At 33.6% G+C, this 461,373-nt stretch carries 396 protein-coding genes and 4 tRNA genes (2 of these 400 only partly in view); 181 read left to right on the top strand and 219 right to left on the bottom strand.

What is annotated here, in order from left to right; translation table 11 throughout:
• From LPB248_RS13505 to LPB248_RS13490, 4 genes are all read left to right on the top strand, one after another.
• Nucleotides 1–147: the 3' portion of a TlpA family protein disulfide reductase gene (locus LPB248_RS13505; RefSeq protein WP_177211906.1), read on the top strand. Its footprint begins 375 nt before the window's first position; the window shows 147 of its 522 coding nt (coding positions 376–522); its start codon lies off the left edge, out of view; its stop codon occupies nucleotides 145–147.
• Complete coding sequence (locus LPB248_RS13500; RefSeq protein WP_177211905.1) at nucleotides 148–2,310, top strand: peptidase domain-containing ABC transporter; 2,163 nt, start codon at nucleotides 148–150, stop codon at nucleotides 2,308–2,310. It abuts the gene before it with no gap.
• Nucleotides 2,311–2,677: 367 nt separating this feature from the next.
• Entirely contained in the window at nucleotides 2,678–2,911 is a 234-nt protein-coding gene (locus LPB248_RS13495) for a DUF2007 domain-containing protein (protein WP_177211904.1), read from the top strand.
• A 65-nt stretch (nucleotides 2,912–2,976) separates the two neighbouring features.
• Nucleotides 2,977–3,204, top strand: a complete 228-nt coding sequence (locus LPB248_RS13490) for a DUF5808 domain-containing protein (RefSeq protein WP_177211903.1) — start codon at nucleotides 2,977–2,979, stop codon at nucleotides 3,202–3,204.
• A gap of 1 nt (nucleotide 3,205) precedes the next feature.
• On the opposite strand, the gene LPB248_RS13485 is transcribed toward LPB248_RS13490, so the two are convergent.
• Nucleotides 3,206–5,461 carry a TonB-dependent receptor domain-containing protein gene (locus LPB248_RS13485; RefSeq protein ID WP_177211902.1) on the bottom strand — a complete coding sequence of 752 codons (2,256 nt, stop codon included), beginning with the start codon at nucleotides 5,459–5,461 and terminating at the stop codon, nucleotides 3,206–3,208.
• 115 nt (nucleotides 5,462–5,576) lie between these two features.
• On the bottom strand, nucleotides 5,577–6,635 hold the full coding sequence (locus LPB248_RS13480) for a helix-turn-helix domain-containing protein (RefSeq protein WP_177211901.1): 1,059 nt from the start codon (nucleotides 6,633–6,635) through the stop codon (nucleotides 5,577–5,579).
• A 92-nt stretch (nucleotides 6,636–6,727) separates the two neighbouring features.
• Here LPB248_RS13480 and LPB248_RS13475 point away from each other — a divergent pair, with 92 nt between their 5' ends.
• The 4 genes from LPB248_RS13475 to LPB248_RS13460 all read left to right on the top strand — a co-directional run bounded on the left by LPB248_RS13475 (nucleotide 6,728) and on the right by LPB248_RS13460 (nucleotide 12,649).
• Nucleotides 6,728–6,955: a hypothetical protein gene (locus tag LPB248_RS13475; protein ID WP_177211900.1), complete on the top strand. Its 228-nt coding sequence runs from the start codon at nucleotides 6,728–6,730 to the stop codon at nucleotides 6,953–6,955.
• A 90-nt stretch (nucleotides 6,956–7,045) separates the two neighbouring features.
• Nucleotides 7,046–10,480: a hypothetical protein gene (locus LPB248_RS13470; protein WP_177211899.1), complete on the top strand. Its 3,435-nt coding sequence runs from the start codon at nucleotides 7,046–7,048 to the stop codon at nucleotides 10,478–10,480.
• A 63-nt stretch (nucleotides 10,481–10,543) separates the two neighbouring features.
• On the top strand, nucleotides 10,544–11,119 hold the full coding sequence (locus tag LPB248_RS13465) for a hypothetical protein (protein WP_177211898.1): 576 nt from the start codon (nucleotides 10,544–10,546) through the stop codon (nucleotides 11,117–11,119).
• Nucleotides 11,120–11,569: 450 nt separating this feature from the next.
• Nucleotides 11,570–12,649, top strand: a complete 1,080-nt coding sequence (locus LPB248_RS13460; RefSeq protein WP_177211897.1) for a glycosyltransferase — start codon at nucleotides 11,570–11,572, stop codon at nucleotides 12,647–12,649.
• Nucleotides 12,650–12,793: 144 nt separating this feature from the next.
• On the opposite strand, the gene LPB248_RS13455 is transcribed toward LPB248_RS13460, so the two are convergent.
• The 3 genes from LPB248_RS13455 to LPB248_RS13445 all read right to left on the bottom strand — a co-directional run bounded on the left by LPB248_RS13455 (nucleotide 12,794) and on the right by LPB248_RS13445 (nucleotide 16,205).
• Nucleotides 12,794–14,104 (bottom strand): porin, encoded by a 1,311-nt coding sequence (locus LPB248_RS13455; protein WP_177211896.1) that lies wholly within the window; start codon nucleotides 14,102–14,104, stop codon nucleotides 12,794–12,796.
• A gap of 163 nt (nucleotides 14,105–14,267) precedes the next feature.
• Nucleotides 14,268–15,353: a sensor histidine kinase gene (locus LPB248_RS13450; RefSeq protein WP_177211895.1), complete on the bottom strand. Its 1,086-nt coding sequence runs from the start codon at nucleotides 15,351–15,353 to the stop codon at nucleotides 14,268–14,270.
• A 168-nt stretch (nucleotides 15,354–15,521) separates the two neighbouring features.
• Entirely contained in the window at nucleotides 15,522–16,205 is a 684-nt protein-coding gene (locus tag LPB248_RS13445) for a response regulator transcription factor (RefSeq protein WP_008465097.1), read from the bottom strand.
• A gap of 244 nt (nucleotides 16,206–16,449) precedes the next feature.
• Here LPB248_RS13445 and LPB248_RS13440 point away from each other — a divergent pair, with 244 nt between their 5' ends.
• The 4 genes from LPB248_RS13440 to LPB248_RS13425 all read left to right on the top strand — a co-directional run bounded on the left by LPB248_RS13440 (nucleotide 16,450) and on the right by LPB248_RS13425 (nucleotide 22,309).
• On the top strand, nucleotides 16,450–19,224 hold the full coding sequence (locus tag LPB248_RS13440; protein ID WP_177211894.1) for a TonB-dependent receptor: 2,775 nt from the start codon (nucleotides 16,450–16,452) through the stop codon (nucleotides 19,222–19,224).
• Between the two features lie 204 nt (nucleotides 19,225–19,428).
• Nucleotides 19,429–20,559: a hypothetical protein gene (locus LPB248_RS13435; protein ID WP_177211893.1), complete on the top strand. Its 1,131-nt coding sequence runs from the start codon at nucleotides 19,429–19,431 to the stop codon at nucleotides 20,557–20,559.
• A 207-nt stretch (nucleotides 20,560–20,766) separates the two neighbouring features.
• On the top strand, nucleotides 20,767–21,105 hold the full coding sequence (locus tag LPB248_RS13430) for a T9SS type A sorting domain-containing protein (RefSeq protein WP_095928275.1): 339 nt from the start codon (nucleotides 20,767–20,769) through the stop codon (nucleotides 21,103–21,105).
• Nucleotides 21,106–21,328: 223 nt separating this feature from the next.
• Nucleotides 21,329–22,309, top strand: coding sequence for an acyl transferase (locus LPB248_RS13425; protein WP_177211892.1), 981 nt, complete (start codon nucleotides 21,329–21,331; stop codon nucleotides 22,307–22,309).
• Nucleotides 22,310–22,513: 204 nt separating this feature from the next.
• Here LPB248_RS13425 and tyrS read toward each other — a convergent pair whose 3' ends face one another.
• The gene (gene tyrS / locus LPB248_RS13420; protein ID WP_177211891.1) at nucleotides 22,514–23,809 is read right to left on the bottom strand and encodes a tyrosine--tRNA ligase; all 1,296 of its coding nucleotides are present in this window, start codon (nucleotides 23,807–23,809) and stop codon (nucleotides 22,514–22,516) included.
• Between the two features lie 247 nt (nucleotides 23,810–24,056).
• On the opposite strand from tyrS, the gene LPB248_RS13415 reads away from it, so the two are divergent.
• A complete protein-coding gene (locus LPB248_RS13415) occupies nucleotides 24,057–25,292 on the top strand; it encodes an outer membrane beta-barrel protein (RefSeq protein WP_177211890.1) in 1,236 nt (411 codons plus the stop codon).
• Between the two features lie 283 nt (nucleotides 25,293–25,575).
• On the top strand, nucleotides 25,576–26,577 hold the full coding sequence (locus tag LPB248_RS13410) for an NAD-dependent epimerase/dehydratase family protein (protein ID WP_177211889.1): 1,002 nt from the start codon (nucleotides 25,576–25,578) through the stop codon (nucleotides 26,575–26,577).
• Here the strand turns inward: LPB248_RS13410 and LPB248_RS13405 are convergent.
• From LPB248_RS13405 to LPB248_RS13395, 3 genes are read right to left on the bottom strand one after another with little or no spacing between them, the layout of a single operon-like run.
• Nucleotides 26,572–27,060, bottom strand: a complete 489-nt coding sequence (locus tag LPB248_RS13405; RefSeq protein WP_177211888.1) for a DUF4296 domain-containing protein — start codon at nucleotides 27,058–27,060, stop codon at nucleotides 26,572–26,574. The genes LPB248_RS13410 and LPB248_RS13405 overlap by 6 nt on opposite strands.
• Before the next feature lie 9 nt (nucleotides 27,061–27,069).
• Entirely contained in the window at nucleotides 27,070–28,410 is a 1,341-nt protein-coding gene (locus LPB248_RS13400; protein ID WP_177211887.1) for a dihydroorotase, read from the bottom strand.
• A 10-nt stretch (nucleotides 28,411–28,420) separates the two neighbouring features.
• Nucleotides 28,421–29,146, bottom strand: coding sequence for a polyprenol monophosphomannose synthase (locus LPB248_RS13395; RefSeq protein WP_177211886.1), 726 nt, complete (start codon nucleotides 29,144–29,146; stop codon nucleotides 28,421–28,423).
• A 107-nt stretch (nucleotides 29,147–29,253) separates the two neighbouring features.
• Between LPB248_RS13395 and LPB248_RS13390 the strand changes: the two genes are divergently transcribed.
• From LPB248_RS13390 to LPB248_RS13380, 3 genes are all read left to right on the top strand, one after another.
• A complete protein-coding gene (locus LPB248_RS13390) occupies nucleotides 29,254–29,922 on the top strand; it encodes a DUF4271 domain-containing protein (RefSeq protein ID WP_177211885.1) in 669 nt (222 codons plus the stop codon).
• Nucleotides 29,923–29,936: 14 nt separating this feature from the next.
• Nucleotides 29,937–30,686, top strand: coding sequence for a uroporphyrinogen-III synthase (locus LPB248_RS13385; protein ID WP_110347507.1), 750 nt, complete (start codon nucleotides 29,937–29,939; stop codon nucleotides 30,684–30,686).
• Nucleotides 30,687–30,928: 242 nt separating this feature from the next.
• Nucleotides 30,929–31,399: an Lrp/AsnC family transcriptional regulator gene (locus LPB248_RS13380; RefSeq protein WP_095928286.1), complete on the top strand. Its 471-nt coding sequence runs from the start codon at nucleotides 30,929–30,931 to the stop codon at nucleotides 31,397–31,399.
• A 196-nt stretch (nucleotides 31,400–31,595) separates the two neighbouring features.
• On the opposite strand, the gene LPB248_RS13375 is transcribed toward LPB248_RS13380, so the two are convergent.
• The 3 genes from LPB248_RS13375 to LPB248_RS13365 all read right to left on the bottom strand — a co-directional run bounded on the left by LPB248_RS13375 (nucleotide 31,596) and on the right by LPB248_RS13365 (nucleotide 35,016).
• On the bottom strand, nucleotides 31,596–32,282 hold the full coding sequence (locus tag LPB248_RS13375; RefSeq protein WP_095928287.1) for a zinc metallopeptidase: 687 nt from the start codon (nucleotides 32,280–32,282) through the stop codon (nucleotides 31,596–31,598).
• Between the two features lie 102 nt (nucleotides 32,283–32,384).
• The gene (locus LPB248_RS13370; protein ID WP_239452955.1) at nucleotides 32,385–33,014 is read right to left on the bottom strand and encodes a response regulator; all 630 of its coding nucleotides are present in this window, start codon (nucleotides 33,012–33,014) and stop codon (nucleotides 32,385–32,387) included.
• The gene (locus LPB248_RS13365; RefSeq protein WP_177211884.1) at nucleotides 33,004–35,016 is read right to left on the bottom strand and encodes a sensor histidine kinase; all 2,013 of its coding nucleotides are present in this window, start codon (nucleotides 35,014–35,016) and stop codon (nucleotides 33,004–33,006) included. The genes LPB248_RS13370 and LPB248_RS13365 overlap by 11 nt, the downstream gene beginning before the upstream one ends.
• 166 nt (nucleotides 35,017–35,182) lie before the next feature.
• Between LPB248_RS13365 and LPB248_RS13360 the strand changes: the two genes are divergently transcribed.
• Nucleotides 35,183–35,581, top strand: a complete 399-nt coding sequence (locus tag LPB248_RS13360; protein ID WP_177211883.1) for an MmpS family transport accessory protein — start codon at nucleotides 35,183–35,185, stop codon at nucleotides 35,579–35,581.
• 72 nt (nucleotides 35,582–35,653) lie between these two features.
• Here LPB248_RS13360 and LPB248_RS13355 read toward each other — a convergent pair whose 3' ends face one another.
• The 4 genes from LPB248_RS13355 to leuS form a co-directional block, all read right to left on the bottom strand.
• Nucleotides 35,654–36,250 carry a hypothetical protein gene (locus tag LPB248_RS13355; RefSeq protein WP_177211882.1) on the bottom strand — a complete coding sequence of 199 codons (597 nt, stop codon included), beginning with the start codon at nucleotides 36,248–36,250 and terminating at the stop codon, nucleotides 35,654–35,656.
• A complete protein-coding gene (locus LPB248_RS13350) occupies nucleotides 36,237–36,710 on the bottom strand; it encodes an RNA polymerase sigma factor (RefSeq protein ID WP_177211881.1) in 474 nt (157 codons plus the stop codon). Before LPB248_RS13350 ends, LPB248_RS13355 begins: the two co-directional genes overlap by 14 nt.
• Nucleotide 36,711: 1 nt before the next feature.
• Nucleotides 36,712–37,560 carry an alpha/beta fold hydrolase gene (locus LPB248_RS13345; RefSeq protein WP_177211880.1) on the bottom strand — a complete coding sequence of 283 codons (849 nt, stop codon included), beginning with the start codon at nucleotides 37,558–37,560 and terminating at the stop codon, nucleotides 36,712–36,714.
• Nucleotides 37,561–37,883: 323 nt separating this feature from the next.
• Complete coding sequence (leuS, locus tag LPB248_RS13340) at nucleotides 37,884–40,748, bottom strand: leucine--tRNA ligase (protein WP_177211879.1); 2,865 nt, start codon at nucleotides 40,746–40,748, stop codon at nucleotides 37,884–37,886.
• 250 nt (nucleotides 40,749–40,998) lie between these two features.
• Here leuS and LPB248_RS13335 point away from each other — a divergent pair, with 250 nt between their 5' ends.
• The 8 genes from LPB248_RS13335 to LPB248_RS13300 all read left to right on the top strand — a co-directional run bounded on the left by LPB248_RS13335 (nucleotide 40,999) and on the right by LPB248_RS13300 (nucleotide 48,241).
• The gene (locus LPB248_RS13335) at nucleotides 40,999–41,346 is read left to right on the top strand and encodes a winged helix-turn-helix domain-containing protein (protein WP_177211878.1); all 348 of its coding nucleotides are present in this window, start codon (nucleotides 40,999–41,001) and stop codon (nucleotides 41,344–41,346) included.
• 82 nt (nucleotides 41,347–41,428) lie between these two features.
• Entirely contained in the window at nucleotides 41,429–43,984 is a 2,556-nt protein-coding gene (locus LPB248_RS13330) for a TonB-dependent receptor (RefSeq protein WP_177211877.1), read from the top strand.
• 12 nt (nucleotides 43,985–43,996) lie between these two features.
• Nucleotides 43,997–44,587, top strand: coding sequence for a molybdopterin-dependent oxidoreductase (locus tag LPB248_RS13325; RefSeq protein ID WP_177211876.1), 591 nt, complete (start codon nucleotides 43,997–43,999; stop codon nucleotides 44,585–44,587).
• Between the two features lie 266 nt (nucleotides 44,588–44,853).
• On the top strand, nucleotides 44,854–45,729 hold the full coding sequence (locus LPB248_RS13320; protein ID WP_177211875.1) for a cell division protein FtsX: 876 nt from the start codon (nucleotides 44,854–44,856) through the stop codon (nucleotides 45,727–45,729).
• Between the two features lie 83 nt (nucleotides 45,730–45,812).
• Complete coding sequence (locus LPB248_RS13315; RefSeq protein WP_177211874.1) at nucleotides 45,813–46,070, top strand: DUF3098 domain-containing protein; 258 nt, start codon at nucleotides 45,813–45,815, stop codon at nucleotides 46,068–46,070.
• Nucleotides 46,071–46,173: 103 nt separating this feature from the next.
• The gene (locus tag LPB248_RS13310) at nucleotides 46,174–46,971 is read left to right on the top strand and encodes an undecaprenyl-diphosphate phosphatase (protein WP_177211873.1); all 798 of its coding nucleotides are present in this window, start codon (nucleotides 46,174–46,176) and stop codon (nucleotides 46,969–46,971) included.
• A complete protein-coding gene (gene truB, locus LPB248_RS13305; protein WP_177211872.1) occupies nucleotides 46,971–47,666 on the top strand; it encodes a tRNA pseudouridine(55) synthase TruB in 696 nt (231 codons plus the stop codon). Before LPB248_RS13310 ends, truB begins: the two co-directional genes overlap by 1 nt.
• An 8-nt stretch (nucleotides 47,667–47,674) precedes the next feature.
• Nucleotides 47,675–48,241: a hypothetical protein gene (locus tag LPB248_RS13300; protein ID WP_177211871.1), complete on the top strand. Its 567-nt coding sequence runs from the start codon at nucleotides 47,675–47,677 to the stop codon at nucleotides 48,239–48,241.
• A gap of 348 nt (nucleotides 48,242–48,589) precedes the next feature.
• Here LPB248_RS13300 and LPB248_RS13295 read toward each other — a convergent pair whose 3' ends face one another.
• Complete coding sequence (locus LPB248_RS13295) at nucleotides 48,590–49,207, bottom strand: thioredoxin family protein (protein WP_177211870.1); 618 nt, start codon at nucleotides 49,205–49,207, stop codon at nucleotides 48,590–48,592.
• A gap of 194 nt (nucleotides 49,208–49,401) precedes the next feature.
• Here LPB248_RS13295 and pyrH point away from each other — a divergent pair, with 194 nt between their 5' ends.
• The 3 genes from pyrH (at nucleotide 49,402) to LPB248_RS13280 (ending at nucleotide 53,363) form a co-directional block, all read left to right on the top strand.
• Nucleotides 49,402–50,109 carry a UMP kinase gene (pyrH, locus tag LPB248_RS13290; RefSeq protein ID WP_111425130.1) on the top strand — a complete coding sequence of 236 codons (708 nt, stop codon included), beginning with the start codon at nucleotides 49,402–49,404 and terminating at the stop codon, nucleotides 50,107–50,109.
• A gap of 75 nt (nucleotides 50,110–50,184) precedes the next feature.
• Nucleotides 50,185–50,748 carry a ribosome recycling factor gene (frr, locus tag LPB248_RS13285; protein WP_111425131.1) on the top strand — a complete coding sequence of 188 codons (564 nt, stop codon included), beginning with the start codon at nucleotides 50,185–50,187 and terminating at the stop codon, nucleotides 50,746–50,748.
• 119 nt (nucleotides 50,749–50,867) lie between these two features.
• Nucleotides 50,868–53,363, top strand: coding sequence for a DUF5686 family protein (locus LPB248_RS13280; RefSeq protein WP_177211869.1), 2,496 nt, complete (start codon nucleotides 50,868–50,870; stop codon nucleotides 53,361–53,363).
• A gap of 228 nt (nucleotides 53,364–53,591) precedes the next feature.
• Here the strand turns inward: LPB248_RS13280 and LPB248_RS13275 are convergent, their stop codons facing one another.
• The 3 genes from LPB248_RS13275 to LPB248_RS13265 all read right to left on the bottom strand — a co-directional run bounded on the left by LPB248_RS13275 (nucleotide 53,592) and on the right by LPB248_RS13265 (nucleotide 57,419).
• Nucleotides 53,592–55,862, bottom strand: a complete 2,271-nt coding sequence (locus LPB248_RS13275; RefSeq protein ID WP_177211868.1) for a cation:proton antiporter — start codon at nucleotides 55,860–55,862, stop codon at nucleotides 53,592–53,594.
• A gap of 113 nt (nucleotides 55,863–55,975) precedes the next feature.
• Complete coding sequence (locus LPB248_RS13270) at nucleotides 55,976–56,695, bottom strand: LytR/AlgR family response regulator transcription factor (protein ID WP_177211867.1); 720 nt, start codon at nucleotides 56,693–56,695, stop codon at nucleotides 55,976–55,978.
• On the bottom strand, nucleotides 56,658–57,419 hold the full coding sequence (locus LPB248_RS13265) for a sensor histidine kinase (RefSeq protein ID WP_177211866.1): 762 nt from the start codon (nucleotides 57,417–57,419) through the stop codon (nucleotides 56,658–56,660). Before LPB248_RS13265 ends, LPB248_RS13270 begins: the two co-directional genes overlap by 38 nt.
• A 288-nt stretch (nucleotides 57,420–57,707) precedes the next feature.
• Between LPB248_RS13265 and LPB248_RS13260 the strand changes: the two genes are divergently transcribed.
• The 4 genes from LPB248_RS13260 to rpoN all read left to right on the top strand — a co-directional run bounded on the left by LPB248_RS13260 (nucleotide 57,708) and on the right by rpoN (nucleotide 63,779).
• Nucleotides 57,708–60,074, top strand: a complete 2,367-nt coding sequence (locus LPB248_RS13260; protein WP_177211865.1) for an efflux RND transporter permease subunit — start codon at nucleotides 57,708–57,710, stop codon at nucleotides 60,072–60,074.
• Nucleotides 60,075–60,096: 22 nt separating this feature from the next.
• Nucleotides 60,097–60,402: a hypothetical protein gene (locus tag LPB248_RS13255; protein WP_177211864.1), complete on the top strand. Its 306-nt coding sequence runs from the start codon at nucleotides 60,097–60,099 to the stop codon at nucleotides 60,400–60,402.
• Between the two features lie 333 nt (nucleotides 60,403–60,735).
• Nucleotides 60,736–62,181, top strand: a complete 1,446-nt coding sequence (gene asnS / locus LPB248_RS13250; protein ID WP_177211863.1) for an asparagine--tRNA ligase — start codon at nucleotides 60,736–60,738, stop codon at nucleotides 62,179–62,181.
• 137 nt (nucleotides 62,182–62,318) lie between these two features.
• Complete coding sequence (gene rpoN / locus LPB248_RS13245; RefSeq protein ID WP_177211862.1) at nucleotides 62,319–63,779, top strand: RNA polymerase factor sigma-54; 1,461 nt, start codon at nucleotides 62,319–62,321, stop codon at nucleotides 63,777–63,779.
• Between the two features lie 354 nt (nucleotides 63,780–64,133).
• On the opposite strand, the gene LPB248_RS13240 is transcribed toward rpoN, so the two are convergent.
• Both LPB248_RS13240 and LPB248_RS13235 read right to left on the bottom strand, forming a co-directional pair.
• Nucleotides 64,134–64,571, bottom strand: coding sequence for a hypothetical protein (locus LPB248_RS13240; RefSeq protein ID WP_177211861.1), 438 nt, complete (start codon nucleotides 64,569–64,571; stop codon nucleotides 64,134–64,136).
• Nucleotides 64,572–64,599: 28 nt separating this feature from the next.
• Nucleotides 64,600–65,190, bottom strand: a complete 591-nt coding sequence (locus tag LPB248_RS13235; RefSeq protein ID WP_177212547.1) for a thymidine kinase — start codon at nucleotides 65,188–65,190, stop codon at nucleotides 64,600–64,602.
• Between the two features lie 235 nt (nucleotides 65,191–65,425).
• Here LPB248_RS13235 and LPB248_RS13230 point away from each other — a divergent pair, with 235 nt between their 5' ends.
• From LPB248_RS13230 to LPB248_RS13190, 9 genes are all read left to right on the top strand, one after another.
• Nucleotides 65,426–66,478 carry a hypothetical protein gene (locus LPB248_RS13230; RefSeq protein WP_177211860.1) on the top strand — a complete coding sequence of 351 codons (1,053 nt, stop codon included), beginning with the start codon at nucleotides 65,426–65,428 and terminating at the stop codon, nucleotides 66,476–66,478.
• A gap of 45 nt (nucleotides 66,479–66,523) precedes the next feature.
• The gene (gene rsmI, locus LPB248_RS13225) at nucleotides 66,524–67,243 is read left to right on the top strand and encodes a 16S rRNA (cytidine(1402)-2'-O)-methyltransferase (RefSeq protein WP_177211859.1); all 720 of its coding nucleotides are present in this window, start codon (nucleotides 66,524–66,526) and stop codon (nucleotides 67,241–67,243) included.
• Between the two features lie 118 nt (nucleotides 67,244–67,361).
• Nucleotides 67,362–67,706 carry a HopJ type III effector protein gene (locus LPB248_RS13220; RefSeq protein WP_177211858.1) on the top strand — a complete coding sequence of 115 codons (345 nt, stop codon included), beginning with the start codon at nucleotides 67,362–67,364 and terminating at the stop codon, nucleotides 67,704–67,706.
• Nucleotides 67,707–67,922: 216 nt separating this feature from the next.
• Entirely contained in the window at nucleotides 67,923–69,626 is a 1,704-nt protein-coding gene (recJ, locus tag LPB248_RS13215; RefSeq protein ID WP_177211857.1) for a single-stranded-DNA-specific exonuclease RecJ, read from the top strand.
• The gene (locus tag LPB248_RS13210) at nucleotides 69,613–70,896 is read left to right on the top strand and encodes an MFS transporter (RefSeq protein WP_177211856.1); all 1,284 of its coding nucleotides are present in this window, start codon (nucleotides 69,613–69,615) and stop codon (nucleotides 70,894–70,896) included. Before recJ ends, LPB248_RS13210 begins: the two co-directional genes overlap by 14 nt.
• Entirely contained in the window at nucleotides 70,897–71,811 is a 915-nt protein-coding gene (locus LPB248_RS13205) for an alpha/beta hydrolase (protein WP_177211855.1), read from the top strand.
• Between the two features lie 160 nt (nucleotides 71,812–71,971).
• On the top strand, nucleotides 71,972–72,328 hold the full coding sequence (locus tag LPB248_RS13200; protein WP_177211854.1) for a hypothetical protein: 357 nt from the start codon (nucleotides 71,972–71,974) through the stop codon (nucleotides 72,326–72,328).
• A 96-nt stretch (nucleotides 72,329–72,424) separates the two neighbouring features.
• The gene (locus LPB248_RS13195) at nucleotides 72,425–72,781 is read left to right on the top strand and encodes a hypothetical protein (protein WP_177211853.1); all 357 of its coding nucleotides are present in this window, start codon (nucleotides 72,425–72,427) and stop codon (nucleotides 72,779–72,781) included.
• A gap of 83 nt (nucleotides 72,782–72,864) precedes the next feature.
• Nucleotides 72,865–74,076, top strand: coding sequence for a cytochrome c3 family protein (locus LPB248_RS13190; protein ID WP_177211852.1), 1,212 nt, complete (start codon nucleotides 72,865–72,867; stop codon nucleotides 74,074–74,076).
• 109 nt (nucleotides 74,077–74,185) lie between these two features.
• Here LPB248_RS13190 and LPB248_RS13185 read toward each other — a convergent pair whose 3' ends face one another.
• From LPB248_RS13185 to LPB248_RS13170, 4 genes are all read right to left on the bottom strand, one after another.
• Nucleotides 74,186–74,929: a UDP-2,3-diacylglucosamine diphosphatase gene (locus LPB248_RS13185; RefSeq protein ID WP_095928326.1), complete on the bottom strand. Its 744-nt coding sequence runs from the start codon at nucleotides 74,927–74,929 to the stop codon at nucleotides 74,186–74,188.
• A gap of 87 nt (nucleotides 74,930–75,016) precedes the next feature.
• Nucleotides 75,017–75,469: a 6-pyruvoyl trahydropterin synthase family protein gene (locus LPB248_RS13180; protein WP_111365769.1), complete on the bottom strand. Its 453-nt coding sequence runs from the start codon at nucleotides 75,467–75,469 to the stop codon at nucleotides 75,017–75,019.
• A 33-nt stretch (nucleotides 75,470–75,502) separates the two neighbouring features.
• The gene (locus LPB248_RS13175) at nucleotides 75,503–75,679 is read right to left on the bottom strand and encodes a hypothetical protein (protein WP_167511651.1); all 177 of its coding nucleotides are present in this window, start codon (nucleotides 75,677–75,679) and stop codon (nucleotides 75,503–75,505) included.
• A gap of 90 nt (nucleotides 75,680–75,769) precedes the next feature.
• Nucleotides 75,770–76,534, bottom strand: coding sequence for an enoyl-CoA hydratase/isomerase family protein (locus LPB248_RS13170; protein WP_177211851.1), 765 nt, complete (start codon nucleotides 76,532–76,534; stop codon nucleotides 75,770–75,772).
• 105 nt (nucleotides 76,535–76,639) lie between these two features.
• On the opposite strand from LPB248_RS13170, the gene LPB248_RS13165 reads away from it, so the two are divergent.
• The 3 genes from LPB248_RS13165 (at nucleotide 76,640) to LPB248_RS13155 (ending at nucleotide 77,107) form a co-directional block, all read left to right on the top strand.
• A tRNA-Phe gene (locus LPB248_RS13165) sits at nucleotides 76,640–76,712 on the top strand.
• 6 nt (nucleotides 76,713–76,718) lie between these two features.
• Nucleotides 76,719–76,792, top strand: a tRNA-Ala gene (locus tag LPB248_RS13160).
• A gap of 66 nt (nucleotides 76,793–76,858) precedes the next feature.
• Nucleotides 76,859–77,107 (top strand): GIY-YIG nuclease family protein, encoded by a 249-nt coding sequence (locus tag LPB248_RS13155; protein WP_177211850.1) that lies wholly within the window; start codon nucleotides 76,859–76,861, stop codon nucleotides 77,105–77,107.
• Between the two features lie 221 nt (nucleotides 77,108–77,328).
• On the opposite strand, the gene LPB248_RS13150 is transcribed toward LPB248_RS13155, so the two are convergent.
• On the bottom strand, nucleotides 77,329–77,550 hold the full coding sequence (locus LPB248_RS13150) for a hypothetical protein (RefSeq protein ID WP_177209581.1): 222 nt from the start codon (nucleotides 77,548–77,550) through the stop codon (nucleotides 77,329–77,331).
• A gap of 152 nt (nucleotides 77,551–77,702) precedes the next feature.
• Here LPB248_RS13150 and LPB248_RS13145 point away from each other — a divergent pair, with 152 nt between their 5' ends.
• The 5 genes from LPB248_RS13145 (at nucleotide 77,703) to LPB248_RS13125 (ending at nucleotide 80,694) form a co-directional block, all read left to right on the top strand.
• Nucleotides 77,703–78,146: a hypothetical protein gene (locus tag LPB248_RS13145; protein WP_177211849.1), complete on the top strand. Its 444-nt coding sequence runs from the start codon at nucleotides 77,703–77,705 to the stop codon at nucleotides 78,144–78,146.
• On the top strand, nucleotides 78,143–78,733 hold the full coding sequence (locus LPB248_RS13140) for a hypothetical protein (protein ID WP_177211848.1): 591 nt from the start codon (nucleotides 78,143–78,145) through the stop codon (nucleotides 78,731–78,733). The genes LPB248_RS13145 and LPB248_RS13140 overlap by 4 nt, the downstream gene beginning before the upstream one ends.
• A gap of 27 nt (nucleotides 78,734–78,760) precedes the next feature.
• Nucleotides 78,761–79,192 (top strand): YybH family protein, encoded by a 432-nt coding sequence (locus LPB248_RS13135; protein ID WP_177211847.1) that lies wholly within the window; start codon nucleotides 78,761–78,763, stop codon nucleotides 79,190–79,192.
• 362 nt (nucleotides 79,193–79,554) lie between these two features.
• Nucleotides 79,555–80,064 (top strand): rhodanese-like domain-containing protein, encoded by a 510-nt coding sequence (locus LPB248_RS13130; protein WP_255462945.1) that lies wholly within the window; start codon nucleotides 79,555–79,557, stop codon nucleotides 80,062–80,064.
• A gap of 210 nt (nucleotides 80,065–80,274) precedes the next feature.
• Entirely contained in the window at nucleotides 80,275–80,694 is a 420-nt protein-coding gene (locus LPB248_RS13125; protein ID WP_177211845.1) for an FAD-dependent monooxygenase, read from the top strand.
• A gap of 687 nt (nucleotides 80,695–81,381) precedes the next feature.
• Here the strand turns inward: LPB248_RS13125 and LPB248_RS13115 are convergent.
• From LPB248_RS13115 to LPB248_RS13105, 3 genes are read right to left on the bottom strand one after another with little or no spacing between them, the layout of a single operon-like run.
• The gene (locus tag LPB248_RS13115; protein WP_177211843.1) at nucleotides 81,382–82,353 is read right to left on the bottom strand and encodes a lipid A deacylase LpxR family protein; all 972 of its coding nucleotides are present in this window, start codon (nucleotides 82,351–82,353) and stop codon (nucleotides 81,382–81,384) included.
• Nucleotides 82,328–83,119: a monofunctional biosynthetic peptidoglycan transglycosylase gene (gene mtgA / locus LPB248_RS13110; RefSeq protein WP_177211842.1), complete on the bottom strand. Its 792-nt coding sequence runs from the start codon at nucleotides 83,117–83,119 to the stop codon at nucleotides 82,328–82,330. The genes LPB248_RS13115 and mtgA overlap by 26 nt, the downstream gene beginning before the upstream one ends.
• Nucleotides 83,119–84,231, bottom strand: a complete 1,113-nt coding sequence (locus LPB248_RS13105; protein WP_177211841.1) for an NAD(P)/FAD-dependent oxidoreductase — start codon at nucleotides 84,229–84,231, stop codon at nucleotides 83,119–83,121. The genes mtgA and LPB248_RS13105 overlap by 1 nt, the downstream gene beginning before the upstream one ends.
• 196 nt (nucleotides 84,232–84,427) lie before the next feature.
• Between LPB248_RS13105 and LPB248_RS13100 the strand changes: the two genes are divergently transcribed.
• Nucleotides 84,428–86,329: a S9 family peptidase gene (locus LPB248_RS13100; protein ID WP_177211840.1), complete on the top strand. Its 1,902-nt coding sequence runs from the start codon at nucleotides 84,428–84,430 to the stop codon at nucleotides 86,327–86,329.
• A gap of 173 nt (nucleotides 86,330–86,502) precedes the next feature.
• Nucleotides 86,503–88,944, top strand: a complete 2,442-nt coding sequence (locus tag LPB248_RS13095; RefSeq protein WP_177211839.1) for a hybrid sensor histidine kinase/response regulator — start codon at nucleotides 86,503–86,505, stop codon at nucleotides 88,942–88,944.
• A 28-nt stretch (nucleotides 88,945–88,972) separates the two neighbouring features.
• On the opposite strand, the gene LPB248_RS13090 is transcribed toward LPB248_RS13095, so the two are convergent.
• The 12 genes from LPB248_RS13090 to pdxA form a co-directional block, all read right to left on the bottom strand.
• The gene (locus LPB248_RS13090) at nucleotides 88,973–90,331 is read right to left on the bottom strand and encodes a sigma-54-dependent transcriptional regulator (protein WP_177211838.1); all 1,359 of its coding nucleotides are present in this window, start codon (nucleotides 90,329–90,331) and stop codon (nucleotides 88,973–88,975) included.
• A gap of 136 nt (nucleotides 90,332–90,467) precedes the next feature.
• Entirely contained in the window at nucleotides 90,468–90,764 is a 297-nt protein-coding gene (locus LPB248_RS13085; protein ID WP_177211837.1) for a hypothetical protein, read from the bottom strand.
• A gap of 15 nt (nucleotides 90,765–90,779) precedes the next feature.
• Nucleotides 90,780–91,073, bottom strand: a complete 294-nt coding sequence (locus tag LPB248_RS13080) for a PepSY-like domain-containing protein (RefSeq protein ID WP_177211836.1) — start codon at nucleotides 91,071–91,073, stop codon at nucleotides 90,780–90,782.
• A gap of 17 nt (nucleotides 91,074–91,090) precedes the next feature.
• Nucleotides 91,091–91,381: a hypothetical protein gene (locus tag LPB248_RS13075; RefSeq protein ID WP_129746601.1), complete on the bottom strand. Its 291-nt coding sequence runs from the start codon at nucleotides 91,379–91,381 to the stop codon at nucleotides 91,091–91,093.
• Nucleotides 91,382–91,407: 26 nt separating this feature from the next.
• Nucleotides 91,408–91,704 carry a hypothetical protein gene (locus LPB248_RS13070; RefSeq protein ID WP_111365738.1) on the bottom strand — a complete coding sequence of 99 codons (297 nt, stop codon included), beginning with the start codon at nucleotides 91,702–91,704 and terminating at the stop codon, nucleotides 91,408–91,410.
• A gap of 75 nt (nucleotides 91,705–91,779) precedes the next feature.
• On the bottom strand, nucleotides 91,780–92,076 hold the full coding sequence (locus tag LPB248_RS13065) for a hypothetical protein (RefSeq protein ID WP_177211835.1): 297 nt from the start codon (nucleotides 92,074–92,076) through the stop codon (nucleotides 91,780–91,782).
• A gap of 343 nt (nucleotides 92,077–92,419) precedes the next feature.
• On the bottom strand, nucleotides 92,420–93,766 hold the full coding sequence (accC, locus tag LPB248_RS13060) for an acetyl-CoA carboxylase biotin carboxylase subunit (protein WP_177211834.1): 1,347 nt from the start codon (nucleotides 93,764–93,766) through the stop codon (nucleotides 92,420–92,422).
• Between the two features lie 110 nt (nucleotides 93,767–93,876).
• Nucleotides 93,877–94,362, bottom strand: a complete 486-nt coding sequence (accB, locus tag LPB248_RS13055; protein WP_095928350.1) for an acetyl-CoA carboxylase biotin carboxyl carrier protein — start codon at nucleotides 94,360–94,362, stop codon at nucleotides 93,877–93,879.
• Between the two features lie 23 nt (nucleotides 94,363–94,385).
• Nucleotides 94,386–95,384 (bottom strand): beta-ketoacyl-ACP synthase III, encoded by a 999-nt coding sequence (locus LPB248_RS13050; protein WP_177211833.1) that lies wholly within the window; start codon nucleotides 95,382–95,384, stop codon nucleotides 94,386–94,388.
• 175 nt (nucleotides 95,385–95,559) lie between these two features.
• Complete coding sequence (gene rpmF / locus LPB248_RS13045; protein ID WP_008465217.1) at nucleotides 95,560–95,754, bottom strand: 50S ribosomal protein L32; 195 nt, start codon at nucleotides 95,752–95,754, stop codon at nucleotides 95,560–95,562.
• Between the two features lie 9 nt (nucleotides 95,755–95,763).
• The gene (locus LPB248_RS13040; RefSeq protein ID WP_177211832.1) at nucleotides 95,764–96,306 is read right to left on the bottom strand and encodes a YceD family protein; all 543 of its coding nucleotides are present in this window, start codon (nucleotides 96,304–96,306) and stop codon (nucleotides 95,764–95,766) included.
• Nucleotides 96,307–96,411: 105 nt separating this feature from the next.
• Complete coding sequence (gene pdxA / locus LPB248_RS13035; protein ID WP_177211831.1) at nucleotides 96,412–97,461, bottom strand: 4-hydroxythreonine-4-phosphate dehydrogenase PdxA; 1,050 nt, start codon at nucleotides 97,459–97,461, stop codon at nucleotides 96,412–96,414.
• Between the two features lie 57 nt (nucleotides 97,462–97,518).
• On the opposite strand from pdxA, the gene LPB248_RS13030 reads away from it, so the two are divergent.
• Entirely contained in the window at nucleotides 97,519–98,109 is a 591-nt protein-coding gene (locus LPB248_RS13030; RefSeq protein WP_177211830.1) for a riboflavin synthase, read from the top strand.
• 33 nt (nucleotides 98,110–98,142) lie between these two features.
• On the opposite strand, the gene LPB248_RS13025 is transcribed toward LPB248_RS13030, so the two are convergent.
• The gene (locus LPB248_RS13025; protein WP_177211829.1) at nucleotides 98,143–98,367 is read right to left on the bottom strand and encodes a hypothetical protein; all 225 of its coding nucleotides are present in this window, start codon (nucleotides 98,365–98,367) and stop codon (nucleotides 98,143–98,145) included.
• Between the two features lie 468 nt (nucleotides 98,368–98,835).
• On the opposite strand from LPB248_RS13025, the gene dcm reads away from it, so the two are divergent.
• Nucleotides 98,836–99,822, top strand: coding sequence for a DNA (cytosine-5-)-methyltransferase (gene dcm / locus LPB248_RS13020; RefSeq protein WP_177211828.1), 987 nt, complete (start codon nucleotides 98,836–98,838; stop codon nucleotides 99,820–99,822).
• On the opposite strand, the gene LPB248_RS13015 is transcribed toward dcm, so the two are convergent.
• The 3 genes from LPB248_RS13015 to LPB248_RS13005 form a co-directional block, all read right to left on the bottom strand.
• Nucleotides 99,819–100,238, bottom strand: a complete 420-nt coding sequence (locus LPB248_RS13015; RefSeq protein ID WP_177211827.1) for a very short patch repair endonuclease — start codon at nucleotides 100,236–100,238, stop codon at nucleotides 99,819–99,821. The two genes, dcm and LPB248_RS13015, sit on opposite strands and share 4 nt — an antisense overlap.
• Nucleotides 100,239–100,407: 169 nt before the next feature.
• Nucleotides 100,408–100,809, bottom strand: a complete 402-nt coding sequence (locus LPB248_RS13010; protein ID WP_111425167.1) for a helix-turn-helix domain-containing protein — start codon at nucleotides 100,807–100,809, stop codon at nucleotides 100,408–100,410.
• Nucleotides 100,810–101,036: 227 nt separating this feature from the next.
• Nucleotides 101,037–101,101, bottom strand: a tRNA-OTHER gene (locus tag LPB248_RS13005).
• A gap of 135 nt (nucleotides 101,102–101,236) precedes the next feature.
• On the opposite strand from LPB248_RS13005, the gene LPB248_RS13000 reads away from it, so the two are divergent.
• Nucleotides 101,237–102,448, top strand: a complete 1,212-nt coding sequence (locus tag LPB248_RS13000; RefSeq protein WP_177211826.1) for a tyrosine-type recombinase/integrase — start codon at nucleotides 101,237–101,239, stop codon at nucleotides 102,446–102,448.
• 154 nt (nucleotides 102,449–102,602) lie between these two features.
• On the opposite strand, the gene LPB248_RS12995 is transcribed toward LPB248_RS13000, so the two are convergent.
• From LPB248_RS12995 to LPB248_RS12910, 18 genes are all read right to left on the bottom strand, one after another.
• Nucleotides 102,603–103,898 (bottom strand): HlyD family secretion protein, encoded by a 1,296-nt coding sequence (locus tag LPB248_RS12995; RefSeq protein ID WP_177211825.1) that lies wholly within the window; start codon nucleotides 103,896–103,898, stop codon nucleotides 102,603–102,605.
• 3 nt (nucleotides 103,899–103,901) lie between these two features.
• The gene (locus LPB248_RS12990; protein ID WP_177211824.1) at nucleotides 103,902–106,094 is read right to left on the bottom strand and encodes a peptidase domain-containing ABC transporter; all 2,193 of its coding nucleotides are present in this window, start codon (nucleotides 106,092–106,094) and stop codon (nucleotides 103,902–103,904) included.
• Nucleotides 106,095–106,112: 18 nt separating this feature from the next.
• Nucleotides 106,113–107,324, bottom strand: coding sequence for a lanthionine synthetase LanC family protein (locus LPB248_RS12985; protein ID WP_177211823.1), 1,212 nt, complete (start codon nucleotides 107,322–107,324; stop codon nucleotides 106,113–106,115).
• Between the two features lie 126 nt (nucleotides 107,325–107,450).
• The gene (locus LPB248_RS12980; RefSeq protein ID WP_255463056.1) at nucleotides 107,451–107,618 is read right to left on the bottom strand and encodes a TIGR04149 family rSAM-modified RiPP; all 168 of its coding nucleotides are present in this window, start codon (nucleotides 107,616–107,618) and stop codon (nucleotides 107,451–107,453) included.
• A 64-nt stretch (nucleotides 107,619–107,682) separates the two neighbouring features.
• Nucleotides 107,683–109,863, bottom strand: coding sequence for an erythromycin esterase family protein (locus tag LPB248_RS12975; protein ID WP_177211821.1), 2,181 nt, complete (start codon nucleotides 109,861–109,863; stop codon nucleotides 107,683–107,685).
• Entirely contained in the window at nucleotides 109,864–110,781 is a 918-nt protein-coding gene (locus tag LPB248_RS12970; RefSeq protein ID WP_177211820.1) for a thiopeptide-type bacteriocin biosynthesis protein, read from the bottom strand.
• Entirely contained in the window at nucleotides 110,778–112,997 is a 2,220-nt protein-coding gene (locus LPB248_RS12965; protein WP_177211819.1) for a lantibiotic dehydratase family protein, read from the bottom strand. The genes LPB248_RS12970 and LPB248_RS12965 overlap by 4 nt, the downstream gene beginning before the upstream one ends.
• Nucleotides 112,998–113,499: 502 nt before the next feature.
• The gene (locus LPB248_RS12960; RefSeq protein WP_177211818.1) at nucleotides 113,500–114,051 is read right to left on the bottom strand and encodes a hypothetical protein; all 552 of its coding nucleotides are present in this window, start codon (nucleotides 114,049–114,051) and stop codon (nucleotides 113,500–113,502) included.
• Between the two features lie 19 nt (nucleotides 114,052–114,070).
• Nucleotides 114,071–115,096, bottom strand: a complete 1,026-nt coding sequence (locus LPB248_RS12955) for a relaxase/mobilization nuclease domain-containing protein (protein ID WP_177211817.1) — start codon at nucleotides 115,094–115,096, stop codon at nucleotides 114,071–114,073.
• Entirely contained in the window at nucleotides 115,093–115,473 is a 381-nt protein-coding gene (locus LPB248_RS12950; RefSeq protein WP_177211816.1) for a plasmid mobilization protein, read from the bottom strand. Before LPB248_RS12950 ends, LPB248_RS12955 begins: the two co-directional genes overlap by 4 nt.
• Before the next feature lie 121 nt (nucleotides 115,474–115,594).
• A complete protein-coding gene (locus LPB248_RS12945; protein ID WP_177211815.1) occupies nucleotides 115,595–116,527 on the bottom strand; it encodes a toprim domain-containing protein in 933 nt (310 codons plus the stop codon).
• Between the two features lie 267 nt (nucleotides 116,528–116,794).
• Complete coding sequence (locus LPB248_RS12940) at nucleotides 116,795–118,027, bottom strand: primase-helicase family protein (protein WP_177211814.1); 1,233 nt, start codon at nucleotides 118,025–118,027, stop codon at nucleotides 116,795–116,797.
• Between the two features lie 92 nt (nucleotides 118,028–118,119).
• Entirely contained in the window at nucleotides 118,120–118,455 is a 336-nt protein-coding gene (locus tag LPB248_RS12935) for a helix-turn-helix domain-containing protein (protein ID WP_073410405.1), read from the bottom strand.
• Between the two features lie 178 nt (nucleotides 118,456–118,633).
• Nucleotides 118,634–119,455 carry a hypothetical protein gene (locus tag LPB248_RS12930; RefSeq protein WP_177211813.1) on the bottom strand — a complete coding sequence of 274 codons (822 nt, stop codon included), beginning with the start codon at nucleotides 119,453–119,455 and terminating at the stop codon, nucleotides 118,634–118,636.
• A 127-nt stretch (nucleotides 119,456–119,582) separates the two neighbouring features.
• Nucleotides 119,583–119,656, bottom strand: a tRNA-Ile gene (locus tag LPB248_RS12925).
• Nucleotides 119,657–119,802: 146 nt separating this feature from the next.
• Complete coding sequence (gene mce / locus LPB248_RS12920; RefSeq protein WP_095928359.1) at nucleotides 119,803–120,207, bottom strand: methylmalonyl-CoA epimerase; 405 nt, start codon at nucleotides 120,205–120,207, stop codon at nucleotides 119,803–119,805.
• 10 nt (nucleotides 120,208–120,217) lie between these two features.
• Nucleotides 120,218–122,578: a hypothetical protein gene (locus tag LPB248_RS12915; RefSeq protein ID WP_177211812.1), complete on the bottom strand. Its 2,361-nt coding sequence runs from the start codon at nucleotides 122,576–122,578 to the stop codon at nucleotides 120,218–120,220.
• A complete protein-coding gene (locus LPB248_RS12910; protein ID WP_177211811.1) occupies nucleotides 122,538–123,503 on the bottom strand; it encodes a hypothetical protein in 966 nt (321 codons plus the stop codon). The genes LPB248_RS12915 and LPB248_RS12910 overlap by 41 nt, the downstream gene beginning before the upstream one ends.
• A gap of 212 nt (nucleotides 123,504–123,715) precedes the next feature.
• Between LPB248_RS12910 and LPB248_RS12905 the strand changes: the two genes are divergently transcribed.
• A complete protein-coding gene (locus tag LPB248_RS12905) occupies nucleotides 123,716–125,404 on the top strand; it encodes an Ig-like domain-containing protein (RefSeq protein ID WP_177211810.1) in 1,689 nt (562 codons plus the stop codon).
• Here the strand turns inward: LPB248_RS12905 and LPB248_RS12900 are convergent.
• The 5 genes from LPB248_RS12900 to LPB248_RS12880 form a co-directional block, all read right to left on the bottom strand.
• Nucleotides 125,401–126,168 carry a nitrilase family protein gene (locus LPB248_RS12900; protein WP_177211809.1) on the bottom strand — a complete coding sequence of 256 codons (768 nt, stop codon included), beginning with the start codon at nucleotides 126,166–126,168 and terminating at the stop codon, nucleotides 125,401–125,403. The two genes, LPB248_RS12905 and LPB248_RS12900, sit on opposite strands and share 4 nt — an antisense overlap.
• Nucleotides 126,169–126,206: 38 nt before the next feature.
• Nucleotides 126,207–126,983, bottom strand: a complete 777-nt coding sequence (locus tag LPB248_RS12895; protein ID WP_177211808.1) for a DeoR/GlpR family DNA-binding transcription regulator — start codon at nucleotides 126,981–126,983, stop codon at nucleotides 126,207–126,209.
• A gap of 272 nt (nucleotides 126,984–127,255) precedes the next feature.
• A complete protein-coding gene (locus LPB248_RS12890; protein ID WP_177211807.1) occupies nucleotides 127,256–128,002 on the bottom strand; it encodes a succinate dehydrogenase/fumarate reductase iron-sulfur subunit in 747 nt (248 codons plus the stop codon).
• Nucleotides 128,003–128,097: 95 nt separating this feature from the next.
• On the bottom strand, nucleotides 128,098–130,098 hold the full coding sequence (locus LPB248_RS12885) for a fumarate reductase/succinate dehydrogenase flavoprotein subunit (protein ID WP_177211806.1): 2,001 nt from the start codon (nucleotides 130,096–130,098) through the stop codon (nucleotides 128,098–128,100).
• A gap of 11 nt (nucleotides 130,099–130,109) precedes the next feature.
• Nucleotides 130,110–130,775 carry a succinate dehydrogenase cytochrome b subunit gene (locus tag LPB248_RS12880; protein ID WP_111425173.1) on the bottom strand — a complete coding sequence of 222 codons (666 nt, stop codon included), beginning with the start codon at nucleotides 130,773–130,775 and terminating at the stop codon, nucleotides 130,110–130,112.
• 355 nt (nucleotides 130,776–131,130) lie between these two features.
• Between LPB248_RS12880 and LPB248_RS12875 the strand changes: the two genes are divergently transcribed.
• Nucleotides 131,131–132,492 carry a hydroxymethylglutaryl-CoA synthase family protein gene (locus LPB248_RS12875; RefSeq protein ID WP_177211805.1) on the top strand — a complete coding sequence of 454 codons (1,362 nt, stop codon included), beginning with the start codon at nucleotides 131,131–131,133 and terminating at the stop codon, nucleotides 132,490–132,492.
• A gap of 538 nt (nucleotides 132,493–133,030) precedes the next feature.
• Here the strand turns inward: LPB248_RS12875 and LPB248_RS12870 are convergent.
• From LPB248_RS12870 to LPB248_RS12845, 6 genes are all read right to left on the bottom strand, one after another.
• Nucleotides 133,031–133,402 carry a hypothetical protein gene (locus LPB248_RS12870; protein ID WP_177211804.1) on the bottom strand — a complete coding sequence of 124 codons (372 nt, stop codon included), beginning with the start codon at nucleotides 133,400–133,402 and terminating at the stop codon, nucleotides 133,031–133,033.
• Between the two features lie 224 nt (nucleotides 133,403–133,626).
• Nucleotides 133,627–134,181: a hypothetical protein gene (locus LPB248_RS12865; protein WP_177211803.1), complete on the bottom strand. Its 555-nt coding sequence runs from the start codon at nucleotides 134,179–134,181 to the stop codon at nucleotides 133,627–133,629.
• Between the two features lie 101 nt (nucleotides 134,182–134,282).
• Entirely contained in the window at nucleotides 134,283–135,023 is a 741-nt protein-coding gene (locus LPB248_RS12860; RefSeq protein ID WP_177211802.1) for a LytTR family DNA-binding domain-containing protein, read from the bottom strand.
• 16 nt (nucleotides 135,024–135,039) lie between these two features.
• Nucleotides 135,040–135,489, bottom strand: coding sequence for a GNAT family N-acetyltransferase (locus tag LPB248_RS12855; RefSeq protein WP_177211801.1), 450 nt, complete (start codon nucleotides 135,487–135,489; stop codon nucleotides 135,040–135,042).
• Between the two features lie 165 nt (nucleotides 135,490–135,654).
• Nucleotides 135,655–136,092 carry a GNAT family N-acetyltransferase gene (locus LPB248_RS12850; protein WP_177211800.1) on the bottom strand — a complete coding sequence of 146 codons (438 nt, stop codon included), beginning with the start codon at nucleotides 136,090–136,092 and terminating at the stop codon, nucleotides 135,655–135,657.
• Nucleotides 136,093–136,096: 4 nt separating this feature from the next.
• Nucleotides 136,097–136,474: a nuclear transport factor 2 family protein gene (locus LPB248_RS12845; protein WP_177211799.1), complete on the bottom strand. Its 378-nt coding sequence runs from the start codon at nucleotides 136,472–136,474 to the stop codon at nucleotides 136,097–136,099.
• A gap of 169 nt (nucleotides 136,475–136,643) precedes the next feature.
• Between LPB248_RS12845 and LPB248_RS12840 the strand changes: the two genes are divergently transcribed.
• Complete coding sequence (locus LPB248_RS12840) at nucleotides 136,644–137,048, top strand: helix-turn-helix domain-containing protein (protein WP_177211798.1); 405 nt, start codon at nucleotides 136,644–136,646, stop codon at nucleotides 137,046–137,048.
• Nucleotides 137,049–137,118: 70 nt separating this feature from the next.
• Here the strand turns inward: LPB248_RS12840 and LPB248_RS12835 are convergent, their stop codons facing one another.
• Entirely contained in the window at nucleotides 137,119–138,162 is a 1,044-nt protein-coding gene (locus LPB248_RS12835) for a hypothetical protein (RefSeq protein ID WP_177211797.1), read from the bottom strand.
• A gap of 754 nt (nucleotides 138,163–138,916) precedes the next feature.
• On the opposite strand from LPB248_RS12835, the gene LPB248_RS12830 reads away from it, so the two are divergent.
• Both LPB248_RS12830 and LPB248_RS12825 read left to right on the top strand, forming a co-directional pair.
• Nucleotides 138,917–140,209: an aminopeptidase P family protein gene (locus LPB248_RS12830; protein WP_177211796.1), complete on the top strand. Its 1,293-nt coding sequence runs from the start codon at nucleotides 138,917–138,919 to the stop codon at nucleotides 140,207–140,209.
• Between the two features lie 7 nt (nucleotides 140,210–140,216).
• Nucleotides 140,217–141,116 (top strand): alpha/beta fold hydrolase, encoded by a 900-nt coding sequence (locus tag LPB248_RS12825; protein WP_255462943.1) that lies wholly within the window; start codon nucleotides 140,217–140,219, stop codon nucleotides 141,114–141,116.
• A gap of 298 nt (nucleotides 141,117–141,414) precedes the next feature.
• Here LPB248_RS12825 and LPB248_RS12820 read toward each other — a convergent pair whose 3' ends face one another.
• Both LPB248_RS12820 and LPB248_RS12815 read right to left on the bottom strand, forming a co-directional pair.
• Nucleotides 141,415–141,933, bottom strand: a complete 519-nt coding sequence (locus LPB248_RS12820) for a ferritin (protein ID WP_177211794.1) — start codon at nucleotides 141,931–141,933, stop codon at nucleotides 141,415–141,417.
• Nucleotides 141,934–142,022: 89 nt separating this feature from the next.
• The gene (locus LPB248_RS12815; protein WP_177211793.1) at nucleotides 142,023–142,379 is read right to left on the bottom strand and encodes a hypothetical protein; all 357 of its coding nucleotides are present in this window, start codon (nucleotides 142,377–142,379) and stop codon (nucleotides 142,023–142,025) included.
• A gap of 179 nt (nucleotides 142,380–142,558) precedes the next feature.
• Between LPB248_RS12815 and LPB248_RS12810 the strand changes: the two genes are divergently transcribed.
• Entirely contained in the window at nucleotides 142,559–143,362 is an 804-nt protein-coding gene (locus LPB248_RS12810) for a TIGR00266 family protein (protein ID WP_177211792.1), read from the top strand.
• A 93-nt stretch (nucleotides 143,363–143,455) separates the two neighbouring features.
• Here LPB248_RS12810 and LPB248_RS12805 read toward each other — a convergent pair whose 3' ends face one another.
• The 3 genes from LPB248_RS12805 to LPB248_RS12795 all read right to left on the bottom strand — a co-directional run bounded on the left by LPB248_RS12805 (nucleotide 143,456) and on the right by LPB248_RS12795 (nucleotide 149,998).
• Nucleotides 143,456–145,312: a RagB/SusD family nutrient uptake outer membrane protein gene (locus LPB248_RS12805; RefSeq protein ID WP_177211791.1), complete on the bottom strand. Its 1,857-nt coding sequence runs from the start codon at nucleotides 145,310–145,312 to the stop codon at nucleotides 143,456–143,458.
• A 4-nt stretch (nucleotides 145,313–145,316) separates the two neighbouring features.
• Entirely contained in the window at nucleotides 145,317–148,643 is a 3,327-nt protein-coding gene (locus LPB248_RS12800) for a TonB-dependent receptor (RefSeq protein ID WP_177211790.1), read from the bottom strand.
• 218 nt (nucleotides 148,644–148,861) lie between these two features.
• The gene (locus LPB248_RS12795) at nucleotides 148,862–149,998 is read right to left on the bottom strand and encodes a FecR family protein (protein ID WP_177211789.1); all 1,137 of its coding nucleotides are present in this window, start codon (nucleotides 149,996–149,998) and stop codon (nucleotides 148,862–148,864) included.
• A 164-nt stretch (nucleotides 149,999–150,162) separates the two neighbouring features.
• On the opposite strand from LPB248_RS12795, the gene LPB248_RS12790 reads away from it, so the two are divergent.
• Both LPB248_RS12790 and LPB248_RS12785 read left to right on the top strand, forming a co-directional pair.
• Complete coding sequence (locus LPB248_RS12790; RefSeq protein ID WP_177211788.1) at nucleotides 150,163–150,705, top strand: sigma-70 family RNA polymerase sigma factor; 543 nt, start codon at nucleotides 150,163–150,165, stop codon at nucleotides 150,703–150,705.
• A 28-nt stretch (nucleotides 150,706–150,733) separates the two neighbouring features.
• Complete coding sequence (locus tag LPB248_RS12785) at nucleotides 150,734–151,510, top strand: alpha/beta fold hydrolase (protein ID WP_177211787.1); 777 nt, start codon at nucleotides 150,734–150,736, stop codon at nucleotides 151,508–151,510.
• Nucleotides 151,511–151,593: 83 nt separating this feature from the next.
• Here the strand turns inward: LPB248_RS12785 and LPB248_RS12780 are convergent, their stop codons facing one another.
• Nucleotides 151,594–151,968, bottom strand: a complete 375-nt coding sequence (locus LPB248_RS12780; RefSeq protein WP_177211786.1) for a hypothetical protein — start codon at nucleotides 151,966–151,968, stop codon at nucleotides 151,594–151,596.
• Between the two features lie 26 nt (nucleotides 151,969–151,994).
• A complete protein-coding gene (locus LPB248_RS12775; protein WP_255462942.1) occupies nucleotides 151,995–152,330 on the bottom strand; it encodes a hypothetical protein in 336 nt (111 codons plus the stop codon).
• 272 nt (nucleotides 152,331–152,602) lie between these two features.
• Here LPB248_RS12775 and LPB248_RS12770 point away from each other — a divergent pair, with 272 nt between their 5' ends.
• Nucleotides 152,603–152,746, top strand: a complete 144-nt coding sequence (locus LPB248_RS12770) for a hypothetical protein (protein WP_177211785.1) — start codon at nucleotides 152,603–152,605, stop codon at nucleotides 152,744–152,746.
• Nucleotides 152,747–152,752: 6 nt separating this feature from the next.
• Here LPB248_RS12770 and LPB248_RS12765 read toward each other — a convergent pair whose 3' ends face one another.
• The 7 genes from LPB248_RS12765 to LPB248_RS12735 form a co-directional block, all read right to left on the bottom strand.
• Nucleotides 152,753–153,427, bottom strand: coding sequence for an ATP-binding cassette domain-containing protein (locus LPB248_RS12765; protein ID WP_177211784.1), 675 nt, complete (start codon nucleotides 153,425–153,427; stop codon nucleotides 152,753–152,755).
• A 297-nt stretch (nucleotides 153,428–153,724) separates the two neighbouring features.
• Nucleotides 153,725–156,487 (bottom strand): PD-(D/E)XK nuclease family protein, encoded by a 2,763-nt coding sequence (locus LPB248_RS12760; protein WP_177211783.1) that lies wholly within the window; start codon nucleotides 156,485–156,487, stop codon nucleotides 153,725–153,727.
• 64 nt (nucleotides 156,488–156,551) lie between these two features.
• On the bottom strand, nucleotides 156,552–158,015 hold the full coding sequence (locus LPB248_RS12755; protein WP_177211782.1) for an OmpA family protein: 1,464 nt from the start codon (nucleotides 158,013–158,015) through the stop codon (nucleotides 156,552–156,554).
• Nucleotides 158,016–158,128: 113 nt separating this feature from the next.
• Nucleotides 158,129–159,322, bottom strand: coding sequence for a glycine C-acetyltransferase (kbl, locus tag LPB248_RS12750; RefSeq protein WP_177211781.1), 1,194 nt, complete (start codon nucleotides 159,320–159,322; stop codon nucleotides 158,129–158,131).
• Between the two features lie 85 nt (nucleotides 159,323–159,407).
• The gene (locus LPB248_RS12745; protein WP_177211780.1) at nucleotides 159,408–162,566 is read right to left on the bottom strand and encodes a UvrD-helicase domain-containing protein; all 3,159 of its coding nucleotides are present in this window, start codon (nucleotides 162,564–162,566) and stop codon (nucleotides 159,408–159,410) included.
• A 142-nt stretch (nucleotides 162,567–162,708) separates the two neighbouring features.
• Nucleotides 162,709–163,305 (bottom strand): lipoprotein signal peptidase, encoded by a 597-nt coding sequence (locus LPB248_RS12740; RefSeq protein WP_177211779.1) that lies wholly within the window; start codon nucleotides 163,303–163,305, stop codon nucleotides 162,709–162,711.
• Between the two features lie 119 nt (nucleotides 163,306–163,424).
• Nucleotides 163,425–163,640, bottom strand: coding sequence for a hypothetical protein (locus tag LPB248_RS12735; protein ID WP_095928396.1), 216 nt, complete (start codon nucleotides 163,638–163,640; stop codon nucleotides 163,425–163,427).
• 180 nt (nucleotides 163,641–163,820) lie between these two features.
• On the opposite strand from LPB248_RS12735, the gene LPB248_RS12730 reads away from it, so the two are divergent.
• Together LPB248_RS12730 and LPB248_RS12725 are read left to right on the top strand one after the other, a co-directional pair.
• Nucleotides 163,821–164,177 (top strand): roadblock/LC7 domain-containing protein, encoded by a 357-nt coding sequence (locus LPB248_RS12730; RefSeq protein ID WP_091494460.1) that lies wholly within the window; start codon nucleotides 163,821–163,823, stop codon nucleotides 164,175–164,177.
• A gap of 35 nt (nucleotides 164,178–164,212) precedes the next feature.
• Nucleotides 164,213–164,593 carry a hypothetical protein gene (locus LPB248_RS12725; RefSeq protein WP_111425195.1) on the top strand — a complete coding sequence of 127 codons (381 nt, stop codon included), beginning with the start codon at nucleotides 164,213–164,215 and terminating at the stop codon, nucleotides 164,591–164,593.
• Nucleotides 164,594–164,845: 252 nt separating this feature from the next.
• On the opposite strand, the gene LPB248_RS12720 is transcribed toward LPB248_RS12725, so the two are convergent.
• From LPB248_RS12720 to gdhA, 7 genes are all read right to left on the bottom strand, one after another.
• Nucleotides 164,846–165,226 carry a TraR/DksA family transcriptional regulator gene (locus LPB248_RS12720; protein WP_012022792.1) on the bottom strand — a complete coding sequence of 127 codons (381 nt, stop codon included), beginning with the start codon at nucleotides 165,224–165,226 and terminating at the stop codon, nucleotides 164,846–164,848.
• Nucleotides 165,227–165,232: 6 nt separating this feature from the next.
• Nucleotides 165,233–168,634, bottom strand: coding sequence for an isoleucine--tRNA ligase (gene ileS / locus LPB248_RS12715; protein WP_177211778.1), 3,402 nt, complete (start codon nucleotides 168,632–168,634; stop codon nucleotides 165,233–165,235).
• Between the two features lie 203 nt (nucleotides 168,635–168,837).
• The gene (locus LPB248_RS12710) at nucleotides 168,838–170,757 is read right to left on the bottom strand and encodes a hypothetical protein (protein ID WP_177211777.1); all 1,920 of its coding nucleotides are present in this window, start codon (nucleotides 170,755–170,757) and stop codon (nucleotides 168,838–168,840) included.
• A 48-nt stretch (nucleotides 170,758–170,805) separates the two neighbouring features.
• Complete coding sequence (locus LPB248_RS12705) at nucleotides 170,806–172,704, bottom strand: PQQ-binding-like beta-propeller repeat protein (protein WP_177211776.1); 1,899 nt, start codon at nucleotides 172,702–172,704, stop codon at nucleotides 170,806–170,808.
• 119 nt (nucleotides 172,705–172,823) lie between these two features.
• Nucleotides 172,824–173,537 carry a DNA repair protein RecO gene (gene recO / locus LPB248_RS12700; protein ID WP_177211775.1) on the bottom strand — a complete coding sequence of 238 codons (714 nt, stop codon included), beginning with the start codon at nucleotides 173,535–173,537 and terminating at the stop codon, nucleotides 172,824–172,826.
• A 77-nt stretch (nucleotides 173,538–173,614) separates the two neighbouring features.
• Nucleotides 173,615–175,897, bottom strand: coding sequence for a T9SS type A sorting domain-containing protein (locus tag LPB248_RS12695; protein ID WP_177212546.1), 2,283 nt, complete (start codon nucleotides 175,895–175,897; stop codon nucleotides 173,615–173,617).
• A 128-nt stretch (nucleotides 175,898–176,025) separates the two neighbouring features.
• A complete protein-coding gene (gdhA, locus tag LPB248_RS12690; RefSeq protein WP_177211774.1) occupies nucleotides 176,026–177,369 on the bottom strand; it encodes an NADP-specific glutamate dehydrogenase in 1,344 nt (447 codons plus the stop codon).
• A gap of 326 nt (nucleotides 177,370–177,695) precedes the next feature.
• Here gdhA and LPB248_RS12685 point away from each other — a divergent pair, with 326 nt between their 5' ends.
• Nucleotides 177,696–178,487 carry a THC0290_0291 family protein gene (locus LPB248_RS12685; RefSeq protein ID WP_177211773.1) on the top strand — a complete coding sequence of 264 codons (792 nt, stop codon included), beginning with the start codon at nucleotides 177,696–177,698 and terminating at the stop codon, nucleotides 178,485–178,487.
• 83 nt (nucleotides 178,488–178,570) lie between these two features.
• Here the strand turns inward: LPB248_RS12685 and LPB248_RS12680 are convergent, their stop codons facing one another.
• Nucleotides 178,571–179,713, bottom strand: coding sequence for a cystathionine gamma-synthase (locus LPB248_RS12680; protein ID WP_177211772.1), 1,143 nt, complete (start codon nucleotides 179,711–179,713; stop codon nucleotides 178,571–178,573).
• A gap of 104 nt (nucleotides 179,714–179,817) precedes the next feature.
• Between LPB248_RS12680 and LPB248_RS12675 the strand changes: the two genes are divergently transcribed.
• Nucleotides 179,818–180,561 carry a DUF3298 and DUF4163 domain-containing protein gene (locus LPB248_RS12675; protein WP_177211771.1) on the top strand — a complete coding sequence of 248 codons (744 nt, stop codon included), beginning with the start codon at nucleotides 179,818–179,820 and terminating at the stop codon, nucleotides 180,559–180,561.
• Nucleotides 180,562–180,649: 88 nt separating this feature from the next.
• Here the strand turns inward: LPB248_RS12675 and LPB248_RS12670 are convergent, their stop codons facing one another.
• From LPB248_RS12670 to LPB248_RS12655, 4 genes are all read right to left on the bottom strand, one after another.
• A complete protein-coding gene (locus LPB248_RS12670; protein ID WP_177211770.1) occupies nucleotides 180,650–181,795 on the bottom strand; it encodes an ATP-binding protein in 1,146 nt (381 codons plus the stop codon).
• Nucleotides 181,796–181,902: 107 nt separating this feature from the next.
• Entirely contained in the window at nucleotides 181,903–182,658 is a 756-nt protein-coding gene (locus tag LPB248_RS12665; protein ID WP_177211769.1) for an SDR family NAD(P)-dependent oxidoreductase, read from the bottom strand.
• A gap of 54 nt (nucleotides 182,659–182,712) precedes the next feature.
• The gene (locus LPB248_RS12660; RefSeq protein ID WP_177211768.1) at nucleotides 182,713–183,219 is read right to left on the bottom strand and encodes a GNAT family N-acetyltransferase; all 507 of its coding nucleotides are present in this window, start codon (nucleotides 183,217–183,219) and stop codon (nucleotides 182,713–182,715) included.
• Nucleotides 183,220–183,237: 18 nt separating this feature from the next.
• The gene (locus LPB248_RS12655) at nucleotides 183,238–184,113 is read right to left on the bottom strand and encodes an aldo/keto reductase family oxidoreductase (protein WP_177211767.1); all 876 of its coding nucleotides are present in this window, start codon (nucleotides 184,111–184,113) and stop codon (nucleotides 183,238–183,240) included.
• Between the two features lie 212 nt (nucleotides 184,114–184,325).
• Here LPB248_RS12655 and LPB248_RS12650 point away from each other — a divergent pair, with 212 nt between their 5' ends.
• The 8 genes from LPB248_RS12650 to LPB248_RS12615 all read left to right on the top strand — a co-directional run bounded on the left by LPB248_RS12650 (nucleotide 184,326) and on the right by LPB248_RS12615 (nucleotide 193,498).
• On the top strand, nucleotides 184,326–185,330 hold the full coding sequence (locus LPB248_RS12650) for an AAA family ATPase (protein WP_177211766.1): 1,005 nt from the start codon (nucleotides 184,326–184,328) through the stop codon (nucleotides 185,328–185,330).
• Nucleotides 185,331–185,410: 80 nt separating this feature from the next.
• Nucleotides 185,411–186,274, top strand: coding sequence for a DUF58 domain-containing protein (locus LPB248_RS12645; RefSeq protein WP_095928411.1), 864 nt, complete (start codon nucleotides 185,411–185,413; stop codon nucleotides 186,272–186,274).
• Nucleotides 186,275–186,338: 64 nt separating this feature from the next.
• Nucleotides 186,339–187,973 (top strand): hypothetical protein, encoded by a 1,635-nt coding sequence (locus LPB248_RS12640; RefSeq protein WP_177211765.1) that lies wholly within the window; start codon nucleotides 186,339–186,341, stop codon nucleotides 187,971–187,973.
• Nucleotides 187,973–188,974 (top strand): vWA domain-containing protein, encoded by a 1,002-nt coding sequence (locus tag LPB248_RS12635; protein ID WP_177211764.1) that lies wholly within the window; start codon nucleotides 187,973–187,975, stop codon nucleotides 188,972–188,974. Before LPB248_RS12640 ends, LPB248_RS12635 begins: the two co-directional genes overlap by 1 nt.
• Before the next feature lie 51 nt (nucleotides 188,975–189,025).
• Nucleotides 189,026–190,060, top strand: a complete 1,035-nt coding sequence (locus tag LPB248_RS12630; protein ID WP_177211763.1) for a vWA domain-containing protein — start codon at nucleotides 189,026–189,028, stop codon at nucleotides 190,058–190,060.
• A gap of 39 nt (nucleotides 190,061–190,099) precedes the next feature.
• Complete coding sequence (locus LPB248_RS12625; RefSeq protein WP_177211762.1) at nucleotides 190,100–190,861, top strand: tetratricopeptide repeat protein; 762 nt, start codon at nucleotides 190,100–190,102, stop codon at nucleotides 190,859–190,861.
• Between the two features lie 87 nt (nucleotides 190,862–190,948).
• On the top strand, nucleotides 190,949–192,694 hold the full coding sequence (locus LPB248_RS12620) for a BatD family protein (RefSeq protein WP_177211761.1): 1,746 nt from the start codon (nucleotides 190,949–190,951) through the stop codon (nucleotides 192,692–192,694).
• 57 nt (nucleotides 192,695–192,751) lie between these two features.
• The gene (locus tag LPB248_RS12615) at nucleotides 192,752–193,498 is read left to right on the top strand and encodes a tetratricopeptide repeat protein (protein ID WP_177211760.1); all 747 of its coding nucleotides are present in this window, start codon (nucleotides 192,752–192,754) and stop codon (nucleotides 193,496–193,498) included.
• A gap of 81 nt (nucleotides 193,499–193,579) precedes the next feature.
• Here LPB248_RS12615 and LPB248_RS12610 read toward each other — a convergent pair whose 3' ends face one another.
• From LPB248_RS12610 to LPB248_RS12600, 3 genes are all read right to left on the bottom strand, one after another.
• The gene (locus LPB248_RS12610; protein ID WP_177211759.1) at nucleotides 193,580–195,127 is read right to left on the bottom strand and encodes a vWA domain-containing protein; all 1,548 of its coding nucleotides are present in this window, start codon (nucleotides 195,125–195,127) and stop codon (nucleotides 193,580–193,582) included.
• Between the two features lie 306 nt (nucleotides 195,128–195,433).
• Complete coding sequence (locus LPB248_RS12605; protein WP_177211758.1) at nucleotides 195,434–196,003, bottom strand: 5-formyltetrahydrofolate cyclo-ligase; 570 nt, start codon at nucleotides 196,001–196,003, stop codon at nucleotides 195,434–195,436.
• The gene (locus LPB248_RS12600) at nucleotides 195,990–196,967 is read right to left on the bottom strand and encodes a succinylglutamate desuccinylase/aspartoacylase family protein (RefSeq protein ID WP_177211757.1); all 978 of its coding nucleotides are present in this window, start codon (nucleotides 196,965–196,967) and stop codon (nucleotides 195,990–195,992) included. Before LPB248_RS12600 ends, LPB248_RS12605 begins: the two co-directional genes overlap by 14 nt.
• A 270-nt stretch (nucleotides 196,968–197,237) precedes the next feature.
• Here LPB248_RS12600 and LPB248_RS12595 point away from each other — a divergent pair, with 270 nt between their 5' ends.
• The 15 genes from LPB248_RS12595 to LPB248_RS12525 all read left to right on the top strand — a co-directional run bounded on the left by LPB248_RS12595 (nucleotide 197,238) and on the right by LPB248_RS12525 (nucleotide 215,664).
• Nucleotides 197,238–197,567 (top strand): hypothetical protein, encoded by a 330-nt coding sequence (locus LPB248_RS12595; protein ID WP_177211756.1) that lies wholly within the window; start codon nucleotides 197,238–197,240, stop codon nucleotides 197,565–197,567.
• Nucleotides 197,568–197,673: 106 nt separating this feature from the next.
• Nucleotides 197,674–199,464: an excinuclease ABC subunit UvrC gene (uvrC, locus tag LPB248_RS12590; protein WP_177211755.1), complete on the top strand. Its 1,791-nt coding sequence runs from the start codon at nucleotides 197,674–197,676 to the stop codon at nucleotides 199,462–199,464.
• A 7-nt stretch (nucleotides 199,465–199,471) separates the two neighbouring features.
• Nucleotides 199,472–201,742 carry a patatin-like phospholipase family protein gene (locus LPB248_RS12585; RefSeq protein ID WP_177211754.1) on the top strand — a complete coding sequence of 757 codons (2,271 nt, stop codon included), beginning with the start codon at nucleotides 199,472–199,474 and terminating at the stop codon, nucleotides 201,740–201,742.
• Between the two features lie 317 nt (nucleotides 201,743–202,059).
• Nucleotides 202,060–203,217, top strand: coding sequence for a homogentisate 1,2-dioxygenase (locus LPB248_RS12580; RefSeq protein WP_177211753.1), 1,158 nt, complete (start codon nucleotides 202,060–202,062; stop codon nucleotides 203,215–203,217).
• Between the two features lie 147 nt (nucleotides 203,218–203,364).
• Nucleotides 203,365–203,724 (top strand): four helix bundle protein, encoded by a 360-nt coding sequence (locus LPB248_RS12575; protein ID WP_177211752.1) that lies wholly within the window; start codon nucleotides 203,365–203,367, stop codon nucleotides 203,722–203,724.
• 88 nt (nucleotides 203,725–203,812) lie between these two features.
• Nucleotides 203,813–204,973: a 4-hydroxyphenylpyruvate dioxygenase gene (gene hppD / locus LPB248_RS12570; RefSeq protein ID WP_177211751.1), complete on the top strand. Its 1,161-nt coding sequence runs from the start codon at nucleotides 203,813–203,815 to the stop codon at nucleotides 204,971–204,973.
• 298 nt (nucleotides 204,974–205,271) lie between these two features.
• Nucleotides 205,272–206,042: a DUF3108 domain-containing protein gene (locus LPB248_RS12565; RefSeq protein ID WP_177211750.1), complete on the top strand. Its 771-nt coding sequence runs from the start codon at nucleotides 205,272–205,274 to the stop codon at nucleotides 206,040–206,042.
• Nucleotides 206,042–206,983 (top strand): tryptophan 2,3-dioxygenase family protein, encoded by a 942-nt coding sequence (locus LPB248_RS12560; protein ID WP_177211749.1) that lies wholly within the window; start codon nucleotides 206,042–206,044, stop codon nucleotides 206,981–206,983. The genes LPB248_RS12565 and LPB248_RS12560 overlap by 1 nt, the downstream gene beginning before the upstream one ends.
• A 25-nt stretch (nucleotides 206,984–207,008) precedes the next feature.
• Nucleotides 207,009–208,229: a peptidoglycan DD-metalloendopeptidase family protein gene (locus LPB248_RS12555; protein ID WP_177211748.1), complete on the top strand. Its 1,221-nt coding sequence runs from the start codon at nucleotides 207,009–207,011 to the stop codon at nucleotides 208,227–208,229.
• Nucleotides 208,230–208,265: 36 nt separating this feature from the next.
• Nucleotides 208,266–208,886 carry a hypothetical protein gene (locus LPB248_RS12550; RefSeq protein ID WP_177211747.1) on the top strand — a complete coding sequence of 207 codons (621 nt, stop codon included), beginning with the start codon at nucleotides 208,266–208,268 and terminating at the stop codon, nucleotides 208,884–208,886.
• A 57-nt stretch (nucleotides 208,887–208,943) separates the two neighbouring features.
• The gene (locus LPB248_RS12545) at nucleotides 208,944–209,696 is read left to right on the top strand and encodes a YARHG domain-containing protein (protein ID WP_177211746.1); all 753 of its coding nucleotides are present in this window, start codon (nucleotides 208,944–208,946) and stop codon (nucleotides 209,694–209,696) included.
• Between the two features lie 125 nt (nucleotides 209,697–209,821).
• Nucleotides 209,822–211,465, top strand: a complete 1,644-nt coding sequence (gene pgi / locus LPB248_RS12540) for a glucose-6-phosphate isomerase (protein WP_177211745.1) — start codon at nucleotides 209,822–209,824, stop codon at nucleotides 211,463–211,465.
• Between the two features lie 330 nt (nucleotides 211,466–211,795).
• The gene (locus tag LPB248_RS12535; RefSeq protein WP_317168834.1) at nucleotides 211,796–214,555 is read left to right on the top strand and encodes a TonB-dependent receptor; all 2,760 of its coding nucleotides are present in this window, start codon (nucleotides 211,796–211,798) and stop codon (nucleotides 214,553–214,555) included.
• A 106-nt stretch (nucleotides 214,556–214,661) separates the two neighbouring features.
• On the top strand, nucleotides 214,662–215,084 hold the full coding sequence (locus tag LPB248_RS12530; RefSeq protein ID WP_177211743.1) for a hypothetical protein: 423 nt from the start codon (nucleotides 214,662–214,664) through the stop codon (nucleotides 215,082–215,084).
• Nucleotides 215,085–215,175: 91 nt separating this feature from the next.
• Nucleotides 215,176–215,664, top strand: a complete 489-nt coding sequence (locus tag LPB248_RS12525) for a septal ring lytic transglycosylase RlpA family protein (protein WP_177211742.1) — start codon at nucleotides 215,176–215,178, stop codon at nucleotides 215,662–215,664.
• A 31-nt stretch (nucleotides 215,665–215,695) separates the two neighbouring features.
• Here LPB248_RS12525 and LPB248_RS12520 read toward each other — a convergent pair whose 3' ends face one another.
• Entirely contained in the window at nucleotides 215,696–216,151 is a 456-nt protein-coding gene (locus tag LPB248_RS12520; protein WP_177211741.1) for a DinB family protein, read from the bottom strand.
• An 80-nt stretch (nucleotides 216,152–216,231) separates the two neighbouring features.
• Here LPB248_RS12520 and LPB248_RS12515 point away from each other — a divergent pair, with 80 nt between their 5' ends.
• From LPB248_RS12515 to nadD, 4 genes are all read left to right on the top strand, one after another.
• Complete coding sequence (locus LPB248_RS12515; RefSeq protein ID WP_177211740.1) at nucleotides 216,232–216,579, top strand: arsenate reductase family protein; 348 nt, start codon at nucleotides 216,232–216,234, stop codon at nucleotides 216,577–216,579.
• A 104-nt stretch (nucleotides 216,580–216,683) separates the two neighbouring features.
• Entirely contained in the window at nucleotides 216,684–217,544 is an 861-nt protein-coding gene (locus LPB248_RS12510) for a YicC/YloC family endoribonuclease (protein ID WP_111425235.1), read from the top strand.
• Nucleotides 217,545–217,638: 94 nt separating this feature from the next.
• Nucleotides 217,639–218,211: a guanylate kinase gene (gene gmk, locus LPB248_RS12505; RefSeq protein WP_177211739.1), complete on the top strand. Its 573-nt coding sequence runs from the start codon at nucleotides 217,639–217,641 to the stop codon at nucleotides 218,209–218,211.
• A gap of 108 nt (nucleotides 218,212–218,319) precedes the next feature.
• Nucleotides 218,320–218,901 carry a nicotinate (nicotinamide) nucleotide adenylyltransferase gene (nadD, locus tag LPB248_RS12500; protein ID WP_111425237.1) on the top strand — a complete coding sequence of 194 codons (582 nt, stop codon included), beginning with the start codon at nucleotides 218,320–218,322 and terminating at the stop codon, nucleotides 218,899–218,901.
• 222 nt (nucleotides 218,902–219,123) lie between these two features.
• On the opposite strand, the gene LPB248_RS12495 is transcribed toward nadD, so the two are convergent.
• From LPB248_RS12495 to LPB248_RS12445, 11 genes are all read right to left on the bottom strand, one after another.
• Nucleotides 219,124–220,593, bottom strand: a complete 1,470-nt coding sequence (locus LPB248_RS12495) for a nicotinate phosphoribosyltransferase (RefSeq protein ID WP_177211738.1) — start codon at nucleotides 220,591–220,593, stop codon at nucleotides 219,124–219,126.
• Nucleotides 220,590–221,051, bottom strand: coding sequence for a nucleoside 2-deoxyribosyltransferase domain-containing protein (locus tag LPB248_RS12490; RefSeq protein WP_177211737.1), 462 nt, complete (start codon nucleotides 221,049–221,051; stop codon nucleotides 220,590–220,592). Before LPB248_RS12490 ends, LPB248_RS12495 begins: the two co-directional genes overlap by 4 nt.
• Nucleotides 221,052–221,053: 2 nt before the next feature.
• A complete protein-coding gene (locus LPB248_RS12485; RefSeq protein ID WP_177211736.1) occupies nucleotides 221,054–221,785 on the bottom strand; it encodes a metallophosphoesterase family protein in 732 nt (243 codons plus the stop codon).
• Nucleotides 221,786–221,788: 3 nt separating this feature from the next.
• Nucleotides 221,789–222,346: a 2OG-Fe(II) oxygenase gene (locus tag LPB248_RS12480; protein ID WP_177211735.1), complete on the bottom strand. Its 558-nt coding sequence runs from the start codon at nucleotides 222,344–222,346 to the stop codon at nucleotides 221,789–221,791.
• Between the two features lie 39 nt (nucleotides 222,347–222,385).
• Entirely contained in the window at nucleotides 222,386–223,225 is an 840-nt protein-coding gene (locus tag LPB248_RS12475; RefSeq protein WP_177211734.1) for an ADP-ribosylglycohydrolase family protein, read from the bottom strand.
• A 19-nt stretch (nucleotides 223,226–223,244) separates the two neighbouring features.
• Nucleotides 223,245–223,793, bottom strand: coding sequence for an RNA 2'-phosphotransferase (locus LPB248_RS12470; protein WP_177211733.1), 549 nt, complete (start codon nucleotides 223,791–223,793; stop codon nucleotides 223,245–223,247).
• 47 nt (nucleotides 223,794–223,840) lie between these two features.
• Nucleotides 223,841–224,368, bottom strand: a complete 528-nt coding sequence (locus LPB248_RS12465) for an NADAR family protein (protein ID WP_177211732.1) — start codon at nucleotides 224,366–224,368, stop codon at nucleotides 223,841–223,843.
• Between the two features lie 143 nt (nucleotides 224,369–224,511).
• Nucleotides 224,512–225,345 carry a ribose-phosphate diphosphokinase gene (gene prs, locus LPB248_RS12460; RefSeq protein ID WP_177211731.1) on the bottom strand — a complete coding sequence of 278 codons (834 nt, stop codon included), beginning with the start codon at nucleotides 225,343–225,345 and terminating at the stop codon, nucleotides 224,512–224,514.
• 73 nt (nucleotides 225,346–225,418) lie between these two features.
• A complete protein-coding gene (locus LPB248_RS12455; protein ID WP_177211730.1) occupies nucleotides 225,419–226,111 on the bottom strand; it encodes an NUDIX hydrolase in 693 nt (230 codons plus the stop codon).
• Nucleotides 226,112–226,218: 107 nt separating this feature from the next.
• Entirely contained in the window at nucleotides 226,219–226,575 is a 357-nt protein-coding gene (locus tag LPB248_RS12450; RefSeq protein WP_177211729.1) for a PKD domain-containing protein, read from the bottom strand.
• Nucleotides 226,576–226,642: 67 nt separating this feature from the next.
• The gene (locus tag LPB248_RS12445) at nucleotides 226,643–227,548 is read right to left on the bottom strand and encodes a LysR family transcriptional regulator (RefSeq protein WP_177211728.1); all 906 of its coding nucleotides are present in this window, start codon (nucleotides 227,546–227,548) and stop codon (nucleotides 226,643–226,645) included.
• A gap of 86 nt (nucleotides 227,549–227,634) precedes the next feature.
• Between LPB248_RS12445 and LPB248_RS12440 the strand changes: the two genes are divergently transcribed.
• The 3 genes from LPB248_RS12440 (at nucleotide 227,635) to LPB248_RS12430 (ending at nucleotide 231,047) form a co-directional block, all read left to right on the top strand.
• Nucleotides 227,635–228,396 carry a type 1 glutamine amidotransferase domain-containing protein gene (locus tag LPB248_RS12440; protein ID WP_177211727.1) on the top strand — a complete coding sequence of 254 codons (762 nt, stop codon included), beginning with the start codon at nucleotides 227,635–227,637 and terminating at the stop codon, nucleotides 228,394–228,396.
• 179 nt (nucleotides 228,397–228,575) lie between these two features.
• Nucleotides 228,576–229,733: an iron-containing alcohol dehydrogenase gene (locus tag LPB248_RS12435; protein WP_177211726.1), complete on the top strand. Its 1,158-nt coding sequence runs from the start codon at nucleotides 228,576–228,578 to the stop codon at nucleotides 229,731–229,733.
• 318 nt (nucleotides 229,734–230,051) lie between these two features.
• On the top strand, nucleotides 230,052–231,047 hold the full coding sequence (locus tag LPB248_RS12430; protein WP_177211725.1) for an NAD(P)H-dependent glycerol-3-phosphate dehydrogenase: 996 nt from the start codon (nucleotides 230,052–230,054) through the stop codon (nucleotides 231,045–231,047).
• A gap of 132 nt (nucleotides 231,048–231,179) precedes the next feature.
• Here LPB248_RS12430 and LPB248_RS12425 read toward each other — a convergent pair whose 3' ends face one another.
• From LPB248_RS12425 to LPB248_RS12410, 4 genes are all read right to left on the bottom strand, one after another.
• Nucleotides 231,180–231,587: a hypothetical protein gene (locus LPB248_RS12425; RefSeq protein ID WP_177211724.1), complete on the bottom strand. Its 408-nt coding sequence runs from the start codon at nucleotides 231,585–231,587 to the stop codon at nucleotides 231,180–231,182.
• A 162-nt stretch (nucleotides 231,588–231,749) separates the two neighbouring features.
• Complete coding sequence (pheS, locus tag LPB248_RS12420; RefSeq protein ID WP_177211723.1) at nucleotides 231,750–232,769, bottom strand: phenylalanine--tRNA ligase subunit alpha; 1,020 nt, start codon at nucleotides 232,767–232,769, stop codon at nucleotides 231,750–231,752.
• Between the two features lie 84 nt (nucleotides 232,770–232,853).
• Complete coding sequence (locus tag LPB248_RS12415; protein WP_255462941.1) at nucleotides 232,854–233,237, bottom strand: hypothetical protein; 384 nt, start codon at nucleotides 233,235–233,237, stop codon at nucleotides 232,854–232,856.
• Between the two features lie 234 nt (nucleotides 233,238–233,471).
• Nucleotides 233,472–233,828, bottom strand: a complete 357-nt coding sequence (locus tag LPB248_RS12410; protein WP_111377556.1) for a hypothetical protein — start codon at nucleotides 233,826–233,828, stop codon at nucleotides 233,472–233,474.
• 244 nt (nucleotides 233,829–234,072) lie between these two features.
• Here LPB248_RS12410 and LPB248_RS12405 point away from each other — a divergent pair, with 244 nt between their 5' ends.
• Entirely contained in the window at nucleotides 234,073–234,621 is a 549-nt protein-coding gene (locus tag LPB248_RS12405; RefSeq protein WP_177211721.1) for a CvpA family protein, read from the top strand.
• A gap of 284 nt (nucleotides 234,622–234,905) precedes the next feature.
• On the opposite strand, the gene LPB248_RS12400 is transcribed toward LPB248_RS12405, so the two are convergent.
• The 12 genes from LPB248_RS12400 to LPB248_RS12345 form a co-directional block, all read right to left on the bottom strand.
• Nucleotides 234,906–237,266 carry a glycosyl hydrolase family 95 catalytic domain-containing protein gene (locus LPB248_RS12400; RefSeq protein ID WP_255462940.1) on the bottom strand — a complete coding sequence of 787 codons (2,361 nt, stop codon included), beginning with the start codon at nucleotides 237,264–237,266 and terminating at the stop codon, nucleotides 234,906–234,908.
• 226 nt (nucleotides 237,267–237,492) lie between these two features.
• The gene (locus LPB248_RS12395) at nucleotides 237,493–239,439 is read right to left on the bottom strand and encodes a sialate O-acetylesterase (protein ID WP_177211719.1); all 1,947 of its coding nucleotides are present in this window, start codon (nucleotides 239,437–239,439) and stop codon (nucleotides 237,493–237,495) included.
• 114 nt (nucleotides 239,440–239,553) lie between these two features.
• Nucleotides 239,554–241,059 (bottom strand): cellulase family glycosylhydrolase, encoded by a 1,506-nt coding sequence (locus tag LPB248_RS12390; protein WP_177211718.1) that lies wholly within the window; start codon nucleotides 241,057–241,059, stop codon nucleotides 239,554–239,556.
• A gap of 95 nt (nucleotides 241,060–241,154) precedes the next feature.
• The gene (locus tag LPB248_RS12385) at nucleotides 241,155–243,392 is read right to left on the bottom strand and encodes a glycoside hydrolase family 3 C-terminal domain-containing protein (protein ID WP_177211717.1); all 2,238 of its coding nucleotides are present in this window, start codon (nucleotides 243,390–243,392) and stop codon (nucleotides 241,155–241,157) included.
• 98 nt (nucleotides 243,393–243,490) lie between these two features.
• Nucleotides 243,491–245,062: a GH39 family glycosyl hydrolase gene (locus tag LPB248_RS12380; protein ID WP_177211716.1), complete on the bottom strand. Its 1,572-nt coding sequence runs from the start codon at nucleotides 245,060–245,062 to the stop codon at nucleotides 243,491–243,493.
• Between the two features lie 67 nt (nucleotides 245,063–245,129).
• Nucleotides 245,130–247,136 (bottom strand): glycoside hydrolase family 97 protein, encoded by a 2,007-nt coding sequence (locus LPB248_RS12375; RefSeq protein WP_177211715.1) that lies wholly within the window; start codon nucleotides 247,134–247,136, stop codon nucleotides 245,130–245,132.
• A 75-nt stretch (nucleotides 247,137–247,211) separates the two neighbouring features.
• Nucleotides 247,212–249,611, bottom strand: coding sequence for an alpha-xylosidase (locus LPB248_RS12370; RefSeq protein WP_177211714.1), 2,400 nt, complete (start codon nucleotides 249,609–249,611; stop codon nucleotides 247,212–247,214).
• A gap of 169 nt (nucleotides 249,612–249,780) precedes the next feature.
• On the bottom strand, nucleotides 249,781–252,264 hold the full coding sequence (locus LPB248_RS12365; RefSeq protein WP_177211713.1) for a glycoside hydrolase family 2 TIM barrel-domain containing protein: 2,484 nt from the start codon (nucleotides 252,262–252,264) through the stop codon (nucleotides 249,781–249,783).
• 77 nt (nucleotides 252,265–252,341) lie between these two features.
• The gene (locus LPB248_RS12360; RefSeq protein ID WP_255462939.1) at nucleotides 252,342–253,709 is read right to left on the bottom strand and encodes a hypothetical protein; all 1,368 of its coding nucleotides are present in this window, start codon (nucleotides 253,707–253,709) and stop codon (nucleotides 252,342–252,344) included.
• A 22-nt stretch (nucleotides 253,710–253,731) separates the two neighbouring features.
• The gene (locus LPB248_RS12355) at nucleotides 253,732–255,303 is read right to left on the bottom strand and encodes a RagB/SusD family nutrient uptake outer membrane protein (protein WP_177211712.1); all 1,572 of its coding nucleotides are present in this window, start codon (nucleotides 255,301–255,303) and stop codon (nucleotides 253,732–253,734) included.
• 11 nt (nucleotides 255,304–255,314) lie between these two features.
• On the bottom strand, nucleotides 255,315–258,443 hold the full coding sequence (locus LPB248_RS12350; RefSeq protein WP_177211711.1) for a SusC/RagA family TonB-linked outer membrane protein: 3,129 nt from the start codon (nucleotides 258,441–258,443) through the stop codon (nucleotides 255,315–255,317).
• Between the two features lie 44 nt (nucleotides 258,444–258,487).
• Entirely contained in the window at nucleotides 258,488–258,655 is a 168-nt protein-coding gene (locus tag LPB248_RS12345) for a hypothetical protein (protein ID WP_177211710.1), read from the bottom strand.
• 427 nt (nucleotides 258,656–259,082) lie between these two features.
• Between LPB248_RS12345 and LPB248_RS12340 the strand changes: the two genes are divergently transcribed.
• From LPB248_RS12340 to LPB248_RS12325, 4 genes are all read left to right on the top strand, one after another.
• On the top strand, nucleotides 259,083–259,799 hold the full coding sequence (locus LPB248_RS12340; protein WP_177211709.1) for an NUDIX hydrolase: 717 nt from the start codon (nucleotides 259,083–259,085) through the stop codon (nucleotides 259,797–259,799).
• A 35-nt stretch (nucleotides 259,800–259,834) separates the two neighbouring features.
• On the top strand, nucleotides 259,835–260,536 hold the full coding sequence (locus tag LPB248_RS12335) for an NUDIX hydrolase (protein ID WP_177211708.1): 702 nt from the start codon (nucleotides 259,835–259,837) through the stop codon (nucleotides 260,534–260,536).
• A gap of 162 nt (nucleotides 260,537–260,698) precedes the next feature.
• The gene (gene lepA, locus LPB248_RS12330; RefSeq protein ID WP_177211707.1) at nucleotides 260,699–262,495 is read left to right on the top strand and encodes a translation elongation factor 4; all 1,797 of its coding nucleotides are present in this window, start codon (nucleotides 260,699–260,701) and stop codon (nucleotides 262,493–262,495) included.
• 239 nt (nucleotides 262,496–262,734) lie between these two features.
• On the top strand, nucleotides 262,735–263,352 hold the full coding sequence (locus tag LPB248_RS12325) for an outer membrane beta-barrel protein (protein WP_177211706.1): 618 nt from the start codon (nucleotides 262,735–262,737) through the stop codon (nucleotides 263,350–263,352).
• A 57-nt stretch (nucleotides 263,353–263,409) separates the two neighbouring features.
• On the opposite strand, the gene LPB248_RS12320 is transcribed toward LPB248_RS12325, so the two are convergent.
• From LPB248_RS12320 to LPB248_RS12310, 3 genes are read right to left on the bottom strand one after another with little or no spacing between them, the layout of a single operon-like run.
• On the bottom strand, nucleotides 263,410–263,607 hold the full coding sequence (locus tag LPB248_RS12320) for a hypothetical protein (RefSeq protein ID WP_177211705.1): 198 nt from the start codon (nucleotides 263,605–263,607) through the stop codon (nucleotides 263,410–263,412).
• 5 nt (nucleotides 263,608–263,612) lie between these two features.
• Nucleotides 263,613–265,004 (bottom strand): radical SAM protein, encoded by a 1,392-nt coding sequence (locus LPB248_RS12315; protein WP_177211704.1) that lies wholly within the window; start codon nucleotides 265,002–265,004, stop codon nucleotides 263,613–263,615.
• A complete protein-coding gene (locus tag LPB248_RS12310; protein ID WP_177211703.1) occupies nucleotides 264,994–265,737 on the bottom strand; it encodes a prolipoprotein diacylglyceryl transferase in 744 nt (247 codons plus the stop codon). Before LPB248_RS12310 ends, LPB248_RS12315 begins: the two co-directional genes overlap by 11 nt.
• 168 nt (nucleotides 265,738–265,905) lie before the next feature.
• Between LPB248_RS12310 and LPB248_RS12305 the strand changes: the two genes are divergently transcribed.
• Nucleotides 265,906–266,865, top strand: coding sequence for a helix-turn-helix transcriptional regulator (locus tag LPB248_RS12305; protein ID WP_177211702.1), 960 nt, complete (start codon nucleotides 265,906–265,908; stop codon nucleotides 266,863–266,865).
• A gap of 36 nt (nucleotides 266,866–266,901) precedes the next feature.
• Here LPB248_RS12305 and LPB248_RS12300 read toward each other — a convergent pair whose 3' ends face one another.
• Entirely contained in the window at nucleotides 266,902–267,399 is a 498-nt protein-coding gene (locus tag LPB248_RS12300; protein WP_177211701.1) for a DinB family protein, read from the bottom strand.
• A 47-nt stretch (nucleotides 267,400–267,446) separates the two neighbouring features.
• Nucleotides 267,447–267,926: a DinB family protein gene (locus tag LPB248_RS12295; RefSeq protein ID WP_177211700.1), complete on the bottom strand. Its 480-nt coding sequence runs from the start codon at nucleotides 267,924–267,926 to the stop codon at nucleotides 267,447–267,449.
• A gap of 241 nt (nucleotides 267,927–268,167) precedes the next feature.
• On the opposite strand from LPB248_RS12295, the gene thiL reads away from it, so the two are divergent.
• Nucleotides 268,168–269,214: a thiamine-phosphate kinase gene (gene thiL / locus LPB248_RS12290; RefSeq protein WP_177211699.1), complete on the top strand. Its 1,047-nt coding sequence runs from the start codon at nucleotides 268,168–268,170 to the stop codon at nucleotides 269,212–269,214.
• A 118-nt stretch (nucleotides 269,215–269,332) separates the two neighbouring features.
• Here thiL and LPB248_RS12285 read toward each other — a convergent pair whose 3' ends face one another.
• From LPB248_RS12285 to LPB248_RS12265, 5 genes are all read right to left on the bottom strand, one after another.
• A complete protein-coding gene (locus LPB248_RS12285; RefSeq protein ID WP_177211698.1) occupies nucleotides 269,333–270,031 on the bottom strand; it encodes a response regulator in 699 nt (232 codons plus the stop codon).
• Nucleotides 270,021–271,820 (bottom strand): ATP-binding protein, encoded by a 1,800-nt coding sequence (locus LPB248_RS12280; protein WP_255462938.1) that lies wholly within the window; start codon nucleotides 271,818–271,820, stop codon nucleotides 270,021–270,023. The genes LPB248_RS12285 and LPB248_RS12280 overlap by 11 nt, the downstream gene beginning before the upstream one ends.
• A gap of 352 nt (nucleotides 271,821–272,172) precedes the next feature.
• Nucleotides 272,173–272,424, bottom strand: coding sequence for a hypothetical protein (locus LPB248_RS12275; RefSeq protein ID WP_177211697.1), 252 nt, complete (start codon nucleotides 272,422–272,424; stop codon nucleotides 272,173–272,175).
• Nucleotides 272,425–272,599: 175 nt separating this feature from the next.
• Nucleotides 272,600–273,418 carry a LytR/AlgR family response regulator transcription factor gene (locus LPB248_RS12270; protein WP_177211696.1) on the bottom strand — a complete coding sequence of 273 codons (819 nt, stop codon included), beginning with the start codon at nucleotides 273,416–273,418 and terminating at the stop codon, nucleotides 272,600–272,602.
• 270 nt (nucleotides 273,419–273,688) lie between these two features.
• Entirely contained in the window at nucleotides 273,689–275,230 is a 1,542-nt protein-coding gene (locus LPB248_RS12265) for a glycine--tRNA ligase (protein ID WP_177211695.1), read from the bottom strand.
• A gap of 98 nt (nucleotides 275,231–275,328) precedes the next feature.
• Between LPB248_RS12265 and LPB248_RS12260 the strand changes: the two genes are divergently transcribed.
• Nucleotides 275,329–276,009, top strand: coding sequence for a ComF family protein (locus LPB248_RS12260; protein ID WP_255462937.1), 681 nt, complete (start codon nucleotides 275,329–275,331; stop codon nucleotides 276,007–276,009).
• Between the two features lie 19 nt (nucleotides 276,010–276,028).
• On the opposite strand, the gene LPB248_RS12255 is transcribed toward LPB248_RS12260, so the two are convergent.
• Complete coding sequence (locus LPB248_RS12255) at nucleotides 276,029–278,698, bottom strand: reprolysin-like metallopeptidase (RefSeq protein WP_177211694.1); 2,670 nt, start codon at nucleotides 278,696–278,698, stop codon at nucleotides 276,029–276,031.
• A 192-nt stretch (nucleotides 278,699–278,890) separates the two neighbouring features.
• Here LPB248_RS12255 and LPB248_RS12250 point away from each other — a divergent pair, with 192 nt between their 5' ends.
• From LPB248_RS12250 to LPB248_RS12240, 3 genes are all read left to right on the top strand, one after another.
• The gene (locus LPB248_RS12250; protein ID WP_177211693.1) at nucleotides 278,891–279,838 is read left to right on the top strand and encodes a bifunctional riboflavin kinase/FAD synthetase; all 948 of its coding nucleotides are present in this window, start codon (nucleotides 278,891–278,893) and stop codon (nucleotides 279,836–279,838) included.
• Between the two features lie 98 nt (nucleotides 279,839–279,936).
• A complete protein-coding gene (locus LPB248_RS12245) occupies nucleotides 279,937–280,374 on the top strand; it encodes a hypothetical protein (protein ID WP_008465451.1) in 438 nt (145 codons plus the stop codon).
• Nucleotides 280,375–280,486: 112 nt separating this feature from the next.
• Nucleotides 280,487–281,353: a cupin-like domain-containing protein gene (locus LPB248_RS12240; RefSeq protein WP_177211692.1), complete on the top strand. Its 867-nt coding sequence runs from the start codon at nucleotides 280,487–280,489 to the stop codon at nucleotides 281,351–281,353.
• Between the two features lie 54 nt (nucleotides 281,354–281,407).
• Here the strand turns inward: LPB248_RS12240 and LPB248_RS12235 are convergent, their stop codons facing one another.
• The 3 genes from LPB248_RS12235 to LPB248_RS12225 all read right to left on the bottom strand — a co-directional run bounded on the left by LPB248_RS12235 (nucleotide 281,408) and on the right by LPB248_RS12225 (nucleotide 297,476).
• On the bottom strand, nucleotides 281,408–287,098 hold the full coding sequence (locus tag LPB248_RS12235) for a T9SS sorting signal type C domain-containing protein (protein ID WP_177211691.1): 5,691 nt from the start codon (nucleotides 287,096–287,098) through the stop codon (nucleotides 281,408–281,410).
• A gap of 444 nt (nucleotides 287,099–287,542) precedes the next feature.
• The gene (locus LPB248_RS12230; protein WP_177211690.1) at nucleotides 287,543–291,385 is read right to left on the bottom strand and encodes a T9SS sorting signal type C domain-containing protein; all 3,843 of its coding nucleotides are present in this window, start codon (nucleotides 291,383–291,385) and stop codon (nucleotides 287,543–287,545) included.
• Nucleotides 291,386–291,536: 151 nt separating this feature from the next.
• Nucleotides 291,537–297,476: a GEVED domain-containing protein gene (locus LPB248_RS12225; RefSeq protein WP_177211689.1), complete on the bottom strand. Its 5,940-nt coding sequence runs from the start codon at nucleotides 297,474–297,476 to the stop codon at nucleotides 291,537–291,539.
• Nucleotides 297,477–297,860: 384 nt separating this feature from the next.
• On the opposite strand from LPB248_RS12225, the gene LPB248_RS12220 reads away from it, so the two are divergent.
• Together LPB248_RS12220 and LPB248_RS12215 are read left to right on the top strand one after the other, a co-directional pair.
• Nucleotides 297,861–298,343, top strand: coding sequence for a regulatory protein RecX (locus tag LPB248_RS12220; RefSeq protein WP_177211688.1), 483 nt, complete (start codon nucleotides 297,861–297,863; stop codon nucleotides 298,341–298,343).
• Between the two features lie 407 nt (nucleotides 298,344–298,750).
• Entirely contained in the window at nucleotides 298,751–302,902 is a 4,152-nt protein-coding gene (locus tag LPB248_RS12215) for a T9SS sorting signal type C domain-containing protein (RefSeq protein WP_177211687.1), read from the top strand.
• A gap of 48 nt (nucleotides 302,903–302,950) precedes the next feature.
• Here LPB248_RS12215 and LPB248_RS12210 read toward each other — a convergent pair whose 3' ends face one another.
• The 17 genes from LPB248_RS12210 to LPB248_RS12130 form a co-directional block, all read right to left on the bottom strand.
• Nucleotides 302,951–304,096: an aminotransferase class I/II-fold pyridoxal phosphate-dependent enzyme gene (locus tag LPB248_RS12210; RefSeq protein WP_177211686.1), complete on the bottom strand. Its 1,146-nt coding sequence runs from the start codon at nucleotides 304,094–304,096 to the stop codon at nucleotides 302,951–302,953.
• A 74-nt stretch (nucleotides 304,097–304,170) separates the two neighbouring features.
• Nucleotides 304,171–304,809 (bottom strand): NAD(P)-dependent oxidoreductase, encoded by a 639-nt coding sequence (locus LPB248_RS12205; protein ID WP_177211685.1) that lies wholly within the window; start codon nucleotides 304,807–304,809, stop codon nucleotides 304,171–304,173.
• A gap of 189 nt (nucleotides 304,810–304,998) precedes the next feature.
• A complete protein-coding gene (locus tag LPB248_RS12200; RefSeq protein WP_177211684.1) occupies nucleotides 304,999–305,280 on the bottom strand; it encodes a FoF1 ATP synthase subunit delta/epsilon in 282 nt (93 codons plus the stop codon).
• An 82-nt stretch (nucleotides 305,281–305,362) separates the two neighbouring features.
• The gene (gene atpD, locus LPB248_RS12195; protein ID WP_177211683.1) at nucleotides 305,363–306,874 is read right to left on the bottom strand and encodes a F0F1 ATP synthase subunit beta; all 1,512 of its coding nucleotides are present in this window, start codon (nucleotides 306,872–306,874) and stop codon (nucleotides 305,363–305,365) included.
• 238 nt (nucleotides 306,875–307,112) lie between these two features.
• Nucleotides 307,113–308,639, bottom strand: coding sequence for an SGNH/GDSL hydrolase family protein (locus LPB248_RS12190; RefSeq protein ID WP_177211682.1), 1,527 nt, complete (start codon nucleotides 308,637–308,639; stop codon nucleotides 307,113–307,115).
• Nucleotides 308,640–308,724: 85 nt separating this feature from the next.
• Nucleotides 308,725–311,562 carry a TonB-dependent receptor domain-containing protein gene (locus LPB248_RS12185; RefSeq protein WP_177211681.1) on the bottom strand — a complete coding sequence of 946 codons (2,838 nt, stop codon included), beginning with the start codon at nucleotides 311,560–311,562 and terminating at the stop codon, nucleotides 308,725–308,727.
• Between the two features lie 302 nt (nucleotides 311,563–311,864).
• A complete protein-coding gene (locus LPB248_RS12180; RefSeq protein ID WP_177211680.1) occupies nucleotides 311,865–312,797 on the bottom strand; it encodes a hypothetical protein in 933 nt (310 codons plus the stop codon).
• A 542-nt stretch (nucleotides 312,798–313,339) separates the two neighbouring features.
• Nucleotides 313,340–314,005: an IS1 family transposase gene (locus LPB248_RS12175; protein ID WP_255463055.1), complete on the bottom strand. Its 666-nt coding sequence runs from the start codon at nucleotides 314,003–314,005 to the stop codon at nucleotides 313,340–313,342.
• Nucleotides 314,006–314,083: 78 nt separating this feature from the next.
• Complete coding sequence (locus tag LPB248_RS12170; RefSeq protein ID WP_177209580.1) at nucleotides 314,084–314,257, bottom strand: hypothetical protein; 174 nt, start codon at nucleotides 314,255–314,257, stop codon at nucleotides 314,084–314,086.
• A gap of 436 nt (nucleotides 314,258–314,693) precedes the next feature.
• Nucleotides 314,694–315,059 carry a hypothetical protein gene (locus tag LPB248_RS12165; protein WP_177211678.1) on the bottom strand — a complete coding sequence of 122 codons (366 nt, stop codon included), beginning with the start codon at nucleotides 315,057–315,059 and terminating at the stop codon, nucleotides 314,694–314,696.
• A 621-nt stretch (nucleotides 315,060–315,680) separates the two neighbouring features.
• On the bottom strand, nucleotides 315,681–316,379 hold the full coding sequence (locus LPB248_RS12160) for a hypothetical protein (protein ID WP_177211677.1): 699 nt from the start codon (nucleotides 316,377–316,379) through the stop codon (nucleotides 315,681–315,683).
• A gap of 198 nt (nucleotides 316,380–316,577) precedes the next feature.
• Entirely contained in the window at nucleotides 316,578–316,916 is a 339-nt protein-coding gene (locus LPB248_RS17080; RefSeq protein ID WP_255462936.1) for a hypothetical protein, read from the bottom strand.
• A gap of 60 nt (nucleotides 316,917–316,976) precedes the next feature.
• Nucleotides 316,977–323,177 carry an RHS repeat-associated core domain-containing protein gene (locus LPB248_RS12150; RefSeq protein WP_177211676.1) on the bottom strand — a complete coding sequence of 2,067 codons (6,201 nt, stop codon included), beginning with the start codon at nucleotides 323,175–323,177 and terminating at the stop codon, nucleotides 316,977–316,979.
• 6 nt (nucleotides 323,178–323,183) lie between these two features.
• Nucleotides 323,184–323,630, bottom strand: a complete 447-nt coding sequence (locus tag LPB248_RS12145; protein ID WP_177211675.1) for a T9SS type A sorting domain-containing protein — start codon at nucleotides 323,628–323,630, stop codon at nucleotides 323,184–323,186.
• A 145-nt stretch (nucleotides 323,631–323,775) separates the two neighbouring features.
• Nucleotides 323,776–325,626, bottom strand: coding sequence for a glutamine--fructose-6-phosphate transaminase (isomerizing) (gene glmS, locus LPB248_RS12140; RefSeq protein WP_177211674.1), 1,851 nt, complete (start codon nucleotides 325,624–325,626; stop codon nucleotides 323,776–323,778).
• A 9-nt stretch (nucleotides 325,627–325,635) separates the two neighbouring features.
• On the bottom strand, nucleotides 325,636–327,303 hold the full coding sequence (locus LPB248_RS12135; protein ID WP_177211673.1) for a DUF4270 domain-containing protein: 1,668 nt from the start codon (nucleotides 327,301–327,303) through the stop codon (nucleotides 325,636–325,638).
• A gap of 21 nt (nucleotides 327,304–327,324) precedes the next feature.
• Nucleotides 327,325–328,131 (bottom strand): glycogen/starch synthase, encoded by an 807-nt coding sequence (locus LPB248_RS12130; RefSeq protein WP_008465476.1) that lies wholly within the window; start codon nucleotides 328,129–328,131, stop codon nucleotides 327,325–327,327.
• Nucleotides 328,132–328,208: 77 nt separating this feature from the next.
• On the opposite strand from LPB248_RS12130, the gene panC reads away from it, so the two are divergent.
• The 5 genes from panC (at nucleotide 328,209) to LPB248_RS12105 (ending at nucleotide 334,302) form a co-directional block, all read left to right on the top strand.
• A complete protein-coding gene (gene panC, locus LPB248_RS12125; protein ID WP_177211672.1) occupies nucleotides 328,209–329,087 on the top strand; it encodes a pantoate--beta-alanine ligase in 879 nt (292 codons plus the stop codon).
• Nucleotides 329,088–329,101: 14 nt separating this feature from the next.
• A complete protein-coding gene (gene panD, locus LPB248_RS12120) occupies nucleotides 329,102–329,452 on the top strand; it encodes an aspartate 1-decarboxylase (RefSeq protein WP_008465481.1) in 351 nt (116 codons plus the stop codon).
• Nucleotides 329,453–329,656: 204 nt separating this feature from the next.
• Nucleotides 329,657–330,811, top strand: a complete 1,155-nt coding sequence (locus LPB248_RS12115) for an alpha/beta hydrolase (RefSeq protein ID WP_177211671.1) — start codon at nucleotides 329,657–329,659, stop codon at nucleotides 330,809–330,811.
• Nucleotides 330,811–332,172: a DNA repair protein RadA gene (gene radA / locus LPB248_RS12110; protein WP_177211670.1), complete on the top strand. Its 1,362-nt coding sequence runs from the start codon at nucleotides 330,811–330,813 to the stop codon at nucleotides 332,170–332,172. The genes LPB248_RS12115 and radA overlap by 1 nt, the downstream gene beginning before the upstream one ends.
• 165 nt (nucleotides 332,173–332,337) lie before the next feature.
• Nucleotides 332,338–334,302: a transglycosylase domain-containing protein gene (locus LPB248_RS12105; RefSeq protein ID WP_177211669.1), complete on the top strand. Its 1,965-nt coding sequence runs from the start codon at nucleotides 332,338–332,340 to the stop codon at nucleotides 334,300–334,302.
• A gap of 116 nt (nucleotides 334,303–334,418) precedes the next feature.
• On the opposite strand, the gene LPB248_RS12100 is transcribed toward LPB248_RS12105, so the two are convergent.
• Together LPB248_RS12100 and LPB248_RS12095 are read right to left on the bottom strand one after the other, a co-directional pair.
• On the bottom strand, nucleotides 334,419–335,165 hold the full coding sequence (locus tag LPB248_RS12100; RefSeq protein ID WP_218279858.1) for a LytR/AlgR family response regulator transcription factor: 747 nt from the start codon (nucleotides 335,163–335,165) through the stop codon (nucleotides 334,419–334,421).
• The gene (locus LPB248_RS12095; RefSeq protein ID WP_177211667.1) at nucleotides 335,165–336,982 is read right to left on the bottom strand and encodes a histidine kinase; all 1,818 of its coding nucleotides are present in this window, start codon (nucleotides 336,980–336,982) and stop codon (nucleotides 335,165–335,167) included. The genes LPB248_RS12100 and LPB248_RS12095 overlap by 1 nt, the downstream gene beginning before the upstream one ends.
• Nucleotides 336,983–337,130: 148 nt before the next feature.
• Here LPB248_RS12095 and LPB248_RS17075 point away from each other — a divergent pair, with 148 nt between their 5' ends.
• The 5 genes from LPB248_RS17075 (at nucleotide 337,131) to LPB248_RS12075 (ending at nucleotide 341,684) form a co-directional block, all read left to right on the top strand.
• Nucleotides 337,131–337,442, top strand: coding sequence for a hypothetical protein (locus LPB248_RS17075; RefSeq protein WP_255462935.1), 312 nt, complete (start codon nucleotides 337,131–337,133; stop codon nucleotides 337,440–337,442).
• On the top strand, nucleotides 337,439–338,095 hold the full coding sequence (locus LPB248_RS12090; protein WP_255462934.1) for a hypothetical protein: 657 nt from the start codon (nucleotides 337,439–337,441) through the stop codon (nucleotides 338,093–338,095). Before LPB248_RS17075 ends, LPB248_RS12090 begins: the two co-directional genes overlap by 4 nt.
• Before the next feature lie 107 nt (nucleotides 338,096–338,202).
• Nucleotides 338,203–339,363, top strand: coding sequence for a vWA domain-containing protein (locus LPB248_RS12085; RefSeq protein ID WP_177211666.1), 1,161 nt, complete (start codon nucleotides 338,203–338,205; stop codon nucleotides 339,361–339,363).
• A gap of 8 nt (nucleotides 339,364–339,371) precedes the next feature.
• Nucleotides 339,372–339,995 (top strand): murein L,D-transpeptidase catalytic domain-containing protein, encoded by a 624-nt coding sequence (locus tag LPB248_RS12080; RefSeq protein WP_177211665.1) that lies wholly within the window; start codon nucleotides 339,372–339,374, stop codon nucleotides 339,993–339,995.
• A 57-nt stretch (nucleotides 339,996–340,052) separates the two neighbouring features.
• Nucleotides 340,053–341,684, top strand: a complete 1,632-nt coding sequence (locus tag LPB248_RS12075; RefSeq protein WP_177211664.1) for a DUF4139 domain-containing protein — start codon at nucleotides 340,053–340,055, stop codon at nucleotides 341,682–341,684.
• Nucleotides 341,685–341,754: 70 nt separating this feature from the next.
• Here the strand turns inward: LPB248_RS12075 and LPB248_RS12070 are convergent, their stop codons facing one another.
• The 3 genes from LPB248_RS12070 to LPB248_RS12060 form a co-directional block, all read right to left on the bottom strand.
• On the bottom strand, nucleotides 341,755–342,792 hold the full coding sequence (locus LPB248_RS12070) for an aldo/keto reductase (RefSeq protein ID WP_177211663.1): 1,038 nt from the start codon (nucleotides 342,790–342,792) through the stop codon (nucleotides 341,755–341,757).
• Nucleotides 342,793–342,985: 193 nt separating this feature from the next.
• Nucleotides 342,986–343,930, bottom strand: coding sequence for a flagellar motor protein MotB (locus LPB248_RS12065; RefSeq protein WP_177211662.1), 945 nt, complete (start codon nucleotides 343,928–343,930; stop codon nucleotides 342,986–342,988).
• Nucleotides 343,931–344,032: 102 nt separating this feature from the next.
• Complete coding sequence (locus LPB248_RS12060; protein ID WP_177211661.1) at nucleotides 344,033–344,794, bottom strand: exodeoxyribonuclease III; 762 nt, start codon at nucleotides 344,792–344,794, stop codon at nucleotides 344,033–344,035.
• 118 nt (nucleotides 344,795–344,912) lie between these two features.
• Between LPB248_RS12060 and LPB248_RS12055 the strand changes: the two genes are divergently transcribed.
• The gene (locus tag LPB248_RS12055; RefSeq protein WP_177211660.1) at nucleotides 344,913–346,715 is read left to right on the top strand and encodes a GNAT family N-acyltransferase; all 1,803 of its coding nucleotides are present in this window, start codon (nucleotides 344,913–344,915) and stop codon (nucleotides 346,713–346,715) included.
• Nucleotides 346,716–346,781: 66 nt separating this feature from the next.
• Here LPB248_RS12055 and LPB248_RS12050 read toward each other — a convergent pair whose 3' ends face one another.
• The 4 genes from LPB248_RS12050 to LPB248_RS12035 form a co-directional block, all read right to left on the bottom strand.
• A complete protein-coding gene (locus LPB248_RS12050) occupies nucleotides 346,782–347,042 on the bottom strand; it encodes a TM2 domain-containing protein (RefSeq protein WP_177211659.1) in 261 nt (86 codons plus the stop codon).
• A gap of 200 nt (nucleotides 347,043–347,242) precedes the next feature.
• On the bottom strand, nucleotides 347,243–347,521 hold the full coding sequence (locus LPB248_RS12045) for a TM2 domain-containing protein (protein ID WP_095930301.1): 279 nt from the start codon (nucleotides 347,519–347,521) through the stop codon (nucleotides 347,243–347,245).
• Nucleotides 347,522–347,536: 15 nt separating this feature from the next.
• Nucleotides 347,537–347,953 carry a DUF805 domain-containing protein gene (locus tag LPB248_RS12040; RefSeq protein WP_177211658.1) on the bottom strand — a complete coding sequence of 139 codons (417 nt, stop codon included), beginning with the start codon at nucleotides 347,951–347,953 and terminating at the stop codon, nucleotides 347,537–347,539.
• Between the two features lie 190 nt (nucleotides 347,954–348,143).
• Nucleotides 348,144–349,094, bottom strand: coding sequence for a 2-hydroxyacid dehydrogenase (locus LPB248_RS12035; protein ID WP_177211657.1), 951 nt, complete (start codon nucleotides 349,092–349,094; stop codon nucleotides 348,144–348,146).
• 212 nt (nucleotides 349,095–349,306) lie between these two features.
• Between LPB248_RS12035 and nhaA the strand changes: the two genes are divergently transcribed.
• Complete coding sequence (gene nhaA, locus LPB248_RS12030) at nucleotides 349,307–350,446, top strand: Na+/H+ antiporter NhaA (protein WP_177211656.1); 1,140 nt, start codon at nucleotides 349,307–349,309, stop codon at nucleotides 350,444–350,446.
• A gap of 78 nt (nucleotides 350,447–350,524) precedes the next feature.
• On the opposite strand, the gene proC is transcribed toward nhaA, so the two are convergent.
• From proC to LPB248_RS11980, 10 genes are all read right to left on the bottom strand, one after another.
• Entirely contained in the window at nucleotides 350,525–351,301 is a 777-nt protein-coding gene (gene proC / locus LPB248_RS12025; protein WP_111425314.1) for a pyrroline-5-carboxylate reductase, read from the bottom strand.
• 111 nt (nucleotides 351,302–351,412) lie between these two features.
• Nucleotides 351,413–352,762, bottom strand: coding sequence for a magnesium transporter (gene mgtE / locus LPB248_RS12020; RefSeq protein ID WP_095930296.1), 1,350 nt, complete (start codon nucleotides 352,760–352,762; stop codon nucleotides 351,413–351,415).
• Complete coding sequence (gene rsmA / locus LPB248_RS12015) at nucleotides 352,746–353,531, bottom strand: 16S rRNA (adenine(1518)-N(6)/adenine(1519)-N(6))-dimethyltransferase RsmA (protein WP_177211655.1); 786 nt, start codon at nucleotides 353,529–353,531, stop codon at nucleotides 352,746–352,748. The genes mgtE and rsmA overlap by 17 nt, the downstream gene beginning before the upstream one ends.
• A gap of 22 nt (nucleotides 353,532–353,553) precedes the next feature.
• Nucleotides 353,554–354,204, bottom strand: a complete 651-nt coding sequence (locus LPB248_RS12010; protein WP_177211654.1) for a hypothetical protein — start codon at nucleotides 354,202–354,204, stop codon at nucleotides 353,554–353,556.
• Nucleotides 354,205–354,383: 179 nt separating this feature from the next.
• Entirely contained in the window at nucleotides 354,384–354,695 is a 312-nt protein-coding gene (locus LPB248_RS12005) for a DUF4286 family protein (protein WP_008465514.1), read from the bottom strand.
• 76 nt (nucleotides 354,696–354,771) lie between these two features.
• Entirely contained in the window at nucleotides 354,772–356,553 is a 1,782-nt protein-coding gene (locus LPB248_RS12000; protein ID WP_177211653.1) for a tetratricopeptide repeat protein, read from the bottom strand.
• Between the two features lie 88 nt (nucleotides 356,554–356,641).
• Nucleotides 356,642–357,487, bottom strand: coding sequence for a prolipoprotein diacylglyceryl transferase (gene lgt, locus LPB248_RS11995; protein ID WP_177211652.1), 846 nt, complete (start codon nucleotides 357,485–357,487; stop codon nucleotides 356,642–356,644).
• An 84-nt stretch (nucleotides 357,488–357,571) separates the two neighbouring features.
• Nucleotides 357,572–358,843: a serine--tRNA ligase gene (gene serS, locus LPB248_RS11990; RefSeq protein ID WP_177211651.1), complete on the bottom strand. Its 1,272-nt coding sequence runs from the start codon at nucleotides 358,841–358,843 to the stop codon at nucleotides 357,572–357,574.
• Between the two features lie 159 nt (nucleotides 358,844–359,002).
• A complete protein-coding gene (locus tag LPB248_RS11985; protein ID WP_177211650.1) occupies nucleotides 359,003–359,920 on the bottom strand; it encodes a hypothetical protein in 918 nt (305 codons plus the stop codon).
• Nucleotides 359,921–359,996: 76 nt separating this feature from the next.
• The gene (locus LPB248_RS11980) at nucleotides 359,997–360,536 is read right to left on the bottom strand and encodes a hypothetical protein (RefSeq protein WP_177211649.1); all 540 of its coding nucleotides are present in this window, start codon (nucleotides 360,534–360,536) and stop codon (nucleotides 359,997–359,999) included.
• A gap of 307 nt (nucleotides 360,537–360,843) precedes the next feature.
• Between LPB248_RS11980 and LPB248_RS11975 the strand changes: the two genes are divergently transcribed.
• Nucleotides 360,844–361,293, top strand: a complete 450-nt coding sequence (locus LPB248_RS11975) for a protease complex subunit PrcB family protein (RefSeq protein WP_177211648.1) — start codon at nucleotides 360,844–360,846, stop codon at nucleotides 361,291–361,293.
• A 31-nt stretch (nucleotides 361,294–361,324) separates the two neighbouring features.
• Entirely contained in the window at nucleotides 361,325–361,585 is a 261-nt protein-coding gene (locus LPB248_RS11970; RefSeq protein ID WP_177211647.1) for a hypothetical protein, read from the top strand.
• A 19-nt stretch (nucleotides 361,586–361,604) separates the two neighbouring features.
• Here LPB248_RS11970 and LPB248_RS11965 read toward each other — a convergent pair whose 3' ends face one another.
• Entirely contained in the window at nucleotides 361,605–363,161 is a 1,557-nt protein-coding gene (locus tag LPB248_RS11965) for a patatin-like phospholipase family protein (RefSeq protein ID WP_177211646.1), read from the bottom strand.
• 22 nt (nucleotides 363,162–363,183) lie between these two features.
• Nucleotides 363,184–363,750, bottom strand: a complete 567-nt coding sequence (locus LPB248_RS11960; protein WP_177211645.1) for a hypothetical protein — start codon at nucleotides 363,748–363,750, stop codon at nucleotides 363,184–363,186.
• Between the two features lie 227 nt (nucleotides 363,751–363,977).
• On the opposite strand from LPB248_RS11960, the gene LPB248_RS11955 reads away from it, so the two are divergent.
• Nucleotides 363,978–364,880, top strand: a complete 903-nt coding sequence (locus tag LPB248_RS11955; protein ID WP_177211644.1) for a PhzF family phenazine biosynthesis protein — start codon at nucleotides 363,978–363,980, stop codon at nucleotides 364,878–364,880.
• A gap of 37 nt (nucleotides 364,881–364,917) precedes the next feature.
• Nucleotides 364,918–365,661 (top strand): hypothetical protein, encoded by a 744-nt coding sequence (locus LPB248_RS11950; protein WP_177211643.1) that lies wholly within the window; start codon nucleotides 364,918–364,920, stop codon nucleotides 365,659–365,661.
• A 53-nt stretch (nucleotides 365,662–365,714) separates the two neighbouring features.
• Here LPB248_RS11950 and LPB248_RS11945 read toward each other — a convergent pair whose 3' ends face one another.
• Together LPB248_RS11945 and LPB248_RS11940 are read right to left on the bottom strand one after the other, a co-directional pair.
• Nucleotides 365,715–365,942, bottom strand: coding sequence for a CDGSH iron-sulfur domain-containing protein (locus LPB248_RS11945; RefSeq protein ID WP_111377641.1), 228 nt, complete (start codon nucleotides 365,940–365,942; stop codon nucleotides 365,715–365,717).
• Nucleotides 365,943–366,229: 287 nt separating this feature from the next.
• Nucleotides 366,230–367,732, bottom strand: coding sequence for a family 43 glycosylhydrolase (locus LPB248_RS11940; protein WP_177211642.1), 1,503 nt, complete (start codon nucleotides 367,730–367,732; stop codon nucleotides 366,230–366,232).
• A 458-nt stretch (nucleotides 367,733–368,190) separates the two neighbouring features.
• Here LPB248_RS11940 and metG point away from each other — a divergent pair, with 458 nt between their 5' ends.
• From metG to LPB248_RS11885, 11 genes are all read left to right on the top strand, one after another.
• Nucleotides 368,191–370,326 carry a methionine--tRNA ligase gene (metG, locus tag LPB248_RS11935; protein WP_177211641.1) on the top strand — a complete coding sequence of 712 codons (2,136 nt, stop codon included), beginning with the start codon at nucleotides 368,191–368,193 and terminating at the stop codon, nucleotides 370,324–370,326.
• Nucleotides 370,327–370,691: 365 nt separating this feature from the next.
• Nucleotides 370,692–370,967, top strand: coding sequence for a hypothetical protein (locus LPB248_RS11930; RefSeq protein ID WP_177211640.1), 276 nt, complete (start codon nucleotides 370,692–370,694; stop codon nucleotides 370,965–370,967).
• Nucleotides 370,968–371,082: 115 nt separating this feature from the next.
• A complete protein-coding gene (locus LPB248_RS11925) occupies nucleotides 371,083–371,967 on the top strand; it encodes a DMT family transporter (protein ID WP_177211639.1) in 885 nt (294 codons plus the stop codon).
• Between the two features lie 279 nt (nucleotides 371,968–372,246).
• On the top strand, nucleotides 372,247–372,954 hold the full coding sequence (locus LPB248_RS11920) for an HAD family hydrolase (RefSeq protein WP_177211638.1): 708 nt from the start codon (nucleotides 372,247–372,249) through the stop codon (nucleotides 372,952–372,954).
• Complete coding sequence (locus LPB248_RS11915) at nucleotides 372,954–373,583, top strand: chloramphenicol acetyltransferase (RefSeq protein ID WP_177211637.1); 630 nt, start codon at nucleotides 372,954–372,956, stop codon at nucleotides 373,581–373,583. The genes LPB248_RS11920 and LPB248_RS11915 overlap by 1 nt, the downstream gene beginning before the upstream one ends.
• A 31-nt stretch (nucleotides 373,584–373,614) precedes the next feature.
• Complete coding sequence (locus LPB248_RS11910) at nucleotides 373,615–375,009, top strand: hypothetical protein (protein ID WP_177211636.1); 1,395 nt, start codon at nucleotides 373,615–373,617, stop codon at nucleotides 375,007–375,009.
• Nucleotides 375,010–375,175: 166 nt separating this feature from the next.
• Nucleotides 375,176–376,306, top strand: coding sequence for an OmpA family protein (locus LPB248_RS11905; RefSeq protein ID WP_177211635.1), 1,131 nt, complete (start codon nucleotides 375,176–375,178; stop codon nucleotides 376,304–376,306).
• A gap of 136 nt (nucleotides 376,307–376,442) precedes the next feature.
• Nucleotides 376,443–377,900, top strand: coding sequence for a hypothetical protein (locus tag LPB248_RS11900; protein ID WP_177211634.1), 1,458 nt, complete (start codon nucleotides 376,443–376,445; stop codon nucleotides 377,898–377,900).
• 79 nt (nucleotides 377,901–377,979) lie between these two features.
• Nucleotides 377,980–378,498, top strand: coding sequence for a ferritin (locus LPB248_RS11895; RefSeq protein ID WP_095930276.1), 519 nt, complete (start codon nucleotides 377,980–377,982; stop codon nucleotides 378,496–378,498).
• A gap of 82 nt (nucleotides 378,499–378,580) precedes the next feature.
• The gene (locus tag LPB248_RS11890; protein ID WP_177211633.1) at nucleotides 378,581–378,766 is read left to right on the top strand and encodes a hypothetical protein; all 186 of its coding nucleotides are present in this window, start codon (nucleotides 378,581–378,583) and stop codon (nucleotides 378,764–378,766) included.
• An 83-nt stretch (nucleotides 378,767–378,849) separates the two neighbouring features.
• Nucleotides 378,850–379,542 carry a DUF2461 domain-containing protein gene (locus LPB248_RS11885; RefSeq protein ID WP_177211632.1) on the top strand — a complete coding sequence of 231 codons (693 nt, stop codon included), beginning with the start codon at nucleotides 378,850–378,852 and terminating at the stop codon, nucleotides 379,540–379,542.
• A 79-nt stretch (nucleotides 379,543–379,621) separates the two neighbouring features.
• Here LPB248_RS11885 and LPB248_RS11880 read toward each other — a convergent pair whose 3' ends face one another.
• The gene (locus LPB248_RS11880; RefSeq protein WP_177211631.1) at nucleotides 379,622–379,954 is read right to left on the bottom strand and encodes a single-stranded DNA-binding protein; all 333 of its coding nucleotides are present in this window, start codon (nucleotides 379,952–379,954) and stop codon (nucleotides 379,622–379,624) included.
• A gap of 177 nt (nucleotides 379,955–380,131) precedes the next feature.
• Here LPB248_RS11880 and LPB248_RS11875 point away from each other — a divergent pair, with 177 nt between their 5' ends.
• The 13 genes from LPB248_RS11875 to LPB248_RS11815 all read left to right on the top strand — a co-directional run bounded on the left by LPB248_RS11875 (nucleotide 380,132) and on the right by LPB248_RS11815 (nucleotide 395,277).
• Complete coding sequence (locus tag LPB248_RS11875) at nucleotides 380,132–381,661, top strand: bifunctional GNAT family N-acetyltransferase/carbon-nitrogen hydrolase family protein (RefSeq protein WP_177211630.1); 1,530 nt, start codon at nucleotides 380,132–380,134, stop codon at nucleotides 381,659–381,661.
• The gene (locus LPB248_RS11870) at nucleotides 381,658–382,005 is read left to right on the top strand and encodes a hypothetical protein (RefSeq protein ID WP_008465546.1); all 348 of its coding nucleotides are present in this window, start codon (nucleotides 381,658–381,660) and stop codon (nucleotides 382,003–382,005) included. The genes LPB248_RS11875 and LPB248_RS11870 overlap by 4 nt, the downstream gene beginning before the upstream one ends.
• A gap of 15 nt (nucleotides 382,006–382,020) precedes the next feature.
• Nucleotides 382,021–384,411: a M28 family peptidase gene (locus tag LPB248_RS11865; RefSeq protein ID WP_177211629.1), complete on the top strand. Its 2,391-nt coding sequence runs from the start codon at nucleotides 382,021–382,023 to the stop codon at nucleotides 384,409–384,411.
• Between the two features lie 21 nt (nucleotides 384,412–384,432).
• On the top strand, nucleotides 384,433–384,852 hold the full coding sequence (locus LPB248_RS11860) for an SRPBCC family protein (RefSeq protein ID WP_177211628.1): 420 nt from the start codon (nucleotides 384,433–384,435) through the stop codon (nucleotides 384,850–384,852).
• An 83-nt stretch (nucleotides 384,853–384,935) separates the two neighbouring features.
• Nucleotides 384,936–385,751 (top strand): NAD(P)H-binding protein, encoded by an 816-nt coding sequence (locus LPB248_RS11855; RefSeq protein WP_177211627.1) that lies wholly within the window; start codon nucleotides 384,936–384,938, stop codon nucleotides 385,749–385,751.
• A gap of 65 nt (nucleotides 385,752–385,816) precedes the next feature.
• The gene (locus LPB248_RS11850) at nucleotides 385,817–387,682 is read left to right on the top strand and encodes a DUF2207 domain-containing protein (protein WP_177211626.1); all 1,866 of its coding nucleotides are present in this window, start codon (nucleotides 385,817–385,819) and stop codon (nucleotides 387,680–387,682) included.
• A gap of 91 nt (nucleotides 387,683–387,773) precedes the next feature.
• Entirely contained in the window at nucleotides 387,774–388,250 is a 477-nt protein-coding gene (locus tag LPB248_RS11845) for a methylated-DNA--[protein]-cysteine S-methyltransferase (protein ID WP_177211625.1), read from the top strand.
• 124 nt (nucleotides 388,251–388,374) lie between these two features.
• A complete protein-coding gene (locus LPB248_RS11840) occupies nucleotides 388,375–389,088 on the top strand; it encodes a 3'-5' exonuclease (RefSeq protein WP_177211624.1) in 714 nt (237 codons plus the stop codon).
• An 80-nt stretch (nucleotides 389,089–389,168) separates the two neighbouring features.
• A complete protein-coding gene (locus tag LPB248_RS11835) occupies nucleotides 389,169–390,242 on the top strand; it encodes a winged helix DNA-binding domain-containing protein (RefSeq protein ID WP_177211623.1) in 1,074 nt (357 codons plus the stop codon).
• Nucleotides 390,243–390,515: 273 nt separating this feature from the next.
• Nucleotides 390,516–391,955, top strand: a complete 1,440-nt coding sequence (locus LPB248_RS11830) for a nucleoside recognition domain-containing protein (protein ID WP_177211622.1) — start codon at nucleotides 390,516–390,518, stop codon at nucleotides 391,953–391,955.
• 217 nt (nucleotides 391,956–392,172) lie between these two features.
• Nucleotides 392,173–392,829 (top strand): hypothetical protein, encoded by a 657-nt coding sequence (locus tag LPB248_RS11825; RefSeq protein WP_177211621.1) that lies wholly within the window; start codon nucleotides 392,173–392,175, stop codon nucleotides 392,827–392,829.
• Between the two features lie 21 nt (nucleotides 392,830–392,850).
• Nucleotides 392,851–393,591: a hypothetical protein gene (locus LPB248_RS11820; protein ID WP_177211620.1), complete on the top strand. Its 741-nt coding sequence runs from the start codon at nucleotides 392,851–392,853 to the stop codon at nucleotides 393,589–393,591.
• 81 nt (nucleotides 393,592–393,672) lie between these two features.
• Nucleotides 393,673–395,277: a fumarate hydratase gene (locus tag LPB248_RS11815; RefSeq protein WP_177211619.1), complete on the top strand. Its 1,605-nt coding sequence runs from the start codon at nucleotides 393,673–393,675 to the stop codon at nucleotides 395,275–395,277.
• A 145-nt stretch (nucleotides 395,278–395,422) separates the two neighbouring features.
• On the opposite strand, the gene LPB248_RS11810 is transcribed toward LPB248_RS11815, so the two are convergent.
• Together LPB248_RS11810 and dinB are read right to left on the bottom strand one after the other, a co-directional pair.
• On the bottom strand, nucleotides 395,423–395,923 hold the full coding sequence (locus tag LPB248_RS11810) for a PAS domain-containing protein (RefSeq protein ID WP_177211618.1): 501 nt from the start codon (nucleotides 395,921–395,923) through the stop codon (nucleotides 395,423–395,425).
• A 103-nt stretch (nucleotides 395,924–396,026) separates the two neighbouring features.
• The gene (gene dinB, locus LPB248_RS11805) at nucleotides 396,027–397,109 is read right to left on the bottom strand and encodes a DNA polymerase IV (RefSeq protein WP_177211617.1); all 1,083 of its coding nucleotides are present in this window, start codon (nucleotides 397,107–397,109) and stop codon (nucleotides 396,027–396,029) included.
• A 139-nt stretch (nucleotides 397,110–397,248) separates the two neighbouring features.
• On the opposite strand from dinB, the gene LPB248_RS11800 reads away from it, so the two are divergent.
• Complete coding sequence (locus LPB248_RS11800; RefSeq protein ID WP_177211616.1) at nucleotides 397,249–397,983, top strand: metallophosphoesterase family protein; 735 nt, start codon at nucleotides 397,249–397,251, stop codon at nucleotides 397,981–397,983.
• Nucleotides 397,984–398,031: 48 nt separating this feature from the next.
• On the top strand, nucleotides 398,032–398,559 hold the full coding sequence (locus LPB248_RS11795; protein ID WP_177211615.1) for a DUF6646 family protein: 528 nt from the start codon (nucleotides 398,032–398,034) through the stop codon (nucleotides 398,557–398,559).
• A gap of 249 nt (nucleotides 398,560–398,808) precedes the next feature.
• On the opposite strand, the gene LPB248_RS11790 is transcribed toward LPB248_RS11795, so the two are convergent.
• The 6 genes from LPB248_RS11790 to LPB248_RS11765 all read right to left on the bottom strand — a co-directional run bounded on the left by LPB248_RS11790 (nucleotide 398,809) and on the right by LPB248_RS11765 (nucleotide 405,563).
• The gene (locus LPB248_RS11790) at nucleotides 398,809–399,465 is read right to left on the bottom strand and encodes a 3-oxoacid CoA-transferase subunit B (protein WP_177211614.1); all 657 of its coding nucleotides are present in this window, start codon (nucleotides 399,463–399,465) and stop codon (nucleotides 398,809–398,811) included.
• Between the two features lie 93 nt (nucleotides 399,466–399,558).
• Complete coding sequence (gene bla / locus LPB248_RS11785; protein WP_177211613.1) at nucleotides 399,559–400,440, bottom strand: class A beta-lactamase, subclass A2; 882 nt, start codon at nucleotides 400,438–400,440, stop codon at nucleotides 399,559–399,561.
• 72 nt (nucleotides 400,441–400,512) lie between these two features.
• Entirely contained in the window at nucleotides 400,513–401,214 is a 702-nt protein-coding gene (locus LPB248_RS11780) for a CoA transferase subunit A (protein ID WP_177211612.1), read from the bottom strand.
• Nucleotides 401,215–401,379: 165 nt separating this feature from the next.
• Complete coding sequence (locus LPB248_RS11775; RefSeq protein ID WP_177211611.1) at nucleotides 401,380–403,686, bottom strand: penicillin-binding protein 1A; 2,307 nt, start codon at nucleotides 403,684–403,686, stop codon at nucleotides 401,380–401,382.
• Nucleotides 403,687–403,696: 10 nt separating this feature from the next.
• Nucleotides 403,697–404,176, bottom strand: a complete 480-nt coding sequence (locus LPB248_RS11770) for a gliding motility lipoprotein GldH (protein WP_111377678.1) — start codon at nucleotides 404,174–404,176, stop codon at nucleotides 403,697–403,699.
• Nucleotides 404,160–405,563: a stage 0 sporulation family protein gene (locus tag LPB248_RS11765; RefSeq protein WP_177211610.1), complete on the bottom strand. Its 1,404-nt coding sequence runs from the start codon at nucleotides 405,561–405,563 to the stop codon at nucleotides 404,160–404,162. The genes LPB248_RS11770 and LPB248_RS11765 overlap by 17 nt, the downstream gene beginning before the upstream one ends.
• Before the next feature lie 350 nt (nucleotides 405,564–405,913).
• On the opposite strand from LPB248_RS11765, the gene LPB248_RS11760 reads away from it, so the two are divergent.
• The 5 genes from LPB248_RS11760 to LPB248_RS11740 all read left to right on the top strand — a co-directional run bounded on the left by LPB248_RS11760 (nucleotide 405,914) and on the right by LPB248_RS11740 (nucleotide 411,797).
• Nucleotides 405,914–407,095 carry an ankyrin repeat domain-containing protein gene (locus LPB248_RS11760; protein WP_177211609.1) on the top strand — a complete coding sequence of 394 codons (1,182 nt, stop codon included), beginning with the start codon at nucleotides 405,914–405,916 and terminating at the stop codon, nucleotides 407,093–407,095.
• 35 nt (nucleotides 407,096–407,130) lie between these two features.
• Entirely contained in the window at nucleotides 407,131–408,471 is a 1,341-nt protein-coding gene (locus LPB248_RS11755) for an ankyrin repeat domain-containing protein (protein ID WP_255462933.1), read from the top strand.
• 18 nt (nucleotides 408,472–408,489) lie between these two features.
• Nucleotides 408,490–409,032, top strand: a complete 543-nt coding sequence (locus tag LPB248_RS11750) for a hypothetical protein (protein ID WP_177211607.1) — start codon at nucleotides 408,490–408,492, stop codon at nucleotides 409,030–409,032.
• A 43-nt stretch (nucleotides 409,033–409,075) separates the two neighbouring features.
• Nucleotides 409,076–410,140, top strand: coding sequence for an ankyrin repeat domain-containing protein (locus tag LPB248_RS11745; protein WP_177211606.1), 1,065 nt, complete (start codon nucleotides 409,076–409,078; stop codon nucleotides 410,138–410,140).
• Between the two features lie 223 nt (nucleotides 410,141–410,363).
• Nucleotides 410,364–411,797, top strand: coding sequence for a hypothetical protein (locus tag LPB248_RS11740; RefSeq protein ID WP_177211605.1), 1,434 nt, complete (start codon nucleotides 410,364–410,366; stop codon nucleotides 411,795–411,797).
• Nucleotides 411,798–411,885: 88 nt separating this feature from the next.
• Here LPB248_RS11740 and LPB248_RS11735 read toward each other — a convergent pair whose 3' ends face one another.
• The 5 genes from LPB248_RS11735 to LPB248_RS11715 all read right to left on the bottom strand — a co-directional run bounded on the left by LPB248_RS11735 (nucleotide 411,886) and on the right by LPB248_RS11715 (nucleotide 417,762).
• Nucleotides 411,886–412,116 carry a ferredoxin gene (locus tag LPB248_RS11735; RefSeq protein WP_177211604.1) on the bottom strand — a complete coding sequence of 77 codons (231 nt, stop codon included), beginning with the start codon at nucleotides 412,114–412,116 and terminating at the stop codon, nucleotides 411,886–411,888.
• Entirely contained in the window at nucleotides 412,116–413,357 is a 1,242-nt protein-coding gene (locus LPB248_RS11730; protein WP_177211603.1) for a peptidase U32 family protein, read from the bottom strand. The genes LPB248_RS11735 and LPB248_RS11730 overlap by 1 nt, the downstream gene beginning before the upstream one ends.
• A gap of 184 nt (nucleotides 413,358–413,541) precedes the next feature.
• Nucleotides 413,542–414,900 carry a rhodanese-related sulfurtransferase gene (locus tag LPB248_RS11725; RefSeq protein ID WP_177211602.1) on the bottom strand — a complete coding sequence of 453 codons (1,359 nt, stop codon included), beginning with the start codon at nucleotides 414,898–414,900 and terminating at the stop codon, nucleotides 413,542–413,544.
• Nucleotides 414,901–415,059: 159 nt separating this feature from the next.
• Nucleotides 415,060–416,736 carry a SulP family inorganic anion transporter gene (locus LPB248_RS11720; RefSeq protein ID WP_177211601.1) on the bottom strand — a complete coding sequence of 559 codons (1,677 nt, stop codon included), beginning with the start codon at nucleotides 416,734–416,736 and terminating at the stop codon, nucleotides 415,060–415,062.
• Nucleotides 416,737–416,799: 63 nt separating this feature from the next.
• Entirely contained in the window at nucleotides 416,800–417,762 is a 963-nt protein-coding gene (locus tag LPB248_RS11715; protein ID WP_177211600.1) for a polyphosphate kinase 2 family protein, read from the bottom strand.
• Between the two features lie 259 nt (nucleotides 417,763–418,021).
• Here LPB248_RS11715 and LPB248_RS11710 point away from each other — a divergent pair, with 259 nt between their 5' ends.
• Genes LPB248_RS11710 through LPB248_RS11700 form a run of 3 tightly spaced genes read left to right on the top strand, consistent with a single transcriptional unit; the run spans nucleotide 418,022 to nucleotide 423,724 of the window.
• A complete protein-coding gene (locus tag LPB248_RS11710) occupies nucleotides 418,022–419,155 on the top strand; it encodes an efflux RND transporter periplasmic adaptor subunit (protein WP_177211599.1) in 1,134 nt (377 codons plus the stop codon).
• Between the two features lie 35 nt (nucleotides 419,156–419,190).
• Nucleotides 419,191–422,364, top strand: a complete 3,174-nt coding sequence (locus LPB248_RS11705) for an efflux RND transporter permease subunit (protein WP_177211598.1) — start codon at nucleotides 419,191–419,193, stop codon at nucleotides 422,362–422,364.
• Nucleotides 422,357–423,724 (top strand): efflux transporter outer membrane subunit, encoded by a 1,368-nt coding sequence (locus LPB248_RS11700; RefSeq protein ID WP_177211597.1) that lies wholly within the window; start codon nucleotides 422,357–422,359, stop codon nucleotides 423,722–423,724. The genes LPB248_RS11705 and LPB248_RS11700 overlap by 8 nt, the downstream gene beginning before the upstream one ends.
• Nucleotides 423,725–423,885: 161 nt before the next feature.
• Here the strand turns inward: LPB248_RS11700 and LPB248_RS11695 are convergent, their stop codons facing one another.
• From LPB248_RS11695 to LPB248_RS11680, 4 genes are all read right to left on the bottom strand, one after another.
• A complete protein-coding gene (locus LPB248_RS11695) occupies nucleotides 423,886–424,296 on the bottom strand; it encodes a BrxA/BrxB family bacilliredoxin (protein WP_111284876.1) in 411 nt (136 codons plus the stop codon).
• A 174-nt stretch (nucleotides 424,297–424,470) separates the two neighbouring features.
• The gene (locus tag LPB248_RS11690; protein ID WP_177211596.1) at nucleotides 424,471–425,268 is read right to left on the bottom strand and encodes a tetratricopeptide repeat protein; all 798 of its coding nucleotides are present in this window, start codon (nucleotides 425,266–425,268) and stop codon (nucleotides 424,471–424,473) included.
• Nucleotides 425,269–425,279: 11 nt separating this feature from the next.
• Complete coding sequence (locus LPB248_RS11685; protein WP_177211595.1) at nucleotides 425,280–426,464, bottom strand: lycopene cyclase family protein; 1,185 nt, start codon at nucleotides 426,462–426,464, stop codon at nucleotides 425,280–425,282.
• Nucleotides 426,465–426,572: 108 nt separating this feature from the next.
• Entirely contained in the window at nucleotides 426,573–427,634 is a 1,062-nt protein-coding gene (locus LPB248_RS11680; RefSeq protein ID WP_177211594.1) for a hypothetical protein, read from the bottom strand.
• Between the two features lie 245 nt (nucleotides 427,635–427,879).
• On the opposite strand from LPB248_RS11680, the gene LPB248_RS11675 reads away from it, so the two are divergent.
• From LPB248_RS11675 to LPB248_RS11665, 3 genes are read left to right on the top strand one after another with little or no spacing between them, the layout of a single operon-like run.
• Nucleotides 427,880–428,701, top strand: a complete 822-nt coding sequence (locus tag LPB248_RS11675; protein ID WP_177211593.1) for a DUF6492 family protein — start codon at nucleotides 427,880–427,882, stop codon at nucleotides 428,699–428,701.
• A 30-nt stretch (nucleotides 428,702–428,731) separates the two neighbouring features.
• Nucleotides 428,732–429,802 carry a glycosyltransferase family 4 protein gene (locus LPB248_RS11670; protein ID WP_177211592.1) on the top strand — a complete coding sequence of 357 codons (1,071 nt, stop codon included), beginning with the start codon at nucleotides 428,732–428,734 and terminating at the stop codon, nucleotides 429,800–429,802.
• Nucleotides 429,803–429,848: 46 nt separating this feature from the next.
• Nucleotides 429,849–430,994: a glycosyltransferase gene (locus LPB248_RS11665; RefSeq protein ID WP_177211591.1), complete on the top strand. Its 1,146-nt coding sequence runs from the start codon at nucleotides 429,849–429,851 to the stop codon at nucleotides 430,992–430,994.
• Here the strand turns inward: LPB248_RS11665 and LPB248_RS11660 are convergent.
• The 5 genes from LPB248_RS11660 to LPB248_RS11640 form a co-directional block, all read right to left on the bottom strand.
• Nucleotides 430,980–432,176, bottom strand: a complete 1,197-nt coding sequence (locus LPB248_RS11660; RefSeq protein ID WP_177211590.1) for a glycosyltransferase — start codon at nucleotides 432,174–432,176, stop codon at nucleotides 430,980–430,982. The genes LPB248_RS11665 and LPB248_RS11660 overlap by 15 nt on opposite strands.
• A 282-nt stretch (nucleotides 432,177–432,458) precedes the next feature.
• Nucleotides 432,459–432,920, bottom strand: a complete 462-nt coding sequence (locus LPB248_RS11655; protein WP_177211589.1) for a thioredoxin family protein — start codon at nucleotides 432,918–432,920, stop codon at nucleotides 432,459–432,461.
• Between the two features lie 95 nt (nucleotides 432,921–433,015).
• Entirely contained in the window at nucleotides 433,016–435,268 is a 2,253-nt protein-coding gene (locus LPB248_RS11650) for a TonB-dependent receptor (RefSeq protein ID WP_177211588.1), read from the bottom strand.
• Between the two features lie 195 nt (nucleotides 435,269–435,463).
• A complete protein-coding gene (locus LPB248_RS11645; RefSeq protein WP_177211587.1) occupies nucleotides 435,464–436,369 on the bottom strand; it encodes an NAD(P)/FAD-dependent oxidoreductase in 906 nt (301 codons plus the stop codon).
• Nucleotides 436,370–436,379: 10 nt separating this feature from the next.
• Nucleotides 436,380–436,733 (bottom strand): MerC domain-containing protein, encoded by a 354-nt coding sequence (locus LPB248_RS11640; RefSeq protein WP_177211586.1) that lies wholly within the window; start codon nucleotides 436,731–436,733, stop codon nucleotides 436,380–436,382.
• A 93-nt stretch (nucleotides 436,734–436,826) separates the two neighbouring features.
• On the opposite strand from LPB248_RS11640, the gene LPB248_RS11635 reads away from it, so the two are divergent.
• The 3 genes from LPB248_RS11635 to LPB248_RS11625 all read left to right on the top strand — a co-directional run bounded on the left by LPB248_RS11635 (nucleotide 436,827) and on the right by LPB248_RS11625 (nucleotide 439,893).
• Nucleotides 436,827–437,219 (top strand): Fur family transcriptional regulator, encoded by a 393-nt coding sequence (locus LPB248_RS11635; RefSeq protein ID WP_177211585.1) that lies wholly within the window; start codon nucleotides 436,827–436,829, stop codon nucleotides 437,217–437,219.
• 74 nt (nucleotides 437,220–437,293) lie between these two features.
• Nucleotides 437,294–439,162 (top strand): Nramp family divalent metal transporter, encoded by a 1,869-nt coding sequence (locus tag LPB248_RS11630; RefSeq protein ID WP_177211584.1) that lies wholly within the window; start codon nucleotides 437,294–437,296, stop codon nucleotides 439,160–439,162.
• A gap of 77 nt (nucleotides 439,163–439,239) precedes the next feature.
• Entirely contained in the window at nucleotides 439,240–439,893 is a 654-nt protein-coding gene (locus LPB248_RS11625) for a metal-dependent transcriptional regulator (RefSeq protein WP_177211583.1), read from the top strand.
• 156 nt (nucleotides 439,894–440,049) lie between these two features.
• Here the strand turns inward: LPB248_RS11625 and LPB248_RS11620 are convergent, their stop codons facing one another.
• The 6 genes from LPB248_RS11620 to LPB248_RS11595 all read right to left on the bottom strand — a co-directional run bounded on the left by LPB248_RS11620 (nucleotide 440,050) and on the right by LPB248_RS11595 (nucleotide 445,733).
• Nucleotides 440,050–440,448, bottom strand: coding sequence for a hypothetical protein (locus tag LPB248_RS11620; protein ID WP_177211582.1), 399 nt, complete (start codon nucleotides 440,446–440,448; stop codon nucleotides 440,050–440,052).
• 168 nt (nucleotides 440,449–440,616) lie between these two features.
• On the bottom strand, nucleotides 440,617–441,399 hold the full coding sequence (locus LPB248_RS11615; RefSeq protein WP_177211581.1) for an enoyl-CoA hydratase/isomerase family protein: 783 nt from the start codon (nucleotides 441,397–441,399) through the stop codon (nucleotides 440,617–440,619).
• 11 nt (nucleotides 441,400–441,410) lie between these two features.
• Complete coding sequence (locus tag LPB248_RS11610) at nucleotides 441,411–442,826, bottom strand: sensor histidine kinase (RefSeq protein ID WP_177212541.1); 1,416 nt, start codon at nucleotides 442,824–442,826, stop codon at nucleotides 441,411–441,413.
• Between the two features lie 142 nt (nucleotides 442,827–442,968).
• Nucleotides 442,969–443,517 (bottom strand): CopD family protein, encoded by a 549-nt coding sequence (locus LPB248_RS11605; protein ID WP_177211580.1) that lies wholly within the window; start codon nucleotides 443,515–443,517, stop codon nucleotides 442,969–442,971.
• A gap of 85 nt (nucleotides 443,518–443,602) precedes the next feature.
• Nucleotides 443,603–444,622 carry a ferrochelatase gene (hemH, locus tag LPB248_RS11600; protein ID WP_177211579.1) on the bottom strand — a complete coding sequence of 340 codons (1,020 nt, stop codon included), beginning with the start codon at nucleotides 444,620–444,622 and terminating at the stop codon, nucleotides 443,603–443,605.
• Nucleotides 444,623–444,857: 235 nt separating this feature from the next.
• Nucleotides 444,858–445,733, bottom strand: a complete 876-nt coding sequence (locus LPB248_RS11595; protein ID WP_177211578.1) for an AraC family transcriptional regulator — start codon at nucleotides 445,731–445,733, stop codon at nucleotides 444,858–444,860.
• Nucleotides 445,734–445,960: 227 nt separating this feature from the next.
• On the opposite strand from LPB248_RS11595, the gene hemA reads away from it, so the two are divergent.
• From hemA to LPB248_RS11540, 11 genes are all read left to right on the top strand, one after another.
• On the top strand, nucleotides 445,961–447,211 hold the full coding sequence (gene hemA / locus LPB248_RS11590; RefSeq protein ID WP_073410229.1) for a glutamyl-tRNA reductase: 1,251 nt from the start codon (nucleotides 445,961–445,963) through the stop codon (nucleotides 447,209–447,211).
• A gap of 104 nt (nucleotides 447,212–447,315) precedes the next feature.
• A complete protein-coding gene (gene hemC, locus LPB248_RS11585) occupies nucleotides 447,316–448,239 on the top strand; it encodes a hydroxymethylbilane synthase (protein WP_177211577.1) in 924 nt (307 codons plus the stop codon).
• Nucleotides 448,239–448,904 carry a uroporphyrinogen-III synthase gene (locus LPB248_RS11580; protein WP_177211576.1) on the top strand — a complete coding sequence of 222 codons (666 nt, stop codon included), beginning with the start codon at nucleotides 448,239–448,241 and terminating at the stop codon, nucleotides 448,902–448,904. The genes hemC and LPB248_RS11580 overlap by 1 nt, the downstream gene beginning before the upstream one ends.
• Nucleotides 448,905–448,956: 52 nt before the next feature.
• On the top strand, nucleotides 448,957–449,982 hold the full coding sequence (gene hemE / locus LPB248_RS11575; protein WP_177211575.1) for a uroporphyrinogen decarboxylase: 1,026 nt from the start codon (nucleotides 448,957–448,959) through the stop codon (nucleotides 449,980–449,982).
• An 82-nt stretch (nucleotides 449,983–450,064) separates the two neighbouring features.
• A complete protein-coding gene (locus tag LPB248_RS11570; RefSeq protein ID WP_177211574.1) occupies nucleotides 450,065–450,742 on the top strand; it encodes a hypothetical protein in 678 nt (225 codons plus the stop codon).
• A 3-nt stretch (nucleotides 450,743–450,745) separates the two neighbouring features.
• Nucleotides 450,746–451,129 (top strand): hypothetical protein, encoded by a 384-nt coding sequence (locus LPB248_RS11565; RefSeq protein WP_177211573.1) that lies wholly within the window; start codon nucleotides 450,746–450,748, stop codon nucleotides 451,127–451,129.
• A complete protein-coding gene (locus LPB248_RS11560; RefSeq protein ID WP_177211572.1) occupies nucleotides 451,126–451,671 on the top strand; it encodes a GNAT family N-acetyltransferase in 546 nt (181 codons plus the stop codon). The genes LPB248_RS11565 and LPB248_RS11560 overlap by 4 nt, the downstream gene beginning before the upstream one ends.
• Nucleotides 451,668–452,573, top strand: a complete 906-nt coding sequence (gene hemF / locus LPB248_RS11555) for an oxygen-dependent coproporphyrinogen oxidase (protein ID WP_177211571.1) — start codon at nucleotides 451,668–451,670, stop codon at nucleotides 452,571–452,573. The genes LPB248_RS11560 and hemF overlap by 4 nt, the downstream gene beginning before the upstream one ends.
• A 660-nt stretch (nucleotides 452,574–453,233) precedes the next feature.
• A complete protein-coding gene (gene tnpA / locus LPB248_RS11550; RefSeq protein WP_177211570.1) occupies nucleotides 453,234–453,692 on the top strand; it encodes an IS200/IS605 family transposase in 459 nt (152 codons plus the stop codon).
• A 90-nt stretch (nucleotides 453,693–453,782) separates the two neighbouring features.
• Nucleotides 453,783–454,718, top strand: coding sequence for a DUF4421 family protein (locus LPB248_RS11545; RefSeq protein WP_177211569.1), 936 nt, complete (start codon nucleotides 453,783–453,785; stop codon nucleotides 454,716–454,718).
• An 83-nt stretch (nucleotides 454,719–454,801) separates the two neighbouring features.
• Nucleotides 454,802–455,698, top strand: coding sequence for a fructose bisphosphate aldolase (locus LPB248_RS11540; protein ID WP_177211568.1), 897 nt, complete (start codon nucleotides 454,802–454,804; stop codon nucleotides 455,696–455,698).
• 149 nt (nucleotides 455,699–455,847) lie between these two features.
• Here LPB248_RS11540 and LPB248_RS11535 read toward each other — a convergent pair whose 3' ends face one another.
• Both LPB248_RS11535 and LPB248_RS11530 read right to left on the bottom strand, forming a co-directional pair.
• Entirely contained in the window at nucleotides 455,848–457,698 is a 1,851-nt protein-coding gene (locus tag LPB248_RS11535; RefSeq protein ID WP_177211567.1) for a hypothetical protein, read from the bottom strand.
• A 4-nt stretch (nucleotides 457,699–457,702) separates the two neighbouring features.
• Nucleotides 457,703–458,335, bottom strand: coding sequence for a hypothetical protein (locus LPB248_RS11530; RefSeq protein ID WP_177211566.1), 633 nt, complete (start codon nucleotides 458,333–458,335; stop codon nucleotides 457,703–457,705).
• A 265-nt stretch (nucleotides 458,336–458,600) separates the two neighbouring features.
• Between LPB248_RS11530 and hemB the strand changes: the two genes are divergently transcribed.
• From hemB to LPB248_RS11515, 3 genes are read left to right on the top strand one after another with little or no spacing between them, the layout of a single operon-like run.
• The gene (hemB, locus tag LPB248_RS11525; RefSeq protein WP_177211565.1) at nucleotides 458,601–459,596 is read left to right on the top strand and encodes a porphobilinogen synthase; all 996 of its coding nucleotides are present in this window, start codon (nucleotides 458,601–458,603) and stop codon (nucleotides 459,594–459,596) included.
• A gap of 1 nt (nucleotide 459,597) precedes the next feature.
• Entirely contained in the window at nucleotides 459,598–459,939 is a 342-nt protein-coding gene (locus LPB248_RS11520; protein WP_177211564.1) for a cupin domain-containing protein, read from the top strand.
• Between the two features lie 11 nt (nucleotides 459,940–459,950).
• A complete protein-coding gene (locus tag LPB248_RS11515; protein WP_177211563.1) occupies nucleotides 459,951–460,349 on the top strand; it encodes a c-type cytochrome in 399 nt (132 codons plus the stop codon).
• A gap of 266 nt (nucleotides 460,350–460,615) precedes the next feature.
• Here the strand turns inward: LPB248_RS11515 and LPB248_RS11510 are convergent, their stop codons facing one another.
• On the bottom strand, nucleotides 460,616–461,373 hold the end of the coding sequence (locus tag LPB248_RS11510) for a M13 family metallopeptidase (RefSeq protein WP_177211562.1). Its footprint extends 1,300 nt past the window's final position; 758 of the gene's 2,058 nt are visible here — the last part of the coding sequence; its start codon lies beyond the right edge, outside the window; the stop codon is at nucleotides 460,616–460,618.

Genomic DNA, 461,373 nt, shown 5'->3' with positions numbered 1-461,373 from the left:
CATGATAGTAAAGCTACTTTTGCTTCTACGTTTGATGTAAACTCGTTGCCTTGTCTTGTACTTTATGATAAAAATAAGAAGCTAATAGAAAAAATTAAAGGGCAAACGAAACCTGAAATCTTGATTAAAAAATTAAAGATAAAATAAATGTCTACTGTAGATTTAAAACAGATTACAAAAACGCATACCTTACAATTAGATCAATCTGATTGTGGTCCATCTTGTTTATTATCTATAATAAAATTATATAATGGAAATAGTTCGTTAGAAAAAATCAGAGAATTAAGTGGGACAACAAAACAAGGCACTACTATGCTTGGTTTATACCAAGCAGCAAATAAATTAGGCTTTAATGCTGAAGGATGCGAAGCTGATATTAATTCCTTAATTGAACATAATAAACCTGTTATTTTACATCTATTAATCGAAAATCAATTAGAACATTATGTGATTTGCTACAAATACTCTGAAAAAGAAGGTTTTTTAGTTGGTGATTCCTCTGTAGGAATTTATAATTTATCGATTGAACAATTGGAGAATTTTTGGAAATCTAGAACTTGCCTCATACTTGAACCTAATGATGCTTTTATAACTCATAAAAGAGAAAAAAACAACCAAAAAAAATGGTTTCTAAATCTCCTAAAAGAAGATTATAAATTAATTTGGATTTCTGTTTTACTTGGCGTTTTTGTTGCGGGTCTTGGATTAGCAATGGCTTTGTTTTCTCAAAAACTTGTAGACGATATTCTTCCATCTAATAATGTCAAAAAATTAATTTCTGGCATTATTCTTCTCGCTCTTTTACTATCTGCCCGAGTAGGGATATCTATTGTAAGACAATATTTTCTCCTGAAGCAATCAAAAGATTTTAACAATCGAATAAATAATTCTTTTTTTAAAAACCTATTACAACTTCCTAAATCTTTTTTTGATAACAGAAAAACGGGTGAACTCGTTTCAAGATTAAATGATACACAGCGTATACAAAACGTTATCAAACTTCTAACGAGTTCTTTAATAATAGATATACTTGTATCAATAATTTCATCCGTATTCTTATTCTTTTATTCTTGGGAACTAGGATTAATATGCATTTTAAGCATCCCAGTTTACTTTTTCATAATTTATCGCAACAATAAAAAAATTCTACAGTCTCAAAAAAAAGTGATGCAAAGTTCTGCGGCCAATGAGAGCAATTTTATAAATACGATTCAAGGAATCTCTACTATAAAAACAGATAACAAACAATCTATTTTTAATCAACTCAATAGACAAATTTTTGCTCATTATCAAAACCAAATATTTAACCTCGGAAAAATCAACATTTCCCTTTCTTGGCAATCTGGCTTAGCAAATGTTATGTTCATTATCGGAATTTTAATTTATAGCTCTTTGCAGGTTTTTAATAAAGAAATTAAGATTGGAGAACTGATGGCCATTTTAGGAATTTCCAGTTCATTACTTCCCTCTATTGCTAACCTTGCACTGATTTCAATTCCGATAAATGAAGCAAAAATTGCCTTTCACAGAATGTATGAATTCGCCTCAATTGAAAAAGAAAACGAAGAAGGGTTAAAAATTTATTCCATTCAGCAAATCTCAATACAAAATCTCTCTTTTAGATTTCCTGGAAGAAGTGAACTTTTTCATAGCATTAACATTGAAATCAAAAAAGGAAAATTAACTGCCATAGTTGGTGAAAGTGGAAATGGAAAAAGTACTCTCGGGCAAATATTACAGCGCTTTTATGATTATGAAAATGGAAACATTATTGTAAATGATTTATACAATTTAAGAGAAATAGAACTTGAAAATTATAGAAATCTCTTAGCAGTAATCCCCCAAGAAATTACAATATTTAACGGAACTGTTATTGATAATATTCTTTTAGGAACTGAGAGTACTCCTCAAAACATATTAAATTTTGTTCAAGAATATGGATTTGATTTTTACATTAATCAGTTACCTCAAGGTTTAATGACTATTGTAGGCGAAGAGGGAATTAATTTAAGTGGAGGACAAAAACAAATTATCGCATTAGCTAGAGCTTTGTACAAAAAGCCTCAATTTTTAATTATGGATGAAGCGACATCTGCAATGGACAGAAATACTGAGAATTTTACAATGCAGCTACTTCAAAAAGTAAAACGAAACTGTGCTGTTTTATTCATCTCACATCGCTTACATAAATTAAAAAATATTGCAGATACCATTTATATATTAGAAAATAAAACAATATCTAAATCTGGCAATCATGAGGAATTAATGAAAGATATTAACTTTTACAGCGAGTATTGGAGAGAAAAATAATTTAATCGAGCAGAAGAATTCATGACAACAAAAAAAATCACAATAATACTTTTCCTTTTTTTAATTCTAGTATTTATCGGATTAGATTTAAGCCCTATATTGAAAAAGGAAAGCATAAAAGATATTTCATTCTCAGATTTTAGAAATTCTATTGGACCAGTATTAACATTTATTGCAGTTTGCTTAAGCTATAGAACTGAAATAAAAAATAAAAGAAATACAAAGCAAAGTAATTCATAATATCGAGTAGCTTTCTCACCTATTATACCTCAACTCTTCAAATTCTGATCATATAAAAGCCTAATTTCCTTTTCTTTACAGCAATATTTCTACTTATTTAAACATCATCTCAAAAACATATACAATCATGGTCGAAATTTTTAGAGGTTCTTATATTGAATCGATGAATATTAAAAATTTATTGGAAAATAACGGTATTTCCGTTTTTATCGCTAATGAATACATGTCAAATATTCAGCCTTGGTCCGTCTCTGCTGGAGGGAATGATCCTGCCATTTTAAAAGTACTCGAAAAAGATATGGCTGATAGTAAAGTAATAATTGACCGCTATAACAAAGGCGAATATAATTTGACGGAATAATCTTTTGATGTATTGCAAACATGCACATTAGATTTCTGATTTAATATAAATTCAAATCTTAAAAAATGGAATTCAGTAAAGAGCCATCCGAGGAAGAAAAAAACAATTGGCATAACGATTCAAATAATTGGGTTTGGGGAATGTTTTACTATAACCCAAAAGACAAAAGAATGTTTCCGCCAAAGAAAATTAAGGAATTAGGCTGGACTATTAATTTTGCCAATTCCAATTCGGTTTTTCTTTGTGTTGTGCTTATTCTGGTTTTAATGATTATATCTGAAAGTGTCAAGTAATTTACCTCGCCCTGTTATTCTCCGACTGCTCCACTTCTGACTTTTTATAATTCGTCTTTTTTGAATCTCCAAAACTGTATGTTGCAATCAATTTAAAATAATTGCTGGTATAGGTTCGGTGGTAATAAATTTGCGTTTGTCCGACATTGTAATCACCAGAAACCATAAACTTATGAAAGATGTCGTTTGCCGTAAAATTAAGTTTTAACGCATCTTTAAAAAAGTTTCTCTCTATTCCTAAAGTTACGGTCGAACGGCCATTTTCACTTCCCAATCCATAACTTCTATCGCTTAAATACCAAGCCAAAAGTTGGAGTTTAAAAAGTTTAGGAATCGTAAATGTATTATTAGTATATAAATAGATCTGAGGTTCTACAGGACTAAACGCAAATGCATAATAATTGTCTACCGATTTCTGCCAGGTAATGCTCGCTGTATTAACAGAATTCCACCATTTGTAATTGAAAGATCTAGAAAGCGAAGTAAAAAAAGTATGGCCTTTATCAAGATTCAATGCTCTTAATATGTAGCTGTTTGGCGTATCTCCGCGCAAAGCCGCTGCCGAAATGGGATCAATTTTATAAGTATAGCCAACTTTAAAATCGAACTTTTTATACATAGAACCTATTTCAAAAGCATGTGTTTTTTCTGGAAGCAGATTAGGATTTCCTTCAATTGTCGTAAACGGATCCTGATAAATCACATAAGGATTTAGAGCCTGATATCTAGGTCTTGTAATTCTGGAAACATACGAGAAATGCCCTTTCCAATCTTCTGAAAGATTAAAATTTAAAAGCACGTTTGGAAAAAAATTACCGTACGATTTATCAAACTTCTGAATTCCGTTAGCATTTGTAAATAAATCGTAACTTGTTTTTTCCCCTCGTACACCAAGAGAAAAATTGACTTTTTCGTTCAATGTTCCGATATAATTAAAGTAAGCTGCTGCAATATTTTCGTTGTACTCAAAATCACTCGAAAGTTCGTTATCCAACTCAAAATTTATTTCATCATCAGAAATTAAAAAATCTGTTCCAGAGTTTATCGTTGCGTGACTAAATTTCGCTCCTATTTCTAGTTTTGTTTTTTCATCTATTTTCTTCGAATAATCGGCTTGAACTGCAATTATATTAATTCGGCTTCCCACATTATTCTTTAAATATCTCTTCGAATCTGTTTCCTCAATCTCACTATTTTCGTCAATAAAATCTCGTATGGTCTGATTGTAATTCGAAAATTGCGATCCAATAAATAGTGTCGAGCCTTTAGCCGTTGTCCAATTATAATTCAAATTGACAAACTGATTTAACAAAACATCATTTCGATCAACATCTGTGGCATAAAAACTTTTTCCTGAATTATTAGTTATCGTATTCCTGCTTTCTGTAATTCCGCCCAAATCATTCACATTGCCACTGTATGCCAATGAAATATAATTATTTGGAGAAAAACTATATTGAAGCCCGAATCCAAAATTAGAATAATTGTTAAATCTCCTTTTCCAATCCGTTGTCAATTCCGATTTCATATAATCATCAGGATTTGGGCGTGTTCGGGTTGTATACAGTAATTCGCGGTTTCTTCCTAATTGCAATCCATAATTGGTGACAAACGAGAATTTTCCTTTAGAATAACTAAAATCAAAAAGCGTGTTATAACTCGTTCCTCCAAATTTAGAAACGGTTACATGCTGATTAACAGTTCCCATTACACCGCTTTCACTTTTTTTTTTGGTTATGATATTGATGACCGCTTTTCCTTCGGCATCGTATCTCGCAGAAGGATTAGAAATGACTTCGACCTTCTGAATCTGCGAAACGGGAATAGCAGCAAAACGTTCGTAATTAATCAAAACTCCGTTGAGATAAATAATGGCTTCCCCTTTTCCAACAACACTGATTTCACCGTCGGCAACCACAACATTTGGCACTCTTCCCAACAATTCGTTTACCGAACTGCTGGTTGCCAAGACGGTTCCGTTTACATTGACATCAATATTTCCGTTGGCTCCATATTTTAATAATGAAGGTTGGCTTTTTACAACCACTTCATTTAACGCATTGTGCTCTTTCTCTTTTTCATTTTCTTTCTCTTTAATGATTAGAGTATCTTGAGCAGGCTTTAGTAACTTTCCGAAGAGTACATCATCACTATAATGACTTTTATCTGTAACTTTTTTTATGCGTTGTGCTTTTATCTCTATTGATAAAAAGACCAGAAAAAAAACATAAATGATAACCAATTTTTGAAATCTCATAAACTTTAGCAATTAGCAGTTTGACTTTTATTTAGAACAAAAGTCTTCTGAAAATCAATAAATGAGATTCCAAAAAGTGAAATCAGGAGTACGGATTTATAAATTAATACCCTGTTTAGGACTGTAAGGCCTGAAGTTGATAGTTAAGCGGCGTAGTTCCCGTATGTTTTTTGAATGCTGTGAAAAAAGTTGATTTAGAATTAAAACCAACATCATAACCAACAGATTCTAAAGTTAATTTATCTGAAGAAGTGATAATTTTACAAGCTTCGTTGATTCTAAATTCATTTACATAACTGGTAAAATTCTTTCCTAAATTATTATTCAGAAACTGTGATAATTGATGGCTTGAGATATTAATTTCTTGAGACAGATCTTGAAGTGTCAAGTTTGGATTTTTATACAAACTTTTTTCAGACATAACCTTTTCCAGTTTTTCTGACCAAAGTAATGCTTCTTCCGAATCTATTTTTTTACTCGAAATCTTTCCGTTCAATAAAAACAAGTCGTCTGTTTTCTTTCTGTACAAAAGAATTGAAATTCCTAAATATAAAATAAACGAAAAAACAACTGCACCACTTATGTAAGTTGCTGCAGATGCTCCCATAATTGCCAAGAAGTAAAATAGAAATAAGAGAAAATTACCCAAAAACAACATTCCGAACCACATTTCTGACGGAGTTGTTTTTTCTTTTCTAATCAAGATTTTTCTTAGCACTTTGCGAAGTTCGTAACCCGCAAATACAATATAAACAAACCATTGAAAATAAATGATTCTTATAAAAAAGCCTCCCCAAAGTTTCGGGTATACTTCATACGGATACAAAATGCCGACAGCAACGATTAATGTTCCCCAAAATGCTAGAATAAATTTCCATGATTTGGGCATTATCTGAACTTCATCGACTGCCGATTTAATAAAATAATACAAACAAGGTCCGATGAAAAAACAAGCTGTAAGTCCAAACTGAAGATACATTTTTGGTAGTTCGGGATGAAAATAAACAAATACAGATTTTGCAATTCGGATACTTAGCGCAAATAAAAGTGCACCCAGAAAATAATTCGTCAGGTATTTTTTCTTGGTAAAAAAGAAAAAATACACTCCGAGAATAATTCCGTTGAAAGCTCCTAAAGCACTAAAAAAGAATAGAAGTTCTTTACTAGTATCCATAATTTAAATTGATTATATCCTAAACAAAGCTAAAATATTATTTTTAAATGGAAATTAATTAACTTTATAACAGCCAAATAATTCCATGAATTATGAAAAACATAAACGATCCAAGCGAAGAAACTAAAAACCAATGGGAAAATGATCCCGATAATTGGATTTGGGGAATGTTTTATTACAATCCAAAAGACAAAAGATCTTATTTTCCAAAAAGAATAAGTGAATTTGGATGGCATGCCAATTATGCAAATCCTATTTTCATTATAATCATCGCGTTCTTTGTTTTGATAATTTTGGCTTTTATTAAAAATGGAAGATAAGATATACTATTGACCAATAAATCTAAAATAACCTACACTGCAATTCACAATTATAAATACTACTTTTGACTTTTTAGAGTTAGAGTATTTATGTTGAAAAAATTACTGTTTTTGACGGTTTTCTTCTGGTTTTCTGCGCTTCAGGCTCAGGAAACTGAATCACTGTACAAAACCAAAAAAGTAATGGTTTCAAAAGACACTATTCGCCTTGAAAAAGTTGCCATCAACTCTGGATTTTTTGAAATCTTAAATACAAAAAACCAACCAATCGATTCTACTTCTTATAAAGTCGATTTTCAAAAAGGATATTTACTCTTAAATGAAAATTTCCAATCGGTTTCAGATACGTTAATTGTCAATTATCTTAATTATCCAGATCTTTTAACTAGAGAATACAGCCTTTACAAATCGGATCAGATTGTAAGCGGCGATGTTGGATCAGACAAATTATACCGAATCGACAATAATTCAAATGCAAAAAAAGTAACTCCTTTTGACGGTCTTGAAACTTCTGGAAGTATTACGCGTGGTGTTACGGTTGGTAATAATCAGAGTACGGTTCTAAACTCCAATTTAGATTTACAAATTACAGGAAAGATTTCAGACAAAGTGAGTTTAAGGGCTTCACTTCAAGACAATAATATTCCGCTGCAAGATGGCGGCTATTCACAGAAACTTGATCAATTTGATAATATTTTTATCGAACTTTTTAGCGATGATTGGAACATTCGCGCCGGCGATGTCTTTTTAGAGAACAGGAAAACTCAATTTTTGGGCTTTAATAAAAAAGTTCAGGGACTTTCTGCCAACTTTGATTTTGATACCGAAAAAAGCAAAACCAACGTTTTTGCTTCGGTTGCTTTTGTAAAAGGCCAATATGCCAAAAGCACGTTTACAGGTCAGGAAGGAAATCAGGGTCCGTATAAACTAAAAGGGCAAAATGGCGAATTGTATGTTTTGGTAATTTCGGGTTCGGAGCGAGTTTATGTAAATGGCGTTTTATTAAAAAGAGGCGAAAACAACGATTATGTTATCGATTATAATGCAGGAGAAATTGTCTTTACGTCGCTTTTTACCATTACTTCGGAAATGCGTATTAATGTGGAATACCAATATTCTGAACGAAATTACAATCGTCTTGTAACATATGCAGGTGCAACTCACGAAAACAAAAACTGGAGCTTTGGCGGTTATTTGTATTCTGAAAATGATATGAAAAATCAGCCTTTACAGCAAAATCTTTCTCCAGAACAGGTTCAGATTTTAAGTCAAGCAGGCGATGATGTCAATTTGATGAAAGCGCCTTCTGCTTACGAAGACACTTATGCCGAGAATAAAATCTTGTATAAAAAGACACTGATTAATTCGATTGAAGTTTACGAATATTCGAATAATCCTGCCGATGTTTTGTACAATGTTCGATTTAGTCAGGTTGGTGCAAATGCAGGAAATTATATCATTCAAAACAATAATTCTGTTGAACGTATTTATCAATATGTCGAACCAGTTAACGGAATTCCACAGGGAAATTATGAACCAATTGTTCAGCTTGTTGCGCCAATGAAACTTCAAGTGGCAACGTTTTTAGGAAAATATAATCCTGATGAAAAAACATTGGTTGATTTTGAATTGGCTGTTAGTAATAATGATCAGAATTTGTTTTCTACCATTGACGATTCGAACAATGAAGGAATTGCTTTTAAAACCAATCTTAAAAAACGCCTTTTTTCTAGAAGTTGGAATTTAGATGCTTTTGCGAATTATCAATTTGTACAGCAGAATTTTAAATCGGTGGAACGTTTGTATAATATTGAGTTTAACCGTGACTGGAATTTAACGGGAACGCTTTATGGTAATCAAAGCCTTTTGGTTACGGGTTTGAATTTTGATTTATTTTCGAAAAAAGAAACCTCTAATATTGGTTTGTTAACGTATCAATTTGAAAAATTAGATTTTAGCGAAAGCTACACTGGAACAAGACATACAACAAATGCTTTATTTAAACTAAAAAATTGGACGATCGAAAACAATGGAAGCTTCTTAAATTCTGATGCTACAGCTTCGACTTCAAAATTCATTAGAAACCAAACCAGAACCAAGTATCATTTTGGGAAAAATTGGGTTGGAGGGACTATGCAATTGGAAGACAACCAGCAAAAAGACAAAGTTACCAATCAGTTTTCGGCTTTGAGCCAAAGATTTTCAGAATATGGTGTATTTACTGGGCGTGGCGACAGCACTAAGGTTTTTGTGGAAGTTGGTTTTCTGCAAAGACGCAACGATAGTTTGCAAAACGGATTATTACAGCATGTCAACAATTCGCAGACTTATTATTTAAAATCAAAACTAATTCAGAATAAAACAACCGATCTGGCAGTTTATGCGAGTTACCGAAATTTAGATTTTACCGATAAATCGAGACAGAACGAACCTTCTTTAAATTCGAGAATTCTATACAACGATCGCTTTTTTAATCAGTTCATGCAAATTGGAACGGCTTACGAAACGAGTTCGGGAACTATTGCCCAACAAGAATTTACGTATGTAGAAGTGCCAACAGGTCAAGGAGTTTACACTTGGAACGATTATAATGGAAACGGAATTCAGGAATTGGAAGAATTTGAAGTTGCCGTTTACCAAGATCAAGCACGCTATATTAGGATATTTTTGCCGAATCAGGTTTACATAAAAACCAACCAAAATAAGTTTTCGCAATCCTTAACTCTGAATCCGCTGCAATGGCAAAATGAAAAAGGTTTTAAAAAACTGCTGTCATATTTTTATAACCAGACTTCTTTTATAATGGATCGAAAGATAAAAAGTGATGGTGAAAAACTAGAACTCAATCCGTTTGATTCCTCCGAAGAAAATATTTTGGGTTTGAATTCGAGTTTCAGAAACAGTTTATTTTATAACCGAGGCAAACAAAAACATTCGGTTACGTATTCTTATCTTATAAATAAAGGAAAGAGTCTGCTCTCTGTTGGTTCACAACATGTGCAGAATTATTCGCATCAAATTCAGTACACACATTTATACCAAAATAGCTGGCTATTTAATTTCTTCACCAAAACCATAAAAACCGATTTGGTTTCAAAAGATTTTGCTGAGAAAAATTATGACATTCAAGGTTGGCAGTTGGCACCAAAAGTCAGCTATTTGTTTTCGAAAAACACCAAATTGGATTTCTTTTATGAGCTTCAAAACAAAAAAAATCAAATTGGAAATCACGAAACTTTAGACCAAAACAGAATCGGAACTTCTTTTTCTTATGCAGGCGAAAAGAAAGTTACGCTTAATGGAGAATTCTCTTTTTATGAAAATAAATTTAATGGAAATGAATTTTCATCAGTCGGTTTTCAGATGCTCGAGGGACTTCAAGCGGGATCAAATTTGGTTTGGAAACTGCTTCTGCAAAAGAACATTACGTCATTTTTGGATATTAATTTAAATTATCAAGGAAGAAAAAGCGAAACCGGAAATACGATTCATACAGGAAATGTTCAGCTTCGTGCATATTTTTAATGTAACACGAAAAAGATGACAATAAATTGCTTAATTTTAATTGAAATTTAAACTTTTAGCCTTATGAAAAAATTAGTATTGTTCTGTTTGATGGTTGCTTTCTCTTCTAATTTTTATGCTCAGGAAACAACTGCAAAAACCACGAAAAGTAAAACTGAAACTTCGGCGAAAAAAGCGAAAGCAAGTGCTGACAAAGCTTCGGCTGACGCAAAAAAAGAAGCCACAAAATCTAAAAAAGCCGCTGATGATGCAAAAACTGCTTCAACAAAAGCCAAAAAAGAATCTGCTGACGCAGCAAAAAAGACTGCCGACAAACAAGCGGCTAAAGCTAAAGCTGATGCCAAAAAAGCTACTGTAGAATCTGATAAAGCAAAAACAACGGCTGACAAAGCAAAAAGCACAGCTGACAAAACCAAAGCCGACGCTAAAAAAACAACCGCAAAAGCTGACGCTACAAAAAAAGACGCCACTGCTGCTAAAAAAACAGCTAGTAAAACTTTAAAAGAAACTAACGAAAAAGCGCCATCTGTACCAGACAAAGTAACTGGCGAATACAACGGTAAAAAAGTATACACTGGCCCAAGAGGCGGTAAATACTACATTAACAAAAATGGTAATAAAACGTATATTCAAGATTAAGGTACTGAGGGACTAAGGTTCTGAGGTGCTAAGGTTTTAATACGAGACTTTGAAGAAGCTGTCCTTTTGGACAGCTTCTTCTTTTTGTAAGCTTCGGAGAAGCAAAATATTTATAGAAATTGCAATTCTCAGAGATTTAAAAGCTCCAGCGGAGCGACATGTTTTTTATAATCGAATATATGTTGCTCCGCTGGAGCTCTTTGTCTTTTCGCAATTGGATTTCTATAAATATGTCGCCCCGCTGGGGCTTGCCGATAGAGAAATTTTATAAATATTCTTTTAACTCTAAATGACTGTATTTTTGAGATAACCTCTTTTTTTATTCAATCCAACAAGCCTTAAAACCTTAGTTCCTCAGCACCTTAGAACCTTAAATTAATAATTTAGTAATACCTTCGAAATAACACAGAAAACATATTTGTCTATCTTCGTTTTTAAAACGTGTTAAAAATGAGCATTGATTATTCTGCGAATAAAACTATTTTAGTAGCTCCATTAAATTGGGGACTTGGACATGCCACTCGATGCATTCCGATTATCAAAGCGCTTCAAGAGAATAATTATATTCCGATTATCGCCTCCGACGGCGTTGCGCTGGCTCTATTACGAAAAGAATTTCCTTATATACAAACTTTAGAATTGCCTTCTTATCATATTGAATATGCTAAGAATGGTAAAAATTTTAAATGGAAGCTGATTAAAAATCTTCCGAAAATGATTACTGCTGTTTTGGATGAGAAAAAAATGGTGAATCATTGGATTAAAAAGCATGGCATTGATGGCATAATCTCAGATAATAGATTGGGGGTTTTCAGTAAAAAAGTGCCTTCTGTTTTTATGACTCATCAATTGAATGTAATGACTGGAAATACAACTTGGTTTACCAGTAAATGTCATCAGTATTTCATAAAAAAATATAATGAATGCTGGATTCCTGATACTAATGGAAAAGTGAACTTAACGGGAGATTTGGGGCATTTAAAAAATAATGAACTGAATCTAAAATACATCGGCCCGTTGAGCCGTATGAAGAAAAAGGATACTCCAAAAATATATGACTTGATGATTATATTGTCTGGTCCTGAACCTCAGCGCACTTTCTTGGATGAAAAACTGCAGAAAGAAGCAGCAAATTATCCTGGTAAAGTAGTTTTTGTACAAGGTAAAGTAGAAAAATCGCAAGAAAAATGGCAGGCTGGAAATGTTACCTATTACAATTTTATGAACTCGAAACAGCTGGAACAGACTTTTAACGAAAGTGAGTTTGTATTGTGCCGTTCGGGTTATACTACTGTTATGGATTTGGCAAAGCTGGGCAAAAAAGCTTTTTTTATTCCGACTCCAGGACAATATGAACAGGAATATCTGGCCATAAAACTTCAAGAAGAAAATCTAGTTCCTTACGCAATGCAAAATGACTTTACGATCGAAGATTTATCAAAGGTAAAATCGTTTAAAGGATTATCCCAATTTGAAAATAATATCGACTGGGATTCGCTATTTACTGTTTTCGAAAACAAAATAGCATAATTGCACCAAACTAGTTCACTTAAAGCCTTATCACTATAATAAAAAACCTCCAGCTTTAGCTGGAGGCAATTCAAATTTTAGATAACAAAATCAGTTTTATCAGCGTTTTTACGATAGTAAATCTGTTTTTTAATCTGTATGCTTTTAGAAATTAAATTGTGCTTGCAGTCTCAACACATTTCCTTGCTGTCTGTTTATTGGTAGCGCACTATCTTCAAAAGTTCTGTCTGCTACTACATATTCTGCAGTTAACTCTAAAGCTTTAATTGGCTGCCATTCAATACCGAATTCATAATCTCTAACTACGTAGCTTCTAGCATCTTTTTCATATTTTTTTCCTCCGTCATAATATTGAAATTTGGCGAAAGGATAAATACGCTGTTTTTTAATATCCCATTTATAGTTTAATAAAACGTAACCTCCGTTCAAATCGGTTTGGTCGATTGTATTGGTAAGTGTATTGTATCGAGGTCCTGTTCCAATATTGTATTCGGTTTGAATACCAAATGGTCTAGGATATAAAACAAAAGTTGCTCCCACTCGCTGATCTTTTACATATTGAGGGTCGTTAACTGTAACTCCTGGCGAAACTTCTCCTGTAAAAGCCCATTTACCTGTATAAGCCTGAATTCCTGGTTCTATAATCTGACTTCCAATTACAAAAGGGTATGATACTCTCGTTACCACGTTTAAATCACGATTTCCATCCAATTTATTGGCAATCTGTCCATTATAAACACCAAAGGCAAAAACTCCAAAATCTCCAGAACCTTTATAGCCATCTCTAACCAACATTTCAAAACGTTGTCTAATTTCGGCTGGAGCCCAATAAAAGAATATCCCTAAATCACGCTCATTCAAAATTGAGCTGTTGATCGCGTCAGCACGGTCTAAAGATAAACGCTGCGAACTTGACTGCATATTTTCGAAGCCGTATGGAATTTTACTCTGTCCAACGCGAACACGATATTCTCTTTTTTTATCAAAGGAAAGATCAAAATATAAATCACGAATCTGCACAAAATTATTAACCCCACTAGCTGGAGAACTGGCAAAGTCTGGCTGGAAATAGAAGAATACATTCGGATGAACTTGCCCAGAAAATACTAAACGGGCACGACGAATAAAAAGCCCATTGTTTGCTTTGGCATCAGGAGCTGTAGAAGTTGTTCCCCAAGATCTGTCACATTGCTCACAAGAAACTTTGTCGTTTGTAGAGAAAAGACCATTGTATCTAATTTGTGCATAACCTCTCAAAGAGATTCTATCATACCAATGTTCTTCAACTCCTCCTCCAGATTTAGTTTCCGGAAGTTTTGCTTTGTTTATAGAATCTAAAATACGCATTACTTCGTTTTTTACATCCTGTTTGTTTAATTCTTTTTTATCTGTTTCCTGCGCATTAGCCGCACAAGTTAGCAGTAATAAAACGGCTAATAATTTTCTTTTTATCATTAGTTCTCTAATTCCCTTAATTTCAGGATGCAAAGATGGAGCACCTATGTTAAGAAATCATTAACCAGATGTTACTATAATAAAAATTTAATGTTATGGCCTAAATCCAAATGTTTATTTATTGTTAAACACCTTTGTTTTAGGGCTTTTAACAAAAGTGACGTTACGATTTTTTAACGTCAGTTTTTGCTGTTTTATTTGCTTTTTCGAGCGTAAAAGAGAATTCAGAGCCAATTCCGAACTCACTTTCTACATAAACTTTCTCTTTATGTGCTTCAATAATATGCTTTACAATTGCCAAACCTAAACCAGAACCACCTTCAGATCGTGTGCCGCTTTTATCCACTCGGTAAAAACGTTCAAAAAGTCTTGGAATATTTTGTTTTTCAACACCTTCTCCGTTATCGCTAATACGAATTAAGACTTTTTTCTTGGTTAAATTTACTACGCCGACTTCTGTCAGACCGCCTTCTTTTCCGTACTTAATCGAATTTACAATCAAGTTTTCAAGCACTTGCTGTATTCTGTCCTGATCTCCTCGAATCATTACAGACTGCACATTTTTACTTTCAAAAGCCAATTTGATTTTCTTTTTATCGGCTTTCATTTCAAGCAGTTCGAAAACATTCTGAATTAATTCAACTATGTCAAAATCAGTCATATTTAGATCTAAATCGCCCGATTCTAATTTGGTAATCATATCTAGATCTTCTACTATATAGATAAGACGCTCTACTCCTTTTTCGGCACGTTTTAAATATTTCTTTCTGATATTTTTATCGTCCATTGCGCCGTCAAGCAAAGTTGAAACGTAACCTTGAACCGTAAATAAAGGTGTTTTTAGTTCGTGCGAAACGTTTCCTAAAAACTCTCTTCTATATTGTTCACGGATTTCGAGCATTTCGATTTCTAGTTTTTTATCCGTCGCAAACTTTTTCACTTCACGCGAAAGCGTTTCCATATCGGTATTAATCGGCTGATTAATTAATGTTGTGGATTCTAGCAACGAAACCTCATCGTAAATTTTCTTCACTCTTCGGTAAATAAAGCGTTCTACACGATACTGTAAAACCAGAAAAGAGAAAATATAGATTACGATTATGAAAATTATTCCAAACGCAACTTGATGTTTTAATTGGTTTTTATAAAATAATGACATTAACATCAGTACAAATGCTGTTGTAAAAAGACTGATATACAATGCCGATTTTATGGCGAATTTGTATGTTTTTTTAAAATTAATCTTCATTGAAAAAATTGAACCATTAAGAAATTAAGAGAATTAAGTGTAACTCAAAAACCATATAAAAAACTGAAGTCAAGTAAACTTCAGTTCCTTATATGGTTTAAATGTATTGAATATTTTTAAAAGATTTTAAATGGATTTAAAAACTAAGTGCCTTAGCATCTTAAAAAATTAAACTTCAAATTTATAGCCTACACCTTTTATGGTTTTAAAAAGATCTTCGCCTATTTTTTCGCGCAGTTTTCTGATGTGAACATCGATTGTTCTTCCTCCAACCACAACTTCGTTACCCCAAACTTTATCCAAGATTTCGTCTCTTTTAAAAACTTTCCCAGGTTTTGAGGCCAACAGATAAAATAATTCGAATTCTTTTCTTGGCAAAGCAATTTCTACATTGCCTTTTATGATTTTGTATTCCTCACGATTAATCTCGATTCCGCCTACATTTAAAGTATCTGTAACAACTTCTTGTTCCTTTAACCTTCTTAACAGCGCCTTTACTTTTGATACCAATAATTTTGGTTTAATTGGTTTTGTAATATAGTCATCGGCACCTGCATCAAAACCAGCTACTTGAGAATAATCTTCGCTTCTTGCTGTAAGGAATGTTATGATAACATTATTTAATTCAGGAATTTTTCTAATATGCTCGCAAGCCTCCATTCCGTCCATTTCTGCCATCATCACGTCCATAATGATTAATTCTGGCAACTCTTTCTGTGCTTTTGCTATAGCATCTTTTCCGTTAGAAGCTGTAACAATCTGATAGCCTTCCTGAGCAAGGTTATAGCCAACGATTTCTAAGATATCTGGTTCGTCGTCAACTAATAAAATCTTAGTTTGTGTTTTTTTCATAAATAGCAAAAATTGAGATTTTTATATCGAAACTTCTTCATTAAACATTCGATATTTCTTATTTCACAGGGTAAATATACTAACAAAAGAACCTTTAAAAAATGGTGTTAACCGTAATTTAATCTCGTAACAATTTGATAATCTTAACAACACAAAAACATAACAAGTCGGTAACATGGACTTCACAGAGCGGTTCTTTCTTTGCACAAAAATAATTAAGACACAAACACAACACTGAAAAAAAATGAAATTCAATTTAAGATTTCTCTTTATTGCATTATTTATCTGTACGATTTCGATCGCGCAAAACAAAGGTACGATTTCTGGAGTTCTGACCGACAAAGATTCGAACAACGCAGCTCTACCATTTGCTAATGTTTTAGTTAAAGGTACAAATATTAGCGTAAATACCGACGTTGACGGAAAATATTCGTTAAGCGTAAATCCTGGAAATTATACTTTAATTTTTAGTTTCTTAGGATATGAATCTGTAGAAGCTCCGGTTGCCGTAAAAGCAAACGAAACTATAACAGTTAATCAAGGACTTTCTTCTGGAAGCTATACTCTTAAAGATGTAGTCGTAAAATCTTCTGCAGGAAACAAGCAAAAAGAATCTGCATTATTATTAGATCAAAAAAATGCAGTTCAATTTAAAGCTGCTATTGGTGCTGAGGAAATTGCAAGAAAAGGAGTTAATGATGTTGCCAACGCTGTTGCAAAAGTGAGCGGGGTTTCTAAACAAGACGATTCTGGAAATGTTTTCGTACGTGGATTAGGTGACCGTTATAACGTAACTACTTTAAACGGACTTCCGTTGCCATCAAACAACCCTGCTAACAAAAACATTCTTTTAGAAATTTTCTCTACAAACATTGTAGATAACATTGGAATCAGTAAAACTTTTGAAGCTCAAAATTATGCCGATTTCGGAGGAGCTAATATCGATATTAGTGCAAAGAAATTCAGCGGAAAACCTTTCATCAGCTTTTCAGTTGGTACTGGAGCAAACACAAATGTTTTAGGACAAGATCATTTTTATCTTCAAGACGGACCTACTTATACAGGATTTAAAAAAGTTGGTGTGCCAGATGCTCCATTATTGCCATACAGCTATGCAACAAGCTGGGACAGACAAGAAAGTAAAAATGTATTAAATGCTTTTTACACTTTATCTGGAGGAAAAAGATTTCAAATAAACGACGAAAGTTCTATTGGTGCTTTTGTTACAGGATCTTTCAGTGCAAAAAACAAATTCACTCAAGGTTACAGCAGAGGAGGAATTACTTCTGATGGAGATATTTATTCTGACTTTATCAGAACAGCTTACAAACATAACACTACAACAACAGTTATGGGTACAGCTGATTACAAAATCAACAAAAACCATTCGATCTTCTTTACTTCTTTATTCTTAAACTCTAGTGAGCAAGACTATAGCGAGTACGAAGGAACTAACATCAACTTTGATGGTGGTGGAGATGCTCAACAGCAAATTAGCGGTTTTATCAAACGTGGAACTTTTGAAAGAACGCAATTAGTGGTAAACCAATTAACAGGAAAAAGCAAATTCAACGATCAGTGGAATTTAAACTGGGGTGTAGGTTACAGTATGTCTGACAGTGCAATTCCAGATCGTATGCAAAACTCTTTCGTGTATGCTCCTAATGCTATCGATTATACATTTTTCACCAACTCAAACATCAACAACCACAGATTTTTTCATGACTTAAAAGAAAATGAAATTGCTGCAAATGTTGCTCTTTCTTATAACTTCAAAAAAGGAAGTGATGACACTTACAAAGGAAAAGTAACTGTTGGTTATTCTGGAAAATTCAAAAATGTAGATTACGACATGCAACAGTTTTCGTTCTTCCCGAACAGAACTACAATTTCTTTCCCAAAAGAAGATATTCACCATGTAGATAACTATTTAGATCCTGCACATTGGGGTTCATCTTACTCAAACAGAATTCACCAAACATATAATGGAAATTTAGATATTAACGCAGCATTTGCTAACGTTCAATATTCTTTAACTGAAAGATTGAGCGTAATATTAGGAGCAAGATTAGAGCAATTGAATCAGAATGTATTCTATATCACAACAACAGTTCCATCTGGAGGAAACTCTGACGATTCTAAATTCAATATTTTACCAAGCTTAATTTCAAAATATACTTTGAATGACAGACAGAATTTAAAATTCTCTGCTAGTAAAACCTATACTCTTCCTCAGTTTAAAGAAAAAGTGCCTATCATTTACGAAGATGTTGCACAAGCTTACGAAGGAAACCCAAGATTATATGCTTCAACAAATTACAATTTTGATTTAGGATGGGAATTTTTCCCAAAAGCAAGTGAGTTAATCTCTGTTACTGCATTTGGTAAAATCATTCAAAACCCAATCAACGAAATGTTCTTGAATTCTTCCTCAAATGATATTTCTTATGCAAATACAGGAGACAAAGGAACAGTAGCGGGAGTTGAAGTTGAGTATAGAAAAGATCTTTTTGAAATTGAAAAAAGAGATAACTTAAAAACAAAACTTTCTTTTGATGCAAACGGATCATATTTATATACCAAACAAGATCTAAGCAATGAAAAAGTAAACAATGAAAATGATTTTGGAGCTAACTTTACTTTTACATCAAGTAAATTAACAGGAGCTTCTAATTTCCTTGCCAATGCGAACTTATCTTTCTTAAATGAATTTTCAGAAAACACAGATATTTCGGCAACAGTTTCTTACTCATATTTTTCAGATAAATTAGCTGTAATCGGAACTTCAAGAGTTGGAAACATGGTTGATAAAGCAGTAAACAAACTAGACTTTATTGTAAATTCAAGTTTGACTAAAAACTTAAAAATTGGTCTTATTTACAACAACATTTTAAATCCAACTTTTAAACGTGTACAAGAACAAGGAGAAGTACCTGGAAAAGAGTCTGTAGGAGACATTACTGTAACTTCATACAAAGCAGGTTCAGATCTTAGACTTACTTTAAACTATACATTCTAAGAAAAAGATTTTCAATAAATTACAAAAGGCGATTGGTTATTCCAATCGCTTTTTTTTATCCAAAATTGCAATGTAAATTTTATATTAAGACACTGCATTTTTAACCCATTATACTTAATAGATTGTTAATATCGTCTTAACTCAGCAAAAACATATGTTCGTTTACTTTGCCTTGAATAAATAAAACAATAAAACACAACAAAAATGAAAAAAAGTTTATTTGCAATGGCTGCAATATTAGGACTTGCTTTGACAAGCTGTAGTTCTGATGACAATAAAAAAGACACAAACAACAGTTCTTTTGTTTTAAAGGTTGACGATTTAAAAGGAGAAATTAAAGACGGTACAGTAACTTTAGATCCTACTCAAACTTATACATTAACTGGAGGTTTAGTAGTTAAAGGTGGAGCTACTTTAGTAATTCCTGCTGGAACAGTAATTAAAAGTTCTCCTACTGCAGAAGCAACTTCTTTATATATCGCTGTAGAAAGAAACGCTAAAATCAACATCAACGGTACTGCTGCTAAACCAGTTGTTATGACTTCTGGAAAAGCATCGCCTGCTCAAAGTGACTGGGGTGGATTAATCATCGCTGGTAACGGTAAAGTAAACACTGGAGACAATGGTACTTCTGAAGTAGGTGGTTTAAGCTACGGAGGTAATGACAATGCAGATTCTTCTGGAAACATTAACTTCTTAAAAATTTCTTACACAGGTTCTAAATATACTGCTGAAAAAGAATACAATGGAATTTCTTTCTTCGGAGTAGGTTCTGGAACAGTAGTATCTGATATCTATGCTTTCGAAAGTGGTGATGACGGAATTGAGTTCTTTGGTGGAGCTGTAAACGCTTCTAACTTGACAATCATTAACTCTTATGATGATTCATTAGATTTCGCTGACGGATGGCAAGGTACTGCTACAAACGTATACATTAAAGGTGTTTCTAAAGCAGGTGTTGAAGGATCTACTAACGCTAAAGATCCAAGTGGAGCTACTCCAATGACAAATGCTAAAGTAACAAACATCTCTATCGTTAAAGGTGGTGCTACTTTCTTAGCTGACGAAAAAGCAATCAACTACAAAGAAGGTGGTGGAAAACAAACTTACACAAACCTATATGTTGCTGATGGAATGCCTGCTGCTTTAACTAAATTATCTGCTGATGCTGGTGTAACTGCAAATCTTGCTGCTGGTAACTTTACTATCACAAACTACACTTTTGGAGCTTCTGTAACTAATCTTACAGGTCCTAAATTGGCTGGAACAAGCACAGGAAACCTAGGAGCTGGTAATGGTGCTGAATTACCAACTTGGGCTAACTGGACTAAATAATAAAAGTTAGATTCTAAATAATAAAAAGCTGTCTGAATATTTCAGACAGCTTTTTTCATTTTAGCTTTTACAGTACGTATAAAACCATATTGTTTCTTAATCACTTCGAATACATAATGTTAAAAACATCCTAAAAATTTAGCATGTTTTTTTTTGGCGTCATTTTTGTAATTTTTTTTGTATATTTACAGTAATCAAATACATGCGATGGCAAAAAACTACTTTTATATTACTTTCTTATTGGCATTTTTCTTTACTGTAAGCGTCTCGGCGCAAGACAGCAAGCAATTACCAAAAACTCAAGAATCTACTTCTATCGAGGGTCTAAGCTTGTATCCTAATCCAGTGACAAATGGAAAAGTCTATATCTCATCTAAAAACGATTTAGAGAAAGAAATTATTGTGTTTGATATCTTAGGTAAAAAAGTATTGCAAGCACATTTAGTATCAAGAGAACTAAGTGTTGCAGAATTGCCACCAGGTGTTTACATCATCAAAATAAGCGAACAGAACGCATCGGCAACCCGAAAACTCATTATACGATAAAAAAGCTCCTTTGGAGCTTTTTTTAGTTTTCAGTCACAGTCGCAGTTTTCAGTTTATGTACTTTGCTGAAAACTGTGACTGAATACTGCAACTGAAAACCGAGCCTCAATACTTCTTCAATTATGCCCTTTAGTAAAAATCCTCACCGAAAACTGAGACTGAAAACTGAGACTGAAAACTGAGACTGAAAACTAAAAAAAAGTATCTTTGCAAAAAAAAAGTTTTGATTACAGCCAGCGATATCTTTACCATTTCAAGTCAGAAACAATTTGAAAAAATAGCATTAAAAGTGTTTCGTTTTCAGCATGAGAACAATAAAGTGTATCGTGAATTCTGTGATTTTTTGAATGTTAATCCACAACAGGTAAAATCACTGCAGCAAATTCCTTTTTTACCTATTCAGTTTTTCAAAAGTCATGATGTCGTTTCTAATACAGATCCTGCTCAAGTAACTTTTACCAGCAGCGGTACAACCGGAATGATTACCAGCAGACATTTAGTGACCGACGTTTCCTTATATGAGGAAAGTTACCGCAAAGGATTTTCTCAGTTTTATGGCAATATTGAAGATTACGTTGTTTTAGCCCTTTTGCCGTCTTATTTAGAACGCGAAGGCTCTTCGTTAATTTATATGGTCGAAGATTTAATAAAACTCTCTAATCAGCCTGAAAGTGGGTTTTATCTACACAATCACGACGACTTAATCAAAAAGCTTCTTGAATTAGACGAAGCAGGCCAAAATGTAATTCTAATTGGGGTTACTTATGCTTTATTAGATCTAATTGAAAAACACCAATTCAACCTTCAAAATACCATTATTATGGAAACTGGAGGAATGAAAGGAAAAAGAAAAGAAATGATTCGTGAAGAATTGCATGAAATACTCTGCAAAGGTTTTGGAGTTTCATCTATCCATTCAGAATACGGAATGACTGAACTTTTAGCGCAAGCCTATTCTTTAGGAGATGGAATTTTCGAATGTCCGTCTTGGATGAATATTTTAGTTCGCGATCCTGAAGATGCTCTCACTTACGTGAATGACGGGAAAACTGGTGGAATCAATGTCATAGATTTAGCCAATATCAATTCATGTTCTTTTATAGCTACGCAGGATTTAGGCAAAAAATATTCCAACAACTCTTTTGAGGTATTAGGGCGTTTTGATAATTCTGATATTCGTGGGTGTAATTTGATGGTTCTTTAAATTGGTTAATCGTTGATTTGGTTAATCGTTTAATCGATAATATGATTATCGATGATTTTCTGGATTAATCAAACGTTTCTACCGATGAAACATTCCTACGGAATGATTAAAAAAAAATCCCAATATTCTTTTCGAACATTGGGATTTATATATTTCATGTAAAAGATTTTGCTGAATCGATTAAACAATTAACCAATTAAACAGTTAAACAACTCTTATTACAAAATAATTTTTCTTTCCACTTTGCAACAATACAAATTGATCGTTAATTAAATCATTTGCTGTTAAAACAAAATCTTCTTTTATTTTTTCTCTGTTTACAGAAATTGAGTTTGCCGTTAAGGCTCTTCTTGCTTCTCCGTTAGATTTAAAAAAACCTGTTTTTTCGTTTAAAACCGTAACAATATCCAATCCGTTTTCTAAATCAGTTTTTGTGATTTCAGCTTGCGGAACTCCGTCAAAAACTTCTAAGAAAGTCGCTTCATCCAATTTTTTCAAATCTTCTGCAGTTGAATTTCCAAACAAAATATTTGAAGCCTGAATCGCTTTTTCTAATTCTTCACGATTATGAACAAAAACAGTAATTTCTTCAGCTAATTTCTTTTGTAAAACTCTTAAATGTGGAGCCGTTTTATGCTCTTCAATTAACGCATCGATTGTTTCTTTATCTAAGAAAGTAAAGATTTTGATGTATTTCTCAGCATCAACATCTGTTGTGTTTACCCAAAATTGGTAAAATTTATAAACAGAAGTTTTATCAGCATCTAACCAAACGTTTCCTCCTTCAGATTTACCAAATTTAGATCCATCTGCTTTTGTAATCAAAGGAGTTGTTAACGCGTAAGCTTTAGCATTTTCTCCTCCCATTCTACGCACTAATTCTGTTCCTGTGGTAATATTACCCCATTGGTCAGAACCACCCATTTGCAGAATACAGTTGTTGTTTTTATATAAATGATAGAAATCGTAACCTTGAATTAACTGATATGTAAATTCTGTAAAAGACATTCCCTCACCTTCTCCGCTAAATCTCTTTTTCACAGAATCTTTAGCCATCATATAGTTTACGGTAATTCTTTTTCCAACTTCACGTGCAAAATCGATAAAAGAGAATTCTTTCATCCAATCGTAGTTATTCACCATTACTGGTGCATTTGCTTCGGTTGAATTAAAATCTAAGAAACGAGACAAAACACTTTTGATTCCAGCTACGTTTTTAGCTAGAGCTTCTTCATCAAGTAAGTTTCTTTCATCAGATTTACCAGAAGGATCTCCAATCATTCCTGTTGCTCCACCCACTAAAGCGATTGGTCTGTGACCAAAATTCTTTAGATGAACCAATAAAATAATCTGAACCATACTTCCGATGTGCAGTGAATCTGCTGTTGGATCAAAACCGATATAGGCAGTGGTTGCTTCTTTTAGCAATTGTTCTTCCGTTCCAGGCATACTATCATGGTATAACCCGCGCCATTTTAATTCTTCAACTAGATTCTTCATTTTTTAAATAATTTGCGCAAATGTAATCAATGTCAATGGCAATCACAAAAAGCAATTTCATTATCAACAATAAAAAGCCATTTCAATATAAAATTTAATCCTTTAATCTAAAAACATGATACTGAGATTCATTCGAAAACTCACTTTTCTCGATACAAAAGTCCAAAGGATAAAAAAATCTATTTACGGAAACACGTAAAAATCTATTTTATTTTTTCTTTAGATTCGCCCACCAAAAACTACCAAAATGAAAAAAACTTTTTTACTTATTCTTTTTCTTTATTGCACCTTGAGCAATGCACAGGTTTCTTTTGAAAAAGGATACTTTATTTCCAACAATGGAATACGAACAGAATGTTTCATCCGAAACTTAGATTGGAAAAACAATCCAACCGATTTCAAATATAAGTCCCAGATTGGCGACAATGATTCCAAAACAGAAACCATTGCTAATGTTCAGGAATTTGGTATCGACAATACTGTAACTTTCAAAAGAGCCAAAGTAAAAATGGATCGTTCCAGTGACAATTTAGACAAACTATCAGAAACTGGACAACCTGTATGGGAAGAAAATACTCTCCTTCTAAGATTATTAGTTCAGGGAGAAGCAACACTGTACTCGTATACTGACGGAAATCTTATCCGATATTTTTACGAAACAAAGAGCATTCCATTAGAACAACTTACATATTTAAAATACACTTTGACAAAAGGAGATAAATCAACTGGAGAATTAAGAGAAAATGATTACTACAAACAGCAATTAAATAACAATGTAAGATCAGCCAATACAGCCGATAGTGAGATTACGAATCTAAAATATAAAAAATCTGATCTTACCAGATACTTTCTAAAATACAATAATACCGACAACAAAACAAAAAGCGGTGTACTATCTAAATCTAGTGAAGGTCATTTTCATTTAAAAATAACACCTGAGCTTAGTTTTATCTCAGGATCTATGAATGATGGAGACAGTCCGTCAATAGATGTAAATTTAGATAGCAATACTAATTTAAAAATAGGCTTGGAAGCAGAATATCTTCTTCCTTTTAATAATAACAAATGGAGCATCTTTTTAAACCCGGCTTATCAAAAATACGAAACCACTAAGCAATATAGCAGACCAGGTCTTTTTGCGGGATCTCCTTCTATAACTCGTAATATAGAGATTAAATACTCCAGTATCCAGGTTCCGATCGGATTGCGTTATTATTTTCTTATCAATAACAATTCAAAAGTTTTCATAAATGCCGCTTACTCTTTTGATATAAATGGTAAAGCAAGTTTATCTTTTGATAAAAATGCAGAACTTGAAAGTAAATCGGGATCTAATTTCGCTTTTGGAGTAGGTTACAGCTTTAAAAACAAATTCAGTGCTGAGATTAGAACAAACACCAAAAAACAGCTATTAACGGATTACAACACCATTTCTGTTGAGTATAAAGCCATTGATTTGGTATTTGCATATACTATCTTCTAATACACAAATCGAAACTTCACAAAAAGATACTAAAGCAATGGATAAACATTTGTCCGTTGCTTTAGCTTTTTAAATAATTTACGTAAATACAATCAATGGCGATAACAAAAAAATCTGCCACTAAGTGGCAAAGTTTTTTGTTTCTATAAAATTTACGCTAAGCCTTCACACAAAAAAGCAAAAACTTTGCGTCTCAGCGCCTTTGCAGCAAAAAGAAAAAAACCTTTGCAACTTTGTCCCTCTGCAACTTTGCACCTTTCCAACAAAAACTTATCTTTACAACATGATATTAGTAACTGGCGGAACAGGTTTGGTAGGCTCACATTTATTGCTTCATTTAATAGAAAATGGAGAAAATGTTCGGGCAATTTATAGAACCGAAAAGAGTATCCAGAAAACAAAGTCGGTTTTTGATTTTTATAAAAAAACAGATCTGTTTGAAAAAATCAATTGGCTTGAAGCCGACATTCTAGACATACCTTCGCTTGAAACTGCTTTTATCGAAATTAAACAAGTATATCACTGCGCAGCATTTATTTCATTTGATCCGAAAGACGAAGAAATCCTGAGAAAAACTAATATTGAAGGAACTGCAAATATGGTCAATTTTGCGATTGCCAAAGAAACAGAAAAGTTTTGCTATATCAGTTCGATTGCTGCTTTAGGAGATATCGCACCTCACGAAACACATATTACCGAAGAAACAGACTGGAATCCTGAAAAACCGCATAGCGATTACGCCATTTCTAAATATGGTGCCGAAATGGAAGTTTGGCGCGGGCATCAAGAAGGATTAAATGTTATTATTGTAAATCCAGGAGTAATTTTGGGTCCGATAAAAATGATGGATATTTTTGATGAAGGCAGCAGCGAGATTTATCGTAAAGTTTCTAAAGGACTTTCGTTCTACACGCTAGGAAGTACAGGTTTTATCACTGTTGATGATGTGGTAAAAACCAGTTACGAACTAATGAGAAGCGATATAAAAAATAAACGCTTTACACTCATCACAGACAATATTGTTTTCAAAGATCTTTTAAACACCGTTGCTGATGCTTTAAAAGCAAAAAGGCCTCATATTCATGCTACACCTTTTTTAATGAATGTATTATGGATGGCTGACGGAATATTTGCTACTTTATTTTTCAGAAAAAGAAGCATTACAAAAGCAACTGCAAAGGCTTCGTACTCAAAGAATCTGTATAGTAATGAAAAAATAAAAACCGCTCTAGGAACGGTTTTTACTGATATTCATAAATATATTTTAGAAAGCTCTAAATTATAAATCTCTTCTGTGCTTTCTTTGTGCCATTTTAATTGAATCGATGTTGACTTTCGGAATTCTTTTGTGAACTGAATCCTTCGAAACCTCTTTCATTTCTTTGGGCTTATTTTTATTTGCTTTAGCCGCTTTCTTTTCATCAATTTTAGCTAATGAATCTGCTGCTCTCTGGTTTACAGCAATTCTTTTATTTACCTCATCAAACATGTCTTTATAACGATCATAATCCGAAGCATAATACATATTGTTCTGCGCAAATTGAAGACTGTCTACTTTGTATTTTTTCAAAATAAACCTCGTTGGATCGTTATCTATTGAATCTAAAGACAATGGTTTCTGATATCTCATTGCTTCCAAAAGAGATAAATCATACATAATATCGATCATCTTATCTTTCTCTATAAGCTTTGCAGGCTGTTTTACCACCTCTTTTTTACAGCTTACAGAAAGAAACAAAACCAATAGTATTACTATAAAATTCTTCATCGTCTTTTTTTATCTGTCAAACAATAATCTTTTTCCAGCTCTTGTATCTTTTACTTTGAAATTATTATATACCAATTCTCCGTTTACAAAAGTATGCGTAATTCTAGATTTGAAAGTATAACCTTCAAACGGAGACCATCCGCATTTGTATAAAATATTTTCTGGTTTCACACTCCAAGGCAGACTTGGATTAACGATTACTAAATCGGCGTGGTAACCTTCTCTAATAAAACCTCTTTTTTCTATTTTGAAAATCTTAGCCGGATTGTGGCACATTTTCTCCACGATTTTCTCCACACTAATTTTTCCTTGATGATGCGCTTCAAACATTGCCACAACAGCGTGCTGTACCAACGGACCTCCAGAAGGAGCGTTTAAGTAAGACTGCTGTTTTTCTTCTTTTGTATGCGGAGCGTGATCTGTTGCAATTACGTCAATTCTTCCGTCATTTAAAGCTTTCCAAAGTTCAGCGCGATCTTCGGCTGTTTTAACCGCAGGATTCCATTTAATGAAATTTCCTTTTGTTTTATAATCTTCATCCGTAAACCAAAGATGATGTACACAAACCTCAGCAGTGATTTTTTTATCTTCTAAAGGAATTTTATTAGTAAACAACTCCATTTCTTTCGCAGTTGAAAGATGGAAAATATGCAATCTTGCACCAGTTCTTTTTGCTAAAGCTACCGCTTTTGACGAAGAAATATAACAAGCTTCTGCGCTTCTAATTAAATTGTGTGCCGTTACAGGAACATCATCTCCGTACTGTTCTTTAAAAGCCGCAAGATTATTTTTAATCGTAGTTTCGTCTTCGCAGTGAACCGCAATTAACATTGGAGTGCTTGAGAATATCTTTTCTAAAACCGCTTCATTATCTACCAACATATTTCCCGTAGATGAACCTAAGAAAATCTTGATTCCCGCAACATTTTTTGGATTTGTTTTTAAAACTTCTTCCAAATTATCGTTTGTTGCACCCATCATAAACGAGTAATTCGCAAATGATTTTTTTGATGCAATCTGATATTTATCTTCTAAAATTTCCTGAGTAACCGCATTCGGAACTGTATTCGGCTGTTCGATAAAAGAAGTAATTCCTCCCGCAACAGCTGCACGAGATTCCGATTCGATATCACCTTTGTGGGTTAATCCTGGCTCTCTAAAATGCACTTGATCGTCTATTGCGCCCGGCATTAAATAATTTCCTTCAGCGTCGATTACGATACAATCTGAAGTTTTTAATGAAATGCTGTCTGCAATTTCAACAATCAAATCGTTTTCAATTAAAACATCACCTTCAAAAATTGTCCCTTCGTTTACAATTTTGGCATTTTTTATTAAAATCCTGTTCATTTCGGTTGGTTTATAATGAATTGACTAATTTTCTTAATCTAAGTGAAATCACCCCAAGAATAGCTTCTTTAATAATAGCATTACTCATTTTAGAAACTCCTTTTGTTCTATCAGTAAAAATAATTGGGACTTCGGTAATTTGAAATTTAGCACAGTACGTTCTGTACTTCATTTCAATTTGAAACGCGTACCCGACAAACTTTATTTCATTTAAATTGATTTTCTCCAGAACTTCTCTTTTGTAACAAACAAAACCTGCAGTGGCGTCGTGAATTTTCATTCCAGTGATAAATTTCACATAAACAGAAGCAAAATAAGACATCAGAACTCGGCTTAATGGCCAGTTCACTACATTTACCCCTTTTACATAACGAGATCCAATTGCAAGATCTGCTCCACCAAAATGGCAGGCATCGTATAATTTTTCTAAATCATTTGGGTTATGCGAAAAATCGGCATCCATCTCAAAAATAAATTGGTAGTCACGCTCCAAAGCCCATTTAAAGCCATGAACATACGCAGTTCCCAATCCTGATTTTTTTGCTCTTTGTTCTAAAAAAAGTTTTCCTGGATATTCTTCCTGTAATGCCATCACTTTTTTTGCAGTATGATCAGGAGAATTATCATCGATAATCAGCAAATGAAAAGGTTTATGCTGCGAAAGTACAGCTCTAACTATACTTTCTATATTTTCAATTTCGTTATAAGTGGGAATTATGACAATACTATCATTCATTTTTTTCTCGGTAATTTCACCGCAAAAGTAAACTTTTTATAGCATTTGATTCATAATAAATATATAATAAAAGTATTGCATCAAAAAATTACTAATTTTGCAAGGCTATGATTGAACAATTACACCCTCGAATTCTTGAAAACAAAGACTGGGCAACACTTTTATTTGTGCTGACCTTTGCTGTTGTTGCCATGACAAAATCGGCTTACGAAACAAGATTTAGTGAATTTAGTAAACTTATTTTTTCTGATAAATACGCCAAGATTTATCGAGACAACAGCCACATGAAAAACAGCTTTACGGTTGGTTTATTTTTTGTGCAGATTGTATCGTTTGCATTTTTTATCCTGCTTACGTTGAATATTTTTGGCCACGCTTCAAAAACTGACTGGGTTTTATTTATTCAGATTGCCACTTTTCTGCTTTATTTCATTTTAGGAAAGTATTTAATCGAAAAAATTGTAGCCACTTCCTTCAATATTGACGAATTTGTAGAGCTTTTTAACTTACAAAAAGTAACGTACAGAACTTATATTGGCGTTTTAATCCTTCCAATCAATGCTGTTTTGTTCTATTACAACAATATTCCGCAAATTATACCGCTAGCAATCATAGGCATTTCGCTGTGTATTAGCGTATACTCTTACTTTATTTCAATTAAAACGTATCAAAACGTAATTATCGGCAAGTTATTTTATTTTATTTTGTATCTTTGCGCTCTTGAAATAGCCCCTTATTATTTTCTCTATTATTGGGTAACAAAAGGGAGTGCTTAGAAAATATTTATAATATGAAAGTGAAAACAATTTTGGTGTCACAGCCTGAACCTAAAGTGGAGAATTCTCCTTACTTTGAGCTCCAACAAAAACACAAAATAAAAATTGATTTCAGACCATTTATTCATGTAGAAGGGGTTAGCGCAAAAGAGATTCGATTACAAAAAATCGATCTTAATCATTACACTGCGATCATTTTAACAAGTAGAAATGCTGTAGATCATTTTTTTAGAGTGGCTGATGAAATGCGTTACAAAGTTCCTGAAGGGTTGAAGTATTTTTGTCAATCTGAGGCTGTTGCGTTTTACCTTCAAAAGTATGTTGTGTACAGAAAACGTAAGATTTACGTTGGAGCAAAAGATTTTGCAGATTTATCTCCGCTAATTAAGAAGTACAAAGACGAGAAGTTTTTACTTCCTGCATCTGACCAATTAAATGCAGATGCTCCTGTTACATTAAACGGTCTAAAAGTAGATTGGGCACAAGCAATTTTCTACAGAACTGTAATGAGTGATTTATCTGATTTAGCAGATGTTTATTATGATGTCTTAGCTTTTTTCAGTCCGACAGGAATTAAATCATTGTTTAAAAATTTCCCAGATTTTAAACAAAACAACACCAGAATCGCCGTATTCGGAAGCACAACGCAAAAAGAGGCTCTTGATCATGGTTTAAGAATTGATATTCTTGCTCCAACTCCTGAAACGCCTTCTATGACAATGGCTTTAGAGAAATACGTTGCAGAAGCAAACAAAGGGAAATAATCCTTTTTAAAATATTCAATTTTTAAAATTCCAAATTCCAAGTGAATAGCTTGAAATTTGGAATTTTTGTTTTTAGAAGTTATTCTATACATTTCCTGTGGTTGAAACTACGGGTTATGTTTTGAAATCTGGGATCTAGGATTTGAGAATTGAAAATTGGAATTTTATTTTCCCTTCATTTTAACTACATTTGATTTCTATTCAAAACCCAAATCACAAAAAATAGTTTCAAATTGTAAGTTATGAAAATCAACTCCCTCTTAATTGAAATTGACGGAATCGACAAGGAAATCCTTCGATACCTAATGGAAGATGCCCGAAAACCAATTTTGCAAATCGCTAATAAAATCGGAATTTCTGGAGCCGCAATTCACCAAAGATTAAAAAAGCTAGAGCAATCTGGCGTAATCTCCGGCTCTAAGTTTACTGTAAACCCAAAAGTTTTGGGGTATAATACAATGGCATTTGTGGGAGTTTATTTGGATAAAGCCTCTAGAAACTCTGAAGCCGTAAAAGAACTTCGCAAGATTCCAGAAGTTTTAGAATGTCATTATACAACAGGAAACTGGTCTGTTTTGATTAAAATTATCTGTCGTGACAACGAGCATTTAATGCAGCTTTTAAATAACAAAATCCAAGCAATTGAAGGAGTTTCCAGAACTGAAACTTTTATCTCGTTAGATCAGCAGATTGATAGACAGATACAGCTTTAGAATTAGAGAATGTGCCAATTTGATAATGTGCCAATTTGATAATTTGATAATTAAGTAATTCAAAATTAAAAGCTTCGACTTCGCTCAGCGCAACAACTAATTGCAAAGTTATCATAAAATAAAACCCGACAGTTTTTTTTAAAACTGTCGGGTTTGTTATAAATTATCTAATTGACTAATTATCTCAATTAACGAATTAATTCCTTCTGCTTCCAGAATAAATTGAGATATAGTATAGCAACGTTGCAATAGAACCTATTGCCGCTACCACGTAAGTTCTTGCCGCCCATTTTAAAGCATCTTTTGCTCCAGCTTGTTCTTCTTGCGTAAGCATATGTTTGTTTTCTAACCAAGCTAAAGCACGATTACTTGCATCATATTCTACCGGAAGTGTAATTACAGAGAACAAAGTTGTTGCCGCGAAAATGATAATTCCGATTAACAATAATCCAGGAAAAACTTTAATCATTAAAATTCCTGCAATTAAAATCCATTGTACATAATTTGAAGCGACGCTTACGATCGGCACAAGCTTAGAACGCATTGTAAGCCATTCGTAACCAATTGCATGCTGCACGGCGTGACCGCATTCGTGCGCCGCAACAGCTGCTGCCGCTGCATTACGATGGTTATAAACTGCTTCACTTAAATTTACTGTTTTATCTGAAGGGTTATAATGATCTGTTAACTGACCTGGCGTTGAAATCACACGAACATCTGTAATTCCGTTATCGGCAAGCATTTTTTCAGCAATTTCTCTTCCGCTCATTCCGTTTCGTAATTGCAATTTCGAATACAATTCAAATTTACTTTTCAGCTGCGAGCTAACCAGCCAGCTGAACAACATGATAGCTCCAGCAATAATTAAATATCCTGATCCCATTTTTTTGTGTTTTTAGATTGATTTTTAAATTTACAAAACAAACTGCAAATTGTGAACCACTTTAACAAAATGTCATTTTGACATCATTTTACCACTTTTGACTTAATTCAGCATGTTATTTTTGAGCAAAAAAGCAATTAATTCTGCCACATTCTTCATTTTATACTTCTGAAGAATATTTCGTCGGTGGGTTTGAACGGTTAAAAAACTTAAAAACAAATCGTCGGCTATTTCCTGAGTCGATTTTCCTTGCGATAACAATAAAGCAATATCACGCTCTCTTCGGCTTAAACCTGGAATTCTTTCCAAATCTTCCGACAAAGGCTGGCTGATTATGGTTTTTACTTCTTCGCTAAAAACAATTTCGCCATCAATAGCTTTGTAAATACATTCTTTAAACTCATCAAAAGAGGCGTTTTTAAGAATATATCCGTTTCCTCCATTCTGAATAAACTGCATAACCAAACTTCTTTCAGACTGGCTGCTCATACCTATAATTACAATTTTAGGATGCTTCTGCTTGATTGTTTTACACAGATCAACTCCATTTATAACGGGAAGAAAAATATCCATTAAAATCAAATCAACTTTATTGTCTTCGATATAATCTAAAAGCGCAATTCCCGATTCAAATTTTTCTACAATTTCTATGTTATCTAAATCCGACAGCAAACCTGAAATTCCAGAAATCACAATCGGATGATCGTCTACTATTACCGTTTTATACTTCATAATCATGATTTGGGTTATATTTTAGTTCAATATAAGTCGACGTTCCTTTATCCAAAACCGAATCAATTTCTAATTTTCCATTTAAAAAAGCCACGCGATTTTTAATGTTTCTCAAGCCCATTCCATCTCTTTTTTCTGCATGGCCCACATTAAAGCCGACTCCATTGTCTTCTACAGTAATAAAAAATACATCTTTATTCTGCGAACAAGAAACCAGAATCTGAGAAGCTTTGGCATATTTTAAAGCATTATTTAAAAGTTCTTGAATGATTCTAAAAATCATGATTTTAAAATGCTGCGGCAAGGTTGTTTTTTTAATCAAATACTGAAATTCAATTGTTGTTTCGTCTGTTGAATGTGAAGCGCACAAATCTCTAAGTGCATGCTCGAGACCTAATTTCATCAAGCTTTCGGGCATTAAATTCTGAGAAATATTACGAAGTTCTTTAATGGAATCATTCAGCATGCCATTTATATTAGACGCATTATCATTCTTCTCACGATCAGGCAGATTCAAATGCATTTTAAGACCCGAAAGCATACTTCCGAGTCCGTCGTGAAGATCTCTTGCAATCCTTTTACGCTCTATCTCTTCTCCTTCAATCAAAGCATTTGAAATCGATAATTTCTGCTGATTTTCTAATGCCTCGAGTTCCTGTTTATGATTTACTTCTTTCTGAAAACTTATTTTTTTCTGATAATTATTCCAGCTCCATAAAAACAAAACCGTCAGAAACAGAACAAATGAAAGCACAGCAAAAAGCATCATATTCAAACGATTATTATTAACCTGAAGAACTGCTTTCTCATTCTCCGACTGCAACAGACCTATTTTCTTTTCACTTTCTGCTTTTTTATATTTTGCTTCAAGCTCTACAATTTCACTTTTCAGTTTAGCATCGTTTAAACTATCATTTATAACATTGTATTTGTTCGAATAATAATATGCTTTCGGATATTCTTTTGTAGCATTATAAACTTTAGACAGCTCTTTGTAATAATTCTTTTTATCTACAATAAAAGGCGTTTTTTCGATCAGATATTCCAGATTACTTTTGGCTTTGCCATAATTTTTCAATTTAAAAAGCACTTCATATTCTGCAAATTTCAATCTGTTTACCGCAATAGCATTACTATGATTTTCTGCAGATTTAATTCCTTTTTCAAAACTCACTAATGCTTCATCATGTTTATTTTGTTTGGCATAATAAAGTCCTTCCGAATAAAAATAAGAATCATTCAAATTAGATTCTGGATATTTTTCTAAAGTCTCATAAGCTTTGTCTAGAATTTCTTTGGCGTCGTAAAAATGTTTGAGTTCAACTAAGTTTTCTGCATTAATAATATAAGTTTCCATCTTAGACTCAGCTAAAGTTGCAGATTTCTTGGTAGCGCTTTCTATATATTTCTGTGCCTGATCGAGGTATTCAGCTGCTTTTTCGCGTTCCTCATTATTCATAAAAATAATGGCAACTGCTTTATTTAAAGCGCTGATTAATTCATAATCACCACTTCTTTTAGCAATAGGAATCGCTTCATTTATCAGCAATTTCATATAAGCATTCTCATTATTTTTTCGCTGTTGCATTATACCATAATTCTGCAGTATCACAGCACGAAGTTTATAAGCTTCTTTATTGCGGTATTTTTTAAGTTTAGCATTGGCATCTAGCAAGGTTTTTTCAAAACCTTCCAAATCGCCTTTTTCTATAAAACTGTAGGCATTATAAAAAATAGAAGCATCTTTTAGAAAAGGAAATTTGGCTTTAAGTTTATTTGCCTGCTCAAGATATTCTTTAGATTTTTTAGCATCCTGCGCCATCAAAAACAATTTTGACAACCTAAAACTATTTAAGCATTTGACACTATCGAATTTTGTGTTTTTTGTGATTTTAACAATACTGTCAATGTAAACAGTATCATCATCTAATGAAAGAATTACTTGTGAATTGGAAATTGCGGTAAAAAATAAAAAAAATAATAAGGCGTAGATTTTCTTCATAAATGTGGCATTTACTCAAAGTTATTAAAGCTTAATGACTTTCGAAAAGAAAACGCTTGCTTTTACCTGATATCAGGTAATAAAAAATACATTTTATCAGGTATTGTTCCCCCGTAGTTAAGGGTCTAATTTTGTTGTAGATCTTACTATTAATTAAATATATACTATGAAATCAATTTTGAAAACCTTAGCAATTGTAATGACTCTTGCTTTTACAGCAGTTTCTTGCAGCAGTGATGATGATAATAAAGGAGGGAATAACTCAAGAGACGTTAAATACGAAATAACTGGAAACTTTTCTGGACAGATCGATGCAGTTTATATGGAATCTGGAAATGCTGCACAAAGTGTAGATATTACCAAATTACCTTGGACTAAAGAATTTACTGCCTCTGCAAATACTGTCGGTGCAGGAGTACAAGCTTCAGGTCATGGAGGTGTTGTTGATCAAACTTTAACTGTAAAAATTTACGTTGGAGGAAAAGTAGAACAGGAAACGACTGCTAAAGCAAAAGCTGATGGAACAATCGTCGCAATTCCTGGTAATTTCATCTTCCCGCAATAATTTATAGAAATTTAAAATTTTAGATTTTTGTTTTTGGTAAAAGAAAGCTTCGCAATTGCGAAGCTTCTTTTTTTATGATTCTAACTGATTGTTGACCTCTTCAAATTTTTCAATTAGATTATTAATTTTCTCTTGCTGTTTTTTGGTTTGTTTTGGATGAATGTAAAACCAGTTAAACAACATCCAAAATAATGTGATTCCATATATTAAAATTGCCATCAAAGGAGTCATTTTACTCGCATACTCATACATATAAAGACAAATTCCAACGGTTAATAGAATAAAATACAAAGTCATCAGTTTTGTCTGCATGAAGTTTTGTTTCTTTTTAATTAAAATCAGATTTTGCAAATATTCTTGATTGGTTTGATTTGCTTCTATATTTTTATAATTGCCTAATAATTTGTTGTAAACCATCAAATAAATCAACATTGCTAAAATCACCAAAACAATTCCGATTTTAGTTGAAATAAATTGTGGCTGATAATAAAACCAAATAAAGGCAATAAAAGCACAGGTTGCTAAAAGCAGAATATTGGTAAGCCATAAACAACGCAAACTTGTTTTCTTAAACTTATTTATTCGTGCCAGCAAATCGGTCATGTCTGGCTGACTTACGGATTGTTTTTTCCATAAATCTTTAAAATCTATATTATTATCGTTGTCCATTTTCTTTAAATTTTTGAGTCAGTTTTTCTTTAATTCTATGAATTTTCACTCTAACATTGGCTTCAGAAAGTCCGACGATTTTAGCAATTTCGGTTTGTTTAATATCTTCTAACTCTAACGAAATAATGATACGATCGGTTTCTGGAAGCTCAGCAATACATTTATATAAGAATTGAATCTGAGGTTCTAATGAGGTTTGTTTATCTTCTGAAAGATGAATTGGCAGTTCTGATTTTGGGAAACGCTTTTGTTTTTCTATCTGTCTCAAACAATTATTGGAAGCTATTCTAAAGATCCAAGTTCCAATAGAAGATTCATTTCTAAAAGTTTCCAACTTCTGCCAGACAATTATAAAAGTTTCTTGTGTTAAATCTTGAGCGGCGTCATAATCATTTACAAATCCCATGCAAAGCCTAAAAATTCTGTCCCAATATGTTTTGTAGATTTCTTCGAATTTCATTTTAAACTTTAATAAAATTATTTAACTGCTCCATGTACCAAGCGGTATCATCGTACATAATAAAATGCAGACCATTTGTTGCATACTGAAAATTTGCCGTTTTTAAATTTTTGTACTGATCTTCAATTGCTGGTTTTAAATTTATAAAATAAGATTCTAAAAGAATTAAAGCTGGACATTTAATTTGTGCGATTTTTTCTCTTAAATCGATATTGAAAAAATCACAATACATCTGCCCAAAAGTTGTTCTGTCTGATTTTACACTCCAATCTACCACCATATCAAGCTTAGATGCATCTGCTAAAAGTCTTGGCATGGTCTTTTTTTGCATATCATAAAACTGATCATTGCTCATTCCTGTCATTTGATTTACTGTTGAAGAGCAGTCATTATTTATTTTTGATTTAAAAGCAGGATCATTTAAAGCAGCTAAACAAGGAAGCGCATCTACCACCACAATTTTACTAATCAAATCTGGATAATCTGCCGCAATAGCAAGCGCAAGTCCACCTCCCATACTATGACCAATTAAGATTGGTTTTTCAATATTATTTTCTTTGATATAATTAGCAATTCCGTTTTTCCAGTTTTCAAACGAAGCATTTGGCTGTGCTTTTCTCCCTGCAAAACCAGCCATTGTTAGTGTATAACAGGTAAAATTATTTTCGAATGCGGCTTTGGTTTCATTCCAAACATCTCCAGAAGATGCAAAACCCGGAATAAATATAATAGATTGATCTCCATTTCCAGTTTTTAAAACTTCAAACGGAAATTGTTTTGTTTGTCCGAAAACATTTAGACATAATGCTGAGAATAAGAATGCGATAATTAAGATGATATACTTTTTCATTTTTAATAGTTTTAAGTTGCTAATTAAATCGGATCCATGCTTTTGATACGACAACTATTAAAATGTTACAACTCAGATTATTTTTTTTATGAGAAAATTACTAATTCTAATGTTTGTGGAGTTTTTAACCGCAAAGGGCGCAAAGGTTTACGCAAAGAACGCTAGGTTTTCCGCCACGAATTCACGAATTATTTTTATTCTCAAAGATTATCAAAAATAATTCGTGAATTCGTGGCGAAAAAAAAAATAAAAAAAATCCCAAACCCCAATCGTAAAATTGGAATTTGGAATTTGGAATTTTTTATATTGAAATTTTAAAATTATTACCCTACAAGGTTGATAATTTTCCCAGGAACGATAATCACTTTATTTGGTGTTCTTCCGTCTAAGTGTTTTTGTGTTCTTTCGTCTTTCATTACGATTTCCTCGATTTGCGCAGCGGTTAAATCCAAAGGCAATTCGATTGTGAAACGCATTTTTCCGTTGAAAGAAACTGGATATTCTTTATTCGTCTCCACTAAATGTTTTGCCTCAAAAGCAGGGAAAGAAACTTCTGAGATTGAAGTTGTATGTCCTAACTGTTCCCATAATTCTTCTGCAATGTGAGGCGCGTACGGTGAAACCAAAATTGCTAATGGCTCTAAGATCGCTCTTGAATGACAGTTTTGAGAAGACAATTCGTTTACACAAATCATAAACTGAGAAACTGAAGTATTGAAAGAGAAATTCTCAATGTCCTCAGCCACTTTTTTGATTGTTTTGTGCAATGATTTTAAGTTGTCTTTTGTTGGTTCGTCGTTGTTTACGATTAAGCCATTATCATCAAAATACAATCTCCATAATTTTTTCAAGAAACCAAATACACCAGAAATCCCAGCAGTATTCCAAGGTTTTGCCTGCTCTAATGGACCTAAGAACATTTCGTATAAACGCAATGTATCAGCACCGTATTCTGCGCAGATATCATCTGGAGTTACCACATTATAGTATGATTTCGACATTTTTTCAACCTCGCGTCCTACAATGTATTTTCCGTTTTCATCAAAAATAAATTCTGCTGTATTGAAATCTTCTCTCCAAGCTTTGAACTTTTCGATATTTAACTCATCAGAAGAATTTACAAAATGAACATCAACACGAATTGGCTGTACATTTTGACCTTCAATTTTATTCTTAGATACAAAAGTATTTGTTCCTTCCAATCTGTAAACATAAGCCGTCGTTCCTAAAATCATTCCCTGATTAATCAGTTTTTTGAATGGTTCTTCAGTTGGAGCAAAACCTTTGTCTTTTAAGAATTTGTTCCAGAAACGAGAATATAATAAGTGACCTGTAGCGTGTTCGCTTCCTCCAATATATAAATCTACATTTTCCCAGTAAGCCAATGCTTCTTTACTTGCAAATTCATTTTCGTTGTGCGCATCCATATAACGCATCCAGTACCATGAACTTCCCGCCCATCCTGGCATAGTGTTCAATTCTAAAGGAAAAATGGAAACATTGTCAACTAAATCTGTATTGACAACTTTATTTTGTTTTGTATCCCAAGCCCAAACTGCTGCATTTCCTAATGGTGGCAAACCGTCTTCAGTTGGTAAATATTTCTCTACTTCTGGTAAAATAATTGGCAAATGCTGTGTGTCAATCATTTTTGGCAATCCATTTACATAATAAACTGGGAAAGGTTCTCCCCAATAACGCTGACGAGAGAAAACCGCATCACGCAAACGGTAATTTGTTTTTCCTTTTCCTTGTCCGATTTCTTCTAATTTATAAATTGCTTTTGCTGTCGCGTCTTTATAATTTAATCCGTTTAAGAAATCAGAAGCTGTGATTTCAACGTTGTCTTTTGATCCGTAAGCAGCTTCAGAAATATCAACATTTGCGAAGATATTTTTGATTTCCTGCATTCCGTTCTGACCTTTAAAGAAATTAGCAAAAGCATAATCTCTTTCGTCTCCACAAGGAACCGCCATTACTGCACCAGTTCCGTAACCAGCCAAAACATAATCACCAATCCAAACCGGAATAGCTTCTTTTGTAAAAGGATGTTCAGCATAAGCTCCAGTGAAAACTCCTGAAATGGTTTTTACATCGGCCATACGCTCGCGCTCTGAACGTTTTGCTGTTTTTTCGATATACGCTTCAACCGCTTCTTTTTGTTCTGGAGTTGTAATTTTAGCTACCAAATCATGTTCTGGCGCCAAAGTCATAAAAGTAACTCCAAAAATAGTATCAGGACGAGTAGTGAAAACCTCGATTACCTCATCATGATTTTTCACATTAAAAGTTACCAAAGCCCCAACCGATTTCCCGATCCAGTTTCTTTGAGATTCTTTAATTGACTCACTCCAATCGATATCATTTAAACCTTGAAGCAAGCGTTCGGCATAAGCAGAAATTCGCATACTCCATTGTGTCATTTTTTTTCTTATAACAGGAAAGCCTCCACGTTCTGAAACTCCGTTTACAATTTCGTCATTCGCTAAAACAGTTCCTAAGCCTGGACACCAGTTTACTTCAGTTTCTGCCAAATACGTCATTCTGTATTGCAACAAGATTTTCTCTTTTTGTTCTTCAGAATAAGAATTCCATTCGTCAGCAGTAAAAATCGCAACATTATCATCGCAAACTGCTTCAACCAATGCATTTCCACTTTCTTCAAAAACAATTACAAGCTCTGAAATATCAAATGCTTTTCCTTGTTTTCTGCAATACCAAGAATTGAACAATTGGATAAAAATCCATTGTGTGTGCTTATAATAATCAGGATTTGATGTACGCACTTCACGAGCCCAATCAAATGAGAATCCGATTTTATCTAACTGTTTTCTATAACCCGCAATTTGTTTTCCTTCTTTGTCTACTCCACCGTCAATATTTACACGCGTTGTATCTTCTGGACGCTGTCCTGTCTGAATCGCATATTGTTCTGCAGGCAATCCGAAACTATCGTACCCCATTGGATGCAAAACATTGAAACCTTGATGTCTTTTGAAACGAGAATACACATCTGAAGCTATATAACCCAGCGGGTGCCCAACGTGTAATCCTGCTCCAGATGGATAAGGAAACATGTCGAGAACATAATGTTTCGGTTTTTCAGAGTTGTTCTTTGCTGCAAAAGTTTGATTTTCTGCCCAATATTTTTGCCATTTGGCTTCAATTTCGTTTGGATTGTACTTCATTTCTAAGTGACTAAGATTCTAAGTTACTAAGGTTCTAAGCTTTTCACTAAATTAATTAAGCCGCAAATTTACATTTATTGCGGATTGTAGCAAAGCTATTTCACTGACAAACAAATAAAATAACAAAATACGTATTTTTAATTACGTAAAAATACTTATGTTTACATTTTAATACTTAGAAAACAGATCACATTGACAGAATATTTTTATCAGAAAAGAATTATTTTTGAATAGTATTAAAAAAATTAAAATGGCTGACAGTAAAAAATACAGTGTCGAAGTTCGTGTTTGGATTGAAGAAGCTGAAGGCGCTTTTCTTGGAATAGGGAAAATCTGGTTATTGGAAAACATCCGAAAAACAGGCTCGATTACCAATGCCGCAAAAGAAATGAAAATGGCGTATCGTCAGGCTTGGCAATTGGTTGAAGAAATGAATCAACGCGCCGAAAGTCCGTTAGTTGAAAAACTTCTTGGAGGAAAAGGCGGCGGCGGAGCACGATTGACCGAAGCAGGAGAAAAAGCTATTGCTGTTTTTTATGAAGTTGAAAAACGTATCAAAGAGTTTGCTCAAAAAGAAACTCAAAATTTGAAGTTTTAAAAAAATAAACATTTAAACCAAAACCTTTTTTTTAACCATCAGTATTCATTTTAAAACATACTGAATTTAACAGCCAAAAACCATGAACCAAAAACTGTATTTATTCTTTGTTTTTATAAGCCTCAAAAGTTTTTCTCAAATCCAAAATTCAAAAACACGAGACAGCATTAAAAAAGAAGAACTAAATGAAATTGTGATTACAGCTTCTCGTCGTTCTGAAAAATTAATGCATTCTCCCATCAGTATCGAGCAATTAAAATCGGCGGAAGCCAAAATAATGGGGTCGCCAAGTATTTATGAAGCGCTAGAAAATGTAAAAGGCGTCCAGATTATTACACCAAGTTTAGGATTTAAAGTCATAAACACTCGTGGATTTGCCAACTCTACCAACGTACGATTTGCACAATTGGTTGATGGAATCGATAATCAGGCGCCACATTTGGGCGCTCCAATTGCAAATGCCTTAGGCGCAAATGATCTTGATATTGATAAAATTGAAATTATTCCGGGAACAGCCGCCGCTTTGTACGGAATGAATGCTATTAACGGCTTAGCCAATATTCAGACCAAAAATCCTTTTGAATATCAGGGAATCGCGATTCAACAATTGACCGGAGTAAATCATGTTGGCAATATTGATCGGTTTTCACCGAAAGTATATTCGCAGTTTAATTTGAGATTAGCTAAAGCTTTCAATGAAAAATGGGCGTTTAAAATCAATGCATCAACTACAGGCGGAACAGACTGGGTTGCGGATGACAGAACCGATTTGGCTCCAAATGCCAATGCTTCAACTGGTTTGTTTGGCGCAGATAATCCCGCTTATGACGAAGTAAACGGTTACGGGAACGAATCGGCAAATCGAAAAACATTAAACTTAAATGGCAAAAATTATGTTGTTGCTAGAACAGGTTATCGAGAAACCGACATTTCTGACTACGAAATTAAAAATTACAAAGCCGATTTTGGGTTGTATTTTCGTCCGAAAAAAGATCACGAACTTTCCCTGACTTATAAAACTGCTCTTATCAATACGATTTATCAGCGCTCGAATAGATTTCGATTAGATAACTATACTTTAAATCAATTTTCTTCAGATTATCATACTCCAATCTTTCAGGTAAAAGCTTATGCAACAACCGAAAACACTGGCGATTCATACAACATGCGTTCGTTGGCAGAAAATATGGATCGCGCTTATAAATCTGATGATAAATGGTTTGCCGATTACAGCACCGCTTATAAAAATGCTGTTGCAGGCGGAGCAAGCGTTGCCGACGCGCACAGAATTGCCAGAACACAATCTGATGCAGGAAGATTTCTGCCTGGAACTGAAGCTTACGAAGAGAAGAAAAAGGAATTAATCGACATCAACAATTGGGATATTGGTGCGGCTTTGCGAGTAAAATCGACTTTGGTTCATGGCGAAGGATTGATTAATTGGGACAAAGCTTTTGTTTCATTTTTCGAAAAAATTGATGCGAAACTTTTGAGCGGTGTCGATTACAGAAATTACATTATTGTTCCTGATGGAAATTATTTCATCAATCCAGTTCATGCTGACGAAAATCTGACGTATCAAAAAACTGGCGCTTTTACACAAGTGACAAAAGATTTTTTCTCAGACAAATTACGTTTGGGTGCAACTGTCAGAATGGATAAAGCTGATTATTTTGATGCAAAATTTACGCCTCAGTTCACAGCTGTTTATTCTCCAAAAGAAACCAGCAATTTTAGAGCTTCTTACCAAAACGGCTATCGATTCCCGAGTATTTTTGAAGGATTTTCGAATGTAAATTCAGGCGGTGTAAAACGTGTTGGCGGATTACGAATTATGTCTGATGGAATTTTTGAAAACTCCTATACAAAAGCTTCAATTGATAAATTTCAAGCGCAAGTAAATACCGATGTGAATACAAATGGATTAACTCAAGCACAGGCCATCGAAAAAAACAAAAATACGATTCAGAAAAATCCGTACACGTATTTAGAACCTGAATTTGTAAAATCTTTTGAAGTTGGTTTTAGAGGAATCACTTTAAACAAAAGTCTTTTTATCGATGCCGATTTCTATTATAACTCTTATAAAAATTTCATCGCACAAGTTGAAGCCAGTATTCCGAATACTACAGATCCAAATTTGATTCCGACTGCTTTATATTCTAAAAACACTCAAAGTCGCTACAGACTTTGGACCAATTCTAAAAGTAAAATATACAATTACGGAGGAAGCTTAGGTTTGAAATACTGTTTTGATAATACTTTTAGTGCTTTGACAAATTTAACTTATACCAAATTGGACAGAACTGATGATAAAGATGGTTTGGAAGATGGTTTCAATACTCCAGAATTTAATGTGAATGGAACTCTAATTGCTCAAAATATCTGGAAAAGTCTAGGTGCGAGTGTTACGGCACGTTATCAAAACAACTTCGATTATGTTTCTTTCTTGGTCAGCGGAACTGTTCCTGCATATTGGTCAATGGATGCGCAGGTAAATTATGCTTTCAAAAAAGGCATTTCAGCAAAATTAGGAGGAACCAATATTCTGAATAAACCTTATACTTCAATTCTCGGCGGACCATCAATTGGCGGATTGTATTATTTGTCATTAATTTGGGAAACCAGTAAAATTTAAACTATAAATTCTATGAAAACTAAAAATTACATTCTCGTTCTTTTAATTGCATTTTCATGCTCTATGTGCAATTCTTCAAAAAAAGAAGAAAAAAATTCAACTGAAAAAACTTCTGAAACTAAAAAACACGAACACGCAACTCTTTCTTCTGAAGACAGTTTAAAGCTAGCCAATCATACCATTGAAGTAAAAGGCGATGTTGAGTTTCCTCTACAATTAACTGTTGATTCATTAAAAAAAATGAAAGTTGCAACAATTGATAATTTCAAAATTTTAGGTAAAAATGGAGAAGTAAAACGAGAAGTAAAAACCTGCAGAGGCGTTTTACTGAGAGACATTTTAGAAAAGGCCAAAATCAAACAGGAAGATCATAAAGACCGAAATTTCTATATTGTAGAAAGAGCTTCAGATAATTACAAAGCAACTTATTCATGGGCAGAACTTTTCAATAACCCTACGGGAGATAATGCCTATATTCTTTTTGAAGAAAATGGAAAACCAATTAAAAATGGAGAGATGATTGCAATTTGCAAAAATGATGTTCGAACTGGACCTCGACATGTTTATTGGCTAAAAAGTATTGAAGTTTATAAGGTTAAGTAAAGGTTCTGAGGTACTAAGATGCTAAGGTTCTAAGTTTTTTTTGCCACAGATTAAAAGGATTTATACAGATTTAAAAAAATCATTTTAATCCTTTTAATCTGTGGCTATACTTTTTATTTGCGAACCTTGCGAAAAGCTTTGCGTACTTTGCGGTTAAATAAAAACTTTGATTCAAGATTTAAATCGTACTTTTAAGTATAAAAGTTTGTTATTAACTTTAAATAAAGAAATTCTTTATTATTTTTACCACATAATTTAAGCAAACTATGAGTTCTAACTTTGATAAATTTCAAAAACGCAGGTTAATTTCCTCTTATTTTTCGGTAGTTTTAAGTGTATTCTTGGTATTATTCCTTTTGGGAGTACTAGGATTATTCATTATTAATTCGAAACAGTTGGCAGATGATTTTAAAGAAAAAATCGCCATGACCGTTTTCTTCAAAAATGAAGCGAATGATAGTATTATCAAAGCATTTAACACCGAACTTAAAAGAGCGCCTTTTGCTAAATCTTTTGTTTATGTATCGAAAGAAAAAGCGGCAAAAGAACATACTGATATTATCGGAGAAGACTTTTTAACCTTTTTGGGAGAAAATCCATTATTGAATTCATACGACATTCACTTAAAAGCAGATTATGTAGAAAGAGACAGCATCGTTAAGATTGAAAGCAACTTTCGCAAAAATGCTATGATTTCAGATATTGTTTACGACAAACAATTGGTAAATCTTGTAAATGACAACATCAGAAAAGTAAGTATGTGGATTTTGATTATTAGTGGTTTCTTGACAGTAATTGCAGTTTTATTAATCAATAGTTCATTGCGTTTGTCTATACATTCAAATCGTTTTATTATCAAAACTATGCAGATGGTTGGAGCTACAAAAGCGTTTATCCGTAAGCCATTTGTAATGCGAAGTGTAAAACTTGGAATGCTTGGCGCTGGTTTAGCCATAATTGCTTTAATCGCGCTTTTATTATATGTAGACACTAATTTCCCTGGTTTAGGAATTCTAGAAGACAAAGCTTTAACTGGTTTAGTTTTAGTTGCTGTTTTCGGATTAGGGGTTCTAATTACTTGGGTAAGCACACATTTCGCAACACAGCGTTTCTTGAATTTAAGAACTGACGATCTTTACTAATTTTAGATTGCAGATTTTAGATTGCAGATTTTAGATTTAAAAAAAATGCCTTCAACTTCGATCAGGCTGACAAACATATAAAGATGAAAAACAACAATAATAAAGAAGAACAACAAATTCAAAAACAGGAATTCCTTTTTGACAGCATCAATTATAAAATTTTATTAATTGGTATTGCTGTAATTGCGCTAGGATTTATTTTAATGTCTGGCGGAGGAAGTAAAGATCCAAATGTTTTTAACGAAGACATTTTTAACTTCAGACGTATTCGTTTAGCACCGACAACTGTTTTAATCGGTTTTGGAATCACGATTTATTCTATATTCAAAAAATCAAAATAGACTTTTTTAGACAACTTAGACTTCTTAGATCTTTAGATTATTAAATTAATCTCTTTAAATCTAAGAAGTCTAAGCTGTCTAAAAATCTAATAATCTAAATTAAATGAATACACTACAAGCTATTGTTCTTGCCATTATTGAAGGAATTACAGAGTTTTTGCCTGTTTCTTCTACAGGACACATGATTATTGCTTCTTCTTTTTTTGGAATCGCGCATGACGATTTCACTAAACTTTTCACCATTGTAATTCAGCTTGGCGCAATACTTTCGGTTGTAATTTTATACTTCAAACGTTTCTTTCAAACTTTTGATTTTTACTTTAAACTTCTTGTTGCTTTTATTCCAGCGGTAGTTTTAGGCTTATTATTAAGCGATTTTATTGATGGTTTATTAGAAAACCCCGTTACCGTTGCTATTTCGCTTTTAATCGGAGGAATTATTTTATTAAAAGTAGATGAATGGTTTAACAATCCAAATACAGCTGAAACTTCTCAAGAAATCAGTTATTTACAAGCTTTCAAAATTGGATTATTTCAATGTATTGCTATGATTCCTGGAGTTTCTCGAAGCGGAGCCAGTATCGTTGGGGGAATGTCTCAAAAATTATCAAGAACTACAGCCGCAGAATTTTCATTTTTCTTAGCCGTTCCAACAATGTTGGGAGCAACTGCAAAAAAATGCTATGATTATTACAAAGATGGTTTTGAATTATCTCATGATCAAGTAAACATGTTGGTTATTGGGAATATTGTTGCTTTTGCTGTTGCATTATTGGCAATTAAAACTTTCATCGGTTTTTTGACTAAAAACGGATTCAAAGTTTTTGGTTATTACCGAATCATTGCCGGAATCATTTTATTATTGATTCACTTTTTTATTCATCCGCTTACCATCATATAATGACTACTGAAGAATATTTAGAAGGACAGGTTTTATTGATAGACAAACCTTTAAAATGGAGTTCATTTCAAGCTGTCAACAAATTAAAGTATCTTTTAATTAATAAAGTTGGACTTCCGAAAAAATTTAAAATTGGCCACGCAGGAACTTTAGATCCTTTGGCAACGGGACTTTTATTGATCTGCACTGGGAAATTCACCAAAAGAATTTCAGAACTTCAAGGTCAGGCAAAAGAATATACGGGAACTTTTTATATTGGAGCCACTACTCCATCGTATGATTTAGAAACCGAAATCGATCAGACTTTTCCAACCGAACATATTAATGAAGCTTTAATTCATGAAACGGTAAAACAATTTTTAGGCGAAATCGACCAGAAACCGCCTATTTTTTCTGCTATTAAAAAAGATGGTGTTCGTTTGTATGAACATGCTCGCGCAGGAGAATCTATTGAAATTGCTAGCAGAAAAACTACTATTCACGAATTTGAAATCACTAGAATTGCATTACCAGAAATAGATTTTAGAGTAGTTTGTTCTAAAGGAACGTACATTCGTTCTTTGGCTTACGATTTTGGGAAAGCCATGAATTCTGGTTCGCATTTAACTGTTTTACGCCGAACTAAAATTGGTGAATACGATGTAAAAAATGCGATTGATATTACTTTGTTTGAAGAAGAACTCCTGAAAAAATAAAACCTTGTATGAAGAGAATTTTACTGACTATTGCATTTATAACCTTTTTTAATTCATTTATACATAGTCAGGCAACTAAATTCACATACGCACAATTTGATTTTGCTGTTTCTATAACTGGAAATCCTAATAACACAAACGATTCATATTCAGGCTCAGAATCAACATCCTCAAATGCTTTTCTTGTCCCAAATGGTTTAGGTTCAAAACTTGGGTATGGAGTTCATTATAAAAAATGGCTAACATTCGGTATTCACAGTGGTATTGACTGGAAATGGGATGACAAACTGGTTGCTGTTCCGGTGTTTTTAAATCTTGGTTTAAGTCCAAAAGTAGGGCCAGAAACGAGAATCATGCTACAGGTTGGTTACGGAAAAGGATTTGCCATAGGACGTGGCAATTTGAACGGAGAATACAAAAAAATAAAACTCGGAATTGGCTCAGACGATTTTATTCTTTTTGCAGAAATCTGTGATTATGATTTTCCACTTCACAATGCAAAAAGCATTGGTATGATTTCTTTTGGAATAACTCTTCAGGATTTCTTTTATTACTCATCATCAGAAACAGACTAAATATTTGATGTAAAAAAAAAAGCACATTACTTATCTGAAAGTAATGTGCCAAGCTCCTAAAAATAAGTAATTTTATTCCATACTTATATCAGTTAATAGTGAGGCACATTCTTCCCTCCAAATAAAAATGTAGAAAAGAAATCATAAAATCTTTCGAATAACTTTTTCATAATAGTGTACTTTTTAATTGTTGAACATTAAATAAAACACCAATAAAAAGAGTAAATCTGAAAGCTATAATAGATGTGGGATTAGTTTTACTAAGTTACAAAATTTAAAACAGGATAAAAAGACTTTAAGACAATTTTATCAACCAATTAACCTGTTTATCAACATATTAAACAAAACCTACAAACGGTTATATTTAATATTCTCCATAATTTCGACTAATTCTTCTTGTGTTGAGATTCCTTTGTCTGCCAAATACCATAATTGCAGATCGGTTTTTATTTTTTCATCAATAGCGCCCACTTCTCTTTTATGTTTTGCCATTAATTCAGTTGCTCCTTTTGGCCTTGGTCCCCAATCGGCACGTACAATTCCGGCTTCTTTGCAAATAATAATCACTTTTGGAATTGCTCTTCCACCATTGGTAAGATAATGACGCATCAAATCATCGTTTTCATCACGAAATGCGATTCTAAGATCTATTCTTTTATTAGAAACCAAAGCCATTTTATTTAAAATTGGAAGAATTTGAGCTGCATCTCCGCACCAGCCTTCAGAAAGCACTAGCCAGATATAGTGATTGTCTAAGTTTTGAAGTTTTTCTGCAATAGCATCAGAAACTGTTATCGTTTTTTCCAGCCTATTCATTCTGGCTTCGTTCAATTTGGTGTAATTGGTCAAACTTTCAGATTGTTCGTTTCCTGTTGATTTTCCTTCAATCAATAAATCGGTTACTATTTTTCTATATTCAGCATAAGAATGACTATTGAATAATGCTTTGGCTACGACGCTTTTCATATTTGTTTCATTTTTAGGATACAATAAAAATACAAATTTTAAGAAGACGGAGAAAATGACATTTGTCACATTTCAAATTAAATAACTGCGAAGCCTTTGTATACTTAAAATTGCAACGCGAATTAATTTTTTGCAAACATTATTTTTAAAAATCAGAATATGTCTATATTTGCACAAATTAACGCAACACACACATGAAATATAAAAGAATTCTTCTTAAACTTAGCGGCGAGGCCTTAATGGGTGATTTACAATACGGTATTGACCCGAAAAGATTAGGCGAATATGCAGATGAAATCAAGCAGATTCACGACAAAGGAGTAGAAATTGCTATTGTTATTGGAGGAGGAAATATTTTTAGAGGCGTTGCCGGAGCAAGCTCAGGAATGGACAGAGTGCAAGGAGATTATATGGGAATGCTTGCAACTGTTATTAACGGAATGGCTTTGCAGGGCGCTCTTGAAGATAAAGGAATGAAAACGCGTCTACAAACGGCTTTGAAAATGGAATCTATTGCAGAACCATACATTAAAAGAAGAGCTGACCGCCACCTTGAAAAAGGTAGAATCGTAATTTTTGGTGCTGGAACTGGAAATCCATATTTTACAACCGATACAGCAGCTGTTTTAAGAGGTATTGAAATTAATGCTGATGTTATCTTAAAAGGAACTCGCGTTGATGGTGTTTATGACTCTGATCCAGAAAAAAATGCTTCTGCTGTAAAATTTGATTTTATCTCATTTGACGACGTACTTAAAAAAGGATTAAATGTAATGGACACTACCGCATTTACCTTAAGCCAAGAAAACAAATTGCCAATCGTTGTTTTTGATATGAATAAAATCGGAAACCTTTTGAAAATCTGCGAAGGCGAAAACATCGGAACTGTAGTAAATATATAGTCATCAGTAACAGTTTTACAGTCGCGCAAGACTATAACTGAAAACTGAGAATGAAAACTGAAAACTAAAGAAAAAATGACTGAAGAAATAGACTTTATTTTAGAAAGTACTGAGGAATCAATGAATGGTACTATTGCACACTTAGAGAAAGAATTTCTTAATATTCGTGCAGGAAAAGCTTCTCCAGCTATGCTTGGAGGTGTTTTTGTAGATTATTACGGATCTGCAACTCCGCTTTCTCAAGTATCTAAAATTAGTGTTCCAGATGCTAGAACAATTACATTGCAGCCATTTGAAAAAAATATGCTGCAAGCAATTGAAAAAGCAATCTTAATCGCTAACATTGGTTTTAACCCAATGAATAATGGAGATATGGTAATCATTAGCGTACCACCATTAACAGAAGAGCGTCGTCGCGATTTAGCTAAACAAGCAAAATCTGAAGCTGAAGATGCTAAAATTGGTATTCGTAATTCTCGTAAAGATGCTAATACTGATATCAAAAAATTAGAAAAAGAAGGAACTTCAGAAGACATCTGTAAATCGGCAGAAGAAGAAGTTCAGAACTTAACAAATGCTTACATTAAAAAAATTGATGAGTTATTGGCTGCAAAAGAAGCCGAAATCATGAAAGTATAAGTAAGATTTGGTTATAAAATAAAAATCCGTTTGGTTTATTGTACCAGACGGATTTTTTTATTGCTATTTTTGCATACGAAAATTAATTTCTTTTCGTTTTTGAAACTATATCATTCTGTATGAAGCTATTTTGTTTTTTGACTTTGTTTTTTACGCTTACCCTTCAGGCGCAAATTCAAATAAACGGAATCGTAACCGATTCAAACAACAAACCCCTTCCGTTTGCTACCATTACCACTTCAGAAAACAATAACACCATTACAGATGTTGACGGTAAGTTTATTTTCAAAATTAGCAACTCTGCCACATCGCTTACTGTTTCTTATATAGGTTTTAGGTCAAAAACCATTGCTTTAATCAACAGCAAAACTTTTTATTCAATCTCACTTTTACAACAAACTGACGATTTAAAAGAAGTTGTTGTTTCTAATGAAAATCCTGCTCTAACTATTATCAAAAAAGTTATTGCCAGTAAAGCAACAAACGATCCTCAGAAAAAACTCAATAATTTTGAATATAAAACCTATAACAAACTTATTGTAACCGCAAATCCAGATTCGATTGACGGCCGTATTGATACTTCGGCTGCGTATAAAGATTTAAATAAAAAAATCATCAATATCGATTCTTCCGATTATAAGTTTAAAGAAATTGTAAGCAAGCAGCATTTGTTTCAGACAGAGAAAGTTTCTCAATATCAATTCGGAAATAACAAATTGAAGGAAACTGTTCTAGGAACAAAAATAGCTGGTTTCAAACAGCCTATTTATGAAGTTCTGGCTTTCAACCTTCAATCTATTTCAATTTACGATTCGAAATACGAATTATTTGAAACTAAATACGAAAATCCGATTTCGAAAAATGCTCCTTCAAGCTACAATTACAAACTCTTAGATACTGTTAGTATTCGAGGCCGCGATACGTACATGATTTATTTCAAAAACAAATCAAAACACAGAGCTTCAGGATTAGAAGGAGTTTTATATATTGATAAAGAGAATTACGCTGTCGCGAAAGCGGTAATGCGCGTTAAAGGCGTTTTGGATATTAGTGGTATTCATGAATTTGAATATATTCCGAAAGAGAAAATCTGGTTTCAGAGCAATACCACTTTTAAAATCGTAAAAGGAAAAAATGATGACGACATTCGAATTTTAGGTGGTACGATTCAATTTGACGGAGATGTTGAAGAGAATTTAGAGCGCAGAAAAAAAGTGGCTTCCGATTTTACTTATCTGCTTTCAGAAAGTAATAGTTTTGATATTCGCGTGAATACCGACGCTCCGATAAAAAATCCTTCTCTTTACATCGAAATTAAAGACGATGCAGCCAAAAAGCCCGAAAGCTTTTGGGAAGCATACCGAAAAGAAAATCTCGACTTAAAAAGCCAGAAAACGTATTTGTTACTTGACAGTCTTTCTGTTCGAAATAGAATTGAAAAACGTTTAGGAATTGGTCGAAAAATTATTAACGGCTTCTATCCTATTGGCCCTGTCGATTTAGACCTAAAAAAAATCATAAGCTATAACAATTACGAAGGTTTTCGTCTAGGTATTGGAGGCGTTACAAATGATCGTTTGTCTAAATTCTTCCGCCTTGAAGGCTATGGAGCTTACGGAACGAAAGATGGTGTTTTTAAATATAGCGTCGGCGGGGGCGTATTGCTAGACAAACATACCAACACTTGGTTTAATGGTTATTATGCCGACGATGTTCGAGAGATAGCGAGTACTGTTTTTAGCGTTGATAAACGCATTTTTAAAATTTACGATCCGCGACCAATCAACATCAGTACTTTTTACGAATATGTGGGATGGCGTGCCAATGTTCAAACCAAATTTATTCCGAAAACCGAGGCTGTTTTAGAACTTTCGCGAAATTATATCGAGCCGAAATTTGATTATCTGTATAATCTAAACGGAAAACTGTATTCTAATTATATTATGACCACAGCAATGCTTTCTATTGTCTGGGCGCCTTTTAGTAGTTATATGCAGACTCCGACAGGAAGAAATGAAAGCGATAAAAAATTTCCGAGATTTACTTTTCAGTATACCCAATCTCTACCGAATGTTTTTGAAAATGATTTTACTTTTAGCAAAATAGATTTTAAAGCTGAATACGAAAAACAATACTTAAACCGCCAGAAAACAGGTTTGCTTTTACAAGCTGGTTTGGCAATGGGAGACGTTCCTATTACGCATTTGTACAACACTGCACCGAATAACTTAACAAAAGAAACAGTTGTTCAACGTATCACTTTTGCAGGACGAAATGCTTTTGAAACCATGTATTTTAATGAATTCTTTTCAAGCCAATATCTGATGTTTCAAATTAAACATGGTTTTGACCGACTTACACTTTTTAGAAAAGTAAGACCATCTTTAGTTTTAGTTACAAGAATGGCTTGGGGAAGCATGGAAAAACCAGAACAGCATGTTGGTCCAACTTACAAAACTCTAGACAAAGGTTATTTTGAATCAGGAATCGAATTGAACAAAATCTTTAAAGGTTTTGGTTTAGGCGGATTCTATAGATACGGTCCAAATCAGTTGTTGAGATTTGAAGATAATATTGCGGTTAAGATTTCTTATGTTCTTGATCTTGGGCTCTAATTTTTAAAGTCATTTTTTCGCCACGAATTCACAAATTTATGTACATAACCTTTGCGAAAATTTTACGACTGAATTTCACGAATTTCAGCTAGTAATTTGTGCAATTTATCGACAAGTCCAACGTAAAGAAATTCATTAAAATTCGTGAATTCGTGGCTAAAAAAAATCCCAAACCCCAATAAGTAAAATTGGAATTTGGGATTTTAAAATTTTGGAGTTTCAAAAAATTTACGGTTTCAGAATCAAAACTGATGGAGAATTATTTAGCCAAATACTTTGAGATTCTATTAGTTTTTTCCAGCTTTCCAGACTGATAATCATCAAATCTTGGCTTTCTAAAAACTCTTTTTTCAAGGTTCTGTCATTCATAATCATGATGTGATTTGGGGCAATCTGTTCAATGGAACGAATGGTTTCTTGAATTTCTCTAGTATTTTTCACTTCTCCACCAGCATCTAAAACTGTAATTTGAGAACCGTTATTATTGATTAATTTTTTAGCATATTCAATCAAAAAGGAATCTTCTTTACTAAAAACAGGCATCAAAACCTGATTCACTTCTTCTAGGTCTTTGTCAATAAAAATTCCGACCGGCATCTTAGACTTTGCAATAATATGACGTGTTCTTTCATCAAAAGGAGAATTTTCAAATAATCCTTCTTTTCCTGTAAACTTATCAATCAAACGATCTGGGTTTACGATTCGAGTAGTAAAGCCAAGTATTTTCCCAAGTAAAGTTCCGTCAAAAATAGATTGTCCTAAACCAACCAGCAATAAATCATATTCGCCTTGATTAGCCGTATCAATAATATCTGAATCAATATCATTAGAAACTTTAAACAAACTCACCACATTCTGATTCAGACGATTTGATTCTTCGATAATCGGAACCAGCATTTTGCGTTCGTGTTCTTTAACATCAAAAGAATGCACTTCGGTACTTAAAGACACATGCATCGCTGCCACAACAGAATTATCTCCTTGTTTTTTAACCAAACTATTAGCAATCTGAAGCAGTTTTTTACCTCTTTCTGGAGTAGCAAATGAAAGCAAGATTTTATATTTACTCTTAGTTCCAATTTCTTCTGGAACAGCTGTAACTTTATCTTTAAAAATAAATTCGATAAGATCTAATGCTGGACCAGTCATAAAAGTAGTCAGCAACGCCATAATTACCATCATAGTAAAAATTTCTGCAGACAACACGCCAAGGTCGTAACCGATATTTAAAACTACCAGTTCCATTAAACCTCTTGTATTCATCAAGGCACCAATTGCTAAACTGTCTTTCCAGTTTTGTCCCATGAATTTTGCCGCCAAAGCACTTCCGAAGAATTTACCAACTACAGCAACCAAAATAATTAAACCTGTAATTTTCCATAATTCAGGATCGTTCAATAATCCAATTTGCGTACGCAAACCTGTAAACACAAAAAACAAAGGCAATAAAACAATGATTGAAACATCTTCTACTTTCTCAATAAATATGTTTCTGAATTTATTGTTTTCTGGCATAATTGCTCCAGCTAAGAAAGCACCAAACAAAGCATGGATTCCGATTAATTCTGAAGCATAAGCAGAAATTAAAAGTGTAATAAAGAAAATGGCAACAACTGGTTTATTCAAACTTTCACGTGTTGCATTTAAATCTCCTACTCTTTTTAAGAACGGACGAACAATTTTTAGCATGATGATCACATACAAAATCGCCATTCCGATTACATATAATGAACTTGAAAGCGAACCTGCTTTTACAATTGCAATAACAACCGCCAAAATACACCAAGCTGTAATATCATCTGCAGCCGCACAAGTAATGGCAATGGTTCCTAATTTTGTTTTCTGCATGCCGCGTTCTTGGACAATTCTAGCCAAAACAGGAAAAGCCGTAATACTCATCGCGATACCCATAAACAATCCGAAAGATGAAAATTCGACTCCCTGAGGCGCAAAAGTTTCATATATAAAATAGGCCAATGACAATCCTAAAGCAAACGGAATAACAATACTAGCGTGACTGATAACAACAGCATCGTGTGCTTTATTTTTCAAGACTTTCAGATCCAATTCCATTCCAATAACAAACATGAAAAGAATTAAACCGATTTGGCTTAAAAACTGTAGATTACCTAAAGACTCTTTTGGAAATAAAGCTGCCGAAAACTCCGGAAAATACATTCCGACCAAAGATGGCCCTAAAACAATTCCGGCAATCATTTCGCCAATTACAGAAGGTTGTCCGATTTTTCTAAAAAACCAGCCAAACAAACGTGCTACTAAAATTATAGTAATGATTTGTGCCAATAAGATGGCCAAAGGATGCTGCAAATTATCGACCATCGAATGCAGAAAGTCTTTCCAATGGTTACTTTCAACACTTTTCTTTACAATATGACGTCCTGCTTCTAATGAGACGCCTTTTGAAATTACCCAATATATTAGGGCGGTAAAACCACCAATAATTGTTACGTAGAATAGAGAGTTCTTAATCTTATTCATAACTCGTTCTTTAAATTTATTGCAGCAAATATCAGAACTGAGTTTTAAGTGAAAAAGCAAATTTCCTGCTAATTTTCAATGTATGTAACAAGTCGGAAAAACTTTGTAATAAGTTATAATTTTACTTTTTTCAAAAAATCAGAACGATAGGTTTCGCTTAAAATTAAGGCTGTATTTTTATTGTTTTCTTCTAAATGATGAAGCACAATTTCATTATGATTGAAGAATTTGATGGCTTTTACAGCTACAATTTCTTTTTTATTAATTCGACAGAAATCGGCATCTGGCAATTCATTTAAAAGCGTATCGAATTTTACATTTTTCAAATTCAAAAAACTTCCGTCAGCAAGCAGAACCGTTTTGTCTCGGCTATCGCTCAAAGCGGTTTTTATATATTGAATTTTATTAAAATACAGCAGCGTTTTTCCTTTGTCCGTATTAAGCTGAATAAACTTCTTTGAATTATCTGATTTATCGAAACGTTCCAGCGCTTTTGAAACTGCTTTTTGAAGCCGTTCTAATTTCACAGGTTTGGTGATATAATCTACAGCATCAATATTAAAAGCATCGGCAGCATATTCTTTATACGCGGTACAAAAAATCACCAATTTATGATCTAGCAGTTCAGCCAAATGCAGACCATCCATTCCTGGCATTTCGATATCAGAAATCAAGAGATCAAAGTCCAGTTCTGGAATATCAGATAATAGTTTTTGCGGATTATTAAATGTTTTTACAATTTCCAATTCTGGAATTTGCTCGCAAAGCATTTTCAAATAAGTCAATCCTGGAATCTCATCGTCCAGAAGCAAGCATTTCAGTTTTGTATTCAAGTAAATCTATTTTTAGATGAGCAATGTAGACATCATTTTCTACAAACTTATCGAGTTTGAAATTATTCTTATAAATAATGCGAAGGCGGTGTTCGAGAGTCGCATGGCCAAAACCACTTCGTTCTTTTTTCAGTACTTTTTTATCGGAGATTTTATTGGAAACCGTCATAAAAAAAGCATTGTTTTTAAATTCAAAAACCACCGAAATAAAAGCATCTGCACTTTGAAGATCGGCGTGTTTGAAAGCATTTTCAATTAAATCAATCGAAATTAAAGGCGCCAACAAAGGCTGATCGTACAATTTATCTTCCTCATTAATGTTGGTTTTAACCTTAAGCTCAAAAAGCGGACTGATTTTAATTTTATTAATTTCGATTAAATTCAAAGCAAAATCAATTTCCTCTTTAGCCGTCACAAACTTCTTTTTGCTTTCGTATAAAATATAATCCAAGACATTGGCCAGTTTATCTAGAGCAAAATAAGTCTGATATGCATGCGACTGAATCGAATTCAGTATATTTTTAAACAAATGCGGATTCAGTTTCGATTCTAAATTTTCCAATTGCAAATCGTTCACCTTTACTTCCAATGCATAAAAACTTTTTTCGGCATCTTCTTTTGCTTTTTTGGCCTGCATTAATTGATAGACCATAAAACAAATAATGACGATCAAAAGCAATAGAATTGCCAGAAAAATAAAAGTTGTTGTATTGTTTTGCTGCATTTGCTTCTTTTTATATTTATGACAAATTCAAGACTAAAATTACTGAATCTGCTCCAATCTGTTAAGGCATTGTGGGACCTTTTTCATTAGGAAAACTATCCGATTCAAATCTTCTCCAAATAGAAATTATATGCAAATATGAGAAAACCTAATGGTTTAGAAGTAAAAACGGACAGATTATCACAATAATGGCACTTTCATTTTTGTGTTAACGTTAAGTAAAATAGAACGGAATATTTATGATTTCGAGCACTTTTCACTACATTTGCATCCATTTTTAAAGATTTTATGAAAAACACTGTCCAAGTTGGATTTTGGGAAAAACTTGCCCGAATCATACTTAAAAACCGAATTACGATTCTGGTTATACTTTCTGCTTTAACTCTTTTCTTTGGTTATCAGTGGAAGAATCTTTCTATGACTTACACCGAGGCAAACCTGCTTCCGAAAGATCATGTTGCAAATAAAGATTATCAAAAATTCTTAGACAAATTTGGCGAAGAAGGAAACTTAATTGTTATTGGTTTTAAAGATCCTAAATTCTTTACACCAAAAAATTATGCGGCCTGGACCGAATTGATGAACGGTTTGAAAAAAGCCAAAGAAGTTGATTTGGTAATTTCTTTGAATGATTTAAAGAAACTTGAAAAAGATACGGTAAACCAAAAGTTTGTTCTAGCACCGTTTATTGATGAAAGCAAAGTACTTGACGCCAATTATTTAAAAAGCGTCCAATACGATTTGTTTCACAATCTTCCTTTTTACGAAGGATTGCTGTTTAACAAAGAAAGCGGAAGCGTTCGATCTGCAATCTACATGAACAAAGCGCTGGTAAATACAGCTGAAAGAAAGACTTTCATCTTGAATGATTTGGTTCCTAAAATCGATAAATTCGAAAAAACAACCGGAATCGATCTTAAAGTTTCTGGAATGCCATACATCAGAACGATTAACGCAGACAATATGAAAGGCGAAATCGGATTATTTATTGGAGCGTCTTTATTGACCGTTTCTTTGATTTTCTTTTTCTTCTTCCGTTCATTCAGAGCTACGTTTATTTCAATCTGTATTTTAATTGTCGGAGTAACTTGGTCGTTTGGAACACTTGGTTTATTTGGTTATAAAATCACGATTTTAACAGCAATTATTCCGCCGCTGATTATCGTAATCGGAATTACAAACTGTATTTTCCTGATCAACAAATATCAGCAGGAAATCAAAATACACAACAATCAGGCAAAAGCTTTACAGCGTGTTATTTCAAAAATTGGGCATTCAACTTTTATGACCAACTTAACGGCAGCAATTGGTTTTGCAACTTTGATGATTACAGGAAACGAACTGCTTTTTGAGTTTGGATTGGTAACTTCTATCAACGTGATTTCTGTTTATACTTTGACACTTTTTATCGTGCCAATTATTTACAGTTTTATGCCATTGCCAAAAGAGAAACATTTATATCACTTAGACAAAACTTACATTTCAACACTTTTAAATACAGTTACAACTATCGTTAAAGGCAAAAAGACAATTGTTTATTGCATTTACGCTGTTCTGTTTCTTGTGAGTTTGAATGGAGTTAGACAAATGAAAGTTTCTGGAAGTTTGATTGGCGAAATGCCAAAAAGCGCTTCTTTCTTTAAGGATATTTTATTTTACGAAAAAGAGTTCAACGGTGTAATGCCACTTGAAATTATGATTGACACCAAAAAGAAAAAAGGTGTTATGAAGCCAGCGACAATTCGTAAAATGGACGAATTGCAAAATACCATTTCTGAAATTCCAGAATTGGCAAAACCAGTTTCTGTTGTAAACTTGGTTAAATATGCAAAACAGGCTTTCTACAACGGAAACCCAGAATATTATCAATTGCCAACTTCTCAGGAACAGACTTTTATTTTAGGTTATGCTAAAAATGCAACCAAAAACAGTAAAGAAAACCTAATGAAAGCGTATGTTGATTCTACTGGGCAATATGCCAGAATCACGACTTTTATGAAAGATATTGGAACAGATGAAATGGCAAAAGTAGAAGGAAAACTTCGCAAGAAAATTGACGAAATTTTCCCGAAAGACCGTTACGAAGTTACGATTACAGGAAAAGCATTGGTTTTCCAGAAAGGAACAACTTATTTGGCGCATAACTTAATTGAATCATTATTGTTTGCGATTTTAACTATTGCAATCTTGATGCTGTATTTATTCCGTTCGTTCAAAATGGTAGCAGCTTCTTTGATTACAAATATTTTACCGCTTTGCATCACTTCGGGATTAATGGGTTATTTCGGAATTCCGCTAAAACCTTCGACGATTTTGGTATTCAGTATCGCTTTCGGAATCTCGGTTGATAATGCCATTCAGTTTATGGCGAAATACAAAGATGAATTGACTCAAAATAAAGGAAAAGTAAAAAAATCTGTTTTCAGCGCTTTAAGAGAAACTGGAGTAAGTACATTCTACACTTCTATCGTTTTGATCTTAGGTTTTGCGACTTTTACGTTATCAAGCTTCAGCGGAACAATCGCTTTAGGAGGATTAATTTCTTGTACTTTGGTTTTTGCAATGTTTGCTAACTTGGTTGTTCTACCATCGCTGGTTTTAACTTTTGAGAAGAAGAAAACAAGAAAAGAGGAATTGGAGAATTTGGAGAAATAAGATTTTATTCAATACTAAAGTAATGATATATTTAGAATCTGCAAATTCATCGTCATTTGATAATTGTACAATAGAAAATTTAGATTTAGCTTTTGAAGAACTAGAACAATCAGATGAAGAGCATGGTGCTTTTTGGGTTGTAGATGAAGATGAAAATGTACTGGAAATCCATAAGAATCTTCAATTATTCATCATTTATTCAGGAGACTCTGAAAATCAAATAATTAAACAACTAAAAGACATCAATCAAGCAAGATTACTATTCGTAGAGCTTATAAATGGAAATATTGAGCAGTTAAAAGGTCAAGTAGAAAATATAAAAAAATGATCGGCATATATCTACGGATTATTTGTAAAAAAGGCCTACCGCAAACTTGTCTTTTCGACGAAGGAGAAATCTCCACAAGCAGCTCCGCATAGTAATTCCTAACTTTGTCGAGTTTCTTACGGAGATTTCTCCTTCGTCGAAATGACAAAAAGAAGAAAATTATTTCTTTTGGAACCAAATGCCCTAGCCCTGATCGAAGCGGCATCTTTTCTATTTTTCCTTTAAAAATAGAAAGATATAGCGAAGAGCGGGAAACAGCTTCAAAAATTAATTATTATCGATTATATTTGCAGTTGTTCAAAATGAATATTATTTAATATCAATTATATAAAAATGAGACACACAAAGGTTAAAGACTTATTAAACAGTACGACGACGCTACAGGAAGTGAATGCAAAAGGATGGGTGAGAACTTTTAGAAATAATCAGTTCATCGCGCTAAATGACGGTTCTACAATTAATAATATTCAATGTGTTGTTGACTTTGAAAATACACCAGAAGAGACTTTAAAAAGAATCACTACTGGAGCAGCAGTTTCTGTAATTGGAACTTTGGTTGAAAGTAAAGGTGCAGGTCAGAAATATGAAATTCAAGTAAACAAACTTGAAATCCTTGGAGATTCTGATGCTGAGAAATTCCCAATGCAGCCTAAAAAACACTCTTTAGAATTTTTACGTGAAAACGCTCACTTACGTGTACGTACAAATGCTTTTGGTGCGATTATGCGTGTGCGTTCGGTTTTATCTTATGCGGTTCACAGCTATTTCCAACAAAAAGGTTTTGTGTATGTAAACACGCCAATTATCACTGGAGCTGACGCTGAAGGTGCTGGAGAAATGTTCCAAGTTACTTCTTTACCATTGGATAATCTTCCAAAAAATGAAGAAGGAAACATTGACTTCAAAAAAGATTTCTTTGGAAAACACACGAACTTAACGGTTTCTGGACAGTTAGAAGGTGAAACTTTTGCTATGGCTTTGGGTCAGATTTATACTTTTGGGCCAACGTTTAGAGCAGAAAACTCAAACACTTCTCGTCACTTGGCAGAATTCTGGATGATTGAGCCTGAAGTTGCTTTTAACGATTTGGATGACAACATGGATTTGGCTGAAGATTTTATTCAGTACGTAATCAAATATGCGTTAGACAACTGTAAAGACGATTTAGCATTCTTAGAAGGAAGACTTTTAGAAGAAGAAAAATCAAAACCACAGGCTGAAAGAAGCGAAATGGCTTTGTTAGAGAAATTGAACTTTGTATTGGAGAACAACTTCAAACGTGTTTCTTATACAGAAGCAATTGATATTTTAAGAGATTCAACTCCAAATAAAAAGAAGAAATTCCAATATTTAATCAACGAATGGGGAGCTGATTTACAATCAGAACACGAGCGTTTCTTGGTTGAAAAACACTTTAAATGTCCAGTAATTTTATACGATTACCCAGCAAACATTAAAGCGTTTTACATGCGTTTGAATGACAACACAGAACCAGGAAGAGAAACTGTTCGTGCAATGGACATCCTTTTCCCTGGAATTGGAGAAATTGTTGGTGGTTCTGAAAGAGAAGAGCGTTACGATGTTCTGGTTGAGAAAATGGAAAAACTAGGAATTGATAAAGAAGAATTATACTGGTACTTAGACACTAGAAGATTTGGATCGGCAACTCACGCAGGTTTCGGTTTAGGATTTGAGCGTTTGGTATTGTTTGTAACTGGAATGACAAACATCAGAGACGTAATTCCTTTCCCAAGGACTCCTGGTAGTGCAGAATTTTAATCTGAGGTTCTAAGGTACTGAGGTACTAAGATTCTAAGGTTTTAAAATATAATAAAATTTGTTTCAGGTTTCAAGTTTCAAGTTGCAGCACGTTCTTCAACCTGAAATTTGAAACTTGAAACTTTTAACAAAATCAAATGCTAAAGCAATTTTTAAATTTAAAATTATCCCAAAAATTATCTCCACAGCAAATTCAGCTGATGAAGTTAATTCAATTGCCTACGCAAGCTTTTGAACAACGTTTATTAGAAGAAATGAACGAAAATCCGGCTCTTGAAGCTGGAAAAGAAGATGATTACGAAGCTGATGAATACGCTAATGAAGACTACGACGATTATGATGATGCAGAATCTGACAGAATCGAAGCAGACGACATTAATATTGACGAATATCTAAGCGACGACGATACACCTGATTACAAAACTCAGGTAAACAATTACAGCGACGACGAAGAACGCGAAACTCCTTTTGCAGCTCCGATAAGTTTCCATCAGGACTTAATCAATCAGCTGAATACTTTTATTTTGAACGATGAAGAGCGCGAAATCGCTGAATTCCTTGTTGGAAGTATCGATGATATGGGTTACATCCGAAGAAGCATTCCGGACATCGTAGACGATATGGCTTTCACTCAGGGAATTTACACTGATGAAGCAATGGTTGAAAAAATGTTGACGGTAATTCATGAATTGGAACCTTCGGGAGTCGGCGCACGTGATTTACAAGAATGTTTATTGCTTCAACTAAAACATAAAACACCAACTGAATATGTTGATTTAGCCATTGACATTATCGAAAATCAGTTTGATGCTTTTACAAAGAAACATTACGATAAGCTTTTACAGAAATACAGCGTTTCTAACGAACAGCTTAAAAAAGCAATTCATGAAATTGAAAGATTAAACCCAAAACCGGGTGGTTCTTTTGCAGGAAACAATAAAGTTACAGAAAACATTGTTCCCGATTTTGCCATCAGAATTGTTGACGGTGAACTGGAGCTAACTTTAAACGGAAGAAATGCTCCTTCCCTACACGTTTCTAAGGATTACCAGGAAATGATGCAGACGTACAAAGAATCTCGTGATAAATCGAGTGCGCAGAAAGATGCCGTTCAGTTTATCAAACAAAAACTAGATTCTGCTAAATGGTTTATTGATGCGATTAGACAACGTCAGGAAACACTTTTTGTAACGATGAATGCAATTATGCATTATCAGGAAGAATATTTCTTAGATGGCGACGAAACCAAACTAAAACCAATGATCTTAAAAGATATTGCTGATATGGTTGGTTTGGATATTTCAACGATTTCGCGTGTGGCGAATAGCAAATATGTTGAAACACCATACGGAACTAAATTGATTAAAGAATTCTTCTCTGAAGCCATGAAAAATGATCAAGGAGAAGACGTTTCGACTTTAGAAATTAAAAAGATTCTTCAAAATACGATTGAAGAAGAAGACAAGAGAAAACCACTTCCAGACGATCAATTGGCAGAAATCTTAAAAGAAAAAGGATATCCAATCGCAAGAAGAACTATTGCAAAATATCGTGAACAATTAGATATTCCGGTTGCGAGAATGAGAAAGAAGATTTAATTTTTTCTTTTTTGACCATATAAGAAATATAAGTTCATTTAAATAAACAAACCCGCTAGATTTTAAAAATCTGGCGGGTTTTATTTTTATCAATTAGCTAAAATCAATAATATTCCGTAGGAATATCTGGTTGGTAGTAGAAAAAAAATTACCGGTTATTGGATTGTGTCCTGTAGGGACACTTGTATTTATCAATGAATATTCTGAACCGCAACGAAACGTATATCTGGCGAATCAAATTAAAATTTTCTAACGACCAGACATTCCTACGGAATGAATATATGCTTTTAAAGCAAAAAACCCGACAGGTTTTAGAAACCTGTCGGGTTTAGCAACATCTAAGAAGACGCTAAACTATTTGTATTCGTCTGGCAATATTTTCACATCAAACAAAAAAACTTTCTTTTTATCACTATAGCTATAAACCAAAGTATAATCGTTTTCTCTAAAAACCTTCAATCCAGGATTTGCCTTTGCTGTGCTTAAAAGACTTTTTCTAATTTCTTCCTGAATTACATTAATCTCTGCAGTTTCTTTAGCCACTTTCATCAAGGTTAAATTATACTGAACAGTTCTTTCTTGTGGCAAAGTGACACTGTCTAAACGAATTCCTTCCTGAATATTTAACGGACAGCTTTTATTATATTTTTCAACCAATTCTGTTATTTCGGTACTAACCTCATCAGCTTTTTCCGAAAGGAAGAACTGAAAATACGCCGCAACAGCCAAAGCAATTCCAATAATAACTAATAATAAAATGTTCTGTTTTTTCGTTTTTTGTTTTTCTTGCATCGCTTTTAAAATTGAAATAAAAATAAGATTATTTTTCCTCGTTTTTCTTCATTGCATTAAAATACGCTGCACGGCTAAGTGGTTCGTATTCTTCTGTTTCCCCAAGCATCACCAATTTATCGTTATCGGTTTTTCTAAAACTATAATTTGCTAAGTTTCCAGTTCTGGTGCAAACTGCATGAACTTTAGTAACATATTCTGCTGTTGCCATCAAGCCTGGCATTGGCCCAAACGGATTTCCTTTAAAATCCATATCTAATCCTGCCACAATCACACGAATTCCCTGATTGGCCAAGTCGTTGCAAACTGTGATAATTTCATCATCAAAAAACTGAGCTTCATCAATACCAATCACATCACAGCCTTGCGCCAAAATCAGAATATTGGCAGCAGCAGGCACTGGAGTTGAGCGTATTTCGTTGGCATCGTGAGACACGACCATTTCGTCATGATAACGAGTATCAATAGCGGGTTTAAAGATTTCGACTCTTTGTTTGGCAAATTGGGCGCGTTTTAATCTTCGGATTAACTCTTCGGTTTTACCCGAAAACATTGATCCACAAATAACTTCAATCCAACCAAATTGTTCTTTGTGATTTACTGTATTTTCGAGAAACATTTTGTATTTTTCTACCTTTAAAAATGAATAGTTTTTATTACTTTGTACTGGCAATAAATTAATGTAAAAATGTACTGTTTTACATTTTTTCAAAAGTAGAAAATTTTTACCAAACCTTAGATTCGCGAAAGCGTATTAACAGAAATTAAAAATTATCTTCTGAATTTACTTGAGAATAGAGACATTCAGACATTAAATACACAAAAATACCTTATTCACTATAATTTCAACAGTTATGAAAAAAAAATTGGAAGCTGATTTAATCAGCATTGCACATCGAATTTTAAAACTTAAAAACAAATCCGATATCAATCAATTGTATCTTGAAACTCAGAAATTATATGAGAAATTAGCGGTATTAAAATTTGTCGAAGAGAATTTCGACGCAGTAAAACCAACAATTGGGCAAAATGATATTGTTTCTGAATTGGAAACGATTTTCGAAAAAGAAAATGCAATTCCAGCTATAATTGAACTTGAAGCTCCTGCTGAAGAAAAAGTTATTGCACTTGAAGAATCTTACGAACCTGAAATTTCAGAAGAAAAGTCAGCAGAAGTTGTTGAAACTGCTGAACCAATTACTGAAGTTGAAGAATCAATAATCGAAGAAACTGTTGAGCCAATCGTTGCTGAAGTTGAAGAACCAATTATTGAAGAAACTGTAGAACCAGTTGCTGAGAAAATAATTGAATCTGAAATTAAAACAGAAGAAACTAAAAATCCTGTTGAAGAACTTTCTTTTACAACTGTTAATGAATCAAAACCAATTCCAGATTTCAAACCTGCTTTCGAATTAGAAACAGAACCAATAAAAGAAGAAATCAAGGAAGAAATTAAAGAAGAGCCAAAAGCTGCGAGTTCTACACAACCAACAATTTTATTTGAAGATTTTGGAATAAATTATGCCGATGCACAATTTGTAAAAGTAGAAAGTTTTGAAGCTGTTCCTCCAGTTAAAGCTCCTTCTATTAGTGATTTTAAAGAAGAGAAAAAAGTAGAAACCGCTATTCTTGATACTCCCGTTCAGCCAAAGGCAGTAAGTTTAAATGAAAAACTGGCAAGAGGTTTTCATATCGATTTAAACGACAGAATTGCTTTCACTAAAAATCTTTTCGGAAACAGCACAGAAGATTACAGCCGTGTTTTAAACCAATTAATGACTTTTGATTCTTATAGCGAAGCAAAAGATTTTATCGAAGACATGGTAAAACCAGACTATAATAATTGGGAAGGAAAAGACGATTACGCGGAACGCTTTATGGGAATTATCGAGAAAAAATTCTCATAAAGTCATTTTCACATCTCACATTTTACATTTCACGAATAAACAACTATGTCAAAATTATATATAGTTCCAACGCCAATTGGCAATCTTGAAGACATGACTTTTAGAGCCATTCGGGTTTTGAAAGAAGTCGATTTGATTTTGGCGGAAGACACACGCACAAGCGGAAAACTCCTAAAGCATTTTGAGATTGGCACGCACATGCATAGCCATCATATGCACAACGAGCACAAAACCACCGAAAATTTAATTGCACGTTTGAAAGCAGGCGAAACTATCGCTTTGATTTCAGATGCTGGAACTCCAGCTATTTCAGATCCAGGTTTTTTATTAACTCGCGCTTGCGTAGAAAATAAAATCGAAGTAGAATGTCTTCCAGGTGCAACTGCTTTTGTTCCAGCATTGGTAAACAGCGGACTTCCAAATGATAAATTTGTTTTTGAAGGTTTTCTGCCTGATAAAAAAGGACGTCAAACCAGATTTTTGGCTTTAGCCGAAGAAACCCGAACAATGATTTTATACGTTTCTCCGCATAAACTCGTTAAGACTTTAGCAGAATTCGTGCAATATTTTGGAGAGGATAGACAAGTTTGCGTTTCAAGAGAATTATCAAAATTACATGAAGAAAATGTACGCGGAACGGCAAAAGAAGTTCTGGCGCATTTTGAAAAAACAGCACCACGTGGGGAAATCGTAGTTGTCGTTGCTGGAAAAACAATAACAAAAGAACCTAAGAAAAATAAGTTTTCTAAGGACGAAGAAGAATAAAAAAATAATATTAGTTCAATTCCATTTGTCACATCGAGCGGAGTCGAGATGCACGTTTGGTTCTCGACTCCGCTCGAACTGACAATATGAACCAAAAAATATAATTAAAGAATAAATCATGAGCATTCAAGCCTTTTTAGAAAAAGTAAAACAAACTCCAACACAAATCACATTTCCAGAAACTATTGCAGTAATTGAAGAAAATTACATCTTTACTCCGACTGCTTTTCAAAACGGAACACAACATAATGCTGCAGGCGAAAATTCAGGTTCTTGCAAATTATTTTCTTTCGCAAAACTGCAAAACTTAAGTAAAGAAGAAACATTAGCGTGTTTTGGAGCTTTTTATTTTGAAGAAGTTTTAGGAGATCCAAACGGAACAAATCATCAAAACATTAGAAATTTCATCAACTTAGGTTGGGACGGAATTCAATTTCAAGGAAATGCTTTAGAAGCGAAGTAATATTTTAGAGTGTAGATTTTAGATTTTTGAAATCTACACTCTAAAAAACTTTGTCAAAGTTTGAAACTTTGACAAAGTTAAAAAGTGAATATCTCTACTACAGATTAAAAAGCCTTTTAAATCTTTAAATCTGTGGCAAAAAAAATTACCTATCCAGATTAAACGATTTTTGGTTTTTCCAATCTAAAATCTAAGATCTAAAATCTACAATTAAAAATGCGTTGGACCTTAAAACCAAAACCTTCTGAAGAAAAAGTCAAACATTTGGCGCAAGCTTTAAATGTAGAAGATTTTGTTGCAACGCTTTTGATTCAGCGTGGTATTGAAACTTTTGAAGATGCCAAAAATTTTTTTCGTCCATCTTTAGAACATTTGCACGATCCGTATTTAATGAAAGATATGGACAAAGCTGTTGCCAGAATCGAACAAGCCATTCAAAAGAAAGAAAACATTCTAGTTTTCGGCGATTATGACGTAGACGGGACAACGGCGGTTTCTTTAGTTTCTTCTTATTTAAAATCACATTATCCTCATATTGCTACATATATTCCCGACCGTTACGACGAAGGTTATGGCATTTCGTATAAAGGAATTGATTATGCTGACGACAACGGAATTTCTTTAATTATAGCTCTCGACTGCGGTATCAAATCTATTGATCATATCGCTTACGCGAAAGCGAGAAACATCGACTTTATTGTTTGTGATCACCACCGTCCTGGAGAATTTCTTCCTGATGCGGTTGCTGTTTTAGATCCAAAAAGAGAAGACTGTTCTTATCCCTACGATGAATTGTGCGGTTGCGGAGTGGGTTTTAAACTTATTCAAGCTCTCGGTCAAAACCGAAATGAAACTATTGAAGATTTAGTTCCGTATTTGGATTTAGTGGCTACAGCAATTGCTGCCGATATAGTTCCGATAACGGGAGAAAATCGTGTTTTAGCTCACTTTGGTCTGAAAGTCATTAACAGCGAACCACGGCCAGGAATTAAAGCATTGGTTCATCAGGTAAAAAAGAAAGTTTTAGATATTACCGATGTCGTCTTTATTATTTCTCCTCGAATTAATGCCGCCGGAAGAATCAAGCACGGAAATCACGCCGTAGAATTATTGACTGAATTTAATTTTGAACAAGCACAACAATTCGCTTCAGAAATAGAACAATATAACGCCGACCGAAAAGATTTAGATAAAAAAATTACCAAAGAAGCTTTTCAGCAAATTTTACAAAACAACGAAGAAGAGCGTTTTTCTACTGTCGTTTTTCAGGAAGACTGGCACAAAGGCGTGATCGGAATCGTGGCTTCAAGATTAATAGAAACCTATTATCGTCCGACTTTGGTTTTCACTAAAAGCGGCGATAAATATGCCGCTTCTGCTCGATCTGTAAAAGGTTTTGATGTTTACAATGCACTCGATGCATGCTCAGAACATTTGGAACAATTTGGAGGACACATGTATGCAGCGGGAATGACTTTAAAAGCCGAAAATTATCAGCTTTTTAAAGATGCTTTCGAAAAACAAGTCGAAACAACCATTCTTCCAGAGATGCGAACTCCAGAAATAGAAATTGATGCCGAAATTAATTTCTCAGACATTACACCAAAACTAATTCGAATCTTAAAACAATTTGAACCTTTTGGCCCACAAAATATGACACCTGTTTTTATGACCAGAGATTTAAAAGACACTGGTTATGCCAAAACTCTTGGTGCAGAAGAAGAACATTTAAGACTTTTCGTCAAACAATATAACTCCGACGGAATTGCAGCAATTGGCTTTGGACTCGGAAAAAAATTAAACATAGCAAAAAATCAAAACCCGTTTCAGCTGGCGTATACAATTGCCGAAAATGAATGGAACGGTACAATTTCAACTCAGCTTATGCTGAAAGACATTAGAACAGATGGAAGAGATTAAATCCAATAAACCTGATCCGTATCAGGCGCTTCGTTATAGAGAATTCAACGTATTTTTATTATTGCGTTTTGCGATGGTTTTTGCCTGGTCAATGCAGTTTATTGTTATCGAATGGGAAGTTTATAGTTTAACTAAAAATCCGCTTTCGTTAGGAATTATTGGTTTAATGGAAGTTATCCCAGCTGTCGGAATGGCTTTATTTGCTGGACATATTGTCGATCAAAGAGAAAAGAAAGGATTATTGGTAAAATGTATTTTAGGATTTTCAGTAATCAGTTTTGGATTATTTTTGTTGACTTGGCCAAAAGTTGTTGGCGGCTGGTCTTCAAATGTAATCTTGTATTCAATTTACGCTTTAGTATTTTTTGGAGGATTGGTTCGTGCTTTTATGGGACCAACTATCTTCTCACTTTTATCCTTAATTATTCCTAAAAAAGTATATCCAAATGCGGCAACTTGGAGCAGTTCGGTTTGGCAGATTGGAGCCGTTATGGGACCAGCATTAGCAGGATTTTCAATCAACTGGATTGGTGTTCATTGGTCAATGTGTTTGGTTTTTGGATTCTCAATTCTTTCCTTAATTGCCTTATCGCAAATCAGTGCAAAACCAATCATCAATCCTAAGATTGGAGAATCAATAAAAGATAGTCTTACGGAAGGTTTAACTTTTGTATTTAAAAACAAAATTGTTTTAGGCGCATTATCACTTGATATGATTGCAGTACTTTTTGGAGGCGCGGTAGCTTTATTACCCGTTTTTGCTCAAGACATCTTGAAAGTAGGTTCTGAAGGTTTCGGAATTTTAAGAGCCGCTCCTGCTGTAGGCGCCTTTATTACAATGATTGTTTCGGCTTATGTGCCTTTATATAAAAATGCTGGAAAGAAACTTTTAATCGCCATCTTTGTTTTCGGATTATCCATCATTTTATTTGGACTTTCTACTTATTTCTGGCTTTCTGTTTTCGCATTATTCTTAAGTGGATTAGCTGACGGGATTTCAGTAGTTATTCGCCAAACGATTTTACAGCTTAAAACTCCAGACCACATGCGTGGACGTGTTGGTGCCGTAAATTCAATTTTTGTTGGATCTTCTAATGAATTAGGCGCTTTCGAAAGTGGTGCCACTGCCAAATTGATGGGTGCTGTAACATCGGTTGTTTTTGGAGGAAGTGTTACACTTTTAACCGTAATTTTCACTGCATTGAAATCTCCAACTTTCAGAAATTTAGATTTGAAAAAAGATATGGACGATCATCATAAATTAGAATAGATGAAGTCATTTTTTCTTTCTTTATTTCTAATATTTTCCTTTTTCGCAAAAGGGCAAAATCTCTATATCAAAACTTACGGAAATGAAAAGAACAAGCCTATAATTTTCATTCACGGAGGACCAAGTGGCAATTCAACATTATTTGAAGGAACAACAGCTCAAAAACTAGCGGATCAAGGTTTTTATGTTATCGCTTACGACCGAAGAGGCGAAGGAAGATCGACAGATCCTAATGCAAAATTTACTTACGAAGAAGCTTTTCAGGATTTGAATTCAATTTATACAAAATATCACTTAAAGAAGGCTGTTATTTTAGGTCATAGTTTTGGAGGTTTAGTTGCGACACTTTATACAAATAAATATCCGCAAAATGTAAGCGCTTTGGTTTTGGCTAGCGCTTTATTTTCTCAACAGGAAACTTACGATCACATTTTAAATACGCTGAAGAAAAAGTACAGCACCGATTCTGAACAATTAAAAAAAATCAGCATTGTTGAAAATCTAAATAAAAACTCAGCCGAATACAGAAAAGGATGTTATGAGCTTGCTGGTGAAAATGGCTATTTTAAAATGCCAAATCCAACTGCAGCATCTAAAAAATTATATGCCGATTATGAAGCTGGTGAATTTTATAAAACTAATATTCGAAATAAAAATGCTCCGCTTCTCTTCTATCAAAACGAAAAACAAAACAACATTGATAGTAGACCTTTTTTAAAGAAAATCAAAACCGCTGGAGTTTCTATTTATGGAATTTACGGAAAAGATGATGGAATTTTTTCATCGGATCAAATCAACTCTCTAAAGGCAATAACTGGAGAAAAACATTTCGCTTTTCTTGACAATTGCTCTCATTATTTATTTGTTGACCAACAGGCAGCATTTATTTCTAAGCTAAAAAATTGGCTGAAATAATCTTATAATAAGATAGAATTCCATAAAAAAACAAAATCACGAACACTTTATAAATAGCTAAAAATCAAATAGTCATATTGGTTTTTAGCTTTTTTTTATGCTTTTCTTAGTCAAGTATTAATACAAACAGTTCGTATCTTTGTGGCCTAAAAAAATTGCCATGAAAGACATCGAGCAGATATACCGAAACGATTTTGGAATTTCATTTTATTGGAAAGAAGGCAACGAAATTATATCAGATAAAATCCAGTTGCTTTTTAAGCAAATGGGATTTTATTTTTCAGTTGAGGAATTGAATGAATTTCACGATTTAATTGAAGACTGTGTAACAGACCATAATAACTACGGTACACGTGGCGTAAAACGCGCCTTCGATAAATTTTTATTGAAAACACCATATGTTGCGATAGATTTAGAAATATCACCAATGGAATTAGATTCTATAAAAGACTTGGTTGATGGTTCATTATTCCGACTTAATCTCAATGAATATATCTATGGTTCGGGTATGAACTAAAGCGAACTACAAAATATTTTTTTCAAACTTTTATGATTTTCTTATTTAGAATTAATATAAATAATATTTATATTTGTTGAAATAAAAGGATTTACGATGAGAGAAATTGAGCAGATATATCATAACAACTTTGGAATAGCTTTTTACTGGAAAGATCACAATACTACGATTTCCGACAAAGTGCAATTGGTTTTTAAAGAAACTGGCTTTTATTTTACGGTTGAGGAATTAAATCATTTTTGCGATTTAATTGAAGACAGCATGATAGAAAATGCTTGTTGCGAAGCTTGCGAAATGAAATACTCCTGCCATAAGTTTTTATTGAAAACACCTTGCAATTCTATAGATCTGGCTGTAAACATGACGGAATTAAAATCTATTAAAGATTTGGTTGAAGGTTCTTTATTTAAAATTGAACTGGATGAATATGTTTATGGAGTTGGCATGAATTAAGAAGCATTCTAAATATTTTAACAGCATTTTTTCATTATTGAAATATATTTTGATTCAATTCAAAAAAAAGTATATTTACAGCAATGAAAAAAGCTGCATTTCTACTTACCATAACCGTTCTGGCACTTCTTTTTGCCAGCTGCAATAATAAATCAGAGGAATACATTGATCCGCGTGGAACTGATTATGCGGGTTCAGAAAGTTGTATACAATGCCATAAAGTACAATCTGATATGGCATTCAAAAGTTCGCATTTTAAAGCGACCGCTCCAGCAATTTTAGGGAATGTTTCTGGCGACTTCGATTCCAAGAATCATACTTTCATTTACGATAAAGAGACCAAATTGGTAATGGAAAAACATGGAGACAGCTTGTATCAAGTTGTTTATAAAAATGGTAAAGAAACAGCCAAATACAAATTTGAAATTGTTTTTGGAACCAAACATGCTCAAACTTCAGTTTACTGGAAAGACAACAATACATACGAATTGCCAGTTTCTTTTTATCACTCCATAAACAATTGGGCAACAAGTCCCGGTTTTCCTGCCGACAAGCCTTATTTTGATCGAATGGTAGTTAAAGATTGCTATTCGTGCCACGCCTCAAATGCCAGCAGCAGAAGCGTCAATCAAAATTCTGAACAAAGAAATATGATGTCTATGGATGTTGAAGATATCATTAAAAAAGAAACAGTTGTTTACGGAATTGATTGTGAGCGCTGCCACGGTCCAGCCAAAAAACACGTTGAGTTTCATTTAAAAAATCCAAATATCAAAGTTGCCAATAGCATTACAAGTTTTAAAACTCTAAACAGACAGCAAAAATTAGATGCGTGTGCTTTATGTCACGCAGGAAATGATGGAATGAAATTAAAATCGCGTTTTGAATTTAAACCTGGAGATAATTTATCCGAATACTTTCGTGAGACTAAAAGTATTAATGATACAACAAATTTTGATGTTCATGGCAATCAGTATCGATTAATGGCGCAAAGCAAATGTTTTATGAAAAGCGATAAAATGGATTGCATCACCTGCCACAATCCGCATGAAAATGCTTCCAAAAACTTGGCTTCTTATTCTAAAATCTGTATGAGTTGTCATCAAGGCTTAAAGCACAAAGAAACTACTTTAAAAACAATGCCTGAAAAGTTATTGGCCAGCAATTGCGTAGAATGCCATATGCCGAAAAAAGCCTCTGGAGCAATTAAGTTTCAGCTTTCAAACAGCAAACAGCTTTCAGAATATATTTTGCGAACGCATAAAATCGGCATTTATCCAACGAGCGCAAAATAAAAATTTTGCTTTAAAATTTTTGACAAAGGGCTTTGAATCAAGTTCAACAATAAGATTTGACCTTTCCAACTTTCGACTTTTGCCTTTCGACTTTTAACTTTCGCCTAAACTATTTTTCGAATTTTTTAAGCTCGAATTTTTCGCCGTCAAAAACACCGTAAGTAAAATAGCCGATCCAATCGCCAAGATTTACATACTCGGAGTTTTCTCCAACAGGAATAATCATGGGCAAATGGCGGTGTCCAAAAATGAAATAATTGTAATGTTTGGTTTCTAGTTTTCGTTTGGCATATAAAACAAGCCATTCGTTTTCTTCTCCTAAAAACTTCACATCTTCATCACCAGAAATCAGTTTGTTTTTTACTGATAAATATTGAGCCAAACTTACGCCAACATCTGGATGCAACCAGCGGAAAAGCCATTTTGAAAACGGATTTGTAAATACCTTTTTCATTCTTTTATAGCCTTTATCGCCAGGACCTTTTCCGTCTCCGTGACCAATTAGGAATGTTTTTCCGTTAAAAGTAAACTCTTTGTTATCATGATAAACCGGAATATTCAATTCTGTTTCAAAATAATCATTCATCCACAAATCATGATTTCCAACAAAAAAGTAGATTGGAATTCCGCTGTCGCGAATTTCAGCCAGTTTGCCCAAAATACGAACAAAACCTTTCGGAACAACCGTTTTATATTCAAACCAAAAATCAAATAAATCTCCCAATAAAAAAATTGCTTCGGCATCTTCTTTAACCTCATCAAGCCAAGCCACGAATTTCTTTTCACGCGGTAAACTCAATTCTGGAGTTGGCGCACCAAAATGCTGATCTGAAGCAAAATATATTTTTTTCATTTAATGTGAGATGTGAATTGTGAGATGAAAGATGCGAAATGAAAAAGCATTTTACAATTTACTTTTAACTTTTCACTTTTAACTTTTTTACAAATTATCAGATGCGTACCATTCTGCAAAAGACGATTCTGTTTCCTGAAGTTTTAATGAGAAAAGAGAAATTCCTTCTGGAAGTCTTGCAACGATTCTTTCAGCAAAATCAACCACCATATTTTCGCTTGTTGGCTGATAATCTACCAAAATCACATGATGTCCGCGGTTTTTCAATTCATTTGCCAATTCGATATGCGGTGTGGTCTGATTAAAAACAGTTGCATGATCAAATTGATCGACGATTTCTTCTTTTACAATTTTCTTTAGATCAGAAAAGTCAATCACCATTCCGAACTTTACATTCGATCGGTCTGTAATTGGTGAACCAATAACCGTTACCGATAATTTATAACTGTGTCCGTGAACGTTCTTGCATTTTCCGTCGTAACCGTACAAAGCGTGACCGGTTTCGAAACTAAATTGTTTTGTAATTCTGATATTACTCATCGATTTTTAATTTTAAGCTTGCAAATTTACGAATTAATTGCCGTTTTTAGCTCTTTTTTTAGCTCTAAGATACATCCACAAAGCAATTCCGCCCAAAACTAGAAACGGAATGAAAGATCCAATGACAACGCCAATTTGATAACCGCTGTCTGGAGCATCTTTAATTTTCTCTGCAATGTCAACTTTTTGCATTAACGAAATAATAGTCATGTTCAATAATTTATATAGTGAAAATTTGATTTTAAAACTTTTTTCAAAGCTATGCTCCTATTTTTCTAAAATCAATGACTTATATCATACCTATTTTTTAAACTGCAGCAAAGCATTTTTAGTAAAATCAGACAAAACCAATTTACCCGTAATGGCAGCACGTTCAAATAAAAGTGATTCCCATATTTCAGTTCCTTCCCAAATAATCTTCTTCATTTCGTAAAGCGCTTCAGGATTATAAGAGCTCAGTTTTTGAGCAAAACTTTCAACCTTAGTATCCAGATTTTCGGCTTCACATAAAACAGAAAAAAGTCCTTTTTCAAAAGCCCAATCAGCCGATTTCCATTCGTGAGCCGCTAATGTCATTTCAGTCATTGCTGTTTTTCCTATTTTTCGAGAAACGGCTGGTTCTATTACAAAAGGACCAATTCCGATCGCTAATTCAGATAATTTAATATCGCTTTGAGAAGTTGCAAAAACATAATCGCAGGCCGAAATAATTCCGACACCACCTCCAACAGCCTTTCCTTGTACGCGTCCAATTATAATTTTGTTGCAATTTCGCATGGCATTCAGCAAATGTGCAAAACCCGAAAAAAATTCTACACCTTGTTCTTCATTTTCAACTTTTAAAAGTTCATCAAAAGAAGCTCCTGAACAAAACGTTTTTTCTCCTTCGCTTTTTAAAATAATAACCGAAACTTCTTCATTTCTGCTTAACGAATTAATTTCAGCTGTAAGTCTGTTTAACAATTCACGCGGAAAAGAATTACTTGCAGGATGACCAAATTGCACAGTCGCAATCATATTTTGAAAAGAAGTTTCTAAGCTTCCGTTTACGTTTTCTAAACTCATAAAAATTAGATTTAAGGTAAAGTTACGCTTTTGAAAAATATTTGACCAGAAAGTCTCTTAAATTTGTTTTTTGAATATTATTTGGCTTTATTTGTTAACGCATTTGGGGGATTAGCTCATTTGGCTAGAGCGTCCCGATGAAAAATCGGGAGGGTGACAGTTCGAATTCTATTTCTCAACAAACGGGGGATTAGCTCATTTGGCTAGAGTACTTGCCTGGCAGGCAAGGGGTGACCGGTTCGAATCCGGTATTCTCCACAAATAATTTAAAAATACCCAAGCAGATACTGATTCTGCTTGGGTATTTTTTTTAATACACATCTTATGTTTTATATCTACATAATATATTCGAAAACCTTAGACAAATACTATGTTGGTTCCTGCCAAAATATCGAACAGCGTTTAAAAGACCATTTAAATAGCAGAAGTAAATTCACAAAAGTTGCGAAAGATTGGGAATTAAAATATTCTGAAACATTCTTTACAAGAAGCGAAGCATATAAAAGAGAATTGCAAATAAAAAAAATGAAAAGCAGAAAATATATAGAAAACCTAATAAAAACAAAAGGCTAGAGTATCCCGATGCATCGGGAAGGCGACCGGTTCTCCCGATGAATCGGGACGGTATTCTCCACTATAAACATAAAACCCTTGTAAAAAGAATTTACAAGGGTTTTGTTTTTTCTATAATTCGCAATCTTGTCATTTCGAGGAACGAGAAATCGCACTTGGAATTTCGTCAATCTTTGTCGAGTCACTAGCGTGATTTCTCGTTCCTCGAAATGACAAAAAAACTATTTCTCATTTGCCGCATCATCTGCGTCAACATCTGTTTTTTCAGCTTTTTTAAAATCGTTGTTTAGCAATTTTTCCAATTTCTTTTTTTCTCGCTGATTTTTTCTGATTGTTAGTACAACAAGAATAATTACCAATATTGCTACAACCGCTATTATGTTCCAATTGATATCCATAATTAAAATTTTAATTAAAAGTAAGTATTTAAAAATATCTTTCATGTTATCAAACAGTTAAGTGTTTTATTTCTTAATAAATCTTATTCTGACACAACTAAACCTTTTGAAAGATATTTCTTTAAAATTGTTTCTTATTTTTGTAGACCTTAAAATATTCTAAAAAGAATACTGATAATAATTGCAAGTCTTTCAAAATGAATCAAATCTTAAAACACAAAATATTCTCGTTCATAAAGAAACCTCTTATAATTGCAATTATACTTTTCGTCTTTACTTTAGTTGAGATCTATTGGGCAATGGGCAGTTTTTCTAACAAACCATCAAGTGCCTGTTTAGATTGTTCTTTTTTTGACGATGCCTATTTAATGACTTTATTTTCTACCGTTTTCTTATCAATCGTTTTTTTGCCTTTTTCTTTAATTAAAAACAGCTATCTAAAAGTTATACTTCAATTACTACTGTTAATCTTAATATGGTTTTTCTGTAATTATATCATTTTTGTAGATCGTGAATCTGCATGGAGTACATATCTTTTTAAAGAAGAAATAATGTACACAATTACATTTTCGTTTTTCCCTATTTTGATTTTATCTATCGTTACAGTAGTTGCTTTAAACTATATCTTAAAAAAACTATGAGTCCGAGCAAAAAAACACTTTTACGTATCTATTTCATTATCTGTGCACTTTTTGTGTTGGACTGCCTTTTATATTATTTTAAAGAAATTAGTCTTCGCGGTTATTACAGCGATGTAGTTTTATCATGGCTCTGGTTGATAAGCAATTTTGTAATAATTGTTGTTTTTTGGAAAAAACTCTTTGCAAAACTTCTTTTGGCAGCCATAACAATAACATTTGCAATTAGCATAATGGCCATGATGATGCCTTTTTTCGCCTTATTGCTTTCAAGTACATCTTTAGGTTTGTACCTAAATAAAGATTTGAATAAAAATTACAGAGCACAAATTGTGGGTTACAGTGCGATGGGGCATCCATGGCTGGAAATAATTGAAAAGAAAGGAATATTAGAAAAAAAAATTTTTAAATGTACCGACTATCAACTCATGAACGACAATCTAAACATCAAAATCAGCACAGCAAAAGATATATTTTTTAAAAATGAAACCGATAGTACACTGACTTTGACTCTCTTTTATGGCGGACCAAACAAAACCATTACTTTCGATAAAAAGACCGGAAATATCACTAGAATAAAAAACAACTAATTTTATACTCACTTAAAAATTACCTATATGCGTCACTTCAAATTTCTCCTTCTTGCATCCTTACTTATGCTTTCTTTTAAAGGCATTTGTCAAGACAAAATTTCTCAACAAGTACTCGAACGTTTAAAAGCTCAACAAACCTGCTGGAACAATGGCGATTTGGAAGGTTACCTTGATTTTTATGCTCCCGTAGATTCGGTTCGTATGATTTACAGCGCTGGCGTGGTATACGGAAAAAACAATATTGCAGATTTCTTCAAAAAATATTGGCCAAAAGAAAGAATGGGAAAATTAACCATGACCGATTTTGTTGTTGAACCACTTTCTAAAAAAGATGCTTTTGTAAGCGCAAAATTTAGTGTAGATGCTCCGAATGGAAAAAACAGTTCCGGGAACTTTTCAGGAATAATGAGAAAGATAAATGGTGTTTGGTATTTGTATGTTGATCATTCAGGGTAAAATAATCATTTCATAAAAATCTTCTCGCTTCATCTCATACTAATTTAATTTAATTGACAAAACCATATTTACATACTGTTATTACAAAAAGCCAAGAAAGTTTGTAAAGAAATTAAACTTCCATTCTTATAGCTAAAAATAACTAATAGTTTACTTATTTATGTTGTTCTTTACACACATACGTCAAGGTTTTTCAAAGCTTTTTGAAAACTTTATTTCAAAATCTATATTATTAAGTTATTAATAAACAACGGCCCTAAATTATAAATATAATTATGAAAAAAACATCAATTCTAATTTTAGCACTCTTTTGTTTAACCAATTATTTGGTTCATTCACAAACTACTAAAAATTCAAAAAACATGACAGAACAAAAACAATACCCAAAAGCATTGGTTGATTATGATGATTTTAAAAACCTTGTACTTAAAGTAGAAAAAGAAAGAATGGAGCGTTTAGTTAGTCTTGACACATTTCTTAAAATGAGTAAAGAAAGTAATACTATTATCTTAGATACTCGTTCTGACTTTCGTTATAATCGTAAACACTTAAAAGGTGCGTTACATCTTGACTTTACAGACTTTACACAGGAAAACCTCTTTAAATTAATTCCAGATACCAATACTAAAATATTAATTTATTGTAACAACAATTTTAAAGGTGACCAAATAGATTTCGCATCGAAAATGGCGTTACCTGTCAACACCGTTGAAACCCAAATTTTACCTAACCAAAAACTCGTAATGCTTGCATTGAACATTCCAACATATATTAACCTTTATGGATACGGCTATAAAAACATTTATGAACTAGATGAATTAGTAAATGTAAATGATGCCAGAATAAAATTTGAAGGAACAGTAATGAAATAACCCTACTCCTTTCTTATATTTTCACAGCCTATATTTAGCTTAATTTATTACAATTAAATCTTTTACGAGCTGTTTCACTCATAAAACTACTATAACTTTATTCAGTCCTTCAAAAGTACCTGTTGATAAAATAAATTTAATTTAAAGATCATTAGAAGAATTTATAATGTAACTTATTAATAACAAAAGTTGGTTTAAAAAATACTACAAATGACAGAAACAGTTAATATAATCGGAGCAGAAATTGGTGGATTAACAACTGCCTTAATTCTAAAACAAAAGGGGCTTAATGTAAATATTTTTGAAGGTTCTAATGAAATAAAACCTGTTGGAGCCGGAATAGTTATTGCAAATAATGCTATGCAGGTTTTCAAAAAAATGGGTATCCAGGACAAAATCGAAAAAGGGGGATGCCTAATTGAAAATGAACCTTCAATCGAAAAAACATTTAAAACATACGAAGATCTTAGGCGAAAAAAAGCTCATAAAATTGTAAATACTAGCTGGAGATTTGGAAAAATGGCTCAAATGGAAAATGGATTCGGTATCTGGTTACGTAATTTAGTCTTGCAAAACGCACCGAAATCGCTCAACAAAAAGCAAATGGAAATGATTTTTAATATCAATTAAAAATCAGAAAAATAGTTTTAACCCAATAGCGCGAATTTGTAATCCGTGCCCGTAAAGCATATCGCCAAAGAGAGAAAAAGAAACTATGAGGCATATAATTTACTAATTAAGAGCAGACATGGATTACAAATCCGCACTATTGGGCTAATTTTTATACTTTCATTACATGAACAGCTATTGTCATTGGTATTCTTTTAAAAAACATCTCCAGCAATTAGAAAAAAATCAAACCTCTTCTCTAATATATTTCATGTAATACTTTAAAAAATACAAAGGGAAAAATGCACCTGCAATTGGTATATAAATACCCAAAAAAGCTTCATCAAAATTCATAGTCTGTTTTTCTATAATCATTAATAAAACAGAAGCAAGAATAGTAAATATATAGTAATTTCTTTTTTCGTTTTCTTTATCAAAATAAATGAATATCGACGAAAAGAATAAGAGGACATAAAAAAACAGATTGGCCATAAAAATCAGTATTAGTCCCCTATCGGTATATTTGTAATAAAAATAGGTTAAGAATAGCAGTAAAATAAATCCTATAGCAAAGTTTGGAATCAAAAACGATCCCCATTTATAACTGGAAAAAGCATAAAAAACAAAAAAGACGAACAAGAAAAAATAATTCCACATACCTTCTACAATTTTATTCTAAAAAACTTAATGCCTTTGTGGCAAAAAATTCTACCTCAACAAAAAACCCATTCTTATAGATCCATAAAAATATCCCGAATTAGTATCAATTCCTGGATCATTCAATTCTCTTCCGCGATAAAGGAAAGAATAAGATATGTTGAAGTTGTTACGTCGGTATTTTAAACCCGCTTCTGCGTTAAAACGAAGCGGCTCCAAATCAAAAGTAATCGGACTTGTATCGTTAAACATGCTTCCTTCAATTGTGGCATCGTAAAACTGATAGTTGACACTTGGCGCTGCGTAGAAGTAAAATTCTCTAATATTTGGCTGTGCATTTGCATTTACTGAAGCATTGTGCATATTAGAATCGTAAATTGGAAGCAATTTTTTGAAACCAAATCTTGCCATAAATCCTGTAGAAACTCCAGAAAAAATGGTTCCGAGATTGCCTTCTGACTGCCAATGAAGATCGACAAAATCATTGTGTTTTGAAGAAAACATTTTTTTTGAATAAAAAGCATGCGCCTGCAATCCTAAAGCATTATGAATCTGGTTTTCCCAGCCATATACTTTTTTGTAGCCAATCATGTTATGAAAACCTTTCTGCAATTCTTCTCCAAGCGCATTTGGCCCAAGAAAACCAATCTGAAAATCGGTTGTTAAAACCGATTCGCTCTGATAAAAAAAGCTTTTTCCTGCTTCGGCAAAAAGATAACCTGCAAAAGGTCGGTCGTTTACTGTAACTGCTTCTTTGTTTAAAAATCTGGGATTATAAAGATATTGCCCGATTCTAAATTCGGTAATCTTTTTATTGATTTTGGGATTATCATTCTTTGATAAAAAACGATAAAAAAGCTCCAGACCATTGGTATAATACATATCATATTTAGACGATGTGTACAAATCATTATCTGATATAAAACCAATTTCTGTTGTTTTTCCTTGTCCAAAAGTTAACGTTACAGTCAAAATCAGAAAAGCAAAAAGCAGTTTTTTACTTTTTCTTTTCTTCTTTCCCATCATAATTGATTTTTCCCACGTAACGCATCTCGCGTACAATTCGTTCTTTTCTTCTATTAATATAACTCGAAGAACCTGTCGCTTTAAATTTTCTCGGATTTGGTAATATTGCCGCAATTCCCGCAGCTTGCATTGGCGTTAAACTCGAAGCATCTCTACGATACCAATGTTCTGTTGCGGCATAAGCGCCGTAAACTCCGTCTCCCATTTCGATACTATTTAAGTATACTTCCATAATACGCTCTTTGCCCCAGATAATTTCAATTAAAACGGTAAAATACGCTTCAAGTCCTTTACGGAAATAGCTTTTTCCCTGCCACAAAAAGACATTTTTGGCTGTTTGCTGCGAGATCGTACTTCCGCCACGAATTCTGCGTCCGCGTTCGTTACTTTTATATGCTTTTTGAAGTGCTTTAAAATCGAAACCATTATGCGTAAGAAAAGTTCCGTCTTCGCTCGCAATAACGGCTTTTTGCAAATTCATTGAGATTTTATCAATCGGTTCCCAATCGTGGTCAAAATAAACTTCTTTTCCAGCCATTTTATTTTCGATGGCGCGAATAAGCATTAATGGCGTAAATGGCACAGGAACATATTTAAAAAATATAACCGAGCCAATAGAAATTCCAAAAAACCACAAAGCAGCTTTTATAAAAAACCATTTTACTTTTTCGCCAAAAGAACGATTCGATTTTTTTGAAGACGAAGTCTTCGGTTTTGGTTTGTTTGTAGTTGATTTTGGTGCTGGTTTTTTGGGTGCTGCCATTATATTAAATCTGCTAATTCTGTTCCTATTAAACTGCCTATTGCCACTCCCATCCCGCCTAAACGCACTCCACAAAACACGTTTTCAGACAGTTGAGTCACAACAGGACTTTTACTATTTCCGACTCCCATAATACCACTCCAACGGTGCGCAATCTGAAAATCCTGATTTGGTAAAATTACATTTTTCAGCAAATCTTCCAATTTATTTTGAACAATTTTCGTCTGTCCAAATTCGGTTGTCGTTTCGCCTTCAAAATCGAGATTTCTTCCGCCGCCTAATAAAACTCTATTGCCAATATTTCTGAAATAATAGTAACCACGGTCTAAATGAAACGTTCCTTTAATATCTAAATTGTGAATTGGTTCTGTAATTAAAACCTGAGCTCTAGCAGGTTTCACAGCTCCATTTGTCAAAGAACCCGCAAAACCATTGGTCGCGAAAAGTAGTTTTTGGGTTTTAAAACTAAAATCATTTAAAACCACTTCGACATAATTTCCAGCATCTAAATATGAAGTTACCGTTTGCTGATTTAAAATTAAAATATCTGCCGAAATTGCTTGTTTCAACAATTCCTGCATCATATTTCCAGTATCAATCTGTGCTTCAAACGGATTAAAAATTAAATAATCCTGAATATTCTGAAATCCAAAACGGTCTACTTCTTTAGAAAAAACATCGGCTTTAAAAAGCGGTTTTAAAACTTCATTGATAAACGGGATTTTAGAAATGCATTCGTTAAATCCAAATTCATCTTCTTTTAAAAACAATTCATATCCGCCATGCGGTTTAAAATCAATTGCTGTATCTCCTAATCTTTTTCGAAGTAATTGCAATCCTTTCCAACGTTTTTCGATAAGTGCCACAACATCTTCTTCTGAATGCGTTTTTAAGTCGTCCATAATTTCAGAGAGACTTCCGAAACAAGCAAAACCAGCATTTTTTGTACTGGCTCCTTGTGGCAACATTCCACGTTCGAGAACCAGAATTTTAGCTGCTGGAAATCTTTCGCGTAAGCGTAATGCAGTATGCAGGCCAACAATTCCGCTGCCCACAATGGTGTAATCTACATTCGTAAACCAGTTTTTTAGTTCCCAATAGCTTAGTTCCATCTTTTAGAGTTTTTATAAAAATAATAATTTTTTTGAACCATATAAGTAATTAAAGTTCATTTAAAATCTTTGTCAGGCTGAGCAGAGTCGAAGCCTTTTTAAGCTTAAACTTTAACAAAATTTGGGATTTGGAATTTAACTAATTGGAGTTTAAATGTTGTATTTTTAGCACCACAAAAAATAGAATAATTTGATTATGAAAAAACTAGTATTAACAACCTTAATAATGATGAGTTTAAACGCTATCGGACAGAATGTTATGTCTCCGGAATTGTTATGGAAATTAGGAAGAGTGACACCTCTTGGCATTTCTAAAGATGCGAAAAATGTCGTTTTTAAAGTTTCAACGCCTTCTGTGGCCGATAACAAGTCGACTTCTAAAATCTACACCATTCCTGTAACTGGTGGAACTGCAACCGAAATTAAAGACACAAAAGACATTTTGGCTGATAAAAACATTTCGCCTGACGGAAAATTTGTAGTTTATAATGACGAAGTAAAACTGGAAAGTGTTTTAGGTAAAGATTTTTACCCAAGCCTAACAAAATCTGATGCTCAAATTTATGATGGATTAGATTACCGTCATTGGGACACTTGGAACGAAGGAAAATTTAATCACGTTTTTTATAAAGAAAACAAAGACGGCGCAAAAGGAATCGACATCATGAAAGGTGAAACTTTCGATTCTCCGCAAAAACCTTTTGGAGGTGACGAAGATTATATCTGGTCGCCAGACAGCAAAAGCATTTTTTACGTTTGCAAGAAAAAAGCAGGAACTGCTTATGCGATTTCTACCAACACAGATATTTATGAGTACAATTTAGAAACTCAAAAAACAACTAATAAAACCGAAGGTAATTTAGGTTACGATACAGCGCCACAATTTTCTCCGACAGGAAATTTAACTTGGCTACAAATGAAACGTGACGGTTACGAGTCGGACAAAAATGATATTATTGTTGAGTTTAAAGGAATGAAACAAAACTTAACAGCAAACTGGGACGGAACTGTAGATAATTTTATCTGGAGTAAAGACGGAAGAACTGTATTTTTTGTAGCACCTATTGATGGAACAAAACAACTATTCTCAGTTAATTTTCCTGGTTTAACTAAAATTGCAATCAATGTTCGTCAATTGACAAATGGAGATTTTGATGTAAATGATTTAATTGGTTTCTCTGGAGATGATATTATTGTTACAAGAACAGACATGAATCATGCTGGTGAAATTTATTCTTTCAATTTGAAGAAAAATACTTGGAAACAATTATCAAATGTAAATACAGATACTTATAAAACTTTAGCATTAAGTAAAACTGAAAAACGTTACGTTACAACAACTGACGGTAAAAAAATGTTGGTTTGGGTAATTCTTCCTCCAAATTTTGATGCTTCTAAAAAATATCCAACTTTATTATTCTGCCAAGGTGGACCTCAAAGTGCATTGACGCAATCATATTCTTTCCGTTGGAATTTCTCTTTAATGGCTGCAAAAGGTTATGTAGTTGTGGCTCCAAACCGTCGTGGAATGCCAGGACATGGAGTTGAGTGGAATGAACAAATCAGTAAAGATTGGGGTGGACAAGTTATGGACGATTACCTTTCTGCAATTGACGATGTGGCAAAAGAAAGCTACGTTGACAAAAGCCGTTTAGGATGTGTTGGTGCTAGTTACGGTGGATATTCTGTATTTTATTTAGCTGGAATTCATAAAAACCGTTTCAAAACTTTTATCGCTCATGATGGAGTTTTCAATACCGTTTCTATGTTAGGAACTACTGAAGAGGTTTTCTTCAACAACTGGGATTTTGGCGGACCATACTGGGAAAAAGATAATGCGGTAGCGCAAAAAGCATATACAACTTTCAACCCTGCAACTTTGGTTCAAAACTGGAATAAGCCAATTTTGATTTTCCAAGGAGGAAAAGATTTCCGTGTGCCAATCGGACAAGGGCAAGAAGCTTTCCAAGCGGCTCAATTAAGAGGAATCAAAAGTAGATTTGTGTATTTCCCAGACGAAAATCACTGGGTTTTAAAACCACAAAATGCTCAGGTTTGGCAAGGTGAATTTTTCAAATGGTTAGACGAAACTTTGTAACCAATAAAAACAATATTTACAGCCGTAGATTTATATAATCTACGGCTGTTTTTGTTTACACACCTTACAATTATGTAACATATTGAGTAGATTTACTTTTCTTAAAACAGATTTTTTTAGATAAATTGCAATGTTTTAATAATTCCGAATTTCCCAAATCTTTCAGCAAACATATGGAGACCAAAAAAAGTTACACCGCAATCAAAGTTTTATTCAGCTATGTTGCATTATTGGCTTTGGTTGTAACGGTGGGATGGTTTCTCTATTCTGAAAATGTTGTTTACAACAAACTGGAAGATAAGATTGCTTTAGAAAAAACCAAAATTCTTAGAGTTAGTAAATTATATTCGAATGTATATAAAACTGAAAGTTTAGCCAGACAGACGATTCAGAATAATTCGGAGAAAGATTTCAAGAACTATTTAATCGAAACCGATTCACTTCGTAAACGAATTGATACTTTAAAACAAATTGTTACCACGGAGTATCAAAAAACACTTTTGGATAGTGTTACTTATTTCTTGGCCGAAAAGACCAAAAACATTAAGCAATTAAGAGAAATCAAGAACAAAGCAGACGACGAAACTTCTGTAAATAGTGCGATTGATGAAATCACAAAAATGGAGTTTAACCTTAGAAAATTGGAACTTCAGGATTTTACCAAGAACCCAAATCAATTAGGAAGCTATCAGCGAAGTGTTTTACAGCGTTATGTCGATTATTTAAATTCGAACATTCCAGATGATAGCACCAATACGCTGAGCAAAAAAGCTTCAGATTCTATTTTAGCCAATTCTAAAAAGCTTTTGAGTTCTGTAAAACTAAAAGCCGAAAAGAAAAAAGAATCTTTGAATTTTGAAGAAAACAAACTGCTTCAAAATGAAATTGCGATTTCGGATCAGCTTAGAAAAATACTTCGCATTATTGAGCGAGAGATCATTATCAATTCGATAAAAAATAATTCATTAAAAGAAAAATCATTAAAAAGAGTCAACGAAATTGTAACGGCTTCGGCTGTTATCGGTTTATTATTGACTGTCTTTTTTTCCATTTTAATTGTCAGCGATTATTCAAAATCTCAATTGTATAAGAAACAGCTTGAAATCGCCAATTTCAAAACCAAAAATCTCCTGAAAAGCCGTGAACAATTAATTTCGACGGTTAGTCACGATTTGAAAACTCCTTTGAGCACCATTGTTGGTTACTCTGAACTTTTAGGCAATTCAGATATTAATACTAAACAATCTTATTTCGTTAAAAACATTAAAAATTCGTCTGAGTATATTACGCAACTTGTTCAAGATTTATTAGATTTCTCTCAGATCGAAGCGGGTAAAATTTCTATAGAAAAAGTTCCATTTTCATTGCCCGAAATTATTGAAGATGTTGCCCGAAATATTCAAACGGTTTACAAACAAAAAGACATTGATCTTATTATAAATGTAGACGACCAGTTTCAGAAACGTATTGTTGGCGATCCTTTTCGCTTAAAGCAAATCCTGACTAACATTATTGGAAACGCTTATAAATTTACCGAAGAAGGCCATATTCGAATTGCCGCTTACGCGAATGACGACCAATTTTTTACAATTTCGATTCAAGATACTGGAATTGGGATTGAAAAAGCCAATCAGAAATTGGTTTTTGAAGAATTTGCGCAGGCAAATGAAGGCATTGAAAAGAAATATGGCGGAACCGGTTTGGGATTATCAATCTGTCAAAAGATTATTTCTATTCTGGGTGGAAGTTTAAATTTAGAAAGTATTTTCGGAAAAGGAAGCACCTTTATTATTCAGCTACCTTTATTGTTTGACAGCAGTCAGGAAAATATTGCTTTAAATGAAATTAGAAATAAACCGTCAAAAAATACCAAAAAACAAACTTTCACTGTTGTTGATGACGACATCAATCTGTTGAATTTAACGAGTGGAGTTTTAAAACAAGAACAGCATCAGGTATTTTCGTTTACTAATCCAGCGAAAGCTTTAGAAACGATTAAAAACACGCCATTTGATTTTGTCATTACCGATATTCAAATGCCGGAAATTGACGGATTTCAATTTTTAGAGAAACTTCGTGAACTTCCAGAAACCGTCTTTAAAAATCAGCCTGTAATTGCACTTACTGGAAGAACAGACCTTGATCTTTCTGTATATAAAAATGCTGGTTTTACTACGGTTATAAAGAAACCTTATTCTCCTAAAATTTTACTGGAAACTATTCAGCATATTTTAGATCATGAAGAAGTTCCTGTGACTGAAAACTCAGAAAACACAAATAAAAACACTTCTCAAATCTATTCTTTAGAAACATTGAGAGACTTTTTGGGACAAGATGAGTCGGCCTTAAAAGAAGTTTTAAAATCTTTTATAGATACTACTATAGAAAATATCGAGCTTTTAAAAACTGCGGTTCAAGAGCAAAATCATGATGAAATAAAATCTATTGCGCATCGAATTGCTCCAATGTTCAAACAAATTCAATCGAACGAAATTGGCGAACTTTTAAAAGATCTGGAAAAAGAAGATTTAAACACAATTGATCTAAAAGCTACATTTTCAGATTTAGAAGAAAAAATAAAAATTCTTTTTACGGAATTGAAACAAGAAATTTAAAAAAGTTGCTTTCTAAAAAGGTACTTTTTTATTCAATATTATATTGTTTCAATTTATTGTAAAGTGTTTTTCTGGTAATTTTAAGCAGTTTTGCCGCTTCAGATTTATTATTCTGTGTTTTTGATAACGCATGAATAATGGTTTCTTTTTCATTTTCAGACAATGAAAAAACTTCGTTTGAAGCAGGCTGTTTTTGAATTTGGAAAAATTCTGCCGGCAGCACATCACTTTCTATAAAATCACCACGAGTTAAAAGAGTAGCACGTTTTACACAATTTTGCAATTCACGCAAATTTCCTGGCCAGTTGTAATTCTGAAAAATGGAAACTACTTCTGGAGAAAATCCTATGACATCTTTATCTAACTGCTGATTCGCTTTTTCTAGGAAATAATCGGCAAAAACCATTAAATCTTCACCGCGATCTTTCAAAGAAGGAGACTGAATCGAAAACTCATTGATTCTATGGTATAAATCTTCTCTAAAATCGCCGTTTTTTACTGCCTCACGCAAATCTTCATTCGTTGCCGTAATAATGCGTATATCGACGTTTATTTCTTTATTGCTTCCAACAGGCTTGATTTTTCTTTCCTGAAGCGCTCTCAATAATTGAATCTGGTTTTCGTAAGAAAGATTTCCAATTTCGTCCAAAAACAACGTTCCGCCATTAGCCGCTTCAAAATATCCTTTTTTATCGTTGATTGCTCCAGTAAAAGATCCTTTTAAGTGACCGAAAAATTCACTCGCCGCTAATTCTTTCGGAATCGCACCGCAGTCTACTGCAATAAAATTGTTGTCTTTTCTTCTGCTCTGCTGATGAATGCTTTTGGCTATAATTTCTTTTCCCGTACCACTTTCACCAATAATCAAAACAGACATATCGGTTGGACTTACCAATTGAATATGATCTAAAAGTTTTTTTGAAGCAACAGAAATTCCTTTTACAAATTCGTTCTCAGCTGTTGCGGTCTTTTTAACCGTTTTTTTCTTTTTTTCTGGAGTTTCCGATTGTTCTTCGACTTCGGCTTTTGGAGCCTGCAGCGCATTGGTGATAACCAGAAGAACCTCATCTGGATTAAAGGGTTTAGAGATATAATCAGCAGCTCCATTTTTAATGGCTTTAACAGCAGTATTTACATCAGAGTATCCAGTCATTAAAATAACCGGAATATGCGGGTGAGAATTTTTAAATTCAGACATAAGTCCGATACCATCAGAATCAGGTAGGCGAAGATCTGTCAAAATCAAATCGAAAGATTCATTTTTAACTGCTTCACGTGCTTCTGCTGCAGAGAAAGCTATCGTTACATCGTACGCTTTTTTGATTAGAAATTTTTCTAATAATTTACAAAACGCAATATCATCTTCTATTACTAATATCTTCGGCATCTGCTTTTAGGGACTTTTTGCTAAAATAATATTATTAAACTTGTTATTTCATAAAATTATGTAAAATATGTAAAAAAAAAGAGATTGCACGACGCAATCTCTTTTTCACCAAAAACATAAATCTAAATTCACCTAATTATATTTTCAACCAGTTACCATTGACATCTGAGTATACAGTAGCCTTTTGGTCTCCAACTGATATTTCGAGTTTATACTCTTTTTTTTCGTTTACAAATGCTTTGTCCAGTTTTGCTCCCGGATAAGCAGTCTGCAAGGCTGTTTTCACAGCTGCAGGTACAGCATCTGCAGTAACTTCTGTGTATTCTGATTGAATAGCCACAGTTGCATTAGTATTTTGAGAAACAGGCAATACATTTGCTTGAATTGACATGGTTCCTAAAGCAACTACTGCCGATAAGATTAACTTTTTCATAATGCTGATTTTTAATTATTTCTTGATGATGTTACCAGAAGCATCCGTAAAAATGGTATACTTCTTTTCTCCACTTGAAATTTCAAGTTTATACTCGTTTTTATCGTTTTTATAAGCTTTTTCTAGCTTAGTGTTTGGAAACGATTTTTCAACTGTAGACTTCACAGCTGCCGGTATTTGGTCTGCTGCTACTTCAGTAAATGCATCTTGAAAAATTGCTGATTGAGTAATTGAGATTGCTGGAAGAACTGCAGCATTTACTGAAAGGCTTCCTAAAACAATCGCTGCTGATAAAACTAACTTTTTCATAATATTGTGGTTTTAAATTATTTTTTAAGAATGTTACCAGAAGCATCTGTATAAACGATCGATTTTTCGCCTCGAACGGTTATCTCAATTTTGTACTCCTTTTTATCATTTACCCATGCTTTTTCAAGCACTACACCAGGATAAGCTTCATCTAAGCCTTTCTTCACAGCTGCGGGAACTCCGTCTACTTCTTTATATCCATCCTGATCATTAACTGTCTGTACCATTGGGTTAGTTACAGCAGTGGTTTCTGCATGCATCGACAAACTGCCCAAGACAATTGCTGCCGATAAGATTAACTTTTTCATAGTTATAGTTTAAGGGTTAGACTTAATTATTTTTTAATCCAAGTTCCGTCTGCGTTAGCAAAAAGATTACCTGTTTTATCTCCAACAGTTACTTCAAGCTTGTATTCAGATTTTGTGTTTTTAAATGCTTTAGAAAGCACAGCATCTGGATATGCTTTTTTCAAAGCATCTGTTACAGCTGTTGGAAGCTCTTCCAATTTAATTTCTGTATAATCATCTTGGATAGAGATTGTTTTTACGATTGTATTTGAAATTGGAGAAGTTGAAGCAAATGATGTTAAACCTCCCAAAACGATTGCGGCTGATAAAAATAAATTTTTCATGATAGTTCTTTTTTAATATAGTTAATTTGATCTTCGTATTCTTGATCCGGATTTTCACAAAACCTAAGATTTAGATTATTGTTTGATCCAAGTTCCGTCTGCATTTGCGAAAAGATTTCCGACTTTGTCGCCAACCGTTACATCAAGTTTATACTGTGCTTTTTCGTTTTTATATGCTTTAGTAATTACTGCTTCTGGATATGCTTTTTTCAAAGATTCTGTAATAGCAGCAGGTAATTCTTCTAATTTGATTTCAGTGTATTCGTCTTCGATAGAAATCGTTTTTACGATTGTATTTGTTACTTGTGTAGTTGAAGCGAATGAAGTTAAACCTCCTAAAACAATTGCGGCTGATAAAAATAAATTTTTCATAACGTATATATTTAAATTAATAGTTGTTTACGCTTGAAGTAATGAAATTATTATGCCGTAAAAGAAAAGAGTCATGCCAAAGATCATAAAATCCTGTCTTTAAAGACTTTACACCAAATATACCAAAAAAAGAAATACCGTGAAAGGTGTGTAAAAGAGAAAATAAGTGTGTAATAAGTAAACACTTAAAGTGTAACCTTTAGAAAAATTTCAATAAATCAAAATCCATATCCCAAAGTTTACAGTGACGTTTTGAGCTCCTAATTTAAAATTTCGGTCTCCAATATTGGAATTAACAAAGGTTTATAAAAGAAAAAGGCTTCCAAATTTGGAAGCCTTTTAATTATTCTGGACTATTCATTTTAAATGTATCCATAAATGCAGTTGTATAATCTCCTGCAATATATTTTGGATCATCCATTAATTGTCTATGGAAAGGGATTGTAGTTTTCACACCTTCGATTACGAACTCATCCAAAGCTCTACGCATTTTGCTGATAGCCTCTTCACGAGATTGTGCAGTTGTAATTAACTTAGCAATCATAGAGTCGTAGTTTGGCGGAATGCTATATCCTGAGTAAACGTGAGTATCTAAACGAACTCCATGTCCTCCTGGCATATGAAGCGTAGTAATTTTTCCTGGTGAAGGACGAAAATCATTATAAGGATCTTCAGCATTAATACGTACTTCAATAGCGTGTAATTGTGGAAGGTAATTTTTTCCAGAAATTGGAATTCCAGCCGCAACCATAATCTGCTCACGGATCAAATCATAATCAATAACTTGTTCTGTAATTGGATGCTCCACCTGAATACGAGTATTCATTTCCATGAAGTAGAAGTTTCTGTGTTTATCAACCAAAAATTCTACAGTTCCAGCTCCTTCATATTTAATGAATTCAGCAGCTTTTACAGCAGCCTCTCCCATTTTTGCACGAAGATCATCTGTCATGAAAGGTGAAGGTGTTTCCTCAGTCAGTTTTTGGTGACGACGTTGAACAGAGCAATCTCTTTCAGAAAGGTGACATGCTTTTCCGTAAGAATCTCCAACAACTTGAATTTCGATATGGCGTGGCTCTTCAATAAGTTTTTCCATGTACATTCCGTCATTTCCAAATGCTGCAGCAGCTTCTTGACGTGCGCTTTCCCAAGCTTTTAAAAGCTCTTCTTCTTTCCAGATAGCACGCATTCCTTTTCCACCACCACCAGCAGTAGCTTTCATCATAACTGGGTAACCAATTTCTTTAGCTATTTTTTGTGCATGTTCGTAAGATTCTAACAATCCGTCTGAACCTGGTACACAAGGTACTCCTGCTGCTTTCATTGTAGCTTTTGCAGAAGCTTTATCTCCCATACGGTCGATCATTTCTGGAGCAGCACCGATAAACTTAATTCCGTGCTCTTGACAGATTTTAGAGAATTTAGCATTCTCAGATAAAAATCCATAACCTGGATGAATTGCATCTGCATTTGTAATTTCTGCAGCTGCAATAATATTTGACATTTTCAAATACGATAAGTTACTCGGAGGAGGACCTATACAAACCGCTTCGTCGGCAAATTTAACATGCAAACTTTCTGCATCGGCTGTAGAGTAAACTGCAACAGTTTTGATTCCCATTTCCTTACATGTACGAATTACACGTAGTGCAATTTCTCCTCTATTCGCAATTAATATTTTTTTAAACATCTTATTTTAATTAGATAATTAGACAATTTGATAATTAGATAATTTTAGATGTCTGATGTATTAATTCTGTCAGATCAATCTAAAATCTAAAATCTAAAATCTAAATTTATTTATGATGGATCTACTAAGAATAAAGGTTGATCAAATTCTACCGGAGACATATCATCTACAAGAATTTTTACAATTTTACCAGAAACTTCAGATTCGATTTCGTTGAATAATTTCATTGCTTCAATTACGCAAAGAACATCACCTTTAGATACAGTGCTTCCAACTTCTGTGAAAACAGGTTTGTCTGGAGATGGTTTTCTATAGAATGTTCCAATGATTGGAGATTTTATAGTAATATATTTAGAATCGTTAGCAGCTGGTGCTTCTGGAGTTACACTTACAACTGTTGGAGCTGTAACTTGTGGAACTGCCGCTTGAGGTAAAGCTGCCTGAGCAGGTAATTGCTGTACGTAAGTTGCTTCAGTTACATTTGTTTCTAAAGTTGTTCTGATCGTGATTTTTACATCATCCATTTCTAACTTCACTTCTGCAACGCCCGAATTTGCAACAAATTTGATTAGGTTTTGAATTTCTTTTAAATCCATAATGATTCGTTTTTAGTTTTAATTTATTTTTTATCGTAAGCCCATTTTAAATAGATAGATCCCCAAGTGAATCCACCACCAAAAGCGGCAAAGATAATATTATCTCCTTTTTTAAGCTTATCTTCAAAATCAGCTAATACTAATGGTAAAGTTCCAGAAGTAGTATTACCGTATCTTTCGATATTTACCAGCACTTTAGACTCGTCTAATTCTAGTCTTCCTGCAGTAGCATCGATAATACGTTTGTTAGCTTGGTGCGGCACCAACCAGTCAACATCTTGATTTGTCAAATTATTTCTTTGTAAAATCAATTCGCTGGCATCAGCCATATTAGTTACAGCATATTTGAAAACAGTTTTACCGTCTTGCATAATATTGTGCTGTCTGTTTTTAATAGTTTCTTCTGAAGGCGGAATCAAAGAACCTCCTGCTGGAATTTTAAGAAAATCACGTCCTACACCATCACTTCTTAAATACTCATCCTGCAATCCTAAACCTTCATAATTTGGTTCGAAAAGAACTGCACCAGCTCCATCTCCAAAAATAATACAAGTTGCTCTATCAGTATAATCTACAATAGATGACATTTTATCGGCACCAATTAAAAGTACTTTTTTGTAACGTCCTGACTGAACATACGCTGCAGCCGTTGACATTCCGTATAAGAAACTTGAACACGCAGCCTGCAAATCGTATGAAAATGCATTTGTTGCTCCAATTTCTGTAGCAACATAAACTCCCGTAGAAGCTACCATCATATCTGGCGTTGCAGTTGCCATTATAATCATATCAATCTCAAGCGGATCAATATTTGCTTTTGCAATCAAATCCTTTGCTGCTTGTATCGCAAGGTACGATGTACCTTTATCAGCATCTTTAAGAATTCTTCTTTCTTTAATTCCTGTTCGAGCGGTAATCCACTCATCATTGGTATCAACCATTGTTTCTAATACTTGGTTCGAAAGAACGAAGTCAGGAACATAAGCTCCAACAGCGGTAATTGCGGCTGTGATTGTATTCATTATATTCTATTATTTTCCTTTCAAATTATTGATAATTTGAAAAATTTTTAAAAGACTTGAAAATTACAAAAAAAAACGTCACGAATTTGTCTATATTTTCCTAAAAATCGAAAATTATAACCAACAAAAAAAACTCTCACTATGTGAGAGTTCTAGTATAATTTACAAAAACGTATTAAGCAACCGCTTCAGATTTATCGATAACAACTTGCCCTCTGTAGTACATTTTACCTTCATGCCAGTAAGCTCTGTGGTATAAATGCGCCTCACCTGTAATAGGACATGTAGCGATTTGAGCTACAGTAGCTTTGTAATGTGTTCTTCTCTTATCTCTTCTTGTTTTCGAGGTCTTTCTCTTAGGATGTGCCATTTTACTATATTATTTATCCGTTAATAGTTTCTTTAATTTTTCCCAACGCGGGTCAATATCTTCTTCTTTGTTACTCTCTTCCTTTTGTTCTTTTACACTTAATTCATTCAGTTTTGTCAAAGCTTCTGTTTGTAGACTTCCATCTTTAACACCTGGATGAATTCTCTTCTGCGGAACAGAAAGCGCGATCATTTCATAAATATATTGCGCAATATCTACTTCATGCTCACCATGTGGTAAAATCAACAACTCTTCATTATCATCATTAAATTCTTCTCCAAAGCGAACAATTAATTTCATTTTCCCTTTTATAGGTAAATCAAAATCTTCGCCTGTCAGATCACAAGGCACGTTTACCGTTCCTTTGTGTTTGAATTCTAACTCTAACATATTACTTTTCTTATCGAAAAGTAAATTGACTTTAATATCTGAACTTTGAAACTCATCGTACTCAAAGTTCTTAAAGAACGTGTTATTTATTTGATACTCAAAATGGTGTTTTCCTAGTTTTAATCCTATGAAAGGAATTAAAAATTCTTTTGTTTTGCTCATTTCAACATCAATTTGATCAATCCGATTCTAAAACTAGATATCCGAATTGGGGTGCAAAGATATAAAATTATTATAAAACTAATAATCTTATTCACCTTTTTTTGTTTATAACTGTTTTTCTTTTATTTTAAGAGGTTTTTGGCTAATCTCCTCATACTGATTACGCGAGCGAAAAATATCAATTGCAAGATAGACTGCTTCTTTAAATGAATTGTAATCTGCCATGTCCTTTCCTGCTATATCATAAGCTGTGCCATGGTCTGGAGAAGTTCTAACCTTGTTTAATCCCGCTGTATAATTGACTCCTTTTCCAAAAGACAAGGTCTTAAACGGAATTAATCCCTGATCATGATACATTGCCACAATAGCATCATATTTTTCATAATGACCGCTACCAAAGAAGCCGTCTGCTGGAAATGGACCAAAAGCCATTGTTCCAGAGTCAAATATTTTCTTCAATGTTGGTTTTAAAACCAAATCGTCTTCTTTTCCAATCACGCCGCCATCACCAGCATGCGGATTTAATCCTAAAACTGCAATTTTTGGCTTCACTATACTAAAATCCTGAACTAAAGACTTTCTAATAGTTTCAATTTTTTTAGTAATTAACTCTTCTGTCAAATGAGAAGCAACTTCGTTTAACGGTACATGATCTGTAATTAAACCTACTCGTAAATTATCTTGAACCATCATCATAAGTGCATCGCCTTCTAATTCTTGATTCAAATAATCGGTGTGGCCTGGAAATTTAAAATCTTCAGACTGTATGTTATATTTATTAATAGGAGCTGTAACCAGAACATCTATTTCTCCATCTTTCAAAGCTTTTGTTGCCGCTGTAAAAGATTTTATTGCGTACTCGCCTATTTTAGGATCATTTACTCCAAAATTTATATCAACCCCTTCTCTCCAAAGATTCAGAACATTCACTTTACCCGGAATAATTTGATCTAATTTATCAACTCCATGAAATTGAATTGTCGATGTAAAACTTTTTCTAACAAAAGATAGAATTTTAGCATTTGCAAAAATAACCGGCGTACACAATTCCAACATACGAGAATCTTCGAATGTTTTCAGTATAACTTCGCTTCCAATACCGTTTAAATCTCCAACTGAAATTCCAACAATTATATTTTCTGCTTTTTTATTCATGAGCTCAGTTTATTTATTACTAATTTTGATGTGCAAATTTAGTAAAATAAAACCACAATGTTCACAGGAATTATAGAAACACTCGGCAAGGTTCACGAAATCAGAAAAGATCAAAACAATCTTCACATAACAGTTGACTCATCCATAACTCATGAATTAAAAATAGATCAAAGTGTTTCGCACAATGGAATATGTCTTACGGTTGTAGCCATTAAAGACTCTCTTTACACCGTAACTGCAATTGATGAAACAATTTTAAAAACCAATATTGGCGATTGGAAAACTGGTGATATTATAAATCTTGAAAGAGGAATGAAACTTGGCGACCGCTTAGACGGTCATATTGTACAAGGACATGTTGACCAAACCGGAACCTGCATAAAAATCCAAGAAGCAAACGGAAGTTGGAATTATACTTTTGAATACGATAAAAATCAAAACAATATCACAATCGAAAAAGGTTCAATCACAGTAAATGGTGTTAGTCTTACGGTTGTTAATTCTAAGACGAATGAATTTAGCGTTTCAATTATTCCGTATACTTACGAACACACTAATTTTAAAGATTTCAAAGTTGGAACAAAAATCAACCTTGAGTTTGATGTAGTAGGAAAATATATTTCTAGACTTTATTCGATAAACAAATAACATTCTAGATTTTTCATAAAAAAAGCTTCAATATTAATTTGAAGCTTTTTTTGTTTGATTTTTATATATTACAATAACTCCTAAAGCTACACTGCCCAACAGGAGAAAACTTATATTTTGATTTATTGGAAAATCTGGAGGTTGTCCACCGCAAGGAGGTTCATCACAACCGGGATCTGGCAAATCCTGTGCCGTAACTAATGAAACATTTAACAACAATAAGGCAATTACTAAAAATGGGGCTTTTAGATTTTTCATAAATTCAAGCTCTTGCAAAAGCAAGTCTGTATAGTTATTGACAAATATTCTTCAATAGAAATTTCTTACGAATGCTTTTCTACTTCCAAAATCTGAGACAAAAGTATAAGTTTTTTACAGAAAAGCAACTTTTAAAACAAAAAAGACGAAACAAATTTTAACATTTTTTTCTCAAATCCCTGCAGATCCTTTTCTGGAAACATTCTAGAAAACAAAATCCTTTTTCTGCCATTATTTACAAGACAAACAGGCTTATAAGAATTTCCTGATTTAGAAAAAGATCATTTTTTTTATCTTAATCTACAAAAAAACTATTTTGAAAATTTACATCGAAAAAGGAGCTTGAATTCAATTCTAATTATATTCAGGAGAATGTTCTTGAATTAATATATTTGTAAAATTTAATTTCATTAATTAAGAAAATTCAAAGCTTCAAATCCAAATCCATTTCAACCTCAAAACAATCAAATGAAAAACAAATATACAGTCGGAAGTTTATATGCAGGTGTAGGCGGAATTTGTTTAGGGTTTGAAAATGCCGGATTTAAACTAGAATGGGCTAATGAATTTGACAAAAAAGCTTGCGTCACATATAGAAACAATTTTGAACACACTCTTATTGAAGGCGATGTAATGCAACTCGATGTAACAGAGCTTAACAAAATTGACATTCTTACCGCAGGATTTCCGTGCCAGCCTTTTTCTCTTGCTGGCCATAGAAAAGGCTTTAATGATAGCAGAGGAAATCATTTCTTTAAAATATTAGATTTTATTGATGAAATGAGACCGAAAGTGGTTTTTCTTGAAAATGTCAAAAACCTAAAAGGACATGACAAAGGAAACACCATGAAAGTGATTCAGCGCGAAATTAAAAAACGCAATTATACTTTTGACAGTGCAATCCTGAATACCAAAGATTTTGGAAATATTCCGCACAATCGGGAACGTATTTTTATGGTTGCGTTTGACAAAGATTTCGTCAAAAAAGGTTTTAAATTCAATTTCCCCGAAAAAGAAGAATTAACCCAAAAGGTAACCGATTTAATCATAAAAGAAAAAGTAGATAAGAAATTCTATTACACTGAAGATAAATATATGTATAACATGCTAAAAGAAGCTGTTGTAAGAGAAGACAGAATTTATCAGTTCAGGAGACAATATGTTCGAGAAAACAAAAAAGAAGTATGCCCTACACTAACTGCCAATATGGGAACCGGAGGTCATAATGTTCCGATCATTACAACAGAATTTGGTTTTAGAAAACTAACTCCAAGAGAATGTTTCCGTTTTCAAGGTTTTCCAGACAGTTATAAATTGCCAAAAATCTCCAATTCCAGTCTTTACAAGCAGGCAGGAAATTCGGTAAGCATGCCTGTTATTGAGAGACTTGCTTCAGAAATATTCAAATGCATTGAAAAAATAGAAGCCAAACAACTAAAAGCAGCAAAAGTTTAAATGCTCAAAAGCATAATTGTTCCTTCAATTCTCGCGAGACAAACTTCCAGGTTTTTCTCAATATCCTTACTCCAAAACCTAAGAACGGTCCAATTTTTATCAATTAAAAAAGAATTGACTTCTTCGTCTCGCTGTATATTTCTCTCAATTTTCGGAATCCAGTATTCCCGATTCGATTTAATTCTCAATTGCTGCGTTTCCCAATCTTTTCCATGAAAAAACTCACTGTCAACAAAAATGGCAATTTTATATTTGGCAAAAGTAAGATCAGGTCTTCCAAATATCTTTTTGTTATTTTTTCGATACCTGTAGCCCAATTTCCATAAAGCTTTCGCAAGCCTTACTTCGCCTTTTGTAGCAGTGCTTTTTATTGCCTGCATCGTTTTACTCCGCTGTTCGGGAGTTAATCTATCCATCTAAAGATTAAATTTGTTTTGGATGGATAAAGTTAAGGGATTTTAAGAAAAGTAAAGTTTAATTTTTGATGCGGAAAATTTCAATTTTCACATTTACAAAGCATCAAAAAACAAAAAAGCCTTCACATTTCTGTAAAGGCTTTGTGAATAAGAAATATTCCTAAATTATTTATTTGATTAGCTTTTCAAGCTTTTGCATCATTTCATCTTTCTCTTTTAGCATGCGCTCATACAAAGCAATTTTTTCTTCGTGAAGTTTTAAAATTTCTTGTAATGGATTAACATTATAAGTGCCACCAGAATTACCAATGAATGCTTCATTGTGAAAAGTATTAGAAATAACATTTATCGCTTGCTCCTCATCAAAATTCTGAAAAGCTTCAACAGGAATTTTTAGCACTGCTGAAATTTGTTTCAGCAAGCTTTCTTCAATTACATCTTTCTGCTCCAGCATAGAAATCTTCTTTTGATTCCATTCTTCTCCTAAATCATAAGCCAATGCTTCTTGCTTTATATTAAGCATTTCTCTGAAACGTTTTACGTTTCTTCCCTGATGTATTTTTTGTTCCATAATGAATATTAATTTTTCTAAAGCCCTAAATACAAAGCCTCGCGAATTAAAAATCTGATTTTCAAAGATAGAAAAATATCCTTTATAACATTCTTTTGTCAGATATTATCGATATTTTGAAGAAGAATCTCTTTTAAAAGAATTGGATTAGATGAACATAAATCCTTTGTCGCATAAGAAAACAAAAAAGCCTTTACATTTCTGTAAAGGCTTTTGTTCTAAAAGAGTGGTCCCACCTGGGCTCGAACCAGGGACCACCTGATTATGAGTCAGGTTTAATTAATTTCACTATAACTTATATTTCATTAGAATAGCTAATTATCAACTAATTACAAAAACAAAAACAAATAAAAAATCATTATTTCTTATTTTAATTGTACTTTTGCTCGTCAAATGTTCGTCAAAATTATAACCAATATTTTTAGTAATGGTATCATACAAATTTACACTAAAAGCTGCGCCAAATGCACAAGGCGAGTATTTTATTAATCTTGTATTAATCAAGGACAGAATAAATACTAGTTTATCAATCAAAAAAAAATGCAAGCTTGAAGATTGGTCATTTGAAACAGAACGTCTTAAAAAATCGCACAAAGAGTACAAACAAATTAATGGTCTCATTGAAAAATATTCGCATCGTATCAACAATATTATTCATGAATTTGAATTAGACGAAACTCCATTCACCATACAGGATATTATAATCAAATTCAAAAAAGATTCAGGAAAACAGCAAACCCTAAGCTATACCACTTTTCACGAAAGCTTAATCGAAGAAATTAAAAATGCAGGAAAGCTGTCAACCAGCAACATTGAAAAAGACACCCTAAGATCGATTCAGCGATTTTTCAACAGAACCGAAATTACTTTTAAAGATTTATCTGTAGATGCAATCTATAAATATCAATCCTTTTTAAACAGCAATAACAATAGCCAAAGTACAATTGGCATAAGAATTCGCACTTTACGAGCAGTTTTTAACAAAGCTATTAATCGCGAAATCATTCCATCAACAACCTATCCTTTTAATAAATTTAAAGTATCAAAAATCAAAGAGAGTGGTAAAAAAGAATATCTATCCGAAGAAGAGCTTGTATTATTAAAAAATGCAGAATTACTAAATAAAAATGACATTTTTGCAAGAGACATGTTTTTGCTAAGTTTTTACGGAAGAGGAATTAACTTCATTGATTTAATACAACTAAAAAAAACAGATCTATATAAAGAAACAATTACATATAAAAGAAGCAAAACTGAAGTAATAGTAAACTTTAAAATAAACGATTTCTGGAAACACAAACTTGCAGAGTATATTTCACCCACTGATTCACTCTATTTATTCAATATCATTCGCAATAATCAGAACTCCGAAATTTATATAAATAACAAAAAAGAAAAATATCTCAAAAATTACATAAACACCCCGCTGAAAAGAATTATTACTGATTTAGACATTAAAAAGAAAATAACCTACTACTGCGCAAGGCATTCTTTCGCAACAATCTTAAAATTTAATAATATCTCAATAGAGATTATTAAAGAAGCTTTAGGTCATAAAGATATTAAATCCACCATGTCATATTTAAATACACTTCCAAGCAACACTTTAGATAAAATGATTGACGATATTATCTTTTAAATATAACATAGTGGGTTTATTTTGCTCTCATTTATTTCTACATTTTTTTATCTAAAAAAAATTATTTCATCTCTTTTATCTGCTTTCCCTTCTTTCCAATTTCAAGAATAACTTATCGGCCTTTTGCACCTTATTTTCATTATGAATTATGCTTTTAAACTTGTTCAAAAATGCTTTTAAATTGGTACAGTACTCTTTCTATTAACCGTAGATCTTCTGTCACAATTTCTGCGCTTCCTTTCATCTCCTGTTGAAATATAATTTGTCTTTTATAAGAAGTCTCCAATCCGTTTGGTAATGCAACATCCAGCAATAAATTTCCGTCTTTATCCGGCACCAGTGAAATATTCTGAATCGTACCTCTTAAAACACCAAACTCCCTATCCGGAAAGTTAGCCAAACGAATATTTACCCTTTGACTTACTTTTATTTTTCCTGAATTTAAAGCTGGGGCTTTTACTTTACCAATAAATTCATTTTTGGCGTCCGGAATAATTGAAAAAACATTATCTCCCACATTTATGGTCTGATTTTCTGTCCAAACGTGCAAAAAAGTCACCACGCCACTTACAGAGGATTTTAATGTATAAGCCATTTCCCAATCTTTTATCACTTTTTTGAGCTGATAAAAGGATTGTGCCATGTTACGACCTAGGTGAGCCTCTTCTTTGGTGCTGTTTATGTGTGAATTCTGACTTAATTTTGTGTTATCTATTAAAGAGGACCTTAATTGGGAAATTGATGACAAAAGATTTCTATAATTCTTTTGAGCTTGCAAAAAACTTAACTTCTTAACCTCCATTTCCTGAGCTGAAATTATTCCTTTATTGAATAAAATCTCAAAACGGGCAAGTTCATTTTTTTGAAGTTCCAATTCACCTTCATTGATTGCTTTTTGCTGTTGTAAAATATTTAATCGCTCCTGTATCTGAATTTTTTCAGAAGATTGGGCGCGGCTCTCTATTTCAAAAGGATGTAAATCTTCATTTAGTTTTTGTGCCTGATAATCTTTTTGAAAAACAGCGTAGGCGCTTTCGATTTCTCCCAATTGCGCATTTTTCAATTTAGAAAACGGAAAATCGCTTTTTGGATCATTAATATTATAAGAATTCACTATTCTGTTTAACAAAAATATATCTTGATAATTGGCAGTGTTTTCTATAATTGCAAGCGTTGTATTTTTGGGTACTACAGCTTTATTCTTTACCAAAATTGCTTCTATACGTCCAGCAGATTTTGCTACGATTTTTTCTGGCGGAATATTCGTTGTAATTAAAATTTCGGTATTAACCACATCCGGATATTTTACAAACCAGGCAACAAAAAACAACATCATTATAATAACAAATATTAGAATAGTTCCCCATCGAATCATCCAATGCGGTACTTTGGCAAGGATATCCTGAACCTCTTCACTTCGTAACTCAAATGTCGTATTATCTTCAGTCATGTATTAATTCCCTAATTGCAATTGATTTTTCACTAGTTTAAAATAATTTCCTTTTTCCTCTACCAGTGTTGAATGATTTCCTATCTCAATGATTTTCCCTTTGTCCAAAACTACAATTTGATCTGCGTTCATAACCGTACTCAATCGGTGTGCTATAACGACAACTGTTTTATCTTTAAAAAAAACATCTAATTTTCTCATGATTTCTTTTTCATTATTAGCATCTAAAGCTGAAGTTGCTTCATCAAAAAACAAAATTTCCGGGTTTTTATAAACAGCTCTGGCAATCAATAATCTTTGTTTTTGACCAGTACTCATTCCGACTCCTTCGGCACCAATTTTAGTATTATATCCTAGTGGCAATCCACTAATATATTCTTTAATATTGGCAACATCCGAAGCATATACCAAGCGTTCTTTATCAACTTTGTCAACTCCGATCGCAATGTTATTTGCAATGGTGTCACTAAAAATAAAACCTTCCTGCATTACAGTGCCAATATTAGCTCGCCACGCTTTTTGAGAAATATTTTTCAATCCTACATTCCCAATATTAATTTCACCTTTATCAGGCTCATAAAACTTAAGAAGTAACTTCATCAGTGTAGTTTTACCGCTTCCGCTAACGCCCACTATCGCAGTAATCTTCCTGGCCGGAATCGTTAAACTCAAAGTATCCAGAACCGGCATGTCTGATCCAAGATATCTATAAGAAACATCCTTGATAGCCATATCATCATTATAGGGAACATCGCTGGTTTGATGAACTTCCTGTTCTGCTTCATCTTCTTTTTCATGAATCTCAGATAATCTCGCCAATGATATTTTGGCGTCCTGCAGTTCTCTGACAAACTCTATAAGTTGTGTTATCGGACCATTTAAACTCCCAACAATAGAGCTTATGGCCAGCATCATTCCTAAAGTAATTGAACCATCTATTACCAATTTTGCACACAGAAAAATGATAAATATATTTTTTAATTCATTGATGACAGACGAACCCGTAGTTTGCGTTTGTTCTAGAACTAATCCTTTTATTGAGACTCTAAAAAGCCTTGCCTGCACATACTCCCAACCCCAACGTTTCTGTTTTTCGGCATTGTGGAGTTTAATTTCCTGCATTCCATTAATGAGTTCCATCACTTTGCTTTGCTCTTGAGAAACCTCAGCAAAACGCTTATAATCTAATACTTCCCTTCTTTTTAAAAACAAAGTAATCCATCCGAAATAAAGTAGGCTTCCGGCAAAAAACACAAAGAATATCTGAAGATTATAATACACTAAAACTGCTCCCATAACAAACATATTTATTACAGAAAACAATACATTTAGAGATGATGTGGTCAGAATTTTTTCAATTCTCCGATGGTCATTAATGCGTTGCATGATATCACCAGTCATTCTTACATCAAAAAATGAAATCGGTAAATTCATTAATTTAATAAAGAAATCAGAAATAAGCGAAATATTGATCCTGGTTGAAAGATGTAATAATATCCAACTTCTAATAAGCTCCAAACCCGTTCTTCCGGCAAAAAGAAACAATTGTGCAAAAAGAATCAAATAAACAAAATGTATGTTTTGATTTTGTATGCCAACATCTACTATACTTTGAGTCAGGAATGGAAAAATAAGCTGTAATAAACTACTAGCCAAAAGCCCTACACTTAGTTGAACCAAAAATGACTTATATTGCAAGACGTATTGTGACAATAAACCAAACCCTAGTCCTTTTTTGCCCTCTTCATTAAACTCAGATTGAAAGAATTTTGGAGTTGCTTCAATCAATAATGCAATTCCTTCCTCGGTACTTTTATCAGCATTATTTCCTATCCAATATTTAATAAAATCTTCTTGATTATATTCAATTAAACCAAAAGCCGGATCAGAAATATAATAAATATTTCTTTTAATTTTATAAAGTACAACATAATGCTCTTTATTCCAATGCAGGATACATGGCAACTGAACTTCTTCCAGTGTTTCAGTATCAGTCTTAATTCCTAAACTCCTAAAACCGATATTTTCTGCGGCATCGCTCAAAAAAAGCAAGTTACTACCTTCACGAGTTGTTTCGCTATGATCTCTCAAATCCTGAATATGGATTGTCTTTCCGTAATATTTTGCTATTATCTTTAAACATGTAGGACCACAATCTTTATGGTCTGCCTGTTTAAAAAAGGGAAAATCTTTCATTTACTATTATACTATTGTCTAATACAGACATAAAAACGAACTCCAATCTGTTTCATCATATTCAATTGCCAACAATACCAAAGCTGCCCCACAAAGACCGTTTAATATTGAATTTTTACTATGTAATCTTTTATCCTCAATTTGGTTAAATGATTTTGCATAATAAATTGGCTCCTTTATTTTGATGAATTTACCTACGTTTAAAATTAGTTCGTTCTTCCAGTATTCTGTTTTAAAACATATAAAATCATCATTATGATATTTATTAATTTGATAAAATAAATATAGAATGCTACTTATACCATGACAAAATCCGATGTCGAAAAAGTCATATTCTTGAAATTGTTTCAAATTCGAACTTGAAACTTCTTTAAAAGTACTAAGTCTTATTATATTCTTTGAATATTCAATCCATTCTTTATTATTAATGACCTGACCTGCATAGCAAAAAGCAAACGAAATAGGTAAATCACCAACGCAATATGCCAGCCTACTATTAATTAGGTTTTTATGCTTATTTTTAATACTGTATCTGTCTGGAAAAAACGAGGTTCCTTTGACTTCATTTTCAGCTTTTTGGTACGTTCTTACAATTCCATTAATTAATGAATCTAAATGCTCATTGTCAAATTTAAGTTCTTTTAATTTAACTAAAAATAGAAAAACAGAACAAATACCATGTGCCAATCCTAGATCGATAAACTCAAAATCTTTTTTAAAAGTTACATTATCTATCCAATAAATTTGCCCATCTGATTCTTCTTTATTACTCCATAATGAGTTTATTAGGTCATTGATTAATATAATAACTTTTGCTTCATTAATTCTATCTTCTTCTAAAAAGTATTGTATTTTCCCAATACTTCCATAGAAAACCTCATACATATTATTGTTAATATCGTTTTGTATCGATTGAAACAAGCTATCCTCTATTCCTTCTAAAAACTCTCTTGAATCATTAATAATATTGCATTTTTTTAAATAACTAATTGTCCAAAACACGCCTTCAAATCCATCTAAAGAGCCACTTGAAAAATCATAATCTCCAAAAACAGAAATCAGCTTGTTTAATAAATATACACTCTTCCTTTTGTAAAGAATTTCACCTGTAGCATTATATCTGGTTGCAAAATAGATTAAAACACCTAAATCATCATTAATTACAGGACTTTCCATCTTTTTTGCAGCTTCAAATAAAATTTTATCAATTTTCTTTAATAAATCAGTCATGCTTTTTATCTAACATAATTCTGTTGTTTTTAAAATTTGAACTAAGGAAAAATTATTCTAAAATCTAATAATAAAATCTTAAGCACCTTGAAAAGGTGCTTAAGAATAAATTTATAAACTAATAGTTTATACACATGGACCACTACTACAACAGTCCCATCCACTATTAGAAGCTCTGCAGCTAACGATTGATAGAAATTCTGGCTGATCTCCACCCTTAACAGTTTTCATTTCCTTTTTATCTAATACAGAAATAGTTTTTTTGTTTAATTTTAATTTTTTCATGTTTAAAATTTTTTGTTTGTGTGCTTACTCTATTGTATAGGATTTTCAGCTTACCCCTTCAATCTGCGCAGATTTATTGTTTCTTAGGAAGCACGTAGGAATCCCAAAATATTTTGTTGAAATTGATTTTGCCAAATAAATGCTGTTCTTCTTTATTTGAAATTTCTTTCGGATTAACACTGTTAAAATTGCTCCAAAATGAATTAATAGTGGTTTTGTAATTTAATGAATTACTCTCTTTATCTATTAATTTACCCAAAATGGTGATTTCAGAATGGGCTATATAATACAAATTATCATTTTTTACGAAATCAGTTTCTATCGCCTCATTAACAAATTCTTTTTTAGTATACTTTGCTAACCAATCTCTCACTTCTAATCCTTGTTTAAATTCTTCAGGAAATTTGGTGACTTCCCAATTTTCAGTAATTTTCACAAGCGCATAATCATCTTTATTAACATATAATTTGCCTGTGTAATTACTTAAAAACATTCTTTTGGTATAAGTAGAATGGTTTCTTGTTGAAGAAAAACTAATTACAAACACTTCTTTATTATTATATTTAATAATTTCTTCTAAATTAAAAATGAATTTTTTATATTTTCGATTATCCAGGAAAGGTGCATATTTTATTGGATTATTATATATCAAACTATGATATTCCCTCAAATTTTGCGGTTCATAACCATTCTTAATATTCCATCTTAATTCTTTTATTTGTTTTGTACTACGATAATTATCTGTATATGGAAAATCATATTGTTCTGAAACAAAGTCTAAATCTAAACAAATTACATCTCCAATATTAGTTGTAACATTAGAATACATATTTGAATTAAAAGGAGAGTTGGGATAGTTTTTATTAAGATCATCAATTGTTTTTTTTATAATTTGATAAGGTGTTCTTTTGCTATAGATCAGCACTTCATTTAGAGCATTTACCTTCAAGCCGGAATTATCAGATACCTGTTGAAAAACAATATTATTCTCTTTTTCGATCTGATTATTAGTTAACTCGCTCTTTTTTGTCATCTCCTTTTCATCACTGACAATAGGTATTGACTGCATTACTTTATCAAAATACAAATAGCCGTCATACAATAAATCTAAACGCGCTTCTATAAATGTTATTGGGCTAAATAATCTATTTGATTGTATTTTCTTCATCTCAGGCAGACTTGATGAAATATACAAATGAGGCTTTTTATTTTTCTTTAGATAAGATTCAAAAGAGTCCTGATTTATCGGTGTTTTATTCCACTTGTTTTGCAGGTATATTGAGTCGGCCGCCGATACCATTGCTAAACTATAAACCTTATCTTTTAAAGCTTTTTTTATATAAGAACCCATTGGCACGAATTCTTTTAGGACCGGTGCGCTTATAGAAGACATATCGTTAGCAAAATGCTGATTTGCACCCCAACATATAATTTTTTCACCTGGATGACCTTTAATGTACTCTAATAAGTTATCAGCCATTTGCTTATCCCTGATATTATCATCCGAAGTGGTATAAAATGAGCTTAAAACTATTTCTTTACTAAAATGATATTCCGCTAATGCAAGCAAATTTTTTATGATTTGCGTCCAATAAAAATGCTCCTCGCTTTTAGGTTTATTAGCAATATTATTTAATAACTGGGTTAATGCAGTTTTGTATTCCTCATAAGTAATATCGCCTTCATCAAAGACTCCCGAACTAAACATTGACTCTACCAGTAATTGGAAGTCTTCACGCTTTAATTTTAATTTTAACTGATTCTGACTACAGAATTTATAAAGATCATTTACAAGTTGTTCCTCTCCGAATTTCCCGGTAATTTGATTGTCGAATCCATACAATTTTAAATCTTTTTTGTTCTGATCATAAAAAGCTATAAAACTTTGAAACTCTTTTCTTTTAGCCCAAATCGAAAACAAAGAGTTTTTTAATGCTTCTTCTACACTTTCCCCTTTATTAATACTATATTGCGCTTTCCAAACATCATAAACACCAGATTCAAAAGCTATAGTATTGAAACCCATTTCCTCATGCAAGTACTTGATAATTTTGGTTTTCATCTCAAATACATTACCTTCAAAATGTGATTCTTCTCCCAGCATCACCACTTGCGCCTCTTTTATTTCTTCTTTTAAAAAAGAAAAATCCTCTACCGAACAGTTTTCAGGTAAAACAATAATTTTTGGATTTAAATTTTGCGCATTACCAATCTGGCAAACCAAAATAACCAACAACACGATTATCTTTTTCATCTAATAATTTGAAATTGCAATTGTTTTCTTCTTTAACTCACTAGTGATTCTCGCTTGCTTACTATAATAGTACTCATACAATAAATCATATAATACCCATTCATTTAATCTTTGTTTAGATTGAAAAAGCCTATTAGAAAGCATATGTATATAACTAGACAACAAATCGTTAATATAATAAGACTCGAACCTGTTTTCTGATTTTAACTTCAGTGAAATATTATTTATATGTATTTTGCATTCTTCATGAAAACTTTTGAGTAAAAGATCCAGATCTTCATTTTCATTATTAATTATAGCATCAATTTCACTTCTGTTATCTCTATATTTTTTGCTTAATTGTTTTCTTATTTCTTTATCTACGCCAAACTCTTTACCGAAACTTATTTTTAAACTTTCCAATAATTGCTTTTTTTGCTCAATAGTGAAATTCCAACCATCCAAAAACCTATCTATTGATTTCATACCATAAAGCCATCTACTTTTTTGATCATCTTCAGTAAGTTTTATAATATCTAGTATCAACTTGCTATTTATAAAAAACAAAGATTCAAACTCCTCAATAGTGCTAATTCCATATCGTTCTAATTCTCTTTTATAAGTATTTATTGTAATGTTTGAAATTAATTTATTCTCTATAAAAGGCATAATTAAATCATGAAATCTAGCGATAACCTCATTTACATAATTGGTGTTAATTAGATGAAATCGTACCCTTAAATGCAGTCCAGCTTCATCCTTATAACGTATATAGAACCACTTATTAATAACTCCATCATCAATTAAGGAATTTGTTAGAGGACTCACTATTGACGTTAAGAATTTATCAGAAGTCTGAGGACCTATATAAATATTGTAATACAGCCACTCGCTTCCAACAACAAACACTCTCTGAGGTTTTATTGAACTATTTTTCATAATTTTTGTTTATGGAATGAAAGAACAAATTCATTTGACATTGCTTGATTTTCTTTTCTTACAAAAGCTTTTTTTTCATTAAACAAATACTCTTTGAGTATTAAGTATTCTCTAGTTTTTATAATTGACAAAAACATTTTACAACTCAATTCGTTTTCAAAATCAATAAATAAATTATTGTCCAAATCTGAGATTGTAACTCTATTTGGAATAGATCTCTTTTTAAGCCAAATATTTAACTCTTCACTATTATTAATTTTTCTGAGCTCGGTTTTGGGAACTCGCCAGATTGCTAGCGAAAAAATAATATTTTTATACATCACTCTTGGCAAATAATGTTCATTAGTTAAAATGTCTCCCCATTTAAAACCAAAATGCTCCCTTTTACGTTGAGTTTGTAGTTCGGTTAAAAAGCTATAGATTGGTAGTGGATCCGCTTCAATATTATGAGCATTAGATAATAGAGGTAAAACTTCTTTGTTGTTTGCTTTAGATCGTAATACTATATGTCCATTTTTCACAGAAACCATAAGATCCGAAATTAATATCTGTTGCTCTTTCGGTAATGAACTTTTTGCTAAATAAGGGATTTCATAATGCCTAAGATTATTACGGGATAGTACATTTCCAGTTCTGGCTTCGGGCAAATGGACAATTTCAGCAGTAATAATATTATCCTGCTCTTCTTTACTCAATATTTCGTCAATATAATTATAGATATTAGTATCAATATGACTAAATCTGCTCAATAAGTAAGTTGCTGTTGAACCTCCAAAACCAGACATAAGAAAAAGTGGTTTAGAATCATTTACTTCATAAACCCTAATTATAGTAGAGAAAGTATTTGGTACTTCATCCCAATTGTCCTGGAAATCCTGGAAATCTTCATCTTTAAGTTCGATTACACTTTCATTATTTCGAAACATGGCCATCAACTTGGATAACAAAAGTTTGTCCAGTTTAGTTTGAGTTACTTTGGTTTTTGAATTTAAGTTTTGATTTGATCCCAAGTTAGAAATTGGTAGATTATCTATAAGATCAGAAACGCTATAACTCCCCGCATCTTCGTATTCTTCTCCAAAACCGATCCCAGTTTCAACATCTAAAGCTAATGTCAACGGAACTTCTTCTTGTTCAAATCTTTCTAAAAATTTCTTTTTAAAATTTTCTATTTTTTTGTAATCTTTCTTAAATGATAATTTGTTTAAGATTCTTAACCCTTCCTGAACATCGTCAATTACTCTCGAATCGAGCTTATTTTCTATATAGGTAACATTAAGATCTGTTTGAAAAAGAAACTTTTTATTCACTTTCATTTCAAAAGATTTTGCTAAATCGATTATTTCCTGATATAACAATAAATTATCACCCTTTTTATTGTCTAGTTCATATAATTTGTCTTTAAGATCATTAAGCCATGCTTTGACATTTTGCGACTGAATCCCTTCCCGCAATATATCCATATAGTCTCTACCAGTTACCGACGGAGAAATAGAACTAATCAATATTTGATTATCTATTAATTCATGAACAAAATCTTCCGCATCATCAATTGAAATATCAGGATCGACTATAAATGTTGCTAAATCTTTAATGGTGATCCCTTTCTCAGATTTTTTTATGACATCATTAATAAAATCATTACAGTCAATTGCCATCAAAAAATGCTTTCTATTAGTGTTCACATATTGATATTCAACATATCTTAATTCATCACCTATCTTATACAAACTTGTATTAGGGTAGTACAAAAGTTCTTTTCTAATTTCTTTATTAGACTCTAATTTTTGAGATAATGAGCATAAATAATTCATGTCCAACCGAGTAACTCTCGCGTAATCAGAAGTTTTTTTTAGAATAATATTTGTTTCATTTGCTATTTTACCAACCGAACAACCACTAAATAATCCAAAGGGAGTACAACGGGTTCCCATCCTTAATATATACTTAAGAAGTGAAAACACTAATTTTTCATCTGTTTCCTCATGATTTTTTTGTAAATATTTTAACATCTCTTGATGCAATTCTGGAGATGCTAAATAAATTGCCTCAGATATTGACGGTAATGAGCAAAAATCTCGGATCTTTGATATATTTAAGTCCTTTACTTCATCGAAAGAAAGATGTGGTGTTCTAAGGATATATTTATCAAATGACAAGTAAGTCATGTCTGTAGTCCTTTTTTCTTTTAGGGCGCTTGAACTTATTTCACTCAATTTTCTATTCTGTTTTAGTATTAGTAAATTATCTCTTAAAATCTTTCAAATTCATTTTCACAAGTCTATTTCATTCTCTTGATCCATTTTAAAAACAAGTAGGATATTTCCCCAAAAGTAGAAGGCTTTTTTTTAACTTCATTACGGGTTTCCACATTTGATGAAAAAAAATAAAAATATTCTTTAAGGACAGCAAAACTTTACACTGAGATTACCATTTTTATTTTTACAATTAGGACACAACAACTACATAACAAGCTTACAAACAAAGAATTTAAAAAAACAACTAAATCATCTTGTCACATCATTTCTTTTTAACAATTTATTTTTTTTACTTAATTTAACAGCTTCGAAATCCTTTAACAAGAACTTTAATTAGCTTTATCTTTAACTAATTAATTATTTTAATTTATTTTATTTTTTGTCGATGGTATTCCTCTTCTCCCCGTTCTCCGTTTGAATTATACTAGCAAAAAACTTCTTTTTATGCTATGTTTCAATTTCATTTACTTTCTAATGAGTTTACATAAGCTTTTTTCATAAGTTCTTTAGTTTCTGCATTATTATTAGTATACATGTCCTTCCAAGCTTTTATTATTCTATCGTTTTGTATTTGTTGCATTTCAATTTCTTTGTTATTGTCGCTATAATGTATTCCCCAATTATAAAGATTGATTAGGGCTATCATTATAGCAAGCCATAAAAACCACCTGCCAAAAACAATTTTGTAAAAAAGTTTTGCGTCCTGTTCGGGAAATAACAAAATCTGAAATTTCCTAGTGATACTTTTTGGCTGTCTGCCAATCATAAATTTTATATCTAGAAAACTTTTTTGCAGGATAGCCTCTATTGGTTTAATATCTAAGGGCTGTGAAACATTTTTTTCGATTTCGTGCTCCTTTTTAAATGCATCGATTTTAAAGCCTACATTGTTAACTGCAATAATAAGTTCTCCAATATGCTGGTTATTTGTTTTCTGTTCCTGTGTAAATTCCTCCAGTACTAATTGCAACGTCTCTCGTTCTATATGACCTTTGTTTGCATTTGTTTCCATACTATTATTTTTTTTAATGTTATCTTCTTAATGCTGATTTCTTTTTCTTTTTTTGGAGGTTTCTCTGTAATTCAGGGTCGATATAATCTTGTGCATATTCAGAATTCATTAGTTGTCCAATAACTCCTAAGATTTGCTTAACAACTTCCTCTCCTGTTTTTTCCAGGTTATAGCTTTGCTTTTCTTCGTACTGTTTTTCAGTTTTGAAAGAATTGGTTATCGACTGACTATCCCTGTTACGATTTTTTTCTTCATCTATGTTTTTGTTTCTCATTGAATTCCGTTGTTTCTGATGCAATATCTTTTCAATTTTTATTAATGAAAAACCAACTTCACTTCCTTTTATTTTTACTTTTTTATCATCTATAAAAGAAATACCCCTGCCTTTTAGAACTTTATAACCCAAATTCCGCATTTGTCTTTCAAATGCTAAATAAGAACTAGCAGACTTTAATGTCTGTTGGATATCTGCTTTTACTTTTTCTTTTCTACTGTCATGGCGAGGCAATAATCTATCTTTAGGAGATAGAAACGCCTTTGGACTTAATACTTTCTGAAGACCATATTTCTTTTCGAGACGACGACAAAGTTCAGCCATGCGTTTATAACTATTGCTGTCATTGGCAACCTTACCATTAAAGCCTACACGATTGGCTGCGATATGAATATGTTGTTCTTTGGTATCCTTATGCAGTACACAGATGTATTGGTTGTCTGCTATACCGAACTCTTTAGCGCATTCCCTGCCAATCTCCCTAAATTGTTCTTTGGTTAATGTATCTCCTGGGGCTAAACGCAGGGTCAGGTGCAGCATTGGTTTTTCAACACGCCTGCTTAACTTTCTAACATCCTTAAACTGCTGTGTAAGTTCATACTTGTTACCGAAGCATTTGTTATACTCTAATACTTCTGCACGCTCTTTATGCTGCAAATGATCTTGCATTGCAAGTATAAGTTTTTTCTCTTCAGACAATTCTATTTTATCTTCCAGACAGTAGCTAATACAATGGTAAAAAGAGCTGCCTATGCTTACATGACCTATCATGACATAAAGTTTTTAATTTGGACGGCAAGATCTTTAACCTGCCCCGACTGCACTTTTAATTCTGCCCGTTCAAGCGGGCTTAATTCATCATTGTTGTTTCTCTTTTTTGCTATCTGATTCAGGTTGGCTGCCAAGTGGTTGAGCATTCCGGTAAAACTTAAAATTTCTTTTGGAAGGGCTTTATTTCTGTAATCAATCTTTCCAGTCAATCCAATCTCACGAAGATATTCGGAAACGGTAAGATTTGATTTTTTAGCTTTGGCTTCAATTATCTTACGCTCATAGAGTGTGCATTTAATTGCCATCAGCTGGTCCCTTTTAATTTCCTTTTTTGGTCTTCCTCCACTTTTCTTTTTAGTTCCATTCTCCTGTTCCATAATCTTTCATCATTTATTTTTTGAATGCGACAGCATGAAAAAAAAACCTCAACGAATGCGGCAGCATGAGATGAGCCAGCGTTTTGGTTTTACCAAAACATAGCTGGCTACCACTCGGACGTTATATGGATCGCCTAAAATTTTGGCTTCGATTTACTTTCTGTGCCTCGTTTAGCCATTCGTTTAAATCTTTCTTCTGGTCATATAAAAAGCTTTGATCAGTATATTTAGCAGGTTGTCTTTGCAAAGCTTCACCAGTTAATTTTAGACCTGCTGTATCCCTATCTAAATAGAGGTTTACTCGCTCATATTTTTCCATTAACTGTATGGACTTGTTAAAAAAGGACAGCGAATTAAGTATTAGGAAATTTGTTTGTTGGCTAGCCGATTTTTCGTTCATTACTTTATAAGAGAGGTAATCGAAAAAACCTTCAAAAACTGCTGCTGATTTTGCCTGGTTATCTATAAAAGTGATATCTTTTGGTGAGCTGCTGCCTTTAAAATTTTCACTTCGCAATTCATATCCTCCCGCATTATTCTTAAATCCTATCGCAGTCTGCTTTTTTGCATTTAAAGAAAATTCAACCTCTCTGCAATGCTGTTTTGCAATTTCGAGCGGAATATTCCGCTTCTCTAAGTAATCCAGCAACACTTTGTTTTCCAATGTCCGTACATCAACTATGACAATTTTATCAGACAGAATATCTTTTTTTTCATTAGCAAAACTTAGATTAGAAGGCAGGCGATTATTATTCTTGCTTGATAAACTTATAGCCGAAGAGATATTGTTTCCATTTAAAAGCTGTAAAAATTCAGAAACTGTACATCTAAAATATTCAATTCCAAAATCAACTACATTTCCTCCCTTGCCTAGCCCATGGTCATACCACAAATTTAATTTTTGATTCACTTTAAAGGAGGGGGTGTTTTCATTTCTAAGTGGAGATAAATACCAATAATCCTGATTTTTTATTTTTGATGGTTCATGCCCTAATATTTTAAGATAATCAACCAGATCAATTTCATTTGCTATTTTACAGCTGAACTTTTCCATAATTATTTTTTTTGTAAATCTTCTATTTGATTGGTACAAGTCTGCTTTTTGCTATTGAAAAAAAAGAATTTTTGTTTTGCTTTTTTTGATGCTTTGAAGCAAATACCGTCTAATGCATTGATTTTAGTACGATTGTTCTGCATCAATGGCTGCATCATTGCATCACTTTATTTTTTCTCTGCATCAGTTTTGCATCAAAAAGGATCTTTTTTTAGTTTGATGCAAGGTTTGATTCAGGTGTATTTCATTCAATTACAACACTTTATCTTAATCCTGCATCAAAGCATCAAATATTTTATAGAACAAAATCTTTTTTATCGTATAAAAACGTCCTCTGCGATCTACTTTGACATATTCACCATGAGACAATAATTCAATTCCGTAATAAGACTTCGTATTATCTTCAGGCGAAAAACCCCATCGTTTGAGAATATTTCTTATTTCATTAGCAGAAATATTCAGTCTATTGTTTTGCTTTCTCAGCAGCATAAAAATATCGTTAGGAGCTAATTTTAATTCATCCTCTTCCATTTTCTCAAAGCATTCATGTACGAGTTCAAGAATGAGTATTTCTTCTTTATTTCGATTTACAAGCTTTAACAGAGAGGCGGTCATGATCTGTTCGGGTTTAAACCACATTCTTGTTTTCTGCTGAGAAAAATAGCTTCTGGTTTGGATGTACTTTAAGAAATACGGAATTTCTTTATTCAGTTTTTCAAGAAAGAATACATCTTCTGTATTTATGGTGCGAATTTTACGAATCCAAAAACGGATTTCTTCTTCGTCAATTTGGATAAAATTATCTTCATTATTAGAACAAAGAATAAATTTTGCAAAGAATTCAATTTCTTGCCGATCCTTTCCTTTTGCTTCTACTTTATCTTTGTCGGTAGTAGAAAGGTATTTTAATCGTTCTGTGATTTCTTTTTTATCAAAAAACACTTCATCAATTGCCACAAGCAGCATGCTTGCCCAATCAGAATTGAACTGCGAACCAAATGAATCGCCTTTTATGTAAGTCATATTCATACCAAAAATTGCTTTGAGCCATTTTATAAAAGAGCTTTTTCCAGTCGATCGCTCTTTGCTTACTAAGCAAAGAATTGGCAATGTCTGCGTTGGCTTTTCATATAGAAGTTTTATGTAGTCTAAGCCCAGTTCATTCTGTTCTCCAAAAATATGATGGATAAACTGCAATGAATTCGGAATCAATTTTTCAAGTTCATCGATTGAAAAATTTTTATCTGCGGGCTGGTTCGGCAGTTCATGGTAGGTGTTATAAAAATCATCTACAATCTGCTCGTAGCCAAAATGGTTAGGAATACAGCAAAACCCGTCTAATTTAGATATATCGTTTAAAAATGATTTACCGTGATCCGTAATAATTGTCTCGCGATTCCACCGAACCATTACTTTTACTTTATCACCTGAAATTAAAGGTTTATCTATAATTTTGAAATAGGAAGTTCCTACTCGGATATAGGGAATATCTAAGTCCATAAGATTCAAATTATAATTCTTACGAGCGTGCCATAAGAATTTGATTAAAAATAAAGGGATTTTATGCGCTCATTTTGCGGAAGTTGAACGCTTCATTTTTTCCACAAACTAGCATTTGAGTTTTCAAGATCTTCAGTCGTGCTAATGATTTCTCCGTTTAAATAATCAAGAAGATCTTCTTTTCTAAAATAGATTTTTTTTTGACCTTTTTTCTTGGAATACCTAATCTTTCGTTGATGGGTGAGCTGATAAATATATTTGACCTCTATAGACAAAAATTCAGCAGCTTCTTCAGAGGAATAAACATCTTTACTATTTAAAGACAATTTCATTAATGCTTTCTTAATGAATGCATCTTGTTTCTTCGCCAGTTCCAGTATTATCAATTCTAATCGATCAATTCTGGAAGTAAAATTACTTGTATCCATGATTCTAATTTTTGAATTACAAGACAAGTTTAGAGAGCTTTGGCGATATAAAAAATCGTGTAAAAACAATTTACATATCTAAAATAATCAATAATGATAAATTCTCAAGAAGGACGAATCACTTTAGTTTATTTTAGTTGGAAAGAGCATATTGTAGTAATCACATTTTACATAGAGTCTAAACCGATTTCACAAATAATCGTGTAAAATCGTTAATGTGTAAAGTTTTATCTCCATCATTTATTGTAATATACTTATTCAAAAAATCAATAATTTTAGTATTTGTTTTATCTTTAATCTGAGAATTCCAGTTTTTTTGAATATTGAAAAGAGAAGTTAATATTTCTACTATGTTCTGTTTTGAATTTCTTTTATTATCGATATTTATTGAAATTGAGTATTCTTTTATTTCGATTCCATTACACAGCTTGTAAAGATTCTCAATTGAAGAATTATCTCGAAAAATATTAATATATTTCTCTATTACTAAATCAAACTCTCTTCGATGAATCTGTTTAATAATATCTCCATTGGTTAGATTTACAGCATCTTTAAAATTTACCCCATTCTGATTTATTGATCCAGTTACATTACTTTCTTCAAAAACAACTTCTTGTTGTTTAAATATTTCTTTAGGGTTTTCAAAACAATCTTTTACTATTTTAAAAATATTCTTGGGAGTCTTTATTTCAAACATACAAAACAAAATAAATTGAGTAAGAACAAGCAAAAAGAGATTCAATATTATTTTGTAAGTACCTGAAATACCCATAACCTCCCTACCAAGAAAGGTTCCTAGAAAAAATGACAAAAAGCAAAGTAGAATCAAAATCAACAACCTGCTTTTGTTTGTTCCTACGTAATAATTAAATTTTTCATCAAAGTAAAACTTTACAATTAGCGGCTTAACTATGAAAAACAGCCTAAAAAGCAAATATACAGGAACAACATATTTTGCAAAAAACAGAATAAATGATAAGATGTAGATAGAATTAGCCATTTTTTATTCTTTAGTTTCTATAAAAATAAGCAAAACTAATTGATTATAAAACACTTGATGTTCGTCAAATGCTCGTCATTAGAAAACAAAAAGCCTTCACATTTCTGCGAAGGCTTGATTTTAGTAGTGGTCCCACCTGGGCTCGAACCAGGGACCACCTGATTATGAGTCAGGTGCTCTAACCAGCTGAGCTATAGGACCGGTTTAGAGGATGCAATATTACTACTATTTTTCATTCACTCCAAATATTTTAAGACATCATTTTAATTTAATTTCAAAACTTTTGTCGAATTTCAAAAACGAAATTGATTTTCAACATCTTATTAAAAAATTAAAATGACATTTTTTTATTTAATTTCTTGACAAAGCTCGACCAAAACGCCATTTGTGTTCTTCGGATGCAGAAAAACAACCAATTTATTGTCTGCTCCTTTCTTCGGAACTTCATTAATCAAGACAAAACCTTCATTTTTTAAACGCGCTATTTCGGCTTCGATATCATCAACATCAAAAGCAATATGATGAATTCCCTCTCCTTTTTTCTCTAAAAACTTTGCAATCGGACTTTCTGGATTTGTTGCCACCAAAAGTTCGATTTTGTTATTTCCAGTTTGAAAGAAAGAAGTTAATACACCTTCGCTTTCCACGGCTTCCATTTTATAAGACGGAACGCCAAGCATTTTTTCGAATAAAACATTGGCATCATCCATATTTTTTACTGCAATTCCGATATGTTCTATTTTGTTTACCATTGTTTCAAATTTATTGATTCGTGTATGTTCTAAAATAACCACATTCTGCAATAACATCCTGATAATATTTGGTATCAGAATAGTCTTTTCTTAAAGCTTTAAATGAGTTCCAAGCAATAAAATTAACTTTATCATCTTGAATTTCCCAATAACTATTTACGGTGTTATATTTTTTATTGTAATAATCATTTCTTTCGCATTTTGAAATCAGATACAAACATTTTGCTTTTTGTTCTTTGTTCGAAGCTGCTTCAAATGCTTTTTGGTAATACATTTTAGAAACCGAATTATTTGTAATCATTTCTTTCATCGAATCTCTAAACGAATATGGACTTGAACCATAACCTACAATACTCATTTCATAAAAAGTTCTTCCGTTTCCAAAATGAGAAATATTATAAAAAGCATTTCCTAGCAAAAGACTGTTCGTGTAAACATCTTCTTTTTGAGCCAATTTATCCTGCATTTCTTTTATGGTAGTTAAGAAATCCATGAAAGTATATTTTCGCTTTTGATACGCCGCATGTTCGCAGTCGTGACAATCTTTAATATTTCCGTTAAACGGATTTCCTAAGAATTTATAATATTGAACTGAATCTGTTTGTTTCATGAATTCAATCGCTTCTGGAATTTTGTTTTTGAAAGTCGCCTGAACCGCCTGAAAATTATTTATATCTTTCAACTTTAAACTATAAATTCCTGCACCAATTTTCTCAATTTCAGATTTATTAGATTTTTCTAAAAAGCCTTTTATTGCCAGTAGATTTTTTTCATTATCATAATAAGCATTTCCGTCGTTCCAATAACTGTAGCGTGATTCTCCATAAATCTCGGCCATAACCTGATCTCCTTTTTCTTTATACAAATGTGACAAATAGCTTCTGCTCCATGAAGAAGCATTTTGATAACGAAATGTGTCTCCTTTATAATTTTTAGGAAGTTCAGTGTACAGCCAATTCAAATCAGCTAGAATGGTTTTCTCATTTTTATCTGTCAGCTTATCGATCTTGCTTAAATTATTCACAAAACGCAATAAACGAAGCTGCATTCCTGCCAATTCTGTTTTCGGAAGTGTTTTTTCAGCTTTGCTGTAATTTTTATCTGCATTTGCATAATCTCCTTTTAAGGTCTGAAGATATCCAATGGCAATATCCCATAAATATGGTTTTTCCGTATTTCCTGCAGCAGAAATTTTAGCTATCAAATCAACAGCGCTATTGTCTACTTTTGTTTTATTTTCTGCTTTATTTTCGGCAACAGTCTGCGGTTTCGGTTTCTGATTTTCTCCTTGCCCATCTACCTGAAACGAATTATTTATTTTTTGTTCTAGCGAATTAACCAATCTTGTCCCTAAATAATTTAGATGCTCGCTTTTTGGATCTAATTCGTAGATTTTTTCAATCGCCTGTTTTTCGTCTTTATAATATCCGTGAATCGCCCAAAGCGCCGCTTTTTCTTTGTTGTTTTTTGCCATTGCCAAAGCTTTAATCCAATCTGACTCGTTTTTCGGTTTAAAACTATAAGCTGTAACTACTCTTAATTCTGGACATTTATCAAAAACTTGAGCATATAAACAGTTAGAAGTCGCATATTTTTTCTGCTTATAATTAATTCCAGCAACATACGCTAAAGCGCGATAATACAAAGTATTCCTTGCAACAGAACTTTCGGTTTTATTAAAAAAGTCAATTGCTTTTTGTTTGTCATTGCTATAAAAACGAGCTTTCATGGTTAAGAACCAATATCTGTTTTTCAAAAATGGATCAGACAAAGTATTGTACACATTCTCTATGGACTGAATCATTTTGGCATCATTGAAGGTTTTTGCCACGACAGGATCATAACTCCAATAATCATCACCAATTGAAACCGTTTCTATTTTTTGAGCCAAATACAGAAATTCTACAAAGTTTTTTACTTTCTCATCTTTCAGATTCAGCTTTTTCCCCCATTTTTGCGTGCTTTTATTTTCTTTTTTCGTTTTATAATAAACATGCAAACCTTCAATTTCTTCTTTGTTTTTGATGGTATTTTTGTCATCAGAATAATATCTAGGCTTTTCGTCACCAATCAAAAAATAATTGACTGTTGTTGTGTCGACTTTTCCTTTTAAATAATCAGCCCAATCTGATTTTATATTTTTATTAAAACGAGAATTGTGTTGGGTATCAAAACCAATTCCGTAAAATATTCCTCCTGACAGAAACAAAGGCGAATACGATTTGTCAGCAAAAGTTTCTGGAGTAAAATTTGAATTATAGGCACCGAAATAATCCCAATCTCCATCTGCACAGGCGTATATAATTCCGAATGCAGAAAGCAAAACGGCACTAGAAGCAAGAAATAATCTGCTTAAAAGTATTTTTCTCATAATTATTTAAATTGAATTCGTCTAAATCGTAAAATATAATTTCGTTTGGCTTTTCTACAAGATGATCTTGCAAATCTTCTGCCATTTCTTTTAAATCCTCTGGTTTTATCTCTTCTATTTTCAAAAGATCATTTTCTTCATAAAAAACGCCATTTTTATAATTGGAATGTTTTACCCTAAAAAAAATCGGACTTGTTTTTTCAAAATTGGAATCTTTTTCTAATGATGCACTGCTCATTTTAGAGCGCAGTCCAATCACTTTATTATTTCTAATATGAACTCCCCAAGAATAAATTGGAAAAGCAAAATCAAGATGCAGCGGATATCTTTTTAAACTTTTAAGATATCGTTCTGCCACTTTCTGATCGTAAATAGAATTTAGAGAATCGGGCGCAATCGATCCCATATTATAATACATTAAAACTCCAAAATCGACATTTGGGATTTTTGTCTTTTTGAAGTATTTCACCTGATGCAATCGAATGGTAGCTGAAAGTTTCTTTTTCGAAAGTTCTTTAAAAACCTCAATAAATTTTAAATAATTGTCTTTGCTTTTTAAAGTCCAATCGCAGTCAATTTGAATTTCCTGACACGTAATTTCGTTTTTAGAATTAATCTGTTCTATAAAATCAAAAGTTTTCTGAGCTAGATTCTCCACATCAAGATTGGGTTGTAGCATTACTTTGTTTTGAATGAAAACCACCGGAACAATTGTATAGCTTTTTGGGTTTTCTTCAAATCGAATAGGACTTATGGGAATGGGTAAATTTGATTCAGGATGAAGTCCAATGTCAAAATACCTTACATACAGCTTTTGAACACCATTCTCATTCAAAACTTCTTTTTCTGTTTTTGAAAATTTGAACAACGTTTTCCAGTAATAAAAAGAGATTACAGGTTTTTCATTTTTAGTGCATGATAACATTAAAAAGAGAAACAAAACTGGAAAAATTCGCTTGAACAAAACTTAGAAAATTATATTTTAGTTCAAAAGTAAGAAATTATATCATTTTAAAATGTTTGAAACACCAAAATTTTAGAAGATTCGCAAAAGTTATAAATCCTAATAAATGGATAAAAAATTTCAATTAAAGCAAATATAATCGTTATTTTGTGCAATCAAATTGAAAAACCGTTATGTTGAAAAACACTCTAAAATATATTGCATTTATAGTTTTAATATCAATGATAAGCTGCGCTAAAAGAGGCAGCATTACCGGCGGTTTAAAAGATACATTACCTCCTGTTTTAACATCTAGCTTTCCAAAAAATTTCAGTACCAATTTTAAAGGAAATACAATCACTTTAAATTTTGACGAATATGTCAAACTTAAAAACACCAACAAGCAGCTGATTATTTCTCCTCCTTTAAAAAACGAGCCATTAATTACTCCTATGGGTGTCAGCAAATTTATAAAGATTGAACTTCGAGATACCTTGCTGCCAAACACAACTTACAGTTTAAATTTTGGGCAGGCAATTCAGGATAACAATGAAGGAAATGCCCTAAATCAGTTCAAATATATATTTTCAACAGGATCACATATTGATTCGCTTAAATTGAATGGAAGAATTAAAGATTCTTACGGAAAATATGTTGACAATTTTGTTTCTGTAATGCTATACGAAGTAAATGATAAATTCAAAGATTCTACCATTTACAAAGATTTTCCACGCTATATTACCAATACTTTAGATAGTATGCGAACTTTTCAGTTTGAAAATTTAAAGGAAGGAAAATATCTTTTGGTTGCTTTAAAAGACAAAGGATCTAACAATAAATTTAATCCAAAAGACGATAAAATTGGTTTCCTTAAAAATTATATCACAGTTCCTTCAGATACTGTTTACGAATTAGAGTTATTTAAAGAAACGCTTCCGCTAAAAACATTCAAACCTATTCAGGCTTCTGGAAACCGTTTATATCTTCCGTATGAAGGAAAACAGAATTTTAAGAAATCACAACCAAAAATTATCCTAAAAAATGGTAATGAAGTTCTGGAAACTATAGTAACGCAATTTCCTAAAAAGGATTCGCTTCAAGTTTGGTACAAACCTATAAAAGCCGATTCGTTATCAATGGAAGTTGAGAAAGGAGATTACAAAAAGAGATTCTCTTTTAAAATTAAAGCCTTAAAAAAAGACACTTTAAATATTAAAGCAGTGCAAAATGGCCAGCTTAATTTTAGAGACCGTTTTACATTGGAAACTGAAACTCCTTTGGTAAAATTTGATAAATCTAAAATCAAATTGGTTAACAAAGATTCTGTTGCAGTTCCTTACACGACAGAATACGACGAATTTGACCAAAAGCTTTATTTTGATTTTAAAAAAGAACCTTTAGATAAATATAGCTTTACGTTCTTGCCAGGCGCTTTGACCGATTTTTACGAAAAAACAAACGATACTTTATCATACAAACTCAGCACTAAAGAATATGCCGATTACGGAAACATCATTTTGAATCTGAAAAATGTAAAACGTTTCCCTATAATTGTCGAATTGACCAATAAAAAAGGAGATGTTGTTTTAGCCGAAGGATATTCTGAAGGCGCAACTACTTTAGAGTTCAATTTGTTGCAACCTGATATGTTTACGGTTCGTATTATTTATGATGATAATAAAAACAAAGTGTACGACACTGGAAATTTCTTAGAAAAGAGATATGCCGAAGAAGTGTTTTACAATCAGGAAGAATTTGATGTCCGTGCCAATTGGGACAGGAACGAAACCATCGACCTAAGCATTCCGTTTAATCCTGAGGTCGAGAAAAAACAAGACGATAAAAAGAAAAAAGAAGCAGAAAAGAAACGGAAAGCGTTTTAAAGTTTGATTTCGAACTGATCTTTATCGCTTAAAAAATCTAATTTTTTACGCGTTTCATACATGGTGTTTTTGTCTAATTCTACGACAAAGACACCATTTTTTTCTTGCGGTTCTAAAATATAATTCCCCAAGAAATCTATCGCCTGCGAATGTCCAATATGTTCAAAATGGTGAGCATCTTTCCCTATTCTATTTACTCCAATTACGTACGAAAGATTTTCAATAGCACGCGCCTTTAGCAAAGCATCCCAAGCATTGGTTCGCACTTTGGGCCAATTGGCAACATATAAAATCAGATCGTAATTTTCTGTATTGCGCACAAAAACCGGAAATCTCAAATCGTAACAAACCTGCAGACATATTTTCCAATCCAGATAGTCTACAATAACTTTTTGATTTCCGCATGTATACACTTTATCTTCGCCCGCCAGAGAGAACGAATGACGTTTATCGTAATACTGGATTTCGCCTGACGGGAAAACAAAAATCATACGATTGTAATATTCTCCATTCTCTGCGATGACAACACTTCCAGTAATTGCAGCCTTTTTTTGTCTTGCTTTAAATTTCATCCAACCAATGGTTTCGCCCTGCATCGTTTCAGCAACTTCAGAAGCGTTCATTGTAAATCCGGTCGAAAACATTTCTGGAAGCACAATCAAATTTACTTCCGAATCGATTTCATTGATTTTTGAATCGAAGTTTTCTCGGTTTTTACTGGCATCTTGCCAAAAAAGATCAGTTTGGATTAAAGCAATTTTCATCTTGTTTTATGGATAAGTAGAAAAAACAGGTTTTGAAATTAAATCACAGTCAAGTCAGGAAAATTCCCTTTGTATAATTTTAGTTTTGCATGTGTTGGTTCTTCTTCGGTAATAACATAATTTATCTCAGACAAACTAGCAATTTTCATTTTAAGAACTGTATTTAGCTTTTCTGTAATAGTTAAAACCGCTGTTTTTTTAGAAGCCTGAATCATTGCTTTCTTAACCTGAACAGTTTCCCAGTCAGAATCAGAATAACCGCCATCTATATCTAAAGCATTTGTTCCTAGAACCAGAAGATCTGCTTTTATGTTAGCCAATTGATGAAAAGCTTCTCCGCTCACACACATCTGACTATAAGAAGAAATGCTTCCGCCAATCATAATAGTTTTGATATTTGGTTTATCTAAAAGCTGGACAGCCGTTAACGCCGTGATCGTAAAAACAGTCAGATTAAGATCGTTTGGAATTAATCGGATGAATTCGCGAATAGTTGTTCCGCCATCCACAATTAAAACCATTCCGTCATGCAGAAGATCTACTGCTTTTTGTGCAATAACTTGTTTTGCTTCTACTGCATAAGTTTGGTTCGATGACGAATAGTGATATCCTTTGGTCATCGCACCACCTTTTACTTTGATTAAAAGTGAATCGGCATCAAGCTCGTTAATGTCTCGTCGAACAGTATCTTCAGAAACACCAAGTTTAGCCGAAAGAGTTTCAAAACTTACACGAGTGTGCAGGTTAATCTCTTTTAAAATATGATTTTTACGTTCTTCTTTACTGTAATTTAAAACTTCATTTTCCGTGCTCATGCCTATTATTTTTTTTCTAATTACAAAAATAAACATTTCAGTAAACAATTCATCGAAACAAAAAATCAAATTAGCGCATTAGATCACTTTAAAACAAAACAGAACCCGTTTGCATCAAAAACTCAAAATCAACTGTTTTAAGCTTTTTTTTAAGACAAATTGAAGCCTTTTATAGATTTAAACGGATTTATAAATAAATTACGCTGTTTCAGAAAACAAAAAACGCTTCCGTCGTAACGGAAGCGTTTTTCTAAAATATACTAAATTGTGTATTATCCTTTTAAGCTTGCTGCTAAATACTCACGGTTCATACGTGCGATATTTTCAAGCGAAATTCCTTTTGGACATTCGATTTCGCAAGCTCCTGTATTAGTACAGTTACCGAAACCTTCTAAATCCATTTGGTGAACCATGTGTAAAACACGATCCGTTGCTTCAACTTTACCTTGTGGCAATAATGCATATTGAGAAACTTTTGCAGAAACGAATAACATTGCTGAAGAGTTTTTACAAGTTGCAACACATGCTCCACAACCAATACAAGCAGCAGCATCAAATGATTTATCTGCATCGTCTTTTGGAACTGGAATAGTATTCGCGTCGATTGTATTTCCTGAAGTATTTACAGAGATAAACCCTCCTGCGTGTTGAATTCTGTCAAAAGAACTTCTGTCAACAACTAAGTCTTTAATTACTGGGAAAGCTTTTGCTCTAAATGGCTCGATAAAAATCGTATCACCATCTTTAAACATACGCATGTGCAACTGACAAGTTGTAACACCTCTGTCTGGTCCGTGTGCTTCTCCGTTGATGAATAAAGAACACATTCCGCAGATTCCCTCACGGCAATCGTGGTCAAATGCAACTGGTTCTTCTCCTTTGTTGATTAAACCTTCGTTAAGAACGTCTAACATTTCAAGGAAAGACATGTCCGGCTCGATTCCATCGATAGGATATTCTACAATCCCTCCTTTATCTTGAGCGTTTTTTTGACGCCATATTTTTAATGTAAGTTTCATACCTTTTTCGTTTGAAAGTCATAAAGTCGAAAGTCGAAAGTCGCTTGGCACATTTTGCCTTTTGACTTTAAGACTTTGGGCTTTCGACCAAATTCTTATTTATAACTTCTTTGAACTAATTTAATGTTTTCGTAATTAAGAGGTTCTTTGTGTAATACCGCGTCACTTGGTTTTCCTTTGTATTCCCAAGCTGCAACGTATGCAAAGTTTTCGTCATCACGAAGTGCTTCTCCTTCTTCTGTTTGGTATTCTTCACGGAAGTGACCTCCACAAGATTCGTTACGGTGTAAAGCATCTTTCGCGAACAATTCTCCTAATTCTAAGAAATCGGCAACACGAGTTGCTTTTTCTAATTCTTGATTAAATTCGTAAGCACCTCCAGGAACTTTTACATCTTTATAAAACTCTTCACGTAAAGCAGCAATTTCTTCGATAGCTTCAGTTAAACCTTTAGCATTACGAGCCATACCAACTTTATTCCACATAATTTTTCCAAGTTTTTTATGGAAATAATCTACAGAATGTTTACCATTATTATTGATAAACTTATTGATTTGATCTACAACCGCTTTTTCAGCTTCAACGAATTCTGGCAAGTCTGTAGAAATTTCTCCCATTTTAATATCTGGAGCTAAATAATCTCCGATAGTGTATGGCAATACAAAATATCCGTCAGCTAAACCTTGCATTAAAGCAGAAGCTCCAAGTCTGTTTGCTCCGTGATCAGAGAAGTTAGATTCTCCAATTGAGAAACATCCAGGAATTGTTGTCATTAAGTTATAATCAACCCAAGTTCCACCCATTGTGTAGTGAACCGCTGGGTAAATCATCATTGGTGTAGTATAAGGATCTTCATCGACGATTTTGTAATACATTTGGAATAAGTTCCCGTATTTACTTTTCACGATTGCAGCTCCTAATTTAGTTACCAAAGCAGCATCTTTATCATCTAAACCTTTTACATAAGCATCTTCAGTTCCGTAACGCTTAATTGCTGCTGCGAAATCTAAGTAAACTGCTTCTCCAGTTTTGTTAACTCCAAAACCAGCGTCACATCTTTCTTTAGCCGCACGAGACGCAACGTCACGAGGTACTAAGTTACCAAACGCAGGATATCTTCTTTCTAAGAAATAATCTCTTTGATCTTCAGATAAATCAGTTGCTTTTTTCTTTCCTTCACGGATAGCTTTTGCATCCTCAAGGTTTTTAGGCACCCAAATACGACCGTCATTACGTAAAGATTCAGACATCAAAGTCAATTTAGACTGGTGATCTCCTGAAACTGGAATACATGTTGGGTGAATTTGCGTGTAGCAAGGATTTGCGAAAAACGCTCCTTTTTTATGAATTTTCCAAGCTGCTGTTGCGTTACTTCCCATAGCATTTGTTGAAAGGAAAAATACGTTTCCGTATCCTCCAGAACCAATTACTACCGCGTGAGCAGAATGTCTTTCTATTTTTCCTGTAATTAAGTCACGAGCGATAATACCTCTCGCTTTTCCGTTCACGATTACAATGTCAAGCATTTCGTGACGGTTATACATTTTAATTTTTCCACGACCAATTTGACGGTTCATTGCAGAATAAGCTCCTAACAATAATTGCTGTCCAGTTTGTCCTTGTGCGTAAAATGTACGAGAAACCAAAGTTCCTCCAAAAGAACGGTTGTCCAAAAGTCCACCGTATTCACGAGCCAACGGCACCCCTTGAGCCACACATTGGTCAATAATATTACCTGAAACCTCAGCTAAACGATAAACGTTTGCCTCACGAGCACGGTAATCTCCACCTTTTACAGTATCGTAAAACAATCTGTAAATAGAGTCACCGTCACCTTTATAGTTTTTTGCTGCGTTGATACCTCCTTGTGCAGCGATCGAGTGCGCACGACGTGGAGAATCTTGGAAACAGAATGCTTTTACGTTATATCCTAACTCAGCCAAAGTAGCAGCAGCCGAACCTCCAGCCAAACCTGTACCAACTACAATAATATCAAGATTACGTTTGTTAGCAGGGTTTACTAAATTAATATGATCTTTATAATTTGTCCATTTGTCCGCTATAGGACCATTTGGAATTTTTGAATCTAATGCCATTATAATTGATATTAATTATTGAAATGATGAAATAAAGCGATAATTACAAAAAGCGCTGGAACTACAACTGCGAACCAGTAACCTACTTTTGATAAAAATCTTGAGTATTTGTTGTGCATCCCTACAGATTGAAGAGAAGATGCAAACCCGTGCCATAAGTGGAATCCTAAAAGGATAAAAGACACACAGTACAATGCTGTACGGATTGGGTCGTGAAATTTGTGAACCAACTCACCATAATACCTTGTAGCATCTGGCGCTGTACCCGCAATATACTTGTAGGTAACTTCAGGAAACCAGAAATCATAAAAATGCAATCCTAAGAAAGCTAAAATAACCAATCCAGAAATAATCATATTTCTAGAACTCCAAGAAGCATTCGCAGCTCCGTTGTATTTAGCGTAAGCGATTGGTCGTGCTGCGCTGTTTTGAGCCGTAAGAATAAATCCCATTACGAAGTGGAAAATTACTCCAATTGCCAAAATTGGCTGCATTACGTACTGAATCAGCGGATTGTATCCCATAAAGTGAGAAGCTTCATTGAAAACGTCTTCACTAATAATAGAAATAAAATTTAAGGAAACATGCAGCGCTAAAAACGTGATTAAGAATATTCCCGAAAGAGCCATAGCTACTTTCTTTAAGATGGAAGCATTCAATAGTGCAGATTGTGCCATAAGTGTTAAGTAGTTTGTTTTAAAAAATTACACAAAAATAATTCAATTACAAAAGAACTACAACCATTTCGCTCTTATTTATAATGATTTTAAAATAGCACGATTCTACGTATTTTTACGTACAATAATAAAGCTACTAAAAAATAATTCACTATGTAGATTTCAAAATACTGCTTTTTAAGCCATAGCGCGGAAATTCTATTCTAAGTAGATTACCAAAAATTTATCATATTGTTATTTTATTCAAACTTTTGATTTATTTTCTTCAAAAGTGCTCGTTGGCAGAAATTTTATCTAAGTAAAAAATTGTCATTCCGCAACATAGTTTTACCTTTAGCGGCTCAAAAAATTAAGAATGAAAACAGGAATTGATGCTATATCGTTCGATGTAGCAAACATACATTTACCCATAAAAACTTTGGCAATCGCCAGAAATATTGAACCAGAAAAATTAGAAAAAGGTCTTGGATTACTAAAAATGACTTTTCCAGACGTTCATCAGGACGCGGTTGTTTTTGGAGCAAATGCTTTAACCAAGCTTATCATTGATAATAAAATTGACTTAAAAGAAATAAGCCGAATCTACGTTGGTACCGAAAGTGGTATTGACAGCTCAAAACCAATTGCTTCTTATTTAATTAGTTTAATGGAGCAAAAATTTGGTGAAGATTCTCTAGCAGAATGTGATGTTGTAGATTTCACTTTTGCCTGTATTGGTGGAGTTGATGCGATGCAAAACTGCCTAGATTTTGTAAAACTGAATCCGACTAAAAAAGCAATTGTAGTTACTTCTGATTTTGCAAAATACGATTTAAACTCTGGCGGAGAATACACTCAAGGAGCTGGAGCTGTTGCCATGTTAATTGCTTCAAACCCAAAAATCATTGCTTTTGATGACAATTGGGCAACGAGCACAAAAGGCGTTTTCGACTTCTTTAAACCATACAGAACTATTTCTAAAGAGGAAATTACCAAAAACACAAACAACGATTCTTGGTTTGATAATTTAGAAGCCGAAATCGAGATCCATAAAGACCAACCTGTTTTTGACGGACAATATTCGAATCAATGTTACATGGATCGTACGCGAAATGCGTATTTTTCATTCAAAAAATTAAAAAACACTACCGAAACTTTATATAATACTTGGCACAGTATTGTAATGCACTTGCCATATTCTTTTCAAGGAAGAAGAATGTTATCTGAAATCTACGCTTTAGACAGCGCCGAAAAAATTATTGCTGATGATATTGCTCCAGCAGATTATCAGACAAAAATTAAGGAAGTGGCAAAATCTGATGATTACAGAAGTTTTGTAACCGAGAAATTACAACCTGCAGAATTGGCTTCTTCATTAATTGGAAATCTTTATACAGGTTCTATTTTCATGGGATTATTGTCAACTTTGGCTCATTTTTATGATACAAATAAAGAAGTAGCTGGAACTAAATTCGGTTTCTTAGCTTACGGAAGCGGATCAAAATCGAAAGTTTTTGAAGGAACGATTCAGCCAGAATGGAAATCGGCTTTAGAAAACGTAAAACTTTTTGAAAACTTAGCCGAAAGCTTAGAAATTGATTTCAACACTTACGAAAGTCTTCATAAAAAAGAACAAAAACAAAGCGTAAGAACTCCTAACAACGAATGGGTTTTAGACAGGATCGAAAAAGAAATTCCTGTTTTGATTGGGGCGAGATATTATAAATGGATTGATTAAATTCCATCCCGATAGCTATCGGGACCAAATTCCAATAAATAAAAAACCGAAGCAAATCGCTTCGGTTTTTTGTTTTTATACCCCCAGTTTGTCATTTCGACGGAGGAGAAATCTCCACAAGAAGCTCGACAAAGATTGACTTTCGTTACGGAGTTACTTGTTGAGATTTCTCCTCCGTCGAAATGACAAGATTGTGCGCAAAAAACCTTTGTCAAAGTTTAAAACTTTGACAAAGGTCACGACAAATAGAAAGCATTCTCTAATTATCTCATTGACTAATTTTCTAATCAGAAAAAATCAATCCTTCTTATGCTGTTCAGTATAATTTTGATTTCCTTTAATTCTAGTGTCTTCCGTATGCATTCCGTTTGCCATTCCTAACATAAAGGCTGTTATTATAATTATAAATTTTCTTTTTATCCAATGAAGAAGCGGTCGCTCAGATTGCCCCAAACGAGATTTTTTATTTTGTTTATACATTTTAAAATGATAAATGATTAGACATTATTGTATCATCTGTGCTCAGAAATAGATCTTCTTAAGCGTTGTATAAACTTTTATCGAAGTATTTTGAAGTGATTATTTCATTTATAAAAATAGATTGATTTATAAATGAAGTTAATTTTTGATGAATTATATTTTGAAGTCTCAGCAGTTTCTTAATTTGAAAAGTAAAAATAGTTTCCGTTTTAAGAAAATTCAAAACAACTGAAAATCTTATTTCGTTCCAAGAAACAGCTTGCCCGAATTTATATAAACGAGAACTTTTGAGATCTGATTCTCTTCTTAAAATTACAAATGAAGATTCGTAATATTCTGCCGATTTAGATTGAGAATATAAAGCACCATCGCCCGCAATCACGACCAAAGTCAGAAAGAGTGCGATTAAGTATTTTATATGTTTTTTCAATCTTTAAGTTTTAGTTTCTGGAACGAAAATACGAATTTCAAATAAAAAAACTGAAGTAAATGCTTCCGTTTTCTATTTTCACATCAAGGAGTTGTCATCCTGAGCGAAGTCGAAGGACACGCAAGTAACTCCGCAACAATAATCAAATCTTTGTCGAGCAACTAACGTGTCCTTCGACTTCGCTCAGGATGATATACTTTGTGTTTAAAAACCTTTGTCAAAGTTTAAAACTTTGACAAAGGTCGTGGCACGTAAAGCAATAAACCCAATCCTATAACAAAAACGAGACAACTTAAAAACATCCAAACGCCATTTTTCAAAACAAAAAAAGAGATCCCAACAGCAATCGCCCCCACAATTACCATTAAAGATTTTACAATTTCGGTTTTTATAAAAGCAAACGCATGCAAAGCCAAGCCCAGAAAAAGCAAAGACGGTCCAACAGCCACAAACGGATAAAAAATTAATGGAGAATTGCTAATATGTTGGCTTAATGCCTCTTTTGCAATTTCGTCATTTCCGTAACTTGACATGATAAAATCGATTGTACAAAGTCCGATATGGGCAATAACACCTAAAGTTGTCAGTACAGAAGCAACAGCACTTATTTTACTTTTAGGAAATGCATCATTAAATGACAATAAAAAACAAGCTCCAATTAAATTGAACCAATGCGCAAAATCTATCGACGTATTGAAACTCGGAAAAATGTTAGAAAATAATAAATAACTAGCTAAGAAAAATAGCAATCCGATCGTGCAGAAATGTTTTGTTTTCATAATTTGTTTTAAAAATTGATGAAACAAAACTAGAATGAAAATGTACTTAAAACTCCTATTTTATTGACTTAGGTACGAAATGCATTGTTTTAGGTACAAAATTATAATGCCAATAAAACATCTTTATAATTTCTCGAAACCGGAAGTTCTATTTGTGTCAAAATAATTGTGGTCGAATTTCTCCAAGATTTAAAATGCGGCGGATTTATTAAATGCGAACGATGAATTTGCACTAAAAAATCGAAATCGTCCTGAACTTTTTTGAGCGAAGATCGAATAAGTTTCGAATGAAGTTTATCATTTTCGAGATAAAAAATCTCAACATAATTTTGTGCATTCGAAATACAAACCAAATCGGCTTTTTTGATTTTTAGAATGTCTAATCTGTTTTCTCCTTTAAATAGTAAAACATCGTCCGTTATCGGAATTAGTTTGATTAAATATCTTCTTGCGAGAATAATTAATGGAGTCAAAATCAAAGCGACTTTTATAAATATTATCGAAAAGAATTCTAAAAAATCATATCCGCCATTTAAAACTGGACTTTTATAAAAAGTAAAAACACCAATTAAATAAAGTAAATGAAACAGAAAAATGACTGTTATTTCTAAACTGATATTCCACTTCCCTATTCTTTCGTAAAAGCTTTTTTGAATAAAAGCTAAAAGACTATAGCACAAAAATGCCATTACACTAAAACCAAAACTGATTAAAAACCACGCTCTGAAATTTATAGTTCCGTCGTCAAATGGTTTTATGATGAAAGCAAAAATGAAAAGCCATAACCCAATCAGCAAACCGACAATTAAGTTGTGTTTTATAGAAATGTTTAGCTGTTTCACTTTTTCGATTTGATTTTTAAAGTTTCATTTCCATAATGGGCATAAAACGATTTTTTATTGACGTTTCAAATTCACCAATTTTTATAAATCCCATTTTAGAATAAAATTCCTCGGCGTTGGGTTCTGAATCGAGAATTATTCTTTCTACTTTCTCTTCTTTTATTCGATTTAAGAAATCCAGAACTAAATATTTCCCAAATCCTTTACCAATATATTCGGGCAAGATAAATAAATTATCAAGTTTTACATTCTTTTCATTTTCAAAAACATAAGAATAATATCCTACAATAAAATCATTGTCTAGCAATTTGAATGTGCTGTTGTCTCTAATATAATCTTGAGAAATGGTTAAATTTTTATCCCATTTTTGAATTTGCTCTGCCGAATATCCCCAATATGCTTTTGACTTTTTGGTTATTGTTGTGAGGATTTCATTGTCGAGTATATTGGCTTTTTGAATTATCATTGGTTTTAAAAATAAGTTTTCTTGTCAGCTTTGAAATTTAACCGCAAAGCACGCAAAGTTTTCTATTTAAGTTATCTAAATAAACGCAAAATTCGCAAAGCTTTAAGCGCAAAACTTTGGGTACTTTGCGTAAACCTTAGCGGACTTTGCGGTTAAAAAACATCTTTATTTATAAATCGTAAACTTATTATGACTCAAAGTAAAACCCAAATTCTCATAAATCGCTACATTCTCAACTCGCTTTTTATTTGTCGTTACTTCGACACTTTTCAAAGCATTTTTCTCAGCAAAATCTAAAATCTCATTTATCAATACTCTTCCAACGCCTTGACCACGATATTTTTGATGAATGAAAAACTCCTGAATTTCGCCCACCAATCCGCAATGATGTAAAAGATTTTGTGTGTGAAAACTAATAAATCCTAAACCTACAGTTTCATTTTCGGCAATGAGATATAGGTTTCTTGGGTTTGAAATATTCTCATTAAAGATCATTTTGAAAACTTCAAAATCTAAAACTTCGTTATCGAGTTCACAAATTGCTTTGTAGATGAAGTCTAGATCTTCATTTTCTACTTTTCTGATGTTTACTTTTAGACTCATAACTTTAACTCATATCGGTCAACTTGACAATCTTATCATCTAAAAACTGAAAAATCGATTTTCCTCTCATTTTTAATTCCTGACCCGCTTTTAATCCGTTTGGAAAATCCATTGCTAGCACGGCATAATAATCAATGTCAATTATTGCTGTAATTTCATCATGAATGAATGATGTAATAATTTGCTTTCTCGCCGAGAAATATTCTTTGGCTTTTTCGGCTTGAGCTGTAAATTCTTTTATTCCATTCAAAGTCAGATTGATTTCGCCATTTTGGATATTTTCAAAAACAACTGATTCGTCAAAATCTGCAATCATTTTATCAGTATCAAACTGATTATAAGCTTCAATATAATTTTGGATTATTTTTTCTCTTTCGGTCATGCTATTTTCTATAAAAAGATTACTTCATCAAGATTACACAATTCTAAATTCAAAACCAATTCGATAGTCAGAAAAATTGTATTTTTACTCGACAAAAAAGAACTTGCAACTGCAAACTTGTTTTCTGCATAAACCAAAAATGTAAAAGAATTTTAAATATCTTTGAATCATGAGTACAGCAATAAAACCAAAACATATCGGTAGAAACATTAGCCGAATTAGAGAACTGAGAGATATGAAGCAGGAAGCGCTTGCTATTGCGCTTGGTGTTAGTCAGCAATCTATTTCTAATCTTGAAGGAAGTGAAAACGTTGATGACGAAAAACTAAGCAGAGTTGCAGAAGCTTTGGGAGTACCAGCAGAAGTAATTAAGAATTTCTCTGAAGAAGCTGTTTTTAATATTATCGGAAACACCGCAGAAAATAGTTCTTCAGTTGTTAGTTTCGGATGTACTTTTAATCCGTTGGACAAACTTCTTGAAACTTTTGAAGAAAATAAAAAACTTTACCAACAGTTAATTCAAGCTGAAAAAGAAAAAGTGGCTCTTTTGGAGAAGTTACTTGATAAGAAATAGAAATTTATTTTTATAAAAATAAAAAACCGAAGCTTTGAAATTTTAAAGCTTCGGTTTTTCTTTAGTTATTCTATTTTTTTACTGACTCCAATTTTTTTATTTTGGTTTTTAGTATTTTTAATTCTTGTTCTTGTTTTTCACTTTTCTTATTTTGCTTTTCCAATTTCTTGTTTTGCTCTATTGTATATAAAGTTAATTCTTCAATTTTTTGCAAAAGTTTCATTTGAAATTCTTTCATTTCAAGTCCGTTTGCAATCATTTCTTTTGCTGGCGCAATTTCCGGAAGGTGCTTATTTTGAGTTACAAATTCTTCCAATTTATTCAAATCCATTAATTTATAATCGTCCTCAAAAACAAAATCACAACCTCCCAATAAATCAACTTTTATCTCTTTTGCTCGAATTGTACCGCAAACATCTAATTTATAGGCCGGATTAATTGTTCCAATTCCAACAGATCCTTGTTGGGTAATAATCATTCGATCGTAATTACTATAGTCTGAACCATTCCAAGCTGTTGTATGAAAACGAAGATCTCCATACAATGGACTTCCTGCAGGGTTAGGATTTACAGAATACACTCCAGGACCTCCCCTGCCAAAACTCAATCCTCCACGATATGTAAATTGACCATCAACAGCCCAAGCCATTGTTCCTGAGACTTTTTCACTAATAACTAATGTAGGCTCTTTACCATTCGGTAAAATATTATTTACAGTCGTCCCTGAATAGGACGTAAAATCATTATAAACTGCAGAATTACCACGCACTTCAAGTTTTGCTGTTGAAACTTCAACTCCAATTCCAACATTTCCATCATTTGGCTGTATACTCGTACCGCTTTTCCCGTGCATAAATCCACCATCAATAATAATTCCTGTATCAAAAGCTAATTTTAACTGTTGAAAATTTGACCCAACCCAAGCCCCTCCTGTTCTATATATCCCATACCTAAAGGGATCTGGTTTAAACCAAGTGATTCCGTCAGGAACATTTCGGCCATCATTAATATCATTAAAATTAATAGAATTGTGCAATTCATAGGTTTGTGCAGTTGTTAACTGAACTAAAGTCAGCATAAAGAATAAAAGTAATTTTGGTATTTTCATTTTCATAAATGGTTTTGTTTTATACACTTCTTTTTTTTAGTTTTTATTTATGTTGCTAAAGTAGTATTTCAATTATTACACACCGATACAAATCACAATATTCTTACAAAATAAATTTCTCAAAATCCGCGTGAGATAAAATTGCCAATCTTTGTGGAGTTACTTGTGGAGATTTCTCGTTCCTCGAAATGACAAGATTGAGGAAATTTCTGTGCGTTTGAAAAGAAAAAATCTGCTAAATCTGCTAAATCTGCGTGAAACAAAACCGTCAATCTTTGTGGAATTTCGAGTGTGATCTCTCCTTCGTCGAGATGACAAAACTATGAGTCTAAATCTTTGTAGAGTTACTTGTGGAGATTTGCTTCGCCTGTTCGCTATCGCTCGAGTCTCGTTCCTCGAAATGACAAGATTGGGTAAAAACTTTGCGCTTTAGCGACTTTGCGAGATTATTTCAGCACTATTTAAAGAAATGCTTTGCGCAGATCCTTCGACTTCGCTCAGGAAGACAAAACAGAACTTAAACTTTGTGTTCTTCGCAACAAAAAACTTTGCGACTTCGCGTCTTTGCGAGCAAAAATCTCCTGCGCACTTTGCGTATCCCGATTGCTATCGGGATTGCGCCCTTTGCGGTTAAAAAAACTTTGTGTCTTATCGCCTTCATGGCAAAAACAATAAATAAGAAAACTTTAATAAATCAGCTATACGCCACTAAATCAAAAATCATTAATTTTGAAATTCGAAGTTCAAAAACGAAATAATTATGAAATATCATCAAATAAACAGCGCTCTTTTTGTAAAAAACCGCAAAAAATTCATGGCAGAAATGAAACCAAATTCAGTTGCCGTGTTCAATTCAAATGACATTTACCCAGTTAGTGCCGATAGTACTTTGCCGTTTGCACAGCACAGAGATATTTTTTACCTGAGCGGTGTAGATCAGGAAGAAAGTGTTTTGCTTTTGTTTCCAGATGCGCCTTATGAGCACCAAAGAGAAATTCTTTTCTTAAGAGAAACCAACGAACATATTGCAGTTTGGGAAGGTGAAAAATTGACTAAAGAACGTGCTTTTCAAGTTTCTGGAATTAGAACGGTTTATTGGTTACAGGATTTTCATAAGATTTTGAACGAAATGATGACGTATGCCGATACGATGTACATTAACACCAACGAACATTACCGCGCTACTGTTGAAACAGAAACTCGCGAAGCTCGTTTTGTAAAATGGTGGAAAGAGCGTTACCCAGCTCACAATGTTGCAAAAAGTAACCCAATTTTACAAAGATTGCGTTCTGTAAAAGAAAGCGAAGAAATCGATTTGATTCAGCATGCTTGTGATATTACAGAAAAAGGTTTCCGCAGATTATTATCATTTGTAAAACCAAATGTTACGGAATATGAAATCGAAGCTGAATTGGCTCATGAATTCATCCGTAACCGTTCTAAAGGTTTTGCTTACACCCCAATTATTGCTTCTGGAAACAATGCAAATGTTTTACATTATATCGAAAACAACCAGCAATGTAAAGAAGGAGATTTAATTTTGCTTGATGTTGCTGCAGAATATGCTAATTATTCAAGCGATATGTCAAGAACAATTCCAGTTTCTGGGCGTTTTACAGATCGTCAGAAAGCGGTTTACAACGCTGTTTTGAAAGTAAAAAATGAAGCTACAAAAATGCTTACGCCAGGAACACTTTGGAAACAATATCATATTGAAGTTGGCAAAATTATGACTTCAGAATTATTAGGTTTAGGTTTATTAGACAAAGCCGATGTTCAGAACGAAAATCCAGAATGGCCTGCTTATAAAAAATATTTCATGCACGGAACTTCTCACCACATGGGACTTGACACGCACGATTACGGATTGCTTCACGAACCAATGAAAGCGAATATGGTTTTCACGGTTGAGCCGGGAATTTACATTCCAGCAGAAAAATTCGGAATTCGTTTAGAGGATAATGTTGTGGTTCAGGAAAAAGGAGAGCCTTTTAACTTAATGAGAAATATTCCTCTTGAAGCAGACGAGATTGAAACGTTGATGAATGAATAATTTCCTGATGAAAAAGATTTTTCTTTTTGGTTTATTATTAGTTGCGACAAATATTTTTGCTCAGACTGAAGGTTTTGCCGTAAATACTGATGGAAGCAAAACTTTTTACAAGACATTCGGAAAAGGCGAACCGCTTTTAATTATAAACGGCGGACCTGGAATGAACAGTAATGGTTTTGAAGATATGGCGAAAGTTCTGGGTGAAAGCCAACAAACGATTCTTTACGACCAAAGAGGAACTGGAAAATCGAAACTTTCAAAATTGGACGCTACGACTATTTCGATGCGTTTAATGGCAGATGATATCGAATCATTGAGAAAACATCTTAAAATTAAAAAATGGAATATTCTCGGGCATTCTTTTGGCGGCATGTTAGGTTCGTATTACGCGACAATTTATCCGAATAGTATCAATAAACTAATTTTATCTTCTTCGGGAGGTGTCGATTTGTCTTTATTAAAAGGCCCAAATTTGATTGAATCGAATCTTTCTCAAATCGAAAAAGATTCTATGAATTACTGGAACGACAAAATCGAAAAAGGAGATACTTCGCATAAAGCAAAACTTGGACGTGGTCGCGCAATGGCTCCGGCTTATGTTTACGATCAGAAATTTATTCCGATAATTGCCGAAAGATTAACTCAAGGAAATTCGACAATTAATGGTTTGTTATGGTCTGATATGCAGAAAATGAATTTTGACTGTAAAGCTAAACTGAAAGATTTCAAAAATCCTGTTTTAATCATTCAAGGAAAAGAAGATATTATCAGTAATGAAATTGGAGAATTGGCAAAGCAGACTTTTCCTAATTCAAAATTGATTTTATTAGAACATTCTAAACATTACGGATGGCTTGATGCCAGAGAAAAGTATTTCTCGGATATCAATTCATTTTTAAAATCATAAAAATTTAAAAAAGCTGTCTCAAAAGGACAGCTTTTTTGTTGCTGGGTGGAGTATTCATAAAACTATTCCATCAGCAAACCCCAGCGGGGTAAAATATTTATAGAATTTCAGTAACGAAAAATAAAAAAAGCTCCGTAGGAGTGACATATATTAAAACTGCAGAAAAAGAATGTCGCTCCTCTCGAGCTTTATGTTGTAAAAAACATTTTTGTCTATAAATATTTCGCTTCTCCGAAGCTTACAAAAAAAAGCTGCCTCTTTTGAGACAGCTCTTTTTCAAATTATATAAATCGTTTATTTATCCGATTTTTGAAATCTGAACATCCAATTGAAATTTTCCGTCAGCTTCATTTCCGTTAATTAGATCAAAAAGCTCTAAAGCTCTTCTTGCGTTTTTCTCTTCTTCTCTTTGTTCAGCTACATACCACATCATAAAATCTTCTGTAGCATAATCATTTTCAGCTCTACATTTTGCAATCACTTTATTGATCGCCTGAGTAACTGCAATTTCGTTTTGCAAAGCAATTTCGAATACTTCTCTAAAAGAAGCAAATTCTTGCTGCACTTCTGGAACAGATGGCGTAATTGCAATCCCTCCCATATCTGTAATGAATTTGAAAATTTTTAGAAAATGCTCTCTTTCTTCTTCAGCTTGCTTGTACAAATAAGATGCTGTATTAGCATATCCGTTTCTATCTAACCATGCTGCCATAGCTAAATATTTGTTAGAAGCATCACTTTCTAATTTTGCCTGTAAATTCAATATATTTTCTACACCTTCAGTTAATGAAGTACGTGTTCTTAGTAAATCTTTCATAACCTTTAATTTTTATACGTGTAAAATTACAAAAATTAAAGGAGGCATCTGTAACTGCTTGAAAATTTGGATTTAATCTAAGTAAGAATCTAAATAAGCTCAACATCCGCTACACTACAAAGCATAGAATGCAATGTAAGAGTAAATTTCGTTCCGTTTAATAAATCTCTCAACTGCACTATTTCGCAGATAGTAAGATTTCTAGAGAAATTTCTTTTGGTAGTTTCAATCAGCTGTGCATCTGACTGGTCAGACAAGTCATAAAGCATGTTAAGAATGTCAACGCTATTAACCTTTCTTTGAAAAATCAAAAAATCCTGAATTTTATAACTTGACACTGTATCAACAAAATTGATAATTATACTATTGGTCAAATCACATTGATAACTGTATCCTTTTTCGGTTTCAAATAATACTTTGGTGGTCAAATCACTAACTAATGCCATTCTGATAAAATATAATAACGGTGCAAAAATATAGAATTTAAAGTAATTAAACACATAATTAAGACTAATTTAAAATAACAAAATTACTTAATGTTCTTAAAAACAGTTATAGTGCGCAAAAAACTGTAACGTTTTGAAGGATCAAGAGTCTAATTTTAAAAACAAATAACTAAGAAATCATGCAAGCACACGAAATAGATTATCAGATTTTTGGGGAAGAAATGCAATATGTCGAAATAGAACTAGACCCGCAGGAAATTGTAATTGCCGAAGCTGGCAGTTTTATGATGATGGAAAACAATATCCAGATGGAAACCATATTTGGAGATGGTTCTCAGCAACAGGGATCAGGTTTATTTGGTAAACTTTTAAATGCAGGAAAAAGAGTTCTTACTGGCGAAAGCTTGTTTATGACGGCATTTTTAAACCAAGGCAATACTAAAAGCAAAGTTTCATTTGCATCGCCCTATCCTGGAAAAATCCTTCCGATTGATTTAACAGAATTTCAAGGCAAATTTATCTGTCAAAAAAGCTCATTTTTATGCGCTGCCAAAGGCGTTTCTGTCGGAATAGAATTCTCGCAGAAATTAGGTCGCGGCTTATTTGGCGGTGAAGGTTTTATCATGCAGAAAATTGAAGGAGACGGAATGGCATTTGTACATTCTGGCGGGACAATGGCAAAAAAAGTTTTGGGTCATGGCGAAGTTCTAAAAGTAGATACAGGTTGTATTATTGGTTTTACCAAAGATGTCGATTATGATATTGAATTTATTGGCGGCATCAAGAATTCTATTTTTGGTGGAGAAGGATTATTTTATGCCACATTAAAAGGTCCAGGAACAGTTTACATACAATCGCTCCCTTTCTCTAGATTAGCCGATCGTATTATTGCATCGGCACCAAGATCAGGCGGAAACAGCCGAGAAGAAGGCAGCATTCTTGGCGGATTAGGAAATCTTTTGGATGGTGATAATAGATTTTAATCTAGAATGGCTTTCAGAAACGGAAGCCATTCTAGATTATAAAGAAGAAGGGCAGCTCTATCGAACTGCCCCAAACACCTAACCAAAAGTGCTCTAATAACCGTTATTGCCAAATTCTTTAGAATTTGAAATTGCATCCAAAAATGATCTCGGAATTGGTCTAACCGTATGTTTACCGTCAACAAAATTTGTTCCCGCAATTGGGTTTGTCTGTTCTAAATAGGTTTTAGTCAATTTTCCAGTACGCTTTAAATCAATCCATCTTGTATGTTCGCCAGATAATTCTCTTGCTCTTTCTTTCAAAATAAAATCGATATTCATCTGTCCGCTTGATACTAACATTTCATTTTCTCTAGAAGTTAAAGCAGCTCTTTTTCTTAAAGCATTTACGTATGTCAAAGCTTTTGTTTGATCACTATTTAAGATAGCTGCTTCTGCTGCAATCAAATACACTTCTCCCAAACGAATAATAGGAATATCTCCTAACCAATACTGATTGCTTTGACAATATAACGCTGCAGAGAATTTTCGCATAGCAGGAAACATATTAATAAGATTCGGGTCATTTGGATACATTGCTGGATCTTTATATTTATTGGTTCCAGGCTCAAAAATATCGCTAGGATCAACAACAAGCATTGGCATTTTGCTCTTAACAACAGGATCAATATTCCAATTTGGTGTAAAAACAGCCAAACCTTCATCATTATTCATATTAATTTGTTCTTCAATTTTTTGAGAATAAAAATTAATTGATGGTACTGCCTGAGCCAAGGTATTTTTAATCGTATAACCTACCACAGAAGGATCTTTTTTATAGGTAGTCGCCATTGTCTGTGTAATTGTCTTATTGGCTGCCGCATAAAATTTATAGGTGAATGTTTCTGCAAAACGAGTATCTGCTGGCGATTCTACTGGAGAAAAAACCTCTGTCAATAAATATTTACTAGGTTTTAGCATACGGCTATTGGCTCTTCCGTATAAAATACTGGTTGCTCCAGCTCCCCACTCGGCACCTCTAGTTGCTAAATCTGGCAAATAGTACTGTCTGGTTCTTCCTCTGTTGAAACCTTCTGGATTTAAACCTCCGGGATCAATTCCTTGTGTAAATAAAAATTCTGTGTTTTTCTTATTATTATTGCCATCCCACAATTTGCTAAATCCTGATTTAGTATTATCACTTAAATATAGAGCTGTATTGTATTTTGCTGCATTATTGATTAATTCCTCCGCAGTTTGTAAAGCTAGTTTAGCATAATCTGAAACTTCTCCTAATCTTGTTCTCTGCAGATACACTTTTGCCAATAAACCATAAGCCGCCTTTTTAGCAGCACGCCCTTGTAGAGTTTGCTGCAATGGAAGATTGGCACAGGCAAATTTTAAATCCTCAATAATTAAATCGTAAAACTCTTTTTCAGAACTACGAACTGGTGCATTATCTGCTCCTTCAATAATAGACGATTGTGTTCTTAAAACTACACCACCAAATTGTTCTACTAGTATGAAATTACTAAAAGCTCTTAAAAAATAAGCTTCGGCTAATTTGGCATTCAGTTCTTCTGTGGAAGAATATCCTTTAACATTTTTTGAATAATAAATAGCAGTATTGCAAAGATTTATTGTCGTATAAGCTGTACCCCAAATTACTTTAATATTTCCGTCATCTGGATTTAACTGACTGGTGTATTGCGCGTAACCAATTCCACTAGTACTTACATTTTCCCAAGAATCTGTTCCAGCTTCTGTGGGCGCAATATAATCTACTTTTCCGTGAAGGAAATACAAATTTTCATAACAGCTATTGATTAATCCTTCAAATCCTGGCCTTTCACTGTAGGATTTATCTAGAGAAACCGTGGTAAGGTTTTTTTCGTCTAAACTGCATGATTGCAAACCAACCATAAAAGACATGAAGACAATTACCGATTTTAAGTTTATATATTTTTTCATGATACTATAATGATAAATTGAGACCGAAAATAACTTGTTTAAACAATGGGAATGAATCTGATCCTCCGCTTTCTGGATCTACATCTTTCAATAAATGGCTGCGACTAAAAACAAAAGGATTATAAGATGTTATATAAAGTCTCATATTTTTCAGACCTGTTTTTTTAAGAAAATCTTCGGGCATAGAATATCCAAGTGTAATATTTTTGATTTTGATGTAAGAGGCATCTACAAGCTCTAATGCCGATTGAAATTGCGTATTAAAACTACCTCCTGGTCTAGGAAAATCGTTTGTTGGATTGTCTTGTGTCCAGTAGCTATAGGTTTCTGGCTGCGCTTCTTTGTTCCAATATCCAAGTACCTGAGCGCGCATCATACCGCCTTGTCTTCCGTTTACAAATACGGTAAAATCAAAATTCTTATACTTGAATGTATTTTGAAAACCAAAGAAATAATCTGGAACATTATTGCCAACAATCATTCTATCTTTTGTAGAATAAACATGTACGCCATTATCTGACACTCCGTTAGCATCAACTTGTGGAACTGTCTGCAGTTTTATATCTCCAGGCTTAGCACCATACAAAGCGGCTTCTGTCTCTTGTCCTAATTGCCAGATTCCTATTTTTTTGTAATCATAAAATACTCCTCCTGATGCTGGCGTTTGTCCGATAAAAAGTCCTTCAGAAATTAATTCATTCACTGTTAGATTCCCCAAATCAATATTGGTCAGTTTTTCTTGAGCATGTGTATACGTGAATGTCGTATTCCATTTGAAATTTTCAGCGTCAATATTTTTAGTATTTATCGAAAGTTCAAAACCTCTGTTTTCAGAAGTTGCAATATTAGAAGTTTTCTTATACGGCGTTTTAGCATCGTAACCCCCTGAACTGGTTGGCAGACGGCGATCCCATAAAATACCATCTGTATGAGTCCAATAATATTCGGCTACCAAATCAATTCTATTTTGCAAAACAGAAACATCTAAACCTAAGTTTGTATTTGTAGAACGCTCCCAAGTTAAATCCGGATTTGAAATATGCTCAGTAGGCACATACATAGGCAAAGCTGTTCCGCCGCCAAGAGAAAGATTACTTGTTTTGGTTGCTGTTCGCGTTAAACTAGAATAAGGATCAATATTTGCTGATCCAGAAACACCATAACCTAATCTCAGTTTTAAATTATTCAGCCATGAACTCGTTCCCTGCATAAAACTTTCATCACTAATACGCCAAGCTAAAGATGCAGATGGGAAAGATGCCCATTTGTTACCTTCTGCCAAAGGAGAAACTCCGTCCCAGCGATTGGTTAACTGAAACAAATATTTTCCTTTAAAACTATAATTAAAACGTCCGGCAAATGACATTCTGTTAAACTGGCTGTAAGCATTCATTCTTGTAGTTAGATTTTTTACAGCGCCCATATTATAGAACTGAAAGTCATCGTAATCAATTCCATTACCGCCTAAATAGGCTCCTTCAGATCTGTTATCTGCCCAAGAAGTAATTCCTGTCAAACCAAAATCATGATCTTTACCAAGTTTAAAATTATAGTTTAGGATATTTTCCCAAATGTAACTATAGGCTAACTCATTATTATAAGTAGCTTCACTTGCAGTTCTACCTTCTGCTAATAAATTGTATGAATTTTTATTTTGAAAAGTCCCGGCTCTGCTCGCCGAAAATCGAGTTCCTAAATTAGATCTTAACTTAAAATTTTTAGCAAATTCAAACTCCAAATAAGGGTTAAACTGCACATTATAACTTAACGATTCATTAGCAAATGCTCCTGGATAATTATTAGCCAAAATACTAATGTTGTTAGGATCTCCTTCTATCGGATAAAGATTTACAACACCATTTTCATCAAAAGGCACTCCTAAAGGATAAACGCTATACGCCTTATTAATTCTACTATTGGTTGTGCTGTTTTTACGATAATTTAAAATCAGCTGAAAACCCGTTTTAAATTTATCGCTGAATTTAAGATCAACTCCTCCTCTAGAATTAAAACTGTTTACCTTATCGTTTTGATAGATTCCTTCTTCTCCTACATATCCTAAAGAAAAATAGCCCTGTACTTTTTCAGATCCACCTCTCATAAAAAGATTATGGTTTTGCTGTGTTCCTACCTGCAAAGTTTTATCGATCCAGTTTACATACTGTCCTTTTTCGATCGCTGCTACTGCAGATGCATTTAAACCTAAATCGGTTAGACTTGTAGCCTCATAACCATTGTCTAAATAAAATCGGTCGCGTTTGTAATTTAACCATTTATCTCCAGTAAGTGGAGCAGGAAAAGAAGAGAAACCATTTAATCCGAAATAAGTATTGAAGTCAATTTGCGTTTTTCCTGCTTTTGCTTTTTTAGTAGTAACAATAATAACACCGTTGGCTCCCGAAGAACCATAAATTGCAGTTGATGAAGCATCTTTTAAAACATCAATACTTTCAATATCATTTGGATTCAAATTATCTATGCTTGAAGGAATTCCATCAATAATATATAACGGATCCTGACTAGCCGTCAAAGATCTGTTTCCTCTTAACAAAACTTTTGGCGAAGTTCCTGCTTGTCCAGATCCGCGTTGAATATCCAAACCAGAAACTCGTCCTTGAAGTGCTTCCATTGGACTTAAAACTGGACTCAAAACAATATCTGTTGATTTTACTGTTGCTACGGCTCCTGTCAAATCTTTTTTCTTCACAGCTCCGTAACCCACAATTACGACTTCATTTAGTGCCGAATTTTGCTCGTTTAAAATCACATTCAAAGACTTGCTTTGGCCGACTGTTACTTCTTTATTTTCAAATCCGATAAAAGAAAAAACCAGAACACTATTTGTACCATTTACTCGAATGGTAAACTTTCCGTCTAAGTCGGTTTGTACTCCATTATTAGTTCCTTTTTCAATAACATTTGCTCCTGGGATCGGCATATTTTTCGAATCGGCTACAACTCCTGTAATTTCAATACCTTGCTCCATTACAACCTTTTGAGCTGTACTCTTTTCCAGAAGATGTACTTGCTGTTTTTTCTTTACCAAAATAATCTGGCGATCATTTATGCTATAAGAAATATCGGTTCCTTTAAATACCTCTTCTAGTATTTCGTTAATTCCCTTTTTCTTTACATTAACTGTTACTTTTCTGTTTAAGTCAATTATACTGCTTTCAAAAAGAAATCTGTATTCTGAGACAGACTCTACTTTATTAAACAGTTTCTCGACTGGAGCATTCTTTATGTTTAATGTCAACTTTGTATTTTGTGAATAGACACTTGCTTGAATTCTCATCAAAGAAAGCATCAGTAATAATGTGGTTAATTTCATTCTTAGACTAATTTTAGGCAAATAAGGACTAAGCCAATTCCTCTTAATTATTTTTTTCATAATTTTGGATTGATTTTAAATGATTTAATTTCGATACGTCGTTTGAAACACTTAAATCGGGAAATATTGGTAGTATTTTCCGATTTTACTTTTTAGTATTTCTTAAAAAATTACATCCTCTTCATAATTTGTTTTCTTTTTGGTTGGTTAATAAATAGTTAGTTTATTTTTATAAGCTTTCCTTCTTTCTTAAAAGTAAAGCCTTGAATTTTACTCATTGTTTCTAATACCTTTTCTATACTTTCGATATTCTTATTAAAACTGGCATTAAATTTTTTATCTAAAATATCCGTTCTATTATTCTCAATTGTGACGTTGTAAGTGCGTTCCAACTTTATTATAATATCCTTGAAAGCTGTTTTTCTAAAAACTATTTCTCCATTTATCCATTCCGTGTAAAAACGGGTATCTACTTTCTCCACAGCTATCTCCGTTTTTTCATTGCTCCAAGATCCTTTTTCGCCGGGCACAAGTATTGTTTTACTTTTTGCATTATGAGAGTCTGTTAAATTAACCGAACCTTCAATCAATACTGTATTAATATCTTTATCTTCTTTGTATGAACTCACATTAAATTTTGTTCCCAAAACTTTTACATTAACTCCTCTTGTTTTCACAATAAATGGATGCGCTTTGTCACTTGCAACATCAAAAAAAGCTTCTCCATCCAGAACAACTTCTCTATTATGACCTTTTATAAACTGAACTGGATATTTCAAAGAAGAACCAGCATTCATATTTATCGACGTTCCATCTGATAACTCTATTTTAAAGGTTTTACCATAAGGAATTTTAATTTCATTGTAAACCAATTTATTAATTGATTTAGCCGAACGATAATTGATTTCATTCTCTTTTTGAGATGCAATCACTTCTCCATTTTTCTTGATGATCTGCTGTTCTCCATTAGGATTTAAAACCTGAATATCTCCATTTTCCAAAACCAGCTGAACGGCATCTGAAGGGATAGTATTTTTTTGCTTATCATTTTTATATTGAAAAACATAAACTAAACCTATCAGACAAATGAAAACTGCGGCATATTGAAAAATTTTTCTCCAATTAATTACAGCTATCTTTTTATCCACATCTAACCTCTCCTCCAATTCTTCCCAACTTTTATCTGTATCTATCGATTCTGCATACATTAATGCTTCTTCTAGTAAACCATTACTTTGAAGATTTTCTATTAATTCCCGTTCTTCAGGAGATAAAGATGCTATTTTAGAAGCATCAAATTTTCCTTCAGACGTTATTTGCCTTAGGACATTAATCAATTTTGAATTTAAAGTCATTGTTTTTTATATAGTGGTTTTTATCATGTTGCAGAAAAAGATTTTTAGGGTGACAACAAATCAATATTTTTTGATTTTTTTTACACATTATTAAAAATAAATAACTTTTTATTTTACATTTGGCATTATGTAATCCATTACAAATAAATAAATGACATTTGGAGATGCTGAATTATAAAGATTTTAAAACATTTGAAGCCCTGTACAAAGACCATTTTATCTTTTTTTCATTGGTTTCGTTTAACATTGTAAAGGATAAAGATGTAGCAAAAGACATTGTTCAAGATTTTTTCACCTATCTCTGGGAAAAAGAGGAAAGCCTCAATTTTACTATTTCATTTAAAGCATACGGGACAAAAGCTATAAAAAATTTAAGTTTGCAATATTTAGAAAAAAACAAAACAGTTAGCCTACAAAACACCAAAATAGCTACTCCAAAATCTGAAGAACCAACAGCATTTGAAAATATAGAAGAGGATAAGAAACCAAAAATTCAAACCCTAATTGACAAGATTCCACAATCCAGAAGAGAAATTTTCATATCGCATGTTGTCGAGGGATTAAGCTATCAGGAAATTGCTGAAGACAACAACATTTCAGTAAATACTGTAAAAACACAAATGAAAAGAGCTTATGCCTCTTTAAGAGAATCCCAAAATATCTCTCAGTTAAAATTTATTCTGTATTTCATATGGCTAATAAAATAGCGTATTTTTGCTATTTAAAATTTCCATTTTGAGTTATACTTTATACAAAAACACAAAAATATCTTTTTCTGACACTGGAAAAGGAAACGCAATTATCTTACTTCATGGCTTTCTGGAAAACAAAAAAATGTGGAAAGATTATGTTGAATTTTTCTCAGAAAAATATCGTGTGGTCACAATTGATCTATTAGGTCACGGCGAATCTGAACCATTAGGTTATGTTCATGAAATGGAAGACAATGCAAATGCAGTAAATGACGTTTTAGAACATTTAAAGATTGAAAAAGCAACAATCCTTGGACACTCGATGGGTGGTTATGTTGGTTTGGCTTTCGCCGAATTGTATCCACAGAAAATTCAGAAATTAGTTTTATTAAATTCAACTTCAAAAGAAGACAGTGCCGAGAAAAAACTAAACAGAACTCGCGCAATTAAAGCCGTAAAACAAAACTATGTGAGCTTTGTTAGCTTAGCAATAGCAAATTTATTTAGCGAAAATAATAGGACGCGATTGGCTGAAGAAATCGAAGAAGTAAAAACAGAAGCCTTAAAAACTCCTTTACAAGGAATTATAGCCTCTCAAGAAGGAATGAAGATTAGAAAAGACAGAGAGTGGCTTTTAAAAGAAAACCGTTTTCCAGTTTTATTAATTTTAGGAAAAAAAGATCCTGTTTTGAACTACGAAGAAAGTCTTTTGCAAATTGAAGACACAACTGTAGAATTAGTTTCTTTTGAAGATGGACACATGAGTCAGATTGAAAACAAAACAGAATTAAAAACAGTACTACAACATTTCTTTGAATAAAAACTAAGTATTAAAATCGAAAAAGGCCATTTCTAACCTAGGGTTGAAACAGCCTTTTTCTCATTCTTGGGGGCAAAATATCGTTATAACTTTGAAGTAATATCTTTTTTGTATTTAGATAAAGTCGCTCTTGTTAAACCAAGATTTGCTTTAGTCGAATCTACCGCTAAGTAGATAAAGTATCTTCCATCTTCAGAAACATCAATAATATGAATCTGATCGGTAAGGGTAATTAAAATATCATTAATTTTTTGATCTAATCCTAAAGCTTTAATGGCATTTAATTTAGCTTTTACTACTTCTAAATTATAAGCCGAAGCCAATTCTGGATCAAAATCCGATTTTACGGTCAGCGAACAGTAAGACATTCCTGTTTCAACTTCTGTAACAGAAACAGCAATAAATCCGTTAATATTCTCTTTTAAATCGTTTTGAAAATTTTGTAAAAAATCTGACATGTTTATTAAAATATTTGGTTTTTAAATTAGTTGTTAAAAATAGAATCCATTCTTCTCAGCAATAATCCCATTTTACTTAAATCTTTAGAAAGCAACGCAATACAATTATCATCTTGATTTTTGCTTGCCACGACAATTCCGTCGTTATTCTTGATCATTACTTGTTTAAGATCTCCATTGTTAACGTCTTCCGACATTTCAAGGCACATCTTTAAAATCATTCCGATCATTGCAGCAACGTTACCGTCGTATTCTAAATTAACAGACTCGTTTAAAATTCCATCAATATTAAAACTTAGCCCAGACTCTGCGCCAGTCTCTTCTACTAGTGTTTGCAAATCAATCATATTCTTTATTGTCATGTTTTTGGAGCGTCAAAGATATTTTAATATTGGTAATTGTGCGATAAACACTTGTTAAAAAAAGTTGCCGTATAACGTATTGAGTCACTTTTATTTATCACTTAATCAAACCTATTTTTTTGCAAAAAAAATGCAAAAAAAATTAACATTAAAAACAAATAACATCAAAAACGTAACATTTTACTTTATAAAATTCATTTCTAAAATTAACATTTGCAGATTGTTGCATTTGGCAAAAGTTTTTCTATAGCTTTGCAAAAAAATTTATAAAAATGAAAACTGTTGACGAATTACGCTTTGACTTAAATGTAAAACTAGAAAGGTTTAGAAGATTTCGTATTGAAAACGGACACCTTAATACTTCGGCTCCTGGAGAAAAATCTAAAAAAGGTTTTTTCAAAAAAATATTCAGCTAAAAGAGTTTAAAGGTCAGCCAAACTTAAGAGATATCCTTCGTTTACAAGTTCGGTTTTTACATTGATCTTGTGCAACTTACCATTTTTCAACAGACTTAAATCTGTTGAAATTTCTATTACTTTTCTATAATTATGATCGGTAATAATTATTCCTTTTTCGAGAGAATTTTCTTTAATTAGCTGAGATATCATTTCAATCATTTTTGGAGACAAACCACTAAATGGCTCATCCAACAACACAAACTTTGAATCATTAAAAAGGATCAATTTAACTTGAAGATACCTCAATTCTCCAAAAGACAAATTCCTAATTTTTTGATTTAAAATAGATTTTAAAAAATCGTCTTCACAAACAAGACTTGCTTTTTGTTTATCAACAGACAACAAAATAGCCCGCAAAACTGAAAAATGATTTGGAATAAATTGACCTTGATGCAGATAACTAATTTCACTTAGCAATGAAAAAACATTATTTTTCGAAATCCCATCAATAAAAACACTTTTACCCGAAGCAGATGTTATTCCAAATATAATTTTGAATAAAGTAGATTTGCCGGAGCCATTTCTACCAAACAAGCCCATTATTTGTCCTGTTTCTAACTTTAAATAAATATCCGAAAGCAATAATTTATTATTAAAACTTTTTTGAATACCACTTATTTCTAAAATGTGCTTTTTCAAAATATTTTTTGAAATAAGATTAAAACTACCAGTAACAGGAGCATAACAAAAAGATTTAATAAGAAACTATAAAATATCAACGTTCTCTTTGATATTCTATTATTCATATAAAACAGATATTCATGTTGTCGATATACCTCCTTAAAACCAATGCTTAACACAAAACCAAGCGTGACAATCATCACTAAAAAATGATCAAGTCCACCAAAAAGAAATGCAACAGCAGAGAAAGTCAAATTCACAGCCAAAGTAGTTTTATAAAACTCGAATATATTTTGAAATTTACTGATAAGACTTCTAGATTTTTTCCTCAAAAGGAATGTTAACATCAAAAATTTCACTCAGCAAATTAGCAATTTCTTCCAAGTAAGAATTCAATATCTGTGGCGTTACTATCACATCTAACTCTTTTTCTTCTTTGAATCCAAAAGGTAAAAAACCAGATTTTAAGTTTTTGAATGAAATAATACCCACTTCGATAGGAAGTTCGCCTGCTTCTTTTTCAAACATAAAGGCATACGCTAAAACTTGAATTATTTTATCATTTTTAAGCTCTTGAGTTAATCCGTTCCATGTTTTCAAGATTACATTAGTCTTCTCAACTTTTCCTGTCTTATAATCAATAATTCTAATTCTTCCATCTCGGCGTTCAATACGATCGACATTTCCTTTAATCAAAACAGGAAATGGCAGTTTCGGATGAACAAACTCGCGCTCAAAAGTTTGTTCTAAAGCAATAATCTGAATCGCTTCATTATTCTTTACAGACTCTAATTCCATTTTCAGAAAATTAGAAACATTTCGTTTTGCCACCTCAAAAGCCAGAAGATTTCGCCCTTTTTTGATTTCTCCTTCCTTGTAAACTAGTTTAAACTGCTTCAAAACTTCATCATCCAATAATTTGAAACAATTCATAAGATCTGTCTCCGAAATAAATTTCCCTATAAAAGGTTCGTATAGCGCTTTTAAAGCTTCATGAATAATCGTACCCAAAGTATTCAAGGCTATATTTTCTTCAACCTCTTCCACTTCACGAATTCTTAATATTTTTTGAAAATAAAACTCAATCGGATTCCTAATATAACTGGTCAATGCAGACGGCGAAAAGCCATTAATGGCAATTTCTTTCAACCGCTCCATTACCAACTCAGATTTTGGAACAGAAATAGGCTCATAGGCCGAATTAGGTAATTCCGGATTATAAATATCAAAAGTAAGATTATGACGTGATTTTTTTTCTACTTCCAACTGCGTAATAAAACGGCTTCTTTCACCAGCATCCAATCCGTCATTTTCTGTATTGTAAATCAAATAAATATTTTTCGCTCTTTGAAGCAAATGATAAAAGTGATACGTATAAATCGCATCTTTTTCTTTAAATGTCGGTAGCCCTAACTCTCTTTTGACATCATAGGGAATAAATGAATTCTGAGATTTTCCAGCAGGAAATTTCCCTTCGTTCATAGAAGTTATAATCACTGTTTCAAAATCTAAAACACGACTTTCTAAAACTCCCATTATCTGTAAACCTCTTAACGGCTCGCCCTCAAAAGACACCTCTGCCAAATCTATAATTTGCTTGTAAATCGAATGTAGCGTATCTATATTATCAATGTGATGATGTTTTGAATAGTAATTTATTAGCTTATTAATTACTTTAAAAACACCATAGACAAAAGCTTTTGCTATTTTTTCTTCTTCATTATCATTGCTAAAATGCTCCTTGATCGCAATTAGTAAAGCCGAAATATTCTTTAAAACCGCAATAGACCCACTCTCCCATTTTTCAAATAACAAATTGAAAAAACTCGAAGGTTCTGGATGAAGTTCCAAAATTTTGTGATGTGTAATAAACGTATAATTATTCTCTTTAATAATTCTTACCAGCCTCTGTGCATTTGCATAAGGCTCAACCAAAGGATGCGTTAAAATATCAAGCACATCTTTATAGTAAAAAACATAACTTCCGCCTTTTCTGGAAAGTGCATTGGTATGCATTTTAAATAATTTAGCAACAAAAATCTGCGATGGATTATTCTTTCCCGAATATCCCATTGTAATATTTAGCGCTCCAACCGAAGCAGGAAGCGAATACAAAACCGGGACTAATAAGTTTTCCTCGCCAAGCACAACTGCAACTTTATCTAAAGAAGCATCGGGATTTTGATCGATTAAATTTTCAATTATACTTCCAGCCAATTTGGCTTGTCCAATTGTTTTAGGAGTTCCAATAACCTGAATGTTTTTGGACTCTGAAAAATCATCAACAATCCATTCAAAAACATTCGACTTATAATATTTCCAACTTTCCTTAAAACGTCTCAAAAAGAGCCCTGCATCGTGATATGGATCATTTAGAAATGACTGATCTGCATCCCAATAAATTTTCGCTTGATCTAGCGCCAATAAATGTTGCACAATTTTTTCTTCGGCAGCATTCAAAGCGTTGAATCCAGCAAAAATAAAAGTGCGATTTCCGATCGTATTTGAAAAATGATTCAAGTTATTTACCGCTTCTCGATAAATCAGTCCTTGATATCCAATCGATTTAAAGAGCAAATGATTATATAAAGACTCATAATAAATCGGGAGTAATTTCCAGAAATCAATATAGTTCTCTAAAAGTTTTGTTTTTTGATCAACTTCAAGACCCCATCTTTTTATATCTTCAATATCTTTTAGATAAGACAATACATGTGAAGGATCTAAAAGATAACGGTCAATTTCATTAAAATCCTGCAAAAGGGTTTTGGCCCAATTTGCAAACAACTCAAATGACTGCTGGTTATTTTTTTCTGTAATGGATAAATATACCTCATAGAATTCGAACAAAAGCTCGATCGAATCAATAGAACGAATTGACGCAACATCTTGAACAAAATCTTCTATACTAGTAATCTGTGGTGCAATTATCGTTTTTGAAGTTTCGTTTTTAAGCGCTTCAATCAAGAAAACTTTTGCCCTTTTGTTAGGAAGAATTATAGTTATTTCTGAAAGTTTCCCTACATAATCCTGAATTACGATAGAGGCAATTTTTTGAAGAAAAGAATCATTTACCATAGTATAAAAATAAAAAAAGCCATTCAATTAAGAATGGCTTTTCCTTTTTATTTAGAAACTAAAATTATAGTTTTCCTTGGTATTTAGAACCAATGTGTCTAATTTCAGTTCTTCTGTTTTGTGCTTTACCTGCAGCAGTTTTGTTACTTGCAACTGGTTTAGAAGATCCAAATCCTTTAGCTTCTAAGTTTTCTGGATTAACACCTCTTTCGATTAAAGCATTTTTCACAGCGTCAGCTCTTTCTTGAGAAAGTTTGTCGTTCACTTTAGCAGAACCTGTACTATCTGTGTGTCCTTCGATAGAGAATTTCGCGTTTGGATAGTTTTTAAGGATTTCTTTAATTGCATCTAATCTAGCTGGAGTTTCTTTGTCACCAGTTTTGAAAGTAGCTTTTCCTGAGTTGAAGTAGATTGCTCTAGCTTGAACTTTAAGATCTTCTAATGCCTCAGAAGTTACTTCTGGACATCCTCTGTTACTAGCAGGACCTGCAACTGTAGGACAGTCGTCATCTTTGTCAGCAACACCATCTTTATCAGCATCTAAGAATGGGCAACCACCATTTTCTTTAGGACCAGCAACTGTAGGACATTTATCGTCTTTATCAGCGATTCCGTCACCGTCAGTATCAGGACAACCTTTTAAAGCAGCTAAACCAGCAACATCTGGACAAGCGTCATCTTTATCAGCGATTCCGTCACCGTCAGTATCAGGACATCCGTTTAATGCAGCTAAACCAAATACATCTGGACAAGCATCAGAAGCATCAACGATTCCGTCACCGTCAGTATCAGGACATCCGTTGAATTGTTTTAAACCAGCAACATCTGGACAAGCATCGTCTTTGTCATAGATTCCGTCTCCGTCAGTATCTTTACCTCCGAATTTGAAAACTAAACCTGCAGTGTGTTGGAAGTGAGAAACAGCATCAGGAGTACCATTAGCATCTTGCCTATCACCACTAACTGCCCATTTGTATCTTGTAGCAAGCTCAAGACCAATAGCATCAGTAAACCAGAAAGTAACACCAGCACCTGGATTAACTGTACCAAAACTACTATCTCCGAAGAAAGTATAACCACCACCTACAGATAACGAAGGATCAACCACTTTAGATTTGATTAATTCTTGGAAGCTATATTTAATAGTAGCATCAATTCCGTAGTACATTAAGTCCCCAGGATTAGTTACAACATTACCTCTTCCATCATGCCCTGGAGCAGTTGGATTAAAAGTAACATATTTGTCAATTTTGTTTACAGATCCTTGTAAACCAACTGAGAAACCATGCCCTACATATCTATTTACTCCAATGTAAGATAGAGATGGAAGAATATTCCAGTTGTCTTTTACAGCGAAAGGCTGAGAGAAGTGTTGATCAAAAAACCCATGACCAGCTCCTGAACTTGTTCTAGTATCCACAGCATTAACCCCGAAAGAGATCGCCCATGGATTGTTACTGTCTTGCGCGTGAGAACTTAAACCCATCGCCATCAATACAGCAACTAAAAGTTTGTTAAGATGTTTCATACTTAATTTTTTTAATTACAATTTAGTTAATTACAAGCAAAAGTAACACCAAATTTTTTAAATACAAAATGAAATGTTAAAAAAAACCTACAAAAATTTAACTGAAGTGGTAATTATATAACTTTTAACATTTTACCGACAACTGTGAAGGCATTTATAGCTTTATCTAAGTGCTCTTTTTCATGGGCTGCAGATAGCTGTACTCGTATTCTTGCTTTGTCTTTTGGAACCACAGGAAAGAAAAATCCAATAACGTAAATTCCCTGTTTCAAAAGTTCATTAGCCATTGTCTGAGATAATTTTGCATCATATAGCATAACAGGAACAATTGCAGAATCTCCATCAATAATATCAAAACCAGCTTTTTTCATACCGTCTTTAAAGTAGTTGGTATTCCACTCTAATTTATCACGAAGCGTAGTATCTTTTTCTAATAATTCAAACACTTTAATTGAAGCTCCAACAATTGCTGGTGCCAATGAATTTGAAAACAAATAAGGTCTTGATCTTTGACGCAACAATTCGATTATTTCTTTTTTCGCAGTAGTATATCCACCCATAGCACCACCTAAAGCTTTTCCAAGGGTCCCTGTAATGATATCTACTCTTCCCATTACTCCTTTTGCTTCAAGAGTTCCTTTTCCAGTCGCTCCGATAAAACCAGCTGCATGACATTCATCCACCATTACCATCGCATCATATTTATCAGCCAAGTCGCAAATTTTATCTAATGGCGCAACTAATCCATCCATAGAGAAAACTCCATCAGTTACAATCAATTTAAAACGAGCTCCTGCTTCATTTGCTTTTATTAACTGCTGCTCTAGATCTTCCATATTATTATTTTCATAACGATATCGAGCCGCTTTACACAAACGTACCCCGTCAATAATAGAAGCGTGATTTAAACTATCTGAAATAATTGCATCATTTTCGCCCAACAAAGGCTCAAATACACCTCCATTAGCATCAAATGCCGCTGCATATAATATGGTATCTTCTGTACCGTAAAAATCAGCAATCTTTTTTTCTAATGTTTTATGAATATCTTGTGTTCCGCAGATAAAACGCACAGACGACATTCCAAAACCATGCCTATCCATTGCATCTTTAGCCGCTTGGACCACTTCTGGATGCGAAGAAAGCCCTAAATAATTATTCGCACAAAAGTTCAACACTGTTTCTCCTGTCGAAATTGTAATTTCAGCACCTTGCGGAGAAGTGATGATTCTTTCCTTTTTGAAAATTCCATTTTCTTCAATTGTCTGCAATTCCTTTTGCAAATGCTCTTTTATTTTACCGTACATTTTTTTTTATTTATTTAAAACGTTAAAAATTAACAACTTAACCAAAATAAAGCTTCGTTTTTTCTTTAACATCTGATTAATTTTTTCACAAATTTACTACTTCAATTCCTTCTCCAATATATACTAGAGCTTTTTTTAACACCTTGTACCCCAAATCTTCAATTGCATCTTGATACTCCTGAATTTGCTGCTGATACTTAGCATTAGACACCCCTGTTTTATAATCTAGTAGATAAGCCTCTTTGCTATCTAAAAACACAACACGATCAGGCTTTAAAATCCTTCCTTCTTTCTGAACAATCGTTTGCTCATTCAATACAGTGTGATTTCCATCAAAACACATATTAAGTTCTGGATGATTTACAATTTCTCTCAAGGTCTGCAACACTTGATCAACTTGATCATAAGTTATCAAACCGTTTTCTAGCGATTTTGCAACCGCCAAATCAATATCTGATTTATCTTTAACAAAAGCCAAAATTTCATGCACTATATTTCCATACGAAATTGCTTCTTGTTGATGCGTCCCCCACATTAAAGCTTCACGTTGGGCGATTTTAATGTTTTTAGGATTCAAAACCTCTCTTACGATCGGAATCGATTTAACCATATCGACCGTTTTAGAAGATTTTGAAAGCCTAGTCTTATTTCCAAACTCGTAATTCAATTTTTCCTCATCATAAACCCCTGCATTAATCAAGAATTTAATAAAAAAGGAAGCCATATTATTTGGATACTCACCATCAGCCTTAGCTTTCAACGATTGAGAAATAACATACAATTGCTCTTCGGCACGAGTAAGTGCAACATAAAGTACATTTATATTATCTAAAAGTTCTTCTTGCTTTTTCAAATTGAAAACTGCCGATGCACTTTCTCCAAAACCTTCAACTGCACTACTATTATCAACCAATGCTTTTGGAATCCCTAAATCTATTTCCTCGGTATCAAGCCACAATTTGTCTTTTGGTTTTCGATTATAATCTTCATCTGCAAACGGCATAATTACAACTGGAAATTCCAAGCCTTTTGATTTATGAATGGTCATGATTCGAACAGCATTATTTCCCTCTGGAGACGGAATACTAAATTTCTCTGCATTCTTATCCCAAAAGATTAGAAAATCTGCAACTCCAGCTTGGTTTCTAATATCTCTTTCTAAAACAATATCCAGAAAAAACTGCACATAGGCATTTCCTTCTGACGGAAGAATAAATTTAGAAATAATAATTTCAACTGCTTCATACAAAGATTTTTTTCGAACATCTTCAAAAGAAAAAGAAACATCAAACGTTAGAAGCCATTCTTCAAAATCTTTTTCAAATCTATGATTCATTCCCATTGCAATAAAATCATGGATAGGCATAGACAAATCTTTGGTTGAAGCTAAGAAATGTAAAAAGTTAGCTTTTGACTCTAAATCTGAGCTATTATTTAAATACCTAAGAAGATGAATTATAAGACGAACTTCCGACGCATTTTGAATCATCAAAGTTTCTGAAGACAGCAGAGGAATTCCCTGTTCCGTCAAATAGTTTGCAATTGCAATTCCCTGATCTCTTTTTCTGGTCAGAATTACTATATCTTTATATTCAAAACCTTGCTTAACAACTTCTTGAATCGTATTTAAAGTAGCTAAAACATACAAATCTGATTTCTCCACCACATCGTCTTCATCTGCAAAGTCATTTTTATCAATAATTGGAAGAAAGGAAATGTTTACATAACCGCCTTTTTTTGAATTAGTATTTTGAAAACTATGATTCTCATACAGATTTTTATAATCTTCATTAGAAAATTCACTAGAAATCAATTTGAAAAAAGCGTTATTAAACTCAATAACTTCGCTATAACTTCTGTAGTTAGTATCTAGATGTTTTACTACTTTTTCATGATGGAAAAAAGCTACTTCTTCTTTACTTAATTCGATAAATTGTTCTGCTTTTCCTCCGCGCCAGCGATAAATAGATTGTTTCGGATCTCCAACAATCATCAGAGTTCCTTTATTTCCAAAATCATCCAAACCAGAAAGCGAATTATCAATCAGTGGAATCAAGTTCTGCCATTGCATTTCTGATGTATCCTGAAATTCATCAATAAAGAAATTACGATAACGCTCTCCCAAACGTTCGTAAATAAAAGGTGCTGGCTGATTCTGAATTTCGCGATGAATAATCGCATTGAATTCAGAAATTGACAATACATTCTGTTCCGATTGAATTTTTGCAAGTTCATTACTTACTGTATTCAGCAAAGAAAGTGGCGTAATATTTTTTAGAAAAGCTTTATAGAAATCTCTTTTTTCAAAGTTTTGATAAACCTCTTTTAATATCTGAAGTAATTCTGGAATAATATTTTCGATTAAAGCTCGATCCTTTGCCGTTTTATTAATGGCAATATCATCAAACTCATGAAAGGTTTTATTTTTTGGATTAAACTTTCCGTCTCGAATACTTTGCAAATGATTTGGAAAAGTTCCTCTTGAAAATGATTTTTGATCAATTCCGTTTTTATCAATTAATTCAATTGCTTTCGTTGCAAGACCTTCGTTCGTTTGTTCCAGCTCTTTGCAAAGCGCTTGCATTTTCTTTTTAATTTCGACAAACTCTCCAATTGTTTTGTTTTGAAAATGCAGAATTTCGTTTCGATTATTTTCATTCAGAACCAATCTACCAGTATCGAGAATTTCTCGTGAGATATCCCAACTTTTATCGTCATCGGTTTTTTCCATTGTAAAATCGATGAGCAATTTGGTTAAAGTTTCATCTTCGCCTGCTTGTGCGATAATGGCGTCAACAGCTTCAACCAATAAATTTTCGGTATCCAATGTAACCTCAAAAGTCATTGGAAGATTTAAGTCGTGTGCAAAAGCACGGATAACTTTATGGGTAAATTTATCAATGGTAGAAATATCAAAAGCAGCATAATTATGAATTAAGTGCTTAATAATTTGCTGCGACTTGGTTTTAATTTTAATAATTGAAAGCCCAGTATCGCGAGAAAGATCCTCCATCAAATCCGCCGCTTTTGGAGACGGATCGTCTTTTGCAAATTCGGACAGATTTCCAACAATACGGCTTTTCATTTCATGAACCGCTTTATTGGTAAAAGTTATGGCTAGAATATTTCTATATGCATCGTTTTTTGGAGAAGAAAGAATAATTTTTAAATATTCTTTTACCAAAGTATACGTCTTTCCTGATCCCGCAGAAGCATCATAAATGGAAAAAGACGGACTTTGCATAAGTTTGGTTTTAGTATTGTAAAAATAGTACAATTAAATATTAAATCCCAATAATGAAAAATTCCAAATCCCAATTTTTGAAGCACTAATTGCAAACAAATATTGGAATTTGGAATTTTTTATCTTGTATTTTTAAAAATAATTAGTGTTTTGGGAAAGCTCTTCTATTGAAAACCAAAAGTATACCTACACCAGTAGAAATTGCAACATCGGCTACATTAAAAATAGCATTAAAGAATGCAAAATGTTTTCCGCCAAATAAAGGAAGCCATTCAGGAAGATTTCCTTCCCAAATAGGAAAATAGAACATATCTACTACCAAACCATGAAACCAAGTTCCGTATGGAGTTGGAGAAAAAATTGTTGCAAGATTATGAGTACTATCATCAAAAATAACTCCGTAAAAAACAGAATCGATAATATTTCCTGCTGCTCCTGCAAAGATTAATGCAATAGCAACTACTAAATACGTAGAATGGCGTTTTTTTATTGAATCAGAAAGCCACCAGCCAATTCCAACAACAGCAAATATCCTAAAAACCGTTAGAATTAACTTTCCATATTCTCCAGGTATTTTTGTTCCCCAAGCCATTCCTTCATTTTCAATAAAATGAATTCTAAACCAATCGGCAATTACAACTTCTTCGCCTAAAACGAAATTTGTTTTGACATAAATTTTAGAAAGCTGATCAACAATTAAAACTAGAAATATAAGGAAATACGCTTTTCGTAATGACATTTTATGATTTTTTGATGGGCAAAAATAACAATTAAATCAAAAAAAACGCTCCTAAAGGAGCGTTAATTCTTTTCTAACAAATCAAACAAGTTTATCTGCTAATCTAAACCTAATAAAGTTTACTTTTTTACAGCAGCTTTTGCTGGCGTTTTCGGGCTGTCGGAGAAAAATTCTGAAATCGACTTAAAAATCCCTTTGCTTTCTTTTCCGGCAGCCAGTTTCTTAGCTTCGCCCTTTTTTACATCTGCTTTAAATTTAACACGCAGTTTTTCAAATTCTTTCATTCTGCGCTCTACATCAGAGTTTACTTCTTTGAATTTCAATACTTTAGCCATAATGTAAGTTTTTCGTCGTAAATAATTAAAATTATTACTGATTTGGTACTACAATGATACATAATTTAATTTATATTTGTTAATAAAAATTAACACTTGTTTAGGATAACTTGAATTAATTTTTGAAAACGAATACCAACACAAACTAAATTTAACATTCCTCCCAAAATCCTACAAATCATGAATGAAATCACAACTACACTAAATGACTTCCTTGTCAGCACAAAATCTACTGCAGCATTAATTTTAAACGGAAAAGGAAAACTTATTACCTCCTTAAATCTTGACTATGGCGACAGTATTGCCGCAATGAGTGCTGCTATTCTATCTATGAGCGAAAAATTCTTAATTGATTTGGAAAAAGGCTCTTTAAAACAATTATACCTAAAAAGTGCCGAAGGCGTTATTGTTGGAAACAAAATAAGCGGTTCTAACTTTATCGTTGCTTTTTCTAAAGAAGGAAGCAATCTAGCATTATTAATGCGTTCTACAGAAGAAGTTTCTGCTGAATTAAGCAAAAATTCACTATTGAAATAACATAAAATTCTATTAACAAATAACCCAAATGAACTATGAGCAATGATTTTTTAAACGTGTTTTTAAACGAAATGAAAACTAACGTAAACGGCTTTATCGCTGTCGCAGTAACAGAAATTGAATCTGGATTAAGCTTTGGAAATTTAACTATAGACCCAAGTTTTGATCCTGAATTAGCCGCAGCCTATAACTTAGAAGTTGTAAAAGCTAAATTGAGTGCTGTAAAAGCACTAAACCTAAACCAGGACATCGAAGATATTTTGATTACACTATCGAATCAAATTCACATTATCGATATTTCTCCTAACAAAAAATTCATGATTTATCTTGCTGCAGATGCTTCAAAAGCAAATTTAGGTATGACAAGAGCTATTTTAAGAAAACACAAAGCAGACGTTGAAAAAAATCTAGCATAATGATGTAACATTTTTACTTTTAAAAACCGCCATTCATTGAGGCGGTTTTTTTGTGTTTACTCCTAAGTAATTCTACTTGTTTTATTCTTACAAAAAAACTCGTCATTAATATTAATTAATTTTGACTAGTTATAAATAATTTCTTTCAATAACAACTTATAGACTCAAAATCAAGCTTCATCAAACATTAAACAAAAAAAAACGCTCCTAAAATTAGGAGCGTTTTTTCTATTTGATAAGATATTTTTATAATTATCTCTGCAAGTTTTTAGCTTCGATACTCATTGTTGCATGAGGAACGATTTTAAGCCTTTCCTTGCTAATTAATTTACCTGTTACTTTGCAGATACCGTAAGTTTTATTTTCTACACGGAATAAAGCATTTTTTAAGTCACGAATGAATTTCTCTTGTCTGATAGCCAACTGAGAGTTTGCTTCTTTAGACATGGTCTCACTTCCTTCTTCAAAAGCTTTAAAAGTTGGAGAAGTATCGTCAGTTCCGTTATTCAAATCGTTCATATAGGCACTTTTGATCAAATCAAGATCTTCTTGTGCTTTTTTAATTTTTGCTTGGATTATCTCTTTGAACTCTGCTAAATCTGCGTCAGAGTATCTTGTAATTTCATCTATCATTTTCTACTATTTTGAAATTAATATAATGGTTCTAATGTCATCAAACTCAATTTCTGTGCCGTTTTCTAAAACGTCAGCAAAAACCAGTTCGTCTGTTAATGTTTCAGACTTAATATAGTCTTCATTTTTTGAAACCGCTTCTTCTAAAATACCGTTTCTTTTTATTTGAACTTTAATCTTATCCGTAACCTCAAATCCTGAATCTTTACGAATGTTTTGTATTCTATTAACTAATTCCCTAGCGATACCTTCATTTTTTAATTCTTCGGTAAGAGTAATATCAAGCGCAACTGTTATTCCGTTTGAATTAGCCACTAACCATCCTTCGATATCTTGTGATGTAATTTCTACATCTTCTAATGATAAAGTTACATTATTTCCTGCAATAACAATATCTAGCGTCCCTTGCTTGTCCAGCTGATTGATTTGATCTGCAGAAAAACCTTGTATCTCTTTGGAAATCAGACCCATATCTTTACCAAAACGTGGTCCTAGAGCTTTAAAATTAGGCTTAATTTGTTTCACTAAAATACCAGAAGCATCGTCTAAAAGTTCGATTTCTTTCACGTTTACCTCAGCTTTCACCAAGTCAGAAATTGCTTCGATTTCAGCACGCTGATTGTCGTCAAGTACTGGAATCATTACCTTTTGCAGAGGTTGACGAACTTTAATCATCTCTTTTTTACGTAGTGATAAAACCAAAGATGAGATCGTTTGAGCCTTCTGCATTTTGCTCTCTAACGTTTTATTAACAAAGTTTTCGACAAATTTTGGAAACTCAGCCAAGTGAACACTAGCAAAATCCTCGGTTCCCGTAGAAGCTGTCAAATCTCTGTATAATTTATCCATAAAAAATGGAGCCACTGGAGCGCTAAGTTTGCTTATAGTCAATAAACAAGTATAAAGCGTTTGGTAAGCTGCAATTTTATCTTTTGCGTATTCCCCTTTCCAGAAACGACGACGGCATAAACGAACATACCAGTTACTTAAGTTTTCCTGAACGAAATCAGAAATGGCTCTTGTCGCTTTTGTTGGCTCGTAATCTTCGTAGCATTCGTCAACAAATTTGATTAACGAATGTAATTCAGAAATAATCCACTGATCGATTTCTGGTCTTTCGTTTAACGGAATCTCAGCTTCAGCATATTTAAATCCGTCGATGTTAGCATATAACGAAAAGAAAGAATATGTGTTGTATAAAGTTCCAAAGAATTTACGTTTAACCTCAGCAATTCCTTCAAGGTCAAACTTTAAGTTATCCCACGGATTCGCATTCATAATCATATACCAGCGTGTAGCATCTGGGCCGTTTTCTGCAATGGTTTTAAACGGGTCTATAGTATTTCCTTTACTCTTAGACATTTTAATTCCGTTTTTATCCAAAACAAGACCATTTGAAACTACGTTTTTGTATGCTACTTTATCAAAAACCAAAGTTCCGATAGCGTGTAAGGTATAAAACCATCCACGTGTCTGGTCTACTCCTTCGGCAATGAAGTTCGCTGGAAAATCTTTGTTCCCATCAATTTTGTCTTTGTTCTCAAAAGGATAGTGCCATTGCGCATAAGGCATTGCCCCAGAATCGAACCAAACGTCGATTAGATCACTTTCGCGCTTCATTGGTTTTCCAGAAGCTGAAACCAAAGTGATAGCATCAACAACATTTTTGTGCAAGTCAATTAAATCATAATTTGACTCAGACATATTTCCGATTTCAAATCCTTTAAACGGATTTTCTTTTTGGAAACCTGCTTCGATTGATTTTTCGATTGCATTGTACAATTCTTCAACAGAACCGATAATAACTTCTTCTGTTTTATCTTCTGTTCTCCAAATTGGCAAAGGAATACCCCAATATCTAGAACGAGATAAGTTCCAATCATTAGCATTTTTAAGCCAATTTCCAAAACGTCCTTCACCAGTAGATTTAGGTTTCCAATTGATAGTTTCGTTCAGGTCGAACATTCTATCTTTTACATCGGTTACTTTGATGAACCATGAATCTAGAGGATAGTATAATAACGGCTCGTCTGTTCTCCAGCTGTGTGGATAACTGTGCACGTATTTTTCAACTTTAAAAGCTTTGTTTTCTTCTTTAAGACGTATAGCGATTTCAACATCTACAGATTTCTCTGGCGCTTGTCCTGCATCGTAATATTCGTTTTTAACATATTTACCAGCCAAATCACCTACATGAGAAGTGAATTTTCCTTGCAAATCAACTAAAGGAACTGCTGTTCCGTTTTCGTCAAGAACCAACATTGGCGGTACTTCTGGCTTTGCTTCTTTTGCTACTTTAGCATCATCTGCACCAAAAGTTGGAGCTGTATGTACAATTCCTGTTCCATCTTCTGTTGTAACGAAATCTCCGGAAATTACTCTAAATGCATTTTCAGCATTTTGATATGGCAACACGTAAGGCAATAATTGCTCATAACGAATTTCTACTAAATCTGCTCCTTTTGTCTCAGTTAAGATTTTGTACGGCAATTTTTTGTCGCCGTTTTTCACATTGTCAAAATCAGCGTCGTCTTCACTTACGAAATATCCTTTTCCGAATTGTTTTCCAACTAAGTTTTTAGCCAAAATCACATTGATTGGCTCAAAAGTATATTGATTGAAAGTTTTAACTAAAACATAGTCGATTTTTGGACCTACTGTCAAAGCTGTATTTGATGGCAATGTCCAAGGAGTTGTAGTCCAAGCTAAAATGTGGATATCTCCAAATCCTTGTAAAAAGCTTGGAAGCGTTTCTGGTAAAGTTTTAAATTGTGCTACAATTGTAGTATCTGTAACATCTCTGTAAGCTCCAGGCTGATTTACCTCGTGAGAAGACAATCCTGTTCCTGCTTTTGGAGAATATGGCTGAATTGTATATCCTTTGTACAACAAACCTTTATCATAGATTTGTTTCAAAAGCCACCAAACCGACTCCATATATTTTGGTTTATAAGTCACATACGGATCATCCATATCTACCCAATACCCCATTTTTTCGGTCAAATCATTCCATACGTCAGTATAACGCATAACGGTTTTTTTACACGCTTCGTTATATTCTTCAATAGAAATTGTTTTACCAATATCTTCTTTTGTAATTCCTAATTCTTTTTCGGTACCCAATTCTACAGGCAAACCGTGAGTATCCCATCCGGCTTTTCTTTTTACCTGAAAACCTTTTTGAGTTTTATATCTGCAAAAAATATCTTTAATCGCACGTGCCATTACGTGGTGAATTCCAGGTAATCCGTTTGCTGAAGGCGGACCTTCAAAAAATACGAAAGGCTCAGCACCTTCGCGAGTTGTTACACTCTTTTCAAATATATTTTCTTTCTTCCAAAAATCAAGAACTTCAGACGCTACAGTTGGTAAGTCAAGTCCTTTGTATTCAGTAAATTTTGTACTCATTTTATCCTTTTCTTAAACGAGGTGCGAAAGTAAGAAATTTTGAACTATTGACCGCCAATTTCCTTAAATTTCACAAACTTTTGTTGAGATAATAGATACAAAAACATAAGAATTGGTTACTTTCTGATATTATTCTCATTTTTTTGAGCGTAATAAATCAAAAAACAACCAATTCTTAAAGCAGCTTCCAACAAGCTAAAATATTATTTAAATCCTCCGAAATAGACTTCTTTCATAAAAATTCGGTTTCCAAAAACTGGATTTATCTCCACCTTTTCTCTGATTTCCTGATAAAAAGTTTCTCCATTAAAATCTTCAATTTCATAGTTGATCTTATGAGGAATTTTTCCAGAATTTAATGCTGTTATAGGGCGATAATCACCAAATAATTTTCTTTCGAAGAAACTTTTATTGCCATTATCAAATTCTGTTTTTTCTGTAGAAACTATATTGAAGTTTTCTTTATCAATAAAAACATGATAATCTGTTTTAGGAATTGATCTGTTTCCAGTACTCAATGTTTTTTCAAAATAATTCAAATGATAACATAATTTCCCTTCATACATTTCCTCACCTAAAACCTCAAAATTATTCCATAAATCAAGCCTTAAATCAGTTAAAAAATTCACCAAGTCAACATTCTTAGATAAATTACCATAATCGTATGTAGTTAATTTTGCCCATTTAGCATTTATTCCAGTTTCACGATCGTCATGACTCCACGCTTCTGGTCCGTTTACGATTTCATAATAAGCTTCAGGCATTTTTTTCTTAAGAAGATAATGAGATGTTGTTGCCCATTTTTCTTCTGTCTGAGGGATATTTGTTCCTTCTATCGAAATCTTAGAAAACAAATGTGCTTTTTCTACTTTTTTCAATGCTTGACTCCCTCCTAGATTATCAACTACTTTTGCCAAAAGATTTGCATTTAATTGATATGGTATAGAATCAAGCAAATTATATCTTTGGGTTTTAATCTTTTCCAAGTAAGCTTCACGATTCGATTTTTCGGTTTCCCACTCTGCATCTTGTTGCTGAATCTTTTCAAAAAATGCCAACCTTTTTTCTTCTTTCTCTTCCGCTATTTTAAGACCTAATTTTTCAAGATCAGCAAAACGTGTGGTATGGCTTCTTATTTTTTTGTCGACAAAAAAGCCATTATTCACTTTTTTAACTATCGAAGATCCTCTCGAATCCTGCTTATCATTTTCAATAAGCAAATTAGCATACAATAACGCCTTTTCTTTATTTTCAAGTAAAAAATAAGTTTCCGCTAAATTGTTTGTGACTATAAAACGAATGTTTTCGTTTGCAGAAGAAGGTGGATATTTTATCAATAAGCTTTCCAAATACTGCAAATGTGACGCTAAAGTTTTTTCGTCTAGACCTTTTTCAAGTGTTACTTTTTGCATCTGAGCCGTAATTTCGTTCTCAAATGCCAGAAACTGATTGTATTCTGGATGTCCTTTTGAAGTTACAAACTCAAACTTTATTTTTTCTTCACCTATAGTGTACCTTAATTTATAATTAAGGTAGTTTTGTATTGCGTGAACAGAACTGTATATTACTGTATCTAATCCTAATTCTTCAGCAGTGTAATTACCATCTCTTTCTGCTTCTGCAATTTTTTTATTATTCATATCAACAGCTGCCTTCAAATTGTCTTTTTGGCTACCAACAGCGATTAAATATGATTCTACTGTATTAAAATCTCTGGTTAATAGAAGCTTATCTGCGCATTTTGCCTCCATTTTTATTTTTACACTATAATTCGAAAATGCTTGGAACTTCCATCCATTTTTCTTTTTATCAAAAACACTATCAATTTTAGTGGCTTTATATTGAGGCAGTTCGATGGTTAAATAAATTCTTAGTTTTCCATTCGCAGGGTCTTTTATAAAACCTTCTATATTAAAATAGTGTTTCTTCAATATCGGCTCTTCTTGTATTAACTGCTTATCCATTTGATAAAAAGTGGTTTGAGTTAATGCATTATCAAGAGCGGGAAATTCTGAATAGTTAATTACAGGTATATAGAATTTCTTTTTTTTAGAACTTATTTTTTCTTGTGCTTGAATTGAACCAATTACAAGTAAAGCTATAAGGAGTAATATTTTTTTCATAGGCAAAAAAAAGCCATCAGAATCGGATCCTGATGGCCATATTTTTTTTTATTTTTCTTTCTTATTGAAGATCTGGATTGACTTATCAGAAACATAAAAAATGTTCTGAGTCGCAGGGTCTACTTCGTAAATTGGTTTGTTGTTGTTAAAAATAATTTTATCAACTTCAACTCCATCTACTTTACTCACTTTTACAAGAACTTTTTCTCCAGAATCTGCTTTTGCAAAAATATAAGAGTAGTCTCTATTTTGTTTCATTGCATTAAAACGAGAGTTAAATTTAGCTGCTACGACACCTAAAGCCGCAGAACCAGCTGCATAAGCTTTTGCTTGATCTTGATTTGTTTTATCTTCTTTCTTCAAAACAGTAGTTCTCAAGTTTCCGCTTTCATCACGATAAGTCATTGTCACTTCAGCACCTTTGATATCACTTGCCACAGAACCAACACCTAAACCGATGCTTCCAACAATAGCAGCACTTTTTATAAGACGTCTTGTTCCTTCTCCAGGCTGTGAATAAGTAAGGTGATATTTAACTGTGCCATCCATATTAACCCCCATTACTTCAAGCGGTCCAGAAAGCACAACTCCCCAAGGAAATTGCTCGATACTGTTTAATTCTTTTTCTCTTTTGATATTTACTTTGGCAAACGGCTCTGGTTTATCGCTGATGCTTGGATCAAATTTGTATAATTTCTCATCATTATACACTAAGTAAGAGTTTGTAGATTCGTCGTAAGTTGGTAAAACTGGACGGCTTTTTTCAAACTTAATATTACGTTTCCAAAGTTTAACTCCAGTTTTATAATCTACCATGTTTCCGTAAGTTCCTGTAAGATACATTACTTTTTCGCCAACTTTTCCTAAGTAGTAAATTGGATCTTCTTTATCATCAGAAATTTCAATGAATTTTTTCCAAAGCTTTTCTCCATCTTTGCTGATCAACATCATTTCATTTTCTGCAACATATAAGAAATCTTGATCAATTGGAATTACTCTTTTCAAACCGCCTCCACGAGCATCTTTTTTCCAAATTTTTTCTCCTGTTTTTAAGTCAAAAAAATTGAAACCGCTATCATGAGCAATTAATAATTTTGTCCCCCAATCTTCTAAATAAACAACATATTTAGTTTTGATAGATTCTTTCCAGATACTTTTCCCATCTTCTGTACTCAAAACATTAATATATTCTTTAGTTGAAAGAAGTCCAGCAGAATTAACTACCACAATATTTTTATCATTTTGTGTTTCGTAAAATCTAGTATAATCTTCGTCTGCTTTCCAGTTTAATTTTCCATTTTCTTTATTAAAAGAGTACAGTTTTCCATAAAGCAAATAATAAACTGTGTTACCATTAATCTTTGCTTTGTTTGTTAAACTTGAAGCTTTAGTTGAAAAGCTTATTAACGATTTTGCTTTATCAACCGTTGTATTCCATTTAATTTCTCCAGATGCCATATCTAGCAATGCAACCGCCATTTCTCCGTCTTTTTTAACAGTAAGAAGATATTCGTTTGTTTCAGGAATAAAATCTGATTGAAAAACCCAAAATGCTTCTTTTGAAGAGTTGTAAACGATTTTACCCGAATCTGTATTGATGATCAAGTATTTTGAATTAATATACGCCTCAATGTAAGGACTTCCTGGAACTGTAGACAAATCTCTTTTCTCTTTGAAAACATTTCCAAATTCAGGATCTTTTAAAATATCTTTTGAAGTAATAGTTCCAAAATCATCTTTTGTCAAAGTCCAAATAACTTTTTTTGTTTCGGGATCTAAACCCTTTACTGTTCCGCCTTCTTTAAAGACAACAACTCCTGTGATTTCATTTTGAACCAAGTCTTGAACAGCGTTTTCTGTAGTAACTATTTCATCATATTTTCTTTGTGCAAATGATGAAACTGCTACCGACAGAAGCAAAATAATCGAAAACGTAATTTTCTTCATAGTAGATTTTTTTTAAAATTGGTTGGTATTAGGTATTTATGAGAATGCGCTTTTTACTAAAAAAATGGGATTTTTTTAGTAAAAATTTACTGAGCAAATATATAAAAATAGAAAAGCGATTATGAAAAAATTTCTTTCAAAATATCTAACGATTTTGGACGCTTAAAACCTTCTAAATGAGCGGAATAAAAATCAATTAAAATCTTTAACAATATTTGTCTTTCAATTACATTAAAGACTTTTTGACTGTTGTCAAACTTTAGATCAATAAGTTTTTTTAACAAATTGGTTTCATGTTCAGAAAGAGCACTTGAATTGTGGAAAACCGTAAAACCCCCTTCATTCATTTCAAAAAAAGGAAGATCAATATCGGACAGATCGGGATAAAATCCGAGGTATTTTGTAATTTCTAAAAGAAGTATTAAATGAAAATTTGAAATTTCATCGTGATGATCGAGCCAAGTCAGCGCCGTTTCCAAGAACAAGAAAAGCTGTTCGTTTTTTTCTTCTTCCTGAATAGAATGATGAAGCATCTCTGAAAGAAACATCACCATGGTACTTTTCACAATATCAGTATGAATACTCTGAAACGGAACGGCAGTTTTTATTTCTTTAAAATTTTCAAGCGTCCCTTTATTTTTATGAACGGCTTCAATTTCTAAAATCGAAAAAGGCTGAAAATAAGCAATTTTCTGACTTGCTTTTCGGCTCGAAAAAGCATCGCGCACAAAATACGATTTCAGTCCGCTTGAAAGTGTAAAACATTTTACGATCAAGCTTTTTTCCTGAAATTTTAAAGAAGAGATTACTATGGCTTTTGTTTTGACGAGCACAATTTTTGTTTTATTTGTTTCAAGTTTAAAGTTTCAAGTTGTCGAACGAAATTGAAAACTGAAACTGCGACTGAATACTATCGTATAATCATTACTTTTTTAACTTTAGTCTCTCCTCCGTCTTCTGCAGAAATAAAAACCATATAGACGCCAGACGCAACTTTGTATTTACCAAATGCAGTGGTATCCCATTCAATTGTTCCACCTGAAGATGTGATTTCATAAACCAAATTTCCTTCAATATCAGTAATTTTTACGTTGGCTTTATCAATTAATCCAGCAACTTTTACTGTTCCGCTATAATTAGGGCGAACTGGATTTGGATAAACATATACATTGCTCAAATCATCGTTGGCTTCTGTGGCAATTCCGTTAAAAGAAACCAAACCTTTACTAGTCGCCATAAAGACTTCGCCTGTTTTAGCATTTATCTTTATATCATTTATGTAATTACTTGGCAGCGGAGAATTATTTATCGTAAAATGATATTTGGTTTCCTGGCCATTTGGAGAGACCATAAACACTCCAGAATCTGCAGTACCAATCCATTTATTGTTGGCACCATCAACAACTATAGAAGTAATAAATTGTTCGTAAAGTAATTCTTGAGCCAAATTATCTTCGGTTATAATAATTGGATTTGCCTTTAACCGACTTTCTGATTGAAAACTTCCAACATTAGACAAAACTCTCAAACCTTTTGTTGTCCCGATCCAAAGCTGATTTTTTGTATCTAAAGCTAAAGTTCTGACATCGGCTATCGGCAGATTTCCTGTATCGACACCAAAAGTCATTTTTTTAAATGTATTAGTGCTTTCATTAAAACCAACAACTCCATCTTTATTAGTTCCAATCCATTTTACATTGTTGCGATCAATAGCTAGGCTTGAATAGTTACTCTCTTCTGCATTATCCAGAATCGAAGTCATTGCATAACTTCCCCATTGTCCATTTGTTTTTAAAACTTTCAGACCATTTTTTATTCGGCTGTTTGTTACCCAAAGATTTGCAGATTTATCAAATGATGCTGCATTAATACGAACATCAATATAATTTGGCCCTTCTGTAGTTATAGATTCTAAACCGCTATTTTTTTCATTGTATAAAAAACTCGGAACATCGTTTTCAACTTTTACCAAACCTGAAAAGAAAGAACTTGCATAAACTTGTTTTTCATTGTTTGGATTAACAAGAACTCTAGTAATTGATTTTGCATCATACACTTCAGAATACGGAATATTTAACCATCCCGAAGTATTGTATTTGCTTATTCCATAATTATCTAAAGGATAAGGATTGTATGAAACATCATAATCTCCGTAAACTGCCCATAAAACACTTGAACCTGTATCTATAGCAAAAATATTGTTGCGAACTGGCCCAGCTGGAGTATTATTTTCGAAAACTCCACTACTATTAAGAGAAGAGGCGAACAGACCTTTTTCTTTTGTTCCAATAAAAATCTGATCTCCAACCGCCGTTGCACAGGTAAAATTTAAAGTATTGTCTAAAACCTGAGAATTTGCAATTTGACGGTTCAAAACCATCTGATTATTGTATACATAAACTGTATTGGCAGTTGTAACAAATAAATTATGATTTTTTGCTCTTGTATCGACTGCTGGCTGAGGCAGTTGTAAAAAACCAACAAATGTATTGGAATTGAATCTGTGAATATACCCAGAATCATTTACCGCAATAAGCTCAGTATCTAAAGTTTCTACGCTTGACCAGCTTCCTGCATTTACAACCGACCATTGATTGTAATCTATCAGATTGGCATTTGTCTTATCTGCTTTTCTAATACCGCTCAATGTCGCTGCAAAAATAAATCCATTAAATATGGTGGTTTGCTTAACACTTATTTCATCTCCATTATCACCAATAAAATACGTGTCGCCAAACTGAGAAGTTTTCAAATTAAATTGTACAATTCCAAAATCGCAAGAAACATACACTAGACCATTATCTTCCATAAAATGATTGATCTTCTTCTTGTTTGCCGGAAGCTGTTTATTGATTATGTCAACCACTTTTAAAATACTACCATCAACTTCATTAACCAAAATCATCAAACCGTTTTCGTAACCAATCAATGTTTTTTTGAATGTTTCACTATAATAAACTGCAGAAATTGTCTGACCTGATAGTCCGTCAACAGTAGTTGTTGTTTTAAGAATATTTGTTGCGATATTTTTAGAAAACAATGCATTTTCTGAAGCTGCAAATACGCCCGTAGTCGACTCAGAAATATCTTTTATTTCATTAAATGAAAAATATCCCTGCCAAGACAATTTGCTTTGCGCTCCGCAAAACTGAATTAGAAGTAAAAACAAACCGCAGAAAAATATTTTTTTCATCATTTAATGTATTCTATTAGGACAAATATACTACAAACGAGATTTTATTTATTTTTTAGCACAAATAAAATACCCCCGATATCTTATAAAGATAATCGAGGGTATTTTTTTATAGTAGTAAGTAAATTTTAAACAACACCTTGTGCAAGCATCGCATCAGCTACTTTTACAAATCCAGCAATGTTTGCTCCCTTTACGTAGTTTACATATCCGTCTTCTTCAGCACCATATTTTTTACATTGGTTATGAATTCCGATCATGATTTCTTTCAATCTCAAGTCTACTTCTTCACTAGTCCAGTTTAAACGGATTGAGTTTTGAGTCATTTCTAATCCAGAAGCAGCAACACCACCAGCGTTTGCAGCTTTTCCTGGAGCAAATAATACTTTATTATCTAAGAAAAGTTTAATAGCATCTAATGTAGAAGGCATATTTGCAGCTTCAGTAACACATAAAACGCCATTATCAATTAATTTCTTAGCATCATCACCGTTTAATTCATTTTGAGTAGCACATGGAATTGCAATATCTACTTTTACTTCCCAAGGGCTTTTCCCTTTATGGAATATTGCGTTTGGATATTTCTCTAAATATCTTTCTGCTCTATTATCTCCAGTAGCTCTCATTTCAACCATATGGTCAATTTTTTCTCCAGAGATTCCTTCTTCATCATAAATGTATCCGTCAGGTCCAGAAATTGTAACAACTTTACCTCCCAATTCATTTACTTTTAAAGCTACTCCCCAAGCTACGTTTCCGAATCCAGAAATAGCTACCCTTTTACCTTTAATCTCATGTCCGATAGTACGAAGCATTTGATCTGTAAAATAAACTACTCCATATCCTGTAGCTTCAGGTCTGATTAATGAACCTCCGTAAGCCAAACCTTTTCCAGTTAAAACTCCAGTAAATTCATTTCTGATTCTTTTATATTGTCCGAACAAATAACCGATTTCTCTTGCTCCAACACCAATATCTCCAGCTGGAACGTCAAGATCTGGACCAATATGACGGCATAATTCTGTCATGAATGACTGGCAGAAACGCATAATTTCTCCGTCTGATTTTCCTTCTGGGTCAAAATCAGAACCACCTTTACCTCCACCCATTGGAAGAGTTGTCAAACTGTTTTTGAAAACCTGTTCGAAAGCAAGGAATTTTAAAACTGATAAATTTACTGTATGGTGAAATCTAATTCCTCCTTTATAAGGTCCAATTGCAGAGTTCATTTGAATTCTGAAACCTCTATTTACAATAATTTCTCCTTTATCATCTACCCACGGAACTCTGAATATTATAGATCTTTCAGGTTCAGCGATTCTTAAAAGGATATTCTTTCCATCATACTTTTTACGTTCAGATATAAACGGAATTACAGTTTCTGCAAATTCTCTAACAGCTTGAAGAAATTCTGGCTCGTTTGGATTTTTTGACTCAACAAGAGCCATAAATTCATTTATTTTTTGTTCCATCTTTGAAATAAATTTTCAGATAATTTAGATTTAATTTTCACTCTTATAAAATAAGAAACCACGTTTAAGAAAACGTTTTCGTTTTAACTGACAAAGATATAGCAAATAATGATTCGCTGTTATATTTTTCGCTTTTTTGAATCGATTTGTGTTTTTTTCAAACATTCCAAAAAAAAGACATTTTTCATGTAGGTGTTTACATGCAAATTACCCTTTAAAAATTAGTAAATTAAGTATTTTGTTACTTATTTTTCAATACAGCAATTTAATATTTTGAATCGATTAGGTTTTTTATATATTTGCCCAGATTTGTAAGCCCCCAAAAAATGCGTAAAGCCCTATTTATCACATTATTTGCCTTGTTAGGCATCTCAACTACAGTATCAGCACAAGGATTAGCCCAAGAAATCGGAATATACGGAGGACCAGTTACTTTACAGTCTGATTTTGGAGAAAGAAATAACTTCGATAATAATGTTGGAAACACAGGTTTTGGCATCGGAATTATGCACTTCATAAACTTTTCTGCAAATAACAACAGAGAGAATTATTTCACAGAACATTTCAAGGTAAGATCTGATCTTTCTTATAGCAAAACTAATTTAAAGCATCATGGCCAATGGGTTGATTACAAGCCTAATGGATTATTTGCAAGACAATTAAGAAACATGCATGCAAGTTCTAGCATAGTAAGCCTAGGTGCACAAATGGAATTTTCTCCCTTTATGAAAATTCATGATTATGAAAACTCAGTTGGTAGCTTCAGTCCGTATGGAGCTTTAGGATTTCAGGTAAGCTATTATTCAACAAAAGTTGGATCTCATTTAGGAGACATTACACTTCCAGCTAATACTCCAGGAAAATACTTAACTCCATCTGATGGCCGTGCGCATGGATTCTCTACTGAAACTGGTGTAGCGTTGTCTGCAACAGCATCTATTGGTGTACATTATAAATTATCAGAAATGAGCGATTTAATGTTCGAAACTCGTTTCCAAACTTATAACTCAGATTGGATTGACGGATTAAACCCAAATAAAGATATTTACAAAGAAAACAAATCTAACGACTGGCAGGTTTGGTTTAACTTTGGATACATCTACTATTTAGAATTCTAAAAAAATTAAATTCCAAAATATTAAAATCCCAAATTCCAAAACTATTAAAATTGGAATTTGGGATTTTTTTATTGGAATTTATCTTAAGCTAAAGCTTGCTCTAAATCTGCGATTAAATCTTCTGCATCTTCAATACCAACACTCAATCGAACTAAATCATCAGTAATACCAACTTCTGCTCTTTTATCTGCAGGAATAGATGCATGTGTCATTAATGCTGGGTGATTGGCCAATGATTCTACTCCACCTAGAGATTCTGCTAGAGTAAAGACTTTCAGTTTTTCTAAAAATGCAATCGACTCTTCTTTCTTTCCTGATTTAAAATCAAAAGAAACCATTCCACCAAAAGCTTTCATTTGTTTCTTGGCAATTTCGTGAAACGGATGATTCTTCAAACCTGGATAATAAACTGTTTTAATCTTTGGATGATTACTCAAGTATTCAACTACCTTTTCTCCATTTTCACAATGTCTCTGAACTCTTAAAGCCAAAGTTTTGATTCCTCTTAAGACCAAAAAACTATCCATTGGCCCAAGTGTCGCACCAGTAGCAAACTGCTGAAAATGCAATTGATCTCCTAAAGCAGCATCTTTTACAATTAAAGCACCAGCGATAACATCAGAGTGTCCGCCTAAATATTTTGTTGCTGAGTGCATTACAATATCAGCTCCTAAATCTAATGGTTTCTGTAAATATGGAGTTGCAAAAGTATTATCTACTGCAAGAAGAATTTTTTTCTCCTGAGTAATTTTTGCTATTTCTTGGATATCTGCCAATTTCATCAACGGATTTGTTGGTGTTTCTATCCAGATTAACTTCGTATTTTCGTTAATTAAACTTTTCAATTTTTCGATATTTGTCATATCAACAAAATGAAATTTAATACCTGAATCTTTGTAAACACGAGAGAACATTCTGTACGTTCCGCCATACAAATCATCCATTGCAATAATTTCGTCTCCCGCTTTAAAAGATCTTAAAACACAGTCTGTCGCAGCAAGACCAGACGAAAATGCTAATCCGCGAGTTCCGTTTTCAATACTTGCCAAAGCGTCTTCTAAAGCAGTACGAGTAGGATTCGAAGCTCTACTGTATTCATAATCTGCCAAAGGTTTTCCTGGACTTGTTTGTACAAATGTTGAAGTCTGATACACTGGTGGCATCACAGCTCCTGTACTTGGATCATGATGTTGTCCTCCGTGAATTACTTTTGTATTGAATTTCATATAGTTATAAATTTTAATTCCTTAATTCTTTTACAAATTTACCGCTTAATTTATTTTATCGCGATACAACTTCTTACCTTTGTAGATAATTAACACTTTTTGATATGAAAAATTACTTATTTATACTCTTTTTGTGTTTGATTTTTACAAGTTGCAAAAAAGAGCTTTCATTTGAGAATGAAACGTTTGAAGAGAAATCTACTGTACCGTGCGCAAATGACTGCCCAAAAATCACCATAGAAGTTCCAATTGCTAAAAATATTAAAGTAACATCAGACAGCATCAATAAAAAAGTCTTTGCTGTTATTAAGGAGATTGTTTTTTTTGAAGAAGATTCAGTAAAAGTCAATGATTATAAAGCGTTGTCAAAATCTTTTATTACTTCATACGAAGAAATGCATCAAAAATTTCCGAACGACACTTTTGGGTGGGAAGCAAAAATAATTGGGAATGTAGAATTTCAATCAGACCAAATTCTGAATTTAAAAATTGATCATTACACTTTTACTGGCGGAGCTCACGGATATCAAGGCTACCGATCATTATTATTCGATAAAAAAACAGGAAAAACCATTTTCAATAAACAGTTGTTTAAAAACGAAAATGAGTTTAAAACTTTTGCTGAGAAAACATTTAGATCAAAATATAAAATTCCAGAAAAAGCCAATATTAATGCTACAGGTTTGATGTTTGAAAATGACAAATTCCAACTGCCTCAAAATATATTTTATACTTCTCAAGGTTTACTTTTATATTATAACTCATACGAAGCCGCATCTTACGCAGATGGTCCAAAAGAGCTTTTATTCCCGTACGAAGAAGTGCAACAATATTTAAATTTTCAATAAGAATTTCAGCGTGAACTAGACGCACTGCAGTGTATCTCTCCAGAAAAAACCTTAGAACCTTAGTATCTCAGCAACTCAGAACCTTAGTTTACTGAACATCATATTTCATTTTACGCAAAACTCGTAAAGCTTCTTTAAAAGAAGAATAGATATTCTTATAAGGTTTCAAAAGCAATTTTGCATCAATTAGCTTCTGTCTGGCATCTTCGAAACCATTCAGATGGCAAATCATAAAAGTAGAAGGAAGGTTTTCTAAATCTTTCATTTCACGCTCAGATAGTGACATCTCTTTTTCCAATTTTCTAAGCAGTGCTATATTAGAATTATAAATATGATGCAACATTTTTCGGTTAAACTCCGGTGGCTGAAAAAGCATTTGGCGATCAATTTTATAATAACCGTTGTCAAAAAAATAAATCGTTTGTTCTTCTAACGGATAATAACTCGTTTTGTCATTTAAACCAAGTGGCACGTATTCTGTGATCGTAAAAGTATCATCATTATATTCGATTGTAACAACGTCTTGGGCAGAATAAAAAAGCTTAATCTGTTCGTTTATCAGTTCAATATCAACACGAGACAAATAGGTTTTATCGCGTAATTTTTTGGGAACTCCAGCCCAGCAAATCACGAATAATTCTTTAAAAACACGATATTTTGGCGACATATCTTTATGTCTGAAATTCATAAAATCGATAACACCGTCTAAAGTATATTGAATACTATTTCGAGAGCTGTTCTCTATTCCGATCACGGTTTCGGTATTCTGATTGCTTTTTTCGATTTCCTTGTGTTCTTCTAGAGGAATCGAATTACTGCCTCGCCTTATAAAAACACTATTAGCAAGAATGGTGTGGATTCCTTTTTTAAAGTACGAGATTTTACTTTTGGGCTTTATTGTAACCAGGCCGATTACTTTGTCTTTTGGAAGGTTTGGAAAAGGGACGTTTTCGTATTGAATTTTCGGTGGATTTTCTAAGAAAGCATTGACCAGATTCTGAATTCTGCTATCATCGAAGAAGTCATCGCCTACAATTTCGTTATCTTGATCTTCTACCCCAACAACGATATAAGAGTTGTTATTCGGATTTGAATTGGATAATGCACAAATGTGCTTTAAGAACTTTCCTTTTCCTTCTCTGGAATGAAGATTCAATTGCCTTTTCTTATCATAAAAACTGCTTTCGTCATTATGAGCGAGGAGATTTTTAATTAAAAGGCGTTTATTAATCATTATTCCGGATCTTTAGACTGACTTAGATTTTAGACTTCTTAGATTGGTTTTCAGTTTCCTAAGTTAAACTAAAGATCTGATTTTCTAAGAAGTCTAATCATCTAGTTTTAAATATTCTTTTTAACAATCGTCGAAGATGCTTGTGCTGTACTCATGACAACCAAATCTGCGATATTTACATGATAAGGTCTTGAAACCACAAAATGAATAATATCGGCGATATCTTCTGCCTGCAGCGGATCAAATCCTTTATAAACATTTGCTGCTCTTTCAACATCTCCTTTAAAACGGACTTCGCTAAATTCTGTCGCCACCATTCCTGGATGAATGCCGCCAACTCGAATTCCAAACGGATTCAAATCGATTCGCATTCCTGCAGTAATTGCATCAACAGCATGTTTAGAACCGCAGTATACATTTCCGTTCGGATAAACTTCTTTTGCCGCAGTTGAACCAATATTAATAATATGCCCCGATTGTCTTTCGACCATTTGCGGAATTACCGCTTTTGAAACATACAAAAGACCTTTTACATTAATATCAATCATGGCATCCCAATCGTCTAAATTTCCGTTCTGAATCGGATCTAAACCGTGGGCATTTCCAGCATTATTAATTAAAACGTCGATTGTAGAAAAATCATTTGGCAAAGCTCCTATTTTTTCTAAAACTTCTTCTTTGTTTCGGACATCAAATGATAAAGAATGAACTTCTGTAAAAGCCGAAAGTTCTTTTTGAAGTTCTTCCAAACGGTCTTTACGTCTTCCGCAAAGAATAACTTTATAATTATTTTTTGCTAAAATCTGAGCAGTTGCTTTTCCAATTCCGCTTGTTGCACCAGTAATTAAAACTGTTTTTTTCATTTCATTTTTTTATTTTTTACCACTCCCGATAGCTATCGGGAGTGGTAAAATATTTTAATTCTTATTTTTCCATTCTTCTAAATCCAATACCATGTTAAGTGCCGTCCAAGTTTCTCCCTCAACTTCTCTTATGTATTTTTTATCGGGATTAATACTAAATCCAACTTTTTCATAGCATTTTTGGGCTCCAATATTAAAATCAAAAACATTCAGTTCGATATGTCTTTCTTTCCTGTTTTCAAAAATAAATTGCAACAATAAAATGACCATCTGCTCGCCAATCCCTTTTCCTCTTTGCGTATTATCCATAATCAGGATTCTTCCTAATTTTGCAGAATCATCTTTAAAGTAAATTTCGCAATGTCCAATCGTATTTCCATTGGAAATTTGTGCAACTCTAAAAGCAATTCTATTTTGATCAGAAAGCGTTTTATCTATTTGCTCTTCTGTTAAAGGAAAAGTAAACTCTGGTCCGCCAAATTGCATTAAATCTTTGGCACTTTTGACAGAATTGATCAATTCAAAGTAATCTTTTCTCTCAAATTTTTCTAGGTATATCATTTTCAGAATAGTACAAAATTAAGGCACATCGTCGCCCATGCTCTCTGTCCAGATTGCAAACCAGTCTTGCGTATCCATTTCCAATTCTACCGCTTTCATTAAAGACTGAATTCTGGCAATATTTACAGTTCCCGCAATAGGAATTATTTTGGCAGGGTGTTTTAAAATCCAAGCTAATAATAAAGTATCAGATCCTAAATGGTATTTTTCTACTAATTCAGAAAACAGTTTTTTCAAACGACGTGTTTTTTTGGTATCTTCTCTAAAAACAGTTCCAAGCGGATTCCAAGACAACGGACGAATTCCATGTGTTTGCATATAATCTAAACTCCCATCTGTCATTGCTTCGTAATGAGTTGCCGAAAACTGTACCTGATTATAGCTCACTTCAGTTTTACTTCGAATTAATTCGGTTTGAGAGCTCGTAAAGTTAGAAAGTCCAAAATCGATAATTTTTCCTTCTCCTTTTAACTTTTCAATTGCTTCGGCGATTTCATCAGCCTGCATTAACGGACTTGGTCTATGAAGTAAAAAAACATCTACATAATCTGTTTTTAAATTCTTCAAAGATGTTTCTACAGACTTAATAATATAGTCTTTAGAATAATCATAATGTTTGATTTTGTTTTCAGAGCGTTTTTCAGCAATCATCTGAATTCCGCACTTGGTAATTAATTGTAATTTTTCACGGGCAATCTTACTTGCGTGAAAAGCTTTTCCAAAATCGGCTTCGGTCGTATACGAACCGTAAATATCCGCGTGATCAAAAGTCGTAATTTTGTTTTCGATACTTACCTGTATCATGTTTTCCATTTCTTTGGTTGTAAGGTTTTTATCCCAAACTCCCCAATTCATAGTGCCCGAAATTATAGGCGATAAGACTGTTTTGCTCATAATAATTATGCGTTATTTTTGGTAATAATTATGCTTTACTAAAGCATAATCATCAAAGTTCTTAAAAATATAAAAATAGATTCACAATTAGTCCTTAAAATTAGGTCTTTGGTCGAAGTTTTAACCATTCTTTAACATCTTACTTCTTAAAAAATATTCAATTTGCACTCTCAAAAATAAGGCGTAAAAATCAAGGTTTTAAAAATATTTATATGGAAGAAAATACAACGACTTTAGACATTAGAGCGATAAATGAAAAAATTGAAAGAGAAAGTGCTTTTATAGACCTTCTTACAATGGAAATGAACAAAGTTATTGTGGGTCAGAAACATATGGTCGAACGTCTATTGATCGGATTACTTGGACAAGGGCATATTTTATTGGAAGGAGTTCCAGGTCTGGCAAAAACTTTAGCCATTAATACGCTTTCTCAAGCGGTTCAGGGTTCTTTCAGCCGTATCCAGTTTACGCCAGATTTATTACCAGCCGATGTTATCGGAACCATGATTTACAACATTAAAGCAAACGAGTTCTCAATTAAAAAAGGACCAATTTTCGCCAATTTCGTACTTGCCGATGAGATTAACCGTGCTCCTGCTAAGGTTCAGTCAGCACTTTTGGAGGCAATGCAGGAAAAACAAGTTACTATTGGTGACACTACTTTCAAATTAGATCGTCCGTTTTTAGTATTAGCAACACAAAACCCTGTTGAACAAGAAGGAACATATGCACTTCCTGAAGCACAGGTTGACCGTTTTATGCTAAAAACTGTAATTGATTACCCAAAAATTGATGAAGAGCGTTTTGTAATTCGCCAAAACTTAAAAGGATCTTACGAAAAAGTAAATCCGGTAGTTTCTGTAGATCAGATTTTACGTGCGCAAGAAGCTGTTCGTGAAGTTTATATGGACGAAAAAATTGAGAAATATATCTTGGATATCATTTTTGCTACTCGTTATCCAGAAAAATACAAATTAGCCGATTTAAAACCGCTTATCAGTTTTGGAGCTTCTCCTCGTGGAAGTATCAACTTGGCTAATGCTGCAAAATGCTATGCTTTCATCAAACGTCGTGGTTATGTAATTCCAGAAGACGTTCGTGCAGTTGTTCACGATGTGTTACGTCACAGAGTAGGAATCACTTACGAAGCAGAAGCAGAAAACATCACTTCTGTAGACATTATCAACAAAATCGTTAACGAGATTGAAGTACCTTAAAAATTTGTTTCAAGTTTCAGGTTTCAAGTTGTTGCAAGACAAACTTGAAACTTTTAAACTTTAAACTTTAAACAAATCAAATGGATACAAAAGAGCTTTTAAAAAAAGTACGGAAAATAGAAATCAAAACGAAAAGACTGAGTAATCATATCTTTTCGGGAGAATACCACTCTTCATTTAAAGGACGAGGAATGACGTTTAGCGAGGTGCGTCAATACCAATACGGAGATGATATTCGTAACATCGATTGGAATGTAACCGCACGCTACAACGAAGCTCACGTTAAAGTATTTGAAGAAGAACGCGAATTAACCATGGTTTTAATGGTTGATATTTCGGGTTCGGAATCTTTTGGTTCTAAAAATCAATTCAAGAAAGACATCGTAACCGAAATTGCGGCAACGATGGCTTTTTCGGCTACACAGAATAATGACAAAATTGGTTTAATATTATTTTCTGATACTGTAGAATTATATATTCCACCAAAAAAAGGACGTTCGCATGTGCTTCGCATCATTCGTGAATTGATCGAATTTGAACCAAAAAGTCATAAAACGGACATTGCTCAAGCCTTGAAATTTTTATCTGGAACCCAGAAAAAGAAAGCTATTATTTTTATGATTTCCGATTTTATGTCTGACTCTTATGAGCACACTTTAAAAATCGCGTCTAAGAAGCATGACATCACTGGTGTTCGTGTATACGATATCCGTGAAGAAAGAATTCCAAATTTAGGAATGGTAAACATGCTAGATGCAGAAACTGGAAAAATACAATTGGTTGATACAAGTTCAAAAGCTGTTCGTATGAATTATGAAAAGCATTATCAAGAGAAACTAAATTATTTTAAAGATACTTTCCGTAAATCTGGAGCAGGAATTGTAAATACCAGAGTAGATGAAAATTACGTTACTAAACTATTAGGCTATTTCAAATCACGATAAAATTTTGGCAATTTTGATTAACCAATCAAAAATCGTTAATCTAAAATCAACAATCGTCAATCAAATGAAATTTAAACTTTATATATTTTTATTGCTTTTTTCTACTATGATTTTTGCGCAGCAGAAACCAATAGAAACAAGTATTGATACTACAAAAAACAAAATTGGTGCAGAGTTCAAACTGACACTAAAAACGGTCGTAAACTCAAAATCAAAAGTTGAATTTCCAAAGCTAAAAAACATTGGACCATTAGAAGTAATTCAATCTTATCCAATTGATACGGTTAAGAAAGATGATACTTATGAGTTAATCAAAAAATATGGTTTAACACAGTTTGATTCTGGTCGTTATACGATTCCAAGCGTTAAGATTTTAATAGATAAAAAGCCTTTTTATAGCGATTCTATTAAAGTTGAAGTTGCCAATGTAAAAGTGGACACACTGCAGCAAAAAATGTACGATATTAAAGATATTTCCACTGTTGACGAAGGCATCGGCAATTGGTGGATTTATGTTTTAATTGCTCTTGTAATTATCGGAATCGGAGCTTTTGTTTATTGGTACGTTAAAAAACGTCAGTTGAAAAAAATCGAAGAGGAAGTTTACAAAACACCTATCGAAAAAGCTACAAGCTTATTAAACAACTTAGAGCAAAAAGAACTGGTTCAAAAAGGTGAGATTAAAGAATACTACAGTGAATTAACTGATATTGCACGTAATTATATCGAAGAAGCGATTCATATTCCAGCAATGGAAAGTACTACTTCTGAGTTAATTTCGGCAATTAGAGATGCTTCTACCAAAAAGAAAATGACGCTTACGCCAGAAACAGTTGAAAATCTGGAACGTGTTTTACGTCAGGCCGATTTAGTAAAATTTGCGAAATCTAAACCGCTTGAATTTGAAATTAAAGAAGATAAAAATAAAATTCAGAAAGTAATTTTAACGCTTGATAATGCTATTCCAACAGAAGTTCCTGAGGATATAGAAGATCAATTGTTAAACGAAGCACAAAGACAAAAACAGATTCAGGCACAGCTTAAGAAACAGCGCAATGCAAGAATCGGTTATGCTGTTGCCGCTATCATACTTTTATTGTTTGCAACAACAACTTTCTTTGTGGTTACCAAAGGGTTCAATTACGTAAAAGACAATATAATTGGCCATCCTTCTAAAGAATTATTGGAAGGAGAATGGGTAAAAAGTGCTTACGGAAATCCAGCCGTTATTATTGAAACTCCAAAGGTTTTAAAAAGATTGGACGCACAAAAAGCACTTCCAAAAGAAGCAATGGCTCTTATCAAAGAAATGCAGCTTTTTGCATACGGCAGCTTGATTGACAATTTCTATGTAACGGTTTCTACATCTAAATTCAAACAGCCAACAGATATTGATTTAAGCAAAACCCTAGAAGGCACGCTAAAAATTATAGAAGCTCAGGGCGGACAAAATATTATTGTAAAACAAGAAGATTTTCAAACAAATGAAGGTATTCAGGGAATAAAAGGTTATGGAACAATGACTGTTTTGAATCCAGCAACCAAAACAAGTACGAAAGCATATTATGAATTGCTGCTTTTCAAACAAGATCAAGGTTTACAGCAAATCATGATTTTACATGAAGAAGGAGACACTTATGCAAATGAAATCACGACCCGAATACTAAATTCTGTTGAACTTCAAAGAGCAAACAACTAATGAGCAAGATCACTTTTTTAAATCCAGAGTTTCTTTGGTTGTTTCTATTAATTCCGATTGCGATAATCTGGTTTTTCTGGAAACGCAACCAGCAGTCGGCTACCTTAAAAATGAGTTCGACAGCAGGATTCCAAAATAATGAATCGTTTTGGACCAAGTTCAAACCTGCTCTATACGTTTTTAGAATTCTTGCATTATGTTCGTTGATTATAGCATTGGCAAGACCAAGAACAGTAGACATTAGCAACCAAACTAAAACAACAAAAGGAATTGATATTGTAATGGCAATTGACGTTTCTGGATCTATGTTGGCAAAAGATTTAAAGCCAAACCGTATGGAAGCTTTAAAAAGAGTGGCAGCAGACTTCGTTGAAGAAAGGCCAAATGATAGAATCGGATTGGTTTTGTACGCTTCTGAAGCTTATACCAAAACGCCTGTAACTAGTGATAAAGCAATCATTCTTGAAGCTATAAAAGGCATTAAATACGATACGGTTTTACAAGACGGAACTGGAATTGGAATGGGATTGGCAACTGCTGTAAATCGTCTAAAAGACAGTAAAGCAAAAAGCCGTGTTATTATATTGCTTACAGATGGTGTAAATAATGCTGGATTTATCGAACCAGAAACTGCCGCTGATATTGCAAAACAATACGGAATAAAAGTTTACACCATTGGTCTTGGAACAAACGGAATGGCAGAATCTCCATACGCATACGCGCCAAACGGAGGTTTCTTATTCAAAATGCAAAAAGTTGAAATCGATGAAAGGCTGATGAAAAGTATTGCCCAAAAAACAGACGGAACATACTTTAGAGCTACAAGCAACGATAAATTAGCAGAAATCTACAACTCAATCAATAAGCTTGAAACAACAGAAATTCAAGAATTAAAATTCTATGATTATGATGAAAAGTACAGAGCTTTTGTTTTATTTGCAGGCTTTTTGCTGTTACTAGAAGTTGGATTAAGAAATACAGTTTACAGAAGCTTCATTTAATTTTAGATTAAAAAAAATCTAAAATCTAAATTCAGAAATCTAAAATTTAAAATGGAATTAGACGAAAAAAAATATTTATATCTCTTACTGCTTATCCCAATTGTGGTGTGCATTTTCCTTTTCAATATGTATTGGAAAAGAAGAACACAACGTGAATTTGGTGACTTGGAAATGGTAAAAAGATTGAGTCCGGAGAAATCGGTTTTTAAACCAGTTTTAAAAATTGTAGTTATTCTTTTGGCACTTACCTGTTTGATTATCGGTTTGGTAAATCCGAAGATTGGAACCAAGATGGAGACCGTAAAACGAGAAGGTATTGACATCGTTTTTGCTGTTGACGTTTCTAAAAGTATGCTGGCAGAAGATGTCGTTCCTAGCCGTCTAGACAAAAGTAAACAGCTGGTTTCTCAGATCATTAATAATTTAGGAAGCGATAGAATTGGAATTGTAGCTTACGCAGGAAGCGCTTTCCCAGTTTTACCAATTACATCAGATTACAGCGTTGCAAAAATGTTTCTACAAAGTATGAGTCCAGGAATGGTTTCATCTCAAGGAACATCTTTGGACGAGGCAATTAAATTGTCTTCGACTTACTTTGATGAAAAAAGTAAAACCAGCAAATTATTAATTCTGATTTCTGATGGTGAAGATCATTCTGAAGGCGCGGCTGCTGCTGCAGAAGAAGCCAATAAACTAGGAATGAAAATCATTACAATTGGTGTTGGTACAGAGAGAGGAGGAACAATTCCGCTAAAAGAAAATGGTGTTGTAAGAGGCTATCAAAAAGATCAAAACGGAGAAACCGTAATTACCAAATTAAATCAAGAAGGTTTAAAAACAATTGCAAAAGCAACAAAAGGTGGCTATGTTTACGGCGGAAGCACAAAAGAAGTGTTAGAATATGTCAAAAATGCTTTAAACAATATTCAGAAAACAGAATTTGAGGCAACACAAATGGCCGAGTTTCAGTCGCAGTTTCAGTGGTTTATTGGATTCGCATTTTTATTGCTTTTCCTAGACATTTTCTTATTAGAAAGAAAAACAAGCTGGATCAAAGAGTTGGATTTATTTAATGAAAAGAAATAAATGTTCAGAGTGAAATTCAGAACAGAAAACAAAATTAGAATGAAAAATTTACTCCTTTATATTTTACTAACGGTTTCTTTTGCAGTTTCTGCTCAAGAAAAAGACAAAACGTTGCCTGCTGGGAATGAAGAATATAAACAGAATAAATTTACTGATGCTGAGGCAAACTATAGAATTTCGGAATCAAAATTTCCTAAAAAATCAGCAGCTCCTTATAATTTAGGAAATACGATTTACAGACAAAATCAGATTTCGGAAGCTAAATTTGCTTACGCGAAAGCGATAAAAAATGCCAAAACAAGACCTGAAAAACACAAAGCTTATCATAACCTTGGAAATACTTTCATGAAAGAGAAAGATTATACTCAAGCAGTTGAAGCTTACAAACAAGCGCTTCGTAACGATCCAACCGATGAAGAAACGCGTTACAACTATGCTTATGCCAAACAAAAGCTAAAAGAAAATCCTCCTAAAAACGATCAGAAAGATAAAAATAAGGACAAAGACAAGGATAAGGATAAAAACAAAGACAAGGACAAGGATAAAAATAAAGATAAAGACAAGGATAAAAAAGACGATAAAGGCGATCCAGACAAAGACAAAAAAGATGGCCAAAATGATCCTAAGAAAGACGACAAGTCTGATAATAAAGGAGAACCAAAACCACAGCCTGGAGGAATATCAAAAGAACGTGTTCAGAATTTATTGGATGCAGTGAATAATGAGGAGAAGAAAATTCAGGATAAAGTAAACGCTCAAAAAGTAAAAGGCAGTCCTAAGAAAACAGAAAAAGACTGGTAAAATAAGTTGAATCGTTTAATCGTTTATTTGTTATTACAAAACGATTAAACGGTTTAACAGTTAAACAAACAACGACTAAAACAAGTAATGAAAAGATATTTAATTCTATTTCTAATCACTTTTCAAGGACTTATGGCTCAAGTACAATTTGAAGCCAGAGTCAGCAAAAACTCGCTTGGAATAAATGAAAGACTTCGCATAGACTTCATCATGAATGTGGACGGAGATAATTTCGAGCAACCTTCTTTTGACGGATTTAAAATGGTTGCGGGGCCAAGCCAACAGATTAGCCAGTCTTGGATAAACGGACGCAGTTCTTTTCAAAAAATATACTCCTATATCTTACAACCTGAAAGAAAAGGTGCCTTAACAATAAAACAGGCCGCTATAGAATTCAATGGACAGGTTTACAAAACCAATCCGATAAAGGTTACAGTAACCAATGCTGTGGCTCAGGAAAGAGATCCAAATGACAGACCTCAAGGATCTGGAAATGAATTATTGGAACTTGTTGCCGAAATCTCAAAAACAAATCCGTACTTAAACGAACCTATTACAGTCGTTTACAAACTGTATTTCAATAATATTGGTGTTACTGGTTTTAAAGAATTGGCAAAACCTAAATACAATGATTTTTGGAATCAGAACATTGATGTTAAGCAACTTTCTGTACAGCAAGGTTCTTACCAAGGTCAGCAAGCTTATTATGTAATCTTAAAAAAGACTATTCTATATCCTCAAAAATCAGGAAGACTTACAATTGAACCTCTTTCACTAGATATTGGCGTACAGTTACCAACAAATCGTCGTGACATGTTTGGTCAAATGATTATTGCAGAAGACAATAAAGTGGTTTCTGCTGGAGCAAAAACAATCAATGTGCGACCGCTTCCAGAAACCAACAAACCAGAAGGATTTACGGGTGCTGTCGGAAGATTTAATTTTACCGTTACTCCATCAAAAACAACACTTAAAAATGGTGAAGGACTTGACTTAATCGTAAGCGCACAAGGTAGCGGAAATATGAAGTTATTTACACTTCCTAAACCAGTTGTTCCAAATGCATTAGAAATGTATGATCCTGTTCATGATGAAAGCGTAACCACTTCTCTTACTGGTATGTCTGGAAGAATTACAGATAAATATACTATTGTACCGCAATACAGAGGAAAATATGCGATCAAACCAATGCAGTTTTCTTATTTTGATTTGAGTACTGGCACATATAAAACCATTACTTCAAAAGAAATTATGGTTGATGTTTTAGACGGACCAACGCCAGCGGAAGCAAATACAGGAGCAGCATCTAAAAATGTTGTAGCCAAAGCTGATCAATTCAAAAACATAAAACCTAAAACAATATTAATTCCTATTGCGAAAAAAGATTTTTATGATTCAAATCTATATTTAGGATTATTGTTAGCTCCATTTATCATTATTCCGATAATCATTTTAGCTAGAAAGAAAAAAGAGGCTATGGATAGTGATGTTACTGGAAACAGAATTAGAATGAACAATAAGCTGGCTAAGAAATATTTATCGCAAGCGAAGAAACATCTTAACAATAAAGAGCCTTTCTATATCGCACTTGAAAAAGCAATGCATAATTTCTTGAAAGCAAAACTACATATTGAAACTTCAGAAATGAGCAAAGACAATATTAGAGAGTTATTGTTATCTAGAAATGCAAATGCAGAAACAGTTCAGAATTTTATTGCTTTGACTGAAAACTGCGAGTTTGCACGTTATGCACCAGCATCGAGCGCTTCAATTCAGCAGGATTATGATAAAGCGGTTATGATTATTTCTGAATTAGAAAAACAGATTGTTTAAACGTAATAAAACAAACCTGACAGGTTTTGAAAACCTGTCAGGTTTAAACAAAATAAGATGAAAAACATACTATATCTCTTTTTATTCATCTCGCAGGTTTTCTTTGCGCAAGGTCGTTTTGAATCGGCCAATGCACTGTACCAAAAAGGGCAATATAAAGAAGCAGCACAGGTTTATGAGAACATCATAAAGGAAGATAAATTACATTCTGCCGAAGTGTATTTTAATCTTGGAAATTGTTATTACAAACTAAATCAAGTTGCACCTTCAATTTATAATTATGAAAAAGCTTTGGTTCTTAAACCAAACGATCCTGAGACTTTAAACAATTTAAAGTTTGCCAAAAAACTAACTATTGACGAAATCAAAGAAGTTCCGAAAGTAGGTTTTGCAAAACTGATTCAGAACTTTACTTCCATTTTTGATTATAATACTTGGGCTAAAATTTCTGTTGTACTTGGTTTTGTGTTTTTATTGAGTTTTATTGGATATTATTTTTCGAGCGCTACAATTGCAAAAAGAATTTATTTTGTCGGAATGTTTATCATTTTGGTAGCTTTTGCTTTAAGCATTTCAGCTGGAATGTCTGAAAAAAGTCATTTTGAAAACGATCGTGTTGCCATTGTTTTTTCGGAATTAAGCCAAGTGAGACATGAGCCTCAAAAATCTTCGAACGGAATTATTTTATTGCACGAAGGAGCAAAAGTTTATGTTTTGGAAAGTGTTGCGGGCTGGAAAAAAATCGAATTGACAGATGGAACTCAAGGCTGGATTGAATCGGCAACAATCAAAGAAGTAAAATAAGGTTTTAAAAATATTCAAATAAAAAATTCCAAATTCCAATTTTAAGTTGGAGTTTGGAATTTTTCTTTTTTGGAATTTGAATTAGTTTATTGCATCAACCAATCGTACAAATTCAGATCTGTAGCCGTCTTCGTCATTTGACAAACCAGATTTTGCCAGTCTTTTAATATCCGAACTTGAACTGTTGGCTATATATTTTGATTCACGCAATTTTAATCCGAACCAAGAAACCGCAGTTGTAAATTTAAAATCAGGAGAACTATTTTCTAAATCTGTTTTCTGATCTGGTATAACATTTACTATTTCAATACTTTTGTTGCCATCAGGTTTTTTATATCTAAATTTTACTGTAGCCAATTCATCACTGTAATTTCCCTCAGTTTGTTTTGTTTTAGTGTATTTCAGATCTGACGGAACATAGTCACTTTCTACACCTATTGGAACGATTTCATACAAAGCTGTAACTGAATGTCCGCTTCCCAATTCGCCCGCATCAATTTTATCATTTTTAAAATCTTCTGCATTCAGTTTTCGGTTTTCATAACCAATCAATCGATATGCCTGAACATGTTTTGGATTAAACTCAATTTGAATTTTTACATCTTTCGCGATAGCAAACATAGATCCCTTAAATTCTTTCCCAAGAAAACGATTTGCTTCCTGAATATTATCTATATACGCGTAATTTCCATTTCCTTTATCGGCAAGAATTTCCATTTTACTGTCTTTGTAATTCCCCATTCCAAATCCTAAAACGGTTAAGAAAACTCCAGATTCTCTTTTTTGTTCAATCAATTTTAGCATATCATCATCTGAAGAAGCGCCAACATTAAAATCACCATCTGTAGCTATTACCACTCTATTATTTCCCTCTTTAATAAAATTTTGTTGTGCAAGTTTGTACGCCAATTCGATTCCCTCTCCTCCTGCTGTACTTCCTCCAGCATGCAAATCGTCAAAAGCATCTATAATTTCATCTTTATTATCGCCAGAAGTTGGTTCCAAAACTACTCCTGCGGATCCTGCATAAACTACAATCGAAACTTTATCAATGCTTCGAAGTTCTTTTACCAAAATTTTCATGGATTCTTTAAGCAAAGGCAATTTATTTGGTTCATCCATAGAACCAGAAACATCCACTAAAAAAACCAGATTGGAAGCCGGCAAATTTGCCATTGGAACATTCTTTCCCTGCAAACCAATCTTTAACAATCGACTGTTTTTATTCCACGGACAATCACTGTATTCTGTATTAATTGCAAACGGATGCTGGCCATCTGGCTGTGGATATCTGTATTTAAAGAAATTGATCATTTCTTCTACACGAACGGCATCTTTTGGAACTTTTTGCCCTTCGTTTATAAATCGACGAATATTGGTGTAAGATGCATTATCAACATCAATAGAAAAAGTAGAAAGCGGTTCTTTGACCGGAGATTCAAAAGGATTCTCTTCTAATCCTGCATAGCTTTCTGTATTTGGTTCAATGTACATTTCCTCTGGAATTGCATCTATTACAGCTGCAGCAGAATCAACTGTCTCGTAACTTTGGTCTGGTGCATACGCTTTCTTACAGCTAAAAATAGTAAGTACAAGGAATGCCATCATAAAGAAATTAAGATTTCTCATAAAGTAAGTTTTTAAAAAATTAATAAAAGGTTATAGGCTTCAAATAAGGACTAGCATTCCGGATGTACTAGAGGCGATTATTTGCAATTTTTCGAAGTATCAAAACCGTGCCAAATTTTTTACAAATATTTTTCTTACGTGAAAATAAAATGAGAAACCCCTATTTTTAAAGGGATTTGGTATGAAATATTTTTTGTGAAATACAAAGATTTTTTTGCCACAGATTAAAATGATTAAATGGATTAATCTTTTCTAATCCTTTATCCCGATAGCTATCGGGAGTGGCATTATTTTTTTTCAGCTAGACTAAAACTGATAAATCTTCTCTGGTGTTACACAATAATCCAATTTAATATCCGATTCAAAAACATCATCAATCTGGTTTACGGCTTCAAAAAAAGAAAGTCCGATTTTGACGGTTTCTGGTTTGCATTCGGCAAGGAATTTATCGTAGAAACCTTTTCCATAACCAATTCGATTTCCAAAAACATCAAAAGCCAAAAGCGGTACAAAAACAACTTCAACTTTAGACGAAGGAATTTCGATTCCGTCAACTGGTTCCGGAATATTGTATTCGTTCTTTTTGATTTTGGTATTATCTGTTAAAAGAAAATGAGTCATTTTTCTGGATTCGAAATCACTTTTAGAAATCAGAATTTCTTTGTCTTTTCCAGAAAGCAAATGCAGAATATATTCGGTATTCACTTCCTTATGTTCTTCAATCGGAAGAAAAACATGATAATAACTTTTATCCCAAATTGGCATTTGAATTAATTGATTGGCAATTGCCAAACTTTTTTCTTCTATATCTTCAAAAGAAAGCGCTTTACGGAAATTTTTATATTCTAGTCGGAGTTCTTTTTTACTCGTCGGCATTGTCTGGAATTTTAGATAAATGATAGATTGCGTCGCCTTCATAAACAATTGGCGAATGATTGGCATTAATTACATAACCATCATGGGGCGCTTTTACTTTTTGCTCAAATTTACCAAACGGATCTGTAATGATTGCCAGGATTGTGCCTTTGGTTACAAATTTCCCAACCAAATTAAAATCATGAAGTAAGCCAGAACATTTTGCACGAAGCCAAACCGACTGTTTTATATAAATGGAAGGAGTCAAAGCTGGCTCAGCAATTTGTTTAGAATCGAGCATTTCTAAATAATGAAGCAAACGTTTGGTTCCTAAAACACCTTGATTTGCAATTTCGTTATTGATGTCTAATGATTTTCCGCCTTCAAAAAGCAACATTTTCACATTGGCATTTTCAGAAGTTTTTCTAAAAGATCCATTTATGTTTTTAGAATACAATGTAAAGGGCGCATTAAAAATATCGGCCAAAACTTTCAGTTCAGGATTATTCTCTGTAATTCTAATCTGCGGAGCATTAAAACGGCTTGCACCACCTGCATGAAAATCGACAGCATAATCTAAAATCGGTAAAATTTCTTCGACAATATGATACGCAAATCGACTGGCAAGTGAACCTTTTTTGCTTCCTGGAAAAACACGATTCAAATCACGTCCGTCTGGAAATTCGCGAGATTTGTTCACAAATCCGTACATATTGATTACCGGAATGCAGATAATAGTCCCTCGCGACGGTCTGTTGATTTTTTTACTGATAATCTGACGAACAATTTCGACACCGTTAATTTCGTCGCCATGAATTCCAGCAGAAAATAAAACAGTCGGCCCTTCATGTTTGGAACGACGTACAATAACAGGAATATTCAACTTAGTTGTAGTATGCAGTCTAGCAATTTCGACGTTTATGGTTCTATGTTCTCCCGGCAAAATCGATTCGCCGAAAATAACCAATGGAGCACTATTTTTCATGTAGAATTATAAAATCTAAATATAGAAATTATATTTTAAATTCATACTTTTGGATTTAATACACAAATTCCTATATAAACAAAATAATAACCTATTTACCAAAAGAATGAAAAAGACTTTAATATTACTTAGCGCGTTGACCCTTATGGTTTCATGCATGAGCAAGGAAGAAAAAATGAAAGAAGCAGAAGAAGATGGAAATGAAGTAATTGCTGTAAAATCCAAATTAATTGAAGGCGCAGGAAAAGCGCTTCTAAAGGTATTGGAGATGTGATAAAAGGAATAAATTCTGGAATGAATGAAAGCATAAATCAATCTGATGTAATTGCTGAAGCCTCTTTTAAAGCAAATTTTGAAGATTGCAAAGCCGAAAAAATTTATGCTTCTAGTGAAGACAAAGAAAAAAAAGTGACTATTTATTTAATAGCTAAAAATGACTTTAAAGGCGATTTAATTTTAAAAGCTTTCAATGCTGATAAAAAAGAAATAGGAAGAAGCCGATTAAAAGTCGACATTAAAAAAGATGATGCTAAATATGTAGATTTTACTTTTGACGAAAGAACACATTTACTGCAAACAGAATATTTTTCGATCAAATAAAAATATGTTTTACAAAAGAGCCTTTTACAGTATAAAAGGCTCTTTTTTTGAAGAAGAAAATCAAAAGAATTTTAAACTTTAAGCTCAATAGCTTAATTTTGTAATTATGCAGAGTCCTCTTGAACTTCAAATTATAACCTTACCCGATAATCCTGGCGTTTATCAATATTATGATAAAGACGGGAAAATCTTGTATGTCGGAAAAGCCAAAAATTTAAAAAAAAGGGTTTCATCCTATTTCAATAAAATTCACGATACTGCCAAAACCAACGTTCTGGTAAAAAAAATCGTGACGATAAAACACATTGTAGTTCCAACCGAAACAGATGCGCTTTTATTAGAAAACAATTTAATTAAAACACTTCAGCCGCGATACAATGTTTTGCTTCGTGACGACAAAACGTATCCATGGATCTGTATTAAAAAAGAACCTTTTTCGAGGATATTTTCAACTCGAAACATGGTCAAAGATGGTTCTGAATATTTTGGTCCATACACCAGTTTTAAGACAGTACATACTATTTTAGATTTAATTAAAGAATTATATCCGCTTCGAACTTGTAACTATGACTTGAGTCAATCGAATATTAATTCAGGAAAATTTAAAGTTTGTCTGGAATATCACATTGGCAATTGCAAAGGACCTTGCGAAGGTTTGGAACCTTTGGAGGAATACCAAAGACAAGTCAATGCTATTCGCGAAATCCTAAAAGGAAACTTCAAAGAAAGCTTAAAGGATTTCAAGAAATTGATGAATAATTATGCGCAGAATTTACAATTTGAAGAAGCACAAAAAATAAAAGAGAAAATTGAGGTTTTAGAAAACTATCAATCAAAATCGACCATCATTAATCCGAAGATTACCAATATTGATGTTTTCTCTATTGTTTCAGACGAAAGTGCCGCTTTTGTCAACTTCCTTCAGATTTCTCATGGTTCGATTATTCGTTCGCACACTTTAGAGATGAAGAAAAAATTGGACGAAAGCGATGAAGAATTATTAGAATTAGCTATTGTAGAACTTCGCGAGCGTTTTCAATTGTTATCAAAAGAGATCATTGTTCCTTTCGAAATGGATTTGGGCGAAAACATCAAAACTACTGTTCCGCAACTTGGAGATAAAAAACAGATTTTAGATTTGTCTATTCGAAATGCTAAATTCTATCGAATCGAACAATTAAAACAATTGCAAATTGTAGATCCCGATCGTCATGTAAATCGAATTATGGCGCAGATGCAAAAAGATTTACGTCTTCCGTCTGAACCAAGACATATCGAGTGTTTTGATAACTCCAACATTCAGGGAACCAATCCGGTTGCGGCTTGTGTGGTTTTTAAAGACGGAAAACCGAGCAAAAAAGATTACCGCCATTTTAATGTTAAAACCGTTGAAGGTCCAAACGACTTTGCTTCGATGACCGAAATCGTATATCGTCGTTACAAAAGATTATTGGATGAAAACGAACCTTTGCCGCAATTAATTATTATTGATGGTGGAAAAGGACAGCTTTCGGCAGCATTAAAAAGTATCGACGATTTAGGCTTACGCGGAAAAGTAGCAATCATTGGAATCGCAAAACGTTTGGAAGAACTTTTCTATCCTGGTGATTCGATTCCGTTATACTTAGACAAAAAATCAGAAACTTTAAAAGTGATTCAGCATTTAAGAAACGAAGCGCATAGATTCGGAATCACATTTCATAGAGATAAACGCAGTAAATCGGCACTTAATTCTTCGGTTGAAAGCATTCCGGGAATTGGCGAAAAAACCATGACAACATTAATACAACATTTCAAAAGTGTTAAAAGATTGAAATTGGCTACAGAAAAAGAAATTTCAGCCGTTGTAGGTGTTTCTAAAGCCAAAAAAATTGTCGACTTTTACAAAACCAATTAAAGTTTTTATGCGTTCATTCCAACTGTACATTTCAAAAATTCGGTTCAAAGGAGCTTATTCGTACGCATTCTCATTTGTTTTGTTGATGACATTTTTGTTTTCGCCAAAATCTTTTTCACAGGAAACAAAAAAAGACAGCGTGAAAAGGCCAAAAATTGGTTTGGTTCTAAGCGGTGGCGGCGCCAAAGGTTTTGCTCATATTGGAGTTTTAAAAGTTTTGGAAGAAGCCGGAATCAAAATCGATTATATTGGAGGAACCAGTATGGGTTCAGTAATTGGCGGACTTTATGCTTCTGGCTACAATGCTTCGCAAATTGATTCTATTTTCAAAAAGACCAATTTTGATGAATTAATAAACGATTACATTCCACGTTCGTCCAAAAACTTTTATGGCAAAAAGAATGACGAGTTGTATGCCGTTGTTTTACCTTTTAGCAATTTCAGAATTGGTATTCCTGAAGCTCTTTCAAAAGGAATGTACAATTATAATTTATTGAGCAGTTTAACTAGAAATGTGCGCCATGTTCGCGATTTCAACGAACTGCCAACTCCATTTTTATGTATCGGAACCAACATTGAAACTGGCGAAGAAGTTTTATTAAACAAAGGAAATCTCGTTCAGGCTATGATGGCAAGTGCAGCTTTTCCTTCTCTATTTACTCCCGTAGAAATTGATGGAAATTTGTTGGTTGATGGTGGAGTTGTAAATAATTATCCTATAAAAGAAGTTCGCAATCTTGGCGCTGATATTATTATTGGTGTTGATGTTCAAGACGATTTGCTGAAAAGAAAAAACCTAAAAAATGCTACGCGAATCTTGGTACAGATTACCAATCTGCAGTCCATCGAAAAGATGAAGAGCAAAGTAAAAGATACAGATATTTATATCAAGCCAGATATTCGTGACTTTGGTGTTATTTCATTTGACCGAGGAGAAGAAATCATCAGAAAAGGGGAAGAAGCTGCTTTTGCTGTTTACGAGAAACTCAAAACATTGACAGACGAAAGCAATTTTTACAAAAAACCAAAACTAAAACTAGCTTCGGACACACTTCATATTCAAGACATAAATACTGATAAATTAGAAAATTATACCAAAGAATATATTCGCGGTAAACTCCGTTTCAAACCCGGAAGCACTATAACTTATGATGGACTTCAGACTGGAATAAACAACTTAAATGCAACGCAAAACTTTAGCACAATCTCCTATTGTCTTCAGCCAGATGGCGACAAAGACGACTTGGATTTAGTTTTAAGAGAAAATCCAACCCAAACTTATCTAAAACTTGGATTACATTATGATGGTCTTTACAAAAGTGCCGTTTTATTAAATCTTACTCACAAAAAGACTTTCTTAAAAAACGATGTTACTTCTTTGGATATCATTTTGGGTGATAATTTCAGATATGATTTTAACTATTATGTCGAAAATGGTTTTAATATCAGTTTTGGATTCCGTTCTAGATTGAATCAATTTAATCGAAATGTAACTACTAGTTTGAGTGGCGTTCTTAAAGAGAATCCCAATGTCAACCTTATTAATGTTGACTTCATTGATATAACCAATCAGGCCTATTTCCAGACTATTTTTGTCCAGAAGTTTTTAATGGGTGGCGGCTTAGAATATAAATACCTAAAAATTAGCTCACCAACACTTACCAACGAAGACAACATAATAGAAAAAAGCAATTATTTTAGTGCCTTTGCCTATTTAAAATACGATTCGCTAGACGAAAAATATTATCCAAATTCTGGATTATATTTTTCTACAGATCTGCAAACCTATATGGCATCATCAGATTATACGAAACAATTTAAACCTTTCTCGATTGCAAAAGCCGAAATATCGGTTGTTAGACCGCTATTCAAAAAAGCAACTATAAAATTTGGAGCCGATGCTGGATTTAATATTGGCAGCGACAGCGTTCCGTTTTTCGATTTTATATTTGGAGGTTATGGCTACAACAAAATAAACAATTTCAATTATTTCTATGGATATGATTTTCTAAGCATTGCCGGCAACAGTTATATTAAAACTGATATCAATATTGATTACGAAATCTTCAAAAAAAATCACATCAATATATCTGCTAATTTTGCCAACTTAGGAGATGATATCTTTTCTTCTGTAGATTGGGTTTCTATGCCAAAATATACAGGATATGCGATTGGTTATGGTTTAGAAACTATTATTGGTCCTATCGAAGTAAAACAATCTTGGTCTCCAGAAATGTCAAAAAGTTTTACATGGTTCAGCATAGGGTTCCAGTTTTAGTATTAAAACCGAGAATACTTCAATAAAATCTGTCATTTTTTTTACTTAGTAAAAATTATATCAAAAAAACTAAGTTATTTTATAGTTATAAATAATATAATTTTTATTTTTACTCCGAAAAAATTACGACATTTGTTATAATGAAAACAAATTGGACAGGTTTATTAGAGTATCTTCAATTCCTCATTAAGAGAAATCCTGAGTAATGGCTCTATCGAATTGAAATAATCAGTCAATTGAAAAAATTGAACTGCTTATTATCTCTGCAATTCAAATTTTCGAATTATCTAATTTACTAATTATCTAATTGAAAAGCCATGCCACTATATCATAAACTTGGGGAATTTCCTCAAAAGCGACACACCCAATTCGAAAAACCAAACGGCAGATTTTACTACGAACAATTGTTTGGAACAGAAGGTTTTCACGGACATTCGTCGCTATCTTATCACGTACACAGACCGACACAGGTTAAAGAGATTTTAAACTCTTATTCGGTTGAACCTAAAATTGCAATCGGAAAAAATATAAAATCACTTCTTTTTAAAGGTTTTGAATTAAAACCTGAAAATGATTTTCTAGACAGCCGAAAAGCGATGTTAGTCAATAAAGACTGTATTATTGGTTTGGCTGCGCCGAAAGAATCGCTTCGAAATTATTTCTACAAAAATGCCGATGCCGATGAAATGCTTTTCATCCATAGAGGAAAAGGGAAATTAAGAACCATGTTAGGAAATATTCCGTTTCAATATGGAGATTACCTAATTATTCCGCGTGGTATTATTTATCAGATCGATTTCGAAACAGAAGACAACCGACTATTTTACGTAGAATCGTATTCTCCTTTTTATACTCCAAAACGTTATAAAAACCAGTCAGGACAGCATTTAGAACATTCTCCATTTTGTGAGCGTGATTTTATTCTGCCAAATGAATTGGAAACGTATGACGAAAAAGGCGATTTTTTAATTAAAATCAAAAAAGAAGGAATGATTCATGAAGTGGTTTATGCCACACATCCGTTTGACGTTGTAGGCTGGGACGGCTACAATTTCCCTTACGGATTTTCAATTCACAATTTCGAACCTATAACTGGGCGTGTTCACCAACCGCCACCAGTTCATCAAACTTTTGAAACAGCTGCTTTTGTAGTTTGTTCTTTCTGCCCAAGACTTTACGATTATCACCCAAAAGCTATTCCAGCACCTTACAATCACAGCAATATAGATTCTGACGAAGTACTATATTATGTTGATGGCGATTTTATGAGCCGTAATAATATCGAGCAAGGTCATATCACTTTACACCCAAAAGGAATTCCGCACGGACCAGCGCCAGGCGCAATGGAACGCAGCATTGGTCATAAAGAAACTCAAGAATTAGCTGTTATGGTGGATACGTTCCGTCCGTTAATGGTTACTGAAGAAGCTATGGGACTTGACGACGGTCAGTACTACAAATCTTGGACGGAATAATTAGTCAATGTGCCAATTTGATAATTAGAAAATTTCTTTGATTAGAAAATGTGTCAATTTGGAAATTAGATAATTAAATATTGTAATTTTAAACTTACAAAATAAATTATCTCATTATCAAATTTTCTAATTATCAAATTAAAACAAATGACTTTTAACGAAAAATATAAAGACAACGCTCTTTTAATAAAAACCTTCAATTTCGCATTAAATATAATTGACTATACAACCGAACTTCAAGATCAAAAGAAATTCGTAATTGCAAACCAATTATTAAAAAGCGGAACATCAATTGGAGCTAATTCAAAAGAGTCACAAAACGCAGAAAGCAAGGCAGATTTTATTCATAAATTAAAAATTGCTATTAAAGAAGCAGACGAAACAGAATATTGGTTGTTTTTATGCGATGCACATAGCGAATATCCAAAGTGCAGTCGTTTATTAAATGATCTCTCAGAAATTTTAAAGATTTTAAACAAAATAATATCAACATCTAAGAGGAATTAGAAAATTAGAAAATGTGTCAATTAGAAAATTGATCAAATTAAAGCATTTCAAAAATTATCTTATTTTCTCATTATCAAATTATCTAATTATGAGTAAAGAAGTTAAATCAGTAGAATACGGATTAGAAAAAATATTTGAAGGAGCGCAAGATTTCCTTCCATTATTAGGAACAGATTATGTAGAATTTTATGTAGGTAACGCAAAACAAGCAGCACATTACTATAAATCTGCATTTGGATATCAGTCATTGGCTTATGCCGGATTAGAAACTGGAGTAAAAGACAGAGCATCTTATGTTTTAAAACAAGATAAAATCAGAATTGTGTTAACGACGCCATTAACAGCTGATTCTCCAATAAACGAACATTTGAAAAAACATGGTGACGGTGTAAAAGTTGCAGCACTTTGGGTTGAAGATGCTACAAAATCTTACGAAGAAACTATGAAACGTGGTGCTCGTTCTTTTATGGAGCCAACCGTTGAAGAAGATGAATTTGGTCAGGTTGTTCGTTCTGGAATTTACACTTATGGAGAAACGGTTCACATTTTTGTAGAAAGAAAAAATTATAATGGCGTTTTCTTGCCTGGTTACAGAGAATGGAAATCTGACTTTAACCCAGAATCAACTGGTTTAAAATATATCGACCATATGGTTGGAAACGTAGGTTGGAACGAAATGAACACTTGGGTAAAATTTTACGAAGACGTTATGGGATTTGTAAACTTCCTATCTTTTGACGACAAACAAATTACCACAGAATATTCTGCTTTGATGAGTAAGGTAATGTCAAACGGAAACGGAAGAATTAAATTTCCAATCAACGAACCAGCTGAAGGAAAGAAAAAATCTCAGATTGAAGAATACTTGGATTTCTATGGCGGCCCTGGAATTCAGCATATCGCCATTGCAACAGATGATATTATTAAAACCGTATCACAATTAAGAGCGCGTGGTGTTGAATTTTTATCGGCTCCTCCACATACATATTATGAAGCAATTCCTGAAAGATTAGGAGTTCACATGGACATGATGAAAGAAGATTTAAATGAAATCGAAAAATTAGCGATCATGGTAGATGCTGACGAAGATGGATACTTATTACAAATTTTTACTAAGCCAGTTCAAGACAGACCGACGCTTTTCTTCGAAATTATTCAAAGAATGGGAGCAAAAGGGTTTGGTGCAGGTAACTTTAAAGCACTTTTTGAGTCTATCGAAAGAGAGCAAGAATTGAGAGGAACGCTATAAAATGTTAATTTTCATGCATAAAACAGCATAATTCTCCAAAAAACGATGATTTTTTTGCAAATGTTATGTTAAACTTGACTTTGGCTATTTGTTTTTTGAACTTTCTATCTATCTTTGCACTCGCAAATCAGGAAGGGGTGGTTTCCTTCCGAATTGATATAAATTTCATAATTTATAGTTTTTTGGTTAGTTAATAGCATAAAAACTCAGTCATCTTTGACTGAGTTTTTTTGTTTTGGTACATTTGGAATAAAATTTGCATTTGTCTACCTTTATAATTAAATGTAAAGATTGTACTATGAAAAAGCTCATCCTCACTATATTAGCACTAACACTACTTGCTTTCAGCCCTCAAAAAGAAGATGCTTTCGACACAGGAGAATATTTCAAATTTAGAATACATTACGGAATTGTAAATGCTGGATATGCAACACTTGAAGTTAAAGATGCTGTTATAAACAATAAAAAGGTATATCACTCTGTTGGAAAAGGTTACACAACTGGAATGTCTAAATTTTTCTTCAAAGTAGAAGATTTATACGAAAGTTATTTTGACAAAGAAACAGGAAAACCGTACCGTTATGTCCGAAAAATTGACGAAGGCGGTTATACCAAAAATCAAGAAGGTTTTTTTAATCAAGCGGAAAATAAAGTTTTAGTAAAAGACTATAAACGTAAATCAGAAAAAACCATCATGGTTTCTGAAGAAGTACAGGATATTGTTTCTGCATTTTATTTCCTGAGAAATCATCCAAATATAGACAAACTTAAATCGGGTGAAGCCATCACAATCGACATGTTTTTTGATGATGAAATCACAAAATTTAAGTTAAAATATGTAGGTCGTCAAGATATTACGACTAAATTTGGAACCGTTTCTACGATGGTGTTCAAGCCATTGGTACAAACAGGAAGAGTATTTAAAGAAAAAGAGAGCTTAACTCTCTGGATAACAGACGACGTAAACAAAGTTCCAATTAGAATTAAAGCAGATTTGGCAGTAGGATCTCTTAAAGCCGATCTCGATGAATATAAAGGATTGAAAAGTCCACTAAAAGCAAAAAAATAATGAACCCTACAGATCATTCTGAAGCAATTTTAAAAGAAATTGACCTTAAATTTCAAGCCATAAATCAAAAAACTGATGTTCAGTTAGAAGGATTGCTTTGGGCCAAACCAATTACTTATTGGGATTACATTCAAACTGATGCTCTATTAAATTTACAAATTCAGCGCACCACACTTCCTGACGAAATGGTTTTTATCATGTACCATCAGGTAAACGAATTAATCTTTAAGATGATTTTGTGGGAAATTGACCAGATTGCAGAAACAGCAAACATTCAGGTTGATTTTTTTAGCGAAAGATTATCAAGAATCACCAGATATTTTGACATGCTTACCAATTCGTTCAGCATTATGGAAAACGGAATGGAAGTAGATCAATACATGAAATTTAGAAACACTCTTACTCCAGCAAGCGGATTCCAAAGCGCTCAATATAGACTAATCGAATTTGCATCGACCGATGTTATCAATTTAACAGACCGCAGATACAAAGCAAACTTTGATGAAAACACCGATTTAGAAACCAGCTTCGAACACCTTTATTGGCAAGCTGCCGGAAAAGACTATCACACTGGCGAAAAGTCGTATTTATTAAATGAGTTTGAAAAGAAATATAAAGAGCAATTTTTAAGACAAATGGCTTCGTTTAAAACGAAAAACATTTGGCAAAAATTCACACAATTACCAGTTGAAGATCAGCAAAATACTTCATTAATCGATGCAATGCGCCATTATGACAAAACGGTAAATATTACGTGGGTAATGCAACATCTAAATACTGCAAGAAAATACATCTTGGAAAGCGGAAAAGGCAACGGAGAAGCAACAGGAGGAAGCGACTGGCAAAAATATATGCATCCAAAATACCAAAGACGCATCTTTTTTCCTAAATTGTGGACCGAAGAAGAATTGTCCAATTGGGGAAATGAAACTGAAGCCTAATTTCACCACAAAAAATTTATAAAGTTTGAAAAAAGCAGTCGTAATTTTAATTGTCTTGTTTTCTATTTTTTCATGTAAAAAAACAGAAGAAAAAGTAGAAGCAAAAATTACTAAACCAACAACCAAAAAAATAGAATTCGGTTTTAATTACGCAGACTTTAATGTTGTTAATGATACTATTTCAAAAGGAGATTCTTTTGGATCAATCTTACAGAGCCAAAATATTGGAGACAAAAAAGTACATGATATTGTAGAACAGGTAAAAGATTCTTTCAATGTTAGAAGCATTCGTTACGGCAAACCTTTTACTTTACTTCGCGCTAAAAACAAAACCAATAATCTACAAGTTTTTATTTATCAGCCAGATGCATTAAGTTACTATGTTATCGATTTAAGAGACAGCATTGCAAAAGCATACAAAAAAATAAAACCTGTTACTTTAAAAAGAAAAATGATTGGCGGTGTTTTAAAAAGTTCACTTTCTGAAACTTTAGGAAACGAAAGTGTCGAAACCGCTTTGGCAAGCCGAATTACAAAAGTCTTTTCTTGGTCTATTGACTTCTTCAAACTAAAAAAAGGAGATCGTTATGGATTAATTTTCAAAGAACGATTTATCAACGGAAAAACTTACGATGGTGTTGAAGAACTTGAAGCCGCATTTTTTGAATATAAAGGTAAAATTGTTTACGCCTTTCCATTTGAAAGAGATACTACTTCTGGAAAAATCGAATATTATGACGATCAAGGAAGAACACTTAAAAATTTCTTCCTAAAAACACCAATCAAATTCAGCCGAATCACTTCAAGATTTACCATGAATAGATTTCATCCGGTGCAGCACACTTGGAAAGCCCACAAGGGAACCGATTATGCGGCGCCAACTGGAACTCCAATTTCTACCACAGCATCTGGAGTTGTAGAAACAACTGGATATACGGCAGGAAACGGAAACTTTGTCAAAGTAAAACATAACGGAACCTACTCTACTCAGTATTTACACATGTCTAAAATCTTGGTTCGTCGCGGACAGCGCGTTACTCAAGGGCAGACAATTGGTTTGGTAGGAAGTACAGGTCTGGCTTCTGGTCCGCATGTTTGTTATCGTTTTTGGAAAAACGGTGTTCAAGTCGATGCGCTTCGATTGAATCTTCCAACTGGAGAATCTCTAACAGGAAACGACAGAACTCGTTTTATGACACAGATTGAACCTTTGAAAAGAGAATTGGACAGCATTGGGAATCTGTAAATAATCTATTTTGCAATCTTTTTTGAATCGAAAGTCATGAAAAATGAACGCCTCAAAACCATTTACCATGAAACTTTTTCTGGTTTAAAACTATTCTATAGAGATACGAATCTTTCTGAAAGTTTGATTTCAAATTATAAGGTCGGCCAAATCATTCAAGAAAAAGGATTTACCGATATGAGTTCGATTGGTGGAGGTCTTTTTGGAAATTTCAGATATTTAATTGCAAGCGCTCACGCCAAAGATTTGTCAAAATTCAATCCCGATTCTGCAAAAAACGGTCATTTTCTTTTAGACTCTATAGCTTATTTTAAAGTATTGGACATTCAGAAAATTGGTGACAAAACGCAAGTTTTTCTTTTAAACATCCCTGATAACTCTATTTCGCTTTTCAAAAATTCATCTTCGAACTTAGAAGAAGAAATTATAGAAAAAGCTCAAAAACGCTTTCGCGAAAAAATCGACGCTGATTTAATTCCGGAATTGCAGACCGAAAATTGGAAAGAAAGAACAAAATCTCCTCTCGGAATGAGCGATAATGGTGAACTATTTTTTGATGATTCTAAGATTAAAACTGAATCTCCAAAAAGAATTGATGTCGATGTTTCGAAGAAAATTATAGAAATCAATAAAAAACCTTGGTGGAAATTTTGGTAAACTAAAAAACAAATTAATTTCTTTATATATTTGTAGCTAATTTTTTACTTTTTAGAAATGATTCCTGCTCAAACTAAAACTATTAAAATAATAATAAGCCTAACTGCTTTACTTTTTCTACAAGCTTCATTTGGACAAACTTTAAAAGACTGTTCTACATGTAAAACCCAATTAATCAAAAAAGAACAAGTTAAAAATCTAAATGTAGACAACATAAGACTTTTGACTAATGAAATCTTTGCAAGAAATGGGTATATGTTTGAAAACTCTAGATTTCAGGAATATTTTGAGAATAAATCTTGGTATAAATCAGTAGGAGACAATAAAAAAGTTGTCTTAAATGACATTGAAAAGAAAAACCTTGCTTTTTTTAAAGACGTTACAAAAACTTTAGAAGATCAGAAAAAAGAACTGACTTCACAGCTTAAAAACTTTAAAGAGCTTGTTTTTCAAGATAAAATTAGCGAATTACAAAACGCTTACAATTTTAGCTACGAAAAAGGCAATTCTGAAGAAAAGAAACTACTAAAAGAAGTTTTCCGTAAAATAAACCTTAACGACATTAACTACTACAAAAGTAAAGGAATGTTTAAAACGATTGAGGATAATGGCTTTGTTCAAATCGAATACATGGTTTATATTGAAAACGACGAAGTAACGATTACTTATAATTATATGGCACATTCTAAAATCATTGAGGATTTTGATGAGTATACAGATTATCTTTCCGAAAATGAGTTTAGCTATAACTGGCAATTTAAGTTTACGAGAAATAAACTTAATTATATAAGACTTGCTGTTGCCGGATAATTTGCGAACTGAAATACAGTTAAAACGTTTTCGTAACTAATTGTTATATAATCGCAAACCGCTCCCCTTTTAAAAGTTATTTCAGTATTTTTGTGTTTCAGAAAACAAACTCAATTATAGATAAAATGGCTTTAAACACAACAAACCCAACTGGGACTGAAGCGTGGAAAAATCTACAAAACCACTATAACGCAATTCACGAAACCACAATACAAGAATTGTTTCAACAAGATAGTGCGCGCGTTGAAAAATTCAATTTGCAATGGAATGACTTTTTAGTAGATTATTCAAAAAATAATATCAGTCAAGAAACAGTTTCTCTTTTATTAGAATTAGCAAACTCAATCGGACTAAAAGATGCAATTGCACAATATTTTGGAGGAGAATTAATCAATCAGACTGAAAATCGCGCGGTTTTACACACAGCATTGCGTGCTCCAGAATCGGCAGTTATCAAAGTAGACGGAGAAAATGTAATTCCTGAAGTTTACGAAGTAAAAAATAAAATCAAAAAATTTACTGAAGAAGTTATTTCTGGACAAAGAAAAGGCTACACTGGAAAAGCTTTTACAGATGTTGTAAATATTGGTATTGGCGGTTCTGACCTTGGGCCTGTTATGGCTGTTGAAGCTTTACAATTTTACAAAAATCACCTAAACACACATTTCGTTTCAAATGTTGACGGTGACCACGTAAATGAGGTTATCAAAAAACTAAACCCAGAAACCACTTTATTTGTAATTGTTTCTAAAACTTTTACCACTCAAGAAACGCTTTCAAATTCAGAAACTATAAAAAAATGGTTCTTGAAATCGGCTTCTCAAGAAGACATTGCAAAACACTTCGTAGCGGTTTCTACAAACATTAAAAATGTAACAGAATTCGGAATTAATCCAGACAACGTTTTCCCAATGTGGGATTGGGTTGGAGGAAGATTTTCTCTTTGGAGTGCCGTTGGTTTAAGTATTGCTTTGGCTGTTGGATTTGACAATTATAATGATCTATTAAACGGTGCCTATGAAATGGATGAACATTTCAAATCGGCAGAATTTGATGAAAACATTCCGGTTATTTTAGCTTTGTTAAGTATTTGGTACAATAATTTTTATGGTGCCGAAAGCGAAGCTTTGATTCCATACACACAATATCTACACAAACTTGCTCCTTATTTACAGCAAGCTTTTATGGAAAGCAATGGAAAAAGTGTTGGCCGTGACGGAAAACCTGTTAACTATCAAACTGGAACAATTATCTGGGGAGAGCCAGGAACAAACTCACAGCATGCTTTCTTCCAATTAATTCACCAAGGAACAAAAAGAATTCCAACAGATTTTGTGGGATTCATAAAACCACTTTACGGAAACGAAGATCACCACGATAAACTAATGTCAAACTTTTTTGCACAGACTGAAGCTTTAATGAATGGAAAAACTCCAGCTCAAGTTCAAGCAGAATTTGACAAACAAGGATTAGCAGCCGAAAAAGCTTCTTACTTATTGCCTTTTAAAGTTTTCACAGGTAACAAACCAACGAATACCATTTTAATCGAAAAATTAACTCCAAAAAGCTTAGGTTCTCTTATTGCGTTGTATGAACACAAGATTTTTGTTCAAGGTGTTATTTGGAACATTTTCAGTTTTGACCAATGGGGAGTTGAATTAGGTAAACAATTAGCAAATTCTATCTTAGATGAAATCAATTCTAAGACTGTTAAGAACCATGATAGTTCAACTTCATTTTTGTTAAATCATTTCTTAAAAAAGAAATAGAAACATTTATTTAAATATTCTATAACTTTTGAAACGTCCTAATTTCTAGTAAAATTAGGACGTTTTTTACATAAAACACCGACAAAAAGCAGAATTATCCGCCAATTTGCGTGTTCTCACTTACCGCACTGTTCAAATAATTACATTTTTAACAAAAAAGCTTTACATAAATTCAACAAAACAATATTTTTATTAATGAAAAAAGAAAAATTCATTTTAATGCGCAACACAAAAGGCAAAACTGTTTTTTCTTAACATTTCGATAACATTATCTGAGTTATTTGTTATAATTTTGCCAAAAACAATAAACTCAATAACAAAATGAAGAAAATGAAAAATTGGTTACTGACTGGACTATTTTTTATGATAGTTTCGACCGTATTTTCTCAAGGAAAGGTTACTGGTAAAATTACCGACGGAACAGGCGGCTTACCAGGAGCAAATGTAGTGATCAAAGGGTCTACTACAGGAACTTCAACAGACTTTGATGGTAATTTTTCCCTTACCTCAACATCAAGCACAGGAGAGATTGTAATCTCTTTTTTAGGTTATGACAACCAAACTGTAAAATTTACAGTAGCAAATGGCTCAACTGCAAACTTAGGAACTATCACTTTGGTAGCTTCAAATTCTAACGAATTAAGTGAAGTTGTAGTTACAAGCAGCATTATTGACGTTGCAAAGGACAGAAAAACTCCTGTTGCAGTTTCTACAATTAAAGCTGCTGAAATTCAAGCAAAATTAGGATCTCAGGAGTTTCCTGAAATCTTAAAAAGCACTCCATCTGTGTATGCTTCAAAAGCAGGTGGTGGATATGGAGATTCAAGAATTGCGATTCGTGGATTTGACCAAAAAAACATTGCCGTTATGATCAACGGTGTGCCTATCAATGATATGGAAAACAGCTCTGTTTACTGGAGTAACTGGGCAGGTATCTCTGATGTAACTTCTGCAATGCAAGTTCAAAGAGGCCTTGGGGCTTCTAAATTGGCTATTTCTTCTGTTGGAGGAACAATCAATATCGTTACAAAAACATCTGACATGAAAGAAGGTGGATCTGTTTCTTCAAGCTTTGGTAACAACAATTACTTAAAAGCACAAGCTTCTTACAATACAGGAGTTATGAAAAACGGACTTTCTGCTTCTGTTTTATTCAGTAGAACAGCTGGAGACGGATACGTTAACGGTACTCAATTTGAAGGATACAACTATTTCATTGCTTTCGGTTACAAAGCTAGCGACAAGCATAACTTCCAATTTACATTTACAGGAGCACCTCAATGGCACGACCAAAGATCTCAATCTCCTCTTTTAAGTGATTTCTTAAAATTCGGAAGTAATGGTGATCCAAACATTAAATACAACTCTGATTGGGGTATGAGAAATGGTGAGGAATATAATTTAAAAACAAATTATTACCACAAACCTGTAATGTCTCTTAACTGGGATTACGATATCAACTCTACTACAAAATTATCTACAGTAGGTTATGCTTCATGGGGACGTGGAGGAGGAACTACTTCAGCTGGTGGTATTAAAGGTAGCACACCATACAATGGTAACACTTTAAGAAATGCTGACGGAACAATCAATTTTGACTTAATTGAAAACTGGAACTCTGGACAACCAACAACATTAGGAACAAGAACTCCTGTTAATGGTAAATATGAGAACGTTTCATCAGCTGGTAATGCAACAAACGTAACCAATGGTTTATCTCAAATTGCTTCTGTAAACTCACACAACTGGTATGGTGCAGTAATCAATTTAGATAAAAAATTCTCTGAAAATCTTACATTCGATTTTGGAGTTGAAGGAAGAATGTACCAAGGTATCCACTTCCAAAACTTAATTGATTTGCTTGGAGCTGATGTTTACAAAAACGTTGCTGACGTAAATAACAATCCTGGTTATTTCAGCACTACTTATGCTCCAAGACCAAATGGAAATCCATTTGTTAGCACAGACTACCAAGATAGAATTAACTACTGGAATGATAGTAAAGTTAATTACTATGGAGCTTTTACTCAATTAGAATATACTACTGGTAACTTTACTGCTTTCCTTCAAGGAGCTATTTCTCAACAAGCTTACCAAAGAATTGACCATTTCAAGTATACTTATGATAGCCCTCTTGCTAAAACAGGTTTCAAAACTATTACTGGTGGAGATATTAAAGCTGGAGCTAACTACAACATTAATGAGCACCATAATGTATTTGTAAACGGAGGTATATACTCAAAACAACCGTTTTTCAATGCAGTATACCCTAACAATGCTTCAATTGTTAACCCAAACCTTACAAACGAAAAAATCAAAGCTGTTGAAGTTGGTTACGGTTTCCGTTCTGGAATCTTTAATGCAAACTTAAATGCTTATTACACAACTTGGGATGACAGATTTACAACTGCTTTAGATCAAGCACCAACTAACCCAAGTGGATACTACACTTTCCAAGGTGTTAATGAAATACATAAAGGTTTAGAATTAGATGTTAATGCTAAAGTACTTGACAAATTAAAACTAAACGGGATGATTTCTATTGGTGATTGGAAATACAACGGAAATGCTACAAGTAGTCGTTTTGATGTTGCTAACAACCCAATTAGTGGAGAACAGCCTTTATACCTAGATGGAGTTAAAGTTGGAAACAATGCTCAAACTACAATGGCAATTGGAGCTGCTTACGAAATCTTAAACGGTCTTAATGTTGATGCAAGCCTTAACTACTCTGAGAAGTTATTTGGAAACATTGATGTGTCTAAATTTTCAGCTGCAAACAACAAAGGAGCAATGGAATTGCCTGGTTTCGCAACTACAGATGCTGGTGTATCATACAAATGGAACATCTCTCCTAAAATCGGTGCATTAAACTTTAGATTAAATGTAAACAACGTTTTTGATAAAATTTTCATCAACGAATCGTTTACAAACATCTTTACAAGTGATTACAAAACTGCTCCAACTCCTACAACGCCAGGTGTTACTTATGCACAAGCTGGAGAAGTTTACAACGGAGTTGCTACTGCAAACAGAGTTTACTTTGGTTACGGAAGAACTTGGAACTTTAGTTTACGTTACGATTTCTAAAATTTAGAATCTAAATAAATAATAAAAACGGCATTGACTTTTAAGTTTAATGCCGTTTTTTTATAGCCTTTTTTGTTATATTTGTTTTGAACAAAAAACACCCCTTATGTATAATTTTCTACAAAAATTTCACTCTGGCTGGGCATACTTAGCGCTACTACTTTTAGTTGTTGCGGTTGTTAATGCCATCATTGGAGTAACTTCAAAAAAAGAATTTACAGCTAAAGATCGTAAAATTGCTTTATTTGCTTTAATTGGAACACATACTCAATTATTGGTTGGCTTAATCTTATATTTTGTTTCTCCTCTTGGGAAAGCTGCTTTTGGACAAATGTCTAATGCTGAATTAAGATTAACGTCTTTAGAGCACCCTCTAATTAACATTATCGCTATCATCTTAATTACTATCGGATGGTCTAAACATAAAAAATTAGTTAATAGTGAAGCTAAATTTAAAACCTTTGCTATTTTTTACGGATTAGGATTATTGCTTATTTTGAGTAGAATCCCTTGGAACCTTTGGTTCTAAAAAATACCAATTAAAAGCCCTTTTTCAGGGCTTTTTTTATCTCGGCATATTATTTGTACAAACTCCCCCCAAGTCTGAAAAAGAATAACCCATGAGAAATAAAAAAAACATTTTATTCGCCACAATCGCTTTAACGTTAATTAGCGGCTTTACCTATGTGATAAGCCAAACCAAACCTACAACAGAACCTAAAATCATTCAAGATACTGTTAAAAATATAAAACCAGTTATTATCCCATTGCCGGATTCTGTTTTTACAGACAAAGGTTTAAAACTAAGACCATACAAGAAAAACGCACATGCCTCCTACTATGCAGATCGTTTTAATGGAAAAAGAACCGCTAACGGAAGCAGATTTAACAACAACAGCTATACTGCTGCTCACAAAAAACTTCCTTTTGGAACTAGAGTAAAAGTAACCAATGAAGCCAATGGCAAATTTGTTATCGTAAAAATTACAGACCGTGGTCCTTTTGTAAAAACACGCGAAATTGACCTATCTAAAAGAGCTTTTATGGATATATCAAAAAATAAAGGTGCCGGCGCAATGAAGGTCACTATTGAAACCATAATCGAATAAAAAAATCCCGCTTAAAGCGGGATTTTTTTATTTAAACGAATTTTTTCAATGCCATTATAGCACCAGTATGAAGTCCTTCATGAAAATTATTAAAATCTAAGGCTCCTTGAATATGACGAAGCGTGAACCCTATACTCGTAGTATATTCATGGTAATTGACAAATAAACCGCTTTCAAAATCATTTTTCGTTTTTTCTAATGTTGTTGAAAGCAATGTTCTAATTTCGTCAACCTCAGCTTGAGAAACATCTCCTTCTGGTTTAGTTCCTTTTTTATATTTGTTAACGAAATCTTCAGAAACCATTGTTGGAAGACCCGATAATTTATAAACCAAAACCTGCTGCGAAGAAATACAATGGCCTATATTCCAAATGATATTGTTGTTAAAACCATCTGGAATTTTGTTTAATTGCTCTAATGAATGACTATCTAAGAGTTTCAAAAGAATTTCTCTAATTGTTTTTTGTACATCAAAAACTGAACTCATAATTTTAATTTTTTTTCTAAAAATACTCATTTTTACGTTTCAAATGGATTTTCTTTGCATTCTAACAAATTCATAAAACAATGAACAAAATATATTACTTAGCGTCTTGCGATACCTGCAGAAAAATCATCAAAAGCTTACCTGAAAATAATTTAGTTTTTCAAGATATTAGACAAGATCCGATTACCGAAGAACAATTGGAACAAATGCATAAACTTGCAGGAAGCTACGAAGCGTTATTTAGCAGAAAAGCTCAGCTATACAAGTCCATGGGACTTAAAGATCAATCTTTGACTGAAGCCGATTTTAAAAAATACATTTTGGAGCATTATACTTTTTTAAGTCGTCCTGTTTTTATTATTGATGGCAAAATTTACATCGGCAACAGCCAAAAAAATGTAGCCGAAGTGATAAATGCTTTGAGCTAAAAGGTTATTTTTTTTCTTGTTAAAGTGAAAACTCTGACTGAATACTAATTTCCAACCAAATAGAGCAAACTTTTATTTATCTTTGCGCCTTTATACTCAATTATATGATACAATCTATGACAGGGTTTGGCAAAGCTTCTTTGCAATTGCCTACAAAGAAAATTACCGTTGAAGTAAAATCTCTAAATTCTAAAGGTTTAGATTTAAATGTAAGAATGCCATCGGTTTATCGCGAGATGGAACTTGGATTACGTACTCTTATTTCGACTAAACTGGAAAGAGGAAAAATTGATTTTGCAATCTATGTAGAAAGTACTGCAGAACAAACTTCAACTAAAGTAAACGTACCTGTTGTAAAAAATTATATCGCACAATTAAAAGAGGTAAATCCAGATGCCGATGAAACTGAATTAATGAAAATGGCCGTACGTATGCCTGACACATTAAAAACAGAACGCGAAGAAATTGACGAGAATGACTGGGAGCAGATTCAAGTTATCATTGATGAAGCACTTCAGAATATTTTAAATTTCCGTAAAGACGAAGGAGAATCTCTTGAAAAAGAATTCAATTTAAGAATTGGAAACATTCGTCAATTCATGAACGACACATTGGCTCTTGATCCAGAACGCGTACAAGCTATTAAAGATCGTCTTCAGACTGCAATTTCAGAATTACAGGTTAATGTTGATGAAAACCGCTTTGAACAAGAATTAATCTATTATTTAGAGAAATTAGATATTACCGAAGAAAAAGTCCGTTTAGGCAATCACTTAGATTACTTTATAGAAACCCTAAATGGAACCGAAGCTAACGGAAGAAAACTTGGTTTTATCACTCAGGAAATGGGGCGTGAAATCAATACAATGGGTTCTAAATCAAATCACGCGCAAATGCAGAAATTGGTCGTGATGATGAAGGATGAATTGGAGAAAATTAAAGAGCAGGTTTTAAACGTTTTATAAGGCTATAAGCCTTATGCAATAAGCTATAGGCAACAAAATACCGCACAAATATTAAAGCTTAAAGCATATTGCTTAAAGCCTAAAGCATAAACTAATGAACAAAGGAAAATTAATTGTTTTTTCGGCACCCTCAGGCTCAGGAAAAACAACTATCGTAAAGCATTTACTTGGGAAAGAAGATTTAAATCTAGAATTTTCGATCTCAGCAGCTTCACGCGACCCACGCGGAGAGGAAGAACATGGAAAAGATTATTATTTCATTTCGCTAGAACAATTCAAAAAACATATCAAAGCAGAAGAATTCCTAGAATGGGAAGAAGTTTACCGTGATAATTTCTATGGCACTTTAAAATCAGAAATCGAAAGAATCTGGGCTATGGGAAAAAACGTGATTTTTGATATTGATGTCGCTGGAGGATTACGTATTAAACATAAATTTCCAGAACAAACTTTAGCCGTTTTCGTAAAACCACCAAGTGTTGACGAACTAAAGCGCAGATTAAAACAGCGTTCTACAGAAAGCGATGATAAAATCAATATGCGTATTGCAAAAGCTTCGGTTGAATTGGCAACTGCACCTCAATTTGACACTATTATTAAAAACTACGATTTAGATACAGCTAAAGAAGAGGCTTATCAATTAGTAAAAGAGTTCATAAATAAGTAATTTTATTACGCAAAGATTCACGAAGACAAACACAGAGATTCGCAAAAGGTTTTTTAAACTTTGCGAATCTTTGTGCTATCTTAGCGACTCTCGGTGAAACTATAAAAAATGAAAATAGGTCTTTACTTCGGAACATATAACCCTATACATGTTGGTCATTTGATCATTGCCAATCATATGGCAGAGTTTGCAGATTTAGATCAGATTTGGATGGTTGTTACACCTCATAATCCGTTAAAAAAGAAATCGACATTATTAGACGATCAGCAGCGTCTGCAAATGGTTTATCTGGCAACAGAAGATTACACAAAGATAAAACCATCTGATATCGAGTTTAAGCTGCCTCAGCCGAGTTATACCATAATTACACTTGCTCATCTTAAAGAAAAATATCCCACTCATGAATTTTCGTTGATTATGGGCGAAGACAATCTGAAAACGCTTCATAAATGGAGAAACTATGAAGTAATTCTTGAGAATCATGATATTTATGTGTATCCGCGTATTTCTGACGAACCTGAAAATGTCGAATTAAAATCGCATCCCAAAATTCATGTAATTGATGCGCCAATTGTAGAAATCTCTTCAACTTTTATTCGAAACAGCATTAAAGAAGGTAAAAATATCCAGCCTTTATTGCCTCCAAAGGTTTGGGAATATATTGATCATAATAATTTTTATAAAAAATAATGAATTTGAATTACCTCCAGTTTTAACTGGAGTTTTTTTTTATTTCACACAATTTTGTCATTTCGACGAGGGAGAAATCACACTCGAAACTCGACAAAGATTGGCGATTCTCTAAGTGGAAATACTTGCGAAGATTTCTCCTTCGTCGAAATAACAAACAGAACGTAAAAAACTCAAATCACAAAAAAAGCCTGAACTTACATTCAGGCTTTCGTTTTATAATTAAGCTTCGATACTTACTTCATTTTTTACTCTCGTTCTGATTTCACTCAGCGATTGATCTATCAAAAGTTTTCCATCTCTGAAAACTTCTTTCAATTCGCCTTGTTTTTCTTCTTCCCAAGAAACATTATCAGTTAAATGATACTTGCCATCAATTAAATCAATTTTCATTAATCCTTTAGCCGATTTTTTCGTTCCGTCGTCTGTAATCGGATCTTTGAAAATCGCTCTTCCCTCTCCGTTTACTTCTCCATAAGTTGCTTTCATTGCAAATCCGAAAGTATCTCTGGTATTATATTGATAAGTAAAAGATCCGATTCCTAAAACAACATTCGTTGAAGCAAATCCTTTTTCTTTTAGTCTTTCGCAGATTTGAGTCGCTCTTGCTACCGTAATACTGTCTCCATAAATAGCACCAATTTGCGGAACCAATTCTTTGAATCCTTTCGCATTTGTTGTTCCACCAAAAACATCCCAAAGCAATTCGATAACACCTTTTTTCTCTTGTTCTGTTTTTCCGTTTGGATTTCCACAGATAATATCAACTGGATCACCACTATCAGGACGAATTACGACCTTTCCTTCTCTTGAAACGATATCTTCTCTTAATCTTGGAAGATAATCCGTTAAAACCTTCCATAAATCCCAAGTATCAGAAACGATAGAAACAATTCCTTTTTGGTAAACTTCTGTAATTAATCTTTTAAAAGTTTCGTACTCGCCTTCCGTAGTTCCCATACACATAACAGAGTGTTCCGTTGCTGCCACTGAACCTGCAACCAATTCCTGATCTGAGTTGGCTTTGTAATATTCTTCTAAGAAATCTATTGCTGGAATAGTATCAGAACCTGTGAAGCTCAATAAGTGTCCTGATGCAGAAGTTAAAGCCGCTTCAATTCCGCCCATTCCTCTCATTGAGAAATCGTGCGCTTGCCAATCTACAAATTCCGGAACAGATGAAGTCTGATCTGCATATTTATCTAAAACTTTTCTATACTCTTTTGCAATTGTTGCTGAGTTGCAAGGAAGCCAAATTACAGCAGAAAGCAACGTTTCGAAATAATTGGTCAGCCAGAAAAACTCTGGAATGGTATTATACATCGTAAACATTGGCACTCTCAAAGGAACGCTTGCTCCTTCTGGCAAAGCTTTAAAAACCATCGGAATGTATCCTAAATCATGCAAATCTTCGATATGTTTTGTACCAACTTGGTTTTCGCCTAAATAATTATTGATTCTTCGAGCGTATTTTGCAACAACTTCTTCTTTTGATTTCTTAAAGAAATACTCTTCAAAGTCATGAATAATATATTTTTTGATGAAATACTGTAATCCGAAGAACACAACTTCATCAACTTCTTCTAATCTAGATTTACGAGGAGTCCAGTTAGAATATACTAATGTTGTTCCGTCTGGATATTGTCTTCTGTGGTCAACTTTGTAACCGTCGGTTAATAATAGTGGGTTCATATATTTTTATTTAATAAATTTTGAATCAACTCATCTAATGTTTTAAATTGTTGTACCGAATATCTTTCGCAAACAATATCAATATTGCCTTTTCGCCAGAAATTCTCTTCGACAACTACTTTCATTTTATTCGATTGCGCATAAAGCCCAAACTCTAGCAACGATATTGGCGACATTGTATTTTCTGCAAAATACATAATAATAGTATCTGCTTTTTCAAGTGCCTCAAGTTCCCAACTTACCTGTTCCTTAAAATGAACATTTTCTATGGTTTGTGACCAGCTGCTATCCCATTCATTTCTTCTTGGATTAAAAACAACAAATTGATCTTGCAGTAACTCTTCGCATTTTTTCTGCCAATCAACTGCTTTATCCATCTCTATAGAACCTGCTAAGAAAATGGTTTTTAAATCAATTTGCAAGGGAATTGCTTCTGGCGCTTTATAAATTTTCTTCATGACTATTTATTTCTTCCTTTTTCATTTGGATAAAATGTCTGCACAGCATCACTCTGCCAAAATTCTTTTGTTTGAATATCTATACAACTTAATTTTCCATAAAAACCTGCTCCTGTATCAATATTCCAAACATTGCAGCCTTGCATTGGGATTTCAACATCATAATGCAATGTTGGTGTGTGACCGATATAAATTTCATTAAAAAGCAACAATCGTTTTGGATATGAAAGTGAATCTTTTTGGATTCTTTCATCCATCGTTAAAGCCATTTCCCAAAGTGTTCTATCCCAGGAATAATTAGTTTTGTAATGTTCTTTTTCTGGACCATGCATAGATGAAAATCCAGCATGAATAAACAAATTATTGTTTTCGTCTACAAAGTAATCTTTCATTCCGTTGAAGAATTCGAGATGCTTTTCTTTATCTGAAGAATCAATTCCCTTATAACTTTCTATAGTCGATTTTCCTCCGTGCAAAAACCAAATGTCGTTTATAATATTATTCTGTAACCATTCCTGACACCAGGCATCATGATTTCCTTTTATAAAAATACATTCCTGTTTTTGAGATAAATCAATAAGAAAATCGATCAGTTGTTTAGATTCGCTCCAGCCGTCAACATAATCTCCGAGAAAAACAAATCGGTCCTTTTCTGAATATTCAGTTCTTTCCAATAACTGAATTAATGCTTTTAATCCGCCGTGAATGTCTCCAAAAACTAACGTTCTTTTCATTAATTACACGTCATTAAGTTTATACATAACATCACTTCTTAAAACATACTTAATTCCCGAAATCAAAGGTGCTCCTTCATGACGTTGGCTATGTTCAAAAATAAGTGCTGTTCCTGTTTTCGGCGTAATAATTTCCCCCGAAGCAAATTTGGTTTCTCCTCCTTCATATCCCTCATTCAAATAAATCATAAATGTATAAAAACTAAATTCAGATTCATTTCGTTTAAAACTCCCATCGCGGTGCATTTTAAAACGCTGACTTGGATTATATTTATAAAATCGGAACATTTCGTTTAATCCTGAAGCTTTACTATTTTCTATTTCGGGCTTAACATAATGCTGTAATTTTTGCCATAATAAAGAAGCATATTCATGATCTTCATACATAATACGTTCATTATTTCGTACCATTTTCATCATTTTTTGTGCACCATCTACATTTACTCCCGCTTCTTCAAAGCCTATTTGTTCACTTTGCTCAATCAATTTATTACATTCCTCTACTGTGAGAAAATTATCAATTGTATAAATTTCCAATCCTTCATTAATGATGTTTAGCATAACAAATACATTTATAATTACTAAAAAGTTTTTTCAAGATTATCTAAACTTGTCGTTCAGTGCAGTATCCAATTGAATCAGAAAATCTTTTCCGAATTTATCATTCTCTAATTCTTCATAAAGAAACAAAGGCAATGTCTTCTCACAATTCTGTTTCTGACTTAAAATTGCCATAGACAATGCTGCAACGGTATCAGTATCTCCACCATAACCAATTCCTGTTTTTAGACAATCATTCATAGAAACAGCTTCAGAAACCATTTTAATCACAGCTTGTGTGGTTGGATATCCATGCATATCAATTGGAGAAGTAATTCTGTAGTTTTCATTCTCTTTTAAAGTCTCGTTCAAGAAATCTATCAAAGTAGATCCATCACCAAGATTATACTTAAAATAATGAACTGCCAACGCAATGCGTTTTGCACAGCTAATTCCTTCAACAGTATTATGAGAAGTTTTCGCCTGAATCTCACAAAACTCAAGTATTTGTTTGATATCTTTTAAATGTCCAATTGAATATGCTCTCATGGCAGAACCATTTCCGCTACTTCCATTATCGATTATTTTGATAAAATCGGAACCGTTTTTACTGGCATCTAAAGCATTGTAAACACGGTCTGAATAACCGCGTCTTTTATCTCTATGAAATACCTCAACAAACTTATCTGCAACTTTAATCTCGTTCCAATTATCATCTTCTAAAAGCAATTCTGAAATCGCAATTGCCATTTGAGTATCATCAGTATATTTTTTATAAATCTCTGTATACATTCCGTGTTTATCATACTGAGTCAGATTGTTGTTTTTAGAAATAAAATCTAAATCTCTAAACTCAAAACCCGCACCGTATGCATCGCCTATTGCTGCTTCTAAAATCATAATTGTTGTTTTTGATTATTTAAGATTTAAACTCGATATACTTTGAAGGAACTTCATCTGTCAACCAAACATTGTTTTCAGACAAATAAAATTTAAATCCGTCTCTGTACATGGCACCACTTCTAACAGTTAAAATTTGCGGAATTCCTCTTCTGCTTCCTACTTTTGTTGCGGTTTCTTTGTCTTTGGAAAGATGTACATGCTGACGGCTCATTTTTTTTAAGCCTTCTTTCTGAATACTCTCCATGAATTTTCCAACAGTTCCGTGATACAGATATTCTAGAGGTTCTGTTTCTGCTAAATTCAATTCCACCGAAATCGAATGTCCCTGACTTGCACGGATTCTAGTTTTATCTTCGTTATAAGCGAAACGCTTTTTATCGTTATTTTCTACTACGTAATCTAAAAGTTCGGCATCGAGACGATTCCCTTTTTTAGTGCATTTTTCTATTAATTCATTGACATCTGCCCAACCGTTTTCGTCTAACTTTAATCCGATTTTTTCTGGCGAATGTCTGAGCACCAAACTCAAAAATTTGCTGACGCTCTTTGCTATATTTTCATTCATTACCGATGAAATGTTCCGATGGAACATATTATTTTTTTAATTTCTAATTATTTTAATTCATCCCGAGCTTCCATTAAAGCAAAACCTAAAAGATTTAAACCTTTCCACTTCTCAGGATTTAGCGCCTCTGTATGATCACTTGCCATTCCGATTCCCCAAATTGGATCAACAGGACTTGCTTCTACAATGACTCTATCGTTTGTGCTTAACAGAAAGGTTTTCAAATCGAGATTTTGGCTGAACTTATGATAGTTCCCTTCTTTTACGATTTCAAATCGGTTTTCTAACCAGATTTTATCATCGTAGTTTCTTACTTTACGTCCTAATTTTTTAGCTTCAGCAGGCGAATTGCATTTTATAATCTTTTCTAAAATTTCCTGATCATTAAATAATTCAGCCTTTTTTGCCATCATCCAATGTTCGGCTGTTTTGTAAGTCACACCATTAACTTCGAAAGAACTTAACCACCACTGGCTGAAACAGGTTTTAGTAACCGTTCCGTCTTTACTTGGCTGATGTCCCCAGAAAAATAAAAATTTACTTTCTGGAGCTATATTGTCTATATTGTATTTCATTTTGTTAGTGTTTTTATTTCAAGTTTAAAGTTTCAGGTTTTTCACTGAACTTAAAAACTGTTTTTAACTTGAAACGGTTAGCAGCTTTTTTTCGTTTCAGGTTTACGTTACATAGAGAACTTGAAAACTGAAACTTGAAACATTTAAACTAATTGATCCAATCCAATTACCTGAACACTTTCTCCTTCAAAATCTTTAAAAGAATTTGTGGTAAAAATTCCGTCGAAGCAGTTTAAAACTTCAAAACCTTTATTAAAAATTCCGTGGCTTACCGCTAAGTATAATTTTCCGGCATTTTTCTTTTTTAGTTCTTCTGCTAATCCTACGAAAGTTCCTCCTCCATCGCAGATATCATCCACAATTAAACAATCCATTCCGTTTAAATCATCCTCGTAAACTTTAAATCCAGATAATTTTCCTGTTTTTACATCGCGGCTTTTACTGCATTCTACCACTTCAACTCCGCCTAAAAACTCAGAAACTTTGTAAATCTTTTTTAAAGCGCCACCGTCTGGAGAAATTAATTTTACGTTTTGACCAATTCTATTCAACACTTCTTTGATGAAAGTATAGTTCGGAATCACTGTACTATTATTCAACAAAGCCGGAGTAACCTCAGAGTGCGCATCAAAAACAAAAACTTTGTTCAGTTGCATTCCGTTTATAATATCAGCATATACTTTTACAGATAACGGTTCGCCAGGAATCATAACACGATCTTGTCTTGCGGCTGGAAAGTACGGAATAAAAAGATCTATGATTTTAACATCCATTCTGCGTAAAGCATCAACTGTAACGCATAACAAACCCAAATCGTTGAATGAATTTAATCGATGTGTAATGGTTACTTTTCTATTTACATCAAAATCTGGAGCAATTTTAATGTGTGGTTCTCCACCAGAAAATGTAAAACTTTGAAATTTGATTTCTTCCTGATTTTGAAATGGAGCGAATTTTGGGTCGAGATTTAGTATCATAGTTTTTAGTTTGCGTTAATTATACGCAAATGTAGAATTAAATTTTAAATAAACAATTTATTTTGTGTAAAAATTACGCAAACTTTATTTCGAAGTGAAAGCCTTTATTAATTAACTCATTATATTTCAATTTATTAAACTTAAAAAGCTTTGCCGGACGACCCGTTTTAATTGGTGAAAATTTTTCTGTTTCTTCTAAAATACCATAGCTGAGTATTTTTTTTCTGAAGTTTCTGCGATCTATTTCTTTTTCTAAAATCGTGCAATAAAGGTTTTCAAGATCTGAGAACAAGAATTCTTCTGGAAGTAAATCGAAACCTATTGGTTCATAAGTGAGTTTTGCCTTTAATCTTTCAATGCCTTTTTCTAAAATCAAATTATGGTCAAATGCCAAAGGCGGAATTTCATCAATTTTAAACCATTGCACTCGTTCGGCATCAGTGTCCGCTTTAATCTCTAAGTTTGAAGCGTCTACCAAAGCATAATAAGCAACCGAAATCACACGGTTTCTGGAATCTCTATGAATGTCATCTCCAAAGGTGTACAATTGTTCCATAAAAGTCAATTGTACATTGGTTTCTTCATGCAATTCTCGAATAACAGCATCACTCAAAGATTCATCATTCTGAACTAAACCTCCTGGCAATGCCCAATATTTATCTGCTGAGCCAAATTTCTGCTCAATCAAAAGTGCGTATAGTCCATTATTTTTATATCCAAAAACAATCGCATCTACAGCAATTCTAATATTTTGTAATTTTTCCATAATCCTCAATCCTATCAAACAAATATAACGAATGAGAGCCAACTTTATAATTTAATACAAAAGCTTAAATTATAAAATTGACTCTCATTAATACCTTCTAATTTTTCCTAGTTTACCGTAACAGTTCTTTTGGGAACAGAAGTACATTCCGCGCCATCTTTTTTAACGGTAACTTCAGCTTTGGCTTCATATGTGCCAGCCGCTGCGTAAGTATGTGTTACTGCAGTGCCAGTTCCTGTAGATCCGTCACCAAATGTCCATTTTACTCCAACCAAAGTTCCTGTTCCTGTATACTCAACCGAGTAGTTCATTAACTTCGGATTAGTCGCATCGGTTGAATTGTGTAATTTAACAAAAATCGATTCTGCCAAACAATCTACTATCACTTCGTCGTCATGTTTACTGCACGAATTACTTATAAGTACAGTTGCAATTAGGATTAACATTGTTGCAATCTTTTTCATTTTTGAAAATTTTAGTGGTTTCTTTATCAAAATTACTCTTTTATACTACGTGAACAAATGATTGAAATCATAATCTATTTCCGAAAAATAATTTCAGTTCTTTCTCAATGATATCAAAAATTGATTTTATGTTATTATTTTTTGGAGCCAACAAATACACAAATTCTTCGGGAACATGAAAACTGTTCCAAACTAACTGCAGTTTATTTTCTTTAATATAATGTCTTGCATTACAATTCCAAGTTGCTGCAATTCCTTCATTTTTAGCTAAAAGCCTAAGCATTTCAGATTCTGATGGAATAATGTAATTCGGAATCATCGACGGTCTTTTTTTATTAAAAGCGTGCAGCCAGAATAGTTTTATATGCGGAATTCGAGCATCATGACTGTACCATTTTTGAGCATTAAGCCATTGCTCTATTTCATTATAATTATCTGCTTTCAACTTCTGGCGGAATTCCGTTATGTCCAAAGAGGTTGGAGCAACCAGAATCAATTTAATCTTCCCTACGATTTCGTAAGTAGTATCAAAAGTGTCAAATCTTTTTGTGGTAATAGCAAAATCTAATTTTTTAGCATCCACTAAAGCAAAAAGTTCATCATTTTCTGCAAAAGTAAAATCGATTAAATCAAACTTCGAAATTAAAAGATTTCCAATGCAGTCAAAAAGATGTTTTGAAACTCCAACAGAAATTAACCGAGTAGCATCTTCTGCCTTTGCACGAAAACCAGTTTCGACACTTTCCAGACGATCGAGCGCATCTATTATCAAATTATTCAGTAACTTAGCGTATTCGGTTGGCTCTACCCCTTTTGACTTCCGATTGAATAATTTATTTCCAACGTGCGCTTCAAGCATTGAAATCTGCTGACTTACGGCAGGCTGACTCATAAACAACTCTTTTGCAGCGATCGAAAAATTACCATTTTTATAAACCGCTTTAAATGTTCTGTACCATTCTAGATTTACCATGATATAATTTTATTTATAACAAACATAGTTTATTTTATTTTTACTGATATCACTTTCGACGTAAATTTGTTCAAAATTTAATATTTATGAAGAAAATAGCATTACTCGCAATAGTTGCATTTACAGCTTTAAGCACATCTGCTGAAGCTCAAAAATCAAATAAAAAAGGGATGAAAAAAGTATTATTTGTTGTAACCAGTAATGATAAGCTGGGCAACACAGGAGAAAAAACAGGATTCTGGTCAGAAGAATTTGCTGCACCTTATTATGAATTATTAGATCAAGGAGTTGATATTACCATTGCTTCTCCACTTGGAGGCCAGCCGCCAATTGATCCAAAAAGTGCTGATCCGGCATCGGCAACTGAAGACACAAAACGTTTTGACGCTGATAAAGTTTTACAGGAAAAGCTAAAAAATACTTTAAAACTTTCGACAGTAAACCAGAAAGATTACGATGCTGTTTTTTATCCAGGAGGTCATGGTCCGCTTTGGGATTTGGTCGAAGATAGAAACTCTATAGCTTTAATTGAATCTTTTTATACTCACAATAAACCAGTAGCTTTTGTTTGTCACGCTCCTGCTGTTCTGAAAAATGTAAAAGTAGACGGCCAATATTTAGTAAAAGGTAAAAAAGTTACCGGATTTACAAATGCCGAAGAAGAAGCAGTTGGTTTAACTAAAGTAGTTCCGTTTTTATTGGAAGATGCTTTGGCATCAAACGGAGCAATTTTTTCTAAAGGAGAAAACTGGCAGCCTTATGCTGTTGCTGATGGACTTTTGATTACTGGCCAAAACCCAGCTTCGTCTAAATTGGTAGCTGCAAAATTATTACAAGAGTTGAAATAAAAAGGACTAAGGGACTGAGATGCTAAGGTTCTAAGATTTTTCTTAGTTGCTTAAAAACTTAATCTCTTATTTCATTACTATTAAAAAAATTAAACAAATAACAATTGCTAGGTTGCAGATAAGTTCAAAGAAAAAAACTTAGAACCTCAGAACCTTAGCATCTTAGAACCTTAAAAAAAATGCTAAACTTTGAATTATACAATCCGACAAACTTGGTTTTCGGGAAAGGACAAATTGAAAAACTTTCTACTTTAGTACCAAAAGGGGCAAAAGTTCTTTTGGCTTATGGCGGTGGAAGTATTTTTAAAAACGGAATTTACGATCAAGTAATCAACAATCTTAAAGGTTTTGAAATTGTGGAATTTGGCGGAATTGAACCAAACCCAAGATTTGAAACTTTAATGAAAGCGGTTGATGTGATTAAAGCAGAAAAAATCGACTTTATTTTGGCTGTTGGTGGAGGATCTGTAATTGACGGTGTGAAATTTATTTCAGGAGCTGTTCACTTTGAAGGAAATCCGATTGACATTTTACAGAAACGTATTTTAATTAAAGAAAATGCAATGCCTTTTGGAACCGTTTTAACGCTTCCAGCAACAGGAAGCGAAATGAATTCTGGATACGTGGTAACAATTGAAGCTACACAGGAAAAATTATCTTCTGGCGGAAGTGCTTTATTTCCACAATTTTCTATCTGTGATCCGACTGTAATTTCTTCTTTACCGAAAAGACAGATCGAAAACGGAGTTGTAGATGCCTACACGCACGTAATGGAACAATATTTAACGTATCCAACTGATGCTTTTCTTCAGGATAGAATTGCCGAAGGAATTTTGCAAACCTTAATCGAAGTTGGTCCTGGAGTGGTAAAAAACCCAACCGATTATACTTTGGCTTCTAATTTTATGTGGAGCTGTACAATGGCTTTAAACGGATTAATTCAGAAAGGTGTTCCAAGCGATTGGGCAACACACATGATTGGTCACGAATTAACAGCTCTTTACGAAATAGACCACGCTAGAACTTTGGCGATAATTGGTCCAAGTTTGTACCATGTAATGTTTGAAACTAAAAAAGCAAAACTAGCACAATACGGAAGAAGAATCTTCAACTTAACAGGTTCTGACGAAGAAGTAGCAAAAGAAGCCATCAACAAAACAGTGGAGTTTTTCCATACAATGGGAATGGATACCAAACTTTCGCAATACACAAATGACTATTCTAAAACAGCCGATTTTATAGTAAATCGTTTCGACGAAAGAGGCTGGAAAGGTCTTGGCGAAAACCAACTGATAACTTTAGATAAGGTAAGATCTATTGTGGAGCTTTCGTATTAGTCACAGTATTCAATAACGGTTTGCAGTTTTGAATATAACTGAAAAATAAAAAAGGCGTTCTTAACAAGTTTAGGAACGCCTTTTCAAAATACTAAAACAAAACTAACTAACTCAATTTTTTCTAAATTCATTAAAATTCTAATTTATAAATTGTTATAACGCATGCGAAATGCTTTTTATTGTTCGTCAATTAAAAAAATATTTTAGTCTTAAACTTCTTGAAAGTCATTGCAATTAAAGAGGTTTGCCAAATTTCTTAAAGCAGATTTTGCTTTATTAGCACATTATTAAGTACTTTTGTTTCAAATTAATAAAATAATGAGCGAAAAGTTAAAGTTTGCAGTAATTGGAGGAGGAAGTTGGGCAACGGCAATTGCCAAAATGCTATGTGTGAATCTTTCGGAAATTGCGTGGTATATGCGTAATGAATCTGCAATTGAACATCTTCAGAAATATAAACACAATCCTAATTATTTAAGTTCTGTTGAATTTGACACCAACAAACTTAAACTGACAAGCAATGTAAACGAAGCAATAGAATATGCAGATTATATCATTTTTGCAATTCCATCAGCTTTCTTAGATGCCGAATTAAAAAATATGACGGTTTCTCTAGCCGATAAAATTATTTTTTCTGCTATTAAAGGAATTGTTCCTGAAACGAGTTTAATTGTTGGCGAACATTTCCACATTCAATATGATATTCCATATTACAATATTGGAGTTATAACAGGTCCTTGTCACGCTGAAGAAGTGGCGTTAGAAAGACTTTCTTACCTAACAATTGCGTGCGGTGATCCTGATAAAGCTAAAATGGTAGCAAAATCACTTTCTGGAAATTATATCAAAGCCAAAATTTCAGACGACATTATCGGAACTGAATATGCTGCAATGCTAAAAAACATTTACTCTATTGCTGCCGGAATTGCTCACGGTTTAGGATATGGCGACAACTTCCAGTCAGTTTTAATGAGTAATGCGATTCGCGAAATGAAGAAATTCATCAGAAAAGTACATAAAATGAAACGTAACATCAACGATTCGGCTTATTTGGGCGATTTATTGGTGACAGGATATTCTGTTTTCTCTAGAAATAGAATGTTCGGAAACATGATTGGAAAAGGATATACTGTAAAAAGTGCCATGATGGAAATGAGCATGGTTGCCGAAGGTTATTACGCAACAAAAAGTGCTTATAAACTAAATCAAGGCTACGGAGCAAAAACACCAATTATAGACGCTGTTTATGCCGTTTTATATGAAGGAAAAGATGCCAAAACGGTTTTCAAGAAATTGACTGAGTCTTTGGATTAAGTATTCAGTTGCAGTTTACAGTCGTAATCAATAAAAAAGTCAGGAATATAATTTAAAATTATTCCTGACTTTTTTATTTTTTCATTTGTTTACTTTTCACGGTAAACTGCGACTGAATACCGAGACTGTAAACTACTTCACCATAACCCCTTCAACAAACAAAATCGGCACTTCTTCCGTTTTGTTTTCATCAAGCGAATTAGCCTTAAAAATAAACTTCTTATCGTATAAAGTATTTCCGATAAAGAAAGTCACCATGAACTCGTTATTAAGCGCTAAAAGGCTTTTTTCGACCAATTCTATCTTCACAACAGAAACCGAAGGAACCTCAACAAAAGCATGACGCAGAATTGACGTTTTTTTCATTTCACCTTCAATAGTTCCAAATGCTTTTGAAACTACCATAACGCTATCTAAATTAAAATCACTGTCGTTAACTAAGTAAGCGTACCATACTTTTTCCATAAAATCGTCGCTCCATTCCTGCACCGCTGCAAGAAATACGTTTTCTACTTCTGGAATTATTATATCTTTTTTCATCTATTAAATTTTAAAAACCTTTGTCAAAGCCTAAAGCTTCAACAAAGGTTTGTTTATTGTAAAGGTAATTTATAACGTAAAGTCATAGCCCTGATGGAAGCGGCATCCTTTTGTTTTTTTCTTTAAAAAACAAAAGATACAGCGGACAGCAGGAAACAGCTCCTAAATATTTGCTTTAAACTGCTCTAAGAAACGAACATCATTTTCGTAGAACATACGAATATCGCCAATTTGGTATAAAAGCATTGCAATACGCTCTACTCCCATTCCGAAAGCAAATCCGTTGTATTCATCTGGATTGATATCACAGTTTTTCAAAACATTTGGATCTACCATTCCGCAACCTCCAATTTCTAACCAACCTGTTCCTTTTGTGATACGATAATCGGTTTCTGTTTTTAATCCCCAATAAATATCAATTTCGGCACTTGGCTCTGTAAATGGGAAATAAGATGGACGAAGACGAATCTTAGATTTTCCGAACATTTCTTTTGTGAAATAAAGTAACGTTTGTTTCAAATCGGCAAAAGAAACATCTTTGTCAATATACAATCCTTCCACTTGATGGAAAATACAGTGTGAACGAGATGAAATTGCTTCGTTACGGAAAACACGTCCCGGAGAAATTGTACGAATTGGCGGTTTATGATTTTCCATATAACGCACCTGAACAGATGATGTATGCGTACGCAACAACACATCTGGATTGGTCTGAATGAAAAATGTATCTTGCATATCACGCGCCGGATGGTATTCTGGCAGGTTCAATGCTGTAAAGTTATGCCAATCGTCTTCGATTTCTGGTCCTTCAGAAACGTTGAATCCGATATTAGCAAAAATATCTATAATCTGATTTTTAACAATAGAAATTGGGTGGCGTGAACCAATAATTACGGGTTCTGCAGCACGCGTTAAATCACCAAAAACTCCTTTAGACTCTTCTTTGCTTTCCAGTTCTTCCTGAATAACTCTTACTTTTTCTTCAGCAACTGCTTTTAAAGTATTGATTACTTGTCCAAAATCTTTTTTCTGGTCGTTTGGAATATTTTTAAATTCAGCAAAAAGTTCTTTCAACAAACCTTTACTTCCTAAATATTTAATACGGAATTGTTCTAACGATTCTTTATTTTTCTCATTAAAGGCTTTAGCTTCCTCTATGTGCTGTTTTATCTTATCTATCATTTTCCTTCGATAATTGAGAGTACAAATTTAGTGTTTTTAGTTGAAAGTGTGCGGTCTCAGTCGCAGTTTTAGGTTTTCTGTAAATTATTTTATCAGATTTAACTTTTCTTCAACTTGTTTAATCTTTACATGCCAATAATCTAAACCTTCCTGATTGGTTACTATTTCCTTTTTGTAATTAGGAGAAATACTGCTTAGTTTATGCCAATTTTTATTTAAATCCCGTTCTTTTTCTTGTTTTGTTGTGGGTTCAATTCTGCTGCGCCAAAAGTTCATATTTTCAAGGTACCTTTTTTTTATGTCTTCAAAATACTCCATTAATTTTTCTTTTGAACTCGGAATATAACCAGGCCCGCTGCAACCGCAGGAGTGAAACGTAATGCCTACAGAAAATAAACTTTTAATATGTTCCCACTTTTTGACATCGTCTTTTTTAGGCGATTCAAAATCGAGTCCCATATTAGCCATAAATTCTCCGCATTGCGGGCATTTGGCCTCAAAAACCGATGCTTCTCCTTTTTTCACATCAACCATCAATCTTCTTTTAAAAGTCTTTCGACAATTAAAACAAGCATAATGGGGTTTATAAGATGTCATTGCGTATCTGCACATTTTTTTAATTTTAGTCTCAGTTTTCAGTGACAATTTACAGTCTCAAACAGTGTAAACTGAGACTGAGACTGCGACTGTAAACTAAAAAAACTACTCAATAAGTTTTCTTTCTAAAAAATAACTCACAATCGCTTCTTTCATTAAAACCGATTGTTCACCGGCTTTTAACGGTGGCAAATTTTCTTTTACTTTGTAATGAGGCCAGCCTTCGTCGTCGAAATATTCGAATTCATAAAATCCGTATGGTTCTAGCAATCGACAGATGGCAATGTGCATTAAATTCAGTTTTTCGTCTTTTTTATATTCGCGGTGTACTTTTCCATACTCCTGAACTCCGATTAGGTAAATTATGGCATCCAAATCTAAATCTTCGCCTTGCGAAAATTGATTGGAAAGTATATCAACGAGCTTTTCCCAGCGCTCTTTTAATTGTGTATCTCTAGACATTTAATTTATGATTTTAGATTGTAGATTTTAGATTGCTGATTTAAAAATCACTTCTGAAGGGGGCAGAATGCAATCTGAACTCTAAATTTGATTTGCAAAGATACAGAGTTCAAACCCAATGTACCTAAAAAAAATAAATACATCGAAAAACAGAACTGCAAAAACCCACGAACCTTTGTCAGTACAAACCTTTGAACCTAAAAAAAGATATATCTTTGCGCCTCATTAAACACCAAATCTAAACATGAGTTTTTTTGATATTATTGTAGCCGCGCTTTTAGGATACAGTTTGTACAAAGGCATTAAAAATGGCCTTTTTGTAGAAGTTGCTTCTTTTATTTCTTTGTTGTTAGGAATTTATCTTGCGATTAAATTTTCTTCGTTAATGACAGGATGGATTTCAAAACATGTTTCGTGGAATCCAACTAATATTCAGATTACGGCTTTTATCTTAACTTTTATTCTTGTTGTAATTGGAGTTTATTTTTTAGCCAAAATTTTAACGGGAATTGCCGATTTTGCCATGCTAGGCTGGATGAATAAACTTGGAGGCGGATTTTTCAGGATATTAAAAACGATTCTTATTCTAAGTATTTTTATTGCTTTGTTTGAGAAAATCAATTTCAATAATACTTTCGCTAAAAAGGAAACTTTAGATAATTATATTTTTTATAATCCAGTGAAAAAAGTTGCTGCTTTTGTATATCCTTCAATTGAGAAATGGTACGAAACGTTTAAAAAAGATCATTCTGAGAAACCAGAAAATCAAGAGCAAGCCACAAACAAGGAATAATTCATTTTGTCAGGTTGAGCGAAGTCGAAGCCTTTCGTTTACAAATAAACAAACCCGACAGGTTTTTGAAACCTGCCGGGTTTGTTAGTAAAAAACCTCAGCGAGGCGATATATTTATAGAAATTAAGCCGTCCGAATGTAAAGAGCTTCAGCGAAGCGAAATATTTGAATTGTAAATAATTTATATGTCGCTCCGCTGGAGCTTTATTTTGTAACTATCTATTTTATTCTATAAATATTTCGCTTCTCCGAAGCTTACCTACTTATAAAATCAAATATTATTTTTAAAAATTGACTTCCTTATTTTCTCCTTTCTTCAAAACAACTTCTTGTTTTTTATCTCCATAAATCAAAGTTGTTTTTCCTCCATTTTTAGAAGAAACCATTACTTTTTTTGGTTCTTTATTATTCCAATTCATTTCAATTTCAAATCCTCCTCTAGCGCAAATTCCTTTTACAGAACCTTCTGGCCAAGCATCTGGTAAAGCGGGAAGTAATCGAATTTCATTCTCGTCTGACTGAACCAACATTTCGGCAACTGCGGCCGTACCTCCAAAATTTCCATCAATTTGAAATGGCGGATGCGCATCGAATAAATTTGGATATGTTCCTCCTCTTCTTGGTTTTTCTGTTTTTTTACCGTCTGGATCAACGTAGCGCAACAATTCACGGAACATTTTATAAGCACGGTTTCCGTCCCAAAGTCTTGCCCAAAGATTGATTCTCCAACCTTTTGACCATCCCGTAGTTTCGTCGCCTTTTATTTCTAATGTTTTCTTTGAAGCTTCAGCTAAATCTGGAGTTTTCAAAGGTGTGATATGATCGCCAGGGAAAAGTCCGAATAAGTGTGATTGATGACGGTGTTTTGGTTCATTATCATCCCAATCAAAATACCATTCCTGTAAATTCCCTTTTTTTCCAATATGATAAGGATGCAGTTTTGAAAGTGCTATTTCTAGTTCTTTTCTAAAACCGGCATCAGTATTTAGCACTTTTGAAGCTTTTATCGTTTTCTCAAAACATTCGCGAATCATGGCTAAATCGGCAGTTCCGCCATAAAAAGTGGCTCCAACAAAACCATCAGACAATTTATATTGATTTTCTGGCGAAGTAGAAGGTGATGTAATCAAGTTTCCATTTTTATCGGTAACCAGCCAGCCTAAACAAAACTCGGCAGCGCCTTTCATTAACGGATATCCTTCTTTTTTCAAATAGGTTAAATCTTGGGTAAAAGTATAATGTTCCCAAATATGAGTGCTCAACCATGCTTGTGCCATTGGCCAGCACGCCCACATTGGATCTTCTTTTCCAAATTGTCCAACTGGATTGGTCATTGCCCAGATATCTGAATTATGAGCTGCAGCCCAACCTTTATCAACACCATAAAAAGTCTTTGCCGTAATTTTTCCAGTTACCGAAAGATTTTTAATGAAATTCAAAAGTGATATATGCATTTCGGAAAGATTAGTGTTTTCTGCCAGCCAGTAATTTTCTTCCAAATTAATATTCATTGTATAATTACTGCTCCAAGGCGGATTTACATACGGATTCCAAAGTCCTTGCAAATTGGCTGGAACGCCCAAAGTTCTTGATGAACTTATTAATAAATAACGTCCGAAATTGAAATATAGAATTTCTAGGTTTTTATCTTCTTTTCCGTCAGCGTAGCGCAATAAACGTTCGTCTGTCGGTAAATCTGGAGCGGTTGTTTTTCCTAAATCTAAATTGACGCGATTGAAGAATTTTTGGTAATCGGTAATGTGGGATTCTTTTAATTTATCGAATGCTTTTGCGTAGGCATTATTCAGATTCTGCAAAGCAATTGAAACATCATTTAAACCTTCTGACGCTGGATTTTTGTCGAAACCATTAAAACTTGTTGCGACAGAAACGAAAATAATCGCCTCTGTTGCGTCTTTTAAGGTCAAGGTTTCTCGAGAACTTGTAACCGTTCCGTCTGTTTTTTTGATTTGAACTAAACCTGTAAATCTTGTTCCTCTTTCTTTTAAGCTCAAATATTTTGGAGAAACATTGTATCCTGCGTTTTCATGAATTGGCGCAGAACCACTTAGAACTAAAATATTATTTCGTACTTCGACATTAGATTGTAAAAGGCTTTTTAGGTTAATATCGAAATTTAAAGCTCCTTTTTGATCAGCCGTCAATTTGATAATCATAACTTTATCTGGAGCCGATACGAAATATTCGCGTGTATATTTTATACCTGCCATTTCGTAACTTACTTTTGAAATAGCGTTCGAAAGATCCAATTCTCTATGATAATTTACTGCTTTGCCTTTCTCAGAATTATTGATTTCTAATGTTCCTAAAGGCGCATACGATTCGGAATTTTTTCCTTGAACTTTTTTATTCAGTTCTTCAGCCAGTTTGTAGTTTTCGTTTTTTAATGCTTCACGAATTGCCGGAATATTTTTGTACGCTTCGGGACTCATATTGGCATTTACGGGTTCGCCCGACCAAAGTGTAATGTCGTTCAGATGAATTTTATCTGAATTGGCTCCTCCAAAAACGGTTGCTCCCATTTTTCCGTTTCCTAAAACCAAGCTTTCTTCAAAGAATTCTGCGGGTTGTTTGTACCACAAAACATTTTTGGATTGCGCAGAAATGGTTGTATAGTACGACATGAGAAGTAAGAAGAGAAATGTTTTTTTTATGATATTTGAATTCATAGGTGTGTTGTTTATAATCATGTTTTACATCTGATATTTCTGCAATCTTGTCATTCCGAGGAACGAGGAATCACACTCGTAAATCGACAAAGATAAGTAATTCACTTTGCGGAATTTCTAGTGTGATTCCTCGTTCCTCGGAATGACAAAACTATCGTGTTAAGCTTGTATCATCAAATAATTACTTGCTCACTTTATATTTCTCATTTGCCGTAATCATCTCCCAATTATCCGTTCTGAAAGGCGATGCAGGAAATTTTTCTTTATTAAAAAGATTAATAGCTGTATCGTCGTCTGCCCAACCATAATGAACTGCTACGGGATTTTGAACTTTATCGCTTGAAACGATTATTTTGTTGTCTTTAATTATCGCTTTCGCAGAATGAAAAACTTTATCTGCACTTGCAACTTCGAATCCTTTTAATTCATCATTATTTGGCGTTGATAATCCGCTACCGATGTTATCGAAAGTAAGAATAATTTCGTTTCCTTTTATTGTTTGAGATTTATAAGTTGGTCCGCTATGAACTTGTTTTTTACCGTAAAGATTATTCATTGCAATCGCTGCCAAACGCAAACCAATGTCTTGTTTGTTTGTTGGATGAATGTCTTTTGCATTTCCAATATCTGTTGTAACCGCCATTCCGGTGTTTGGCAATTTTAAAGTTTCAGATTGTGCTTCGCGAAGTTCTGCCCAACGGCTTCCTTTTTGGCTGTTTCCTCCAAATTCGTCAAAAGTGGATAATTGAACGAAATAGAAAGGGAAATTTCCTTGTTTGAATTTGGTTCTCCAATCGTTGATCATTAAAGGAAATGATTTTTTGTATTCTGCCGCTCTCCAAACATTGGCTTCTCCTTGATACCATAAAACGCCCTGCATTGCATAAGGCACTAGCGGATTTACCATGGCATTGTACAATAATGACGGATAACTGTTTGGCGAAACTTCTATTCTTACTTTTATGACGTTGAATTTCCAAAGTCCTTCTAACGGTAAATTAGAATCTTTAAAATCGATTTTTAAATCTGCTGGATCGCCATAAATTCCTCCTCCGCCACTGTAATCTGTAATTCTTACTGCAATTACATTTGTGCCTTCTTTTAAAACATTTGCCGGAATTTTGTAAATTCTTTTAGCATCCCAAAGATTATTGGTTCCGACTTCAACTCCGTTTACATAAGTTTTGTCTTCGTCATCAACTTTTGCTAAATGTAAAATGGCTTCTTTTTTGGCTTGTTCTGCCGTCAGAACAATTGTTTTACGCATCCAAACAATTCCGTCGATATTGCCAATCTGCTGGTTTTCCCAAAGTGATGGCACTTTTATTTCTGGCCAGTTTTTATCTTGGAAGTTTGGGTTTTTAAATTGCTCTTCGTTTTCCATCGAAACATCAAAACCTTGCACTTTTTTAAGATTGTCTAAAACCGATTTTTTGTAGGTTTCAAAAATAGCATTGATATCTACGGTTGGAACATCGGCAATCATGGCTTTAAAATCTGGGCTGTTTTCAAAAGCTTCACGGCTTGTCCAGGTCTCCACATTGGTTCCGCCCCAAGAAGTATTGATAATTCCGATTGGGATTTTTAATTCTGAGTATAGTTTTCTAGCAAAATAATAGCCAACTGCTGTAAAGTTGCCTACATTTTCTTTGTTGGCCACTTCCCATTTCCCTTGTTTCAAATCGTCTTTTGGAGTTCCGCTTAAATCTTGTGCAACACCAAAATGACGAATCATTGGATAATCTGCACTGCTGATTTCTTTTTCAGAATTCATGGTTTTGAAAACCTGAAATTCCATATTTGATTGTCCGCTGCAAATCCAAACTTCACCAACTAAAACATTTTTGATTGTGATTGTATTTTTTCCAATTACAATCAACTCAAAAGGTCCACCTGCTTTTTCGGCATTCAAATTTACTGTCCATTTTCCGTTTTTATCGGCTATTGTTTTCTTGATTTGTTTATTGAAGTGGATCTCTACACTTTCATTCGCATCTGCAAAACCCCAAATCGGAATTTGCTTGTCTCTTTGGAGTACCATTCCGTCAGAGAATATTAAAGGCATTCTCACATTAGCATTAGCTAAAACACTAATTAACAGAAAAATAAATATTAAACTCTTTTTCATTTTTTTAATTTAAATATTTTTTTAACCGTATAAGTGATATAAGTTATTTTAAGTCTTTAGCTATAATTGTACTTAAATTTATTTATATCACTTATAGGATTTAACCATATTTTTTTATTTTAATCCGTCTATTAAAGCGTTCAAAGCTTGTGTATCAAAGACAGTATTATCGCTTCTATTCATGATTCCGAAACCGTTGTTTCCTAAGCTTCCTTCATCCCAATAAAAAGGTAATAATCCGTTTGTCTTTGCTGTTTTAACTACCGTTTTTAAATAGTAGGCTCTTGAGTTTAAATGCAAAGTCAGCGCATCTCCAGTTAAAGTTGTTCTACGAATTGCTCCAAATTCTCCTAAAAGAACCGGAATTCCTTTATCTACAAATTGGGTTTTCATCAATTTGAAACTTTTCTCTAAATCGGCTTCTTCGCCCCAAGTTGCATTTCTTTCTGTATCGGTTGTAGAATGAAATCCTGATCCCCAATAATAGAACATTTTACCCCAAGTTTCGTCTTTTGTTAAACCGGCAAAATTCCACGGAGAATAGTAATGCACTTCGACCATCATTCTGCCTGTAACCTTATCTACTGGCAATGTAGTCATTAATTTGTTCGTTTTTTCGATATCTGTTGTTGGCCCTTGAACTACTAAAACTCGAGTAGCGTTTTTCCCTCCAGTAGAACGAACCGCATCGATAAAAGTCTGGTGATAAGAAGTTAAAACTGCCATTTGTGTTGCATCTTCAACAGCTGGTTCATTGGCACTTGCAAAAAGTAGATGTTCGTCGAAACCTCTTAAATGCGTTGCGATTTGTTCCCAAAACGCTTTCTGTTTGGCATTGTTTTCTACTTTTTTAGCTTCGGTAATATTATTTTCTAGCCAGCCGCCATCCCAGTGAATGTTTACGACAACATACATATCGTTGTCAACACAATATTGTACGACTTCTTTCACTCGGTTTAACCAATCAGTTTTGATTTTTGCTGTTGCAGCATTTTCTAAATTCTGATTCCAAGAACATGGAATTCTAATCGCATTGAAACCATTTGCTTTTACGGCATCAATTAAAGCTTTTGTTACTTTTGGATTTCCCCAAGCGGTTTCGCCTCCAGTTGCTTCTAACGTATTTCCGATATTCCAGCCTAATTTAATTTTTGCTGCTAATTCAACCGCAGAACTTCCCATTCCAGAAGCATCGGCTGCAATTGGATTGGTGTTGTAACTTGGGTATAAACCTGTAACAACTGTTGCAGCAGTCTGCGAAACTGCTATCGTAACCGTTTTTGCCTCATTTGAACTTAAAGTGACTGAAGCCGTTCTAACAGCATTTTCTGTGTTTGCCGAAGCTGTTATTCTAACAATAATATTTCCTTTTGTTCCTGTTGTCTGACTCACTTTTACCCAGTTTGCAGAACTGGCCAAAGTCCAGCTTGAAGCTTCTGAATTAATAGTGATATCCGAAGTGTTTTCTTTGCTGTCAAAATCAATTTTGGCTGTGCTTGCCGTTAATGATTTTATCGTATTTTCTGGAGTAGTTTCTTTATCTGAACTGCAAGCTAAAACTCCTAGAAAAGCAAAGCACAGTACAAAGCTCAAGACATAATCTTTAATTGTTTGTTTCATTTGGTTTGGTTTAAGTTAAGTGTAAGTTTTTAAAATCAACGCCAGCTTTTAATGAGCTGGCGTTGATAGTTTGGTTATTTTATAGCAATAACAATTTATTTAACTGTTACCTGAATTTCTTTTTTAATATCTCTTGAAGAAGTTCCTAACTTAATAGTATATTTTCCAGGTTCAACCGTCCATTTTTTAGAAGCAACATCATAATATGCCAATTCTTTTACTGGAACTTTAATGGTCACATTTTCTGAACCTCCAGCTTTAATAGCAACTTTTTTGAAACCTTTTAATTCCTGTGCTGCACGTGTAATTTTAGAATCAGATTTCGCAGTATATAATTGAACTACTTCTTTTCCGTCTACTTTTCCTGTGTTTTTAACGTCAACTGTAACTTCAATTACGTCATTTTGAGCGTACGAATCTTTATTTGCTTTTGCATTATCAAGCGCAAAAGTTGTGTATGATAATCCGTAACCAAAAGGATATAATGGCGCTACGTTTTTAGTATCAAACCAACGGTATCCAATTAAAATTCCTTCCGCATAATTAACTGTTTTCTCTCCTGGGAAACTGTTTGTAGCATGTGCAGGAGAATCCTTTAAAGCTACTGGCATTGTCCAAGGTAATTTTCCTGACGGATTTACTTTTCCTAAAATAACATCAGCCAAAGCATTTCCACCTTCAGAACCGTTGAACCAGCTCCAAACCAAAGCAGAAGATTTTTTGCTTACTTCATTTATATCAAAAGGAGCACCAGCCACCATTACAACAATCGTTTTTGGATTAGCTTCTATTACTTTTTTGATTAATTCTTCTTGTCCGAAAGGCAAATGTAAATCTCTTCTGTCCGAAGCTTCTGTTTCGTAATCACGATTTGAACCCGCAAAAACAATTGCTACATCTGAGTTTTTAGCTGCATCAACTGCTTCTTGAACTTTTGCTGGATCTAATTGGTCAATTGTAACAGGACCATTAGCCGTGATATTTCCTAAATTTCCTCTGTTCTTTTTATCGTAACGCTCTAAATATCCTTCCGCATAATTGATTTTAATTGAAGAAGGCAATCTGTTTTTAAGACCATCAAGAGGTGTAACTTCTCTTTTTGTTTTTACTCCAGCTCCAAATCCACCAAGAGCATTTTTCTTAGTTGCATTATTTCCAATTACAGCTATAGATTTTACTCCGTCTAGTTTTAATGGCAATGCATTGTTTTCGTTTTTCAACAATACAATCGCTTCAGCTGCAATTTTGTACGCGTCTTGGTAATGTGCTTCTGTTGCGATACTTCCTTTTGCACGCTCGCCTCCGCCCATTGCTTTTACTTGGAATAAAACTCTTAAAATACGTTTTACATGCAAATCAATTTCTTTCTCTGAAACTTCTCCAGATTTAACTGCAGCGATTAATTTATCGGCTAAGAAAAATTCATTGAAAGGTTTTGGTGTTCCCATTTCAATATCTAAACCGTTTTTCAAAGATTTTGCTGTAGAATGAACCGCAGCCCAATCTGAAACTACAATTCCTTTAAATCCCCATTCGTCACGAAGGATTTTATTTAGCATATAATCGTTCTCACATAAATATTCGCCTCTAAATTTATTGTAAGCCCCCATTATACTATACGCTTTTGCTTCTTTTACCGAAGCTTCAAAAGCTGGAAGATAAATTTCGCGAAGCGTACGCTCGTCAATTTGTACATCAACAAAATCACGATTTGTTTCCTGATTGTTTGCTGCGTAATGTTTCACGCATGCCATTACATCTTTTTCTTGTAAACCAACAATCAAAGGCACTGCAATTTTTTTGTTTAAGAACGGATCTTCAGACATGTATTCGTATGTTCTTCCTCCAAGCGGTGTTCTCACCATATTGATCGCTGGCGAAAGCAACATGTCTTTATCTCTTGCACGTAATTCTTCTCCTAAACTGGTTCCAAAAGTGTGTGCCATTTCAGCATTCCAAGTTGCTGCCAAAGCACCTCCTGCTGGATAATATGTTGCAAAATCGTTTGTCCATCCTGCTGGAGCCCAATTGTCTCTTGAGATTTCCTCACGAACTCCCAGTGGACCATCGGCCATTTTTAATTCTGGAATTCCAAGACGTTTTACACCTGCATTAGCAAACATACTGTTCCCGTGAAGCATTCCGATTTTTTCTTCTAATGTCATTTGCGAAATCAGTTTGTCAATTTCTGCATCATGGTCTGTGCTTATTTCTTTTCCAACGTATTCTTCGGTCTGCGCCGAATTTGAAGCTGTTGTTTGTGCATCATTTTTACATGAAGTAAAAAATGCAAAAACTAGAGCTGATGAAAGGAATATCATTTTGTTTTTCATAGATAGTTAGGTGTTTTTTGATTTAAAGATTTTTGATTCCTCACGCATCATCTTCAAATACCGTTAATACTATTTTTATGTTTGTGGTTTTCTCTCTATTATTGTTTGATTAAATTCAGCATTACAACATCATTTTCATTGATTTTAAATTCTCTGCTGAAAGTTCCTTTTGCGTCAATTGTAATTTTTTCTGTAGCAATCGGAGCACCATTATTTTTTTCTTTTATCGAATTGACTTGCTCACGTGTTAACTGACTCGGTTTATTCATTGCTAGATAATCCGCGTAAGCGTCATTCATTTTATAGCCAACTTTATATATTTCTAAAAGATATTTTCCTTTTTGCATTCCATCCACTTCAATTTTTACTTTTCCTTTTTCTTTTGATGGAAGGTCTTTTATGTAATACGTTTGATTCAGTTCTTTATCTCCCGGATGTGTATTGGTAAAATCCCACAATAAAACCTGAACATCGCCTTTTGCATTTTTGGAAGTCCAAGAAGCTTTATCTGAATTTTGAAGTTCAGTTTCTCCCAATTTATTCAATAAATAATAAGAGAAATAGGCTGGTTTTTTAATTCCCTGCGTATTCAATAATCCGAAACCGCCGTGAAAAGGCGTAAATCTTGGTCCCGCTTCTTCAAAAATATCCGTAAAAACCCAATACGACATTGAGTTTGCGGCATTACCAACTTGTTTTAATTTCTGCAGAATATACGCTGCCGAGTGATAACTGTCGTGAATTGGATCTGCCGGCGTATACGAAGAACTCCATTCTGTATAATGCAATTCTAAATTTGGTTTAGCTGACTCTGTAATCAATTTTCTAGAATTGATAATTTCACCACTTACACTCCATTCGTCCTGATTTAAAATCGTTCCCGAAGTTCCAAATTCGTCCAAATAACCGTGTTTCACTCCATAAGTATGCGTCGAAACAAAATCCATCGGAACATTATTCTTCGCACAAAAATCAATTGTTTCAGCAACCCAAGCAGAACCTGCTGTTGCTGGCCCACCAACTTTATAAGCTGGATTTACAGCTTTTACACTGCGAACTGCATAATCGTATAATTTATAATATTCTTGTTGCGTGCTGCTCCAAAATCCTGGTGAAAGATTTGGCTCATTCCAAACTTCAAAATACCATGTTTTTACTTCTTCATCTCCGTAACGTTCCTTAAAATGCTGCGTTAAATTTCGAACTAAATCTTCCCATTTTTTATAATCTTTTGGAGGCGTTACGTTTCCTTTCCACCAGAAAATCGTTTCTTTCCCGCTTGCTAATGCGTTCGGCATAAAACCTAATTCGACAAACGGTTTCATTTTCAGACTTACAATATAATCAAATAAAACGTCTACGTATTGGTAATTATATTCTGGATTTCCTTTTTCGTCTTCACGATAAACAGCCATATCATCAGACAATAAACCATGAAAACGGATGTATTTAAAATCGCATTCTTTTTTCACCAATGCCAATTGCTGCTGCCAGTCGGCACGAAGACCTTCATTTGCTCTTCCAGCACCGATGCATTCTTTGAACATAGTGTTTAATTTTCCTGCTTCTTTTTTGAAATCAACTTTTATGATTCGATTTTCAGTATTATTGTTTTGTCCAATAATTTGGATTGAATGAATTAAAACCAATAGTATTAAAATTCTTTTCATCTGAAAATGTGTTGCGTTATTAAACCCGACAGGTTTTAAAAGCCTGTCGGGTTTGAGAAATTAATAATTATAACTTTTTGAATCTCACTGCTCCACCTCCAGCTCCACCTAGTTTCAACTGTAATTTATCTGAAGCTTTTACAGTTTTCTTAGAAATTGCAACTGCTTCTGGATTATGTGTTTGATCTGTTCCTTCAGCATCAACATAAATCTGAGCTTCGTAAGTCACATTTGGATCTAAGAATGATAATGAAATTTCTACATTTCTTGGTTTTTCATTTGTCAAAGTTCCTAGATACCAGTCGGCGCTGTTTTTGTCCTTTCTTGCTGTTGTAATATACTCGCCAATTTTTCCTTCTAAAATTTTAGTGTCTTCCCAATCTGTTGGGACATCTTTTAAGAATTGTAACGCTGGTTTTCCTTCGTAGTTTTCAGGAAGATCTGCCAACATTTGAATTGGTGCATAAATCGTTACGTATAATGCCAATTGCTGTCCAACTGTTCCCTGAATTCTTTTTCCAGGATAACCTTGTTTTACCTCAACATCAAAAATTCCAGGTGTGAAATCCATTGGACCAGAAAGTAATCTTGTAAACGGAATAATCGTTAAGTGGTTTGGTGGATTTCCTTCGCTCCAAGCGTTATATTCTTGACCGCGAGCTGCTTCTCTCGAAACCATGTTTGGATACGTTCTTCTTTCTCCTGTATCTTTTATCGATTCGTGGTATAAAACCGCTAAATCATATTGTGCTGCTTTTTCTAAAATGTATCTGAAATAATTTACTCCAAACTGCCCGAAGTGCATCTGTTTCATATTCAATTTAGAACCTACATGACCAATTTTTACCGTATGGATTCCAAGTTTTTTGTATAAAGCAAAAGCTTCATCAACTTGTTTTAAATAATTAATTAAGTTCGAACCAGTTTCATGATAACCGATCAGCTCTACATCATGTTTTTTCCCATACTCAACCACTTTTTCTAAATCGAAATTGTCTGCGTTTTTTGTAAAGCTAAACATGTGCATACGGTTTTCGTACCAACCTGGCGTCCAACCTTTATTCCATCCTTCGATCAATAAATGATGGAAACCTTCTTTTGCTGTAAAATCAATATATTCCTCAGCATGTTTGGTTGTTGCACCTTGTTTGTCGCTTTCCCAGAAAGTATATTTCCCAATGTGCATTCCCCACCAAATTCCTAAATACTTGTATGGTTTGAAATAGTTGTTTATGTTCTTTAGTTTGTTTGGTTCGTTTAAGTTTAAAACCAAATAAGAAGTAATCAATTCTCCTGGATTTTCTCCAATTTGAAGTGTTCTCCAAGAAGAAGTAAATGAGTCTTTTACACGAACTTTTACTCCATCGGCCCACGGCACTAAATCAGATTTTAGCTCTGTTCCTTTAGTGTTTACCAAAGTCATACTTGCGAAATCATACAAGTTTGCTTCGTGAAAACTTAATGCTAATCCGCTTTTGCTTTCAATTGTTAATGGAGTTAGGACCGTATCCAAAGTACTCACTGGCGCATCTTTAAAAAGATATTCGTCACGGTTTTCTCTGTTGGCTGGAATCCACCACGCTTTTCCATCTTCTTTTAAGTTGAAAGTTGTTTTTTCATCCATGATGAAAATACTGTCTTTTACATTTTGTTTTGGATAAACATATCTAAAAGCTACTCCATCATCGAAAGCACGAAACTGAATTTGTAATTTTCTTTTATTTCCTGTTTTTTGCTGTAAATCAACTACTAATTGATTGTAGTGATTTCTAATGTTTTTCTTTTCTCCCCAAACTTGTTCCCAAGTTTCATCAAACGTAGAAGTTTTTGCTCCTTTAATTTCAAAATTTGAACTTAAGTCTTCGTTTCCTTTTAATACAAATCCCATATCTGACGGAGAAATTACTTCTGTCTTTCCGTGAGAAACGGCATATTTTGGAGCATTTTTTACCAGCTCAAATTTGATTGTATTTTTTCCGTTTGGCGATGCCAATTCGTAAGCGTTTTTCGTTTTTTGACTGTAGCCTATTGCTATCGAAAACAATACGGCTGGGAGAACTAGATAGTTTTTCATGTTTTTTGGTATTATATTTTTGCCACAAATTCACGAATGTCATAAATTAAATTCGTGAATTCGTGGCTAACTTTTTTATTTTGCCCACTCGGTTTTAAAAGTGGTTTTCCCGTTTAACGGATTTGCTGCAACATCGAAATTGTTTCCGTTTTTGTTCACTTTTATTTCTTGTACTGCATCGCCTTCTGGTAAAAACACTTTAGCTGTAGCCGAAGTGGTTTTGTCGCTAGCATACACTTTTAATGTCAATTTGCTCCAATCCATATCTTTTGTAGACTGTGCTAAACCGATATGTGGAATTACAGTTCCGTCTTTTACTAAAACTATAATTGGCACTTCGCCAGCTTTGATTTTATGCCAGCCAGATTGGTACACTTTTTTAGTTTGGTAATCGATCCAAGTTCCTTCTGGAAGATAAACATCTCTTTCTTCAACCTCTTCAAAAAGTGGTGCAACCAACATACTTGAACCAAATAGATATTGATTGTCAACTAACCAAGCTCCTGGATCGTTTGGATATTCTACAAAAAGAGCACGCATCATTGGCAATCCTTTTTGAGAACTTTCTTTTGCTTGAGCGTAGATATATGGCATTAATTCGTAACGCATATTATCAGCTTTTCTAAATCCTTCTAAGAATTCTTTGCTGTACAACCAAGGTTCGCGAGGCGGTTCTCCGTGGCTTCTTACGTGCGAAGTAAACATCCCGAATGGTGTCCATCTTCTATAAATATTCTCAGGAGATTTTGTTGCAAATCCTCCAACATCATGACTCCAGAAACTGAATCCGCTTAGTCCTAATGAAAGTCCGCCACGTAATTCTGCCGACATTGCTCCGTTTGAAGTTTCAGAATCTCCTCCCCAATGTAAAGGATAGCGCTGAGATCCTGCCCATGTACTTCTTGCCCAAATTAAAGTATATCCTTTTTCTTTCTGAGTGATTTCTGCAACTGCTTTATTATAACGTAATGGATATAAATTATGCTCATAGAAACCAGTTCTTCCAGAATGGTAAATTCCGTCTGGCGGAGCTGCTTCTCCAAAATCTACTTTGAAAACTGCAACACCTTCATCAAATAACTTTTTCAATTTTCCTTGATACCATGTTACTGTTTCCGGGTTTGAGAAATCTAAAACAGCATCTTCATACGGAAGATTTCCTTTTCTATCTCTTACCGCCAAGTTTTTATCCATAATTTCTGGAAACAATGTATTCTTAGGCGTGAAATATGGTAATTGCCAAAGACAAACTTGGAAACCGTCTTTCTTTAAATCAGACATCATTTTTGTGGCATCTGGGAAACGAGATTTTGCAAACTCATAGTTGTTTCTCCAATCTACATCAAACCAACCGGTATCAAAGTGGATCACATCGGTTGGAATTTTATATTTACGTAAATCTCTAGCTACTTCTCTTCCTTCTTTTTCAGAGAAATAGGTAATACGGCTCATCCAGAAACCGAATGACCAAAGTGGTGGCATTGCTGCTTTTCCAGTCAAATTCGTGTATTGATCTAAGATATCTTTTGGTTCTCCGATAAAGAAAAACAAATCGGCTTCGTCATCTCCAATATACATTTCGTTGGCACTTGAGAAATACTTTCCGAAGTCAACTGTAATTGGTGTTGAATGGTGCATGAAAACTCCATAACCACGACTGCTCATGTAAAACGGAATCGGTTTGTACATTGTTTCATTTTGGATTCCGTTTGCGTCATCCGTCCATAAAACTACTTTTTGTCCGCGTTTGTTGAATTGTGTGAATGATTCACCGCAACCAAATATTTTTTCGTCTGGTTCTAAGCTGAAAGCCGCGCCCATACTTCTTGAATAATCGCTGTTTCTGCGAACATAAGAAAATGGAAGTGTTGGTGTATAGGTATTTTTAAAATCAGTATCGTGAAGTGTGCTTGTCAGCAGTTTCCCTTTTTCATCATAGATTTTTACGTGCCACGGTTTTGTCAAAATTTCAACTCTTCCGTGTTTGCTTGTATAACTATGACCTCCTTCGATTTTAGCATATTTCCATAATTCAGGGTGATTTGGCGCAACGCCGTCAACCAACATTAAAGATTCCTTTTGTGGATGAAACTGTGGACCAGAAGTCGTTTTTATTCTAACTGTTCTATCTGAAACAAACTGAATTTCGAACGGCAAAACAGGAGATTCTGCGTATTCTGTTGTTGGGAACTCATTTGCTTTTTCTACATCTGGTTTCATCATCATGTTGTTGAAAGCCTGACGTGTTTTATAATTGTATCTCAAATATTTGATGGTTCCTTTTCCTGTTGCAGGATCAAAAGAAGCCAATTCATCTGCAAAATAAAAAGTATTCAGATAGTTCTGAAAATCTTTACTGATATCTATTGGTGCATTTAGCACATCTGCATTCTGAATTTGAGCTGAGACATTTGGAATTGTAAGAAGTCCAAAAGCGCAAATCGAAAACAAGGTTTTTAAATGTGATTTTTTCATTAGTTATTTTTTATTTTTTGCCATTCCCGATAGCTATCGGGATAAAAGGATTTGAAAGCATTTTTTTTCTCTTTTCTCTCGCAGATTTTGCAGATCATACAGATTTAAATCTTTTTAATTCTTTTATCCCGATAGCCATCGGGAGTGGCTATATTTAAAATTTCAAAAATTATTCTGTTGTAATTACAATAGTGGACTGTTTTAATCCATTTGCTTTTGCTGTTAATTCCAATCTTCCAGATTGATCTCCAGATTGTACAATAACCAAACATTTTCCAGCCAAAGCGGTGTGTTTATTTCCTTTGTACGATTCGTGGCTAACCGGATCTCCGCTGCAAACGCCTACAATTTTTCCATTTCCTTTTAAAGAGAAATTAATTTCGTTATTCGCATTTGGTACAATCGTTCCATTGGCATCTAAAATATCAACCGTGATAAATGACAAATCGTTTTTGTCTGCTTTGATAGTACTTCTGTCGGCAGTCAGTTTTAATTGAGAAGGATTTCCAGCTGTTTTGATTTCTTTTTCTAAAACTACTTTTCCATCTTTACGAGAAACTGCTTTCAGGGTTCCGGCTTCAAAAGGAATTCTCCACATTACGTGTAAATCGTCTCCTTTTTTGCTTCTCTTTCCAACCGATTTTCCGTTTACGAAAAGTTCAACCTCATCGGCTTTGTTGTAGTAGGCCCAAACATCGACAGTTTGTCCAGGTTTCCAGTTCCAATGCGGAAAAATGTGCAAAACGGTTTTATCTGTCCATTCGCTTTGGTACATATAATAAACGTCTTTCGGGAAACCGGCTAAATCTACAATTCCGAAATACGAACTTACAGATGGCCATTCGTATGGTGTTGGTTCACCGATATAATCGAAACCTGTCCAAACGTACATTCCAGCTAAGAAATCGTATTTTTTAATGACTTTCCAAGTCGCTTCGTGCGTAGAACCCCAAGGTGTTTGAACTTGATCATAAGCTGAAACGGTGTTTCCTGGATTTCCTTCTGTAAATTTAAGATCCCATCTTACTGGCCATTTTTTAATGGTATCTGAAACAGCGTCATAATAGCCTCTTGTCTGTAAACCTGAAGTGGTTTCTGTTGCAATAAAAGGGGTATTTGGAAAGTTCTTTAGATGATGTTCGTACGTTTGATGTGCATAATTGTATCCTATTAAATCTAAAACTCCAGATCCAGCAAGCGGATTAATCGATACGTCTTTTTTCTCAAACTGTAAAGTCACCGCATCAATATTCATGTTTACCGGCGGATTCATCGCTGCGGTTAACGGACGCGTTTTATCGTACTCGCGTGTAATCGCAGCCAATTCTTTAGCAATTTCAACACCTTTTTCATTCCATTGTTCTGGAATTTCGTTTCCGATGCTCCAAACAAAAATACTTGGGTGATTTCTATCGCGAAGTAATTGATCGATTAGATCTTTTTTATGCCATTTGTCCCAATCGTTTCCGTAATCGTATTTGGTTTTGGTCTGCTTCCACATGTCGAAAGCTTCATCCATAACAATGAAACCCATTTTATCGCAAAGTTCCAAAAGTTCTGGAGCGGGAGGATTGTGAGAAGTTCTAATTCCATTTACTCCCATTTCTTTCATGATTTCCAATTGACGTTCGATGGCACGCGTATTAATTGCCGAACCCAACGGACCTAAATCATGATGCAAACAAACACCTTTTATTTTGACTTGTTTTCCATTCAAAATAAAACCTTTATTCAAATCGAATTTAAAATCTCTGATTCCGAAATTGGTTTTGTATTGATCGATGATTTTATCGTCAAGCGAAATTTCAGTAACTGCTGTATACAATTCTGGATTTTCAACTGACCATAAAATCGGATTTTCAACTTCTGCCGATTGATTCAGAGTTTGATTTTCGTTGGCATTGATGGTTATATCTTGTGTAACCGATGTTACTTTTTTATCTTCTTTAAAAATGGTGGTCGTTACCGTGGCTTTTTTACCTTCTTTGTATTGATTTTTAATTGTTGTTTCAAAACTTATAGAAGCTTTTTCGGCTGTAACTTTTGGAGTTGTAATATAGGTTCCCCATTGTCCCACATGAAGTTTATCTGTAGTTTCGATCCAGACATTTCTAAAAATTCCTGAACCTGAATACCAGCGTGAATTGGGTTGTTTTGAATTGTCAACCTTAACAATAATTTCGTTGTTTTTGTCTCCGTAATTCAAATACGGCGACATATCATATTGAAAGCCAATATATCCGTTTGGACGTTTTCCTAAATAATGTCCGTTTACCCAGACTTCGCTGTTTTTGTATACGCCGTCAAAAGTAATTGAAGTAATTTTTGTGCTGTCTTCTGCAGCAGCTTTGAATGTTTTTTTATACCAGCCTAAACCTCCATTTAATGATCCTCCGCCATATCCGGCTGGACTTTTTTCATCAAATTTCCCTTCAATACTCCAATCATGCGGAACATCTAAAGTTCTCCATTTTGTTGAAGTTCCAATAGTATCTTTATCAATAATACTATCGTTTAGATGGAAACTCCAATCTGCATTAAAAGAAACTTTTCGGTTACTAAATTTTTGATCTGTTGATGATTTGCATGCTGTCAATAAAAGAAAGCTTGCAAATAGTAATCCTAGTTTTTTATATGAAGTTAGCTGCAACATAGTATCGTAAATTTTAATAACCCGGAAACAGTATCAACCTGCTTCCGAGTTATTTATAAAGTGAAATATATGAATTTTTAAGGAATTATATAATGGAACACAAACCACTCATCTTTTCCTGCATCATAAGATGTTCCAAACCAAATACCTTTTTGTAGGTAGTCATTATTGTAAGCCTTTACAACTTTAATAACACTTGTTGTTGGATTCATCCAGCTATCTGGATTTTGAATCAATGTATTTGTTCCTAAGTTAATTTCATTATTCGTTTCATCAATTGTAAATAATCCAGAAGTTACTACACCATTCTGGCTTCTAGTATAATTTAGTTTCCCACCAAATTGATCAAAACGAATCCAAGAATTACCTGCTATAGCAGTCCAATCATCATTCCATCCCCAGTTATATGAGCTTGAAGCGCCTGTTGTCCATCCTTTTCCTTTTCCTAACCAGTCTACTGGATTTCCATTTCCGTCTAAACTCCAAACTCTACCTGATCCTACTCCACCAGTAATCATTTTTAACAATTCGCCTGAAGCAAAAGTTGGATTAAAACCTTCATCATAACTTGGTCCAGTAGCAGGTGGAACATAGTTGTCTGCATATTCTTTAGAAACGAAATTCCAGATATACCACCATGGCCCTTCGCTATTAGTTCTCAAAATAGCAATTCTTAACTGGTTTTCAGTAAGTTTTAAGATCTTGATATTATTAGTCCAGTTACTTGCGTTTGCAATGTAGTTGTCTGGTCTTAGAATTGTTGCTCCTGTTGTTGTTAAAGTATGTGTATTTACATCTAAGAAATAAGTACCGCTTTCTTTAAGAGTTCCGTCGGCTTCATTAATTTTCATAAATGGACCACCTTCCAGACTGAAAGTCATTGTTCTTCCCCAATGCATATCTGCATCTGTACTTGAATTAGCATTTCCTTCTGGTTCCCAGTTTGGTGTAAAATTACCCCACTCTACTGTAGTGCTAGGATCTGCATAAGACATTGCTCCAAGAGCCATTCCATATTTACCATTATCAGCAATCCAAACTTTTTGTTTTCCTACACCTCCAGACAAAGCTGTCCAAAGTGCATCATTAACATAATTTAAATTATCCTGATTTACGGTTACCGTTACTGGATCAAGTTCTACAATTCCCCCGCCGGTAACTGCCGAAATTTTTATCGTATAATTTCCTTTAAAAGCGTACTTTACAGTTTCTATCGCTTTGTCTGATTTTCCTGTTTCATAATCCCAGTTTAATATAACACCAGGTGTCGTATTTTTCAGAATCACAGTATTTCCTCCTGGATCTGCAGCTAAATCCTGAGTAATTTCAAAATGTATATCCGATTTATCCATCGCGCCATCTAAAGAGTAACTATCAGGCGAACAAGATGACACCAGCATGGCCAGCATCAAAAGTGTTGTAATTAATACTTTTATATTTTTCATTTTTTTGCTTTTTTAATTAAAACTACCAGCCTGCATTTTGTTTTAAAACTCCATTAGATAATGTTATCTGTGTATTTGGAATTTGCTGCAATCCTTTTGTTTTTTGGATGTTTACTGAAGAAATTGTTTTTGTAGCCTGTACTCCTCCGTTAAGTAAAGTTGTAGTTTCTGCGATAGTTGAAGATGCTTTGCCAATTCCTTGACGAAGTAAATCCCAATATCTAACTCCTTCTAGAGCGAATTCCAAATGTCTTTCGTTCATGATATTATCATAATTAACAGGAATAGAAGTAAATGCTGTTTTGTAAGCTCTTCTTCTTACGTCATCAAAATAAGATTGTGCATTACCACTTCCTAATTCTGCTGCCATTAATAATACATCAGCATATCTTAATACTACATAATCCTGAAATTGGCTGATGTCCCAAAACTGGCTTCCCATAGTTAATGGAAGGTCTTTTCCATCTTTATCAACCATTGGAGTATATTTTTTGTTGTAGTAACCAGTATACTCACGCTGATTGTTTATTTTATCAAATGGAATTTTTTCTTCATTAATTCCTATCACAGTTGAAACACGTCTTGTATCATTTGCTGTGTATGCATTCCATAATTTAGAATTCACAGTCACACCCCAACCGCGTCCGTATGGATAAGAAGAGAATTCTCTCATTCCGAACATTACTAACCAGTGGTTACCATCAGTATTTCCGTTATAATCACTTGTGTAAGTATATTTTATAGAAAATACAAATTCTTTATTGTTTTCACCTGCATATTTGTCAACTGAAGCTGCAGGCCAAAGTGTAGAAAAATCATCAACCAAACCATGTCCGCTTCCTGCTATAACATCTTCCAAATGTTGTAATGCCTGTGCTTTTGTAACGACACCAACCAAATCAGATTTTCCGTAGTATCCTGTGTAATACAAGTAAACACGTCCAAGTAAAGATTTTGCCGCCCATTTAGTAACACGCCCGCTAGTTGTCGCATTGTAAGCTACTGAAGGCAAGTTATTTGCAGCAAAGACTAAATCTTCTGCAATTACTTTATATACATCATCTGGATTTGCCTGTGGAATATTGTCTGTTGAAGGCGCTGTCAAAAGTGGAATATTCCCCCATAAACGTACCATTTCAAAATACAAATAAGCTCTAATAAATCTTGTTTCAGAGATGTAATTATCTTTTAAAGTCATATCTCCTTTCCAGTCAATCTGATCCATTTTTGATAAGAATACGTTACAACGATAAAGTGCTTTATAGTAAGCAACCCAGTTATCATTATACATATCTACTTCAGACGGAGCGCGTGCAATATCAAACTCATCAATTGCTGCATAATCGTATTTATCAGAATTTCCGGTTCCACCAAAACAATCATCCGACATAATTTCACTTACTACCGGAACTCCTTTACCCGCTGCACCTGTTGCAACCTGCATTCCATCATAACATCCAACTAATGCAGAATATGCATCATCTGTTGTTTTATAAAAATTTGTATCTGTTTGTGTTATAGGTTCTGTATCTAAACTACAAGAACCCAAAGACAATAAACTAAAACAGAAGATATATAAATATGTATTTTTCATCTTTTTAATTATTAAAGTTTAATATTTAATCCCATCATGAAGGTCCTCGGTCTTGGATAGTAACCCACATCAACACCTGAAGAGAACTTCTGATCATCGTTTGAAGAGCCAAATCCAATTTCAGGATCCATACCATCGTATTTTGTGAAAGTATAAAGGTTCAACACTGAGAAATAAACTCTGAATTGACTTGCAAAAAATGGTTTAGATTGTTTCATTTTGGCTAAATCAAATCCTAAGGTAACTGTATTGATTCTTAAAAAATCTCCTTTTTGAATATACAAATCTGAGAATTCTGTAAAATTTCGGTTGTCTTCTGTTACTCTAGGAACTGTATTTGAAGAACCTTCCCCATGCCAACGATTTAAGATTGCAGAAGTATAATTTCCATATGCACCAGATTGATTTCTGTATGATTGTACAATTTCATTTCCTGCAACACCATTCGCATTAAGAGAAAAATCGAAAGCTTTGTAACTTGCTGAAATAGAGAAACCATATGTAAAATCAGGATTTGGTTTTCCGATGTTCGTTTTATCATTAACATCAATTTTATCATCTCCATTTGTATTTACATAAATAATATCCCCAGGTGCTGCGTTTGGTTGTAAAACCACTCCATTTGCAGATTTATAATTATCGATCTGCTCTTGATTTTGGAAAACTCCTCCCGTTTTGTACCCCCAGAAATAACCTAATGGAAGACCGTTTTGGGCTCTGTAAAATTCAGGTGAATTATCATAAAGTTCTTTAGTCAATCCATGGATCATACCATCTGAAGTAGGAATTTGACCTACTGTATTTTTATTATAAGCACCATTTGCGCTCACAGAATAATTGAAATCACCAATTTTATTCTGATAAGATAAGGCCAACTCAACACCTTTGTTTACTACATCACCACCATTAATATAAGGAGCATCAGCACCAGCAGTTGCCAAAATTGGCGCTAAAATCAACCAGTCTTTATTCTTTTTATTATAGACATCAAAAGTTACACTTAAAGCATTGTTTAAGAATCTCGCATCAAAACCAAAGTCAACCTGTTCTGAAGTTTCCCATTTTAAATCAGGATTTGATAATCTGTTAGGATATGCTCCGGGAGTTAAGTCGCCTTCTGTATTACCAAAAATGTAATTTGTATAATCTGTTTTTATTGGTGATAAATATTGGAAAGCTCTTGCATTTTGATTTCCAACCTGTCCCCAACTTGCTCTTATTTTTAAGAAATTAATCCAGCTTGCTCCTTTCAGGAATTCTTCATTAGTGGCAACCCATCCTCCAGATACTGATGGAAAATATCCCCATTGATTTTCTTTAGAAAAAATAGACGATCCATCCACTCTAAAAGTTGCATTTAATAAATAAGTTTCTCTAAAATTGTAATTTAATCTTCCAAAATAAGACATTCTTTTTGTCTCCTGTTTAATTCCTTTAATTGCAATTTTAGCACCTGCTTTATTCGTAGTATTATCTATCCAAGCGTGTTCTAAATCATCAAAAACTGAATCGGCATTAGTAACAGATACAGAAGTACCATCAAAATTAATAGATGATGTACCTAACATGGTTTCAAAATGATGATTATCAGCAACATTGAATTTATAAGTCAGTAAATTATCCCAAGTTATAGTTTTTCCTTTATTCATGTTTTGATTCACGGTATCAAAATCATTGTATGCATAAGTTGACAAGTGATATACTGGTTTATAAGCATGTCCTTCACCTGCATAATAATCAAGACCTAAAGTTGTTTTGAATGTCAAATTCTTGAGAGGCTCAATTTGCAAATAAACGTTTCCTAATAATTTTTGATTGTTACTTTCGTTCTGATTATTGTAAACCATCATAGCATATGGATTTGCTACACCAGCCAACCATGGTTCAGAATCTTTTGTAGTATTATAATAATTTCCATCAGCATCATACATTGGCAACAGCGGATTAGCCTGAAACGCACTTCTTAAAGAGTTGTTGTATTGATTGCCAACTCCAATTCCGTTTCTATCAATGTAAGCAAAACTCAAATTTTCTCCAAGCGTCAAAACATCTTTATATAATTTATGCTCTGAATTGAATCTGAAGTTATAGCGCTCATAATTAGATAAATCAGCTCCTCCAACAACTCCTTCTTGTCCTAAATAGGACAACGAGGCAGAATAAACTGAAGTGTCTGAACCTCCTGATGCGCCAAAAGAGAAATTCTTAGTTGCTGCATTATCAGTAACCATTTTATCTACCCAGTTTGTTCCCGCTCCTAATTGAGAAATTTGTGCATTTGTAAAATAAGGATTTTTTCCTGAGTTTACAGCCGCTTCATTTAATATTGTAGCATATTCAGTTGCATTGAGCATATCCATTTTTCTTGCTACAGATTGCACTCCGTAATACTGATCAAATGTAATTTGACCACTCGCTCCACGTTTTCCTTTTTTGGTTGTTACCAAAATAACTCCATTAGAAGCCTGAGACCCATAGATTGCAGCCGAAGCTGCATCTTTTAAAACCGAAATAGATTCAATATCCGAGTTACTTAAATAAGAAATATCACCTGTTAATATTCCATCAACAACATACAATGGAGCAGAACCAGCTATAGAACCAGCACCTCTGATTACTACATTAAAACCTTCGCCCGGTTGTCCTGAAGTTGATGTAACCTGAAGACCCGCCGCCTGACCCTGTAGTGCCTGAAGCGCATTTGTTGTATTCGTTTTTGCCAGACTTTCACCACTTACCTGAGTTACAGCATTAGTGACTAATGTTTTCTTCTGTGATCCATATCCAATTACTACAACCTCTTTAAGTTCTGCAGTTTCTGGCTGTAAAACAGCGTCGACCACTTTTTGAGCACCGACTGTAATATTCTTTGTTTTAAATCCCACGAAGGTAATTACTAAAACATCGCCTGTTTTGGCTTCAATTTTATATTTTCCATCAAAATCGGTAACAGCACTCGATTTTGTTCCCTGTACAAGTACAGTTGCTCCTGGAACTCCAAATCCGTCTTCGGAAGAGGTAATTGTCCCACTTACAGTTTTAGATTCTTGAGCAAATCCAAACTGCATCATAAATACGCTAAGCAGCACCGCCATAAAATATGGAAGCTTTGTTGTTTTAATACAATTTTTGCTTTTCATAATAAGAATTGATTAAGTTTAAGTTATAGTTAGTGTTTCTTACCCTAAGAGAAATCTGGAAAACTTCCCAAGCAGGTCATGCCAAAAATGAGGGCCTGAATCTCATTTCCAACATTTAGTACTTGCTGACTATAAACAGGCGTTTTAAAAACAAGCATTTCTAAAACATCAAAATCGATTCTTTTGACAGAATTTGATGATGGTAATCTCATCAAAAAGCTATTTAAATCAATTTTTAGAAAAAACATTTGTGGTAAGTTTAAGTTAAGTGTAAGTTTGTTCTATTTTTGCTTATGGTCAATTTGAATTTATCTTATGGTAAATTTGACTACAAGTGTAAAACAAATTTTCTATATTAACAAAATATTAGGGTTATTTTTTTTCGATTCTGATTAATCCTAATCCATTTTTATTAATGTTGTAAAATCTAAAGTAGAATTGAAATAAAAAATATATAAAAATCAACGTTTTATAAAATTGACAATCAGTCATTTAAGAAATAACCTATATCAAAGAGCTTTTCTTACTTATTTTTAAAAGCCTGATTATCAATTTTTTGTTTCGTTAAAAAAAATATAAGGCTTTCAAAAAGGTTAATAATCAATTTATTTATTTAATTTGTCAAAATTTATCTCATATATGGTTGAAAATGTAGACGACAAAACTGCCCAAAAAAATGAAAACAGTGCGATGAATGCCATCACGATTGACTGTGTCATTTTTGGTTTCGACAAAGGCAGTCTTGAAGTGCTTTTGGTGCAGCATGCCGAAGGTATCAGTAAAGGAAAATGGGGACTTCCGGGTGGATGGATTTATAAAAAGGAAAGCACAGACAATGCGGCTCACCGCTTATTGAATGAGCTTACTGGTCTTGATAACATTTATTTGGAACAGCTGAAAGCATTTGGAGATCCAGATCGTTTTCCGCTGCGACGTGTTATTACGATTGGGTATTATGCTCTTGTAAAAAGAGAAGATTATAATATTAAAGCAGGTTTTACAGCTTCGGATGCGCAATGGTATAAAATTGATAACATTCCGAATTTGATCTATGATCATAACGAGATCTTAGATTACAGCATAAAACATCTTAGAAGTAAAGTACGCCAAACGCCAATCGGATTCAATCTGCTTCCCGAAAAATTTACCTTATTGCAATTAATGCAACTGTATGAAGAAATTTTAGGAATTGAAATGGATAAACCCAACTTTAGAAGAAAAATTCTTCACATGAAACTGTTGGTTGCTTTAGACGAAAAACAACAAGATGTTTCGCATAGAGCGGCTCAGTTGTATAAATTTGATCCTGAAATCTATGAGAAATTAACTGAAAAGGGATTCAATTTTGAGTTCTAATTTTCAATACACAATTATAATACGACAACAACAAATTGACTGAAATAACTACTAACCATCACAAACCAGCCGTAGACGGAATCACAATAGACTGTGTTTTCTTCGGATTTAACAAAGAGAGTCTCGAAGTGCTCTTGGTACAGCATGCCGAAGGCGAAAGTAAAGGCAAATGGGGACTTCTTGGCGGATGGCTTCAAATAGACGAAAGTGCAGATAATGCTGCTCAGCGAATTTTACAGGAACTTACGGGTCTTGAAAACATCTATTTAGAACAGTTAAAAGCATTTACAAATCCGCAGCGCGTTCTCGAAAGACGCGTGGTTACTATTGGTTATTATACTTTGGTCAATAGAGAAGATTATAATATTAAAGCCAGTTTAAAAGTTTTCGAAGCCAAATGGTTCAAGATAAATGAAATTCCAGATTTGATTTTTGACCATAACGAAATTCTTGATTTCAGTTTATTGCAGTTGCGAAACCGAGTGCGTCAGGCTCCAATTGGTTTTAATCTTCTTCCAGAAAAATTTACTCTATTGCAGCTAATGCATTTGTATGAAGAAATTTTAGGAATCGAATTGGATAAATCTAATTTCAGACGAAAAGTGCTTCACATGAAACTGCTAACTGAATTGGATGAAAAACAAAAAGACGTTTCGCATCGAGCGGCCAAGCTTTATAAATTTGACCCCGAAATGTATAAGAAATTAACAGAAAAAGGATTCAATTTTGAATTTTAATGCTATTTTTAATTCTTTACAATCAACTATCCTATATCTAGATTCCAGAATCCAAAACTTTGCGCTATCTTTGCGCCTTAATAACATGCTTTAAGGCAATTGCTTTAGGCTGTTTTACACCAAAAAAATACTTAAAACTCGATAGAGAACTGATATACTAAAATGAAGAAGATTCGTAACTTTTGCATTATTGCACACATTGACCACGGTAAAAGTACATTGGCGGACAGATTATTAGGCGCAACACAAACCGTTACAGCTCGTGAAGAAAAAGCACAATTGCTTGACAACATGGATCTGGAGCGTGAGCGTGGAATCACCATTAAGAGTCATGCTATTCAGATGGAATACACCTACAAAGGTGAAGAATACATTCTGAATTTGATTGATACTCCAGGCCACGTAGATTTTTCATACGAAGTTTCAAGATCTATTGCTGCTTGTGAAGGAGCGTTATTAATTGTTGATGCGGCTCAGAGTATTCAGGCACAAACAATTTCAAATTTATATTTAGCGCTTGAGAACGACTTAGAAATCATTCCGGTTTTGAATAAAGTCGATTTACCAAGTGCAAACCCTGAGGAAGTTAGTGATGATATTATCGATTTATTAGGATGTAAATTAGAAGATATTATTCACGCTTCAGGAAAAACTGGTTATGGTGTTGAGAACATTCTTGCTGCCATTATCGAAAAAATTCCTGCTCCAAAAGGAAATCCAGAAGAACCATTGCAAGCTTTGATTTTTGACTCGGTTTATAATCCGTTCCGCGGAATCGAGGTAATCTTTAGAGTTGTAAATGGTGAAATCAAAAAAGGCCAGAAAATTAAATTCATGGCTACTGACAACGAATACTTTGCTGACGAAATTGGAACTTTAAAACTAAATCAGGTCCCTAAAAATGTAGTTTCAGCAGGAGATGTTGGTTATTTGATTTCTGGAATCAAAGAAGCGCGTGAAGTAAAAGTTGGTGATACGATTACAGATGCAAAAGTTCCTACAACAAATATGGTTGCTGGTTTTGAGGATGTAAAACCAATGGTATTCGCAGGTATTTATCCTGTTGATACAGAAGATTATGAAGATTTACGTTCTTCAATGGAAAAATTACAATTGAATGACGCTTCGTTAGTTTTTACTCCTGAAAGTTCTGCAGCATTAGGATTTGGTTTCCGTTGCGGATTCTTAGGAATGCTTCACATGGAAATTATCCAAGAGCGTTTGGAGCGTGAGTTTGATATGACTGTAATTACTACGGTTCCTAACGTTTCGTATTTAGCTTACACTAAAAAAGAGCCAGAAAAAGCTATTGTTGTAAACAACCCTTCAGATTTACCAGAACCTTCAAAACTTGACAGAGTTGAAGAGCCTTTTATTAAAGCTACGATTATTACAAAATCTGACTTTGTTGGAAACGTAATGAGTTTATGTATCGAAAAACGTGGTTTAATTACCAACCAAACGTATTTAACTACAGAAAGAGTTGAATTGAATTTCGACATGCCGTTGGCGGAAATTGTATTCGATTTCTACGATCGTTTGAAAACAGTTTCTAAAGGTTACGCTTCTTTTGATTATTCTCCAATCGGTATGAGAACTTCAAAATTAGTTAAATTGGACGTTCTTTTAAACGCACAAACAGTTGATGCGCTTTCTGCATTGATCCACGAAGATAACGCTTACAATATCGGTAAGAAAATGACTGAGAAATTGCGTGAATTAATTCCAAGACAGCAATTTGATATTCCGATTCAAGCTGCAATTGGAGCTAAGATTATCGCTCGTGAAACCATTAAAGCACTTCGTAAAGACGTTACAGCAAAATGTTACGGTGGAGATATTTCACGTAAGCGTAAACTTCTTGAAAAACAGAAAAAAGGTAAAAAACGTATGCGTCAAGTAGGAAACGTTGAGATTCCTCAAGAAGCATTTATGGCTGTTTTGAAATTGAATGACTAAGCTTTTCTTTTAAATAGAAGAAAGAAACAAGAATATAGATTAAACCCGGTAGCTTTCGTTATCGGGTTTTTTGTTTGAATATAATCCGTTTCTGACCTTTTAAAAAATGTAGGTTAAAACTTATTTTTTATAAAAATATTAACTTAATCGATTGTTTTTTAACGCTTTTACAAAAACTTAAAGTTAATTTTAAGATAAAATTGTATTTTTAATCTTACAACTTTAAAAAATAAAAGATTATGAAAACCAAATTATCTGTTATTCTAGCGTTATTTACATTTTACTTTGCAAATGCACAGCAAGATCAAGTTGATTCAGAAATGAAATCTGCAAAAGGTATTACTTTTCAACATGGAGATATGTTTATAGAAGGTTCTATCCAGATTACTACTGGTGGAGATCGAGACTATTATGCTTTTAATCCTAAATTTGGATATTTTCTTAATGATAAATTTGCCGTTGGAGGACAATTGAGCTATTCTAGCAATAAACTTGAAGCAACCGATGAAAAAACTAATATTTTTGGAATTGGTGGTTTCGCAAGATATTATCTATTGGAACTCGATAAAAAACGATTCAAAGCTTATGGAGAAGTAGGTTTAGGATACGGCAGAAATAAATACGAAAGTCCAATTACTGGTACAGACAACAGCAATAGTTTAACAGCCAATATCAATGTTGGTTTAAACTACTTCTTAACTAAAAACATTGCAGTTACTTTTACTCTTGCTAATTTATTATCATACAACAGTGTTTCTCCAGAAAACGGTCCATCTTCAGATACTTTCCAATTAAACATCAATTTATTTGAAAACATCTTTGATCAACCAAAATTCGGATTATTGTTTAGATTTTAATCCACTTTAATAATATAATTTAAGACCCTCAATAATTCAGTTTATTGAGGGTTTTTCTTAAGACATAAGTGTTCCGCATATTCCTAATCCAATAATTAAATATAGCGCTCCAATAATAAAGCAAATCTTTGCTCCATTTGGACTGTTTTTCTTGATTGCAAAACCAATGATTGCCATCAAAATCGGTGGCCCCACCATGATTGCTATAAAAAATGCGACCAAACCACCTAAATTACCTACTTCTAGTGCTGTCATACTATTTATACTTTAGTTCTTAATTCTTCCAGTCTTTCTATTTTATCATCTCTATAAAACAAATTCATGGTTTCAAAAGGAATTATTTTGTTATCCTTATTGACAATATGAACACAAGATTTTTTTATTGCTCTAACATCAAAATTGTAGGCATCAATAAACTGCATTATGATAATTCGAAACAAGTTGTCATAACCTAATTCTGGTGCATCAATATTGGGAAGACAGCATAATATCGATTTCAAATTTTCTTGCGCTACTTCTACAGAATTTCCTGTACTAAACAAATCTATCATTTTACCACGAAGTACTTCATCCTGCTCGTAAATAATAGTGTTTTTGCTATTGTCTAATAAATCATTCGGATTAATATATCGTGTTAACGGAAAAACTTCGTCTCCCAGTTTCAAAGCATAACCCATAACTAAAGCATCTGGATTACAGGGAACAGGAAGTAAATCATCTGAATTAAAAACTGTAGTCTGCTCCAGAATTTTTCTTCTTACTTCTGTTAAAGTCATACGATCGGTTTCTAAGTTAAAATTCTCCAATCGGCCCGCAATTTGAGTCGGCTGAAATGTAACGCCTCGAACACATTTTTGTTTTAGTGCAAACTCAATAATTTTACCAATTTCATGATCGTTTAATCCTTTTTGAAGCGTGACAACTAAAGTCGTAGACAAATTAACTTCATTTAGATTTTCTAAAGCTTGTTTTCGTATTTCACTTAAATCGGCTCCTCGCAGTTCTTGCAATACACTATCTTCAAAAGAATCAAACTGAAGATAGATTTCAAAATCTGGAGCATAGCTTTTTAGTCGCTGAACGAATTCTTTATCTTTTGCAATTTTAATTCCATTTGTATTTAGCATTAAATGCTTTATCGGAGTTGATTTTGCATAATCCAAGATTTCAAAAAACTCTGGATGTATGGTTGGTTCTCCTCCACTAATCTGCACTACGTCCGGTTCTTTTTCATTTTTAACAACCGTATCGAGCATAGCTTTTACTTCTTCCAGAGTTCTGTGTCTTCCGTAATTAGGAGACGAGCCTGCATAACAGGTTGGACATGTCAGATTACATCGATCGGTAACCTCAACAACTGTCAGGCAGGAATGCTGTTCATGGTCTGGACATAAACCACAGTCATACGGACAACCATAATGCGTTTTTGTATTAAAAGTATATGGCATCTCAGACGGTTTATTGTAGTTTCGGATATTCTTGTAATACTGAATATCGTCAGCAATTAAAACCTTAGAACTTCCATGTTCTGGACATCTTTTAAGCATGTAGACATTTTCGTCTTCAAAAACAATTTTAGCATCAATTCTCTTTAAGCATTCTGGACAAAGGCTTAATGTAAAGTCATAATAAGTATATTTTCTAACTGGCATTTTTTACAAATAAATTTAAAATTGTTTTGTTATAATAAAGCAGACATATTAAACATAAAATCTGAATCGAACTTATGCCAAAAATCAGGAAATGATTTGGTTTTAAAAATTCTACAAAAAAGCGAAACGCAAAATAGGCAATCATAAAATATTGAAATAGCAAGCCGTTTTTTAGATTTTTTGTTTTCAATTTCTTCAGAACAAAAAACAAAATAATCAGAAAAATTAATTCGTATAAAGCAATTGGATGTCTTTTAATACTATCTCCAAGATTCATCCCCATAAAAAAAGTTGTTTTTTTTCCGTACGTAAACTCATTTATACCAGATAAAAAACAACCCATTCTACCTATAAAAATTCCCAGAATAATTGGAAAAGTAAATAAATCGCCTGATGATTCTTTTTCTCCTATAATTTTCTTGGCAATTTCAACTCCTAATAATCCGCCAAACAATCCTCCCATAATTGTCTTTGCATTGAAGAGTTCTAAAATTGATCTTGCATCAAGATGAAAAACAGGATTTTCTAGAAAACCCATAATTCTAGAGCCCAAAAAAGCTCCAATTGCCGCTCCCAATATGATCGATAATCTATTGGAAGAAACAATAGTATCATTGGTTCTTTTTCTTAAAAAAACGTAATATCGATAACCTAAAAAAAATGCCAGATATTCTAAAACTAAATGGATATTAATTTCATAACCAAAAATAACTGGCTCAAAAGGTAACTTCATTCTTTATGCGAGAATTTAATAATATAATTCTGTAAAGATGCAAAAAAATGTTTAAATTCATTCGACTTATAAAGTAAAGCTGTTTCAATTTGGAACAGCTTTTTTATTTCTACAAAGATTAAACCTTTGTAACTTTGAACCTTTAACCTTTGAACCTAAAAAAGAAAAATGCTCGACGAAACTCCAAAACGATTTAACCGTATTGTTGCCATTCTTATTCAGTTGCAATCTAAAAAAATTGTAAGGGCTCAAGAATTGGCCGATCGTTTTGAGTGCAGTTTAAGAACTATTTATAGAGACATCAGAACTTTGGAAGCGTCTGGAGTTCCTATTTATAGTGAGGCTGGTGTTGGTTATGCGCTGATGGATGGTTACAGGCTTCCACCAGTGATGTTTACTCGTGAAGAAGTGAGCAGTTTTATTGCTGCCGAAAAATTAATGCAAAAGTTTACCGATCCTTCTTTGGGAACACATTATGCGTCGGCGATGTACAAACTGAAATCAGTTTTAAGAAGTACTGATAAAGATTACCTTTCGACTATCGAATCAAAAATCGTGATGCAGACCGCAGAACCGATGTTTAATGATAATTCGCCAAATACTTTGGCTGTTCTTTTTGAAGGAATTGCTGAGAAAAAGCAAATTCTTTTAACCTATAAAACTTTTGATAAAGACGAAACAACACAGCGTAATCTTGAACCAATAGGCGTTTTTCATGATAATAACAATTGGTATTTTCTCGGATATTGCCATCTTAGAAAAGATTACAGACAATTTAGAACCGACAGAATTCAGGGAATTAAAAAAACAGATGCTGATTTTACGATCGAACACGATGCACTGGAAACCTATTTAATTAAAACTGAAACTTGTCCAACAACAAAAGTTCGTATTTTAATTGACCGAAAAATAGCGCGATATTTAGCAAGCGAAAGAAAATATCATGGCTTTATTTCTCAAAAAGATGTGGGAGAAAAAATCGAAATGACTTTTATGTCCAGAGATATAAACAATGCTTTTCCGAGATGGTTTTTAATGTTTGGAGATTATGCAGAAATTCTCGAGCCTGAAATATTAAAAACCAATGTCTTGGAATTATTGGAAATCAACAGAAAGAGACTTTTATAAAAAAACTCCTGAGAGTTATCTCAGGAGTTTTTTCATTTATTTCTGTTTTATAACATTATAGAAATTATAATCGGTGTTTGAAGCATCTGTAATTCCGACATTTCGTCCCATTGTTACAATCTGTCCTCTATGATAAGTGCCATGATTGATAACTTGAATTAAATATTCAGAAATTGGCAATTCGCATTCAAACCACGGATTGGTAATTTTTACTTCTTTCATCAAATCTTCTTCTGACAATGAATTGATAAGATGTTTCAATCTTGTAGATGAATTTAATAATCCAGCAAATATTTCTTCTTTTGACAATTCGCTTTCTGGCTTCTTTTCTGCCAAATCGTTTTCAGAAATTACTGAAAACCAATATTCTTCAGTAGACCAGATATGATCTAGCGTTTTCATAATAGTAGAAAAACTCGATTGAACTTCTGCATAAAGCAATTCATCCGCTTTTGGCGAAAGCCAGTTTACAAATTGCTGGTTTACCCATAAATTGTAATCTGCAAAATTGGACATTATCTTCTTTAAACTCATAGTCTTAATTTTAGATTTCTGATATTAAGTTAGTAAAAAATTATCAATTATCTCTCCCAGAAAAATGGCGGTTCGATATTTAATGCTCTTAAATAAACGTAAGCTTGTCCACGGTGATGCACTTCATTATCAATAAAATATAAGATATTCTGAATTACAGGAAATTCATATTGCCCAAAAAGATTAAAGGTTTCGCTAAAATCCTCAACTGATAATTGTTCCCAATATTTATTGATTTCTGCAGTAGCTTCATCCCATTTTTCAAGATATTGTGCTTTGAAAATTAGTTTTTCAGTTCCTTCTGCAAATGGTGCAGTTTCTTTCGTTACAATTCCTTTTAAACCTGGAACTGCAATTGCCAAAAGTTCATCTACCAATTTTGAGAAAGGTCTCATTCCACCAATTGAAAATTCAAAGAAATCTTTCTCTGGAAAAATCTCAATTAAACGACGTGTAAGTGCTCTATGCCCTTGCCAGTGTTTCAATAAATCTTCTGAAGTAATAACTTGTGCTTCTAATGTTTTCATGGTTTTAAAGTTTAAATATTTTTAATACTTCAAAAGTAAAATGGGCCGGTGACAACAGTTTGTCAGCAGCAAAAAAAATATTTTAAAAAATATTCTTCACCAGGTTTTAGACGCATTGCAGTGCATCTCTACAGAATAAACATGTGATAAAAAACTTAGAACCTTAGTATCTCAGAATCTTAGCATCTTTAAAAAAATCCTTTGTACCTTTGCACCTTAATAACTTTGGAACTTAACAGAAATGATTGAAGATAAAAATCAGCAGAGAACTAGTATAGCTCAATTGGGCGAATTCGGTTTAATTGACCATTTAACCAAAAACTTTGATGTTACTCAAGAATCGACTTTAAAAAGTATTGGTGACGATGCAGCTGTTCTTGATTTTAAAGACAAAAAAGTAGTAGTTTCTACCGATTTACTGATTGAAGGAGTTCATTTTGATTTGGCTTACATGCCTTTAAAACATTTAGGATACAAAGCAGTTGTAGTGAATGTTTCGGATATTTGTGCGATGAATGCAAAACCAACTCAAATTACGGTTTCGGTTGCAGTTTCTAATCGTTTCCCGCTTGAAGCTTTAGAAGAATTGTTTGCAGGAATTACGCACGCAGCAAAAGAATATAAAGTTGATGTTATTGGCGGAGACACAACCTCATCTCAAAAAGGATTAATTATCAGTATAACAGCAATTGGAGAAGCTGATGAAAATGAATTGGTTTACAGAAACGGAGCCAAACAAACTGATTTGCTAGTTGTAACAGGAGACCTTGGCGCTGCTTATATGGGACTGCAGGTTTTAGAACGCGAAAAACAGGTTTTTCAGGTTAACCCAAACAATCAGCCAGATTTAGATCCTTACACCTATTTGGTAGAACGCCAATTGAAGCCCGAAGCGCGAAAAGATGTTCGTACCTTACTTCATGCTTTAGATATAAAACCAACTTCAATGATTGACATTTCAGACGGATTATCTTCTGAGATTATCCATATCTGTAAGCAATCAAAAGTGGGCTGTAATTTGTATGAAGACAAATTGCCATTAGATCCGCAGTTTATTTCTACTTGTGAAGAATTTAATATCGACAGTACAACAGTTGCCATAAACGGCGGCGAAGATTACGAGCTTTTATTTACAATTGACATTAATGATTTTGACAAAATAAAAGGAAATCCGAATTTCTCTGTTATCGGTCACATGGCAGAAGAAAATGAAGGAATCCATCTTGTAACCCGCGCCAACACAAAAATTGCCTTAAAAGCTCGCGGATGGGATGCTTTGAGTGAATAGTTTGAGTTTTCAGTCACGGTCGCAGTACGCAACAGTACACTAAATTAAAAATCCTATCAGATTTCAAGAACCTGATAGGATTTTTTATTACGAAGTTTTGTTCTAAAAATCTAAAATTTTAAAACAGTCCTTTGCTTTTTGCTTCTTTGACCAAATCATGATCAGAACCGTTTCTTATTTTTAGCAGTTCCATTAAATGTTTTTTTCGTTTCACGATAGCATTTAATGAAATTGGAATATTTTCCAGCATTTCATGAATTGGAGTTCCTTTATCCAAATGAATTAATATCTGTTTATCGTATTGATCAATCTCGATTGCATTGTGCGCGGATTGATTCAGCATTTTTACAACCGATTGGCTGTAATATTTCTCATTCTTCATGACTTTATCAAAAGCCAGAAGCAATTCGTCAAAAGTAAGGTCATTTTTAATGATTAATCCATTGGGCTGAATTGTTCTGATAATAGTTTTAATTTTCAGCAATTCGGTATACATCGTCAAAAGTATAATCTTGCAAGAAGGCATTTTCTTTAAAAGCAATTTTGCCAAATCTTCGCCAGAAAAAATCTCTTTTTCTTCATAAGGAGGCATACTGATATCCAAAAAAGCAATATCAAAACCAGTTGTGCTATTATTTTCTATTATATCATAACCTGACCTACAATCGTGTGCCTGCGAAATTAAAAACTCATATTGCTTTGGATTATAACGAGTTATAGCATTCTTATATCCTTCAATAATAAAAGGATGATCATCTACTATTAAAATATTCTTATTAACTAAATGTGGAACTGAAGCTGGTAAATCAAATGTCATTATGCAGGTTGTTATTTGGCTCTATTGGGATTTTTATAGTCAGAATTGTTCCTTCTCCTTTGGCAGATTTTATGGTAACTGTTCCCTTACACTCTGTTGCTCTATATTCAATATTATGCAGACCAATTCCGTTTTTAGTCTTATTGGCATTAAATCCAATTCCGTCATCTTCGATTGTTAAAACCAGATCATTATTTACATTTTTAAACTCCACTCTAATAATATCTGCATTAGCATATTTATTACAATTCTGGAGCCCTTCCTGAACAATTCTATACAAATTAATTTTGTCCATATTACTGATCAAATCCCATTTAATCTCAGGATCAAAAACAGTAATCAATTTCGAACTATATGTATTTATCTGATTTTCAAATAGTTTGTTTAAAATCGAAACGAAATTATTAATTAATTCTGATTTTTCTCTATTTAAGTCATGCGAAATTTCGCGAATATCTTGTTCAACATTTTTTAGTTCAGCAAGATATTTTTTTCTCTTAGAAATAGCTTCAGATTCATCTAGTTTATCGAGACTATCGAGGCTTATTCTAATACCAAACATACGTCCTAAAACACCATCGTGCAATTCCTGCGCTACCTTTTTCTTTTCTTTCAATCTCGTAAGCTCAATTTCGTTCTGTTGCGAAATCATCAAATTGTAAATATCTTCGTTTGCAATCTGCTGTTGCTGTTTAAAAAGTAGTTCACGATTTCTGGCCTGCTGCGTTTTGTAAACATAAAAAAACAACCCGAGCAATGTACAAATACTAAAAACATAAACCAAAGTTTTATTCTTTTCCTGAAGATTGGAATTTTGATCTTTAATTTCATTGGTTTCGTACTCGATGCGAGAAAATTTTTCGCCCATATTCCGTTCTGCTTTCAGCATTTTATCATTAAGGAATATATATTCTTTAGAATACCGAGACGCATTTTTGGGATCTACAACTGCAAGTTGTTTTAAAGCTTGCAATGTATTATTTAATTTATCAGAAGAACGCGAAAGGAATAAAGCTTGTTTAGAAAGTTCAATAGCTCTTATAGTATCTTTTTTTAAAGCATAATATTCAGACAAATGAATTTGATTTGAAATCATTTCCATTTTTAATCCTAAACTATCTCTAATTTTTAAAGATCTATATAACTGACTCGAGAGACTATCCATTCTATTAGATTTTAGTTTAGAATAAGCTAAATTATCTAACAACATTGCATATAGTGCAGTTCTTTCCTCAAATAGATTTTTTTCTTGCAGTCCCTTCTGAAAATAAGATATTGCCTCCTTGTAATTTTTCATCCGTAGATAAACAAACCCAATATTATTTAACGAAGCTGCTTTCCATTGAAAATCTAGCGGTATGGCCTTATCTTCTAAAGTACTTAATGCTTTATTCTGATATTCTAATGCTTTACTATACTCCTCTCTTTCATTATATAGTATACCGAGAAGATTATAACACTCATAAAGTTGTTCATTAACATCTTTTTTCGTCTTTAAGATTTCTAAAGCCTTAAAAACTGATATTTCACTCTCAAAAAAATCAGACTCATTATACTGAAGACTCGCTTTGCTTATTAGTGTTTTTGCTAAATTATACTGATCATTAATCTGCAAATAAATCTTTTGAGCCTTAAAATAGCTTCTAAAAGCACTATCTGAGATCATTCTATTGCTATAGTAGTCCCCTAGATAAGTATATGCTTTCGCCATATATGCTGAATCCTTAGAAATTATGGCTCTATTCAAAACAAGCTCAGATATTACTTTAAATGATTCTAAATCATTCATATTAAAATATCGATTGGCTATCTTGAACAAATTTGCTCTAGTAAGAGAATCGTTTTTATTTTTTTCTATTATAGAAAAAGCTTTTCGGGTGTACTTCTGTTTAGATTCGTAGCTTAAATTTATATCATTAGCTAATGACAAATAAACAGGAAGACTATCCTCTGAAGAATTTGCATTCTTGGCTAAATTATTTTTCTTGGTACAGCCAATAAAAAATAACACCAGAAATAAAAACAATATTATTTGGATTTTTTTTTTCAATATAATTGCGAATTTTCCCAAAAATAATAAAAAAAAAAGCTGTCAAAAATTTGACAGCTTAAATATTTTTATGTTTGCTTTATTTCAAAACTTAATCTAGTTTTTTATTTGCACCTAAAGATTGATTAATTCCATTAAAACTTGCTTGATTATTTTTTGCTAATGACTCTTGATTGCTCATTAATTCATCGTGTTTTCTAGTACCGCCTGTAGCTCCTTTACCATCAACTGGCGGAACAATGCTTGATTTCTCACTTGAAAGAGTAGAAGTTGTTGGGTTTGCAAAAGAAGTTGCTACTACTACTAAAGAAAATAATCCGATTGTTAAAGCTGTTTTTTTCATGACCTGAGGTTTTAATTTTTGTTTTAATTTTTGGAGAAGATCCGCTTTTTGCATGCGAATCAGAGTGTAAAACTAACACGAGGTTGAAAAAAAATTTATACGAAAAATTGGGTTTATGGTAAATCATACCCAATTGATAGTCAATGGATAGCAAATCTGTGTAAATATCTAGTTTTTAGACTTCTAGATAATTTCCCGATGCAAAATCGGCAATTATCTGCTCTACATTTGCTCTGTAGGTTTTAGAAAAAGGAATCTTTTTTGTGGAGTTTTTTATGTAACAGATTGAGTTTCCGCTATGAATCCTAGAAATGTAGTTTCTATTTATTACATAACTGTTATGAATACGGATAAAAGGATACGTCAAAACACTTTCAAAATGCTTTAACGTTTTAAAGGCCGTAATCATTTCACCATTATTCAAATAAATATCGGTAGAGTTATTATCGGCTTGAAAGTAACAGATATCTTCAGCATTTAAATACCGATAATCTCCATATGATTTTATACAAATGGTTAATGGTTTTTCGATATTTTGAGGAATGGTTACGTTATTTACGTTATCAATTACGATAGAAGTCGGCTCTTCTATAAATTGCGGTGTTTTGCTATCTAAATTAGCTTTTTTAAGCCTTAAAACCGATTTTAGAAGCTCAAGATGTGCAACAGGCTTTAAAAGGTAATCAAAGACACCATATTGAATTGCATCAAAAGATTTCTCTCTTGTATTTGTAGTAATTATAATTTTGGGGATTTCCTGAAAGAAACGGTATAATTCGCTTATAAAAGACAAAGACAAATGACTTGACAGATTTTTGGGCTCGATTTCGAGAAAAATCAAAGCTGGCTTGTTTTCTAAAACCAAGTCTAAACCTTCTTGAAAATTTGAAGCCGAAGCCATAAAAGATAATTCTGAAAAACCTGAAGCGGTTGTTTGGGTTTTCAAAATACTCTCAGCGTCATCATCAATTATAATATACGAATACTTTTTCAATTTCAGGTTTTGTTGGTTTTCTCACGGCGCAATCATAATCAAAAAAATGCTTTTAATTGCAATGTGGAGAAAAAAAATTGGTCTTTGCGCTAATAGAAATTTAAAATTACATATTTAAACTTTTTAAACACTTCATTGTTAACACATTAAGACAAAATGTTGATACATAAGGATGAAATGCAAAAAAAACCGATAAAATACCTGTTTTTTAAAATCAAAAATCCCAAACTCCTTTATGGAATTTGGGACTTCTATAATAAACTGTAAAGATTACATTCTCATTAACCAGTTTTTCATCGAAACTTCGTTTTCGATAATTCCTCTTAATTCAGTAATTTTTACACGATCTTGTTTCATTGTATCTCTATGACGAATTGTTACTGTTTCGTCTTCAAGCGTTTGGTGATCTACTGTAATACAGAAAGGCGTTCCTAAAGCATCTTGTCTTCTGTAACGGCGTCCTACAGCATCTTTTTCATCATAAGCAACGTTGAAATCCCATTTTAAATCTTCGATGATTTTTCTTGAAACTTCTGGCAAACCATCTTTTTTAACCAATGGCAATACCGCTGCTTTTGTTGGCGCTAAAACTGCTGGCAATTTTAAAACTGTTCTTGTAGAACCGTCTTCTAATGTTTCTTCTTTTAACGAAGTAGCAAAAACTGCCAAGAACATACGATCTAAACCTACAGAAGTTTCTACTACATAAGGAACATAGTTTTCGTTTAATTCAGGATCAAAATATTGCAATTTTCTTCCAGAATATTCTTCGTGCGCTTTTAAGTCGAAATCTGTACGAGAGTGAATTCCTTCCAATTCTTTAAATCCGAATGGGAAATTAAATTCAATATCAGCTGCTGCGTTTGCGTAGTGCGCTAATTTCTCATGATCATGAAAACGGTAATTTTCTTTTCCTAATCCTAAAGATAAATGCCATTTTAGACGAGTTTCTTTCCAGTATTCGTATGATTTCATTTCTTCTCCTGGACGTACAAAAAATTGCATTTCCATTTGTTCGAACTCACGCATACGGAAAATAAATTGTCTAGCAACAATCTCGTTTCTGAAAGCTTTACCTGTCTGAGCAATTCCAAAAGGAACTTTCATACGACCTGATTTCTGAACATTTAAAAAGTTCACAAAAATACCTTGAGCCGTTTCTGGACGCAAATATAAATCCATTGCATTCTCTGCAGATGCACCTAATTTTGTTCCAAACATCAAGTTAAATTGCTTAACCTCTGTCCAGTTTTTAGAACCCGTTTCAGGATCAGAAATTTCAAGCTCTTCAATTAATGCTTTTACATCAGCCAAATCACCTGCTCCCAAAGAACGACCTAAACGCTCTCTGATTTCTTTTTCTTTAGCTAAATATTCAATTACACGAGCATTTGTAGTCACAAATTCTTGTTCGTTGAATGCATCACCAAAACGAGCTTTTGCTTTGTCAATTTCTTTTTGTGCTTTTTGGTGAATTTTTTCAGCATGATCTTCAACCAAAACGTCAGCTCTATATCTCTTTTTAGAATCTTTATTATCAATTAATGGATCATTGAAAGCGTCAACGTGACCAGAAGCTTTCCAAGTTGTTGGATGCATTAATATTGCAGCATCAAGGCCGACAATATTTTCATTCATCTGAACCATTGATTTCCACCAATATTCACGGATATTCTTTTTTAATTCGACACCGTTTTGTGCGTAATCGTATACAGCACTTAAACCATCGTAAACTTCGCTTGACGGAAAAATAAATCCGTACTCTTTTGCGTGCGAAACCACATTCTTAAATATATCTTCTTGTTTTGCCATAGTGATGCAAAAATATAAAAACTAGCTGTATAAAAAAGAAAAATTATAAAGATTGAAGCTTTGATTTTGTTACTTTTGTAAATAAAATCTCTCTTTTTGTGATTAATTACCTAATAAATCTATTTTTCCCTAAAGTCTGTAGCGGATGCCAATCACTTTTGCTTCAGAATGAAACAGTTTTCTGCACCAGTTGCCGACATGAAATGCCTCTAACCCAATATCATTTAGATTCAAAAAATGAAGCTGTAAAAAAGTTTTATGGCAAGATTGATATTCAATTTGCCTCTGCATTTTTATACTTTAATAAAAAGGGAATGGTCCAGGAACTCATTCATAATTTAAAATACAAAGGCCATCAGGAAATAGGAACTGTTTTAGGAAATTGGTATGCCGAAGATTTAAAAGAACTTCAATTCGAAATTCCTTTTGATGCTGTAATACCAGTTCCGCTACATAAAAGAAAATTTAAGGAACGTGGCTACAATCAAGTTACTACTTTTGGAAGAGCAATTGCTGACGGCTTTCAAATTCCTTTTAATGAAAAACTCTTGTTTCGTAAAATATATTCTAAGACTCAATCTAAAAAAAATCTTTTGGGCAGATCTGAAAATATCGAAAACATTTTTGATGTTGAATTCGATGAATCCGATCATCATAAACATTTTTTAATTGTAGACGATGTTTTCACGACAGGCGCAACAATTGAAGCCTGTTCTCGGGCTTTGTTAAAAATTCCAGGCGCTAAAATCAGTATGATTTGTATGGCGATGGCGCATTAAGGTTTTAAAGTTTCTAGAATTAATTCACCAATATTTTTTTTATTTCTTTTCTGTTGCCATCTGTAACCGTTACAAAATAAAGGCCTGAAGGAACATCTGGCAATTGAATATCTTGAATAAAATATCCTGAACCTTGAAAAGTTCTATCGTAAACATATTTTCCAGTAATATCGTTAACGTAAACTTTAATCTCGCTTACCGAATCTCGATCAAATTGTACTGTAAAAGTTCCTTTGTTTGGATTTGGATATGCAATAAAATCAGCATTCTTAAAATCTTCATTTCCTAATGTATAGGTTTTAGAACAAATATTTACTGAAGCAGAATTTATTGTTCCCAAAGCCCCTACAGTATCATCAAGAACTCTAAAAGTCCAATTCCCCTGTTGATTTTCTCCATTAAAAGCACTTAAAACAGTCGAAGGAATTACAATCTGGCTAGTAGTTGTATTACAGTTTAAAGCAGTTCCGCTATCATCAAACTGTAAAGCAAAAGTCGAATTTGTACTTCCACAGTTTTTATTAAATAAAGTCACAACTGTACCACTTGGGCTTATAATTTGCATTGTCAAATCTGAAAATCTCGCATGTGTTACATTAACCGAAACATTAACATCTGAAACTAATCCAGATGAAGCGGGCACAGAAACTGTTTTGTTTACACTAACACTATCGCCCGTTGAATATCCTCCACCAAAATTATAAGAAGAACAATCTGTCGAAACAGTATATCCTACAGCAAATGGTTTACTATTTAAAGCATAATAAATATTACCAACTGGCTCTATTAAAAGTCTGCAATTTGTAGCGGCATCAATTTCTGGAACCAATATCGTTTCTGAGCCATCATTTGGAGTATTAGAAGCCAAAACAATTGGATATGTTAATCCACCATCTACAGATAATTTAATATTTACACTTGATGATCCCACAAGTGTATTGGTGTTATTTACACTCCAAGTAATAGTTTGCGCCGATCCTTTTGCCCAACCAAGATTATCATCTGCTTGTGAAGTCACTGCAAATGGACCAGCAGCTGCACTTACCGTTACGACCATCGCTGCTGTATTGGTTTGCGCCTTTCCTTGTGCTGCATTGTCTCTTCCCGTAAGAGTAAAATTCATTGTTTTGGCAATAGAAGAAACAGATTCCCAACTTGTGGTCAGCTGATTATTTAATACTGAGCTTAAAGCTGGCATGTAACGAACTGGCGAAGCTGTTGGCGGAAAAGACCTAAACATTGGCCCGTCTGTTTTTGTTGCAGATGCAAAACTATTGCCTGCAAAAGCAGATGTAGCACTATCAAATTGTTCCCATGTATAGGTAATCGAATTTCCTTCAGGATCAGAACCTGTTCCTGTCAAAATAAATGGTGTGCTGATTGGAATTGTATAATTTGAACCCGCGTTTATAAATGGCGGATTATTATCAACAATAGGAGTAGATACTGGACACGTTTTTCCTGCTAGATTATTCTGTATTTGACTAATACTAGCATAAGAAAAATAGTCGTCAGAATGATCTTGAATATTATATCCTTTGGTTACTCCTGCATATCCCATAATAGTCGAACCACTTCCTGGTTCATAACAGGTTCCATAACCTTCATTTTGAAAAGAAAAAGTATGTGTACCTCCAAGCTGATGTCCCATTTCATGCGCCACAAAGTCAATATCAAAATTATCCCCTTGCGGTCTCGCATCTGCTGGGGATGTAAAAGCGCTGCCTTTTCCGATAGGCTGACTAGAAGTAGGACTAACACATGCGCAACCAATACAACCTGCGTTTCCTCCACCACCAGAAGCTCCAAATAAATGACCAATGTCATAATTGGCCTCGCCTATAACATTGGTTAATGTTGTCTGCACTTCTTTGGCCCAAGGCCCTCCATCTGCTGCGCCGACAGATGCAATAGAATAAGGATCAGTAGAAGCATCTGTATAAATGACAGCATCATTATTTGCAATTAAAATTAATTGTACTGCGAGATCTCTATTAAAAATACCATTTACTCGGGTTAAAGTAGCATTCATTCCTGCTAAAGCTCCCGCTTTTGTTCCTCCAAAAAAAGCTGTATACTCTCCTGTGCAGGATAGTGCCAATCGAAGTGTTTTAAATTGTTTAGCGTTTGAAGCTGTTTTAGCAGTAGTAGAAGATTTATTTTCGGAAACCATATTAGTTGTTTTACATTCCAAAAACATTTTTGAAGTTGCATTGTCTGCCGCCTTATACAAAACATATTCAGATTTATTGTCTGGATTTTGTTCTATATATTCGGTTGGTTTTGCTCCACGAAAAACCATGGTTTGGATTCCGATTGGAGCTACACTGAAATGTATTTTAGCGTTTCTATCGTCTATTCCTCGACCTTCATAAGACCTGATTTCGGGATATTTTGCCTGTAATTCTGGATCAAAATTAGAGGATTCCCAAACCGAAAAACGTTCCAAAATTCCATTAGTATTTGGAATCGTAATTTCTGATGTTGTATTATTTACGGTTTTATTTGATGCCGAAGCTAGTTTAGAGCTTAGAAGATTTGCATTTAATTTATAATATAATTTAGCAGAACTTACACCATCAGCTTTTCGCAAAAGCGATGAAGAAGTTACCTTCTGCCATAGAATATCTTGTGCATTGATATTTGCACAACAAAAAATTAAAAATATACAAAGTAGTTGTTTTTTCATACTCTTAAAATATAGTATCAAAATTACTTCAATTAATTTGAAATCATATTATCTATACGACAATTATTGCTTTTTAATCGACGAGTCGTCTTATTTTTACAAAAAGATAGGTTATGCATTAAAATTCGATTTAGCATAGCATTAAATTTAAAAGAGAATAGTATAAATTTGCAGCATCTTAAATAATTTGTTTTGAAGCTCTTTCATTCTATAAACGATTTTCAGTCAACCAAGAAAACAATTTTAACTCTTGGTACCTTCGATGGTGTGCATATTGGTCATAAAAAAATTCTTGAACGAATTACGCAGCAAACTGAAAACGGAAAATATGAAAGTCTTGTTCTAACCTTTTTTCCGCATCCAAGAATGGTTCTTCAGGAAAAATCGGAAATAAGATTGCTAAATACTATTGATGAAAAAATAAAGCTTTTGGAAGCAACTGGCATTGAAAATCTAGTTGTCCACCCTTTTAACGAAAGTTTTTCAAGACTAACTGCCGAAGAATTCGTTCGAACGATTTTAGTGGAAAAATTCCAGATTCAAAAAATTATTATTGGCCATGATCATCGTTTTGGCCGAAATAGAACTGCAAATATTGACGATCTCATTGCTTTTGGACTAGAATATGGATTTGAAGTGGAGCAAATTTCGGCCGAAGAAATTCAAGATGTTTCGGTTAGTTCGACCAAAATCAGAAAAGCTCTAAATGAAGGTAACATGGCTTTGGCCAACGAATATTTAGGCTATAGCTATTTCCTGAATGGAACGATCGTAAAAGGAAAACAACTTGGAAGAACTATTGGCTTCCCTACAGCAAATATTCAGATTGAAGAAGATTACAAACTGATTCCAAAAATTGGTGTTTATGTTGTGAAAGCCATTGTAAACGGTGAAACTGTTTTTGGCATGATGAATATTGGCTTCAATCCGACTGTTAATGGGGAAAAACAAACTATAGAAGTGCACTTGTTTAATTTTGACAAAGATATTTACGATCAAAAAATTGAAGTTTCTTTACTGCATTATATTCGCGAAGAACAAAAATTTGGTTCGCTAGATGCTTTAAAAGCACAGCTTAATCAAGATCAAACCGATTCTTTGGCTTTTATAAACTCTACATTAAAAAACCAGACTACATAGTTTTTATTGTTTTTAAATCATCGTAGTTATTTTTTTAGTAAATTTGATAGAACACTGTTTTTCAAATATTTACTATTAACTTCTAAAAAATAACCACTATGAAATTACCTAAAGAAATTACCAACGGGTTTTTGATTTTCCTCGGAATTGGCATTTATTTTTTATTAATGAATGTACTAGGTTTAGCAGATTTGTTTTATTTGAGAACACTCAACGTTTTCTTTATATTCTACGGTGTTAATAGGACAATGCAGATGAACCTTCATGAAGGAGAAACCAATTTTGTTTCTAATGCTGTTTCTGCAATGGCAACTTCTGTTGTTGGTGTTGCACTAAGCATATTTGGTCTATTGGTTTATAGCTACGCTCGAGGCGGGGATGCTTACGTAAGAACTTTATCTGAAACATTTATGTTTGGAGGAAATCCATCGGTGCCAACTTATTGTATCTGTCTATTATTTGAAGGAATCGCTTCTTCTGTAATCGTTACTTTAATGATGATGCTGTATTGGAATAATAAATATGCTGCAGATTGATTTTTCGTAATCGATTAGATTAAAAAAATTAGTCTAAAGAGCTCAATAATTTCAACAAAATTTTTTAAATTGCTTATAGCTCAGACTATAAGCAATTTTTTTATTTAATAAAATGAAGTTAAAACAAATAGAAAGGGTTAAAAAAATCTCCAAAGAAGATTTTGTTTCCCATTATGTAAAAAAACAAATTCCTGTTGTTATTGAACAATTGACCGAAGACTGGCCAGCTTATAACAAATGGAAATTATCTTATATAAAAGAAATCGCAGGAAATTCAATCGTCCCTTTATACGACGATAGACCTGTAAACCACGAAGACGGATTTAACGAGGCGCATACCACCATGAAAATGAGTGAATATATCGACTTATTAGAAGAGAAACCTACCAATTACCGTATTTTTCTTTATAATCTAATGAAAGAGGTTCCTTCATTAAAAAACGACTTTTTATGGCCCGATATTGGTTTGAAATTAGTGAAGCAAATGCCAATGCTGTTTTTTGGAGGAGAAAATTCGAAAGTTTTTATGCACTATGATATTGACTACTCGAACATTCTTCATTTCCATTTTCATGGCGAAAAGCAGTGCATGATTTTTCCTCCAGATCAGTCTAAATTTATGTATAAAGTTCCTCATGCCTTAATTTCGAGAGAAGATATTGATTTTGATAATCCAGATTATGAAAAATTTCCAGCACTCAAAAATGTAGAAGGTTATATCACTAATTTAAAACATGGCGAAATGCTCTATATGCCTGAGGGATACTGGCATTATATGAAATATCTAACACCAGGATTTTCAATGAGTCTACGCTCTTTTCCAAAAAACATTGTCAATTTATCTAAAGCTGCATATAATGTTTTTATTATGCGTCATTTTGATATTATGATGCGAAAAATTCAGGGGCAAAAGTGGATTGACTATAAAAACGAAAAGGCAATAAAAGATACGAATCAAAATTTGCAGCGTACTCTTTAGTCTTAAATAAAAAAAGCGGTTGAGCTTTATGAAACTCAACCGCTTTTTTTAATTTTATTGGAATACTATTTTTCTTGTGACAATCTTTCCGCTATCTAAAGTCATTTTTACAAACAAAACTTGAGGTCCCGATTGAAAGTTTGTTATAAGCCATTCTTTGTTTCCAATTTGTTTTTTAAGGTATAATAATGTACCTCCTGTATCATAAATAGCAGCTTCTTGGAGATTGTCCTGTTCTGAAATAGATTGCAGTTTGATATTTTTATCTTTAACAGAAACAAGTATCTGCTGATTCTCATTATCAAATTCCTCATTACCAAGCGGTTTATCATCCTTATTTGTATATCGTAATACAAAACGATTAAGGAAAGTTCCTGGTGCCGATGTAAAGGTATAACTACCCGTTTTAAGATTGTGAATAGTCTTTGTTACATTGTCTTGCAGGTAAATATCCTGAGTACTTAAATTCCCATCTGTATGATCTATCGACATTGTAAAATTACCTTCTGGAATTGTCGATTTATATCCTAAGGGTATCGTATCGGAAACAACAAAAGGTACAGCTCTTCCTTGGATAACAAGTTTTTTACCTTCATTTATACTATAAAAATCAAGAAATGGATTAGCGTTCATAGTCGTTGCATCGTAACTATTATCCCACGAGTTAGTGGCGCCAGTTATATACCCGATAAGCAATTGCTTAAATGCTCCTTGTGTATTTGTCAAATTCAACCAGACACGATGTTTTTCTTCATCAGTAGCCGCTTTAGATTTAAAAAACTGGCTATTAAGACTAGGAACCCTCATCGAATTTGTATAGACAACACTCTGCCCCGTTAAAGATTTTGCAAAAAAACCTTGCCCTGAAGCAATATATCCTGCTGGTGGAACTTGATTTCCTGGAGACGATGCCCCTGTTCCTTCCATTTGTCCTACATCTACCTGTCCTGATAAATTGTAATAGGCAAAATCAGTGCTGCTGTAAGTAAAGGTATTACTGCCTGGTATCAGAGTAGGAAGGCTATTATGTGTCCAAAAATACAATGTCCCGTACAAACGATCTGCATTGTCATGAATAAATTGATCCGCATAAATTGCTGAAGGATATGGATTTCCTAGAAAAACTAATTTTCCAGCTACAGCGGCTGGTCCTGAAATAGTTCCATTATTTGGTACACCAACGAATTCTCCACCAAAAATTTGAGCATTATTCAAATCATAAGGTTGAGGAGCTCTAATACTATAAGCATTTCCTTTAACCATTTCTCCTGCCCCATTCTCAATTACTATCCATCCAACTGATGAATCATATCTATGAAATTTATCCCACAGTGTATTCGGAGATAAGTCATGCAATGTAAATGCTGGATCACGGGTTACTGGAGAAGACCAATAGGTAACATCATAACGTCTTACAGGAGTTGTATTTCTTTTATAGGTAATATTTCCAGAATTCGTCACATCTGAAACTTGCACCAAACTTGAATTGTTTTCAAAGACAAAAACTCCATTCCCTAACACATTCACTTCATTGGTTACTGTAATTGTATTGGTACTTTGCACAATCAAAGAACCATTATTCTCAATCGTTAATCTGCTAGCAAAAAAGCTTCCATTTGTTCCAGAAATTATCGGATCAATACCCACATCTGGAATATCTATACAATCTGTTGCAATAGGAACTCCTGTTGGTGTCCAGTTAGCGGGATTTCCCCAATTGGCATCAACACTTCCATTCCATGCTTTAGTCACAAAAGCATTTATTGTGACGAGTGTTGGTTGTGATTCGCATCCTGATGTACTATTTTTTACTTGCACATTATAACCTCCCGAAGATAAACCTGTAAATACTCCCGAAGTATTACTAAAATCTACTCCATCGATACTATAAGTATATCCAGTTCCTGAAGCTGGAGAAGTTACCGTTATCACCCCTGTATTATTTACACAAGTTGGAAGTTGAGTAACAGAAGCTGTGGGTGCAGTTACAACCGGATTTACGGTTAAAGAAACTGCCTGACTTACTGAGCATCCATTAGAAGTTGTAATTATCATTACTCCATTATAAGTTCCTGCTACGGTATTTGCTGGAACATTTATATTGACAATTTCTCCTGATCCCGAACTAAAAGGAAATGGTGTTGTGCCTTGATCGGTTAAAACAACCCAGTCAATTGCATAATTCGTTGGAGATCCTGTTGTTGAATTATAATTTAATGTAGTAGTCTGCGCCAATGAACTCTGACAAACCGGAGTAAATACTCCTGATGTTGTAATTGTTGGAGATGAATTAACGATTACTGTAAAATTACTTGGAGTAGAAACACATCCGTTCGCATTTTTTACCGTTAAAGTTCCCGTATAAGTTCCCGCTGCTGTTCCTGCTGGAACGGCAATACTTATTGGACTGGAGCTTAAACTTGCATCTGTAACTGCTAAAAAACTATTCGCAGGGCTCGCGTTCCAGACAATGCTATAAGAAGCTGGTGAATTGGCCGGAGCGCTATAGCTTAAATTAGAGGTCTGGGCTGCAGTGTTAAAACAAACCGAACTTGCAGTTCCAAGCGTGATTGCCGGCAATGGGTTGACGGTTACTGTAAAATTGCTTGGTGCCGAAATACATCCATTCGCATTTTTTACCGTTAAGGTTCCTGTATAAGTTCCCGCAGCTGTTCCCGCTGGAACGGCAATACTTATTGGACTGGCCGTTAAACTTGCATCTGCAACTGCCAAAAAATTATTGGTAGGACTCGCGTTCCATGTAATACTATAAGTCGTTGGTGAATTGGCAGGAGCGCTATAGCTTAAATTAGACGTCTGAGCTGCAGCATTAAAACAAACCGCGCTAGCAGTTCCAAGCGTGATTGCCGGCAATGGATTGACGGTTACTGTAAAGTTGCTTGGAGTAGAAACACAGCCATTCGCATTTTTTACCGTTAAGGTTCCCGTATAAGTTCCCGCAGCTGTTCCTGCTGGAACGGCAATACTTATTGGACTGGCGGTTAAACTTGCATCTGCAACTGCCAAAAAATTATTCGCAGGGCTCGCGTTCCAGACAATGCTATAAGAAGCTGGTGAATTGGCCGGAGCGCTATAGCTTAAATTAGAAGTCTGAGCTGAAGCATTAAAACAAACCGAACTTGCAGTTCCAAGCGTGATTGCCGGCAATGGGTTGACGGTTACTGTAAAGTTGCTTGGAGTAGAAATACATCCATTTGCATTTTTTACCGTTAAGGTTCCAGTATAAGTTCCCGCAGCCGTTCCAGCGGGAACGGCAATACTTATTGGACTGGAGCTTAAACTTGCATCTGTAACTGCCAAAAAATTATTTGTAGGGCTCGCATTCCAGACAATGCTGTAAGAAGCTGGCGAATTGGCCGGAGCGCTATAGCTTAAATTAGAGGTCTGGGCTGAAGCATTAAAACAAACCGCGCTAGCAGTTCCAAGCGTGATTGCTGGCAATGGATTGACGGTTACTGTAAAGTTGCTTGGAGTAGAAATACATCCATTTGCATTTTTTACCGTTAAGGTTCCAGTATAAGTTCCCGCAGCTGTTCCAGCGGGAACGGCAATACTTATTGGACTGGAGCTTAAACTTGCATCTGTAACTGCCAAAAAATTATTTGTAGGGCTCGCATTCCAGACAATGCTGTAAGAAGTTGGTGAATTGGCTGGAGCGCTATAGCTTAAATTAGAAGTCTGGGCTGCAGCATTAAAACAAACCGAACTTGCAGTTCCAAGCGTGATTGCCGGCAATGGGTTGACGGTTACTGTAAAGTTACTTGGTGCCGAAATACATCCATTTGCATTTTTTACCGTTAAGGTTCCCGTATAAGTTCCCGCAGCTGTTCCTGCTGGAACGGCAATACTTATTGGACTGGCTGTTAAACTTGCATCTGTAACTGCCAAAAAACTATTCGCAGGGCTCGCATTCCAGACAATGCTGTAAGAAGCTGGTGAATTGGCTGGAGCGCTATAGCTTAAATTAGAAGTCTGGGCTGCAGCATTAAAACAAACCGAACTTGCGATTCCAAGCGTGATTGCCGGCAATGGGCTGACGGTTACTGTAAAGTTGCTTGGAGTAGAAACACAGCCATTCGCATTTTTTACCGTTAAGGTTCCCGTATAAGTTCCAGCTGCTGTTCCTGCTGGAACGGCAATACTTATTGGACTGGAGCTTAAACTTACATCTGTAACTGCCAAAAAATTATTGGTAGGACTCGCGTTCCAAGTTATGCTATAAGTCGTTGGTGAATTGGCAGGAGCTGTATAAGGCAATGTTACATTTTGTACAGCCGCACTTGTACATACTCCAGCAATACTACCTAATGTAATTGCCGGTAACGGATTTACTGTAACGGTAAAACTATACACAGGTGATATACATCCTGCCGTATTTGCTACTGTTAAATTTCCAGTATATGTACCTGCCACAGTATTAGCAGGTACTTGAATATTAATTGGACTTGCTGTTAAAGCCACATTTGAAACTGGCAAAAAACTATTCGTTGGACTTGCATTCCAAGTGATGCTATAAGTGGAAGGTGAATTAGTGGCACCACTATATGGCAACGTCGTACTTTGCAGATTAGAACTTACACATACTGCTGGCGTGGCACTCAAGGTTAATGTTGGCTGTGCTCCCACTATAACATTTACAAAATTATTCGTAGAAATTGTAGAAGTACAATCTACGGAAGTTAACGAAGTGACTGTTATTGTACTAGTTCCTAAAACATTCAATCCAACTGCAGTAAAACTTCCTGATCCTGGCGTTATTACTGTCATTGTTGCTGTTAAACCTGTAAAAGCTGGACTGCTTCTATTATAAGTTACAGTATATGTGCCTGCCGGTAGTGTCGCTGGTGTGCCTGTCAGCTGTACTTGTGAAGTTGTCCCTGTCGTCGTGCAAACATTTGGTGCCGATATCCCAGTAAAACTATAAGGTTTACAAGTATAAGTAATATTAACGTAACCTCTAGCACCACTTCCTCCATTTTGTAAAGTATTAGAACTCATAGCTCCTCCACCTCCACCTCCATTAGTTCCTCCATTAGTTCCTGGCAAGTCTGTTAATATTACAGAAGTCTGTACTGCTCCTCCCGATCCTCCTCCTGAACCAAAATTAGCTCCATTACCACCACCGCCTGTAGAGAGAAGCGCGCTTAATGCTGCACTACTTCCATTTGTACCATTTGCCCCCGATGCCGTTGCTAAATTTCCAATAGCTCCCGTACCTCCGGTTCCCCCAGTTGGAGTTGAATTGGTTGCAATATTAGCATTTCCTCCCTGACCACCTGGCGCATTAAAAAAACTTGTAAATCCTGTTATGAATGATGCTCCTCCTAAAGCTCCATTAGCAGTTCCTCCCGCGGTAGTTGGCGCGACCACTACATTCAAATTTGATACCCCTGTTGTAACGATTGTTCCTTTTGCGTAAGCTCCGCCGCCGCCGCCGCCGCCGCTTCTTCCTATTAAAGGCGTCACTTTAGCCGCTCCTCCTGCTCCTCCTGCTCCCCAAGCCTCAACAGTAACTTCGTCCATACCAGCAGGAAGAGGAAAAGACGGATTACTAGTCGTCAACGGATGCGCTAAAGTTTGCGCTTCCGAAGTTGTATAAAAAAATGATAAAACCACAACCCATATGATTTTAAATTTCCAACTAAATTCTAAGGTTTTTCTAATATAAGTTACTAAAGTTGAAAAGCTGAAGAAACTCAGCACAATAAGTAAATCTTTTTTCATCTTGTGGCATTTTAGTAATTGAAAAATAAATTCAAACTCAAAAAAGATTAATTGCGAAATCTGGGAGGTTTAATAGTTTAAAGCATATTTTAGGCTATGCTTTTATAGAGTCACAATTAATTGAAGGCTGATAAAATGACCGTTTTAAAGCTTGCGCTTTTTAAGAAAAAAATATATTAGAAAAGGCTTATAAGGAAATAGTATTTAATCGGATTAATTTGTGTTTAATCGATTAAAACCTTAAACAAGGTACGATTTTATTTACATTAAAATTACCATTACAATGCTAACCTCTTACTTTTAACACATTTACGACAGAAAATATATAAAATAGGAAAAAACTGTTAATTTTTAACTAACTCACTTATTTTAAAATAGTTACAACAAAAAAACCTCCGCTTTTTACATAGTGGAGGATTTACCATATATTATTTACTATTTCTTTTAAAAAACCACTTTCTTGGAGACGGATTTACCATTTTCAAAAATAACTTTAACTAATAAAACTTGGTGTGAAGAGAACAAATCTTGAATTGCTATTTTTTTACTTTGAAGTTTATTCTTTTTATATAATTCATTTCCAGAAATATCAAAAATTATAACCTCATTGATTCTTTCATCGAACGATTCAATATTTATCGTATGATTCTTAACAGATAATAAAATTCCCTTAGAACTGTCTTCAAAAGTTGTATTCCCTAAAGTTTTATTTGCATAAATTATTGAAAACCGATTGTTAAAAGTTCCAGCTTCGGAATCAAATTGATATGGACTTTCGGAAAGATTATGGCATTTATTTAATATTCTATCCACTAAAAAAATACTGATTCCTTCAAATAATGGATCTTGATGGTCAATCTCTAAATTCAAAGTCGTTTTAGCAGTGGTTTTATATCCCAAATTAATAGAATCACTTTCTGTCCATGGCATTGCTCTTCCTTGAATTACCAGTTTTTTATTCTCTACAATGCTGTAAAAATCAATTTCTTGGCTTGAACTGAGAGATACTGCATCATAATAGTCTAGAGAGTTAGAAGCTTCTTTGTCATAACCCAATAAAATCTGTTTTAAGGCATTTTTCCCATTATGGAGATTAAGCCAAAATCGAAACTTCTCATTTTTGAGTTCACTTTGAGAACTAGGTCTAAAAAAAGAACTATTACGAGCTTTGATTCTCATATTATTGTTAAACTCAATAAAACCTACTGCTTTACTTCGTACAAAAAAACCTTGTCCAGAAGCTATTGTACCATCTGGGGTTGTAGTATAGTTTGCTGAATTTAAAGAAGAACTTATTCCAACACCACCTAAAAGATTATATACTACGCAGTCATCTGCTGAATATTTGCCATTCGAAGGAGGTGTATTATGCGTCCAAAAATAAAGAGCACCTTGTATTTTTGAAGAATTGTTTTTTATAAAAAGATCTGCATTTATAGCCGAAGGATATGGGTTTCCTATGAGATAAAGGCTGTTCACTACTTTAAACTCAGCATCTACTTTACCATTGTTCGGAATTCCTTTAAAAGTTCCCTCAAATATTGTACGATCAGTAATTGAATAATTTTGTGGAGCTCTAATACAGTAACCTTGCCCAGGAACCATATCCATGGTTCCATTAAAATCTATTATCCAGTTAGAAATTGGGTCATGCCAATAGTATTTATCTCCAAGAGTATCTGGTGAAAAATCTTTCATTGTTTGCTTATCAACAGGCGAAGACCAATAGGTCATATCGTAACGGATTACCGGTTTTGTTTTTCTTATTAAATGAATAATTCCTGTATTTACCATATCATCATCTGACTGATATAAACTTGCTGAATCTTCTAAGACTAAAGTTCCAGAACCAGTATATGCAAACTCTACTTCGAGAGTATTTTTTTCTAACAAGGTCACAGTCTTACCTTGATCAATATTGCAGCCGCAAATAGCAGTAGTGGTTAGTTGCGGGAAATCCTGTTTAAAATACACATCTTTTCCTACTGAAGGCGGACCGTTTGACCATATCTTCCCATTCCAAACTGTAGTATTTACACAAAGTTTTAAACGAGCAATTCTATGTTTTGAAATACCTGCTATTGAATTAAAATTACCTCCAATAACTAGTTTATAATCTTCACTAAACTTCATATCAAACAGAGTGTTATTCAAAGGCGCAGTAAAGGAATTATCAAAAACTCCAGAAGGCATCAACCTAATAAGTCTAGAAGATACCGTATTATTGTATGTTCCCGAAAAAGCTCCTCCAACCAAAATTCGGTCATCTGGCTGTACTAAAATTGAACGGACATCTCCTTTACTAAAACCAGTTCCAGATTCAAATGTCGTGTCAAGGCTTCCATCACTATTTAACCGAACTATTCTTTTTTCAGGAATACCATTAAACGTCAAAAATGTTCCTCCAACAATAATCTTGTTATTAGATTGAAGTGCCAATGCATAAACATATTTATCAAAACCATTTTGAATATTAAAACTAGAATCAATACTTCCATCAGAATTTAGACGAACTAAGCCAGAAAAAGACTGTGTATTAAAAGTTTTAAAATGCCCGCCAAGAAGGATTTTTCCATCAGATTGTATCACTATTGCTTCAATAGTTCCATCGGCTCCCAAACCAATATTAAAACTGGTGTCTTTTGATCCATCTGGAAGAAGTCTTACAATCCTATTCAAACTTGTGCCATTGTATTTTGTGAATGCACCTGCAACAATTATTTTTTGGTCATTCTGAATTGCCAACGCATAGACTTGAGAATTAAAACCGTCTCCGCTATTAAATGAATTATCAATTTCTCCATTAGATAAAATTCTAACAATCCTGTTGCTGTTTATATCATTATACTTTGTAAAATTTCCGCCAATAATTACTTTTCCGTCAGTCTGTAATACTATTGTTTTTACTAAGTTATTTGCGCCAGATTTTCCAGCATTAAAGGATGGATCAAGGGAACCATCTTCTAAAAGACACGTTATTCTTGAAACTGGTACGCCATTGAATTTATTAAAATTACCTCCAACCATTGTTTTTTGATTTGGAAGAGGCAAAAGACTCAAAACAGAATTTTCAAAACCTATTCCTGATGACAAATAACCGATATCATGTTCGCCTTCGTTATTAATTTTAGCCAGTCTACCTTGATTTAGTCCATTAAACACATAAAAAGATCCTCCAACAAACCAAGAACCTTCTTCATCAAATTCTAAACATAAAACAGATGCAGAAGCAGGCCCAGAGCCAATATCAAAATTTGACTTTACGGTTCCATCTGGATTTAGAAAAACTAGTCTATTAACATCGTTGCTATTGTATAAACCTGTAAAAGATCCTCCTACCATTAAATCTCCGTTTAAATCTATTTTTAAGATTTGAACACCTTCTTTACTAAAACCTGATCCTGTTTGAAAACTTTCGTCTTTTGTACCATCTACATTTAATCGAACAAGACGATTGGCTACAGTATTATTGAATGAGGTAAAGTTTCCTCCTAACACGATTTTTCCATCAGATTGCAATGCGATGGCGTTAACATCATCATTAAACCCATCTCCGCAATTAAAAGTAAAATCGAAACTGCCATTACTATTTAAGCGTACAATTCTATTTGCCGAAATTCCATTAAACGTGATAAAATTACCCGTAAGAATGACTTTTTCATCATCTGCTATCTTAACATGAGTAATATTTAAAGTTGAACCAGAACCAGTCAAAAATGAAGAATCGAGTGTTCCGTTTGAAAACAAACGAGCCACTCGATTCACTGTTGTATTTGTATATTTTGAAAAGCTTCCAACAATTATTATTTTCCCATCTGACTGCATTGTAATGTCATAGACAATTCCTGTTGTGGCTCCTACCGTAGTATTAAAAGTGGGGTCATAAGATCCATCAGGATTGAGGCGAATAAGTCTTCCCGCATTAATTCCGTTATACATTGTAAAATTTCCTCCTAAGATAATTTTACCGTCTGGCTGTAAATATGACGCGTAAATTTTGCCATTAAAACCTGTACCTGTATTAAAACTTTCATCAATAGATCCGTTAGGATTTAAACGCGTAAGATAAGAGACTGGGAATCCGTTTAAACTGAGGTAATCACCTCCAACAATCAAGCTTCCATTTTTTTGTAAAAGAAGGGTCCGTACAGCACCGTCAAAACCATCTCCGTTTTGTCCATCATCAAATGCATTAAAAGTGCGATCAACTTTACCCTGTTGTGCAAAAAGATTTGAACTAGGAATGAGTAAAAGTAGAATTAAAGAATAAAATAAATTTCTAATCAAAACAGTATAATTAAAGTTAATTTTATAAGAATTAAGCTAAAATTACAAAGTTGAAACAATACGCACAATACCAAGATTTAGGGATATTTTAAGTACAAAAAAAAAGCCCATTCATAAAAGAATGGACTTTTAAATATTGACGTTATATTATTTACAGATTAGAAAAAATAACTTTTTTAGTAAAGGTATGTCCGTTTTCTAAGGTTATTTTCACCAATAATACTTGATCACTAGAATGCAAGTTTTTAATTTGCAAGTCTGAAGCATTCACTTTATTATTGCTATATAACAACTGCGCTCCAATGTTATAAACATTTACTTCTTTAATCGTTTCTTTAGATGATGTAATATTTACTGCTTTGTCTTTCACTGAAACCAAAACCGTATTCTCAAGATTTTCAAAATCATCTGTCCCTAAGGTTTTATTTGTATAACGAATCGAAAAACGAGTTGTATTGCTTCCTGCTAAACTGAAGAAAGTATAATTCTCTTTTCGCAAATCTATTATTTTACCTAGAGCTTTATCTTCTAAGTATACAGGTTGGGTAGCAAAAAATCCGTCTGCATGATCAATAGAAATCGTAAAGTTACGGTCACCTTTATCATCAACACCACTCTTATAACCTAAAGGAACTACATCTGTGTTATCAAAAGGAAGTGCACGACCTTGAATCGTTAATTTTCTAGATTCACTGATACTATAAAAATCAATATAAGCAGTACCTCCCCTTGTCGTAGCGTCATAACTCAAATCTATACCGTTAGTTGCTCCTTCAACATATCCAATTAATATCTGTTTAAAAGCGCCTTGTGAGTTTGCAATATTCAGCCAAAGACGGTTACTTTCAGTTTTACTGGCTTCTGCTGGTTTATAAAATTGTGTATTCTCCGAGCTTCCTTTACGAAGATTATTATTAAATTTAATTGCTGTTGCACCTGCAGGCGATATTGTAAAAAAAGCTTGTCCTGCCCCAATGAAACCTTTAAATTCTGTAGCAGGATCATCATTTACTCTTGTAGAACCTACTCCATTAAAAACCACAAAATCTGAACTTATGTACTGAAAAGTATTAGTTCCTGGAATAATTTGTGGAGGCGAATTGTGTGACCAAAAATATAATGACCCTAATTCGGTTTTATTGTCAAGCATCAACTCTTTTGCGCTTATTGGAGAAGGGTAAGGATTACCTATCAAGTTTAATTTATTTTGTAATACAGGAACTGATACATCTCCATTGTTTGGCTCGCCAACAAATATACCTTCAAATGTGCTTGGGTTGGTTAAGTCAAAATTTTGTGGAGCTCTGATACTATATCCTTCTGCCTCTTTCATAACTTTTGTACCGAAGCTATTAAGAACCCATTGTCCGTTAGCAGCGTCCCAATAATGGTATTTATCCCACAAAGTGTTTGGAGAAAATTTAGCCATGGTCATATTTACATCCGTTACTGGTGATGCCCAATAAACTACATCGTAGCGGGTCAAATCAACTTTTCTTTTATAAGAAATATTGCCTGAATTTATGGCATTTGCTCCTTGTAATAAACTTGAACCACTTTCAAATACCAATTTACCATTACTTGTTATACCGTTTGTAACGGTTAAAGTCATTTCGGATGGAATAATTACATCTCCATCTGTAGCGCTAACGGTTAAAGAACAAGCTGTAAAACTAATTGGAGATGAAGGTACTGGTTCAGGAAATGGCTGATTTGGCAAAACTGAAGAAATTGTAACACTTTTGCTTCCATCTGGTACACCATTTGACCATGCCGAGCCGTTCCATGTTGTATTTGTACTAATGTCTATTATCTGCACAGATGCCACACTTGAGATACAAGTTGAAGCAATATCTTCAACAGTAAAATTATATGTTCCTACTGGTAAATCATGAATAGTCAAGTCAGTTTCTGCATTTTGACGAGAATATTGATGCGCTCCTGACTGATCATTTAGATAAACTTTCCAGTCTCCTGTTGGCAAATTAGTTAATGTTATACTTCCTAAAGTACCACAAGACACATTGGTCTGTGAAGTTGATGGGGCAGTTGGTATTGGGTTTACTGTAACTGTCAACGTGAAAGGCACTCCTGTACAGCTTCCTGTAATTGGAGTAACTGTATAAATTGCCGTTTGAGCTGTTGATGTAGTATTTGTTAATGTTCCTGTTATAGTAGATGATGCCACAGTATTTCCTGCTCCGCCTGTCAATCCCGTAGGCATAGATGGTGTTGTCCAAGTATATTTTGTATTTGCTGGAATTGTTCCATTTGTTCCATCAAGTGGCTCCGATGAAAAAGCTACCGCTGAACAAGCCGTCGCTGTCATTGCGCTGATTGTTGCCGAAATCATATCTACCATTACAGCTTGTGAATAATTCGGTAAAGATGAACCACAAGAAACCCCGACACGATAGTACGTCTTAGTCGTTTGAGTGGTTGTAAATGTTGGTCCTGAAGCTGTAATATCCAGATAATTAATTAATAAATTATCTATTATCTGTTTATCATTTATTCCGCCGGTTCTAGCCGCAAACTTAAATCTCCAAAGTGATTTATTGCTTGATAGATAACCTGCAGGTAACGCTAAATTTGAAACTACTACACTATTGTTTATTGTCAATGTTAATTTGCCTTTTGCATCTACTCTTAATAAAACAGGTGTATCTCCTGTTGTAGGTCGTAAGCTTGGGGCATTAATGCTTGAATTATAAAGAGTGGTCCCAGCATATTTAATTCTGATACGACTTCCTTGTCCTGCAATATCGCCATCATTATCATATGTATCAAATTCAACAATTAATCCCGATCCTGAGCCACTTTCTCCTCCAGCAGCATCTTCTTGCACGTCATCTGCATAACTCAAACTGAAACCATCAGCTCCTCCACCAGGAGGAATTTGATAATCAAAATTTACACTAAATGCATCAATATTTGAACCAGGTGTTTTTTTAACAACGTAAGCCCCATATTGACTATTAATTGCAGGAGTCAACACTAATTGTCCACCTGTTATAACTGCTGCCCCATAAACACCTGCATCAGAATTTGGTGTATCAAACGTTTCTTTTCCAAAGAAACTGCTTGGCGCAGGCACAGCATTAGTCCATGAATCAGATCCATTTGGTGATGTTTGCCAAGTATAAGTAGCCCCATCTTGTATCGTGTTTGAAATAGATAATGTAAAAGGGGTATTTGGACATACTGAAGCTGCCGAAGTATTCGTTTGTCCTGGCGTAAAATTACCACTACATGTTTCTTGAATTGAAATAGTATAATCTTCTATTTGTCCTGTACCACCGATTGCACATGCTGTATTATTATAATCTCCTATACGGCCAATAATACGCATTTTTACAGTCCCTGCTACTGATCCTGAACCTGATGGAATTGTAACATATAAAGAAGCGCTCTTACCATCGGCACCATTTGAATTTCTTATTGAACCAATTTGAGAATATTCTGACGAAGCAAAAACACCATCATTATTCCAATCAAAAAACACAGAATAATATCCATTCTGGTCACTTAATGTATTTCCTGTTACCGTCAGAGCATAACTTTGCCCCTTAACTACAGTTGTTAAGGTTGGCGAAATAAGATCTTCAAAACTGCCTGTTCCTGAACTTGTTCTTACTGTATTATTCAAAGAAACACTAGTAATCTGTGCAACAGACGAAAAATTGGTACATGTACTTGATGCCACTCTTATAATTCCTGTTGTAGCGGTAAAAAAAGAGTCATCTTTTCTTAAAGCAGGAGAAACTGTATTTCCCCAAGTACTAGGCAAAGCTTGAGTTGTTCCCAAAGTAAGGGTATTTGCTGTATGTGTTTGTCCATTTCCTAGGTTAGCATTAACTCCCGGATTTATAATTAATGCACCTCCTACAGTTGTGGTTCCAGTAAAACTTTTAGTTCCACTTCCTGATAATGTTAGATTATTAAAATTCGAAACATTAAAAGATTGAGCTCCCGAACCATTTAAGGTTACTGTTCCTAATCTTGGTATATAATTTCCACTACTTGCAAAATTTCCACCAACTATGACAGCAAAATTAGATGCAGAAACATCCAATGCACTTCCTGTACCAATTGTTATATTTCCTGAAGCTGTAGTGGCCTGACTTAAAGTCACTCCTGAAGCATGTGTATTGTTTATTGTAAGATTATTTACAGTTGCAGGCATTCCTGTACTCGTTACCTGTGCGACTGTTCCATTAAAAGTATAATTTGCTCCTGAACTAAAAGAACGTATCATCGTAGTAGCAACGGGCACAGATCCATCTATACCGCCAGCATTCGCAGTAATTAAAGATGCTCCAGAATTCAATATAAATTTTGCAGTTCCTGTATTTCCTCTTCCTCCTGATCCAATAACCTTAAAGGTTCCAAAATCAATTGTTCCACTCACATTAAGTTCTCCCATCCAAAGATCAGTATCACTAGCAAAAGCTGTACTTAATGAAAAATCTGAGGCCAATTTTAAAGTACTCCCCGCATTCACATTATACTTAACCCAAATTGCGGCATCGCTGGTTGGCATAGTTAATGTTTGTATACCGTTCTTATTAAAATTAAAAATTCCATTTTGGACTACCCCAACTGTTGTTATAGATCCTGCTCCTGCCGTATTTGTAAAATTTCCTGCTATATTAACGTTGCTTACTCCAGAAGTACCAGCATTAAAATCAAAAATACCTCCTGTTTGAATGTAATTACCTAAAATATTATGCACATAACTTGTTCCATTGTTAGCTACAAAAGTACCTCCTGATAAAGTAAAATCATTATTAACAGTAAGATTACCAGAAGCTGTTTTTGATCCGCTTCCCGAAATTGCAAGATTATTGTATATACCTTGTGAAACTGTTTGGGCTGAATTATCATTTCGATCATATTGAACAGTACCTCCCCAAGTTTTTCCTGTTGGGATTGGTGTCGCATTTGTTGACTGTGTTCGTATTATTCCTCCATTCGCAATCGTTGTCAATGTACCTGATAATTGATTCGTAACCATATTCAAAGTAGTACCAACAATCGTAGTTAAATTTCCATTAACTATTAAATTCCCACCTGCTGCTTTTTCACCGCTTCCTGAAATAGTAAGATTATTATAAGTCCCTCGAGAAATGGTTTGATTTGCACCATCATATTGTACTGTTCCGCCCCAAGATAAACCCACCGGAATTGGTGTAGTACTAGTATTTTGTGTTCTTATAAGCCCATTGTTAGTAATTGTCGTAGGCGTCCCTAACAATTGATTGGTAGCCATATTTAAGGTAGTTCCACTAGTAGTAGTTAATGTTCCGTTAACCGTTAAATTTCCATTTGCAGTTTTTTCACCACTCCCAGAAATCGTTAAATTTCTATAAGCGATATTAGTCCCCCCAATTATTGTTTGATTAGTTCCATCGTAATTTACGGTTGCAGTGGTTCCATTTAAACTAATCGTATTTCCAGTACCACCTAAATTGAACGGAGTTGCATTGCTTAACAAAAGTGTACCTGATTGTGGTGTACTAATCATAGAAAAAGTAGTATTATTTGCATTATCTTGATTTTCTGTCACAATCTGCCCATCAATATTAGTCGTTCCGCTTGTCAAATTAAAAGTTGAGTTTAATATTCTCGACGTGTTATTACCTATAAAACTTGAAATTATAAGATTACCGGATATATTAAGATTTGATATCGTGGAAGTTAAAATAGTAGTTCTAGTTCCACTTGGAAAATTTCCTGCAGCGGTACCAACTTGTATAGAATTACAGGTTAATGAACTTGTCCCTCCAATTGTGGCAACTGTATTATTTGCTGTAGCTGAATTCAAAGTTATTACCCCGCCGACAGTCAAAGTTGCATTTACAGTCAAGGTTGCACTTGCACCAGTAAAAGTAATTGACGAACATTGTGCCACTCCGTTAACGGTAATAGTATGTCCGTTTTGAATAAAAACTGTATCATTAACTCCAGGGATAGTTGTCCCCGCCCCTCCAGTTGGTGTCGAAGACCAAGTTGAAGCTGAATTCCAATTACCATTTGTTACACGAGAATAATATGTCGCCGCATTAACAAAAAAACCTACAAAAAACATCCCAACACAAAGTAATTTTAAATTTGGGGTAAACAATCTTTGGGGTAAAGATTTAGCAGAAATAAAAAATAAAAACGAGTAAAGTAATTTTCTCATCATATGTTAGTAGGTATTTATTTTAAATTTGTTTTTGGTTTGCTACAAAGCAAAAAATGGCATTATACTTTCAGAAAAAATAAAATGTTCATTTTGGTATTTTAATGGAAACTAAATGTTAAATTTTTGACTTTTACCAGAATATGAAAACTGTTAAAATTCCGTACAAAAATATTTAAATTAGCCTAATACACAAGGTTATAATTTATTTCTTTTGATAATATATTAACAAATTTTAGAATTTTTTTATAACTAATTGAGCACAAATCAATTTAAACGTTAAAATGCATGAAAAAGCCGACGAAAAACACTTTTACTCTCAAAGAAGCTTTACAAAAATTAGAACATTTTTGTGCTTATCAAGAGCGTTGCCATGACGAGGTAACAGCTAAATTATACAGCCTGAAAATGACTACAGAAGAGATTGACAGTATTATCGTACAGCTTATAGAAGGTAATTTTTTAAACGAAACTCGTTTTGCCTGCAGCTTTGCGAGAGGTAAACACCGAATCAAACATTGGGGAAAAATTAGAATCACCAACGAATTGAAAGCAAGAAACATTTCATCAACAAATATTACTCTGGCTTTAAAAGAAATTTCTGCAGAAGAATATTTTGAAACCTTCGAGAATCTATCGGAAAGATGCTGGAATAGTATTTCGGAAACCAATCAACTTAAGAAACGCAAAAAGTTCTGCGACTATATGCTTCGTAGAGGTTACGAAAGCAATCTGGTCTATGAAAAAGCTAAAGAATTAGAAGAAAACTAATTTATCTTAATACTTTAAAGAAGCCACCTTTTCTATTTTTCAAATCCTTTTAATTTTCCTTTTAAAATATCTTAAATTACCTACACAACCCTCAACAACTTTTGGTTATAAATTATTCTCTTTTTGAAGATTTTATACCAAATCTGACGTTTTCTAGTCTAAAATCTCAAAAAACAGTCTTAAAAAATGCCTTTTCTTGCGATTATTCTTATAATTTTTTACTGGCTTTTATAAGAATACTTATCGAACATTAAAATTTTTAATGCACTTCATCGACTATTTTACCAATTCATCGATTATATCGACGTTCCGAAAACCCTAGTAAAATCTAGCTCGTAGATGTATCTATATTTGCGCGGACTTAAAAGTCCTATGCCCGCATAACAAATTGATAGAAAACATTTAGCATGAAAAAAACTTTACTTTTATTCTTATTGTTACCTTTTTTTGGATTTGCTCAATTGAATGGCAATTATGTCATTAGTTCAACTAAAACCGATTCACAATTCAAAAATCTTACAGAAGCAATTGCAAAATTGAATGATGTGGGAATAGACGGAAATGTTCAGTTCTTATTGGATGAAAATCAAAATTTAACTTCTCAACTTGTAATCAAGAAATTCACCAATAAAAAACAAAATACAGTAACTATAAAACCAAATGATAAAAAAGAAATTATTATATCTGGAAAAGTTCGCGAAGGCGGATTGATTACACTAAATAATGCCGACAATATTATCATTGACGGAAATAATGGTGTTGCCGACAACAAGTTAAAAATCTACAACAACCTTGACGACAGTAATGACAAATATGCCAAACGAGTTGCTATTTGGTTGTACAAAAAATCTGAAAACAATAAATTTCAAAATTTAACCATCGAGTTAAATGCACTAGCTCCTGAAATAGGAACAATATCGACAGGTATTTTAGCTTCAGACGACAACTTTGACAACAGTGCAAACAATGCTAATAATACCATCCAAAATGTAACTTTTACAAACGTTAAACAAGCTATAGTTGTAAAAGGTCAAAACAAAAACAATAGTGGTTGGAAAATTTTGAACAACAAAATAGTTACAATGACTAACAATGTAAAAGCATTTTTAGGGATCTCTCTTTTAAATGTAAGTGATTATACGGTAACAGGAAATACATTAGACGGAATAAAAATTCCTTCAAATTTTGATGGCACGCTTAGTCATTCTGGAATATATTTAGAAAATGCCGATAATGGAACCGTTTCAAATAATACGGTTTCAAATATGGAAAACCTTAAGAGTAATGGTTCCGCCTATGCAATTTACGTTAAAGGAAGTAATGCTATCATTTCGCAAAACATCGTTTCTAATTTATTTACAACTTCAACCAATACTGGAGCAATAGGAATTAAATTAGAAGGAGACAATGGTTCGATATTTAACAATAAAATTAGCTCTATCATCACCGATAAAGCCTTAACTGCTAGTGGTATTTACACAACAGGAAATAATCAATTAATATATAACAACTTTGTACTTGATGTTAGTTCAGCTGGCGGCGGCGGTGTAAGTGGCCAAAATGCATTTGGTATTTATATTTATGATGGTAATGATGTTAAATTGTATCATAATAGCGTAAAACTTATCACGAATCAGCCTAGCGGATGTTCTTCTGCATTGTATGTAAGGAGTGGTTCTGGATTTGATATTAGAAATAATATATTTATAAATGCACAAACCTCAGGAAGCGAGCGTTTTGCTATTTATCTAGAATCATCAGATCGTTCAAAATTTCCAACATTAGATTATAACAATTACTATAGTTCACAATTTGTGGGCACTTTCGGAAGCTACTACACGTCAACAAATAAAAAAACCACTCTTGACGAATGGAAACAAGCAACTAGTAAAGATGCTAGTTCTAAAAATGAAAACCCTTTATTCGTAAGCAACAGCTTATATTTAGATGCTAGCAATTCCACAAATAAAATACTCGTAGGAACTCCAATTACAATTGTTCCAACTGACATTGACAACAATACAAGAGCAAAACCTTATATGGGAGCTCATGAGTTGATTCCATGCATACCAACCCAAGATCCTGCTGTATTTGGAAAAAACGAATGGATTGGATATGTATATAAATACCAAAAAGATAGTGCTATTCCAAATATTGGCTACAATGAAACACCAAACCCAACAATTGCAACTTACGTTGGAACCGTAACCGAGAATGCGATTTTTGATAGAGATGTTAAAAGTGGAGCTATTACAGGTCTTACTTCAAATTTCCCTTGTGAAGCCGCCCCTTCTGATTTTTTCTTGGTGCGTTACAAAATGCGAACAAAAGTTACAGAAGCAGGACTTTACAATTTTGCAGTCGGTGGAGATGATGCGATCAGATTGTATATTGATGGTAAAATGGTTTTAGAACGATGGGGCAGAGGAAATTATTCTATTAACTCTACTTTGTTTAAACTTGAAGCCAACAAAGATTATGATTTTGTTATAGATTATTTTGAAGTAGCAGATGATGCTAGAACTTCTTTTTCTTTTGGTTTAACAAAAGGAGATCCCACAGTATTTGGAGAAAAAGTTTGGAATGTTTATGGATACAATGGCAATGATTTAACATTACAAAAAACAGGGTATGCAGGTTATTATGTAGATCCAAATCCAAATGCAAACTCAACAGCATTTTGGCCAACAACCAAATCTCCATATGCAGCAAACAACTGGCAGGGCGCACCTATGCCAAATGATTACTTTACAGTAGTTTCTAAACGTAGAGGTTTTGCATGCGGTCAATACCAAATACAAGTTGCAAACCAAGACGATGATCTTCAAATTTTTGTAGATGGTATTGAAGTTTTCAAGAAAACAGGAAGCACAGATACAGCTACATTAGTTAATAAGGGGCAAATATTTACTTTAAACAGTAAAACCGAAATAGAAATACGTTTAAAAGAAAATGCAGCAGCTGCAAAATCTTCTGTTATTTTTATAAATGTTCCAAATAACGGAAATGGCAGTTCTTTAGTAATAACAGCAAATACAGAATTAAATTCAGACCTTACTGTTTGCTCTTGTACAATTAATGATGGTGTTACATTAACAGTTAAAAAAGATGTTACACTCACTGTAGATGAAAATATAAATGTTTTAGGAGAAGGAAAACTTTTAATTCTAGATGGAGGATCATTACTTCAAACTTCAACAAGTAAAGACATGTTTACAGGAGGAAGTTCAAAAGCTTTCGAAATACAAAGAACGACTAATGTCGTTCGGTACGATGTAACATACTGGTCATCACCTGTAATTGGCCTATCGATGCATGATTTATCTCCAGAAACTTTATATGACAAATTCCATTACTGGAATCCTTCAAATAACACATGGATACCTGATAATTATGGAGAAAAGAAAATGGAAGCTGGAAATGGATACAGCATTAGAGCTCCACAAACATACGACCTTACTACTCCAAAAGATTTTACTGCAAAATTTACAGGAACACCAAATAACGGAAATGTCCCAGTACCGCTTGTAGCTGGAAACCTGAATCTACTAGGAAACCCATATCCATCTTCTATTGATGCTGAACAATTCATTAGGGACAATGGAGACGTAGGTCCTTTATACTTCTGGTCACACGATACACCACCGAAAATAATCGAGGGAACGAACACATTTACTTATTCTAGTTCAGATTTTGCTGTTTTTTCATTAATGGGAGAAACTCAGCCGTCTCCCAAAGGACAAGCTCCAAATGGCTACATCGCTGCGGGGCAAGGTTTTTTTGTTATACCAAAAGTAAACTCTGTTTTGTTTACAAACGAACAAAGAGTTAAGGCCAATAACACCTCTTTCTATAAGACTACTGAAAAAGCTAGTAAAATAGAAAAAAATCGTTTATGGCTAAATTTAACCAATTCAGAAGGCGCTTTTAAACAAATGCTTGTTGGATATGCAACTGGAGCAACCAATAGCTTAGATCATAATTATGACGCTACGACAAGAGGAGGCAACTCTTACATTGATTTTTATAGCATCAGTGAATCTAGAAAATTAACGATTCAAGGTCGTGCCTTACCATTTGACAATACAGATATTGTTTCTCTTGGCTATAAAAGCACGATTGAAACCAATCTTACAATATCAATCGATCACGCAGACGGATTCTTTAATACTCAAGAAGTTTATTTAGAGGATAAAGCTCTAGGCAAAATAATAGATTTACGAAAAGAAAATTATACGTTTAAAACTGCTATCGGATCCAATACAACTCGTTTTGTTTTGCGTTACACAAATAAAACATTAGGCACAGATGATTTTGAAAATCTAACCGATGGAATACTCGTTGCTGTAAAATCAAAAGTAATAAATGTAGCCAGCGGATCTGAAAACATTAAAGAAGTAAAAATCTTTTCAATCGGCGGACAATTGCTTTACAGCAAAAATAAGATTGAGGCAAAAGAATTAGAAATAACAAACCTATATTCAAGCAATCAGGTTTTACTGGTAAAAGTAGTCCTAGAAAATGATCATGTAGCTACCAAGAAAATCATATTCAATTAAAAACAAGAAACCCATCTATACGATGGGCTTCTTGTTTTTACTCTTTTTCTAACGATAACCAAAAACGAAATCTCTAACCAATTCCAAGACTTGATTAATCTCTTCCTGAGAATTATAATTATGAATGCAAAAACGAAGACGTTCCTGACCTTCAGGAACAATCGGAGAAAGAATAGACTGAACATCGAACCCTTTATCCTGAAGTTCCTGCACTAGTTTTTTAAGTTTTTCATTTCCTGGAACAATCGCAGAATGTATTGAAGATTTACTATGAACAAACATTGGTTTTAATCCCAACAAATTTTTCTGCTGATTGAAAAAAACAACATTCTGACGAAGCTTTTCAATGGCCTCTTTTTCCATTTCTAATTGCTGGTATGCTGTAAAAATTGTTGCAACATCATGAGGAGGCAAAGCAGTTGTATACACAAAACTACGAGCAAAATTGATTAAATAATCTTTAAGCTCAACACTTCCTAAAACTGCCGCTCCTTGGCAACCTAAAGCTTTCCCAAAAGTTACAATTCGCGCAAAAATTTTGTCATGCAATTGTAAATACTGAGTCAGTCCTTCTCCTTTTTCTCCAAAAACACCTAAAGCGTGAGCTTCATCAACAATTAAATAACAATTGTATTTTCCTGACAGCTGTATCAATTCTTCTAAATTAGAACTATCACCATCCATAGAGAAAACAGTTTCTGTAACAATATAAATTGTAGTGTCTGGAAATTTAAGAATATACTTTTCTAAATCTTCAAAATCGTTATGGATAAAATGATGCGATTTAGCGCTAGACATCGTAATTCCATCTTTTATAGAAGCATGACACAGTTCATCATACAAAACAATATCATTTTCTTGCGGTACAGCGCTAAAAAATCCCAAGTTGGCATTGTATCCCGAATTGAAAATTAAAGCCGATTCTGCCTCATGAAATTGCGCTATAAAACTTTCTGCAATTTGATAAAGAGAATGATTCCCTGTAGTCAATCTTGAACCTGTAGCACTATTTTGAAAAAACTCATTTTCTAACAGGTAAGCATGCGCCTGTTTATAAATACTTTCAGATTTAGAAAATCCAATGTAATCACTCGAAGAAAAATCAATTAGATTATTAAACGCAGGTAATTTTCTAAACAGATTGTTCTGTTTAAGAGTCTCTATTTTTCGATTAAGTTGTTCAGGAAGCTTCATAAAAACAAAATTAGACAATTCCTATTAGAATAAAATAAACAGCGGATTCTAGAGAACCCGTTGTTTTTCTAAATTTAAATAGAGCTAATAAAAGGCGACTGTCTAACATAATGTGACTCCAACATTTCTTTTATAAGAAACTTCGAAATATCAAATGCAGTAATTGTATCTCCTAAACAATCTTCAAGACTTACAGAGATTTCATGACTATCATGAGAAAACACAATTAATGGAACACGAACCTGCGTCCAATCAACCTTACTGTCTGTTAAAAGATCAAACGTAAATTGACGATCTTTCTGGATTTCAGGAAAATTAGTTTTCATCCAGCCGGTTGCCATCATTGTTTTCGGGCTTTTTTTATCGAATGGAGTATCTATATTCAGCCCAGCAAGAAGAACATACCTCCTAATTCCATATGCATCCATAGCATTTAGAACATTCTTTGTTGCCTGATTCGCCACCATTGGCTCCCCTGGTCTCTGACCAATAGTACTAATTACAGCCTGACAATCTTTGAGTAATAACTTTATAGATTCTTCATTAATCGCATCGCCTTTAATGATTTCTAACTTTGAATTTTGAATGGTAAAATTGTCTGGATTTCTTAATAGAAGTTTTACACTAAACCCATTTTCTAATAACTGGCTTACAAGATATTTTCCTGTTCTTCCGCCTCCGCCAAGAACAGCGACTTTTGATATATTTTTCATATATATTCTTTATAAAATTTGACATAAAAAGTTACGTTCCATCATTAAAGATGAAACAAAGAGCAAAGCCTTACTAAGCCTTTACAATTGATCAAATATTTTATAAAGAGATTTTGATAATTCAAAAATAATAAAATAAAAAAAGCCAGACAATACTGTCTGGCTTTTTAGCTTATTTCGAAATTGTATTTAGTCAACTAATACAATTATCTTATTATTTTTCATTTCGATTGTTCCTGACTTAATCTCTAAAGTATAAGTTTGGTCATTAACTCTCGTAAACTTATCAGCAGCCTCTTTAGAAAAACTGAAGCTTGGAGCTGCAATTTTAATTGTTCCCTCTTCTAAAATCGAAACAATTGGGGCGTGATGATTTAAAATCTGAAAGCTTCCATTAACTCCCGGTAAAGTAACCGATGTTACCTCTCCTGAAAATAATTTCGCTTCTGGTGATACTATTTCTAAAATCATTTTTTTTGAGTTATGAGTTATCAGTTATGAGTTATAAGTGAGCAGAAACTCATAATTTATAACTCATAATTCATAATTTATATTAAGCTTCAGCTAACATTTTCTCTCCAGCTTCGATTGCATCTTGAATAGAACCTTTCAAGTTGAAAGCAGCCTCTGGAAGGTGATCTAACTCACCATCGATAATCATGTTGAATCCTTTGATAGTATCTTTAATATCAACTAATACACCTGGAATACCTGTAAATTGCTCTGCTACGTGGAATGGCTGAGACAAGAAACGTTGTACACGACGTGCTCTAGATACTGCAAGTTTATCATCTTCTGATAACTCTTCCATACCTAAGATCGCGATGATATCTTGTAATTGTTTGTATTTTTGAAGAATTTCTTTAACTCTTTGCGCACAGTTGTAGTGCTCATCTCCTAAGATGTGTGGAGTTAAGATTCTTGAAGTAGAATCTAACGGGTCAACCGCAGGATAGATACCTAACTCAGCAATTTTACGAGACAATACAGTTGTTGCATCTAAGTGCGCGAAAGTTGTAGCTGGCGCAGGGTCAGTTAAGTCATCCGCAGGAACGTAAACCGCTTGTACAGATGTAATAGATCCTTTGTTTGTAGATGTAATACGCTCTTGCATTGCACCCATCTCTGTTGCTAATGTTGGTTGGTAACCTACTGCAGATGGCATACGACCTAAAAGTGCCGATACCTCAGAACCTGCTTGTGTAAAACGGAAGATATTATCAACGAAGAATAATACATCTTTACCTTGGTCAGATCCAGCTCCATCACGGAAATACTCAGCGATAGATAATCCTGAAAGTGCTACACGAGCACGAGCTCCAGGTGGCTCATTCATTTGTCCGAAAACGAAAGTAGCTTTAGACTCTCTCATTCCTGGCATATCTACTTTAGATAAATCCCATCCTCCATTTTCCATAGAGTGCATGAAATCATCACCGTATTTAATAATTCCTGACTCTAACATCTCACGAAGTAAGTCATTTCCTTCACGTGTTCTTTCACCTACTCCAGCGAATACAGAAAGTCCACCGTGACCTTTTGCGATATTGTTAATCAACTCCTGAATCAATACTGTTTTACCAACACCAGCACCACCAAACAATCCAATTTTACCTCCTTTTGCGTAAGGCTCGATCAAATCGATAACTTTAATACCTGTGAATAAAACTTCAGATGAAGTTGACAAATCTTCAAATTTTGGTGCAGGTCTGTGAATTGGCAGACCATTTTCTCCAGTTTTTGGCAAATCACCTAAACCGTCAATTGCATCTCCAACAACATTAAATAAACGTCCATATACGTCTGGACCGATTGGCATTTGGATTGGATTTCCAGTTCCAACTACTTCATATCCTCTGCTTAAACCGTCTGTTGAATCCATAGAAATGGTACGAACAGTGTTTTCACCAATATGAGATTGTACTTCTAGAACTAAAATAGTTCCGTCTTTTTTAGTGACTTCTAGTGAATCATAAATTTTTGGAAGTTCAACATCTTTACCGTTGAAAACTACGTCTACTACTGGTCCAATGATTTGAGCAACTTTTCCTATTACTTTTGACATTACTTATGTATTTATTAAATAGCTATTTAGGTTTATCGAAAATACCTCTTTTTTCAGAGCGCAAAGATAATTTTTTAAAATATAAAATCAATTTTTTTTTCATAAAAAATAGCATCATTTTGTTTGATTCATAAAACTTACCCAAAAAACAACAAAAACAGCATTTTTTTTATAAAAGAAAAAAACCGCTTCATTATTAAAAATGAGCGGTTTTTTGAAGTTATAAACAATTACTTAATTATAATTGTTTTGAAAATAACACCTGATAACTACCAATATCTACCCCTTTTAAATTTGAACCATATTTAGCATTAATAGCCTGAATAAATTTATTGGCAATAAAAGCATAACCTCTTGGAGAAGGATGAACTCCATCTAGAGAAAACATACCACCTGTAACAAATGTTGCTTTCAACGTAAAGTTATTCATAGTAATACCACTCGAAGTGTTTAAATCGTCCATAATTTTTTTAGCATCAACAATTGCCAGACCATTTGCTTCAGCCGCAGCATTGATCACTAAATTATAAGCAGTAGTAGCCGCTTCAATCTCTGCCACTTCAGATGGCAATAAAACATATCTGTCAGGCAAAGGAAAAGTAACTCCTAATTGTGATAATGTAGGTGAAGGCGAAGCAATTCCGTCAGCAGCTACAGTTGGAACTTGCCCAATTCTAGAAGAAGCTCCTAAAACAATTAAGTCCGTCGGAAGCGCTTGTCTAGCTCGTCCAAAAATTTGCCCCATTACTGTAGCAGTAGTAGCATCTAATCCACCTCCCATCAAAACAGCTTTTAAATTTGCCGAAAGGTCTGGTAAAGTTTCATCTACAATCAACAGAGGATTATTTCCTGTTGTAGACAAAAGTTTAATCCTGCTTCCCTGCCCCAGAAAAGCAAGAGCATTACTCAAAGGTCCATAAAGTTGAGCATTTAAAGTATTAACCAAACTAACTCCATTAGAACTTAAATTAGCTTGAGTTAACTGATTATATGCTATCACATGAAAATGAGGAAGGGTTGTAATATTAGGAAGATTCGCAATAACTCCTTTTCTGCCGCCAGCAACCAATTGAGCAACCAAACCTTTATAAGCAGCTTCAAAAGTCGCAGGTGGCGTCAGTGGATTTACCGCTGGATCTCCACCAGCAGTTGCATACCCTAATTCATCATTACCTCCAATCCACAAAGAGAAAAAAGTAGGATTCTGGCTTAAAGCATCCGCCAAAACTGTTGTTGTAGCACTAGATGAAAAACGAGCAAAATAAGGATTTGCTGTTCCTGTCACAACTCCCGCTGCATTACCATAACCTGGAGCTAACAAATGAAAACTTTTTGCTCCAGGAACTCCTAAATTATTAAAAGTACCTGACAAATGTGCTGTCACCTCAGTCGTTGGCTTACCATCCACAGGAATTGGAGTGTTATTAAAATATAAGCGTGGCCCAGCAATAACATTTCCTCCCAACAAAAGCCCTCCAATATTATCATTTGCAAAAGGTGTTTTAAACTCTCCTCCTCCTACTAAAGCGAATTGCTGCGCCAAAATATTTGGATAAGCCCCTTCTTGACCTTTAACAAACAAAGCATTATCACTAAATCCTGCAGCAAAAGAATCTCCTAAAGCAACATATTTAGAAAAATCAGCACTTCCAGCAGTCAAAGCCTTACCATCAGACGACTCTACCACCGGAGCCACATCATCATCACTATTACAAGCCATAAAGGTTAACGAAACCAATAAAAGCCACTTGAATTTTTGTACCATAATTTATATTTTTTTATAATTACCTGCTCCCAAACTTAGCATTCAGAAACATAAATAATGAATTTGACTAAGAGTTAACAATCAATTACGGATTAATAGTCCAAGAAGCAAAATACTGCTGTCCGATCAATCCAGCTCCAATTACTTGATAGTATTCTTTACCGCCAATATTAGCCGCACCTAATTTTACTACCGATTTCAATTTTGGAATTCCATAATTAATCTGAGCATCAATTACAGTCGCAGATTTAATTATACCATCAGCAAAACCAGCCTGCCATAAATATTCACTATTCCATCTTCCACTAACATTAAAGCCAAAGTTTTTAAATAGTTTTTCATTTCCAATTGACATTTTAACTCTATGTTTTGGAGTATTAAATCCAGCCTCAAAACTTGGATCTTTTGCTTGATCAAAATCAAACTGAGCATAATTGTAATTTACTCCTAGTTCAAAATCCGCAATTATTTTTCTAGAAAGTCCAACTCCAAAACCTAATGAATGTATTTCTACATCTGAATTTGTATACAATTGATACGCTCTATACTCTCCGTTTTGAAGAGCACGTATAGATTGCGCACCAGCATCAGTAACAGGATTACCAGGCACTGGCAAATTAGGACTATCCTGAGCCGTTCCATAAAAAGTAGAAACTACATTCAAATTCCCAATAAAATTGTTGTAAATATTATAGTAACCATTAATATCTATTGATGTACCTTCAAAAACAGAGCGATATCCTAATTCAAAAGCTTTCACTTCTTCAGGCTTCACATAATTTGCTCTCGATTTTTTCAACAACGCCGCCGCTGCAACTGGGTCTGTTCCCGCCATTGCAGAAAATGCATTTACCGAACTTGCTACATAAGAGTTTCCATAAGCATCGTTACCATTCATAACTTTTGTCGGACTTCCTGTATATGACTGACCTTCTGCACTAAGATTAAAAGTTTCATTAAATCTTGTTAAGTTATCAGGAGCAGAACCAAGCAATACTGCATTTCCAATATTAAATCCTATATATTGATCCTGAGTTGTAGGGTTTCTAAAACCTGTCTGGAAAGACCCTCTAAAATTGTGATTTCTTTTTTCTCCAGCTGAATACACAAGAGACAAACGTGGAGAATAATTACCATTGAAATTTTTAGACTTATCATAACGAAGAGATCCCGTGAACTTCAATCTGTCATCTAAAAATTTCTTCATCAATTGTGCATACGCACCATATTCATTATAATTTATCTGACTATTAGCATCGGTATAGATTCTTCCATGAGAATTTAATTCATACGCTCTAAAAGAACCACCAACTTGAATTTCGGCAAATTTTATTATGTCTCTGAAATTATAATTTGCATCTGAGTGATACATTTTCGAATTATCAACTAATCTTGATCCAGTTAAAACGTCTGGATCACTAATAACCTGATTAAACGCATTTTTAAACTCTGGTGTACCAGGTAAAAAACGACCTGTATCAGCAGTAGATCTTGCAGCTGCGTGAGCCTGTTCTGGTGTCATACCAGCTAAAGTCCCCTGAATAAATGCTCCTGCGTATTGACCAAACCAAGTATTATCATCTTTCCATTTTCTATTTACGTTGATACCTGTAAAAATCATATCATAAGAATGCCCTCCATCTTCACCAGTCATATATCCTCTTACGAAAAAGTTTTTTCCTTTAAATTCTAACTTATGCTGTTGCATAAAAAAGTCATTTAAGTAGTACCTGTTTGCCCCTTGATAAACCGCATTTCCAGTACCAAATTTACTTTGCCAGATAATTTCCAATCTTTCATCTCCAAAAGGTCTTGCATGCAAAGAGAAGTCGATCTTTTTGTTTGCCGCTTTATTATCTGTCAAATCAATTTCATTATATCCTGTTCTACTAACCATAGAATTCGGCAAAAGATTAGACGCCCCCACCGGAATCAACCCCATTGCTTCCAATTTCTGACCAACACCTTTAATATTTGTAGCAGCCTCATCTCCATAAACGTTTATACCGTCATAACTTGGATTTGCTCTATCAATACCCGCTCTTGTTTTATCATCATAATTTGTAGCATACCAATCTGTAGCCTGCATATAAGTAAAGTTTGCTTTGGCCGCAAAATATTTATTAAATGCATGAGCGAATCGAATACCAAAATCATAAAAACTATTTGTACCCGCCGCTTCTTGCGAAGTTGCACCATATTTAAAGTAAGTCGAAATACCTTGATTTGTAAACGGACTTTTACTAGTCATAAATAAAATTCCGTTAAAAGCATTAGCCCCGTACAATGCAGACGATGCTCCTGGAAGTAATTCCACACTTTGAACATCGATTTCTGAAACCCCAATCATGTTTCCTAAAACAAAATTCAATAATGGAGAAGCATTATCCATTCCATCTACCAACTGCATAAAACGAGTATTTGCAACGGTAGCGAACCCTCTGGTGTTGATCGACTTGAACGACATACTACTCGTATTCATCTGCACCTCCTTCATGTTTTCCAAACCATCGTAAAAAGAAGGAGAAGCCGTTTTTCTAATTTCCTGAACCCCCATTCTTTCAATAGTCACCGGAGATTCTAAAACTCTTTCAGGCGTTCTTGATGCCGAAACTACAATCTCATCTAGTTTTGTTTCTTCACCTTTTAAAATCACATTTATTTTTTGATTTGCCGTTGTTACACTTACCGTTTTAGATTCAAATCCTACTGCAGAAACCTTTATAGAAAAAGGCAACTTAGCATTAGTAGTCAATTTAAACGATCCGTCAAAATCGGTAGAAGCACCAGTGTTTTCTCCTACAACAACAACATTGGCACCAGGAACAGATTGCTTGTTACTATCTGTAACCGAACCTGTAATTGTATTCTGCGCAAAAGATATTCCGCTGAATAACAACATAATTAGCAAGTAGACTCTCATTAGGGTTAGTTTTTTTGTTAGTATATATAGCCAAAATACACAAATATTTTAATATGCATAAAAAAATGTTAAATAAAATTGATATTTATCATGATTTTATACAATATTTTAACTATTTACTAATTCGTTTTATTAAAATAAAAACAAATAAAACCTAAAGAAAAATCAATATACTATGCATACATATAAATTTTCATCAAAAAAATGAAAAATTCATAAAAATACATAGGCTCAAAAAAATTTTTGACAATAAAAAAAAGCGAGACCTAAATCTCGCTTTTTTAACATGTTTGTTATTTCTATTACTTTAACTCAACTTTTTCCAATCTCTTATTTAAGTCTATAATTTGCTTGTTTTGCTCAATGATATATAATGTCATTTCTTCGATTTTTTGCAATAGTTTTGCATTCATTTCACCCAAACTAATTCCGTTCTTCAAAACTTCTTCTTCATTTGGAATATTTTCTAAATGTCCTTTTTCAACAATATGTCTCTCTACCTGTTCTAGTGTTGGTAAATTGTATCCTTTTTTAAAAACAAAATCTGACCAGTTGTTCATATCTACTTTTACTTCCTGTGAATGGATTGTTCCGTTTACATCTAATTTATTAGAAGGATTTATAATTCCAACACCCAAATTTCCATTTTCATTCAATGTCATTTTTATTGAAGACCAATCAGACGAACCCTTCTTTGAAGTATACCAATTATGACTATGATCTTCTGATGCGGAAATACCTTTAGATTTCCAATGCCCTGCGTAGTAATTTATATTATTCCCATAACTTCTAATCATTCCGTCATAATCTCCATCTATTCCAAACTCTAAGCTCGAATAATTGTACAATCCTCCAACCCTAATCCCCGCAGTACCATTTACACCTCCCGAACCAACACTTACATTCAATAAAGTTTCGGGATTTACAGTTCCTACTCCAATATTGCCACCCCAAGGAGCAAGTAATATATTCTGCTGAGCAGTTCCTGGTTTTACACTTTGAATATACCCAGCAGAATACTGATCATCATATCCAAAATACATGAATTGATTAAGAGTTTCACTTCTTAATTTTAATGTCCCAACTTCGTAACCAACCTGCGATGACCCTCTTATTTCTAACCCACTAGCTGGAGAAATTGTTCCAATACCTACGTTCCCATTTGTTGGAAAAATATTTTGCCCAAAATTAATCTCAAAACTAAAAAGTATAACTAGCAATATCTTTTTTTTCATAACCTCTTTTTTAAATTTTCTATTTCTCTGTTTTGTTTTTCATCTTTATTCAAAGAGTAAGCCTCTCCTGACTTTATATTTTCATTTTTTGATTCAGAGTAAAAGCTTAATCCGATGTTTCTGATTTGTAATCCTTCCACACTCCAATTATCAAATCTTATTTATTCTCACTTTATTGATACACTATACGAGTACGGATTACAAATCCTCGCTGTCAGGGTTCGTATGGGAGCGAGGGTTACTTCATTCAAATTAACTTCATAAACACCCGTCTTTATTTTCAAAATTATTATTATTATTTTTTGAAAGTAAAATCTTTCAAATTTATAAAAAAACAACAAAATACAATAAAAATTAAAGTTTTTTCTTACCTCAAGCAAGATAAATGTTTATGGAATACAGTAATTACTAGAAAAATACTCTAGGAGTTAGACTCATTTTGTATAGCGAGGAATTAAGCCACGTCATTTTTTTGATTAATATCCCAAATGATAATTTTCTACATCTAATAATATAAAATCTTTCGAAATAAAAGATTGGCTTTAAGACCAAAAATAAATTTTCAGAACAGAAATTAAGATTATCAAACTTTTGCTAAAACAAATAGTCCTTCGATTCAATCTTTTAAGATGAATTCTTAATGTGAGATTCTGTCTCTCGATATGGTTTGTACCGAAACGTTTTACAGAATGCGATTTTGAATCAATTAAATACTTATAATTTTTTAATTTATCTGTAAATACCTTTTTAGCTTCTGATAATTTTAAAGTATCCAAAACCAAGCTTAATGTTTTATTAGTTCGTTTTCCAACATTAAAACTTACAACTTTCTTCGAGTCTTTCTCGAGAGCATATACGAGCCAAATAAAATTTTGTTTATGTCTGACATATGTACGAATTTCATCGACTTCATAGCTTTTTCCTTTGCAGATAATTGGTTGACAAATATTTTTAGCAATTAATACAATTCTTTTTAATAATGTAGTGGTCGAAATTTTTAATATTCGCGAAGTACTTCTAATTCCCAATCCTTCTTTTGTTAATTGAATAATATTTTTGCTCGTATCAGGTTTATAGGCTTGGTAAACATAATTTTCGACTCGAGTTCTCTTACATCGCTTGCAAATATATCTCTGATTGCCTGATTTTGTTTTGCCATATTTTATCATACACATAATTTCACCAACACATCTGAAACACGAACTCATACTTAAAGTCATTTTATCCCAATTTGAGACATTAAATAATAAAAAAACCAACTTAGCCTTTTCCCTATTACTTACTTACTATCCAAAAAACCCTTTAAAAACCTGATAATCAACAGTTATAATTTTAAAACATAACAACCAACACATTTGATACATTACCACATACTCGTAACGGTTGTAGTTTTGTGTATTAAAAGGATCTTGTATATTATTATCAGGCTGTAAAAAACGATGCAGTTTAGAATTTCTCATAGCTCTAGCAAATATATTTTTCTAAGCATGTAAATAATTTAACATTCTCTATATAAATAATAAGTCAATGCCATTATTATAACTGACGAAAATAAATAGACATCCGTTAAAAAGAAAAATTTTCCTAGCGAATATTTTTCATCTTGAGCGATCAATTCTCCCTTTTTTAATTTTACGAAATAATAGTAATTAATAATAAAAAGAACTATTTCAATCACTAAGTATGTAGCTGGAAGATTATAATTTTTAACCCATTTTGTAAAAAATAAAAAAAGATTTATTATACTAAGAATGTTATTTGTCTGTGTAAAAGAAATATATCCCACTACTGGAATCTCTGGTGAGGCATTATGTCTTGAACTTTTAAAGTACAAACTATAATATAGATATTTATAAATTTTCATTTTGTTTATGAACGTTAATAACCGAAAGTTTTTTAAAATTCTTGAAATAAATACCCGGTTAATCCTGTTAAAAGCACAGATAAAAACAAATATACTTCTGTCATAAAAGAAAATTTACCTAATGAATATTTTTCATTTTTCACAATTACGTCACCCTTTTTAAAAACTATGAAATAATAATAATTCACAATAAATAAAATAATTTGAATAATTAAATAGATAACTGGAAGATTAAATTTTCTAACCAATTTTGTAAAAAAAAGAAATACATAGATCAAACTGATTATATTATTAGTTTGAGCAAAAGATATATAGCTAATTACAGGTATTTCCGGAGAAGCATTGTATTTAGCACTAGCTAAATACACATTGTAATAAATATATTTAAAAAATTTCATTTTCGTTTATTTACATTAATAGCCTAAAGTTTCAAACCTATAAGGGTGCCAAGTATTTCTATACCAATTAGTATAAAAATCTGTATTCGTAAAAAACCTACCTAATTCCCATCCAAAAGACCAAGGCAATCCAATATTACCACTTTTAGTGGTTAATGCTAATAAAAGCCGTCTCTTTCTTACTTTGAAGAAAAGACGAATAATAAATATATTTACTGATTTTCAAGATCTTATGAACTACCAACCATTTACATAAATTTCTTGTAAAAATAATATGATATAATAACAAAAATGAACGATGAATAAGTAAAGAGGTCAAGTAAATATGAGCATTTACCTAAATTATAACTTTTGTCTTTCATAATGATTTCACCATTTCCCCTTGTACTATAATAATAATAATTAATAAAATAAAATAAAATAGGACAAACCATAGCAACCAAACGTAAATCATAATTAACTTTTACTCTCGTAATAATTAATACAACATTTATGATTGTTAATAAATTACTTGTTTGAGTAAAAGATAAAAGACTGTAGGCATAAAACTCTGGTGCAGAATGCTTCTTAGAGCTTTTAATGAGTGAGAGATAATAAATATATTTATAAATTTTCATGATATTAATCTTTAAAAATCTTACTTTCGTACCAATTATTTTTTCTTTCTAAATCCTGATAAATCGCTGAGTTTTTACCAAAGAAGAATCTGTTATAAGCCTCGCTATTTGTAACCCTAGGTCCTAAGATACTCCAACCAATTGTGATTCCTATTCCATAAATATTCCCTCTTGTATTTGAAAGATGTATACTATACCTATTTACCAAGCCTTCTCTAAAAGCACCATAATAATCATCGTTAATCAAATTTTCAACTGCAGAATAATACCCTAGGTAAGAACCCCCATAAGACGCAAATTTGCCTAATGTAGACGCAAATCTTAAGGATCCTGAACTATTTTTTGCAGCTTGTATCACAGAACCTGAAATATTTGCTTTTGTTCCTCCTTTGAAAGATTCTGACCAATATCGCATTGAACCATTAAAATTTACAGCAAATTTTCCCACAGGTGCAGCATTATGAAATTTCACAACAGACAATTCATTCATAGCACCGCTTAATCCCCCTATTATACCGCCCAAAGACGCAATATCACCATTGCTGAATCCTGAACTTTCAGGATCTGCATAAACATTTGCTGGATCATCTTTAAAACTATAATTATAATCCTTTACAAATGGATTAGCGCTTGATCCCGGTCCGATAGCACTTGGTCCTAAAGCTGGCTTATTATTGTAATTATCTAAGTAATTATTTGCCACTCCAGTCGTGTACGAGGAAGCTGCGCCTGAAGCCGCTCCTGCAAAAGCGCTTGTCCAAGCATTAGAAGTCCATTTTCCAGGATTTAATTGCCCTCCACTTTCATAAGCTCCTTTTACGTATGCGGCAAATAAATAGCCAAAAACGACATTCCAGAATTCTCCGCTTGGATCTGTATATCGCAGAGGCTCTATCCTCTCTTATCTACAACAAGTCTCTAACAAATATTTGGAACAAATTGCTCCCCAAAACATTGAAGAGATTATAATAACAAAAAAAACTATTGTCAAAATTTTTGAAATCTTAGGACTTCCAAAAAAAAGAGGCCTTTCTTTTATTATCCTTAATGATCTTTTAGATTTAAAAAAATAAAAATAATTAACCAATAAAAATAAAATACTAATTCCAATCATTAACCACTTATCCATTCTAAAACAAAAAAAACGAATTAAAAAGATATTGATAATCGAACCTACTAAAAAACCCTCTCCAATACCTAAAGCCCAAACTGTTAAAGCATGAGGTTCATCTTCTTTCAAGATTTTTTTATAAAATAGGTAACAATAATAATATATAACATCCATAAAAAACATATAAATTTAATATCCAAATTTCTCTCTTCTCCATGGCAATACAGTTTCTTGTTTCCATTTCTGATAAGAATTCCAAGTTGTTATCCACCTTCCTGCCTCCCAACCAATACCCCATGCTACTCCATATGAGCCACCAAAAGTAGCATACGCATTTGATGATTGTTCTGTCACGAAAGTAAGCTCATCAATTTCATTATTACTATAAGAGTCATAAATTGACCATGCATTATAAGCCGAAATACCTCGTCCTCCCCATTTCAGTTTATTTGACATTTTTAATGCCGAAGCAACTTTACCTCCTGTAGCTCCATTACCATTAAAATGCTGGCCATAGCTTTTCATCGTTTTTAAACTATACCATGTATCTTTATTAAACATTACGTGTTCTCCTAACGCTAAATCTGTAGCCAAAAATGTAAAAAAGGCACCTGCTGGATCATATTCAGCGTAAGGCTCTCTAGGATTATCATTATATTGTTGGATTAATGGCCTAGTATCTCCAATATTACTAGCTTCTCTAAAATCAAAATCCCCTTTCGAATTATTCTCTACAAATGAAGGCAAATCATAACCAGACCCAATCGCACTAGATCCCAAAGCTGGCTTGTTATTATAATTATCTAAGTAATTATTTACCACTCCAGTAGTGTACGAGGAAGCTGCACCTGAAGCCGCTCCTGCAAAAGCGCTTGTCCAAGCATTAGAATTCCATTTTCCGGGGTTTAATTGTCCTCCACTTTCATAAGCTCCTTTTACATATGCTGCAAATAAATAGCCAAAAACGACATTCCAAAATTCTCCGCTTGGATCTGTATATCGAAGAGGGTTATTCATTACATACCCATAACGGTTGTAGTTTTGTGTATTAAAAGGATCCTGAATATTATTATCAGGCTGTAAAAAACGATGCAGTTTAGGGTCGTACAAGCGGGCATTCATATTAATTAACCCCACACTCTGCAAATGTTCATGACCTGTGTAACCTCTGTCTAAAATTGTTAATCCCGAAAGTGTATTTCCGGCTCCGTCCTGTACTTTGGCAATAGCACCCCAAGCATCAAAAACTCTTTTTTCTAAAACTGTTCCAGACTGGTCTGTTACCGCTACAATAGAATTTTGGTAATCTCTTTGTAAAAATAGATATTTCTGGTCTGTATCTCCATTGCTTTTAAATACTATTGGAGCAGTGTAGCCATCTCCGCCTATGTAGGTCACAAAATCTATAACACCCGCTGTTCTATTTTCTTTTATTTCCATAGTACCATCTGCGCTGTAATATTTTCGGAAAGGTCTTTTTAATTTGTCATCCTGCAAATCGCCATAAAACATTGCTGTTCGATAATTATTGTCGTTATAATCGAAACTTACTTTGTCGACATCTTTCTCGTTAATTAAGATAGGGCTTTTAAAAACATTGTAGTCTATAATCTGAGACGGTTTGGCTGTATAATATTGTAAAGCCTCTGGGCTTACTGTAATTGAAGCATTTTGGTATGGTTTTTCATTAGAGTATGTATATGTACCTAAACTATTCTGGGTAATTCTGCCTTTATTGTCATAAGCCTGGGTTTCTTTTGCTCCGCTAATTCCTGTAAATTCTGTTAATCGGTCAAAATTATCATAATTAAAGCTTTCGTTCCACGCCATTATATTGTTGGTACGGTTATCTAAATTTCCTGTAGCTGCATTAAAACTAGTTCCTAAAGACAATATATTGACCGATGGCGTGGTTTTGTCAAATTTAAATTGTTTGTTATAGCCGTAACTATCATACTCATTAGTCAGTGTCAGTGGTCCGTTTTGAGCGGTCAAAAGTTGCCCTTTTGCATTTATGGTATTGGTCTGCCATAATAAAGCATTAGTGCCATTGTCAAAAATTTGATAAAGCGCACCATTTTTATAACCGTATTTTACAGTTTTACTGCTAGCCTTACCGCCTAATCTCGAAGCTATTGATGCTTCTGTGAGTAAACGTCCGTAAGAATCGTATCTATAATCTTTAGTAAATACTGCAAATGGTGTTGATTCGATCTTTGTCCCGATTCGTTTTTTATCATCATAAATATAATCGGTTTTAATCGTATTAACGCCGTCATTAAACTGGCTATTTATTAATAGTTTATTTGTTCCGTCATAAGTGTATTTTGTTTTAAAATTGGTGTAAAGTCCCGAAATCGTTTTTTCGTCTAGTCTACCTTCTGGGGTTAGTTTATAAGATGTTACTCCGTTTTTATTTTCTTCACTTATAAGCTCCCCAAAATCATTGTAGGTATATTTAAATATTCCTGCAGATGGATCATCAATCTGTTTTTTCCTGCCCCATCCGTCTTGCAAAAATTTTGTTTTTATACCATCATAATTTACTTCTTTTAACTCTCCATTTGCAAAATAGGTATATTTAATTTCATTAGAAGGAACATCAAACATCGAAATTACATTACCAACAGCATCTTTTCTATACGTTTTAGAAATTGTCCCATCATTTACTGTAGTGGTTAAACCTGTATAAAGAAAATTGGTTGCTTTTCCAGTATAGGCCGTTTGTGTTTCAACACGTCCGTAATCGTCATATTTTGTTTCGTTCCATTGTGATGGGGTTGTTCCAATATACGGCTCGCTTACTTTATAATTTCGGTCTTGTACATCGTATGCATAAGAAACATAAGTAAAACTTCCCATTATATTTTTTGAACCCGATTTTATTTTTCGCCCTAGATCGTCAAAAGTTTCCTCTGTAACGTTTCCGTCTGTATAAGTTTTAGTAACAATTGTATATCCAATACTGTTTACATATTTATACTCATTGATATTACCTAAATAATTGGTTTCGTATTTTTTTCTAAACCAGGAATCATATTCAAATCCTGTTGTTTGTCCTAAAGGATTTGTTATAGATTTTAATGTCCCATTGGCATTAAATAAATAGCTGGTAACAAGTTTTTCAGCATCTGTTTCTTTACTCAAAAATCGTCCAGATGTATCATATTCAAAATTAAATTCTCTTGTATCCTGTCCAGCTTTTAAAGTTCGTTTTGTAATGTTGCCAAATTTATCATATTCTCGATTCTCTGTAATATAATTTGTTGTCTCATCTCCTTTCTTTTGAACCTGAAAAAGCAACTGCTGCGCATTGTAATCATACGATTCTTCTGTTCGCATTTTTTCACTTCCTAAAGTTACATTTTGGATTTTACTTAATGGTCTGCCCACAATGTAAACGGGTGATTCAATGTTTTGATAAACTATATCTGTTATACTTGTCTGTTTAGTTGATGCTCCTTCATTTGTTGCTGTAATTTTTGTTGGATTATTGTAATTATCATAATTTATCCGGGTTTCGCTAGTTGTATTTTCAAAACCATTAAATTGTTTAGCTGAAACGTTTTTAACTTTAAAAACCTTATTAGAGAACAACTCGCTTTCATAAGTTAATATCGATTTTGTTACAAAAGTCGAAGGTTCATTTATCGATTTATTGGCTGTTGTATTTATTTTTGCCAAAAAACTACTGCCTGGTTTTATCCAAGTATTGGGTTTTAAAGTAATGCTTTGAGAAGCGACTAGATTTTCAGTTCCTGTAACCGTATAATTATTTTCTTTTATAATTGAAGAGGTAACTTGATTTGAAGATTCATACAAAGGCTCATGTAAGCCCAAAACTGTATAATTTTCAACATTAGCTCCTCGCAATGAAATATCATTTTTTGAAATATAAGAAATGATCTGTGAAGTATTGTCATGCCAGTTTGTTTTTACCGTACTTCCAAAACCTAAAAACCCTAATCCTTCAAGATTCATAACCGCACCACCATATTGATACAACTGCTTTTTATATTGGTTACTGCTTTGTTTTTCTAATAGCGAAACCACTTTAAATCCAGAATTAAATTTCATATCCATATTAGGATAAACTTGGGAAGTTCCCGCTGTATAAATCCCGTTATTGTCATTTAATGACATATAAGTAAGAGTTTCTTTAACACCATTTCCTAAAGTGATTGTTTTTAATAAATTTTGTCCCTCGACATAATTTTTATTGGAAAAAAAAGAAATATTACCATCTTGGATTATCGCTAAATCCGTTTTAAATTCATTAGTTTTATTTTTTCTAGTAAAGAGAGGAATAAAATTTTTAGTAAGAGTCGGTTTATATCTTGTATTATTAAAAGAATAATTAAACCATTGATTTGTCCTGTAAAATAAATTTACATCTATCCTTGACTGAAAACTAGGGCTACCTGTTTCTGATAATTTAATACTTAAAATATCAGCTTTACCGTCATTATTGTAATCAAATGCGACTAATACTTCTGGCACATAATTTTGATCGTATTTTCTAGGTACATAACTTAACAAGTATTCCTCAACAAAATAATCCCCTCCCGTTGCTAATAGAATTTTCTTTAAATCTGCAAGAAAAATATCGCATTTCCCATCTCCATTAAAATCCCCCATTACTATAGGAAACACCTCTATGCGAGACCATTTCAAATCCCCAATATCACCTGGCATGTTTTGTTTTACTCTAAATAATTGTACAAAAACATTATCTTTCAAAGTGTAAACCGTAATATCGTTATATGGATCACCTCTGAAAACAACAATATCCATTTTCCCATCTCCGTTTACATCCCCATATTTAACACTACTGAGTCCTGCAAACGATGTTCCTTTACCTCCAGATGTATCAATCGAAGGTCCTATTTGAATTGAACCCGCTTCCGTAATGAAATCGGCACTCTTTCTACGATCTAAATTAATAAGCTGTATTTGAGAGTATCCATTTACAGGTTCTTTTAATCTGATTAATTCTGTCATTCCGTCACCATCAAAATCAGCAGCCAAAGAGGGAACTCCAAGATAAGGCGCTCCAAGGGGTTGCGCTTTTTGATAATCTAACTCTAAATTTTTTGTATCTAAATTATAAGTGTAGATTTTATAATAATATTGAGAGCTAAGAGCACTTTCTTGGACATAAGCACAAACGCTTTCTTTCCTAGAAATCTTCAAATTACTGTCCAATGTATTTACAGCATATAAAGCTCTATTAGAAGGAAATACATTATCTACTTGAGATAAATTTTTAACAGAATTATCATCTAAAACTTTATTAAGAGAAAAACCTCCTTTATAATCCTTATGATTTACAAATTCAATATCTCCATCACCATCAAAGTCACCAACTACCACATTAGACAAAGACGATGACATATAAAATCCATTACTATCACCAAAATACTCTATTTGTGGAGATAATAAAGTTTGATTCTCAGCATATTTAAAAACGGTAGGATTATAACTTTTACTTCCATCTCCACTTTTCTCAGTTATACTTGTAAGACGAGAATAGCCTAATGAAGAAGTATCATGGGTTAAAGAATAACTTCTAAATCCTGTTCCATTAGTTTTCATATTAATTCCGCTCAAGATTTTATTACGGACGAAGTTTTTTCCGCCGATATAAACTTGCTCCATCCTATAATTAGATTTATAAACAAATTGTATCTCATTTATTTGGCTTCCTGATTTTAAAGCACCATACGTAATTTTTTCAATTACTGAATTATTAGTTGAGCTTGTACTTCCAGAATACTCCGTATTATACTCATACTTAATAACAACTCCTTGCGGATTTTCCCAATAACTAATTGTCCAATCTGTGGCAGAGCCATGGTTTTCATATTTTGCCATAGAACCATCAGGATATTCTACTGTAAAATAGTCAACAGGACTAAATACTAAATCTAACGTATTATTATTTTGCACATATCCACTATAACCTGTAATCTTTAGATTAGAAAAGATTTCAGTTTCATAAATTCTCTTTGTTCCTCCAACATCAAATTTTTCACTGCTCTTTAAAACTAATCTCTTATCATCAAGAGCGAGACGGTCTAAACCATTAAAATCAACAGGATCAATAATTCCATCATGGTATAATGTTGAAGGAATCCTTGTAATAGCCGAAATACCAAGAATGTTCCAACCAAAACCAGCCATTCCAATTCCCCCTTGACTATTATATGATAAACTTATCTGTGGAGCAACTCCATTAATCCCAGGAGGAACAGCAATAGGAATTTTATAATTGGCTGCACCTGTAAGAGATACTGACAATTCTCCTTCTGTAACGCCAACTTCTGCAGACTGTCCAAACCCCAATAAACCAACTAATAAAAACAATAGGCTAATATAAAACTTTCTCATTACGAACTACTTTTTAATAATTTTAATAGATTTTTCTCCTCCGTTTTTGTATGAAAGCAACACTAGATAAACTCCAGCAGAGTATTGCTGAAAAGGAATGCTTAAATTATTAGTATTGGAATTGGGCTGAAAAGTTCGCAATACTTGTCCTGTAATCGAATAAACATGTACAGAAGCCACATAATTATCATGTGTCAATTCCCACTGTAAATACAGTTCTTCTCTTACAGGATTTGGATAATAAGAAATAACATCTTCGGCAGAGAATTTTTGTAAATCATTTTCAGTTAAAGCTTCTGGTTCTACAATATCTTTTGCAGATTTAGCCGAACAATTAATACATAATGTTCTCGTAATTTGATTTCCTGCTTGATCGTAGTTGAAGTTAAGCTTGGTTTGAGCAAGGGAAAAAAAGCAGCAATGAAGAAAAATAAGGAGTAGAATTTTTTGCATGGCTTATAAATTTTAAAATATTTCCTACAAACATATAAAATAATTATATTCTTACAAATTTTATCCTAATTTTAACTTTTAGGCAAAAAAAAAAGCGAGACCTAAATCTCGCTTTTTTAACATATTTATATTTTAAAATAGAATCTTATTCTACTGTAACCGACTTCGCTAAGTTACGAGGCTGGTCAACATTACAACCTCTCATAACTGCTATATAGTAAGAAAGTAATTGCAACGGAATTGTGGTAACTAATGGCGATAATGCATCTGAAGTTTCAGGAATTTCGATTACATAATCTGCCAATTCACGAACTTGAGTATCTCCTTTTGTAACCACAGCAATAATTTTACCGCTTCTTGATTTAATTTCCTGAATGTTACTTACAATCTTATCGTAATGTCCTTGTTTTGGAGCAATTACAATAACCGGCATAAATTCATCAATTAAAGCAATTGGGCCATGCTTCATTTCTGCAGCTGGATAACCTTCTGCATGAATGTATGAGATCTCTTTTAATTTCAATGCCCCTTCTAAAGCTACAGGGAAATTATATCCTCTACCTAAATAAAGACAGTTTGGCGAATCTTTAAATGCAGCAGCAATTTCTTTTGCTTTATCATTAGTTTCTAATGCTTCAGCAACTTTCTCAGGAATAATTTCTAATTCTTGAAGATAGGTATGGAAATCTGTATTTGACAATGTTCCTTTCGCTTTTCCTAAACGTAAAGCAATCATCGTTAAAACTGTAATTTGAGTAGTAAATGCTTTTGTAGAAGCCACTCCAATTTCTGGTCCTGCGTGTGTATAAGCACCTGCATGGCTTTCTCTTGAAATAGAAGAACCCACTACGTTACAAACTCCAAACACAAATGCTCCGTTTTCTTTAGCCAATTTAATAGCGGCCATAGTATCTGCAGTTTCTCCTGATTGTGAAATTGCAATAACTACGTCATCTTTATTAATAATTGGATTTCTGTATCTAAATTCAGAAGCATATTCTACTTCAACAGGAATGCGTGTAAATTCCTCAAAGATATATTCTGCCACCAAACCTGCGTGCCAAGAAGTTCCGCAAGCTACGATCAGAATACGTTTTGCATTTAAGAATTTCTCTAAGTTGTCTTCAACACCAGCCATCTGAACAATTCCTTCATTGGCATGAAGTCTTCCTCTATAAGTATCTTTAATTACGCTTGGCTGCTCATAGATTTCTTTTAACATGAAGTGATCATACCCTCCTTTTTCAATCTGCTCCAAGTTCATTTGAAGTTCTTGAATATAAGGATCTACTAAAGAGTCATCTTGAATTTTTCTAATTTTAATAGGCTTATGCAATCTAATATTTGCCATTTCTCCATCTTCTAAATAAACTGCATTAGAAGTATATTCAATAAATGGTGAAGCATCAGAAGCAACAAAATACTCCCCTTCTCCAACTCCAATTGCCAACGGACTTCCTAATCTCGCCGCAACAAGTTCGTTTGGATTTTTTTTATCAAAAACAGCAATTGCATAAGCTCCAACAACTTGGTTCAATGCAATTTGAACAGCTTTACCTAATTTGATGTTTTCTTTCTTCTGAACTTCTTCTATTAAATTAACTAAAACTTCAGTATCTGTATCCGATTTAAAAGTATACCCTCTTTTGATAAGCTCCTCTTTCAAAGGCGCATAATTCTCTATAATTCCGTTATGGATGATTGCTAAATCTCCAGAATTAGAAAGATGAGGATGTGAATTCACATCATTAGGAACCCCATGAGTTGCCCAACGTGTGTGTCCAATTCCAATATTTCCGTTTGTTGTAAAACTTTCATTGGCTTTAGCTTCAAGATCAGAAACTTTACCTTTTGTTTTGCAAACTTTAATGCCCGCCTCTTCGTCATACAACATAACGCCGGCACTATCATATCCTCTGTACTCAAGACGCTTTAATCCTTTTATTACAATAGGATAGGCATCTCGATGACCGATATATCCAACAATTCCACACATATATATTTATTAATTTGGTTTCGTGTAGTATACTTCGAGTTTCAATCTTTTCTTTTCTTGTTCTGAATCAGGTGAACCACCTTTCTTCCCTCCAAATAAGACTGTACCCAAAGGATTCATAACTGATGTTCTTGGTGCCGCAGAAAAATATTCAATTGGATTATCCTTAATTTGAATCTTGTTTTTTAACGCATTAAATGTAAGCATTGTAGCACTTTGAGAAACAACCAGTCCTAAATCAACATTTTTAGCCGTTGCATCCTTAATCAGATTACGGATATGACCTGTGATTCTAATTTTATAACTCTTCCCTCTTTTATCAGACCCTACAGTAATCAATCCTCCATAAGTAGAAGAAGCATCTGTCGAATAATCTAATAAAATAGTATTATTTGTCAAATCGTACAAAAATATTCTATTTGGCTCTTCTGCTCCTGCCATTTTATCAGCATCAATCGAGAACACCAAATTAGCTTCATTAACCTTCCAGTTTTTAACTACAGCATTATGTCTAATTTCATCTAATTCATCAGGAACATTATTTGCTTTATTTACAACATTCCCTTTTTCATCATACCCCATTACGTCAGTCGGGTTAAAAAGTCTCAAGACCGCTAATGAACCCTGACCTCCTTTTAAATAGAGTTTTTCATCTCCATCCGTTTTATTTACATTTGTTGTAATAGCACTTTCATAATCAGGATTTCGAGTATCTTGAAGAAAACTGGCAGTATTTGATGTTGTTGCGCTAGCGCCCTTCAAATTCAAAACAATTGTTTTATTCTCCATGGTAGTATCAGAATCTTCTGTAGATTCTGTTTTAGCTTTGTAATAAACAGTGATTTTACCTTCACCAAAATTCATTAATGCCATATTACTCGGACTAGACCCAGACCTTTCGACATTAAAATACAAACCTCTAAAATATTCTTGAAAAACATCTTCTGATGAAAGTTTAGAAGCCGCTGCATTCAATATTTTATCTTGAAAAAATTGCGTATTAAGATGCAGGGTCATCTGAGGCTTTTTTCTTTCTGTTGTTACTGCTTTTGTAGTAGGATCAGTTGTTTTAATTACAATCTCATTTGCATTAAAATAAAACTCATCATTCTCTAAAGCTCCACCATTATTTAATCTTTCTCCAACTTTTTTATTAGAGAATTCTGTATTTTGATCTGTATAATAAAACTGAGGCAACTGATTACCGCCATTAAAATAACTATATCTCATCTGAATTCCAGACTCATATATACTTAATTTAAATTTCCCATTTTTATCACCGTAAATAGAATCTAACTCATAAGTGCTATTTCCTTCTTTATCAGTACTGAGAACATGGCTAAAGTAAGGAATCTCTATTTTAACACTATCAATAACTGGCGCCTCACCAATTGTTGGAGTATATGACGTAAGCCCAATCTGAGTTACAAAATTTGCAGTTGTAGTTCCAAAAAGCGGATTATCAAAAATACCTAAAGCATTTGTCACCATATTATTTGACTGAATAGGCGTAACTTCTTGATTAAAAGCTAAAACATCATATTTTTCAGATTCAAGTCCAAAATGGTCATCTCCGATCAAACCTTCACCAATTGCATTAAAATCTTTGTCACAAGAATATAGAAAAATAGCCATTACAGCCAAAAGAGATTTCTTAAAAAAAGAAGTTTTATACATGTCTAATAATAAAATTAAAATTTAAAGTCCAAATGTTCTGTAGAAATTTGTATAAGCATCAGCAAATCCATCTTTCCCGGCGAAAGGTAAAAAAGGTTTTCCTGAAGATTCTATAAATTTTGTTAAACTTGGAGAAACATTTTCCGACGCAATAATCACACCATCAGAATGTAAAATACTGGCTTTTAAAACATTCTCATAATTTGGAGTTTCTAAATCTGACACAGCTTCATGAGGAACGCCGTCAAATTTAACTTTATTGATCATCTCTAAATCTAAATTTTCATCAAACGACTGTCCGTAAACAGATGTAATAATTTTAGTTTCAGAAAACAATGCTTCATGTTTATAATAATGCTTCATATAAATTGGAAGCATTGCTGCAAGCCAACCATGAACATGTATAATATCTGGAACCCAGTTTAATTTTTTTACAGTCTCAACAACACCTTTTGCAAAGAAAATGGCTCTTTCGTCATTATCAGGATACAAAGCACCTTCTTCATCTGTAAAAGTTGCTTTACGTTTGAAGTATTCATCGTTATCGATAAAATAAACCTGGATTCTTTCTTTCGGAATAGATGCTACTTTAATAATCAACGGCATGTCTAAGTCATTCACTACCAAATTCATTCCTGAAAGTCTAATCACTTCATGCAATTGGTGTCTTCTCTCATTGATATTCCCATATCTTGGCATGAAAATTCTTATCTGACCGCCTTGATCGTTAATCATTTTCGGCACGTCATAAGACATTAAAGAAACCTCATTTTCAGCCAAATAAGGCACGACTTCAGATGATACGTATAATATCCTCTTATCTTTCATAATAGTATTTTACTTAATTTTGGTAATAAAAACGTTGCAAAATTACAAAAATTTATGCAGTTTATAACTAATATATTATGTTTGCACTAAATTTTAATAATACCTCAATGCATATTTTCTACAGTAAAGCAGCGTTGATAGCCTATCTTAAAACTATCAAAACCGCAAATTCAACTATCGGATTTGTACCGACAATGGGCGCTTTACACCAAGGACATTTGGCTTTAATGCAGCGTTCACTCAAAGAAAACGACGACACAGTAGTGAGCATTTTTGTCAATCCAACACAATTTAATAACCCGGAAGATTTAGCAAAATATCCTAGGACACTTGAAGAAGATGTTAAGAAAATGCGTACATTAAGTGATAAAATTATTTTATACGCACCTTCTGTTGAAGATATTTATGAAGGAAATACCGTTTCGCAGCCTTTTGATTTTGACGGATTAGAAAACCAGATGGAAGGAAAATTCAGACCTGGGCATTTTAATGGTGTTGGAACAATTGTTAAAAGACTATTCGAAATCGTAACTCCAACAAATGCTTACTTTGGAGAAAAAGATTTTCAGCAGCTTCAAATTGTCAAAAAATTAGTTGAAAAAACAGAATTACCTGTAAATATTGTTGGATGTCCAATTTTTAGAGAAGAAAATCAGCTTGCAATGAGTTCACGTAATGAACGTTTGACAGCGGAGGAAAGAAAAGATGCATCGATCATTTACAAAACTTTAACCGAAGCAAAAGAGATTTTTCAAAATCATAGTCCGAAGGAAACAATCGAATTTGTAGAAAATTCTTTCAAAGGTAATGCGGCTTTCGAACTGGAATATTTTGTTATTGCTGATGAATCAACACTTTTATCTATCGATAAGAAAGAGAATGACAAAAAATACCGAGCATTTATAGCGGTATTTGTTAATTCTATAAGACTGATTGACACCATTTCATTAAATTAATCTAACTTTGCATCATGCAAATTCAAGTTATAAAATCAAAAATTCATCGCGTTAAAGTAACGGGTGCCGATTTAAATTATATTGGCAGCATTACTATTGATGAAACTTTACTAGAGGCTTCAAATATTATTGAAGGCGAAAAAGTATCTATTGTTAACATTAATAATGGCGAACGTTTTGAAACTTACGCTATTAAAGGTGAAAAAAATTCAGGCGAAATCACTTTAAACGGTCCAGCAGCGAGAAAAGTTCAAAAAGATGATATCATCATTATCATTTCTTATGCAACCCTAGATTTTGAAGAAGCAAAAACCTTCAAACCTTGGATTATTTTCCCGAATGAAAATGACAATTCTTTAACCTAAGATTTTCTTTTTCTTACCGAATTTACCTACTTTGTCAAAAGTCAATTTTGAACAAAAAAACTCTTCTTTGGTCTTAATCTAAAATGATTTTGACCATAAAACACTCTGCTTCAATTTTTAATCTGCTTAACAAAGAAGCAAATAAAATAGTATATTGCTACACTATTTTCAATATGTTTTTAATTTACTGAAATGCCACAAATCATGAAAAAAGTTTACCTACTAACACTTTTGATTTCGTTCTCGTCGTTTGCCCAAAAAACGTTCGATAATATTAAATCTGAAAAACTGGGAGAAGAGCGCAGAATTACGATCGGACTTCCTGCTTCTTACGAAGCAAACAAAGACAAAAAATATCCTGTTCTTTATTTATTGGATGGAGATTACTTATTTGATCCGTTTTCTGGAGCCGTAAGCTATGGAACTTATTGGGACGATATTCCAGAAATGATCATTATCGGAATTCATCAAAACAAAAACGAAGAACGCTATGATGACACCACAATAGATCAAAACGAAGGTTTACCATTTGAAAAAGGTGCAAAATTTTTCGAATTTATTGGAGCTGAATTAGTGCCATATATTGAAAAAAAATATCGCACCTCACCTTTCAGGCTTATCGCAGGCCATGACGTGACAGCTAGTTTTGCTAATTTTTATTTGTACAAAGAGATCCCACTTTTTAATGCATACATCTGTTTAAGCCCAGAGCTTGCCCCAAAGATGGAAGTGCGCATTGCTGAGAAGTTTGCAAAAGTAAAAAGCCCTATTTTCTATTATCTTTCTGCTGGAGAAGGCGATATTAAGAAAATTAAAGAACCAATAGATAAATTAAACAGCAATATTAAAATCGCTAATAATCCGTTAGTGAATTATAAATATGATGTATTTAAAGGCGCAACACATTATACAGAAGTATTGCATTCTATACCAAGTGCATTATACCAAATTTTTGAAGTATACAGACCTATAAATTCTGCTGAATACAACGACAAAATTGCGGTTCTTCAAACAGGTTATGCAGAATATTTAGAAAAAAAATACGCTACAATGTCTGAAGTTCTAGGAGTTCAAATTCCTGTTCGAATGAGCGATTTTAAAGTAATGGAAAATCTTATTTTAAAGAGAAACGCTTACGATGAATTGGGAAAAATGGCCGAAATTGGAAATGTAAATTACCCAAAAGCCATGTTAGGAGAATATGAATTAGGTTTGATGTACGAAAAAATGGGCGATCCTAAACATGCTTCAAAAAAATACCAAAACGCTTCTCAAATGGAGCCAATTGGCGATTTGAACAAAGACTTGATGTATGAGAAAATTGACGAAATGAATACACTTGCTAAAAAAAGTAAATAATGTCAAAAGTTAAAACTTCCTTTTTCTGCCAAAACTGCGGAACCCAATATGCCAAATGGCAAGGGCAATGTAACGCGTGCAAAGAATGGAATACGATTGCCGAAGAAATTATTCAGAAACAGGATAAAGTGGCTTGGAAAAGCGAACCTACTCCAGCCAGCAAAGCGCCAAAGCCTTTAAAAATCAACGAAATTGATTCTGCGCAGGAAGTTCGAATGGACACAACCGATGGCGAATTGAATCGTGTTTTGGGTGGTGGACTTGTTCCTGGATCTTTAACGCTTTTAGGCGGAGAGCCCGGCATCGGAAAAAGTACACTTTTACTTCAAGTATCATTAAAGTTACCTTATAAAACATTATACGTTTCTGGAGAAGAAAGTCAGAAACAAATTAAAATGCGTGCAGAAAGAATTACGCCAAATAGCGATAACTGTTATATTCTAACTGAAACCAAAACGCAGAACATCTTCAAACAAATCGAAACTATCCAGCCTGAAGTAGTCATAATTGACTCCATTCAGACTTTGCATACCGATTATATCGAATCGACCGCAGGAAGTATTTCCCAAATTCGTGAAACCACTGCCGAATTAATCAAATTTGCCAAAGAAAGCAATATTCCTGTAATATTAATTGGACACATTACCAAAGACGGAAACATCGCAGGACCAAAAATCTTAGAACATATGGTTGATACGGTTCTTCAGTTTGAGGGCGACAGAAATCATATTTATAGAATTTTGCGTTCGCTAAAAAACCGTTTTGGTTCGACTTCAGAACTTGGTATTTACGAAATGCTTGGAAGCGGTTTACGAGAAGTCAGCAATCCTTCAGAAATTCTAATTTCACATAAAGACGAAGAACTTTCAGGAACGGCAATCGCAACTACTCTTGAAGGCATGCGTCCGTTAATGATCGAAATACAATCTTTGGTTAGCACGGCCGTTTATGGAACACCTCAAAGAAGCACAACAGGCTACAACGCCAAAAGACTAAATATGATTTTGGCTGTTTTAGAAAAAAGAGCTGGATTCCGTTTAGGCGCAAAAGATGTTTTCCTGAATGTTACTGGAGGAATTTCTGTTGATGATCCAGCAATTGACTTGGCTGTTGTTGCCGCAATTTTATCGTCTAATGAAGATATTCCGGTTGGAAAAGGTTTCTGTTTTGCTGGTGAAGTCGGACTTTCTGGCGAAATTCGCCCTGTAAACCGTGTGGATCAACGCATTCAAGAAGCTGAAAAACTAGGTTTCGATACTATCTTTGTTTCTAAATACAACAAAATTGCTTTAAAGAATACAGGAATTAAAATTGAGCTTGTTGCAAAAATTGAAGATGTCGCAAGTATACTTTTTGGTTAATTTTTTCTTTTTGCCACGAATTACACAAATTAAACACGAATTTTATTTTAAATTTAAAATCTGAATTTATACATTTTACATTATCTAAAATTAATTCGCGTAATTCGTGACAAACAAACAATACTACGTTTCAAAAATTTCTAAATTCTTTTGAAAACCAACTTTATGAATTTTCCAAAACAAAAAATATATAAAGCATTAAAAATACTAGGAATAGTAATTTTAGTGCTTTGCATCGGACTGTACTATTTTCGTAATTCACTTTTAAAACAGGCCATTGCAAAAGTTACCCATAAAATGGCTGTTCAGTACAACAGTAATTTTTCTGTAGAATCGGCTTCATTTGATGGTTTGTCTACAATAAAATTGACAGATGTTGTTTTGGCGCCAATTAATGCTGATACGCTTGTCAAAATAAAGAATCTGGAAACCAGCATCAGTTTAAGCAATTTACTTATTGGAGATGTTCAAGTTGGAACTTTAAAAGTAGACAATGGATATATTCAGTTAGTAAAAAAAGGCAAAAAACGAAATTTTGATGCTTTTCTAAAAAGAGACCGAGAAGAAACAGAATCTAACGAAAAACGCAAATACGCTTCGTTTGCTTACAGAATCATTTCGAAAGTACTAAATCTAGTTCCAACTGACATGGATTTGAAAAACTTCAAATTCAAAATCGACGACAACGGAAAACAAACCAATATTGATGTAGATAAATTGGTTTTAAGCAACAAACAACTCGAAACCAATCTTCATGTTCAAGCAACAGATTTTGATCAGCGTTGGAACATTAAGGGATTTGCTGATCCGAGAAATAAAAAAGCTGATATTCGTTTTTTTAATTTAGATACTGGCGCTATTCGCGTTCCTTATTTAGATCAGCGTTATAACTTAAAAGCAAGTTTCGATTCTATTCGATTGAATGTCCAAAACATTGACAAAAGTGGCAGCGAACTTCACATTGATGGTTATACTTCGATTGCAAATCTTAAAATCAATCACCCAAAAATTGCCAGTAAAGATGTGGTTATAAAAAATGCCCGTTTTGATTACCGCTTTTTATTGGGAGATAGTTTCATCTCAATCGACAGTACTTCAACAATGCAGTTGAATAAAATCAAAGTTCGTCCTTATATTTCTTATGATACCGAAAAGGATACGATTTATACTTTAAAAGTCGATATTCCGAAAATGAAAGCCCAGGATTTTATCATTTCGCTTCCTGATGGATTATTTACACATTTTCAAGGAATGCAGGCAACTGGAAATTTTGATTATAAACTGGATTTCAAATTCAACAAAAACAAACCAAATACGCTTGTTTTTGACAGTAAACTCAACAAAGAAGATTTACGAATCACCAAATATGGAGAAGCCGATTTAAATAAGTTAAACGGCGAGTTTGTGTATCGTGCCATTATTCAGAATGTATTGCAAAGACCTGTTTTGGTTGGAAATGCAAATCCGAATTATACGCCTTTAGATCAGATTTCCCCTTATTTAAGAAAATGTGTTTTAACGACAGAAGATCCATCTTTCTTCTCTCATCGCGGATTCATAAACGAAGCGTTCAAACAATCCATTCTAAAGAATATCAGAACGAAGAAATTCTCACGTGGAGCAAGTACCATCAGCATGCAGTTGATTAAAAATGTGTTTCTAACTAGAGAAAAAACGCTTTCGCGAAAGCTTGAAGAAATTCTATTGGTTTACATTTTAGAAAATAACCGAATTGTAAGCAAAGAAAGAATGCTCGAGGTCTATTTCAACATTATTGAATGGGGACCAAATGTTTACGGAATCGGAGAAGCAAGTCATTTTTACTTCCAGAAAAGTCCTTCGGCATTAAATGTAGACGAATGTTTGTACTTAGCTACGATAATTCCGAAACCAAGAAAATTCATGTATCAATTTAACGATGAAGGTAACTTGAAAGATTATGCGATTAAAAACCAAAAATTCCTAAAGAATTTAATGTTTAGAAGAGGTCTTTTGGTACCAGAAGATACAATCGGAATATTACCTGTTTACATTTCGGGAAATGCACGTTCTTTAATAAAAATTAAAGTTCCAGATTCTACGGCAGTCAAAACAGATTCTTTAGCTGTCGATGATGAATTTGATTTGTAAATAATATTTAACCGCAAAGTCCGCAAGGATTTACACAGAGAACGCAAAGTTTTAGAAAACAATTTCTTTTTGCGAGCCTTGCGTAAATCCTTGCGGACTTTGCGGTTAAAAAACAACTACTTAAAGTTCTTTAAAAACTCTTCTTTATAAGTTGGCGAAACTTCAATTTCAGTTCCGTCGTTCAATGTTACGATTCCACCTTTATTATACGATTTTACGCAATTGAGATTGATAATATGCGATTTATGGACACGAATAAAAGGTAAAGGCAAAATCTCCGAAAAATGCTTCAGAAATCGGCAAACCATTTTCTTTGCTCCAGTATTCAAATACAAATCGGTAAAATTTCCATTACCACGAAGACGCACAATATCTTCCATTTTTACGACTTCAAAACCTTCAAGCGTTGGAAGAATGACTTGTTGTTTTTCTGGTTTTTGCTCGTGGAAATTCTCAACAATAATTTTATTTCGATTGAATATTTCATGATTCAAAATCTGATGATGCACTTTGTTTACGGCAATAATCAATTCTTCGATACTAATTGGCTTTAAAAGATAATAAGCTGCGCTTTGATTTAAAGCGCGAAGCGAATATTCAGAAAAAGCAGTTACAAAAATAGTCTCAAATTGAAGGTCTTTGCAAGCTTCCAAAACATCAAAAGCATTTCCGAAAGGCATTTCTACATCTAGAAAAACCAACTGCGGTTTAATTTCATGCAATAACGGAACAGCTTCTTTTATATTCTGCGCTTCGCCGACAACCTCAACTTGCGGACAATATTTGCTCAAATAATTTTTAAGCACTTCGCGCGCTGCCAATTCATCTTCGACAATTACACTTTTTATCTTCTGCAAAGTCATCATATTTTATCAATTAATGGAAAAACAATTTGAACAATTGTGCCCGATTCTGGCTCTTCTTTTTCTGAAACCGTAAACGAAATATCCTTTTTGTACAATTCGTTCAAAAGGTCAATTCTTTCTTTTGTATTGTTCAAACCACGCGATTCGTAGATTTTCTGATTAGTCGTTTTGAGTTCACGGCTTTTGGTTAAACCAATTCCGTTGTCTTCAATTATCACATTAATTTTTCCGTTTTTATATTCAAATCGAAGCGACAAAAAACCTTTCTTGTCCAAATAACGCAATCCGTGCCAAATGGCATTTTCTAAATGTGGCTGCATAATCATATTCGGAACAAAAACTCTTTCGGTATCGAGAGACTCATCAACCACAATTTCGAAATCAAATTTATCCTGAAAACGCAAATGTTCTAAATCCAGATATTTCTTTAATTGTTCTACCTCTTTATCCAATGAAATAAAATCTTTATTGGAATTTTCCATCATATTTCGCATCAGATTCGAATAGGAAGTCAAATATTTATTGGCTTCCAATTCTTTGTTTTCGGCAATAAACTGATTGACGCTATTCAAACTATTAAAAATAAAATGCGGATTCATTTCACGGCGCAATGACTGCAAAGCGATTTCTTTGTTTTTGATTCTGATAGAATACAATGCTTTTACAATGAAGAAAAATAAAAGCAGCAACAACCCAATTGAACCTAAAAGGAAATAATTGAAAGAGTTTTTCTTCGAAATCAATTCGTCTTTTAAAACCTTTTCTTTTTCAAGCTGACGAATTTTGTCTTCTGTAACCTGAAACGTTTTGGCATCAATTAAAGTAGTATCGGATTTTATTAACTGCTCGAAATTATCAAAAAACTGTTCGTACAAAGCCATGCTTTCTTTGTCTTCGCCTTTTGTTTTATAATATTTAATTAAAGAAGATAAACTCTTTCTGGCTTCAGATGAATTTCCTTTTTGAAAAGATAAATTATAGGCTTCTTTTAAAGAAGAAATGGCTTTTTCTGGTTCTTTCTTTTCAAAATAAAGTGAAGCCAGCGATTGCAATTGTTTTATTTCTGTGGTAAAATCGTTGTTGGTTTTAGCATCAGCAAGCAATTTTTCGTTAATGGCAAGCGCTTTGTCAAACTGATTATCGGCAACGTAAACTTTTGCGATTTCGTTTTTAATTTTAACTTCTTCTGGTTTGTCTTTAGCGTATTTTAAAGCTTTTTTATAACTTTCAATTGCTACTGCTTTATCATTTAGCTGCAAAGAATTCTGTGCTTTCTGTACATAAGCTTCACTTACTTCGGCAGCTTTTTTGTCTTTTTTCAGTAATTCAATATTCGAATCGACATAAGTGGTCTGACTTGCAGGATTAGATTGATTTTTAAGTCTGTTGGCATCGTTAAGATTGATTTTCTCTTCAGATGCGTCTTTTGTTAGCGAACCTGCGGCTTCGTAATTTTTTATAGCAGAGTTGAAATTTTTCTGATTTTCCTGAACTTTAGCTAAACTCCTTGTAACACGCGTTTTATCTTCGGTCAGTTTTAATTTGGTATACGAATTTAAAGCTCTTTTAAAATATTCTTCTGCTTTTGCATTATCGCCTTTGCTTAAAAAGTCATTAGCCAGCTTTTCATAGTTTTGAGCAATTTTTGCTTCATCATTTTCATCTAATGATTTAGATAATTCTTCGGCAGTTTTACTGATTTTGACTTTACTCTTTGTTTCGCTTTTTTCAGGAATTGCCTGCGCAGTTATTTCGTGAGGAAATAAAAACGCTAAAAAAAGCAAACTAAAAACAATTAATACATGACTTTTCACAAACAAGTTATTTAGAAAGTGTAAAGTAACTTAATTTCAAATTCCTATCCTATAACATTCACCAAGTCAAACGACCCGTTGACCCATTCTCTCAAAAATACGTTTTTTCGATCAATACTTTTACCTCATAATCTTAAAAACCATTATTATGAAAAAACTACTTTACTCCTCTTTTATCCTTTTTTCTCAATTTATAATTGGACAAGTTTCTGGAAATGTCAATTATCAGAATCAATATTCTGCTAATAATACAATTGATATTAGTTTTCCTTCTCACGAAGGTATTGTAGCAAGTGTAAAAGGGCTTGCTAATGTAAAAGCAGATTCATACACCGCAATTTTCAGTATAACTCAAACAGGTAAAACAACTAAAGAAGTCAACGAACTAATTGATCAGAGAATTGAACGTTCGCTAAGCGAAATCAAACTCAAAAAAGTGTTGAGATTTTTGTCGATATGATTTCTTTTGTTCCGGTTTACGAATATGAAGCCGAAAAAAAGGTTTTCAGCCGTAAAACCTATAACGAAGTTCCTTTGGGTTTTGAGCTGAAGAAAAACATCCACATAAAATACTCCGATCCAAATCAGCTGAATGATTTTATTTCGATTTTATCTAATTATGAAATATACGATTTGGTGCGAGTTGATTACTTCTCCAATTCATTAGAAACCATCAAAAAAGAAATGATGAACAAAGCGAAACTGCTAATTCAGGAAAAAATCAAGAATTATGAACTTCTTCTTGGAGAAACATTCACAAACGTTGAAAAAAGAATTACCGATGATTTTGTTGTGAATTTACCTGTCGAAATGTACCGATCTTATGAAGCGTACAATAGTTCTTCTTTAAACTTAAAAAAAACGGCAAATGTTAATCAGGCTACTAAATCGACTACGCTTTATTATCAGCCTGTATTTAGTAAAGAATTCGATTTCATCATTAATCCTTCGGTTTTGGAACCTGTTATTCAGGTGCAATATGAAATAAAGATTTTCATTAACAGAGAAAAAGAAAAGAAACAAGTTGCCAAAACAGACAAAGAGTTTATTTTGATTACTCCAAATGGCGATTTAAAAAACCTGAATATCAACACTCCAAAACAAATACATTAATCTGGAAAGTTTCACCAAGTCAAAAGACCGTTTCACCATTTGTCCAAAAAGTGAGCTTTTTTAGTTTTTAAGTTTGATCTGTAATCATCCAATTAAAAACTAAAACTATGAAATCAAATCTTTTTATAACAGCACTTTTGGCGGCGTCAATTTCTTTTGCCGCGTGTAATTCATCTAATGCAAAACCAATAAAAAATACTGAAATCGAAAAACCAGATTCGGCTGAAACGACCAAAATTCAAGTCGCTCTTTTATTGGATACTTCTAATAGTATGGACGGATTAATCGATCAGGCGAAATCGAGATTATGGAACATTGTAAACACTTTGACGACTTTAAAATACGAAGGAAAAACGCCAGACATCGAAATTTCTTTATACGAATACGGAAACGACGGTTTATCTGAAAGATCGAATTACATCAGACAAGTGACACCTTTATCGACAGATTTGGATTTGATTTCGGAGAAATTATTTGCTTTAAGAACTAATGGCGGAAGTGAATATTGCGGCGCTGTAATTCAAGATGCAACTAAGGGATTAAAATGGGCTTCTGACAAAAACAGCATGAAACTGATTTACATTGCAGGAAATGAAGGTTTTGATCAAGGAAGAATAAGTTATAAAGAAACAATTAGCGATGCTTTAAAAAATAATATTTATGTAAATACTATTTTCTGCGGAGACAAAACAGAAGGCATTAATTCATTTTGGAAAGATGGCGCAGATCGCGGAAAAGGAAAATATTTCAATATCGATTCGGACAAAGCGGTTCAATATATTGCAACACCATATGACGATGAAATCGCTAAATGTGACGAAAAAATAAACAAAACGTACATCAATTATGGTGCGAAAGGTGCAGATAAAAAAAGAAACCAAGTAATGCAGGATCAGAATGCTAAAATGGTTTCGGCTTCCAATTATACAGATCGTGCGGTAAGTAAATCGAAAGCGGCTTATAAAAACGAAAGTTGGGATTTGGTAGATAAAGTAAAAGATGACGCAGGCGCTATTTCTAAAATTCAGAAAGAAGAACTTCCAGCAGAACTTCAAAATAAAACTACTGCTGAAATTCAAGTAATCGTAAACGAAAAGAAAAAAGAAAGAGAAACAATTCAGAAAGAAATTAGTGTTTTAGCAAAAAAACGTCAGCAATATATTGATACCGAAGCTAAAAAAACTAAATCTCAAGATGATCTTGGAAATACAATTAACTCTTCTATTCTAGCTTTCGCTAAAGTAAAAGGCTATACGGTTGAAAAATAAGAATCCAAATGAAAAAGAAAATAGTCTTTCTGCTCTTTACGGCGATTCCGTTGATTTGTTTGAGTTGTGAAAATAAAAAAGAGAAAGCAACAGACACAAGAACTAAAAAACCGATCTATTCTTATGAAAAGAAACTAAAAAATGAAATAACTGAAGTAAGGAGCTTCTTGGGGAAATCTCCCAAATACAATTCAGATGTTGCGCTATTTTTAGATATGAAGATAGAATCTGGAAGAAATCGGTTTTTTATTTATGATTTGAAACACGACAAATTGCTAAACAAAGGTTTAGTTGGACATGGTTCTGGTTCGGAAACAGGAATTCCTGGCGAGTTAAAATTCAGCAATATTAAAAACTCCAATTGTAGTTCGTTAGGCAAATACGCCATTGGTGGTTCATATATTGGAACATTTGGAAAAGCTTATAAATTATATGGTTTAGACAAAACCAACAATAACGCTTTTGATCGAAATATAGTGCTTCATAAATACTCAAAAATTCCGTTTGACGAACAGCCTTATCCTATTTGCAATAGTCTCGGATGCCCAATGGTAAACGAAAAGTTCTTCGGCGTTCTCGAAAAACTAATTGACAATTCTAAAAAGAAAATAATTCTAGTGATGTACTATTAAATCTATTTTATTTAACAGTAATAACCATATATTTCCCACTAATTTAAATTTAACCTCATGAATAAAAAAGTAATTCTATTCATCGTATTATTGATCAGCGCTTTCGCGAATGCACAAAAGCCAATTTTTACAACAGCAAAAGTAAAAGCCGCAACTGTATATTTTAATGCTGCCGAAATTTCTCAGACTGCAAGTACTACTTTGCCTGCAGGAACAAGTGAAATTGTCATTAAAAATGTGGCTTCGTATTTAAATGAAAATTCAGTGCAAATTGGTGCTCCAGCAAATGTAACAGTACTGTCTGTTCAGTTTACCAATAATTATATTTCAGAATATGAAACAGATTCGAAATCGCCTTTAATTAAAAGAGTTAATGATAGTATTGTTTTAGTTCAAAAAGAACTTCAAAAAGTAGTCAATACGATTAATTCAGAAAACAAAACCATGCAATTACTTGATCGAAACCAACAAATTTCGGGAGTAAATTCTGGATTGAACGTTGCTGAATTAATGAAAATGGTAGATTATTATAAAAACAAACAAATCGAAATTGCCAATAATATCAATACCTTAACCGATAAACAGAGAAAACTAGACGAGACACTTCAGAAACTGAACAATAAACTTGAATTTGATACGAACAAAGAAGAACGAACTTCATCAGGAAAATTAATTGTTCAAGTAATGAACAGTACAGCAGGAATTGTCCCGTTAGAGATTTCATATTTAACACAAAGTGCATCTTGGACACCATTTTATGATTTGCGTACCGAAAGTGTAAACACGCCAATCAATATGGTTTATAAAGCACAGGTTGTTCAGAACAGTGGCATCGACTGGAAAAAAGTAAAACTAACATTATCTAGCGGATATCCAAACCAAAACAATCAAGCTCCAATATTAAGTTCTTGGTTTTTAAGAAACAATGCCAATTATGGTTACAATCAAAGAGCTGTTGCAAACCAATTGCAAAGTAGTGCTTACGGAGAATTGAAAGATAAAGCAATTGAAGAAGTCGTAGTATCTGCATTACCAAATATGAAAAAATCTTCGGTTTCTGATTTTACAACTGTTGCAGAAAACCAACTTAATATAGCTTTTGATATTGATATTCCGTACGATATTCTTTCTAATGGAAAAGTACATAGTGTTTCCCTAAAAGAAATTAAACTTCCAGCAACATATAAATATTATGCTGCTCCAAAAGTAGAAAATGAGGCTTTCCTACTTGCTGAAATTGCAGATTACAGCAAATACAATTTATTGCAAGGCGAAGCGAATATCATTTTTGAAGGAATGTATGTTGGAAAAACATTTATAGAACCGAATCAAACCAGTGATACTTTGAATTTAAGTATGGGGCGCGATAAAAAAGTTTCTATAAAACGTGAAAAAGTAGCAGACAAATCGGGAACAAAGTTTTTGTCTTCTAGAAAAGAACAAACTTTTACCTACGACATTACCGTTCGAAATAATAAAAAAGAATTGGTTGAACTTTTATTAAAAGATCAATATCCGTTGACAACCAATAAGGAAATCGAAGTAGAATTATTGCAAACTGACAGCGCAAAAGTGAATTCTGAAACAGGAATCTTAACTTGGCAATTACAACTGAAACCAAATGAAACCAAGAAAATCAGAATAAGTTATCGTGTAAAATATCCTAAAGATCAGGTTTTGAATTTATAATCTCTCCTAAAAAATAAATCCCGATAGTTTCTCAGCCATCGGGATTTTATATTTATTTAATTTACTCAAATTAAGGAGCTGGATCAGGAAATATAGCCTGAACTGCATCAATTTCTGCTAAGATTTGTTTAGAAAGTGTGACATCAATTGTATCGATGTTTTCTTTTAATTGTTCTAATGTTGTAGCTCCAATAATAGCACTTGTTAAGAATGGCTGTTGCAACACGAATCCCATTGCCAATTGCGTTAGCGTTAAACCATGTTTTTTAGCGATTTCCAGATACAATTTAGTCGCTTCGGTACATTGGTCGCTATTGTAGCGTTTGTATTGCGGAAAAAGATTAATTCTCGCTTTTGGATGACTTTCTCCAGTTAAGAATTTTCCAGTCAAAACGCCGAATGCTAAAGGCGAATATCCAAGTAAACCAACATTTTCATATTTTGAAACTTCTGCAGAATTCACTTCAAATAAACGGTTCAATAAAGAATACGGATTTTGAACAGTTTTGATTCTTGGAAGATTGTTGTATTTGCTTTCTTCTAGAAGGCGCATCATTCCCCAAGCGTTTTCATTTGAAACTCCAATGTGTTTGATTTTACCTTCTTTTATTAATCCGTCGAAAGTTTCTAAGATTTCTCTAAAGTTATCTTCCCAAACATCATCGTACCCGTGAAAAGCACGCTCTCCAAAATTATTCGTTTTTCTTTCTGGCCAATGCATTTGGTACAAATCGATATAATCTGTTTGAAGTCTTTTTAAACTATTTTCAACCGCATATTTAATACTTGCTGGAGAAAAATCCAGTTTCTCACGCATGTAACCAAAATTCGGATTCGGACCAGCAATTTTAGATGCTAAAACAACTTTATCTCTATTTCCTGATTTCTTAAACCAAGTTCCAATAATTTTTTCAGTGCTTCCGTAAGTCGCTTCACTCGCAGGAACCGAGTACATTTCGGCAGTATCAAAGAAATTAACACCTCTTTCAAGAGCATAATCCATTTGTTCGTGCCCTTCTGCTTCTGTATTCTGCTGCCCGAAAGTCATTGTTCCAAGGCATATTTTACTAACTTTTATATCGGTGTCGGGTAATGTAGTGTATTTCATTTTTTTCTAAAAGGTTCAAAGTTGCAAAGAAACAAAGGTACAAAGGGATTTTTCAAATTTAAATTTGATAAAGGTTAAAAAAAGTACAAGATTTCTATATTCAGCTTTTCCTGAAAGCTTTTTCAAACGCTCCAAAAAACAAAAGGCTCAAAGTAAAAACCTTTGAGCCTTTGAACCTATGTTCCTTTGAACCTTAGTTAATACTATTCAACATCTCCGCAATCTCATCTAATCTTGGAGTCAAGATAATTTCGATTCTACGGTTTTTAGCTTTTCCTTCTGGAGTCGCGTTGCTTGCCAGAGGAGAAAATTCACTTCTTCCCGCAGCAGTTAATTTTTGTTTATTGATTTTTGGGTTCTCGCTCAAAATAGCTACGATTGCTGTTGCTCTTTTTGTCGATAAATCCCAGTTGTTTGCAATTGGTCCAGAACCTGCGTATGGATCATCGTCTGTATGTCCTTCGATTAAAACAGAAAGATCTGGATTGTCACCTAAAACTTTTCCAAGTTCGACAACCGCTTTTCTACCTTCTGTTCCAACAGCCCAGCTTCCTGAATTGAAAAGCAATTTGTTTTCCATAGAAACATATACTTTTCCGTTTTTCTGTTCCACCGTTAAACCTTTACCTTCAAAACCATTTAAGGCTTTAGATAATGTTTCTTTCAGTTTGCGCATTGATTCTTCTTTTGCCGCAATCATATCTTCCAATTCTTTCAAACGATTAGCCGTTTTGTCCAAACGCGCTTGTTCATCTGCAAGAGCTTTACCTTTTGCTTCTAATTGCGCTAACAGTTCACGGTTCTTAGCCATGTTTTTCTCTAATGCATCATTGCTATTTTTCTCCAATGCATTATACGAATCCTGAAGCACTTTATATTTCTTTTGTTCAGCAGCAAGATCAGCTTTTTGTTTTGCCAAATCATCATTAGCATTTGCTAAATCTTTAGTCAATTTATCACGATCGGTTTCTAACTGATTCTTCGCTTTCTTTAAACTTTCGTTTTCATCAGTGATAGAACGGTTTTCTTTTTTTAAATCTGAATATTTTGTTTCCAGATCATTATAAATTTTCTTAGAAACACATGACGTTGTGGACAAGGCTAATGCCAATAATCCGATGGAGGCTTTTTTAATCATCTTACTTTAATTGGTTTTTATTTTAGGAGTTTAAAATTTCAAAATTCAAAATCAATTCTTGAATTTAAACCACCTTTCTCTCAACAAGAACAATACCAAAAATTACTCAATTTCTACTAAAATAGGGCAATGATCTGAATGCATAGCATCTGGAAGTATAACAGCTCTTTTTAATCTATTTTCTAACACATTGCTTACCAAATTATAATCGATACGCCAACCTTTGTTATTTCCTCTTGCCCCTGCGCGGTAGCTCCACCAAGAATAATGATGCGGTTCTTTATTAAAATGACGGAAACTATCTATAAAACCAGATTTCATAAATGCATCCAGCCAAGCACGTTCTGCCGGAAGAAATCCAGAAACCGTTTTGTTACGAACCGGATCATGAATATCTATTGCTTCGTGACAAATATTATAATCTCCGCATATAATCAGATTCGGAATCGTAAGTTTCAATTCATTGATATAATTTTGAAAATCATCCATAAACATAAATTTATGATCCAATCTTTCAATATTTGTTCCAGACGGAAGGTATAAACTCATTACTGAAACATCATCAAAATCTGCACGAAGATTTCTTCCTTCAAAATCCATATGGTGAATTCCTGTTCCGTAAACAATATTGTTTGGCTTTGTTTTAGAAAGAATCGCCACTCCGCTGTACCCTTTTTTGGTTGCAGGATAGTAATATTGAAACGGATAGCCAGCCGCCGTAATATCATCAACTGGAATTTGATCTTGCGTTGCTTTTATTTCCTGAAGGCATATTACATCAGGATTTGCTTGCTGTAGCCACTCGATAAACCCTTTGTTTATTGCCGCTCTAATTCCGTTTACATTATAAGAAATAATTTTCATCAGTGATTTTTTTAGGATTTCAAATGTAATAAAAAAGTGCAAAGTTTGTCTTGGAAACAGCGAAAAGTAGACTTTTTTGTTATCTTTGTTCGCTGTTCTAATAATTTAAAAGTAGTAGATGGGTTTAGTTACCGCGAAAGAAGTTGCAAAGGCAATAAATGTTGAAAAGTACGGAGTTTTCGGTACCTTTTCTGGCTGGATTCTTATGAAGGTTCTTAAGATCTCGACCCTTAATAAAATTTACGATCGTAATAAACATTTGGAAGACCTTGACTTTTTGAATGGAATTTTGGATGAAATGGAAATTAAGTTCGAAATCCCTGAAGAAGATTTAAAGCGTCTGCCAAAAGATGGTGCGTATATAACTATTTCAAATCATCCTCTTGGAGGAATTGATGGAATTTTGTTATTGAAATTAATGCTTGAAAGAGAGCCAAATTTCAAAATCATTGCCAATTTCTTATTACATAGAATTGTTCCAATGAAAAAATATATTATGCCGGTTAATCCTTTTGAGAATCATAAGGATGCAAAATCGAGCGTAATCGGAATTAAAGAAACGTTGCGTCATTTAAGCGACGGAAAACCGCTGGGTATTTTCCCTGCTGGTGAGGTTTCGACTTATAAAGATGGTAAATTAGTAGTAGACAAACCTTGGGAAGAAGGCGCGCTGAAATTAATTAGAAAAGCTAAAGTTCCTGTAGTTCCAATTTATTTTCATGCCAAAAACAGTAAATTATTCTACTGGCTTTCTAAGATTGACGATACTTTAAGAACTGCAAAATTGCCTTCTGAATTGCTTACGCAAAAAGATCGCGTAATTAAAGTTCGTATTGGAAAACCAATTTCTGTAAGTGAGCAAAATGAAATAGAATCTTTTGAAGAATATTCAGAATTCTTGAGAAAGAAAACCTATATGCTGGCTAATCCGTTTGAGAAAGACACCAAACTGATTGACACGGCAAGTCTTAAAATACCAAAAGCACCTAAAAAAATCGTAACCGCTGCAAGTGAATCAAAATTAATTGATGAAGTTCAGGCATTGCGTGATAGTGACAGCAGGTTTTTACAAAGCAAAAACTACGAGGTTTTCTTTGCAAGCGCAAAAGAAATTCCGAACATTTTACACGAAATTGGGCGTTTACGCGAAATCACTTTCCGCGAAGTTGGAGAAGGAACAAATGAATCTATCGACATAGACGAATACGACCAATATTATCACCATATGTTTTTATGGGATGATGAAACCAAAAAAATCGCAGGAGCTTACCGTATGGGGTTAGGTTCTGAGATTTATCCTAAATATGGTATTGAAGGTTTTTACCTGACTGATCTTTTCAGATTCGAGCCAGAATTACACGATATGATGCACAAGTCAATCGAAATGGGTCGTGCTTTTATCGTGAAAGAATATCAGCAAAAACCAATGCCTTTGTTCTTATTGTGGAAAGGTATTATTCACACCACTTTACGTCATCCTGAACACAAGTATTTAGTTGGCGGTGTAAGTATCAGTAATCAGTTTTCAGATTTCTCTAAATCATTGATGATTGAGTTTATGAAGTCTAACTATTACGATCCGTATATTGCGCAATACATTCACCCGAAAAAAGCGTACAAGGTAAAACTGAAAGATGCCGATAAAGATTTTATCTTTGATGAAGCTGAATCTGATTTGAATAAGTTTGATAAAATCATTGACGAATTAGAACCTGGAAACTTACGTCTACCTGTTTTAATTAAGAAATACATCAAACAAAACGCAAGAGTAGTTGCTTTTAACGTTGACCCTTTATTCAACAATGCAATTGATGGTTTAATGTACATTAGAATCGCAGACATTCCAGAAAGCACTATGAAACCTGTTATCGAAGAGTTTCAGATTGAATTGGAGAAAAAACTATCTGAAAAAGAAGATTAAGTTTAATCTATCGAAATAAAAAAATCCCATTTACTTTATTTTTAAGTAAATGGGATTTTTTTATTTTTAGAACCATGGCTTTTTCCCAACTTGGTAAGTTTGATAAAACTCATCATCTGATTTTGTTAGGTAGATAATCCCTTCAACAAATCCAATTATTCCTCCTAAACCACAAGTTACAACACTTACTACTAATTGAATAATTCCTTCTTTTGAGTAACCTAAGTAAAATTTGTGTACTCCAAAAGACCCCAATACAATTCCTAAAATTCCGGCAGTTACCTTTTTGTTCTCTGCCTTTCCTAAATTCAACTCTGTGTTTCCCATATTTAAAAAATAAAGTCTTTTTCACCTACTCTTATGGATTTTCAGTTACTCCATTACCTTTTACAAGTTGCAAGATTACTTATTTTGAAAATTGAGAAGGCGACCTAAAAGTTATAATTGTATTACAAAAAGACATTATTAGCACAAAAAAAATCCCATTCATTTCTGAATGGGATTTGGAAGTAAGTATGTTTTTTCTCTTAAAACCAGCCTTTTTTACCAACTTGGTAGGTTTGGTAAAAATCTTCATCTGATTTTGTTAGGTAGATAATTCCTTCAATGAATCCAATTATACTACCAACACCGCAAGTTACGATTGTAATTACAATTTGGATGATTCCTTCTTGAGTATATCCTAAGATAAATTTGTGAATACCTAAGTATCCAAAAATAATTCCCATAATTCCTGCTAATACCTTTTTATTCTCTTGTCTAGGTTGAGATGGTGTATTCCAGCTTTCTGGTTTTGTAGTTTCCATTTTTATATTATTTAGTTAATTATTAATTCCGATTTCATCAATTTCTTCAATGGTACTTTTAGGATCTGGACCATAATAGTTTTCCCCGTGTTCTCCTTCTGTTGCTAACAAAACCAAAAACCAGATAGGGCCAACTAACGGAATGAAAGAAATTAAAACATTCCATCCACTTTTACCCAAATCGTGCATTCTTCTAACCGTTACAGCCAAAGATGGTATTAAAGCAACCAGAGAATACAAAGCGATTAACCCTATTGCAACTGGAAAACCTAAAAATCCTCCACCAATTATTGCTACTAATATTGCTAAAGCAATAAACACAAAAAAGATTACAGCGGTTGCCAAACGAAAATACCAATATTCACTTCTTCTAGCTCTTCCGCTAAAATTCGAATAGTTCTCAAACATGGCAATTTTATACCATTCAATCATAATTTTTAAATCGGTTATTTTTGGCCTACTCTTGGGATTTTCGGTTTGCTCCTTGACTTTAAAAAGAACCTATTTAGATTCATTCTTTTAAAATTCGGAAACAATATTATTAAAAATTAACAAATAAAACTAATCTCACTAAATAAAATTTACAAGAAAAAACTCGTTATTAAATTCTAAAGGCTGTAGGCTAGTTTTTATGGTACACTGCTTTAATTTTATCTACAATTACCTGAGCCAGACGTTCATGACTTTCAAATGTCCAACCTGCAATATGAGGCGTCAGTAAGACATTTTTTGCTTCCATAAGGTATTGAAGTGCTTCTGGCGTATTGTTTTCTTGAAATAGAGTTTCAAAAGAAAGTTTTTCATATTCCAAAACATCCAAACCTGCTCCTAGAACTTTCTTTTCTTTCATTGCTTCAACCAAATCGGCTGTAACAATGTTTTTACCACGCGAAGTATTAATTATCCAAAATGGCTTTTTAAACGCATTTATAAAGCCCTTATTGACCATTTTATCTGTTTCTGGTGTCCAAGGAAGATGAAGACTTAAAACATCTGCTTTTTCGCGTAATTCTTCCAAAGAAACTTGTTTGGCATTTTCGTCGCCAACATTGTCCAAAATATCATAACATAAAACTTCAGTCTCAAAACCTCTCAGTTTTTTTGCAAAAGCTTTTCCCATATTTCCGTAACCAATAATTCCAACTGTTTTTAAATCCAATTCATGACCACGGTTGCTTTCGCGATTCCATTGTCCCGCTTTAACTTCAGCATCGGCTTGATTTAGATTATTGAATAAAGAAAGAATCACGCCTAAAGAATGTTCTGCAACAGCATTGCGATTTCCTTCGGGTGCTGCAATTAGATGAATTCCTTTTGAAGAAGCATACTCACAATCAATGCTTTCCAAACCAGCACCAACTCTTGCAATAAATTGCAACTTTGTTGCTTTATCTAAAAAAGCCTTGTCAATCTTGAATCGGCTACGAATTACGATTCCGTTATAGTCATGAATTTTTGCTTCAATTTCTTCTTTTGAAGATTTGAAATCAGCGTGATTTTCAAAACCCGCTTCTTCCAATTGGTTCCATAGAATCGGATTATTACTGTCGATATGAAGAATTTTTATACTCATTTTTTTCTAAATTTTATAAAAAACAAAAATACGGTTAATTTAATCTCGCAAAACCACAAAGCCACAAAGTTTTTCCTATCGCAATGCACTTCGAATTTCTGGAATCTTTGCAGCTTTGCTTCTAAACTTTTTATTGGTCGGATTTTTTTTTAACTTTGAAAGAATAAGGATTTCACAATCCATCATATAAATCTTCAGAAAATCTTCCCATAATGAAACTAACCAAGACTTTTAAAGCCTTTTTTGAAAACGAAAAATCGGGAGGAATTATCTTGCTCTGCGTTACGATTTTATCTCTTTATCTTGCCAACTCTTCAATTCAAATTCCGTATGTTGCTTTTTGGGAAAAAGAAATTTCAGGGCATTCTATTACACATTGGATCAATGATGGATTGATGACAATTTTCTTCCTTTTGATCGGATTAGAGCTGGAACGCGAGATTTATCATGGCGAATTATCCAATATTAAGAACGCTTCTTTGCCTATAATGGCCGCTTTTGGCGGAATGTTGGTTCCTGCGGCAATCTTTTTGGCTTTAAATTATGGAACAACGACACAAAACGGAGCTGGGATTCCAATGGCGACCGATATTGCCTTTGCAATTGGAATTTTATCACTTCTAGGAAAAAGGGTTCCTACATCTCTGAAAGTTTTCTTAACTGCTCTAGCTGTTATTGATGATTTAGGCGCTATTATCGTTATTGCAGTTTTTTATACCACATCAATCTCTTTTTTAAATCTCGGAATTGCATTAGGAATTTGGGGCTTATTATTCATCCTAAATCGAATGAAAATCCATAATCTAATTCCATATCTTGTTGGTGGAGCTATTATGTGGTATTTTATGCTTAATTCTGGCGTTCATGCAACCATTACAGGAGTCATTTTAGCTTTTGTAATTCCGTTTGGAGATGGCGGAGAAAAAACCTCTTCGTATAGACTGCAGCATTTTTTACATCAGCCTGTTGCCTTTTTTATATTGCCGTTGTTTGCGATTGCAAATACCGCTATAACCATTACAGAAAACTGGCACGAAGGACTTAATCATGTTAATACATACGGAATCATTCTTGGACTTGTAGTGGGCAAACCGCTTGGTATTTTGCTTTTCTCTTCTGTCGGCGTAACTGCAGGCTTATGCACCTTGCCGAAAAATTTAAAATGGGCGCATATTTTAGGTGCAGGAATGCTGGGAGGAATTGGTTTTACAATGTCCATTTTCATTACCGTTCTTGCCTTTAAAAATCCTGAAATTATAGTTTTTTCTAAAATAGCGATTCTTATTGCCTCTTTCATGGCTGGACTTATGGGATTTGTTTATTTGAAATACATACTAAACAGATTGAAATAAAATCCCAATAAAAAATCCCAAACTCCAGTTTGAAAATTGGAATTTGGGATTTTTAATATTTGGAATTTCTTTGAATCCCTAACCTTTGATTTGTTTCAAAGAAGTTTTGATTCCTTTAATTAATGATGAACTAAATCCATTGTGTTCCATTTCATTTAAACCGACAATCGTACAGCCTTGAGGCGTCGTTACACGGTCGATTAATTGCTCTGGGTGCACTCGTTCTTCTAAAAGCATTTTTGCCGCCCCTTTTACGGTTTGTGCCGCAATTGCTAGAGCAGTATTAGAGTCAAATCCAATTTCGATTCCTGCTTGCATAGAAGCGCGAATATAACGTAATGCATATGCAGTTCCGCACGCACCTAAAACTGTTGCTGCATCCATTAGTTTTTCATCGATTACAGGAGCGGTTCCTAAATCTTGAAATAAGTCAACAACTGGTGAAGCATTTGCTGCATATTTTTCAGGGAAAGAAATACAAGTTGCCGATTCTCCAAACTGTGCCGCAATATTTGGCATAATGCGAACAACTGGATATTCAAAATTTGTTTTGGTTTGAAGCATATCCAAAGACAATCCGCTAACTGCTGAAGCAATTGTTTTATTTTGGATAACTGGCAGAATTTCAGCCAAAACAGTATCTACTTGATAGGGTTTTATAGTTAAAATTACAACATCAGCTTCCTCGATGTTGTGTTTATTATCGTTAGAAACAGTAATTCCGTACTCAGATAAATATTGAATACTTGCAGTGTTTCTTCTTGTGACAGTAACTTGGTTGTTTTTCGAGAATTTAGCAATTCCTAAGGCAATAGAAACCCCAAGGTTTCCTCCTCCAATTATGTGTACTTTCATTTTGGTTTGGCTTTAATTTATTTCTGGCTGGTAAACAGCATTTTCCGCCTGCAAATTACGCAGATTTTAGAGATTTTAAATCACTGCAAACGGCTAATTTGTGGCAAAAATCTAGAATCCAAGAATCAGATTTGCTACTCCGAAGTATAACATGATTCCGAATACATCGTTGGTTGTTGTGATAAACGGACCAGTCGCAATTGCGGGATCAATTTTGTTTTTGTTCAAGAAAAGCGGCACTAATGTTCCTAAAGTAGCAGCAAACAAAATCACGACAATCATCGAAATTGAAATGGCAAACCCAACTAAATACTGCTGATACATGATAGAATGGTAACACAATAGAAGAAATGAAATAATACTTCCCGAAATCATCGAAACCGTAATTTCTTTAGTAAAATAAGCACGGCTGAAATCTTTCAATGTTCCATTTGCTAAACCTTGCACTACGATTGCCGAAGCCTGAACTCCAATATTTCCAGCAGTTGCAGAAAGTAAAGGCACAAAAATGATTAATGTTGAATATTTTTGGAAAGTTGCTTCATTGCCTTTTAAAACAAAAGACGCAACAATTTCGATCACCATTCCAATCAAAAGCCAAGGCAGACGCGCTTTGGTCAATTCGTAAACACTGTCATTTGATTCTACGTCTTGCGTAATACCGGCAGCTAACTGGTAATCTTTGTCTGCTTCTTCTTTGATTACGTCTACGATATCATCGATGGTAATTCTTCCTACCAAACGACCTAACTCGTCAACAACTGGAATTGCCTCTAAATCGTATTTCTGCATGATACGAGCGACTTCAACGTCTTCTGTATCAACATTTACAAAATTTAATTTTCGGATATAAACTTCACCAATCTGAGTTTTGGTAGAAGAAGTCAACAAATCTTTAAGAGAAAGTCTTCCTTTTAGTCTATTTTCATCATCGACTACGTAAATAGAATGTACTCTGGATACATTTTCTGCCTGAATTCTCATTTCTTTAACGCAGGTCAAAACGTTCCAATTTTCATTCACTTTTACAAGCTCTTTCCCCATTAGACCACCAGCCGTGTTTTCGTCGTAACGCAAAAGATCAACAATGTCTTTGGCGTGTTCAACATCTAATATTTCAGAGATTACTTCCGCTTTGATTTCCTGCGAAAGTTCTGCGATAATATCGGCAGCGTCATTGGTTTCAAGCTCGTCAAGCTCTTCTGCGATTTCCTTTGGTGAAAGTCGGCTTAAGATATTTTCACGCAGATCTTCTTCCAATTCAAGAAGAATTTCGGCCGTTTTATCACTATCTAAAACCTTAAAGATGTAGGTTGCCTCATCGAAATCTAATTCGTCTAAAATTTCGGCAATATCAGCGTGGTGCAGATCATTAAGCAAAACTTCTAATTCGCTGTCGTTTTTCTTATTGATCAGTTCCTCTAACTGGTGTATAAATTCTTTACTAACTTTGAACTCCATCGGTTTCTATTTTTAGAGTTAGTTCAATAAATTCATCGACGCTAAGCTGCTCCGGACGTTTATCAAAGATAGTGTCTTCTCGCAATTTGTCTGATAAATTTAATGTTTTCAAACTGTTACGTAATGTTTTTCGTCTCTGCTGAAAAGCGGTTTTTACAACTGTAAAAAACAACTTTTCGCTGCAAGGAAGACTGTAATCTTCCTTTCGGGTCATTCTCATCACACCCGATTTAACCTTGGGCGGAGGAATAAAAACGTTTTCATCAACCGTAAACAGATACTCTGTAGTATAGAAAGCCTGAGCTAAAACGGATAGTATTCCGTAGGTTTTCGAGCCTTTCTTTTCGCAGATGCGCTCGGCTACTTCTTTCTGGAACATTCCTGAAAATTCGGGAATCTGATGTTTAAGATCTAATGTCCTAAAAACAATCTGAGAAGAAATATTGTACGGAAAGTTTCCAATTATGGCAAACTGTTTGTCTTGGTAAACTTCATTTATATTATACTTCAGGAAATCCTGAGAAATAATCTTGTCTTTTAATTTTGGATAATGCGCATCCAAATACGCTACCGATTCGGTATCGATCTCAATAACGTGTGTGGTAATTGGCTTTTCAAGTAAATATTTAGTAAGCACACCCATTCCTGGCCCTATTTCTAGAACCTCCTCATATCCTTTAAGACTTAAAGTATCAGCAATAGCCTTTGCGACACTTTCGTCTTTAAGAAAGTGCTGTCCTAAATGTTTTTTTGCTTTTACTTTTTCCATATTCCTTATTTACTTCCTGCTTTTAATGAGCAGATCCCATAAACGTATTCATAACCATATATTGAAAATGAATAACGTCAAATTGAATTCTTTCTAAACCCGTCAGCAGTCCAATATTGGCTTTGTAACCGAATCTATAGTTTAAAAAATTAACATTCTTATTTTCTTTACTTTTGAAAGTCTTATTTGTATTAAACTTCTCATTATCCTCTTTCAATGAGGCACAAGGACGTGAAGAAGATATGATTGTTTTATTTTGTTTGTAAAAATTGTCAATTTTACTTTTTAACACAGCATATTTTTGATTTACGAATGTATCATAGAATGCCGTATCATTTGTGTCAAAATAATCTTCTTCAGGAATTTCTGCTTTAATTTCATCGATATACTCAACAATCTCATTCCCCTTATCATAAACCTTTGCTGCAATCCCTGTTGCTTCTCCAAATGTTTCAGGAGATTCCTCATTTTTTATCTTTAAAACTTCATACTTAGAAATGATATAACCCTTTAAAATTTCCTTTGAAGTATATTCAATATCTCTAAATTCATTAAGTTGTAAAATAATAGATTTTGCAGTTTCTTGCTCATTTACCACCTCTTTATTGCTCTGACAAGAAACATTAAGACTTAGCAATAAAAATAAAACAAGCTTTATTGGTAGGTGTTTCATAAACAAGATGACTGGAGAGGCACAATTTTTAGTTAGAAATTAATTTTTTTGCAAATATACCTTTTTTAGGTATTAAGCAGATAGACCTGTTACTTTTAATCTTTAATATTGTTAAATCCTGCAAAATTACTTTTTAAGACAAGTTCTACTCATTTCCAACTAAAAAACACAATTTAAAACTAGTGCTCAGAAATAACTTCCAATTCTGTTCTGAAAGAAAGCATTTTATCAGCAAATAAGCCTAATGCTTCTCTATGAAATTCTGGCTCATCTTCGATATAAAACTTCTCTAGAGTTTCTTTACTGTCTGTTATGTATTGCACAGAATAAGTAATTCCGCCCATTTCTTCTTCAACGAGAACTTTTACAATTCGTGCTGAAGAAAATTTATTAGTAGCCAGAATTTCTGGTATGTGTTTTTCCTGCATCCATTTTAACCATTGGTCATGAACGCTTTCGTGTATGTTTGTGGTAACGTTGTAAATAATCATTTCTTTTGATTTTAGATTGTAGACTTTAGATTTTAGATTCTTGTTGAAATCTAAAATCTAAAGTCTGAAATCTGAATTATAGATTCTTATCCCCTCTTAACTCTCGGTATTTTTTTCTGGCATCAACAAAGTAAATACTGTCTTGATGATTAAAAATTACCTTTTCATATAAAGCCTTTGCCTTTTCCGGATCTTTTAGTTCGTCGTTGTAAATTTCTGCTGAGAAAAACAATGCTTCATCAACATAAATTCCATCGCTGTGATTGTCAATGATTTGCTGATATTGACTTAGAGCCGAAGCAAAATCTTTCTGACTTTCGTACACTTTTCCTAAACGAAGCAAAGTTACAGCTTCTATTTCTTGACCTTTAAAGGTTTTTAAAATATTCTGAAACTGCGTTATCGCTTCTTGTTTTTTATTCTGATAAATTAAAAAATCACCTTTTGCAAACGCTTTTAAAGCAACTTGAGTTGAATCTGCGGCGGTATTATCATTAATTAAAAGAAAATATTCTAGAGCATCATTGGCGATTAACTGCGTATTGGCTGCTTTTAATTCTTTGAATTGTTTATTGGCCCATTCAAAATCACCTTTGTAATAACTTGTTTTGGCTGCTTTCAAACTGGCTTCGTGTGCCATTACATCATTTTTCAAATCCAATTGAATTTGCGAATAATAAATCAGCGCCTGATTGTACTTTTCTTCTAAAAGCAAAATATCAGCCAGCTCCATTTTAGCGTCAGCTTTTTGATATTCGTTTAGATTTAATTCTAAAGCCTTTTTGATTACTGCCTTTCCCTCTTCTGTCTTTTTCAAATTAAAGGCCAAAAAATGCGCTTGAATGATTTGCAAAGATAAGGTAAAAGGACTGATTTCGTAAGTAGCCAGCAATTGCTTCAATTCCTGATCGATTAGTGGATAGTCTTTTTCCTGTGCATTATCGATCTTTATTTGCATTAAATAAGCATTCGACTGAACCAGTAAACCTAAATCTTTGGTGTTTTGAAGAATGAAATTCAGGATTTCAACAGCTGTTTCGTCATCGTTTTCATTCATCGCAAACTGACTCAAATTGACGATACTCATCAACGATTCTGGTTCGCGTTTGTAAATGGCTTTTTCCTGAATAAAGGCTTTTCCGAATTCTTTTTGCTGTACATAAAACCAGCTTAGATAATGATTCCAGAAAACGTCTTGATCTTTTTGGGTTCTTAAGATTAGTGCTTTTCGCATTGCATCTTTAAAAGCCGTATTATCGGTTTCGCCATTCATGAATCTTGACAATTGTGTCTGAATCAAATTGGTGTTCTGCGGATTTGTAAAAGATTCTGTCAATAACAAATCAATCATTAAATCGGTTTTACCCAACTGTCCGTACAACATTCCTATCTGAAAATTGAAATTGAAATTGGGTTGAATCTGCATTGCAGTCTGATACGCTTTTAAAGCATATTCTAGCAATACTTTTTTCTCAAAAGAACTCGCAATTCCGTAAACATCATTCGGATTGACCTTTATTTTTTCAATTGCCTGTTCATAGTAATTTTTGGCTTTCGCATCATTTTTCTGCAACTGGAAATTGTATCCTAACTCCACCAAAAAAACACCTTGCTTGTAGCGGTTGTATCGATCTTGAATTGCTTTTTCGGCATTGGCAAACTGCTGTAACTGCTGATAACAATCAATCGTTCTTAAAAAATACTGCGTGTTAGAGGGCGCATTTTTCAAAAGCTCTTCATAACTGATTTTCGCTTTATCAAAATCACCTTTATCGTAATAATATTGTGCCAGCTGCTCGTTTTGTCCAAATGCAAAACCAGAACATAACAAAACGATACCGATCAATATGTTTCTCATATTTTTTAAGTTTTCAGTCGCAGTTCTCAGTCTAAGTTTAACTGTAAACTTGGACTTTTTTAGTTTTCAGTAGCGGTTTTCAGTCTTGTTAAAACTGCAAACTGTCACTGCCCACTGAGACTTTCTTAGTTTTCCAAAAAATCAGAGCTAAACCAATTAAAATAAATGGGATACTTAAAATCTGTCCCATATTAATTAGCATATTATTTTCAAAAGCTTCTTGATTTTCTTTAAAAAATTCAATTATAAAACGAGCTGTAAATAATAAAGTTAAGAAAGTTCCAAAGATTAATCCTTGTGCATTTTTAATTTTTTCTGATTTATACATGGAAAACAATATTCCGAAAATCAATAAATAAGCAAAAGCTTCATACAATTGTGTTGGATGCCTCGGAATCAAATCATCTCTTTCAAAAACCACTCCCCAATTTCCGTTGGTTGGTTTTCCATAGATTTCAGAGTTCATAAAATTTCCCAATCTGATAAATGTCCCCGTTACAGGAACTGCAACGGCCATTTTATCTAAAAGCCCTAAAAATTGCACTTTGTATCTTCGACAGTATAAAATCATTGCCGTAATAACTCCAATCGATCCTCCGTGACTTGCCAAACCTCTATAACCCACAAACTGATAAATCCCTTTAATTTTCTGGATTGGCAAAAATATTTCTATCGGATGTTTGAAGAAATACTCAGGTTCGTAAAAGAAACAATGTCCAAGTCTAGCTCCTAAAACAGTTCCTACAATAACATAAATCAATAAAGAATCCAGATTGTCCAAAGAAAGGTTTTCTTTTTTGTAAATATTACTAACAATGTAGAAGCCTAAAAGAAGTCCGCAGGCAAAAAAAGCTCCGTAATACCTTAAAGGAAAACTATCTGTTATCCAGAAAATAACAGGATCTACGTTCCAATTTAAAATTCCATTCATCATGCTCTGTTTTTTAATTTCTATAAATTAAGAAAACCTAACAGGTTTTTAAAGTCTGTTAGGTTTGTATCTTAAAAACTATATTTTTTAGTTTATAATATCAAATCCGCAGTAAGGACGTAAAACTTCTGGGATTACGATTCCTTCTGGAGTTTGGTAATTTTCAATAATTCCGGCTAAAACTCTCGGAAGCGCTAATGAACTTCCGTTAAGTGTATGTGCCAATTGATTTTTTCCGTCTTTGTCTTTGAAACGTAATTTCAAGCGGTTTGCCTGGAACGTTTCAAAGTTAGAAACAGAACTGATTTCTAACCAACGATCTTGAGCAGTAGAAAATACTTCAAAATCGTAAGTCAAAGCAGATGTGAATCCCATATCACCACCGCAAAGACGTAACACTCTGTAAGGCAATTTCAATTCTTTTAAAATGTCTTTTACATGTTCTACCATTCCGTCTAAAGCTGCATAAGAATTATCAGGATGTTCGATACGAACGATTTCTACTTTATCAAATTGGTGTAAACGGTTTAATCCGCGAACATGTGCTCCGTAAGAACCTGCTTCACGACGGAAACATGGCGTATACGCTGTCTGCAAAACAGGCAATTCGTTTTCGTTTAAGATTAGATCACGGAATAAATTGGTTACTGGAACCTCAGCCGTTGGAATTAGATATAAATCGTCAATTCCAGCGTGGTACATCTGCCCTTCTTTATCGGGCAATTGACCTGTTCCGTAACCAGAAGCTTCGTTTACCAAATGTGGCACCTGAACTTCATTATATCCTGCAGCGGTGTTTTTGTCTAAAAAGTAGTTGATCAAAGCACGTTGAAGCTTTGCTCCTTTTCCTTTGTAAACAGGGAATCCTGCTCCTGTGATTTTTACACCCAATTCAAAATCGATAATATCGTATTTCTTAACCAATTCCCAGTGAGGCTGTGCGCCTTCGTGCAAAACTGGAATATCTCCTTCTTGGAAAACATTCAAATTGTCATCTGGAGTTTTTCCTTCAGGAACAATATCAGCCGGAAGGTTTGGTAATGTGTATAATTTATTGGTTAACTCAACAGCCAAAGCTTCCGCTTTTTCGCTCAGTTCTTTACTTTTTTCTTTTAGTGAAACTGTTTTTTCCTTTAAGATTGCTGCTTTAGCTTTCTCACCAGCTTTCATCAATTCACCAATATCTTTGGACAATTTATTAGATTCTGATAAAGTATTGTCTAATTCCACCTGTGCAGCACGACGATTTTCGTCTAATTGAACCACCTCTTCAACAACGCTTTTAGCATCGATATTTCGTTTTGCTAAAGCTTTGATTACTTTCTCTTGATTTTCTCTAATAAATGCAATTTGTAACATAGCTTGATTTTTATAACTATTGTATTTTTTATAACGGAAGCAAATTTAAGGAAATGTTTGTTAACAATAGGTCAAAGTTTTACAGTAAAACAGAAATCCCCTATAAACAGCAAAAGCACCGTAAAAGTGCTCTTGATATTATTTGAATTTTTTTGAGTTTTATTCTAAAAAACGAAGTCTATCATCTCTATGAAAAGCATATTCTCGTCCGTTATACTTTATTTTTTCTAATTCTCTCTTAATTTTCAAGTCACTTTTTTCTTCAATTCCATTTTCTAAATCACTTTCTATTGCTTCTTCATAAGAAAAGTTTTTAGATATGATCAAATCAAAATAACCATTGGTTTTATGATCAGAAAAGCTCATTCCGGTTTCTAAAGTTTCTATCTGAAAAGTTCCATTTCCGTTAGAATCGCCATTGCTTAATCGAATTGGATATTCGTATAAAACCTTTTTTATCTCTTTATCGGCCAGAGTTATTAGTGTAAATTTCTTTTCCGAATACAAAACAATCCGGCTGCTCGCATTGGCTTCGGTATAAAAAGCAATTGCTGGAGTAGTTTCGTTTAGAAAAACCAGATCTTTCAAAATATGCGATTTCGAAAACTGAATAGCTTCATTATCATAATAACCTAAATTATCGTCAAACTCTTCTGCAATTACGCTTCCGTCTTCACGGTTTACAAATAAGTATTTACGCTGAAAATAATTCCCGAGCTCATTGTCGTTATCATTAGTTCTGAATGCTTTTTTATCATGCGAAACAGTTGTCAGGACAAAAAAAGCAGTTTGATCGTCGTAATTGATAGAACTTGTTTCTTTAATTTTAATATCTGAATATTTGATTTTGAGATTGGATGCCACTTTAGAAAGTAACTCCAGATTCATTTCATTTGAATCTTCAATCTCGTCCAGATTTTTAAAAATGAGTTTTTTTATCTGTCTTTTACTAAAACCAAGTTCCGTTTGCGAAAGAAGTTCTTGATCTTGAACTTGAGCATTGTCTTGAACCTTTTCATTTTTCGCACAGGAAAACAAAAACATCAAAACGCCGCTTAAAAGAATCGTTTTTTTCATAGGCTTTGATTTGTTAGAAATTTAGGGCATTTCAAATATATAATTTTCTTACAAACCTCAGCAGGAAAATTAAAATTTAATCTCTCTTAATTTCGTGTCCTACAAACTCTTCCAGTGTTTTAAACATTTCGTCGACCGAAAGCACTTCTGTATCGGGATGCGATTTTAAAAATGCAGCATTCAATTCGGTCAGATTTTCGTCCAATTCAAAATAAGCATTGTTATTTAGCAAGTCTTTAAAAGCGTTCGGAGCATCATATTTATCTTTTAGAAATTTTCCTAATTTAATGTTACTCTGCAAACGCAACTTGCGGCTTTGTTCCTTAAACAATTCCAAATGCTTTTCGGCACCAATTAAAGCTAAGCCTTCTTCGATTAATTCGTTCAATTCTTTATTCCAGCCCGAATCATGAACAAACTTCGAAAAATTTCCTTCAGCATATTTCGAAGCATAAAAATCTAAATAATAACTCATTAAAGCATCTTCGTGAATTAAATCGTCGTCTATTTTTTCTTCGCGCATTAAATTGATTACTGAAATATTCGAATTTACAACGTCTTGAGGATTTTCGCTATTTGCAGCCGTTTCTGAAATAATGATTTTACCGAATTCCATTTGAATGTTTATTTAAAAGATTGTTTTGCAAAGTTGAGGGAAATAATTGAATGTTGCTTTTCAAACTTATTTATTTTGCGTTATTTTTTACGCCGTTTAACGTAAAAAATAGTCTTTTTGACATGAAATACAATTTTTCTGCTTTTTCTTCGTTTGTCCTTACAATCTTTAACACAAATTCCCGTTATCAATATAAATTAAAAAGTTTGTCAAAAATTGACTACCTTTAAGCAACCATTTATAAAAAATCATATCTGTTTAATAAATAAGACTTTACACCGAAGTTCTCCTAGCTAAAACCAAAAACATGAAACAGATTGTATTACTATTTAGCATCCTGCTTTTGCTGGTCAGCTGTGACAATGATGAATTGCCACAGTCTGATGTGCCTTTTGCATCTGTGGGTAAAGGAGATTCTTTTGCAAATGACCAAAGTATTGCTCAAAGACATTTGGTGATTAAAGATTCTAAAACCTGGAATAATTTTTTGAAAGAAATGAATATTTCAAGTGCTAAAACAAAAGGTTTTAAAGAAACTGCTATAGATTTTAGCCGATATCAGGTTATTGCCGTTATTGACAAAACACAACCTAACGATGGACATTCGATCGATATTGTAGAAATGACCGAAAACCGCAATACTATAATTGTAAAGGTAGAGAAACTAAGAAACGGAAATCTCACCAAGAAATCTTCCAGACCTTATGACATTGTAAAAACAGCAAAAACAGACAAAAAAGTAGTTTTTGAGCAGTAATCTTTAATCCTCATAACTTTTAAAGTCTTTAATGGATACTCCAAAAATAAATGAAAATCAATTTGCTGTTGGACAAGCGGAATACACTACTGGAATAATATTAAAGAAAAATAATCAATATTATAACTCCGGAGAAGACATTCTGGAAGTTTACTCCATATTTGAAAGTTTAGATTCAGCAAAAGCATTTACAGAAGAAGGCATTTCTAAAAATTCAAACATCGAATTTTTTATACTCAATTATAAATCAGAGACAGTATACATTGTCGACCAAAAAGGAGAAAGAAAATAAACTCTTTCTGAAATACAAATTAAAACCCTGTATTTTCTGTTAGTAAGGCTTTCAATTCATTCGTTTTCACATACGCTGCAAAACGTCCAGACAACAGCAACATCTCTTTTTCTTCGGGAGTTATTTTTAACTTGGTTTCGATATGTGATGTATACTCGTAAAGCATCAAAAGTTCTTTTGCATCAAAATCTTTAAACTTTTCTTTGTCCAAACTAGAAAGCTGTAGCTGACTGTATTTGTCCTTTTGAAAGCTATCTTCCCCAAACTTTTCAATCAATTCTGCTTTAAAATTATCATGAATTCTTAGCCAGCTTGCGGTTTCGTCATCAGTATTTTTCAGTTCTGTTACCAAATCTTCATAAGCCTTGTTTTTATCTAACTTTTGAAGATATTCCTTTAAAGTTGTAAAACCAATAATGTGATAATTGGAAATCGGTATCTTGTATCGTTCCAAAACATTTTCGACATCTTTTTCAAAAGTCATATATCTGGTTTGAACCGTGTATAAAGAAGCAGTTTCTAACAACGAAATAAGTCTGATTTTTTCATCATTTATAAAAGGAGCTTTTTTACCTTGTCCTAAACAATCAATAAAAAGTGCTTTTTTGTTTTTGTCTTTTACTTTTGTATCGTTATGAAGAAGCTCAATCAACGTTTCGTAACCCATATTATCTGACGCCCCTCCGTCAATTACACACAAAATTTTATCCTGATTTTTAATTCCGAATTTGGTTTTAGGAAGAACTCCAGGAAAAGCCGAACTTGCTGTAATAGCATACGTCAGCGGAAAATCGTAACCATTGTTAATCTGATTTTCGTCAAGCGAAAGCGGTGCTTTATTAGGAGCCAAAGACGAATTGATTTTCAAAGCCCGAATAATATGTGGCATAAACGGAAATCGTTCGCCGTTGTTATAAGCCGTTCCGTTGGCAACCATTATGGGTAATTGTGGATTTTGTTTGCTGTCTTTCGGAATAAAAAAATCGGACAAAAGCATTTGTGTTCTAAATTTATTCTGATTTTCTGGATTTGCGCTGTCGTATTGCAAAACCTCCAAATCTAATCGCTGCGCCATCGAGATTTTTTCTCCTTTTTCGTTTCGGCTGTTGTTCAAAAGAGAAAAAAGCGAAGCCGATTTACTAACATCCGCTTTGAATGCATCGGCTTTAGAAAAATAAAATTCGTTGAACGAACAATTATCGTATTGCAATTTGTTTTTAAAAATGGTCAAATAATATCCCGCAGCGTAACAGCCTCCAGAAACAGTAGAGAAATAATCAATTTCATTCAAGAAATTACGATTCGTGTTTTCTTCCTTAATTTCTTCTAAACCCAAAAGAACGCCCATACCGAAAAACTGCGCTCTTGATCCACCACCCGAAATTCCGACACCTAAAGCAATATTTGGATTCTGAAGACGACTGTCACGATCCTGAACCGACTTATATTCGCTTAAGTCAACCGCAGGAATAGAATTATAATTGATTTCTGAAAAGAGATTTATTTTGTTTTGGGCAATTCCTTCATTTATTATAAAAAGGAAAAAGAATCCTAGAGAAAGACCTTTAATTTTCATCCTAATTCCATTTAATTACTATCTATTCAACATTAAATAATCTCAATATATACGAGAGTTCGTAAACAATGAAAAGCACGGCTAAAATAGCGTGAAACTTTTTATTATTTATTTTTATTGCAATTAAACACAAAACAATATGGCTTATAACCCGAACAAAATATTCGCTTTGATTGTATAAAAAATAATCGCCACCTTTGATTGCCGTATCGACTATATCTGCTCCAAAACTTATTGCTAAAACCGAAAAAAACCATTTTTTTCTGGAATAAAAATAATCTTCATATCCTGAATAATCTACTAAATCGTCGGGATAGAGAATTGCACATATCAAATAATAAATCAAGATATAGCAGATAATAAAGAAATAATCTGCAAAATACCATTCATGGATTAATTTTAGATTAAACTCCCACCACCAAAAGTGAATAAGCATCAGGAATACATAAAATACCCATAAAGCATGCACAAAATAAAACTTCTTGCGTCCGGGATGCTGAATAAAAATTACGGAACCTTTTATAAGATGCGTTAAACTCAAACCTAAAATGATTCCGATAATTGATTTAACATGCGTAAGTTCTTCCATAAAACATTATTTACAACGAAATAAAATTAATTGAATTAATCCAAAATGGAATGTTTACTAATTGATTTTTAACTTTTTCTGATTTTAATTTTTGATTTCTAAAGCAAATTTTTAATGAAAAAGTAATATTAAAATAACCACGAAAAGCAAAACCGATTCCTGAAATACAAGAATAAACAGTAAATTTATTGCATTCAAACTCCGTTTAGCAGTAAAAACAGAAAAGTATGAGTCAAAGAAAAGTATTAGAATATTACGTTTTAGACGTATTCTCAAACGAGAGCTATAAAGGAAATCCGCTTTCTGTAGTTTTTACAGATGGAAATCTAAAACTAGAAACTTATCAGGATATTTCTAGAGAATTTCGCTATTCTGAAACCTCCTTTGTTTATTATTCTACAAAAGAAAAATCACTTGTAGTGCGTTCGTTTACTCCAACAGGAATCGAAATCGATGGTGCAGGACATAATTTATTGGGCGCAGTCTGCGGTGCTCTTCTAAAAGGACTTCCTATTTTTGATGAGCAAAATGAAAGTGAGCCATTTGTAATTATGAAACATTCGGCAATTCCCGTAACGGTTAGTTTTGATTTGGATAATTTTTCTCCAGTTGTTCAAATGCATCAGAAATCCGCGGTTATCAAGCAAGAAATTCCAACCTACAAAATTGCAGTAGCGCTAGGCTTAAAAATTGAAGATTTGGATGTAAATGCTTTTGTGCCAACAATAGTTAAAACAGAAGTTGCACATACCATGGTTCCTATAAAAAACAGTCAGATCCTTAACAGTTTTGCTCCCGACAATCAGCTTTTAATCGAAATTTCGAAAGAATATAATTTTGAAGGATTTTATTGTTTCACCCCAGCTGAAGAAGGTTTAGATCATATAGTTGAGACACGATTTTTTAATCCGATAATCGGTATAAACGAAGATCCTGCAACAGGAACCGCAGCGGGACCTTTAATTGGTTTTTTAACGCAAAAGAAATTCACTAAATCTGATAAAGAATATAAAATTCTTCAAGGCGTAAAATTAAAACAGCCCTCAATGATTGAAGTTATGAATCGGGAAGAAGATATTTTAGTAGGTGGTTCTTCGATTATTACGATGAAGGGAGAACTTTATATTTAATATATTTGTAATCATAAAACTACAAAATATATTAGATATGACATTTTATCAAAGATATTTAAATGGAGAAACAAAAGAGGTTTATGAAGATATTTATAAACTAGGTTCAGATGCATTTCTACCTAATATTTTTTCTGACATCGAGAAGGTAATGACAGAAACTTTTGAAAGAACTGCGTATAATCTGAATATTATTTATAAAGAATTAGTGAATATTAATTATCTTTTTAAAACTGAATTTCAATTTAATTTTGAGCGTCCTTTAGTAAATCCTCTACCAAAGACAGATTCTTTGCTGAAAGAACTTGATGAATCAGTTAAATCATTTGGTTTTGTACCATTATCTTTAAAAATGTTTTATAAAATTGTCGGCGCTTGCAATTTTGGCTGGGATTACGATAAAAATGAAGATTTTATTTGGGAATATGCAGACCCAATTCAAGTTATAAGTTTAGATGATCTCATTTCAATAGTTACAGATAAATATGCCCTTGAAACTTTTCAAGACTATTATGAAGATGATGGTTTTGTTTCTCTCGAGCTTTCAGCAGATTATTTGCATAAGGACAATGTTAGTGGAGGTTCACCATATTCACTGCAAATTACAAATAGACCAAGCATTGATTCACTATTTTTAAATGAAGAGCATAATACAACTTTCATTAATTATTTAAGGATCTGTTTTGAGAATTGTGGTTTTACAAGAATTACAAATCCAAAATATAAAAATGATTACAAAGTTTTTTTTGAAAAGGTAAAGCCGCAATTGAAACGAATATAAAAAAACCGCATCTGATAGAATGCGGTTTAAATATTTTAAAACTAAAGCTTTTCTTAGTTTGTTTTCATTGGTGGTAAATCAAACGCTTTTGAATCGTGTTCGAAGTTGTTTCTGTGTGCTCCATCGCAAAATGGTTTATTTGCAGAATGTCCGCAACGGCAAAGTCCTAGCGCTTGTCTTCCTTGTAAACCGTAAAGTGTTCCTTCTGGATCCATGATTTCAAAATCGCCTTCAATTTTGATTGATCCGTTTTTATTGATGATTAATTTTGTCTTGCTCATAAACTTGTTTTTTTCGGATGCAAAGATTGCGAAATATATCTTTATTTATAAGCGCGAAACGTAGTTTAAACTGGTTCTATTTTATTTGGAATTCCGCAGAGAAACGCGAAGGCTTTACGCAGAGATTTGCAAAGATTTTTACTTATTTTGGGTAAATAATCTCGCAATCCCAATTTTGTCATCCTGAGGAACGAAGGATCACACACGTAACTCCGCATTGAATGTCTAATAATCTTTGTCGAATTTCTAGTGTGATCCTTCGTTCCTCAGGATGACAAACGGAAGGGTTACTCTAAAGTTTTATAAACAAAGTTTTTAAACTTTACACTTCCCTTTCCAATCGAACAAAGGCCAATTCTTAATCCCAAAAATCCGCTTAAGACATTATGATTATATCCTGAAACTTCTACCGAGTTTTCGATTTTTTTCCAGTCTTTTCCATCAATACTATAAAACATATCTACGGTATTTTTAATGTTTTTAAGTTTTAGAAAGACTTTTCTATTATGTGTATTCTTCTCTGTTGGAAACTGCCATCCTCTCAAATTGGCCAAAATATTGTTCTGATCGGCTAAAATCCCTGAGTAATATTTATTGTCATAAAAAAGAACTAAACCTCCTGTTGCGTCACCTTCTATTTCCATTTCAACTTCGGCTGAATAAGAATGTCCTCCTGGTACAACTACTAGCGGAGAACTGTTTCCAACTCCATCACCTTTTCCTTCAATAGTCAAAGTGTTATTAGCCACTTTAAATCTTGAAGCTTCTACTCCACTATAAAATTTCCATTGCGGTTTAAGAGTCGAACCTCCAAAATTGTCACTCAGAGAAAATTCAGGAAGCGTTTTCCCTTCTGGCTTTGCAATTGGTTTATCGGTCTGAATGTTATTTGGAATTTTATACCAGCCGTCTTTTGTCCATTCCACTGGCTGAAGTAAAGTCTGGCGTCCTAAGTTGTAATAATCTTTTTCATAACCATGAAAAATCATCCACCATTTTCCGTTGGCATCTTCAAAAATAGTACTATGTCCTTTTGACCACCAAATTTCAGAACTGCTGTTCGTTCTCACAATCGGATTATATGGTGAGTTTTCCCAAGGGCCAAAAGGCGATTTTGATCTTGCCGAAATTACCATATGACTTGTCGCTGGGCCAGCTGTTCCGCCTTCGGCAACGGTCAAATAATAATATTCTCCTCGCTTGAATAATTTTGGGCCTTCCATACAGAAACACTCAATGCTCCATTCACGCGGAATTTTCCAACCATCGTAAACATGTTTTAAGTCGCTTGTTACCGAAAGTCCGTCTTTAGACAAAGCCACATAACCTCCGTTACTGAAATACAAAAATCGATTTCCTTTATCATCTGTAACATGTCCAGGATCAATATTTCCGATTTTCAAATCTACAGGTTCGCTCCACGGACCATTGATAGAATCTGCTGTAACGACAAAATTGGTATTATTAGCAGGAAAATAAATGTAATATTTATTGTTGTACTTTATTAAATCTGGTGCCCAAACTGCTCCAACATATTTATGAAGCGCATTGGTTACAGGTTCCCAATTCATCAAATCGGTCGAATGCCAAATTAAAAGTCCAGGATAATAATCGAACGAAGAATGCACAACATAATAATCTTTCCCGTCGCGCAATAAACTCGGATCGGGATAATCTCCAGCAAAAATTGGGTTTGAATATTGTCCTTGCTTTAAATTCTTTTCTGATTGTGATTGAGAATAACCGTAATATGTAAACAATACTAAAATGGCTAAATATATTTTATTCATGTTTTTGATATTTCTTTTCAAATATAGTCAAAAAGACCATAAGGTTTTGATAGAGTAAAATTTTGTTAGGTTTTTACACAGAGATACACTAAGAATTTCGCAGAGATTCGCAAAGTCTTTTACAAAAGAAGTTAAAATTAATCTCGCAAAGTCGCAGAGACGCAAAGTTTTCGATTTATTTTGTCATTTCGAGGAACGAGAAATCTCCACAAGAAGCTCGACAAAGATTGACTCTTCTAGGAACGGAGTTACTCGCGGAGATTTCTCGTTCCTCGAAATGACAAACTGCATGGTTAATCCTTAACTTAAAAATAAAAAACTATGCGACTCTGCTCCCGATATCTATCGGGATTGCGAGATTAAAACATCACAATTCTCAGTAAAAACTCCAGTGAATCTCCACGTAATATTAAAATCTCAATTCTATTGCTTATTTTTGCACTCAATAAAATTGAGTTATGACACAGAATCCAAAGAGATATACGATCACGGCGGCATTACCTTACACCAACGGACCTATTCATATTGGTCACTTGGCTGGGGTTTACGTGCCTGCAGATATATATTCGAGATATTTAAGATTGCAAGGAAAAGATGTAGCATTTATCTGCGGAAGCGATGAACACGGAGTTGCAATTTCGATGAAAGCTAAAAAAGAAGGAGTTACACCACAAGAAGTTATTGATAAATATGATGGAATTATCCGTAAATCGTTTGCTGATTTCGGAATTTCATTCAACAATTATTCTAGAACTTCTGCTAAAATTCATCATGATACGGCATCTGAATTCTTTAGAACTTTGTATGATAAAGGCGATTTTATTGAAGAAGTTACCGAGCAATTGTACGATGCAAAAGCAAATCAGTTTTTAGCAGACCGTTTTGTGGTTGGAACTTGTCCAAAATGTGACAATCCAGAAGCGTACGGAGATCAGTGCGAAAAATGCGGATCTACTTTGAACGCAACAGATTTGATCAATCCGAAATCGACAATTACGGGAGAAACTCCTATTCTTAAAGAAACAAAACACTGGTTTTTACCTTTAGATAGATATTCTGATTTTTTAACAGAATGGATTTTGGTCGGACATAAAAACGACTGGAAACCTAACGTATACGGACAAGTAAAATCTTGGATCGACGGCGGATTGGAACCTCGTGCGGTAACGCGTGACCTTGATTGGGGAATTGATGTTCCTGTTGAAGGTGCTGAAGGAAAGAAACTTTACGTTTGGTTTGATGCGCCTATCGGTTATATTTCTTCTACAAAAGAATGGGCGGCGCGCGAAGGAAAAGACTGGGAACCATATTGGAAAGATGAAGAAACTAAATTGGTTCACTTTATCGGAAAAGACAATATTGTTTTCCACTGTATCATTTTCCCAGCGATGCTTAAAGCTGAAGGAAGCTATATTTTACCAGACAACGTTCCTGCAAATGAGTTTTTGAACTTGGAAGGAAACAAACTTTCGACTTCTAAAAACTGGGCGGTTTGGTTACACGAATATTTAGAAGAGTTTCCAGATAAGCAAGATGTTTTACGTTACGCGTTAACATCAAACGCTCCTGAAACAAAAGATAATGACTTTACTTGGAAAGATTTCCAAGCGAGAAATAACAATGAATTAGTTGCCATTTTCGGAAACTTCGTGAATCGTGTTGTCGTTTTAACTAATAAATATTACGATGGTGTTATTCCAACTCCAAACGAATTTACAGAAGTTGACGAACAAACTTTAGCAGAATTAAAAGCGTATCCAGCTGTGATTTCAAGTTCGGTTGAACGTTACAGATTCCGTGAAGCTTTGGGCGAATTGATGAATGTTGCTCGTTTAGGAAACAAATACTTAGCAGACGAAGAGCCTTGGAAAGTAATGAAAGACAATCCAGAGCGTGTAAAAACTCAAATGTATGTGGCGTTGCAAATTGCTGCTGCGTTGAGCGTTTTGGCTGAACCATTTTTACCTTTTACAGCTGCAAAACTTTCTAAAATCTTGAACTTGGCTGACCTTAAAGAACATTTTGCAGGTTTCAGTAAATTCTTGAAAGAGAAAAACCGCGATGCAAAAGACATCTTTATTGATAAAACATTAGGATGGAATGACATTTCTGAAAACTCAGATTTATTGCCAGCAGGACACAAAATTGGTGAAGCAGAATTGCTTTTCGCTAAAATTGAAGACGAAGAAATACAAAAACAAATAGACAAATTGGAAGCGACAAAAACCGCAAATATTGCTGAAAACAAACAAGCAGAACCACAAAAAGATTTAATTCAGTTTGAGGACTTTGCGAAAATGGATATTCGTATCGGAACTATTTTGGAGGCTGAAAAAATGCCAAAAGCAAACAAACTTTTGGTTCTAAAAGTAGATACAGGAATCGATGTTCGTACAATTGTTTCAGGAATTGCTGAAAGTTTTTCGCCAGAAGAAATCATCGGAAAACGTGTTTCTGTATTAGCAAACCTTGCTCCAAGAGCTTTACGTGGTGTTGAAAGTCAAGGAATGATCTTGATGACAACAAACGCTGAAGGAAAACTGGTTTTTGTAAATCCAGATGCTGATGCGCCAAATGGTGCTACAGTAAATTAAACTGATTTTACACACTAAACATATAGTTTGTCATTTCGAGGAACGAGAAATCTTCGCAAGTAACTCCGCAATGAGAATCCAATCTTTGTAGAGCCTCTCGCGAAGATTTCTCGTTCCTCGAAATGACAACATTGACAGAACAAAAAAATAAAATAAAATTCTTACATTTTATTATTTCTTTTAAACTCGTTTTTGTAAGTTTGTTCTGCAAAAAAATACAGTAAGGAGTAATCCTTGAAACTTTATTACTTAACATAAGCGAACCCTCGCCATGATGTCCCTATGGAAACTCGGGAAACCTATCCTTACTGGGGTATTTTTGCACATCTAAAGCGAGGGTTTCGTGCGTTTAAATTTTTTCGGTTATGCAAAGAGAAAATCAAAAACCGACACATCAAGATGTAATGCCATCGATGGCAAAATTCCTTTCAGACTTATGGTTTGAAGGAGATTTTAGAGAACAGCCCCATTATCTGTCTGAAATTTTCAAGCGAATTCTTGAAACAGATTTAGGAGATGACAAAGAGCTAAGATCAAAAATGATGGAATGCATCAAAACCAGTGAAATGCTTGCCGAAACACTCGAACCGTTTTCGGATAAACAAATTCAGAAAGCCTGCAGTAAAATTTTAGCTGCTTAAAACAACAAAAAAGCGTGAATCAATTACTATTTTTAATCGATTCGCGCTTTTTCCTTTCAAAATAGTCGCTTTCTAAGTTATCTTTGAAAAATAATACACGATTAAAATTCATTCAATGAAACTCACAAAACCAAGATTAGCCCTAATCTGCGGTATACTCTGCATATCTATTTTCCCGATATTGGTAAAATTACGTTTAACACCAGGATTGATTTCGGCTTTTTACCGAATGTTTTTTGCTGTAGTATTGCTTTTGCCTTATGTTATTTTCAGCGGAAACTTTAAACTTCCAAAACTAAAATTTGCTCTTTTGGCAATACTTTGTGGTGTTTTATTTTCGTCTGATGTTGCCGTTTGGAATATCGCCATTCAGGAATCAAGTGCGACTCAGGCTTCGTTGCTGACCAATTTATCTCCAGTTTGGGTTGGTGTTGGTTCTTTCTTTTTTCTGAAAGCAAAACCTGCAACAAATTTCTGGATAGGAACATTGGTCGCTTTATTCGGAATGATAACTTTGGTTGGTTTTGAATTTTTTATCGATTTAAACTTCGATAAAGCATTTCTATTTGCCGTTTTATCTGGAATTCTATATTCCATTTATCTTTTGGTCAGTAAAAATGTCCTTTCAGAAGTTGATGTTCTTTCGTTTATGACGATTAGTTTATTTGCTTCAAGCATTTATTTAGGAATTTTATGTTATGCATTAGGCGAACCTTTCACCGGATTTTCAAATACTGGCTGGTTTGTTCTCGTGCTGCAAGCTGTTATTTGCCAATTGTGCGCTTGGCTTTCTATTAGTTATGCCACTCAGCACATGCGTGCAACGAGAGTTTCGTTGAGTTTACTAAGTCAAGCAGTAATTACTTCAATTTTGGCTTGGTTGTTTTTGGAAGAACAAATAACTTTACAGATGGTTTTGGGTGGAATCATTCTGCTTTTCGGAATCCGAATTACATTTTACGATAAAACGATTTCTTTGAAAAGGCTTTTTTCTAAGTAAAGAACAGCTCACAGATTTCCACAGATTTAAAGAATTAACACAGATTATTAATTAATTTTAAAAAAAGTTCTCACGCAGATTTGGCAGATTGGTTTTTGAAAAATTTTTTCACGCAGATTCAACAGATTTAAGCAGATTTTAAAATCATTTTAATCTTAATAATCTGTGGCAAAAAAATTAGTTTAATTCGTGAATTGCTTCGTCTGTTCGCTACCGCTCGAGTCGTGGCTAAAAATAAACCTGAAACCTGAAACAAAAAACACTTGAAACAAAAACACTATGTTACATAAAACTAAAATACCAAACTTAAAAGTAATCGCATTTGATGCCGATGATACTTTGTTTGTAAACGAACCTTATTTCGAGGAAACCGAACATAAATTTTGCGCTTTGATGGAAGATTACCTTTCGCATCAAGGCATTTCACAGGAATTATTCAAAATAGAAATTGCCAATCTGCCGTTGTACGGTTACGGAATCAAAGGATATATCCTTTCAATGATCGAAGCAGCAATGAATATTTCCAACAATACCATTCCGATTGAAGTCATTGAAAAAATCATTCAATATGGAAAAGAATTACTCGAAAAACCAATCGAATTGCTGGACGGAATTGAAGAAACACTTCAAGCCTTAAAAGGCAAATACAAATTGGTTGTTGCCACAAAAGGCGATTTAAAAGACCAGCACAGCAAATTACACCGTTCTGGTTTGGGGCATTATTTTCACCATATCGAAGTAATGTCAGACAAACAAGAAATTGATTACCAAAAACTTTTGGGCCGTTTAGATATTGAGCCGCACGAATTTTTGATGATCGGAAATTCATTGAAATCAGATGTTCTGCCTGTTTTAGGAATTGGCGGTTATGCCGTTCATATTCCGTTTCACACTACTTGGGAACACGAAAAAATTAATCATACCATAGAACACGAACACTTTAGTTCATTTGAAACTATTGCAGAAGTGGTTCCGAATTTATTATAATGAAAACACTTTTAGATCTAGAAAATTGGAATAGAAAAGAGCATTTTGCCCATTTCAAACAAATGGAAGAACCTTTTTTTGGCGTCACTGTAGAAATTGACTGCAAAAAAGCGTATCAAACTGCAAAAAGCATCAATGCTTCTTTCTTCATTTTCTATTTGCATAAAACTTTGGCTGCAGTAAACACCATTGAAAATTTTAAATACCGAATTTCAGAAGACAAAATATACATTAACGATCAGATTGATGTATCGGCAACTATTGGTCGTGAAGATGGTACTTTTGGATTTTCTTTAATAGAATATCATCCTGATTTTAAAACATTTGAACAAATTGCCTTAACCGAAATCGAACGTATTCAAAATACAACCGGACTTTTCACAAGATCTTTTGATGATGATAACCTGATTCATTTTTCGGCAATTCCGTGGTTGAATTTTAGTTCGATAACCCATGCACGCAGTTTTACATATCCTGACAGCTGTCCGAAAATTTCGTTTGGCAAAATGATGGTTTCCGAAACTGGAAAAAGAACCATGTCGATGGCTGTTTATGTGCATCACGGTTTAATGGACGGAATACACGTTGGTCAATTTGTAGATCTTTTTCAAGAGCTAATGAATCAATAATAATCGGAATGATTTTTGCGCCTAGAAACATATGAAACGATTTTTCCTTTTTCTGTTTTTAATTTCCAGTACTGTTATGCTAAGTCAGACAGTGCTGACTTCTTATTCCATAGATTTAAAAAACAAATTAGGACAGTCCCAAATCATGACGGGAGAAAATACTGTTACTCATGACGTATTTACTTTCGCCGCAAGCGCAGACAGTCTTTCGATATTAAAATACAATAGCGCTTTATTCTTAAGAGATAAATTTGTCACTTCTCGCCAATACACCGAAAACAGATCTTTGATGGGGTATAGTTTCAGCGAAGATGGAAATCCGACTTTGTATTGGTTTTCTCAAGAAGAAAAATCAATCATTTTGATTAAATATTATCTGGAAAACAAAACCTTGAGAGCATTGAAATTTCAAATTCCGCTTGAAGACAACTACATTTTAGCCAATTATCAAAAAGACAACAATTTCTATTTATTGTTACAAAGCAAAACAAAACAGGCATTGACTGCTTTTGTTTTTAAAAACGGAATGGCAGAGGAAAGATTTCTCGATTTCAGTTCTTTCAAATTCATAGATCGAAAAACACAACCTAAAACATTCAATCAGATTTTAAACGAAAATCCGATTGAGAAGATGGATGCAGGCGAGTATAATCCCTTGTATAAAGTTAGCGCGAAAAGTAAACTTTACACACTTCCAAACCGTTTGATTCTAACTTTGGACCAAAGTTTCAGAAAGACACAATTGTTTGATATCAATTTAGACAATCAGGAAATAAAAGAGAAAATATTTGTGAAACCAGTTGGAGCGAAAAATCCAAAAACGTCAAACTCTTTTTACCACGAAAACAAATTATACCAAATCAATGCTAATGCTGACGAACTTTTGTTTGATATAAAAGATTATGAATCTGGCCAATCTATAAAATCATTTACAGTCTCAAAACAAGATACTATTCGTTTTAGCAATTCACCGTTATTGATGCAAATTGAAGATCGAGCACCCAAACAATTAAAGAATACCGCTAAGTTCTTAAAAGTATTATCTTCTCTTGATGCTGGAATTTCGGTTTATAAAAACCAAAAAAATCTCTTTATCACTTTAGGAGGATCGGGAAGCGATTTAAAGTCGTTTTCAGTGAACGGTTTTAATTTTAATGATCCTTTTGGAGATTTTCCATCAAATGGTCTTTATAATGTTGAGACCAATTATTCTGCTTTTTTCGAATGCATTTGGACAAAAAAATTGGAGCTAACCAAAGAAACACACGAACCTTTTGCTGCCGACCAAGTCTATTATTTTTTAGATTCCCATAAAGAAGCGGCACTTTTTAGTACTCTCAAACTAAATAACTACACCATTTTAAGTTACTACGATGTTGTTGCGAAACAAATTGTTTTGCGCAAATTTACCGACGGCTTTAATTAAACAAATTCGTTATCAACAACTTATATAGAATTCCGCATCTGCGAGGCATTCCTTATTCTTTAATTTTTACTTAATAGTCTTATTTTAATACTTTTTTGGCTTTTAAAGAAAGTTTTTACCTACAATTTATTGTTGATTTGGGCAAAAATTTAAAAATTAAAAAATAATGAAAAAAATTGTAATGACTCTTGCATTCGCCCTAGCGTTAACTGGAGTAAATGCACAAACAGAAAGCAATAATGCTTACAATAAATGGTCTATAGATTTAGGCGCTGGTTTTAACAAACCACAACGACCATTTAACGATGGATATTCTACAAATACTGTAAGTCCATGGACTGGAGATTTAGGAGTTCGTTATATGTTTAACAACAAATTTGGTTTGAAAGCAGATTTTGGATACAACAGTTTTACAGCAAAAGGAAGCTCTATTGATTTTGACTCAAAATACTACAGAGTAGATTTACAAGCTGTTGCCAATTTAGGACGTATCATGAATTTTGAAACTTGGACTAATACTTTTGGTTTATTAGGACATGCTGGTTTTGGCTATGCTCAATTAAGAAGTGATAACTTCAAAGGGACAGACGAAATGGGTAATTTTATTGCTGGTGTAACTGGACAAATAAGATTATCAAACAGAATCGCATTAACTGGTGATTTCTCAACTATTCTAAACGCATCTCAAGATCATACTTTTGATGGAGCATACGTTCCAAACAACAGAGGTTTTTCTGGATTGATCTTTAACGGAACTGTTGGTTTAAACGTTTACTTAGGTAAAAACACAAAACATGCAGACTGGACAGTAATTTCTAATGAAGATAGTGATCTTTCTGCTTTAGAAAGCAAAGTAGCAGATCTTGAATCACAAATCAAAAATAGACCTGCACAAAAAGAAGTGGTTATTGAAAAACAAGTAAGCGCGCCACAACCAAATGATAATGAATTGATCAGAAAAATGATTAATGACAAGTATTTCAGTGTTTATTTCGATTTTAATAAAACTACTCCAATTGAGAACTCAACAGCTGCAATTGATATTGTTTTAAATTACTTAAGACAAAATCCTTCTGCTACTCTTGACCTTATAGGTTATGCCGATCAAGTTGGAAAAGCTGAGTACAACGACAAACTATCTAATACTAGAGCAACAAACGTAAAAACAATTTTCGAAAAAGCTGGAATTGCTTCTTCTCGTTTAAATGTTGTTGCAAATGGTGCTGATACTTCAATTCAAAAAGACTCTGAGGAAGCTAGAAGATTAGCTAGAAGAGTTACATTTATTGTAAAATAATTTCTTTTTAATACTTGATTAAAAGTCCTTAAGATTTTTTCTTAAGGGCTTTTTTATTTTTCACAAAATTAAAATGATGTAAATACGGCATAAAATTTGAACAAATTTCTACTGAATATATTTAAGAAGCGCATTTATGAAAAAACAACTACTTCTTTTTCTTTTGTTTTCTAAAACAGTTTTGTTTAGTCAAACAGTATTAAATTCTTTACCGCTCAATCTAAACTTCTTATCAAAAACTCAGATTTTAAATATTGAAGACAAGAAAAACAAAGACATTTATGCCATTGCCTGGGACAAACAAAGCGTAAATATTTTAAAATACAATCAATCTTTATTTCTAACGAGTCAGTTTACAGATTTAATTAAAAAAGAAGTAAATCGAAATCTTATGGGAGGCACTATTAGTACAGACCAAAAGCCAACCTTGTACTGGATTTCAGGAAACAATAAAAACATTTTAATTACCACTTACAATCTTGACCGCAAAACATCAGAATCTCTAAATTTTGATTTTCCACGAAATCATGAATATATAATAAATTCGTTTCAAGATAATAATGCCTTTTATATTCTTGCTAAAGAGATAGATTTTGAGCATCTTCTTCTTTATAGATTTGAAAATCGAAAGTGTGAAATTAAAATGCTTGATTTTTCTAGTTTTACTTTCAAAAATAAAGAGAAAGTGAACATTTCTTTCAATGCGCTCATCAAACACTTTCCGATTAAAAAGATGGAATTGGATATTCTTAATCCTATTGATTTTACATCACAAATAAGTAAAATGTATGTGGTCAATGATTACCTTGTTTTGACATTCGATAATCGTTTAGAACGAACACAGGTTTTTGAGGTTAATTTAAATACTGGTGCTATGAAAGAAAGAACTTTTAATCAGCCTGTTTCCGAAAATCCATTGCGAACATCAAATTCATTTTACAATGGTGGAAAACTATTTCAAGTCGTGGCCAATAAAGAGGAATTACTGTTTCAAATAAAAGATTTTGATTCTAAAAATACCATTAAAAAATTCTCTTTTTCAAAAAATGATAGCATTCCATTTAAAAACTCACCTTTCTTTGTTCAAATTAACAACAAGAAACCTCAGCAATTAAAAACTACTGCAAAATTCCTTAAAGATTTAGATGGACTTACTGCTGGTATTTCTGTAGTTAAAAATCAAAAAAACAGTTTTGTCACCTTTAGTGGTTTTGGAGAATCTATAGATTATTATTTTAAATCTGATTCTCCTGATACTTTTGGAGTGCGTGAATATTATTCATTAAGCAAAATAGTCTATTTTGATGCTACCTTAAATGAAAATTTAGATTTCATAAGCAACAAACATTCAGAACCATTAGCAATTGAAAACTTATTTTACTTTTTAAACAACAACAAAGGCATCCAATTGTACGATACGCTAAGATTAAAGAATTATTACATCTTAAGCTATTACGACAAAGCTTCTCAACAATTTATCATGCGAAAATTTACTGATGGTTTCATGATGCAAGAAAATAGAAACCCAATCATAAACAAATCTATATTTTCAAATCCTGCTGCGTTTGAGAAAATTAACTTTAAGAAGAATTAATCTTAAAGTCTAATGTTTTCAAGGTTTCTCAAAAGTGTAATGGATAATTTTTCTTAATTTTACCAAAAAGACACTTATTATGTTAGCAAAAAATATTGAATCGGCTTTAAACAAGCAAATCCGCATAGAAGCAGAATCTTCGCAAACTTATCTTTCTATGGCTTGTTGGGCTGAAGTACAAGGATTAGAGGGAATCGCTCAATTTATGTACACACAGTCAGATGAAGAGCGCGCACATATGCTTAAACTAGTTAAGTATGTAAACGAACGCGGAGGACACGCTCAAGTAACAGATCTTAAAGCACCAAAAACAACTTATACTACTTTCAAAGAGATGTTTGAAGAGCTTTACAATCACGAACTTTTTGTTTCGCAATCTATCAACGAATTGGTACATATTACTTTTGAAGAAAGAGATTACGCGACACACAATTTCTTGCAATGGTACGTTTCTGAACAAATTGAAGAAGAAGCTACTGCTAAGTCTATCTTAGATAAAATCAACTTAATTGGTGATGATAAAGGCGGACTTTATTTGTTTGATCGTGATATTCAGCAATTAACAGTTACGAGTTCAATCGCTATCAATCCTAAATAAAAAAGTTAAAGTTTATTTAGAATATTTAAAAATACCTTTTTTGGTTTATATTTGTCTCTGTTTTTAAAATTCAGAGGAAAAAGTGAGCAAGAAAGAAAAAGACAAGGACAAAAAAAAGGATAAAAAGAAAAAGAAAAACGCTGCTATCCTTGATAAAATTAAGAAGATTGAAAACTGTAAATCTTCTTGCTGTGAGAAATATAAAAAGAGCGAAAAGAAACGCTGCTCACGCTGTCCTATGTTTGATTTATTCAAAAAAACTGCTTAATACAATATAGAAAAACCCATCAGATTTCTCTGGTGGGTTTTTTAGTTTTAAATTGCAGTCACTTTCGACTTTTAAATTCTATTATGGAAAACGCTATTACAATTCCCAAATCTAGTCTCGACTTTTTAGTCGAACTGAAAAAGAACAACAATAAACCGTGGTTTGAAGAACATAAACCGCAATATTTAATAGAACTTAATCACATTGAAAATTTTGCAGGCGCACTGCTTAAGGAACTTTCTAAAACCGATGTTCTAGAAAATACTTCGGGTAAAAAAAGTGTGTATAGAATCTATCGCGACATTCGTTTTTCTAAAGATAAAACGCCTTTTAAACATTATTGGGGCGGAAGTTATACTCGAGCAACCGCAGCAAGACGCGGTGGTTATTACTTCCATCTGGAAAAAGGAAATAGCTTTTTTGCAGGCGGTTTCTGGGGGCCAAATGCCGCAGATTTAAAACGAATAAGAACTGAATTTGCACACGATCCAGAAACTTTTCAAGAAATATTAAACTCAAATTCTTTCAAAAGTAATTTTGGCACTTTGCAAGGAGAACAGCTCAAAACAAAGCCAAAAGGTTTTGATGTTGATCATCCAGCTATTGATTTGCTTCGTTTTAAACAATTTTTGGTTATAAAACGTTTTACTGATGAAGAAGTATTAAGTCCGCAATTTTTAGAACTGGCTCTTGACGCTTTCAAAAACATGAAACCTTTTTTTGACTACATGAGCGAAGTCCTTACAACCGATGCTAATGGCGTTTCAATTTTATAAAAACAATTTTCCGTAAAGTATAAAACCCGACAGGTTTTAAAAACCTGTCGGGTTTAACTAACGATATTCTTTAAAATTATTATTTACTCAGCAGTAAAATTTCATTTACTACAACTTCAGTTATATAACGCTTTTCGCCGTTTTTGTCATCGTAGCTTCTGTGCGTTAATTTTCCTTCAACAGCGATTTCTTTCCCTTTTACAACATACTTTTCGATAATTTCCGCTGTTTTCCCCCAAGCAGTTATGCGATGCCATTCGGTTTGCTCTACTTTTTCGCCTTTATCATTTCTATAAATCTCATTTGTTGCGATTGTAAGATGAGCAAGTTTTCTACCGCTTTCTAATGTTTTAATTTCTGGATCATTACCAACATTCCCGATTAATTGTACTTTGTTTCTAATTGCACTCATGGCGTATACTGTTTTAATGTTATTATTAAATTGAATCGTTTATCGAATTCAACACTGCAAAGATGCCAAACCTCAACATTAACAGTCGGTTGTTAACTATTTACTATCGACTGTAACTATTTGTAAGCGTTTGTAAATGGAATTTGTTTTTTGTATATTTGAGATAAATCTTACGATATGCAAGCAAAAATTAAAAAAGTAGAGTTAAGAAATCTTGAAATAGAAGACTATAAACAATTAAAGAAATCAATGATTGAATCGTATCCAGAAATGGCAGATTCTTATTGGAGATCTGAGGATATAGAAAGACTTCTTTCAATTTTTCCAGAAGGACAGCTGGTGATTTTGGTTGACGGAAAAGTTGTTGGCTCTGCCCTATCTCTTATTGTTGACGAAAAATTAGTAGAAAAAAGACATAATTATCAGCAAATTAGTGGCGATTATACCTTTTCGACCCACAATCCAAATGCTGAAATTTTATACGGCATAGATGTTTTTATTCACCCCAATTATAGAGGCTTGCGTTTAGGGCGCCGTTTGTATGATGCAAGAAAGGAACTTTGCGAACAATTAAACCTTAAGGCGATTGTCTTTGCAGGAAGAATTCCGAACTATAGAGAACATGCCAAAAAGATGTCTCCAAAAACGTATATCGAAAAAGTCCGTACAAAAGAATTATACGATCCAGTTCTTTCTTTTCAATTAAGCAACGATTTTCACGTTTTGAGAATCATCAAAAATTATCTGGAAGGCGACGAAGAATCGAAAGAATTTGCGGTTTTACTCGAATGGAATAATATTTATTATGATGATAGTCCGAAACTGATTAATTTAAAGAAAAACATTATTCGTTTAGGATTAATTCAGTGGCAGATGCGTCCGCTCAATAATGTTGAAGCACTTTTTGAGCAAGCTGAATTTTTTATTGATGCCGTTTCGGGTTATGGTTCTGATTTTGCTTTGTTTCCAGAATTGTTTATTGCGCCATTAATGGCCGATTATAATCATCTGTCTGAAGCAGAAGCTATTCGTGAGCTTGCCCGCCACTCTGATCCTATTAGAAAGAAATTTCAGGAATTTGCCATTTCATACAATATCAACATCATTACCGGAAGCATGCCTTATTTAGAAGGCGGAAATCTTTACAATGTTGGTTTCTTATGCAAAAGAGACGGAACTTCAGAAATGTATACCAAAATTCATATCACGCCAAACGAAGTTATACATTGGGGAATGAAAGGCGGATCGGAATTTAAAACCTTTGATACCGATTGCGGTAAAATTGGAATTTTAATTTGCTACGATGTCGAATTCCCAGAAATTTCCAGACTTCTGGCAGATGAAGGAATGAACATTTTGTTTGTACCATTTTTAACCGATACACAAAACGGATATACTCGCGTAAAACATTGTTCACAAGCACGTGCTATCGAAAATGAGTGTTATGTAGCCATAGCAGGTTGCGTTGGAAATCTTCCGAAAGTGAACAATATGGATATCCAATATGCGCAGTCTTCTGTATTTACACCATCCGATTTTGCTTTTCCAAGCAACGGAATCAAAGCTGAAGCTACTCCAAACACAGAAATGACACTTATTGTCGATGTTGATTTAAATTTATTGAAAGAGCTTCACGAACACGGAAGCGTTAAAACATTAAAAGACCGAAGAACAGATCTTTACGAAATTAAAAAATTGAATTCATGAAAACATGCCTCGAATGTTCTGCTAAAATTTTTGGTCGAGAAGACAAGAAATTCTGCTCAGACAGCTGTCGAAATGCCTACAATAACAAAATAAATAAAGATAGCACGAATTTCATGCGAAATATAAACAACAAGTTACGCAAAAATTACCGTATTTTGGCAGAGTTAAATGTAGACGGAAAATCCAAAGCTTCTAGAGACAAATTACTCACAAAAGGCTTTGATTTTGAGTTCTTTACAAACATTTTACAAACCAAAACAGGAAACACATATTATTTCTTGTATGATCAAGGATACCGTTCCTTGGACAATGATTATTTTATGCTTGTTAAAAAAGAAATATAGTTAGTATTATTTACCATGAGAAAAAACCAAACCTCAATTCTAGCCATAGTCTGCATTTTAGCGTTACTTGGCATTATATATGCCACGATGATGCCACAAGGAATCTCTAAGGACGATGAAGCGCTTGCTGAGTTTTCGACCGAAAGAGCTTTTAACCAGGTTGAGATTATTTCACAAAAACCGCACTATGTCGGATCGACCAATCACGAACTGGTTGCTAATTATCTTAAACTAGAATTAAACAGAATCGGGTTAGAAACGAGTGTTCAGGAAGGTTTTACTCTAAATGATAAAGGTCTTTTAGTAAAGTCAAAAAATATTTTGGCTCGCATTAAAGGAACAAACAATACAAAAGCACTTTTACTTCTTTCTCATTATGATAGTGCACCGCATTCTTTCTCAAAAGGAGCAAGCGATGATGCTTCTGGAGTTGCAACAATTTTAGAAGGTGTACGTGCCTTTTTATACTCCAAACATCCTCAAAAAAACGATATAATTATATTATTCTCTGATGCCGAAGAATTAGGATTAAACGGAGCTGCTTTATTCGTAAACCAGCATCCTTGGGCAAAAGATGTTGGTTTGGTTTTAAACTTTGAAGCAAGAGGAACTTCTGGTCCAAGCTATATGTTAATGGAAACCAACAAAGGAAATCAGGCATTGGTTGAAGAATTTTCTAAGGCAAAACCTTCTCATCCTGTTTCTAATTCTTTGATGTACAGCATTTACAAAATGCTTCCTAATGATACCGATTTGACTGTTTTTAGAGAACAAGGAAATATTCAAGGATTTAATTTTGCATTTATCGATGGTCATTTCAACTATCACACGCAGCAGGATGATATTCAGCATTTAAACAAAACTACCTTAACGCATCAAGGCACCTATATTATGCCTTTGCTAAAATATTTTACAAACATCGATTTGAATCAAACAGAGTCTACCGAAGACAATGTTTATTTCAGCGCTCCATTTTCATTTATTAGCTATCCGTTTTCTTGGGTAATGCCAATGACTATAATTGCTTTCGGATTATTGTTTTTGTTGATTTTTGTCGGAAGAGTAAAAAGAATCATCACTTTCACAGAAATTTTCAAAGGTTTTGTTCCGCTTTTAGGCTCTCTTATTATTTCAGGATTAGTAACCTTTTTAGGTTGGAAACTTATTCTCGAAATTTATCCGCAATATTCTGATCTTCTAAACGGATTTACTTATAATGGACATGCTTATATTGGCGCTTTTGTTACGTTGAGCATCGCAATTTGTTTTGCTTTCTATCATCATTTCTCTGAGGCCAAAACTACCATGAACCATTTTGTGGCTCCTTTATTGGTTTGGATTATCATTAATGCATTTTTAGCCAATAGCCTAACGGGAGCTGGTTTCTTAATAATTCCTGTTTATTTCGGAATATTATTATTCGGAATATTTGTGTTTACACAGCATTACAGTTTAGGAATGAATCTAATATTCTCTATTCCTGCCTTGGCAATTGTTGCGCCTTTTATCATAATGTTTCCAATTGGTCTCGGCCTTAAAATCTTATACGGAAGCGCCATTCTAACCGTTTTATTATTCGGATTATTACTTCCAATTTTCGGTGCATTTGCCAAAAAAGGTGCTTGGATCGTGGTTTTCTTTATTGCTTCTATTTCATTTTTCGTTTACGCAGGATATCATTCAGGTTACGAATATGGCAAAGCCAAATCAAACAGTTTATTGTATGTTTATAATGCTGATACTAATTCTGCTGTCTGGACCACTTATGACACAAATTTAGACGAATGGACTAAATCGTATTTAGGCGAGAAAAATCAAAAAGCTGTTGGTTTAAATACCTTGCCTCTTTCAAGCAAATACAATACTACTTTTACTTACAGCGCTATCGCACCAGTTGTCGATGTTCCGAAACCTACAATTCAATTTTTAAGAGATAGCGTTATTGGAAATAATAGATATTTGAAAATCAGAATTACTCCAAATAGAAAAGTAAATCGTTACGATATTTATGCAAATCCAAAAATGACATTTTATAACTTTAAAGCAAATGGAGTGTCAACTTCTGGCGAAAAAGGAAATCGTTTGGAAAGAGAAGACAGTAAAATTTTGTGCTATTATGTAGTAGGCAACGAACCGCTGGAAATGGATTTCTACATTAACAAATCTTCTGTTTTTGATATGGATTTAATTGAAAGTTCATTCGATTTGATGACCAATCCGTTATTAAAGGTTAAACCAAGAGATAATTGGATGATGCCAACACCATTTGTATTGAATGATGCCGTATTGATTCAGCAGAAAATCAAAAGATATACACCGCCAGTAAAACCACTTGAACCTGTTGTGGTGCCAACAGACAGTTTAACTGTTGCAAAAGACAGCATCAAACCGGTTGTACAACCTTAATGAACAGTAAAAAACAATACTATGGCAACAAATGTTTCTACAATCGTTTTGAATGCTCCAGTTGAAAAAGTATGGAACGCACTAACACAGCCTGAATTAGTCAAGCAATGGCAGTATGGAAGTGATTTAATTACAGATTGGAAAATCGGCAATGAAATACGCTTTAGAAATGAATGGGAAGGCCAAGTTTTTGAGCAATGGGGAACTGTTTTAGAAATTGTTCCAAATCAAAAAATAAGATATTCTTTGTTTTTTCCGAGACCTGGATTAGAAGATAAACCCGAGAATTATTTCATAATGAGTTATGTTTTATCTGAAGAAAATCAGAAAACAAAACTCGAAATAATTCAGGAAGATAATCGTCCAGGTGCAGTTCAGGAGAAACCGCAAGGAGAAGAAAATCCAATTCTACAGGCATTAAAAGTCGTAATAGAATCTTAAATTTGTTAATCTGCTCTTTTTATTTGATTCATAGTCAAAAAACCTTTCTTACTCTTTAACTTTGTTCCTTTGAATCTCAAAAAATGACAAAAATAAGCATACTTGGCTGCGGCTGGCTGGGATTTCCTTTAGCAAAAACATTACTTAAAAAAGGAATTTCAATAAATGGATCAACAACTTCAGAAAACAAACTTTCAATTTTAAAAGACGCAGGAATAAATCCGTTTTTAGTGAGTGTTGAAAGTGAAGGGATTTCCGAAAACATCGATACTTTCTTAGCAAAAAGCGAAATCTTAATCATAGACATTCCGCCAAAACTAAGAGCTGTCGATCCAGGTTCTGAGAAGAAAGCTTTTGTCGAAAAAATCAAGAATTTAATTCCTTTTATAGAAAAATCAACGGTTAAGAAGGTGCTTTTTGTGAGTTCAACTTCTGTTTATGGTGATGATAATGGTCTTCTAACCGAAGAAAACAATCCCAATCCGGAGACAGAAAGCGGTAAACAATTGCTTTTAGCAGAAAACCTCCTTCTTGAAAATCAAAACTTCGAAACCACAATTTTACGTTTTGGCGGATTAATTAGCGAAGATCGTCATCCTATTAAGTTTTTAGCTGGAAAAGAAAACATTGAAAATCCAGATGCTCCCGTTAATCTAATTCATCAAATTGATTGTATTGGTATTATTGAAGAAATCATAAACCAATCTAAATGGAATGAAGTTTTTAATGCCGTTGCTCCTTTTCATCCAACAAGAGCAGAATATTACACTTCAAAAGCTATTGAAATGGATTTGGCTTTACCTAAATTCAGTTCTCAACATTCTGATATTAAAAAAGTTATTTCGAGTGAAAAGATAGAACGCACATTACAGTATAAATTTATCTTAGAAGAATATTAAAACTTTCAAATAAAGATTAAATAAAAACACTATTTTTCCTTCATAAAAAATAAGTGTTTTTCCAGATGAAAAAATTCAGGTTTCTATTTTCAATCAGTATTTTACTGTTTGCTTTTTTCCAAAGTTACTCCCAAAACGATTCTATTCCCGAGAAATCAGAAAAAATAAAACAATTTCACGCTGATATCGTTGTTAAGGAAAATGGGAACCTTATCGTTACAGAAAACATTACTGTTTATGCTGCTGAACTATTCATAAATCACGGAATTTATAGAGAGCTTCCGATGGAAAGCAATTCACCGAAAGTTTCTAAAACCAATTTCTATAAAGTTCTAAGCGTATACAGAGGTAATTCGAAAGAACCATATCACTTAAATATAGACTCCGAAAAATTTGGAATCTACATTGGGGATGAAGAAATATATCTGCCAGAAGGGACTTATACTTATAAATTGACGTATGAAATTGAAGCACAAATACATTCTTATAGCGATTTTGATGAAGTTTACTGGAATATTACAGGAAATTATTGGGAGTTTGATATTGAAAATGTCACTGCAAAAATAACTTTACCGAAATCTGCAAAAGCATTTCAGACCGCTTGCTACACAGGTCTTTTAGGTTCAAAAGCACACGATTGCAATTCAAAAGTTATAGACAATTCGATTTATTTTACTTCTAAAAATCTAAAAAAAGGAGAAGGTTTTACCGTCGCTGCTGGTTTTCCTAAAGGATTTGTTCATCAGCCTTTTTTTCGTCCGCATTATAAAATGGATGAATTTTTATCTCCAAACAAAGTATTACTTGCTCTAGCTTTCGTCGCTTTTTGTTTTGCTTTTTACTATTTTTCTTGGAAAAGTCATGGAGAAGATCCTTTATTAGATAAAACCAAGAAAATAGATTTAAAAAGCCTTTATTCTGCAACAGCTCTGCAATACATAAAAGACAAAGGCGTTGATTCGAAAACGCTACTAATCACAATAATCAATCTTTCTATAAAAGGTGCTCTCGAAATTTTTGACAATGGGAAAAAAGTTTGGGCCGATGATTTTAAATATTCACTTAAAAAAGGAAAAGAAACGTTTGGTTTATCTCAGGAAGAAACCGCAGTTTTAGAAGCCTTATTTAGAGAAAACGATTCATTTGAGCTTGACAAAGAAACGTATTTGATTTTCGATAAAGCAAAAGAAGCGCTTGAAAAAAAATTAGAAAAGCAATATAACTTAGCCGATTATTTTTTAAGTAACTCCAAACAAATTCTTATAGGTTTTATTATTACAATAACAGCTTTATTAAGCTATTGTTACATTGATAAAGGAACTATATTTTGGGCTGCTATCTTTGGTTTTATCCTTCTAATAATTACAGCATTGCTTTTTAAAGTAATCATTCAATCTTTCACAAAAGATTTCGGAATGGCTTTGCTTTGTATTTTTTTCTCCATTTTTACGGGTGGTTTTTGCTATGGATTATTCGCTGCAGTCAACTTAGACAAAAGCTACTCCGTCTTAAATTTGATTGTACTGTTCTTAATAATTTCAGGATTTAGCTTTTATTTAAGCATAATCGGCAAGTATACTAAATTAGGCGCCGAGATCAAATTTGAAATCGAAAGATGGAAAAAAGAACTGCTTGATTATAAACCAGAAGAAAGCTCTGCAATAAGCGTTTATGAAGAAAACCTGCCTTATGTATTTGCCTTGGGAATTGAAGAAGATTGGAATTCAAAATTCGCAACTATTTTAGAAAAACTGAATTATAAAAATAATTGGATCAAAACAACTGGCAGCAGCTCTTCACAATTTACTTTAAGATCAGTTACCCATTTTAGCTCTTCTTACGATTCATTTTCTAGCAGTTCCAGCAGCGGAAGTTCTGGTGGCGGAAGCTCTGGTGGAGGTGGCGGAGGCGGCGGTGGCGGTGGCTGGTAAAATCCTCTAAGATTTAACTTATATAATTTATTGATTTAAAAAAACTTTGCGAACTTCGCGATAAACTATTGCGCCTTTGCGGTTAAAAATTATGGAAACAGTTTTCATCAACTCTCCTTTAGGAATCACCAAAATCATTGGAGACGAAAATGGTATTGCCGTAATTTCTGTTTCTGATGTTGGAACCAATGAAGTTTCTGAAGAAATTCCAGAAATTTTACAAGAAGCCGTTTTGCAGTTAAATGAATATTTTGAAGGCAAAAGAACCGATTTTGACCTAAAACTGAATCCGCAAGGAACCGAATTTCAGCAGAAAGTCTGGAAATCTCTTCTTGAAATTCCGTACGGAAAAACGGTAAGCTACATGGATCAGACCAAAAAGCTGGGAGATATAAAAGCAATTCGTGCCGTAGCTTCAGCAAATGGTAAAAATCCGCTTTGGATTGTCGTTCCTTGCCATCGTGTAATTGGCACAAATGGATCTTTAACAGGTTATGCTGGCGGGTTATCACGAAAAAAATGGCTTTTGGAACATGAAAGTCCATCTCCACAACAAAGTTTATTTTAGTTTTACTGTACAAAAAGAAGGATAATTCATTCATTTTTAATTTACGATAGATTAAAAATTTAAATTTGTGTACATTTATACAGAATAAAAATTAGTTCAATTCCCGAATTCGTGACAAAAAAATATGATTGAAAAGATAAACCTTAATAATATTCTCTTTCTCGATATAGAAACCGTTCCCGAAGAAGAAAACTTCAATTCGCTTGACGCGGAAATGCAGTCACTTTGGGATTTGAAAACGCAATATCAGCGAAAAGACGAGTATTCTCCAGAAGAATTTTACGACCGTGCTGGGATCTGGGCCGAATTCGGAAAGATAATCTGTATTTCTGTTGGGTATTTTACCATCAAAGGAGATGTTCGCAATTTTAGAGTGACTTCGTTTTTTGGTGAAGAAAAGAAAATCCTAAAAGACTTTTCGAATCTGATTAACAATCATTTTAATCAGCCTCAGCATTTGCTGTGCGGACATAATTCGAAAGAATTTGATATTCCATTTATTGCCCGAAGAATGATTATCAACCAAATGCCAATTCCAGATAAACTGAATTTATTTGGTAAAAAGCCTTGGGAAGTTCCGCATTTAGACACTTTAGAATTATGGAAGTTTGGCGATTATAAGCATTATACTTCTTTAAAATTATTGACTAAAATCTTAGGAGTTCCTTCTCCTAAAGGAGACATCGACGGAAGTCAGGTTGCCCATGTCTATTATGTCGAAAAAGATATCGACCGAATTATCACCTATTGCGAAAAAGATACCATTGCCGTAGCTCAGATTTTCTTGCGTTTGCGTCGAGAAGATTTGCTAATTGAGGACGAAATAATTCATGTATAACTTCTTTAGATGCTAAGATTCTGATTTACTAAGATTCTAAGATCCTTTTGCATGAACTTATATAACTTATATAGTTTAAAATGATTCATTCCGAAATTTCACATCATCGTATGGCTTCTCAGAAGCTTTATCAAGAAAATCAATGTTCCCCTCAAGAAATTGTGCAGCATTTTGGTGCTATGCAGGCTCAGGATTATGCTATGGCAAAATGGGCAATTGGTTCACGTTGCAATTCCTCAGAAAAGGAAATTGAAGAAGCCGTTAATTCAGGAAAAATAATCAGAACTCATATTCTGCGTCCAACTTGGCATTTTGTTTCTGCTGATGATATCTATTGGATGCTTGATCTTTCTGCTCCACAGGTACAAAGATTTACTATTTCTGCCGCTAAAAAATTTGATTATGATTTGAAGAAATTAGATCAAATCAATAATAAAATTCAAAAACTGTTATCAGGAAATAATCATTTGACTCGGGATGAAATCATGCTGGAACTTGATATTAAAAGAACTTCTAAAGAAGATTTTTTAAACGCTGCCATTATGATGCATGCCGAACTGGATGGTTTGGTATGCAACGGAAGAATGAAAGGCAAACAAATTACGTATGCTTTACTTGAAGAGCGTGTAGAAAAGCCTAAAACCAAATTGAGCAAAGAAGAAGGTTTGGCCAAACTCGCTCTTCGATATTTTGAAAGTCATGGTCCGGCAACATTGCTCGACTTTTCGTGGTGGTCAGGTTTCGCGCCGACTTTTTGCAAAAATGCAATTAACGCAATAGAGTTGCAATTAAATTCTATTACCATTGATAATCAAACATATTGGTTCGGAAAAAATGACAAGAAGGAGAATACCTTTCGCGAAAGCGTACATTTTTTGCCCGCATTTGATGAGATTTTAATTTCATACAAAACGCGCGAAGCTTCATTTACTGGAGATCATCAATCTAAAACTTTAACCAATAATGGCATTTTTAAACCCATCATTTTAGAAAATGGAAAAGTAATTGGAATCTGGAAACGAACCATTAAAAAAGATCACGTCAAAATTGAAACAGAATTCTTTAATGAAACTGAAAGTTCGAAAAAAGAGATTTTGTTTGAAGGAATTAAAGCTTTTGAAACTTATTTGGAAACCAAAGTTGTGATTGAATAATCAATTTCAAAAATAAATAAATTAGATTTCGCCCCGATGGGGCTTTTGAATTAAAGCCTTGATGATTTCTATAAATATTTCGCTCTTCTAGAGCTTTTTTGAATTTTTATCATGTGAAATAGCTCTGGAAGAGCGAAATATTTATAGCAAATGAAATTTCCCAATTTCAAAAAGCCCCAGCGGGGCGACATATCAACTCAAATTCCCAACCCATTAAGCAAAATATTTATGCATTTTATTGCTAAATAATTACATTTACAAAAAAATGTAATTATGGTATTGAGCAGATTTTGGTTAGTTATTTTTATTTCTTCGATTCTTTTTATTGTAGTCAGTTTATTTACTGCCAATACTTATACCATTGATTCTGTTTTAAATGGAAAAAAAGACGATCCTGTTTTAGTTTCTGAAAAATACATTGAAGACCTTCCTGCTTTCTTAAAAGACAGCATAAAAAAAGCGCCAGATCAGACGATGATTATCAATCGTGATACGCTAAATGCCGACACGACTTATGTTTACAAAAACAAAACCGTAAAAATTTATAGCGGACTTCAAAAATCTGATGGTTTATTGCCAACTTGTAAAAGCACTTTAGTAGATTTAATTTTGCCACTTATTGCCTATCTAGCTTTTTTCTGCGGATTAATGGAACTTCTAATAGTTTCTGGAGCTTCTGGAAACCTGGCAAAAGCTTTAAGTCCTGTATTTGTAAAGGTATTTCCAAGTATTCCTAAAAACCATCCTTCGATATCGTACATGACCTTAAACTTCGCTGCCAATTTCTTGGGATTAGATTCTGCTGCAACACCATTCGGATTGAAAGCCATGGAAAGTTTACAAGAAATAAACCCTGAAAAAGATAAAGCCAGTGATGCACAAATCATGTTTATGTGTCTTCATGCTTCTGGATTAACTTTAATTGCAACTTCAATTATCGGGTATCGCGCTGCTGCAAATGCAAGTAATCCTGCCGACGTAATGCTGCCTTGTATTATCACTTCATTTATCGGAACCATTGCCGCTTTTTTAATTGTCGGAGTCAAACAGAAAATTAATTTCAAAAGCGCTTCTCTTTTAATTGGTTTAATGGGATTAATTGCAGCAATTGTTGGATTACTGATGTATGTAAATCATTTAGATTTAATTGGAAAAAACTATTTTACCTCTAATCTTTCTGGATTAATTTTACTTGCCATCATAGTATTTACGCTGATTTTTTCTTTCAGACATGAGAAAAAATTCAGAGAAGCAGACACTACAGTTTTTGACACTTTTGTCGTAGGCGCCAATAACGGAGTGAAAACAGGAGTTACTATTTTCCCTTACGTTTTAGGGATGCTAGTGGCAATCTCATTATTTAGAAACAGTGGTTTATTTGAAATCATCAGTGATGCAATCGGATTTGTTTTCTCAAATCTAGGTGTAAGCAAAGAAATTACAAATGCACTTCCTGTTGCGATGCTGCGTCCGTTTAGTTCTGCGGGTTCTAGAGGCTTCTTAATTGATTCTATGAATACATTTGGAGCCGATTCTCTAACCGCTAGATTGAGCAGTATTTTCCAATGCAGTGCCGAAAGCACATTTTATGTTATTGCCGTTTATTTTGGTTCTGTAAACATTAAAAATACTCGTTACGCGCTAGGCACAATGCTTTTGGTTGATTTGGTCTGCGTTATTACAGCTATTTTTGTGGCAACTTGGTTTTTCTAAAAGAAGCTAAAAAACAATCAAATTAATTACTTCTTATTTTTCGTAAATCTCTTTAAAACAACAAATAAAGATTGTTGTTTTAAAGTTTTTATATAAGTTACCTCTATGAATTAGGCGCATTATCCTACATTATTTTTTCATTTTTTATAAAAAACCTCTTATAATTTTATACTTTAGCCTTCTAACATAAATAAAACAATTAAATATTCCCCCAAATATGTTTAAATGGTTTTTAAGTAAAAAAAAGGACCCTAAGAGTCCCGAAAAAATCGAATACGCCGAAGAGCCAAAACCTACAGAAATACCTGTCGCGCAAAATAAATTCGATACCAACAAAATAGACTGGCTCATTAATGATTCGATTCTTGCCTTTATGCCGCGCGAATTGTTTATGCACTATTCTGATTCCACTACAACAAAAGACCCTCAGGATCCTTCTTGGCAAAATCAGGGATTATACTTTTGGAGAGAAAAAGAAGCTTTTGAAAACAAATCTCTTCCAGAGTTTTTTGAAACTATGGAACAGAAATTATTTATTATTAATGAAGTGCCAGATTATATTTCGTTAGTTTCAGGAAAAGCGATGCCGTGGTTTGGAATGCCTGGAGGTGGCGAAAAATTCTTTTTCAGATATGATGAGACCACTCCTGTCACTTTAGAAGAAGCCTACAAACTTAATGTAATAAATTATGTTGAGATAGTGGAATTGAGTCACGACAATCTTAGCGTTTTAAATGATCGCGATAATTATTGCTTTTTGATTGATCCATATGAAGTAAAATATGAAGATCAGCTTTTTTATCTTAACGGAGAAAAAATCTCATTAGCAGAACTTTATCAAAAAAAGAAACTTTTAGTTCTATCAGTTGAATAAAATCATTTTTGAATTATAATTATGAAAATCCACACTCTTTTTTTCCTGCTTGTTTTAATAGGATGCCAAAAAACAAAACCAACAGATGCCACATCTGTTGCAGAAATCATTGAACCTCAAGAAACTTTAGAGGTTACAAACGATGAAAAAATCATCAAAACCGACACTGTCTCTATTTACACTGACGGAACAGAATCTTCTACAGATTATGTTTTAGCGCATTTAGTAGATCAGCAGGCAGATAAGGACAGTATTGTTACAGTAAAATATCGATTGGATTTTTATCAGAATAAAAATAAAACTGCATCTTCAAAAATCGCTATCAAAGGTTTTGAGAAAGGATCAGAATGGATGGCTTCATACGGTTTGACATCTGAAAGTTCAAAAAATTCTCCATTTATACAAATCTCACTTGGATATCCTGCATGCGGTTATTCGCATGACCACTATCTGTATTATCTAAAAAACAAAGAATTACAGCTAGTGCACCAATGGAGCACAATGACTGACAGCGGCTGGGGAAGCTGGGTAGAAATTGCAAACCCTTCAACCAATTCTGACCCAAAATCTTTTTATTGCAAGACTGTTGCGTTTGTACCTGCAGACGAAGATGAGAATATGGATATGGGAATCCTTACACACTCAGACTCAATATCTTTCGAATTAAAAGACAGTAAGTGGAAAAAAGTTTTACTTTCTGCTAAAGACAAACCATACTTTGAAAAAAAGATGACGTTTGATCAATTCAATAGCGTCGAATAAAATCATAAAACTGTTGAATGAGTCCTTATTCAAATTCTTTCTTAGGTAAATAATTTCTAAATTTGTAAAAAAACAAAACTAATGATTGATTTTATATACCAAGATCCTTATCCGATCTTAAAGGACGATACGCAGTACCGCAAAATCACTTCTGATTTTGTGAAAGTTGAAAAATTTGGAGAACGAGAAGTTTTAACCGTTGACCCAAAAGGTTTGGAGTTATTGGCTGAAGAAGCTTTGACCGATGTTTCGTTTATGTTGAGAACTTCTCATTTGCAAAAATTGAGAAAAATTCTAGACGATCCAGAAGCAACAGACAATGACCGATTTGTAGCTTACAATTTACTTCAAAATGCATCTGTAGCTGCCGAAGGTCAGTTACCAAGCTGCCAGGATACTGGAACTGCGATTGTAATGGCAAAAAAAGGTGAAAGTATTTTTACTGGTGTTGATGATGCAGAATGGTTAAGCCGTGGTATTTTCAATACTTACCAAAAAAGAAATTTACGTTATTCTCAGATTGTTCCGATTTCGATGTTTGAAGAAAAGAATTCTGGTTCAAATCTTCCGGCACAAATTGACATTTATGCTAAAAAAGGAACTTCTTACGACTTTTTGTTTATGGCAAAAGGCGGAGGATCTGCTAACAAAACTTATTTATACCAGCAGACAAAATCTTTATTGAATGAAAAATCGATGGACGAATTCATTCGTACAAAAATCAAAGATTTAGGAACTTCTGCTTGTCCTCCATACCACTTAGCGTTGGTTATTGGCGGAACTTCTGCTGAAGCTAACTTAAGTGCTGTTAAAAAAGCTTCTGCTGGATATTACGACAATCTTCCAACTTCAGGAAACATGGCTGGTCAAGCTTTCCGTGATCTTGAATGGGAAGAAAGAGTTCAGAAAATCTGCCAAGAAAGTGCAATCGGCGCTCAATTTGGAGGAAAATATTTCACTCATGACGTACGTGTAATCCGTTTGCCACGACACGCGGCTTCTTGTCCGGTTGGATTAGGGGTTTCTTGTTCTGCCGATAGAAACATTAAAGGAAAAATCACTAAAGACGGAATCTTTGTTGAGCAATTGGAAACAAATCCGAAACAGTTTTTACCAGAAACAGCTCCACACTTGGAAGCTCCTGTAGAAATTGATTTAGATCAGCCAATGGCAGATATTTTGGCTAAATTATCTCAATATCCAGTTAAAACTCGTCTAAAACTAAACGGAACCGTAATTGTTGCCCGAGATATTGCTCACGCAAAAATCAAAGAATTGTTAGACGCTGGAAAACCAATGCCTGACTATTTCAAAAATCACCCAGTGTATTATGCTGGCCCAGCAAAAACTCCAGACGGAATGGCTTCTGGAAGTTTCGGACCAACAACTGCAGGACGTATGGACGTTTATGTGGATGAATTCCAGAAAAATGGCGGAAGTATGATTATGCTTGCAAAAGGAAACCGTACTAAACAAGTTACTGATGCTTGTAACAAATACGGCGGATTCTATTTAGGTTCTATTGGAGGTCCTGCTGCTATTCTAGCTCAAGATAACATCTTAAAAGTTGAAGTGGTTGATTTTGAAGAATTAGGAATGGAAGCTGTCCGTAAAATTACAGTTAAAGATTTCCCTGCGTTCATTATTACTGATGATAAAGGAAATGATTTCTTTGCAAACTTGTAATTTTTCTTAACCGCAAAGAACACAAGTATTTACGCAAAGTTCGCAAAGAATTATATAAAAACAAAAACCGCCAAAATAGGCGGTTTTTGTTTTTAATCTATAGCGTGCCTTGCGTAAATCCTTGCGCTCTTTGCGGTTTAATTCATCATGCACTTAAATCTTGCTTTTCAAAAGCTATAAAATGCGATATTTCGCCTTTCAAGTTATAAACTGGCGAAGCATCTATTTTGCATTTATAAGTCTGTCCGTTTTTTCTATAATTTTCGAGTGTTTTTGCAAAAGGCATCTGCTTTTTTACTGCTTCTCTAATATCTTTTAAGTCTTTTTGCGAGGTTGCTGGTCCTTGAAACATTTTTGGAGTTTTCCCTAAGACTTCTTCTTCTTTGTAACCTGTCATTCTTTTTATTCCGCTTGACGCGAAAACTATTCTTAAATCCAAATCTGTTACTAAAACTACTTCATTTTTGATTCTTTCCTGGATATTGAGCTTTTTTTCATCCCAGATAAATTCATCTGAAATTTTGCTCATTCTTTTCAAATCAGCGCTTAGTCCTTTTAACTCATTTAGATATTCGTAATGAAAATCCCAAGATAGGATTGGGACTGAATTTCGTTGCAGTGAATCATCAGAATTTTTATTTTTCATATCAAAATTAATTCAGGATGTTGATGGATCTTTTTTCTCAAAGATACAAGAAAAATCTTGTTATAAAAAGTCATGAATCTTAATATACGATTAAAAAGCGTTATCAAAATGTAAATTTTAACTGAACCACAACTGCTTTCTTCACCTCTGTATTTAAGTTACTTAACGAAATTCCAAGCAGTCTTACCGAATCTTTCATTTTTTCCTGATACAGTAATTCTTCAATATTTTCCATAATCAAACTTTTATCAGAAATAAAATAAGGCAAGGTTTTGCTTCTTGTTTGTTGCGAAAAATCGCTGTATTTAATTTTGAGTGTAATGGTTTTTCCCGAAACATTATGTCTTTTTAAACGTTTTTCTAACGAACCTGCAATTCGTTCTAATTGCTCCATCATAAAAATTTCGGAAGACAAGTTCACATCAAAAGTATGTTCTGCGGCTACAGATTTAGCAATTCGAGAAGATTTCACTTCACTATTATGAATGCCTCTCACGACATGATAATAAAATGCTCCTGATTTTCCAAAATGTTTCTCTAAAAACTCTAAAGATTTACTTTTCAAATCGGTTCCTGTAAAAATCCCGAGCTGATACATTTTTTCTGTAGTAACTTTTCCGACTCCATAAAATTTGCGAATAGGCAAATCTTCCAAAAAAGCTTCTACTTCGTCAGGGTTAACCGTTTTTTGCCCGTTTGGTTTGTTATAATCACTCGCAATTTTGGCAACAAATTTATTGACCGAAATACCTGCAGAAGCTGTTAGCCCTACTTCATTAAAAATTCTTGTTCTAATTTCCTGAGCTAGAAGGCTTGCGCTTGGATTTCCTTTTTTGTTTTTAGTGACATCCAAATAAGCTTCGTCAAGTGAAAGAGGCTCAACCAAATCGGTATATTCATGAAAAATTTTATGGATTTTGGACGAAATCTCCTTGTAGCGGTCAAATCTTGGTCTAACAAAGATAATTTCTGGACAATATTTTTTGGCTAAAGCGCCGCTAAGAGCACTTCTGACACCAAACTTTCTAGCTTCGTAACTGGCTGCCGAAACCACACCGCGATTTTCTGAACCGCCAACCGCAACGGGTTTTCCTCTTAATTCAGGATTGTCCATCTGCTCTACCGATGCATAAAAAGCATCCATATCAATATGAATTATTTTACGATATGTTGGTGTTTCAGACATGTTACAAATTTAAAAAGGAAAGCAATAAAAAAGCGCTTCAAATAGTTATAAATAATACCAATCTTTAAAGAATATAAATTCGTTGAGTGCAAACCAATTATTCTTTCTATTTTTGTTCTTCTACTCGAAAAATTAAATAATGCGAACATTTGTTATAGGTGACATTCATGGCGGATTACTTGCACTAGAACAAGTATTACAAAGAGCCGAAGTTACTACCGAAGATACTCTAATTTTTTTGGGCGATTATGTTGACGGCTGGAGTCAGTCTGTTGAAGTAATCGACTATTTGATTGATTTAAAAAGCAAACAAAATATCATCTGCATAAGAGGAAACCATGACCAGCTTGCATTGGACTGGTTAGAAGAAAGACACGATGATTTTGACGAAGAAATGTGGTACAAACATGGCGGAAAAGCCACTGTTGAAGGCTACGCTAAAATTTCTGAAGAGAAAAAGAAAACCCATATCGAATTTCTTGAAAATCTTCAGGATTATTATCTTGACGGTCAAAATCGATTATTTGTTCATGCTGGATTCACCAATTTAAACGGTGTAAAATGGGAATATTTTTCAAAGCTATTTTATTGGGACAGAACTCTTTGGGAAACAGCATTATCATTAGACCCAAAATTAAACGTAGACGACATACACTATCCTAAAAGATTTACCGTTTATAAGGAAGTTTATATTGGTCATACTCCAGTTACCCGAATCGGCGAAACGGTTCCTGTAAATAGAGCTTGTGTTTGGAATGTAGATACAGGCGCTGCATTTAGAGGTCCGCTTACGATTTTAGATGTCGATACAAAGGAATACTGGCAAAGTGAACCGTTGAACGAGCTCTATTTTAACGAAAAAGGTAGGAATTAATTTATTTAAAAATTACATTTGCGCCACAATAATTAATATTAAATTTTTATGAAAAAGGTTATTACACTTTTGTTTTTAGTGACATTCGGATTTGTTAATGCTCAAGAAGCTTTCAAAGGAAAGGGAGATATTAAAGTAAACGTAGGAGCTAATTTACAAGATGGTGGTTCTGGAATTCAAGGTTCTGTTGATTTTGGTTTAGGAGAAAATTTCTCTTTTGGTTTTGTTGCTAATTATATCCTAGGATTTGACAATTTTAATGGTTTCTACCACGGTAGTTCTAGTGCTTATTATGATGCTGAGCCAGATTTCTCAGATCGTTTTGATGCAAAAGCAAGAATCAATGCGAACTTATCTAGTGTAATTGGTGTAAAAGAATTGGACGTTTACCCTGGATTAAGCTTAGGTTTACATAATTTTGGAGGTCATGTTGGAGGTCGTTACTTCTTTACTGACGGATTTGGTGTTTTCACAGAAATCGGATTCCCAATTGCAAAATATGGTTCAAACAATGATCCTTTTTATCATTTGAATAATCAAGCTACTTTTAGTTTAGGAGCTTCATTTAATTTATAATACTAGTAAATTAACCGCAAAGTACGCTAAGATTTACGTTAAGTTTGCAAGGTTTTTTCTAATCTCGCAAAGGCGCAGAGAAGCAAAGTATAAAAAAACAAAAAACCGCTCAAATGAGCGGTTTTTTGTTTTTTTGCTATAAAGATTTTATAAAATTATCTTTGCTTCTCTGCGCCTTTGCGAGATTAAAACATTTCATAATAGTTTTGCGTGCCTTGCGTAAATCTTAGCGCACTTTGCGGTTAAAATCTAAATCGACATCTCAGGAATTTCGCCTTCAATGATTAAATCGGCTTCGGTTGAAGCGATGATGTGCTCGACTGAGATGCCTGGTGCTCGTTCTAAGAGCTTAAAACCTTTTTCAGTTACTTCGAGAACCGCAAGCTCCGTTACAACCTTTTTAACGCATCCTACGCCTGTTAATGGCAAAGTGCATCTTTTTAAGATTTTGGACTCTCCTGCTTTGTTTACATGCATCATGGCAACAATGATATTTTCGGCTGAAGCCACCAAATCCATTGCGCCTCCCATTCCTTTTACCATTTTACCTGGAATCTTCCAATTGGCAATATCTCCATTTTCAGAAACTTCCATTGCTCCAAGAATCGTCAAATCTACTTTCTGGCTTCTGATCATTCCAAAACTGAAAGCCGAATCAAAAAAACTTGCACCCGGAAGCGTCGTAATGGTTTGTTTTCCTGCATTGATAACATCTGCATCTTCTTCACCTTCAAAAGGAAAAGGCCCCATTCCGAGAACTCCATTTTCACTTTGAAATTCTACCGCAATATCTTCTCGAACATAATTCGCTACTAAAGTTGGAATCCCAATTCCAAGATTCACGAAATAACGGTCTTTTACCTCTTTTGCAATTCGTTTTGCTATATCTTCTTTACTAAGTGCCATAATTTTTTAATGTGTCAATTTGTGAATTTGCCAATTAGATAATGCTATCTGCATTTTAAATTAATTACCTAATTGGCACATTGTCTAATTATCTCAATTATTAAAATAATTCCAAACTGCTTTTGTGATGTCTGCAATTATTTTTTCTGTGTCTTCTCTTTTCTCTGTAATATCTTTCAAATAAATAGAAAGAATAAAATGTTTTCCGCTTGGAAGCTTTACAATTCCAATGTCGTTCATTGCAACTCTCAAGTTATTATCATTAGTTCCAGAAATTCCCGTTCTGTGTGCTAATTCAGTATTCTCAGGAAGTCCAGCTTTCATCCAAGTAAGACCTCGTGAAGTTTCAACCATTATTTGATAAATATACTTTGTCGTTTCTTCTTTTAAAACTTCACCTTTAAAAAACTTCTCAAGCAATTCTGTTGTTGCTATCGGAGTTGTGGTATTGACATAAAGATTTTTCCACGTCTTCATTTGGTCTTCGTTCATTCTAATAACGAAGTCCCTGATACCTTGATCATTTATAAACTTTTGAATGTACTTTGTACCTCCGACTAAATTGATCAAAATGTCGCATCCGTTATTATCACTATGCGAAACCGTGTAGCGAAGTATTTTATCTAAAGTCAAATTCACATTTCCCTCTGGATAATCTACTTTCATCGGACTCCATGTATCTTCTTTTAAATCTTTCTTTTTTATAAAGATTTCCTGAGCAAGATTAAGTTTTCCTTCATCAACTTTATGCAAAACCGCCAAAGCAATATGAAATTTAAACACACTCATCATCGGCATTTTTAAATGTCCGTTAATGCTTAAAGTGTCGTTATCTTCAATACTTTTAATAGAAATTCCAACTGTTGCATTCTTATTTCCAATAATTTGATTTAGTTCTTTTCGAAGATCAGACGTTGTCTGAGAAAAAGCCTGAAAAGTTAAAAACGAAATTAGCAGTATAGAAAGTTTTGCCATATTTTTTAATGTGTCAATTTGATAATTAGATAATGCCAAAACAATTATCTAATTGCCTCATTTTCTAATTATCTAATTTCTAGCTCTTACAGTTCGTTGTTCAATTCGTTTCTCAAATTTTTCTCCCTGAAAGATACGCTGTACCATGATTCCCGGAATATGAATCTGATTTGGATCTAAAGTCCCAACTGGAACCAATTCTTCTACTTCTGCAATTGTAATTTTCCCAGCTCCAGCCATGCAAGCATTAAAGTTTCTGGCTGTTCCTTTGAAAATCAGATTTCCTGCTTCATCACCTTTCCATGCTTTTACAATGGCAAAATCGGCTTTGAAAGCTTCTTCCATAATATGCATTTTTCCGTTGAATTCACGTGCTTCTTTTCCTTCCGCCACTTCCGTTCCGTAACCTGCCGGAGTAAAGAATGCAGGTATTCCTGCCTGAGCTGCACGACAGCGTTCTGCAAGAGTACCTTGTGGAGTTAATTCAACTTCTAATTCTCCTGAAAGCATCTGACGTTCGAATTCTGCATTTTCTCCCACATAAGAAGAAATCATTTTTTTGATCTGCTTTTTCTGCAGCAATAATCCCAAACCAAAATCATCAACTCCCGCATTATTTGAAATACAGGTTAAATCTGAAATTGAGGTGTTTACCAACGCTGCAATTGTATTTTCAGGAATACCGCATAATCCGAAACCACCGAACATGATAGTCATGCCGTTTTTAATTCCTTCAATAGCATCCTGAACACTATTTACTTTTTTTGTTATCATAACAAACTATCTTTATTGCTGAATATTTTTGATAAAAATAAGATTTTTAGATTAAATTATAACGATTTCGTAAAAATAAAACCAAAAGAAAAATCCCTTTACAAATCTTTTAAAAGAGTAGTAAAGGGATTGACATATAATTAGATAAATTTTATTGCAACACTGTTACAATTCAAACTCGTCAGTATTTTGTTCCGTCTGTGTGGTATCTTTAACGACAGCAGGTCTTTGATAACAATCTACTTTAATAGAAAGGTTTGCTGGACGTTCAAATTCAGATTTTGAAATCTGAAGATCTTTATCGGCGTAACACTTTTTCATGTAATAACCCCAAACTGGTAAAGCTGCTGTTGCTCCTTGTCCGTAAGTCAAACTTTTGAAACGTGCTGAACGATCTTCACATCCAACCCAAACTCCAGTAACTAAGTTCGGAACCATCCCCATGAACCAACCATCAGACTGGTTTTGCGTTGTTCCTGTTTTACCAGCAATTGGGTTTGTAAACATATATGGATATCCTGTCCAACGATTATCTCCGCTTCCACCGCCTTGCGTACGTAAACGTACACCAGAACCACTTTCTGTTACCCCTTGAAGTAATTTGATTACTGCGAAAGCAATATCTTTATTTAAAACGTCGTGAGATTCTGGAATCGGTTCGTAAATAACCTCACCGCTTTTGTTCTCAATTCTGCTTAAAAACTGTGGTTTTACATAAACTCCCTGGTTTGCAAATGTGCTATATGCCGCAACCATATCTTCTACTGTGATGTCTACAGCTCCTAAAGCAATAGATGGCTGAACTGGAATTTCTGTTTTTACTCCTAATTTTTTAGTCAATTCTACAACTGCTTCAGGGCTTGTTCTGTCAATTAATTTAGCCGAAACTGTATTAATAGAAGCCGCTAAAGCTTGTTTTAAAGTCACCATTCCGCGGTATTTGTAATCAGAGTTTCTTGGCTCCCAATCTTCTGTTACGTGGTGACGCCCTTTGTGAATCATAAACGGTCCGTCAAGAATAGAATCACAAGGCGACATATTCAGTTCTTCGATTGCCGTTGCATAAACAAAAGGCTTGAAAGTAGAACCAACCTGTCTTGCTCCTTGCCCAACGTGATCGTATTGGAAATATTTGTAATTGATACCTCCAACCCAAGCTTTAATTGCACCCGTTTGAGGTTCCATTGACATTAAACCAGATTGTAAAAAGTGCTTGTAGTAACGAATAGAATCTAATGGCGTCATTACTGTATCTCTTTCTCCTTTCCAAGTAAAGACACGCATTTTTGTTTTTACTTTGAATGAAGCAATAATATCATCTTCGCTTTTGTCCATTTCTTTCATTTGTGCCCAACGAACAGAATTTTTCATCGCCTGCATCATGATTCTATCTGTCTCAGCTTGAGTAATATTTACGAAAGGAGCATTTTTATTGTTTTTTTGATCAATAAAAAACTGCTGTTGAAGGTTTTGCATGTGTGCTGCAACAGCTTCTTCAGCATAAGTTTGCATTCTAGAATCTATCGTAGTATATATTTTAAGTCCGTCTTTGTAAATATCGTAATCCGATCCGTCTGGTTTTTTATTTTCTGCAACCCATTTCTTCATGTAATCACGAAGATATTCTCTAAAATAAGTCGCTATACCTTCACGGTGGCTTTCTAATTTAAATTTCAAAGTAATTGGCAAAGCTTGAAGTCTTTCTTTCTCTGCTTCCGAAATCATTTTTGCTTTTGCCATTTGAGATAAAACCACGTTACGACGGTTTTTTACTCCTTCTGGATTTCTAACAGGATTGTATAAACCTGAGTTTTTGAACATTCCAACTAAGATAGCCGATTCGTCAACTGTCAAGTCTTTTGGCTCTTTAGAAAAATAAGTCTGTGCCGCAGAACTTACTCCAACAGAATAATTTCCGAAGTCGTAAACATTGCAATACATCGCCAAAATTTCATTCTTGGTATATTGTCTTTCCAGACGAATAGCGATAATCCATTCTTTTATTTTTTGTACAATCCTAAAAGGAAGAAATTTAGATCCTTCTCCATGAAACAACTGTTTTGCAAGCTGTTGTGTTAATGTACTTGCACCTCCGTTTGTTCCCAAACTAAAAACAGCTCTTAAAGTTCCTCGTCCATCAATTCCTGAATGTTCGTAGAAACGTGCATCTTCAGTTGCAACAAGCGCTTCAACCAGATTTTTAGGTAAATCTGAATATTTAAGTTGAGACCTGTTGGTTTTGAAATACTTACCCAACACCACTCCGTCAGAAGAAATAATCTCTGTAGCAAGGTTTGAATCTGGATTTTCTAAATCTTCAAACGAAGGCATAGAGCCAAATAAACCCCATGAGGCAAATAAGAAGAAAGCTAAAACTCCTAATAAAGAGTAAGCAAATACCCTCCAGAATTTCTTCTTGTAATAATTAATATCCTTAGTTTTATTTGATGGATTGTTTTTTTTAGCAGCCATAACTATTTTTCTAATCTTTTTGTTCTATTCTAAAACCAACGTCTGTAATTCCTTGCAAAGCTTCAACTCCAGGAATTTTACCTGATTGTCTAACAGCTTGTTTGATATGAACTTTATATTTTCCTGTAAATTTTACATCTTCTTTGTAAAAGAGTTTGCTTTCTTTTATATCAGAAAACCCATTTCCTAATAAAGTCCCGTCAGGTGCTGCCATTTGATATTCTAACGTATCTACTTTTGTGAAACCACTTGGGGTTTCTAAAGCCACAATCAAAAACAAATTATTAAACGGATAATTGTTGTTATCTCGTATGTTTACAAAGGCATTGTATTTTTTTGTAGAATCTAAAACCGGCAGATCAAAGCTTATAATACTGTCTTTATGCCACGCACTTCCAACAGATTTATACTCATCAAATACTCTTTTTTTATCACAAGAAAAAAGAAGTATTGCTGCCAAGAGAAGAATTCCGCTATTTTTTATTCTCATTTTTAGTATTCGTTATTGGTTTCCTAGGTTCAGCAGGTTTATTTTCATTTGAATTTTGCTTATTCGGATTGTTTTTATTCGAATTATGCTTTTTCTTATGATTTGGCTTGTTTGGATTGTTTGGTTTAGTCCCAGCATTACCATTATTTGCGTTTCCAGCATTGTTCGGATTATTATTTCCTACTGGTTTAGCATTGTTATTCGTGTTTTTCTCCTGCTGTGGTTTCACTGGAGTTGCAACACCAGCCGTTTCCGTACTTTGCTTGCGTTTGCGATTTGTTTTTTTCTTTCTTTTTGGCTGGTCAAAACGAGTCAAACTCTCTTGTCCCATTGCATTATTGAAATCTTTTTCTGGTTCTGCAACTACCTCAACAGCAAAATCTTCTAGAGATGAGACTTTGTTTTTCTGCTTATTTTCAGCAATAATTTCTTTTACCTGATCAATTTTTAAAACATGCCAGTTTGCAAAATTATTAGTGTAAGCAAACCACATTAAACCTTTAAAAATATCTTGTTTTTGACAAACTGCATCACCTTTTTCCGTAATCAATTTAGTGTCGTAATCCGGAAAATCTTTTAATGCGTCCATGTAAGTGTCTAACTCATAGTTTAGACAGCATTTTAATTTACCGCATTGTCCCGCCAATTTCTGCGGATTCAATGATAATTGCTGATAACGAGCTGCTGATGTATTTACACTTCTAAAATCTGTTAACCAAGTCGAACAGCAAAGTTCACGTCCGCAAGAACCAACTCCACCTAAACGAGCCGCTTCCTGGCGGAAACCAACTTGTTTCATCTCTACTCTAGTACTGAATTCTTTGGCAAAATCTTTAATCAGCATTCTAAAATCGACACGATCATTTGCTGTGTAGTAAAAAGTCGCTTTAGAACCGTCTCCTTGAAATTCGATATCCGAAATTTTCATTTCCAGTTTATGCTGAATCGCCAATTCACGAGCACGAACTTTCATTGGTTCTTCACGATCACGCGCTACAGACCAGATATCAATATCTTTTTGAGATGCTTTTCTATAAATTTTTGGAACATCATTACTTTCGTAATTCACTCCTTTTTTCTTCATTTGAATCTTTACCAATTCTCCTGTAAGAGTCACAATTCCAATATCATGTCCTGGCGAAGCAACAGTTGCTACAATGTCGCCAATACTTAAAGTTAATCTCTCCGAATTTCTAAAAAATTCCTTGCGTCCGTTTTTAAAACGAACCTCAACACAATCAAAAATCGCCTCTCCGTTAGAAGGACTCATGTTCGAAAGCCAGTCAAAAACCGTCAATTTATTGCAGCTATCGGTGCCGCAAGTCCCATTATTTTTACAACCTTTTGGTGCGCCACCGTCTGAGGTTGAACAACTTGTACATGCCATAATTATATATGTAGTGCTGCCAGAATGCAGCTTAAGTTCATAAACGTTTGATCGGTAAAGATAGTATTTTTTTTATTTTGCTTTTTATGCATAAAAACTAAAGGCCTGTTAAATTAAAAAACCGGTTTTTTTGTACGCAATTTTTTACCAAATTACTCCACTTCTCTTCTTATTTTTGAAATATTCTCCAAAAAAAACTTATTCTGTAAGTTTTATGACCTAAAATGGTAATTCAACTTTTTATCCTGAAATATATTTAGCATTTTTATGTTTTATCTTACAACATAGTTTGAAAAAGCCCAATTTTAGGCACTTTCAAATCTTAATCTTTCATTTTAAAATTCATCACAATGCAAACACAAAACCAGATTGAAAATTTCCTTTTTCAGGGAAAATTTGACGAGGCCAGAGAATGCCTAAATAACGGAGAAAAATTTAACGAACAATATCTAAAAAACAATTTTTCGCAGATTGCTGGTAAAATCATTGATGCCAAAGAAATTGATTTTATAGAAAAATTAATAAAAGCCGGATTTATTGAAACCGATATTTACGAATTGGACAGTTTTGATCAATCTATTTTCAAACCTTTGAGTTTATATTTAAAAAATGATGAAGAGTCAATTGCTTTTTTCAAGGAATTGATGTCGAAAATGGATAACATTAACGATGAAATAAGTGACAAAACCCTTCTTGGCTATTTTCTTGAAAAAGGTGTTTCGCCAAAAATAGTTCAAGTTTTAGTTGATGATTTTGGGGCTAACACTCAGTATAAGAACAATGCAGACGAAAATTTTATTCATGCTGTTTTGAATGTTTATGGACTAGATCCTGAAAAAGTGAAAGAGTACATAACCATTTTAACAAATAACGGAGTTGACATTAACGAAAAAAATATCGTGGGAACTACTCCACTTTTATGTGCCGTAAAAAGAAACAGAAAAGAACTAATCCCTTTTTTACTAGAAAACGGAGCAGATCCAAACGAAACTGACAACCTCAACAATACAGCTTTTTATTATGCTGTTGCTGAGCAGCTTTCATTTGATATGTACGATGCTTTAACTTCAATTTCTTCTCCTAATTTTAATATTGTAAATAAAGACGGCCGAACTCTATTTACTAGTTTTATCAGTTCTGCTTCGGGTTCTGCAAGTGATATCTCATTCATAGAAAGATTATTGTCTGATGGTGCCGATGTAAATTTCTGCGCACAATATTACGGACAGCCTAAATCGGGAATTGATTTTATTGTCGAAAAGAAATCGGATATCTTAAAATCTGTTTTAGAAAATGTTTCTTTAGATGTAAATGAACAAGACAATCAAGGAAACACCATTTTGCATAAAGTATGCGCTTATAATGTCAATTATGATGCAGAAATGGCAAAAGAAACCTATAGAAAAGTAAAACTGTTATTAGATCAAGGTGCAGATATTTCTATTACAAACGACAAAGACGAAACTGCTTTAATGCTTGCTTCTGGAGATAACCTCAAAATTAAAACCGTTGAACTTTTAATGAAACAATAAAACGATCATTTACTTAAAACTACTCAAAGATGTCAATGTCATTCATAGTTGCCTGTGAAAATGGGAACCGAAAAATAGCCGAATTGCTGCTTCAAAACAAAGAAGTAGATCCAAAATATACCGATGAAAAAGGGAGAACTGCGATTCATTATGCCGCGCACCGCGGTTATCTTGATATTGTAAAAATTCTACACGAAGAAGGTGCCGATATTAACTACGAAGATCATCAGGGAGAAACGCCTTTGTACTTTGCCTGTCTTCAAAAACAGAAACAAACCGCACTTTATCTTTTAGAAAATGGAGCAGAAATCACAAAGAATGATAAATACGGAAATAGTCTCCTACATTTAGTCGTTCAAACGGCTCAAATTGAAATCGCAACAAAGTTGCTTCAAGCAGGAACCGATGTTAATCTGCTGAATAACAACGGAGAAACCCCTTTAATATTAGCTTCAACAAAATTAAACAGAGAAATTATCCAACTGCTTTTAGACAATGGAGCCGATATTAACGTAACCGATAAACAGGGAAATACGCCACTTATTTATGCTTGTTATACCAAATCGATTCCGATGGTGACTTTGCTTCTGGACAATGGCGCTGATATAAACCACACTAATCATTCTGGTGAAAATGCACTGTTAATTGCTTGTTACGAAACCAACAGAATGTTAGCTAAATTATTGATTGAAAGAGGTTCTGATGTATTTACTTCAAGTAACAATGGATATTCTCCGATTTGGTACGCTTGCGCGAATAATCAAAAAGAGATTGTGGCCTTGTTTTTAGAAAACGGAGTTGATGTGAACTATAGCAAGCCTGTTGCCAACGATACTTCATCGATGAATGATTATTTGGATTGGATTGTAAGCGCAACAAATATCTCAAACGAATCTACTTTTACCCTTAACGATTCTTATACTTATGGCGGCGAAAGCCTATTGCATGTAGCTACCAAAAAAGGAAACCTTAGCATGGTGAAACTGCTTATCGAAGCTGGAGCAAACATTAACATTCAAGACGAATCTGGAAATACGCCTTTGCATTACAGTGCCGCTAACGGAAAGAAAGATGTTGTAAAATATTTATTAGATAACAAAGCCGATGCTTCAATCGTAAACGTAAAAGAACAAAAAGCAATTGATTACTCGAATGTAAAAGGTTTTAATGAAATTACAGAACTGATTCTGAAATATGCTCCGTCTGGAACGGTTGTAACCTCAATAAATGTTCCGCAAGAAGCACCAAAAACTGAAGCTTCAAATTCGATGGAAGCCAAGAAAAAAGCATTATTAGATTTAAAAGAACTTCTAGATGCCGGAATCTTGACTTCGGAAGAATTTGATGTTGAGAAAAGTAAAATTTTAAAAGGATAAATAATAAATAAACCCACAATGAAAAAAATCTTAAATACCACAACTCTATTTTTAGTATTAATCGCTACAGCTATTGTTTCTAGTTCTTGCACCAACCTCTCTCCAGAAAAAACCTTTGAAATTGCCGCTTTAAATTCGAATTTGTTATCTCGTTTTGGAAGTAAGGAAATTAATGAAAAGCTTCAATCTGAGCCTCAGGTTTATGATGAAACGCAAAAGAAAATGATTCCGTCTACTTATCAAGATTCTTTTAAATACGATATAACTAATTTAGAAGCTAGATTAAAAACGATTCAGGACATACCGGAAGATGAAGACAATAGAGAACTTCTTCAGGCCTCAAAAGACTTGTTTTCTTATGCAATTGCGAAACAGAAGGAAGGTTATGTACCAATCGCAAAATTGAAAGACGAAAAGGCTTCACCAGAACAAATTGAAAAAGCAATTGCTGATTTTGATGCTTCAACTCAAAGCGAAATAGATGCAAGATTTACCAAATTGATGAATGTGGCACAAACTTATGTTGACAAGCATAATATAAATGCTAAAATAGGCATCTGAAATCACACATCTTGATCAATGATTTAAAAAAGGAATAAAAAGAATGGCAAAGAAAAAGAAAACGCTTCCGAAAAATTTTAAAGAATTAATTGAAAAGAAAGACGTTGAGGCTTTAAAAGCTGTATTTGATACCTGCGAATTGGAGGCAAGAGGCGGTTACGGAAAAACAACAGCGTTAAGCTTTTGGGGTATTCCCGATGAGCTTATAATTTGGCTAGTAAAAAATGGCGCAGATTTGGAAGCTGTTGATACTTATAACCGTACCGCATTGCATCAAAACGCAATGATACGAACTGGTAAGATTTCAACTTTATTAGAACTCGGTGCCAACATACATGCAAGAGACAATTATAAAGATACTCCTTTACATTTTGCATGTGGAAGCGGCTTTAATGTAGATGCTGTCAAAAAATTGATAGAATATGGGGCAGACACCAATGCATTGAATACCTATAAACAGACTCCTTTGGAACGTGCTTTGGTTAGAGCAAATAACATTGATCTTAAAAATTTGGCCGAAATATCAAAAATACTTTTAAAAACTGATATCGAAATAACGCAAGCTATGAAAGATGCTGTTATTCGAAAGGGAGAAGATTTTGAATTTCACAGAGAAAATTTCAACAAAGATTATTTAGAAGAGACAGATAATGCATTAAACCAACTTTATGAGATGTTTGATGTTCCACCAGTAAAAAGACGTATTCTACACGACGGTGTGTCTCCCATTTCTGTAACGGACACAACCTGGGAAAAACAATTCGAAGAACTATGGGATCTCTTAATACCGTCAAAGGGCAGTTCAAAAACCGTACAAGGGGAAGTCGTGCGCATTTCAGGAAAAGTAAGAGATGAAATATATAGAAATGGCGGTGGAAATTGGGATATCAATTTTAAAAAAATGCTAGATGCCTTTTTTATCCATTTGTCCTCAAATAATTCATTGTCTGATGACGAACTTGAAAAAGCAGCTTTAATTATAAAAGATGTTCGTAAAAATGGAGATGGAGAAATCGACGAACTTAATTTTTTATGCGAACTCGCTACTAAATGGGTTCTTGCAAATACAACACCCATTTTACTAAGCGAGCCTAATTACAAAAGATAAAGCTAAAAGTACTACACAAAAGGATTCGTGCGGTAACAGGAAGAATAAATAAGATTTGCTAACTGGAACGGGCACGGGTTTCAAATCCGCGCTATCGGGTTCGCGCAGTAGCGACGACTACACAAAATAGAGTCATTTTTTTATTTCAAAAGAATTAAAATTTGTTAAGTTTACTCGTACCAAAATTTTGAGATTTAAACTAACCCAAAACAAACCGCTACAAATGAACACCGAAGTTTTACCAAACCAACCAAAAGAGGAGACAAATTATTTTTACCATTTTAACTTTTCAAAGTTTAAGGTGATCGTATTCCCTCTTGCCATTATTGCCTTCCTTCTTATTATAAAACAATTTATCATCAATAATTTTTCCGTTTCTAGTGTTGGAGGATCTGGATTATCAGGTATGCTAATCCCTTTTCGAGGGCCTCAAAACCTACCTCTGTGGGCAAATATTTTGAACACAATAATTAATGCCCTAATTATAATAATAGCTCTTGGCTGGGAAGCGGTTAATGAAAAGAAATTCGATAAACTAAAATATCTCCTTTTGCTATGCCTGCCAGTAATACTATCAGACATAATCTTTACTTTTTCAGATCTTCGCGAATCTTATGCTAATAGTCCCTTTTTTATACTTTATTTTGCTTTAGGTTATTTGCAACCATATGCCTTATATGGTCTCTTAAGAGGAAAAATACTTTATAGGAAAGAAATCAACTTTTTAGGCTATCTAATAGGAATGTTTACTTCTATAAGCATCGAGGCTTTATATCAAAAAACAGTTTCTGTATTAACTTTTAGCGATTTTTACGGCTCTGCTTCGCCTTATGAAGTAGTGTTTTTTAGATTATTTTCGATATTGACTTTTTTCTATTTTATATTTCTATTAGATGCTGGATTTTCTTTTAGGAATTTTATAAAAATGCCTACAGCTACTTTTCTTAGCTATAAAAAATTCACGATACATTTTTCTCTATTGTTTACTTCGTTCCTTGCTGTTCATTTGGTTTTTACAGAACAGTTTTCAGTCAATTGGTTCAATTCTTCAGGTCCAAATATTTCAGGAATTTACAACAATATCTATACTGTTATTCGTGTCATTTTTCAAATTACATTTGTCTATTTATTATTCTCCCAACTATTGCTTTCGCAATTAGCTGCTTTACGCAGAAGACCTTTTTGGATTTACCTGTTGAGTTTTATACCTGTAATTAACTTAATTCCTTTTCTATTCTTTTTCCGCAAAAACACTCCTTTAACGAATGAAGAATATTTGGAAATCGAAGAAGATGAAAATCAAAGGAAATCATACTTTCAAGTATTTCTTTTGTTATTACTGAGTGCCTATGCCATTTACAAATTTATAAGGCTTGAATTAAACCGTCAGGACTTAATTTATTTAAGTGGGTTAGTTGTCTTGTTGTATGTTTTTATAATATACTTTAGAAAAGGTGTCTGGATAGGTTTTGCACTATTAGCTATGGGATTCTTATTCTTTTTATTTCAAGATCGCCCTAACGGTTTCTATTATTTCTGCATTCTCGCTTATGCCGCAATTGGAATATATAATCTTCATATTGCTATATTTTGGGAAGCTCCAGAATGTACTGAAATTGATGAGAATATCGAAACAGTAAAAATTGAAGAAGCATAAACAACAGCACATTAATACAATTGCCACAACTTATTTAACCAAAAAGAGCCGCACATTTGCGGCTCTTTTTGATGTGATTAAAATATTCCTAAGTCTCTTTAACCGTAATAATCTTTACTGGACAAGCTTTCGCAGCCAATTCACAGCTTTCCACAATAGCATGATTAGGAGATTTTAAAGTAAAAAATCCTTTTGCATTCTGCGAATGAATCAAAACCGACTTTCCGTCTTTTTTTGACATTTGAAAATGAATCGGATCCATCTCAACACAGTAATTACAGCCAATGCACTTATCCCTTTGTAATGTTACTATAACCATTACGCCTCAACAATTTTATATAATTTGTCCGACATTCTGATTCTGAATGGCAATTTGAAACTACAATCGTCTCCTTTTGTGGCTTTTTCGCCAGCGATATCATTTACAAACATTTCATCGATAATCATTTCTTGAGCGCCTGTGCTTGGCCCAGTAACTAAAATTTTGTCACCTATTTTAATGTCGTAAGCTTCAATCTTAAATTGCCCTACTTCTGCTTTCGGAAAATAATGTGTTCCTTTTCCCACATAAACTTTCTTCTGAGTCGCTGCAGATCCTGGAATATCACTCCATTCGCCTAATTCCTGACCTAGATAATATCCAGACCAGAATCCGCGATTGTAAACCGTTTCCAAGGCTTTCATCCATTCTGCAGTTTTTTCTTTGGAAAAAGTACCTTCATAGTAAGCATCAATTGCTTCACGATAGGTTTTGGTTACCGTTGCCACATATTCTGGCGCACGGCCACGTCCTTCGATTTTTAAAACTTTGATTCCCGAATCGATAACTTGATCTAAAAAATCCAGTGTACATAAATCTTTTGGTGACATCATGTATTCATTATCCAATTCGATTTCGAAGCCTGTTTCCTGATCGATTACGGTATACTTTTTTCGGCAGTTTTGTTTGCATGCGCCACGATTTGCAGATGAATTATGCGAATGTAAACTCAAATAACATTTCCCCGAAACCGCCATGCATAAAGCACCATGTCCGAAAATTTCGATTTCGACTAAATTCCCATTTGGTCCTTTTATCTGCTCTTTCTCAATTTGGTCTGTGATGTTTTTTACTTGACGTAAACTCAATTCACGACTTAAAACCATTGTATCGGCAAATAGGCTATAAAATTTAATGGTTTCAATATTCGTTACATTCAATTGGGTCGAAATATGAACTTCCATTCCAATTGATCTTGCCATCGCAATTACCGCTTGATCTGATGCAATTACAGCTGTAATGTTTGCCTCTTTGGCTTTTGTCAATAATGTTTTTACGACAGATAGATCATGATCGTAAATAATGGTATTTAAAGTCAAATAGCTTCGAACGTTTTTCGCTTCGCATCGATTGGCAATTTCTTTTAAATCGTCAATTGTAAAATTTACCGTTGAACGCGCACGCATATTAAGCTGTTCAACTCCAAAATATACTGAATCACAGCCATTATCTAAAGCAGCCTGAAGCGACTCAAAATCTCCAGCTGGAGACATAAGTTCAATTGTATTGTTAATTGTCATTTTCGATTTATTATTCAAATGACAAAATTAATGTGGGTATAGATTAGATTTCTATGATATATATCATAGTCTATATCTTAAAAATTATTCGCAGTATATTATTAAAAAAGCCCACGATTGAAACCATGGGCTTTGTTCTATATTATCAAAATTTAACGTAAATGCCGTAACACTCTTATTAAATTCAATCTAAAATCTTATATACTTTATCAGACAATCTAATTCTGAAAGGAACCTCAAAAGTAACCTTATCACCAACTTTCGCAGATTGAGTTTCTGCGCCATTAACAATGATTTTATCTAAAATCAATTCTTGATCTCCAGTTGTTGGACCAGAAATAAGGATTTTATCACCGCTATTTAATTCGTGATTTTCTATAGTGAATTGTCCAACTTGTGCTTTTACATAATAATGTTCTGCTTTTCCTAGAAGTACTTTTTTTACTTTTATTTTCTGACGGATATCTGCTGGCTTTTGAGCTGTTGCCAAAGCAGTCTCTGGTAATTCTCCTGAATGTTTGAATTTCAAGTTTTCAGATTTACCTTTTCTGAAAACCTTATTTCCAACTTGTTTTCCAGTTCTCAAACGAACCTGGTCAACTAAAGGCATGTGGATGATTTCTAAACATTCTGTAGAACAGCAGTTTTCCATTGCTGCTTTACAATCATCACACTGAATAAACAATAAATGACAGCCGTCATTTTCGCAATTCGTGTGGTTATCACAAGGTTTTCCACATTGGTGGCATTGCGAGATAATATCATCCGTAATTCTTTCGCCCAGACGATTATCAAATACAAAGTTTTTACCAATGAACTTACTTTCTAAACCTTCTTCTTTCAGTTGTTTAGCGTAATTAATAATTCCACCTTCTAACTGATACACGTTTTTGAAGCCTTGGTGTTTGAAATAAGCACTTGCTTTTTCACAACGAATACCTCCAGTACAATACATTACCAGATTTTTATCGTCTTTGTGATCTTTAAGCTGATCGTTGATAATTGGCAAACTTTCTCTAAATGTCTCAACATCTGGAGTAATCGCATTCTTAAAATGTCCCACTTCACTTTCGTAATGATTTCTAAAATCAACTACAATTGTATTTGGATCGTCAAGGATTTCGTTGAATTCTTTGGCTTTCAAGTGAACGCCTATATTGGTTACATCAAAAGTATCATCGTTTAATCCATCGGCAACGATTTTGTGACGAACTTTGATTGTTAATTTTAAAAACGAGTGATCATCATGCTCTACAGCTTCATTCAAACGAATGCCTTTCATGAAATCATAAGCTTCAAGAGTTGTTCTAAAAGCTTCCAAATTTTCTTCAGGAATACTCATTTGAGCATTTATTCCTTCATTGGCAACATAAATTCGGCCTAATGCATCTAGAGCATTCCAGGCTACGAATAAGTCATTACGAAATTTTTGTGGATCTTGAATTTTGGCATACGCATAGAAAGACAACGTTAGTCGTTGTTTACCTGCATCATCGATCATGATGGCTCTTTCTTCTGCGCTCAAAGTGTTATACAGTTGCATGCTATAAACAGTTTTAAGTTAAGAATATATGTTTTTTTAGATTTTTCTCTAAATCTGCGGCAAATTTAGGGTTTATTTTGAGATTAAAAATGATCTTCCCTTAATTATCTGATTTTTTTAACATCAAAAAAGGATTGTATTACTAGAGAACTTCACTTTTTACTTACTATTATCTTGTAAAGTATGCTGCACTAAATCATCTACAGAAACAGAACGGCTAATATGCCCAAAGAGAATTTCAAGATTTTCTGCACGTAGGCTATCCCTGACATCTGAACGGGCTTCGGCTATTTTTAGAGTAATGTTCTTTGCCTGCAAATCAATAAATAAATTCTTTAAGAAACGTGCGCCAGCAATATCGATGCGAGGTGAAGAGTTGAGATCTAATATTACTGTTTTTAAAGAATCTTGTTCGCTGTAGATTTTTTCCAAGATTCGTTCTTTAATGTATTCTGCATTGAAATAGAATATAGAAGATTCTACTCTTATGATCAATATGTTTTCCATTATCTCATTGTCAGGATGTCTTTTCAGATCTGTATAAACTCTCGTTCCTGGAATTCTTCCTAAAAAAGCTACATGAGGTTTTGAAGCCGCTTTTAATAAAAGCAACAAGGTTACGAGTGTTGCAAGCAAAACTCCCGCGAGAATTCCCCAGATTAATACTCCGGCAAGCGCAACCATAACTACAGCAAATTCTTGCTTGTTTATTTTATAAAGATGTCTCATTTCTTTCCAATCAAAAAGTCCTCTTATTGCTACTAAAACAATGGCGGCCAAAATTACGGTTGGCAGATTTTGAAGATATCCTGTTAAAAACAAGAGACAGCAAGCAATTGTAGCCGAAGCAAATAAAAGCGACAACGGTGTTTTAGCTCCTGCGGCATCGTTTACAGCTGATTGCGACAAACCGCCTGCAACAGGATAACCGTGTCCGAATGAAACAGCAGCATTAGCAACTCCAAGTGCCAGAAGTTCCTGACGCGGATCGATAACATATCCGTTTTTTTGTGCTAAGGTTCGTCCAGCAGAAACGCTTTCTATATAAGACAATAAAAAACAAGCCATTGAGAGTGGCAAAACTCCCTCTACATCTCGAATCCGAAGCGAAGGCAGATGAAATTCAGGAAGACCAGTTGGAATAATTCCAACTGTATGGAATTCCGCATATTGTAATGATGTAGCCGAAATAAGAATAATAGATAAAATGACAATTACTATTGCAACTGGAAACTGCGGTGCTATTTTTTCTCCTATAATTAATATCAGAATAGCAATTATTCCAAAAATAAAAACAGCTGTATTCATATCTGGAATTTGATGAACGAGAATAACAATTCGTTCCAAGAAATTATCACCGCCACCTTTAACTCCAAATAGTTTCGGCAATTGTGTTAAACCGATAGTAATCGCCGCGCCTGCTTTGAATCCAACCAAAACAGTTTCACTAATAAAATTAATAATTCCACTTAACCTCAGCAAATAGGCAACAATGGCCATTCCAGCAAATACTAAGGCAGAAAGTGAGGCAATTTCAGACCAGCGCTGTACATCTCCGTTTGCCATACCTGATATAGTTGTGCCTACCAATAAAGAAATTGCAGAAGTTGGACCTATTGCAAGCTGTCTGCTAGATCCTAAAAAAGCATAAAATATTCCGCCAATGAGATATCCGTAAATTCCATATTGAGGAGGCAAACCTGCAAGAGTTGCATAGGCAAGAGAAACAGGAATTCCGTAAGAGGCAAGCGTTACTCCTGCAACAAAATCTCTTTTGAGATCCTGCTTTTTATAATTTTTAATCCAGTCTAGTGAGGGTAAAAGCTTAGAAATCATATTAAAAAAGATTAAGATAGTACTAATTCACAATTATAAATGAATGTTTACAGCTGCAAAAGGTTACTCCTTCTCTTCTAACAATGCTTTCTTAACCTCATTGAGTTCTGCAATTTTCTCTGGACTTACTTTAGGATATTCCAAATCCATTTCGTCTAAAGCATGAATAATTGCAGAAGCAATCGCAATTCGAGCATAAGACTTATCATCGGCAGGAATTACATACCAAGGCGATTTTTTGGTCGATGTATTTTTAATTAATTCCTCATACGCATGCATATAATCATCCCAATAGCCTCGTTCTTTGGCATCGGCTGCGCTAAATTTCCAGTTTTTATCTGGATTGTCGACCCTTTCAATAAATCTTCTCTTTTGTTCTTGTTTAGAAACATTTAGAAAAAACTTAATGACGACGGTTCCGTTTCTATTCAGATACCTTTCAAAGTTCCGAATGTCTTCAAAACGATTATCCCAAATGTCTTTGGTAATCAATTTCTCAGGAAGTTTTTGCCCTCTCAATATTTGTTCATGAACACGAACCACCAATACTTCTTCATAGTAAGAACGATTAAAAATTCCTATTCGTCCTCTTTCTGGAAGGTGCTTTTGACAACGCCATAAATAATCATGATCTAACTCTTCTGAGCTTGGTCCTTTAAAAGAAGAAACCTGACAACCCTGCGGATTTATTCCTGACATTACATGCTTTATAGCACCATCTTTTCCAGCTGCATCCATAGCTTGAAAAATAATAAGAACAGACCACTTATCTTGCGCATACAAAATATCCTGCATGGCAGCTAGAGCCTTAACTCCCATTTTTAATGTTTTTCGAACTGAGATATTGTCATTTTCTATAGAATAAGAAGTTGGTTTACCTTTTAATGTGAAGTTCTTATCGTCGCCTACACAATATTGCTCAGAAAATTTTTTTGCCCGATGTAATAATTCCTTTTTAGTTAATTTTTTTAAATCATTATCATCTCTTTCCTCTTTTTTGTGTTTTTTCTTGTTATTTTTTGACATGATTACAAAAGTTTTTGAATTATTATTACTAGTCCTTTGAATAATTTATTCTTACAAAAATGCAGTTTATCGGCAGTAAATGACATTTCATCCTACTTTGCATTATCAATTGAAATACAGACAGATAAAATTTTAACTAAAATTAACAAAATTCGCACAATATTTAACCACCTAAGCAAAAAAACGCTAACTTAGCTATTGCACTTTATTGGTTTTTAGTTAGTTGTATTTAATGAATTTTACCTAAAAGAATTTAACAATGAACAAAATCTATTCCTCCGCAGTCTTACTATGTATTTTAATGCTTTCTTGCAAAAAAGAAACACCTCCAGCACCCAAACCATTAGAAATTCCAGTTATTCAAGTTCTGCAACAAGATGTAAAACTCGAGTCAGAATTCACAGGACAAACTTATGGTCAATCAGACATTCAGATTAATCCACGAGTTGATGGTGTGATTCAGAGTCTCAATTTCAAAGAAGGAGGTTTAGTAACCAAAGGACAATTATTATATACAATTGACCCTTTGCCTTTTCAAAATAAAGTTACCGAAGCTGAAGGAAGATTAGCTGAAATGCAAGCCAGATTAGCGAAAACCAAGTCTGATTATGAAATGATGGAGCCGCTAGCAAAGATGAATGCCATCAGCCAGAGAGAATTTATAGGGGCTAAAGCCGCATATAATGCTTCTCAAGCTTCCATTAATGCAGCAACTGCTAATCTAAGAAACTCAAAAATAGAATTAAGCTATTGCAATATTACAGCACCTATTTCTGGATTAATTGGAATATCAAAAGTTAGAGTGGGCGATTACGTTCGACCAGGTCCTGCTTCTGTTTTGAATACCGTTTCTGATTTAGGAGATGTAAGAGTTCGCTTTACTATGAGTGAACAGGAATTTCTTAGAATTTTTAGAGAAATGTCAAAAAAGGATTCTGAATTAAGAGGAGAAGCAAAATCAATTTCTATTTTACTCTCAGATGGCACACCATATCCCGAAACAGGAAAAATAAGTTTTGCTGATAGACAAATTGATCCTGCAACAGGTGCTGTAACTTTTGAAGCGGCATTCTCAAATCCGCAACAGTTGATTCGTCCAGGTCAATATGTAAAAATTCATGTTGTTACCGATATTCATAAAAATGCATTGATTATACCGCAACGCTCTGTTATTGAAATGCAAGGAATAACTCAGGTTTATGTACTTGATCCAAATAACAAAGTAGAAATGAAAGAAGTAAAACTTGGCCCAGCATTCAAAGACTCGTTCATTGTTAATGATGGTTTAACAGCCAACGACAAAATTGCACTGGGAGGAAGCTCTCAAGTAAAAAGTGGCAATGTTATAGCGCCTAAAATTAAAGAATGGGCTCCAGGGAAAGCAATTAATTAATTTCTGTACTAACTAAATAATTTAGAAACATCATTATGGGAGAATTTTTTGTTAGACGACCAATTGTTGCCATGGTAATTAGTATTATTATTATTATACTTGGATTACTGGCTTTACAGAAAACACCGGTAGCTCAATATCCAGATATTGTTCCGCCATTAGTAAAAATCACTACTTCTTTTACAGGAGCAAATGCTATAAATGTAGAACAGGCTGTTGCCACACCAATTGAACAAAAAGTAAATGGTGTAGAGAACATGCTATACATGAAATCCATCAATACTTCTGACGGAGCACTTACTGTAGAAGTAACTTTTGATGTAGGTACAGATTTGGACAATGCCAACATGCTTACCCAAAATAAGGAAAAGCAAGCCGAACCATTTTTACCACAGAGTGTTAAACAACAGGGTGTCTCCATTAAAAAATCACTATCATTTCCGATGATGATTTTTACCATAACATCATCAGATCCTAAATATGACGGAGTCTTTTTAAACAACTATGCATATATCAACGTTATTGATGCTCTTGCTAGAATTAAAGGTGTTGGAGACTGTATTCTGTTTGCCGGAAGTGAGTATTCAATGAGAATTTGGCTACAACCAGGTAAAATGAGTAGTTTAGGAATTACAGTTGATGAAGTTAAAAAAGCTCTAAACGATCAGAACATGATTACACCTGGAGGAAAATTTGGTGCCGAACCCGCTCCTCTAGGAACTGATTTTACTTATAGTGTAACACTCCAGGACCGACTTGTAACCCAAAAACAATTCTCAGAAATTATAGTAAAAAGTAAAGAAGACGGAGCAAAAGTACTTCTTAGCGATATTGCTAGAATTGAACTTGGCACCGAAAACTACAGTTCAACTGCCCGAAGAAATGGGAAACCAAGTGCGGCAATCGGAATATTCCAAATGCCAGGAAGTAATGCTTTAGATGTTGCAGCAAAAGCAAAGGAAACTATGGAAGAAATATCCAAAAGATTTCCTAAAAATGTTGATTATCAAGTTTCTTTAGATACTACAACAGCAATTACTGCTGGGGTTGAAGATATTATTCATACACTTTTTGAAGCTATCTTATTAGTAATACTTGTTGTGTTTATCTTCCTTCAAAACTGGCGTGCAACACTGATTCCATTGATTACTGTTCCGGTATCATTAATTGGTACTATTGCCGTTTTTCCAATGCTAGGATTTTCAATCAATACGCTTTCACTTTTAGGATTAGTGTTGGCAATTGGTATAGTCGTCGACGATGCTATTGTGGTTGTAGAAGCTGTTGTGCATCATATAGAACATGGCAAAACCCCAAAAGAAGCAACAATTCAAGCCATGCGGGAAGTATCTGGACCCGTAATTGCAATTGCTTTAATTTTGATTGCGGTATTTGTTCCTGTAGCAATGACTCCAGGAATTACTGGACGTTTTTACCAACAATTTGCCATAACCATTGCCGTCTCCGTCGCATTCTCTGCATTTAGCGCTCTATCACTCAGTCCGGCACTCTGTGCAATGCTCTTAAAACCAACTAAACCTGTAGAAGAACAAACAGGATTGCTTGCCAAATTTTTCGCTGGTTTTAATAGAATTTTCGAAAACGTTACAGGCAGATATATTAATGGGGCAACATTTTTTGCAAAAAAATCTTTAAGGATTATTATTTTATTAGTTGTCATTTTAGGTGCCGTAGTTTTGTTAGGAAAGAAAGTGCCTTTGGGATTTATTCCCGAAGAAGATCAGGGCTACATATTGGTAAATATAAGCACTCCTCCTGCTTCGTCTTTACAACGAACGGATGAAGTAACAAGAAAGATAGAGTCTATTTTATCAAAAGAAGAGACACTCGATTGTTATACAACAATTAACGGTTACAGTTTATTGACGAGTTCCTATTTACCAGCAAATGGTTTTATATTTATTGCACTAAAACCTTGGGAAGAAAGAACGCATACAGCAAAACAAATAGCGGATAAACTCAATGCTCAGTTCGCAACAAAAATTACCAATGCTACAGTGATGGCTTTTGGTCCGCCTGCCATTCAAGGATTAGGAGCGTCGGCGGGATTCAGTATGATGTTGCAAGATCGGGGGGGAAATACACCCCAATATCTGGCACAACAAACTCAGGCTTTTATTGTCGAAGCTCAAAAACGTCCAGAAATAAAAAGAATTTACACGACTTATAACGCAGGAACTCCTCAAATCAAATTAGAAATTGATAACGACAAAGCCATGAAATTAGGTGTACCTGTTTCAAAAGTCACCGAAGTATTAGGAACTTTTTTAGGAGGAACTTATGTAAATGATTTTAACCGATTTGGCCGTCAATACAAAGTTTATCTACAAGGAGAAGCTGTTGATCGAGTTAAACCGGAAAATCTGAATTTGCTTTACGTTAAAAATGACAAAGGAGATATGTTACCAGTATCCACTTTAGTAACTGCAACAAAAGTTTCAGGACCTGATTTTACCAATCGTCTTAATTTATTTAGAGCAGCAGAAATTGGAGGTGCACCAAACGATGGGTATAGCAGTGCGCAAGCATTGGATGCATTAGAAGAAGTCGCAAAAACAACACTGCCATCGGATATGAGTTACGATTATATCAACTTATCGTATCAGGAAAAACATTCCCCTGGTGGAGGAACAGTATTTGCTATGGCATTGGTATTTGTATTTTTAATTCTTGCCGCTCAATATGAAAGCTGGAAGCTACCTTTCAGTGTATTACTAGGAGCTCCTTTCGCAGTATTTGGAGCCTTTTTAGGGCTTTTTTTGGCAAGATTTGGAAGTGATGCCTATGTCAACAACGTTTTTGCCCAAATCGGACTCGTTTTACTTATCGGATTAGTGGCAAAAAATGCCATTCTTATTGTTGAGTTTGCCAAAGAAGAATATGAGAAAGGCAAACCTCTTTACGAATCGGCAATGGTAGCGGCAAGACTTCGTTTTCGCCCGATTCTGATGACTGCTTTTGCTTTTATTCTTGGAGTTGTGCCATTATTAACCGCTACAGGTGCAGGTTCTCAAGCCCGTATTGTAATGGGAATGGCCGTATTTAGCGGAATGTTAATCGCTACAGTTCTCGGTGTATTAATTGTACCAGGTCTATTTGTTATGATTGAAAGAATTGGACATAAGAAAGAGGAAACAATCGTAGAAGGAGAAAACAATGTAGAATCAAATACTACAGACCATGAGTAAGAAATATAAAATAATCGTTATTGTATTGGTTGTTTCCTTACTTCCAGTGGGATGTATGGTCGGACCAAAATATAAAAAACCTGAGCAGTTAAAATCAGATTCTTATAAAAACGAAAGAAATTTAGACAGTCTCGCTTCAGTAACCAACTTAAAATGGTTTGATTTGTTTAATGATGATGTTTTAAAAGGTCTTATTCAAAAAGGCCTTGAGAATAATTACGATTTAAAAATTGCAGTTTCAAGAATTGAACAGTTTCGTGCTGAATTAGGGTATTCCAAAGCCGATTTGTTTCCGGCTTTTCAATATGGAGCTACTATAAACAGCAATAAGAAATACATTACTCCATCGACCGCTGGAGCAAGTATGTCTTGGGAACTAGATTTCTGGGGGAAATTTCGCCATGAAAACAATGCTGTCAAAGATGAACTTCTCGCTACAGAAGAAGCTCGTAAAGTAATATTGTCTGATATCGTTGCCAATATTGCAATAGCGTACTTTCAGATGCGAAATTTTGATGATCAGCTGGAAATAACCAAGCATACTCTTGAAACAAGAGAGAAGTACTATCAAATCATAAGTGAGAGATTTGAAAAAGGGTACATCTCAGAAGTGGACAAAGTACAGATTGAACAGCAGGTTGCCATTGCAGAAGCTGCAATTCCTAACATTGAAAGACAAATAACCTATCAAGAAAATGCAATTGCATTGCTTACAGGTCAGCTACCTACTGAAATTCCGAGAGGAAAAAGCAATACCGAATTACAGATAGTCAGCAAAATTCCATTATCAATTCCGTCTGCCTTATTAGAAAACAGACCCGATGTAAAAGCGGCCGAATTAAGATATGCAGCAGCAAACGAAAGAATTGGCGTAGCACAGGCAATGCGTTTTCCGTCTATCAATCTAGCTGCAATTGCCGGATTTGCCAGTGCCGATTTGAGTAATCTATTTTTAGGAAGCTCATATATACAAAATGCTTCTGGCGGAATTGCAGGACCAATATTTGCATTTGGAAAAAACAAAAGAAGAGTTGAAATAAACAGACAACAAGCAGAACAGTTCAAATTTCTTTATCAACAAAAATATATTGACGCTGTTTCAGAAGTAGAACAATCAATACAAAACGTTAGAACTTATCAAGAAGAATGGAAAGCCCGCAATAGACAAGTTCAAGCTGCTTTAATAAACTTTAAACTATCTCACGAAAGATATGACAGCGGTTACGTTTCTTACTTAGAAGTTTTAGATGTAGAAACCAACCTTTTCAATGCACAGTTAAGTCTAGCACAATTATCTGAAAGACAATTAAGTTCAATGGTTGAATTGTACAAAGCACTTGGCGGAGGGTGGAATCTCTAAGATTCTGAGATTCTAAGTTGCTAAGGTTCTAAGTTTTTTGAACCAAAACGCATAAAAAACAAAAAAGCACTATGAAAATAGTGCTTTTTTGTTTTTAAATCTTTGTTACTTCAATCCTAAACTTAGTATCTCAGAATCTTAGCAACTTAGTATCTTAAAAATTAACAGAACTCGTTAAACGCATCCTGTAAATTCTCAGCAATTAATTCAGCTGGACGTCCTTCAATGTGGTGACGCTCTAACATGTGAACCAATTCTCCGTTTTTAAACAAAGCCATAGATGGCGAAGATGGAGGAAATGGAAACATGTGTTGTCTTGCAGCATCAACAGCTTCTTTGTCTACACCTGCAAAAACAGTAATTAAATGATCTGGTTTTTTAGCATTATCCAAACTCATTTTTGCTCCCGGACGTGCATTTCTTGCAGCGCACCCGCAAACAGAGTTTACAACTACTAAAGTGGTACCTTCAGCTTTGATAGCATTCTCAACAGCTTCAGCACTATGTAAATCTTGAAAACCTGCAGCTGTTAATTCAGCTTCCATTGGTTTTACCATGTCTAGTGGATACATATTTTTTGTCTTTTAAATTGTACTTTTTGAACTGCAAAGTTACAAAGTTTACTCGCAACTAGTTACTTTGAAGTATAAAGTTTTGTTATAGTTCGATTGATTTAGCTGAAAGCTAGAGAGTCATTATCAAGAAAGTCAAAATTAAGCCTCAAAACAAGCTGTTTTTTTTCCGTTTTACTTAGCAAATTTCTTTTGATACGGATACGTTTCGTAGATTGTATTATCCTCGTTAATAGAAAAGCCTTTAGCAGCATCTTCTCTGGCTATGCCAACTAAAGCGACAACTTCTTCTCTTGACTTTCCTTGTTTCAGCCAGCAGATTGCTTTATAATACTTCGCATCTGAAAATTCTGGATATATTTTTAATGCTTTATCAAAAACAGCAATTGCCTCATCCCATTTTTTAAGCTCATACTTCGCAATTCCCTGATAAAAATATGCCGTAGGATGCTCTAATTGCTGACGATTTTTATAAATATCATTTACATAATCGTCAAAAAGCTTTTCTGCTTTTTCATATTCATTCAGCTGAAGATAACAAAGTCCTTTATAAAAGTTGAACGAATGATCCATAACATAACTGTTTCCATATAGTTTTATGGCATCATCAAAGTCTATAATAGCATCTTTATACTCGTGAGAAAAAATGCATTTCATAAAAGCTCTATAAGAAAGCCAGCGCTCTTTATTGTAAAATACCGCTTTATCTAGAAAAGGCATGCCAACTTCGTACTTTTTACATTTAAAGTAAGGCATCGCTTTCTGTTGCCATAAATAAGCAACAGTACTATCTTTTTTCAAACCTTGATCAAGACAATCTTGCCATTCGGTCATTTCAAAAATATAATTGTGTTTTTCGGCACAATTGGTTAAAAATTCATCGACAATTGCATCATGAGCCTTGTTGGTAGAAACCTGTCCGAATGATAAAATGGTAAAAAAGAAACTGAATAATGAAGTAATGGTTTTCAATTGTTGCGTTTTTAGTTAGATTTATTTGAAAGAAAAATCACTCTAAATAACGCTTTAATAAATGGAATTTTTGGACACTTTAAAATAACTTTAACATCTTCTAAAAAAATAGTTTCTTCGTCTAAAAATTTGAAAATCAATTCAGGATTTCCTTTTTTAAATAAGGAAGAAAAAATGACGCTTCCTACTTCATTATGTCGATACAGAATATCCAAAAGCAATAAATCATAAAACCAAAATTTAGATTTTTTATGAAACAATTTCATACTGAGCGAAATCGAAGTGTCATTCTGAATAAATTTAACCAGTTCTGTCGATTTTTTATCTGAGTTTTTAAAAGTATAACCTGTACTTGCTTTTGTCCAGCCGCCTGCAGTGCCAATATTCAAGACTCTTTTGGTATTTCTTTCCCAAAATGGATAACAGGTCATGGGAATGCTTCCCTCCTCTTTTTCAAGAATTTGATATTGGCTTACACCGAGCTTCTTCAAATACATTTGAATCTCGTTTTCATATTCCTCTTTCGAAAGCAATTTTTCTGAAAACAACGTATATTCTACCAAAGCTTCCGTTTTTGAAGTCGGCAGCACATACATAAATCTTGTATTTTCTTTTTGTTCAACCGAAAAATCCATGAAAGTTACTTCTTCAGGATTGAAAACTTCCTCTTTCGCTTTTACAAACCAACCCACAAAATGCTGTTGCAAAACGGGATATTTATTTTGCCTTTCGGCGAAAGTCTTAGTATAAATACTATTGAATAAATAATTGCAGGTAAATCTGTTTCCTTCTGTTCCAACAAAAACATGGTTTTCCAATTCGTTGATGTCGGTCACTTTTTCATTTAAAAACGTAATATTCGATTGTTTTGAAATGGTTTCAAAAACGAAATTATAAAAATCTAACCCGTTGATTTTCTTATACGAATAGGGTCTTAAATCCAGATCGCGTCTGAAATTCTCATTAGAAAAAAGAGCCGAATCCCATTTTTTTGAAATAACCGAATCCCAGATGCTTGCTTCTTTTTCCCAGAAACACCAAGTTCTGTCATTGGATTTCTTCAAATCCTGATCTAACAGTAAAATGGTTTTATCAGCGAATTTTCCAGACAAAATCATTTTATAAACCGTCATCAAAGATGCTAGTCCTGTTCCTGTAAAAATGTAATCGAAATGTGGGATTTGCGAAGAATTCATTCTCAAAAATAAGAAATTTTATTCTTTTATAATTTTATTACAAAATTCAAAATCCTTTAGAGAAAAGATATCTCTAAAGGATTTTTTGATTTAGTTATTCTTATTAACCTATTTAGCTTTTTTCAATTCTTCAATATCTCTTTGTTGTTTTTCAAGCATTTTTTGCTGATTTGTTATTTGGCTTTTTTGTTCTGTTAAAGTTTTATTCTGCTCAATCAAATATAATGTAAGCTCTTCAACTTTTTTCAATAGTGTTTTGTTCATTTCTCCCAATTCTAAACCATTATCAGCTATTTCTTTTGCCGAAGGAACTTCTGGTAGATGTTTATTCTCTTTAATATACTTCTCTAAATTTTCTAAAGACGATACCTTGTAATCTTCTTCAAACACATAATCTGGCCAATTGACTGCTTCAACTTTTACTTCTCTTGAGCGAATGTTCCCATTAACAGATAATTTTTCTCTAGGAGTTGAGGTACCAATCCCAACACTCCCTCCAGTCAGATTTAAAATCAAATCATTACCGAGCTCATTTATTCGAAGAGGCTGGCCTCCATGTGCTTGTATCCAAGTATAATTGGCATTATAACCCATTCTTAAATTTGCCCCTGTTGACAAACCACCTAAAACAAATGTGTCACCATTTGAATCTTGCGCCTTATTAACAATATTCAACTTAGCTTCAGGAGTTGACGTACCAATGCCAACATTACCACCGTTAAAGTAACTATTCCCATTACTATCAATAACATTTCTAAAAAGACCATTATACTGCATTGCAAATTGAGTTTCTGACCAATAATTTACATCGGACGGATAAGTGTACCCATACATTTTAATACCGCCATTACTATCAGAATTGGACATCTCTAATGTTAATTTTGCATTTGGATCTCTCCTTGCGCCAACACTAATATTTCCATTGTCTGCTATAATTAATTTAGGACCGTATCTATCAACATCTTTATTATAATTCCAAAATTGAAGTGAATTACCATATGGGCCTGTCATATTATATAAGACCCAACGATGGGCGGAACCATAATCAATTTTAGACGGATTTTGTAAAATCAAAGCTCCCCCTTCATTTGATGCTTCACTAAAAATATTTGATTGTGCAAAGGAGTTTAATCCTGAAAGCATCAATAATAAGTAAAAAAAAATTTTCATGGTTTGTAGTTTTATTTCAATTTATTTTGGTGTTCTAAAAGTATGGAAAACCTATTAAAAAAATTGAAATAAAATGAATGCTTCCTGATATATTCCCGACTGAATCATTAAAAAGCGACAAATTATTCTTTCCTTTTTTCTAAAAAAAACATAAAAAGACCGCAATTTATTATTTCATTTTGCCGTTTGTTTACAATATGATTTAATTCTATCTTTAGTAGTACAAAAAATAAAATTTCTGCCTTATGCATAAATTGATCCTTTTCATTAAAACTTATGAACCTGATTTTAAAACCGTTTATAAGCTTTTAGATTCTATAGATGAATTTAACAAAGACAGCATTCCGGTAGTTATTTCTGTAAACGATGAGCATTTTGGTTTCTTAAAAAAGGACTGTCATGAGAAATATAAAGTCTATCGCGATTCTGAAATCTGCAAAACAACAATTACCGAAGGATGGAGATACCAGCAAATCATAAAATGCAATGTTTACAAGCTTAATATCTGCGAAAATTATGTTGCTATAGATTCTGATGCCGTTTTTATAAAGAACTTTTACATTTCAGATTTTATGTATGACGAAAATACACCGTACACTATCATGCAAGAATCTAAAGATTTACTTGAAATGACAGAAAGAGTTGGTATGGATTCTGAAAATCTGTTTTTTAAAAGAGCTTTGAGAGATACTCGTCCGTTTTTTGGCAATAAAGGTAAAGAATGGGATTATGGTCCATCTCCCTATATCTGGAATTGCAAGGTTTGGGAACATTTTAATGAAGTGTTCTTAAAAGAAATAAGTCTCACTTTTGATCAATTTTTTACCCAAATAGACAAAAAAAGCTATTCCCCAAGTGATTGTGTCATCTATGGAGAATATCTGCTAAAGACCAGATTAATAGACATACTCCCAATTGGTAGCCTTTTTAAAGTTTATCATTACAAAAAGCAATATGCAATCGAAAAAAACCAGTTGAAACTTGAGCAATTGCGCAAAATTTATCTTGGTCTAATTCACCAAAGTAATTGGCGAAGAAAGAAAAAAAAGTGGTATCGATTTTTTTAATGAAAATGCTATTCTACAACAGAATTTCAGATGATAAAAGCAAGTAAAGTTTATTTGGTATTTCTAAACGGAAAATCTAATGCCGGCGGTGCAGAACGGATGGTTCATTATTTAGATGAATATCTCAAAAGCCGAAATATTCTGACTGAAATAATAGATGAGGATCGTTTAAAGAACACTTTTATCGGAAAGCTATACTGGAAATTATTCAATAAAAGGCATTTCGAAAAACGAAGAGCAAAATATATCGCACAATTTACAACTGTTTTTCTCTGGCTTAATTATCGATCAAATAGATTAGTCATTAGCAATGGCGAACCCACAGCTTATTATCCAACCGATTACGTAATTTCTCATGGTTGTTATCATAAAATGGAATTAGACTACGGAAGAAAAGATGCTCGATTGAGTAGAGTGGCCAAATTGCAAATGATAGCTTGCAAAAATGCCCAAAAAATAATCGCTGTTGAAGACAATGTCAAAAAAGATTTAATAGAATACTATGGAATTAATGAAAACAAAGTAAGTGTAGTGCCAAATTGTATTGATAAAACTAATTTTTATCCCATAAAAAAACCTTCAACCAATTTTAAAACAGTTATATATATTGGCCGACTCGAATATGGAAAAGGCATTTCAGAATTACAGGAACTAGCAAGACTTGTTGAACAGCAAAACGATTGGAGGCTTCTTATTGCAACAAACAATCCTTGTAATACTGAACTTTTTAAAAATTTAAATCACACCGAAATCTTAGTCGGATTAACCATAGACAATATCAACGAACTGGCTTATTCACGAGCAGATATTGTTTTCTATCCTTCTTATTCAGAAAGTTTTGGAATGGTGACTATTGAAGCACTCGCTTGCGGAAGACCAATTGCAGGAAGCGCCGTCGGCATTCTTCCCAAATTAGTCAAAGACAAACAGCCTGGCGCTTATTTGCTTCCTAAACAAATCGATGAGAATATTTTTCAGTTTTTGGATCATTGCATTGAAGATTCAAAAAAAATAAGTCCAGAGAAGATTCATGAAATGACAATGAAAAAGTTTAGCGTTGAATTTTATTTTGAACAAATGGATAAGCAGTTTACTAATTAAACCAGCTAATTATCAATACAAATATTTTTGATTTTAAAAATTGCTTATGAGAATTTTATATTTCTATCCCGAAAATCCGCTGCACAAGGCAAAAGGAAATAATGCAAGAGCATTGTCTTTATTAGAATATTTTAAATCAAGAAATATTACTGTTGATTTTGTTGGCGTTGAAACAGACCTATTTGCTACAAATGAAATCAACAAACTCAAAGAAGAAAAACTAATTTCTAACGGTTATTTTCTTCCTGTTTTTATCAGAAAAAAAAATAAGCTGAAGTATTTCTTTCAGTACTCGCTTCCTAATAAAATCAAAGGAAAAATTGGTTTGTTTGATAATATCCGTTCTGGTCATATTCCCGCTTTTAATGAAGCCTTAAAAGAGAATGAATATGATGTTATTTTGATTTCTTATCTGTATTGGTCAAAACTAATCAAGAATAATCCGTATCTGAAAAAGGCAAAGTTAATAATTGATACGCACGATTTCCTTACTTCACAATTTCAGAAAAAAAAGAAGTTCCAATTAGGTAAGTTTTTTGAAACAGAAATAAAACTTTTAAATTCTTATGATAAAATTTTAGTGATTTCTCCAGAAGAAAAATACCTTTTCTCTCAATTTATTAATAAAGAAATCGCTTTGATAACCCATAGCTTGCCACAAAAAAGCAATTTAAAAACAGAAAGTAAATACGACATTATCTATGTTGCCAGCGAAAACGAACACAACACCAAAGCCGCCAAATGGTTCTTTGATCATGTTTATCCTTTACTTTCAAAATCGCTAAAAATTGCTGTAATTGGAAAAATCACTAAATTCATAGATGACTACCCAAATGTGGAGAAAATTAGTTTTATTGAAAATCTTGATGATACTTATGCTCAGTCTAAAATTGCAATATGTCCAATGCTAAGCGGAACGGGAATCAAAATCAAAGTAATCGAAGCTTTGTCTCTCGGACTTCCGGTAGTGTGCAACGAAAGAGGCGTTGACGGATTAATAAATAAGTCTAATAATGGCTGTTTGGTTTCGAATGATCCGAATGAATTTGCTAGTCAGATCAATACATTACTAACCGATGCCGTTTTTTATACTAAAATCAGTTCTGAAGCCAATACCTATTTTAATGCTCATCATAGTCTTGATGCAACTTACAGCGTATTAGACAATGTATTTGAATTACAGCGATTCTAATTTTAAAAACAATGCTTCTAATGCATGATTTGAGAATGGTTCTAAACTTTCTGCAGAGTTTTGCTGCAATTCCAGCCAAAGCGATTTGTTTCCATACAAATTAAGTATCGCCGAAGCAAATTCCTCTTTAGCATCATAAATCAAAGCATTTCTTTCTTGAACCAGCTTCATGCCTTCCGCACCGATCGATGTCGTAACAACTGGCAAATAATACTCAAAAGCTTGACCGATTTTCCCCTTTACGCCTGCACCATATCGCAAAGGAGCAACCATCATTTTATTTGTAATAAATAATGGTTTTATATCGCATACATGGCCTCTAAAAATAAATCTCGAATCTGTAATATTTTTAAGCTTTTCATTGAGATTGCCTATAACATTTACTTTTATCGTGTTATTTGTCTTCCAAACTAATGGCATTATTTCATGGTATAAATAATTGACCGCATCAACATTAGGTTCATGTTGCGAACCTATAAAAAGCAAGTCTTCACGATCTTCAAAAGGCAAAAGTTCATCTTTACTCACTTTTAAGTAATGTATATTAGAAAGTATCATCAATTTGCGTTCATCGATATACTTTGCCATAATTTCATTTTCGACATTAGAAATAGTTAGTACTAAATCTACTTTTTTGGCTAATCTTGTTTCGATCCAAAAAAACTTCAAATAGTTTTTTGTTAATGAAATTCGGCTGGGATTAATCTTAATTGCTCTTTTATACCGCAGAAAATGAATATCTACCATATCATAAAGTGACGTAGCGAGCGGAAAAATTTTGGATACTTTTTTTACATTCCGGCCTAAAGCTTTTGCTCCGTAATACCACACAAAATCAACTTTAGGAATCGATTCTATGAAATCAAAATAGTTCGAATATTGATTGTTTTCTACAAAAACGATCGCGCCTAACTTACTGAAATAAGTGACGTAACCATTATCTCGAAAAGTATTTTTTGAACAAATAATACAATTATAATCTTTGCTTTTGAAAAACAATATAATCTCTTTCAGCCTGTTAGAACCCGAATCATGTTCAGGAGCTGGCATGTGGATATTAAAAAAAACAATAGTTTTATTTAATGGGTTGTAAGTATTATAATTTGGTATTGACTGATCAAGCTGGTTCTTAATTTCTTCTTTTCGTGTATAATAGCGCTTAATACTTTTAAATATCCCCATATTATCCTCTTATATAAGCTTAATTTTCTCTCTGTTTTTAATAATGAAATGATCTGAATCTCAATAAATTCAACATCTTACTTCATTCTTAAAACTCTTTCCATAATTTTTATATTGTATGAGAACATTATAAAAAGCTGTTAATTAACAAAGCAAAAAACATATATAACTGATTATCAACAACGTTTCCGATTTGTAAAGCTTTTCACCAATTTACGAATTAATTTTAAAAGATATTATTAAGAAACTCTTATTTATTTCATAATCAAAGAAGTATGATTCCTACTCTTTCAATTTTTCTAAAAGTATTTTGAATTCTTTTGTGCCTACATAAATATTATACTGAAAAATGATTTCGTTTTTCTCATTCAAAACACACAAAGTCGGATATGCAATCTGATTATTGATTGTTCCAAGCTGCAATGCCAGCTCATGAACTCCAACATTATTTCCTGAAGGTTTGTACTTAAAAATATGGTTGTTGAATGTAATATCTCGCTTTTCCTCTGCATTGAAATCAATAAAATAGAAATCGGAGTTTAATTTCCTGATAATTTCCTGATCTTTAAAAGTTGTGGATTTCATTCTCTGGCAAAATTGACACCAATCAGTATGAATGAAAACAATGGTTTTTCGTTTTTGGATTTGCTGTAAGTTGTCTATTTCTTCAAAAGTGCTGCTTTTTAATTGGCAGAATCCTGTTGAAGTTATTCCGAAGAGAATTAAGAGAAACAGCTTTTTCATTTTTTTTGTCTTGTTTGCCACAAATTACACGAATTTACGCAAATTAAAATTCGTGATAATTCGTGTAATTTGTGGCAAAATTTAGTTTAAATCTTTTACCTAAAAGTATATCTCAATCCTAAAAATCCACGAATAGTTTGGTTCTGTCCATATACATACGTCGTATCAAATGTCAAACCGTAGGGATTATCAGGCGTAACCAGAACTTTTCCTGCCGAATCGTATTGCACATTTTTGTCGAAAGGATCATTGGTTCTCGAAATCAAAAACGGATTATTCTGTTTCGGAGTAAAATTCAACAGATTTTTAATTCCTCCATAAACTTCAAAATCTTTCCAACCTGAATAGGTAAACTGAATATTCTGAATACTGTACCAAGGCGAATTTGGACTTCTCGGATCGGTCTCGCTAAGCAAAGGCAATTTCATCGGACTATAAACATTTCCGGTATAATCCATCGACAAGTTCCAAGGCTGAATTTTATACGAAATGCTCCAAGTTCCAGTGAAATTCTCCGTCAAATAAGGTCTTTCAGAAATTCCATTTTCAACGTTTTTATTGTCTAAAACCGTGGCTCCGACTATAAACTTTAATCCCGATGGAAAATTAAGATCGATATTCGTGCTAATTCCTTGACTTAAGGCGTAACCATCAATATTGTCGTAAATAATCTCATTTGGATTAGTCTCGTAATCTGAGATAATCTTATTGCTAAACCTAGTGTAAAAAGCAGTTGTTTCAATTCCCATAAACGTTCCATTACCAAAATTGATTTTCTGAATATAATTCAAATTCACATTTATAGACTGTTCGGGTTTCAAATCATTTTTAATAATGACGTCTCTAGAACCCGTTAATGCGGCATGATCTTCGGTAAATAAATTCACAACACGAAACCCAGTTCCTGCATTTAATCTAAAAATGGTGTTTTCGTTTGCCTTAAATCTGTAAGCAAATCTTGGTGTGAAAATAGATCCATGAATCGAGTTATAATCGTAACGCATTCCCAGCAAAACCTGACTTTTTGGAGAAAAGGTAATTTCGTCCTGAACAAAAATTCCAGGTAGCCAAGTATTTTCGGCTTCTTTTGTTGCAGTTGTATTGTCGTCATAATAGGTATATCGGCTGGCGATCCCTGCTAATAAATCGTTTCGACCAATTTTTTTATCCCAAGTCAGCTGCAAAAAACCAATTTTCTGATTGGCGATATAAGATGTTGTTCCATAACGGCTGTTCTGATAATGCACGTTTCCAGAGAACGAAAGCATCAGTTTTTCTTCAAACGGCAATTGATAACTTCCAATTAATTCGGCTCTTTTGGTGTAAATGCTTTCGCCGTAAATTTCGTCACCACCTCGGTATTTTTTCTCCCAACGAATATCTCCGCCCCAGCGGTCTTCGTACATTCCGCGCACAGCAATGGTAAAAAGACGATTTTGATTTCGCTGAAAACTCCATTTATTAAAAACCGAAATACGTTCAGAAAGCGTTACATCGGTAAAATTATCTTTGTCTTTATCGATTACTTGATCATAGTTGAAGTAATTAACACCAATAAGCGAAATCGCCTTTTTTCCCGCATTAAATTTCATTCCCAAATCTAGATTACTTTCAAAATAAGAAGTCGTAAAATAATCGGCTGAAAAAACGGGTGCGTTAGTCGGATTTTTAGTGATGATATTAATTAATCCTCCAACCGCTTCACTTCCATAAAGAGACGAGGCTGGACCTTTTACAATTTCGATTCGTTCCACCAAAGAATTCGGAATTCCAGACAAGCCATAAACCGTAGAAAGACTGCTCACAATTGGCATTCCGTCAATCATCACCAAAGTATATGGCCCTTCGAGTCCGTTGATATGAATGTCGCCCGTATTACAAACGCCACAATTTAACTGTGGACGAACGCCATTTATGTTTTGAAGCGCATCGTAAATACTTGGTGTTGGATTTTTCTTGAAGAATGTTGGTGAATATACCTCAACAGGAACGGCGCTTTCTAATCGTTTTACAGGTTTTAATGTACCCGAAACGACCACTTCGTTCAATTCGTTTTGATCTTCCTCCAATTCAAAATCCAAATTCAAATTTTCATTTTCTACAACTGTAATTCTGTGGGTTATGGGTTTAAATCCTGTTGAGGTTACGTTTATTTTATACGTTCCATTTGGGATATTTTCTAATTTATAAAATCCTAAAGAATCAGCTTGTGTTTTAAAGTTTGTATTAAACAAACGAATGGTAATTTCTTGATCAATAGGAAGTATGCTTTCTACTTTTCCAGTAATATTTTGAGAGAAAACACTTTTTGTTGAAATTATTAACATTGTCAAAAATAAATATTTCATTCTTATAAAATTAAATTTAGACAAAACTAAAAATTAAATTTGACAAATAATTATTCTTAAAATAAAAATTTTCAAACTGATTGAATTCAATATGTTAGTTTTTTTTTTTAAAACCATATAAGTTATATAAGTTCATTTAGCACTAACTTAAATTAGCTTATATAACTTATATGGTTTAACAATCTTTTCTATTAATTAAAAATCTTCGTCGATAAGTTCTTTGTTAATCACTGCGCCAGCAAAAGAACCTGTTGAAACCGCAATGGCCACAGATCGCATTTGTGTTGTGCAATCTCCGCTAGCAAAAACTCCAGCGATATTTGTTTTCTGCATCGCATCTACTTTTAACAAACCTTGTTCGCTAGTATCACATCCCAAAGTTTCAGGAATTGGACAATGCTGCTCAAAAGGCGGTCTTGCATAAATAGCTTTAACCTCTACTTTTTCTCCATTCTTAAAAATGATATTTTTAATATAACCTTCATTATGTTCAAACGAATCTATTTCATCTTCAAAAATTAAAATACCTTTTTCTTTCAAAATTTGAGTTTGTTCCAAAGTCAAAGCTGATTTCCCATTGGTGCACAATCGCAAATCTTTAGTCCAATTCGAAATCAATTTGGCATATTCAAATCCCATTTCTCCATTGGCAATAATCGCTGTTTTTTCGTTTTTAACTTCATAACCATGACAATACGGACAATGTAAAACCGAAATTCCCCAACAAGCCGCAAAACCCTCAATTTTAGGAATCAGGTCTTTAACTCCAGTTGCAAACAATACTTTTCTTGAAGTAAAAACAGTTCCCGATTCGGTTGTAATTTCAAAACCGCTTTCTGTCTTAACTGCTTTTACAGCAAGTCCGTTAAAAAATTGAACCGTTTTATAAATGTCTACTTGCAATTTGGCTTTCGCCGAAATAACTGCTGGTTTCTCACCGTCTTGTGTAATAAAATTATGAGAATGCGGTGTTTGTCTGTTGCAAGGCAAACCGCTGTCGATAACCAAAACTTGACGTAACGAACGTCCTAAACTCATTGCGGCAGATAATCCGCTATAACTGCCACCAATGATAATCACTTCAAAATGCTTCTGTTCCATATTTCTATTTTTAATGATTTTGTTTTTTATGTAATTTGTAATTGATTAAATGTCCGATGATCATTCCGATTCCACCGAAATAGATCAAATCAAAATGAATTTCGAAAAAGAGTTCTGTCAAAATACTAATCCAAATCAGCGCCATTGAAACAACCAAAATAGACGATACCAAAAGAGCTGATTTTTTTATAATTTTGAGAATTGCAAATAAACCTATCGAAGCAAATAGTAAATCTATAATTGGGTTGTGACTCAATCCTAAAGGGAGAATCGTTAAAAGAGGAAAAATCAAGCAATGCACCAGACAAATGGTTGCGCTCGAAATTCCTAAAATATCGTAAAAGGATGTGCTTATTTTCTTCATTATGTGTACTTTTGCTTAATGCAATTTTGTTGCAAATATATACAATTTTATCAATTGCAACATTGTTGCGTTTAAATTTTAATTTCGTAAAAAATGAAAACTACACGTAATACCGCAGCAAAGACGGCTGTTTTAGAGGTGTTTGAGAAATCTAAAACGGCTCTTTCGCATACCGAAATTCAGAAACAATTAAATGATTTGTGCGATCGCGTTACCATTTACAGAATTTTGGACCGTTTGATTAATGAAGATGTAATTCATAAAATTTCGAATTTGGATGGAACGGTGAAGTATGCCAAATGCAATCATTCACATCAACGTGTACACATTCACAACCATGCCCACTTTAGCTGCGAGAATTGCCACGAAATTACTTGTCTTGAGACTGTAAAACCGAGCTACATTATGCCGCACAATTATAAAGTTAACGAAATCAATTTTACGTTATCAGGATTGTGTCCGAATTGTTTAAATTCTAACATTTAACTTTTAGACTCGTCTAAAAATATTGTTTCGCGAATATAATTTTTCTCTATATTTGTGAAAACAATACTTTTACAATGACCAAATCTTTAGAAGAAGTCCACGAATCGGTTGCTACACAAAATAAAAAAAAGGGTTTTAGAAAAATTTTAGCCTTCTTAGGTCCCGCTTATCTTGTAAGTGTCGGCTATATGGATCCAGGAAACTGGGCGACTGATATTGCCGGCGGAAGTCAATTCGGATACACTTTAGTCTGGGTTTTATTAATGAGTAACTTAATGGCTCTGCTATTGCAGAGTTTAAGCGCACGTCTCGGAATTGTAACACAGCGTGACCTTGCGCAAGCCTCTAGAGAAACCTATTCCAAATACATCAACTACATTTTATATTTTTTAGCTGAGATTGCAATTGCGGCTTGCGATCTTGCCGAAGTTCTTGGAATGGCAATCGGAATTAATCTTCTTTTCGGAATTCCGTTACTCGAAGCAGTTCTCATTACCGTTTTAGATACCTTTTTACTGCTTTTCCTGATCAATAAAGGAATTCGCAAGATGGAAGCCTTCATTATTGCTTTAGTTGCCATAATTGGCTTTTCTTTCATTTTCGAAATGATTTTTGCAGAGCCAGAAATGGGCAAAGTTTTAGCAGGACTTATTCCTTCGATACCAAATTCAGCCGCTTTATATATTGCTATCGGAATTATCGGAGCAACTGTTATGCCTCACAACTTGTACTTGCATTCGTCTTTAGTGCAAACCAGAAAATTTGACAGAACACCAGCGGGAATCAAACAGGCTTTAAAATACAATTTAATCGATTCTACAATTGCCTTAAACCTAGCTTTCTTTGTAAATGCTGCTATTCTGATTCTTGCAGCCGCAACTTTCCATAAAAACGGAATGTATGAAGTGGCCGAAATTCAAGACGCGCATCAATTTCTTGAACCGTTGTTAGGAACCAAATGGGCACCAGTTTTATTTGCCGTCGCTTTAATCGCTGCTGGACAAAGTTCGACCGTAACAGGCACGCTTGCCGGACAAATTGTTATGGAAGGTTATCTGCATTTCAGAATTCAGCCTTGGGTTCGAAGAATCATAACACGTTTAATTGCTATTATTCCTGCCGTAATCGTAATTTTAATTTATGGCGAAAGTGTAACCGGAAAACTTTTAATTCTGAGCCAGGTTATATTGAGTTTACAGCTTGGATTTGCCATAATTCCATTGATTCATTTTGTGAGCGATAAATCGAAAATGAATGGTTTTCATATTTCCAGAACTACTCAATTTGTTTCGTGGATTATTGCTACTATCATTGTTTCCTTAAATGCGAAACTGGTTTATGACGAAATTACGTCGTGGTTAGCAAGCTCCAATCATCCAATGGTCCTTTGGTTTACGGTTGTTCCACTAGCTTTCGGGTTCTCAGCTTTATTGCTGTATATTGTATTCAAACCATTTATCGCCAAATTCAAATCAAAAACAATAAATCATTCACCGCACAAGCTGAATCTTCATTTTTCGCCTAAACAAAGTCAGAGCATTCAAAATATTGCTATTTCTGTCGATTTCTCACGTGCAGACGAAGTAGCTTTAAACAAAGCCTTTGAATTGGGTGGCATTGACACCGAATATACGCTCATTCACATTGTAGAAACAGTTGGCGCTTTAATGTATGGCGTTAATATTCACGACCATGAAACTACAATCGACGAAAAATTATTATTAAAATATAAAGAAATGCTTTCCGAAAAAGGGTTCAAGATTAAAACCGAACTTGGATTTGGAAAACCAAACAGCGTAATTCCGAAAATTATAAACGAAGGAAGTTTTGATATTCTCGTTATGGGAACCCACGGCCACACTGGATTGAAAGATATTCTTTTCGGCACAACAGTAGATAAATTGAGACATAAAATTTCGATACCTTTGTTGATTGTTAAATAAAGAGGCAAAGGCTCAGAGTTGCAAAGGAACAAAGCCTTTGTAACTCTGAACCTTTGAACCTTTGAATCTTAAAAAGAATGACCTTTTCAGAAGAAAACTACTTAAAATCGATCTATCACCTGACAGCCGCTTTGGAAACTGAAGTCAGCACCAATGCTATTGCGGAAATTATGGAAACAAAAGCTTCCTCCGTAACTGATATGCTTAAAAAATTGGCAGAGAAAGGTTTAGTAAATTATAAAAAATACCAAGGGGTTTCTTTAACCGAAAATGGAAAACTGGCCGCTAAAATGATTGTGAGAAAACATCGTCTTTGGGAAGTGTTTTTGGTTGAAAAGCTAAACTTTAGCTGGGATGAGGTTCACGATATTGCAGAACAGTTAGAGCACATTAAATCGGAACAATTGATTAATCGTCTAGATGATTTTCTTGGAAATCCTACTGAAGATCCACACGGAGATCCAATTCCGGATGCAAATGGGCGAATCATTAAAATCGAGAAATACCTTTTATCTGAGCTTGAAGAGAATCAAGCGGGAGTTTGTGTTGGTGTAAAAGATACTTCTTCAGAGTTTTTGAAATATCTGGACAAACAAGGAATTGCTTTGGGTTCAAAAATTGAACTGCTTTCTAAAGAATCTTTCGATTTATCCGTAAGAATTAAAGTGAATGATAGAGAATTATCTATTTCTAATAAAATTGCTTCTAATTTGTTTGTGAAGTTGGTTTAAGAGTAATTACACAGAGATTCACAAAGAAGTTTCACAGAAATACGCAAAGAGTTTTAATAAGATATCTTTTGTTAGGCTGAGCGAATTCGAAGTTTCGCAAAGAGGATTCACCAAACTTGGGCTTCGACTTCGCTCAGCCTGACAAATTAGTTATTATTAAACAATCCCCTTTTCAATCATTTCCAGCATAACTGGCGAAGCATTTTTAAAAGTTGGCGCTTGCTCAATAATACTTCCTGCATTCTTTTTATTTACTTTAAAAGTAACATCATCGTCAGTTGTAAACAAAAGCGCAGTTAAAAAAGGATTTTTGATGTGTGTGCCCAAAATCAATAAGGCTTCATCTAAAGTGTGAATGCTTTCTATCTCTTCTGTTTTATATCTAAAAGTAAGCGAAATTGAGAATGTATTATCTTCATTGAGAACCAATCGGAAGTAAACATTTTTAAGCTCTGTATCGCCCATAGTTTTGGCCAAAGTCAGTTTTGCGAAAGTTCCTTTTTGGATGCTTTCTTTAACTCGTTCACAAAAAAGGGCAAATATTGGTTCGTACATTTTTTTAAAGGTGCTAAGGTTCTGAGATGCTGAGGTTCTAAGTTTTCAAACTTTGTCTAGTAATTTACCGCAAAGCTGCACAAAGATTTCGCAAAGTTACACAAAGATTTATATAATTTTTTTCTTTGTGAATCTCTGTGAAGTCTTCGTGTAACTTTGTGAAATAACTTATTTTCCTGTAAATTCAGCTTTACGTTTTTCTAAAAATGCTGTAGTTCCTTCTTTAAAATCTTGTGTTCCGAAGCATTTTCCGAATGATTTTATCTCTACATCAAAACCATTTTTACCATCTGCAAAATTAGCATTGATTGCTTTTATAGCTTTTCCGATAGCGAAAGGTGCATTTTTGATTATTTTCTGCGCAATCACATTTGTAAATGACAGTAATTCTTCCTGGGGCACAACATGGTTTACTAAACCATAATCTTTTCCCTGTTCTGCAGTAATCATCGCTGCTGTCATGATCATTTCCATTGCACGGCCTTTTCCAATTAATTGTGGCAAACGCTGTGTTCCTCCATAACCAGGAATTAATCCCAAAGTAACTTCTGGAAGTCCCATTTTTGCATTGTCTGAAGCAATTCTAAAATGACAAGCCATTGCCAATTCTAATCCGCCACCTAATGCAAATCCGTTTATTGCGGCAATAACTGGTTTTTTCAAACCTTCGATCATATCAAATAGCAATTCCTGCCCTTCAGCGGCCAACTGTGCGCCTTCGACAATAGTGTAGTTAGCAAATTCTGAAATATCAGCTCCGGCAACAAATGCTTTTTCGCCACTTCCTGTTAAGATAATAACGCGGATATCATCATTTTTACCCAATAATTTAATCGCTTTACTCAGATCGCTAATAGTTTCTTTGTTTAAAGCGTTTAATTTTGCTGGTCTGTTTATAGTAACGGTTGCGATATTCCCTTCAATAGAAATTAAAAGATTTTCGTAGTTCATGATGCTTTATTTTATGAGTTGGTGATAGGGAGAGAAACTGTAAATGTGGTTCCTTTTCCGTAAGTTGACTCAAAGGTAATTGTTCCTTTGTAATTTTCGATAATGTTTTTGATAATTCCGAGTCCAAGTCCCATACCGCTGGTTTTGGTTGTAAATTTTGGTTCGAAAATTCTTCCGATATCTTGCTTCTGAATACCTATTCCGTTGTCTTTTACCGCAATTTCAACATTATTGTCTCGCCTTTTTACTGATACAACAATTGATTTCTGAAACTGACTTTCAGGAATGGCCTGAGTAGCATTTTTAACCAAATTGGTGATGACACGAATCAATTGTGTACGATCCATTTTAGAAATGATTTCTTCTTCTTCTTTTTCGAAAGAAATATAATCTTCGTTGAAAATATCTAAAGCTAATTCGACAACTTCAACAACATTTAAAGTTTCATTTTGCTGTGCAGGCATCGAAGCAAAGTTCGAAAATGCCGAAGCAACAGCCGTCATGGTATCTATTTGCTGAATTAAAGTTTCGGAGTAATCGTTCATTTTTTGTTTCACATCTGGAGCAGAAGGATCAAATTTCCTCTGGAAACTCTGAACCGTCAAACGCATCGGCGTAAGCGGATTTTTAATTTCGTGCGCAACTTGTTTCGCCATTTCGCGCCAAGCTTCTTCACGTTCGCTTTGCGCTAGTTTAATCGCACTCGTTTCGAGTTTATCCACCATTCCGTTATAAGCTTTGATCAGGAAGTTGACTTCTTTACTGTTAGCTTCTAACACAATTTTTTCGTTTTTCTGATCCAAATTGGTTTCTTCCAAACGATCTGAAATGGTTTTCAGCGATTTTGTGATATAAGTCGAAAGGAAATATGCCAAAGCAAAAGCGACAATCAACATAAAAGAGTACACCTGACTCAGACGAATTAAGAAAGTATTCAACTCATTATCATAATAACCATCATCTTCTAAATATGGAAGATTCAAGATTCCGAGTGGTTTGAATTTTTCGTCTTTAATTAAACTGTATGAAGATCGGTTTTTGACTCCGTCGATGGTTTTAATATCAACAAAACGTTTTTCGATAGAAGAACGAACCAGTTTAAGGATATATTCTGGAATTGGAGGTGCAATTTTATCAACCGCAAAAGACTCTTTGGATGATTTTAAAAGTTTTCCATCCAAACTGTAAATATTGATTTCGATTTTATGAATCTGCGCCAACTCATGAATTTTATCTTTAAAAATTAAATCTAAATTCTGAGTTTTTAGTGGATAAGTTGTAGTTGCCAGAACGTAATTGATATGTTCTTTTACCGCATTTTCTTTTCGTTCTAAACGTTCCTGATGATATTCTTTGGCTTCAGTTTTAAACTGAATAATCGAAATCGAAGCCAATAAAAAAGATGCCACAACAATCAATACAATCATCGACAGGAAAATCCTGGTACGAAGCGATAGCATTGACATTTTGAAGTTTAGCATTTTGTTTTTGTTTTGTTTGTTTCAGGTTTCAAGTTCCAGGTTATGTTGCGTTTGGCAACTTGAAACTTGAAACCTGAAACTAAAAAACCTATTTTCTCTCTCTTATTCTTTTATAAAAACGGAATCCAAGCATAATTAAAACCGAGAATAAAATAATCCCGATTACGCCGAAAATCCAGTTGATGGCACTTTTTAACACTACTAAAAAGACAACAGCAAATAGAATAATCGTTGCGCCTTCATTCCACAAACGCATAAAATTATTGGAATATTTTACTTCATCTCTTTGTAATTGCTTAAAAATCTGATGACATTTTCCGTGATATAAATATAAGAGGAAAACGAAACATAATTTTACGTGCATCCACGGCATTTTGATCCAAACGCTTCCTGCATCTGTAAAAAACAACATCCAAAAAGCAAAAATGCTAGCCAAAACCGCCGACGGCCATGTAATAATGTACCACAAACGGTAGGCCATTATTTTATATTGCGCCTGAAGAATTTCTTTTTCTGGCGAAGGTTTTTCATTGGCTTCAATCTGATACACAAATAAACGCACAATATAAAATAAACCTGCAAACCAAGTAATCACGAATATAAGATGTAGTGATTTTAGATAGTTATAGTATTCCATTATTATTTTGTTTCATGTCTCATGTTTCATGTTTCAAGTTAATCAACTTTGAGAAAAACTTAAAACCTGAAACCTGAAACAAATTTTATTTAGCCCAATCGTTAATCCAACCAGCAACTGTTTCGCACCATTCATCATCATCGTTCAAGCAAGGAATTGCTAAAAACTCTTCTCCTCCATTTGCTTCAAAATCTTCTTTGGCACGCATTGCGATTTCCTCTAAAGTCTCTAAACAATCGGTAACGAAAGCTGGAGTTACAACCGCAATTTTCTTAATTCCTCTTGCTGGCATATTGTCAATTTCAACATCGGTATATGGTTCAAGCCATTTATCGCCCGCCAATCTTGACTGGAAAGTCACGCAATATTTGTCTTTTGGAATTCCCAATTGTTCAACTACCAAACGAGTTGTTTCGTAGCAATGTGTTCTATAGCAGAATTCTGCTTCTGGAGTTCCCACTTCACAACACATTTCGTTGGTTACGAATTTTTTATGTGATTTTGTTTTATCTGTCTTGCGAACGTGACGCTCTGGAATTCCGTGATACGAAAACACCAATTGATCGTAATCGAAATCACGTAAATGTTTTTTAATTGAATCTGCAACATTTTTGATGTAGTCTGGTTTATTGAAAAACGCTGGAACATCTGAGAATTTCATATGAGGGAATTTCTTCTTGCGAATTTCTTCGGCTAAAACCAAAATGGTCAAAGTAGAAGCCATTGCATATTGAGGGTATAATGGAAAAAGCAATACCTCAGTAACACCTTGATCACTCAATTCCTGTAAGCCTTTTTCGATTGTCATAGATCCGTAACGCATTGCAAGCGAAACCGGAATATTTGATAAAGGCTGTACTTTTTTGTGCATTCTTTCAGAAAGAACAATTAACGGCGAACCTTCTTTCCACCAGATTTTGGCGTAAGCGTGAGCCGATTCTTCTGGTCTTTTTCTTAAAATAATACCGCGAACTAATAATGCTCTCAATAAATACGGAACATCGATCACGTATTTATCCATTAAAAATTCATCTAAATAGGGTTTTACATCTTTTGGTGTTGGACTGTCTGGTGATCCTAAGTTTATTAAAAGTGCGCCTTTCATTATGTATTTTTTGCTTTAGGCTTTAAGCACAAGGCTTTAAGCTTTTTATTTGTTTTTAAAAATTTCGGCAAAAGTAAACGCTGTACTTTATTAGAAATATGATATTTATTACTTTTTCTTTATTATTGAATATTCAAAATTGATTCTAGTTATTCGAGAAATTTTTCACGCAGATTTACACAGATTAAAGCAGTTTTTTTTTGATTAATTCGTGAATTCGTGGCAAATAAAAAATTTAGACATTAGCATTAATCGACATCAAATATTTTTTTGGCGTTGTTCCGAATTTCTTTTTGAATGCTGCTATGAAATGACTTCCAGTGCTATAACCTATTTTCAGCCCAACTTCATTTACATTATAAGAACCGCTATCTAAAAGTTTTCTAGCGAAATCCATTTTGTAATCGAATAAGAAACCATAAACCGTATCGCCATAAATCTGTTTGAAACCCATTTTGAGTTTTTTCAAATTCAAACCAATTTCATCTGCCAATTCTTGCAATCCTGGTGGTTCGGACATATTAGCGATTACAATTTCTTTTGCTTTTCTGATTTTTAGAACATTGTCTTCATCAATCAAAAACGGACATTGTTCTGCATTTGGATCTTCTGTTCTATTGAAATATAAACTCAGTAATTCATAACCTTTTCCTTTATAATATAGATTTTTTATGGACGGATGAAGATTGTAATGAAACAATTGACTTAGTACAATTGCCATTGACGGGCTGATATTTCCTTCGTTATAATACTTTTTATCCTTATTGTCAGGACTTAGAAAAGTAATATAATCGGCTTCGGCAGAAAATAACGCGTGAAATTTCTTGATGGAGACAATTACTGAAATCGCCCACGAGTTTGGAGCCAGCTCTAAATTTAGCGGCAATTCTTTCTGTGGATTGTATAAAAGCAACGATTTTTCTTCTTTCAATTCTAAAGCGTAATTGCCTTGATTGAATAAAAATTTTGCATTTCCTTTTATCCCGAAGTGAAACTGTATCAGGCCAGTACCTATTATTTCGTGCTGTGCATAAAAAGGTTCTGGACCATCATTTTGAAAACGGATCAGCGTAAAGTCGTCTTCAATTTTTATAACTTCTTGAGAACTCATAGCGATATTTTTTTGAAACGAAAATCAAAACAAACTCAAAATGTTATTTAGAACGACTCTAAACTAATCACTTCAAACGAGTTGATTTTGCTACAAAAGTAGTCCTTTTTACTCAAAAACACCTATTTAGGTTCAAAAAAACATACAGCGACATAAAAAGTACTTTTAGCGTTATTTTTATCGATGCTATAGTAATAATTTTGTTGCACTTTTATGAAAGTGAATTTATGGAAAACAATAACGTACCGAAACACCTTTATTTTTACTCAGTTGGTCTGAGTTATAAAAAAGCTGATGCTGAGGTCAGAGGTCAATTTAGTTTGGATGCCGTTGCGAAAACTCGCCTGCTAGAACAAGCTAAAAACGATGGAATAGAAAGTTTACTAGTTACTTCAACTTGCAACAGAACTGAAATCTACGGTTTTGCTGAACATCCATTTCAATTAATAAAACTTATTTGCGATAATAGTAACGGATCTGTAGACGCTTTTCAAAAAGTGGGTTTCGTTTACAAAAATCAAGAAGCGATTAATCATATGTTTCGCGTAGGAACTGGTTTAGACAGTCAGATCTTAGGCGATTTTGAAATTATATCTCAAATAAAAACCAGTTTTACACATTCAAAATCAATGGGATTAGCCAATGCTTTTATGGAAAGATTGGTAAATGCGGTAATTCAGGCGAGCAAAAGAATCAAAACTGAAACAGAAATCAGTTCTGGTGCTACTTCGGTTTCTTTTGCATCTGTACAATATATTTTGAAGAATGTTGAAGATATCAGCAACAAAAACATTTTACTTTTTGGGACTGGTAAAATCGGAAGAAATACGTGCGAGAATTTAGTAAAACATACTAAAAACGAGCATATCACTTTAATTAACAGAACTAAAGATAAAGCAGAGAAATTAGCAGGAAAGTTAAATCTGATTGTTAAAGATTATTCTGAATTACATTTAGAACTTCAAAAAGCCGATGTTGTAGTTGTTGCAACAGGAGCACAAAACCCAACAGTTGACAAAGCCATTTTAAATCTTAAAAAACCTTTGTTGATTTTGGATTTATCGATTCCGAAAAACGTACATGAAAATGTTGAGGAATTAGAAGGCGTAACTTTAATCCACATGGATTATTTGTCTCAATTGACAGATGAAACTTTGGAAAACAGAAAATTACACATTCCAGCTGCGGAAGCCATCATCGAAGAAATCAAAGAAGAATTTGTTACTTGGATGAAAGGCAGAAAATTTGCTCCGACAATTAATGCTTTAAAAGAAAAATTAAACGCTATTAAAGCTTCGGAATTGGATTTTCAAAGTAAAAAAATCGCCGATTTTAATGAAGAGCAAGCTGAAATCATCAGTAATCGAATCATCCAGAAAATCACTACACATTTTGCCAATCATTTAAAAGACGACGATACCATGGTTGATGAAAGCATCGAATGGATCGAGAAAGTCTTCAAAATAAAAGCATCTTAAATAAAATTTAAACCATATAAGTTATATAAGTTCATTTAAAAACTGTGTTTTACTCAAACCGCTTAAATTTACTTATATAACTTATATGGTTCAAAAAACAAAACATGGCTGAAAAAACAATCAGAATTGGAACACGTGACAGCGAATTAGCACTTTGGCAAGCACATACTGTCGAGAAAAAACTAAATGATTTAGGTTATAAAACCTCAATTGTTGCTGTAAAATCTCAAGGCGATATTATTCTGGACAAACCTCTTTATGAGTTAGGAATTACTGGAATTTTCACCAAAACGCTTGACATTGCTATGATCAACGGAGATTGTGACATTGCTGTGCATTCTATGAAAGATGTTCCAACGGCTTTACCTAAAGGAATTGTTCAGGCTGCGGTTTTACCAAGAGCCAATGTTCTAGATATTTTAGTTCATAAAGGAAATCCTGATTTTACAAATCCAAGTACCATTGCAACCGGAAGTCTTAGACGTCAGGCACAATGGTTTAACAAATACCCAAACCATACAGTCGTTGACTTACGTGGAAACGTAAATACGCGTATGCAGAAATTGCAGGACAATGATTGGGACGGAGCTGTTTTTGCAGCTGCAGGTTTAGAGCGAATTAACCTCAAACCTGAAAACTTCATCAATCTAGATTGGATGATTCCGGCGCCGGCACAAGGAGCAATGCTTGTTGTGGCAATGGAGAATGACAATTATACTTTGGATGCGCTTTCTCAGTTAAATGATATTGAAACTGAAATCTGTACGCATATCGAACGTCAGTTTTTAAGAACTCTTGAAGGAGGATGTACTGCCCCAATCGGAGCTTTAGTAACGTATAACGAAGATGAAGATACTTTACATTTTCAAGGCGTTTTGCTTTCTATTGATGGAAAACAAAAATTGGAAATTGACAAAACGGTTGACATTTCAGAATGGAAAAAACTAGGTTTCAACTCTGCGCAAGAGATTTTGAATAATGGAGGAACGGAATTAATGCAGAAAATCAAAGAATCTCTGAAGAAATAATGGCAAAATCAGTTCAAATATTATCTACTAAAATATTATCTCCACTTCATAAACAAGAGTTGATGAAATATGGCGTCGAATTAATCGAAGCCGATTTTATTAAAACCGAAAACAAGGCTTTCGAATTAAAAGACCTTAACGAGAGTCTGATTTTTACAAGTCAAAATGCTGTTCATAGCGTTTTATCTGCCCCAAAATCAGAGGAACTAAAAAAGAAAAACGTATACTGTGTTGGTATTAAAACCAAAACTTTATTAACAGATAACGGATTCAATGTTATTGCTTACACTGGCTATGCTTCTGATTTAGCTGAAATTATCACTTTGATTTATGGCAATGAAAGCTATACTTTTTTCAGTGGAAACCTTAGAAGAGACACTTTACCAGAAGCTTTAAAAGAAGCTGGGATTAAATTCAATGAAATTCAGGTTTACGAAACTACGTTGAAACCTCAGAAAATAAAAGCAAATCCAGAAGCGATTTTATTTTTTAGTCCGTCTGGAGTTAAAAGTTATTTGAAGGATAACACCATTAATAAACAAATCTGTTTCTGCATCGGTGACACTACCGCAGAAGCTTTAAATAAAATCACGAAAAACATCATTATTGCAGATCAGCCAACAATCGAGGACGTGATCGAAGATGTAATTCACGAATACAAATAAAAACCTTTGCAACTTTGTCACTTTGCGACTTTGCACCTAAAATAAAAAAACAATGTTAAAAAACGACCTATTTTTAAGAGCATTAAAAGGAGAAACAGTACGACGTCCACCAGTATGGATGATGCGTCAGGCAGGAAGATATTTACCTGAATTTAGAGAACTTCGCGATAAATATGATTTTTTTACGCGTTGCGAAACTCCTGAATTAGCTGCCGAAATTACAGTTCAGCCAATTCGTCGAATTGCTCCAGATGCTGCAATTTTGTTTTCGGATATTTTGGTAGTGCCTCGTGCTATGGGAATTCACGTAGAATTAAAAGACAATTTAGGTCCGATTATTCCAAATCCGATTCGTTCTTTAGCAGATGTTCACAAAGTTTACGTTCCAGATGTAAATGAAACTTTAGGCTACGTTTTTGATGCCGTGAAATTGACTAAGGAAATGCTGAATGACGAAGTGCCATTAATTGGTTTCGCTGGTTCTCCTTGGACAATTTTCTGTTATGCTGTTGAAGGAAAAGGTTCTAAAAGTTTTGATACTGCAAAAGGATTCTGTTTTTCAAATCCAGCGGCAGCACACACATTATTGCAAAAAATTACCGATACGACTATTTTATACTTAAAAGAAAAAGTAAAATCGGGAGTAAATGCTGTTCAGATTTTTGATTCTTGGGGAGGAATGCTTTCTCCTGTTGACTATCAGGAATTTTCTTGGAAATACATCAACCAAATTGTTGACGCTTTAGCAGATATTACTCCGGTTATTGTTTTCGGAAAAGGATGTTGGTTTGCTCTTGGCGAAATGGGTAAAAGTAAAGCTTCTGCATTAGGAGTTGACTGGACTTGTTCAGCTAGAAATGCTCGTTACTTATCTGGTGGAAACATTACTTTGCAAGGAAATTTTGATCCTTCAAGATTACTTTCTCCGATTCCGACTATCAAGAAAATGGTTCACGAAATGATCGACGAGTTCGGAAAAGATAAATATATTGTAAATTTAGGTCACGGAATTTTACCAAATATCCCTGTAGATCACGCAAAAGCGTTTATTGACGCGGTTAAGGAATACGGAAATTAGTATTTAGTTTTCAGTCGCGGTCGCGGTATTCAGTTTTATTCTGAGGCTGGGAACTGCGACTGAAAACTTTAAACTCAAAAATATGCTTGCAAACCTAAACCTCAACAGAAACTCACCGTTTTCATTTATCGAATACGGATTTCAGACGTACTACGCCTATGTGTTTTTGATGGTTTGGACGCATCCAGAATTGCACCCAGTAAGTCTTATAAATGACTTGGCAGTTTTGATGGCTTTTGAGTTTATAATGGTTCATTCAGGAGTTTTCATGGCGGTGATGCCAAAAAAATGGTCGCTTTTTGTATTTTTTCCACTCTATGGTTTATTTGCTTACTCTTTTAATGAATCTGTAGTTAATACCAATATTTTATACATTTACCTGCTTACAGTTTTAAACCGAATGCGTTTTGCTTTTTCAAATGTAGCGCCAGAAGTCAGAGTATATCAAATGGGAAAATCTGCAGCAAAAGCGGTTTTCTACTTTTTCCTAATCCTAGCGGTTTGCATTGGAAATTCTATAGTACCTCCATTCGGATTAACACAGGAATTTTTAGAAAAAGCACATTATTTCCAAACCGTTAAATCAAGCGGGTTATTTATAGAAAAGCCTTATGTGCCTATCTGTATGGGATTTATTTATTATGCTTTGCCTGTTTTATATTTTATTTATCGAATACTAAAAAACTTTGGTAAAAAAGATTCTTTTCAAAATGAAAAATTAATTTTTAGCCGAACAACTGTCAAATCGAATAAATTCTAAATTATGTTGAATAAAGGTTTACGAGACGAAGAATCTATTAGAATAGAGAATACTCTACGAACTTTGCATGCATTAATTTTTGTCCCAAAGTTTTGGAATGCTGAAGATACAACTCTTATTGATGAACAATTGAAAAGTTTTGGCTTAAGCCTACAAAGAACAATTGAAATTCCAGAAGAGGAATTGATTCTACTTTTACAACGATGCCATTTAGACTGGAATCAGCAAGAACAATTTGCTGATATTTTAACGGGCCTTTCTGCAGAGAAACAATTTGACTTTCTAGGAAAAGCCCTCGCAATATATCAATATATCCAACAAGAAAGCAAGATTTTTTCTTTTGGAATAAATACCAAAATCGCATCTTTAAAAAACAATCAAATATGAGTTTTATAGATTGGAAAACAGACCGAATCGAGAACGTTCTTCCTGAGGAGTTTTACAAACTAATCGACAAGAATAAAAATCATATAGGAAAAACATTTCCTGTAACACTAGCTAATTCTGACTCACCAGAAAAAGCAGAAAATTTTATCTCAGTTAATAAAAACAAGGAAAGAAATAGCGAAGGATATTATTTCTTCGCCCGAGACATCAAAACAAATAATCTAATTGGTTATTTATGTGTAAAAATTATCGATTATCGCATTTCAAAATGTGAATTAGGTTATTTTATTGACGAAGATTTTCAGGGAAAAGGAATTACATCCAAAATGGTTTCAGACGTGCTTGAGTTTTGTTTTGAAGAATTAAAAATGAATAAAGTTTTCATTTGTACATCAGAAGTAAATTTAGCAAGTCAACGAATTGCATTAAAACATAATTTTAAACAAGAAGGAATTTTAAGAGATGAGTTTAGAAATGGTGACGGCACTTTGCAAAACACCGTTTATTTCGGACTTCTTAAATCGGAATATATTAAATCATGAAGGACAAATTTTACGCATACATACAAAATTTACAAGACCAGATTTGCGCTGGATTAGAAGCGGTTGACGGAACTGCAAAATTCCGTGAAGACTTATGGAAACGTCCAGAAGGCGGAGGCGGAAGAACACGCGTTATTGAAAACGGAGCTGTTTTCGAAAAAGGTGGTGTCAACATTTCAGCCGTTCACGGAAAATTGCCTGAAACAATGCAGAAAATGTTTGGCGTTGGCGAAGCAGATTTCTTTGCTTGCGGATTAAGTTTAGTACTGCATCCAAAAAGTCCAATGGTTCCTACCGTGCACGCCAATTGGCGATACTTCGAAATGTATGACGAATCTGGAAAAGTAATCGAACAATGGTTTGGCGGCGGACAAGATTTAACACCTTATTATTTGTTTGAAGAAGATGCAAAACACTTTCACCAAACTTGTAAAACAGCTTGCGACAAACATAATCCAGAGTTTTATCCTAAATATAAAAAACAATGCGATTCGTATTTCTGGAACGCACACCGAAATGAAGCGCGTGGACTTGGCGGTTTGTTCTTTGACTACTGCAAAGCAAATGAGCAAATGTCAATGGAAAACTGGTACGATTTTGTAACCGAAGTAGGAAATAGTTTCCTTGAAGCTTATGTTCCAATTGTAGAAAGAAGAAAAAACCTTTCTTATACTCCAGAGCAAAGAACTTGGCAAGAAATCCGTCGTGGCCGTTATGTTGAATTCAATTTGGTTCATGATAAAGGCACGTTATTCGGTTTAAAAACCAATGGCAGAATCGAAAGTATTTTAATGAGTTTGCCTCCTCATGTGCAATGGGTTTACGATCATCATCCAGAAGTTGGAAGCGAAGAAGAAAAATTAATCCATATATTGGCAAATCCGCGTGAGTGGATTTCGTAGCTTAGAAATTTATTTAATTTGATAATTATATGTCGCCCCTCTGGGGCTTCTTTTTTTGTTGTCGATTCAATTTCTATAAATATTTTGCTCCGCTGGAGCATTTTTTACATTTACTATTTATGGAACTGATGTAATTATAAAACAAATATTTCCTTCTCTACTGGCGCTTTGTCTTTCGTTGTTGATTCAATCGCCATAAAAAGTTTGCTCCGCTGGAGCATTTTTTACATTTACTATTTATGAGACTGATGTAATTATAAAACAAATATTTCCTTCTCTGCTGGCGCTTTTCACTGTTTATTAAATCCCTATAAATATTTTGCTCCACTGGATCATTTTTTTGTTTAACTATTCCCAGAGGGACGAAATATTTATAGAACCCAAATAATAGCTCAACGAACAAGCTTCGGAGAAGCAAAATATTTATAGAACAATTTGCATCTCCTAGTATCAAGCCCCAGAAGGGCGACATATATATAGAACCCAAATAATAGCTCAACGAACAAGCTTCGGAGAAGCAAAATATTTATAGAACAATTTGCATCCCCCAGTATCAAGCTCCAAAGGAGCGACATATTTATATAATACAAAAAAAAGAATACTTATCCTACAAATTAAAATTATTAATTAGCTTTACTGATTATAATTTTATTTAAAAACATGGCTAATACCTATTCCCAATTATACATTCAAATCGTTTTTGCCGTAAAAGGAAGACAGAACCTTATTTCTAAAAAATGGAAAGATGAAATCTATAAATACATTACAGGAATTATTGTCAATCAGAAACAAAAATTAATTGCTATAAACGGAATGCCAGATCATATTCATATCTTAGTTGGAATAAAACCAAATATTTCAATATCAGATTTGGTACGAGATATTAAAGCAAGTTCATCCAAATTCATAAATGAACAAAAATGGATAAACGGAAAATTCGAATGGCAGACTGGTTTTGGTGCTTTTTCGTATGGTCATTCACAATTGACAAATGTTATTAAATATATTGAAAATCAAGAAGAACATCATAAAACCAAAACGTTCAAAGAAGAATATATCGCATTTCTAAAATTATTCAATATTGATTTTAAAAATGAATATCTGTTTGATGATGTTTAATTTATGTCGCTCCCATGGGGCTTCAAATCTTATTCGATTATTATAATTGCTATAAATATTTTGCTTCTCCGAAGCATTTTTTAATACAATATGAACTGGAAACTTATTTACGCCACATTCTTTATCAGCATTTTTGGGTGTTTCGCCCAAAACGATTCCCTGCAAAACCCGTATTTTAAATCATACAATGATAAAATTACTGCTAGTGTTTATTATTTAGATACTTCTAATAGTTTTCAAATTGCTTCTGGTCAGGATTCCAAAACGTATGTGAATCTAATTCCAAATCGAAGAGAACAAATAGGTTTTACTTTAAATTATAAAATCATTGATATCACAATTGGTTTTGCTCCCAAATTTCTAAGTCAGAATAAAGGTGATTCTCATTCCAAAAATTTTAATTTCAACACCCGTTTTTACTTAAAAAAATGGATGCAGTCGTTCACCTTTATCAACCAAAAAGGATTTTATATCAGTGATGACAACATTACAGCCCAACTGCCCAATATGCGCACTACGAAAATTGGCGGGTCGACAGCTTATGTTTTTAATGATAAATTCTCTTTTAAAACATTGGTAAGCCAAAACGAATGGCAGACCAAAAGTTCCGGAAGTTTTATTCCGACTTTCTCTTTCTATTACACCAATTTAGATTTAAATACTCCCGATTCGTCACCTGGCGATATTTATGTTATAACACTTGCGCCCTCCTATTTTTACAATTTCGTAATTAGTGATCGCGTCTTAATTGGCGCTGGACTCGCTTTGGGTGCCGGAATTAATATTATTGATGGAGACACCTCAGCATTATATCAAGCAGATTTCAATTTGAAATTGGCTTATAACAAAGATCGTTTTTTTGGTTTTGCCAGTCTTAACACAATTGGTTTTGCGCAAGATGACAAAGTCGATCCGCGATTGAATGATAATATTTCTACTCTAAAACTTTCTGTTGGTTATCGATTTGATCCTCCAAAAAAAGTAAAAGAAGTCTACGATAAGGTGAATGAAAAAATAGGTCTTTGATAAATCTTAATCTGAAATAAACAGCCAACAGGATAAAAATGCTTAAATTACAGAGATTTATGAAAAACTAAATATTCATTATTATGGGAAATAAAAACACAGAACAATTAAATCTCATGCATTCTGGAAAAGGATTTATTGCAGCATTAGATCAAAGCGGTGGAAGTACTCCTAAAGCACTTTTACAATATGGAGTGGCAGAAAACCAATATACAAACGATGAAGAAATGTACACTCTTGTACATGAAATGAGAACTAGAATTATTAAAAGTCCAGCATTTGACAGTCAATATATTCTCGGTGCCATTTTGTTTGAAAACACAATGGATCGTAAAATCGATGGACAGTGGACAGCTGATTATTTATGGGAGAAAAAGCATATTATTCCTTTTTTGAAAGTAGATAAAGGTCTGGCCGAAACTGCAAACGGAGTACAACTAATGAAACCCATTTCTGGCTTAAACGAATTGCTAGATCGGGCTGTAGAACGCAATATCTTTGGAACTAAAATGCGTTCTGTAATAAAAGAAGCCAATCCCGAAGGAATACGAAATATTGTTGCCCAGCAATTTGAAATAGGAAAACAAATTTTTAGTAAAGGTTTAATTCCAATTATAGAACCTGAAGTTGATATTTACAGTCCTGATAAAGAAAAATCGGAACAGATTCTGAAACTAGAAATCCAAAAACAGCTTAATACATTGGATAAAGAGGTAAAAGTAATGCTGAAACTTTCAATTCCGACTGTAAACGATTTTTACAGCGATCTTATTTCAGATCCTCATGTAGTTCGTGTTGTAGCGCTTTCTGGTGGCTATTCACGCGAAGAAGCAAATCAAAAACTCTCTCAAAACCACGGATTAATTGCCAGTTTTTCTAGAGCGTTGTCTGAAGGACTAACTGCAGATCAATCTGATGAAGATTTTAATGCTGAATTACAAGAAACCATCAAAGGCATTTATCAGGCTTCTATTACCTAGTAAACTGAAAAAAACAAACGTTCCTACGGAACGTAAATAAATGGTACCGTCAATTTTTTTTCTACCGACGAAACATTCCTACGGAATGAATCTTTTTTTGAAAAAGAAAAAATCCCTGATACTCTCGCATCAGGGATTTTTCTTTTCAATTACTTAGAAGTCATTTCTTCGGCTAAATCTAATATCTGTAGAATAATGTTTTTATCAGACTTAAAAGAGTTTAATTTAAAAACGAATTTCAATTTATTGTCGATTAGCTTTTTAGGAGATTCTATAGAAATATCTGAAAACTGAGATGAAATTTTAGTCATTCGATCCAACTCTGAATCTTTTGCTTTCTTACCGAATGTTTTCACGGTTTGTGCAATATCTAGTTTTCCAGAAATGTAATTTTTGCTCAAATCTTTCTTCGTGTCTTTTGCAAAAGCTCCTTTTTCTGAACCAAAATAATCTTTTGTATTGGCAACAATTACTACGTCTTTGTCTTTTACAATAAAAACATCACCATAATCTTGTGTACCTGCAACAATATATGAATTTCCATTTGGGATCAATACTTTTTTGCGAACACCCAATTGCAATAATTTATCTCCAAATGTTGGGTGTGTAGAAGTAAAAATCACAGAAAACAATGGAATTTCTTTTTTCACTATCTCTTCAGTAATTTTCTCTTCGTAATTCTCATCATAACCGTATTTTTTACTCAATACCTCAACTTCTTTCACATCATATAAAAAAGCGCTTAAATCGCCATCAAAAAGCTTTGCTGTGGCCTCTTCGTCAACAATTGTAGAAATCAAATCTGTAATTAGCGTAATATCTTCTTTCGCAAATTTTGGATTTTGAAATAATTCTGACATCAATGACGGAAAGTTTTCAAGTGCCGCTTTTGTATTGGCGTGATATGAAATGTATCCTAGAGGTTTTTCTGCAGGGAAATAATTAAAGATATTTTTATTGATTTTTCTATCACTAATTTTGCTTACAACACTTGCAATTTCTGGAGCATATTCAACCACCTCTTCAATTCGGGAATTATCATTATCAAAATAAAAATCTAGATTAATGCCTTTTATAAAATTTCCAAAGTTCTTCTGCATTGGCAAGTATTTATCATAACCTCCAAATAATGCTAAAGGATAATTGTATAAAGAATAAAAGCTAGACATCAATCCGCTGTAATTTACCCAAGTCGAAATATCTGCCGAAGCATTTATTTTTGAAAAACTTGGTGCAGTAAAACCATTCTCAAATAAACCTTTTATGATTTCTCTTTGCTGCTCGGCTAGTTTTTTATCAAACTCTGCTTGCTCTGCCGTATATTCTTCATAAGGATTTCCATCGTACAAATAGTCTTGGTTTGTTGTTTCTATTGATCCTGCTGGCACATCAACCACCATCGGCTCATCACGCATTACAGACGGTTCGGCTATTTTTGGCGGATTTGGCGCTTCTACAATTACCGTTTCTTCATACGGCTCTGAAATTCCTATTGAATCGTTTAAAACAGGAGGCCCCTCTGGAGTAGCATAAAACTTAGTTGGAAGTCTTTTTGTCAATTCAAATATGACCAAATAATTATCATTCCACACAAATGATCTTTTTAAACCGCTTGGTGTAAAAACAGCATATTTCCCGAATTCTTCAATTGTACTATTCTTTCCGTTTGCGCCTTGTTTTTCAATCAGATATTGTCTTACTGCTTCTTTGTTTTTTATCGGAATGGTAACCTGATAAAACGGAACGCTATCTAAGAAATTCCCATGAACCGTAATTTTTTGATCCAATTGAATAATCGAAGTATATTGACGAAGATCAAAATCAGGTTTTTTACTAGTGTATTTAGTAATAATTGAATGGTTCAGTACTTCATTTATGCTGACTTTTTTAGAAAGCTGATTTCCGTTAAACTGAACAAAATAATCGTATTTGTCTGGACTCGTTTGTCCAAAAGTAAAATATGCGGTAAATAGAAAAACTAGAGTGTAAATGTACTTCATAAAATCAAGGCGTTAATTGGATTGTATTATTCATTAAGGTCGATTTCTTAAATACGCTGTACATACTTTGTTTTAAAAAAACCGTTTTTTTATTTTTTGAAATCTGACTGTTCACATTGTCTACTGCCAGAATATCTTTATCGAAAGTATAAATAGAAATAATGCTGGCTTCTTCCAGATCTTTCTTTTTCTTCGGGTCGTTTACCACTTTTTCGGGAATTGGATAAGAAGCAATTCTTTCAAAAGTTTTGCTGCTTCCGCTAAAGTGAATCTGATCACGCTGATTGTTTATCGTATTTACAACCGCGTTTAGCGCTTTTAAATTGGCATAATTAAGTTTGATAATGAAAACGTAATTTTGAAAATCTGTTTTTGTAGAAACGTTTGAGATTCCTCCAATCTTCAACGCTTTTTCTTTAAAGTCATTGAGTTTTGCAGTGATTTCCTGTTCGTTCGGAATTTTCACACCATCAACTTCTTCCAGCCAAATAGCCGATTTGGTCTTAAACCAGGATTTCGAAAAGTCAATCATTAGCGTGTATTCACCACTTTGATCGTCGTGATGTTTGATTCTTTCGGTAATCTCAAAACAGCTCGTTAAGAGCAGACAGCAAAATAAAGCGAGAATTTTCTTCATTTTGCAAATTTAGATGGAATATTCTGAAAAACCATGATATGATTCAAACAATAAAAATCTAATTTTTAGATAATATTAACGGATTCTGAAGCAAGCTAAACGCCTTATTCTGTTCCTTTTTCTTTAACTTTGCGCCACTCATTAAAAAGTGAGATAAACTTCAAAAAAAAAATAAAAACAACTGCAGTTTTAGAATAAGGATTTATCAATCTGTTTTCAAATTCAGATTAAAATCTGAAATCTAAAATCTAAAATCTAAATTTATATGTTCCCATTACAAAGAGGCAGAAGATTAAGAGTAAATGAATCAATTCGTTCTTTAGTTCGTGAAACCAGTTTAAGTCCATCGGATTTTATGTTTCCAATGTTTATTGCTGAAGGAGAAAATGTAAAAGTCGAAATTCCATCAATGCCAGGAATTTTCAGAAGATCAATAGATTTAACAGTTGAAGAAGTAAAAGAACTTTTTGATTTAGGAATTCGCGCCGTTAACATTTATGTAAAAGTTAGCGAAAATCTAAAAGACAATACTGGTAAAGAAGCATGGAATGCTAACGGATTAATGCAGCAGGCAATTCGTGCTATAAAAGCGGCTTGTCCAGAAATGATCGTTATGCCAGATGTGGCTTTGGATCCATATTCTATTTATGGTCATGACGGAATCATAACAAATGGTGATGTAGAAAATGACAGTACAGTTGATGCTTTAGTAAAAATGGCTGTTTCGCACGCAGAAGCTGGTGCCGATTTTGTTGCACCAAGTGATATGATGGACGGACGTGTTTTACGCCTTCGCGAAGGTTTGGATGCGGCAGGATTTCAGAATGTTGGAATCATGAGTTATTCTGCTAAATATGCTTCAGCTTTTTACGGTCCATTTAGAGATGCTTTAGATTCGGCTCCAAGAGAAGCTGATGTTGTGGTTCCAAAAGACAAAAAAACATATCAAATGGATTATGCAAACCGTATCGAAGCAATTAAAGAAGCTTTGTCTGACGTAGAAGAAGGCGCAGATATGGTTATGGTAAAACCAGGAATTGCTTATTTAGATATTGTTCGCGAAATAAAAAATACCGTACATGTTCCTGTAACCGTTTATCAAGTTTCTGGAGAATATGCTATGATTAAAGCGGCATCTGAAAGAGGTTGGCTGGATCACGATAAAATTATGATGGAACAGTTAATGTGCATCAAACGTTCGGGCGCTAATCTTATTTCGACATACTTCGCAAAAGAAGCGGCAATTTTATTAAACAAATAAAATGATCGTAGATAAACAAAATGCTTCTCATTATTTATGGGGAGACAATTGCGACAGCTGGATTTTGGCAGATGCTGAAGGGTTATCTGTTAAACAAGAAAGCATGCCAAGGGGAACCAAAGAAAAACTGCATTTTCATAATCATGCACAGCAGTTCTTTTTTATTCTAAAAGGCACAGCAACTTTTTATCACGGAGAAAAAACTGAAATTGTAAATGCAAATCAAGGTTTATTGATTGAGGCGAAAACACAGCATTATATTGCTAATGAAAGTCAAGAACAATTAGATTTTCTGGTTATTTCGCAGCCTTCAACAAATAATGACAGAATTACAATTGAATAAAATCTAAAAACATGAAAAAGGTATTATTCCTATCTGCAGTTTTAGCATTGGCTTCTTGCAAAAAAGAAACTTCTGAACCAACAAACACAACAACCGAATCTGTTTCTGAAGGAGAATCGGCGAAAGCCAAAAGTCCAGAAGAACTAGGAAAACAACTTTTTGAAGGAACTGGAAATTGTTTTGCTTGCCATCAGCCGGATCAAAAAGTGGTTGGACCAAGCATTAAAGAAATTGCTAAAATCTATAAAGATAAAAATGGCGATATCGTTACTTTCCTGAAAGGAAATGCAGAACCAATTGTTGATCCAAGTCAGTTTGAGGTTATGAAAACCAATTTTGCCATAACGCAAGCCATGTCTGATGAAGAATTGAAAGCTATTGAAGCTTACATCTACAGTAATTTAAAATAATTACAAGATGTTCCGTAGCAACATTTCATCGATAGTAGAAAATGATGTTATTTAGCATTTACGTTCCGTAGGAACGTTTGATATGCTGCATTGTTAAAATTTACGTCAAAATCAAACGTTCCTACGGAACGTAAAAAACGGGATGCCAATATTTTTTTTCTACCGATAAAATGTTCCTACGGAACATCGTTTGATTATCTAAAAATAATAAAGCAAAAAAGGAGGTTCCGAATATCGGAACCTCCTTTTTTTATCATTAAAATATATTACCAGATTTTAACTCGTTTTTCTGGTTCAACATACATCTTATCACCTTTCTTAATATCAAATGCTTTATAGAAAGCATCAACATTTTGAATTGGCACATAAGCTCTGTACATTCCTGGTGAGTGCGGATCTGTTTTTACTTGATTTTTGATTGCTTCATCTCTAGATTTTGTTCTCCAAACAGTAGCCCAAGAAATAAAGAAACGCTGTTCAGGAGTAAATCCGTCAATTAAACCTGGATTTCCGTGTTGTTTCAAATACAATTGCAGACCGTCAAATGCAGCATTAATTCCACCCAAATCTCCAATATTTTCACCTAATGTAAAATGACCATCAACATGAATACCTGGCAATGGCTCAAGAGCACTATATTGATTTGCTAAATCATTTCCTAAAGCTGTAAACTGTTTTAAATCATCTTCTGTCCACCAATCCACTAAATTTCCTTCAGCATTGTAACGTGCTCCAGAATCATCAAATCCGTGAGAAATCTCGTGTCCGATTACTGCACCAATTCCACCATAATTAACTGCTTCATCAGCTTGATAATTATAGAAAGGTGGTTGAAGGATTGCAGCTGGGAATACAATTTCGTTATAAGATGGATTATAATAAGCATTTACAGTTTGCGGAGACATATGCCATTCTGTTTTATCAACTGGTTTAGACAATTTATCTACGCTTTTCTTAAATCTCCATTGCGCTAAGCTTTTAGTATTTTCAAAATAGCTTCCTCCTTCTGCAATGCTTTTAATTT

The sequence above is a fragment of the Flavobacterium sp. LPB0248 genome, from assembly GCF_013388355.1.
Lineage (GTDB): Bacteria > Bacteroidota > Bacteroidia > Flavobacteriales > Flavobacteriaceae > Flavobacterium.
Note: the sequence above shows the minus strand (reverse complement) of the source record. Positions and strands in the feature narration are given on the sequence as shown.

What these genes read in the sequence shown, in the direction of transcription:
- LPB248_RS11685 (WP_177211595.1), bottom strand. Translation starts at nt 426,464, where the DNA reads ATGAATTCTTCGCAAATCCCACATTTCGATTACATTTTTACAGGAACA.
- LPB248_RS12745 (WP_177211780.1), bottom strand. Translation starts at nt 162,566, where the DNA reads ATGCAAAGTCCGTCTTTTTCCATTTATGATGCTTCTGCGGGATCAGGA.
- LPB248_RS12865 (WP_177211803.1), bottom strand. Translation starts at nt 134,181, where the DNA reads ATGAAAACAAAACATTTCTGCACGATCGGATTGCTATTTTTCTTAGCT.
- LPB248_RS11545 (WP_177211569.1), top strand. Translation starts at nt 453,783, where the DNA reads ATGAACTGGAAACTTATTTACGCCACATTCTTTATCAGCATTTTTGGG.
- LPB248_RS12560 (WP_177211749.1), top strand. Translation starts at nt 206,042, where the DNA reads ATGAACCCTACAGATCATTCTGAAGCAATTTTAAAAGAAATTGACCTT.
- LPB248_RS12960 (WP_177211818.1), bottom strand. Translation starts at nt 114,051, where the DNA reads ATGGAAACAAATGCAAACAAAGGTCATATAGAACGAGAGACGTTGCAA.
- LPB248_RS13185 (WP_095928326.1), bottom strand. Translation starts at nt 74,929, where the DNA reads ATGAAAAAAATATATTTTGCTTCAGATCAGCATTTTGGTGCGCCAACT.
- gmk (WP_177211739.1), top strand. Translation starts at nt 217,639, where the DNA reads ATGAACAAAGGAAAATTAATTGTTTTTTCGGCACCCTCAGGCTCAGGA.
- LPB248_RS11800 (WP_177211616.1), top strand. Translation starts at nt 397,249, where the DNA reads ATGCGAACATTTGTTATAGGTGACATTCATGGCGGATTACTTGCACTA.
- LPB248_RS13200 (WP_177211854.1), top strand. Translation starts at nt 71,972, where the DNA reads ATGAAAGACATCGAGCAGATATACCGAAACGATTTTGGAATTTCATTT.
- LPB248_RS12255 (WP_177211694.1), bottom strand. Translation starts at nt 278,698, where the DNA reads ATGAAAAAACAACTACTTTGTATATTTTTAATTTTTTGTTGTGCAAAT.
- LPB248_RS12225 (WP_177211689.1), bottom strand. Translation starts at nt 297,476, where the DNA reads ATGTTTTTTGTAGGTTTTTTTGTTAATGCGGCGACATATTATTCTCGT.
- LPB248_RS12755 (WP_177211782.1), bottom strand. Translation starts at nt 158,015, where the DNA reads ATGAAACATCTTAACAAACTTTTAGTTGCTGTATTGATGGCGATGGGT.
- LPB248_RS12900 (WP_177211809.1), bottom strand. Translation starts at nt 126,168, where the DNA reads ATGAAAATTGCTTTAATCCAAACTGATCTTTTTTGGCAAGATGCCAGT.
- LPB248_RS12205 (WP_177211685.1), bottom strand. Translation starts at nt 304,809, where the DNA reads ATGAAAAATATATCAAAAGTCGCTGTTCTTGGCGGAGGCGGAAGAACA.
- LPB248_RS11605 (WP_177211580.1), bottom strand. Translation starts at nt 443,517, where the DNA reads ATGGAATACTATAACTATCTAAAATCACTACATCTTATATTCGTGATT.
- pheS (WP_177211723.1), bottom strand. Translation starts at nt 232,769, where the DNA reads ATGATAGATAAGATAAAACAGCACATAGAGGAAGCTAAAGCCTTTAAT.
- LPB248_RS11870 (WP_008465546.1), top strand. Translation starts at nt 381,658, where the DNA reads ATGAAAACATGCCTCGAATGTTCTGCTAAAATTTTTGGTCGAGAAGAC.
- LPB248_RS12380 (WP_177211716.1), bottom strand. Translation starts at nt 245,062, where the DNA reads ATGAAAAGAATTTTAATACTATTGGTTTTAATTCATTCAATCCAAATT.
- LPB248_RS11695 (WP_111284876.1), bottom strand. Translation starts at nt 424,296, where the DNA reads ATGTATCCACTAGACATGGTAAAACCAATGGAAGCTGAATTAACAGCT.
- LPB248_RS12760 (WP_177211783.1), bottom strand. Translation starts at nt 156,487, where the DNA reads ATGGTAAATGATTCTTTTCTTCAAAAAATTGCCTCTATCGTAATTCAG.
- LPB248_RS13345 (WP_177211880.1), bottom strand. Translation starts at nt 37,560, where the DNA reads ATGAAAAAGTATATCATCTTAATTATCGCATTCTTATTCTCAGCATTA.
- LPB248_RS12170 (WP_177209580.1), bottom strand. Translation starts at nt 314,257, where the DNA reads ATGAGAAATTCTAAACTGCATCGTTTTTTACAGCCTGATAATAATATA.
- LPB248_RS12615 (WP_177211760.1), top strand. Translation starts at nt 192,752, where the DNA reads ATGAAAAACATACTATATCTCTTTTTATTCATCTCGCAGGTTTTCTTT.
- LPB248_RS12640 (WP_177211765.1), top strand. Translation starts at nt 186,339, where the DNA reads ATGAAATTTAAACTTTATATATTTTTATTGCTTTTTTCTACTATGATT.
- LPB248_RS12425 (WP_177211724.1), bottom strand. Translation starts at nt 231,587, where the DNA reads ATGAAAAAAGATATAATAATTCCAGAAGTAGAAAACGTATTTCTTGCA.
- LPB248_RS11850 (WP_177211626.1), top strand. Translation starts at nt 385,817, where the DNA reads ATGAAAAAATTCAGGTTTCTATTTTCAATCAGTATTTTACTGTTTGCT.
- LPB248_RS12010 (WP_177211654.1), bottom strand. Translation starts at nt 354,204, where the DNA reads ATGAAACACCTACCAATAAAGCTTGTTTTATTTTTATTGCTAAGTCTT.
- LPB248_RS11770 (WP_111377678.1), bottom strand. Translation starts at nt 404,176, where the DNA reads ATGAGAATAAAAAATAGCGGAATTCTTCTCTTGGCAGCAATACTTCTT.
- LPB248_RS12375 (WP_177211715.1), bottom strand. Translation starts at nt 247,136, where the DNA reads ATGAAAAACTATCTAGTTCTCCCAGCCGTATTGTTTTCGATAGCAATA.
- LPB248_RS12490 (WP_177211737.1), bottom strand. Translation starts at nt 221,051, where the DNA reads ATGAAGAAAATTTATAAAGCGCCAGAAGCAATTCCCTTGCAAATTGAT.
- LPB248_RS13010 (WP_111425167.1), bottom strand. Translation starts at nt 100,809, where the DNA reads ATGGAACAAAAAATACATCAGGGAAGAAACGTAAAACGTTTCAGAGAA.
- LPB248_RS11860 (WP_177211628.1), top strand. Translation starts at nt 384,433, where the DNA reads ATGGCAACAAATGTTTCTACAATCGTTTTGAATGCTCCAGTTGAAAAA.
- LPB248_RS13325 (WP_177211876.1), top strand. Translation starts at nt 43,997, where the DNA reads ATGAAAACTAAAAATTACATTCTCGTTCTTTTAATTGCATTTTCATGC.
- rsmI (WP_177211859.1), top strand. Translation starts at nt 66,524, where the DNA reads ATGTCAAAATTATATATAGTTCCAACGCCAATTGGCAATCTTGAAGAC.
- LPB248_RS13180 (WP_111365769.1), bottom strand. Translation starts at nt 75,469, where the DNA reads ATGAGTAATATCAGAATTACAAAACAATTTAGTTTCGAAACCGGTCAC.
- LPB248_RS13350 (WP_177211881.1), bottom strand. Translation starts at nt 36,710, where the DNA reads ATGAAATTCGAAGAAATCTACAAAACATATTGGGACAGAATTTTTAGG.
- LPB248_RS12585 (WP_177211754.1), top strand. Translation starts at nt 199,472, where the DNA reads ATGCGTTCATTCCAACTGTACATTTCAAAAATTCGGTTCAAAGGAGCT.
- nadD (WP_111425237.1), top strand. Translation starts at nt 218,320, where the DNA reads ATGAAAATAGGTCTTTACTTCGGAACATATAACCCTATACATGTTGGT.
- LPB248_RS12075 (WP_177211664.1), top strand. Translation starts at nt 340,053, where the DNA reads ATGAATAAAAAAGTAATTCTATTCATCGTATTATTGATCAGCGCTTTC.
- LPB248_RS11645 (WP_177211587.1), bottom strand. Translation starts at nt 436,369, where the DNA reads ATGGAACAGAAGCATTTTGAAGTGATTATCATTGGTGGCAGTTATAGC.
- recJ (WP_177211857.1), top strand. Translation starts at nt 67,923, where the DNA reads ATGCGTTGGACCTTAAAACCAAAACCTTCTGAAGAAAAAGTCAAACAT.
- LPB248_RS11950 (WP_177211643.1), top strand. Translation starts at nt 364,918, where the DNA reads ATGACATTTTATCAAAGATATTTAAATGGAGAAACAAAAGAGGTTTAT.
- LPB248_RS11915 (WP_177211637.1), top strand. Translation starts at nt 372,954, where the DNA reads ATGAAAACACTTTTAGATCTAGAAAATTGGAATAGAAAAGAGCATTTT.
- LPB248_RS12410 (WP_111377556.1), bottom strand. Translation starts at nt 233,828, where the DNA reads ATGTCTAGAGATACACAATTAAAAGAGCGCTGGGAAAAGCTCGTTGAT.
- LPB248_RS11830 (WP_177211622.1), top strand. Translation starts at nt 390,516, where the DNA reads ATGGTATTGAGCAGATTTTGGTTAGTTATTTTTATTTCTTCGATTCTT.
- LPB248_RS11625 (WP_177211583.1), top strand. Translation starts at nt 439,240, where the DNA reads ATGACCTTTTCAGAAGAAAACTACTTAAAATCGATCTATCACCTGACA.
- LPB248_RS12695 (WP_177212546.1), bottom strand. Translation starts at nt 175,897, where the DNA reads ATGAAAAAAATATTTTTCTGCGGTTTGTTTTTACTTCTAATTCAGTTT.
- LPB248_RS12345 (WP_177211710.1), bottom strand. Translation starts at nt 258,655, where the DNA reads ATGAGATTACCATCATCAAATTCTGTCAAAAGAATCGATTTTGATGTT.
- frr (WP_111425131.1), top strand. Translation starts at nt 50,185, where the DNA reads ATGACTGAAGAAATAGACTTTATTTTAGAAAGTACTGAGGAATCAATG.
- LPB248_RS12220 (WP_177211688.1), top strand. Translation starts at nt 297,861, where the DNA reads ATGAAAAAGCCGACGAAAAACACTTTTACTCTCAAAGAAGCTTTACAA.
- LPB248_RS12820 (WP_177211794.1), bottom strand. Translation starts at nt 141,933, where the DNA reads ATGAAAGATTTACTAAGAACACGTACTTCATTAACTGAAGGTGTAGAA.
- LPB248_RS13205 (WP_177211855.1), top strand. Translation starts at nt 70,897, where the DNA reads ATGAAGTCATTTTTTCTTTCTTTATTTCTAATATTTTCCTTTTTCGCA.
- LPB248_RS11630 (WP_177211584.1), top strand. Translation starts at nt 437,294, where the DNA reads ATGACCAAATCTTTAGAAGAAGTCCACGAATCGGTTGCTACACAAAAT.
- LPB248_RS12895 (WP_177211808.1), bottom strand. Translation starts at nt 126,983, where the DNA reads ATGAGCACGGAAAATGAAGTTTTAAATTACAGTAAAGAAGAACGTAAA.
- rsmA (WP_177211655.1), bottom strand. Translation starts at nt 353,531, where the DNA reads ATGGAAAAAGTAAAAGCAAAAAAACATTTAGGACAGCACTTTCTTAAA.
- hemF (WP_177211571.1), top strand. Translation starts at nt 451,668, where the DNA reads ATGAAGGACAAATTTTACGCATACATACAAAATTTACAAGACCAGATT.
- LPB248_RS13410 (WP_177211889.1), top strand. Translation starts at nt 25,576, where the DNA reads ATGATATTAGTAACTGGCGGAACAGGTTTGGTAGGCTCACATTTATTG.
- rpmF (WP_008465217.1), bottom strand. Translation starts at nt 95,754, where the DNA reads ATGGCACATCCTAAGAGAAAGACCTCGAAAACAAGAAGAGATAAGAGA.
- LPB248_RS11615 (WP_177211581.1), bottom strand. Translation starts at nt 441,399, where the DNA reads ATGAACTACGAAAATCTTTTAATTTCTATTGAAGGGAATATCGCAACC.
- LPB248_RS12245 (WP_008465451.1), top strand. Translation starts at nt 279,937, where the DNA reads ATGAAATTACCTAAAGAAATTACCAACGGGTTTTTGATTTTCCTCGGA.
- LPB248_RS12495 (WP_177211738.1), bottom strand. Translation starts at nt 220,593, where the DNA reads ATGAACCCACTATTATTAACCGACGGTTACAAAGTTGACCACAGAAGA.
- LPB248_RS12240 (WP_177211692.1), top strand. Translation starts at nt 280,487, where the DNA reads ATGAAGTTAAAACAAATAGAAAGGGTTAAAAAAATCTCCAAAGAAGAT.
- LPB248_RS11885 (WP_177211632.1), top strand. Translation starts at nt 378,850, where the DNA reads ATGGAAAACGCTATTACAATTCCCAAATCTAGTCTCGACTTTTTAGTC.
- LPB248_RS13300 (WP_177211871.1), top strand. Translation starts at nt 47,675, where the DNA reads ATGAAGAGAATTTTACTGACTATTGCATTTATAACCTTTTTTAATTCA.
- LPB248_RS12475 (WP_177211734.1), bottom strand. Translation starts at nt 223,225, where the DNA reads ATGATTTTAGAAGCAGCAATAGGCGATGCATACGGTGCGGGTTTTGAG.
- hemE (WP_177211575.1), top strand. Translation starts at nt 448,957, where the DNA reads ATGTTAAAAAACGACCTATTTTTAAGAGCATTAAAAGGAGAAACAGTA.
- LPB248_RS12300 (WP_177211701.1), bottom strand. Translation starts at nt 267,399, where the DNA reads ATGAGTTTAAAGAAGATAATGTCCAATTTTGCAGATTACAATTTATGG.
- LPB248_RS12705 (WP_177211776.1), bottom strand. Translation starts at nt 172,704, where the DNA reads ATGAAGAAAATTACGTTTTCGATTATTTTGCTTCTGTCGGTAGCAGTT.
- LPB248_RS11945 (WP_111377641.1), bottom strand. Translation starts at nt 365,942, where the DNA reads ATGAGCAAGACAAAATTAATCATCAATAAAAACGGATCAATCAAAATT.
- LPB248_RS12650 (WP_177211766.1), top strand. Translation starts at nt 184,326, where the DNA reads ATGGAAGAAAATACAACGACTTTAGACATTAGAGCGATAAATGAAAAA.
- LPB248_RS12990 (WP_177211824.1), bottom strand. Translation starts at nt 106,094, where the DNA reads ATGAAAGATTTTCCCTTTTTTAAACAGGCAGACCATAAAGATTGTGGT.
- mce (WP_095928359.1), bottom strand. Translation starts at nt 120,207, where the DNA reads ATGGTAAACAAAATAGAACATATCGGAATTGCAGTAAAAAATATGGAT.
- panD (WP_008465481.1), top strand. Translation starts at nt 329,102, where the DNA reads ATGCAAATTCAAGTTATAAAATCAAAAATTCATCGCGTTAAAGTAACG.
- LPB248_RS12065 (WP_177211662.1), bottom strand. Translation starts at nt 343,930, where the DNA reads ATGATTAAAAAAGCCTCCATCGGATTATTGGCATTAGCCTTGTCCACA.
- LPB248_RS11930 (WP_177211640.1), top strand. Translation starts at nt 370,692, where the DNA reads ATGCAAAGAGAAAATCAAAAACCGACACATCAAGATGTAATGCCATCG.
- LPB248_RS12625 (WP_177211762.1), top strand. Translation starts at nt 190,100, where the DNA reads ATGAAAAATTTACTCCTTTATATTTTACTAACGGTTTCTTTTGCAGTT.
- LPB248_RS12085 (WP_177211666.1), top strand. Translation starts at nt 338,203, where the DNA reads ATGAAATCAAATCTTTTTATAACAGCACTTTTGGCGGCGTCAATTTCT.
- leuS (WP_177211879.1), bottom strand. Translation starts at nt 40,748, where the DNA reads ATGAAGTACAATCCAAACGAAATTGAAGCCAAATGGCAAAAATATTGG.
- LPB248_RS12945 (WP_177211815.1), bottom strand. Translation starts at nt 116,527, where the DNA reads ATGGAAAAGTTCAGCTGTAAAATAGCAAATGAAATTGATCTGGTTGAT.
- LPB248_RS11650 (WP_177211588.1), bottom strand. Translation starts at nt 435,268, where the DNA reads ATGAAATATTTATTTTTGACAATGTTAATAATTTCAACAAAAAGTGTT.
- kbl (WP_177211781.1), bottom strand. Translation starts at nt 159,322, where the DNA reads ATGTACGGTAAAATAAAAGAGCATTTGCAAAAGGAATTGCAGACAATT.
- LPB248_RS11670 (WP_177211592.1), top strand. Translation starts at nt 428,732, where the DNA reads ATGATAAAAGCAAGTAAAGTTTATTTGGTATTTCTAAACGGAAAATCT.
- LPB248_RS12770 (WP_177211785.1), top strand. Translation starts at nt 152,603, where the DNA reads ATGAAAACTGTTGACGAATTACGCTTTGACTTAAATGTAAAACTAGAA.
- LPB248_RS12950 (WP_177211816.1), bottom strand. Translation starts at nt 115,473, where the DNA reads ATGGAACAGGAGAATGGAACTAAAAAGAAAAGTGGAGGAAGACCAAAA.
- LPB248_RS13235 (WP_177212547.1), bottom strand. Translation starts at nt 65,190, where the DNA reads ATGTTTCTCGAAAATACAGTAAATCACAAAGAACAATTTGGTTGGATT.
- LPB248_RS13000 (WP_177211826.1), top strand. Translation starts at nt 101,237, where the DNA reads ATGGTATCATACAAATTTACACTAAAAGCTGCGCCAAATGCACAAGGC.
- LPB248_RS13065 (WP_177211835.1), bottom strand. Translation starts at nt 92,076, where the DNA reads ATGAAAAATTTATTTTTATCAGCCGCAATTGTTTTAGGAGGTTTAACT.
- LPB248_RS12080 (WP_177211665.1), top strand. Translation starts at nt 339,372, where the DNA reads ATGAAAAAGAAAATAGTCTTTCTGCTCTTTACGGCGATTCCGTTGATT.
- LPB248_RS12175 (WP_255463055.1), bottom strand. Translation starts at nt 314,005, where the DNA reads ATGAGTTCGTGTTTCAGATGTGTTGGTGAAATTATGTGTATGATAAAA.
- asnS (WP_177211863.1), top strand. Translation starts at nt 60,736, where the DNA reads ATGAGACACACAAAGGTTAAAGACTTATTAAACAGTACGACGACGCTA.
- LPB248_RS12440 (WP_177211727.1), top strand. Translation starts at nt 227,635, where the DNA reads ATGAAGAAAATAGCATTACTCGCAATAGTTGCATTTACAGCTTTAAGC.
- LPB248_RS12800 (WP_177211790.1), bottom strand. Translation starts at nt 148,643, where the DNA reads ATGAAATTAACCACATTATTACTGATGCTTTCTTTGATGAGAATTCAA.
- LPB248_RS12565 (WP_177211750.1), top strand. Translation starts at nt 205,272, where the DNA reads ATGAAAAAGCTCATCCTCACTATATTAGCACTAACACTACTTGCTTTC.
- LPB248_RS12850 (WP_177211800.1), bottom strand. Translation starts at nt 136,092, where the DNA reads ATGAGTCTAAAAGTAAACATCAGAAAAGTAGAAAATGAAGATCTAGAC.
- LPB248_RS11970 (WP_177211647.1), top strand. Translation starts at nt 361,325, where the DNA reads ATGGATACTCCAAAAATAAATGAAAATCAATTTGCTGTTGGACAAGCG.
- LPB248_RS12795 (WP_177211789.1), bottom strand. Translation starts at nt 149,998, where the DNA reads ATGACTTTAAATTCAAAATTGATTAATGTCCTAAGGCAAATAACGTCT.
- LPB248_RS12620 (WP_177211761.1), top strand. Translation starts at nt 190,949, where the DNA reads ATGAAAAGATATTTAATTCTATTTCTAATCACTTTTCAAGGACTTATG.
- prs (WP_177211731.1), bottom strand. Translation starts at nt 225,345, where the DNA reads ATGATACTAAATCTCGACCCAAAATTCGCTCCATTTCAAAATCAGGAA.
- LPB248_RS12315 (WP_177211704.1), bottom strand. Translation starts at nt 265,004, where the DNA reads ATGCCAGTTAGAAAATATACTTATTATGACTTTACATTAAGCCTTTGT.
- LPB248_RS13500 (WP_177211905.1), top strand. Translation starts at nt 148, where the DNA reads ATGTCTACTGTAGATTTAAAACAGATTACAAAAACGCATACCTTACAA.
- hemC (WP_177211577.1), top strand. Translation starts at nt 447,316, where the DNA reads ATGGCTGAAAAAACAATCAGAATTGGAACACGTGACAGCGAATTAGCA.
- LPB248_RS12710 (WP_177211777.1), bottom strand. Translation starts at nt 170,757, where the DNA reads ATGAAAAAAATATTACTCCTTATAGCTTTACTTGTAATTGGTTCAATT.
- tnpA (WP_177211570.1), top strand. Translation starts at nt 453,234, where the DNA reads ATGGCTAATACCTATTCCCAATTATACATTCAAATCGTTTTTGCCGTA.
- LPB248_RS13385 (WP_110347507.1), top strand. Translation starts at nt 29,937, where the DNA reads ATGAAAGTGAAAACAATTTTGGTGTCACAGCCTGAACCTAAAGTGGAG.
- LPB248_RS13150 (WP_177209581.1), bottom strand. Translation starts at nt 77,550, where the DNA reads ATGAAAGATATTTTTAAATACTTACTTTTAATTAAAATTTTAATTATG.
- LPB248_RS12320 (WP_177211705.1), bottom strand. Translation starts at nt 263,607, where the DNA reads ATGACAGCACTAGAAGTAGGTAATTTAGGTGGTTTGGTCGCATTTTTT.
- LPB248_RS13490 (WP_177211903.1), top strand. Translation starts at nt 2,977, where the DNA reads ATGGAATTCAGTAAAGAGCCATCCGAGGAAGAAAAAAACAATTGGCAT.
- LPB248_RS12535 (WP_317168834.1), top strand. Translation starts at nt 211,796, where the DNA reads ATGAAAAATTGGTTACTGACTGGACTATTTTTTATGATAGTTTCGACC.
- LPB248_RS11755 (WP_255462933.1), top strand. Translation starts at nt 407,131, where the DNA reads ATGTCATTCATAGTTGCCTGTGAAAATGGGAACCGAAAAATAGCCGAA.
- LPB248_RS13400 (WP_177211887.1), bottom strand. Translation starts at nt 28,410, where the DNA reads ATGAACAGGATTTTAATAAAAAATGCCAAAATTGTAAACGAAGGGACA.
- LPB248_RS11920 (WP_177211638.1), top strand. Translation starts at nt 372,247, where the DNA reads ATGTTACATAAAACTAAAATACCAAACTTAAAAGTAATCGCATTTGAT.
- LPB248_RS12060 (WP_177211661.1), bottom strand. Translation starts at nt 344,794, where the DNA reads ATGAAAATTATTTCTTATAATGTAAACGGAATTAGAGCGGCAATAAAC.
- LPB248_RS13030 (WP_177211830.1), top strand. Translation starts at nt 97,519, where the DNA reads ATGTTCACAGGAATTATAGAAACACTCGGCAAGGTTCACGAAATCAGA.
- LPB248_RS12825 (WP_255462943.1), top strand. Translation starts at nt 140,217, where the DNA reads ATGAAAAAGATTTTTCTTTTTGGTTTATTATTAGTTGCGACAAATATT.
- LPB248_RS12395 (WP_177211719.1), bottom strand. Translation starts at nt 239,439, where the DNA reads ATGAAAAAGAGTTTAATATTTATTTTTCTGTTAATTAGTGTTTTAGCT.
- LPB248_RS12955 (WP_177211817.1), bottom strand. Translation starts at nt 115,096, where the DNA reads ATGATAGGTCATGTAAGCATAGGCAGCTCTTTTTACCATTGTATTAGC.
- lepA (WP_177211707.1), top strand. Translation starts at nt 260,699, where the DNA reads ATGAAGAAGATTCGTAACTTTTGCATTATTGCACACATTGACCACGGT.
- mgtE (WP_095930296.1), bottom strand. Translation starts at nt 352,762, where the DNA reads ATGGAGTTCAAAGTTAGTAAAGAATTTATACACCAGTTAGAGGAACTG.
- LPB248_RS12355 (WP_177211712.1), bottom strand. Translation starts at nt 255,303, where the DNA reads ATGAAAAATACATATTTATATATCTTCTGTTTTAGTTTATTGTCTTTG.
- rpoN (WP_177211862.1), top strand. Translation starts at nt 62,319, where the DNA reads ATGCTAAAGCAATTTTTAAATTTAAAATTATCCCAAAAATTATCTCCA.
- glmS (WP_177211674.1), bottom strand. Translation starts at nt 325,626, where the DNA reads ATGTGTGGAATTGTTGGATATATCGGTCATCGAGATGCCTATCCTATT.
- LPB248_RS11965 (WP_177211646.1), bottom strand. Translation starts at nt 363,161, where the DNA reads ATGAAAATTAAAGGTCTTTCTCTAGGATTCTTTTTCCTTTTTATAATA.
- tyrS (WP_177211891.1), bottom strand. Translation starts at nt 23,809, where the DNA reads ATGAAGAATCTAGTTGAAGAATTAAAATGGCGCGGGTTATACCATGAT.
- LPB248_RS13090 (WP_177211838.1), bottom strand. Translation starts at nt 90,331, where the DNA reads ATGCCGAAGATATTAGTAATAGAAGATGATATTGCGTTTTGTAAATTA.
- LPB248_RS11900 (WP_177211634.1), top strand. Translation starts at nt 376,443, where the DNA reads ATGAAAAAACAACTACTTCTTTTTCTTTTGTTTTCTAAAACAGTTTTG.
- LPB248_RS11865 (WP_177211629.1), top strand. Translation starts at nt 382,021, where the DNA reads ATGAGAAAAAACCAAACCTCAATTCTAGCCATAGTCTGCATTTTAGCG.
- LPB248_RS12310 (WP_177211703.1), bottom strand. Translation starts at nt 265,737, where the DNA reads ATGAAGTTACCTTTTGAGCCAGTTATTTTTGGTTATGAAATTAATATC.
- LPB248_RS11570 (WP_177211574.1), top strand. Translation starts at nt 450,065, where the DNA reads ATGCTTGCAAACCTAAACCTCAACAGAAACTCACCGTTTTCATTTATC.
- pgi (WP_177211745.1), top strand. Translation starts at nt 209,822, where the DNA reads ATGGCTTTAAACACAACAAACCCAACTGGGACTGAAGCGTGGAAAAAT.
- LPB248_RS11790 (WP_177211614.1), bottom strand. Translation starts at nt 399,465, where the DNA reads ATGGCACTTAGTAAAGAAGATATAGCAAAACGAATTGCAAAAGAGGTA.
- LPB248_RS12305 (WP_177211702.1), top strand. Translation starts at nt 265,906, where the DNA reads ATGCTCGACGAAACTCCAAAACGATTTAACCGTATTGTTGCCATTCTT.
- LPB248_RS12780 (WP_177211786.1), bottom strand. Translation starts at nt 151,968, where the DNA reads ATGTCAGATTTTTTACAAAATTTTCAAAACGATTTAAAAGAGAATATT.
- LPB248_RS12285 (WP_177211698.1), bottom strand. Translation starts at nt 270,031, where the DNA reads ATGACATTTGATTTACCAGCTTCAGTTCCACATTTAGTTAATAAGAAT.
- truB (WP_177211872.1), top strand. Translation starts at nt 46,971, where the DNA reads ATGACTACTGAAGAATATTTAGAAGGACAGGTTTTATTGATAGACAAA.
- LPB248_RS11635 (WP_177211585.1), top strand. Translation starts at nt 436,827, where the DNA reads ATGAAAACTACACGTAATACCGCAGCAAAGACGGCTGTTTTAGAGGTG.
- LPB248_RS12145 (WP_177211675.1), bottom strand. Translation starts at nt 323,630, where the DNA reads ATGCAAAAAATTCTACTCCTTATTTTTCTTCATTGCTGCTTTTTTTCC.
- LPB248_RS11795 (WP_177211615.1), top strand. Translation starts at nt 398,032, where the DNA reads ATGAAAAAGGTTATTACACTTTTGTTTTTAGTGACATTCGGATTTGTT.
- LPB248_RS11580 (WP_177211576.1), top strand. Translation starts at nt 448,239, where the DNA reads ATGGCAAAATCAGTTCAAATATTATCTACTAAAATATTATCTCCACTT.
- LPB248_RS12215 (WP_177211687.1), top strand. Translation starts at nt 298,751, where the DNA reads ATGAAAAAAACTTTACTTTTATTCTTATTGTTACCTTTTTTTGGATTT.
- LPB248_RS12635 (WP_177211764.1), top strand. Translation starts at nt 187,973, where the DNA reads ATGAGCAAGATCACTTTTTTAAATCCAGAGTTTCTTTGGTTGTTTCTA.
- LPB248_RS11655 (WP_177211589.1), bottom strand. Translation starts at nt 432,920, where the DNA reads ATGAAAAAGCTGTTTCTCTTAATTCTCTTCGGAATAACTTCAACAGGA.
- LPB248_RS11535 (WP_177211567.1), bottom strand. Translation starts at nt 457,698, where the DNA reads ATGAAGTACATTTACACTCTAGTTTTTCTATTTACCGCATATTTTACT.
- LPB248_RS12685 (WP_177211773.1), top strand. Translation starts at nt 177,696, where the DNA reads ATGCGTAAAGCCCTATTTATCACATTATTTGCCTTGTTAGGCATCTCA.
- LPB248_RS13140 (WP_177211848.1), top strand. Translation starts at nt 78,143, where the DNA reads ATGAGTCCGAGCAAAAAAACACTTTTACGTATCTATTTCATTATCTGT.
- hemH (WP_177211579.1), bottom strand. Translation starts at nt 444,622, where the DNA reads ATGAAAGGCGCACTTTTAATAAACTTAGGATCACCAGACAGTCCAACA.
- LPB248_RS13455 (WP_177211896.1), bottom strand. Translation starts at nt 14,104, where the DNA reads ATGATAAAAAGAAAATTATTAGCCGTTTTATTACTGCTAACTTGTGCG.
- LPB248_RS12630 (WP_177211763.1), top strand. Translation starts at nt 189,026, where the DNA reads ATGGAATTAGACGAAAAAAAATATTTATATCTCTTACTGCTTATCCCA.
- nhaA (WP_177211656.1), top strand. Translation starts at nt 349,307, where the DNA reads ATGAAACTAACCAAGACTTTTAAAGCCTTTTTTGAAAACGAAAAATCG.
- dinB (WP_177211617.1), bottom strand. Translation starts at nt 397,109, where the DNA reads ATGTCTGAAACACCAACATATCGTAAAATAATTCATATTGATATGGAT.
- LPB248_RS13105 (WP_177211841.1), bottom strand. Translation starts at nt 84,231, where the DNA reads ATGGAACTAAGCTATTGGGAACTAAAAAACTGGTTTACGAATGTAGAT.
- LPB248_RS11660 (WP_177211590.1), bottom strand. Translation starts at nt 432,176, where the DNA reads ATGGGGATATTTAAAAGTATTAAGCGCTATTATACACGAAAAGAAGAA.
- LPB248_RS17075 (WP_255462935.1), top strand. Translation starts at nt 337,131, where the DNA reads ATGAAAAAACTACTTTACTCCTCTTTTATCCTTTTTTCTCAATTTATA.
- LPB248_RS12670 (WP_177211770.1), bottom strand. Translation starts at nt 181,795, where the DNA reads ATGATTAATAAACGCCTTTTAATTAAAAATCTCCTCGCTCATAATGAC.
- LPB248_RS12810 (WP_177211792.1), top strand. Translation starts at nt 142,559, where the DNA reads ATGCAAGCACACGAAATAGATTATCAGATTTTTGGGGAAGAAATGCAA.
- LPB248_RS12135 (WP_177211673.1), bottom strand. Translation starts at nt 327,303, where the DNA reads ATGTATAAAACTTCTTTTTTTAAGAAATCTCTTTTGGCTGTAATGGCT.
- LPB248_RS12830 (WP_177211796.1), top strand. Translation starts at nt 138,917, where the DNA reads ATGAAATATCATCAAATAAACAGCGCTCTTTTTGTAAAAAACCGCAAA.
- LPB248_RS12115 (WP_177211671.1), top strand. Translation starts at nt 329,657, where the DNA reads ATGAAAAAAGTTTACCTACTAACACTTTTGATTTCGTTCTCGTCGTTT.
- LPB248_RS11875 (WP_177211630.1), top strand. Translation starts at nt 380,132, where the DNA reads ATGCAAGCAAAAATTAAAAAAGTAGAGTTAAGAAATCTTGAAATAGAA.
- LPB248_RS11715 (WP_177211600.1), bottom strand. Translation starts at nt 417,762, where the DNA reads ATGTCAAAAAATAACAAGAAAAAACACAAAAAAGAGGAAAGAGATGAT.
- ileS (WP_177211778.1), bottom strand. Translation starts at nt 168,634, where the DNA reads ATGAGTACAAAATTTACTGAATACAAAGGACTTGACTTACCAACTGTA.
- LPB248_RS12915 (WP_177211812.1), bottom strand. Translation starts at nt 122,578, where the DNA reads ATGAGAAAAATACTTTTAAGCAGATTATTTCTTGCTTCTAGTGCCGTT.
- LPB248_RS12655 (WP_177211767.1), bottom strand. Translation starts at nt 184,113, where the DNA reads ATGAGCAAAACAGTCTTATCGCCTATAATTTCGGGCACTATGAATTGG.
- LPB248_RS12190 (WP_177211682.1), bottom strand. Translation starts at nt 308,639, where the DNA reads ATGGTACAAAAATTCAAGTGGCTTTTATTGGTTTCGTTAACCTTTATG.
- LPB248_RS13320 (WP_177211875.1), top strand. Translation starts at nt 44,854, where the DNA reads ATGAGTTCTAACTTTGATAAATTTCAAAAACGCAGGTTAATTTCCTCT.
- LPB248_RS11960 (WP_177211645.1), bottom strand. Translation starts at nt 363,750, where the DNA reads ATGGAAGAACTTACGCATGTTAAATCAATTATCGGAATCATTTTAGGT.
- LPB248_RS11815 (WP_177211619.1), top strand. Translation starts at nt 393,673, where the DNA reads ATGATTGATTTTATATACCAAGATCCTTATCCGATCTTAAAGGACGAT.
- LPB248_RS12235 (WP_177211691.1), bottom strand. Translation starts at nt 287,098, where the DNA reads ATGAAAAAAGATTTACTTATTGTGCTGAGTTTCTTCAGCTTTTCAACT.
- LPB248_RS12385 (WP_177211717.1), bottom strand. Translation starts at nt 243,392, where the DNA reads ATGAAAAACAAAATGATATTCCTTTCATCAGCTCTAGTTTTTGCATTT.
- LPB248_RS13470 (WP_177211899.1), top strand. Translation starts at nt 7,046, where the DNA reads ATGTTGAAAAAATTACTGTTTTTGACGGTTTTCTTCTGGTTTTCTGCG.
- LPB248_RS12725 (WP_111425195.1), top strand. Translation starts at nt 164,213, where the DNA reads ATGAGCAATGATTTTTTAAACGTGTTTTTAAACGAAATGAAAACTAAC.
- LPB248_RS13195 (WP_177211853.1), top strand. Translation starts at nt 72,425, where the DNA reads ATGAGAGAAATTGAGCAGATATATCATAACAACTTTGGAATAGCTTTT.
- LPB248_RS12545 (WP_177211746.1), top strand. Translation starts at nt 208,944, where the DNA reads ATGATTCCTGCTCAAACTAAAACTATTAAAATAATAATAAGCCTAACT.
- LPB248_RS12665 (WP_177211769.1), bottom strand. Translation starts at nt 182,658, where the DNA reads ATGAAAAAAACAGTTTTAATTACTGGTGCAACAAGCGGAATTGGAAAA.
- LPB248_RS12465 (WP_177211732.1), bottom strand. Translation starts at nt 224,368, where the DNA reads ATGAAATACAATATAGACAATATAGCTCCAGAAAGTAAATTTTTATTT.
- LPB248_RS12790 (WP_177211788.1), top strand. Translation starts at nt 150,163, where the DNA reads ATGCTGAATTATAAAGATTTTAAAACATTTGAAGCCCTGTACAAAGAC.
- LPB248_RS12100 (WP_218279858.1), bottom strand. Translation starts at nt 335,165, where the DNA reads ATGACTTTGCAGAAGATAAAAAGTGTAATTGTCGAAGATGAATTGGCA.
- LPB248_RS11775 (WP_177211611.1), bottom strand. Translation starts at nt 403,686, where the DNA reads ATGGCTGCTAAAAAAAACAATCCATCAAATAAAACTAAGGATATTAAT.
- LPB248_RS11940 (WP_177211642.1), bottom strand. Translation starts at nt 367,732, where the DNA reads ATGAATAAAATATATTTAGCCATTTTAGTATTGTTTACATATTACGGT.
- LPB248_RS12995 (WP_177211825.1), bottom strand. Translation starts at nt 103,898, where the DNA reads ATGACTGAAGATAATACGACATTTGAGTTACGAAGTGAAGAGGTTCAG.
- LPB248_RS11560 (WP_177211572.1), top strand. Translation starts at nt 451,126, where the DNA reads ATGAGTTTTATAGATTGGAAAACAGACCGAATCGAGAACGTTCTTCCT.
- pyrH (WP_111425130.1), top strand. Translation starts at nt 49,402, where the DNA reads ATGAAATATAAAAGAATTCTTCTTAAACTTAGCGGCGAGGCCTTAATG.
- LPB248_RS11910 (WP_177211636.1), top strand. Translation starts at nt 373,615, where the DNA reads ATGAAACGATTTTTCCTTTTTCTGTTTTTAATTTCCAGTACTGTTATG.
- LPB248_RS12530 (WP_177211743.1), top strand. Translation starts at nt 214,662, where the DNA reads ATGTATAATTTTCTACAAAAATTTCACTCTGGCTGGGCATACTTAGCG.
- LPB248_RS12035 (WP_177211657.1), bottom strand. Translation starts at nt 349,094, where the DNA reads ATGAGTATAAAAATTCTTCATATCGACAGTAATAATCCGATTCTATGG.
- LPB248_RS12165 (WP_177211678.1), bottom strand. Translation starts at nt 315,059, where the DNA reads ATGAAATTTTTTAAATATATTTATTACAATGTGTATTTAGCTAGTGCT.
- LPB248_RS13465 (WP_177211898.1), top strand. Translation starts at nt 10,544, where the DNA reads ATGAAAAAATTAGTATTGTTCTGTTTGATGGTTGCTTTCTCTTCTAAT.
- LPB248_RS12720 (WP_012022792.1), bottom strand. Translation starts at nt 165,226, where the DNA reads ATGATAGATGAAATTACAAGATACTCTGACGCAGATTTAGCAGAGTTC.
- LPB248_RS12875 (WP_177211805.1), top strand. Translation starts at nt 131,131, where the DNA reads ATGAAAACAGGAATTGATGCTATATCGTTCGATGTAGCAAACATACAT.
- LPB248_RS13295 (WP_177211870.1), bottom strand. Translation starts at nt 49,207, where the DNA reads ATGAAAAGCGTCGTAGCCAAAGCATTATTCAATAGTCATTCTTATGCT.
- LPB248_RS12130 (WP_008465476.1), bottom strand. Translation starts at nt 328,131, where the DNA reads ATGAAAGATAAGAGGATATTATACGTATCATCTGAAGTCGTGCCTTAT.
- LPB248_RS12070 (WP_177211663.1), bottom strand. Translation starts at nt 342,792, where the DNA reads ATGAAATACACTACATTACCCGACACCGATATAAAAGTTAGTAAAATA.
- LPB248_RS11820 (WP_177211620.1), top strand. Translation starts at nt 392,851, where the DNA reads ATGAAAATCCACACTCTTTTTTTCCTGCTTGTTTTAATAGGATGCCAA.
- LPB248_RS12525 (WP_177211742.1), top strand. Translation starts at nt 215,176, where the DNA reads ATGAGAAATAAAAAAAACATTTTATTCGCCACAATCGCTTTAACGTTA.
- LPB248_RS13375 (WP_095928287.1), bottom strand. Translation starts at nt 32,282, where the DNA reads ATGGGATCAGGATATTTAATTATTGCTGGAGCTATCATGTTGTTCAGC.
- accB (WP_095928350.1), bottom strand. Translation starts at nt 94,362, where the DNA reads ATGGATTTAAAAGAAATTCAAAACCTAATCAAATTTGTTGCAAATTCG.
- LPB248_RS11765 (WP_177211610.1), bottom strand. Translation starts at nt 405,563, where the DNA reads ATGGCATGTACAAGTTGTTCAACCTCAGACGGTGGCGCACCAAAAGGT.
- LPB248_RS12055 (WP_177211660.1), top strand. Translation starts at nt 344,913, where the DNA reads ATGGGTTTAGTTACCGCGAAAGAAGTTGCAAAGGCAATAAATGTTGAA.
- LPB248_RS12905 (WP_177211810.1), top strand. Translation starts at nt 123,716, where the DNA reads ATGTTGAAAAACACTCTAAAATATATTGCATTTATAGTTTTAATATCA.
- LPB248_RS12660 (WP_177211768.1), bottom strand. Translation starts at nt 183,219, where the DNA reads ATGATATACCTAGAAAAATTTGAGAGAAAAGATTACTTTGAATTGATC.
- LPB248_RS12180 (WP_177211680.1), bottom strand. Translation starts at nt 312,797, where the DNA reads ATGAAAAAAAAGATATTGCTAGTTATACTTTTTAGTTTTGAGATTAAT.
- hemB (WP_177211565.1), top strand. Translation starts at nt 458,601, where the DNA reads ATGTTCCCATTACAAAGAGGCAGAAGATTAAGAGTAAATGAATCAATT.
- LPB248_RS12040 (WP_177211658.1), bottom strand. Translation starts at nt 347,953, where the DNA reads ATGATTGAATGGTATAAAATTGCCATGTTTGAGAACTATTCGAATTTT.
- LPB248_RS13075 (WP_129746601.1), bottom strand. Translation starts at nt 91,381, where the DNA reads ATGAAAAAGTTAATCTTATCGGCAGCAATTGTCTTGGGCAGTTTGTCG.
- LPB248_RS11610 (WP_177212541.1), bottom strand. Translation starts at nt 442,826, where the DNA reads ATGATTGTATTGATTGTTGTGGCATCTTTTTTATTGGCTTCGATTTCG.
- LPB248_RS13370 (WP_239452955.1), bottom strand. Translation starts at nt 33,014, where the DNA reads ATGAAGTATAAAACGGTAATAGTAGACGATCATCCGATTGTGATTTCT.
- LPB248_RS12405 (WP_177211721.1), top strand. Translation starts at nt 234,073, where the DNA reads ATGAGTTTTTTTGATATTATTGTAGCCGCGCTTTTAGGATACAGTTTG.
- proC (WP_111425314.1), bottom strand. Translation starts at nt 351,301, where the DNA reads ATGAAAGTACACATAATTGGAGGAGGAAACCTTGGGGTTTCTATTGCC.
- LPB248_RS13170 (WP_177211851.1), bottom strand. Translation starts at nt 76,534, where the DNA reads ATGAGTTTAGAAAACGTAAACGGAAGCTTAGAAACTTCTTTTCAAAAT.
- LPB248_RS11985 (WP_177211650.1), bottom strand. Translation starts at nt 359,920, where the DNA reads ATGAAAAAAACGATTCTTTTAAGCGGCGTTTTGATGTTTTTGTTTTCC.
- LPB248_RS13280 (WP_177211869.1), top strand. Translation starts at nt 50,868, where the DNA reads ATGAAGCTATTTTGTTTTTTGACTTTGTTTTTTACGCTTACCCTTCAG.
- LPB248_RS12275 (WP_177211697.1), bottom strand. Translation starts at nt 272,424, where the DNA reads ATGAAAAAAACAGCTTTAACAATCGGATTATTTTCTTTAGTAGTAGTA.
- LPB248_RS12835 (WP_177211797.1), bottom strand. Translation starts at nt 138,162, where the DNA reads ATGAAAATGAAAATACCAAAATTACTTTTATTCTTTATGCTGACTTTA.
- LPB248_RS11515 (WP_177211563.1), top strand. Translation starts at nt 459,951, where the DNA reads ATGAAAAAGGTATTATTCCTATCTGCAGTTTTAGCATTGGCTTCTTGC.
- LPB248_RS13265 (WP_177211866.1), bottom strand. Translation starts at nt 57,419, where the DNA reads ATGCAGCAAAACAATACAACAACTTTTATTTTTCTGGCAATTCTATTG.
- LPB248_RS11810 (WP_177211618.1), bottom strand. Translation starts at nt 395,923, where the DNA reads ATGAAAAATAAAAATTCTGATGATTCACTGCAACGAAATTCAGTCCCA.
- LPB248_RS11705 (WP_177211598.1), top strand. Translation starts at nt 419,191, where the DNA reads ATGGGAGAATTTTTTGTTAGACGACCAATTGTTGCCATGGTAATTAGT.
- LPB248_RS13365 (WP_177211884.1), bottom strand. Translation starts at nt 35,016, where the DNA reads ATGAAGAAAATCTACGCCTTATTATTTTTTTTATTTTTTACCGCAATT.
- accC (WP_177211834.1), bottom strand. Translation starts at nt 93,766, where the DNA reads ATGTTTAAAAAAATATTAATTGCGAATAGAGGAGAAATTGCACTACGT.
- LPB248_RS12935 (WP_073410405.1), bottom strand. Translation starts at nt 118,455, where the DNA reads ATGGATACAAGTAATTTTACTTCCAGAATTGATCGATTAGAATTGATA.
- LPB248_RS11925 (WP_177211639.1), top strand. Translation starts at nt 371,083, where the DNA reads ATGAAACTCACAAAACCAAGATTAGCCCTAATCTGCGGTATACTCTGC.
- LPB248_RS12805 (WP_177211791.1), bottom strand. Translation starts at nt 145,312, where the DNA reads ATGAAAAAATATATAAACTTAAAATCGGTAATTGTCTTCATGTCTTTT.
- mtgA (WP_177211842.1), bottom strand. Translation starts at nt 83,119, where the DNA reads ATGGCAGCACCCAAAAAACCAGCACCAAAATCAACTACAAACAAACCA.
- LPB248_RS12050 (WP_177211659.1), bottom strand. Translation starts at nt 347,042, where the DNA reads ATGGGAAACACAGAGTTGAATTTAGGAAAGGCAGAGAACAAAAAGGTA.
- LPB248_RS13390 (WP_177211885.1), top strand. Translation starts at nt 29,254, where the DNA reads ATGATTGAACAATTACACCCTCGAATTCTTGAAAACAAAGACTGGGCA.
- bla (WP_177211613.1), bottom strand. Translation starts at nt 400,440, where the DNA reads ATGGCAAAACTTTCTATACTGCTAATTTCGTTTTTAACTTTTCAGGCT.
- LPB248_RS12325 (WP_177211706.1), top strand. Translation starts at nt 262,735, where the DNA reads ATGAAAACCAAATTATCTGTTATTCTAGCGTTATTTACATTTTACTTT.
- LPB248_RS11680 (WP_177211594.1), bottom strand. Translation starts at nt 427,634, where the DNA reads ATGAAAATTTTTTTTTACTTATTATTGATGCTTTCAGGATTAAACTCC.
- LPB248_RS11835 (WP_177211623.1), top strand. Translation starts at nt 389,169, where the DNA reads ATGATTCATTCCGAAATTTCACATCATCGTATGGCTTCTCAGAAGCTT.
- LPB248_RS13255 (WP_177211864.1), top strand. Translation starts at nt 60,097, where the DNA reads ATGATATATTTAGAATCTGCAAATTCATCGTCATTTGATAATTGTACA.
- LPB248_RS12415 (WP_255462941.1), bottom strand. Translation starts at nt 233,237, where the DNA reads ATGGCTAATATGGGACTCGATTTTGAATCGCCTAAAAAAGACGATGTC.
- LPB248_RS11530 (WP_177211566.1), bottom strand. Translation starts at nt 458,335, where the DNA reads ATGAAGAAAATTCTCGCTTTATTTTGCTGTCTGCTCTTAACGAGCTGT.
- LPB248_RS11840 (WP_177211624.1), top strand. Translation starts at nt 388,375, where the DNA reads ATGATTGAAAAGATAAACCTTAATAATATTCTCTTTCTCGATATAGAA.
- LPB248_RS13395 (WP_177211886.1), bottom strand. Translation starts at nt 29,146, where the DNA reads ATGAATGATAGTATTGTCATAATTCCCACTTATAACGAAATTGAAAAT.
- LPB248_RS12400 (WP_255462940.1), bottom strand. Translation starts at nt 237,266, where the DNA reads ATGTCGTACTATACAACCATTTCTGCGCAATCCAAAAATGTTTTGTGG.
- LPB248_RS12735 (WP_095928396.1), bottom strand. Translation starts at nt 163,640, where the DNA reads ATGGCTAAAGTATTGAAATTCAAAGAAGTAAACTCTGATGTAGAGCGC.
- LPB248_RS12740 (WP_177211779.1), bottom strand. Translation starts at nt 163,305, where the DNA reads ATGTCATTACGAAAAGCGTATTTCCTTATATTTCTAGTTTTAATTGTT.
- LPB248_RS12435 (WP_177211726.1), top strand. Translation starts at nt 228,576, where the DNA reads ATGCTAAACTTTGAATTATACAATCCGACAAACTTGGTTTTCGGGAAA.
- LPB248_RS11620 (WP_177211582.1), bottom strand. Translation starts at nt 440,448, where the DNA reads ATGTACGAACCAATATTTGCCCTTTTTTGTGAACGAGTTAAAGAAAGC.
- LPB248_RS12370 (WP_177211714.1), bottom strand. Translation starts at nt 249,611, where the DNA reads ATGAAAAAATCACATTTAAAAACCTTGTTTTCGATTTGCGCTTTTGGA.
- LPB248_RS11700 (WP_177211597.1), top strand. Translation starts at nt 422,357, where the DNA reads ATGAGTAAGAAATATAAAATAATCGTTATTGTATTGGTTGTTTCCTTA.
- LPB248_RS12930 (WP_177211813.1), bottom strand. Translation starts at nt 119,455, where the DNA reads ATGGCTAATTCTATCTACATCTTATCATTTATTCTGTTTTTTGCAAAA.
- LPB248_RS12845 (WP_177211799.1), bottom strand. Translation starts at nt 136,474, where the DNA reads ATGACCGAAAGAGAAAAAATAATCCAAAATTATATTGAAGCTTATAAT.
- LPB248_RS11725 (WP_177211602.1), bottom strand. Translation starts at nt 414,900, where the DNA reads ATGCAACTGTATAACACTTTGAGCGCAGAAGAAAGAGCCATCATGATC.
- LPB248_RS12840 (WP_177211798.1), top strand. Translation starts at nt 136,644, where the DNA reads ATGAGTACAGCAATAAAACCAAAACATATCGGTAGAAACATTAGCCGA.
- LPB248_RS13460 (WP_177211897.1), top strand. Translation starts at nt 11,570, where the DNA reads ATGAGCATTGATTATTCTGCGAATAAAACTATTTTAGTAGCTCCATTA.
- LPB248_RS13135 (WP_177211847.1), top strand. Translation starts at nt 78,761, where the DNA reads ATGCGTCACTTCAAATTTCTCCTTCTTGCATCCTTACTTATGCTTTCT.
- LPB248_RS12885 (WP_177211806.1), bottom strand. Translation starts at nt 130,098, where the DNA reads ATGGCATTAGATTCAAAAATTCCAAATGGTCCTATAGCGGACAAATGG.
- LPB248_RS12090 (WP_255462934.1), top strand. Translation starts at nt 337,439, where the DNA reads ATGATTTCTTTTGTTCCGGTTTACGAATATGAAGCCGAAAAAAAGGTT.
- LPB248_RS12575 (WP_177211752.1), top strand. Translation starts at nt 203,365, where the DNA reads ATGACTTTTAACGAAAAATATAAAGACAACGCTCTTTTAATAAAAACC.
- LPB248_RS12445 (WP_177211728.1), bottom strand. Translation starts at nt 227,548, where the DNA reads ATGGTAAATCTAGAATGGTACAGAACATTTAAAGCGGTTTATAAAAAT.
- LPB248_RS13085 (WP_177211837.1), bottom strand. Translation starts at nt 90,764, where the DNA reads ATGAAAAAGTTAATCTTATCGGCAGTAGTTGCTTTAGGAACCATGTCA.
- LPB248_RS12880 (WP_111425173.1), bottom strand. Translation starts at nt 130,775, where the DNA reads ATGGCACAATCTGCACTATTGAATGCTTCCATCTTAAAGAAAGTAGCT.
- gdhA (WP_177211774.1), bottom strand. Translation starts at nt 177,369, where the DNA reads ATGGAACAAAAAATAAATGAATTTATGGCTCTTGTTGAGTCAAAAAAT.
- LPB248_RS13430 (WP_095928275.1), top strand. Translation starts at nt 20,767, where the DNA reads ATGGCAAAAAACTACTTTTATATTACTTTCTTATTGGCATTTTTCTTT.
- LPB248_RS13440 (WP_177211894.1), top strand. Translation starts at nt 16,450, where the DNA reads ATGAAATTCAATTTAAGATTTCTCTTTATTGCATTATTTATCTGTACG.
- LPB248_RS13220 (WP_177211858.1), top strand. Translation starts at nt 67,362, where the DNA reads ATGAGCATTCAAGCCTTTTTAGAAAAAGTAAAACAAACTCCAACACAA.
- LPB248_RS11855 (WP_177211627.1), top strand. Translation starts at nt 384,936, where the DNA reads ATGACAAAAATAAGCATACTTGGCTGCGGCTGGCTGGGATTTCCTTTA.
- LPB248_RS12600 (WP_177211757.1), bottom strand. Translation starts at nt 196,967, where the DNA reads ATGAAAAATAGTGCTCCATTGGTTATTTTCGGCGAATCGATTTTGCCG.
- LPB248_RS12480 (WP_177211735.1), bottom strand. Translation starts at nt 222,346, where the DNA reads ATGCTAAACATCATTAATGAAGGATTGGAAATTTATACAATTGATAAT.
- LPB248_RS13355 (WP_177211882.1), bottom strand. Translation starts at nt 36,250, where the DNA reads ATGGACAACGATAATAATATAGATTTTAAAGATTTATGGAAAAAACAA.
- LPB248_RS12890 (WP_177211807.1), bottom strand. Translation starts at nt 128,002, where the DNA reads ATGAAACTTACATTAAAAATATGGCGTCAAAAAAACGCTCAAGATAAA.
- LPB248_RS11780 (WP_177211612.1), bottom strand. Translation starts at nt 401,214, where the DNA reads ATGATAACAAAAAAAGTAAATAGTGTTCAGGATGCTATTGAAGGAATT.
- LPB248_RS13335 (WP_177211878.1), top strand. Translation starts at nt 40,999, where the DNA reads ATGGCTGACAGTAAAAAATACAGTGTCGAAGTTCGTGTTTGGATTGAA.
- LPB248_RS11760 (WP_177211609.1), top strand. Translation starts at nt 405,914, where the DNA reads ATGCAAACACAAAACCAGATTGAAAATTTCCTTTTTCAGGGAAAATTT.
- hppD (WP_177211751.1), top strand. Translation starts at nt 203,813, where the DNA reads ATGAGTAAAGAAGTTAAATCAGTAGAATACGGATTAGAAAAAATATTT.
- dcm (WP_177211828.1), top strand. Translation starts at nt 98,836, where the DNA reads ATGAAAAACAAATATACAGTCGGAAGTTTATATGCAGGTGTAGGCGGA.
- LPB248_RS12390 (WP_177211718.1), bottom strand. Translation starts at nt 241,059, where the DNA reads ATGAAACAAACAATTAAAGATTATGTCTTGAGCTTTGTACTGTGCTTT.
- metG (WP_177211641.1), top strand. Translation starts at nt 368,191, where the DNA reads ATGACACAGAATCCAAAGAGATATACGATCACGGCGGCATTACCTTAC.
- LPB248_RS12350 (WP_177211711.1), bottom strand. Translation starts at nt 258,443, where the DNA reads ATGAAAAGCAAAAATTGTATTAAAACAACAAAGCTTCCATATTTTATG.
- LPB248_RS11595 (WP_177211578.1), bottom strand. Translation starts at nt 445,733, where the DNA reads ATGAGTTCTCAAGAAGTTATAAAAATTGAAGACGACTTTACGCTGATC.
- LPB248_RS13190 (WP_177211852.1), top strand. Translation starts at nt 72,865, where the DNA reads ATGAAAAAAGCTGCATTTCTACTTACCATAACCGTTCTGGCACTTCTT.
- LPB248_RS12515 (WP_177211740.1), top strand. Translation starts at nt 216,232, where the DNA reads ATGAACAAAATATATTACTTAGCGTCTTGCGATACCTGCAGAAAAATC.
- pdxA (WP_177211831.1), bottom strand. Translation starts at nt 97,461, where the DNA reads ATGAATAAAAAAGCAGAAAATATAATTGTTGGAATTTCAGTTGGAGAT.
- LPB248_RS12265 (WP_177211695.1), bottom strand. Translation starts at nt 275,230, where the DNA reads ATGGCAAAACAAGAAGATATATTTAAGAATGTGGTTTCGCACGCAAAA.
- LPB248_RS11735 (WP_177211604.1), bottom strand. Translation starts at nt 412,116, where the DNA reads ATGGTTATAGTAACATTACAAAGGGATAAGTGCATTGGCTGTAATTAC.
- panC (WP_177211672.1), top strand. Translation starts at nt 328,209, where the DNA reads ATGTTTGCACTAAATTTTAATAATACCTCAATGCATATTTTCTACAGT.
- LPB248_RS12645 (WP_095928411.1), top strand. Translation starts at nt 185,411, where the DNA reads ATGGATACAAAAGAGCTTTTAAAAAAAGTACGGAAAATAGAAATCAAA.
- LPB248_RS11740 (WP_177211605.1), top strand. Translation starts at nt 410,364, where the DNA reads ATGAACACCGAAGTTTTACCAAACCAACCAAAAGAGGAGACAAATTAT.
- LPB248_RS13145 (WP_177211849.1), top strand. Translation starts at nt 77,703, where the DNA reads ATGAATCAAATCTTAAAACACAAAATATTCTCGTTCATAAAGAAACCT.
- LPB248_RS13130 (WP_255462945.1), top strand. Translation starts at nt 79,555, where the DNA reads ATGACAGAACAAAAACAATACCCAAAAGCATTGGTTGATTATGATGAT.
- LPB248_RS12470 (WP_177211733.1), bottom strand. Translation starts at nt 223,793, where the DNA reads ATGAATGAAAATATAGCAAAGAGCGTCAGCAAATTTTTGAGTTTGGTG.
- LPB248_RS12360 (WP_255462939.1), bottom strand. Translation starts at nt 253,709, where the DNA reads ATGAAAAATATAAAAGTATTAATTACAACACTTTTGATGCTGGCCATG.
- LPB248_RS11745 (WP_177211606.1), top strand. Translation starts at nt 409,076, where the DNA reads ATGGCAAAGAAAAAGAAAACGCTTCCGAAAAATTTTAAAGAATTAATT.
- LPB248_RS13040 (WP_177211832.1), bottom strand. Translation starts at nt 96,306, where the DNA reads ATGAGCAAAACAAAAGAATTTTTAATTCCTTTCATAGGATTAAAACTA.
- LPB248_RS11980 (WP_177211649.1), bottom strand. Translation starts at nt 360,536, where the DNA reads ATGGAATTCGGTAAAATCATTATTTCAGAAACGGCTGCAAATAGCGAA.
- LPB248_RS12730 (WP_091494460.1), top strand. Translation starts at nt 163,821, where the DNA reads ATGAATGAAATCACAACTACACTAAATGACTTCCTTGTCAGCACAAAA.
- LPB248_RS12680 (WP_177211772.1), bottom strand. Translation starts at nt 179,713, where the DNA reads ATGAAATTCAATACAAAAGTAATTCACGGAGGACAACATCATGATCCA.
- LPB248_RS13230 (WP_177211860.1), top strand. Translation starts at nt 65,426, where the DNA reads ATGAAAAAAAAATTGGAAGCTGATTTAATCAGCATTGCACATCGAATT.
- LPB248_RS12280 (WP_255462938.1), bottom strand. Translation starts at nt 271,820, where the DNA reads ATGAATGATTTAGAATCATTTAAAGTAATATCTGAGCTTGTTTTGAAT.
- LPB248_RS13115 (WP_177211843.1), bottom strand. Translation starts at nt 82,353, where the DNA reads ATGGGAAAGAAGAAAAGAAAAAGTAAAAAACTGCTTTTTGCTTTTCTG.
- LPB248_RS11540 (WP_177211568.1), top strand. Translation starts at nt 454,802, where the DNA reads ATGGGAAATAAAAACACAGAACAATTAAATCTCATGCATTCTGGAAAA.
- LPB248_RS11710 (WP_177211599.1), top strand. Translation starts at nt 418,022, where the DNA reads ATGAACAAAATCTATTCCTCCGCAGTCTTACTATGTATTTTAATGCTT.
- LPB248_RS12005 (WP_008465514.1), bottom strand. Translation starts at nt 354,695, where the DNA reads ATGATTATTTACAACGTTACCACAAACATACACGAAAGCGTTCATGAC.
- LPB248_RS13445 (WP_008465097.1), bottom strand. Translation starts at nt 16,205, where the DNA reads ATGAAAAAAACACAAACTAAGATTTTATTAGTTGACGACGAACCAGAT.
- LPB248_RS13480 (WP_177211901.1), bottom strand. Translation starts at nt 6,635, where the DNA reads ATGGATACTAGTAAAGAACTTCTATTCTTTTTTAGTGCTTTAGGAGCT.
- LPB248_RS13415 (WP_177211890.1), top strand. Translation starts at nt 24,057, where the DNA reads ATGAAAAAAACTTTTTTACTTATTCTTTTTCTTTATTGCACCTTGAGC.
- LPB248_RS12200 (WP_177211684.1), bottom strand. Translation starts at nt 305,280, where the DNA reads ATGATTTTAGAAATAGTATCACCAGAAGCGAAATTATTTTCAGGAGAG.
- LPB248_RS11565 (WP_177211573.1), top strand. Translation starts at nt 450,746, where the DNA reads ATGTTGAATAAAGGTTTACGAGACGAAGAATCTATTAGAATAGAGAAT.
- LPB248_RS11895 (WP_095930276.1), top strand. Translation starts at nt 377,980, where the DNA reads ATGTTAGCAAAAAATATTGAATCGGCTTTAAACAAGCAAATCCGCATA.
- LPB248_RS13360 (WP_177211883.1), top strand. Translation starts at nt 35,183, where the DNA reads ATGAAATCAATTTTGAAAACCTTAGCAATTGTAATGACTCTTGCTTTT.
- LPB248_RS11845 (WP_177211625.1), top strand. Translation starts at nt 387,774, where the DNA reads ATGGAAACAGTTTTCATCAACTCTCCTTTAGGAATCACCAAAATCATT.
- LPB248_RS11905 (WP_177211635.1), top strand. Translation starts at nt 375,176, where the DNA reads ATGAAAAAAATTGTAATGACTCTTGCATTCGCCCTAGCGTTAACTGGA.
- LPB248_RS13210 (WP_177211856.1), top strand. Translation starts at nt 69,613, where the DNA reads ATGGAAGAGATTAAATCCAATAAACCTGATCCGTATCAGGCGCTTCGT.
- LPB248_RS13495 (WP_177211904.1), top strand. Translation starts at nt 2,678, where the DNA reads ATGGTCGAAATTTTTAGAGGTTCTTATATTGAATCGATGAATATTAAA.
- LPB248_RS13310 (WP_177211873.1), top strand. Translation starts at nt 46,174, where the DNA reads ATGAATACACTACAAGCTATTGTTCTTGCCATTATTGAAGGAATTACA.
- LPB248_RS13330 (WP_177211877.1), top strand. Translation starts at nt 41,429, where the DNA reads ATGAACCAAAAACTGTATTTATTCTTTGTTTTTATAAGCCTCAAAAGT.
- LPB248_RS12365 (WP_177211713.1), bottom strand. Translation starts at nt 252,264, where the DNA reads ATGTTGCAGCTAACTTCATATAAAAAACTAGGATTACTATTTGCAAGC.
- LPB248_RS13050 (WP_177211833.1), bottom strand. Translation starts at nt 95,384, where the DNA reads ATGAATACAATCACAGCCGCAATTACCGCTGTTGGAGCTTATGTTCCT.
- LPB248_RS11975 (WP_177211648.1), top strand. Translation starts at nt 360,844, where the DNA reads ATGAAACAGATTGTATTACTATTTAGCATCCTGCTTTTGCTGGTCAGC.
- LPB248_RS12455 (WP_177211730.1), bottom strand. Translation starts at nt 226,111, where the DNA reads ATGGAAAAATTACAAAATATTAGAATTGCTGTAGATGCGATTGTTTTT.
- LPB248_RS13260 (WP_177211865.1), top strand. Translation starts at nt 57,708, where the DNA reads ATGAAAAACACTGTCCAAGTTGGATTTTGGGAAAAACTTGCCCGAATC.
- LPB248_RS11955 (WP_177211644.1), top strand. Translation starts at nt 363,978, where the DNA reads ATGAGTCAAAGAAAAGTATTAGAATATTACGTTTTAGACGTATTCTCA.
- LPB248_RS12550 (WP_177211747.1), top strand. Translation starts at nt 208,266, where the DNA reads ATGAAAAATGAACGCCTCAAAACCATTTACCATGAAACTTTTTCTGGT.
- LPB248_RS12105 (WP_177211669.1), top strand. Translation starts at nt 332,338, where the DNA reads ATGAATTTTCCAAAACAAAAAATATATAAAGCATTAAAAATACTAGGA.
- LPB248_RS13125 (WP_177211845.1), top strand. Translation starts at nt 80,275, where the DNA reads ATGACAGAAACAGTTAATATAATCGGAGCAGAAATTGGTGGATTAACA.
- LPB248_RS13080 (WP_177211836.1), bottom strand. Translation starts at nt 91,073, where the DNA reads ATGAAAAAGTTAGTTTTATCAGCAGCGATTGTTTTAGGAAGCCTTTCA.
- LPB248_RS13100 (WP_177211840.1), top strand. Translation starts at nt 84,428, where the DNA reads ATGAAAAAACTAGTATTAACAACCTTAATAATGATGAGTTTAAACGCT.
- LPB248_RS13405 (WP_177211888.1), bottom strand. Translation starts at nt 27,060, where the DNA reads ATGAAGAATTTTATAGTAATACTATTGGTTTTGTTTCTTTCTGTAAGC.
- LPB248_RS11825 (WP_177211621.1), top strand. Translation starts at nt 392,173, where the DNA reads ATGTTTAAATGGTTTTTAAGTAAAAAAAAGGACCCTAAGAGTCCCGAA.
- LPB248_RS13485 (WP_177211902.1), bottom strand. Translation starts at nt 5,461, where the DNA reads ATGAGATTTCAAAAATTGGTTATCATTTATGTTTTTTTTCTGGTCTTT.
- LPB248_RS12815 (WP_177211793.1), bottom strand. Translation starts at nt 142,379, where the DNA reads ATGGCATTAGTTAGTGATTTGACCACCAAAGTATTATTTGAAACCGAA.
- LPB248_RS13450 (WP_177211895.1), bottom strand. Translation starts at nt 15,353, where the DNA reads ATGAAGATTAATTTTAAAAAAACATACAAATTCGCCATAAAATCGGCA.
- LPB248_RS12855 (WP_177211801.1), bottom strand. Translation starts at nt 135,489, where the DNA reads ATGATAATTCAAAAAGCCAATATACTCGACAATGAAATCCTCACAACA.
- LPB248_RS13380 (WP_095928286.1), top strand. Translation starts at nt 30,929, where the DNA reads ATGAAAATCAACTCCCTCTTAATTGAAATTGACGGAATCGACAAGGAA.
- LPB248_RS13095 (WP_177211839.1), top strand. Translation starts at nt 86,503, where the DNA reads ATGGAGACCAAAAAAAGTTACACCGCAATCAAAGTTTTATTCAGCTAT.
- LPB248_RS12295 (WP_177211700.1), bottom strand. Translation starts at nt 267,926, where the DNA reads ATGAAAACATTAGAAGCACAAGTTATTACTTCAGAAGATTTATTGAAA.
- LPB248_RS11880 (WP_177211631.1), bottom strand. Translation starts at nt 379,954, where the DNA reads ATGAGTGCAATTAGAAACAAAGTACAATTAATCGGGAATGTTGGTAAT.
- LPB248_RS12430 (WP_177211725.1), top strand. Translation starts at nt 230,052, where the DNA reads ATGAGCGAAAAGTTAAAGTTTGCAGTAATTGGAGGAGGAAGTTGGGCA.
- LPB248_RS12340 (WP_177211709.1), top strand. Translation starts at nt 259,083, where the DNA reads ATGGTTGAAAATGTAGACGACAAAACTGCCCAAAAAAATGAAAACAGT.
- LPB248_RS11665 (WP_177211591.1), top strand. Translation starts at nt 429,849, where the DNA reads ATGAGAATTTTATATTTCTATCCCGAAAATCCGCTGCACAAGGCAAAA.
- LPB248_RS13025 (WP_177211829.1), bottom strand. Translation starts at nt 98,367, where the DNA reads ATGAAAAATCTAAAAGCCCCATTTTTAGTAATTGCCTTATTGTTGTTA.
- LPB248_RS12610 (WP_177211759.1), bottom strand. Translation starts at nt 195,127, where the DNA reads ATGAGAAATCTTAATTTCTTTATGATGGCATTCCTTGTACTTACTATT.
- LPB248_RS11720 (WP_177211601.1), bottom strand. Translation starts at nt 416,736, where the DNA reads ATGATTTCTAAGCTTTTACCCTCACTAGACTGGATTAAAAATTATAAA.
- LPB248_RS12910 (WP_177211811.1), bottom strand. Translation starts at nt 123,503, where the DNA reads ATGTTATCATGCACTAAAAATGAAAAACCTGTAATCTCTTTTTATTAC.
- LPB248_RS11750 (WP_177211607.1), top strand. Translation starts at nt 408,490, where the DNA reads ATGAAAAAAATCTTAAATACCACAACTCTATTTTTAGTATTAATCGCT.
- LPB248_RS13275 (WP_177211868.1), bottom strand. Translation starts at nt 55,862, where the DNA reads ATGAATAAGATTAAGAACTCTCTATTCTACGTAACAATTATTGGTGGT.
- LPB248_RS12940 (WP_177211814.1), bottom strand. Translation starts at nt 118,027, where the DNA reads ATGGACTTAGATATTCCCTATATCCGAGTAGGAACTTCCTATTTCAAA.
- LPB248_RS12510 (WP_111425235.1), top strand. Translation starts at nt 216,684, where the DNA reads ATGATACAATCTATGACAGGGTTTGGCAAAGCTTCTTTGCAATTGCCT.
- LPB248_RS12000 (WP_177211653.1), bottom strand. Translation starts at nt 356,553, where the DNA reads ATGAGAAACATATTGATCGGTATCGTTTTGTTATGTTCTGGTTTTGCA.
- LPB248_RS12210 (WP_177211686.1), bottom strand. Translation starts at nt 304,096, where the DNA reads ATGAAGCTTCCTGAACAACTTAATCGAAAAATAGAGACTCTTAAACAG.
- LPB248_RS13175 (WP_167511651.1), bottom strand. Translation starts at nt 75,679, where the DNA reads ATGACTATTATTTCGTTAATGCAAAAAGTTGACATTGCAGAGAAAATT.
- LPB248_RS11640 (WP_177211586.1), bottom strand. Translation starts at nt 436,733, where the DNA reads ATGAAGAAAATAAGCACATCCTTTTACGATATTTTAGGAATTTCGAGC.
- LPB248_RS13070 (WP_111365738.1), bottom strand. Translation starts at nt 91,704, where the DNA reads ATGAAAAATTTATTTTTATCAGCCGCAATCGTTTTGGGAGGTTTAACA.
- LPB248_RS12970 (WP_177211820.1), bottom strand. Translation starts at nt 110,781, where the DNA reads ATGAAAAATAGTTCAATAAAACCTCAGAGAGTGTTTGTTGTTGGAAGC.
- LPB248_RS11520 (WP_177211564.1), top strand. Translation starts at nt 459,598, where the DNA reads ATGATCGTAGATAAACAAAATGCTTCTCATTATTTATGGGGAGACAAT.
- radA (WP_177211670.1), top strand. Translation starts at nt 330,811, where the DNA reads ATGTCAAAAGTTAAAACTTCCTTTTTCTGCCAAAACTGCGGAACCCAA.
- LPB248_RS12450 (WP_177211729.1), bottom strand. Translation starts at nt 226,575, where the DNA reads ATGAAAAAGATTGCAACAATGTTAATCCTAATTGCAACTGTACTTATA.
- LPB248_RS12775 (WP_255462942.1), bottom strand. Translation starts at nt 152,330, where the DNA reads ATGACAATAAAGAATATGATTGATTTGCAAACACTAGTAGAAGAGACT.
- LPB248_RS13475 (WP_177211900.1), top strand. Translation starts at nt 6,728, where the DNA reads ATGAAAAACATAAACGATCCAAGCGAAGAAACTAAAAACCAATGGGAA.
- LPB248_RS12975 (WP_177211821.1), bottom strand. Translation starts at nt 109,863, where the DNA reads ATGAAAAAGATAATCGTGTTGTTGGTTATTTTGGTTTGCCAGATTGGT.
- serS (WP_177211651.1), bottom strand. Translation starts at nt 358,843, where the DNA reads ATGTTACAAATTGCATTTATTAGAGAAAATCAAGAGAAAGTAATCAAA.
- LPB248_RS13155 (WP_177211850.1), top strand. Translation starts at nt 76,859, where the DNA reads ATGTTTTATATCTACATAATATATTCGAAAACCTTAGACAAATACTAT.
- LPB248_RS11730 (WP_177211603.1), bottom strand. Translation starts at nt 413,357, where the DNA reads ATGACAATTAACAATACAATTGAACTTATGTCTCCAGCTGGAGATTTT.
- LPB248_RS12580 (WP_177211753.1), top strand. Translation starts at nt 202,060, where the DNA reads ATGCCACTATATCATAAACTTGGGGAATTTCCTCAAAAGCGACACACC.
- LPB248_RS12150 (WP_177211676.1), bottom strand. Translation starts at nt 323,177, where the DNA reads ATGAGAAAGTTTTATATTAGCCTATTGTTTTTATTAGTTGGTTTATTG.
- LPB248_RS12520 (WP_177211741.1), bottom strand. Translation starts at nt 216,151, where the DNA reads ATGAGTTCAGTTTTTGATGTACAAAAAACAATTAGAGAAATTCTTTTG.
- LPB248_RS13435 (WP_177211893.1), top strand. Translation starts at nt 19,429, where the DNA reads ATGAAAAAAAGTTTATTTGCAATGGCTGCAATATTAGGACTTGCTTTG.
- atpD (WP_177211683.1), bottom strand. Translation starts at nt 306,874, where the DNA reads ATGTCAAAAGTAATAGGAAAAGTTGCTCAAATCATTGGACCAGTAGTA.
- hemA (WP_073410229.1), top strand. Translation starts at nt 445,961, where the DNA reads ATGGAAAACAATAACGTACCGAAACACCTTTATTTTTACTCAGTTGGT.
- LPB248_RS12045 (WP_095930301.1), bottom strand. Translation starts at nt 347,521, where the DNA reads ATGGAAACTACAAAACCAGAAAGCTGGAATACACCATCTCAACCTAGA.
- LPB248_RS11675 (WP_177211593.1), top strand. Translation starts at nt 427,880, where the DNA reads ATGCATAAATTGATCCTTTTCATTAAAACTTATGAACCTGATTTTAAA.
- LPB248_RS12485 (WP_177211736.1), bottom strand. Translation starts at nt 221,785, where the DNA reads ATGAAAAGAACGTTAGTTTTTGGAGACATTCACGGCGGATTAAAAGCA.
- LPB248_RS12985 (WP_177211823.1), bottom strand. Translation starts at nt 107,324, where the DNA reads ATGACTGATTTATTAAAGAAAATTGATAAAATTTTATTTGAAGCTGCA.
- LPB248_RS12675 (WP_177211771.1), top strand. Translation starts at nt 179,818, where the DNA reads ATGAAAAATTACTTATTTATACTCTTTTTGTGTTTGATTTTTACAAGT.
- LPB248_RS13315 (WP_177211874.1), top strand. Translation starts at nt 45,813, where the DNA reads ATGAAAAACAACAATAATAAAGAAGAACAACAAATTCAAAAACAGGAA.
- LPB248_RS12605 (WP_177211758.1), bottom strand. Translation starts at nt 196,003, where the DNA reads ATGCCGACGAGTAAAAAAGAACTCCGACTAGAATATAAAAATTTCCGT.
- LPB248_RS13015 (WP_177211827.1), bottom strand. Translation starts at nt 100,238, where the DNA reads ATGGATAGATTAACTCCCGAACAGCGGAGTAAAACGATGCAGGCAATA.
- lgt (WP_177211652.1), bottom strand. Translation starts at nt 357,487, where the DNA reads ATGATGAATGGAATTTTAAATTGGAACGTAGATCCTGTTATTTTCTGG.
- uvrC (WP_177211755.1), top strand. Translation starts at nt 197,674, where the DNA reads ATGCAGAGTCCTCTTGAACTTCAAATTATAACCTTACCCGATAATCCT.
- LPB248_RS13240 (WP_177211861.1), bottom strand. Translation starts at nt 64,571, where the DNA reads ATGCAAGAAAAACAAAAAACGAAAAAACAGAACATTTTATTATTAGTT.
- LPB248_RS12185 (WP_177211681.1), bottom strand. Translation starts at nt 311,562, where the DNA reads ATGAGAGTCTACTTGCTAATTATGTTGTTATTCAGCGGAATATCTTTT.
- thiL (WP_177211699.1), top strand. Translation starts at nt 268,168, where the DNA reads ATGATTGAAGATAAAAATCAGCAGAGAACTAGTATAGCTCAATTGGGC.